The following is a 461,373-nucleotide window of genomic DNA, read 5'->3' on the forward strand; positions in this document are numbered from 1 at the left end:
CGCCCTTCCCGCCCCGTCTGCTGTCGTCCGCCTGCACGCACCTACGCAGCACCTCTGCCGTCCGCCTGCACGCACCTACGCAACACCTCCGTCTGCTGCCGTCCCCCTGCACCTCCCACGCACAAATTTTTTTCACCTTCTACCATCCCCATCTCCTGCATAAAATAGAGAGGACACAAAGTAAAGGGGGACAAGGAAGTGTATGATAGGGGTCTCAGCGTACTGGAGCAATACGGTCTGGAAGCAAAATCCACATACCGCGGAAGAGGTGCACTCATCTGCGACACCCAGGCCGGTCTGGTTCAAATCCGTGAGTACAACGGTTCACCCAGAAAACTTGGCTACCAGGCCAAACTTCTGGAAATTGTAAGCACCCGCAACCAGATCAGCGTGGATTCACTCCTTCCGAATCAGGAAGGCGCATACGTCTCAACCGACAAAGACAACATACCCTATGTTGTAAAGCGATGGTACGAAGGAAGAGAATGTGACACCCAGTCTATGAAAGACATCAAACGCAGCGTAACAGCCCTGGCGAGTCTACATAAAACAATGAAAATGCCGGTCCAGACGCACTATGTCAAAGAGCCGCTTCTCATGGAATATGAAAGGAAAAACAGGGAGCTGCGGAAAATCCGCAAATTTGTCTGCCAGAAACGGCGGAAAAATGACTTTGAGCTCAGGTATCTTGACAGCATTGCCTGCTATCTGTGGCATGCAGAGGAGGCTCAGAGGAGGCTTAACAGCTCGGAGTATGAAGATCTGCGGTGCAGGTCCCTGGAAGCTGGGGATGTCTGCCATGGGGAATACAACCAGCACAATGTGCTGATGCTGGCACAGAATACGGCTGTCATTAATTTTGACCGCTGGCACTATGATGTCCAGATGGAAGACCTCTACCAGTTCATGCGCAAAATTTTGGAAAAGCATAACTGGGATCTGGAGATGGGAAGGCAGATGCTTCTGGCCTATCATGAGGAAAAACCTTTGAGTGTGCAGGAACTGGAAAACCTGCGCATCCGTTTTGCCTATCCGGAAAAATACTGGAAACTGGCAAACTACTACTACTCCCACAGCAAGGCATGGATTTCCGAGAAAAACTTGGAAAAATTGGAGAAACTCATAGCCCAGCACGATAATTGGATGAACTTTGTCGAAAATATTTCGGTATAAAGTTTCTGAAAACCCCTGTGCAATGTTTGAATTTTCATCAGTGATAGTGTATAATGTTATCCATAAATGGTTACGGTTCTGCTTTTTTACGTGAAAGGGGGCTGAAGCGTTATCCATAAAAGAAGCCGTCCGGCAGCCCATAGAGGAGTTGGTGCGTTGGACGGCACTATAAATCAACGTTGCACAGGGAGGTAGTAGAATATGGACTACAAAAAGCTTTATGAGGAATGGCTCTCCAACCCGTATTTTGATGAAGATACCAAAAAAGAGTTGAAAGCAATTGAGAATGACGAAAATGAAATAAAAGAACGCTTTTATAAAGAGCTGGAGTTTGGTACCGCGGGTCTTAGAGGTGTGATCGGTGCAGGAATCAACCGCATGAATATCTATACTGTGAGAAAGACCACACAGGGCCTTGCTAATTACATAGCAGCAGTGGACGGACAGACAAAGGGCGTGGCTATTGCCTACGATTCCCGCCGTATGTCCCCGGAATTTGCCAAAGAAGCAGCGCTGTGCCTGGCTGCCAACGGCGTGAAAGCCTATATTTTTGATTCCCTGCGCCCGACACCGGAGCTTTCCTTTGCTGTGAGAAAGCTTGGATGTATTGCCGGGATCAATATCACAGCCAGCCATAACCCGCCGGAGTACAACGGATATAAGGTTTACTGGGAGGACGGTGCCCAGATCACCCCGCCTCATGATACCGGAATCATGGATGAGGTAAAAAAGGTTACGGATTTCAATACAGTCAAGACCATGGATGAGGAAGCAGCAAAGGCAGCCGGCCTGTATCAGGTGATCGGACAGGAAGTGGATGACGCCTACATGGAAGAGCTGAAAAGTCAGGTCATCCATATGGATGCCATCAAAGCCATGGCAAAAGAACTGAAAATTGTGTACAGCCCTCTGCACGGCACAGGAAATATTCCCGCTAGACGTGTGTTAAAAGAGCTGGGATTTGAGAATGTATATGTAGTAAAAGAGCAGGAACTGCCGGACGGTGAATTCCCCACAGTCAGCTATCCGAACCCGGAGGCAGACGAAGCCTTTGATTTGGGCTTAAAGCTTGCAAAAGAGGTGGATGCAGACCTGGTGCTGGCCACTGACCCGGATGCAGACCGTTTAGGTGTCCGTGTCAAAGACGGCAAGACAGGGGAATACCACACCCTGACCGGCAATATGTCAGGCTGCCTGCTGGCTGACTATGAGATTGGCCAGAGAAAAGAGATGAATGGAGGACTGCCGGAGGACGGCGTCATGGTATCTACCATTGTTACCACCAATATGGCCGGTGCTATCGCAAGACACTACGGCATCCGTTTCATCGAAGTGCTGACAGGATTTAAATACATAGGCCAGCAGATCCTGGGCTTTGAGACATCAGGAAAAGGCACCTATCTGTTCGGATTTGAGGAGAGCTACGGCTGTCTCATCGGTACCCACGCAAGAGATAAAGACGCCATCGTGGCAACTATGGCCCTTTGCGAGGCTGCCGCATATTACAAGACAAAAGGCATGACACTCTGGGATGCCATGATCGCCATGTATGATAAATATGGCTACTACAAAGATGATATCCAGTCCATTACCCTGAAGGGGATCGAAGGCCTGGAGAAGATCCAGACCATTCTGGAGAATCTGAGAAAGAATCCGCCGTCTGCCATCGGTGCTTATCAAGTGACTTCTGCAAGAGATTACAAGGCAGACACTATTGTAGATATGGAGACAAAAGAAGTGAAGGCAACCGGACTTCCAAGCTCCAATGTGCTTTATTATGACCTGAATGATGATGCATGGGTATGTGTTCGTCCGTCGGGCACGGAGCCTAAGATCAAATTATACTATGGTATCAAGGGCACATCACTGACAGATGCAGACGAGAAATCCGCTGCACTTGGACAGGCTGTGAAGGAATTAATTGATAAAATGATGTAAAAAGGGGTATTTGCCCGAAGATTCCAAAAAATTTCCTTGGAAGCGCCATGTATGTGCTTGACAAACACAGGGAAAAAAGGTATAAATAACAGTAGGCTTCCACCGGGTAAGTGGTAAAAAGCCCTATGAGACTATGAAACTTATTGAGAAATAAGGGAGAATTCATTTAGGAGGAAATACTCATGAACAGAACAGAATTAGTTGCAGCTATGGCTGAAGCAACAGAATTATCCAAAAAAGACGCAGAGGCAGCTTTAAAGGCATTTATCGATGTAGTAACTGCAGAGATGAAGAAAGGTGAAAAAGTTCAGTTAGTCGGCTTTGGTACATTTGAAGTATCCGAGAGAGCTGCAAGAGAGGGAAGAAATCCTCAGACTGGCGAGACTATGACGATCGCAGCTTCCAAATCTCCGAAATTCAAAGCAGGCAAAGCATTAAAAGACGCTGTGAACGAATAAGAGAAAATGAGACTTGACAAGTATTTAAAGGTATCCCGTCTGATCAAACGCAGAACCGTTGCAAATGAGGCTTGTGATGCAGGGCGTGTCCTGATCAATGATAAGCCAGCTAAAGCATCTGCGCAGGTGAAGGCCGGTGATATCCTGGAGATCCAATTTGGCAGCAAGAATGTACGTGTGGAAATCCTGGACGTGCAGGAAACGGTGAAAAAAGAGGCGGCCAGCGAACTGTTCCGCTATCTTTGAGCAGCCAGGCAAAATCCCATAGAGAGACCGGTTTGGCAGATTTTCCTGCCCGTAACTGTGAAGACACCGGACAGTTACGTGGATCTAAATAAATAAAATCGGTATATTGTTTTTTAACCCCCCATATAATCTTTTGAGAGAGATATATGGGGGATTTGCTATTTTGGAAGAGAAGCAGTTGAAGACCGCACATAAGCTGCAGATGACTGACAGGGAAACGGGAAGCATTACCGGAGTGAAAGATGTGGTAGCTTTTGATGATGGGGAGATCAGTCTGATCACAAGCGCCGGTATGCTGACTATAAAAGGGTCTGAGCTCCATGTGACCCGCCTTGATCTTGATAAACAGGAGGTGGACATCGCAGGCCAGGTGGACAGTCTTGTCTACAGCCAGGGGACGGTTCTAAAGTCCAAGGGCGGAGACGGCATGTTAAAGAGGCTCTTTAAATAAGATGAGCGGCTATATGCAGCAGGAGCTGCTGTTTTTCTGCAGGACCTTTCTGGCCGGAGTCCTGCTTGCGGCAGCTTACGATATTCTCCGTATTTTCCGGAATGTCATATCCCACAACGATTTTTTTGTAAGCCTGGAAGACCTGCTGTACTGGTGCATGGCAGGCGTTTTTCTTTTCTCCGTCATCTATCTGGAAAATGACGGGGTCATACGGGTATATGCCCTTGCAGGGATATGCCTGGGCGCGCTGATCTATCATTGGGGCTTGAGCGGTTTTCTGGTAAAATATCTTTCCGCTTTTTTGTCAAAGCTGAAGTGTTTATTAAAAATACCGCTGAAACCACTGAACTACATAAGAAAAAGGTTGAAATTTTGGCTGTCAGGGGTTAAAATTTCTTTAACTAAACAAAAGTCGATACGAAAAGTCAGGAAGAGTCAGAATGAGAAGAAAAAAGAAAAAAAGCCTGCAAAACAAAATCGCCATGGCTAGCGTGACCTTTGTAGTAGGCGTTTTATTTATAGGTTTAATGACAGAAAGCAGCAGATTAGAAGGAAAAGTAGCACAATACGAGGCGAAAAAGAGCGAAGTCAGTGCTAAAATAAAAGACGAGGAAGCACGTACAAAAGAGATTGACGAGCTGAAAAAGTACATGCAGACAGACGAATACGCCAAGGAAGTGGCCAGGGACAAACTGGGGCTTGTGGAAGGAAATCAGATTATCTTTAAAGAGGAAGAATAAGGAACAGATTTTGTCTAAAAGTTTTTCGCTTTTACAGCGTGTTTTTGACAAAGATTGAAGCCAAAAGCATCTATAATACACCTTTGATAGCGATTGCTTATTCAGGGGAGGTAATACCAGATGCAGGAATGGATAATTGCCATGCTCGTGGTCAGCGCCCTGTTGATACTGCGGGACATGGCAAAAACTATTTTTTCAGACATGAAAAAAAGTGCAGCCACCTTGGTGTACGACCAGCATCCACAGAAAGAGAAAATGCAGCGCTATGCACGATCCTTCCAGAAACTTGCAGACAGCTTTTACGGTATGCCATACCGCAAGGATTACTTATCAGGCGGAGAGCTGGAAGAACTGGTAGAACAACTTAGAGAGAGACAGTGTAAGACATGCCCGGCAAACCATATCTGCTGGAAACAGCATTCCGTGCAGTCATACCAGAGAGTCTACAGCCTTTTCCGGGTTATGGAGGAAGGGGACGAGGAGAAGCTTCGGGTGGCGAAAACGGAATTGACAGGGGTCTGCATCAACCAGGGCAAACTTACGCAGGAAATGCAGAGGTTAATGGAGAGAGAACGACAGAATCTGATGTGGAATAATAAACTTTTGGAAAACCGGATTGCGGTTGCGGAACAGTTAGGAGAGATGGCACAGCTTATGAAAGTGCTGTCCAGGGATTTGTTCGACATTGTCCAGACGGACCCTGTATTCCGGGAGGAATTTGCCAAGAGACTGAAAAAGAAGCATATACTTCTAAGGAATGTCTGGATGCTGCAGCAGCCGGACGGGAAAATACAGTATTTCTGCGAGCTGCGCGCAAAGGGACAGGCCTGCATCTCCGCTTCAGAGGCGGGGGCAGTGCTCACTAAAATGTGCGGAAGCAGAATGACGCCGAAGGTGGAAGGCAAGACTCTGATCACAAGGGAGTTCACGGTTGTCCGTTTTGTGGAGGAAGTGAATTTCAAGATGCTGTACGGAGTGGCTAAGGTGACAAAGGAGAGGGAGACTATTTCCGGTGATAATTACATGTGTACCACAGAGGACAACGGCCAGTTTTTCATGTGCCTGTCCGACGGCATGGGTTCCGGCCTGGAGGCCTGCCGGGAGAGTGAGAATGTGGTGGACATGCTGGAACAGTTTGTGGATTCCGGATTTACCGGGGAGACAGCAGCCAGAATGGTCAACTCTGTTTTGAATCTCCAGACCAGGGAGGGAAAGTTTTCCACTGTGGATATTTCCATTGTGGATCTGTACTCCGGTATGTGCCATTTCCTGAAGGCAGGGGCAGCTACCACATTTATTAAGAGAGACCACTGGGTGGAGGCTATTTCCTCCACAAGCCTGGCGCTTGGACTGGTGCAGCAGGTGGATTATGAATCCACCAGCAAGAAGCTCTACGAGGGTGATTTTATCATCATGGTGACAGACGGGGTGCTGGATGCCCTGCCTCCGGAGAATGCGGAGGATACCATGAAAGAGATAATCCTGCAGACCCACGCAGAAGCGGCACAGGACCTGGGAAGAGGGATTTTGGAGCGTGTGCTGGCCCAGTGCGAGTACAAGGCTACGGATGATATGACAGTGCTTGCAGCGGGACTCTGGAAAAAGTAATGCGGAAAGGATTTCAATACCAAATGGACCAAGGAAAAAATATGGAGGAAAAGGTATTTTCTTATATAGAGCAGTACAGAATGATAGAAGCGGGCGACCGGGTGATCGTCGGAGTTTCCGGCGGGGCGGATTCGGTGGGCCTGTTGTTTTTGTTGTGGGAGTATCAAAAAAAGGTGCCGTTTTCCGTACAGGCAGTACATGTAAATCATCAGCTGCGGGGCAGTGAGGCGATGCGGGACGAGAAATATGTAGTCCGTATCTGCAGGGAGCGATCCATACCCTGCAGCGTGTATTCTTATGATGTGGAGCAGATTGCCGGTAAGAGACATATGACGGTGGAGGAGGCAGGACGGGCTGTGCGCCAGCAGGCTTTTCGTCTGGAGAGCAAAAAGGCGGGCGCAAAAAAAACAGCACTTGCCCATCACCGGGATGACCTGGCGGAGACGGTCCTTCATAACTTGGCAAGGGGAAGCGGTGCCGCGGGCCTTTCGGGAATCCATCCTGTGCGCCGGATGGGGGACGGAGTCTATATCCGTCCCCTTTTGTGTGTGGGAAGAAGTGAAATTGAAAGCTGGCTGCTAAAAAAAGACATCCCATGGATGGAGGACAGTACCAACAAAGAGCTGTCCTATACCAGGAACAGGATCCGCCAAAAAGTCCTGCCGGAGCTTAAAGCAGTCAATCCCAAGGCTTCAGAACACATAGCAAAAGCGGCGCAAACTTTTCTGTCCGTGGAGGAATATCTTAGGCAGCAGGCGGATATGCTTTATAGTAGGTATGTCAGAGAGGATCAGAGCGGACTTTTCCTTGCGGAGGAGATTTCTGCGGAGCATCCGGTAATGCAGGCTTATGTTGTGAAACGCGTGCTGGCATATCTGGCAGGCGGGGAGAAGGATATCACCTCCGTCCATGTGGAGGAAGTCTTGGAACTGCTGGGGCAAAGGACAGGGAGACGGAAATCCCTGGCACACGGCATTACGGTGCAGCAGTCCTACGGCAGTCTTCTGTTTTATAAAAAGGGAGATGGGGAAATTCCTCCAAAAGAGTTGGAATTCCATGTTTTTTCCTGGGAAAACCAGCAAATTCCGGAAAAAAAGTATACGAAATGGTTCGATTATGATAAAATAAAGGGAAACCTCACCGTGAGAAAACGGCAGCCGGGAGATTATCTGACTGTCACCTCAGCGGGAGGAAGAAAAAAATTAAAAGATTATCTGATAGACTGCAAGATTCCCAGGCAGGAGCGGGAGAACCTGACCCTGCTGGCGGACGGGTCCCACATCGTATGGGTGGTGGGCTACCGTATCAGTGAATATTACAAAATTACCGGGCAGACAAAGACAGTAATCAAAGTACAGGTCAAAGGAGAAAAGGAAGATGAGTGAAACAATCAGGCAGCTGATCAGCGAAGAAGACGTGGACAAAAAGATTCGTGAGATCGGAGAGCAGATAAGCAGGGACTATGAGGGCAGGCAGGTGCATTTGATCTGTGTGCTCAAGGGCGGAGTGTTTTTTACCTGTGAGCTGGCAAAGCGGATCAATGTTCCGGTGAGCCTTGATTTTATGTCAGTATCCAGTTATGGAGATGACACCAGTTCCAGCGGTGTAGTCAGGATCGTAAAAGATCTGGATGAGAGTATAGAGGGCAAGGATGTGCTGATCGTGGAGGATATCATTGATTCCGGCAGGACACTGAGCTATCTTATAGAGGTGCTGAAGCAGAGAAATCCTAACAGCCTTCGTCTCTGTACCCTTCTGGATAAGCCGGAGCGCAGAGTAAAGGATGTGAAAGTGGATTATGTCTGCTTTAATATCCCGGATGAATTTGTAGTGGGATATGGGCTGGATTATGCACAAAAATACAGAAACCTGCCTTATATTGGTGTGGTGGAATTATAGTGATATAAGGTGAAAGGAGAACATGACGTGAACAGACAGGCAAAAAGCTGGCTGCCCAGCGTCCTTTTGATCGTTGTACTGGTCATAGGCGCATACTGGATCTTCAGCCGGCAGCTCACAGTGAATAACGAGTACAGCGAGGCAGAATTTAAAGTTGCGGTAGAAAATGATCAGATTGTGGAAGTGTATATCCATCCCGAGAAAGTAAGTCCTTACGGCAAAGTCAGTGTGGAACTGAAAAACGGGGACCAGGAGCAGTTCAACACAACTGATGTCCAGAAGTTAAGTGATTTTCTGGCAGAAAAAGGGGTAGAACCCAAAGTAGGAGACGTGCCGGGGGACAATACCTTTATGTCTTCCATCCTTCCCCTTATTTTAGTGGGGATCATGGTCATTTTTGTTTTCAATCTAATGAGCCGGCAGATGTCAGGGGGCAGCAATGCCAAGATGATGAATTTCGGCAAGAGCCGCGCCAAGATGACTGTGGACAGTGAAAAGAGTGTCACATTCAAGGATGTGGCAGGACTCCAGGAGGAGAAGGAGGAGCTACAGGAGATCGTGGATTTCCTGAAAAGTCCTCAGAAGTATGTAAAGGTGGGGGCCAGGATTCCCAAGGGAGTTCTGCTTGTAGGCCCTCCGGGAACAGGTAAGACCCTGCTTGCAAAAGCTGTGGCAGGGGAAGCCGGAGTTCCGTTTTTCTCTATCTCCGGTTCGGATTTTGTGGAGATGTTCGTAGGTGTAGGTGCCTCCCGTGTGAGGGATCTGTTTGAGGAAGGCAAGAAGAACGCCCCCTGTATCATATTTATTGATGAGATTGACGCGGTTGCCAGGAGAAGAGGCACCGGTATGGGCGGCGGCCATGACGAGAGGGAGCAGACCCTGAACCAGCTTTTAGTGGAGATGGACGGCTTTGGCGTCAATGAGGGCATTATCGTCATGTCAGCCACCAACCGTGTGGATATTCTTGACCCGGCAATTCTGCGTCCCGGACGTTTTGACCGTAAGGTTGGCGTTGGAAGACCGGATGTGAAGGGCAGAGAAGAGATATTACAGGTTCATGCCAGGAAGAAACCTCTGGGTGAGGACGTGGATCTGAAAGAGATTGCCAGGACTACAGCAGGCTTTACAGGTGCTGATCTGGAGAATTTAATGAATGAGGCGGCTATCATTACCGCCAGGGACGGCAGATATTTCCTGACCCAGAAAGATATCCGCCAGGCATTTATTAAGACGGGGATCGGAGCGGAAAAGAAAAGCCGTGTGATTTCCGAAAAAGAAAAGAAAATTACCGCATACCACGAAGCGGGCCACGCAATTCTGTTCCACGTGCTGCCGGAGATGGGACCCGTGCACACCATATCCATCATACCCACCGGAATGGGTGCTGCAGGTTATACCATGCCTCTGCCGGAACAGGATGAAATGTTCAACAGCAGGAATAAAATGCTGGAGAACATCATTGTGGACCTGGGCGGCCGCGTAGCGGAGGAGCTGATATTCGGGGATGTGACGACAGGAGCCTCCCAGGATATCAAGCAGGCCACACAGCTTGCCCGTTCCATGGTCACCCAGTACGGTATGTCGGATAAAGTTGGGCTGATCAATTACGGTTCAGATGAAGATGAAGTGTTCATTGGCCGGGATTTGGCCCACGCCAGGAATTATGGCGAGCAGACAGCGGCTCTGATTGACAGTGAAGTAAAACGCATCATTGATGAGTCTTACGGCAAAGCAAAAGAAATAATCGGTGCACATATGAATGTTCTTCACGGATGTGTGGAGCTGCTGTTGGAAAAGGAAAAGATCGGACGGGAAGAGTTCGAGGCATTATTTCAGGAAAATGTGGTGTCAGAAAGCTAAAATGTAGGTTTGGGGGCAGGTTTTGTACAGATTTCCGAAAGAATAGGAGAGACGTATTTTTGATGAATGTGAAAATGGTCAAAAATTCGTTAAAAATTTATTTAAGATTGTGCACACTTTTTCCGTGCTGCATGGTATTATAATAACTGTAAAAACCCCCCAATACATTATATAGTTTTTGCTACACCCCATAAGAAGAAATACCTTCTCCAAAAGAGGCAGTCGTAAGACTGTCTCTTTTACTTTTCAGAGGGCAGAGCGTAAAAATTCGACTTTTATGGAAGGATTTGTACAAAAAGCGTCAATTTTTGCATAAAAGCATCCGTTTTCAAAAAGTAGTTGTATATGCAGCAAGGGTGGGATAAAATAGATTAATGATGGGAAAGTGTACCCACGACCGGTATTGATTAGAATTTCGCAGCTATGAGGTTACTGCATAGTTATAGTAATTCAGAAAAAGCAGAGATACAGGACTTTTTCGACTGAATGATGGAGAGGATGCATTATGAATTACGAATATATGAAGAATGCACAGAAAATTCAGGAGTATGTGACCAACATGCGTCCTGCTTTCAATAAACGTGCGGTGTTCAGTGATGAGACAGAAAATTACAGGACACCTTTTGAGCCGGAGCCGGGAGACGTTGTGAATGTAAGGATCCGCACAAAGAAAAATAATGTGGATTTGGTCTATCTGGTATACGAAGACAAGAAAAAAGTGATGGACCTGGCTGACTCCAGGGATGGCTTTGATTATTATGAGGCCAACATTCCCCTTGGTACTGAGACCGTCAGGTATTATTTTGAGATATATACAGGCAAGCTGAATTGTTATTACAATAGGATGGGCGTGGTGCGGGAGATCGACCCTCACTATTCCTTTGGTATTGTGCCGGGCTTCAAGACACCGGAATGGGCCAAAGGCGCGGTTATGTACCAGATCTTTGTGGACCGTTTCTGCAATGGCGACATGTCAAACGATGTGGTGACGGGAGAATACTGTTATATTGATGAACATGTTCAGAGAGTGGAGGACTGGTACCGCTGGCCCCAATCCATGGATGTGAGGGATTTCTACGGCGGAGATCTGCAGGGCGTCTGGGATAAGCTGGATTATCTGCAGGGATTGGGTGTGGATGTGATTTATTTTAACCCCATCTTTGTGTCTCCCTCCAATCACAAATACGACAGTCAGGACTATGATTATATTGACCCTCATTACGGGAAGATCGTCAGTGACGGAGGTGATTCTCTTAACTGGGGAGACAAGGATAATTCCCATGCCTCCAAATACATTAAGAGGGTGACAGACTACGAGAACCTGGAAGCCAGCAATGCGTTTTTTGCCAGATTTGTGGAAGAAGTGCACAAAAGAGGCATGAAGGTGATCCTGGACGGTGTGTTCAATCACTGCGGTTCTTTTAATAAGTGGCTTGACCGGGAGCGTATTTATGAGCATCAGCAGGGATATGAGAAGGGTGCGTATATCACAGGGGACAGTCCTTACCGTACCTTCTTCCGTTTCCACAATGAATATGACTGGCCGTATAATCAGTTTTATGACGGATGGTGGGGGCATGACACACTGCCGAAGCTTAACTATGAGGACTCCCCCATGCTGTACGAATATATTATGAAGATAGCCAGAAAGTGGGTGTCTCCCCCCTATAATGTGGATGGATGGCGGCTTGACGTGGCTGCGGATCTGGGACACAGCAATGAATATAACCATCAGTTCTGGAGAGATTTCAGACGGAATGTAAAGGAAGCCAATCCTGAGGCGATCATCCTTGCCGAGCATTACGGGGAGGCGAAATCCTGGCTGCAGGGAGACCAGTGGGATACGGTCATGAACTATGATGCATTTATGGAGCCGGTGACCTGGTTTTTGACAGGAATGGAAAAGCACAGTGATGAGTACAGTGAGGGGATGTTTGGGAACAGCGACTGCTTTATCAGTGCCATGCAGTATCATATGGCCAGTTTTTATGCGCCTTCCTTAATGACGGCCATGAATGAACTGTCCAACCACGACCATTCCCGCTTCCTTACAAGGACAAACCACAAGGTGGGCCGTGTAGCACATCTGGGGTCTGAGGCGGCAGAACATGAGATCAACAAGGCAGTCTTCAGGGAGGCTGTTGTCATGCAGATGACATGGCCCGGTGCGCCCACTATCTACTATGGAGATGAGGCCGGACTGTGCGGATTTACGGACCCGGACAACCGGAGAACCTATCCCTGGGGCCGGGAAGACAGGGAACTGATCCAGTTCCACAAGGACATGATCGCCATTCACAAGGAGAACCGGGAACTGATAGAGGGCTCCTTAAAATTCCTGGCAAATGATTACCAGCTTTTGTGCTACGGAAGATTTACGGACAGGGCAAAGACCGTGGTGGCTGTGAATAACAGTGATCAGACCAAGATGGTGGAACTGTCTGTCTGGGAACTGGGTATATCCAGAAGCAGAGAGGCACATTTTAAGCAGCTCATTGTGACAGGAGATTTTGGATACAGCCTTATCAAGAAGATCCATGTCTGTAAAGGCGGCGTTGTCCGGATGAGAGTTCCCTCACACGGTGCAATGGTCATTCGATGCGAAGTGGAAAAAAACAGCAGAAATGTATAAAATAAAAAAGTCCGGCTCAACCCTGAGCCGGTCTTTTAAGTACACTGCAGATTGGCAGGTTAGACGACATTCTCACCCAGAATTATTTTGGGCATTGTGGTTAAACAGCGATTCCATCGCTTATAAAATTTCTCTACACCAAGCTTAGATACTCTTGCATGAGCTTCTTCATTCTCCAATACCCAGTATAAGACATATGTCACCTTACCAACATTTCTTGTAAGACGAACAGGTAATTCGCCCTCTTTAACCGCATTAAAATCTTTTTGTCGATGAGTACGTTTTATATAGTGTACGTCTATGACACCATCTTGTTTTAAATAAAACGCAGCTACTTCCCTCATCAGTTCCTCAATTTCATCCAACTTGGTTAGTTTTGCTTCATATATACAAATTTCGTTAAACATGAAATACCTCCGTAAAATGGAATTTGTTTAGATAGGGGAACGGCCATAAAACCCTTTCTTCAAAAATAAAATACGTTTTTTAATATTGGTGATGGCTATTTTGGTATTTATGACAGAGTCATATCCATGAATGGTTCCTTTTGTTTCATTTATTTCAACAGTCGCTCCTGCTTCCCGCAAGCGTTTTCCATATAGAATGCCTTCATCATGTAAACAATCATATTCTGCGGTTTCGATATAGGAGGCCGGAAGTATTTGAGGTAAACTACTATGCATGGGAGAAGTGCCATATATATCTTTATCTTTTAAATTCTTGCAGTAATATAACCACATTCGTCTGTTGCTCTTTGAATTCCATAACGGAGTATCTGAAAACTTTTTCATGGAATCTGTCTGCATATCTACATCCGTTACAGGATATACAAGCATTTGAAGACAGGGCTGTTTCAACGCTTCATGTTCATAATTATTACAGATCAGTGCAGCAATGGATGCACCGGCACTATCTCCAGCCACTCCAATCTTTTCCTTATCAATTCCTAATGCGTCTGAATTTTCCATAATGCATTTATATAACGCCACAACATCATCATATGCTGCCGGATATGGATACTTAGGGGTTAAATGATAATCCGGGTAATAAACCCTGCATTTTACTTTCATTGCATATATACACGCAAGTTTTTTATGATAGGCGGAAGCCTTATAACTGAATGCTCCTCCATGTACATAGATCAAACAGGGCAGCTTTTCTTTTACATTTGATGGCTCAAATATTTCCACCTTAAATTTTAACCCCTTATGTCCTGCAAGAGTAATATGCCGATCAACAACTTCTCTTGGAACCCTTGTTAGATTAAAAGATATAACCCGAAAGATATTGGCACACTTTATGATCATCTTATTATAGGGTACGTTTTTAGCTATTTGCATTAATTCAGAATTGATCTGTTTTTTGTATTTCATTTATAGACATGTCCTTCTTTTATTCTCTGTAACTATTCAGCACCCTCACAGTTACAGGCAAAAATCTATGCAGAATCGCCTTTGGCGATGGGATTTTTGCTTGGCCGTGGTACACTTTCTTACGGTCAGCGCAGTGAATGCGCAGAGCTACTGAATAGTTACTATTCTCTCTACTATTTGCATACTCCAATTATATCACTACAGTGCGGAAAAATCAGCTTGCGTGCAAGGATACTCTACTTCCATGTAGATGGGTAATCCAAATGATAGGGTAATTTTGTATTACGATTTCCTTTTGCAGAATTCACTTGTCCTTGTGTCAAAAATACGGCTTCACTTAAATCGGCATTACTAAAGTTAGTATCCCTTGTATCAGCGCCTAAAAAAATGGTTCCCTTAAAGAGGCTCTTTTCAAAATTAGCAGCAATTAAAAGCTTTGTGCTAAGGTCTGCTCCACTCATATCCTGTCCCTTGTAATTGCCCCCGAGAAAATTAGCCGGAATTTTTTTGTTTTCACTATGCATACTTTTCTGAAGCAGCTTACACACTTGCTTCAAAATTGTATTCGACCGGTTTCTGTATTGCTCTAAATCTATAGATAAGATATTAGTGGGGCGATAATGGCACATTTTTATATTTTCCTCGATCAAACACTGAATGGATTTTGCTAATGGCTGTGCTGAAACAAGCGACATGGCTTCAATCAAATAATATCTGATTTGATAAAGCTGAAATACTATAACAAAAACATCAAAAATTTCTGCTGCCTGGTTTGGTATGTCATTCCAAGTCCGGCCTTGATAAATAACCTGTGTCACCTGCTGTCCGGCACCGAAGCAGTCATAACCAATACAACCTTTCATTTTCTGCTTTTCAAGCTGCGAATGTATTTTACATCGGTAATCTTTTAATAAATTTATACATGGCTGACCTGATACTTTATCTTTTGGAAAGCCATCCATTTTTGAAAAATACAGAGCAGTACAACACAATCCGGAACATTTTGAACAGTCAGACTTCATAGGTTCCCACATTTTATCATTTCTTTCATGTATCATCATATACTTTAATCCCCTATAACTTTTAATTTTATCTGTTTCATACCAGTGTACCGGCATAACGTTATTCTTTTACTATAAGAACTAAATATAAAATGTTTTATGGTGCACAAAATATTTAAAAAAAGGAAACGCTGCATGATCAACATTTCCTCTGCTACATCATCATGGTATCGGTGTTAAAAAGTCTTCAACGTTTTTCGGCTACAAATATAGAAGTCATTTTTCACTTTTATGACGTTTAATAAGGAGTAAGAAAAAAAGAATCAGCCATAATACCCAAGCAATCAAACATCCAATTCCAACAAAATAAATATCTATTATAGCTCCAAACAAAAAAGGGATTGCCATATATATCATTCTTTTTCCATAAAGCCTGCACATTCCCTTCTCATCATATTGTTTACGTTCTTCAGTCGACCTCGTATTATAGCCAGATAGGAAATTGGCACCTTTTCCGTTTGATTTATAAAATAAAATACCTATTATAAACATAGTCATAGACATTCCTATATCAAAAAGAATACAAAAAAGTCGCATAGTTTTTCCACCATAAATTTCAGTTTCGCTTAACTTCCATTACTCACAGTATAATTCTATTTTGCAAATAATGCAATTGAAAAGGAACAGGAGACTTTTTCGTAACAATTCTTCTGTATTTAATTCAAAATGTCCATATTCAAGTTCATTACTTTATTTCAGTCATAGAATTTGGTTCTAAATGTTTCAACTGCTTTTGACAGGAACAATCTTGCTGCCCTCAGCCACCTGATGGGATACAGTGAGACAGTAACCAAGGGTGTTCAAACAGTTTAGAAAAAAATAAAGGAAACGCTGTAAAATCAACGTTTCCTCCACTTTTTGATAATGCCGCAAACCGGAATCGAACCGGTACGGGTATCACTACCCACGGGATTTTAAGTCCCGGGCGTCTGCCAGTTCCGCCACTGCGGCAAAAGATATCGGATAGGCGAACCTATCCGATAAAATGGACGGTGGTGGATTCGAACCACCGAAGCAATTTGCAGCAGATTTACAGTCTGTCCCCTTTGGCCACTCGGGAAACCGTCCATGATAAATATGAAAATGTCAGTTCTCTTTGATACGTTATTATTATAACAGATTTTTACCGGATTGCAAGGGCTTTTTCAGCATTTATTCAGAATGGGATCTGTTCTGCCTTTCCTTCATGCGTCGGCATCCGGTAATCGCAAGGATTAACCGATGGACTTCCGGTTTTTCTACAATTGGGTGGTGGTATACGGATCGAGCGCACGGGAAGGGACTTAAGCATCCCCACTCCGGCTTACCTGGCACTTTAGTCTGAGATGATTGTAAGGTTGACATGACAAATGCGGAGGTGTATACTTTGTGTAAAGTTAACATGACAGAAAGGAACTGTAATGAAAAACAGGATCAGGGAATTGAGGGAGCAAAGAGGGATGACCCAGGAACAATTGGGAAACCTGGTGGGGACATCCAGGCAGGCGATCAATGCCATAGAGACAGAAAAGTTTGAGCCATCAATCTGGCTTGCCTATGATATCTCGTGTGTTTTTGCCTGCTCCATTGAAGAGGTATTTTTGTTTGATGTCAGCCCAAGAAAGTCAAGGGCGGAAAGCAGCAGGAGGGACAACAATGGCAATAAGAGAACTGCGGTATGACGGAGATCCTATATTGAGGAAGCAATGCAGAGAAGTGGAGAACATTGATGGCAGAATCCGGCAGATCCTGGATGACATGATGGATACTCTGCATCACACGGAAAACGGCGCAGCACTGGCGGCAAACCAAGTGGGAATCTTGAAAAGACTGGTGGTCATTGATTACCTCGACAAAACGCTGAAGCTGATCAATCCGCAGATCATTGGCAGCAGCGGGGTTCAGGAATGTATAGAAGGATGCCTGAGCTTTCCGAACCGCTTTGTAAAGACTATCCGTCCACAGCGCGTTACCATTCAGGCAGTCAATGAAAATGGGGAGGAGATCATCCTGACAGGGGAAGATGAGATGGCAAAGTGTTTTTGCCACGAGCTTGAGCATTTGGACGGTGTGGTCTTTCTGGATAAGGCAGTCAAGGATACAGAGTGATCAACAAGTCCTTTTTAATGGCATTTTTATTTCTTTTCTCTATCACTTTTACCGTTTTAATATGGCTGGTGATAGGATAGATGCCATAGGAGGGACAGTTATGACACAGATCAGAAAGTCGATTCAGAGAGCGGAAAACAGGTTTGATACCACAGCGGCCCATTTTGCACGGAGGCATCCGTGCATCAGCCTGCTCTGTACTTTTATCGGTATACCGGTATTTATTCTGGGAGCGGTCTATGCGCTTGCGTCTGCTGTTGTTTGCCCAATAGCGTGGGCCTGCGGGTGGATGTGATCATAGTTACTATTCAGCCTTCCGGCTTCATAGCAGCAAAAGCATGCACAGTTCTGCCCTTCAGGGTACAGACTGCATAAACCGCAGTCTGGCGCGTGGCTGTCTCGGGATTGCCTTGTAATTGCAAGGCAACACCTGGCGGGATAGAGGAAGGCTGAACTGTTACGGATTATATACTTTTTCCTCTTTTTGTTCCTTGCATAAATACAGGGCATTTGATAGAATGATAGAAAATGAATCGTAGGTTTCGATGATCTCAGATAATTGACGGAGCCATGGAACAAAAATAGGAGCCATATGGGCAATATGAAAAATAAAGAGCATAGAACGTTGCTGTCTAAGGAAATGGGCGGTTATGACCTGCAGATCCTGAGTGATAATATTCCGGGCGGCATGTTTTCCTGCCGTTTTGATGAGAAATTAACTCTTTTGCAGATGAATAAAGGATTTCTGTCCATGCTGGGTTATACGCAGCAGGATATAGAAGAAAAGTTTCAGAACAGCTTTTGGGAAATGATAGAGCAGAGGGACCGTGAGGTCACCTTGGAGGAGGTGCAGAGACAGATGGCCCTTGGCCCGGATAAAGAGCTGGAGTATCGGATGACCTGCAAGGACGGACGCACGATTTGGGTTTTAGATAAAGGGCATCTGCTCCGTGATGAAGAGGGCAATCAGTATTTCTGTTGTGTGCTTGTAGATGTGACGCGGAGCAAGGAGCTGGAAGAGAAACTGCGCCTGTCCCTGGAGCGGCATCAGATCATCATGGACCAGACTACAGATATCCTTTTTGAATGGGATATCCAGGCGGACACCATGATATTTTCCGGCAACTGGGAGAAAAAATTCGGATGCCCCCCGGTCACACAGCATGTGAGCCGTCTCTTTTGGCAGGCACCCTATATTCTGCCTGAGGACCAGCCGCTTTTTACAAAACTTCTTTCGCGTATCCGGGGCGGGGAACATTACGCGGAGGAGGAAATCCGTATTTTAAACGGAAAACAGAATGCTGTCTGGTGCCGGATACGGATAACCGGACTGACAGATAAAACAGGACGGGCAGTTCGCGCAGTGGGGGCAATCCTGGATATTGACGCGGAGAAGAAAAAGGCCCAGAGCCTCATGGAACGCGCGCAGCGTGATATGCTGACTAAATTATATAACAAGGGAAGCAGCCAGGAGTATATCCAGGCCGTATTGGCAAGCAATGTGCCGGGGAAGATGGCAGCACTGATGATAATTGACCTGGATAATTTCAAACATATGAATGATACCATGGGACATCTCTTTGGCGATGCCCTGCTCTCTGAAGTTGCCCACAGCATTCAGAAGCAATTCCGCAGTGAGGATATTGTAGGGCGGGTAGGCGGCGATGAATTTTTAGTGTTTCTGGGGCAGATACCCAATACTGCCCTGGCAGAACAAAAAGCAGTCCAGGTAATGAAGGCTATAGGGGAAATGGCAGTGCAGGAACTCACGGAAGTGGAGCTTTCCTGCAGCATTGGCATAGCTATTTATCCGGAGTGCGGGCAGACCTATCATGAACTCTTTCAGCGGGCGGACCAGGCACTGTACCGGGCGAAGAACCAGGGGAAAGGGAGATACTGTATAGCAGACGCAAAGCTGCTTTCAGAGGAGTTTCCCGTGCAGCCCTGCAGTGCAGCCAACACCAGGATCGATTCTTATGAGGAGACGGAGAGCAATGTGGAACTGCGTCTGTTTGAGTATGTGTTCAGGATCCTGTACAAATCATCGAATCTGGACACCGCGGTCAATGCCATTCTGGAGGTGGTGGGGCGCCAGTTTGATGTGAGCCGTGTCTACATATTTGAGGATGAGGAGGACCCGGATTATTGTACAAACACATATGAATGGTGCAATGAGGGCGTGAGACCGGAGATCGGGAATCTTCAGCATGTGCTGTACGCCAATGATCTGGAGGGTGGATACCAGAGCAATTTTAATGAGAGCGGCGTGTTCTACTGCCGTGATATTGATGTGCTGACGCCGCAGCAGCGGGAAATCCTGGATCCTCAGGGAATTAAGTCCATGCTGCAGTGCGCCATTTATGACAAAGGGCAGTATAAGGGATTTGTGGGATTTGACGAGTGCCGTATGAACCGCTACTGGACCCAGGAACAGGTGAATACGCTGGTATTCATTGCGGAAATACTGAGCACCTTCCTGCTGAAACTCCGGGCCCAGGATAAAGCGATCCAGAATGCGGCATCCCTGGAAGCCATTCTTGACAATCAAAGCTCCTGGGTGTATGTGGTGCGTCCCGAAACAAGGGAAATGCTTTATATCAACCGAAAGACCAGGGAGTGGGTACCGGAGGCAAAGCTGGGCAATACCTGTCATAAAGCATTCTTCCACCGGGATACGCCCTGTGATTTCTGTCCCATAAAGGATATGGACAGTGAACATCCCAGGTGTGTGCGGCAGGTTTACAATCCGTTTCTGCAGGTATGGACATCTGCAGATGCCTGTTATATAGAATGGAAGGGAGAGCAGGTGGTCCTGCTTACCTGCCATGATATAACTGATCTGAAAAAAGAAACAGGGAATGACCGGGACTGCGGGGATCGGGGCAGTGGTCAATAGAATGAAGGCAGTCATGCCGTGGTTTATCCAGCATGGCTGCCTTTATATGTTTTAGCCTGTTTTATTTGTCCTGAATGCTCACGCCTTTGATGGCAACGCTGCCTCCCCGCACTACCTCAATATTCTTAAAGTAATTGGAGAAGTAGGATATGATCTCATCATTTCGTTTCTCCGTCTGAAGGCTCTCCAGCAGCATTTCCGTTTTGCCGTAGTCCACCACAGCTAGGTGGAAGATCGTTGCGATGCGGAAAACCTCTGTCTTTACAGCCTCGTCGCAGTCCTTGATCTTAATGTACAGAACTTCTTTTCTGTGGATGCGGGAATTGGTAAAGTCAATCACCTCGATTACCTCCACACAGCGGTTTAACTGTTTTTTGATCTGCTCAAAGGTGGAGTCATCGCTCTCCACACTGATGGTCATGCGGGAAATGGTGGGGTCCTCCGTGGTGCCTACCGTGAGGCTTGTGAGGTTGTATGATTTTCCGGAGAACAGGCCTGCGATTTTAGCCAGCACACCTACTTCATTTTCTACATATAAGGAAATCCATCTTTTCTTCATATTCTTCTCCTCCTAGCAGTCCAAGATCATGTTATGCAGCGGCTTTCCGCCCTGTACCATAGGCAGGACCAGTTCATCGCTGTCAATGATAAATTCCAGAATCGTCGGGGCATCTGTGTTGCCTTTGGCAAACTGGAAGGCCCGGGCCATATCTTCCTCTTTCTCTACGCGCATACCGTAAGCACCATAGCTCTCTGCCAGCCTTACAAAGTTGGGGGTGTATTCCGGGCAGTCCTTTCCGGGCGCCTTGCAGTTGGCGCTGCAGGTCTTTCTGCGGCGTGTACAGGTGGAGGAATAACGTTTATCATAGAAAAGCTGCTGCCACTGGCGCACCATGCCCAGATAGCTGTTGTTGAAGATACAAATGATGACCGGGAGGCCGTATGCCACGGCAGTTGCCATCTCCTGGATATTCATCTGCATCCCTCCGTCACCGGAAACACATACCACAGGCTTCCCGGGGTATGCAAATTTGGCGCCCAGGGATGCAGGAAAGCCATACCCCATGGTGCCCAGGCCGCCGGAGGTGAGAAGCTGTTTCTTCTCGTCCATTTCCAGATATTGTGTTACCCACATCTGATGCTGGCCTACGTCTGTGACAAAGATGCCCTCCTCAAACTGTTCGTTGATGCACTGCACGATCTTCTGAGGTGTGATGCCCTTGTTCTGGTCCATGTCCAGAGGATGTTCCTTCTTCCAGTCCGCAATCTCATCCAGCCATTCTCTATGCTCACAGCACTTGATGTGTTTCAGCATGGCTTCCATGGCGTCCTTGGCGTCTGCCACGATGGGGATATCCACCTGGATGTTCCTGGAGATGGAGGCCGCGTCAATGTCCACATGAACAATTTTGGCATTTTTGGCAAACTCGTCAATCTTTCCGGTGATACGGTCATTAAAACGGGTACCGATGGAGAAAAGCAGGTCACATTCACTGATGGCACGGTTAGCGGCATAGCAGCCATGCATTCCCACATTGCCCACATAGAGTTCGTGGCCGGTAGGGATGGAGCCTTTTCCCATAATGGTGGTGATAACCGGGATTCTGGTAGTCTCCGCAAGAGTCAGGGCTGTCTCGTTTGCCCTTCCGATATTTACACCTCCGCCCATGAGGAACAGAGGCTTCTTGGCGTCTTTCATCAGCGTCATGGCTTTTTTTAACTGTCCCATGTGCACGCCGCTGCTGGGTTTGTAGCCGCGGATGTGTACTTCTTTGGGATAGTGCTCATCCCCTTCCTGCAGCATGATATCTTTAGGAAGATCGATCAGAACAGGTCCCTTCTTGCCGGTGTTGGCAATATAGAAGGCTTCCTTGATGATACGTCCCAGGTCATTGCGGTCGCGCACAGTTACGGCATATTTGCAGATGCCGCGGGTGATCCCCACAATATCAACCTCCTGGAACGCGTCGTTTCCAATGAGGTTTGTGGGAACCTGGCCTGTGAAGCACACCAGGGGAACACTGTCGTAGTTGGCGGTGGCGATTCCGGTTACCAGGTTCGTGGCTCCGGGGCCGCTTGTTACCAGACAGACACCGGTGCGTCCGGTAGCTCTGGCATAGCCGTCCGCGGCGTGGATCAGACCCTGCTCGTGGCGGGGGAGTATCACCTGGATGGAATCCTGTTTGTACAGCTCATCAAAGATGTCGATGGCGTAACCGCCGGGGTATGCGAAGAGATAATCAATGCCTTCTTTCTGCAGTGCTTTTACGAATAATTCATTTCCTGTCATGGACAAAATCCTCCTTTAACTCATTTTTAGATGGTCCTGATACAATGAAAAACGCCCTGAACTGAGAATTCAGTTCAGGGCGGATAAGTCATCCGTGGTACCACCTGATTTCAGGAAAAATCCTGCGCTTTGCCAGTACGGATAGCCATAGGGATATCGATACTGTTTTCCCTGTAACGTGGGAAAGGGACGTTGAGGTCTACTTAGAGATATCTCATCTCTGTTCGGCTCACTGCTCAGGGGCTACTTCCATACTTCCTTGCTGAAGATTCACACCATACATCTTCTCTCTGAAAGCCGGCTGGGTATGTACTCCTCCCCGTCACCGCATTTATCTAAATGCTTTTTTAATTGTTTTCTAGCATAACACACAAAATGAATTCTGTCAATGGTTGAAAAATGAACAATTTGACGGCATACCGGGATTCCTGTATACTGGAAGAAAAAAGAGGAGGTCCCTATGAGAACCAGAGAGGAAGCGGTTTCCTATTGTCTGAAAATGCCGGATGTATTTGAGGACTATCCTTTTCATGATCAGAACTGGACAGTTATCCGGATAAAAGGCAGCAGGAAGATCTTTGCGTGGATATTTGAGCGGGAGGGAAATATCTGGGTGAATCTGAAGACAGACCCCCAGTGGAGAGATTTCTGGCGCGCAGCCTATACCTCAGTGCTCCCTGCTTACCATCTGAATAAAGAGCATTGGAATTCCGTTATTTTGGACGGCTCTGTACCGGAGGAAGAAATCCGCAGGATGATAGGGGAAAGTTATGACCTGGTGAGAGGAAAGAAATGAGGCCGCTGTACATAGAATAGTGTAAAGCCGGAACAGCGGAGAGAACATGGAATTAAGAGAGAGCGAAACCTTTAAGAATCTGATAACGGCCTACAAAGGAGAACTACAGGCCTGCGGAAAATACCAGATCTATGCCAAACAGGCCAGAAATGAAGGCTACATGCATATCGGAGGGATTTTTGAGGAGACATCACGCAACGAACTGCATCACGCGGAGATATGGAAGAATGTCCTGAACGGCGGAAGTATGCCCGAAACAAGCAGGAATCTGGCCAAAGCCCATGAGGATGAGAAAAAAGAATGGTCGGAAATGTATGAAAACTTCGCTCAAAAAGCGGAGGAAGAGGGATTTAAAGGTGTGGCCAGGCTTTTCAGAGAGGTAGGAGAAATCGAACGGCATCATGATTACCGCTTTGAACAATTGACTCAGGATATTTTGACAAACCATGTATTCTGCAAAGACCTGGAAATGGTTTGGATCTGCATGAACTGCGGAAATATTGCGTTCGGGGACTGCGCGCCCATCCGATGTCCGGTCTGCGGCTGCCCCCAGGGGTATTATAAACTGAACTGCGAAGATTATTGAGAGGGAAAATCTGTAGGTATTTTGGTTACTGTACACAGGCCACTGTACCGGGAGGCGTTTTCATGCCGGAAGCATGAAAATCCCGAGACGGCCAGCGCGATATGGGGCAGAATGCGCCATATCTGTGCATCGCGGAGTGTGTTATTGGACACGGAGTGAACGGTAACGTGTTTTGTGTAAAATGTCATAATTGGGCAAAGTAACAGGTGCAATTTCAGTAATTTTGAGGTATACTATAACTATATTTAAGAAAAGCAGGAAGATAAAATTATGTTGGATCAGTACAGACGGAATATTGAATATATCCGCATCTCCATCACGGACCGCTGCAACCTGCGCTGCATGTACTGCATGCCGGAAGGCGGTATCGAACAGGTGGAGCACAGCGATATTCTGACCTACGATGAGATTGCCAGGCTGTGCCGCATTTTAGCGGAAAAAGGCATCAGCAAGGTAAAGATTACCGGCGGAGAGCCTCTGGTGAGAAAAGATGCGGCAGAGCTGGTAAGAATGATAAAAAACATACCGGGAATCGACAATGTGACCCTGACCACCAATGGAATGCTGCTGGGTGACCAGATGGAGGCTTTAGCGGAAGCGGGGATTGATGCCGTGAATATCAGTCTTGATGCCCTCTCCGGGGAGATGTTTGAGAAGATCACCAGGAGAAAAGGGCTTGACAGAGTTTTGGAGGCAATGGATAAAGCCCTGCAGTTTCCCCATGTGCGTGTGAAGGTAAATTGCGTCCTTCTGCATGGTGTGAATGAGGACCAGTGGATACCCATCGCAGGTCTGGCAAAAGACAGACCGGTGGATGTTCGTTTCATTGAAATGATGCCCATAGGGTATGGCAGAAAATATTGCGGTGAGGAGACCGAGGACCATGTACGGCATCTGCTGGAAGAGGCTTACGGCAAAGCAGTGTCCTTAAGCGGCAGATTCGGCAACGGTCCCAGTACATATATGCTGCTGGATGGTTTTAAGGGGAAAATAGGATTCATCAGTGCCATATCCCACAAATTCTGCGGGGACTGCAACCGGGTCAGGCTCACCGCAGAGGGATTTTTAAAACCATGTCTGCAGTTTTCACACGGGGCGGATATGCGCAGTCTGTTAAGAGACGGAAGTTCGGATGCGCAGATCGGAGCCGTAATGGAAAAGACCATATTTGAGAAGCCCAGAAGCCACCGCTTTGGAGAGGCGCAGGAGGAAGGGCTGGAGAACAAAAAGATGTCTGAAATCGGAGGATGAATACAATGGGAAAGGTACTGGCTGTCTGTATCAGCGAAAAAAAAGGAACACAGAAAAAAAATATTCAGGAGGCCAATTTTATAGAAGATTTTGGCATTGAAAAGGATGCCCACGCAGGAAAATGGCATCGCCAGGTGAGTCTTCTGAGCTATGAAAAGATTGAAGATTTCCGGAACCGCGGAGCAGAGGTGAAGGATGGCGCCTTCGGAGAGAACCTGGTCGTCAGCGGATTTGATTTTAAGAACCTGCCCATTGGGACAAGATTTCGCTGTAACGATGTGGTGCTGGAGCTGACACAGATTGGGAAGGAATGTCATCACGGCTGTGAGATCTTCCAGAAGATGGGGGACTGTATTATGCCCAGAGAGGGGGTATTTACCAAGGTTCTTCACGGCGGAAGGATCAAAGTGGGGGATGAACTGGTGATACAGGAAGACTGACAAAGAAAAAGTGAAGCCGGTACAGGGTTATGTACCGGAGATATGACAGAGGCTGCGCAAAAAGCAGTCTCTGTTTTTGGGTGTGGCAGCAGCAATCCTCCCGCAGAAACAAACCGTTTTTGTATATCCTGGAAGCATTGGGTGCATTCTATGAAAAGAAATATGGAACCGTAAAGGTACGAACCTTACAGGGACAGATAGAATGGAGGCTGCCATGACAAGTTTATGGATGGAGGAAACAGAGATACAGAGTTTTCCGGAACTGACACAGGACATCACAGCAGATGTGGCTGTGGTGGGCGGAGGAATGGCCGGGATACTGACAGCGCATTTTCTTACGGAACAGGGAATGCAGGTGGTGATACTGGAAGCGGATAGGGTTGGAAACGGCCAGACGGGAAAGACAACGGCCAAGATCACATCCCAGCACGGCGTGATTTATCAGAAGCTTCTGCAAAAGCATGGGGAAGAGGCTGCAGCAAAGTACAGCAGAGAAAACCAGAAAGCCATAGATCGGTACGAGGAAATCATACATGACAGGAAGATAGAGTGCGGATTTGTCCGTTGCCCGGCATATTTATACACTCTGGAATCACCTGATCTGCTGAAAGAGGAGGCAAAAAGCGCCGCCGGGCTGGGAATTGATGCCGGATTTACCGGGGATACAGAGCTTCCGTTTCAGGTGTCAGGTGGGGTACGTTTTGAAGATCAGGCCAGGTTTCATCCTCTTCAGTTTCTTCAGTCAATGGTCTGCGGACTCACCGTCTATGAGCATACAAGAGTGCTGCAGGCGGAGGGAAACAGACTTGTGACGGATAAGGGAAGCGTCAGCGCTAAGAAAATTGTTTTTGCCTGCCATTATCCATTTCTCAATGTGCCCGGATATTATTTCATGCGGATGCACCAGGAGCGCAGCTATGTACTGGGGCTTGGACAGGCGCCGGCACTTGAGGGAATGTATCTGGGTATAGACAGGGAAAATGCATGGTCCTTCAGAAGTGCCGGGGATCATCTGCTTTTGGGAGGAGGCGGACACCGGACCGGAGAGAACCGTGCAGGGGGAAAGTACGAACTGCTGAAAAGAAAAGCACAGGAATTCTATCCGGAAAGTAAGGTGCAGTATCAGTGGTCAGCGCAGGACTGCATGCCTATGGACCAAATCCCTTATATCGGCAGGTTTTCCGCGGAGACTCCTGACTGGTACACTGCCACGGGATTTGGAAAATGGGGGATGAGCTCATCCATGGCGGCAGCGGGCATGATAACAGAAAGCATCCTGGGTAAGGGGGATGATGCGGAGGTGTTTGGAATCTTTTCCCCGCAGCGTTTTACCCCATCGGCTTCTGCCGGAAATTTCTGCAAAGACAGCATACATGCGGTAAAGGATCTTGGCAGACGCATCTTTACGCAGGGCAGAAGTGATCTGGAGGAGCTTCCCCGCGGTCACGGGGGGATCGTGGACTATGATGGGGAAAAAGTCGGAGCATACAGGGATGAGGAGGGAGAGATCCATCTGGTATCAGCAAAGTGCCCTCATTTAGGCTGCCAGCTTGAATGGAACCCCGATGAAAAATGCTTTGAATGTCCCTGTCACGGCTCCCGGTTTGACTATATGGGACACTGTGTGGACGGCCCGGCACAGACAGGCATAGAGGAGGACAGAACCCATAAGTCTGACGGACATTCTGTCTGAAAAAAGTTGTAAAATCTGTGAAAATTTTGTATAATTAAGATAACTATTCAGTAGGTCTGCGCATTCACTGCGCTGACCGTAAGAAAGCGTACCACGGCCAAGCAAAAATCCCATCGCCAAAGGCGATTATGCATGGATTTTTGCCTGTAACTGTGAGGGTACTGAACAGTTACTAATTAAGATAACTATTCAGCAGCCGGGCATAAATTTCATGGCAATGGGCCATTTTACACGGAGATTTGCTTGTGACTGTGAAGGTTGAACCGTCACTCGTTAAGACAGGAACTATATGTGTGTTTGCATAGGGAAGGATGGTATGTTATGGGTAAAGTGATAGCACTTGGCAGGGAATTTGGAAGCAATGGCAGAAAAATCGCGCAGGATCTGGCAGAGCGGCTGGGCATCAATTATTATGATAAGGATTTGATCACCCTTGCAGCCCAGAAGAAGAACCTTCCGGAAGAGAAACTGGAGGAAGTGGACGAGAAGAGGGAAAGCCCCTGGCGTTATTCTTTTGATGAGAATATGGCTATGGAGCGGCAGTTCCACTATGAACCTCTCAATGATGTGCTTTTCAATGTACAGACAGAGATTATTGAGGAGGCCGCCGAAAAGGAAGACTGTGTGATCGTAGGACGGTGCGCTAATTATATTCTCAGAGATAAACCGGACTGCAGAAGCGTCTTCATCTATGCTCCCATAGAGGCAAGGATCAAGACTATCCGGGCAAGGACCGTCTGGGATGAAAGAGGGGCAGAGCAGCTGATCAAAAAAGTGGATAAACAGAGAAAATATTATTACAACAATTATACAGATGAGAAATGGGGCAGCATGAAGGGATATGATTTATGTCTGGACAGCAGCCGCTTTACCAGGGAACAGATTCTGGAAATCCTGGAGGCCCTCTATCATACCATTTGACAAGGCTGTGAAATACAGGTATAAAATTGAAACTTCTGGAAAAAATAACATGGAAAATAAATACCAGGAGGCAATCGTATGTCTGTAGATTTTAAAGAAAGCATAACAAAAGAAAACCTGATGCGCGCCTTTGCAGGTGAGAGCCAGGCCAGGAACCGTTACACCTTTGCTGCAGCACAGGCCAAAAAAGAACATCTGCACGTTGTGGAGGCTGTCTTCAACTATACGGCTGACCAGGAGCGCCAGCATGCTTACATTTTTTATCAGCACTTAAAAGAGATGGCAGGAGAGACAATTCAGATTGACGGCGGATATCCGGTAGATATATCTCCCGATATTGATAAACTTCTGCGCATGGCACAGCACAATGAATACGAAGAGCACGATGATGTGTATAAGAACTTCGGGGATAAGGCGAAAGAGGAAGGGTTTACACAGATCGCAAATTCTTTCCATATGATAGCAGATATTGAGAAATTCCATGGGGACCGTTTTGGAAAGTTTGCCCAGTATCTGGAGGACAAGAACCTTTTTGTATCTGATGTGGAGACGGGATGGATCTGCCTGAAATGCGGTTATGTTCACTGGGGGAAAGAAGCACCAAAAAAATGTCCGGTGTGCTCCCATGACCAGGGATATTTCATCCGCCTGGAGCTCTCACCATTTGCACATTAAACGTGGTATTTAGAAGATATGATCAAACCCTTTGGGAGTCCTCCTGAAGGGTTTTTTCGTTACAGAAAAAAAGAGATATCTGAGCAATAGGAAAGAGTCATCCGAAGTTTACATTCCGAATGACTCTTTTAATCTGATGTGTCCATGGGACTTTACCTTCCTTGTTTTATTATGAGTTAAATCGTTAAGTTCTTGGTGGTCCGTACCGTCCTTTCTTTTGTATTATGAGTGGTAGTTTACGTTTTCGGTGGTATCAGTCCTTTCTGTTTTTATTTTGTTCTCTCTTTGTTTATGAATTCATTATAACAGTCATGTTTGTATTTGTCAATAAGTAAAATGAAAATTTATGGATAAAAATATTTGAAACTGTAAATAGATTGAAAATTATTATATAATCTGAAAATTATAAAAGATTGAAACAATAGGAACCCGCGATAAATCCTGTGGGCCATGTGGAAAATCAGAAAAAATCGTGCTATACTGTGCATAGCTGTTTTACGGACAAACAAAGTACGGAATGAATACGGCAAAGAGCATGGCAGGAGAGGATATCAGATTGATGGACACAGACGGGTTTTCGACACTTACTAATAATCTAGGATTTCAAGAATCCTTTATTTAAGCCATTTGTGGCTTATTTTTTTGTCAAATTTTAACAATATATTTGTTGTATGGGGTTGTATTATATCTTATTTCGTGCTATAATAGAATAAAAACGAGGGTTTTCGGGTATGAAACTGTATTACGACAGAAATTCCAAGGATCCCACCTACTTCATACAAATGGGTATCCGCAACGGAAAAAAGACTACTACTAAAAATGTGAAACGGATCGGAAAACATTCCGAACTGCTGGCTATCACGGACGATCCCTTCACTTATGCAAAAAAACAGGTTGCTCTTTTTAATGAGGAGTACAAAAAAGGAAAGGCAGATCTCAGCTTTAAAATTGACTTTTCCCAAAAGCTTTCCCATACTGCTGATACGGCCTCCAAATCCGCTCTTCTTAACGTGGGTTATTTTACCCTGCAGCAGATCTATCATGACCTGGGCGTGAAAACTTTTCTTATGGATATTCAGAATGATTCCAAAGTCACTTTTGACTGTGACAATATCAACCGGTTCCTCACTTTTGCAAGAATCCTTGAACCACGTTCAAAACTTGGTACTTTTGACAGGCTTTCTTCCTACTACGAACAGCCCTCCTTTGATTACCAGCACATCCTCCGTTTCATGGATCTTCTTGAAAATAACTATAGCGGCTATCTGGAGCAGCTTTATCATGGCAGCTTCAACGTCCTCAAACGCAATACCTCTGTATGCTATTTCGACTGCACCAACTACTACTTTGAATCGCAGCATGAAGATGGGGAATATGTCGATGAAGTAACTGGCGAAATACTAAAGGGACTGCGCCGCTACGGTCCTTCCAAGCAGCACCAGCCCTCCCCCCTCGTACAGATGGGACTCTTTATGGATGGGGACGGCATCCCCCTCTCCATGTGTATCACACCTGGCTCTGATAACGAACAGACATGTGCAGTCCCATTGGAAAAAAGGATCACAAAGATGTTTCAGGGAAAGCCTTTCATCTATTGTGCAGATGCTGGTCTTGGCTCCTACGACATAAGGAAATTTAATTCCCTGGGCGGACGTGCCTTTATTGTCACACAGTCTGTCAAAAAACTCTCCGATGTTTTACAACAGGCTGTATTCAATGATCATGGTTACAGGCGGTTATCCGATGGTTCCTCCATCACCATTGAGGAAATGAAGACCTTTGACCGCTTCAGCCAGGACAACCTTTCTTTATATAACGATAAAGTCTACAAAATCCTGACTGCTGACCGGGCAGTAGACACAGGACTGTATGAAGAAAGAGTCTATAAAAACGGGAATACGAAAATGGTCAAGTCGAAGGGGCTGCTTAAGCAGAGGGTTATTGTCACTTTTTCCAGAAAGATGATGGAATACCAGCGTCATATCCGCAATTCACAAATAGAGCGGGCAAAAAATATCCTTTCCCATTATCATGTGGAAGACGTAAAAAAAGGTCCCCATGATGTGACAAGGTTCATCAGACGGACTTCCACTGGTAAAAATGGTGAGAAAGCTTCTGACCATTATGAGATCGACCTGTCGGTCATCGAAAACGAAGAAAAGTATGACGGTTACTACGCTGTGGCTACCAACCTTGCTGATGATGCAGAAAACATCCTGAAAATCAGTTCACAGAGATATAAGATTGAAGACTGCTTCCGGGTACTGAAAACAAACTTTGAGGCCAGACCTGTACATCACCGGAAACGGGAACGGATCATTGCACATTTCATGATCTGCTACACGGCGCTTCTGATCTACCGTCTGTTAGAGAAAAAACTTGATCAGTACGGCACACATTTTACAACAGATGACATTCTGGAGACTTTAAAAAACATGAATGTCGCAAACACGCAGGATATGTTTTATACAGCCACTTACACAAGCAGCGAGGTCTGCACTGCCCTGAATGGAATATTTGATCTCGGCCTGGACAAAAAATACTACCAGCCTAAAGAGCTGAATCAAAAAATAAAAAAAATCACCTAAGAANAGGATATGTTTTATACAGCCACTTACACAAGCAGCGAGGTCTGCACTGCCCTGAATGGAATATTTGATCTCGGCCTGGACAAAAAATACTACCAGCCTAAAGAGCTGAATCAAAAAATAAAAAAAATCACCTAAGAAGGATTCCATACAACATTTTTTTCAAACTAAGAAGAGAAGAAAACCCAGTATTTATGAGGGTTCTCTTCTCTTTATTCTTTTTCAAGTGTCGAAAACGGGATTATAACAGTCATGTTTGTATTTGTCAATAAGTAAAATGAAAATTTATGGATAAAAATATTTGAAACTGTAAATAGATTGAAAATTATTATATAATCTGAAAATTATAAAAGATTGAAACAATAGGAACCCGCGATAAATCCTGTGGGCCATGTGGAAAATCAGAAAAAATCGTGCTATACTGTGCATAGCTGTTTTACGGACAAACAAAGTACGGAATGAATACGGCAAAGAGCATGGCAGGAGAGGATATCAGATTGATGGACACAGAATTTCATATTCGCAAAGCAAAGGATAAAGATATAGATGAGATCATGGCCCTGTATGAACAGGCAAGGGCGTACATGGCAGAGAACGGAAACCCGGGGCAGTGGACAAACGGTTATCCGGCAAGGGAAGACGTGGAAACGGATTTGAACCGTAATGTGTTATACATCTGTGAGTCATCGGATGGAATAGAAGGAGTTTTTATGTACTGTATAGGAGAAGAACCCAATTACCGAGAGATAGAGGGTGGGTGCTGGTTGAATGAGGAGCCTTATGGATTCCTGCACCGGATCGCTTCCGCAGGCAGAAAAAAAGGTGTGGCAACGTTTTGTGTACAGTGGTGTCTGACTCGGTGCAAAAACATGCGGGGTGACACACATCAGAAAAATAAGACCATGCAGAGAGTGTTTGAAAAAAATGGTTTCAAACCCTGCGGAACTGTATATATGGAAGACGGAACACCGAGAATCGCATACCAGAAGGAGATGGGATCATGAAAAATGCTGTGTTGGAGACAGAACGCCTTGTGCTCAGAAAGCTGTGTAAGGAGGACCAGGCTTCTTTAAACAAAATGCTGCAGGATGCGGAGGTAATGTACGCCTACGCCCATGCTTTTTCGGATGAGGAAGCCCGGGAATGGCTGGATCGGCAGTTAGAGCGTTACAGACAGTATGGTTTTGGATTATGGGCTGTTATCTTGAAGGAGACAGGAGGATTCATCGGACAGTGCGGCCTTACCATGCAGGATTGTGAGGGCAGACAGGTGCTGGAGGTGGGGTATTTATTCTGCAAAGAGTTTTGGCATCATGGATACGCTACAGAGGCAGCCAGGGCCTGCAGGGACTATGCTTTTGAGACATTAAAGGCGGAGGAAGTATATTCTATCATCCGGGACAGCAATACGGCATCCCGGAATGTGGCAGGGAGAAACGGCATGAAAAAGGCAGGTTCCTTTGTTAAGTATTACTATGGGATCCATATGCCCCATGACTTGTTCCGCATCACTAGAGAAGAATACGAGGCAATGGAGAAATAAGAGATGAAAAATGTATTATGTTATGGAGATTCTAATACCCATGGATATGACGGTGTGACCGGAAACCGTTTCCCATGGGGAGTGCGCTGGACCAGTCTGGTGCAGGAGGCCCTGAGGGAGGAAGGGGTACGGATCATCGAGGAAGGCCAGAATGGGAGGACAACGGTTTGGGATGATCCCATTGAAGGCACGAAAAATGGTCTGCAATACCTGATCCCCTGCCTGGAAAGCCACAGTCCCCTGGATGTGGTGGTATTAATGCTTGGGACAAATGATATGAAACAGAGGTTTTCCCTGACTGCCGCCGATGTGGCCGCAGGGGCGGAAAAACTGGTTAAAACCATAAAGATGTATTTTCGTGAAGATCGTGAGCCTATGCCGGAAATTTTGCTGATATCCCCTTTAAAGATCAGAGAAGAAATTATAAGTCACAAATTTTCGCCCATGTTCGGCGGGGAGCGTGCAGTGAGAATATCAAATGAGCTGGCCGGTTATTACAGAGAGGCGGCCAGGCAGCAGGGCTGCGCTTTTTTGGATGCCGCGGCAGTGACACTGCCCTGTGCGGAGGATTCCGTCCATCTGGATCCGGAGGGGCACAGAGCGCTTGCCGGGGCTGTAACAGAAAAATTGAGGGAGATCCTCCGGGAAAGGAAGTAAGGGATTTGAATAATTTAGGAAGAAATGACGCGTGCTGGTGCGGAAGCGGAAAAAAATATAAGAAATGCCATGGACCTTTTGATGATAAGCTGAACCATCTGCAGTCCCAGGGCAGGATCGTACCGAAGCGTGAAATCATTAAGACGGCAGAACAGATCGCGGGTATCAAAAAAAGCGCTGAGATCAATGTTGCCATATTGGATTATGTTGCGGAACATATCAAAGAGGGGATTTCCACAGCCGAGATTGACCGCTGGGTATATGACATCACCACAAAGGCCAATGCCGTGCCGGCACCCCTTAATTATGAGGGATTTCCAAACAGTGTCTGCACCTCCATCAACAACCAGGTGTGCCACGGCATTCCGTCGGAGGAGATCGTACTTATGGAGGGGGATATCATCAATGTGGATGTATCCACGATCCTGAACGGATATTATTCTGATTCCTCCAGAATGTTCTGTATCGGTGATGTGGGACAGGAGAAAGAGCGTCTCGTGCAGGTTACAAAGGAATGTGTGGAGAAAGGGCTTAAGCAGGTAAGACCCTGGGGATTTCTGGGGGATATGAGTCAGGCAGTCCATGAACATGCAGAGAAAAACGGCTACAGTGTGGTGAAGGAGATTGGAGGCCACGGTATTGGGCTGGAGTTCCATGAAGACCCGTGGGTGGGGTACATTGGCAGGGCTGGCACCGGTATGGTCATGGCGCCGGGGCTGCTGTTTACTATAGAACCCATGGTGAATATGGGGGCCAGTGAGATCTTTATTGATGAGGATGACGGGTGGACGGTTTATACAGAGGATGGACTGCCTTCCGCACAGTGGGAGATCATGGTCCTTGTGACCGAAAACGGCCCGGAGGTCCTGGCATGGTAAAGACAGCCGGAAAACGGGTGAAAATTTATCAATGGACCGAGAACGGACTGGATATCCAGGTGACGAAAAAAGCCATTCGCAATATGTATCTGCGTGTGGGGGCGGACGGAAGTATCCGGGTTTCCGCGCCTCTTAAAATGCCGGAGTGCGATATCAGAAGATTTATCCGGGAGAGAATGGATTGGATAGAGGAACATCGGAAGAAGAAGGGCCAAAACCTGCCCCCCTGGGAAATATACGAAGGTCAGGATCGGGAGGCAAAAAAACAGGAATGCAGAATGCGTCTTGAAAAAATACTGCCCCGTGTCATACAGGAGTGCGAACAGAAAGTGGGAGTCCACGCAGAGGAGTGGCGTCTGAGGGATATGAAAACCAGATGGGGAACCTGCAATGTGGAAAAAAAGAGGATCTGGCTCAATGTCTGGCTGGCGGAATATCCGGAAGAGTGTCTGGAATATGTGGTCACTCACGAACTGGTGCATCTTCTGGAGCGGGGGCACAACGGGATTTTTTACGGATATATGGATGTGTTCTATCCTCGGTGGAAAGATGTGAAAACCCGCTTAAACAGCGGGGTGCAACCGTAAGTTTACATGGAATTATTCAAAAGCAGCAGAAAATTGGCACAGCAGGCGGTCTCCTATGCGGAATTGCTTATATTGTGCTGGGACAGAAAAAATAGAAAAATGGAGGAAGACACATGAGTCTGGCAATTGCGACACTGAAGAAGGGGGAAGGACGTTCCCTGAAAGCGGGAGGTCCGTGGATATACGATAATGAGGTGGCCAGTATCCTGGGAAGTTTTGAGAATGGGGATATGGTGATGGTACACGATTTTGACGGTTATCCCCTGGGAAGAGGGTTTATCAACACCAACTCCAAGATCAGGATCCGCATGATGACACGAAGATCAGAGCAGGAGATAGATGAGGGATTTCTGCGAAAACGGGTGAGGGATGCCTGGGAGTACAGGAAAAAGACAGTGGATACCGGCAGCTGCCGTGTGATCTTCGGTGAGGCGGATTTTCTGCCCGGACTTGTTGTGGATAAATTTTCTGATATTTTGGTGGTGCAGTCCCTGGCGCTGGGGATTGACAGGCTGAAAGGGAAGATCCTGGAGCTTTTGAAGGAGGAGATGGCGCAGGACGGCGTAGTCATCCGCGGCGTTTACGAGCGCAGTGACGCCAAAGTGAGAAGGCAGGAAGGGATGGAGCTTGTCAAAGGGTTTATGGGGGAACCTTTTGATACCAAAGTGGAGATTTGTGAGAATGGAGTAAAATATCTGGTTGATGTGGAGGATGGTCAGAAGACCGGTTTTTTCCTGGATCAGAAGTATAACAGGCTGGCGATTCAGAGATTATGCAAAGGAGCAAAGGTGCTGGATTGTTTTACACACACAGGGTCATTTGCTTTGAATGCAGGGATCGCAGGTGCAAAGAGTGTGTTGGGAGTGGATGCTTCCGAACTGGCAGTGGAGCAGGCCAGGGAAAATGCCGCGCTGAACGGGCTGTCAGAGACAGTGAAATTTGTGTGTGAGGATGTGTTTGAGCTGCTTCCCAAGCTGGAGGAAGAGGGGAAGAAGTTCGATGTGGTGATACTGGACCCGCCGGCGTTTACCAAGTCCCGGAATTCTGTTAAGAATGCGGTGAAAGGGTATCGGGAGATCAATCTGCGGGCTATGAAGCTGGTGAAGGACGGGGGGTTTTTGGCGACTTGTTCCTGTTCGCATTTTATGTCTTATGAGATGTTTACACAGACCATCGGGCAGGCCGCAAGGAATGTGCATAAGAGGCTGCGGCAGGTGGAGTATCGGACGCAGGCAGCGGATCATCCCATACTTTGGGCGGCGGAGGAGTCTTATTATCTGAAGTTTTATATTTTTCAGGTGTGTGAAGGGTAGGAGGGAAAAAGAGGATGGACGGCAAGGGAAGCAAAGGACCGGGGGAAGGAAGAGTTATCCAGTCCTCTGTATCCCTTGCCTGGTATTGGCCGGTTTGTGAAGGGAGGGTGGTGATTTAGAATGCGTATAGGAATTTTTTGATAAAAATTGTCAAAAAGCGTTGACAAGGGGAAGATTACGTGATAATGTTTAAATTGCTTATATGACTGACGGAAGTGGAATAAACCACAGGGAGTATAAGCGTAGGAAGCCGACCGTCTGGGCAAGTATGTTCAGAGTGTGGGCTTTTTTTGTTGTTATGTTTTATTAGGGTAAAGTTGCCGATGGATTGGCAGCAGATGATTATGGTCAAAATGAGAAGGAGAAGGAATTCATGAAAATGTTATCACTTGAGAATGAATTGAGAGAAAATGCATACCCTGGAAGGGGAATTGTTATTGGTAAGTCTGAGGATGGTACAAAGGCAGTTACGGCATATTTTATCATGGGCAGAAGTGAGAACAGCAGGAACCGTGTGTTCGTGGAAGAGGGAGAGGGTATCCGCACCCAGGCATTTGACCCGTCTAAGCTGACTGATCCCAGCTTGATCATATATGCACCGGTACGTGTGATTGGCAATAAGACAATTGTAACGAACGGTGACCAGACCGATACGGTCTATGAAGGTATGGAGAAGGGGATCTCTTTTGAGCAGTCCTTAAGAACTCGTGAGTTTGAGCCGGACGGCCCTAACTATACACCGAGAATCTCCGGTATTATGCAGGTGGAGAATGGAGCATACCATTATGCCATGTCTATTCTGAAGAGCAGCAACGGAAGTCCTGAGGGATGTAACCGTTATACATTCACTTATGAAAATCCGACAGCCGGGGAAGGACATTTTATCCACACTTATATGCATGACGGCAATCCGCTGCCAAGTTTTGAGGGAGAACCGAAACTGGTAGGAATCCCAAATGACATTGATGGGTTTACAAAGAATGTTTGGGAGAGCCTGAATGAGGACAATAAAGTGTCTCTGTTTGTGCGGTTTATTGATATTGAAACCGGAAAGTATGAGACAAGGATCATAAATAAAAACAAATAAGTAAGAAGCATAGAGGAGAACAGGAATATGAAAGAATTAGCGTTAAAGTACGGATGTAATCCGAACCAGAAACCTTCCAGAATTTATGTTGCTGACGGCAGCGAGCTTCCTATTGAAGTTCTCAGCGGCAAGCCGGGATATATTAATTTCCTGGATGCTTTTAATGGCTGGCAGTTGGTGAAAGAACTGAAAAAGGCTACCGGACTTCCGGCTGCAACTTCTTTTAAACATGTATCACCGGCAGGCGCGGCAGTTGGGATTCCCATGTCAGATGTACTGAAAAAGATTTACTGGGTGGATGATATGGGTGAATTATCACCGCTGGCATGTGCTTATGCAAGAGCAAGGGGCGCTGACAGAATGTCCTCTTTTGGTGACTTTATTTCCCTGTCTGATGTGTGTGATAAAGACACAGCTATGCTGATCAAGAGAGAAGTTTCCGATGGTGTGATCGCTCCGGGATATACAGAGGAAGCACTGGAAATACTGAAACAGAAGAAAAACGGCAATTATAATGTGATCCAGATCGACCCGGATTATCAGCCGGCTCCGCTGGAACATAAAGAAGTGTTCGGCATCACATTTGAGCAGGGAAGACAGGAACTTCCTATTGACGATGCGCTGCTTTCCAATATTGTGACAGAGAATAAAGAAATCCCGGCAAACGCGCTGATGGATCTGAAGATATCTCTGATCACACTGAAATATACACAGTCTAATTCCGTCTGTTTCGTAAAAGACGGACAGGCGATCGGTATCGGCGCAGGCCAGCAGTCACGTGTACACTGTACCCGTCTGGCAGGCCAGAAGGCTGATAACTGGTGGCTGAGACAGTGCCCGAAGGTGCTGGATCTGCCTTTTATCGACGGTATCCGCCGTGCTGACAGAGATAATGCCATTGATGTTTACATCGGTGAGGAATACATGGATGTTCTGGCTGATGGGGCCTGGGAAAAGATTTTCAAAGAGAAACCGGAAGTGTTCACACGTGAGGAAAAACGTGCATGGCTTGACAAACTGACGGATGTCACATTAGGCTCTGATGCATTCTTCCCGTTCTCAGACAATATCGAGCGCGCCAACAAGAGCGGCGTTAAATATATCGCAGAGCCGGGCGGCTCCGTACGCGATGATGCAGTGATCGAGTGCTGCAATAAGTACAATATGGCGATGGCATTTACAGGCATACGTCTGTTCCATCACTAAATAATTTCGCCTCCGCTTTGGGCAGAGATAGGACCGGGTTTCCGGTTTTATCCCTGCCTTTATTTTATTGTCAGCGGGGAAGCCGGGGATTTTTTGGGGAGGAATAGGTGGGGATGTCCGCCTGGGTCTGACAGCATGGGAATATGATAAATCAAAGTTACTGTTCACAGGCCACTGTACCGGGAGGCGTTTTCATGCCAGAAGCATGAAAATCCCGAGGCAGCCAGCGCCATATGGGGCAGAATGCTCCATATCTGTGCATCGTGAAGCGTGTTACCGGACACGGAGTGAACAGTAACAAATCAAAGAAATTTGAAGGAAAAAGACATGAATTTCACTTGTAGTCTATACGGTTCTGACTTATAATGAAGTCACATAATGCACAATCACAAGAGGAGGAAAACAAGAGATGGAAGGCATGATGAAAGTAGCAATAATGACGGATATCCAGAAGATGGATTTTGAAGAAAGACCCATCCCGCAGCCAAAGGACGACGAAGTTTTGGTAAAGCTGGATTATGTGGGAATCTGCGGCTCGGACCTGCACTATTATGAGACAGGGGCTATCGGGGATTATGTGGTAAAACCACCATTCGTACTGGGCCATGAGCCGGGCGGCGTTGTAGTGGAAGTGGGCAGAGAGGTAAAGCATCTGCAGGTTGGTGACCGTGTGGCTTTGGAGCCGGGAAAGACCTGCGGACAGTGCGAATTTTGTAAAGAGGGCAAGTATAATCTCTGCCCGGATGTAGTATTTTTCGCAACTCCGCCGGTTGACGGTGTGTTCCAGGAATACGTGGCACATGAGGCGAATCTCTGCTTCAAGCTTCCGGACAATGTAAGTACTCTGGAGGGCGCGCTGATCGAGCCTCTGGCAGTTGGATTCCACGCCGCGATCCAGGGAGACGCCCATCTGGGACAGAAGGCAGTAGTCGTGGGTGCAGGCTGCATTGGCCTTGTTTCCATGATGGCATTGAAGGCCAGAGGTGTCAGCGAAGTTTACGTTGTTGACGTGATGGACAAACGTCTGGAAAAGGCCATGGAGCTGGGAGCTACAGGCGTTATCAATGGCATGAAAGAGGATGTTGTAGAGAAAGTAAAAGAACTGACCGGCGGCAGGGGAACGGATCTGGTGATTGAGACTGCAGGCGCAGAAGTGACATCCAGACAGGCAATTCTCATGGCCAGAAAAGGCTCTACCATTGTATTTGTGGGATACAGCAGGACAGGGGAAGTAACACTGCCTATGAGCATTGCCCTTGACAAGGAGCTGACCTTTAAGACCGTGTTCCGCTATCGTCATATTTATCCTATGGCGATCCAGGCTGTTGCGGATGGCAAGATCAATCTGAAGGGAATCGTGACGGATGAATTTCCGCTGGATGAGGCGGATAAGGCGATGGAGTTCTCTATGAAGAATAAGGCGGATATTGTTAAGGCTGTTATTAAGATCCATGAGTAATAAAATAGTCAACAGATATATGTTTTTCTGATTTAAGTGCTTCTTACGGCAAAGTGTAGATAAGAGCAGAGTTAATACAGTGTGAAAGCATATAAAGCGAGTGGCATGTTGGCCGCTGCATTTAGGAAACCTAGGTGCAGCGGTCTTTTTGCGTTGTGAATTCACGGTACAAAGGTAAAAAAGTAGGATATTCCTTGGAAATCGAAAAAACCATGTGAAACATATGAAACAAAAATGAAACAAATGAAACAATATTGACATTTTACACAGCTGTTTTTATAATGAGTCTCATAAAGTTAGTTGAAAAGCACAAGGAAAATGTGGAAAAATTTGGTTAAAAGCATATATTGCACAAAAGAGAGGTGATGAAAATGGGGCAACCATAAGAGATGTAGCAAAAAAAGCAGGAGTATCACCGGCTACTGTTTCAAGATATTTTCACGGAAAGAACATTGTGACAACAGAAGCTGCAAAGAGAATTGAAGAAGCTGTCCGGGAACTTGCATATACACCTGTGTATAAACAAAAAAATCCCGGTGTCATAGCTGTTCTGATACCGAACCTGAAGCTGGCATATTTCAGTGAGGTGTTGAAAGAACTGCTGGAAGCTGTGCCAAGATACGGATACAGAATGGTATTTATCCCTGTTATGGAACGGGGGGAGGCGTACAAACAGTTTTTTAAAGAGCTGGACATCACGGGAGTCATTTATCTGGAGGAAAATGCAGACCAGGATATGCTGAATTACATAGCTGCAAAAAATATCAAGACGGTTATGTTCGGGGCTATCAGTGCTGACAAGAGATGTAAGATGATTCATATCAACGATTTGGCAGCCGCACATGAAGGGGCCAGATTTCTGCTTGATCTGCAGCACGAACAGATACTGATCTTATCCGATCATCCTAAGAGCATCAGTTCCGGATTTCAGCGTATTACAGGTTGTAAGAGAGCTTTTGAAGAATACGGTCTGGAGTTTGATGAAAATAAAGTGAAGTATGGGGAATTGACATATGACAGCGGTTACCGGATGACAGCGCAGGCGATCAGAGAGGGAGTATCATTTACTGCTGCCTTTGCATTCAGCGATGAAGCAGCGCTGGGAGTAATTAGTGCATTATCTGAAGTGGGGCTGAAAGTCCCGGAGGACGTATCTGTGATGGGATTTGATGGAATCAGTTTATCCAGACAGGTGACACCAAAACTGACTACGATCAGCCAGCCTATTAAAAAAATGATAGAACAGACTTTGGATACGTTCCAGAATCAGAAAAAGGAGGAAAATATAGAAATTACATTGCCCTATCGGCTGGAACAGGGAGATACCTGTATTATCAACCGGAAATGTAAAGCAATAACAAAGGAAACTATAAAAGAGAATAAAAACACGGAAAGATGAAAGGTATGGAGGTACAAAATGAAAAAAAGAATGTGTATGATGCTGGCACTCTTAATGGTAGGTTCTCTGGCGGCCTGTGGGAACTCCCAGACAGATGCAGGTAAAGACGAGGCAAAAAAGGAAAACAGCTCAGAGAAGACAAAAATATCATTTGCCCTTTGGGATGAAGTGCAGAAACCGGTATTTGATGAGATTGTGGAGAAATTCGAGACGGAAAATCCGGATATTGATGTGGAACTACAGCTGACGCCGTGGTCACAGTATTGGACCAAGCTGGATGCAGCCATGGGTTCTGACAGTGCAGCAGATGTGTTCTGGATGAATACATATCTTCCAAAATACGCGGAGGCCGGTGTTTTGGAACCATTGGACGAATATATTGAGAAGGACAAGATAAATATGGATGACTATGTAAGTGTTGTAAAAGATGCTTACAATTACAACGACGTACAATATTGTATGCCGAAAGGAATGGACACCGTACAGGTCTTCTATAACAAAGGTATTTTTGAGAAATACGGTGTGGAGGAACCGCAGGCAGGGTGGACCTGGGAAGATATGAAGGGTCTGGCAGGACAGTTAAAATCTAAGATTGAAGAAGCAGGCTCCGATGAATATCCGATTTTGATGGAACTGGATCCGCAGCCATCTTTCTTTAATTTTATCAACCAGTCAGGAGGTTATGTTCTGAGTGATGATATGAAGAAGGCAGGATTTGACCAGGAAGGAACCATAAAGGCATATACAGATATGGTGTCGCTTATGGATGAAAACCTGATGCCCGGAAGTGAAGTGCTCTCCGATACAAAGGGAACAGATCTGTTTCTGTCCCAGAAGGGAGCGATCCTTTTTATGGGCTCCTGGAAAACGGCAGTCATCGATGAGGCAAGCTTTGCAGAACAGGTGGGAACCATTGCCATGCCCGCAAAGGAAAGCGGAAATCAGAGTGTCATCGGCGGTCTTGGCTATGCGGTGAATTCCAGCAGCAAAAATAAAGATGCAGCTTGGAAACTGGTGAAATATCTGGCAGGAGAGGAATCCAATAAAATGCAGGCAGAGGCAAAGATCGATGTCCCTGCACTGATCAGTGCACAGCAGTATTACAAAGCAGAACATGTGGATGTAAATGTGATATTTGATGTGGCAGAGACAGGATTTCCTTTCCCAACGTCATCCAGTGTGGCAGAATGGCTTCCCACTGTAAATGAAATCTCAGCAAAGATATTTGCAAAGGAATTGACTCCGGAAGAAGGATGTAAACAGATGCAGGAAGCAACACAGAGCGCTTTGGACAGCGAATCATAAAAAGGAGTGGAAGTGCTGCACAGGACTGATCCTGCAGCACTTCCGTTTTTAAAAATGACAGGAGAGGGTGTTTGATGAAAAGACAGAAAAAAGGTTCCCTGAGGCGCCGGGAGATAAGGACAGGATACCTGATGATCGCGCCGCTGATGGCAGGGGTGATCGTGTTTTTTATCGGTGCGTTTTTTCAGAACGTTTATTATAGCTTTACAAACAAGTCCAGTTTTGGAACGCCAAAGTTTGTGGGGATGGAAAACTATGTGAAGCTATTCCAGGATGACGCATTTTATCAGGCGTTTCTTAATACCATTCTGTATGTAGTCATCTGCGTGCCGCTGGTGGTGATACTGGCTGTGCTGCTGGCTGTTTTGCTCAATTCCAAAGTAAAGGGAATCGGAGCCTTCCGGGTCTGTATCTTTCTGCCGGCCGTCACTTTGCCGGCTGCGATCGGACTCTTGTGGAAATGGCTGATGAATTATAAATTTGGTATTTTCAATGAAATACTGGGGAAATTTGGAGTGGAGCCAGTGGCCTGGCTGTCGGATTCCCGGATTGTGTTATACTCTATTTCCATAGTATTTATCTGGGCCAGCGTGGCTTATCAGGTGATCGTGCTGCTGGCCGGATTACAGGGCATTCCGGTTTGCTATAGGGAGGCATCCGAAATTGACGGGGCAAACGGAGTACAGAGGTTTTTTAAGATCACACTGCCGTTGCTGTCCCCATCCATTTTCTTTGTTTGTGTCACAACGGTCATAAATGTATTTCAGATCTTTGATTTTATCTACCTGATGATTCCTCAGGGAAGCAGCGGAACAGAGGCATCCAGGTCTCTGGTCACTTATTTCTTTGAGCAGTCCTTTGTGAAGTTCCATAAGGGCTACGGTGCAGCGATCAGCTTAATGCTGTTTCTTCTGATTCTGGCAATCACGGCAGTACAGATGATATGCCAGAAAAAACTGGTGTTTTATGATGATTGATGCGCAGCAGGACGCGGAAAGGAGAATGGAATGATGAAAAAAAGAAAATGGCCGGTGTATCTGCTGCTCGTCCTATGCGCTGTTGTGACAGTGGGTCCGTTTCTATGGATGATCTTGACTTCCTTTAAGTCATACGAGGAGAGCATTCAGATACCGCCTACGATTTTTCCGAAAGTTTTTACAATGGGAAGTTACCAGGAAGTTGTAGATAAATTTCCATTTTTTAATTTTTATGTGAATACGTTTTTAGTTCTTTTATTTACCATAGGGATAGAGCTGCTGATCTGCTCCATGGCTGCCTATGCGTTTGCCAGACTGCATTTTCCGGGCAGGGATGTGATCTTTATTGTGCTTCTGGCACTCTTAATGGTTCCGGGACAGATATTTCTGGTGCCCAATTATGACATTATGGTGAAGCTGCATCTGGCTGATACCGTGACGGCTCTGTGGCTTCCGAAAATCTTCAGTGCATTCGGAACATTTATGCTGAGGGAGTTCTTTAAAGGGCTTCCCAGAAGCCTGGATGAGGCTGCTATGCTGGACGGCTGCGGATTTTTCCAGATTTATTACAGGATTTTACTGCCGCTTTTAAAACCTGCGCTGTCATCTCTGGCAATACTGACCGCGATTTCTACATTCAAGGATTTGATGTGGCCGCTGATCGTGAATAACTCTATGGATAAGATGACTTTGTCAGCCGGATTGGCTATGTTGATCGGAGAACATACAACATATTATCCCCAGGTTATGGCAGGCGGAATTATCGCTATACTGCCCATGATCATCATTTTCTTTCTATTCCAGAAACAGTTTGTGGAAGGGATTGCCACAACAGGCGTAAAACAGTAAAGGAGGCATTGTATGATTGATATCTTGGCAGTCTGTGCACATCCGGACGATCTGGAGGTCTGCGCAGCAGGAATCTTTGCAAAGGCAAAAGAAGAGGGAATGAAAACAGGACTTGTAATTTGTACAAGAGGAGAATCAGGAGGTTATGCACAAAAGCGCGAGAGAGAAGAGGAGGCGGCAGAAGCTGCTCGGATACTGCAGCTTGACTATTTTGCCATGCTGGACTTTCCGGATGCCGGTGTATATTTTTCAAAAGAAGCAGTGGATGCTCTGATACCACATCTGAGAAAGTGCTCTCCACGGTTTGTGCTCACACTCCTGGAGGAGGATTATCACCCTGACCACACAGCGGTGTCAAAAATAACAAAGGCAGCCTGCTTTACCGCGGGTCTCAAAAAATATTCAGATGACGATACAGACTGGCACTATGATGCCCTGCTCTTTTTCGGGGCGGACAACAGGACCAACCGGCGCAGACCTGATATCTATGTGGATATCTCGGATGTCATAGAGACGAAGAAACGTGCCTGCATGGCGCACAGCTCCCAGGATGTGCTGCCTTATGCTATGAGTCTTGCCAGGGAATACGGGAGAGATGCAAAGACAGAATATGCGGAAGGTTTGTTTTTAGGACACAGTATCACTGTGGATAGTCTCTCGGATCTTATGAGAAAGAAATCTGGTGTATAGACATACGCTTCGGGGAGGAATGCAGAGTGAAAATTGATTATTACCAAAAGGCCCGGGAGGCAGAAGCAGAGATAAAAAGTTATTATATCCATCTCCACAGACATCCGGAACTCTCGGGACAGGAACATAAAACACAGGAATGGATTCTTGGGCAGCTGAAAACATGGAAGGTAGAATGCAGGTCCTGTGCAGACACCGGAGTGTATGCTGTCATCAAAAGCGGGAAACCCGGGCATACCGTTGCCCTCCGGGCGGATATGGATGCTCTGCCGGTCAAGGAGCAGACAGGTCTTGCATGGCAGTCTGAGAATGCGGGGGTGATGCATGCCTGCGGGCACGATGTCCATATGGCTGTACTTCTTGGATGTATCAGGATTTTACAGGAGTGCAGAGACTGTCTGCACGGCAATATAGTCTTTTTATTCCAGCCCTCCGAAGAACAGCAGGGAGGTGCCAGACGTATGATAGAAGAAGGAGCCATGGGTGATCCAAAGCCGGAATTTATAGCTGCGTTTCATGTCTGGCCGCAGAGAGCAGGCAGTATAACCTGCATGCCGGGCCCTGTTATGGCACAGCCTGATGCGTTTGGCATTGAGATAAAAGGAAAGGGAGGCCACGGGGCATCTCCCCATCTCTGCAAAAATCCCATTCCCGCAATGGCCGCACTGGTGAATGCCATTGGAAATATTACAGCCGATGCTGTATCTGCCCAGGAGACAGCAGTGGTGAACATTTGCCGGATACAGTGCGGTGAGAAGTACAATGTTGTAGCAGAGACCGGATATCTGGAAGGCACCATCAGGACCTATGACGCAGATGTGAGGAAGAAGATCATACACCGCCTTGAAAAACTGACAAAATCTATATCGGAAGCCTGGGAAATGGAAGGAACATACCATATGAGTTCCGGTTATCCTGCAACGGTAAATGACAAAACAGCGGCACACTGGGCAGCCCGCGTGCTGCAGGAGAAGCTGAAAGGGGCGGAGATTCTCACAGAGGGGGAACCGGCTATGCTGGGAGAGGATTTTTCATATTTCGGTGCGCAGTGCCCGTCCTTGTTTCTGCGGCTGGGCTGCTGGAAAAAAGAAGAGACAAAGCGGTATAACCTTCACAGCAGTTGTTTTGAGATTGATGAATCCATATTGGCAGAAGGTACGGCTGCATTCTGTGTTCTGGCATCCGAATTTGCAGAAAAGGGGTTTGAGACAGATGAAGACTATTGAGATGATATACAGAGTTACATGCAGACACTGCAGACAGGCTTTTGGTCTGATAGAAGAACTGCGAAGAAGTAATGAAAAATATGAAAAGATTGAGATGCGCTTTCTTGACACAGAGCGGGATAAAGAGTTGCTGGAAGACAGGAAATTCACCTATGTCCCCTGCTTTTATATAGAAGGCGAAATGGTAATGGAAGGGGTACCGACAAAGGAGAAGATAGAGGCGGTATTCGTACAGGCACTTCAGGATACAAAAAGCAGAGTAAGAAGAGACATAATCTGCAATAAACTGCTGAGAGAGGAAATTATGCTGGCTCTTGGCTGTACGGAGCCGGGAACCATTGCCTATGCGGCGGCATGTGCAAAAGAGATTCTGGGAGATATTCCGGAATATATGGAAATATGTGTCAGCGGTAATATATTAAAAAATGTAAAAAGCGTTATTATACCCAACACCGGAAACCTGAAGGGAGTGGCAGAAGCTGCCTTCTGCGGAATCGTGGGAGGTAATCCCAAACGTAAACTGGAAGTTCTGAATACACTCACTGCCGATGATGCAGATATGGTGAGAAAGCTGGTGCGGGCGGAGAGTACATACAGTATTCATCTGGCGGAGGTGGAGGAACCTCTGTATGTGCGCATTGACCTGCAAAAAGGGGAGCATACAGCCCAGGTAGAAATCCAGAAGAGCCATATTCATATAACAAAAGCACAGAAGGACGGCAGGGATATCACAAAGCAGTATCAGCGCCGGGAGTGTGTTGGCAGTACACAGACCTATGAGAATGATCTGAAATTAAAAGATATATATGATTTTACAGGTGAAACCGGGATAGAGGAGTTAAAGGATATTCTGGAAAAGCAGATTGCCTGCAACCGGAAAATTGCGGAAGAAGGAATGAAAAACGATTATGGGGCAAAGGTGGGTAAAAATCTTCTGCGTTTACACAAAGAGGAAGACACTGCGGTGCTGGCAGCTTATGCGGCAGCAGGAAGTGATGCCAGAATGGGTGGCAGTGTTCTGCCTGTAGTGGCAAACTGCGGCAGTGGAAACCAGGGAATCACCATTGCTGTACCCATATCTATCTATGCGGAAAAAAAGGATAAGAGCCGGGATGCATTGTACCGTGCGATGATTTTTGCAAATCTTATTTCTATCTATATAAAACGCGGAATCGGAAAGCTTTCTGCTTACTGCGGAGCAGTCAATGCCGGATGTGCTGCGGTCTGCGGGATTGCATATCTGGACCAGGCGCCGTTGACAGTGATGGAGGATATTATCACAAATACACTGGCTACTATATCGGGTATGCTCTGCGATGGTGCAAAGCCCTCCTGTGCCGCAAAAATAGCCATGTCTGTGGAGACGGGACTTCTGGCTTATGAGATGGCGAAAAATCAGTGCCGCTTTATGGAGGGAGAGGGCATTGTAGGAAAAAATGCAGACGAGACCATTGAGGCAGTGGGCAGAATCGGAAAAGACGGCATGAGAGAGACAGACAGCAAGATCTTGGAAATTATGATGGGAAACTGAAGGAGGAAGGCTTATGAAGTTAACAGTCATTGGCGGATGCGGTTCACGCAGCCTGATGCTGGCAAAATGTCTGGCACAGCAGGCGGAAGACCTTGGCATAACAGAAGTCGTTTTTATGGATACGGATAAAGAACGGGTCAGAGTTTTTGGCTCTATGGTAAAGGAGGTCTTTGCCAGGACAGCGCCTTTCGTACATTATGTGTGTACAGCAGATGAAAAAGAGGCTGTGCAGAAGGCGGATTTTATCATCACCACCATCCGTGCAGGAAAAGAGGAGAGCCGTATCATTGACGAGCGGGTGGCACTGAAGCATGGGGTGATAGGACAGGAGACAACCGGAGTGGGCGGGTTTGCCATGGCTCTTCGTTCCATTCCCACACTGCTGCATTATTGTGAATTGATCCAAAGATATGCAGATCCAAATGTGATGGTATTTAATTTTACCAATCCGGCAGGGCTAGTGACACAGGCTTTAAGGGACCAGGGATATTCTTTTGTATATGGAATCTGTGATGCTCCCTCCGGGTTTCTGCGGCAGGTGGCTGGGCTTTACAAGGCTGAGGTTTCGGATTTTCAGGTGCATCTCATAGGTCTGAACCATTTATCTTATTTTACCAGTGTTAATAAAGATAACAGGGAGATGCTTCCGGAGATTTTAAAGGATCCCAGACTTTATGAGCAGACAGACATGCGGTATTTTGAACCGAAGCTGGCGCAGCACATAGGATGTATGCTCAACGAATATCTCTATTATTTTTACTACAGGGAGAAAGCGCTGCAGAATATACAGAAGACAGATGAGACCAGGGGCGAGAGGATCAAAAGGATCAATGACTGTATGCTGCAGGAATTGGGCAGGTATGATGCCCGAAAAGATTTTGACAAAATGCTGAAAATATATAGTGATTATACATATATGCGGGAGAGTAATTATATGCAGGGTGAGACATCCGTGGCCAGAGATGATGCCTGTATTCCAAGATTTGATCTGAATACAAAGGATGAAGGCGGATATGCAGGTGTTGCCCTGGCACTTATGCGGGCAAAGATCACAGGGGAAGAGGGGGAGATGATTCTATGTATGCCGAACCAGGGGACTGTGGACTGGCTGAAGGATACGGATGTGATCGAAGTATCCTGCCGTATTTCAAAAGCGGGGGCTTTTCCGAAATCCGGACCCTATACACTCCCCCAAAGCGCAAAGCAGCTCATCAGTGCAGTCAAGTATTATGAGAGGACAGCCGCGCAGGCCATAGTGGAACACAATGCGGAGAAGGCTATAGATGCCCTTATGGTGAACCCTCTGGTGAATTCCTATTCTCTGGCGGAAGAGCTGCTCAGGGAGTATCTTGAGATTTACGAGGAGTATACAGGAGGGTGGAAGGTATGAACAGTGTAGGGGGATTTGGAATCGCCAATGTGGATATTATTTTCGGAAATGCCCGCAGAATGCCGAAGCTTGGGGAAGAGGTATACAGCGAGAGCTGTTCCAAACAGCTTGGGGGCGGAGCGGTGGCTACTCTTATCCAGTTGTCCAGGCTTGGCGTACCTGTAAAGCTGGCAACTTATATCGGAGATGGTCCATTAAGCAGATATCTGGTGAAAGAGCTGGAGAAAGACAAGATTGAATACAACAATATGCTCTCTACTGATGAGGAGGATCCGGTAACTCTAAGCTGTGTGGTATCCTGCAGGCAGGACCGGGGAATTATCTCATATAAGCCAAAGGAAGCAGCGTTCGCGGTGGATAAAAAGAAAATATATGAGTTTTATGAAGGCTGCCGGATTGCATTTCTCTCCTTGGAACAGAAGGAGTTGTGTAAGCCTTTGAAGGAGGCAGGATGTACCATTGTCTTAGATTCCGCATGGAGTGATATGCTGAGCATGGAATGGTATTATGATGCTTTTCCGTATGTGGATTATTTTATTCCCAATTCTATGGAAGCTATGAAAATAACCAGGACGGATACTCCGGCACAGGCATTGGAAAGGCTGTCTGAGCATTTGAAAAAGCCTATTGTGAAAAATGGAAACGCGGGATGCCTGTATAAAGAAAACAAAGAGTTTCATATCATAGATCCACTCCCGGTGAGGCATGTGGACTCCACCGGAGCAGGGGATGCTTTTGCCGCCGGCTTTATGTACGGGTTGTATTACGGATATGATCTTGGGGACTGTATCCGGTTTGGAAATATCACGGGGGGGAATGCCGTGACAGAAATGGGTTGTCTGTCTGCGGTGATGGATGAGGAGAAGCTGCTAAAATATTTTTATGAGATATATGGCAGAGAGAAAAAGATTAGTTAAGAGAATTTCATACAGGTATGCTGCCGGTTCTGTATCGTTTGGTACAGGACCGGCATTTTGTTTGCCCGTCATGGGCAGGCTCTAACGGGCGAAGTCCCGGCTCGATTTTGCTGCATTGGGAAAGTCACAAAACCGACAAATGGGGTCATAAAAAACATAGCCGAAACAGTGGGAAAATGTTACTCTTTAAAAAAGAAAATGCTACCCCGCCATCGGCGGCGGAGAAGGAGGACGACAGATTGAGCCAGTGGATTTGGAGATTCGGAGAGTTTGAAATATATCACAGTCTTATGCTGCATAACAGGAGACAGCAGTATGGGTATCCGGAGCCGGTCGTATGGAAAATGTACGCACCGGAGCCTGTGGTCCAGTTCAGAAAGACTGTGACTACAAAGGGGGGAATGATCCGGATTCGGGCGTGTGGGAATTTTTCCGTCACGGTGGTAAGGACAGGGGATAAAGGGAGCTTCGGAGGCGTGAAAAAATACGGAGGCAGTAGTGTCATTGAACTGGAACCGGGAGCTGTGGAGATCACCATTCGCACAGCCAATACAGAGTCCTTTCCCTGCATTTATGTGGAGGGTGCGGTGGAAAGTGATGAAACCTGGATGGCCGATGACATGAGTCAGGACTGGTCAGCTGTGGGGACAAATGCCATGTTTACAGATGCGGGAAAAACACCGGAAATATTTCCTTTTTCCTATGAAAAGATATATTATCAACAGAGAGAAGTGCTGGAAGACGGCGTACTCTTTGATTTTGGGAGAGAGACCTTTGCGGCAGCCGAATTTTTCGGGTTAAAGGACAAGGCGGTGCGTGTGCAATGGGGAGAATCCAGGGAGGAGGCACTGGACAGGGAATGGAGTGTGATACGTTTTGACAGACAGCCTGTTGACGGAAGACTTTCTTTTGAACCGTACGCGTTCCGCTATGTTTTTGTCAGCGACAAGAATGCGGAGGCACAGGCAGAGTATGAATATCTGCCCCTTGCGTACCGAGGGAGCTTTCACTGCAGCGATGAGGTCCTGAACCGGGTATGGGATACCGCGGCATACACGTTTCATCTGAACTGCAGAGAGTTTTTTCTGGATGGGATCAAAAGGGACAGGTGGGTGTGGGCAGCAGATGCTTACCAGTGTCTGTTTGTAAACCGTTATCTCTTTTGGGATCAGGATCTGGAGAGACGGACCCTGACTGCGCTGGGCGGAAAGGACCCGTTCAAGGTACATATTAATAACATTATGGACTATAGTTTTTTCTGGATCATCAGTCTGTATGAATATTACTGCACCTATGGAGACAGAAAATTCATGGAGCAGATCAGACCTCAGATGGAGCATGTGATGGCATTTTGCAGAAGCAGGACGGATCGTGACGGATTTATGAGGGGAAGGCCCGGGGACTGGATATTCATTGACTGGGCGCCCATGGACAAGACCGGGGCAGTCTGCGCTGAACAGATTCTGTATGCGAAAGCCATGGAATGTTTTGGGAAGATCCTGCAGGTGTTGGACGGAGAAGACAGAGGATATCTGAAGCTGGCAAAGGAGGTGCAGGACGCGGTTTTTGCGCATTTTTATGATCAGCAGAAGGGTGTGTTTACAGACAGTTATGAGTCGGGAGAGAATAGGGTAACACGCCAGACGAATATTCTGGCTTATCTGTTTCTGCCCTGTACAGAGGAACAGAAGAGAGATATTTATACCCACGTGATCCTGAACGAAAAAGTGCCTCAGATCACCACACCTTATTTCAAATTTTATGAAAATCAGGTACACTGTATGGAGGGGAACACAGGTATTCTGGAGCAGTCCATCCGTACCTATTACGGAAGTATGCTGGAGACCGGCGCAACCACCCTGTATGAGGAATATGACCCGAATATGCGGGGAACAGAGCATTATGCCATGTATGGAAATCCTTATGAAAAATCCCTATGCCATGCATGGAGTGCAAGTCCGGTTTATCTGCTGGGAAATTACCGGCTGGGTGTGCAGAATACGGGTATTGCCTATGATACATTTGCAGTGCGGCCGGATCTGGGAGGACTTGCATCCTTTTCCGGGACGGTCCCTGTGGGAAAGGGCCATGTTTCGGTATCCATGGACAGCGGGGAGGTACGGGTGACATCCACGGTGCCGGGAGGCATTCTGCAGGTCTTTGGAAGGGAGATATCCCTGGAACCGGGAAAGGAAGTTATTGTGAAAAAAGAGAGCGGAAAGAAAGGGAGAACAGAGTAGATATGAGACAGGAAGAATTACAGGATCTGTTAAACGGTATGTCACTGCAGGAGAAAATTGACCAGATGCTGCAGCTGACCGGGGATTTTTATGAGGATGCGGACAGTGTCATGACAGGGCCGGCAGGGGAACTGGGAGTCACAGAGGAGGATATCCGTATGGCAGGTTCTATTCTGGGGACTGCCGGAGCGAAGACGCTGAAACGTATACAGAAAAATTACATGGAGAAGCAGCCCCATCACATTCCCATGCTTTTCATGATGGATGTGATCCACGGCATGAAAACCATATTCCCGATTCCTTTGGGACAGGGGGCTACCTTTGAGCCGGAATTGTCAAGAAAATGTGCACAGGCAGCAGCAAAGGAAGCGGCGGTGTCAGGGCTTCATGTGACATTTGCGCCTATGGCGGACCTGGTCCGGGATGCCAGATGGGGGCGTGTGATGGAATCCACAGGTGAGGACACTTATCTGAATGGTCTCTTTGCAGCAGCCATGGTGAAAGGATTTCAGGGGGATGACCTGAGCAGTCCGGAGCAGGTGGCTGCCTGCGTAAAGCATTTTGCAGCGTACGGCGCGGCTCAGGCGGGAAGAGATTACAATACGGTGGAGCTTTCCGAACATACACTGAGAGAGTATTATCTGCCTGCCTACAAAGCGGGGATTGACGCAGGGGCAGCTTTGGTCATGACCTCCTTCAACACAGTGAACGGAATTCCTGCCAGTACAAATGAATGGCTGATGCGTCATATCCTCAGGGATGAGATGGGGTTTGACGGCGTGTTGATCTCGGATTTTTCTGCGATTCTGGAGACGGTTGCCCACGGCTATGCAAAAGACAGCCGGGAGGCAGCAGTAAAAGCGCTGGAGGCCGGTGTGGATATTGATATGATGACAAATGTGTATGCTGCGAATCTGAAAAAACTGGCGGAGGAGGGAAGCGTGCTCATATCCCTCATCGACCAATGCGTTATGCGGATATTGGAGCTGAAAAACAAACTTGGGCTGTTTGAAAATCCATATAAAGGTGCTGACGAAGAGAAGGAAAAAGAAGTGATCCTGTGTAAAGAACACCGTGCACTTGCAAGAGAAGCGGCTGCAAAATCCTTTGTCCTGCTGAAAAATGACGGCATTCTGCCCTTGGATATGGAGAAAAGGACTGCCTTTATCGGGCCTTTTACAGATGACAAACAGATAAAGAGCAGCTGGTCCTTTACCGGTGATGATAAGGATTGTGTGACCATAAAGGAAGCAGCTGAAAACGTGTTTGACAGCAGACGCACCACATATCTGAAAGGGGCTCCGGTCATCGGTGCGGACAGCAGGCTCATTGGGTTTAAGCTGGCAGGTTTTCAGGAGGATGCTCCCAAAGAAATCACGGCAGAAGAGGAGAGACAGATGCTCTGTGAGGCTATAGAGGCGGCCGAAAAAGCGGATGTTGTCATCATGCCTTTGGGGGAACATTACCTGCAGAGCGGAGAAGCTACCAGCCGCGGGGAGATCACTGTTCCGGAGGTACAGATGGAACTTTTCAGGGCAGTCCGGGCTGTGAACCCGAATATTGTGGTGGTTCTGTTCAATGGCCGTCCCCTGGATATCCGGGAGATTAGCAAAACAGCCAGAGCCGTGCTGGAAGTATGGCGTCCGGGCACGGAGGGAGGAAATGCCATTGTGGATGTGCTGACGGGAAAAGCAGATCCTTCCGGTAAACTGCCTATGAGTTTCCCTTATTGTGTGGGGCAGGTGCCGGTGCACTACAATGAATTTTTCACGGGAAGACCCAACCGCAAAGGCATGCAGGAGCGCTTTCGTTCCAGATATATAGATATTCCCAATGCGCCCCTGTATCCTTTCGGATATGGACTGAGCTATACGGATTTCTCTGTATCTTCGGTCACCCTGGATAAAAAGGAGATGGGACCTGAGGACACCATTCGGGCAGGTGTGAAAATCAGAAATACGGGGACAAGAAGAGGAACAGAGACCGTACAGCTATATTTGAGAGATACAGCGGCAAGTGTGGTGCGCCCGGTCAGGGAGCTAAAAGGATTTGAAAAGGTGACGCTGGAGCCTGGAGAGGAGCGGGAGATCGTGTTTACGATTGACGAGTCCATGCTGCGTTTCCATACAGAGAAAAATGGCTTTGCCAGCGAAACGGGAGATTTTCTGGTGTTTATCGGAACAGACAGCACGACGGAAAATCAGGCGCATTTTTGTCTTTGCAGATAGATAGGATATACATGATCGCCATAGATACTGACGGATAAGCCGGGCAGTGTCTATGGCTCCTTTGCATTTATTAAATAAGGGGGAACACCATGAAAAAAGGGCACAGGACCTTATATCTTAACAGAACCATACTTTTGATCATGATGATAGGCTATCTGGCCCTGTTGATCCTTATGCTGTGTATGGATTGGTACCTTATCGGGGACTATCAGAGAAAGAACAGGGAACAGGAGAAGGGGCTTCTCCATGCTTATGTGGAGAACACGGAAGCTGCCATGGATAAGGTGGACAAGCTCATCTATGATATCTATTCTTTTGACGACAATTTCGACAATCTGAGCCGTGTGCAGCCGGATGTTCTGGAATATGGGGATGCCTGGGAACTGAAGGAGACCATGAACCAGAAAATGCTGATCGAGGAGAATCTGCACGGCTATTACATTTTTTACGGGGGCAGGACAAAACCTTGGTACAACGTAAATACAGAACGAATCGCACCGGAAAAGGCGCCGGTTCTGAGGAATCTGCTCTCACAGCTTCTGAACAGAGATCTGAACACGCCCAACAGCAGGGAGAGCCAGATGCGGAGCTGGGTGACGGTGTCCGCAGACGATGAGGTCTGTCTGGCCATCAGCTGCGAGAAGGGAAAGGTAGCACTGTACGGACTGCACAGTCTGGGGAAAATTGAAAATACAGTGCAGGAAGGTGCGGAAAAAAAGCCGGACGTGATGATACTGGAAGATGGTATTATTCTGAAGAATAAGGAGCTGGCAAAACAGTTGGATCTGCTGGGCAAAGTGCAGGATTCCACGGAAGAATATACGGCGCGCATCGGATCGTACCAGGTTTACGGGCAGCGGATCAGAAATACCAGTCTCTGGATCTTTACGGCTTATGAAACGAATCTTTGGAGTGTGATGAATGTACAGCAGCTTTTGCTGCTCATTGTCACCATGTTATCGGTTTTGGCTGTCTGGGCGCTGTACAGGTTCACGAAGAGACAGGTGCTCACCCCCATCCGCAGACTGACAGGCATCATGGATGAGATCAGGGCGGGGGAGACTAAAACAGTGCCGGATATGGACGCGCGTTTTTATGAGATCAGACAGATCAATGACACATTGTCCCAGATGGTGCAGGCATTGGAGCAGCAGCGGGTAAAGACCGTGGAGGAGGCGGTGGAGAAGCAGAAAGCACAGATGCAGTATCTCCAGCTTCAGCTAAAGCCCCATTTTTATCTGAACGGGCTGAAAACACTCAATGCATTGGTGCTGGAGAAAGAGACGGACAAGATGCAGGAGCTGATCTTGAACCTATCCAAACACATCCGCTATCTTCTGCAGGTGGACAGGGAGACCGTGGCGCTGAAAGCGGAAATTGCGTTTGTAAAGAACTATGTGGACCTGCAGAAGCATGTGACAGGGCGTCAGGTTTTCTGCGAAGTGCAGGCTCCAAAGGAGACGGAGGACTGGATGGTGCCTGTGCTCTGCATCCAGACCTTTGTGGAGAACAGTGTGAAATATGCCAGATTCGGAAGCGTGCAGGTACCTCTGGAGATTTTGGTCACAGCGGATGTGCTTGTGACGGAGGAGGGGCGTTTTCTGGACTTGAATATCCAGGACAACGGGCAGGGATATCCGGAGGAAATTCTGGAGGAGATCAACAAAAATACAGATAAAGGGAGCCGCAGTGTGGGAATCAACAACATAAAACGGCGCTGCAGGCTTTTATATGGGGAGAGAGCGGAGTATTATTTTACCAACCGGGACGGAGCCATGAGTGAATTAATATTGCCGGAGGAGAAGAAAAACAATGAATGTATTATTAGTGGATGATCAGAAAGCAATTGTGGAGAGTCTGAAAAAGGGAATTCACTGGGAGAATCTGCCTGTGAGACAGGTTTATACTGCCTGCAGTGCCAAGGAGGCCAAGCTGGTCCTACGGAATTTTGAGGTGGATGTGCTGGTCAGCGATATTGAGATGCCGGAGGAAAACGGTCTTTCCCTGTGCAGATGGGCGAAGGAACAGTTTCAGGAGATTGAGTGTATTTTTCTCACCTCCCATGCGGATTTTGCCTACGCGAAGGAGGCCATAGCCATGGGCGGGTTCGACTATGTATTGCAGCCTGTAAAATACCGGGAAGTGGAGGCGGTACTTTTAAAAGCATGGGATAAGATCAGCAGCAGGAAGAAACTGCGCCGCCTGGAAAACACTAGAAAACTGGTCATAGAACAGAGAAACACCATTCTGGATGCCATGCTGTCTAAAATGCTGCGGGACAAGGGGGAGGAGGCTGATCAGATCTACCGGCATTTTGCAGAGATGTTCCGTATGGAGTATGACAACTGCACGGTACATCCCGTTCTTGTACAGATTCTGAAGTGGAAACGGCTTTCAGATACCTGGGAGGAAAATCTGGTCCGCATGACACTCTGCAATATTGCGGAGGAACTGTTTGCGGACCGGGATGTTCGGGCAGGGATCTCCTGTCTCAGGGAGGACCGATACTGGCTGTTTCTGGTGGCAGAGAAAGGGGCAGTGGGGGATGATCTGTGGCACAGAAGGCTGAAAGAATTTTATTCTTTTGTCAATGAAAATATGGATTTTTCTGTTGGCGTATACCCGATCGCAGAGCTTGAGGAGGATCTTACTTTCAGCCAGGTATTCGGACGTCTGGGCAGACGGGCGGAGGGGAATAAAGAGAAAAAGCCGGGGATTTACTGGGAGGATGTGGAGACCGTGGGACACGCGGAGGAAACCAATCCCATTGATACCGCTGTGTCATATATCAGGAAAAATCTCAGCAAGAACATTTCCAGAGCCGAGGTGGCAGAGCTGGTGCACTTAAATGAAGAGTATTTTTCCAGGCTGTTCAGACAGGAGACAGGGGATACCTTTAAGGATTTTGTACTGCTGGAAAAGATGAAAGCAGCCAAAAAACTTTTGGCAGAGACCCATCTGTCTGTCAGCATTGTAGCATCCAAGGTGGGGTATGACAATTTCTCACACTTTTCCAAAATGTTCAAGAAAATGACAGAGGTGACGCCCCAGGAATACAGAAAGGACAGACAGAAGCGGTAAGTCACAAAAGCGACAGAACCCCTCATGAAAGTGGCAGAAATTTGGCAGGACTATGGCAGAGGCCATGCCGGACATCACAAAAGGACCAATTTTCATCATGAAACTTGCAGAGAAAAACTGCACTCCCGGATAAAATAAAGATATCATAAAGCTTGTCAAAGGACAGGAAAAAGAAAAGGAATGGAGGATGTTTGAAATGAGAAAAAACATCAGAAGAACAGCAGCAGTAGTCAGCGCAGCCGCTATGGCATTATCCCTGACAGCCTGCGGAGGGGGAGACGAAGGCTCCGCTTCAAAAGAATCCGGGAAAGATGGAGTAAAAAGTGTAAATGTGCATATCCCCACTGTATATGACCTGCCGGATGCCCAAAAGGTGGAGGATGAGATCAACAAAATCACAGAAGAAAAATATAAGATCCACCTGGATCTGAATTTCATTACAACAGGCAACTGGCTGCAGCAGTCCAATCTTCTCTTTACCGGCGATGAGGCGGACGTGATCGCTGTGTACTCCACACCCCTGACTACATATGTAAAGAACGGACAGCTTGTGGATCTGACGGAATATTATGAGAACGCATCCCCGGAATTTAAAGACGTATGGTCTGAGGATGAGATGAAAGGCACAACGGTCAACAATAAGATCTATGCAGTGCCTAATATGAGAAATTTCGGTAATTATTTTGGGCTGAATATTGACTCGGAGATTGCAGCAGAATTCGGTATTGAGGAGGGACAGGAGCTGACCATGGAAGATGTGGATGCTTTCTTGAGGGCAGCCCATGAAAAATATCCTGACCGCTACGCGCTGGCCCCTCAGGGAACCGACACCATTATCGGACAGTGGAGCTGGGACGGCCTTGGCGACAGTAAATATATCGGCGTTCTTCCGGAATGCGGACAGACTACAGAGGTTCAGAATCTGTTTGACACAGAGGATTTCCGGGAATTTTGTACTTGGACGCGTGCCTGGTATAAGGACGGTCTGATCATGCAGGATATCCTCAGCAATACACAACCATGGCAGACCATGATCGGCAACAAACAGGCCATTGCCTGCCTTGACAACTATGGCGTAAATGGTCTGAATGGCATGATCCGCACCGTGATCCTGGACAAATGGGCAGTGGCAAACTCTTATTCTGAACTGTGCTACGGTATCAATATGAACTCCAAAGACAAGGATGCCGCATGGGATGTAATGGAGATCCTGTACACAGATGCAGAAGTCTCCGGACTTTTAAACAACGGTATTGAGGGAACCCATTATGTGAAGAATGAGGACGGCACGATCTCTTTCCCGGAAGGCAAGAGTGCTGCTGACTGCGGCTACGGCATGGCGGACGAATACTGGATCACCCCTTACTCCGCAAATAGTATTCCTCTGGATGTAAACGGTGCATCCTTTTTCGATGATCTGCTGAAATTCAATGAAGAGACCATGAAATCCAAAGCCTTTGGATTTGCCTTTGACACCACAGAGGTGGCTGACCAGTATGCTGCCTGCTGCAGTGTTATGGACAAATATTACAAGGCCCTTATGTCGGGAACTGTGGATGTGGAGAGTACTATTGAACAGGCAGACAAGGAGTTTGAAGCAGCCGGCTTAAAGGATATCGTCAAAGTAAAACAGGAACAGCTGGACGCCTTTCTGGCAGGTAAATAGGAGGAGAAACCTATGGCAAAGACAGCGGTAAAACCTGCAGGCGGGCACCAGCGGAAGATGGCAAAGAGAAAAATGACTCTGGCCCTTCTTTCCATGATGCTGCCGGGCTTCATCTACCTGATCATCAATAATTATATTCCCATGGCTGGCCTGGCCATCGCGTTCAAGCGCTTTGATTACAGCAAAGGGATTTGGGGAAGTGACTGGTGTGGTCTGAGTAATTTCACGTACCTTTTTAAGACACAGGATGCCCTGAATATTATCAGAAATACGGTGTGCTACAATCTGGTATTTATTCTGCTGGGAAATCTGCTGGCAGTGGCAGTTGCCATTATGCTGAATTTCCTGCGGGGAAAAATGAACAAAAAAATCTATCAGACAGTTATCCTGATCCCCTATCTGATCTCCATGGTGGTGGTTTCCTACATTGTGTTCGGCTTCCTCAGTCAGGAGAACGGCTTTTTGAATAAACTCATCGTGTCCATGGGCGGGGAGACTATAAGCTGGTACACAGAGGCAAAATATTGGCCCTTTATCCTGGTCATCGTGAACCTGTGGAAGGGGTTTGGATACTCCAGTATCCTCTATTACGCCACAGTTATCGGAATCGATTCAGCACTCTATGAGGCCGCCACTGTGGACGGAGCAGGACGGTGGCGCCAGGTGTGGCACGTGACTCTTCCGGGGCTGAAGGGAACCATCATCACCATGGTGCTTCTGAATATCGGACGCATGTTTTACACGGATTTCGGTCTGTTTTATCAGGTCCCCATGCGCTCCGGGCTTATCTCATCTGTGACAGATACGATTGACGTATTTGTATACAAGGGGCTGACACAGTTAAATGACATAGGCAGGGCATCGGCAGCGGGATTTCTGCAGTCTGTGCTGGGATTTATCCTGGTGCTGACCGTCAACTTTATTGTCCGCAGGGTCGATGAAGAAAACGCGCTGTTCTGAGAAAGGAGGAAATCATGGTCAGTAAAAATAAAACGGGACAGATTGTCCTGAACATCATTTTCATTCTGCTGGCAGTGGCGGCCCTGGCGCCGTTCCTGCTGCTCATATCCTCCTCTCTCACAAGCGAACCGGTGCTTATGAAAGAGGGATACAGCTTTTGGCCGAAGGAGTTCAGCCTGGCATCTTATGCCTATCTGTTCAAAAGCAGTACAAAGATTTTAAGAGGGTATGGGATCACTGTTTTTGTCACAGTGGTGGGTACCGTGTTAAGTGTTTTGATCACTACCCTGTTTGCCTACCCCCTGTCCAGGAAAGAGCTTCCGGGAAGGTATCTGTTCTCCTTCTTTGTATTTTTTACCATGCTGTTTAACGGCGGCCTGGTGCCCACTTACATGATGTGGACGCAGACGTTCCATATTAAGGATACGCTTTTGGCACTTATTTTGCCCGGACTTTTGATGAATGCTTTTTATGTCATTATGATGCGCTCCTTCTTTACGGCAAATATACCGGATGCACTGGTGGAGGCAGCCAGGATTGATGGGGCTGGGGAGTACAAGATCCTGTTCCGGATTGTGATGCCCCTGTCTAAGCCCATGATGGCTACCTTGTCCCTGATGATCGGGCTTGGCTATTGGAATGACTGGATGAACAGCCTTTATTATATTACCAATGAAAAACTGTTCAGTATCCAGGCAATCCTGAATACGATCATCACCAATATCCAGTTCCTCACAAGCGGGCAGAGCGCGGCAGCCTCCAATGTGGATCTGTCACAGCTTCCCAGTGTGGGAATCCGGATGGCGATCGCGGTGATCGGAATCCTTCCGGTGTTATGTATTTATCCGTTCTTCCAGAAATACTTTGTGAAAGGAATCGTTGTGGGGGGCGTGAAAGGTTAAACGGCAAGTGGCTGTTTCGGGCCGCTGCACTTGGGAAACTTAAGTGCAGGTTACTGTTCACTCCGTGTCCAGTAACACGCTTCGCGATGCACAGATATGGAGCATTCTGCCCCATATCGCACTGGCTGCCTCGGGATTTTCATGCTACCGGCATGAAAACGCCTCCCGGTACAGTGGCCTGTGAACAGTAACAAGTGCAGCGGTCTTTTTGTGACACGCTCCGGGTATCTATGGACAGTCCCATGGTTGTGTGTTATCCTTTGAAAGGACTATATTACATAAAAGGATGGGACAAAATATGAAAAAGAATCCGGCGGGAGCATCCCAAACCAGGGATGCTTTCCGCTCAAAATTTGGTTTTATTGTGGCGTGTGTAGGTTCGGCTGTGGGGATGGGAAATATCTGGATGTTTCCTTACCGGACCGGGCAGTACGGCGGTGCTGCTTTTCTGATTCCCTATTTTATCTTTGTGGCGATCCTGGGATTCTCCGGGGTGGTGGGGGAAATGGCCTTTGGGCGTGCCATGAAGACCGGACCTTCGGGAGCGTTCGGCAGTGTGATGGAGATGCGGGGGCTGAAGGGCGGCAGAATGATTGGCATGATACCGGTTCTTGGCTCCCTGGCTATTGGCATAGGCTACTCTGTTGTAGTGGGCTGGTTTCTGCGGTTCTTGTGGGGGTCCCTGTCGGGAACCATGTTCCGCGCCCCGGATGTCTCCGCTTATTTTGGAGAGATAGCAGGTGGATTTGGGAGCGTGGGATGGCATATGGCAGGTCTGGCTGTGACCTTTCTTATTATGGCGTTTGGGGTTTCCAAAGGGACCGAGAAGATGAATAAGGTTATGATGCCCCTGTTTTTTGTTTTCTTTTTGTTTCTCATGGTACGTGTGCTGACGCTGGGAAATGTGGGAGAGGGCTATAAATATCTCTTTGTGCCCAAATGGGAATATCTCGCGCAGCCCAAAACATGGGTGTTTGCTCTTGGGCAGGCATTCTTTTCCCTGTCTCTGGCAGGGTCGGGCACGTTGGTGTACGGCAGTTACCTGTCAAAGGATGTGGATGTGGTGGAGAGTGCCAGAAATGTGGCGTTTTTTGATACCTGTGCCGCTATCCTTGCAGGTCTGGTTGTAATTCCGGCTGTCTTTGCCTTTGGGCTGGATGTGTCCGCGGGACCTCCGCTGATGTTCATTACACTTCCTGAGGTGTTCCGGCAGATGCCATTTGGACAGTTGTTCGCAGTGGTATTTTTTGTGGCTGTACTGTTTGCTGCGGTGACTTCCCTGATGAACTTGTTTGAGACACCCATTGAGGCGCTCCAGGAGCAGTTTGGACTGTCCAGGAAGATGGCAGTCATTTTGGTGGCCTTTGCGGCGGCAGCAGTGGGAATCTTTATCGAGAGTGCTGATATGGTCAGCATGTGGATGGATGTGGTTTCCATTTATATTATCCCTCTCGGCGCGCTCCTGGCCGCAGTGATGTTTTTCTGGGCAGCGCCAAAAGGGTTTGCCAGAGAACAGGTACAGATGGGACGGACAAAAGCCCTTGGAAAATGGTTCGAGCCTGCGACAAAATATCTCTTTGTGGGAATGACTTTTGTTGTATATATTTTAGGGATTTTTTACGGCGGTATTGGCTGATTTATGGGTTTTGCAGGTGAAAGTGAGAAAAGGACTGCTGCGCGGGTGCAGCAGTCCTTTTCTCATTTTCTTTAAAATAACTTAAAAATATGTTGACATTAAAGGAAAAAAGATTAAAATAAACTTAAAAAACTATTTATCAGTTAAGAGCGGAGGAGACTATGCCTGTTAATGTAAATGAAAAAGAAAAAGTGTTTTTGCTGAATACCCCAAAGACTACATATGCCATAGGAGTTGTGGATGATGGATTTCTGGCACATATTTATTATGGTAAGAGACTAAATACATCTGATATACGATATTTGTTAAAAGAAGAAGACCCACCTTATATTCCCGAAAAGAATAAGAGGGAAGAAAATGCCTTTTTGGACCAGCTTCCCATGGAGTATCCGGAGACGGGGATGGGAGATTACAGGGAATCTGCTTTTTGCGTCAGGAATATGGAAGGATTCAGGGCCAGTGAGTTAAAATATGACAGGTATGAGATCCTGAAGGGAAAGCCCGGGCTTGAAGGCCTGCCTGCCACATGGGGAAGCGATGAGGAGTGCACCACCCTTAATATTTTCTGTGTTGATACACTGCTTGATTTAGAAGTGTGTCTTCGGTATACTGTATTTGAGCAGCTGGATGCAGTTACCAGGTCGGTGATCGTGAAAAATAATGGTCATCAAAGTGTATATCTGGAAAAAGTATTCAGCGCATGTCTGGATATGGAAGACAGGGATTTTGAGATGATCGGCCTGTTTGGTTCCTGGGCGAGGGAGCGGCATCTGCAGCGCCGGCCGCTGGGATATGGACGGCAGAATATCAGCTCATTCAAAGGGGAATCCAGTCATCAGGAACATCCTTTTGCAGCTCTTGTGACATCGGATACCACCCAGGAGGCGGGAGAGGTTTACGCAATGAATTTTGTATACTCCGGGAATTTTATGGCTCAGGCAGAGAAAAGTCAGTTTGATTCTGTTCGCCTGACCATGGGAATTCATCCGGAAGGATTTACCTGGAAACTGGATCCGGGAAAATATTTTACGGCACCGGAAGTGGTCATGGTATACTCCTCAGAAGGATTGGGTAAGATGACTCGTACTTTCCATGACCTTTACAGAGACCATTTGATCAGAAGTCCTTATCTCCATAGAGAAAGGCCGATTCTCATTAATAACTGGGAAGCCACTTATTTTGATTTTGATGAAAAGAAGTTAATAGATATTGCCAGGGAGGCATCTCAGCTTGGGATAGAGATGCTGGTTATGGATGACGGCTGGTTTGGGCACAGAAGCAGTGATGACAGTTCTCTGGGGGACTGGCAGGTAAACGAGGAGAAGCTAAAAGGCGGCCTGCATCATCTTGTGGAGGAAGTGAAGAAAACAGGGATGAAATTTGGAATCTGGTTTGAGCCGGAGATGATTTCACCGGATTCCGATCTGTTTAAGAAACATCCGGACTGGGCCATTCAGATACCCGGCCGCCACATTACCCAGAGCCGGGCACAGTATGTTCTGGACCTGTCCAGACAGGAAGTGGTGGATGCGGTTTATAAAATGATGGAAAATGTGTTGAAAAGCGCGGATATTTCCTATGTGAAATGGGACATGAACCGCCAGCTTACCACCATGGGAAGTGTCTGCCTTCCCCCTGACAGGCAGGGAGAACTTTTCCACAGATATATGCTGGGTGTGTATCAGATGCAGGAACGCCTGGTACGGGAATTTCCTGATCTTCTTCTTGAAAATTGTTCCGGCGGAGGTGCCAGATTTGATCCGGGAATGCTTTATTACAGTCCGCAGATATGGTGCTCCGATGATACAGATGCCATAGAGAGGCTGAAGATACAGGAAGGCACCGCCCTTGTATATCCTCTGTCGTGTATGGGGGCCCATGTGAGTGTGTGCCCAAATCATACCGTGGGAAGAAATACGCCTTTTGAGACCCGGGGCAATGTGGCTATGGCAGGAACCTTTGGATATGAGCTTGATATCACGAAACTTTCAGAGGAAGAAAAGGAAATGGTGAGACACCAGACAGCCTCTTATCACAGGTATCATAAACTGATTGCAGAGGGAGATTATTACAGACTGTGTTCTTTTTCGGAAACAGGGGAAGAGGACTGCTGGATGACAGTGAGCAAGGATAAATGCTGGGCGCTTGTTTCTTATGTGTGTGTGCTGGCAAAACCAAATGCGAAGAGCAGGTTTCTGAGATTAAAAGGTCTGGAGCCGGACAGGAAATATGAGGTAAGAGGGAAAATTTATACGGGCAATATTCTCATGAATGCAGGAATTAAAATAGAATCAAGGCAGGGAGATTTCAGAAGTGAACAGATCGAAATTAATGAGCCGGATGGTGAGCCTGTCTGTGACGGATAAAGGAGAACGAGGATGGGGCAGAAAAAAGAAGTGAAATTGGAGGACATATCCAGGGCATTGGGGATCAGTGTTGTTACGGTATCCAATGCACTGAATGGAAAAAAGGGTGTCAGCGATGCCACCAGGGAGAAGATCTTTAATAAAGCTTCAGAACTTGGATATGAGATCAAAAAGGAAGAGAAGCAGAAGAAGAAAGCATATCGCGTGGGTGTTATCGTAGCGGAGAGATATATCAAGGAATTTCCTTCTTTCTATATGGACGTTTATAAACGAGTGGCTCAGGAGACCACCAGAAGGGGGAGTATTACAGTCCTGGAAGTGGTGGATGAGAAAAAAGAAGAGTGCGCAGCGGGGGGAGCCTTTTCGGATGTTTCGGTGGACGGCGTGATCGTGATCGGTCAGCTCTCGGATAAGTATATTGAAATGCTGAAGAATACCTGCAGGGTTCCCCTCGTTTGTGTGGATTATTATGACGTGGACGAGAGGATGGATTATGTTCTGACAGATGGTTACGGTGGTATGGAAGAGATGGTGGAGATGCTGGTGAGGGCAGGATATCGTTCTTTTCAGTTTGTGGGAAATCCACTGGCTACGAGAAATATTATGGACCGGTATATGGGCTACTGCAAAGCTCTTGAGAGAAACAAACTGTCAGATCAGCAGGGCAAAGTGATCAGCGACAGAGAGACTAAGGGATATTACAGATTGGACGTTGAGGTCCCCCAAGAGCTTCCGGAGGTTTTTGTATGCAATTGTGACAAAATTGCCAAGATACTGATTGATAAACTTCAGCAAAGAGGGATTTCTGTTCCGGATGATGTGGGAGTAACGGGATTTGATAATTTCCACCCCCAGACATCTGCAGGTTTGCTCCTGACCACCTATGAAAATGATGAGAAAAGGATAGCGCAGGCCAGTGTTGGTCTTCTTTTCCGCAGAATAGAGGGGAAAAAGGCAGGGGGGATACACATTATAGAAGGAAGACTGATAGAAGGGGACACGGTTAGAAAAGGGGGCCGGTATAAATGGCAGATGTAAGACTGGGTGATATCGCAAAAGAATTGAATATCAGTACGGTGACGGTTTCCAACGCACTGTCCGGGAAAAAGGGCGTCAGTGACAGTCTCAGAGAGAAGATCGTGCAGAAGGCAGAAGAACTCGGATACCGGCGGGGCCAAAGTGAGGAGGAAAAGAAATTCCGGATTGGAGCGCTGGTGTTAGATAAATATGTAGAGATCGGTGCATCCTTTTATTGGGAAATGTATCAGCATGTGGCGTTTCTGGCAGCAAAAAAGCTTGGAACCACCATGATCGAAATTGTGGATAAAGAGAAAGAAGCCAAGGGGGAGATGCCTCAGATGGTGCTTGAAAAAGCAGCAGACGGTTTGCTCATTATCGGTTGGATGAGGCATGATTATGTGCTTAAGCTCATAGAGACATCAGGGATACCTGTGGTATTGCTTGATTTCCAATATAAAGATCTTCCCTGCGATGCTGTGGTTTCGGAAAATTATCTGGGCTCCTATAAGGTGACGAGATATCTGATTGAGCGGGGACACCGTGATATTGGTTTTGTGGGGTCCATTGAAGCCAATGAAAATATTATGGACCGGTATTTCGGGTTCAGGAAGGCTCTGGGAGAGTATGGCTGCCAGTACCGGCAGGAGTGGCTCCTTAAGGACCGTGAGAATTACAGCGGAGATATGCTGAAGCTGGAACTTCCCCGAAAGATGCCCACAGCATTTGTGTGTAATTCGGATTATACGGCAAGTCTGCTTTACGATACATTGATGGAAAACCAATACAGGGTACCGGAAGATGTTTCAATAGTGGCATATGACAATTATCTGTATGGCCATTCCTTTGCGGAGGAACTTACTACCTATAATGTGAATATGGAGAAGATGGCCAGCAGCGCGGTGAAAATCCTCATGGCCAAACTAAGAGGGGATGACCATAGATATGGGGTGTCTCATATAGACAGTGTTGTGGTGGAGAGGAGCAGCGTAAAAAGAATAATATAAAAATAGGGAAAGAGAATCCTGGTGTCCTGATTTTTCAGGGACCAGGATTTTTTTGTGTTTAAAGGAATTTGATTAAGCAAAAACAAGATGAAAAATTAAGCAAATTAAAAAATGGTTTAAGTAAAGGAAAATAGTAAAAAAGAAGAATAAATAAGAGGAAATAGACAAAATTAGCTCAGATAAAATGTGCAAAATGTAGAAAAGTTAAGGATTTGCTTAAAAGGGTTGAAATTAAAAATGATTAATGATAGGATTAAAACAACTTAAAGATAATTAAAAAAATATTTATCTTAAAGCGAAAAATTAATCTCGCATAAAGGGAGGAATTGAAATGAAGAAAAAAGTGATCAACAAAACAATAGGGATAACGCTGGTATCTGCGTTGGTATTGTCTCTGGCGGCATGTGGGGATAATGGCAGTGGAAAAAAACAGGAGCCGGGATCCGGTGCAGAGATACCCACCATTGACCAGATCAAAGTAGGGGAGGATTACAAGGATCTGAAAGCAGATATTAAAGTGCTGACAAACAGAACCGATGTGGTGGACACTGTGTATAAGGGATATGCGGAAGAATTCATGGAATTGTATCCCAATATTAAGGTGACATATGAAGGGATCACGGATTATGAGGAATCTATGAATCTCCGTCTGACTACAGGGGACTGGGGGGATTTGGCATTCATTCCTACATCAGTGGCAAAAAGTGAATTATCTACATATTTTACTCCTCTGGGTGATTTTGAAACATTAGATCAGATATATAATTTTATTCCGGATAAATCTTTTGATAAAACAGTATACGGCATCGCCAATGGCGGAACAGCCAGCGGTGTGGTCTATAACAAGAGGATTTGGAAGGAGGCGGGAATTGAAAAACTGCCGGCAACACCGGATGAATTTCTGGAGGATCTTCAGAAGATCAAAGACAATACCAATGCCGTTCCGCTGTACACAAACTTTTCGGCAGGTTGGCCCATGGGAGCCTGGGATGATTATATTACAGTAGCCGCAACCGGTGACCCTGATTTTAAGATGGTGAACTTACCCCATATGAAGGATCCATTTTCCGACAGAGGAGATATGACAGGGCCTTATGCCGTATATTATACCTTGTATGAATCTGTGGCACGTAAGCTGGTAGAAGAGGATCCGGCAAGCTCTGACTGGGAATCCTCAAAGGGTGCGATCAACAAAGGCGATATTGCAGCTATGGTGCTTGGCTCCTGGGCGGTAGAGCAGTGTAAACAAGCTGGAGACACCCCTGATGATGTGGGGTATATGCCATTTCCAATTACTGTGGACGGCAAGAGATATGCAGGTTCCGGCGGTAATTATTCCTTTGGCATCAACAATCAGGCAGAAAAGGACAACCAGATCGCAGCCATGTTATATCTGAAATGGCTGATCGAAGAATCTGAGATCTATGATTTTGAGGGAAGCATTCCGGCTCTGAAAAGCGGTAAACTTCCGGAGGCACTGGCTGATTTTGAAGGAGTGGAATTACTTCCGAACAACCCGGCAAAGGATGGGGAAGAAGATCTATTTGATGATGTAAATACGGAGAGTGAAGTAGGGATCAACAATGATGACTATCCGGACTGCGAGATCCTGGAGGCGGCTCTTTATGGAACAAAGACTCTGGATCAATTGATGGAGGAGTGGAACGCAAAATGGTCAGCAGCCCAGGAAACACTTGGTGTGGAAATCCTGCCTTGACAATAGGGAGCATATTATGGGTAAAGGGAAAACGGCAAAGGCCGTAAAACGTAAAAAAAATTTTGGTGAGTGGATAAAAAGCCGGGACGGACAGAGATGGCTTGTGATCATCTTGTTTCTGATCGTTCCGCTGACACTGCTTCTTGTGTTTACTTATATCCCCTTCGGGAAAATGTTTCAATTCAGTTTTTATAAGATGAAGTACATAGGTTCCCGTACCTTTGTGGGACTGGACAACTATATAGAAGTGTTTAAACGGAAGGAAATATTTGGCTCCTTGGCTGTCAGCCTGTATTATATGGGCGGTGCGGTGGTACAGCTTGCTTTGGCACTGTTCTTTGCCACCATGATGGTGTTTAAGGTAAAAGGTGCATCCTTTTTTAAGGGAGCGATCTTTTTTCCGTATCTGATCTGTGGTATTGCCGTTGGTTTTATCTTTAAATTTTTTTATGCCAGAGGATTTGTACTGGATTCCATCCTTCAGATGTTCGGAATGAATATAGATAATATCCCATACTGGCTGCAGGATACGGGGATCAATAATATCTCGCTGGCGGCAACCTCTGTGTGGAGGTATACAGGACAGAACATGATACTGTTTTTAGGGGCTATGATGTCTGTGGATACGGATTTGTATGAGGCGGCCTCCCTGGATGGGGCCAACAAGTGGCATCAGTTCCGCTACATTATCATGCCCAGTATCAAATCTATCATCGTTTTGAATCTGATCCTTTCCATCAGCGGCTCCCTGAGTGCGTTTGAGCCGCCATATGTTATCACGAACGGCACCATGGGGACCGGGACATATTTCGTGATCATGAACCGGATCGCCCATGAGAATCAAAAAGTGGGCCTGGCCTGCGCCATGGCGATCGTCCTGCTGGCAATTATTGTATTATGTACGATCGCGCAGAAAGTATTTTTTAAATATGCTTTTGACAATGGGACAGATGATGAATCCAGGGAAGCGGTCCGCCGCAGGAAACGCAGAGAGAAGAAAATGGCTGGGATGGAAAAAAAGGCAGCCAGGGGAGGTGTATCATCATGAAGCAGGTAAAGCTGGGTTCTATCCTCTTCTCAATTGTAAAGTATCTGTCACTGGCAGTCTTTTCAGCCGTGACGCTGATCCCGGTCTGTGTGTGCATCATCACCTCATTTAAGAGTAATGAGGAATATGCATCCACATCTGTGCTGGAGCTTCCGGATCAACTGCTGTTTGAAAATTTCCGGATCGCTTTTGAGAAGGCAAATATGCTGCGGGGATTTTTGAATACAACCATAGTGCTGCTTGTTGTGCTGACGGTATCTGTTTTTATTGGAGCTATGCTTGCGTATGTACTGAACCGGTTTCGCTTTCCTGGCAGAAGGCTGATTGAGAATCTGTTTATGTTTGCCGCATTACTTCCCGGAATTGCCATGCAGGTTACGATCTATCAGATCATGTATGCATTAGGCCTTATCAATCACCTCTACGGTTATATGATAGTGCTTATGGGAACGGACATTATTTCCATATACATATTCCTGCAGTTTTTTGAAAATCTGCCGGTGTCTCTGGACGAGTCGGCGATCATGGATGGATGTACTTATTTTGGGGTGTTCTTTAAGATCCTCTTCCCGCTCTTAAAACCGGCCATAGTAACGTCTCTTGTGCTAAAGGGCGTGGGTGTCTATAACGAATATTATGCATCCAATCTGTATCTGCAGGCACCGGAATTAAAGACCATTTCCACGGCCCTTTATACTTTTACAGGGCCTTACGGAAACCAGTACAACTATATCTGTGCGGGCGTGTTGATCACGATCATCCCTATATTGATATTATTTTTGATATTCCAGAAACAAGTATACAGTGGAATGGCGGCGGGAGCCGTGAAAGGTTAAAGAAAGTTAGAGGAAAAGCGTATGAGTGAAGTGAAGATAATAGGTGCAGAGGTGCCTAATGTACCCTGGCAGGAGCGGCCAAAGTCCCAGTCCGCAATGCCTTTATGGAGATACCGGGATAATCCGGTTATCGGAAGAAATCCCGTGGAAGGTGTGGCACGTATCTTCAACAGTGCGGTCATTCCCTATAAGGGCGCGTTTATCGGGGTATTCCGAGGAGAACAGATCAACGGGATTCCTTACATTTATCTGGGAAAAAGTGAAGATGGGATCCACTGGGATCTTGAAAAAGAAAAGATTCGATTTGTAGATGGGGAAGGGAAAGAGTTTATGCCGGGATATGCTTATGACCCGCGGCTGGTAAAAGTGGATGATGTGTATTATATCATCTGGTGCCAGGATTTCTACGGTGCGGCTATCGGTATGGCGAAGACGGAGGATTTTAAGGTTTTTACAAGAATTGAAAATCCGTTCCTTCCTTTCAACAGAAATGCAGTATTATTTCCCAGAAAAATTAACGGGAATTTTATGATGCTGTCCAGGCCAAGTGACAGCGGCCATACACCTTTCGGTGATATTTTCGTGTCAGAGAGCCGTGATCTGGTTTACTGGGGAAAACACCGTCATGTAATGGGCAAGAGCAGTGAATGGTGGGAATCCCTGAAGATTGGCGGGGGTGCAGCTCCTATTGAGACAAACCAGGGGTGGCTTCTGTTTTATCACGGAGTATCAGGGACCTGCAACGGATATGTGTATAGCATCGGGGGTGCCATTTTAGACATTGACAATCCCTCTATTGTAAAATACCGGTGTGAAAACTTTCTGCTCACCCCGGAAGAATGGTATGAAGAACGGGGATTTGTACCAAATGTCACATTTCCCTGTGCTACCATCCACGATTCCAGGACAGGAAAGATCGCCATCTACTATGGAGCAGCTGACTCTTATGTAGGGCTTGCATTTACAACGGCAGATGAGGTGGTTTCCTATATCAAAGACCATAGTGTGGTCAGGGAAAACGATACAGAGATTGGCAGAAGATAAAAGGCGGGAAATGAGATGTTTGTGGCAGAGATTAAAAACCATTTGATTGAAAAACTGATTCCTTTTTGGGAGAATTTACGGGATACAGAAAATGGCGGGTATTATGGATTCATGGATCATAATGTGAGGACAGACCCGCTGGCGGTGAAGGGCTGTATCCTTAACAGCCGCATTCTGTGGATGTTCTCCAATGCCTATCTGCTCCTGGGGGAGGAACATCTTCTGGAACATGCCCGGCATGCATGGGAGTTTATGAGGGAGCACTGTGTTGACAGAGAGAACGGCGGTGTATTCTGGTCTGTCACTGCTGACGGTATGCCGGAAGATACCACCAAACATACATATAACCAGGCGTTTGCCATCTATGCCCTTTCTTCCTATTATGAAGCTTCAAGGGAAAAAGAGGCTTTGGAGCTTGCGGAGGAATTGTTTGGGATCGTGGAGAATAGATGCAGAGATGAGTACGGCTACCTGGAGGCGTTCAATATCCGGTTTGAACCAAGAAAGAATGACAAGCTGTCTGAGAATGGAATCCTTGCGGAGAAGACTATGAATACCCTGCTGCATGTATTTGAGGCTTACACAGAATTTTACCGGATCACCGGTAAAAAGGAGGCGGCAAAGCAGCTTCGGTTTATACTTGGTCTGATCGCGGATAAAGTATATGATCCGGCTAAAGGACGGCAGGAGGTATTCTTTGACCGTACCTGGAACAGTCTGATCGACCTGTATTCTTACGGCCATGATATTGAGGCTGCATGGCTCATCGACAGGGGATTGGAGGTGTTGGGTGACAGGGAGTGGAGCGAGAGACTGTATCCCATCACAGCAGAGATTACCGGGAACATCTATGAGAGGGCTTACAGAGACCACTCACTGGTGAACGAGGCTGAGAATGGAGTGATAGATACCACCAGAGTGTGGTGGGTACAGGCGGAAGCTATTGTAGGATTTGTGAACGGATATGAAAAAGCTCCGGAGCATGTGGAATACCTGGAAGCGGCGGAGGATATCTGGAATTATATCAAGGACTATATCATAGATCCCAGAGAGCATTCCGAATGGTTCTGGGCGGTGGATGAAAATCATGTGCCCCTGCCCAAACCGATCGTAGAACCGTGGAAATGTCCTTACCATAACGGAAGAATGTGTATGGAAGTCATAAGGAGGATGTCAAATGCTTCATAGCCAATATTACATAGAAAAGGCAAAGGTAGACAATCTGGTATCCAGAAAAAACCAGAAGGCTGATTTTTATAATGGAATCTATGACCGATACCTATATCCGGTGCTTACCAGGGACTTTGCCCCGGTACACTGGAGGTATGACCTTGATGAGGAGAAAAATCCTCATTTTATGGAGGTTTTGGGAATCAATGCGGTAATGAATTCGGGTGCTATTTATCTTAATGGAAAATATTATCTTGTAGTACGCGTGGAGGGAAATGACAGAAAATCCTTTTTTGCCGTTGCACAGAGTGATACGGGAATTGATGGGTTTCATTTTTGGGATTATCCGGTGACTTTGCCGGATACCTGCCATCAGGAGACAAATGTATATGATATGCGGCTTACAAAACATGAGGATGGCTGGATATATGGGATTTTCTGTTCAGAGAGTAAGGATAAAGGGAATCCGGATCTGTATGCAGCAGTGGCGGAAGCGGGAATCGTGCGCACAAAAGATCTGGTGGTCTGGGAGAGACTGGATAACCTGAAGACTATGGAATCTCCTCAGCAGCGCAACGTGTCTCTCCATCCGGAATTTGTAGACGGCAAATATGCATTTTATACAAGACCTATGGATGGATTTATCGAAACAGGAAGCGGCGGAGGGATTGGATTCGGTTTGTGCGATGACATTGAGCACGCCGTGATCGGTGAGGAAAAGATTATCAGCAGGAGGATTTATCACACGCTCACAGAGGCAAAAAACGGAGCCGGTGCGCCGCCCATTAAAGGCAGAAAGTGTTGGATCCATATTGCTCATGGTGTGAGAAATACAGCAGCCGGGCTGCGCTATGTACTCTACGCCTTCGGCACGGATTTAAAGGACCCGTCCAAAGTGATCGCAGAACCTTCCGGCGCATTTTTGGTGCCTCTGGGCAGAGAGCGGGTGGGAGATGTCTCCAATGTGGTATTCACAAATGGGGCGATTGCCAGGGAAAATGGAGATGTGTATATCTACTATGCATCCTGTGATACAAGAATGCATGTGGCGGTCACTACCATAGATAGGCTGGAGGAGTATTTGTTTTTGGCACCGAAAGATCCGCTCCGCTCAGCGGATTGTGTCAGACAGAGGAATGAAATGATCCGGGGCAATCTGGAACGATTGGCAGCTCTTAAAAAGGAGTGACGGAAAAATGAAAAGGTATTTTGCGGACCTGAAAGAGAATATGAAGGGGATGGATAGAAAGGAAGCGGCGTCTTATATCAAGTCATATTACTGGTATCATATCCTGTGCGGAATCTGTGCGGCAGTTCTCCTTGTCTTTGGAGTATTTCATTTTACTGTGCTGGCAAAAGTAAGGCCGGTGTTTACCTGTGTGATGGTCAATCAGGAGATAGATTCGGCGCGGGACAGAAAGCTTGCGGATGCCTTTTCACAGAACCTGGGCATTTCGGAAGGGGAGATTGTAATTGATTCGGATTACGTCTTTTCTTATGGTGATGTGAAGCTGGAATCTGCCAATGAAAGCTCTTATGAGAAGTTCTTTTTCAAATGGCAGAATGAAGAGCTGGATGCTGTGATCATACCGGAAAGCTTTTATCAATACTTAAAAGAAATGGGAGGGGATTTTTACCCCTTGGATGATATGGAGACCGGCAGTTTTCCCGTATACGGGGATGGAGGGAGGAAGACAGCCCTGATCCTGAGGGACGGATTGCTGCTGGCATTCCCGGATAACGGAAAACATAAAACCATATGCGAAAAATTCGTAAAATATATGAACAAGGAGAGTCTGTGTAATGGATGCGAGACAAAGGTATGAATCCTGGCTGACAGATCCCTATTTTGACGGGGAAATAAGGGAAGAACTGCAGAAGATAGCCGGGGACCATAAAGAAATCGAAGAGCGCTTCTACCGGGATTTGGAATTTGGGACGGGAGGACTGCGGGGAATCATTGGCGCAGGGACAAACCGCATGAATATTTATACTGTGCGCAAAGCCACCCAGGGGTTAGCAAACTATATCGTCAGAGAGGGAAAAGAGGGAAAAGGCGTGGCCATAGCCTTTGACTCCAGAAATATGTCTCCGGAATTTGCTGAGGAAGCAGCTCTCTGCCTGGCAGCCAATGGGATTAAGGCATATATATTTTCTTCCCTCCGCCCCACCCCAATGTTGTCTTTTGCCCTGAGAACGCTTGGATGTGCAGCCGGGATTGTTGTGACGGCCAGCCACAACCCTCCGGAATATAATGGATATAAGGTGTACTGGGAAGACGGCGCTCAGATCACGTATCCCCGGGATAAAGAAATTATCGGGGAAGTGAATGCGATCACAGACCATACCCAGGTAAAGAACATGACCCGGCAGGAGGCAAAGACAGCCGGTTTATATGAAGTGATTCCTCCGGAAATGGACGATCTGTACAGGCAGGCGCTGAAAAAGCTGATCATTCATCCGGAGATCATTGGTCAAGAAGCGGACAGACTGAAGATTGTGTACACACCTCTTCACGGAACCGGAAATATTCCGGTCAGAATGGTGCTGAAAGAGCTGGGGTTTACACAGGTTTATGTGGTGAAAGAACAGGAACTTCCCGACAAGGACTTCTCCACGGTGACGTATCCAAATCCGGAGGACAGGCATGCCTTTGAACTGGCGCTGAAACTGGCAGAAAAGGTGGAGGCGGATCTTGTACTCGCCACGGACCCTGACGCGGACCGGCTGGGTGTCTATGCAAGGGACAGCCGGACAGGAGAGTATGTAAGCTTCACGGGAAATATGACAGGTGCATTGATCCTGGAATATATCCTCTCCCAGAGAAAAGCCATGGGGACATTGCCTGAAAACGGTGCGGTGGTGACAACCATCGTATCAGGCAGGATGGCCGGGAAAATCGCGGAAGCATATCATATGGAATTGATCAAAACGTTGACCGGATTTAAATATATCGGGGAACAGATTAAATTCTTTGAGGAAGATCATGAACATGAGTATGTTTTTGGATATGAGGAGAGTTATGGCTGTCTTGTGGGCACTCATGCAAGGGATAAAGATGCGGTGGCCGCAGTGATGGCTCTGTGTGAGGTGGCTGCCTGGTGCAGATCCCGAAACCGGACACTTTGTGATCAGATGAGACTGCTTTTTGATACATATGGTCATTATAAGGAAACTCTTGTCACGGTGACGTTAAAGGGCCGGGAAGGTACGAAGAAAATCGCAGATATGATGGAACGGATCCGAGGGGAGGTTCCAAAAGACATTGGAGGAGCAGCAGTCATAGGCTTTTGTGATTACAGGGAGGGAGAGGAAGTCACAGGACTTCCTGTGTCAGATGTGTTGTATTTTGAATTGGAGGATGACGCGTGGTGCTGTATCCGCCCTTCAGGGACGGAGCCGAAGATCAAATTTTATATAGGTGTCCGCGGCAGTGACGAGAAAGAGGCAAAAGAAAGACTGCGCCATATGAAACAGTCAGTAGAGGAAATGGCAGAACAGGGATGAAGGAGTGTCAGGAATGAGTGTTTTAAAACTGAAACCCAGTGGGAAAGACTATCTCTGGGGTGGACATAGGCTGATAGAGGAGTACAAAAAAGAGTCTGCCGGTAATGTGCTGGCAGAGACATGGGAATTATCCTGCCATCCCGACGGGCCTTCCGTTATAACAAACGGCAGCTATAAAGGGAAGACACTGCCCCAATATATTGAAGCGGAAGGAAGAGAGGTGCTGGGAACACATTGCAGCCGATTTGGGGATTTTCCTATTCTGATAAAATTTATTGATGCCAGGGACAACTTATCCATACAGGTTCATCCGGATGATCAGTTTGCCCTGGAGAATGAAGGACAGTATGGAAAAACAGAAATGTGGTATGTGATGGATGCGGGAAAGGATGCTTTTCTGTATTATGGATTTCAAAGAGAAATCAGTAAAGAGGAATTTACAAGGCGGATCAAAGAGGATACCCTGCCGGAGGTGCTTCATGCGGTCCGGGTGCAGAAGGGGGATGTGCTTTTTATTGAATCCGGTACCATACACGCCATTGGGAAGGATATACTCATAGCGGAGATCCAGCAAAATTCCAATGTGACATACCGTGTGTATGACTATGGAAGAGTGGGAAAAGACGGAAAAAAACGGGATCTGCACATTGAAAAGGCCCTGGCTGTTACAAAACGGGTGCCGATCATGAGAGACAGGAGCAGTTATCCCCATGTGGCAGACTGTGATTATTTTACGGTAGACAGATTGAATCTGGATGGAAACGTAATGAAAAAAATGGAGGGAAATGTTTCAGAGGCATCATTTGCCAGTATTCTCATATTGGACGGAAAGGGAAGGATTTCCTGCCAGGCTGACTCCCTGAGTTTTCAAAAGGGTGACAGCTTTTTTTTATCTGCGGGAAGCGGGAATTATACAATTGAAGGGACAAGCGACGCCCTGATAACAACCATACGAGAAACCTCTCCGGGAATATGTAAATAGTTGTTGTATATATTTTAGGAATTTTTTACGGCGGCATCGGCTGATTTATGAATTTTGCAGGTTGAAGTGAAAAAGGGAATTTGTTATACTTAGTGGGATGAAAAGGGAAACACTATAGAAAAAATTAACAGGAGAGGTAAAGGATGAGTATAAGAATCGGAATTTTAGGCTATGGTAATCTGGGACGCGGAGTGGAATGTGCTGTGAAACAGAACCCGGATATGGAGCTCGCTGCTGTTTTTACACGCCGTGATCCTGCAGATGTCCGTATCATGACAGAGACTGCAAAAGTATATCATGTGGATGAAGCTGTGAAGATGAAGGACGACATTGACGTTCTGATCCTGTGCGGTGGAAGCGCAACAGACTTACCGAAGCAGACACCTGAGTTTGCACAGTATTTCAACGTGGTGGACAGCTTTGATACTCATGCAAAAATTCCTGAGCATTTTGCAGAAGTAGATGCAGCGGCAAAGAAAAGCGGGAAGATCGGCCTGATCTCAGTGGGCTGGGATCCGGGAATGTTTTCTTTGAACCGCCTGTATGCCAATGCCATTCTGCCGGAAGGAACAGACTACACGTTCTGGGGAAAAGGCGTAAGCCAGGGACATTCAGATGCAGTCAGAAGGATTGACGGAGTTGTGGATGCAAGACAGTATACCATTCCTGTGGAAAAAGCGCTTTCAGCAGTCAGAAACGGCGAGAATCCGGCACTGACAACCGGAGAAAAGCATACACGTGAAGTGTTTGTAGTGGCAGAAGATGGCGCGGATAAAGAGAAGATTGAAAAAGAGATCAAGACAATGCCCAATTATTTTGATGAGTATGAGACAACTGTGCATTTCATCAGTGAGGAGCAGATGAAGGCTGAGCACGCGGGACTTCCTCACGGAGGATTTGTTATCCGTACAGGAAAGACAGGATGGGAGCAAGAGCACAGTCATGTGATCGAGTACAGTCTGAAACTGGATTCAAACCCGGAATTTACTTCCTCTGTCATAGTAGCTTACGCAAGGGCAGCATACCGTCTGAACCGGGAGGGACAGAGCGGCTGCAGAACCGTCTTTGATATTGCACCGGCTTATTTAACTGTAAAATCTCCGGAGGAACTTCGGAAACACATGCTGTAAGGTCAGCAGATGAGGAAAAATGAAAGCGAATATTGATTATAAGACAGAGGCAAAACGAGTTGTCTTTGGGCTTGCAGGTGCCATTATCATGGCAGTTAATATTAAGACCTTTGTAAGGGCCGGTGGATTGTATCCCGGCGGGTTTAATGGAGTGACGCTGCTGATCCAGACTATCTTTGAACGGTTTTTGGGCATTGTGCTGCCGTTTACGGTGATCAACCTGCTGTTGAATGCAATCCCTACGATCGTTTGTTTTAAAGCTATAGGCAAGAAGTTCACAGTCAGCTCCGCCATGATCATTGTGCTGACCAGTGTTCTTACCGATATTATTCCGTATCAGCCGATCACCCAGGATATTCTGCTGATCTCCGTGTTCGGCGGACTGTTGAACGGTTTTGCTGTGAGTCTTTGCCTCATGGGCGGGACAAGCGGCGGAGGTACGGATTTTATCGCTATTTATTTTGCTGAGAAAAAGAACAAGGATGTCTGGAATTTTATTCTGCTTGGCAACGGATGTGTGCTGGTGATCGCGGGTATTCTGTTCGGATGGGATAAAGCGCTTTATTCTATTATTTTCCAGTTTACGTCCACACAGATCATCCATATGCTGCATACGGCGTATAAGAAGGAGACACTGTTTATTGTTACGGATTGTCCGGATGCCGTGTACCAGGAGATTTATGAGGTGACGAATCACAGTGCAACGGAGTTTGCGGCTACCGGTTGTTATTCTAATGAAGGGCGGAAAATGCTGTATTCTGTTGTTTCCAGTGCAGAGGCAAAAGTGTTGGTCTCACGAGTTCGGAAGGCGGATCCGAAGGCATTTATCAATGTGATCAAGACGGATTTTTTGGAAGGGCATTTTTATCAGAAGACAGATTATTAGGCGAAAAAGGACTGCTGCGGGGACGTGGCGGTCCTTTTTTCTGCAAGGTTCTGCCGGACACGGGACAGGCAGGTCGGCGGTTGGGTCCGGCTGCTGTTTTTCAGTGCACTGGCGGAAGGAGGGGCTTTGCTGTTGAAAAAAGGAAGAATTGTATGGGGATTTGTGGTATTATGGAAATGATTAAGAGAGTTCGGATGTAGAGATTATAGTAATAGATTAAGAGAGTTCGGATGTAGAGATCATAGAAATAGATTAAGAGAGTTCGGATGTAGAGATCATAGAAATAGATTAAGAGAGTTCGGATGTAGAGATTATAGTAATAGATTAAGAGAGTTCGGATGTAGAGATCATAGAAATAGATTAAGAGAGTTCGGATGTAGAGATCATAGAAATAGATTAAGAGAGTTCGGATGTAGAGATTATAGAAATAGTTTAAGAGAGTGGACGGGTGAAGTATGATTTATGTGAGTCATTTACTGGAAGACTGGGATATGAGAGATGTGATAGAAAAGACAGGGGCAGGGGTTGAGAGTATTGAGTTTTCTATTTCGGAAAATTTGGACAGTCTGGAAGAGAAGGCGGATCGGTATGAAAAGAGGCTGGAGGAGATGGGGTGTGAGGACCTGATCCTTCATGGGCCTTTTTTGGATTTGAATCCTATGACGTTTGATTCCCTGATCCTGGAGACTACCAGGAAAAGATATGAGCAGGCTTACTGGGCAGCGAAAAGACTGGGGGCTAAAAAGCTGGTGTTCCACACCTGTTATGTACCGGATGTATATCTGCTGATCGGCTGGGCCGACAGGGTGGCTGATTTTTATAAACGGTTTCTGGAAGGCAGGGAAGGGATTCAGATCGTGATGGAAAATGTGTTTGACAGACAGGCAGAGCCTATTCTTGAAGTGGCAAGGAAGGTGGAGCATCCTGATTTTGGACTTTGCCTGGATATGGGACATGCCCATTGCTATTCCGATAGGCCGGCCGGTGCATGGGCGGAGCTGTTTGGCAGTTATATCAAACATCTGCATGTCCATGACAATTGGGGGGACAGGGATGCCCACTGGGGACTGGGAAGGGGAAACCTGGATTATAAAGAGATAATTGAGACCGTAAAAAGGAACAGCCCGGACGTGACTTTTACAATAGAGTGCAGTCAAAAAGAGGATGTGCTGCATTCCATAAATGAGATTTGTATGGTATAAGAATGTCCCGGATACCTTAACGATATCCGGGACTGTTGTGATATCTTATCTTAATTTTTCTCCAGCCGGAAGCGGTTGGGCCTATAGCGTGTCTGAAAATCCATCTATTATTTTCCGTCAAAACAGTGTGTACACATTTTACACGGACTGAGGCCGATGGAGGCGGTCAGATCATCCAGACGATGATAGTGAAGGGTGGTGAAATTAAGCTGTCTTCCGATCTCCTCCAGCATTTCTTTGTAGTTGGTGGAATCCGGGTTCGCGTAGTCGGCAAGGACTTCCGCGGGAACATTGTCCCCCTCACGGTCTGCAATGATACGGCGGGTGATCAGATCCATTTCGGATTTGGAACGGGAGAAGTTCAGGTACGGGCAGCCGAACAGTAGCGGCGGGCAGGCCGGACGGATGTGAACTTCTTTGGCTCCGCTGCTATATAAAAATTCTGTTGTCTCCCGAAGCTGTGTGCCGCGGACAATGGAATCATCAATGAGCAGCAGACTCTTGTTTTTGATCAGCGCTTCCACAGGAATCAGTTTCATGCGGGCGATGAGGTTTCTCTGGCTCTGCTGAGTCGGCATGAAAGAGCGGGGCCAGGTCGGTGTATATTTAATGAACGGGCGGGAGAAGGGAATACCGGATGCATTGGCATAGCCGATCGCGTGTGCGATACCGGAATCGGGAACACCTGCGACCAGGTCGGGTTTCACATTTTCCCTCTGGGCATCGCGCTGTGCCAGCTTTTTGCCGCATTCGTAGCGCATTTCCTCTACATTTATGCCTTCATAGGTAGAGGTGGGATATCCATAGTATACCCACAGGAAGGAACAGATCTTCATTTCCTCACGTGGTTTGACTAAAGTCTCAGCGCTCTCCGGTGTAAGGAATACAACTTCTCCGGGGCCAAGTTCGCGGTAGGTTTCATAGCCCAGATTGAAGAAGGCAAAGCTTTCAAAGGCGGCACAGAATGCATCCTCCTTTTTGCCAAGGATGACAGGGGTGCGGCCTACCCGGTCACGGGCTGCATAGATTCCTTTAGGGGTGAGCAGGAGCAGGGTCATGGAACCTTCAACAAGCTCCTGTACATACTGTATCCCTTCCACAATGGTGGATTTCTGGTTGATCAGGGACGCCACCATCTCGGTTGGATTGATGCTTCCGCCGCTCATTTCCAGGAAATGGGTACATCCGTTTTTATAGGAGATATCTACAAGCTCCTCCATGTTGTTGATCTTTCCTACTGTTGTGATAGCGAAGCTTCCCAGATGTGACTGTACTAAAAGCGGCTGCGGCTCGTTGTCAGAGATACAGCCAATACCCAGATTTCCTTCCAGTTCGTTTAAGTCTCCGTCGAATTTAGTACGGAAAGGGGTATTTTCGATATTGTGAATCGAACGGTTGAATCCATTTGGTCCATAGACTGCCAAACCGCCTCTTCTTGTTCCTAGATGAGAATGATAGTCTGTTCCGAAAAACAAATCCAAAGTGCAGCTGGATTTAGAAGCTACTCCAAATATTCCACCCATTGATTTTTCTCCTTTTTACTTAAGAATTCTGTTGTTTTCACCACAGATAGTGTGCTGTGTGTACTTTCTGCAGTTTTTCCGATGCAGTCTTTATTATATACTCATAAGACGGCGTTCGTAAAGTCGTTTTGCCAACTTTTTTTACTTCGCAGGAGAGAAAAAATAGTGTATAATGAGGACGAAAGAAGTAAAATTCTACAATAATAAAAGAAAAGAAGACTTAAATATTTCGTCTATTTTGGGGAGGAGCCGATGAAAAATCAGACAGAATATGTGACGCATACGTTTGCACCGGTTTTTGACAGCAGTTCCAGAGTGTTGCTTTTGGGGACAATGCCTTCTCCGAAATCCAGAGAGGAAGGATTTTATTACGGGCATCCCAGAAACAGATTCTGGAAAGTGATGGGGGAAGTTCTGGGAGAAGATATGCCTTTGACCATAGAAGAAAAGAAGAAAATGCTGCTGGCCCATAAGGTGGCTGTGTGGGATGTGCTGAAAAGCTGCGAGATACGCGGGGCGGATGACGGAAGCATTAAAAACCCGGCGGCCAATGATATGTCTATCGTGCTGGATGCTGCACCCATACAGGCTGTTTTTGCCACAGGACAAAAGGCAGCGGCGCTTTACCGGAAATATTGTGAGCCCCATACGGGGGTGCCGATCAGACAGCTGCCGTCCACCAGTCCGGCAAACTGCGGCATGAAATATGAAACGATCCTGGAGTTTTACCGGGAGATCTTAACGTATTTGTAGAGAACAGAGAGGAGAATCGTATGAAATTTATATCATGGAATGTGAATGGCCTGCGGGCTTGTGTGCAGAAGGGATTTACAGAATTTTTTGAGGCTGCGGACGCGGACTTTTTCTGTCTGCAGGAGACAAAGCTTCAGGAAGGACAGATTGATTTTGCGCCGGAAGGGTATTATGCGTACTGGAATTATGCTGTGAAGAAGGGGTATTCGGGGACGGCTGTTTTTGCCAAGAAGGAGCCGGTTTCCGTGGCATATGGTATCGGTATGGAGGAGCATGACCAGGAGGGCAGGGTGATCACTCTGGAGTACGATGAGTTTTATCTTGTGACTTGTTATACACCCAATTCAAAGAATGAGCTGGCAAGGCTTCCTTACAGGATGGAATGGGAGGATGCGTTCAGGGAGTATCTTTTGAAACTGGATGAGAAAAAGCCGGTTGTTATGTGCGGGGATTTGAATGTTGCACACCGGGAGATTGATTTGAAGAATCCCAAGACCAACAGGCATAATGCGGGATTTACGGACGAGGAGAGAGGGAAGTTTACAGAGCTTTTGGAGGCTGGGTTTACGGATAGTTTCCGGTATTTTTATCCGGAGGAGACCGGGGTTTATTCCTGGTGGTCTTACCGGTTTAGGGCAAGGGAGAAGAATGCGGGGTGGAGGATTGATTATTTTTGTGTGTCGGATCGGTTGAGGGAGAAACTGGTTTCGGCGGGGATCCATACGGAGGTGTTTGGGTCGGATCATTGTCCGGTGGAGGTGGTGATAGAAGGGATGTAAGAGAAAGTGAGGGCGGACAGAGGGCGGACGGGAAAGGAGCGGTGAGCGGAGGGCAGCCGGGGCAGAGGGTATCAGGCAGACGGAGCGCTCCGCTGGGCAGAAGCTAACCTGCTCCCAGTCACTAAATTCGTCGGCAGAGGCCTCCTCATTAAGTGTCTGGGGCAGGTGGATCTTCTGCCCGCTCCTCGTACACCGTCTGCCTGATACCCTCTGCCCCGGCTGCCCTCCGCTCACCGCTCCTTTCCCTGTTGGCTGGCTGACCACTGGATATTGGTTGGAGTGAGGGGGGGATGGCGGTAGGGGGGAAGAGTTGAAATAGGAAGATATAAATATAAAGAGATGTTGTGGGTTGAGGGAAGTATATAGGGAAATTGAGAGAGGGGTAGGGAGGTTGTGGGATTGAGAGAGATGGGAATGGATAGGAGATTGTTATGAGTGCTGGGGTGAAGTTGACGGAGTTTTCTAAGAGTGCGGGGTGTGCGGCTAAGATTGGGCCGGGGATTTTGGCGGAGGTGGTGGGGAGACTGCCTGCGGTGATGGATGAAAATTTGTTGGTGGGGGTTGAGACGGCGGATGATGCGGCGGTGTATCGGGTTTCGGATGAGGTGGCTTTGATCCAGACGGTGGATTTTTTTCCGCCTATGGTGGATGATCCGTTTACCTTCGGACAGATCGCGGCGGCTAATGCGCTCAGTGATGTGTATGCTATGGGCGGGGAGCCGAGGCTTGCTTTGAATGTGGTGGCGTTTCCTAATTGCCTGGGAGCTGAGGTGCTGGGAGAGATGCTGGCGGGCGGGGCTTCTAAGGTGAAGGAGGCCGGGGCTGTGCTGGCAGGCGGGCATTCTATCAATGATGAGGAGCCTAAGTATGGGCTTTGTGTGACGGGTTTTGTGCATCCGGATAGGATTTGGAAGAATGGCGGAGCGCAGGCCGGTGATGTGCTTCTGTTGACGAAACCACTGGGAGTGGGGCTGGTCAATACGGCTGTGAAGGCCGGTATGGCTTCTGAGGAGGCGAAAAGATGTGCGGTGGAGAGTATGAGCTGCCTGAATAAATTGGCTATGGAGGTGCTCAGAGAGGTTGAGGTGCATAGCTGTACGGATGTGACTGGATTTGGGCTTGCGGGACATGCACTGGAAACTGCCAGGGCAAGCGGGGTCTCACTTGTGATTGAGACCGGCAGATTAGAAGTGCTGCCGGATGCTCTTTTTTATGCGTCTATGGGATTGGTCCCTGAGGGTACTTATAGGAATAAGGCGTATAATAAGAAGGATGTACGGCTGGAGGACAAGGTTGAGGAAGCTTTGGAGGATCTGGTCTTTGACCCGCAGACTTCCGGAGGGCTTTTGGTGAGCCTGAGAAGGGAGGACGCTGAGGCTGTGCTTGTGAAGCTTGAGAAAGCCGGGTACCCTTTGAAGGCTGGGATCGTGGGATTTGTAACGGATCTGCAGGAGAAATTTCTGATGATCCGATAGGACGGAAAGACGGTGAAAGAGATGATTTATCTGGATAATGCGGCAACTACGCTGAGGAAGCCGGAATGTGTGAGAAAGGCTGTCTATGAGGCTATGGGCACCCTTGGAAATTATGGGAGGGGTGGCCATGGGATCACCCTTGAGACGTCCAGGAAGATTTATGAGGCCAGGGAGGCTATTGCGGGATTCTTTGGGTTTGGAAATCCTTCCGGTGTGGCGTTTACCTGTAATGCCACGGAGGCATTGAATACAGTGATCCGGGGGATCTTTGATCCCGGAGAGCATGTGGTGACTACCGCACTGGAACATAATTCAGTTCTCAGACCCTTGTATGAAATGGAAAAAACAGGGGTTTTGGTGACGGTCCTTCCGGCAGATGAAAAAGGAAATATTTCTTATGAGGAGATGGAACAGGCCATTGGGGATAAGACTAGGGCCGTGGTGTGTACCCATGCTTCTAATGTTACGGGAAATATGCTGGATATCGAAAGGATTGGAAAGCTTTGCCGCAGAAAAGGGGTTTTATTTGTCCTGGATGCGTCCCAGACTGCCGGATCGGTGCCTATTCAGATGGAAAAATGCGGAATAGATGTACTTTGTTTTACTGGGCATAAGGGGCTTATGGGGCCTCAGGGAACAGGCGGGATCTGCGTGCGGGAAGGGGTGGAGATTCGCTCATTAAAAGCAGGAGGCAGCGGAATCCATTCTTTTGAACGGGAGCACCCGGGGATCATGCCGGGCAGACTGGAAGCCGGAACGCTGAATGGGCACGGGATCGTGGGCCTGTTAAGCGCTGTGGAGTATGTGAAACAAGCAGGCGTGGAAAATATCGGGGTCTATGAACAAAAGCTTGCCCGTGCATTCTATGAAGGTGTGCGGGAAATACCGGGGGTCAAGGTGTACGGGGATTTTGAGAAAAGGGAGAGAGCAGCCATTGTGGCTCTCAATATGGGAGAATATGATTCGGCACAGGTGAGCGATGAGTTATCCTGTACCTATGAGATCTATGCCCGGTCCGGGGCACACTGTGCGCCGCTGATGCATCAGGCAATGGGAACGCAGGAGCAGGGGGCCGTCCGATTTTCTTTTTCCTGGTTTAATACTATGGAGGAAGTGGAGCAGACTGTAAGAGCATTGAGGGAACTGGCAGCGGAATGAGCCGCCGGTTCCCTTTAAAACATGCAGAGATTTTATTCTGAGAAGTATACGTCAATGATCATGACCTCAGCGTCTGTTCCCACACGCATGGCAGGCCCCCAGATCCCCACGCCGGAGGTGACATAGGAGTACATATCATCCTTTTTCAGCTCTCCGCAGGAGTTTTCCCACATGAGTTTTGTGGTCAGATTGCCCGGGAACATCTGCCCGTCGTGGGTGTGGCCGGAGAGGTCTATGTCGCAGCCGGCGTCGGCCAGTTCCTGGAGCTGTTTGGGCTGGTGGTCAATGACCAGTATGGGCTTATCATGGTCCAGGTCTTTTAAAAGGTCCTCCGGTGAGAGTCGGTTTTCTTTCATCTTCTTAGAACGCTGGGGGTCTTTGCGGCCGGCCAGATAGAAGGAGTCGTCGATGAGGACAGACTTGTCATCCAGGAGCTGGATGCCGGATCGTTTCAGAAAGTCATCCATCCGGGTATCTGTGTGCTGCCCGTTTTTGACGGGTACGGTAAAGCCGGCAAGGAGCTTTTCTTTAAAGTCATGGTTGCCCCAGCAGGCATATACGCCGTAGGTGCTTTTTATTTCCTTTAAGATGGAAATGGTTTTTTCCGGGTACTGTACAGCGTCGTATTCGTTGTCGAAGAAGTCTCCGGCAATGCAGACCAGATCCACATTTTCCGCATTTATTTTGTCCACCATGGATTCCACATGGTAAGTGCCGATGCTGTAGCCCAGATGCAGGTCTGCAGTCAGGGCAATCCGCAGATGGTCCAGCCTGCCGCCGGATTTTTCGATTTTGGCTTCATAGTGGTTTACATAGACCCGGTGTTCATGGATGATCCCATAGGCACTCAGGCCGATGATCAGGCAGGCCGCGGCGCCGCCGCTTAAGACAAATGTGCGGCGCAGGGCAAGGGTTTCATTTTTTATCCGGTTTGTATGTTTTAAAAGGAATCTTCCCAGGTCGAAGATAAGGATGATAAGTACAATATATAAAAATGTGCCCAGCCAGTAATTGAAAAGCCGCTTCAGATAACTGTGCCAGGGATTGGCGGAGACCAGATAGGAGGTCAGGGGCGTCAGGCACATGAAAATATAAATGGAAAGGAAAACCACACGAAACGGCCTGGATCTTAGATGCCTGTGGCAGGCGCCTGTCCAGCGGATGATCCAGCGGACAACATAGAGATTGATCAAAAGATAAAATGGGGCAAGTATGATAGCCAGCATAACAGACTCCTTTTGTGAGTTAAATTTATTACTTCAAGAATAGAATAGGTTGGAAGTTTTGTCAAGTATTTACATGGAACATATGTTCTGGTATAATGGTGCTAAAGAGGTCAAAGACCTTGCAGAGATCAAAACGTTATAAAATAAGGAAGTGGGATCAAATTGGAGAACGTCATTTTTCATATTGATGTAAACAGTGCATTTCTTTCCTGGGAAGCTGTTTACAGGCTTGAAAACGGGGGGACTGTGGATCTTCGCAGCATTCCCAGTGCAGTGGGCGGGGACAGGTCAAAAAGACGGGGGATCATCCTGGCAAAATCCATTCCTGCCAAAGCGTTTGGTGTCAGGACAGGGGAGCCTATTGTGGACGCCATGCGGAAATGCCCATCCCTGACGATAATCCCTTCCCATCACGGAATGTACAGGGAGTATTCAAAAAAATTTATGGATATCCTGAGAGAATACACACCGGATGTGGAAAAATACAGCATTGATGAGGCGTTTATGAATATGACAGGCATGGAGCGGCTGCTGGGAGAACCGGTGGCATTTGCGCACCGGCTCAAAGACCGCATCAAAAAAGAACTGGGGTTCACGGTGAATATCGGAATCTCCAGCAATAAGCTGCTGGCAAAAATGGCCTCTGATTTCCAGAAGCCCGACAGGGTCCACACGCTGTTTCCGGAGGAGGTTCCCGAGAAGATGTGGCCTCTTCCCGTATCGGAACTGCTGTTTGTGGGGAAGTCCACGGAGAACACGCTGAAGAAACTGGGAATCTATACCATCGGGGATCTGGCTGCGGCGGATGTGGAGATTCTGCGGCATCATCTGAAAAAGCACGGGGAGGCTATCTGGAATTCTGCCAACGGCAGGGACAGTGCTGTGGTGGAATCCGTGCAGGAGGATAATAAGGGGTACGGCAACAGCACAACCATCGCTTTTAATGTGGTGGATGAGGATACCGCAAAGCAAGTGCTGCTTTCCCTTTGTGAGACAGTGGCCTCCAGGCTGCGCAGTGACGGTATGAAGGCCGAGGTGGTGTCCGTCACCATTAAGGATCATGAACTGCAGTCGGTTTCCCACCAGATGGTGCTGAAGGCTCCCACCAATATCACCTCAGAGCTTTATCATCAGGCCTGCAGGCTGTTTGATGAACTGTGGGACGGAGCGCCCATCCGTCTTCTGGGGGTGCGGACCAGCCGTGTTTCCAGGGAGGAGAGCGGCAGACAGTTGTCCTTGTTTGATCACACGGATTATGATAAACTGGAAAAAATGGACCAGGCTGTAGATGAGATTCGCAAAAAATTCGGAACAGGGGCTATCATGCGGGCATCTTTCCTGAAGCAGCCCATTGAAAATATGGCGGGAGGTCATCCGGAAGGCAGACTTCCGGCTCCTGAGGTGAGCGCTGCGGAGGGGCTTTCCCAAAACTGGAAGCAGAATGAAAATGAGGAGAAGGACAAGTAGGATGAGTGAGATAGTGGAAGAATTTGTTAACGGATACTGTAAGAATTATGATATGGCAAGAAGCGCCATATGCGAATTCGTACAGGATGAAGACGGCCTGCATTTTGACAGGATTGACTGTGATTACGGTGCATGTCCCCACAGTAAGAACTGTGAGATGATGAAACAGGTTTTTGCAATGGAAGCAGAAAAATAACAGAAAGGAAAACGTAACTGTGAAGTCCTGAACAGTTACAGGATAACAATATTTATGCTGACGATCAGAGATATCAGAGAGGAAGACAGAGACATATTCTTTAAGATGGAGAAGGAGTTTTACGGCGGTGAAGCCTGTATGCATACAGTGCCTCAGGAGCATTTTGAAGCAACTTTGAAGGAGTGTTTAAGAAGCAGGGAATATGCCAGGGTATTGATGCTGGAGGATGAAAGCGGCGTGGTTGGATACCTGCTTCTCGCCTTTACGTTCAGCAATGAGGCAGGCGGTCTGACGGTGTGGCTGGAGGAACTGTACTTTATGGAAAATGCCAGAGGAAAGGGATACGGGAGTGAAGTCTTTGCCTGGATCGAACAGGAGTATTCCCATGCCAAGAGATTCCGTCTGGAAGCCACATACAGCAACGAGAGAGCGATCGCGCTGTATGAGAGGCTTGGATATGAGGAGCTGCATTATTTCCAGATGATAAAAGACTTGTAGAAAAGAAAAAGGATGCGTTTTGATGATACCGTGCCGGCCTGCCGGGAGCTGTAAGATCTAAAACGCATCCTTGATACTAGAGTGTGTCTGAAAATTCATTCCGACAATCTGCACGCCCCACTTTGCGGCATATTTGCCCCCAATTCGGTCAACGTAGCCCGCTACGCCTCCCTCATCGGGATCAAATCTCCCACAAAGTGTGACGCACAGCTTGCCGAAAGCAATTTTCAGACACACTCTAGAACGCAGTGCTGCTGTCAATGACCAGGTCCCATACTTACGCGGAGGCGATCATCCGTTTGATATCCGGTACTGCAGTGAGAAGCGGATAGAGGACCAGTGAGAGGATCAGACCGCTGGCACCCTGGATCAGATTGGACGGCACGCTTAAAAATGCGGCTGTGCCGTACAGGAAGAATTCACACAGGCAGTAGCCCCCTGCAACCAGCACCATGTCGATGATGCCTCCTGTAAGGACGCCTGCCCAGGCTGTTTTGCTGTCTTTTGCTATCTTTTTGTAGGCAAGGGCAGCAAACAGTGCCACCAGGCCTTTTACGGCAAAGGTGATGGGGACGTAGATAAAATATCCCCCCAAAAGGTCGGCCATGCAGGAACCGATACCGGCGGCCAGGAATCCGTAGGCAGGACCCAGGATGATCCCGGAAAGGATCACAATGGCATCCCCCGGATGAATGTAACCGCTGGTCCCGGGTGTGGGAATGCGGATGGACATGGTGGCAACACAGGCCAGAGCCGCAAAAAGTGCGGTCATAACAATCTTTTTCGTTTTGTTTTCCATAATAATAACTCCTTTTAACAGACATAACTGTCCAGCACCTTCTTACATTACATGTAAAATCCCTGCAGAACCGCTTTCGGTATGGGGGACTTGGTTGCTGAACGCTTTCTTTCTACACAATATAGCCGAAAATTGGCATTCTATAAAGAGCCAGTTTCCTAAAAAAAGAGCAGTCCAGTTTTGGACTGCCCTATAAATTGCTATGTACTAAGCGCGGAAGGTAAGGGAATCATCGCTCATGGAATCCACAATTGCCAGGGACTCCACACGGATGCCTTTTTCTCTCAGCGCGTCGCCGCCGTGCTGAAAGCCCTTTTCGATGACAATACCGGCTCCTTCCAGAGTTGCGCCGGCTGTATCCACTATTTCGATCAGACCCTGGAGTGCGCATCCGTTAGCCAGGAAATCGTCAATGATCAGTACATGGTCTTCCGGCTGCAGGAATTTTTTTGATAGTATCACATCATAAACTTTTTTATGGGTAAAGGACTGGACTTTGGTCGTATACATTTCGCCGTCCAGGTTCAGGCTCTGGGCTTTTTTAGCAAAGACCACCGGAACACCGAAATACTGTGCCACAATACAGGCAATGCCAATGCCGGAGGCTTCGATCGTCAGAATTTTTGTGATAGGGGAGCCGGCAAATCTGCGTTTGAACTCTTTGCCGATCTCGTTGATGAATGGTATGTCCATCTGGTGATTCAGGAAACTGTCCACCTTCAGTATATTACCCGGCTTTACCGTGCCGTCTTTTAGAATACGCTCTTTTAAAAGCTGCATTTGAATTCCTCCCTGGTTTTTACGTGTCCGGGGGGATCAGATACCCCCGGTTTTTCTGGTAACTACCATAATACGATATTTGTACGGGCTTTGCAATTTATTTTTGGTTTTTTTGTAAAAACAGGGGAGAAAATGACACAAAATCTGCACGATTGTGATAAAATAGAAAACGAGGTAAATAAGTGATGAAAAAAATAGGAATTTTATGTGCCAGTGATACAGAACTGGCCCCCTTTTTAAAGTATATCCGGAGTTGTGAAACGACAGAAAAGGCCATGCTTACATTTTATGAAGGAACCATTCATCAGACAGAAGTGACTGCCGTGTACAGTGGAGTCTGCAAAGTGAATGCCGCCATTGCAGCCCAGCTATTGATCGATGTATTTCACGTTGACTGCATCATCAATGGGGGAACCGCAGGGGGAATGGAGGAAAGTGTTCAGCTTTTCGATACGGTCATATCGGAGCGTGTCATTTATCATGATGTGGCAGATGATATTCTGACGGAGTTTCACCCATGGTTAAAATCCAATTATTTTCCGGCAGATGACAAATTGTCGGCCATAGCTAAAAGGTACAGCCTGACATCTGCACATCCGATCCGGTTTGGAACCATGGTGACAGGAGAGCAATTCATCGAAGATGATAAAAGGGAGGAGATCAATGAAAAATTTGCTCCTCTCTGTGTTGACATGGAAACAGCCAGTGTTGCCCATGTCTGCTATGTAAACAAAATCCCGTTTTTGGCAGTCAGGACCATTACGGATACTGTTACGCATAAAGGGATCGAAAATTTTGATAAGAACTGTGAAGCGGCATCTGAGATATCCGCAGAAATTGTTGCAGGGATGCTTGAACAAATAGATGGGTGTGTATCGGAATGAGTGTGTATCGGAATGAGTTTGCGGTACACGCAGGAAAGGAAGCGGAACCATGCTGATAGAAAATGGAAAGCAGCAGTTGTTGGATTTTACGGAAAAGAACTACAAGGAAACCATAACGGAAGTGACAAAAGGGGTGTGGTTTGTATCAGGACTGGGCCACAGCAATGCAGTTTTTGTGGAGGCTGAGACCAGTGTGATCCTGATCGATACACTGGACACGCGGGAACGCGGTGAAAAGCTGCTTAAGATCATCCGGGAGAATACAAGGAAAGAAGTGGGGAACATTATATATACACACAGCCATCCCGACCACCGGGGCGGTGCAGGGGCCTTTGCGGCAGGCAGTCCAAAGATAATTGCCTTTAAGCCTAAAAACCCCGTTTTAGAGAGAACGGAGCTTTTAAAGGATATCCAGGATCTGCGCGGTGCACGGCAGTTTGGTTATGCTTTAACTGATGAGGAGGCCATTTCACAGGGCATCGGACCGAGAGAGGGGATAACGCATGGGGAACACCGGGCATTCGTCCCGCCTGATACGGTTTATGATCAGGAAAAGGTGCTCTGCAAAATAGATGGTGTGCAGATGGAATTGATCCGGCTTCCCGGTGAGGCGGAAGATCAGATCATGATCTGGTTTCCGCAGAAGGAAGTGTTATGCTGCGGGGATAATTACTATGGCTGTTTCCCGAACCTCTATGCGATACGGGGCGGACAGTACCGAGATCTGGCGGCATGGATAAACAGTTTAGATGTACTAATGTCTTATCCGGCCAGATTCCTTCTGCCTGGGCATACAGCGGCAGTTTTTGGCAGGGAAGAGATCAAAAGGACATTGGAGCATTTCCGGGGAGCTTTTGATCATATTTTGACATATACTTTGGAGGGGATGAATGCAGGCAGGAGCGCAGACCAGCTGGCATCAGAAATACAATTGCCGTCGGCATATGCGGACCTGCCATATTTGGCGGAACATTATGGCTGTGTGGAATGGACCGTGCGGGCCATTTATGGGGCATATCTGGGATGGTTTGACGGGAATCCGACTAACCTGCACCCATTGCCGCCAGCGGTACATTCCAATAAGATGATCGGTTTGATGGGCGGTGCGCCGGCTGTTTTGGATGCGGCTGAAAGCGCTGTCAGGGAAAAGGATTATCAGTGGTGTCTGGAATTATGCGATCTCCTTTTGGAAGACCATGCGTCAGCCGGTAAAGAAGTGCTTCGTCTGAAAGCCGCTGCATTGGAAGGGATAGCAGAATATGAGACCAGTGCCAATGGGCGTCATTATTATATTGCATGTGCCAGAGAATTAAGGGAAACCGCCGAAGGTTGTTCTGTATAGATTTTGCCGGTAGCCTGAAGCAGCAGGATTTGAAAGGAAGCAGAGATATGAAAACGTATGAAGTGATACACGAAATATTTAACCAGTGTCCGGGAAACCACTCCAGGGATAATTTTATTCAGGAAGTGGAAATGGAGAACCCGGAGGTTTGGCTGCATGCGAAGTTTAAGTCCGAGAAGGAGCTTCGTATGGAGAAGACAGAGAAGGAAGACGGAAGTGTGGTATATGATGTGATGACAGCGGATGTACATCAGAGATTTACATTTTCTGAGATTTAGATCTTGCTGTTTACACAGCCATTATCCCCACGGAGGCTGAAGGGCAGGGAAACCATTGCTTTTTTTTCTGGGTTTGATATAATAGAGAAAGCGCGAGGAGGAAACCACAATGGAAGAGACGAAACATGTCCATACACACAGTCTTCCTGACGGAACGGTGATTGAGCATGTGCATGAAGATGCCGGCGCACAGGGACACCCCCATTCCCATACGCATACCCACACCCATACGAAGGCAGTGCTGAACCGTTTGTCAAGAGCGATCGGTCATCTGGAATCTATCCGCCGTATGGTGGAGGATGGCAGGGACTGCAGCGAAGTGCTCATACAGCTCTCGGCAGTGAAGGCGGCGATCAACAATACCGGAAAGGTGATCCTGCAGGATCACATTGAGCACTGTATCGTGGACGCGGTGGAGAGCGGGGATAAAGAAGCCCTGGAAGAATTAAATAAAGCCATTGACAGGTTTATGAAATAAGGTATAAACCCCAGTGGGAAAGGAAAGAATCATGAGTGAAGAAAAGAAACAATGCGACAGCAAGAGCTGTGATAAAAAAAGTTGTGAGGGATGCAGCCATGCAAACGGCGGCGGAATCCCAAAAGAAGAGTTGAATGCATTTTCCGAAATTAAGAAGGTAATCGGTGTTGTCAGTGGAAAAGGCGGCGTAGGCAAATCTTTTGTCACCGCGTCACTGGCAAATGAGATGGCATCCAAGGGATACCGTGTAGGTATTCTCGATGCGGATATCACAGGGCCTTCCATCCCGAGAATGTACGGGATCAAAGGTTCCGCTACCGCAGATGACAATGGTATATATCCGATTCTGACAAAGAATGATATTAAGATCATGTCCATCAATCTGCTCTTGCCCCAGGAGGAGGCTCCGGTTATCTGGAGAGGCCCGATTCTTGCGAATATGGTAAAGCAGTTCTGGACGGATGTTATATGGGGCGAACTGGACTATCTGTTCGTGGATATGCCTCCGGGAACCGGAGATGTTCCGCTGACTGTATTCCAGTCTCTTCCGGTAGATGGAATTGTCATTGTGTCATCTCCGCAGGATTTGGTGCATATGATTGTGAGAAAAGCTTACAACATGGCCAAGATGATGAAGGTTCCGGTGATTGGCCTGGTGGAGAACTACAGTTTTGTCAAATGTCCTGACTGTGGAAAAGAGATCCATGTGTTTGGTGAGAGCAAAGTAGATGCCATCGGTGCAGAGCTGGGTGTGCCGGTAATTGCCAAGATGCCTTTGGAACCGGAGCTGGCTGCAACTGTGGACGCCGGCGGATATGCGGATGTGATCAACGAATATCTTAAGGATTCCTTAAAATATCTGCCGAAAGCCTGAGCGGACGGCTGATACAGTGACAAAATTTGAGTCTCTGATTTGGGAATATTTCTCCGAGTAAAATGATAACTGGTATATCATGGATAAACGGAGACGTCAAACTGCACAGAACAGACAAGTTTCGACAAAATATTTCCTGTTTATTTTGCTAAAAAACGTGCTGAAATGGAGGTTTTTGGTACATGTGGAAAAATCTTGTCAAATTCTTGACAAATATAGGCAGAGCTGTCATAATACGTCCTAACAATAAAGAATCAAGACATAACTATAATATCAGTTGGCGTGTTGTTTCTTAAAGAAAGGATGGTAAATATGGTACAACGCCAGATTAGGTTAAATGAGACAGGCGACGTTAAGGAGTTTGTCACTGAGGCCAGTAAATGCGAATTTGATATCGATGTTTTTTACAACAGAGTCATCATTGATGCGAAGTCAATCCTTGGAGTTTTAAGTATGGATTTGACACGTGTGCTCACTGTGAGATGTAATGGGCATGATGAGAAATTCGATAGATTTCTGGACAGATATGCGATTGCTTAGAGGGGGATTTCTCGGGAACTGATAATTTTATATGTTATTTTGGGGCGGAAGACACGAATTGTGGGCTTCCGCTTTTTTTGGGTTGAATGGGGAGAGCGGACGGGGAAGCATGGCGGATGCGGGAGGGGGACGGGATTGCCTGTGAGCGATGCACTCCGCTGGCAGCCAGCTAACCTGCTCCCAGTCACTAAGTTCATCGCGAGAGCGCTCTTCACTAAGTGTCTGGGGCAGGTGGATCTGGCAGCCGCTCCGTGAAACACCGCTCACAGGCAATCCCGTCCCCCTCCCGCATCCGCCATGCTTCCCCTGGGGTTGGCTGTGGAACAAAAAAAGATGTAGAATGAGGGGGGAAAGTGGCTGCGGAAGTGAAGAGTTGTGGTATGGGAGGATAAATGGCTGCAGAAGAAAAAAGATGAGGTATGAGAGGAAACAAATTGGTTGAGGAAGAAAAAAGATGAGGTATGGGAGGAAATAAGTGGCTGAGGGAGAAAAAAGGTGAGGTATGGGAGGAAATAAGTGGCTGCGGAAGTGAAAAGATGAGGTATGGGAGGACAAGTGGATGCGAAAGGAAAAAGATGAGGTATGGGAGGACAAGTGGCTGAGGAAGGAAAATGATGTGGGATGGGGTTGGGGATGTACAGGAACATAGGTTCTGTGTTAGAATGTGGGTATGAGTGAGATGAAGGAAGTTATTCGGATATCGGTTAGGAATTTGGTGGAGTTTATACTGCGCAGCGGGAATTTGGATAATCGGAGGACAGTGTCTGCGGACCGGGAGGCTATGAGGAAAGGAAGTAAGGTGCACCGGAAGATCCAGAAGCAGATGGGGTTGTCTTATCGGGCGGAGGTTCCGCTTTTGTGGGAGGAAGAATTTGAGGAGTTTGTTGTCCGGCTGGAAGGCAGGGCGGATGGTATCATAGAGGAAAAGGATGGGGTTACGATTGACGAGATTAAGGGTGTTTATCGGGACCTTGAATTTTTGGAGGAGCCGGTGCCGGTTCATCGGGCACAGGCTATGTGTTATGCTTATATTTATGGGACGCAGAAGGAATTGGAACGGATCGGGGTGCAGATGACGTATTGTCAGCTGGAGTCAGAACAGGTGAAGCGGTTTCGGGAAGAGTTGTCCATGTCTGCACTGAAAAAGTGGTTCTCGGATTTGATGGCGCAGTATTATAAGTGGGCTTATTTTCAGTATAGAAGAAGGATTGAGCGCAGGGAATCTATGCAGGGATTGGAGTTTCCTTATGAATATCGGGAGGGGCAGAAGGAACTGACGGCTGGGGTTTATCATACGCTCAGGAATGGGAAACAGTTGTTTATTCAGGCTCCTACCGGGATCGGAAAGACTATGGCGGCCCTTTTTCCGGCAGTGCGGGCTGTGGGGGAAGGATATGGGGATAAGATCTTTTATCTGACGGCTAAGACGATCACCAGGACTGTGGCCGAGGAGGCGTTTTCTATTCTGAAGGGCAAGGGATTGTCCTATAAAACGCTTACAGTCACTTCTAAGGAGAAGATGTGTCTCATGGATGAGGTGGAGTGCAATCCGGAAAAGTGTCCCTATGCGGAGGGGCATTTTGACAGGGTAAATGATGCTGTGTATGAATTGCTGACAGAACAGGATACTTATCAGAGAGAGGAACTGCTTGAACAGGCCAGGAAGTGGCAGGTGTGTCCCTTTGAAATGTGTCTGGATACCTCTACCTGGGTGGATGCGGTGATCTGTGATTATAATTATGTGTTTGATCCCAATGTGTATCTGAAGCGTTTCTTTGGAGACGGGGTGAAGGGGGATTATCTTTTTTTGATCGACGAGGCCCATAACCTGGTAGACAGAGGGCGGAATATGTACAGCGCTGTTCTGTGTAAAGAGGATTTTCTGGAAGTTAAGAAAGTGGTGAAGGAGCACAGCAGGAAGCTGGAAAAGATTCTGGAGAAGTGTAATAAGGTTTTGCTGGAATATAAGAGGGAGTGTCAGGATGAGTACCGGGTGATGGAGAATATAGGGGCACTGGCACTGCAGCTTATGAATCTTTTAGGGGAGATGGAAAACTTCCTGGAGAGGGAGCAGGAGGAAAAGGTGCGCCGTACGGTGCTGGAGTTTTCTTTTGCAGTGCGGCATTTTTTGAATATGTATGATCTGCTGGATGAGAATTATGTGATCTATACGCATCATGGGACAGAGGGTAGGTTTTATCTGACTCTGTTTTGCGTAAATCCAAGGGTGAATCTTCAGGAATGCCTGAATAAGGGGAGGGGGACCGTATTTTTCTCGGCTACGCTTCTGCCTTTGGGATATTACAGGTCGCTGTTCAGTACAAGGGAGGATGACTATGCCATCTGTGCCAAATCCCCGTTTCCCAGGAAGAACCTGAAGCTTATGATCGCAAGGGATGTGAGCAGTAAATATACCAGACGCGGGGAGGAGGAGTATGGGAAGCTGGCACAGTATATTCTGCAGACGGTGACTGTTAAGCAGGGGAATTATATGGTGTTTTTTCCTTCTTACAGGATGCTGCAGGATGTGTATGAGATTTTTGAGGAGAAGAGTTCAGGGATGGAGCTGCAGTGTGTGCTGCAGTCCGGGAATATGACTGAGGGGGAGAAGGAAGAGTTTCTGGAACGGTTTGAGGGGGAATCGGATGGGACGCTGGTGGGATTTTGTGTGATGGGCGGGATTTTTTCGGAAGGGATAGATCTGACTGGGGAGAAGTTGATCGGGGCAATCCTGGTGGGAACCGGACTGCCGCAGGTGGGATATGAGAGGGAGATATTGAAGAATTATTATGATGAGAAGAACAGGGCCGGGTTTGAGTACGCGTATCGGTATCCGGGGATGAATAAGGTGCTGCAGTCTGCAGGAAGAGTGATTCGGACGAAGGAGGACAGAGGGGTGGTGCTGCTTTTGGATGAGAGGTTTTTGCAGAGGGCTTATAAGGAGTTGTTTCCGGAGGAATGGGGAGGGTATGAGGTTTGTTCGTTGGAGGATGAGAGGGGGAGAGTTGAGGCGTTTTGGGCGTGATGTGGAAGAGATGGCGGACGGGAATGGCTTCCTCTGGACCAACCGGGTCAGGTGGATCTGCTGTGTTGCCACATGAATCAACCGGGGCAGGTGGATCTGCTGTGTTGCCACATGAATCAACCGGGGCAGGTGGATCTGCTGTGTTGCCACATGAATCAACCGGGTCAGGTGGATCTGCTGTGTCGCCACATGAATCAACCGGGGCAGGTGGATCAGTTGTGTCGCTTCGCCGTTGAAAACAGGGAACAGGATAAGAAATCCTGCTCCCTGTTTTTTTACGATAAAATCGGTTTCGCCGGTGTGGGATTTATCGTCAGCTCTTGTGAAGATGCGCCCCGTCCCCCCAATCTCTCCAAAAGAATAGATAACATTATTTCACCCCGTGACCATTTTCTGTCTGTGTCTGTGGGGTGTTTTTTGTGGGAAGAGGAGCAAAAAATCGTGGGAAAAATGTGAAAATAATAACAGGGAGGGGCGGGTGTACAATATGCATAATGTGGCAAGGTTGCCACATCTTTGAAATCTGGTAACTATTAACGAAAATATTTTTGAGGGTTGAAATCTGTAAATGTATGGTTATATAATACGAAATATAAGGGAGAAAACAGAAAAAAGTGTAAAAAGTATACAAAATTTGTAAAAAAGAGGTGAAATTAGAAGAAATGCTTGAAAATCTGGAATGTGAAAAAATTTCATATAAAACAGATGAAAATGTGAAAAAAATCACAATGAAAAGGATAGCGGAGGAGGCCGCTGTGTCAGTTTCCTGTGTGGCAAGATGTGTGAACAAAAGCGGATATGTGGCGGAGGAGAAGAGGCGGAGGATCTGTGAGGTGATGGACAGGCTGCATTATATTCCGAATCAGCAGGCAAAGTGTCTGCGGGATGGGTGCTCTAAACTGATCGGGCATATCCATGTGACTTCGGAAGAGAATATTTTCTTTACTAAGATAGCGGCTACCATTGAGAAGGAGAGTTTTACCAGGGGATATAAAACGATCTCTATTGCTTTTGAGGAGGGGAATATGGAGATGGTGGAGAACCAGCTTAGGGATCTGCTGGCTTACCGGGTGGATGGCATCATTCTCAACCCGGGTATCAACGGGAAGATCGTGCAGGAACTGGGGGAGAAGGTGAAGGGGCTGACCATTCCCACGGTGATGATTGAGAGACCTGCGGATGTGTATGAGGTGGAAAAGGTGTTGGTGGATAATACGGAGGGAAGTTATATTGCCACGGAGAGACTGCTGGCAGCAGGGCACAGAAAAATAGTGTATCTGGGAAGGGAGTCTGAGGAGCCTGTGGAGCAGGAACGTTATCACGGATATGTGCAGGCAATGCGCGGGGTGGATGATGCTTATGTACAGAGGCATTCTTATTTTACACAGGAGTATACGGTTGAGCATGGATTTATGAAATGTATGGAGATTCTGGAAAAGATGGGGGAGGATATGCCCACTGCCATTTTTGCATCATCGGATATTTTGGCAGCAGGAGTGCTCAGGGCACTGTATGAGAAGAAAATCAGGGTTCCGGAAGATATCTCTGTGATCGGATATGATGATACCATTGCAAAGTTTCTCTCCCCGCCCCTTTCCACCATGCGGCTGCCGGTCCGGGAGATCGCGGAGGCGGCTGTGGATGCGCTGATCACAAAACTGGAGAAGCCGGGGGGAAACAGCGGGAACAGAACGGTTAAGATCGGACCGGTGTATGTGGAACGGAATTCCGTCAGGGACCTGAACCGGAAATGAGGACGAAGATTGGAGAAGGAAGGATAGGATGACTGATAAAGGAAGGAAAAATAAGAAAATAGGGATGCAGATTTTGGACAGACATACACCGCTTCTCATGCTGCTTCCGGCAGCAGCGGCTGTCACGCTGGTATCTGTGTACCCCACATTAAAGACTATGTGGCTGTCTTTTTTCGATAAGCAGCTTTTGAAAAAAACGGTATCTTTCATAGGACTGTCCAATTATGCGGCGGCTCTTAAAAATCCGGATACCTGGCAGGTAATACTTAATACACTGTTTTTTTCGGTGGTGTCCCTGATCTTAGGTGTGGCTCTGGCCATGTTTATTGCGGTGAAACTGATCAAACCCTATCCGGGGCGGGGGTTTTTCAGAGCTATGTTCCTGATCCCGTGGGTGACGCCTCCTCTGGTGGCCTCCTTTGTGTGGAGGACCATACTGAGCGCCAACTTCAGCCCTCTGAATTCTATTCTGCTGAAGCTGGGGATCATTAAAGTGCCGGTCAGTTTTTTGGAGAGTACACAGACGTATTTCGGTTTCCTTTCTGTGCCTCTTATTATGATCACGCTTATCAATGTGTGGTCCATTTTTCCTTTTCTCATGGTGATGTTTATAGCCGGACTGCAGACTGTGCCAAAGGAATTGTACGAGGCAGCCACCATGGATGGAGCAGGGAAGATCAAGAGCTTTTGGAAGATCACGGTACCGTGTATCAGGCCGGTCATATCTGTATCCGTGCTTTTGGAGCTTATCTGGCAGTTCAATAATTTTAATATTAGCTATATGGTAACCCAGGGCGGGCCTCTGGGGCTTACAAAACTGCTTGCCGTGGAGGTTTACCAACAGGCATTTACAAACTTCAGGTATGGATATGCGTCAGCCGTCAGTGTGCTCATGATGTGCATTGCACTGGTGCCCGCAGTTATTTATATCCGCTCATCTCTGAAAGAAATAAGCTGACAGCAGGGGGAATAGTATGAGGAAAAAAGTTAAGAAAACAGGGGAGATCTTTGGACATTATCTGTCCTTGATGATCATCAGCGCGTTTGTACTGCTTCCATATTATTGGATGGTGGTGACAGCGGTGAAGCCCACAGAGGAAGTTATGGTTTCCCCGGCAACGCTTTTGCCGTCCAGGATCTCTCTGGATAATTTCAGCAGAGTCTGGCAGTCAATACCGCTTGGAACATATATGAAAAATTCCCTGGTGGTGTCTGTGGCAGTCACTGCGGTGAGCGTGGTTTTTGCCACCCTGTGCGGATACAGCATCAGCAGGTATATCAGGAGGAGGGCGCAGAAAGTCTCCCTTGTGCTGATGCTCTGTACACAGTTGATACCGGGGATCGTAACCATGATAAGCCTCTATTTCATTATGTTCAATATGGGAATGACAAATACATACAGAGGGCTTATCATCGCATATACCGTGTGGGCGGTTCCCTTTTGTACCTTGATGATCAAGGGATACTTTGACGCTGCCATTCCCAGGGAGATTGAGGAGAGCGCCCGTGTGGACGGCTGCAGCCAGTTCGGAACATTTTTCAGGATCTGTCTGCCGATTTCCGTGCCGGGGATCATCTCCACTGCCATATTTGCATTTATACTGGCCTGGAATGAATACATGTGGGCAAGTATCCTTTTATCAGGCAATAAGCTGAAACCTGTGTCAGTCGGTGTCTATGATTTCATTGGACAGTACGGCGCCAATACCAAACTGGCACTCACCATGACGGCGGGAATCTTCATCACACTGCCGGCGGTAATAATCTTTGCGTTTCTGCAGAAATATCTGATCAGCGGGCTAGCTGCGGGAGCGGTCAAAGGTTAATATAACGTAACTATTCAGTAGGTCTGCGCATTCACTGCGCTGACCGTAAGAAAGCATTCCGCAGCCAAGCAAAAATCCCATCGCCAAAGGCGATTCTGCATGGATTTTTGCCTGTAACGGTGAGGGTACTAAACAGTTACAATATAACAAACAAACAGGAGGAAAAAAGAATGAGAGAAAAAAGATGGCTGGCACTTGGTCTGACAGCAGCGGTGACAGCGGGGATGCTGTCCGCATGTGGGCAGGAGGCCAATCCCGGGACAACCGGAACAGAGAAACCGGAAACAGAAAAAACAGAGACAGAGGGACAGGACCAGGACGAAGAAGACCGTACGGCAGGGGAAAAACCGTACGAAGGAACAGAACTCACTTTCTGGATGCAGAGTTACGGCAATGATCCGTCCAATCAGACAAAAGCCATGGACAAGGTGACTGCAGACTTTTTCGAGAAGACAGGGATCCAAGTGAATTATGTGATCAATGACTGGAGCAGTGCCAATCAAAAACTGACCCTTGCCTGCACCGGCGGGGAGGCGCCGGATGTTGGGGATGTGTTCTTTACCAATTCTTTTGTAGAGATGAGCTCTGAGGAATACGGGCTTATGGAGATCAATGACGTGATCGAGGAACTGGGCGGGGAGGAGACCTGGTATTCCGCAGGAAAGGATGAGGCCTGTGTGGATGGGGACTGGTATGGGGTTCCCTGGAGATTTGATACACGGGCGCTGATCTATAACACGGAGGATTTTGAAGAAGCAGGAATCACAAAAGCCCCGGAGACATGGGAGGAATTGATCGAGACTGCCGAGAAACTGACAAAGACTGATGAGAGCGGAAATATCACCCATGCGGGACTTGCCTGGTATTCGGATATGGGGCGGTATGACCAGTCCTGGTTTTCCATGCTGGCCCAGTGCGGCGGGAAGATGATGAGTGAGGATTTTTCGGAGTTTACCTTCGACAGTGAGGAGGGTAAGAAATCGCTGCAGTTTTTATCTGACTGTATTAACAAATACAATATCTGCAACAGCAGCGTGGACGCTTCCTATGATGCTCTGACTGAATTCATGGGCGGCAATGTCTCCATGGTGTTCGGCGGTGCGGCGGACAACAGAACATCCATTCTCAGCTCCGCACCGCAGATGGAGGGCAAATTTGCGGCAGCACCCCTCCCAACCGCAACCGGGGCGGAAAATGAAAACCATGCCATTGCGTTCTCGGCTCCCATTGCAGTTTTCAAGACGACAGAATATCCGGAAGCCGCCAAGGAATGGGTGAAATACTTCTGCAGTGAGGAAGTACAGCTCTATTTAAGCAAACAGCTTTCTCTTCTGAATTCTAATGTAAATGTTATGAAAGATTCTTATTTTACAGAAGATGCATGGCTGAATGCCTATGTGGAGACGTCAAAGCGCTCCCAGGCAGGCGATATGCCGCTCACAACCTGGAGCCAGCTGGATGCATGGCCCGACGGACCTATCCCGAAAATGTGCTCAGAAGTTGTAAACGGCACGGATATAGACAGTGCGATTGAGAAATGTATGAAAGGCCTGCAGGAAATCGGATTTTAACCGCATCAGAGAAATAAGGCCATTCCATACGGAAGAAAGAAAAGAGAGGACAAGAAATTATGAAAGCGATCATGTATGAGGGACCGAGGCAGTTAAAGGTAATTGAAATGCCGCGGCTGCCCTTGAAAGAAAACCAGATCAGATTAAAAACGATCTGCTCCGGCGTCAGCCACGGAACAGAGATGAATGTGTACAGAGGCCTTGCCCCGTTTTTCAGAAAAAAGCAGGACCCGGCAACGCGCCTGTTTTTGGAGGCAGAACGGGACGAAACATGGGAATACCCGATTAGAAGCTTTGACCCGGGCGTTTGGTATATGGGATACGCTTCGGTTGGGGAAGTGACAGAGATCGGGAACCGGGTAAAGGACATTCAAATCGGGGATGTTGTGGCGTGCAGCGCGCCTCACCAGGAGGAAAATGTGATCCATGAGGAGGATGCGGTGGTTCTTCCGAAAGATATTCCACCGGAAAAAGGCATCTTGCTTACCAACCTGATCACAGCGTATAATGGGATCATGGACACGCATATCAACCTGGGGGATGTTGTGGTGATCAGCGGACTGGGCGTGCTGGGACAGCTTCTGGTACAGATGGCGCGCATGAGCGGCGCGCACAAGGTGTATGGAATTGATATGATAGAAAAGAGAAGGGCGGCCGCCCTGGAAAACGGATGCGATGAAGTCTTTGATCCATCCGCAAGCGATGTGGCCCTGGAGATACGCAGACGTACTGGCTGCAGAGGGGCAGACAAAGTGATTGAAGCATCCGGAAACGGAAAAGCCCTCAATGAGGCCATACGCATTGCAGCGCCGGAGACTACAGTGACGGCACTTGCCTGGTACCAGGGCGCGCTGGCTGACGTGAACCTGTCGGAGGAATTCCACCACAACCGCATAGGCATAAAACAGTCCCAGACAGGAGCTGTGGACCCGTCCTTTTCCAATCTGTGGAATTACGGGCGGAGAGTGGAGACCTGTATCGAGATCTTAAGACATCTGAAAACAGATAATCTCATGGACCGGTTTGTATATGAAGACATTGCCAAAGCGTACAGGATCATTGACAAAGAGCCCGGACAGGTCATACAGGTTATGCTCACTTACTGACAAAAGGAGGAAAAAAATTGAAAATTTCTGTGTGTGTGGACGCAGTCTATGCCGGGGAGGACATCAAAGCTGCTATTGATGACGTGCTGGCAAATGGGCTTGATACCATTGAATTTTGGGGCTGGGAGGATAAGGATATACAGGCGCTGGAGGAATATCAAAGGGAAAAAGGATTCCGTGTGGCGGCTTTCTGCACAAAATTTATCAGTCTCACAGACCCGGGTCTTCGGGATGATTATGTGAAAGGCCTGGAGGAAACTTTGAAAATAGCGGAGCGTTTAAACTGCAGATGTCTGATAACACAGACAGGAGCAGATACGGGGGCGGAACGAATGCTCCAGAGAGAGTCCCTGATCCAAGGACTGAAGGCCTGTGCTCCGCTTCTGGAGAGGCAAGGTGTCACATTGGTAGTGGAGCCTCTGAATGTAAGGGTGGACCATCCCGGCTATTTCCTTTCTGCATCCGGGGAAGCGGCAGAGATCATAAAAGAAGTGGGAAGTTCAAATGTAAAAATGCTGTTTGACATTTATCATCAGCAGATCACAGAAGGGGATTTGATCCGGAGGATCCGGGAATATCTTCCTTATATCGGTCATTTCCATGCTGCGGGCAATCCGGGACGGCATGAGCTATATCAGTCGGAAATCAATTATCCGTATGTTTTTCAGATGATAGGCCGGGAGGCATATGACGGATACATAGGGCTGGAATATTTTCCGGAGGATGCGCCGGGGGCAGGGTTTGCCTATGCAAAGAAGGTGGCAGAATGCAAAGCGTGAGAACAGCGGTGGTGGGATGTGGTGTGATCAGCCAGGTTTACCTTCAGGCATTTCAGGAAAGATTCCGTATCATTGAGCTTGCCGCCTGCTCTGATATAGATAAGGAAAAGATGGAGCGCACAGCCGAATCCTATAATATCCGTCCCATGCAGTGGCAGGAGATCCTGGAGGACAGGAGCATGGAACTGGTGGTGAACCTGACAAATCCGGCGGTGCACTATCCCCTTACGCTTCAGGCTATAGAAGCGGGGAAACACGTATTTTCCGAAAAAATGCTGGCAGTTACTTTTGAGGAAGGGCGTGAACTGTGCAGCCAGGCGGACAGACATCAGGTCCGTCTGGGGGCAGCACCTGACACGTTTCTGGGCGGCGGCATCCAGACGGCTGCAAACGCGGTGCGCTGTGGGATGGCAGGGGAGATCCTCAGCGGCGTGGTCTCCCTCACAAGGGATTACAGAGTTCTGGGAGAGATCCTGCCCCATCTGAACCGGAAGGGAGGTTCCATTCTGTATGATATGGGCTGTTATTACCTGACGGCTTTGTGCAGCATACTGGGACCGATCCGGAAGATCAGCGCTTTCGGAAGAAATACAAATCCTGTGCGATTGGGAAACCGGGTGGGAGGTCCGCTGTTTGAGAAGGAAATTGTGGTGGAGGACTGTAATGTACTCACGGCTCTGCTGGAATTTGCCTGTGGGACACTGGTCACCTTCCACTTAAATGGGGCGTGTATTGCGGATGAAACATTTCATCTGGAGCTTTGCGGCAGCAAAGGGATCCTGCGGCTGGGAGACCCCAATACCTTTGACGGGAAAACAGTCCTGCAAAAAACAGGCAGTCCGCCTGTCACCCTCCCTTACACACATGGGTATCAGGAGCAGTCAAGAGGACTTGGGGCAGCGGAGATGGCCTGGGCCATCCGGAAAGAAAGGCCCCACAGAGCCGGAAAAGAGATGGCGCTCCATGTGTTGGAGGCAGCCCAGGGGATGACAAAGAGCCTGGAAACAGGCTGTATTTATACTATGACAACTGCATTTTCCATTCCGCAGCTCCTTCCTGAGGGGTATATCGGAAAGGGATTTTGGGGACATACGGAGGAAACTGCACTGCTTTGACTTGACCGTTCCCTTTTAGAAACGTATAATATATACATTCCCCCGGATATTCCAGTCAGGATAAAGGGGAAAGGATTTGTATTTCAGAAGGGAGATTTTTTTATGAAGGTAGTAAGCACTGAAAAGGCTCCGGCAGCAATCGGACCATACTCACAGGCAATGATCGTAAACGGAGTGGTATTCACTTCCGGTCAGATTCCCATTGACCCGGCTACAGGTGAAATTACAGCAAAGACCATTGAGGAGCAGGCAGAACAGGTAATGAAGAATCTGGGCGAAGTGTTAAAAGAGGCGGGAAGCAGCTATGAAAAAACAGTTAAGACAACCTGTTTCCTGTCAGATATGGGCGATTTCGCCGCTTTTAATGAAGTATACGGAAAATACTTCACAGGCAAACCGGCACGTTCCTGTGTTGCAGTAAAGACACTGCCTAAAAACGTGCTGTGTGAAGTGGAAGCCATCGCTGAAATTTAAACGTGTTGCTGTACAAGAAGCTGCATTGAAGCATACAGTAAACCGTAACATGAGAGAATGCCATAATCCCCCCATGGGGCTTGTGGCATTTTTTATGTTCTGATAAAGTAATAAAACAAGGAAAAAAAAGATATTTTAGCGAAAAGGAAGAAATTATGGAAAGACTGCTGGAGAAAATAGAGAAATACTGGAGTACCCGCACAGAAGGGTATTCGGAAGTGAACCATAAGGAACTGGAAGGGATGCAGAAGGAGGCCTGGCTGGAAGTGCTGGAGGCAGAATTTCCGGCAGTGCCCAGGGAGGAGATTAAGATACTGGACATTGGCACAGGCCCCGGCTTTTTCCCTATTATCCTGGCAGAAGCCGGATACCCGGTTACCGCTGTGGACTACACCCGGGAGATGCTGGAGAAGGCAATGGAAAATGCGGGAAGTCTGTGTGAAAAAATAGATTTTTACCGGATGGATGCCCAGAATCTGGGATTTGAGGATAACACCTTTGATGTGGTGATCTCCAGAAACCTGACCTGGAACCTGGAAAAACCGGAGCAGGCTTACCGGGAATGGCACCGGGTACTGAAGCCGGGCGGAAAGCTTCTGAATTTTGATGCCAACTGGTATGGATATCTCTATGATGAGGAGAAGCGGGATGCTTATGAGCAGGACAGGAAAAACGTGGAGCAGTTAAGTCTGGATGACCATTACTTGTGCACAGATATTGACGCCATGGAGCAGATCGCTCTTCAGATGCCCCTCTCCGCCCAAACGCGTCCGGGCTGGGATATGGAAATACTGAAAAAGACAGGATTTGCGGAGATACACACAGACATTTCAGTCTGGGAGAGGGTATGGAGCAAAGAGGAAAAACTCAACTATGGCTCCACACCCATGTTTATGATAAACGGACGGAAAGGGGACAGCAAAGTCTATGCTTAAAACGAAAACATTTACGCTTGGAAATATGAAAGCAGGGCTGGGGGAGACCTGCAGCGGTTTTCTGGAGCTGGCAGAGGGCAGATTCAAACTTCCCACAACCATATTAAACGGGGAGAAGCCGGGAAAAACGGTTCTTATCATGGCGGGTGTTCACGCAGGGGAATATGTGGGCATCCAGGCTGCCATTGAATTATCGGAAAAATTGAAGATCAACAAAATCAACGGAACGGTTGTCATCATGAAAGTAGTATGCAGAGATGCCTTTGCGTGCAGAGGCGGCAGTCTGGGGTTGGAGGACGGGAAGAATTTGAACCGGGAATTTCCCGGAGACCCCAAGGGAACTCCAACCCAGCAGCTTGCCTGGGCAATGACACAGGAGGTATTTCCGGCGGTTGATTTCTGCATCGACCTGCACAGCGGCGATGATTACGAACAGCTTACCCCTTATGTGTATTATGCGGGAAAGGCGGAGGAACGGATCGTGGCTATGTCGCGAAAAATGGCGGAGCAGGTGGATGTGCCCTATATGGTGCGGTCCACGGTTGCCACAGGCGGTGCCTATAATTATGCGGCGCATACCGGTATTCCGGGTATTCTTATCGAGAGAGGCGGTATGGGAGGCTGGACCATGGAGGAAGTCCGCTCTACCAGAAGAGATGTGCGGAATATTCTCTGCTCACTGGGCATTTATGAGGGGCAGAGGGATTACCGGGTCTATTATCCTCTTGATGTGGTGGATATCAGATATCAGGCCGCCTCTGCTGCCGGATGCTGGTATCCCTATAAGATGCCGGGGGATATGATTCAGGGCGGGGAGGTTCTGGGTACGGTTAAGGACTATGAAGGGAATGTGATGGAGGTCTGCCGCGCGGAATGCGACGGCGTCATTCTCTATCAGACAGGCAGTCTCCAGGTTCTGGAAAACGGCCCAATGATCGCTTATGGAAGGATTGTCAAAAATTTTGATGACAGAAAAGAGCGGATCACGGAATACTGGGCAAAGCGCAGTGAGAGCTTTATGGAGCAGAGGAGAAGAGAACTGAAAAGCCCTCTGGCAGAGCGCTGGCTTGGGGAAATCCGGCGCAAGCTTCCGGCAGGAAAGAAATTAAAAATTCTGGATGTGGGATGCGGTTCCGGCTTCTTTTCCATTCTCCTGGCTAAACTGGGACACGAGGTAACGGGAACAGATCTGACCCCGGAGATGATCGTCAATTCCAAACAGCTTGCAAAGGAAGAAAATGTATCTTGCCGTTTTCTGGTCATGGATGCAGAGAAACTGGAATTTGAGGATGGCAGTTTTGACGTTGTCATCTCCAGGAACCTGACCTGGACCCTGCCCCATGTGAAGGAAGCTTACGGGGAGTGGATGAGAGTGCTGAAAGCGGAGGGGATCCTTTTGAATTTTGACGCCAATTACGGTGCCAGTAACTTTGCGGACACTTCGGAACTGCCGGACAGCCATGCCCACCATACGCTGGGGGAGGACATGATGCAGGAGTGTGAGGAGATCAAGCGCCAGCTCCCCATCAGTTCCCGTGTCCGTCCGGCCTGGGACGTGGAGACGCTGGGGCAGATGGAAATAGAAGAGATTTCCATAGACTTGGGGATCAGCAGGCGTATTTATATAGAAAAAGATGAGTTCTATAATCCAACACCGATTTTCATGATCTGCGGAAAAAAGTGTGAGTTACAAAAAGGAATGAGGAGATGAAAAAGTACATAATAAAAAGGCTCCTGCAGCTGATACCTATTTTGATCGGAATCACGCTTTTGTCCTTTGTTCTGATGCAGGCATCTGCCATGGACGCAGTTGATGTGATGGAACAAAATACAGGCGGTTCCATGTCTGATGCCGAGAAGGCAGCTGCAAGGGAAGAACTTGGACTGGACAAGTCTCTTCCGGAACAGTATGTTGTGTGGTTAAAGGGTGTACTCACGGGAGATATGGGAAAGTCTTTTGTTTCCGGACAGCCGGTATTTACCACGTTTGTGTCAAAACTTCCGGCTACCATTGCATTGGCAGGCACCTCTGTTTTGATGACCGTATTGATTTCCATTCCCCTCGGAATCTTATCGGCTGTAAAACAAAATCATTTTTGGGACTATCTGATTCGTTTTCTCAGTTTTATCGGTAACTCCCTCCCGAATTTTTTTGTGTCTCTGCTGCTGATCTATATCTTTTCCCTAAAGCTTGGCTGGTTCCCTGTGATGGGGAATGCCCAGGGGTGGAAAAGTATCATTCTGCCAACGCTTACCCTGGCTCTGGCAATGGCGGCCAAATATACCAGACAGGTACGGGCCACAGTGCTGGAGGAGCTGAATAAAGAGTATGTGCAGGGGGCAAGGGCGCGCGGGGTACGGGAGAAGAGGATTCTTTATTTCAGTGTGTTGAAAGCATCTATGCTGACCATTGTAACGCTGCTGGCATTATCTATCGGTTCTCTACTTGGCGGCACTGCCATTGTTGAATCTATATTTATGTGGGACGGCGTGGGAAAAATGGCGGTCGATGCAATTACCATGCGTGATTATCCTGTGATCCAGGCATATGTGATCTGGATGGCAGTTATCTATGTACTGGTGAATCTTGTTACGGATCTGATCTATTGCTTCCTGGACCCGAGAATACGCATAGGACAGGAGGCCGGCGGATGATAAAGAGAGACCATACAAAACTAAAATGCATCATTTTGTCCGTATTAGTGGGGGCAGTGCTCCTGGCTGCAGTGTTTGCCGAATCTCTTGTTCCCTATGATCCCTATGCCCAGGATTTGGGAAATGCCCTGAAACCGCCCGGAGGAGCACATCTGCTGGGAACAGACCGTTATGGAAGGGATATGCTGTCCAGGGTGATCATGGGGGGACAGACAACCATATTCTCATCTCTGCTGCTGGTGGTGATCACCATGACTGCAGGCACTGTGATCGGAGTATTTTGCGGTTATCACGGGGGTAAGACAGATACGGTGCTCATGAGGATATCCGATGTTTTTCTGGCGTTTCCGGGCATGGTTTTTGCCATAGCGGTTGCGGGGGTCACAGGGGGCGGAGTCATGAATGCAGTGGTGGCTCTGGCATGTATATCCTGGCCGAAATTCGCCAGGATTGCCAGGAGCCAGGTCATGACCATGAAAGAAGAACCGTTTATTGCAGCGGCCAGGCTTGCCGGGTCCGGTACAGGGAAGATTTTGGTTAAGCATATGCTCCCCAATATTGCAGGGCCTATTCTGATCACCGGTGTCCTGGATATCGGTACCATGATGATGGAGATAGCGGGCTTATCCTTTCTGGGGCTGGGGGCAGTCCCTCCCATTGCGGAGTGGGGCTCTATGATGAGTAACGGCAGAAGTATGCTTCAAACATCCCCGTGGGTGATTCTTGCGCCGGGGTTTGCCATATTTCTTACGGTCATGCTGTTTAATTTATTAGGCGATACAGTGCGGGATGTTATGGATCCCCGAAGAGATCAAAGACATCAGAAAAAGGGAGATTAGACATGTTTAAAAATAGGATATTTCATAAAAAGGCAGGCGCCGCGGTCTTGACATTTTGTGTGACCGCAGCACTTTTATCCGGCTGCACAGGTGCAAAAGCAGAAGCGGAAGGGAGCAGTCCGGCTAAAGAAGACGGGGAAAAGGTGTTAACTTATGGGGACACCACATTCAATGCTGAGAACGATGAATCGGATGTGGATCCTCACAACGGGTATTCCGGATGGGCCTGTATCCGCTACGGCATAGGGGAGACTTTGTTTAAATATTCCGATAAAATGGAACTGGAGCCATGGCTAGCCACAGAGTATGAATCGGTGGATGAGAATACCTGGAAGATCACGCTGAGAGATGACGTGTCTTTTACCAGCGGGCGCAGGCTGGACGCGCAGGCGGTAAAGGAATGTCTGGATGATCTGGTGAGCGTCCATGAAAGAGCAAAGGGAGATTTAAAAATAAAAGAGATTTCCGCGGACGGACAGACACTGACCATTGTCACGGAAGAACCGGTACCGGCATTGATAAACTATTTGTCTGACCCTTATGGCTGTATCGTTGATATGGAAGCCGGTGTTACGGAGGATGGAAATGTGGCAGGAACGGGTCCTTATATTGCCACGGAAGTGAAGACAGACGTTGGTCTTACTTTGGTAAAAAATGAAGATTACTGGGATGGGGAGCCGAATCTGGATACCATCTATGTGAAGACCATTTCAGACGGCGATACCATGACCATGGCCATGCAGTCCGGTGAACTTGATGCGGCTTATGGTCTTCCCTATGCAAGCCTGCCGCTGTTTGCCCAGGAGCCTTATACCATATCATCGGTGGAAACTTCCCGTTCTTTCTTTGGACAGATAAATTATAAGACGCCGGCCCTTCAGGATGAGAAAGTAAGGAAAGCCATTGCCATGTCGATTGATAAAGAAAGCTTTACCAAAACACTTCTGGACGGAAACGGGACAGCGGCAGCAGGGCCTTTTCCCGCCAATTTCGCCTTTGGTGATGATACGGTGACGGCTCCCGGGTATCAGCCTGAGGAAGCAAAAAAATTACTGGCTGAAGCAGGATGGTCGGACAGCGACAAAGACGGATATGTGGATAAGGACGGAGAAAATCTCACCATACGCTGGGTGACGTATCCAAGCCGCCAGGAACTTCCCCTGCTGGCAGAAACGGTGCAGGCTACCCTCAAGGAGGTTGGGATCAAAGTGGAGGTCAATTGTTCTGCTGATTTCCAGAGTTTTCTGGACAGCGGAGACTGGGATATCTATGCCGGGGCATTTGTCTGTGCACCTACCGGCGACCCGGAATACTTTTTTACCACACACTGCCTGGACGAATCCTCCAAAAACAGAGGCGGTTACCACAGCGATAAACTGCAGGAACTGGAAAATCAAATGAAGGCAACGTTTGATACGGATGAGAGAGCAAAACTGGCTACGGAGATGACACAGACGATCCTGGATGACAATGCATTTATTTTCGCCTCTCATCTGAGAATGTCCATTGTCTCAGGAAAAGGTGTGACAGGTCTGGAAGCGCATCCCTGTGATTACTATGAGATTACAGTAGATCTGGATAAGAATTAACAAAAGGATCAGAAAGGACGGGAAATGTGGGACAGCCTATTTTAGCGGTGGAGCATCTGCAGATATGTTATGCGGGACAGCCTGTTTTGGAAGATGTAAACATGACTCTGGAACCAGGCCGGATCCTTGGAATCGTAGGGGAGAGCGGCAGCGGAAAAAGTACATTGATCAGAGCGGCCATGGGACTGTTGGGCAGTGACGGAGCAGTGACGGGCGGCCGTATCCTTTACAAGGATAAGAATGTCACAGAACTGAAAGGGGAGGAACTGCGTAAGCTGCGGGGCCCCCAGATGGGGATGATCTTCCAGAATACAGGGGCATCCCTTTGTCCCATCCGCACAATAGAAGACCAGCTTTATGAGTCTGTTCTCCAGCATGAGAAAATATCCAGAAGGGAGATCAAAGAACGGGCTATGGACCTGTTTGATAAGATGAAGCTTTTGGATGGGGAGAGGATATTAAAGAGTTACCCTTTTGAACTTTCAGGGGGCATGAACCAGAGAGTGGGGATCATGATGGCTATGATCCTCAAGCCGGCTCTTCTCTTTGCCGATGAGCCTACCAGTGCACTGGATGTAACGGTACAGGCACAGGTGGTGCGGGAAATGATGAAGATGAGAGAACTGTTCGGCACAACCATTGTCATTGTCACCCACAATATCGGCGTGGTAGAGTACATGGCGGATAAAGTTGCTGTCATGCACCGGGGCAGGCTGGTGGAATATGGGGATACAAAAGAAGTGATAAAGCATCCCAAGGAAGAATATACCAAAAGATTAGTCAGTGCCGTGCTGCGGATCCACAGAGGTTAGGTTATGGATAAGATACTGGAAGTTAAGAACTTGAAAAAAACGTTTTATAAAGCAAAGCATGTCTGTCCGGCTGTGGACGATGTGAGTTTTTCCGTGAAGGAAGGTTCCTGCGTGGGCATTGTGGGGGAGAGCGGATGCGGAAAAAGTACCATTGCCAGAATGATCACCTGCCTTACAAGACCGGATGCCGGGAGTGTATTTCTGGACGGACGGGAAATGGTGGGCGCGGGGCGAAAGCAGCTGAGGGATTTGTACCGGAATGTACAGATGGTATTTCAGACACCCCAGGATTCTTTTGATCCGAGACGCAGTCTGGGAGACGGCATTACGGAGGGGATGCGGAATTATGGAATGAAGAGAAAAGAAGCAGGGAGAAGAATGAAGGAGCTTCTTGCCATGGTGGAGCTGGAGGAGAGATATGCGGCCCGTTATCCCCATGAGGTCAGCGGAGGGCAATGCCAGCGGGCGGCTATTGCGAGAGCTCTTGCTGTCAATCCCCGGCTGCTCATCTGTGATGAAGCAACCAGTGCCCTTGATGTGACGGTGCAGTCTCAGATCATCACCCTGCTTCAAAAGCTGAGAAAAGAAATGGGACTTTCCGTACTCCTGATCTGTCATGATCTGGCGCTGGTCCAGAACTTTTGTGATCATGTGCTGGTGATGTATCAGGGGAAAATCGTGGAGGAAGGGACTCCAGATGAGGTGATCATGCGTCCGAAACAGGAATATACCAAATTATTGATCGACTCTGTTTTGTAAAAATGGGACGGTTTCTTTACACGGTATGTTGTTATTCTACGGGAACAGGTAGGAAGCCCCGGTTTTTCATCGCCGGGGCTTCCCACGGATCCATGACAATAGAAACTCAGCGAAGCGTACTTTTAATCGTTGAAATAAGCCAGAAATTTATTAGCTGCCGCGGAAGTGCTCTGCTGTTCGGTGTAAGCCAGGACCAGATGCCTTTTGGGCAGCTCTTCTTTTATCTGAAGCCGGTACAGGCCTTTTTTTCTCTGGTCCAGGACAAAATCAGGGACAAAGGCAATTCCAAGGCCGATATATGCCAGATCCAGCAGAAGGTCATTGCTGGATAATTCCACTTCAGGGGTCAGATTCAGGCCTTTTTGCAGAAACAGACTGTGGAGAAATTCGCTGGTAGTGCTTTTTTTACTGAGCATGAGAAGCGGGTACTGATGCAGATCTGTCAGGGACAGTTTTTGGTCCGCAAGATCAAAGTAATGCCTGTTGGCGGCAAACACGTCCCGGAAGGTCAGGATGGTTTTGTAGTGTTCCTTTATCTTTAACCTGGAGTTGGGGTAATTGCAGACGATAAAATCCACCTGTCTGTTTTCCAGCAGCTCCACGCAGCCGATGGAGGTGGCATTGGTGACTTTGATGTGGATATCCGGGAATTCCTGGTGAAAACGCCGCAGATAGGGCACCAGAAAATACCGGCAGATGGTGTCGCTGGCGCCGATCCTGAGAGGCGCCTCCGCGGAGGCGGTGTGCATAAGCTGGTTTTCGCCTTGAAGGAGCAGGGAGACAGCGGGCTGCACATGGCGGAAAAGGGTTTCCCCCTCCGGTGTCAGCTCCACTTTTTTAGTGTTGCGCACAAAGAGGGGGTGTCCGAGTTTTTGTTCCAGGGATTTTATAGACTGGCTGACAGCAGACTGTGAGATAAAAAGCTGTCTTGAAGCCTCCGAAAAACTCAGGGTGGAGGCTACGTGGTAAAAGACTTTATATAGTTCAAAACTGATATCCATAAAACACCTCCGGTTCTGTGCTTATTCCTGACTTCTCAAATCTCCAGCCGCAGCTGCATCTGTTGTCTTTTCTTTTGCAGAGTTTTTCTGCAGACCCAGCATGACTATAAATAAAAGGGCCGGGAACACAAGGGCTGCCAGGATCCCTGTCTTCATGGAACCCACGGCGTCTGTGACAAACCCCACAACAAAAGGGCCTGCGGAGCATCCCACGTCACCGGCCAGGGCAAACATAGCGTACATCATGGTGCCTCCCCCACGGCAGAGAACAGCGCCCAGGGAGAATAATCCGGGCCACATAAGTCCAACGGAAAAGCCGCACAGCGCGCAGCCTGCCAGGGAAAGAAGGGGGATTGGGGACAGGCTGGTGATGAGATATCCCACGATACACAGTGCGCTGGTTCCAAGCAGACCGTGGCGGATATTCAGCTTGTCACCTTTGATCCCGTAAAGAAGCCTTGAAAGTCCCATGAAGAAAGCAAAGGCACAGGGGCCCAGAAGGTCGCCTACGGTTTTGCTGACACCGAGTCCGTCCTCAGCAAATAAAGAGGACCATTGGCTTACAGCCTGTTCCGATGCACCGGCACATATCATCAGCAGAAAAAGAACCCAGAAAATGCCGCTTTTGAAGACTCCTCCGGGGCGTTTTGTCTCCTCGTCATCGCCCTCAATGCTGTAGATGGGGATCTTTAAAAACATCATACAGGTGAACAGCGGGACCAAAGCCCAAAGAGACGGGAGATACCGCCAGGAATCAATGCCGATCGCCACGAAGAACAGGGTGGAAAGGATCACCACACCCATGTGTCCCCAGCAGTAGAAGGAGTGAAGAAGGCTCATGGCGGATTCTTTATTCTCACTGGGACAGGCTTCCACGATAGGGCTTACGATGACTTCCAGAATACCGCCGCCGATGGCGTTGAAGGTCATGCAGATCAGGATGCCGGCGTAGGCGTTTGGAAGGACAAAGGGAAGCCAGGAAAATCCTGTGAGTCCCAGGGTTGTTACAAGAAAAGAAGTGATGCCGACTGCCCGGTAGCCCACCTTTTTTATGATTCCCGGTGCCAGAAAATCTATGAGGATCTGGATGCAGAAATTTACGGTGATCAGCAGGCTGATCTTTTCAAGGGAGATGCCGAATTGGTTGTGGAAGGTGAGGAATAAAAGGGGCGGAAGGTTGTTGACGATGGCCTGGGTGATGTAGCCAAGGTAGCAGCCGTATATGGTGTGTTTTGCGGTTAGTTTCATGTGTGAGTCTCCTTAGTGAAATTGATGGCTTACTTGAGTTTAGCAAAGGGGGTGGGGCAAGTCAATGGGTTTTGTGAAAAAACCAAAGTGGTGCGGAAGCGGGAGGAAACAGACGGAAGCGGACGGAAGCGGACGGAAGTGTCTGGGGGAGGGTCTGGGGAGCCATATGCCTGTGAGCGAAGCGTTCCGCTGCCACGGAGCTAACCTGCTCCCATTTGCTAAATTCATCGGCAGTGGCCTCTTCATTAAGTAACTGGGGCAGGTGGATCTCCGCGGCGCTCCACTATACATCGCTCACAGGCATATGGCTCCCCAGACCCTCCCCCAGACACTTCCTGTTCTTGGCTGCTGATATGGTTATTCTTTCGGGGATAGTAGTTAAAAGTGTATAATACACTTCGGCTTAGAGTGTTATTTTGGTAGTAAAATTCGTTATCTTGACATGGGGGGGCTTGTTGTAAGATGTTGTTAGCAGAAATGATACTATGTGTATTATGGCACAAAGGAATCCCTGGAGAGCGGCTACTCTTCGGGGATTCTTTTTTTGATCAAATGACCGTGGATATGGTTTACCAGCGGATGGTAGCCTCTTTGATTTGTCAACCAATGATGAAAAACTCTTTGATAATGCCGGTAACATATCAGAGAGTGCCGTAACTGTACCGGATAGTGCCGGAAAGGTGCCGGATTTGCCGGATAGTGCCGGAAAGATGCTGGAAGGTAATGATCTAAATTGTATGCGGCAGAATAGTAAGGCGCGGATCAGGAAAAAACTTTGTGGATATATTAGCTATGGTTATAAAAAATATAAGATATATTAATTTTATTAATAAAGAATTCCATGTTATGATAAGTACGAAAGCGGCAAAAGGAGATCACTCCAAGGGCCGCCTAATAACACAAATCATAAAGAAACCGCAATGCGGGTTTTGGTGTGCCGAAGAAAGAGGCAGAAAGGAGCCAACATGAGCAGTGTAAGACGTGTTTATGTAGAGAAGAAGCCGGCTTTTGCTGTACAGGCAAAGGAGCTTGCCCATGAGATCAGCAGTTATCTGGGGATTAAGGACGTGGCGGGAGTGCGCGTTCTGATTCGCTATGATGTAGAAAATATTTCCGATGAGGCATTTGAGAAAGCATGTGACTGTGTATTTTCTGAGCCTCCGGTGGATATATTATACCAGGAAGCTTTTGAGATGAAGGAGGGGGACAAGGCATTTTCCGTAGAGTTCCTTCCGGGACAGTTTGATCAGAGAGCGGATTCTGCTGTACAGTGTATACAGTTCTTGAAGGCGGACGAGGAGCCTATTATCCGCTCTGCAACCACTTATGTAATAGAAGGAAGTATTTCTGACCAGGAGTTTGAGGCTGTTAAGGAGCATTGTATTAACCCGGTGGACTCCAGAGAGGCAGATGCGGCAAAACCGGAGACATTGGTTACAAATTTTGAAGATCCTGCAGATGTAAAGATTTTTGAAGGGTTCCGGGAAATGCCGGAAGCAGAACTTAAAGAACTGTATTCTTCCCTGAATCTGGCTATGACATTTAAGGATTTCCAGCACATCCAGAACTATTTTATAAAGGAAGAAAAACGTGATCCGTCCATGACTGAAATCCGTGTACTGGATACTTACTGGTCTGATCACTGCCGTCATACTACTTTCTCCACTGAGCTGAAGAATGTGGAATTCGGCGAGGGCGATTACAAAGAGCCTCTTGTAAAAACTTATGAGAAATATCTGGCTGACCGTCAGGTGATATACAAAGACAGGGATGACAAGTTTGTATGCCTTATGGACCTGGCTTTGATGGCTATGAAAAAATTAAAAGCAGAAGGAAAGCTTCAGGACCAGGAAGAGTCTGACGAGATCAATGCCTGCAGTATTGTTGTCCCTGTTGATGTGGACGGCAAGGAAGAGGAATGGCTGATCAACTTTAAAAATGAGACTCATAACCATCCTACAGAGATCGAGCCTTTCGGTGGTGCGGCTACCTGTCTGGGCGGCGCGATCCGCGACCCGCTGTCAGGACGTACCTATGTTTATCAGGCTATGCGTGTGACCGGTGCGGCTGACCCAACCGTGTCTGTAAAAGATACCATGAAGGGAAAACTGCCTCAGAAGAAACTGGTCAGAAGTGCAGCCCATGGCTATTCTTCCTATGGAAACCAGATTGGTCTGGCTACAGGATATGTGAAGGAAGTGTATCATCCCAACTATGTGGCAAAACGTATGGAGATCGGTGCCGTTTTAGGTGCGGCTCCGAGACGGGCGGTTATCCGTGAGAACTCTGACCCTGATGATATCATCATTCTTCTGGGCGGACGTACCGGACGTGACGGCTGCGGCGGTGCTACAGGTTCTTCAAAAGTGCATACAGAAGAGTCTATCGAGACCTGCGGCGCTGAGGTACAGAAGGGAAATGCACCTACGGAGAGAAAGATCCAGAGACTTTTCAGAAGAGAGGAAGTCAGCAGGATCATTAAAAAATGTAACGATTTCGGCGCAGGCGGTGTCTCCGTTGCAATCGGAGAGCTGGCAGCGGGGCTGCAGATTGATTTGGATAAGGTTCCGAAAAAATATGCCGGACTGGATGGAACAGAGATCGCGATTTCTGAATCCCAGGAGCGTATGGCAGTTGTGGTAGACCCGAAAGATGTGGAACAGTTCCTGGATTATGCGAAAGAGGAGAACCTGGAAGCCATTCCGGTAGCTGTTGTGACTAAAAGCCCTCGTCTGGTCATGAGCTGGAGAGGAAATACGATCGTTGACTTATCCAGAGCATTCCTGGATACCAACGGTGCGCATCAGGAAACAGATGTGTTTGTGGATGTTCCGGACAGAGAAGGAAATGTCCTGGACCGCGCAGAGGAATCCGGTGACGTGAGAAAACGCTGGATGGACACACTGGCTGACTTAAACACCTGTTCCCAGAAGGGACTTGTGGAAATGTTTGACAGCTCTATCGGAGCCGCCAGTGTATTTATGCCTTACGGCGGAAAATACCAGCTCACCGAGACACAGGCCATGGTTGCCAAGGTTCCTGTATTAAACGGTAAGACAGAGACAGTTACTATGATGAGCTACGGCTTTGACCCGTATCTGTCAAGCTGGAGCCCATATCACGGAGCTGTCTATGCAGTGACGGAATCTGTTGCAAGGATCGTTGCGGCAGGTGGTGACTACAGCAAGATCCGCTTTACCTTCCAGGAGTATTTCCGCAGGATGACAGAAGATCCCCATCGCTGGAGCCAGCCTTTTGCAGCTCTTTTAGGTGCTTATGCGGCACAGCTTGGATTTGGTCTTCCGTCCATCGGCGGCAAGGATTCCATGTCCGGTACTTTCAATGAAATTGATGTACCGCCTACACTGGTATCCTTTGCTGTGGACATTGCGAAACAAAAAGATATTATTACACCGGAATTGAAAACACCTGGGGACAAGCTGGTATGGCTGCGTGCTCCAAAAGCAGACTATGACCTTCCGGATTTCCAGGCCCTGAAAGACCAGTACAGCAAGCTGCATGAAGATATTCAGGCAGGCAGAGTAGTGGCTGCATATGCTCTTGACCGCAGCGGTATCGCTCCGGCAGTGAGCAAAATGGCATTCGGAAACCAGATGGGTGTTAAAATTGAGCATAACGTGGATGAAAGAGACCTGTTCAGCCCAGGCTTCGGTGATATTATCTGTGAAGTGAAAGCAGATAAAGTGGGTGAGCTGGCTGTCACATACACGGTGATCGGTGAAGTGACTGACAAGGCAGCTATCGAATATAAAGATATGAGCATCTCCATGGCAGAGGCTCTGGAAACCTGGAAAGCACCTCTTGAGAAAGTGTTCAAGACACGCTCCGGTTCTGAGACTGATGACATTACAAAGGATGAGGACAGAGGTCTGTACAAAGCAGACAGCATTCACATCTGCGCTCATAAGATTGCACAGCCCACAGTGTTTATTCCGGTATTCCCGGGAACCAACTGTGAATATGACAGCAGAAAAGCCTTTGAGAGAGCCGGTGCGAAGGTGATCACAAAAGTATTCAAGAACCTGGATGCAGCGGATATCCGTGATTCTGTTGATGCATTTGAACGATCCATTGACCAGGCACAGATCATTATGTTCCCGGGCGGATTTTCAGCAGGTGATGAACCGGACGGTTCCGCAAAATTCTTTGCAACTGCATTCCAGAATGCAAAGATCAAAGATGCGGTTATGAAACTGGTAAGCGAGAGAGACGGACTTGTACTTGGTATCTGCAACGGATTCCAGGCGCTGGTTAAGCTGGGGCTTGTACCAAACGGTGAGATCACCGGACAGACTGCAGATTCACCGACCTTGACATACAACACGGTGGGACGCCATATTTCCAAGATGGTATACACAAGAGTGGTTTCCAACAAATCCCCGTGGCTGCAGAAAGCCGTGCTGGGCAATGTTTATGCGAACCCGGCATCCCACGGTGAGGGACGTTTTGTTGCAAATGATGCGTGGATACAGAAGCTCTTTGCAAACGGCCAGGTAGCTACCCAGTATTGTGACCTGGACGGCAATGTGACTATGGATGAAGAGTGGAATGTGAACGGTTCTTACGCTGCCATTGAGGGGATCACCAGCCCGGATGGACGTATCCTGGGCAAGATGGCCCACAGCGAGCGCCGTGACTGTGGCGTAGCTATGAATATTTATGGCGAGCAGGATATCCGGATCTTTGAATCCGGTGTGGAATATTTTAAATAATAAAGGCGGGCCTGCATGGATCTCTGCCTGTGACTGTGAGAGTACGGAACAGTTAAAAATATTAGATGACGGAGAAAACCGTGGGATATAGAAATTATGTCCCACGGTTTTCTATATTTTTATTTCTGATGATAGGGCGTTTGCCGGGCATACTTTCTATGGCGTTACCGGCCCGAATTCCTCTGCCTTTTTCTTAAGATACAAAATCCTGTCAAACTTGGCAGCAGGAGGTACCGTATCCGCCACTGACAATATGAGATGGTCCCCTCTTCCCAGGTTCTCGAATTTTTCTTCCACAAACCGCTTAAAAGTCAGGTCATTCATGGAATCTTCCAGTACGGAAATAGAAGGAATGCCGCCCCATACCGTACAGGTATCCCCGAACATACGCCGGGTGTCCTCAAGGGAAATTTTAGTCATAGGGGCAGGACAGATGGAATCCGCTATGTCAAATCCGGATTTTAAGTAGAGTTCCATAAGTCCGGTATTTTCACCGTCTGTGTGTGTGGCCAGATATTTGCCTCGGGCGTGTGCCCTGTCAGACTGTTCCTTCAATGCAGGCATGATATACTCTTCAAACATGGAGGGGGCGGTAAATGAAGTGTCATAATTGGCGCCGGAAAGTATCACTTCCGCAGGGCTGTCCAGAGCGGCTTCAAACAATTTGCTGCTGAAAGGCGTGATCTGTTCTATGAATTCGTTCATTTCATCCGGATTATCGTATTGTTCATAATAATACGTGTCAAAAGCCATTAGTTCTTTGATCAGGTAATGGCCGGGAGATGCCCACATGGCCGAAAGTGTAACGGCAACACCTCTCTCTCCAATGAATTCCTGCTGGAAACGAGTATAATTTTCATAATCCGGAATCACTTCCATGTTGTCGAAAATATATTTCATAGCCGGATAATCATCCATGGATTTAATGGCATGTTCCTTTATGACATATAAGGTTATGCCGTTCTTTTTCATATCCTGGCTGTGAATTACCGTGGTGGTGATATCTCCCTTGGGAGTTTCATATTTTACCTTCAGGATTCCGTCCCCTGTCCGCTCATAAGTTCGTCTTACATTGTGGAGTTTTATCCGGTATGGATGATTTTTTAAGTGATAAATTCCAAGTCCCACATCCAGATCTCCCAGTTCAGGGTCAATAAAATCTTTGAAATCAGGAATGATCGCATGATAGCCAAGTCCCAGGTCATCCACCATTTCCCTTAATGTTGCATGTTGATAAGGGGCAGGAAGTGTACCGTTTTGGGAGTTTGCATTATACCAGATATCCAGGCGTGGAATGAAAGGCAGAGTATCCGTTGGCTGTCCGCTCAGCGTAGCCAGTATTCGTTCTTTTGGTGTCATAAAATCCTCCTTCACGATTATCCACTGCGGGGTAGATGGATAGTTCTGCTTCATTTTTGTTGAGTATAGCATAAAAAAAATAGGTTTCCCATGGGACAGCAAAACAAAAAAGAAGCAGGAAATTGTGTTGTGAAAACACAAAGGGTTGTAAATATATTCCAGTATACTTTTAGTCCTGGACAAGATATTTTCCGAATGCTATCATGAAATATAAATAAATTCTGTTAAATTCCGGGGGTGATCTGGGAGACTCTGCCGGGAAAAGGGAGAGAGGCTGGGAGCGAAAGGGAGCGGACAGATTAAAGAAAAAGTGACTGCGGATAGGATCAAACAGTCAAATAAAAGCAGACAGTCAAATAAAAGCAGACAGGAGGAATCAGATTGCTGGATAATTTTTTGGCGGAAAAATTCATTAAAAAAGCGGGGGAGTCCACAGAGTATAATATCAATATTATGGACGAAAAAGGAGTGATCATAGCCAGTAAAGACGCGGAACGGATTGGCAATTTTCATGAGGTGGCATATTGGATCATTCATGGGGATGAGGAGATCATTGATGTTCCGGACGGGGGAAAATACCTGGGGGTTAAGCCGGGAGTCATGCTTCCCATTGAGCATAAAGGGAAACGGACAGGGGCTATAGGGGTTACCGGGGAACCGGATGAGGTGCGTGATATTGCAAAGGTAATGAAATTTGCCATTGAGACCATGTATGAATTTGAATCACAGCATGAACTGAGTGCCAGGCGTAAGAGTATGAAGGACAGATTTATTTATGGTATTTTATCCAATGAGGTGGCTGATATTGAGAAATTGAAGGAGGATGCAGAGACACTGGGATGGGATGAATCCTGTGTCCGGCTGCCGGTCCTTCTTTTTTTGGATGAGATGGCAGACATGCCCACGGTTCTGAGAAAATTGAAGGAAAGCGCGCTGTACAGCCGTCAGGATATTATATCCGTTGTCCAGGACAAAAATGTGATCATATTTAAAAGCTTTAAGCCAGACCCTTCCAGTCTCAGCCGGTACAAAGAGATCATTACAGAGTCCATTGCCTCCTGTAAGAACTATCTGGATATGGCCGGAGCGAAATACCAGTTCCTTGCAGGGACCTTTCAAGACCGTTTTGAAAAATACAGGATTGGTTATCAGCACTGTATCTGGATGAGAGACCGTGTGAAGGAGCAGATCTGCTTTTTTTATGAACATGTGAACGAGTATATGAAGGCTTTGATCGCCATGGTGGAGTACCGGGATATATACGGCGTTTACGGGCAGCTTTTAGACGAAAAGGGAAAGGAGAATATATTGGAGGTGGTGGATTCCCTTCAAAAAAATAATTATAACTTTAACGCCAGCAGCAAAGAACTCTATATACATAAAAATACACTGGTGTTTCGCTTTAATAAGATAAGAGAACTATTAGGGGTAAATCCCATGCAGCAGGTCGCTGACCGGGATTTCCTGGAGTATCTGCATTACTTTATTAAAAATAACAGAACGTAAGAGCTGGAGTGTGTCTGAAACTTCATTCCGACAAGCTGCACGCCCCACTTCGCGGTATATTTGGCCCCAATTCGGTCAACGTAGCCCGCTACGCCTCCCTCATCGGGTCCAAATCTCCCACAAAGTGTGACGCACAGCTTGCCGAAAGCAATTTTCAGATACACTCTAAGGCAGCAGTTTGATAGCCGGCTGCCTCGGGAAAAGAATGAAAAGTGCGGTACAGCGCAGTAATTATGCTGATAACACAAAAATCAAATCTATTTTTATGCTGAGGTGTTATGGTAAAGAAATTGGCAATAATGTACAATATCTTTAAGCGAATTACCTGTAAACTGAGTGAAATCACTAAAGGTTTCTGCTTTATGCGGGGTGCAGAAACAGATAATCAGACAGGGATAAGGCTGTTGACAAAAGAAGGAATCTCAAAATGGAGGGAAGCAAATGAAAAGAAAACTGATTTGTATGTGTTTCAGTATGGCTGTGTTTGGTGTATTGCTGTCCGGGTGCGGGGAAGAGAAAAATAAAAAGGATACAGCGGACAGCGGGACGGATGTGGACGTGGAATCCTATGATTTCAGCCAAGATGAATCTTTTGATATTACAGCAGGTGGGATTCAGGCAGCAGAGGATACCGTTACGCTGGCAATGCAGAAAATGGCAGATGAAGTAAAAGAAAAATCAGGGGGAACGATCACCATCACCGTGTCTCCGGCGGCCCAGCTTGGTGATGCCACAAGCCAGATGGAGGCAGTGTCTCTGGGTACACAGGAGATGTTCGTGGACGCCGGTTCCTGGCTCTCCACGTTTGTGGACGATGCGCAGGTGACTTCCATGTTCTTCCTCTTTAAGGATGAAGACCACTACAGGAAATTTCTTGAGAGTGATATCAATGGTGATATGGAACAGCAGCTCATTGATCAGCAGGGAATCCGCGTGGTAGCCAACAACTGGCTCAGGTCCCCAAGGTCTATATCCTGTTCAAAAGAGATTACGTCGCTGGATGATTTAAAAGGCCTCAAGATGCGTGTACCGGACATTAAATCCTATATGGAATCCGCTACAGCACTGGGTCTGGGAACTGCCCAGGTGGCATGGGGAGAGACATATCTTGCCCTTCAGCAGGGAGTTGTGGATGCCTGCGAATCTCCTCTGGATTCTATCTATACTATGAAATTTTATGAACCTACCAAGCAGGTAACACTGACAGAACACATCCGCGACAATGCTGCGGTCTATATGAATGACGATCTGTATGGTGAGCTTAGTGAGGCGCAGAGAAAGGTACTGACAGAGGCCGCGCAAAATGCAGGTGACTGGTATGCAGAGGAAGTAAAAAAGGTTTCAGAGGATTACAAGAAAACCATGGAAGATGAGGGGACCAGTTTCTACGTTCCGTCAGACGAAGCCATACAGGAAATGTCAGATGTAATTGCTGAAAAAGCTGCTGAATTAGAGGAAAGCGGTGCCTGGAAAAAGGGACTTTTTGAAGATATAAAAGCGCTTGCAGAGTGATAAATATAGTAATTTTGCTGCCGCGGCCTGTCTGGCTGCGGCAGTATATCAATTGGGAGGTGGGAAACTTTGAAGTATGTGAAAAAGTTTATCAAAATAGCCGGCACGATCCAGTGGTATCTGGGAGTAGCCTGTATGCTGGCCATAATGATCTCTGTGACTGCCGGGGTCATCTGCAGAAAGTTCTTCAACAGCCCCTTAAACTGGGTGGAGGAACTCTGTACATTTCTTTTTATCTGGCTGGCATTTTGCGGAGCCAGCGTGGCAGCTATGAATAAGAAGCATGTGAGTGCCGATTTTCTAACAACGAAACTGTCACCCAAGGCTAACAAGATTTTACTGTTGAGCCAGAGAGCTCTTATGATCCTGCTTCTGGCAGTTATGTTTTTCGGAGCCATTATCTTACAGCCAAAAATGATGGGACATTCCAGCACCAATCTGGATTTGCCGAAAAATCTTTATTATATTCCCATACTGTTCAGTTCTTTTTACATGATATGTGTCTATACAGTGGAGCTGATCGAGATGGTTAAGGGAACCTACACAACCGAGCCGGGATGAGAAAGGAGAGTATAAATGGGTCTAAACATAACCATATTGCTTCTTACATTTTTAATTTTACTTTTTATAGGAATGCCCATTGCTTTTGCCTTGGGGCTTCCGGGACTGGTATATCTTCTGATGCAGGGAGGTTCAGTCTCTATTGTCAACCTTCCCCATTCCATGACAACGCCGCTGTTTTCCTATGTGCTGATAGCACTTCCGGCATTCCTTCTCTCCGGTCGGATGATGAATTCTGCAGGGGTGACAACGCGCCTGTTTGATGCGGCACTTGCCATTGTTGGGCGTTTTAAGGGCGGCCTGGCCTACGCAAATGTTGTGGCAAGTATGATGTTTGCCTCCATGTCAGGCACTGCGGTTGGTGATACCGGTGGCCTGGGGGCTATTGAAATGAAGATGATGGATAAGGCAGGGTACAAAAAATCTTTTTCCGCAGGTATCACAGCGTCCTCCAGTGTGATAGGACCGCTGATCCCTCCGTCCGTCGCCATGGTGGTCTTAGGGGCTTCGGCAGGAATCTCTACCGGCAAATTATTTTTGGGAGGCCTGATACCCGGTATTATCATGGGGCTGGCTCTGATGGTGTCTATATTCGTCCAGTCTAAGACCACAAAAGAAGGGAAAAACTGGCCAATCACCAAAATCCCGGCAAAAGAGATCCCCATTAAACTGCTGAAAGCAGTTCCGGCGCTTATGTCCCCGGTTATTATTATCGGAGGGATCACGACAGGTATCTTCACCCCCACAGAGGCGGCGATCGTTGCGATTGATTATTCCATTATCCTGGGGATCATTTATAAAGAGCTGACATTCAAAAGCTTTATGCAGGCACTTAAGGACGCAGTGGAGACTTCGGGAACCTTCATGCTGATCATTGCCATTGCGGGCTTCTTCACATGGATCATCACAAAAGAAGGACTGGCTACCGTGCTGCAGAACATGCTGTCCCCGCTGTATTCTGCCGGGCCGGTGTTTGTTTTACTTGTGCTGGCTGTTATACTGGTTATTGTTGGATGTTTTATGGATACCACTGCAGCCATTTTGCTGATAACGCCTATCTTTATGCCTATAATCAATAATCTGGGATTGGACCCGGTGCACTTTGGCGTGATGATGACTGTTGCCTTAATATCGGGAATTGTCACACCTCCGTTTGGAATATGTCTGTTTGTCATGTCGGATGTGTCAGGGCTGCCGGTATCGACAGTGACGAAAGAGTGCGCCAAATATCTTCCGGCAATGTTCCTTGTCCTGCTTCTGATCATTTTCTGCCCGGCTTTGTCTACCTGGCTGCCGAACTTGTTTTACTCCTGATATGATACATGCTGTCTGGTGCGTTTCCTGAACGGTTACTGTTGGCAGTATACTAGAAACATAACTCTTTGCGCAGTAACACGCTTCGCCATGCACAGTTCTGCCCTTTAGGGTACAAAATGCAATGAATTGCATTTCGGCGCTGGCTGGCTCGGGATTTTGCTGCGTAACGCCCAGCATCCCTTTGGGAAAACACCTCCCGGAACATTGCCTGTGTACAGTAACCTGAACCGGGCAGCATTATTTTTGAACATTATAATTGCTTGTCAGCACTGCTTTTGAGATGATATAATCAAGGCAGACTTTTAGACACAATAATCTTACATTGGGGGACAAATACCATGATACTATCAGGTAAAGAAATTCTAAAGCACATTGGCAGGGAGATCATAATTGAGCCGTTTGATGAAAAGCGCGTCAATCCCAACAGTTATAACCTTTCCCTGGCAGATGAACTTCTGGTCTACGACACGCCGGTCCTGGATATGAAGAAACCAAATCCGGTCAAAAAAATTACAATCCCGGAGGAGGGAATGGTTCTGGAGCCGAATAAACTGTACCTGGGCAGAACGCAGGAATACACCAGAACGGATTATTATGTGCCCATGCTGGAGGGGCGTTCTTCCACAGGCAGGCTGGGGCTTTTTATTCACGTGAGTGCAGGTTTTGGAGATATAGGCTTTGCAGGCCACTGGACTTTGGAGATATTCTGCATCCATCCGGTGAGAATATACCCAAATGTGCAGGTATGCCAAATCTATTATCATGACATTGACGGGGAATATGATTTGTACAAGAGTGGTAAGTATCAGAATAATACCGGGGTAGAGGCAAGCAAAATGTATCAGGATTTTGAAAAATAGCAAAATGCCGGCAGGCCTATGTGTCTATTTTCAGTACATCAGGCCAGGGCGGAGTAAAGGAGAAGGATATGGTGCAGGAAGCAATCAGAGATCAGGTTGAAAAATACTTTGACAAGGTCAGGACACTGGCAGACCATCTGACAGAACATCCGGAGATCAGCGGGGAGGAAAAGGAATCATGTGCATATATCACAGATTTCCTTAAAGAACTGGGGTATGAAATTACGGCCCCCTATGCAGGGATGCCTCATTCCTTCCTGGCTGTGGATAGGGAGAAAAAAGATTTCAAGGGACCAAAGGCAGCTTTTATATGTGAATATGACGCGCTTCCGGAGGTGGGACACGCGTGCGGGCATTCCTATAGCTGTGCGATCAGTATATTGGGGGCCCTTGCACTGCGGGAGGCATACCATGACCTTCCCATGAGAATTGATCTGATCGGTACACCCGGTGAGGAGTTCGTGGGCGGAAAATGTTATATGACGGAAAACGGAGGCTTTGACGGCTATGAGTATGCGGCTATGGTGCATCTGAACAATGAGGATGTCACCTATTTCCAGGTGCTGGCATCCAATGACAGATATTTTACATTCCATGGAAAAGCGGCTCATGCCTCCGCGTGCCCGGAGGAAGGACTCAATGCACTGAATGCTGCCAGGCTCTTTATGGATGCCATGGATATGTGGCGCCAGCATTTGACAAAAGACTGCCAGTTCCATGGCATTGTGGCAAAAGGAGGAGCAGCGCCCAATGTTGTTCCGGATGAGGTGTGCCTGGATTATTATTACAGGGCAGCCACCATTGAGAACCTGTGGAAACTCAATAAGATATCCGAGACCTGCGCAAAAGGAGCGGCCATGGCCACAGGAACCACTGTGGAGTGGAGCCAGCGGTATCCGGATTACGGGGAGATCTACTGGAATGATACTATGGATGCAATGATGCAGGAACTGTTTGCGGATACAGGAAGAAAAACGGTTAGATCTAAGGGGCCGGGAGGTTCCACGGATCTGGGAAATGTAAATCTTAAGATTCCGGTGTTTCATCCCATGATAGACATCACAGGGGAGAAGAAAGAGATTGTGATCCACGACAGGGAATTTGAGCGGCTTCTGCATACAGAGGCAGCCGGAATCGTTCTCAGGGATGGAGCTGAAATCATTGCGGGTCTGGGTTATAAACTGGCGCTGGAACCTAAATTGATGTCACAGATAAAAGAAGAACATAAAAAATATAGGAAACTCTCTTGACAAACCAGAATTTACCAGATACAATATAACAGTGTTATATAACGCTGTTACAAGGAGGTGGGCACTTGCCCGGTGTAGATTTGAACACCCTGCAGAATATTTTGGATGCGGGGAAAAAAGAATTTCTGGAAAAGGGATTCCGGGCGGCTTCTCTCAGGAATATTGTCAGGGAGGCGGGAGTGACTACCGGTGCTTTTTATGGTTATTTTAAAAGCAAAGAAGAGCTTTTTCGAGCTTTAACGGAGGAGCCCGCAAGGACTTGTCTTGAAAGATTCAGGGAAGTGCAGGAGGCATTTGCAAGACTTTCACCTAAAGAACAGCAAAGACGCATGGATGAGATAACAGAAGCCTGTATGGACTGGATGGTGGATTATATATACAGCAACTTTGACGCGTTTAAGCTGGTGCTGTGTTGTTCAGAGGGCACGGAGTATGAGGACTATATCCATACAATGGTAGAGATAGAAGTGAAAAATACACACCGTTTTATGGCTTCCATGGAGAGTGTTGGATATCAGGTGAGAAAAATAGACAGCCAGATGGAACACATATTGGCCAGCAGTATGCTTTCCGGATTTTTTGAGATGGTAGTTCACGATATGCCGCAGAAGCAGGCAAAAATATATGTCCATGAACTGCGAGAATTTTATAATGCCGGATGGATGAAAATTATGGGGCTTTAGTGCCTTATAATTTTTAGATCAAGGTTAGTTTAAACTAACCGAAGCGTGTGATAAGGAAGCGGTTTTATTCCTTGATAAAACCTGCCTTATATAAAAACAAAAAAGCAGTAGAGGAGGAAAAGATGTGAAGAAACAATCGAATCTGTCAAGGCTTATGGGTTATGCCGGCAGCCACAGGTATTTAACCTATTCATCCTGGGTATTGTCAGCCCTGAGCGCGTTTATTGCACTGGTCCCGTTCTGGTATATCTGGAAGATAATCAAAGAGGTGCTGGAAACGGCACCGGATTTTACCGCCGGAGAAAATCTGGTGCATAATGGCTGGATGGCAGTACTGTTCGCCGTGTTATCTGTACTTGTCTATATTGGCGGGCTGATGTGCTCTCACATAGCGGCATTCAGGATCGCGTCAAATATCCGCAGTGAAGCCGTGCATCACATTGTAAAGCTGCCGCTGGGCTTTGCGGAAAGCTTTGGCAGCGGGAAACTGCGGAAGATTGTAAATGAGTCAAGCGCTGCTACGGAAAATTATCTGGCCCACCAGCTCCCTGACAAGGCCGGGGCCATTGCCACCCCAGTCGGTTTATTGGTACTGCTACTAGTTTTTGACTGGAGACTGGGGGTTTTAAGCCTTGTACCCGTGCTTTTGGGATTTATCATAATGATGAGCATGACCGGGGCAAAAATGCAGCAGAAGATGCAGGAATATCAGAATGCACTGGATGATATGTCTAATGAAGCGGTGGAGTATGTGCGGGGAATACCGGTTGTAAAAACCTTTGGGCAGACAGTTTTTTCTTTTAAAAAGTTCAAGGATTCTATTGACCGTTACGGCAGGTGGGTCATCGCCTATACAAAACAGCTCCGTATGCCCATGCTGTGCTATACGGCAGCTATTAACAGCGTATTTGCGTTTCTGACAGCGGCAGGGATTCTCCTTACCCAAAACGGTGTGACCCATGAGTTCTTGCTGAATCTGATTTTTTACATTATTATTACGCCTGTGATCTCTGTAACATTGACAAAAATTATGTTTCAGAGTGAAAATGCCATGATAGTGGACGATGCATTAAGACGTATCGACAGTGTTTTGGATATGAAACCTCTTGAGGATACATCTGTGCCGGAGCACCCTGCAGACAGTTCTATAGAGCTGCGGAATGTAAGTTACAGCTATGATGGGGAAAAGAATGCCCTGGACGGGGTATCCCTCCGCATAGAAGCAGGTCAGACGGCTGCCTTTGTGGGGCCATCGGGCGGCGGCAAGACCACACTTGCAAATATTATTTCACGATTCTTTGATCCACAGAACGGAAGGGTTTTGATCGGCGGTGTGGATGTGCGGAAAATAGAGAAAAAGGAATTGATGGACACAGTATCCTTTGTATTCCAGAACAGTCATCTTATCAAAGCCTCCATTCTGGAAAATGTGAAGATGGGAAAAACGGGAGCATCCAGGGAGGAAGTCATGGAGGCACTGAAAGCAGCGCAATGCATGGATATTTTGGAAAAGCTGCCGGATGGTGTGGATACGGTGGTCGGGACAAAAGGCGTGTATCTGTCGGGCGGTGAACAGCAGCGTATTGCCATAGCCAGAGTGATGTTGAAAAATTCACCCATCATTATACTGGATGAGGCCACTGCATTTGCGGACCCTGACAATGAAATCCGGGTGCAGGCAGCATTTTCTGCACTTTCAAAGGGAAAAACCGTCATCATGATTGCACACAGACTTTCCACTGTGGCAAATGCGGATAGGATTTTTGTGATAAAAGGCGGTAAAATTGCAGAGAGCGGGACTTGTGGTGAACTGGAGGGAAGAGATGGCATATTCAGCCAGATGTGGAAGGATTATCGGACTTCTGTACAGTGGAAGGTAGGAAAGGAGGTATAACAGTTATGATAGAAAAGCTTCAGAAAAAATTTGCCCTTTCCAGGCAGGGAGCCGTTGATCTGGTAAAAGGATGTGCGGCCTGCGTGCTGCAGAATCTTTCCTTTATGTTTCCTGTGGGAATTCTCTATCGCCTGGTCGGTGATTTGATGGAGGGCCCAATCAGCGGCAGCAGGACAGCTTTTTATATTGCAGGGTGCGTGTGTTGTGTTGCTCTGATACTGCTGGCTACCTGGTTTCAGTATAACGCCACATATTTTGCCACATACGTGGAGAGCGGGGTACGGCGGATCTCGTTGGCGGAAAAACTGCGTAAGATTCCGCTTTCCTTTTTTGGAAAAAAAGATTTGGCTGACCTTACAAGTACAATTATGGCGGACTGTACTTTTCTGGAACAGGCCTTTTCTCATTTTATTCCTGAGCTGATAGGCGCCATGATTTCCACCGTGCTGGTAGCTGTGGGCCTCTTTGCTGTTGACTGGCGTATGGCACTGGCTGCCTTGTGGGTGATGCCTGTGGCGTTTGCGATTGTAGGATTTTCAGCCAGGATACAAGGAAAACTCAACGGCAGACAGATGGATGCGAAAATGACATGCGCCGATGGGATTCAGGAGTGTATTGAGACTTCCAGAGATTTGAAGGCAAACAATGCGGAAGAAGAGTATCTGAAAGGATTGGATAAAAAGATTAAAGCAGTGGAAAAACGGGCCATCATATCAGAACTGGGCACGGCCGTGTTTGTGGTATCAGCCACCTTGATTTTAAAGCTGGGCATAGCGACGGCTGCCCTTGCCGGTTCCGTACTGCTTGTCAAAGGAAGCCTGGATATCCTGACATTTTTCATGTTTCTTTTGGTAGTATCGCGTTTATATGACCCGCTGCAGGGGGCCCTTCAGAATCTGGCAGCAGTGATTTCCACACGTACGAATATTTCCAGAATGAATGAAATCCTGGACCATGAGGTGCAGAGCGGCGGTAATACTTTGAATCTAAAAGGTTGTGATGTGGTGTTTGACCATGTGGGATTTGCGTATAACACAGGAGAGGAAGTCCTGAAGGACGTGTCTTTTACCGCAAGCCAGAATGAGGTTACAGCACTTGTAGGGCCATCCGGCGGCGGAAAGACCACAGTATCCAGACTGGCGGCGCGCTTTTGGGATATAGACAAAGGAAAAATAACCATCGGCGGTATGGACATATCCAAAGTGGAACCTGAAACACTGCTGTCCCTCTATGCGATCGTTTTTCAGGATGTAACTCTGTTCGACAATACTATAATGGAAAATATCAGAATCGGAAGAAAAGATGCATCTGATGAGGAGGTGCTGGCAGCGGCCAGGCTGGCAAATTGTGAGGAATTTGCAGGGAAGCTGCCGGATGGCTGGAACACAAAGATAGGGGAAAATGGCTGCACCCTTTCAGGAGGAGAAAGACAGCGTATTTCCATCGCCAGGGCCTTTTTGAAAAATGCACCGGTAATTCTGCTGGACGAGGCAACCGCATCCCTGGATGTGGAGAATGAGACATTGATTCAGACCGCCCTGTCAAGGCTTATAAAAGATAAGACTGTACTGGTCATTGCCCATCGTATGAGAACTGTAGCGGGAGCGGATAAGATTGTTGTTCTTGCTGACGGAAAAGTTGCGGAGCAGGGAACGCCGGAACAGCTTATGAAAAAAGGCGGTGTTTACCGCCATATGGTGGAACTTCAGACCAGGAGCCAGGAATGGACTTTACAGGGAACCTGAGTGGGGCAAATTCAGCCCAAAGCTGAAGCAGGAAATATGGGGACGACATGCAAAATATGGTGTCGTTTCCCATTGATGGGAGAAAAAGAGATTTTTGTATTTTTTTGAAAAAAAGGTATTGACAATTGACACAATTTAAGGTTATAATAGCAAAGCAGTCAAGCGATAGCAGAGACTGCTAAATGAAATGGGATCTTAGCTCAGCTGGGAGAGCATCTGCCTTACAAGCAGAGGGTCATAGGTTCGAGCCCTATAGGTCCCATTCTTTTGCCAAAAGCAAAGAGATACAGATGGCGAGATAGCTCAGCTGGCTAGAGCATACGGTTCATACCCGTAGTGTCGAGGGTTCAAGTCCCCCTCTCGCTACTTGCTGTACAAGCAGCAGATAATCAAATAAAATTATGGGATCTTAGCTCAGCTGGGAGAGCATCTGCCTTACAAGCAGAGGGTCATAGGTTCGAGCCCTATAGGTCCCATTCTTTTGCCAAAAAGCAGAAGAAATACAGATGGCGAGATAGCTCAGCTGGCTAGAGCATACGGTTCATACCCGTAGTGTCGAGGGTTCAAGTCCCCCTCTCGCTACTATAGATAAGCACTTGTGGAATTTATTCCGCAAGTGCTTTTGCTATATACAAATCTGTTTGAGGGCCTGCTTAGATTCTTTAAGCAGGCGGCTCTTTCTCCTCCCTATACATATGCGGCATAAACATAAGCTTTACCGCACTGCCCATAACCAGCAACAAAAATACCGCCGCAGGCAGTCCCCCGATATTGGATATCATTTTCAATCCGTCAACGCCGCTGCCCACATTCATCATGATAAGCGTAATGAACGCGATCAAAATAGCCCAGAGGATTTTAATACTGTTGGGGGATTCAGCCCCTTCCTTTTCCAGACCATGTGTGGACAAGTCGGAGATGGCGATAACTGTAGAATCAGCCGCTGTAACAAAGGAGAGAAACACCGCTATGAGGAAAATAAAAACAAGGACCCCGGTAAAAGGCATATTTTCAAAAAGTTGGTAAATGGTGTTTTCAATTCCTGACTGAAACGCTTCCACCATGCCGCTGTTTGGCCGGTTAAGAGCAAAATGAATTGTGGAGCCGGACATAATGGTAAACCACAGGATACTGAACACAGAGGTAGAGAACAGGTTCATGGCCACTAAATCTTTGATCCTTCGTCCATATGCGATCTTTCCAAGGAAGATTGCTGTAATAGGTGCCCAGGACATCCAGCTGGCAAAATAGAAGATTGGCCACTGGGCTGTCCAGGAGTCTTTGGCAAAGGTACCGGTATAAAGAGACTTGGTAAAAAAGTGATTGAGATAATCACCCAGACATTCCACGCCAAAATTACATATGAAATGTGTCCCTCCGAATATCAGTACAAATCCAATGATGAAGAAGTAAATATAAACATTCATATTGGACAGCCGCCGCACGCCGCGCATGATTCCGGACAGTGCGGAGACAAGGAAGGTGATGATGACCACAAGCATGATCGCTGACCATACAAACGGAGTGGAGTCAATTCCAAACAATTTATGAAGACCACCGCTCAAATTCAGAACTCCCACGCCCAGTGAACCGGTAAGTCCGGCTACGAGTGTGAACAGGCAGACGCTGTCTATGACTGCGTTCAGGTATTTGTGTTCCCGTCCGTTAAGCAGCACCGTGATCATAGCTGCCAGTGAAAATGATTTCTTCTTGTTGTAATAGCCAAAGGCGAACATGACAGCCGGAAGTGTGTAAATGGCGTATGGAAGTACGGTCCAGTGAGTATAGATCGCCGACATGGCAAATTTGGCGGCATCCGGTGACATGGCTTCGATATGGAGACTGTCCGGGGGATGCAGCAGGTGCTGTATTGGCTCAGCGGCTGACCAGAAGATAATGCCGCAGGCAATGGTAGTGCAGATATTGATGCTGAACCAGGAGAGCAGGCTCATTTTAGGCTTGGCGCCTGCTCCCCCAATCTTTACTTTGCCGAATCCGGAAAAGTAAATGGCAATACACACGAAAAATATAAGGACGGGAAGTAAGATGATCAGCCACCCGAATTGATCAACAATGAAAGAATTTAAGGTGTTGACAATTTTTGTGAACAGATCACTGTCTGCTATATTTATGATAATACACACCAAAAACAGAAAAAAGGGCGGTAAAAACACTTCTGGTTTTATTTTTTTCATACCATCTGCCTCCGGACCCTATTCTTTTGCAGACTCTGTTTCCGGATGCACTTTTATGTATCGCTTATTTATGATGACCGCGATCACAATAGCAGCCAAACCACATATTGCCATAAAGGCAAACAGTTTGTTAAAGCCGCCCGTAATATCTTTATCCAGCCAGACCCCCACCATGGAGGTAATGAAAGCATCCGGTATATATGCGATAAATGCAATGATACCGCTGGCAGCACCCGTCAGTTCTCTGGGAATCACAGCCTCGTCCATGATCGAATAATAGATAGATTTGATCATATAGTTTATTCCCGAGATGATCACCGATACAACAATAGCGATCCATAAGAAATTCCCCAAAAAAGGCATGACTGCACTGGCGGCGGTGGCGGCTATCAGCACAAAGATAAGAAATCTGGAACGGTATTTGAACCGGTCGGCAATAATGCCGCCAATCACACCAAGGCCGATCGCCAGAATATACGTCCTTAAAATCTGCAGTCCGCTGGAGACAGCCGTGCTGGTGTGGAGGACCTGTGTGGTGTAGGTCCCAAAGTAATAGGCCCCGCCGCAGTTCAGCGCATAGCAGAAGAAAATGAACAGGCCCACAAGCCAGACACCCGGAAGTTTTAAGGCCGCAAGGATACTGCCTTTTTTAGCTGTCTCTTTCTTTTCTGTGTGAACAGAAGAGGGAAATACGATCAGAGCCAGAACCGCAAAAACAAAATAAATGACAGCAGCGATGACCAATATCATCCGGTAACCGCCCATCTCGTCAGAGAACAGGCTGAAGATCCAGATGAAAAGAAATCCGACAGCCGCAGAGACAAGGCTTCGCAGCGATTCACTGATCCCAAATAATCTGCCCTGTTCCGCATCAGAACCAAAGCTCCTCATCAGTGTAATGTACGGTGACCATAGTGTGGCAGTGGTGAATACAGCATATAAGGCAAATATAATGATGAGACTGGTGTATGACGGAAAAGAGGCCTGCCAAAGAGTGGTTGCGCCGGTGCCTGCCAGAGAGATCCCAATGAGGATCTTAGGGCTGAACTTTTGTGCCAGAATCCCCCCTATGGCATAACAGAAGATTGCCAGCGTGCCGTATACGGAGCCCAGGAAACCCAACTGTGTGTTGGTAAGACTCAGTGCAGCGATTGTCTGGTCATAAAAGGAGATGCGGATAAACGGAATGAAATAGATCATTCCAACCATAAAGCTTAAAAGGGTTACTAATAGGTTGCGTTTGGATCTTGATAAATTCATTCTAATTCCCTCCATGCTTTCTTACAGGCAGCGCATTTGCTGCGCTGGCCTGCCGGAACGTTACAGTTACGAGTCAATTGCCATATCAATATACGTTTCTTCAATATTCTGTCCTAGAAGCAGTGTCTTCAGATCCTTAAGAACTTCTGTAGATACCTCTGGTTTTTTGTATACTTCCAGCAGCCGTGCTGTTTGCTTTTCAATATTTTTGTCAAACTGATCTGCAGGATTGGCAATCGCCCCCCTTACGCTTACATGAGGTGCAAATAATTCTTTACGGCAGAATTCCAGGGTATGTTCTTTTATGAGATATTGACCGGCATGTCCTACCTCATCAATGAGGTCAAGAGGAATGGTGTCAGCATTCACTTCAATATCCCGCATATACCGCTCTGTAAAATCTAAAATTTCAAAATCAGTTATGAGTTTTTCATAAGAGACTGCAAGATAGCTGTTGATAATTCCGGCACTTTGGGTCATGATATTGATACCGCTTTCCTTGCAGGCCATGCAGGTCATCATGGATTCATATCCGGCCTGGGTGTTAAAAGATTTTGCATCGCTTAAAGAGCCCCCGGCGCGGCTGGGAATACCATAGAATTTTGCCATTTCAGCACAATATTTATAGCTGAGGGCGCCCTCAGGGGACCCTACAGCGATGGCCCCGGTTGCCATGTCCGCATTAGTGGACTGGGAACCGTAGATGACAGGCGTTCCGGGTTGACACATCTGGGCAAGTGCTATGGTGGCGAGAACCTCTGCATTGACAATGGCAAGCATACCTGCCAGGGTGACGGGAGCGGTGGTGCCTGCCATTGCCGCGGAAGCAATGATGACAGGCTGGCGGTATTTAGCCATTGTTAGAACGGTTTCCGTCATGTTTTTGTCAAGATACAGGGGAGTATTGGTATTGGCAATGGTACAGATACGCGGTTTTTCCTTCAGCTCCTCCACTGTAATTCCATAGCGGATGCAGGCCATCCGGATGAGAGTTTCCATGGAATCATAATCCCCTGCAGCGGCAAAGATACATTTTTGGGTATGCAGCATGCTTGCCAGGGCGAGAAGTGTTATGTAGGATTCCGTGGGAATATCATTGGGCTGACAGGCAAGTCCCCCGTTCAGACAATAGGATGGATTCCCTTCAAAAAGTTTCAGCAGCTTGATAAAGTCCGAAAACAGGGCAGGCCTGGTCCGGCCCTCTGTATCCATAATAAAAGTAGCACCGCCGCATGGGCCGTTATAACGGCTGTTTCCCCCGATCTGCATGTCGTACTTGGGATCAGATGCATAGAGAGGGGCTTTGGCAGGGGCTTTTTTGACCCATTCCATTATCTGGGCCTCCGTAAAATGTGCCACGTTTTCATCTATTTTTATGCCATGGCTTTTCAGGATGCGGACTGCGTCCGGGTGGTAGAATTTCATACCTGTTTTTTGAAGGATGTTCATGCTGGCTTCGTGGATCTTTTTTACATTGTCATTCATTTGGAAAATAACCTCCTTTTTGTGGTGAACATGTTAACCTATGGGGTAAAAAAAATATGCAGCACAGGATAAAAGATTTTTTATCCTGTTTAGGGCGGAAATAAAAGTCCGCCCTATGTTGTGCCCATTGCAGGTCACAGAGCATTTAAATGAGATACATACGGATGTTTTTTTCAATCAGGGAATTGCAATGTGCAACCGCTTTTTTGTAGGCTTCCGAGTCCTTGGGACTATTGATATACTCACTCAAAAGTCCCCTGGCAATCAGGCAGTTGATCTGACTTACATATTCCGCATCATCATAGCTGAGCCGTCCTTCTGCAGCAGCACGGCGAAACCAGATGTAATCTCTGTCCTCAATACATCCGCTGAAAATGGAGCAGTAAAACATTGCAGTGTTGCTTCCCTCCACAAAAACAGGATACATTTTAAGGTATTCCTGCAGTATGGATTCCAGCTCATTGCGCATGGTGCCCCAGAACAAATTTAAAAATATATAGGGATGCATAAATGCATACTTGTTAAAAAGTCTCCAGGCATTGATCTGTGCCTCGATAATATCATCCGCATTCTTCAGATTTTCCTCTAATTCTTCAATGTAAGGCTGCAAAAATCTTACGGAAGCCAGGGCCAGCAGATAGTCCAGGCTTTCAAAGTGCTTGTACAGAGCCGCGGGTGAACAGCCAACCCGTTTTGCCAGGTCCCGTACTCGAATATTTTCAGCACCCTTTTCCAGTATCATATGATAAGCTGCTTCGATCAGTATTTGTTTGGTGTTATTTTCCGGGTTCATTCTTTATACCTGCTGTGATTTATTTTAATATTTATAAAATGGAATGGTGGTAAACATGTTTACCGTATAGGTGAATCATAATTCATATCTATATTTTTGTCAATACATATTTTGGAGTTTGGCAGATCGTCTGATTGATTTATGATAATGTACTTATATACCACACGTGATTATGTCCCATTTTGGAGTTTGGCAGCACGCTTTTCAGCGGGTGAAAATATCCCGCTTCGGCGGAGTAGGTGATACATAGCTGTCCAGCCGCAAATACTGTCTGGCATATTGTTTGGGGGACATACCCACTGTCTTGGTGAAGGTATGTATAAAATGATTATTGCTGTTAAAACCGGCGCGCTCACCGGCCAGCATAACGGAAAGACCCTGTCTGAGATAGGATTTTGCCAGGGTAAGACGTCGTTTGATGATATAGTCTGTGATGGTCATTCCTGTCAGATCTTTAAAGCGGTGGCTTAAATAATATTTGCTCACATAGAAATTCTGGGCAAGACAGTCCAGGCTTATTTTTTCGGTTATATGTTCATTTATATAGTCAATCACAGGATAATAAGCGGATATCTGTTCTTCACTGGGCACCTGCTTAATAAGCGGGGTATCGTAGAGAAAGTTTATATAGACCAATACTTCTGCCAGCAGTGTTCTAGCAAAAATGTCTCTGCCAAAGGCAGAGCAGTCCGAGGCCAGATAGTATTCAATTTTATTGATCAGTTTCAGCAAATGGTCTATCTGGTCGATATTGAGCTTGTTCATATGATTGAACTGGTTATGATTTCTGAAGCATTTCAGCAGGTCAAATTCATCTGTGGAGATTCCATCCACTTCCTCCTGATAAAAACGAATGGAATAATACTGATAGATCGAGCGCGGCTTCGGTACACTTCTGTGCAGGTCGCTGCTGTTTAGAATGAAGATACTGCCTCTGGAAATGGGATATATTTTATCACGGATAAAGAAATTTTCGCCTTCTGACATGATGAGCAGTATTTCCATCTGGTCATGAAAGTGAAACGGACTTTCCTGCCACATTTCTTTTGTAAAAAAGCGTATTTCCATATCTGTTTTTCCCCCTTTTCCCCATAATTTACATTACTTTTTGAAAAGTATATCCCAGGCTGTTTCTTTTGTCAATAGATGTAGAAATATGGAAAATAGGTAAATAATTCCATTGCAGTACCGCAAAATAACACATATTTCAAACGGAAATAAGCAAGATTCTGCAATACAAAAAATCCGGCAATGGAGACAGGATGAATTTATACGTTGAAAAACAAGGGTTTTTAAAGAATAAGCGGTACAGATCGAAAAACAGCAAATTTAATGTCTTAACAAAGCAAGTTAAAAGAACATTTGATCAGAACAATTCGATATAATTGAAAGCAGTTATTTAGAAAAATTATAAAAAATTTGTAATTTACTGATTTCATGGCATGACCAGGAGGTGTGATTTTGGAAAAACTATTGGAAGTGAAAGATTTGAAAACTTATTTCTTTACCCCGGATAAGACAATACCGGCAGTTGACGGGGTAAGTTTTCATATCAACAAAGGAGAGACACTGTGTATTGTAGGGGAATCGGGAAGCGGTAAAAGTGTGACCTCTCTGTCCATCATGCAGCTTGTGCCCACGCCCCCTGGAAGATACGTTGGCGGTCAGATATTATTTGAGGGGGAGGACATTCTGAAAAAGCCGGAAAGCGAGATGTGCGGCATAAGGGGGAATGTCATCTCCATGATCTATCAGGAGCCAATGACCTCTTTGAACCCTGTATTTTCCATTGGAGATCAGTTGATGGAAACACTTCGGATCCACCAGAAGCTCAATAAAAAAGAGGCCGAAAAAAAGGCGGTCCACATGCTGGATCTGGTAGGGATTTCAGATCCCGGGTCACGTATGCGAGAATATCCGCACCAGCTGTCAGGGGGGATGAGACAGAGAGTCATGATCGCCATGGGCTTAAGCTGTGAGCCTAAACTTTTGATCGCGGACGAACCCACAACCGCCCTGGATGTGACCATACAGGCCCAGATACTGGACCTGATGAAGAAGCTGAAAGAAGAGCTGGATATGACTATTCTTTTTATTACCCATGACTTGGGAGTTGTGGCGGAGATGGCACAGCGGGTCATTGTCATGTATGGGGGAAGAGTTGTGGAGGAGGCAGAGGTCAGGGAAATATTTAAAAATCCCAGGCATCCTTATACACTTGGCCTTTTAAAGTGTATTCCCAGAATGGACAGCAGACAGAAACTGGAAGTGATCAAAGGTATGGTGCCATCCCCGGACAAGTTTGCAAAAGGGTGCCGCTTTCATCCCAGATGCCCTTACGCAAAGGAAATATGCACCTGCCGGGAACCGTCGGAACAAATGATCGGGACAACCAGAGTGACATGCCATTTTCCTCTGGGTACAGATAAGGAGGATACGTGCAATGGGAGAAGGTAATAAGAAAGTACCATTGCTGGAAGTGAAAAATCTCGGAAAGGATTTTGTCAGTAAAGGCAGCAAAGGGAAAAAAACAGTACATGCGCTGAGCGGAATCTCTTTTACCGTATACAAGGGGGAGACCTTTGGACTGGTAGGGGAGAGCGGGTGCGGCAAGACCACTGCGGGGAGGGTGATAAACTGCCTGACAAAGCCCACGCAGGGGGAGGTTCTGTTTGAGGGAAAAGATTTGTTTCAGATGTCCAAAAGTGAGATGAAAAAGGTCAGGAGAGAGATACAGATGATATTCCAGGATCCTTTTGCTTCTCTGGATCCCAGAATGACCATTGGAAGTATAATTGAGGAACCCCTTCTCATCCACCGCATCGGCTCCAGAGATGAGAGACGGGAAAAGGTGAAAAAAATGCTGGAGAGAGTGGGATTGCAGCCGGATTACTATCACCGTTATCCTCATGAATTCTCAGGTGGCCAGAGACAGCGGATCGGGATAGCCAGAGCACTGATCTTAAATCCCAAACTGGTCATATGCGATGAGCCTGTGTCAGCTCTGGATGTGTCCGTGCAGTCCCAGATCTTGAACCTTCTGGATGATCTGCAGAAAGAGCTGAGCCTGACATATATCTTCATTGCCCACGGATTAAGTGTAGTAAAGCATATTTCAGACCGGGTCGGAGTCATGTATCTGGGAAAGATGGCGGAGATCGTCAACGCAGAGCAGTTGTTTGAGAAACCGGCACATCCTTATACGCAGGCCTTGCTGTCCGCCAATCCCATACCGGACCCTGATTTTGAAAAGCAGAGGATCATACTTGAGGGTGATATCCCTTCTGCATCCAACCCGCCGACTGGGTGTTATTTCCACACCAGATGCAGATACTGCAAACCGATTTGCAGGGAAAAAGAACCGCCGTACGGGCAGATAGGAGACAGGATCGTGGCATGTCACTTTCCGCTTTAGCAGATGAAAGAAAGAACGGGAATAGAAAGGCTGGTTAAATATCTGTTTGAACATCAGGAGACGCTGCTGTCTCCAAAAGCAGAACAGGCAGCCAGAATGTGTATTTTAGACGAAATCGGGTGCGGGATCTACGGCAGCCGTACACGGGAAGGAAGGAATCTGATACAGGCAGCCGCAGACCTTAAATACTGCGGTGATATTCCGGTGTGGGGGACACAAAACTTGCTGACCGAGGATATGGCGGCCATGGTAAACGGTGCGTTATGTCATATCAGGGAACTGGATGATGTCCACTATGCCATATTACATACAGGGGCCGTATGTGTGCCTGCCGCCATGGCAGTTGCGCAGCGCTGCGGTTCCACATGGAGGCAGCTTCTTGGGGCGGTCATTACAGGAGTGGAGGTATCCGTCAGGATCGCGGAGGGGATGGATTTTTTGGAACACAGGGAAAGGGGCTGGCACGGAACTGCAACCTGCGGCTCGTTTGGTGCTGCAGCAGCCGCCGGAATGCTCCTGGGACTGGATGAGCAGCAGATGACAAATGCGCTGGGAATTGCGGGGAGCAGAACAGGGGGAAGCTGGGCTTTTGCCGCAGACGGGGCCATGACAAAACGTATCCATCCGGGACTGGCAGCCAGGGACGGGATATTAAGTGCTTATCTGGCAAAACACGGGATCACAGGACCCCGCCATGTACTGGAAGCTGCGGACGGTGGGATCTACCGCATGATGAGCAGCCGGTATTGTCTCGGCGTGCTGGATGCCGTAAAAGAAAAAACAGCTATTGAGGAGGTAGAGTTTAAATGGTTTGCGTCCTGCAAATCCGTACATTCCCCTTATACTGCGGCCTATGAGATCTACAGAAGACATGGATTCAGAGAGCCGGAAGATATTTGTACCGTGCGGGCAGAAGTGAACCGGTCAGCCATAGAGATGGCAGGCAGTAATTACCGGCAGGATTCTATTGTGTCCGCACAGATCAGTATTCCGTACGGAGTAGCGCTGGGTCTGATGGGCTGCAGGGGGCAGGCCGGGGACTATACGGAGGAACGTTTAAGAGACAGCAGGATCCTGGAAACTGCCGGTAAAGTAGTAGTTGCGGAAAGCGAAGCCATGAACCGGCTGAGGCGAAATGAAAAGCGCAGTGCCGCAAAGGTCACGGTTCATTGGAAAGATGGCAGCAGTGACACAGAAACCGTGACCGCACCCAAAGGGTCCATGTTCAACCCTCTGTCACAAGAAGACATTACCGGAAAATTTATGGACCTGACAGGGGGCATAGTGGGGGAACACGTAGCGAGGGAAATAGCTGATACGGTTTTAAAAAGCAGCAATATGGAAAATACCCACAGAATTACAGATATTTTAAAAAGGCAAATATAGGAGGAGAAATGGAGAACAAAGAGAAAAAGGGAGGATTTTTTGAACAGATACAGGGAAATATCAATCCGGTGGTTCTGAAATATTATTATGGGCCGAAAATGATGGAATCCGATACTTCGTTTCCCTATTTGGTCCGTGTCATGAAAGCCCATGTTATCATGCTGAAAGAGCAGAGCATTATTCCAAAGGAGGCAGCCCGCAGGCTGTTGTCTGTGATGGAAGGATGGGGGGAACGGATTCCAAAGCTGGACCCGTCACTGGAGGACCTGTACATCAATCTGGAACATCTGATCACTGTGGAGGCCGGGGAGGATGTGTGCAGTTTTCTGCCGGTTGCCAGAAGCCGCAACGATGTGGAGGCAGCCATGTGGAGAATCGAGCTGCGGGAAAAACTGCTGTTTCTGGCAGATGCCATTCTGGAGCATGTTGAAGTCCTCCACAAGCGTGCAGAGGAAACCGTGGACTACATTTTTCCGGGCTATACCTATGGGCAGCAGGCACAGCCTGTCAATATGGGATTCTATCTGTCGGGGATCGCGGCTCCTCTTTTGAGAGATGCGGAGAGGATACTGCAGTGTATTGACCGCTTTAACAAAAATCCTCTGGGCGCTGCTGCCATGTCCGGGACCGAATATAACATAGACCGGGAACGGACGAAAGAATTGCTGGGATTTGAGACAGTGTGGGAGCACACGGGAGATGCGGTGGCCAGCGCAGATTATATGATGGAAGCAGCGGGCATCGGCATCTCGGTCCTGGTCACACTGGCAAGACTTGCGGAGGATATTATCAACTGGTGTTCCAATGAAGCGGGTTTTGCTGACCTGTCCGATGATCTGATCGATTCAAGCAGTATTATGCCCCAGAAGCGGAATCCTGTCATCTGTGCAACCGTGCGTTCCCAGGCCAGGCTTATGTCAGGGCGGTATGCCGGAATTTGTTCTGCCTGTTCCGTGGAATTTCAGGCCAGCAGGGATATGACGGCAGCCTGGACAGATGTGTTGGAGTGTGTGGAGACAGCCAAAGGCATGTGCAGGATCAGCGGAGAATATGTTAAATCCCTAAAATTCAACAAGGATGTCATGGAAGAAATTTTGTATAAAGGTTTCTCAAATGCCACGGAATTGGCAGACAGCCTGGTGTTGGAAGGAAAGCTGTCTTTCAGACAGGCACACAGAGTGGTGGGAGGGGCGGTCAGTGAGCTTTTCCGCGGAGGAAAAGGCCAGGATGCACTGACCTGGGAATTGCTGGATCACTGGTGCCATGAGATCTGCAGCACCGGTCTCCCTCTTACAAAAGAGCAGGTAGACAATGCAAAGGATTTCAGGATTGCAGTGGAAAGAAGGGACTGTCAGGGGGCAGCCGCACCTTCCCAGGTGTACAGAATGTTGGAACTGCAGAAAGAACAGGGCCAGTCAGTAAAAAAAGATGCGGAGAGAAAGAGAAGTGTATGGAAAAACGCGGAGGAGAAGATGCATCAGTGTGTGCAGACATTTCTCTCAGACGGAAGGCCGTAAAGGCAGAGGAGGGTTTAGCTGATGAAGAGAAAAATGTATTCAATGATTTTATCCGGTATTTTAGTGCTGGCATTATCGGCCTGCGGAGGAGATTCCGGGAATAAGAAAGAGCAGACTCAGGAACAGACACAAAATTCGGAACAGACACAAAATCCAGAACAGACGGATGCCCGGACAGGGCAGGTGGCAGACGAACTGATCGTCCTGACGGGAAGTGATGCTTCCACTTTTGACCCTCATTTCTGTACGGATTCCGCAACAGAGATCTTTAATAAAAATATCTTCAACAATCTGGTGCGCTTTAATGAAAATATGGAGATAGAGCCGGATCTGGCAAAGGAGTGGTCTATCTCAGAGGACCAGCTGACTTGGACCTTTAAACTGGAAGAAGGTGTAAAATTCCATGACGGAACAGATTTTAACGCGGAAGCGGTAAAGACTTCCTTTGAGAGGGTGCTGGACGAAAGCCTTGGTTCGCCCAGGAGGTCTGTACTGGCTGCTATCACGAAGATAGAGGCTGTGGATGAAAACACGGTAAATATATCAACCGACGTGCCCTGCGGCGCTTTGCTGCAGCAGTTGTGCCACCCGGTCGCAGCTATTATCAGCCCTAAGTCTCTGGAAGAGTATGGGGAAGAAATCTCCACACATCCGGTCGGAACAGGTGCCTTTCAATTTGTGGAGTGGAAGACAGGGGAAGAACTTGTCCTGGAGCGAAACGTGGATTATTTCAAGGGGGCGCCGGCTGTAGAGAAGGTATATTTCAGAGTGGTTCCCGAAGATGCCACCAGAGCGCTTCTGCTCCAGTCAGGCCAGGCGGATGTTGCCCTCAGACTTCCGGTAACTGAGACAGACAGGCTGGAAAGCGACCCGAATGTAACGATCCAGAAGGGTGATACGGTCATGACCATGTATGTTGCTCTCAATAACAGCAAAGGGGTCCTTAGGGATGAAAAAGTACGTCAGGCCATGAATTACGCGGTGGATAAAGATGTGATCGTCAAAGATATCCTGGGCGGCATGGCTACTGTTTCAGACTCCCCCATCTCTCCTTATACATGGGGATATGATTCCAGTATGAAGTACGAGTGTGATGTGGAAAAGGCCAAAGAGCTGCTGGCAGAAGCCGGATATCCGGATGGGATTGAACTGGAATTGTGGACGCCTGTGGGACGTTATCTTATGGATACACAGGTAAGCGAGAATCTGCAGGCACAGTGGGAGAAGGCCGGGATCCATGTGAATATCCGTCAATGGGAATTCCAGGCCCTGATGTCTGAAGTCAAGAATGGGGAATTTGATATGGTCCTGCTGGGATGGAGTCCATCCACAGGGGATGCTGACCAGGGATTATATCCTGTATTCCACTCCACGCAGTTCCCCCCAAACTCCAACAGAGCTTTTTATAATAACCCGGAAGTGGATACGCTTTTGGATTCAGCCAAAACTGAAGTGGATGAAACTGCCCGCAGAAAGATGTATGCAAAAGCGGAGAAGACCATCATGGAGGACGCTGCCTGGACATTCCTGTATTATCCAAAACAGGCGTTATCCTACCGCAGCAATATAGCGGGGATTGAAATGCTGCCCACAGAACATATTATGCTGGAAAAAGTCACAAAGCAGTAGAGTACCGGCCTGCGGAAATCCGCAGGCCATAAAAGCCAAGGAGGCGGTTGTTTGCTGAAATATATAATAAAGAAAATTATTTTTACATGCATTGTGTTGATAGGGGCAGCCACATGCGCCTTTCTGCTCCTCCATGCCATTCCGGGAGATACCGCGGAGGCCCTGGCAGGGCCCCAGGCAACCGTGGAGGATGTGGATAACCTGCGGCGTGCCATGGAACTGGACCAGCCGTTGGGAAAGCAGTATGTCAGCTACATGGGAAATCTGCTCCACGGTGATCTGGGATATTCCTACAGGACCAACAAGCCGGTCATGGAAATCCTGAAGTCCGCTTGGCCGGCAACCCTTCAGCTTGCGGTATGCAGTATGATCGTGGCAGTGCTGCTTGGCGTTCCCATCGGTATTTTTGCGGCCATTCACAGGGGGAAGCCGGGGGATACCATTGCCATGGTGGCGGCCTTTTTGGGCGTATCCATGCCCTCTTTCTGGCTGGCGCTGCTATTGATCATAGAATTTTCAGTCAACCATAACTGGTTCCCTTTCTATGGAAGAGAAGGGATTTCCAGCTTTGTCCTGCCGTCACTGACTCTGGGCCTGGGGGTAGCTGCCAATATAGCCAGACTTACCAGGACAAGTATGCTGGAGGTTTTAGGGCAGGACTATATCAGGACAGCTAAGGGAAAAGGTGTAAAAAGCGGGAAGATCATATGGGTCCATGCACTGAGAAATGCGGCTGTGCCTGTGGTCACTATCATTGGCCTTCAGTTTGGTGTACTGCTTGGAGGACAGGTGGTGACCGAAACCGTATTTTCCTGGCCGGGAATCGGCAGGATGATAGTGGATGCGCTAAATACCAGAGATCTGCAGATCGTGCAGGGCGGTATTTTGATTCTTGCGGCTACTTTTACAATCATTAATCTGATCACGGATTTGGTATATGCACTGCTGGATCCCCGTATCAGGTATTCTTAGAAGGGAGGGATGGATGTGAGTACATTTCGTAAGATATTGAGAAACCCCAGTGCGGTTGTGGGGTTGTGCATTCTTCTGCTCCTGATCGTTGTGAGTATTGCAGGGCCTTTTCTGGTACAGTCTCCTTATGAGCAGAATACCGCCATCAAACTTATGCCCCCTTCCCGGGAGCACTGGTTCGGCACGGATGACTTTGGGCGTGATGTGTTCAGCAGGATTGTAACAGGAGCACATTATTCCCTTCTGGCAGGATTTATATCAGTGATCTTGGGACTTACGGGGGGACTTTTGCTGGGAGCCTTTGCCGGATTTTACGGCGGCCTTTTAGATCAGATACTCATGACCGTCTGTGATATACTGCTGGCGTTCCCCAGTGTTTTGCTGGCGATGGCTATTGTCATGGTAATGGAACCCGGAATATATACACCCATGGTTGCAGTTGGCATCAGCTCCATACCGGTGTTCGCGCGTCTTGTGAGAGCACAGTTCATGTCGCTTCGGGAGAGCTGTTTTGTGGAGGCTGTGCGTTCAGCAGGGGCAGGGGATCTGCGGATCATTTTCCGGCATCTCCTGCCAAATTCCATCGGACCTATTATTATTCAGGCTACGCTCAGAATCGGTTCCTCTATTCTGCTTGCCGCTACACTGAGTTTTCTGGGGCTGGGAGCACAGCCGCCTACACCTGAGTGGGGGGCCATGTTAAGCGCTGCGAGAAATTATGTGTGGACAGCTTCCTATCTGGCCTTGATTCCGGGTCTGGCCATTACCGTTACCGTGGTGGCGGTGAATTTGATCGGAGACGCGCTGCGCGATTACCTGGACCCCAGAACAAGAAATATGTAGACCATGCCGGGAGAAAATACTTCAGCAGGTCCGCGCAGTTAGTTGGGAGGATAAGAATGGCGAAAAAAGTACAGGTTACATTGACCGGAAATGAAGGAAAGCGTCTGATCGCAAAAGCGGCAGTGAGGATGCCGGAGATACAGGGGCGCTTAGAGAAACATAAAATTCTTTTATGCGGCGGAACTACCGTGTCGGCTCTCTCGGAGGAGCTGGGTCTGGGGCCTCTCCGCATATCAGGCAGAATTGATGCCAGCGGTGCCAGAACTGCCCTGAAAAAGGCTAAGGCTCCCCATAATCTGCTGGTGGATCAGGGGAAAGGACAGAATGTGGACAGTAGTATCCAGAAGGTGGCAGAAACCCTGAATGACAAAGACTTGGTTATTGTGGGGGCAAATGCCATTGACCCCATGGGAAGAGCAGCACTGGCTTTTGCGGCTCTTGGGGGAGGCAGCAGGGGATACGCGCTTCACAGTGCGTATATGCAGGGGGTTCCCATGCTGATCCTGGCGGGCATCAATAAATTGATCCCTGATTTGGGGGCTGCCCAGGCCCACAGCGGCAGAGCAGGTATTGATCTATCCATGGGGGCAGCCATCGGACTGTATAATATTTACGGCCCTGTCATCACGGAACTGAAAGCATTTGAGATCCTCTTCGGGGTGGAGGCAGTGGTGATAGCCGGCAGCGGATTCGGTACCGGTGACGGAACCCGGACTTTTGTGCTCCATGGGGAGGAGGCAGCCATCCAGCAGGCATGGGACCTCTGTCTTGGACTGAAGGGGGCAGGGGTATCCGCATGTGAGGACAGTCTGTTTACCTGTGTAGGGGGATGCAGACACTGCCAGCGTCATGTTGGCTGCTATTATAAAGAGCTGGCCCAGGGCGAAGACTGAACCCCGGGATGGGGTTAAAACAGAAGGGACTAAAGTCTGTAATTGGCATAAATACCGCCGGTTACGGGCTTTTTTTCTTTTGAAAAACCTTTCTTTTAAAACCCCGGGGGCGGCTTGCGGGCCATTTTTCCCTCTGCTATACTCCATTCATGACAGCCCGGAGGAAGGGGAATATTTCCGGACAGACAAAAGATATCTAACAGGAAAAGGAGCAGAACGTATGAAGAGAAAGATTGCAGCAGTCCTCTGCTGTCTGGCAATGACTATGTCCATGCTGGCAGGCTGTGGAAACGCGGGGGATTCCGGTACTGACTCAGCAAAAGAAACAGAGCAGAAAGAGGATACATCCTCTAAAGCGGACGCAGCAGAAGAACCGCAGGAGGAGACTGGGGGGAAGGATGAAGTTACTATCGGATTTTCCAACGATGCAGACAGTTGGGACCCATGTACGGGGTTTGGTTATACAGGTTCCCCGCTGTATTCCTCATTAGTGAAAGTAAACGGGGATGATAAGCTGGAGAACGATCTGGCAACGGAGTACCATGTAAGTGAAGATGCCCTGACATGGACTTTCAAAGTCAGGGATGATGTGGTGTTCTCAAACAAAGAACCGCTGAAAGCATCAGATGTGGCGTTCACCTTCAACACGACAAAAGAGAAGGCAACCTACATGGATCTTACCATGCTGGAGAGCTGTATGGCAAAGGATGACACTACCGTGGAATTTAAGCTGAACAAACCTTGCGTGACTTTTATCTATACCATAGCCCAGATTGGGATTGTCCCTGAGAAATCCTACAGCGACAAATTCGGGCTGTCCGCAGAAGAAACCATCGGTTCCGGCCCATACAAGCTGACCCAGTGGGACAAAGGACAGCAGTTCATCATGGAAGCTAACGAGAACTATTACGGAGAACAGCCAGCCATCAAGAAGGCAGTATTTTTGATCCAGGAGGAGGATGCCAGATTCGTATCCGCCAAAGCCGGGGATGTGGATATTGCGCTGACTTCCGCCACGATTGCCACCAATGAGATCGAGGGCATGCATGTGGAGGAAGTGGAGTCTGTAGATAACAGAGGTATCACTTTGCCCACAGTTCCTGATGAAGGAAAAACAACAGAGGACGGCTACAAGATCGGAAACAACATTACCTCAGATGTCAATGTCAGAAAGGCTTTGGCTTACGGCATTGACAGGGAAAAGATCATTACAGAAGCGCTGAACGGTTTTGCGAAACCGGCCTATACCGAATGCGATGGTATGCCCTGGTGGAATGAAGAAACAGTTATTGATACCGATGTGGATCATGCAAAGCAGCTTTTGGATGAAGCGGGATGGAAAGATGAGGATGGAGACGGGATTCGGGAAAAAGACGGCACAAAGCTGGCTTTTAACTTAATGTATTTTGCAGGAGACTCCATGCGTCAGGCGGTTGCCATGTCCGTAGCAAACCAGGCAAAGGAAAATATGGGATTTGACATTACCGTGGAAGGTGTCAGTGCAGACGATACAGTAAAGAGAATGTTCTCGGAACCCATGATAATGGGATGGGGTTCTGATAGTCCCATGACCTCCTACATGTTGTATCACAGCAGCAATGCAGGTAAGACCGATTTCTATAATCCTGAGTTTTATACCAGTGAAAAGACGGATGAATACTTGGATCAGGCCATGAACTCCATTAACATAGAAGATTCTTACCAGTGGTGGCAGAAGGCTCAGTGGGATGGGGAGACAGGTACTTCCATGAGAGGGGAAGCACCCTGGGCATTCTATGTGAATATGTCCCATCTTTACTATGTGAAAGACGGATTGGATATAGGAAAACAGAGGATTCATGCCCACGGCGCAGCATGGCCTCTGGTTGCCAATCTTGCAGAGTGGACCTGGAATTAAATGAGAGCAGGGAATTTTGCTCCGGACGTAAAACCTGTACTATAGATTTTGCGTTCGGGGCTGTTCGTGTTTCAGGAGGAAGGTCACAAGAGAAAATCGAATGGAGAGACAGAATGAAAAATAAGTATTATCTGAAAATTACGGGCAAATATCTGCTCCGCATGGTAACGCTTCTGATCGCAGTCAGTATCATAAGTTTTATTTTAGTCAGCATGTCTCCGGTGGACCCGGTGCAGCAGTATGTGGGGGCAGTGCCAAATGTAAGTATGGAACAGAGAGCTAAGATAGCGGAATACTGGGGACTCAATGACCCGCCGGTGGAGCGTTTTTTCGCATGGGCAAAGTCAGTCCTTCACGGGGATTTTGGCGTGTCCCTGATTTACCGAAGACCTGTGCTGGATATCATGAAAGAGAAATTTATCACTTCCCTGGCACTCATGGCAGCGGCATGGCTGTTTTCCGGAATCATTGGATTTACGGTGGGCTGTGTGATGGGGGCGTTTCATGGAAAAGGGCCGGATAAAGTCCTGAAAAAGGTCTGTCTTATCATGTGCTCTATTCCCACGTTCTGGATCGGAATTGTATTCCTTATGATATTTTCCGTAAAGCTGGGGTGGTTCCCAATGGGAATGAGTGTGCCGAAAGGTGTGCCCACGGACCAGGTGACCATATTGCAGAGGATTCACCATCTTATACTGCCGGCTCTGACATTAAGCTTTCTTTCCTTTGCAAATGTAGCGCTCCATACAAGAGAAAAGCTGGTGGATGTGCTGGAAAGTGAATATGTACTGTTTGCAAAAGCAAGGGGAGAATCTGGATGGAGTATCCTGAAAAGACATGGGATCCGTAATATTATGCTGCCGGCTGTGACCATGCAGTTCGGATCTTTCAGTGAACTGTTCGGCGGTTCTGTGCTGGCGGAAAATGTATTTTCCTATCCGGGCCTTGGAGCTGCGGCATCAGCAGCAGGCATGGGGTCCGATGTACCATTGCTTTTGGGGATCACTTTGTTCTCCGCGCTGTTTGTCTTTATCGGGAATATGCTGGCAAATATAATATACGGGGTTGTGGACCCGCAGATAAGGGAGGGGTACTTAAAATGAGTAATATGACTGCGGCGGCATCCGGCAGACAAGGCAGAAGGATTGGGGTGAACCGGAGGACCAAAACAATTATTTTTGCAGCCCTGATCTTAATGGTGATTTTGGGGGTATATCTGTCAGGGGCTTTTTTAAGTGATGATCTGATCCAGGCGGATTTTTCCAAGAAAGCCCTGAAACCATCTCTGGAACATCCCTTCGGAACAGACCTTCTTGGGAGGGATATGCTGGTGCGTACCATTAAAGGGCTTTCTGTCAGTATTTCCGTGGGTATGATCGCTTCCAGCGTCAGTGCGGTGATCGCCCTGTTCGTGGGAGTGGCAGCGGCAACCGGGCGTTCCTGGCTGGATCATTTTATAAACTGGCTGATCGACTTGGTGATGGGGATACCTCACACGGTCCTGCTGATCCTCATTTCTTTTGCCTGTGGAAAAGGTCTGAAAGGCGTGCTGATCGGTGTGGCCGTCACCCACTGGACCGGGCTTGCCCGTATCATAAGGAGCGAGGTGCTCCAGATACGTTCCCAGCAATACATAGGAGTGTCCAAAAAGCTGGGGCATTCCAGTTGGTGGATCACGGTGCACCATATTCTGCCCCACATGGTACCACAGTTTATTATCGGGCTGATACTTCTATTTCCCCATGCCATTATGCATGAATCGGGACTTACCTTTCTGGGATTCGGTCTGTCACCGGAACAGCCCGCTATCGGTATTATCCTTTCGGAATCCATGAAATACTTGTCAGCCGGTATGTGGTGGCTTGCATTTTTCCCGGGTCTTATGCTTGTGATCATCGTACTGCTTTTTGACCGTCTGGGAGAAAATATGAAGAAAATATTAGACCCATACAGCGCACATGAATAGGAGTGTAACATGAAAAAGGAACAAATAGAAAAAGAGCCGGTTCTGAAAGTGGAAGACCTGTCTGTGACATTCCATATGTATGACAAGGGGCTGGAACAATATGATCTGAAAGTCATATCTGATCTGAGTCTGGACGTAAGACCGGGGGAAATTGTGGCAATCGCGGGATCCAGCGGTTCCGGCAAGAGTCTTTTAGCCCACGCAGTGATGGGAATCTTGCCGGAAAATGCTAAAGTAACGGGAAAGGTCATCTTTAAGGGAGAGGCACTTGACCAGAAGAAAAAAGAGAGACTTAGAGGAACGGAGATTGCTCTTGTGCCCCAGTCCGTAGCCTATCTGGACCCTCTGATGAGGGTGGGAAAACAGGTGACTGGATGTGACCCCAAGAAAGAAAAACAAAAATCACAGAAAGAGATATTTAAAAGATTTCATCTGGATGAAAAAATTGAAAGATATTATCCGTTTCAGATATCGGGAGGTATGGCGAGAAGAGTACTGGTATCAACAGCCGTTATCAGCAATACATCCCTGATCATAGCGGATGAACCCACACCGGGATTAGATCTGGAGATGGCTTTGGAGGCGCTTAAGATATTCCGGGAACTGGCAGATGAGGGGAAAGCAGTGGTGCTCATTACCCATGACATTGATCTGGCATTTCATATTGCAGACCGGATCGCTGTATTCTATGCAGGTACTACCGTGGAGATGGCAAAGGCGGAGGACTTCAGAAAAGGTATGGAGGAACTGCGTCATCCCTATTCCAAGGCGCTGTGGCAGGCATTGCCCCAGAATGGCTTCCGGCCTATACCGGGCTTTCAGCCCTATGCTAAGTACCTGCCCAAAGGATGCTTGTTTTTCCCAAGATGTCCATATAAAACAAAAGAGTGTGAAAATAATATACCCATGCGTGAAGTCAGGGGAGGATATGTGAGGTGTATACATGCGACTTGAAGCAAAGAATCTGGGGTTTCGCTACGCCAATGGGCCGTGGATACTGAAAAATGTAAATTTCACCATAGAGGAAGGGGAGCGTGTGGGTCTGGTGGGGCCCAGCGGTTATGGCAAAAGCACCCTGGTTAAGCTGCTGGGGGGATATCTGGAACCCTGTGAAGGCGAAATTCTGCTGGATAAAAAACCGCTGGAGAAAAAAGGTGTTTGTCCGGTCCAGTTGATCTACCAGCATCCGGAGAAGGCCATCAATCCCCGTTGGAAAATGAAGAAGGTCCTGGAGGAGTCAGGTATGTACCGCGAGGAGGTCCTGGACGCTCTGGGGATCGAGAAGGAATGGATGAACCGGTATCCGAGGGAGCTGTCAGGGGGAGAGCTGCAGCGGTTCTGTGTGGCACGTTCTCTGTTCGAGGGAACACATTTTTTGCTGGCTGATGAGATGAGCACCATGCTGGATGTCATTACACAAGCACAGATATGGAATCTGATGCTCCGAGAGGTGGAAAAGAGAAAGATAGGTCTGCTGGCTGTGACACATAACATGGCGCTGGCAGGCCAGGTGTGTACCAGAACACTGGATCTGGCAAATGTAAATCATATAGAATGTGCAGAGGAGAGCGGGTGCGAAGATGGATGTGAATATGGTACTGTTTGACGATTTTGAGGGGATGGATGTATTCGGGCCTGCGGAGATACTGGGAAAACTGCAAAAATATTTCCATATCCGTTATCTCTCCGTATCGGGGGATATCATTAACAGTGTACAGGGAGCAAAAATATGGACTGATTTTCTGATCCCCGAGGAGACAGAGGGGGTTCTGCTGATCCCGGGAGGCAAAGGGGCGCGGCGCCTGCTCTGGCAGGATGAGAGGACCCTGAATCTGGTGAAACGGGCAGCAGAAAATGCGGATACCTGCCTGATGGTGGGCAGCGGCTCTGCTATTTTGGCACAGACAGGACTTTTGTACAGACGGAAACTGGCTGACTGTCCTCTTGATAAAAACTGGAACAGGATGTTTACAGCAGGAATCGAGAGGATCGAGGGGGCCAGAGTGGTGGCTGACGGAAAATATTATTCCTGCAGCAGCACAGCGGCGGGCCTGGATATGACACTTTGGATGGTGGCCGACCAAATTGATATTGATGTGGCATCAGAGGCTGCCCGGCAGACAGGATATCCCTGGGACCCGGCCGGAGGAGAGGAAATCTATTGCTGATGTAAGGCAATCCAAGTAAGAGAGGAACTGTGCGATGAGAGAAGAAAAGAAAGATACAGGGACAAAATATGACAAGAGCATGGTCAACCGTCTTGCCAGGGCTACCGGCCATCTGAAGTCCATACGCGGTATGGTGGAGGAGGGACGCGACTGCAGTGAAGTCCTGATCCAGCTTGCCGCTGTGCGCTCCGCTGTCAATGGCGCGGGGAAAGAAGTGCTGAAGCAGTATATTGACGAGTGTATTGAGGAGGCATTGGAGAAGGGGGACGCGGAGAGCCTGAAACGTCTGAACAAAGCGTTGGATTCTTTCTTAAAATGAGGAACCCGGGGATGGGGTGATCAGGAGAGAAAAAGAGGACTAAGAGCAGGAAAAAGCCTTTATTTTACGGGTTAAAAAAAGAAAATTTTTTTTAGATCTTTAACCCTGGGGGCGGCTTGCGGGAAGAGGATGTATGTTATAAGATAATATTACGGTTGATCTTCCTCCAAAAGTTGACCGGAAACATTTACAGTATTAGCTTTCCGTGCCGTTCCCTCCGCTTATAAACGGCGCGTGAAGCCTGATTTGAATTCACAGACACTCCAAGTTCAAAAAGCTGCATCCTACGCCGGGATGCGGCTTTTTGTGTGCACATCCCCCGGAGATATTTTGAAACACACTCTTGTAATATGCCTGCAGAAATGTTAATATTTTAGTAAGGTAAAATATTGAACAGAGTTCTTAAATACGGAACGATTAAGGCCTGCATGAAAGTTTAGGAGGGAAAACCACTATGAGTGAAGACAAAGAGATCAAGGTAAAAAGCCTGCAGAAGGCACTGGAGATCCTGGGATGTTTCGTGGAAAAACAACCTCTGGGTGTGACGGAGATCAGTGAGAAGCTGGGATTATACAAAAGCAACGTGCATAATATATTAATGACCTTCAAGGCCATGGACTATCTGGAACAGGACCCGGAAACCGGTAAGTTCAGCCTGGGGACCGCTGTATTCACATTGAGCCGTGCACTGAAGGAAAGCCTTACCATCACCAAGGTAGTGCTCCCTTACATGCATCAGATCGCGAAAGAAGCGGGAGAACTGATCTATCTGGCCATTCCCCACGGGGATGAGGTGGTCTATCTGGAAGCCGTATATCCGGAAGGCCAGATGCTGCCGGGCAGGTCTGTAACAGGAGAGCGCTCTAAAATGTATTGTACAAGTGTAGGCAAAGTCATCCTCTCCCAGATGCCCGACGAGGAAGTGGAAGAGATCTTGAGCCGTGAGAAGACACCATACACAGATTATACCATAACGGACAAGGAAAAGCTCTGGGAGGAAGTCAGGAATGCACGGAGAGACGGCTACGCTGTGGACAACATGGAAAATACATTCGGAGTCAAATGTGTGGGAGTGCCCCTGATGAATCATATGGGAAAGGTGGAGGGCGCCATCAGTATCAGCACCCCGTCTCTGCGCATGGATGATGAGAAGCGGGATATATTTGTACAGATTCTGAAACGGTATGCAAATGAGATCAAAAAGCGCTTATAGAAAATAAAGGGTCAAAATTGGATAGTTTGCACAAAAAGAAAAAAGATTCAAGGAATATATTGAAAAAACAAACAAGGTGTGATATGCTCATATCATCAAAAAAGAACGAAGTTCTTACATACAGAACATAAACCAATAGCAGCGGAATCCATTACTCGGCAAAATGCCGAGTAAAAAAATAAAACTATTGAAGAACAAAGTTCTGTAATAGAGAACAACATAAAATGGGAGGATTTTTAAAATGGCAAACAAACCGTATTTAGTAGTGGAATGGAATGACACAGAGACAGATGCAAAAGGATGGATGTGTGCATACAACTTCGTAAATCATTACTGCGGAGGCGGAACAAGAATGCATCCTACAGTTACCAAGGAAGAGGTTATCCGCCTTGCAACAACGATGGGATACAAATACAAAGCATGTGAATCTCTCACAACAGGCGGATGTAAGGCCGGTATTGCATATGATTATAAAGCACCGGACGCACCGGACGTTCTGAGACGTTTCCTGACAGCTACCGCACCGGTTATCAATGCAGGCGTATCCATCGGCGGAGATTTAGGTGTTGATTACTCCGATGTTTTAAGAATCTTAGATGACCTGGGAATCGGCATTCCCCAGACAAAGGCTATGAAAGAGGACCCGGATATCCATCAGGGTATTGTGAACCATGACAGGGCAGAAAAAGAGCTTACATATGACGGATTTAAAATGTATGACATGATCACAGGTTACGGCGTTGCGGCAGCAGCCGATGAAGCCTGGAAAATGAAAGGCGGCAAAGAAGGTGCATCTGTTATCATCCAGGGATTTGGATGTGTGGGCGCAAGCTGCGTGAACTCCCTGAACAACATGGGCTATAAAGTCATCGGTATCGCGGATGTAAACGGACTTGTATACTGCAAAGATGGTCTGGATATTCCGAAACTGGTAGCGACCAGACTCCCAAAAGGTGAGCTGAACAAGGAGTCCTTTGAAGACAACTACGAAATTTATCCAAACAGCCAGTGGCTGGAAAAAGAATGCGATATCCTGATCCCGGCAGCTCTGGAAGATGTTATCAATAAAGACAATGCCGATAAGATCAAAGCATCCCTGTTAGTGGAGGCAGCCAACATTCCCACCACTCCGGAAGCTGATGCGATCCTCCGCAAAAACGGAGTTGACGTAGCTGTTGACTTTATCTCCAATCTGGGAGGCATCCGTATCTACGAAGCAGTTATCTTCCGCCTTGTGAAGATTGAGGACATGAACGACGAAGATGCAGCAGCAGCTATTGTAAAAGACACAGTAGACTTGATCCGCAAACAGACACGCCGGGTATTTGAAGAGTCCAAAAAGACAGGTGAATTCACCCGTGACGTAGCCAGAAGGCTGTTCACACCGGACAAATCCGACACTCCGGATATGTAATCCGTTATTCTGCTAGAGAGGGTGGGGATGCGAAAAAAGCATCCCCATTCTACGCATATGGAGGTTTTTATGAATTCTAAAGTGAGAAAATACCTTACGGTCATAACACTTGGCCTGGCAGGAGGTTCCATCTATTTTCTGCCCTACGTGAAATACATTTTTTATGACGCACAGCTTGCAGCCATGCATATGAGCAACACCCAATCCGGTCTGCTGCTCACCATGTATACGGTGGGAAATATGATCCTCTACATACCGGGCGGCATCATTGCGGATAAAGTATCACCGAAAAAAGCATTGATCATCTCCCTTCTCAGTACATCGGCTCTGGCCTACCTATACGCGTTTACCATGGATTTTAAGATTGCCATGTTTATCTGGATGGGACTCTCCTTCAGTACGGCGTTTGTATTCTGGTCCGCACTTATGAAGGCTGTCCGCATTATCGGTACAGAGGAAGAACAGGGATTCATGTACGGCCTTTATTATGCCTGCAACGGAATTACAGCAGCCCTGACCAATACTCTGGCACTGAATATATATAAGACAGCCGGCGGGGACATGGAACAGGGATTTTTCCGGGCAGTTCTGGCAGGCGGCTCTGTGGCTATCATTGCAGCTATTCTGTTGTTCTTCCTTATGAAAGGCAGTGACAAAGAAAAAGAAGTCAGTGACGGGGAACCGAAATTCCGCATAGGTGATGTGGGGAAATTAGTAAAAAATCCGGTTGTATGGATCGTTTCCTTTACCATCTTCTGCGGATATGGATTTTATACCAGCATCTCTTATTTCAACCCCTATCTGACAGAAGTCATAGGCGTGTCACCGGAGAGTTCAGGGTTTATCTCCATTGTCCGCAACTATCTGCTTCTTCTGCTGGCTCCTGTAGGCGGTATTATTGCAGATAAAGTATTTAAATCAACCTGTAAATGGCTTTCCACGGCGTTTATCATACTGGCAGCTCTTTTTGGGGCAGTTCTCATTCTGCCTTCCAGTATCAGTCCCATGGCAGCCAGCCTGTACACCCTGATCCCGGGCGCGTTTGCCATGATGATGTACGGCGTTGTGTTCTCCACAGTCAGTGAGGCGGGAATCCCAAGGGCTATGACAGGAACGGTGATCGGTATTGCATCCATTATCGGCTATCTGCCGGATTCCATCTACTCTGTCCTCTTTGGAAATTGGCTGGATTCCTTCGGCGGTTCCGGATACAATTTTATATTTGGTTTCCTGGCAGTTTCAGGTCTGGTAGGTTCCGCACTGGCATTACTGATTTACAGGCACGGTAAGAAAGCAAAACAGGGAGAAGCTGCCTGAAGTTACGCTTCACAGTCTCCTGAAGTATGATAGAAAGGAAAATGAAATTATGGGAAAAGAAAAAGTTTACACCAATCCCGTCCGCTGCAAAGGCTGCGGCTATTGTATCAATGCATGTCCCCAGGAGGCCATTAAGGAATCCGGCCATGTAAATGCCAAGGGATACAATACGGTTGAAGTGGATGCAGAGAAATGTGTGGTATGCGGCATGTGTTACCGCGTATGCCCGGACTATGTATTTGAAATACGATGAGGGAGGTTCGTTATGGGAAAAGTATTATTTAAAGGAAATGAGGCTCTGGCGGAGGCCGCACTGGCAGCCGGATGCCGCTTCTACAGCGGATATCCGATCACTCCGCAGACAGAGATCCTGGAATATCTGTCCTGGAGAATGGAAGATGTAGGCGGTGTATTCATCCAGGCAGAGTCTGAATTAGCAGGCGTAAACATGGTACTGGGAGCATCCGCGGCAGGCGCGCGCGCACTGACCACATCCGCAGGTCCCGGATTTTCACTGAAACAGGAGGGGATATCCTATCTGGTTGCAGCAGATCTTCCGGCAGTTATTGTGGATGTCATGCGAATTGGAACAGGTCTCGGAGACATTGCGCAGGGGCAGGGGGATTACTGGCAGCTCACAAGAGGCGGCGGTCATGGTGATTACCATACACTGGTACTGGCACCCGCTTCTGTCCAGGAAAATGCTGACCTGATGGTGGAAGCTTTTGATCTGGCGGAAAAATACCGCCACCCGGTCCTCATCGCTTCTGACGCGGCGATCGGACAGATGATCGAAGCTGTGGAGATCCCGGAATTCAGGGACCACGATATTGATAAATTTGACTGGAGCATCAAGGGATGTAAAAAAGGCTGTGAGCAGCGCAAGATCCAAAATGTTTATTATACCCATCCAGATTATGAGAATTATTTGAGAGAGAAATACGAGGATATGGAGCGGGAGGAACAGCGCTACGAAAATATCCGGGTAGAAGACGCAGATCTGGTACTTGTGGCTTATGGAATCAGCTCCAGAGTCTGCCGTGAGACCGTAGAGCTGGCAAGAGAAGAGGGGATGAAACTGGGCCTGATCCGCCCCATTACTCTGTGGCCGTTCCCGGTTAAGGCATTTGAGGAGGCAAAGAACGCGAAAGCATTCCTCACTGTGGAGATGAATATCTTAGGACAGATGACAGACGATGTGCGCCTGGCTACCGGCGGAAAATATCCGGTTGATCATTTTGGTTCTATTTTCGAGATTCCGGAATCTGACGGGATCATTGCAAAAGCAAAAGAAATGCTTGAAAAGGAGGGAGTATAATATGAGACTGGTAGCTCCTGAAACCGTAACATTTACGCAGAGCGGCTTCTGTCCCGGATGCGGACACGGCCTGGCGGTCCGTCTGATTGCCGAAGTAATGGAAGAGATGGGTCTGAGTGAAAAACTTTTGGCTGTGGTTGACGTGGCCTGTGGTTCTTTAAATATAGACTCCTGGAGATTTGACACTGTCATGGCAGCACACGGACGTCCCGTGGCTACAGCAGTGGGGATTAAGAAAGTACGTCCCGAAAATCCGGTACTGGCTTACATAGGGGACGGCGCTGCTTACTCTATCGGTATGGCAGAGACCATGCACACAGCGATCCGAAATGACAATGTGGTGACTGTAGTCATCAACAACAGCCTATACGGCATGACGGGCGGACAGTGTGCGCCCACATCCCTTCCGGGTCAGATCACAACCTCCACACCCCGGGGAAAAGACCCTGAAAAAATGGGTATGCCTTTTAGAGTAGAGCAGGCCTTTACCGGTTTTGATATCGCATATCTGGCCAGGGGGACTATGGCAGATGCAAAGGGTATGATCCAGTGCAGGAAGTATATTAAAAAAGCCTTTGAAAAACATATGAAGGGTGAGGGATTCTGTCTGGTGGAGCTGCTTTCCCCATGTCCCACAAACCTGAACATGACTCCTGTTAAGAGCATGGAACACCTGAAAAATGAGATGGAAAAATACTTCCCTCTGGGTGAATTTAAAGACAAAAAGGAGGAGGAATAGACATGGCAAAAGAAATTATTTGTGCCGGATTCGGCGGACAGGGAGTGCTGACAGCCGGAATGCTCCTCATCAATGCCGGTATGGAACAGGAGAAAAATGTATTATTCTATCCCTCCTATGGTTCAGAGATGCGGGGCGGGACCGCCAACTGTACCGTGAAGATCAGTGATAAACTGATCGCCAGCCCGGTTTCAAAATGTCCGGATATTCTGTTTACCATGAATACACCTGCCATTGACAAATTCGAGGAACGCCTGAAACCCGGCGGACTTCTGCTGGTGAACTCCTCCATCGTACCGGAGGACAGGACCTACAGGGATGATATCAAGGTAGTGAAGATCCCTGCAACGGATATTGCTGCTGAGGTGAAAAATCCAAAGGGTGCCAACCTGGTAATGCTGGGTGCGCTGGCTGCCCACAGTGATTTATTTACCATTGAATATATGGAAACAGCCATTGTCTCTTTCTTCGAGAAGAAAGGGAAAGGCAAATTTAATGAGAAGAATGTAGCCTGCTATCGCAGGGGAGTAGAAGGTAAATAATTACGGGGAATGAGTATGAGAGGGCAGGATGAGTGCCCTCTCACAGGAGGTAGAAAACTATGGATTTGACAAAACTGCTGAAACCGAAGTCCGTAGCAGTCATCGGTGCCAGCGAGAAGGAAGGCTTCGGCGGCGATGTATGCCGCAATATCCTTGCCTATATGGAAGACAGAAGCCATGTATATTTTATACATCCGAAACGTGACCGGGTGTTTGGAGTGCCCTGTTATAAAAGCGTGTCAGATGTTCCGGAATCTGTGGATCTGATGGTGATCTGTACCTCACAGAAAACGGTCATACCGCTTTTGCGGGAAGGCGCGGCAAAGGGATGCGGGGGTGCCGTTGTATTTGCCAGCGGTTATGGCGAAGTGGGGACGGACGAAGGCCGGGCCAATGAAAAGGAACTGATGGAGACAGCCAAAGAACTTGGAATCGCAGTCATGGGTCCAAACTGTGCCGGATTCGTCAATTATGTGGATAACGTACAGGCATTTGCCTTTATCTCTGATAAGAGAGATAGAAAAGGAGGCGTGGGAGTGGTTTCCCAGAGCGGCCAGCTCTGCCTGTCCCTGATGGATTGTCCGGGCATGCGTTTTTCCTACAGCATATCAGCAGGAAACGGTAAGATCGTACAGATGGAAGACTACATGGAATTCCTGGTTGAGGATGAGAATACCAAGGTAGTAAGTATTTATATTGAAGGTGTTAAAAATGCGGATAAATTCGCGGCAGTCCTCAAAAAAGCCGCGGATAAGAGAAAACCGGTGGTAATTTTAAAAGCCGGGCGGAGCGCAAAAGGCGGCGCCATCGCAGCGTCCCATACAGGAAGCCTTTCCGGTTCGGATGCCTCCTTTGATGCAGTTCTGAAAAAATTCGGAGCGATCCGTGTGGATGACCTGGAGGAGCTTATGGCTATGTCCCTCATGCTCTCCACTCTAAAACAGATGCCAAAGCAGGCCACATTTGCATCCATGAACCTCTCCGGAGGGGAGACGGGAATCTGTGCGGATGTGGGCAGCTTAAACGGCATTGAATACCCGGATTTTACAGAGGAGACCCTGACTTCTTTGAAGGAGCAGCTTCCCTCTTACGCCACCCCGAACAATCCGCTGGATATGACGGCAAGTCTTTCCTATGACGCTGATCTGTACGCGGGAGCCCTGCGGACTGTCATGGACGACCCGAATATTGGGATGGTCCTGATCGGTTATACACTGCTTCTGGAGATCGCAGACCCGGCAATCCACTATATGTATGAAGGAATCGAGAAGGTGGTAAAAGAAAAAGGGGAGAACTGCAAGCCAATTGCTATGATTCCCTTTGCCGAAAATACAAGGAATGCAGAATACCAGGAAAAGCTGTTTCATATCGGTGTTCCAGTGCTTCCGCCTACGGTCTATGCATTTAAGATCCTGCGTCATCTGGCTGATTTTATTTCCTACACACCGGAAAATAAGAGCCTGAGTCTGGCAGTGGGACAGAAGAAGAGCGGTGAGACCTACGCATTGTCTGAACATGACAGTAAGAAAGAGCTGGGGGCCTACGGGGTTCCGGTTCCAAGGGAAGTTATTGTAACATCAGCCAAGGAAGCGGCAGAGTTTGCGGGAAACACAGAGGAAGCGCTGGTCATGAAAGTGGAGTCTGCCGATATTTTACACAAAAGTGATGTGGGCGGCGTGAAGCTGAACATCCATGGTCAGGAAGAGGCGGTCCGGGCATATAATGAAATTATGGAGAGCGTTACATCCAAACGCCCTGACGCGAAGATCAATGGAATATTAATGGTTCCTATGTTAAAATCAGGAGTAGAGATGATTATCGGTGTGAATAATGACCCGCAGTTCGGCCCCATGGTCATGGTGGGCATGGGCGGTGTGTTCGTTGAGCTGTTCAAGGACGTAGCACTGTATCCGGCCCCTATAGGCAAGGCGGAGGCAATGGATATGCTGAGATCACTGAAATCTTTTAAACTTTTGAACGGTTATCGCGGCGGGGCAAAATGTGATATAGACGCCCTGTGTGATACCATTGTAAGTATTGCTGATTTCGCCAGTGCAAACAGGGATACCCTGAAAGAATTGGATATCAACCCTCTGTTTGTATACCCGGAAGGGGAAGGAGTAGGTGTTGCTGACGCTCTTGTTGTCAAATACGGCAGCAAAGAAGAAAGCCGGTCATAGGAACGCAGCCAGTGCACCCCCGCGGTCTCCAAACACTCTTTGGCCGGCAGGGGTGCATTTCGGCAGCCGGGCACTTTACCTGACGGAATAACAGGCATCCATAAAGGAGGGACATGATGTGAAACTGTTTGAGAAGATTGAGAAGAAAGTTTTTTTCCCGGCTGTGATAATCCTGGCAGTCATAATTATTCCATTGTATCTGGCACCGGAGGCGTCCAACAAGATCATTTCCAGTGTTTTTGAATTCTGTACAGGAAGACTGGGATTTCTGTACCTGTTGGCCTGTCTTGTGTCTTTTGGTTTTCTTATCTGGCTGACAGTAAGCAAGCACGGGAATGTGAAGCTGGGTACTGCCGAGGATAAACCGCAGTATTCTAATCTCTCCTGGATCGCCATGCTTTTTACTGCCGGTGTGGGAACCAGCATCGTGATCCTGGGTTTTCTGGAACCGATCTATTATGTGAGCGGCCCTCCTTTTGATCTGGAGCCATTCAGCAAACCGGCGTATGAATATGCGCATATGTATGGGCAGTTCCACTGGGGACTGAGCGCCTGGGCATTCTATAATCCGGCGATCATTGCCACGGCTTATATGATGTTCGTACGCAGGAAGCCGGGAATGCGTCTGAGTATTGCCTGCGAACCGGTGTTAAAGAAACGTTCCAGGGGATTTCTGGGAAATTTGATCGACATGCTTGTTATTTTCGGCATTGTAGGCTCTATCTCCACATCCCTTGGGATTGGGGCCCCTGTACTTTCTGTTATTATCCGGGAAGTATTCGGGATTCCCCAGAGTTATGATTTTGTTGTGCGTATTGTAGTATTGATCATTTGGGTCTGTATTTTCGGAACCTCTGTGTACCTGGGACTGGACAAGGGGATCCAAAAACTCAGCAACATAAATGTAGTGCTGGCTTTTGTCTTTATGGCAATTGTGCTTTTTGTAGGGCCGACAACAGATATCTTCAAAATGGAAGTAAATTCCCTGGGTCTTTATGCTTCCGATTTTGTGAAGATGAGTACATACACGGACCCGTTCGGGAGCGGAAAGTTTACGCAGGAATGGACAGTCTTCTACTGGGGTTGGTGGCTGGCCTTTATGCCTATGATGGGAATGTTTGTGGGAAGGATTTCCAAAGGGCGGACCATACGGAATGTGGTGTGGGGACAACTGATATGGGGAAGCCTGGGCTGCTGTGTAAGCTTTATGATATTCGGAGGATACTCATTGTTCCTGCAGGAGACAGGCAGGGTGGATCTTGCATCCATTCTGCAGAGTGAAGGGCAGAGCGCCGCCATTGTGGCGATTCTGCAGACTTTGCCCATGCCGAAGCTTATGATGATATTCCTGTGTATTGTCTGTTTTGTATATCTTGCAACTACCATTGATTCCTGCGCCTATGTTCTGGCAGGGACTACAATGAAAAGATTAAAGGGAGATGAGGAGCCTGCCAGGTGGAACCGGATATTCTGGGCAATCCTGTTCTGTCTTCTGTCAATCGGCCTTATGCTGATCGGCGGACTGGAGGCAGTCAAGACCATTTCCGTACTCACAGGACTGCCGTTGATCGCGGTATTGATATTGTTGATCATTTCAGTGAAGAAGATGCTTACCGGGGATGATAAATCAAAAAAGAGCAGGGATGTTTTAGAAAATAAACCGGAAAACATCCAAACAAATGAGCCCTTGGAGACAGCAGATTCTTCTGAAACAGAAAAAATATCCCCTGGGGTGGCTTGTAAAGAGGAATAGGATTGGCTATGATATAAGTATAGCCGCATCCTCCGCAAACTGCGGCTCCAAATGGATTTGAATTCACGCATGACAGACAAGGGAGGCTGTATCCGCTTTGGCGGGATGCAGCCTCCTTTGTCTACAGTTACAAATGCTTTACAAATGCAATAGTTAATGTTAATATCAAAAAAAACAAAGAGAGGATGATCACAGTGATACTCTGCATTTTAAAAGCTCCATGCAAAGTCTGAGACACGGACGGATTTGTATGGAGACGAATTTTTGGGCGTAATGCCTTTTCGTCCGTCAGACTTTGCGTTCTTTGAATAAACCAAGTTTATAAAAGAAAGGGCAAAGTCAAAATGAAAAAATTGAATAACGTAAAATCACTATTTGAAGGACTGCATACTTTTATCTTTCTGTGGGCAACGCAGGCGTTTTCCACACTGGGCAGTTCCATGACCAGCTATGCATTAGTCATCTGGTCGTATCAGCAGACAGGTTCAGCGCTGTCCACTTCACTACTGTCGATCTGTTCCTATGCGCCTTATGTGCTTCTGAGCATTTTTGCGGGGGCGCTCAGTGACCGGTGGAACAAAAAGCACACCATGCTTGTGTGTGACACCATTGCGGCAGTCAGTACGGCTGCGGTATTTTATCTGCTGTCAGCAGGCCGCCTGGAAATCTGGCACCTGTATTTTATCAACGGGCTGAACGGCCTGATGAATACCATTCAGCAGCCTGCCTCCGATGTGGCGGTCAGTCTGCTCACGCCTAAAAAACAATACCAGAGGGTGAGTGGTATGCGTTCGTTCTCAAACTCACTTGTGACTGTACTGAATCCCATTGCGGCTATGACAGTCATGTCTTTTTGGGGGATTGGGGCAGTAATAGCCATTGATCTGGCAACCTTCGCCGTGGCGTTTCTCACCCTTGCCTTCTTTATCCGGATTCCGGAGGAAAAGCTGGCATCCGGGGCGCAGACGGGTTCCCTCCTAAAAGCAGCAGGGGAAGGCCTTGGGTATATGAGGAAAAACAGGGGTATCCTGGATTTGATCCTTTTCCTGGCGGCCATCAATCTGGTGGCATCCATGTACAACGCGGCGCTGCCGGCCATGCTTCTGTCCAGAAACGGGGGCAGTAAGATGGCACTTGGATGGGTGAACGCCTGCGGAGGGCTTGCAAATGTGGCAGGCAGTATTTGGGTCTCCATGTCCGCACCTCCAAAGAGCAGAATGCGGGTCATCTGCAATTCCCTTCTGTTTTCCATGAGTACGGAGAATTTTTTCCTGGCCTTCGGAAGAAGTGCGCCGGTCTGGTGTTTTGGAGCAGTGCTGGGATGGCTGTTTATCCCTTTTATGTCTGCCAATATGGATGTGCTGATCCGCTCCCATACTCCCCTGGAAATACAGGGACGTGTGTATTCTGTGCGCAACACCCTGCAGTTTTTTACAATTCCGGTGGGATATCTTTTAGGCGGACTGTTTGTGGATAAGGTTTTTGAACCGATCATGGGCAGACAGGCAGCGGGAAGTTATCTGGTGCATGCTTTTGGAAGCGGAAAAGGTTCCGGTGCAGCTATGCTGTTTTTCTTTCTGGGAATAACAGGAGTTTTAATCTGCCTGTTTTTTAGAAAGGACAGGCATCTGTGGGATTTGGAAGAGAGAATGTGAGGTGTAGAAGGAAATGAAGATGCAGATATTTCAGATAGATAACATACCGTCTGTTCTCTATGGAGAGGAGGCGGACAGAGTCATATTAGCAGTACATGGAAACCAGTCCAATAAGACCGATGTACCCATACGGATTTTAGCAGAAACTGCACAGGCCAAAGGATATCAGGTTCTGAGTTTTGATCTGCCGGAGCATGGGGAACGTAAAGGCAGACAGATTCCCTGTAAGGTGCAGAATTGTGTGGAAGAACTAAAAACCGTTATGGAATATGTAAAAGGTAAATGGAAGTCTGCAGGATTATTTGCCTGCAGTATGGGTGCATATTTCAGCCTTCTTGCCTGCAAGGATGAGAAGCTTGAAAAATGCCTGTTTCTCTCACCTGTGGTGGATATGGAAAGGCTGATAGAAAATATGATGACCTGGTTCCAAGTTACGCCTGAGCATTTAGAAGCCAGCGGCGAACTGGATACGCCTATAGGGCAGAAACTTTACTGGGATTATTATTGTTATACCAGAGAGCACCCCATTGTGAAATGGAATGCCCCCACTTGCATTCTCTATGGAAGTGAAGATGATCTGTGTGAATGTGACAGAATAAAAAGGTTCACAGAGCGGTTTGGCTGCAGCCTGGAAGTGGTTGAGCAGGGCGAACACTATTTTCATACAAAGGAACAGCTTGAAAAATATAGGGATTGGCTGGAAAAAGAATTATAAATAGATAGGCAGGGGCGTACAGCATATATCTGGTGCCCATAAAGTAAAGACGGCCGGGCAGCAGTGAGCGATCATGGTATGCTGCCCGGCTGTTTTTGATGATGTCAGATGTTCCCATACGGATTTTGGCGGAGACTGCACAGGCAAAAGGAAAAGTGTTTCTGTGAGTCAAATTTCTTTTCTGACGGGAGAATCTTATAATCGCCACCATATGGTTTTGTCTCTTGTGTATTCCGTAAAACCGCATTTCTGTAATAGTTTCTGGGAGGCAGATCCATCCAGGTCTGTCTCTGCTATGATATGCCTGACTCCTTTTTGACCCAGTGCCCAATTACACATGGCCTCGACGGCTTCTGACATATAACCCTTTTGCTCAAAGGCTTTCCCCAGACCATACCCAATCTCCACCTCGCCCCCGGTATCGGGGATATTCTTAAAACATGCCGACCCCACCACGGCCCGGTCTGAGTTTCTGATGATGAACCAGAAACTGTGCCATATATAGTTTTCCGTATCTTTTTCACATGCCGCAAGCTGGGCAGATACGATTTCTTTAAATATGCCATCCATAGGTTCTGCCTGATAGGAACATCCCAGTTCGTTTTCTAGCTGCGGCATATCGTTTATCCATAATGCAAGCTGGTGTGGGGTAAGGGGTATGATGCGTAAACGTTTCGTATCAATATTCATAAGTTCTCCAATACATTTCTGAAAGACAGCTTGTCTCTTCTTTTTTTATTCCGCTAAATGGAGCTTGATGATCTCAAGCAATGACAGATACATATTTTTTTCCATTTTGTATATCTCTGCAATGGAGGCAGACATTTTTTCCAGAAGTTCTGTGTTTCCGTTTTGAGACAATTGCCATAAATCTTCACCCACAGCGTCCCATAATGCGGCTGTCTGTATAAAACGCTGCCCTGTTTCCGGAAGTCTTTCATCCTGAAATATAGGCGCGCACTCACATAGGAATTCCCCGTACATATTGCGGAATATACCGCCTCCCGTGCCGCCGTCCGCACGGATCTGAAAATAGTTTGTGATTCCGGCCAGACGGAGTTTATCGGGGCTGAATTGTTTCCACTTCAGGATTTCTTTAGAAAATTTCAGGATGCCGTTAATGCCCAGAAGCTGTGCGGGAGGATAGAGCATGGTATTGCAGGTATCCATTACGGCCTCGCACAAAACAGCCTTTCCGGGCTCCCGGTATCCTGTGAGATCAAAGACTAAATATTTATTGTTAGCAGGGAAAGGTCTGTGCGTGCTGGTGCGCGCCATTTCCACTTCCGCGTAATCTGCCAGATGAAAATCTTCAGAAATCTGTCCATTGGGCACCCGGATGGGATAGTCATGGTTGTCCCTGTCACTAAGCCAGAATTTCTGTGCCGCGTCATCATAGCCGAACAGGACAACTGCATGTCCTCCGAAATGACTGTCCGGATCCATATCAAGATATTTTAAATACGGCATGTCAGCATAGATCAGAACAGGATCCTTTTCGTCTATGAGATGTTTTGCAGCCTGGAAAACCCGGGAATACTGTTTGGAGGACTTACATTTGATGGTAATACCCAGACGTCCGGCCAGTTTCTTTTCAAATTCAAAAACCTTTGTTCTTCCGCTTACCATAGGACTGGCGGACTGGTTGAGGTAGAGGAAGGATAAACCTGAAGCAAGCCCGAACAGCATTTCTTCCGATACTGGGTGTCCGTAATAAGTAAAAATCTGTTTCAGGGCATTGGTAATACAATGCTTTCCTCCCTGGGGGGTAAAATCTTCGATCACTGTTTTCATTTCTTACTTGTATGATGTTTATAGAAGCTAAAACATCACATTTTCCTTTCTTTTAGTGATGTGACATAATACATTCAGATGCTGTGGACTTTTGATTTTCTTCTGTAGTCCAACTACTTAAAGGAGTGTATTGCCACGGTTTTATCTGAATCATTTATAAGCTGGATGTTGCCACGAGGGAATTCCTTCCCGAGCACTTATTTCAATCAAGTCTATGAGGGTAAACACCTGTGGAATTGTCACAGTATCACACTCAGAAAGGAGATCTTATGATTTACGTAGGCATTGATATTTCCAAACTCAACCATTTCGCCTCTGCCATTTCTTCAGATGGTGAAATTATGCTTCAACCGTTCAAATTTACAAATGACTATGATGGCTTCCATCTGCTGCTTCACAAGCTCGATTCTTTGGATCCTGACAGCCTCATCATAGGTCTTGAATCAACGGCTCACTATGGCAACAACCTTCTTGAATTCCTTGTCAAACATAACTACAAGGTCTGTGTCATAAACCCTATCCAGACCTCTGCAATGCGAAAGAACAACATTCGCAAAACAAAAACCGATAAGGTAGATACTTACATAATTGCTAAAACTTTAATGATGGATCCTCACCGTTTCTTTTCGCAGCATGATCTTTCAATCATGCACTTAAAAGAATTGGGGCGTTTCCGCGTGAAACTAATCAAGAAACGTACCCAGGGCAAGATCCAACTAATGTCGTATGTTGATCAGGCTTTCCCTGAACTGCAGTATTTCTTCAAATCTGGCATCCACCAGAAATCTGTGTATACAGTTCTTAAAGAAGCACCTACGACCAAAGACATTGCTTCTATGCACCTGACCCATCTGTCACACTTGCTTGAGGTTTCCTCCCACGGTCATTTCAAGAAAGACACAGCGACTGAATTAAGGATTCTGGCACAGAAGTCTGTCGGTTGCAGCGACAGTTCTATATCTACTCAGATAACTCAGACCATTGAACTAATCGAGTTACTGGATAGCCAGGTTCATGACGTTGAATCTGAAATGGAATTGATTGTCAATTCTTTGGATTCCGTCATTATGACCATTCCGGGCATTGGTTTTATCAATGGCGGAATGATACTGGGCGAGATTGGCGATATTACGCGCTTCTCCAGCCCATCAAAAGTGCTTGCATTTGCTGGTCTTGATCCGACTGTCTATCAGTCTGGAAACTTTAATGCCAGCCATACCAAGATGTCCAAACGTGGGTCTCGTCCCCTTCGCTACGCCTTGATAAATGCAGCACATAACGTTGTCAAAAACAACAAAACCTTTAAAGATTACTATGATCAGAAAATCTCAGAGGGAAAGTCCCACTACAACGCCTTAGGACATTGTGCCGGGAAGTTAGTTCGCATCATTTATAAAATGCTCACTGACAACGTTTCATTTAATTTGGATTAATATCTGACCGCTCATATATATTTTTAAAAAGCACCCTATGGGAGCTCTATTAAAGTTAGCCATTTTTCCGGTCAGAAAATAAATATAATTTTTTGCTAATTTAGGGTGGACTTTTCATAGCTGGTCTCCTTTGGATGGTTTCAAAGGGCAAAAGAATCTCTGTAACATAATTGGCAGGATTTCCTTTAAAAATCATACCGGGGCTTTTTTGGTAAACCTCTCTTGTGGGAGTCAGTATCTTATAGCCGTTGGCGTTGGCATAGGCAAAGATAGATTGATAGGCGAGATATAAAGTGTCGTAGCTGCCATAGTGAACCGTGCGCAGTGCCTTAAAAGCGGGCAGTTTTCTGCAGGTCACGGCTCCATCCCTTATTCTGCATTTGACGGGGAGGCAAAGCTCTATGTCTGCCGGTTCTGCACAATCTTCATCGTAGTAACAGTTGAAATGTCTGCCTGCTATGTTGTTTTTTACTGCTTTGTAAAGAAGCGGTACATATTGTTCCAGATCACGGTATCTGCCTGTAAAACGGATGGAAGCTGCCAGCACTTCTTCTACATCGGTAATATCAATATGGTATGTCTGGCTTTTCTGTTTTCCCTCAAAAGACGGCATCCTTCTGCTTATTTTTTTAATGAGTTCTTTTTCCTTTGCAATATTGGTCTCAATAAACTGTATTTTTTCTTTTAGAACGTATGTTAAGTCATCTTCTGTATCCACAGCTTCCGTAATCTCCCGTATTTCCATGATGGAGAATTCTAAAGAGCGCAGGAATTTAATAAGCAGGGCCTTTTTCAAATCTTCATCACTATAATATCTGTACTGATTTTCTGCGTCTCTGAAGGAAGGCGTTAGAATGCCTTCCTTATCGTAATAACGCAGTGCTTTTACAGTTAATCCGGAAATTTTGGAAAACTGGCTGATTTTATACATCATAATCTCCTTTGTTTTAGATACGTTCTAGTCTAAACCATCCCCTGCACAGGAGTGTCAATAGGCATTTGCCGCCTGATATGTAATCAGTCTATCACAGCCAACAGAAAGATGTAAACGAAAATAGGGTTGTCATGTGCCGGATATGAGGATTTATAGGTTCGTTGTAATCGGATATAGAATATTGTATAATCAGAACATGCATCAGCATATGCAGTAAAACGGAAAAGGGGGAGATTTTTATGGAGGAGAAACTTTTGATAGACCGACGGGGAGACGGCATACATGTTGTAAAAGATAACCGTACAGTTGTAGATTATTTTATTTACCCGGAGTACGAGATTCACTTAAACTGTCTTTTGGCAGGGGCTGTGCAGGAGTGGCATTTTCATTCGGAGATTGAGGAGGTATTGGTGGTTACGAAAGGGGTTTTGACCTGTAAATGGAAAGAGGACGGAGTGGTTCGTACAGCCAGGGCAAAGGAAAAGGACATTGTGCGTGTGCAGAATTCTGTTCATACATTTCAAAATGATACAGAAGAAGATACGGAATTTATTGTCTTTCGCTTTGTGCCGGATGGAATGGATAAAAGAGAGAAAATAAAAAATGACAAACAGTTGGCTGGGGAGGGATAAGGAATATGAAAGAGGAACATAAAGGGACAAAATCCAATTTGCCGGAAGAGGCCATAGGACAGGAAAGTGCCGAGGAACAGACCGATGAAACCGAAGAGAAAATAAAAGATACTGCGGAAGAAATACCCGAGGAAAAGAGTGAAAGAGGAAACCGGCTGCCTATATGTATTTGCTTAGGCCTGGCGTTGGGAGTGGCTTTGGGCAAAACCGTATTTGGAAATCTGGGTACAGGTATTGCCGTGGGGATCGCGCTGGGAGCAGCAATAGGAAGTATAAAGTAGATTAGTATTTCAGTAAATCAGATAATATATCATAGAGCTGCAATATTATATAAATTTAATAAATATAACAATTGTAACTTTGCATAATATGGGATATAATAAACGCACAGACAGAGTTTCCGTGTCATATTTTCCAGGAGGAAACCATATGGCAAGGAAAAAATTTGAACAGCTGGATCTAAAGGATGCTTTTCTCTTTTCTGCTGCACTGGAAGATCCGGAGGCGTGCCGGCTGATACTGGAGTTGTTTTTAGGGTATCCCATAGCGAAGATAACTGTACACGCGGAACACAGTATTTTGCTCAGTTCTGATTTCAAAAGCGTCCGGCTGGATATCTATGCCAGTGACGAGTTATCCGTTGGCTATAATATGGAAATGCAAAATGAGAAGGAAAATAATCTGCCCATGCGGTCGCGGTATTACCAGAGCGAACTGGACATAGCCGCCTTAAAACCCGGAGAAGATTACAATGATATGAAGCCAGGCTATATTATTTTCATTTGTACGTTTGACCCATTTGGCAAAGGTCTGTATAAGTATACTTTTGAAAATCGCTGCCTGGAAACAGATATGCCTCTTGGAGATAAGACGATGAAAATCTTCTTTAACACAAAAGGTACCAATCCGGAGGAGGTTTCAGAAGAACTGCTTGCATTTCTTGCGTATGTAGAAGACAGCACGGATTCCTGTGCAGAGAAAACCCAAAGTGAAACTGTTCATAAGATCCACAATAGGATCAAAGAATTGAAAAAGAATCGGGAAATGGGGGCGAAATTTATGCTGCTGGAAGAATTGATCAAGGATGCCCAGAAAAAGGCCGGTGAAGAAGGCATTTCTAAGGGAAGGAGCGAAGAACAGAATCGCTACAGCGGTCTGATCCTTCAGTTGGCGAAAGACGGACGAAGTGACCTGATCGTGAAAGCCGCTTCTGACACACATCTGCTGAATGCTTTATATGAGGAATATAAATTATGATCGTGTACGCACTGTCTATTGATACAGTTCTCAGCCATCTCGGGCTAAAATCATTTATTATTACATATTGTGTAACTGTTCAGTACCCTCACAGTTACAGGCAAAAATTCATGCAAAATCGCCTTTGGCGATGGGGTTTTTGCTTGGCCGTGGTACACTTTCTTACGGTCAGCGCAGTGAATGCGCAGACCTACTGAATAGTTACCATATTGTAACGTTACTACAAATCTTCAATAGAAAGCACGTTCCGTGAACTTTCTATTCTCATGAATTAAGGCGGATGAAAATGATCCGCCTGTCTGAATATTTCTATTTACATTCCACAAAATAAATGAAATATGATGCGGAATTCTGTCTTTTTCTTTTGGAGCCAATCTGTTCGTTTTCTCCGGAAAACTGAGCATAGGACTGTGTGTTTTGCCTGTAACTGTGAGGATACTGAACAGTTACTGTACTTTTAGTATACTGTGAATAGTGATCTAAGGGGGGAATGCCCCTATATTGTTATATTCTACAGGTGTTTTTCTCCCCCCGTTTCTGTTATAATGAGGAAAAGCTATGGTTATCATACAGGAAACGGGAATAGATGAGAGAATTACGAAAGGAGCAGCAGGCCGGCATCAGGCCGGAGCATTCCTGCCGGAAAAGGTAAAGCGGGAATACCTGTTAGAATTCACATGAAGGATGAAAGTAAGAAATGGCTGGACTGGGCAGTGGAACTTCAGAGTCTTGCACAGAGCGCACTGTATTACTGTAAAGACAAATATGATATAGAACGTTTTGAGCGTATCCGGGAAATCTCCGCGGAGATCATCAGTGAACAGGCGGAGATGCCTTTTGAAAAAGTCAAAGATCTGTTTTGCTGTGAGGTGGGATACCAGACGCCGAAGATGGATTGCAGGGCAGCCATAATAGAAGGAGATAAGATTCTTCTTGTAAAAGAAAATGACGGCAGATGGTCTATGCCGGGCGGATGGGTGGACGTGGACTTGTCGGTAAAGGAGAACACCATCAAAGAGGTGAAAGAGGAAGCAGGCCTTAATGTGACAGCCGATATGGTCATTGCGGTCCAGGACAGGGAAAAGCATAATAAACCACTGTACGCATACAAAATATGCAAAGTTTTTGTTCTGTGTACAGTGATCAGCGGTCATTTTGAGAAGAATTTGGAAACTGTGGACAGCGGTTATTTTTCCATGGATGAGCTGCCGCTGCTTGCGGAGGATAAAAATACAAAAGAGCAGATAGCCATGTGTTTTGAAGCGTCAAAAGCGGAGCACTGGAAAACACAGTTTGATTAAGATGGAGATGTGCTGAGACACACTTTGGGATTCTGTTATTTTCATAGAGGAGGTTTCATAAATGCTTACATATAAAGAAATTGAGAGAGAGGATCTGCCGTCTCTTGCAGCCATGTATGTGGAGACGTTTAATGCTCCGCCGTGGAACGATGCCTGGACAGAGGAGACTGCGGGAAAGAGACTGGGGCAGATGGCGGAGGCCAAAACTTTTTACGGGATTTGTGCCTTTGAGGAGGAAGTTCTCTGCGGCATGGTCTTAGGATTTTCCGAACAGTTTTACGATGGCGTTTTGTTTGAGATAAAAGAGTTTTGTGTGAAAAATGCCAGCCGTGGAAACGGACTCGGTTCTGCTATCTACCATGAATTTGAGCGAAGACTGCAGGAAAAAGGCATTTACAAGATTCAGCTCATGACACTTCGGGGAAATGCCACAGAGCATTTTTATGAAAAGAATGGATTTGAGACAGATAAAGATTTGATCTTTATGAAAAAATGCGCTAAATAGAAGCAGAATGAGGGCAAGTATGGAAGGAAAGGTTCCGGAAAGTATAAAAAAACAGATAGAGAACAAGGAATACAGCAGGGATACCATCGGCAGGTCAGGCTCCCAGATACTTTGTTTTTCAGACATGGTTCTGAAGGCAGAGAGAGACAGGCAGGAATCCGGAAATGAGCATGAAATCCTGAGCTGGCTGCAGGGTAGACTTCCGGTACCAAAGATCATCTGTGCAGAGAAAATGGGGGATACAAGATTTTTGCTGATGACCAAAATAAAGGGTGCCATGCTCTGTGATACACAGTATTTGAAAAATCCCAGGCTTTTGGTCCATCTGCTTGCGGAGGGGCTGAAAATGCTGCGGCAGGTGGATATCAGCGGATGTCCGGCCATGCGGAATCTGGACTTTAAATTACAGCAGGCTTCTGTCAATGTGGCAGAGGGGCTGGAATTGGAAACAGGAACAGAGCCAGATTTATACGGAACAGAAGAGTTTCACAGCCCGGAAGAACTTCTTTTATGGCTGAGAGAACATAAGCCCAGGGAGGAGATGGTTTTTTCCCATGGAGACTACTGTCTGCCCAATATTTTTGCTGAAAATAAGGGGATCAGTGGTTTTATAGACCTGGGAAGAGCCGGCATTGCGGATTTTTGGCAGGATATTGCACTGTGTGTCAGAAGCCTGCAATACAATATAGGAAAAAATGAAGGGTGCGTAAAGCAGTTGTTTGAGGAACTGGAAATCGCTCCGGACTGGGAGAAGATCAGATATTATATATTGTTGGATGAACTGTTTTAAGCTTATATAATTTTAAGAGGAGGCGGAATCCATGCAGCATAAAGGAACAGAAGTGTTGGAGACGGACAGATTACTTCTGCGCCGTTTTACCATTCATGATGCAGCGGCAATGTTTCACAACTGGGCAAAGGATGAACAGGTGACAAAGTACCTTATGTGGCCTGCCCACAAGAGCCAGGAAGTTTCCAGGGAGGTTTTGGAAGACTGGATATTTCACTATGGAGAGAAAGATTTTTATCAGTGGGCCATCACGGTAAAGGAAAATGGGGAGGAACCGGTGGGCGGCATTTCCGTTGTATCCAAAGATGATTCTATAAAAATGGTCCACATTGGCTACTGTATTGGAAGAGACTGGTGGCACAAAGGCGTGACCTCTGAGGCACTCAAAGAGGTGATTCGCTATTTTATGGAGGAAGTACAGGTGAATCGTGTGGAATCCCGCCATGACCCACGTAATGTCAATTCCGGAAAAGTGATGCAGAAGTGCGGAATGAAATACGAAGGCACCAGAAGGCAGGCCGACTTGAATAATCAGGGGATCTGCGACGCATCAGGATATGCCATTCTGGCAGAAGATTACTTTTCATGACTGCCGCCCGCATGTGTAAGGCGGAAGCCCTGCGGCGTTTTTTGGTAATGGCTGCGGAAGGTTTTGATAAAACTTGCACAGCTTGCATAGCCCACAGCCTGCCCAATTTCCCTGACACTTAAGTTGGTGGCTGTGAGCAGGGCGGCAGCTTTAGCCATGCGGCATTCTTTCAGATAACAGCCGATCGTCATGTGAAAACACATGGAAAAACCGGCTTTCAATTTCTGCTCATTAAGAAAAACCTGTTTGCCAAGCTGCGCAATCGTGGGGGCATTGGCCAGGTTTTCCGTGAGTATCTGTTTTGCCTGCTGAATTGCCAGCAGGTCAAATTCATCAAAGGTTATCTTTTTCTTTCCCAAATACACAGCAGGCATCGTTTCCAGGGGGTGGAGCGCACCCTGTTCCATGGATTCTGTTATCATCCCCATGCACTGAAAAAGACTGCCTTCCAGCATGAGAGGCGTCAGGCTGTCCTTTTGTATCATGCGAAATAACTGGTGCAGCGTTGTGACAACTGCAGGAGGTAATGAATGGTACGTGCAGTTTTTGGAGAGACTGTCCAGTACAGAAGTATGAGGGTCAATGGTGTTCAGTTGTTTCAGGAAGGCGGGATGTAAAGCAAATTCAATTCCCCGGCATTTCTGTCCTGCATTCCAGAACTGCCGGCCCTTCATATTCTCCTCGCGTACCAGAAAAGACGCAGGGGAGGAGGTATGTGCGGCAATCCCTTGGATTTCAAAACGGGTTTTCCCATAGTAGAAACTGCCGAAACGAAGCAGGGTTTCCCGGCATTCAAATTTAAGAGAGAAAGGGGCTGCAGCCGTATAGTCTGCGGCTGCCAGTGAATACAGACCGGGCCTTTCGTATAAAACAAAAGTGCCGTTTTCAGGGCGGTTTTTGTTGGTAAACCGGGTGCAGTGGTTTTCTTTGATAGGATGGAATTCCAGATTCTGCAGAATGACGTCTTGAAATTCGCGATGGCTGTGTATACTCATTTTGCTCCTCCTTTTTCTTATTATGTCTCGGTTTTACAGGTTTACCACAGAAATATCTGTTTGCTTATGCGGTGACGGAAATATTCCCATCAGGTGCAATTAAGAAAAAATGTTGCCTTAAATAGTATAGTATGCTAGAATAACTGCTGTCAATTAGCTATAACTAACTAAAGAATAAAACGTAATAGAGAAAGGGTAGACATTATGATGAATTTGACAAGAAAACTGGCGCCGGCTTTTGCGGTGCTGGCTGCCGTGAGCCTGTTAGCAGGATGCTCTGCACAGGGAAAAGATAAGGTGGATACAGAAAATGAAAGTACCTCCCAGAATGCGAAAAGCCCTGAGAATCAATCATCCACATCGGCTGCCAAAGAAGGAATGCGCATTGTTGAGACGGATAAAGGAGAGGTTGAAATACCGGAAGATCCCCGGACGATAGTCTCTGACTATTATCTGGGCGAATTTTTGGCTGTGGACGTGAAACCTGCCATAGCGTCTCCTTACTCCCTGTCCAATCCGTTTTTGTCTGATAAAGTGGACGGGATCAAGGAGATGGACATTACCAGTGCGGAGACTTCCCTGGAAATGATAGCAGCCCAGGAACCGGATCTGATCGTGACGATCACGGAGGCAGATTATGAGAAATATTCACAGATCGCTCCCACGGTATATATTCAGGACGGAAAGCGCAGTGATGAGGATGTATTCCGCTATATTGCAGACCTGGTAGGAAAAAGGCAGGAGGCCGAGGCTTACATTGCCGATTTCAACCGGCGTGCCATGAACGTTAAGGATGAGATCCGGGGGATTGTGGGGGACAGGACAGTTTCTATTGTGGAAGTATGGCCCCAGCAGATTTACACCATGGGCAGTCATTTTGCAAGGGGCGGTTCCATTCTCTATGACATGTGGGAGCTGAAAGCACCGGAGGCAGTGCAGACCCATATGGTGGATGGTGATACCCAGTATCAGGTGGTTTCCCTGGAAGCGCTGCCCGAATATACCGGTGATTTTATTTTCTATGGCGTGCTGGCAGATACGGACAGCTCTTTTGTGGAAGAGTCACAGCTTTGGAACAGCCTGGATGCTGTAAAAGAAGGAAGGGTGCTGCCCTATGAACAGGTTTCTTTCATGCACAGAGACCCCATCACCTACAGCGCACAGCTTGATATCTTTATTGATTTTTTCAGAGGATTTGAGGGAAAATAATGGGCATAGATGCAAAAAAGAAGACAGCATGGTTTTTGACAGCAGGAGCTGCGGCAGTTTTACTGGCCGCAGTCCTTTCCGTATTGTACGGTAGTACCGGTATACCTTTTGGACAGGTGGTGCGGGCTGTGATAAAACCGGATCTTACAGACCAGCAGCATCTGGTCATACGGGAATTGAGAGTACCCAGGACCGTGGGCTGTATTTTGGTGGGAGCAGCATTTTCCGCAGCGGGAGCCATGATGCAGGGGGTGACCGGAAATCCGCTTGCTGATTCCGGACTGCTGGGCATCAATGCGGGAGCCTCATTTGCTTTGGCTCTCTGCCTTGCTTTTCTTCCGGGGCTGAATTTTTCAGGTGTTGTGTTTTTCTCATTTCTGGGAGCGGCAGCCGCTATGCTGGTTGTATATGGACTCATGAGCCTGAAACGGCGCAGGCTGGATCCTGTGAGACTCGTACTTGCGGGAAGTGCTGTGAGTATTTTTCTCTCGTCTCTGAGCCAGGCAGTGGCGATTTTGTGTAAGATCGGATATAATCTCACTTTCTGGACCGCAGGCGGTGTGGCGGGAATACGTGCAAAACAGCTTGTTTTTGCCGGGCCGGTGATCCTTTTAGGCCTTGCCGCCGCAGTATTTCTTTCCGGGCGGGTTTCCCTGCTGAGTCTGGGGGAGGAGGCGGCAAGAGGGCTTGGTCTTGCCGTGGAAGGCTCCCGCACAGCCTGTCTTTCGGTAGTGCTGGTGCTTGCGGGAGGCGCTGTGGCTCTTGCCGGACCGGTGGCTTTTGTGGGGCTGATGGTGCCTCACGTTGTACGGTATTTTACAGGTGCTGATTACAGATCGGTCATCCCTTGTTCCATGGTGGCAGGGGCTTTCTTCATGCTGGCAGCAGATATTATTTCCAGGATCATCAATGCACCGGGGGAGGTTCCTATCGGATTGGTTTTTGCTGTGATCGGCGTGCCGTTCTTTATCTTTACGGCCCGGAAGGAGGAGAGGACTTTTGAGTGAGAGAAGACGCAAGATCCGTACGGGTACGGTATTTACCCTGTTGATTTTACTGCTGCTTACCGGTATCTGGCTGGAGATAAATGCAGGATACCGGAAAATAAGCCTGGAAGAAATGTGGGAGATCTTTGGGGGCGGCGGTGGGAAAAGTGTCCGCTATACACTTCTTAACTTACGGCTTCCGAGGGTCTTCACCAGCCTGTTGGTGGGCGTAGGTCTGGCTGTCTCCGGCTGTGTGATCCAGGGGGTATCCAAAAACGAAATGGCGGAGCCGGGGATTCTGGGGATCAATGCAGGCGCCGGGCTTTTTGTGGCAGCATTTTTTGTATTTGTTCCCCAAAGCTCCGTCAGCCTGACGATCCTGCTTCCCATACTGGCCTTCGCGGGTTCCATGGCAGCTGCCGCAGTGGATTACAGGCTTGCCCTTACAAAACAAGGCATTTCCCCGCGCAGACTGCTGCTGATGGGCGTGGCGGTCTCCACGGCTGTGTCCAGTGTGACCACCATATTGATGCTCCGGCTGCCGGACAGTGATCATGCATTTGTACAGAACTGGCTGTCGGGCAGTATCTGGGGAGCTAACTGGCCAAATGTGCGGCTGCTTTTTTTCTGCCTTTTTATTCTGGGAGCATTTATCTTTTATAAAAGCCGTACCCTGAATGTGCTGTCTCTAGGGTACCAGACAGCTACAGGCTTGGGGGCGGAGGTGTCCGGGCAGTCGGTGTTCCTTCTCGGTGCCGCCATTGCCATGTCCAGCCTTTGCTGTGCAGTAGGCGGAGGCCTGAGTTTTGTAGGGCTGGTCTGCCCCCATCTGGCCCGACGCCTGGTGGGGCCAAATTACAGGATCCTGGTTCCGGCCACCGTGCTGACAGGTGCTGTGCTGATGACATACGCAGACATGATATCCCGGACGCTGCTGTCCCCCAATGAGATTCCGGTGGGGATCGTGGCAGCGGTGATCGGAGCACCGTATTTTCTATATTTACTGATCAAAACGTAAAGGAGATTTCTATATGGATGCTGTACTTACAGGAAAAAGCATTTCCGTTGCATACCATCAAAACACGGTCATCCCGGCAATGGATGTGCAGATTCCCAGGGGCCGCATTACCTCTGTTATCGGTCCGAACGGCTGTGGAAAATCCACTCTTTTAAAAGCCCTCTCCCGTATGACGCCCATTCGGGAAGGCCATGTGCTTCTGGACGGCAGGGAGATTGCCCACATGTCCACAGTGGAGGTGGCACGGAATATGGCCATTCTGCCTCAAGCGCCCCAGGCGCCAGGAGGGCTTACGGTAAAAGAACTGGTGTCCTACGGCAGATATCCCCATCAAAAGGGATTTGGGCGTCTGAAAAAGGAGGACCATGAGGCAGTCAGATGGGCGCTGTCCATTACCAACACGGATGAACTGGCTGACCGGGACATGGACGCACTGTCCGGAGGGCAGCGGCAGAGGGCCTGGATCGCCATGGCCCTGGCCCAGGACACCCCTTTGATCCTTCTGGATGAGCCTACCACATATCTGGATATGGCACATCAGCTTGAAATACTGGAATTGTTGGAGGACTTGAATAAAAGGCAGGGGAAGACCATTGCCATGGTCATCCATGACCTGAACCTGGCCGCCAGGTTTTCAGACTGGATGATCGCCATGCGCTCCGGCAAAATACTGTATGAGGGGACGCCAAAAGAGATCATGACAAATAAAACCCTGGCAGATGTATTTTCCCTGGATGCCTGCATCAGCCAGGACCCATGGACAGGGAAGCCGGTTTGTGTGACTTACAGGATGAAGAAAAGAGAAAACTGAATATAATGTCAACACTGTGTATGAAATAAAAAACTTGCAATTCTCCTGATATTCCATAGAATAAAATATGTATGAAACTATAGATTCTAACCATTTTATGTGTGGATAGATGGGATAGCAGCAGCGTGTGTCTGAATCATTTTCGGACACGCACCAGCGCGATTGAGAACAGGAGATCTTAAAATGAGAAGTGTAGAAACCCCGGTAAAAAAAATCAGGCGTGAAGTATTTACAGAAATCTGCAAGGTTGCTTTTGAATCCACAAAGGACAATTTTAATGGTGAAATAGAAGCGATACCGTACCATATTGTAAAGGAGCGGGCTTCTTACAGGGAGAGTATTTACAGAGAAAGAGCAGTTGCCAGCGAGCGGGTACGTTTGGCTATGGGTATGTCTCTGCGCCCTGAAAATGAAGCCGTTCATATCACGGCAGGAATGGAAAACAGTAATATTGATGAGAAATATTATGAGCCGCCTCTTATACAGGTGATCCCGTCTGCCTGCGATGCCTGTGAACCGAATAAGTACCAGGTCAGTAATATGTGCAGAGGGTGTGTGGCTCATCCCTGTAAGCAGGTATGTCCCAAGAATGCCATATCAATAGTCAGTGGCAAATCTGTGATCGACCAGGAAAAATGTATCAAATGCGGAAAATGCAAAGCCATCTGCCCTTATGATGCTATATCCAAAATGGAACGCCCCTGTGCCAGGGCCTGCGGTGTAAAAGCCATCGGCAGTGACAATCTGGGAAGAGCTGCCATTGACCCGGAAAAATGCGTGTCCTGCGGAATGTGTATGGTGAGCTGCCCGTTTGGGGCTATTTCAGACAAATCCCAGATATTCCAGCTTTCCAGGGCACTGCGGGAAGGGAAAGAGATCATTGCTGAGGTGGCACCTGCATTTGTAGGACAGTTTGGAAAGGATGTAACCACGGCAAAATTTAAGGCAGCACTGATAAAGCTTGGGTTTAAGGAAGTATACGAGGTTGCGCTGGGAGCGGATATAGGGGCGATTGCGGAAGCCCATCACTACGCGGAAAAAGTGAGCACCGGGGAACTGCCGTTTCTGCTCACGTCCTGCTGTCCTTCATGGTCTATGCTGGCTAAGAAACAATTTCCGGATTTGATTGACAGTGTGTCCCAGGAGCTTACGCCTATGGTCGCATCTGCCAGAAGCATTAAGCAGAAATACCCGGATTCCAGTGTGGTCTTCATAGGTCCCTGTGCGGCGAAAAAACTGGAGGCATCCAGAACGGATGTCCGCAGTGATGTGGACTTTGTTATTACTTTTGAGGAACTGCAGGGGATGTTTGATGCCAAAGGGATCGTGCCATCCGAAATGGAGGAGCAGGGAAGCCTTCATAATGCCACTGCGGCAGGAAGAGGGTATGCGGTTGCCGGTGGTGTGGCGCAGGCCATTGAGGAATGTCTGCAGGAATATCATCCGGAAATTCCGGTACATATTGAACATGCGGAAGGGCTGGCAGAGTGTAAAAAGGTGCTTACCCTTGCGAAGGCCGGGAAGATGAACGGGTGCCTGATAGAAGGTATGGGGTGTCCGGGCGGATGTATGGCTGGGGCAGGGACAAATGTGCCGCTGAAAGAGGCTGCCGTGGAATTGAAGAAATATAAGGCGGGGTCTAGTAAAAAGCTTCCGGCGGCGGAACTTATAGAGATTGAATTGGATTAAAGATGGTAAAAGGCGCGTATCTTGTGGAGGTATGCGTCTTTTTGGCTTTTGGGGGGGGGATTGACTTGGAAGCGGACGGAAGAGAATGGGGGAGGATGGGAGGCGGGCCATGCCTGTGCGTGAAGCGTTCCGCTGCCACGGAGCTAACCTGCTCCCATTTACTAAATTCATCGGCAGAGGCCTCTTCATTAAGTAACTGGGGCAGGTGGATCTCCCTGGCGCTCCACTGAGACATCACGCACAGGCATGGCCCGCCTCCCATCCTCCCCCATTCCCTTCCTGGTTTTCATTGTCTCGTGGGGGATTGGCTGCTGAATGTTGATGTGGGCGGGGCAGCCTTGACGAGTAAAAATAAATTTTAAAAAACCTCCCACTTTACGTGGGATTGCGAGATAATAAAACTGACCAGAGAATTATTTCTTCGCAACCGCATAAAGAAAGGAGGTTTTTATCATGAAAACAAGAGCAAAGATCACCAGAAAAGATACGCGGGAACACCTGGCCCAGTTTCATCTGGCATGTGAACTGGTAAAAGTGATCCATCACTATTTCCCCGGACTCCTGTCCCTGTTAAAGAGACTGGAGGATCCTCGCGACCACAGATATATCACTTACGAGAGCCATGTCTTACTGATGACACGCATCCTCTCTTCTATATTTTATATCAGCAGCATGAGAAAAACAAGCCAGGAATTTAATTCGGATACCGTGATCCAAAATATTGGATATCTGTGTGGAAAACCAGAACTCTCGGAACTCCCCTACTGGGAGACGATAAATGACTATCTTAAGAGATTGGATCCCAGCCAGCTGCAGGGTGTAGTCTGTGGTCTGGTACGCCATTTGATACGGAGCCGTGTGTTTGAAGGCTCCCGTATAAGGGGAAGATACTGGCAGGTGATCGTGGATGGAACCCAGCTAGAGAGCAGCCTAAGGAAGCTGGACCCTAAGAGTCTGTACCGTACTCATAGAAAAGGCACCCCGGAGGAATACCGGGAATACTACTACTATGTATTGGAAGCAAAACTCGTGCTCCGGGAAGATATCCTTGTGAGCATCATGACAGAGTTTGTAGAAAACGAAGGCCTTGAGGCTGAAAAACAGGACTGTGAGCGGAAAGCCTGCCGGCGGCTGCTGAAAAAGCTGCATGAGGAATTCCCGCGCCTGCCAGTATGCCTGAGCGCAGACAGTCTTTATGCCTGTGAAACATTTTTTAAGGAGTGCCGCGGATATGGTTACCATTACATTCTGCGCTTTAAAGAAGGGAGTATTCCTTATGTTGCAAAGGAATTTGGGACGCTGCGAAACAGGGAAGGGAACCTGAGGAAAGAGGAAACGGAAGATAGGAGCGTCTGGACCGACTATGTGAACGGGATAGATCATGAGGGCCATCTGGTAAACCTGTTGGAATATGGAGAAGAAAAGAAAAACGGGGAGGGGAAAGAAAAGCGTTTCTTGTTCCTCACCGATTTGCCGGTAACGAAAAAGAACGTGAGGGCAACGGCAGAAGCCGGCAGATGGAGATGGAAAATAGAAAATGAGGGATTCAATACCCAGAAGAACTACGGATACTGTCTGGAACATATGTACAGCAGGCTGTACCAGGGAATGAAAAATCATTACTATCTGATCCAGATTGGCCATATGATAGCGCAGGTCATGGAGGCATGGGAAAGCCTGTGGAAAAAAGTGAAGCAGAGCCGGGAGCAGAAGCACCGCAGGATACTGGAATCATGGAAGCAGGATAAGTTAAAGGAATATACGCAGGAAATAGAAAGAGGTTTGCAGATACGTTTTGGATAAGAGTGCAGAACGAAGGGAGGTGAGTCCGGAACCGGTAGAACAACAGGATCGTAACGGAAAATCCCAGGGAGCTTGTGTGCTTTTATAGAACCGAAAAGGAGAACAGGCATGAAAATGCAGAATGAAACTGGGATCATTCCATTAAAAATATATTTACTCGTCAGAGCTGGTGGGCGGGGGGATTTCGTTGTAATCAGGAATGGAATCCTGTATAATCTAGTTTAACTCAAAGTAAATGATTGTACGGTTATTTACTGGGAATTATACTCGGTAATGAGATGATTTATCTGAAGGTTTGGCAGGTAGGGATGAGAGGAGAATGAGGAATGGATGTTCGGAAACCGCAGCAGTCTAATTATGATAAGCTCAGTGAAACCTGGAGGGGTAAATTTTTGGAGATGGACCAGGAGGCATTGCGAAAGAAACTGCCGGAGATCAAAGTGGAGGGAGAATATCTGACGGTTGTACACTTTGGGAGAAAGTATGGGATCCATAGAGAAGAGGGATTTATAAAGGCTATGGAGGACAGCGGCCCGATCAGTAATGGGACAAGGATGAATATTTATAACCTGTTTTGGTATTCTAAGGAGAATGCGGGACTTACGGGGCGGTGGGTGCCTTTCAGGGATGTGAGGAATGCCGGGCCTTTTGCACCGGCTTTTGAAAGGAATATCTTGAGGCCTTTTGCTTTGACTTTTGCAGGGATGACGAAAGAGCTTAGGTCGGCAGCGGAAAAAATGGGGGGAAAGCCGGTGCGGCAGGGGGATGCGGGATATATTATAAATGCATTTTCTTGTATCCCTATGCAGTATTTGTTTTGGGATGGCGATGAGGAGTTTCCGGCACAGGGAAATATTCTTTTTGATCATAGTGTGACGGATTTTATCCACGTGGAGTCTACGGTGACGCTGGCTGAGGAGGGGATCATAAGGCTGGCCGAGCTGGCCGGTGTGGAGTTAAAGGGAAATATGTTTGGCATGTAGGAATGCAGCAGGAATAAGGAGTGGCGGTAGGAAAGAGAATGCTTAATATGACACACTGCTGTCATGTTTTGATTGGTATATTATTGATCAGGAGGGAATGTGGGACAGTTTGCAGATAGAGGAATGGATTTTAAGAAACGGATGGAATCCGAGGCATACCATTTTCTGAGGGAAGATAAGAGGCTGGGGAACCGGATCATTTTATTGGGGCTGGGCGGGAGTTATGCTTATGGGACGTATCACGAGAGCAGTGATGTGGATTTTAGGGGGATCACATTGAACCTGCCTTCTGACCTTTTGGGGCTGTCTTCTTTTGAACAGTTTGAGGACAGGGAGACGGACACGGTGATCTATGCTTTTAATAAGATGGTGAGGCTGTTGTTAGACTGTAATCCAAATACCTGTGAGATCTTGGGGCTGGATGAGGAGCAGTATCTGATCAAGACGGAGCTGGGACAGGAACTTCTGGATAACAGGGGACTGTTTTTGTCAAAGCGGGCAGTGAGATCATTTGGGGGATACGCGGGGGCACAGTTGAGAAGGCTGCAAAATGCCTCGGCCAGGGATTCGCTTCCGCAGACAGAAAGAGAGAAGCATATCCTGAATTCGGTCAGAAATGCTCTGGAGGATTTTGAACGACGGTACAGCAGTTTTGACAGGGGCAGTATACATTTGTATATAGACAAAGCAGAAAATCAGGATTTGGAGACAGAGATTTTCGTGGATGCGCAGTATAAGCATCTGCCCCTTCGTGATTATGAAAATATGTGGTCAGCCATGCATAATGTGGTTAAGGATTACGATAAGGTCGGAAAGCGTAACCGGAAGAAGGATGATGATCATTTGAACAAACATGCCATGCACTTAATACGGCTGTTTATGATGGCAATTGATATCCTGGAAAAAGGGGAAATACGCACCAACCGGAAGGACGACCTGGAGTTACTTATGAAAATAAGAAACGGCGGGTTCCAAAAAGAGGATAGAACATTCTCCGGAGAATTTTATGATCTGCTTGCAGATTATGAGGGGCGGATGGAGAAGGCGTCCAGAGAAAGCTGTCTGCCGGATAACCCGGATATGGAAAAGGTGGAGGCGTTTGTGGAGCGTGTGAACCGGATCGCACTGGATATGTGACGATAGTCCGGAAGTGATGACCGTGTCAGTGACTGGCAGATCAGAGATTGAAAAAATGCTCCTGAGAGGGAGTTTTTGGAGGAGGATCCATGCAGATAGAGACAGAACGATTAATACTCAGACCGTTTCAGCCGGAAGACGGGGAGGGGCTTTACGAATATCTTTCGGATGCGGAAGTAGTGCGGTATGAACCATACATCTCCATGAGTCCGGAAGAGGCCAGGGAGGAAGCAGGCAGAAGAGCAAAAAACAATGACTTTTGGGCAGTCTGTAAAAAAGGCGGGCAGCTTATCGGCAATCTGTATTTCAGTAAGAGAGATTTTAACACCTGGGAGCTTGGCTATGTATTTAACCGCAAATACTGGGGAAAGGGCTATGCCAGTGAGAGTGTACAGGCATTGCTGGATGTGGCATTCAGAGAATGGGATGTCAGACGTGTTGTAGCCATGTGTGACCCGAAAAACACCGCATCCTGGCGGCTGATGGAGCGCCTTGGTATGCGAAGAGAAGGGGAACTGAAGCAGAATGTGTATTTTTTCTGCAATGAAGAGGGTGATCCAATCTGGAAAGATACCTATGAGTATGGCCTGCTCAGGGAGGAGTGGATATAGAGATGGATAAAAAGACATATGAAAAACTGGAAAAATATATGAGATCCTGCATGCAGGACAGCGCACACGATGTGGAACATATTTACCGTGTGCTGTATGTTGCTCTGGATATAGCAGAATATGAGAAAGATGTGGATTATGATGCTCTGATCTGTGCCTGCCTCCTGCACGATATCGGCAGAAAAGCACAGATTGAGAACAAGAAGATCTCCCATGCAAAAGCAGGCGCGGAGATGGCTGTGAGTTATTTGAGTGGCCAGGGGTATGACAGGGAATATGTTTCTAAAGTAGAACACTGTATTTTGGCACACTCCTTCCGGAAAAGCGGGGGAATACTCCCGGAGAGTATAGAGGCGGAAATATTATTCGATGCGGATAAGATTGACGTGACGGGTGCTTTGGGGGCTGCGCGGACGCTTCAATACGGAGGCCAGGTGTCTGAGCCTATATATACACGCCTGCCCGACGGACGGATCGCGGACGGAGAGGAAGAGACCGAGGATTCCTTTTTCCATGAATATAAACAGAAACTCATAAAGATTTATGATATGCTTTATACGAAAAGAGGCCGGGAGATTGCCATGGAGCGAAAAGCGGCGGCAGTGGCTTTTTATGAGAGCCTCTGCAGGGAAGTGGATAGTGCGTTCCGGAAAGGGGCAGCAAGATTGGACGTAACGATCCAATAGGTCTGCGCATTCACTGCGAAGACCGCAGGAAAGCATTTTGCAGCCAAGTAAAGTTCCCATCGCCAAAGGCGGTTCTGCATGGATCTTTGCCTGTAACTGTAAGGGTACAGATTAGTTACGATTGGACGAGAAAGTAAGTTGACGGAGGAAGAGAAATGAAATTAAAAAATCCCATGCTGATAGTTCAGGATATGGAAAAGTCAAAAGCGTTTTACAGAGAGGTACTGGGACTGCGTACGGTCACTGATCTGGGGGCAAATGCCGTACTGACCGGAGGACTGTCCCTGCAGACAGAGGAGAGCTGGCTGGAATTCATTGGTTGTGAGAAGGGGGATATCACTTACGGCGGGAAGAACAGTGAGGTCTATTTTGAGGAGGAGGATTTCGACCGTTTCGTCTCCAAACTGGAGAAAAGAACAGATGTAAAGCTTGTACATCCGGTGTATGAGCATAGCTGGGGACAGCGGGTGGTACGGTTTTATGATCCGGATGGTCATGTGCTTGAAGTGGGCGAGAGTCTGAAACTTGTGTGCAGACGTTTTCTGGACAGCGGCATGGGTGTGGAGGAAACGGCTGAGAGAATGGGTGTGCCGGAACGGCTTGTAAGGAACTGTATGAGATAAGCCCCTTGCAGGCAGCTTATAATAGGAGGAAAGATGGAACTTAAAATTATTGACCAGGATTTTTCTGTATGTAAGATAAAGGAATTTTCACCGGAGCTTTTGAAAGACGGATTCTGCTTTGTAGGGAGAACGGATGAGGAATTGTCGCTGGTATGTGCAGCAAAACAGGTACCGGAAGATGCGCTGGAACGTGATGACGGCTGGAAAGCGTTCCGGATCCAGGGCGTTCTGGATTTTTCTTTGATAGGGATCTTGTCTGCGATCTCTGCTGTATTAGCAAAGAACAAGATCGGGATTTTTGCTGTGTCCACTTATAACACGGATTACATTCTCACAAAAGAAGAGAATTTTCCAAAGGCTGTAGAGTGTCTGAAACAGGCCGGCTACCGGTTCGCCGCATCGTAGGAGGCAGAGTAAAATATGCACGAGGTAAATGCAAAATCCATCCTGTCCGCCCAAAATGGCATGAATCTGTACCGAGGCTGCAGCCACGGCTGTATTTACTGTGATTCCAGGAGTACCTGTTATGGGATGAAACATGATTTTGAAGATATAGAAGTCAAGATAAATGCCCCTCAGTTACTGGAAGCCGCGCTGAGAAGCAAGCGGAAGAAATGTATGATAGGCACAGGGGCTATGAGCGACCCTTATCTGCCTTTGGAAAACAAGCTTGGCCTTACCAGAAAATGCCTGGAGCTTATAGAGTATTATGGGTTTGGAGCAGCGCTGCAGACAAAATCTGATCTGGTCCTGCGGGATTTGGATTTGCTGAAAAAGATCAATGAAAAGACAAAGTGCGTTGTGCAGATGACCCTGACAACCGCGGATGAGGAACTGTGCCGTATTTTGGAACCTCATGTATGTACTACAAAAAGGAGGGCCGAGGTGCTTAATATCCTCCGGGAAGAAGGGATTCCCACAGTTGTGTGGTTCTCCCCTGTTCTGCCGTTTATCAACGATACGGAAGAAAATGTGAGAGGGATCATGGACTATGCAGTCAGAGCGAAAACATATGGTGTACTGAACTTTGGCATGGGAGTCACGCTGCGGGACGGGGACAGGCAGTATTTTTACGAAAAACTGGAACAGCATTTTCCGGGCCTTCGCAGAAAATATATTGAGAATTACGGAAATGCTTATGAGGCTGGCAGCCCCAATGAGAAAAAACTTATGTCCGTTTTTTATGAGATCTGCAGAAGGAATGGCCTGGAGAGCAGTGTGGACAGGATTTTTTCTTATCTGCACAAGTTTGAGGAAAAACATAGTGCCAGGCAGATGAACCTTTTTGATTTTATGCCCATGTAAGACAACAAACCCGCAGGCAACGGGGGTGTTGATCCTCGCGGCAGTCCCCAAATGTACATACAAGTATGCCCGCCTGGCTCGTTGCCCGCGTGAATAAAATCTCAGGGAAAGTGAAAACTGCTCTGGGATTTTAATATTTGCAATCCCGGGGCATGTAGGGTATACTGTATTGAAAGAATTCGGCACTGCCTTTCAAAGGACAGAAAGTGGATTCGGACAATAACATAACAGAGGTGATACCACAAATGGACAAGTTTCAGACGAGCAGCCTTGTATTATTGCTTGTATTTTATGGCATCTATTTCGGCAAAATGCTGGGTCAGAAAAAGAAAGGGATCAGGACGAACCAGATCGCAAAGGGGGAAAAGGCGGAGGAACTCATGTACATAGAGTTCATCATGAAAATAGCCACGATCGGCGTACCTGTTTATGAGTTGGTATCTATCTTATGGGGAATCAATCAGGCATCTGAGAACATGCGGATTGCTGGACTGATCATCGCCACAGCTGGGGTGATGGTCTTTGGGATTTCTGTCTATACCATGCGTGACAGCTGGCGTGCCGGCATTCCGGAGCGCGACAGGACGAAAATGGTATCTGACGGCATCTATTCCATCAGCCGAAATCCGGCGTTTTGCGGATTTGACCTGACTTATATCGGAATTTTACTTATGTTTTTTAATATTCCGCTTCTTGTATTTACCGGTTTTGCAATTCTTATGCTGCATCTGCAGATCCTGCAGGAGGAAAAATACCTGGAACATGCGTTTGGCATAGAATACAAGGAGTACAGAAGACGAGTTTTCCGCTATCTGGGCAGAAACTGCCGGGCAGGGCGGTAACCAGAGAAAAATGTGTTGGGGGTTTCCTGATAAGATAAAAAGGGTTAGGTAACCATATGAAATATGAAATCAGAGAATTTACTTCCGGTGATATAGAGGATGTAATGAAAATCTGGCTGGAAGCCAACTGTCAGGCACACAGCTTTATTCCCTCTTCTTATTGGGAGGGCAATTACGAATATGTCAGGCAGGAACTTCCGGGGGCAGAGATCCTTGTCTGTAAGGCGGAGCATAAGACACGAGGCTTTATAGGGATACAGGATCATTATATTGCCGGACTTTTTGTACGGACAGAAGATCAGGGACGGGGTATCGGTACAGCGCTTTTAAAAGAGGCCTGCAGACGTTACCGTGATCTGTCCCTCAGAGTATATGCAAAAAATGTAAATGCCGTCCGCTTTTATAAAAAATCCGGTTTTGCCATACAAAGTTCAGAGACAGATTCGGCAACCGGAGAAATAGAATACATTATGAGATACACAGAATACAGGAAACTGGATTTGAACAGATATCCGGGCAGGATGTAAGACGGCTGGAGGAATTGTCATATTTGGCGTCCTCCATTGTAAAGGAAGTCTTCGACCCCATGATCGGAGCCGCACAGAATGACTATATGATACGGTTATTTCAGACCGTTCCTGCTATAATAGAGCAGCTTAATAACGGATATACCTATTATATAGTAAAGGATGCGTCAGGGGATGTGGGGTTTTTGGCCTTTTATCCCAGGGAAGGAATGCTGTATCTGAGTAAATTTTATCTGACAAGCAGCACAAGAGGCAGAGGGTATGCAAGTCTTATGTTTGATTTTGTGAGAGAAAAGGCATTGGAGATGGGATTTCAGTCTATATTTTTGAATGTGAATAAAAATAATCCTGTAGTTGAAATTTACAGGCATATGGGATTTCAGTGTTACTGTACACAGGCCACTGTACCGGGAGGCGTTTTCATGCCGAAAGCATGAAAATCCCGAGGCAGCCAGCGCGATATGGGGCAGAATGCTCCATATCTGTGCATCGCGAAGCGTGTTACTGGACACGGAGTGTACAGTAACATTTCAGTTACTGAGAGAAGAAAAAAATGATATCGGCAATGGATTTTATATGGATGATCATGTATTATGGTATAAGATCGTAACAGTTTAGACAGGTCTGCGCATTTACTGCGCTGACCGTATGAAAAAGTAGTGCCAGCAGGCATCCAGCTCATCGCGAAGCGATTTTTAATGGCTGGATGTGTAACAGTTCAGCTTGTCTGAACTGTTACATAAGATCTGAGCGGCAGAGGAGAGGGTTTTATGTTGGAAGTAAAATTCTACAGGCAGGCCGAGGACCATCTTTTGAAATTTGCCGTGATCCTGGCAATGGCGGGAGAAAAAATGGTTCTGGTCAGGCACAGGGAACGGGATACCTATGAGATTCCCGGGGGCCACAGGGAGGCCGGGGAGAGTATTGAGGAAACAGCGGCAAGAGAATTGCAAGAGGAGACGGGGGCAATGGCATTTACACTGAAGCCTGTATCCGTCTATTCCGTTATCGGCAAAAACCGGGTCAATGATACCGGGGAGGAGACTTACGGAATGCTTTTTTATGCGGAGATCACTTCCTTTGGCAGAATGGAAAGTGAAATAGAAAAAATTGAGTTTTTTGACCAGCTGCCGGAGGCTTTGACTTATCCGGAGATACAGCCAATACTGGTGGATAGAGTAATGAAAGAAAAGGAGGAGCATGTATTATGAGATACAAACTGGAAGGCACTGTTATGCCGGCGGTGGAAATGCTGCTGAACAGAGGGGAAAGTATCTATACACAGACCGGGGGAATGTGCTGGATGAGTGACGGTATCAGCATGAGCACCAATGCGAGAGGCGGCCTTATGCGGGGCTTAGGCCGTATGTTTTCCGGGGAATCTTTTTTTATGACAAGCTATCAGGCCGAAATGGATGGGGCTATGATCGCGTTTTCCTCCACGGTTCCCGGGGAGATCGTTCCGGTTGACTTAAGGGCGTACAGAGGCTTTTACTGCCAGAAGGGGTCTTTCCTCTGTGCGGAAAGTGCAGTGGAGACTAAAGTGGCATTTACAAAAAAAGTATCTTCCGGTTTCTTTGGGGGTGAGGGGTTCATCCTTCAGGAAATGCAGGGCAATGGCATGGTCTTTCTGGAAGTGGACGGCAATAAAGTGGAGAAAGAACTTCTGCCGGGTGAAGTGATCAAAGTGGATACCGGAAATGTGGTGGCCTTTGAGGGCAGCGTGCAGTATGAAATTGAGATGGTAAAAGGCGGTATGAATATTTTTCTGGGCGGTGAGGGCCTGTTCCTCACAAAACTTACCGGACCGGGAAAAGTAATTCTGCAGACCCAGAACTTCGGGGAATTCTGCGGCAGGATCCGCCAGTACATACCATCCCATGACTGATTTCCTGTAAGTGAGATGCGGCTGCGGGTCTGACCGGGAAGACAGCCAAAAGGTTAAGAGGAGGATTGTGAATGAGAGAAGAGGCATCGTCTAAACAGTGGGAGAAATTATATGAAGTCACCTGTAATCTGAAGGCTCTGGAGCCATGGAAATATTTTTGGGATACCCAGCTCATAGCTATCTTTTTAAAAGACAGTGAGGAACCTGTTTTCGCCAGCATTATGGGATGCGGCGGAAACTGTTATGGGATCAGTGTCTATGAAGGGCTGGAAGGTCTGAGGGACTTTGATATGATTGCCTCCACCGAGGAAACGGGAATTCCTCCCGATTATGCAATGCTGGAGCAAAGTTCTCTTACCTGTTATTTTGGAGACCGGGAAGAGGTTCCGCCGGACCAGAAAAAAATCATAAAGGAATTGGGATATAAGTTCAGAGGCCGGGGCGAATGGCCTTTTTACCAGTCCTGTATGCCCAGATTCGTACCCTGTACACCGGATGCGCGGGAGGTGGAAGTGCTCACAGAGACGTTCCAGAATCTGTTCATGGCAGTCAGGGCTGTGATAGAGGAGCGGATTTTTGTGGACTGGGATAAGGGTGAGATACTCTGGAGAGCTTACAATGAAAAGACAGGGCTGTGGAATATGTTTGCAGAGTCTATTCCCATGGTGGAACGGGAATATCCGCTTATTGTGCTGCAGGATGAGGTGCTGAAAAGGCGTCTGAAAAAAAGGCCGAAAGTGGGAACAGAGATATCTGTGGATTTTGCCTATGTCCATGCCAGCATCGAGCTGGAAGAATATGAACGTCCCATCAGCCCCCTTCTGTTTGTGACCCTGGACCACGCGTCAGGTATGGTCCTGGACATGAAGATGGTGAATCCGGAGGATTCGGAAATTGATGTAGTGCTGGATTTTTTTGTGGATTATCTGCAGAAAAACGGAAGGATGCTGCGCCTCAAAGCCAGAAATCCGTGGGTTTTTGCAGCCCTTCAGGACATCTGCGAGGAGTGCGGCATCCAGCTTGAAAAAGATGAATTGGAAGAGATGGATCAGATCATCTCTGAAATCAGAGAGCATATGTTTGAAAATTTTTAGCAAGATAAGGCAGAGTCCGGTTAAGCCGGGCTCTTTTCTATTGCCAATTTACGGCAGACGACCGAATAATCGTACTCTTTATTCGGAAACAACTTGTGAAGAGAACCATACAAGTTGTAAAATAAGAACCATAAGGAGGGGCATATGACAAACGAAAACGGAAAGACAAAATATTATGTGCTCATGGAGGAACTGAAGCAGTCGATCCTGAGCGGAGAGATCAAGCCGGGAGAAAAGCTGCCCTCGGAAAACGAACTGTCTGCCCGCTATCAGATCAGCCGCCATACGGTGCGCAAAGCCCTGTCGATTCTCATTAATGAAGGGTATATTGAAGCGGAACACGGCCGCGGAACCTTTTGTTCCCAGCGCATGGGGCACATGAAAAATTCAAGGAATATCGCAGTTGTGACAACCTACATATCCGACTATATTTTTCCACGCCTGATCCAGGGCATGGATAAGGTGATGACAGCCAACGGATACAGCATTATCCTGAAAAATACGGCCAACAGCCGGACAAAAGAGGAACGGGTCCTGGAGGATATCCTGACTAAGGACATAGAGGGCCTGATCATCGAACCAAGTAAAAGCCAGATTTTCTGCAGGCATACAAACTTGTATGCAATGTTGGACCAGTATGAGATCCCCTATGTATTTATCCAGGGAGTATATCCTCAGATGATGGAGAAGCCCCATATTCTTATGGATGACTGCAAAGGCGGCTACCTTGTCACAAAGCATCTGCTAGACAGCGGGCACAGCAAAATACTGGGGATTTTCAAGGCGGATGATTTTCAGGGAAGAGAGCGGCACAAGGGATATGTGAAAGCACTCCAGGAGGCCGGATTTTCCTATGATCCGGATATGGTGGTTTGGTTTCACACGGAGGACCGTAAGATGAAACCGGCGCAGATGATAGATCTTCTGCTGCAGCAGCAGGTGGAGATGGATGCAGTTGTATGCTACAACGACCAGATCGCACTGGAGGTCATCCGCTCTCTGCAGAAAAACGGAAAGAGAGTGCCGGAAGATATTTCCGTGACGGGGTATGACAACTCGGTCATCGCGGAGGGGACCGTGGGGCTGACAACCATTGCCCATCCCCAGGAAAAACTGGGTGAGATGGCCGCTGAACTGCTTTTGGAAAAAATCCGTAAAGTACCGGAGGAGAAGAGCCGGATTTCCCGCCTGATCCAGCCGGAACTGGTTGTGCGGGGATCCACCAAAAATAGAAATACGGAGAACGGATAGGAGATTTAAGGCAGATGAAGAAAAAATATGCAATCGGTGTGGATTACGGCACCCAGTCCGGCCGGGCAGTCCTGGTGGATGTGTCTGACGGAACGGCAGCTGCCCAGAGCACTAAACCCTACACCCACGGAGTGATGGAGGAATACCTGCCGGACGGAACCAGACTGCCCCCGGATTGGGCGCTGGAACACCCATTGGATTATCTGGAGGTGCTGGACGTTACCATACCTGCCGTTCTGAGGGACAGCGGTGTGGATCCTGAGGATATCATAGGCCTGTCCATTGATTTTACGGCATGCACGGTAATGCCGGTGGACAGGGAAGGGACTCCTCTCTGTCTGCGGGAGGAGTGGGAACATGTTCCCCATGCATGGCTGAAGCTGTGGAAACACCATGCGGCCCAGGAAGAGGCCAATATCTGTACCAGGGCTGCAAAGGAGCGGGGGGAGGCATTCCTCTCAAGATACGGCGGGAGGGTTTCTTCCGAATGGATGATTCCAAAGCTGATGGAGATCCTGAAAGAGGCTCCTGAAGTCTATGAACAGGCAGACCGGTTTGTGGAGGCTGCGGACTGGGTTATCTTTAAGCTGACGGGGCAGGAGAAGCGCAGCGGATGTGCGGCCGGATATAAGGCTTTTTGGAATAAGAGGGAAGGTTACCCGTCCTCTGATTTTTTCAAAGCTCTTGATACACGCCTGGAACATGTGGCAGAGGAAAAACTTGGCAGAGAAGTCTGTCCTCAGGGGGCAAAAGCCGGGGAACTGACCAATGAGGCGGCAGACCGACTGGGGCTGCGTGCGGGCATGGCAGTTGGAGTGGCCAATGTGGATGCCCACGTATCCCTTCCCGCGGTGGGGATCACAGAGCCAAACAAGCTCTTGATGATCATGGGAACCTCCACCTGCGGCATTATGTGCAGCAGGGAGGAGAAGATGGTTCCCGGCATCTGCGGCGTGGTGGAGGATGGAGTCCTTCCGGGGCTCTATGGATATGAAGCGGGACAGCCCTGTGTGGGCGACCACTTTGAATGGTTTGTAAAGAACTGTGTGCCCGCATCCTATTATCAGGAGGCAGACAGGCAGAACATATCAATCCATGAGTTTCTAACCGGGAAGGCATCCCGCTTGAAAATAGGGGAGAGCGGACTCCTTGCCCTGGACTGGTGGAACGGAAACCGTTCTGTGCTGGTGGATGCGGATTTGACAGGGATGATACTGGGCCTGACACTGACCACCAAACCGGAGGAGATCTACAGGGCTTTGATCGAGGCCACAGCTTACGGAATGCGTACGATCATTGACAACTTTGAACAGGCAGGAGTACCGGTTAAGGAGCTTTACGCCTGCGGAGGCATTTCCAAGAAAAATGCCATGATGATGCAGATTTATGCAGATGTGACAAACCGTGAGATCTTCATCGGTGCCTCGGACCAGTCCCCTGCACTTGGTTCCGCCATGTTCGGCGCTGTGGCGGCAGGGAAGAAAAACGGCGGATATGACACGATTTTTGAGGCGGCAAAAGCCATGGGACGGGTGGAGGAGAGGACCTACAGACCAAACCCCGAGCATACAGCGGTCTATGACAGGCTGTATCAGGAATTTAAAACCCTGCACGACTACTTCGGGCGGGGCGGCAATGATGTTATGAAGAGACTGAAAAAAATAAAAGCAGAAGCGAGGAGATAAATCATGTTGGAAGAACTGAAAAAAGCGGTATACGAAGCAAATATGCTGCTGCCAAAGTACGGACTGGTAACCTTCACCTGGGGAAATGTAAGCCAGATTGACCGGGAGACAGGCTATTTTGCCATCAAACCCAGCGGCGTTGACTACGACAAGCTGACCCCGGAAGATATGGTCATCATGGACCTGGACGGAAATAAGATCGAGGGGAAATACAATCCATCCTCCGATACGCCCACACATCTTGAGCTTTACAAAGCATTTCCAAACATCGGCGGTATCGTACATACACATTCCCCGTGGGCCACAAGCTGGGCACAGGCCGGAAGGGGCATTCCCTGCTACGGTACCACCCACGCGGACTATATGTACGGAGAAATCCCTTGTGTCAGATGTCTGACAAAAGAGGAGATAGACGGCGCATATGAGAAGAATACAGGCCTTCTCATTGCGGAATATTTTAAGGAGAATGACTATGAGGCGGTTCCGGCAGTCCTCTGCAAGAACCACGGACCATTTACCTGGGGCAGGGATGGACACGAAGCAGTCCACAATGCAGTGGTCCTGGAGGAAGTTGCCAAGATGGCAGCGCGGTGTGAGACCATCAACCCGCAGGTAAAGCCGGCTCCCCAGGAACTGCAGGACAAACATTATTACAGAAAACACGGGGCAGATGCCTACTACGGACAGAAGTCAAATACCCCGCAGTAAGATGCGGGGGATTTGACCCTCGCGGCAGTCGCCAAGGCCAAGCAAGCTTGACTTTGGCTCGTTGCCCGCGGGAATAAAAATCACGGAGGTAAGATTTCATGGGTTTAGATTTGGAAAAGATAAAAAATGTGATTGAAGGCGGAAAGGCAGTGCTGGGTATCGAATTCGGCTCCACCCGTATCAAAGCAGTGCTCATTGGGGAAGATAACGCCCCCATCGCGTCCGGCAGCCACGACTGGGAAAACCGTCTGGAACATAATATCTGGACATACTCCCTGGAGGATATCTGGACGGGACTGCAGGACAGCTATGCGAAGATGGCAGAGGATGTAAAAGAAAAATACGGTGCAGTCATCACAAAACTGGGGGCAGTGGGATTCAGTGCCATGATGCACGGCTATATGGTATTCGATGAAAAGGAGGAACTGCTGGTACCCTTCCGCACCTGGAGAAATACCATGACGGAGGAGGCTTCTGACAAACTGACAGAAGTGTTCCGGTTTAATATCCCTCAGAGATGGAGCATTGCCCACCTGTATCAGGCAATCCTGAATCATGAGGAGCATGTTTCAAAAATTAAATTCCAGACAACACTGGCGGGATATATCCACTGGAAACTGACCGGGCAGAAGGTTCTGGGCGTGGGCGAAGCATCCGGTATGTTCCCTATTGATATGAACACAGGAGACTACAATGCCCGCATGATAGAGCAGTTTGATGAACTTGTGGCCGACAAAAAGTATTCCTGGAAACTGGGAGAGATTCTGCCAAAAGTCCTGAGCGCCGGTGAGGATGCAGGCGTCTTGACAGAGGAAGGCGTAAAACTTCTGGATGTAAGCGGAAACCTGCAGGCAGGCATTCCCGTATGCCCGCCGGAGGGGGACGCAGGCACAGGCATGACTGCAACCAACAGTATTGCAAGACGTACAGGCAATGTCTCTGCCGGAACTTCCGTATTTGCCATGGTGGTTTTGGAGAAAGAGCTTTCCAGAGTATATAAAGAGATTGATATGGTCACAACACCCACGGGAAACCTGGTGGCAATGGTGCACTGCAACAACTGTACATCTGATCTGAACGCATGGGTATCCCTGTTCAAAGAATTTGCAGAGGCATTCGGCGTGGAAGTGGATATGAATAAACTGTTTGGGACCCTGTACAACAAAGCGCTTGAGGGTGATGAGGACTGCGGGGGCCTGCTGGCGTACAACTATTTCTCGGGAGAGCATATTACCGGGTTTGAGGAGGGACGCCCTCTGTTTGCACGTATGCCGGAGAGCAGATTTAATCTGGCGAATTTCATGCGGGTACACCTGTTCACAGCACTGGGTGCCTTGAAGACCGGTCTTGATATTCTTTTAAAGGATGAGGGTGTGAAGCTGGACAAGATTCTGGGTCACGGCGGCCTCTTTAAGACAAAAGGTGTGGGTCAGAAAATCATGGCAGGTGCCATTGACGTGCCGGTGTCTGTTATGGAGACCGCGGGAGAAGGCGGAGCCTGGGGAATTGCCCTGCTGGCATCCTACATGGTGAACAAAGATGAGAAGGAAACGCTGGATGATTATCTGACCAATAAAGTATTTGCAGGCGAAACCGGCAGTGAGATGGCTCCCGATCCGGCAGATGTGGCAGGATATGACAAATTTATCAGGAGATACAAAGAAGGCCTGGCCATTGAACGTGCAGCCGTTGATAATATGAAATAATAGAAACTGCGCATCCCGGGTTTTCTGTTATGGCGAATTATAAAAGAGACACACAGCCAAGTAAAATGTGAAGTGCCCCCAATAAGGTGAGGGAAAATTCATGTGGCTGCGTGTCTCTTTTATCTCATTTATTAAAATGCACAGCTCTCCAGATAAAGAAGACCATAGGTCCTGCGGTTAGGAGAAGAAAGACAGGTGTGAACCATGCCCCCAGATCCAGGCAGAATACGGAACAGTAATTTATATAAAAGAATATAAAGGTGACGGCAAAACGCAGGGTGACAAGCATACTTTTCATATTTCCATAGATCCAGCCTATGTTTTGGGGTGTTACATGGCCGGGTACATTCCAAAGTTCAGGAAATTTCTCTACAAATATCATCAACAGATAGATAAGAATAGTGATAACCGGCAGTATGACCAGTGATCCTTTGGGGCCGTAGGCGTCCGCCTGTCCATTCAGCCCAAAGTGGGTGGGGATTTCATCGGGCAGAGAGTTCCAGCGTAAAATAAGACACAGCAGCTGCCCGATCAGCAGCAGAAAAGACAGGATACTAAGAATGCGCTGGTAAAGTGTAACAGGTAATTTGATCTTCATAAGGCATCCCCTTTCTTACAGGCAGCTAGGTAAGTGTGCAGACCGTCCGCATGGCTGCCGGAAATCCTTCGTTACAGCCAATATAGTCAATAGAGGACCAAAAGTCAAGAAGGGCGGCATAAAAGACAGAAAATAAAGATCAGAAGAAAAAAACAAAGAAAGAAATTGATTTTCAGTACAAAACTGTCTATGATACTTTATGGGACGATTCAAAAGGTTTGTGTATTTATTATACCGGCTGAAAGAGAACATGGGGCAGAAGGTTATCTGCTAAAGGAGGATATCTATGAAACTTACGATACTTGGCACCGGTAACGCTGCGGTGACAAAATGTTACAATACCTGTTTTGCATTGACAGAGGGAAACCGGCATTTTCTGGTAGATGCGGGTGGTGGAAACGGAATCCTGGGAAGGCTCAATGAGGCGGAGATCCCTATACTGGATATCCATGATATATTTGTGACCCATGAACATGTGGACCATCTCCTGGGTGTTGTCTGGATGATACGCATGATCGGCACTGCAATAGAGCAGGGAAAGTACCGGGGTGAGCTGCGGATCTACTGCCATGAAGAACTGAAAAATATATTAACTACGATCACTACACTGACCATACAGAAGAAGGTGACAAAACACTTGGGGGAACGCATCCGTTTCATCACAGTGGAACATGGAAGCCGAGCAGAGATTCTGGGCTGCGAGACAATATTTTTTGATATATTTTCCACAAAAGCAAAGCAGTTTGGCTTCTCTCTGAAAACAAAAGAGGGGGTCAGACTGACCTGTGCGGGAGATGAGCCGTATAATGCAAAAGATGAAGGGTTTATAAAGGGCAGTGACTGGCTGATGCATGAAGCTTTTTGCCTCTATTCCCAGAGAGAGACATTTAAACCATATGAAAAGCACCACAGTACCGTAAAGGATGCCTGTATGATGGCGGAAGAACTGGGTGTATCAAATCTTATCCTGTATCATACAGAGGACAAAAACCTGGAGGAGAGAAAACGCCTTTATACAGAGGAAGGCAAAGGATACTACAGCGGAAATCTTTTTGTACCGGATGATCTGGAATGCTTTGAGCTGTAAAAGATGATCCCGATGGTGCGCAATTTCATAATGTACCCGCAGTGCAAAGATGGATAATACATTCGGAAGACCTGGTGATGGGGACGGAGTTCTGCTGCTGCCGATGGTGTCAATACAAAAAGCATTAGAGCCCGTTTTGTACCGGGTTAGGTAGGAGAGCAGTATCATGTTCTCACAGGCATACTGTACATGAAGCAGGAACTGGTTCAAAGTGAGTGATTTACTTTCATGTATTAAATGCAGAACTAATGGAGGATTTTGAAAGTACCTCACAAACATTTTGATAGACCAGCGAAAACGCATGACTAAAAGCATCCGGCAAAGCCTCAATGCTTTTGTTTTTTAAGGCAGTGACAACGGTGTCCATTGAGAGGGCCAATTCACTGTAGTCCGGATAAAACGACTTGTCAATTGCCTGCAGATAGTGTCCCCATATCAGCAGGTCGTCTAACTGCCGAAATATGTTTTTCAGTGAGTGTTGAGGTAGGAGCTGGATGTAAGCGTTCATAAGCAGCTGAAAAGATAAGGGGCTCATTCTGTTATTCAATGTTGCGCGAAGCTTGCTTTCCATAGAACGGCCCAGGTTGTCTGGGATAAAAGAAATTGAAGCTGTACAACTGCGTGCAGTGAGAGCTACAATTTGAAGCGCCTCCAGGAAAAATGATATCCGTTCTTGTATGGTCGGCTCCGCCAAATTGAGTTCACTTTTAAATCCGGTTTCTCCTTCCGGTGTGATCACACTGCCCTTTTTATCAATTGTCTGTGCAATCCCCAGAGAATTGAGCAGGTTAACCGCCCGTCTTGCTGTATTTTTTGTTACACCATATGCTTGCATCAGTTTTGGAATAGAGGGTAAATACGGTTGGCTGTCAAACTCTCCGGCAATAATCCTGCGCACGATAGTCATCGCCAGCCGAGCATATAACTCGGAATGATCTTTTATCCGGAACCAACGGATCTCTTCTTTCTTTTTTTGATTTTCCCCAGTATATTTGCACAAAGTAGATAAGTAACTGTCAACCCTTTCCCTGGAAGCACTGTATAATTTTGACGTGCCGACACAGAAATCATCAAACTGTTTCTGCTCAATTTGTGATATTGCATGCTTGAACCATGTTTGTGTTCTCGAAACAGTTGTAGCAAAAGGATCGTCTATCCCGGGAAGTGGAATATAGGGAACGTGAAGATAGTTTTCACTGTCCAACTCCAGATCAATGATCAACTTATTTTTTAATGGTCTGAGTATCATTGTAAAAAAGTCATTGGCCAGTTGATAGTGATCCTGCAGTTCCACTTGCTCTGACATATTGCTTAAAATTTCTTTAAATGAAAGCAAATCTGATTCATTACACCGTTTAGCACCCTCCAGATAAAGAATCGGCATCAATAATCCCAATCCCCTGTATGCATCAGCAATTTCATCCCGGCTCTGAGCCAGATACGCGGCAAGGGTTTCCTTAGATGTACAATAAGCCACAACAGACGGCTGGCCCTGTGCTGTGTGGATATACCCTTCTTCAGCAAGCAGTTTCATCACTTTACGAACCGTAGTGATTCCCACGTTGTATCGCAGGCAAATTTCGCGCTGAGACGGGAAATCCTGCCCATGAATAAAAGTGCCGTTAAATATCTGTGAGGTGATCGTCTGATATAAATGGTGATATAGTTGTTGATTTTGATTCACCAGTAAAGATCTCCTTTCTTGGAAACGTTCTCCTTATTGATAAGCAGCGAAAGAATGCAAAGATTTTTCGTTAACATGCCACTTTTCTAATTGACTTAATTATATCAGCTCTTTCATCTCGCTTCAACTTGATTTCCCAACGTCTATATGCTAAACTTTACTTATAGCTAAAAAGATAAAGATGTGTTTTACTTTAATCAGTTGTTAAATACAGTTTATTGTTTTGTAGTAATGGGAGCGGCTTACTAAAAAGGGAAATTTAACACAATTCTACATTTTGAGGAGAGTTTATAAATGAATATACGGAAATCCATGTATCGACTGGTCATTGTTTTGAGTGTTGTTCCTTTTCTGATATTCAGTTTGCTGCTTACATTTACATATAATACCGAATTGAAAAAAGTGGTCCAGGAAAGCCTTGAAGCCGTGGCAAACTCCCAGCTTGCTGAAATGGTTGATTTTTGTGAGCAGCAGAGAAACAATCTGGATATTTTGGGCAGTATGGATGTATCCCAGGCCGCTCTGCGTGGAGAATTGGATGAGGATACCGTCAAATATCTCGATAATATTCTCTACTCCCGGGTGCTGGCTACTCAATATTTGAAAAGTGTTGTGCTGTTAGATACCAACGATTGCATTATTGCCTCCAGCAATGAAAGTTCAGTAGTCTATGATAATACGGGATTAGACGCATTGATCAAGCGGATGAAGGGCAATTCTTTTTACATTTCCGATGCTTTGAGATACCGGAATAATGGTCAGGAAGTACAGTCAGTCGTAGCAATTGCGGAAATTACGGATAACGACCGGGTTTTGGGCTATGCCCTGTCTGAAATCAATCTGGACTTTTACGATAATATTCGTAAACGGGCAAAGCTCTGGAATGAATCCACTTTCTATCTTTTAGATGGAGGCCAGAACATTATTAGCGCCGGTACACAGGAGCACAAACGTGAATCTTTTGTGACGACCTACGCAGAGCGGAAGGATTATCAGGAAAAATATAATGCCATTGACTTTGCCGCACATCCGCAGGGAAGTTTTATCTATCAGGTCGACGGGAACAGCTACATTACTTATTATTCCAATGTGGAGTATACTGACTGGCGTATCATGCTGTCAGTAAATATGGATCGTTTTCTAAACCAGGGACAAATTTCATTACTTCTGCTTGGTTTTCTTGTGCTATTGTGCGCCGTATTGACGGCACTGTTGGGACGTTTTGCATCCAGGCGTATCGTTCAGCCTATCCATCAAATATCCGACACACTGAACAGGATTCAGCAGAATCAGGATTATACTCTTCGTATAGAGGCGATCAGAAAAGACGAGCTGGGCACGCTGTCTGAGGAAATCAACAGCTTGCTCACTTTTATTGAAACAGAAAACCGATATAAAGACAAACGGGAACGGCTTTTGCAGGATTTGGCGCAAAAGGATGCTCTGACCCAGGTATATAATACTGAAAATATTCGCAAGTATCTTTCTAATGCAATAGACCATCACCAGTCGGACGGCACGCCTATGGCCGTGCTGTTTGTGGATGTGGACGACTTCAAGGCGTTTAATACAAATTACGGACATGGCGTAGGAGACCAGGCATTGCTGTTCATCGCGTCCCTGCTTGTGCGCGAGACGGGTGGGATCGTTGGACGGGTGGGCGGCGATGAGTTTCTGTCCATTGTAGAGGAGCAGGGAAGTCTGGAGGCCTTAGAGAATTGCCTGGACTGGGTCAATGATCCTGCCCACAGCAGGTTTGTCCTTCGTGGCAGCAGTGAAAGCCTGCATGTAGCTTGTTCTATCGGTGCGGTTATCGTGGATTTTAATGGATACTATGCAGAACGTATAACAGCTGATCAGCTAATGGGGATGGCGGATGCAGCTATGTATGAAGCAAAAAACAATGGTAAATGTGGATATGTAATTCAACGTTTTTAATTTGCAATGAATAAGAAATAGTATATCACGGTTTTAACGTTTGGAGGAGAAATAATGCAGGATAAGCAGTATGAGAATATGGAAATAATTTATGCTTCGCCGTACAGCAAAATCTTCTGTGGACGGGAATGTGATACAGGGCAATTAGTGATCTTAAAAACTGGCGGTCAGGATACCATGACTCCTGAGGCTGCTGAAAAATTGAAACGTGAATACCGTAAGCTCCTGATGGTGAATAACCCTCATATTGTAAGAGGTCTTGGAGAGGTAACGCTGGGCGGACGTTATTTTTTGAAAGAGGAATTCTGTCCGGGGATTGTGCTGAGGCAGCTGATTAAGCAGGGGGGCATGGAATGGGAGGACTTCTATCTGATCGCATGCCAGATGATAGAGGGACTCAGCGCTCTGCACGAAGCAGGGATCATACATAAGGACGTAAACCCGTCAAACGTTATTTACGAAGCAGAGTCGGGTCGTGCGGTATTGTTGGATCTGGGGATATCCTCTGTTTTTTCGTATGAAAAGTCAGAGGGGATCAGGCCTGATAATATAGAAGGCACCCTTCCCTATCTTGCACCGGAACAGACTGGCAGGATTAATACAGCACTTGATTACCGGGCTGATTTTTATTCTCTTGGCATCACATTATATGAGATGGTGACCGGGCATTGCCCATTTGAGGCGGAAACACCTACGGAGATGATATTCTCTCATATTGCTAAGACACCTCCGGATATTCTTGCACTACGGCCGGACACGCCATCCATGCTTGCTGAAATTATTAATAAACTACTTTCCAAAATGGCAAAGGACCGCTATTATAGCTGCGAAGGACTTCTTTTTGATCTGAAACGCAGTGTCAAAGAGACAAAATTTGCACTGGGCGAGAGAGATTTCAGCCGGCGCTTTGAATTTTCGCAGCAGCTCTATGGGAGGGAAAAGGAAAACGCTCAACTGAACAGCGACTTTAAGGAGGTTATAGGCGGTGCGAAGATCCTTGTTTCCATAAGCGGATATTCCGGTATCGGCAAGACCTCGCTGGTTAATGAAATCCAGGAGGAGGTCCTGATGGCCGGAGGATTTTATCTTCACGGTAAATTTGACCAGTATCACAGGAATGTACCGTATTACGCTTTTTTTCAAGCGATCAAACAGTTTTGTGATATGGTTTTTTTAGAACCGGAGGAGGAGATCAGAAGATGGAAGGAAGGGCTCTCGACGATTCTGGGCAGTGATGCATTCCTTCTGACCAGTAAGGCAGCTGAGCTGTCCCTGCTGCTCGGCGGTCTGCCCACTTCTGAAGTTACGCCCCTTGAGGAGCGGGTACGCTTTAAGGCGGTTTTGGGAAGATTTCTGTCGTTTCTCGCAACATCCGAGCATCCGCTGATTTTATTTTTGGATGATGTACATCTGGCGGATATGGGTTCCGTGGAGATGCTGGAGGAAATAATCAGGAATGAGAAGATCAGCTATTTGATGATCATTGTCTGTTACCGGGATAATGAAGTAAGTGAAGCGCATCCGCTTATACATAGCCTCAATAAGATTGTCAGGAGAAAAGGAAGAGTCACTCAGCTTGAGTTAAAGGGGCTGAATATGGAATGTGCAGCCCAGATGGTGGGCGATGTATTAAAAACCAGTGATGAGAAGGTCTTACAGTTGGCGGAAATTACCTACAAGAAAACAAAGGGCAACCCATTTTACATCAAACAGTTCCTGCGTCTCTGTAACTTAAAGGGATATATAATTCTGGATGTGGAGACTGGGAACTTTCATTGGGATATAGATAAGATAAGAAATTGCCCGGCGCAGGAAAATGTCGTGGACTTTCTGTTGGATAATTTGAATCAGATTCCGGAAGAGACACTCCCGCTTCTTTCCGTTGGCGCCTGTATTGGACAGAACTTTACAGTGAATGATTTATCATTTATCAGCCGTCTGCCGGAGAATGAAGTTGTTAATAGATTGGTTATTGCTGTAGATCTTGAAGTTCTTGTTCCTATAGAGAAAAACCTGCAGGCAGGACGCCAGTCCCGGTTTCAATTTTCCCACGACAGGTTCCAGGAAGCATTCTATAAGGTTATTCCTCAAAAGGAGAGGGCAAGTATCCATTATCAATTGGGAAAATATTATGAGCAGAAGGCTCTTGCAGAAGATGATATGGAAGAGCGGCTGTTTGAAATAGCGGACCACTACGCCAAAGGGCTTGGGGAACCGGCAGATGAATGTGAGAAGTTCCACATACAGGAGATATTGCTGCGGGCTGCAAAGCGCTGTGGCCTGGTGTCTGCTTTTGACACGGCGTCCCGTTATCTGGAGATTCTGCTTTCACAGCCGGAGATCCAAGGCGGCAAGAGCCGTTCCTTTCTCATACAGGTTTATAAGGAATACCATGCGGTACTGTGCAATATGGTGAATGTGAAGGAATGTGACCGTATATATGATGTACTTTGCGGTATGGCAGATGATCCTGAGGAACTGGCAGATAGCTGCTGCCTGCATATTACAAGCCTTTCAACCAGGGGGAGGTATGAGGATGCTTTTGCACTTGGAATCGGCCTGCTGAAACAGTTTGGAGTCACTTTTACCGGGGAGAACATGGGGCAGACTCTGAAACGTGAGACAAAGTTGTTTTATCAGGAGCTGGAGGCGCTTGGGGATGACCATATATTGAGTAAAGAAGAAGCAGAAGATCCCAGGGAGTTTGTGATCAGCAAGCTGCTGAACCGCCTGTGTGCGCCAGCATTATTTTTTAATCCCCTTTATTCCTTCTGGGCCATCTTGACAGCCGCCCGACGAATATTCCGTTATGGTTATACGCCCTACGGTCTACAGATATATTCTAATCTGATGGTACCTTTGGCTGCGCTTTGCGGGGACTACAGAACTTCCTATATGGCCGGAAAAACTGCAATGCATCTGGCAGAAAAGCATCAGTACAGAGAGGTGATCTACAGCATTTATCACCTTTTTGCTCTTCATACATGCCACTGGTTTGAGGATATCGCCAATGTGATCCCATTCGCCAGGGAATCCATCAAAGGCAATGCCCTGTTGGGAGAATTTGAATATGCCTGTTATGGATATTTTACTGCCATGACCGCGGTTATGGAAACATCATCCCATGTAGATGAGCTTTGGAGTGAGGTGGGGCCTGCCATCAGCTTTGCGGAAAAAACGGGAAATTACCACTCGCTTGGTACATTTTACAGCTTCCGGCAGTTCTGCCGGAGTGTGCGCGGGGAGCTTGGGCTAGAGGGCAGCTTTGAGGGAGAAGGCTTCTCCGAGCTTACACATACAAAACAATTTGCTGATAATCATATGGCGATGTGTTATTTTTATGTGCTGCGGGCCTTGACGGCGGTTATTTACAGGGACTACGAGACAGCTTATGAGATCTGCAGCTACAGTGCGCCGCATATGCCTTATATCACCGGTTTTTATCCGGTCGCATTACATAATTTTTTATATTCATTATCAATCTGCAAGGTTTTGTCCTCTGAAAAATATGGGGGCCAACCACAGATAAGGCAGGAATTAAAAGCGGACCTGTATGAAAATCAGAAATGGCTGGAAGGCCGCAGGAAGGATGCGTTCGGTAACTTCGGACATTTTTACCTGACTATTGAGGCAGAGAGGAAGATTGCGGATGGCTTTGTGGCAGAGGCTCTGTCACTCTATGAATGCGCCCTGGAGAATGCGAAAAAACATGCAGGCAGTCTTCATCATGCCATTATAAGTGATCTGGTTGCACTGCGGTATGAGGAACTGGGCATCAAGACCGCGGCCGAATATTATTTGCGCGGTACATACCGTCTTTACGCCTGCTGGGGAGCAGAGGGAAAGTGCAGTCTCATGAAAAAACATTATCCTGAGCTGATGACACATTGGGAGGCAGACAGACCAGGACCATATACTCAGTCGGAGAGTACCCTTTATACGACTACATCTCTGGATATGAGATCTGTGCTGAAGGCTTCCAGAGCTATCTCGGAGGAATTACAGTTGGAGGGGATACTGGAAAAGCTTATCTATGTCCTTCTGGAATGTGCCGGAGCGCAGAATATATACTATTTGAACAAGATAGGTGAACAGTATGAAATAGAGGCGGAGGGGCATACGGCACCAAAAGATACATGCATCCTTTCCAAACGGACAGCCGATACAGGGGATATTCCCTTCAGCATTGTAACGTATGTAGAAAGAACATCGGAAACCGTTATTCTGGATGATGCGGCAGCCTCCAGGATTTATGGAAAAGATGCCCATATAAAAGAAAGTAAATGTAAATCAGTCCTTTGTATGCCAATCCTTAGTAAGGGAGAGCTGAAAGGAATTTTGTATCTGGAAAATAATCTGGCTGCAGGAGTGTTTGACCAGCGCAGGAAGGATAATTTGATTCCGATTGCGGCCCAACTGGCCATTTCCCTGGAAAATGCTTATCTGTATGAGCATCTACGTTTTCTGGTGGAGGAGCGGACAAGGGCGCTTGAAGAGGAAATCCAGATACGTAAAGAAACAGAAAAAAAGCTTGCACAGATGGCAAATCACGATCATTTGACAGGTCTGCCTAATCGCCGGTTATTTGATGAGATTTTATCTAAAGCACTTTTAGAAGCGGGTAGGAATGAGACGATGCTTGCAGTCCTTTTTGTGGATTTAGATAGATTTAAAGAAATCAATGATACTTACGGACATGAGACAGGCGATGCAGTATTGACAGAGGCAGCCAGGCGCCTGCGCAGCTCCGTTCGGAAAGGCGATACAGTGTCCCGTATGGGCGGGGACGAATTTGTACTGATTCTGGATGGGATTGAAGGGGAAGCAGAGATAGAACAGATTTGTGAACGGATCCTGCGTGAAGCCAGGGGACCGTTTCAGATCTCGTCAGGAATTAGCTTGAAGATAACAGTAAGCATTGGGATCAGTATATACCCCAAGGATGGCCGTGAGGTTGAGGAACTGGTCACCAGCGCGGATAATGCCATGTACCGGATTAAAAAGAGTCACAAAGACTATTATTCCTTTACATAAGTACTTTGAAGGGAGCTGGCCTATGAATACAGTAAAAACATTTCTGACCTCTGTTTTGCAGGTTCTGTTCTGCGGGGAAACGCAGGAAGGCTTAAATTTCCATTTCTCAGAGGATGTCTGTGCCGTCTGCATTGCAAAAGGAAAAAAAAGTATTGGCCGAGATGAGGTTCTGGAGACGCTTTTGCCGGAACGGGCTCCGTTCCTTCGGTGCGATATCGTTGATTTTTCCGTCACAGAGCCGGCAAAGAATATCTATTGTACGGTCAGCGACTGTATCCTGCCATACAGGGATACAGACGGGTCCTGTGCTCTGTGTGTAAGTGCGGTAGTACTTGGGAAGGCCAGTCAATATTCCATCGTTCAAATGCAGCTATCTCCATTGAGTGAAAACGGAGAAATGGAAGGTTATGAAAAAAAGGCCGCGGCTGCCCTGCTTAATGATATTGATCTGTACCGAAAACAGCTTGATGTTGCAATTCAGCACTGCGGAATGAGCCTGTGGGACTTTGATATTCAGAAGCGCTGCATTTACCAGAGGAATAATTCCCTTGAAATGCATGGGCTGGTCAGTATGATTGAAAATGTTCCGGATTCTTTGATCCAATCAGGATACGTCCATACTGCCAGCGCCGAGGCATTGCTGGAGATGTACCGTCTGCTCATATCCGGGGAGCCAAAGGTGGAGGGAGTCTTCAGGGTCAGAAATTCGGAACAGACAGGGTACTGGTGGGAAAAGATTACCTACTTAACAGAATATGACGCCAGCCACCGGCCGGTCAAGGCCATTGGATTTTCTACCGATATTACGGAGCATATGCTGGTTCAGCAGGAGCTTCAGAGAATGAACCTTCAAAAAGAGCTTCTGACTCAAAAAACATTGCTTAACATGGTGATAGATTTCACATCCGGACGGGTGCTGGACATTGATGCGAGCCGTCTGGATTCGGTTTATTCGGATGAGATCAACAGCTATGATGATTTTTTATTCCTTCTGTACCGGCATACGGTGGATGCCAGAGAGCGTGGAAGGATTGAATGGATGCTGGACCGGGGGAATCTGCAAAAACGATATGAAGATGGTGAGGATAACACGTGTTTCGATTTTCGCTGCAGAATTCCGGGACGGGAGCCTGTATGGGCACAGTTTGTGCTGCATGTGGATCAGAGCCAGGAGAATGCCCACCTCATTGGCAAGGGGTACGTGGAAAACATTAATGAACGGAAACAGGCGGAGATTAATCTGAAAAGCCATGCAGAAATGGATGGACTAACGCAGGTTTATAACCGTGAGACGTTCCGTATGCTGACGGATAACGCACTTTCCACGCGGAGCGGGAGGCGTCTGATCATTTTAGGGATTCTGGATGTAGACAATTTCAAATCTATTAACGATAAATATGGCCACGCCATTGGTGATGCCGCCCTTCAGAAAGTGGCAAAGGCGCTGAAGAGCGTTTTCCGTCAGGAGGATTTTGTGGGCAGGATTGGCGGCGATGAATTTATGTTCTCCTTATCGGAGTTTGCAGAGATCACTGTCCTGAAGTGGAAGTTGAACCAACTGTTCAAGCGCCTCCACGCATCAGACAGTCTTGTCACGACGCCACTGTATGTTTCCGTCGGAATCGCCGTGGCGCCATGGGATGGTGATTCCTTCGATGATCTCTACCAAAAAGCTGATATTGCGCTCTACCGTGCCAAAAACGCCGGTAAGAACGACTGGTGCGTTTACCAGAGAACCATGGATGAGATCATTCATTATTCAAAGAAAGAGGTGAAAGTCAAATGATTTCAGTGAAGCAGCTCTATAAAGACATTGGCAGTTTCTGCAGACTGTTGGATGAGCACCAGTTGAAACGATCAGCCGTCTGCCTGGTCAAGATATTCACCTCATGCCTCAGTCAGGATAACGCCGTCTCAGTAGCGAAAGCTATCAGGGACATCCTGCCCAACGCGTATATCGTCGGCTCTACTGCGGCCGGAATCATCTTTGAGGGAAGACAGTATGAGGACGAAACCATGGTATTGGTGGAGAAGTACGAGCACCTGAACATCCGGGTCAGACAGTTCTCGTGGAAAGAAAAGTCCGCGCGTTCCCTGGCGGAGGAGGTCCACCGTTCTTTCCGGAACGCAAACAATGAAACCGTGCACATTCTGTTTTCCGACCGCTATTATGATGTGAACAATTTTGTCAATGAGATCAGTGCCCTTTCTCCCAAAATCCGCCTGGCAGGCGGGATCGCCGGCGACCTTTTGGCAAGTGATACACCTGGCTTTGTCTTTACAGATGAGGGCGTGCCTTCCTGTACGGCGCTGGCCTTTTCCGTTACCGGGGAGGAGGCTGTGTGTTTCATTGATGTAAACACGGCACAGGAACCCATCAGCCCCATTTTTACAGTCACCGGCACGGATGGCTGCCTGATAAAAACCATCGAAGGGGAGCCCGCCGACCAGTGGATGTACCGCTATCTTGCCTTGGAAGACATGCGTTCTTTTGGGGACTGGAAAAGCATTGCAGACAACGATCACCTGATCCGTTTTCAGATGATTCTTGAAGGACACGGCACCGCGGGCCGGTTTACGCGCTATGACGAGCAGGCTAAATCCCTGGCACTCTATTTCAGCCAGATAGAGCCTGGCACGAAATTTCGGATTGGTTACACAAATCCGTCTAAATGCGTCCGTGACTGCTATGCCCTTTGCCAGAATATTATGGAGCAGCCGGTGGAATGTGTCTTTGTATATACCTGTCTGTTCCGCAAGCTATATATGAGTAACTCCTCCAAATGGGAGCTGCTTCCCTTCAAAGAGTACAATGTGTGCGGCATCTTTATGATGGGGGAAATCGGTTTTATCGATGGGCGGAACGAATTTTTTAACGGTTCCTGTCTCGTTACCGGGATTGCAGAAAGCAAACGCTATCTCATGCCGGATATTTCCGTATTGGATGAATTTACACAGATTGAGGATGACATGGCGACGATGGAGTTTGCCATGGTCCGGCAGAAGGAAGCCATGAGCGATGAAAGCCGCAACCTGATAACGGAACTGAAAAACCAGCGTCTGAAAACAGAGAGGCATATGTATGTGGATGCGCGTCTTGGTCTGTCCAATGTGTTGAAGTACAAGGAGGACAGGAAGCGGCAAAAATTCAACAAGCTGTGCATGATGCAGATGGAAAACGACGATATGCTGATATCCTTCGCCGGGCTGGATGCCTATTTGGACAACACGCTGGAAATCCTGGAAAAAATACAGGCATTTCTGGTACAGGAGCATTATGACCGCCACATTTCTTTCTACTGTGTCACCCAGAGCATTTTTTTCCTGACAGGAACGGAGGCACTGTCTAAAACACACTTTGAGCAGATTATGCGGGAAATTTATGAGGATTTTCACTTTTATAAATCGAGTACGCTGGGATTGAGCCAGATGGCCCGGTTCGTGGTTGTCATGCAGCAAAAAGATATGCTGCAGGGGGGACTGAACGCCCTGCAGGCTACAAAGGATATCCAATCCCGCTTTGTTGTCTGTGATGAAAAGAGCAGCTTAACGCTTACCTATGCAGAGGAACTTAGGGTGATTGAACTGCTGAACTATGCCATCTATAACGATGGGGTGGTGCCATACTATCAGGGAATCCGGGATAATCACAGCGGACAGATTCACTACTATGAAGCTCTCATGCGTCTGATCGGCGCCGATGGTGAGGTCAACTGCCCGATGGTGTTCCTGGCAATCGCCCAAAAATACCGCCTTTATTCAACGCTGAGCCATATGATGATCGAGCGGGTACTGCGTGACTTTGCAAACAGGCAGGAGTCAGTTTCCATCAATATCTCTGCATACGATGTCAATTCAAAGGATTTTGTAAACTGGTTTTTCAGACGGCTTGGGGAATTTCCCAATCCTGACAGGATTACGGTTGAATTTGTAGAGAGTGAGGACTTCAGGGAATCGGAGGAGTTCATGGTCTTTGTAAAAAGGCTGCGCCAGGCCGGATGCAGGATTTCGGTGGATGACTTTGGTACGGGATATTCCTCCTTAGAGGAGGTTATCCGTCTGGAGCCGGATTATATCAAGGTGGATGGCAGCATTATCTGTGGACTTAAAGATAAACCTAAAAATATGATATTGCTGAAAACGATCATTTTCCTGGCAAGGCAGCTTGGTTTAAACACGATTGCGGAGTTTGTGGAAAACGAAGAGACCCAGGCTCTATTAGAACAAAACGGGTTGGATTATTCCCAGGGATATCTGTTTTCCGAGCCGAATCCTCTGGGGGCTTTACCTGATTTTTCAAGAGTTTATGAATTGAGGAGCAGGATATGAAACGTTTGATAAGCAGGGCTGTTATACCAATAGTAATTGTGTCACTTCTTGGTTATATAATTTATTTTCTATCTTCACGGATTGGGGTGCAGATGGAACAGTCGGCCACAGGAAATGTGCGGGAGATTGTTCAGATAATAGAATCAAGTATTGCTGAAATTAGGAAAAATGATGTAATGGCTGCTCAGCGCCTTACGGAATTTTTTTCTACGGAAGAGGACACGACCGATCTTTTAATGCGTATGCAGGAAAACAGTCCGTTTGCGAGGATCTCGTTTGTCCCTGCAGATACCGATTCTGGTGTCAGTAGCTGGGGAAAGCCGTTTTCCACGACTTCTCTCCCTGATTGGGAAGAGATACAGGCTAAGGAAAGTGCCATCACAGACGTTTATATGAGTGATTTAGGCGCATGGACCTATACCATCAAATGTCCTGTTTACGAGAATGATCATTTCACAGGTGATTTGTATACAGATGTTATCATGGAGCGGTATGATGATATCCTGCCTGACTCCATTTATCAAAATAAGGGCCTGATATATATCTTGGATGCTAATTCTCTGCGCTTTATTTATGAACCGACCAGCACAGAGGTAATAATTTCAGGAAAGTATGACCTCCATAACTTTTTAAATGACTTCGGTATCCTGGATGAGAAGTTAGAGCAGGATATCAGCAGTGCGATTGAACGCCGGGAGAGTACCATAGCAAAGATGATAGTCACCGATGAATCTTCCTATGTATATTTCTGGCCGGTTGATGAGGGGGAGTGGTATCTCTGCGGCATTATCCCGGAGCATAGCATTCAGAGCGAGGGAAAAGCAGTGACGCAGACGATCGCAGCTGCCAGTATCCTGATCTTTGGGGCTGCTGCGCTCACCTTTCTGTTTTATTTCTGGTACAGTAGTAAAAATCAAAAAGTGCGTCAGTATCAAATAGATCTGTTCCATGGGATTGCAAAGAGTATCGATCATGTGGTGCTTCTCTACGACTGCAGTACAGGGGCGTTGGAGCTGGCATTTGATAATATCAACCGGATTCTAGGAATTGACTGGCAGACGCTTAATAGAAACGGTGACACTCAAACGGTTTCAGAGGAGCATAGGAGCAGCCGGCTGTTTCAGATTCTGCGTCCGGAAACATTTCGGACAGAACTTGAACTGATGGAACGAACCGTATGGGACAACCCGGAAACAGGAGCCTCACAATACCTGGAGATAGAAACCACCTATATTTTTCTGGATAATAAGAAAAAATGCATCCTGTCTATATTGGATGTAACGAAAGAAGAACAGATGCAGGAGTCATTACGTGCCTCTGTCCTGGCAGCACAGAATGCCAGCCGTGTTAAATCCGACTTTCTGTCTCAGATGAGCCATGAGATCCGGACGCCGATGAACGCGGTGGTCGGAATGGTACAGATCGCAGAGGCGAGGCTGAATGACCGGAACCGTGTGTTGGACTGCCTGCAAAAGATCAAGTCATCCTCCCAGCATCTGCTCAGTCTGATCAACGATATCCTGGATATTTCAAAAATAGAAAGCCAGAAGATGTCGCTGTCAGAGGAGTGGTTTGGATTGGGAGGTCTTTTAGGTGATTTAAATAATATTGTCTCAGTACAGGCGGCTATGAGAAATCAAGAATTTGTCATACAAAATCAAGCTGGAAACGTGGAGTTACTGGCGGACCGGATGCGGCTGAGCCAGGTGCTTATGAATCTTGTTAATAATTCCATTAAATATACGCCGGATGGCGGCCATATCACACTTACTGTTACACGAAATTTATCAAAAGTAAAAGATTATTGCCTGATGCACTTTTCCATTAAAGATGATGGGATTGGAATGAGTGAAGAATTCCAGAAAAAGCTGTTTACACCTTTTGAACGTGAGGACACTAAGGCGGTCCGCACACAAAACGGGACTGGTTTGGGACTTTCGATCGTTCAGAGCATGGTGTCCCTGATGGGCGGTTCCATCCGCGCAGAAAGCACCAAGGGTATTGGGACGGTGTTTTATGTGGATATTGAATTTAAGTATAAGTCGGTTGAAATGATAGAGCGGGCCGCTGCTCCGGTAAAAGAAACCTGTGATTTCAGTGGGATCGTAATCCTTCTGGCAGAAGATAATGAACTAAACCGCGAAATCGCTTATGAATTTCTTGAGATGGCAAATGCCAGGGTAGAGTGCGCGGCGGATGGCGTAGAGGCATTCAAGAAGTTCAGGAATTCGGATCCAGGGCATTTTGATATCATACTGATGGATATGCAGATGCCAAGATGGGATGGATTAGAGGCGACCAGGAATATCCGGGCACTGGACCGTCCGGACGCAAAAAGAATCACAATTATTGCCGTTACGGCTAATGCCTATTTTGAGGATGAGCAAAAATGCCTGGAGGCTGGAATGGACGATCATATAGCCAAACCTTTGGATATTCAGGAATTTTATAAAAAAGTAAAAAAGCATCTTATCAGCAAGATAAAAGAAGGAGAGTATAATGATTAAAAGAGTAAGGCGGGAAATGGCAGTAATTCTCATGGTGTGTATGGCCATAGGACTGGCTGCCGGATGTGGAAGAAATGACAAAGCTTATATTATAGAACAGAGCAGGGAAACAGTGAAAGAAGAGCTTGTATTCTATTCCTCGACGGCCAAGGGGAATGAGGTGCGGGAGGGCGGTATCATGCATTCCATGCAGATGGCTATTGATGAGTTTGAGCGTACTCATCCGGATATCCGTATATCGTACAAATCCTATACCCCCATGAACTCACAGGAGAAAAGCTATGATGATGTCGTGCGTGACCGCGTCAGAAATAAAATGGGGGATGACCTTTATATTATGAATCCGGATGTTGCATATGAAATGTACCGGGAAGGTTACCTGGAAGACCTTTCTGATCTGAAAGCTGTGCAAAACTTGACTAAGGAGGCGCTGAACCAGTGTACCGTCGATGGAAAGGTTATTTCTGTGCCCATGACAATGCTCTGCTACGGTCTGTTTGTTAACCGGGATCTTTTAGATAAATACGGACTGGAACTGCCTCAGACAAAACAGGAATTCCTGCACTGCTGTGAGGTGCTCAAGGAAAACGGGATCATGCCCATGGCGGCAAACCGCTGGTGGATGGAGACATTTGTATTGTCACAGGGCCTTGCTTCTCTATATATTGAGGACGGACGCGAGGAAAAGATCGCTGCACTCAACAGCGGAGAAACACCAATCAGCCAGTATATGCGGCCGGGTTTTGAGTTTCTGCAGGAAATGATTGACCGGGGTTATTTTGATGTGGATTTCGCAAAAAATGCAGAGGCGGGAGATGAGAAGGAACAATTTATGAATCAGGAGACAGCGTTTGTCGTCCACTATGATACAGCCATCCAGGACCAGATTTATGGGACACACCAATTCAAGATGGCATTCATCGGCTTCCCTACGGATGAATATGGGCAGGTCAATCTGTTTAATGCCGCACAACGGATCTGTATTAATAATAAAACAACAAATCTTGAGATGGCAAAAGAATTTGCAGATCAGATGGTATCCAAAGAGGTTACTGCAGATTTATTAAAAAACAGCGGAGGTTTCCCCCCTAGAAAGGATGTAGACTTTGAGCAGCCTGAAATCCTTGCTACAGCCTATGAAAATGTGAAGGCGGGCAGATCCATGCCCGGTACTAATCCGGAGATTGATTTAGAACAGTGGGGAACAACCTGTGCCATGGTACAGGAATTGTATAAAGGGCGCAGTATAGACGAAATAATGGTGGAGTTTGATGAACAGCAGATGGAGCTTGTTTATCCGGGTCAGTGATTTGGTGCGGTAATGGGGCGGATATTGGAAGTAATGAGTCAGATATGGAAGGAGATATAAGGAACAGTTACAGTGTTTCAGGAAAAGAGTGGGGAAACCGTATGAAAGGGAGAAAAATTTCACTGCGCTCTGAGCTTATCAGTATGACGGTTGGCACCGGCGTGATAACCATGATCATACTGGGAATCATTTTGTCTGTGGTGGTTTTCAGGCAGACAGCCCAAAGGGAAAAAGAGGATATGGATTTTTACATGGGTAGTATACAGGAACAGTTTGCCGGCAGGCTGCGGTTTCTGGAAGAAGGGGTGGCTTATTTAAGGAGCAATAAAGAGCTGAATGATTTTTTCAGAAGTGATATAGGAACGGAAGAAGAGGTGCGGATGCGGTTAGAGCAGGGAATTAACTTGTTTTCTGAGAGAAATATGGTGGAAGAGACCTATCCGGTAGTAAGTGAAATCTATGTGTTTAACAAGAAGCAGAGATTTGCGTGGAGCAGTTTTTATCCCGCCACCATGGCGGTGCAGCAGGCGCGGGAGAAAGAGATGATCAGAATGATGGAGGAATATCAGAGGCAGGACCAGACCTTTTATTATCAGCAGAGCGGGAATCTCCTGGAACTATGTTTCACCCTGTACGATGAGAACATGGATATCCTGGGGTATTGTGCCGCAGCGCTGGAGAAGGAGAGTATCAGCAATATTTTTGAACCTCTGAAAAAGTATGAGTCATATTACTGGGTACTACAGGATGGGGGAGGCCGTGAGGTGGGAGGTTCCGGGCTTCCGGGGATAAAAGTAAGCCAGTTAGCCGAACGCAGGGGTATTCTCACCGAGGGTAAAAAGAGGTATCTTTATCAGACAAATACCGGCAGTTTCGGCCTTATAGTTTATATGGTGATACCGGAGGAGAAGCTTTATATCACCATTAAACCGATGTTTATGCTGGCTTGGTCAGTATTTCTGTTTACATTTCTGGTTCTGATCCTCGCTATTTTGTATGTGTCTTTTAAGATGACCCAGCCTATGAAAAATATTGTGAGAAGGATCAAACAGGTTGGGACCGGTGATTTTGAAATTAAGGTGGAGAATTACAGGATACAGGAGTTGCAGGAGATAAGTGATTCTTTTAATGATATGATACAGAAGATTGATCAGCTCATTAAAGAAGTGTACGAAAATCAGCTTCTGGCCCGTGAAGCAAAGATTCAGTATATTCAGGCACAGATGAATCCTCATTTTATGTTTAATGTGCTCTCCATGATTGGAATGCGCCTGAAGAAACATAAGGATGAGGAACTTTATCGTATGGTGACGGCATTCTCAGGTTTGATGCAGGGAAAGATATTCCGAAAAGACGAGATTGAAATACCCCTGAAAGATGAGATGGAGATTGTAGGTTTTTATCTGTATCTGCAAGGGCAGAGATTTCGGGATATGATCAGTTATGAGATTATTTGGGAGGATAGAGGTCTGGAGAGGTGTAAAATCCCCCGGCTCAGTGTAGAACCCCTGGTAGAAAACGCCATGATCCATGGATTTGAGCCAAAAGGTGAAACAGGGTATATCCGAGTGGATATCCGTAGAAAAGATGAGAGCCGTCTGTGGATTATCGTGGAAGATGACGGTGTAGGCTTTGATATGGAAAAATGGAATGAGCAGATGAAGGAGGAAGGCGGACATCCAAGAGTTGGCGTTATGAATATACAGAGGCTTATTCAGAATCTGTATGGGGAGGCTTATGGCTTGAAAATCCATAGCCATCCCGGAAATGGTACGATGGTAGAACTGGTTCTTCCTCTGACTATGGAAAATCTGATATAAGACATTTTGTGCGCCTGACTGGGATACGAGAGAGGAAGAGATATGTGGAGGGTACTATTGGCAGACGATGAACCTTTCGTAAGGGAAGGGTTGAAAGAATTAATACCATGGGAAGAATTGGGATACGAACTTTTGGGGGCTTATAAAAATGGAAAGGAATTATTGGATGACATACCTCTGAAACGGCCGGATCTTGTTGTCCTGGATATAAAAATGCCGGTGATGGACGGACTGGAAGCGGCCAGGATTATCAGTGAAGAATATCACCAGGTACAGGTAGTCCTCCTGACTGCCTATGCGGAATTTCAGTACGCACAGCAGGCGATCACTTATGGTGTGCAAAGATATGTGATGAAGCGCAATGTCCTGGATGATTTACCGGAAGTCCTGAAAGATATGGGAAAGAAGATCAAGCAAGCCGGCAGCGTGGAAAAGAAAGAACAGGCTTTTCTCCGCCTGCTGCTTCACGAGTCGGAATTCAAGGAACTTCTGATAGAAGAAAGCAGTGGATACTATGAAAGGTATGCAAAAAAATTTGAGGAATTTCGCCTGCTGGTGATCCAGGGGTATAAGGAGGCGGGGGAAAGCCGGTCAGCCATAAAAGAAAGAATGCTGTTGGAAATTCAAAAAATCTTTCCGGCTCAGTACGAAGAAGGCAGGATATTATCTGTCAGTATTACAGAATATATAATTCTGCTGTCGGGAGATGAAACGGAGGATAATCTGCAGGAAAAATGCCGGCGGCTGAGCGTGAGCTGCAACAGTGACGAGCAGAATATATTGATAGGAATCGGCAAAGTTTATCAGGGTATTGAAAATATTAGTCCGGCTTATAAACTGGTGCTGAATTATCTGAGCACACACTTTCAGGACTGGGAGGAAAATAATCCGGATGTGGTGTGGGTAGGAGAACTTTCAAAGACTGTGGGCGGAAAACTTCCGGTCATAGTGGGTTGTCTGGTTGAGGCAATGGAGACAGGAAACGGTACACTCTGTGTTGATGAACTACAGAATTTTCGTTATGAGGTCAGAAACAGTACGGAAATCTGTGTTCGGAGCGCTTTTTTTCTGCTGCTTGCGGAGTGCCGTAGAATTTGCCATGAATATGGGTGGGAATTGAGCACAGTGATCGGCATCGGGGAAGCGGAAATAGATACAAAAATATTAAAAATCAGCCTGTCAGAGTTGGAAGACTGGATGGAGAAGAGCATATTGGCTGTTATGGATCAGATGCGAAAAGGCATGGACAGTGCGGATGATCTGGTTAAAAGAACCCGAAAGTTTGTGGAGAAGAACTACTGCAGGAAGCTTACCTTGGATGAAATTGCCGGAGCTGTATATGCCAACTGCAGCTATTTAAGCCGGCTCTATAAAAAGAAAACAGGTGAGAATCTTTTTGATACCATAAACCGTAAAAGAGTAGAAACTGCAAAGCAACTTATTGCAAAGGGGGAAAAGAAAATTTTTGAAATCGCAGCTATGGTGGGGGTAGATGACACGGCATATTTTTCTAAAGTTTTCAGAAAATATACGGGGTACTCTCCAAAAGAATATGAGCGGATCACCAGGGAGGGATCAAAGGGATGAAGAAGAAGTTAGCCCCATTATTTCTTTGTGTCACGTTTTGCCTCATGGGATGTATGGGTGAGGAACCGGCTGAACAGACGGAAATTGTGCTGCTGCACGGCTGGGGCACCATGGAATCCGATCATCAGGCGATGAGGCAGATTTATCAGGATTTTGAGAAAGAGAACCCTGATGTTAAATTGAATTTGGTATCCATGCCTTCCTCACAGAGAGTGATAGCAAAGGCTCAGGACATGCTGGCGGTGGGAAACACCCCGGATTTGATCTTTGCTGGGGGAGAGGGAAAGGATACCCTTTATTCCTATATGACAAGTGAGGGTTATGCTGTGGATCTGATGCCTTACATGGAGAAGGATCCGGAATTTAAATCTATGATATCACCTGCAACGTTAGAGCGGTGGAAGACATCGGACGGGAAACTTTTCACGGTTTCTGATGTATTGTTGGAAAGCGGATACTGGTATAATAAAAAAATATTTGAGAATGCAGGAATTAGCAAGGTGCCTTCATCCTGGGAGGAATTTGTGGAGTGCTGCCGTCTTATCCGGGAATGGGCGGACAGGGAGAAGCTGAATACGCTTCCGCTTCACCTGGATCCGGAGACTTGTCTATATCTGGTGAATGCATATATGGCCGGGCAGAAGCCGTCTGCGGATTATCCTTTAGGCGGAGATGAAGAGCTGTTCCGAGAGGCATTGAAGCAGCTGAAGGAACTGCAGCAGTATGCTTCCGAAGAGGACCGTTCTTTTACATACAGGGACAAGATGCGCAGCTTCAGTCTGGGGCATTGTGCCATATGTGTAAATGGGGTGTGGTCAGAGCAGATGCTGCATCCCAATCTGGAAGCCGGATATGCTGCGCTGCCTTCCAAAGATGGAATGAGTGTGGGGATGATTTCCTCGTGTATCGGTTATCTGATGGGAAAGTCGGGGGATGATCTGCAGCAGAAGGCATGTATTCGTTTCCTGAAGTATATGCTCAGTGAACCGATACAGCAGCGTATTTTGAAAGAGACAGGACAGATACCGTCAAATCCCAACATCACAGGGGAAATATCAAGGCAGCATGAAAAATTGTATGAGGCCTGCCAAGCAGTGGAAGGTGCTGACATAGTCAGAGAAATACCTGCCAATATATGGAATGATAAACAGATGGGGCTGTTTCAGGAACATATAGGGGATTATCTCCAGGAAAAAACAGACTTGGATGACTTTATTCAAAGTATTAAAAATTAGATATATCAATAAATGACAAAAAAATAGTAAATAGATTACAAATAAGAGCAGAGCCTGGCACATAAATGTGTCAGAGGCTCTTTTTTTCGTTAATATGTACAAATTATACAAGCGCAAGTAAAAAAAATTCATGGACTTTTGATATGATTTTTCCTATGATTGATGTCAGAAGAACAATATGAGGAGGTATTTGTATGAGAAAAAGAACAAAGCAGATGCTGGCGCTGGGATTAAGTGCAGTCATGATGACTCTCTCCCTGGCTGCCTGCGGAGACAGCAATCCGGGAGGCGGAAAGGCAGAAACAACGGACAGCGAAGAAACTATTTCAGGGGACATCCGGTATGCATTTTGGGATGCAGCACAGCAGCCATATCTGGAACAATGTGTAAAAGAATTCAACAAAATCTATCCGGATATCAAGGTGACATTAGAACCCAATGTGTGGGATGAATACTGGACAAAACTGGAGGCGGGTGCAACCGGCGGAAGTATTGCAGACGTATTTTGGATGAATGGTCCCAATATCACCAAATATGTCAAGGGTGATATTGTCATGCCAATAGATGATCTTCTTGCAGGGTCAGGGCTGGATACGGCCAATTATCCGGAAGGCCTTGTGAATTTGTATAATATTGATGGAAAGCAGTATGCAATACCTAAAGATTTTGACACCATCGGCGTGTGGTATAATAAGAAAATTTTTGATGAAGCCGGGGTTCCATATCCTACCGATGACTGGACATGGGAGGATATGGCAGATATTGCCAAGCAATTGACAAAAGAAGATGGCAGTGTGTATGGAATTGGTGCGGCCTATGATACACAGATTGGTATCTATAATACCATCTATGCTGCCGGCGGAGAGGTGATTTCAAAAGATAAGAAATCCTCCGGTTATGATAAAGCGGAAACCCAGGCAGGAGTACAATGCTGGGTTGACTTGATGGAAGCCGGAGTATCCCCTAATGAAGCTTCTCTTGAAGAAACACTGGGTTATATACAGTTCCTTTCAGGACGTCTGGGAATGTTCTGGTGCGGCTCCTGGTTTTTGGGGCAGGTGCTGGATTCCGATATGAAGGACGATATCAATGTGGTTGAGCTTCCATCTATCAATGGAAAGAAAGCCACCATTATCCATGGACTTGGAAACTGTATCTATAAAGATACGAAATATCCGGAAGCTTCATGGAAGTGGGTGGAATTCTTAGCCGGAGAACAGGCTAACAAACTGTCTGCGGAAACAGGTGCAGCGCTTCCGGCTTTAAAGGGAACCGCACAGGTATGGGTAGATAAAAATCCGGATTATAACCTGAGATCCTTTATTACTTCTTCAGAGGAATATTCTTATCCTTATCCCGCATCTGTGAATACGGCTGAGTGGGAACAGTACCAGGCAGATAATCTCAAACGTGCCTTCAGTTTGGAGGTTAGTGTAAAAGAAGCCTGTGAGAAGGCAGCAAAGCAGATGAATGAGGTTCTTGCGAACGAATAAACCAGCAGATGAGGGATTCGTTTTATGACGATCCCTCATTTTACTGAAGAGATAAGAGAGAAGGAGGAGTGGCATGGGAAATAATAAAAAAGATAAATCCTCAAAAGACTATGTCTGGGGGTATTTGATGATATCGCCATTGGTTCTGGGGTTGGGGATTTTCTATTTCTACCCGGTTTTTAAGGTCTTTCTTGACAGCTTTCATGAAGTGGGAGCATTCAACAGGAGCAAGTGGGCGGGGCTTGCCAATTACCAGAAAATGTTTTCAGATCCCGTCATGTGGGAAGCTCTTGGAAATACGTTCAAGTATGTGCTCATCATTGTGCCCTGCACCATTGTTTTGGCGCTGGTATTGGCATGCTTTTTAAATATGGGGATCAAGGGGCGTTCTGCTTTACGAGTTATTTATTTTATACCCGCCATCACTATGGGAGCTGCTGTTGCTATGATATGGAGGTGGATGTATAACGGTGACTATGGTATTCTGAACTTTATCCTGAACAAAATAGGTGTGGACTCTATACAGTTTTTGAGTAACCCCCATACGGCTTTAGCAGCTATCAGTGTGGTAGCTATATGGAGCAATGTGGGTTACAATATGATTATTCTTTTAGCAGGTATCCAGGGAATATCCAAGAGTTATTATGAAGCAGCGGCTATAGATGGAGCGAACAAGAGAAAACAGTTTTTCCATATCACGATCCCACTTGTGACGCCTACGTTGTTTTTCGTGACGATCACATCGCTTATCAGCACATTCCAAACCTTTGACACAATTTATATGATGGTGGATAAGAAGAATCTGGCCATGGAGGGCACACAGAGTATGGTGGTTTATTTTTACCGAAATGCTTTTGAATACTCTAAAAAAGGTTATGCATCTGCACTCGCCGTCCTTTTATTCCTGATCATCATGATTGTAACGGCAATTCAGATGAAACTGCAGAAAAAATGGGTGAATTATGAATAGGGGGGCGAGATAATGAAAAAAAAGAAAGTAAATTGGGGAAATGTCATTATTTACATGATCTTAATTATGGGGATTGTGATCACACTTCTGCCTTTTGCCTGGATGCTGCTGACATCTTTAAAAGGGCAGACGGAGGCAGTCCGGATACCTCCTTCTATTTTGCCGAAAAAGCCACTTTGGGGAAATTATAAGAAAGTCTTTGAGGTGATTCCTTTCGGAAAAATGTACTTCAATACGATCGTATCTTCTGTAGTGACTGTGGGGATACAGCTATTTATCTGCTCTATGGCCGCATATGCCTTTGGAAGGATAAAATTCCCCGGACGAAATATAATCTTCACAGCACTGCTGGCGGTTCTGATGATTCCGGCATCTTTTTTTATTCTTCCTCAGTACCTTATGATTCAGAAACTGGGGTTGCTGAATACACTTCCGGCATTGTTCATTCCTAATCTGTTCAGTGCTTTCGGTACATTTCTGATGCGGCAGTTCTTTATGGCTCTGCCGGATGAGCTGGAAGATGCGGCCAGATTGGACGGGTGTAATCAGTTTATGATATACACAAGGATCATGCTTCCATTGGTTCGTTCCGGTTTGGTAGCATTGGGAATCCTTACGTTAAGGTTTGCATGGAATGATTTGATGTGGCCTCTTATTGTGAATACATCTTCGGAAAAGATGACACTGTCTGCCGGATTATCATTCCTGCAGGGACAGTATGCCACTGATTATCCGACAATGATGGCAGGTGCTATGATGGCGGTGCTGCCGCTCCTGATATTGTTTGCTATTTTCCAGAAACAATTTATTGAAGGGGTGGCAATGACCGGAGTAAAGGGCTAGACAAAAAAATCACTATGGAAAAGAAAGGCGGTATCTATATGAAACAGGTGACAGCAATTTTAGCTGGGGCAGGGCAGAGGGGGATGCGCGCATATGCTTCTTATGCTCTTGAGTTCCCAAACGAATTAAAATTTGTGGGGGTGGCAGAGCCGGATAATATGCGGAGAGAAGAGTTTAGGGGAAAACATCATATTTCTGCCGAGAATTGTTATTCCAGCTGGCAGGAAATGCTGGAGCAGCCGAAAATGGCAGACTGTATTCTGATATGTACTATGGATAATATGCATTATGAGCCGGTAAAAAAAGCGGTGGAAAAAGGTTACCACATCCTCTGTGAAAAGCCTATGAGTTCATCAAAGATGGAACTGGAAGAGATGGCGGCCATGGCAGATGAAAGTGGAAAAATTTTTTCTATCTGTCATGTCCTCCGGTATTCTCCGTTCTTCCGGGAGATAAAAAGGCTGTTACATGAAGGGACGATTGGACGCCTTGTTACAGTTCAGCATATTGAGAGTGTGGGATTCTGGCATATGGCTCACAGTTTTGTCCGGGGAAACTGGCGCAACAGTGATGAGAGCAGCTGTATGATACTACAAAAATGCTGTCATGATATGGATATCCTGTTATGGCTGGTGGAGGGGCATTGTAAAAGGGTTTCCAGTTTCGGAGGCCTCACACTTTTTAGGGAAGAGAATGCCCCCAAGGAAGCACCGGGGCATTGTCTGGATGGCTGTCCCAACCGGAATGAGTGTCCGTTTTATGCACCGCATTTTTATCTGGAACATGAGCAGGGGTTTGCATTTTCAGAGGGGATAACACCGGATACCAGCCGGGAAGGGATCCTTAATGCGTTGAAGACAGGACCTTTTGGAAGATGCGTGTACCATTGTGACAATAATGTTGTGGATCACCAGGTGGTAAATTTGGAATTTGACAACGATGTAACGGTCAATATGACTATGTCGGCATTTACGGAAAAGTGTGAGCGGATTATCAACCTTATGGGAACAAAAGGTCAGATTCGAGGAAATATGGAAGAAAATTATATTGAGGTGATGGATTTTGTCACAGGACATCATTACAAAATAGATTTGGCAATCCCGATGGCAGGGCATAGCGGAAGCGATCAAAGGATGATGAAAGATTTTACTGCACTTGTGGCAGCGGACGGTTATGGGGATAATCCCAGCAGTGCAGCAGATGCTGTGGAAAGTCACATGATGGCACTGGCTGCCGAGGAAAGCAGATTGAAAAACGGAGACGTGATCACATTATAAGGGAGAGATTCATGAAGAAATATGATGCACGATGGGAAACATTAAAAGAGCATGAAGTACCTGCCTGGTATGAGGATGTGAAACTGGGAATTTTTATTCACTGGGGACTTTATTCCATCCCCGCCTTTGCCCCAAGGACCTGGGAATTGGGAGAGGTGGAACCGGATGAGAACTGGTTCTGCAATAATCCTTACGCGGAATGGTACTACAATTCTGTCAATGTGGGAAAAGGCCCTACATATGAGCACCATTTAAAAACGTATGGAAAGGATTTCCCGTATGAGAAGTTTGCCGACATGTGGAAAGCAGAGAAATGGAATCCGGACGAATGGGCAAAATTAATAAAACAATCCGGAGCCGGTTATGTGGTTCTGACAACAAAACACCATGATGGTTTTTGCCTCTATCCAAGCAGGTATACGGATTTTCACTCAGGCATCCGGGGCCCAAAACGGGATTTAGTAGGGGAACTGACGGATGCTGTAAAAAAGGAAAATCTTCAGATGGGGCTGTATTATTCCGGAATGATTGACTGGCAGTTTGCCAATGACCCCATACTTAAAGACACTGATAATACTTACAAAGCCTGTCCTACTTTTGCCTATGCGGATTATGCTTACCAGCAGAGTCTTGAGATTATAGACAGGTATCATCCTTCCGTGTTCTGGAATGATATCGGTTGGCCTGTACAGGGGGAGGGAAATCTTCCTTATCTGTTATCCCATTACTATAATACGGTGGAGGATGGTGTGGTAAATGACCGATTTAACGGTATGTATAAAGATTATGCCACAAAGGAATACCGTTCCGGTAATGTAAACAAATCCGAAAAATGGGAGATGTGCCGGGGGCTTGGACTGTCTTTTGGTTATAATGCCAATGAGGGGGAGGAACATCTGATCCCAATGGAAGAGTTGGTTTTATTATTGGTACAGGTAACAGCCGCCAATGGAAACCTTCTGCTGAATATTGGTCCAAGGGCGGATGGCACCATTCCTGAATCCCAGGTATGGAGGCTGCAGGAGTTAGGCCGCTGGCTGAAGATCAACGGTGAAGGTATTTATAAAACGAGATGCAGCAGCCGTGAGTCGCTGCTCCTTGAATCAGGAGTGGAAGTACATTTTACCCAAAAAGATAATGAGGAATTTGTTTTTTTGGGGAATCTAAGTGAGGAAGTGGTGAATATTCATATTCCGGAAGTATATGGACATCTGGAACCACTGCAGCCGGAGATAGAGGTTCATTGTGTGAATACGGCAAATGGGCTTCGTGTGACAATCTTCAATTATAAGAAAGAATATTATACATTGGGATTTTGTATAACGAAGAAATAAAAAGTCGGACACATTCATATAACACCAAAGAGCGGCGTTCACCGGTTCCATTCTGGAAGACAGGGGCGTCGCTTTTTTATCCATACCACCATTGTGCGTTTCTATCTGTTGTCCGATAGTAGCTGCATGTTCTGCGCCATTTTTCTAAATTCCCCGGGAAGCAGCCCTGTGCTTTTGCGGAAGAGTTCAGCGAACCGGCTGGCATTCGTATACCCTACGGTTTGCGCCACCTGCCCGATGGAAAGCTCTGTGTTTGCAAGCAGGTTCTCTGCCTGGCTCATCCGGCGCTGCTGGATGTATTCCGTAATGGTGCAGCCGTACAATTCCTTAAAAACAGTCTGGAGCTTGCGCACCCCCATACACGCCACCTGCGTAATCTGCTCTAAGGGCAGTTCCTGCATACAGTGGTCATTCAGATAAAGGACAAGATTTCTTAATAGCTGGGTGTCTTCTGCGGATAGTTTTTTCCTACATTCCTGTTTTTTCTGCAAGGCTCTGTCCCGCTCCACGATCAGCGACAGCGCTTCCGCAACCTTGGCTTCATAGAACAGGTTTGCCGCCATTCCTTTTCCGCGGTAGTCCCTTACATGCCGGAGAAGACGGGACATTTCAGGAAAATCCATTGTCTGCCCCACAGATGCGAAGGCACCCAGGGGGCTGGCATATTTATCAGGATACTGCTCTTTCAGGTAATCTTCATAGTAAGCCGGTTTCATCTCAATCTCCACCGAACGGATGGGGATTTTTTTGTGGATCAGAACTTTGTAGGGCCGATACCTTCCAATAAAACTTTTTATGCTCCCTGCTTCCAAACGCCGGTAAGGGGTAAGCTCTTCACCGGACACGGAATCATATTGCATGATGCTCAGGCATTCCGGCCAGTTAAACTCCAGGATGGTATCCTTGTGAAAGAAAAAATCGTGGATGGTGATATTGAACAAATCTTTTTTTTCATAAAGCCAGTATGTGCCTTTCCCCACTTTGTCTGACAACTGCCACGCAGTGCCAATCTCACAATAGGATTTGCAGCCAAGAGCCGGCACGAATCCCTTTTCGGCAAATTGCTGACGGTAATAATCCGTTTCTGTTTTTTTCATCTTATTCTCCCAATGCCTTGATAACGCATACTTTTGTCCTGATAACGCAAAAGTTAGAGGAATCTATTGAAAAGTTAAAATTTATAGAGTATTGTTTTTAATAGTTAGTGCGACCTAACTTTAATAATATCATAAGGTTTCGGATTCGTCAACAGACGAACCGGCAGATCCCGAAAGGAGAAAGTTATGAAGAAAAAAGAAAGTCCTGTTAAGCTCCTGCTTAAGTGGGCGGGAAAGGAAAAGTATTGGATGTATCTGGCGATTGCTTTATCGTTTGTCAGCGGGCTTAGCACCATGGTTCCCTATTACGGGATCTATAAACTGATGGATGCAGTCTATACCAATACATGCTCCGCGGAATTGGTTGTCCGGAACACTGTATTGATCATGTCGGCAATCCTGCTCCGATTTCTGCTGTTCGGCGCCTCCGGGGTAGCTTCCCATAAGGGTGCCTACAGAGCGCTGTTCAAGGTGCGCTGTATGGTGGCTGACCACATGGCAAAGGTCCCTTTAGGGGCTTTGAATGAGAGGAGCACAGGAGAGATTAAGACAGTGCTTAATGAAGACATCGAAAAATTAGAGCTGTTCCTTGCGCATAACATGCCGGAACTGGTCTGCTATCTGGTAGGTCCCGTGGCTGTCTTTATTTATCTGATGACAGTCAACGTGCCCCTCGCATTGATTTCCCTGATCCCTCTGGCGCTGGCTGTGCTGGTCATGTTTGGTATGTTCGCAGGGACCACCGGAATGATGGGCCGGGCAAACCAATCGGTATCCAACCTGAATTCTGTCATGATTGAATACATCAGCGGCATGAAATTGATCAAGGCCTATAACATGGGCAGCAAGTCATTCCGGAAATATGCAGACGCAGTGAATGAGGAGAATGATGTGTGGAATTCCATGGCAAGGAAAATGGGGCCATTCTACGCGTCGTTTATCGTTATAATTGAATGCGGTATGCTGCTCATGGTCCCAATTGGAGGAATGTTCTTCCTGAAAGGCTCCATAACGGCCAGTTCATTCCTTTTGTTTGCCTTTGTCGGTTCCCTGTATCTGACGGAGATCCGTCCTTTGCAGGAGCTTGGAAGCAGCTTTGCACAAGTGCTTACCGGTGTGACAAAAACAGAAGAAATCCTGAATATCCCAACTTATGAGGGCGGCATGGGTTTTCCTAAAAAGCATGACATTGAACTGAGAAATGTGACATTCTCTTACAACGGCAATGGATCCGGAGAGAAGATAAAGGGGTGCCCGAACCACGGTAATACCATTAATGTTCTGGAACACTGCAGCCTGAAAATCAAGGATGGGGAACGTATGGCCTTAGTAGGTCGTTCCGGTGCCGGGAAAAGTACGGTGATAGAATTGATATCCCGTTTCTATGACGTACAGGAGGGCCAGGTGCTCATTGGGGGCAGAAATGTCAAGGATATCCAATATGAGACTCTGCTGGAGAATGTGGCGATTGTCTTCCAAAAGACGTTCCTTACCCGTGACACCGTCTTTGAGAACATCCGTATGGGCAGCAGTGCTACGTTAGAACAGGTGCGAAGAGCGGCAAAGGAAGCGCAGATCGACGACTTCATCATGTCTTTGCCGGATGGCTATGACACAAAGGTCGGCAGTTTTGGCTCCCGCTTTTCCGGCGGGGAAAAGCAGCGGATCGCAATCGCCAGAGCGATTCTAAAAAATGCACCAATCTTAATCCTGGATGAGGCTACCAGTGCGGCTGACCCGGAGAATCAGGTAGAGATTGACAAGGCCATTGAAAACCTGTGCAAAGGGAAAACGGTCATTATTGTGGCCCACCGCCTCAGCGCATTAAAAATGTGCAGTCAGGTGGCTGTCGTTGAACATCACACCATCACTGCGGTTGGTACCCATCAGGAGGTACGCAAGAAAAACAAGTATTACGATCAGGCATGGTCTGATTATGCAACTGCCCGCAGTATGGCTTATCAGTTGGAAGGGGGTGCTGTAAATGAATGAAAATCCAATGAAGAAAAACAGCAGGTTTTATGTGGGCATGGTTTTAAATGTGGTGGAAGGAATCCTCTCAGGATTTAATTTTCTCCTGCTCTATGAAGTGATGAAGATGCTCTGGAACAGGACGGCAGATATGCCATCCCTGTTCAGACTGACGGCTATCCTTGGGATTGCTTTTGCAGCGAGGATCATTGTCTACAGTATTGGGTATACGGACAGCCAGATTGGAGGGGCGGCGGTCAGCAACAAGATCCGGCTGTATCTGGGAGACAAGATCAAACGGATTCCCCTGTCCCGGTTTACGCAGGGTCAGACAGGTCAGTATATCAATATTGTTACCAGTGATGTGAACGGATACGAAAAGATACTGACACATACCATAGGAGATCTGGTGAAACATATCGCGTTCTGTCTCATGATGATCATCTGGGCAGGGACCATCTGGCTGCCGGGCGGCATCATCCTGGCCTGTGTGGAACTGGTACTGGTGCCGTTTTTATGGCTGACATTCCGGGTGGTTAAAAAATATGGCACCCAGAAGAACGAGGTGGCAGCGGAAACGGTCAGCAGCATTGTGGAATATGTGTCAGGGATTCAGACATTCCTGGCTTACGGCGTTGGAGGTACCAAGAATAAAACAGTCATATCTTCCATGAAGAATTACAGCGATGCAAGTTATGATTATGAGAAACATGGGATCCCCACCAATGCCATACAGTGTATTTTCTTATGGGCCGGCCTGCCAATCATGGTGTGGGCAGCGTCCCGTCCCATGCTGGCGGGTGAATTAGACTCTGTATCGTACCTGCTGATCTGTATGCTGCCCATGCTTCTTGCAAAATTGTCTGACTCCATCTCCAGAAACCTGATGAGTTATAAGAACCTGAAAATATCAAAGGATAAAATCATGGCGGCCATAAACGAGGAAGAAGAGAAGGGCAGTATGAAGCCTTTTGTCACTTACTCACATGAGATTACTTTCCAGGATGTTGATTTTTCTTATGTGCCAGGGGAGCCTGTGATGAAAAATATCAGTTTTACTGTGCCGGATCAGAAGCTGACGGCAATTGTTGGTGATTCCGGTTCCGGAAAGTCAACTATCCTGAATCTGATATCAAAATACTACAAGGCCAGTGGCGGAAAAATTATCATTGGGGGAAAATCCACGGATAAAGTGGCAGCAGAGCGTGTACTGGAACAGATTTCCATGGTGGATCAGGATGTGTTCCTGTTTGATGATACGATCCGCGACAATATCCGTTATGCCCGTCCGGATGCTGCAGATGCGGAGATTGAGGCGGCGTGCAGAGAAGCAAACTGTGACACCTTCATCTGCAAAATGGAAAAAGGATATGAGACGCCAGCAGGGGAGAACGGCAATATGCTCTCCGGCGGTGAGCGGCAGCGCCTTTCCATTGCCCGCGCGATATTGAAAGACAGCCCTATCCTGCTTTTGGATGAGGCCACGGCTTCTCTTGACATTGAGAATGAACTGGCAGTAAAGCAGGCAATCGCAAATTTGCTGCAAGCAAAAAAGACAGTAATAATGATTGCGCACACATTATCTATCGTAAAGAATGCTGACCAGATTCTGGTCGTGTCGGATGGCAAAATCGCGGAGTCCGGAACGCATGAGAATCTATTAAAGAAGAATGGCAAATATGCGGCCATGTGGAATGCCGAGCAGAAACTTTCCACTTAAGGCCGTACCGGCACTCCGGTATGAGTAGAGAAGAAGTTTCCATTCAATCCGGTATTCGTGAAGAGGTTATTGACGGGCTGGAAACTGATTTTGATTTAATAAAAGATACATCTGCGTTTCTGCTATTTCGCCTGGCACATGTTTTCGGATGTACGATGGAAGATCTAATGGAGATATGACAACATATGGGTCGGTAATAATAAAACAAAAACAGTAAGAGGCTGTCGCACTAATTACTTAGTGCGACAGCCTCAGACTGTAGACAATCGCCCTCTTTTTGGAGCGGTTGTCTATTTTCAGTTTAACCTGTCCTTTCCAGATGGTATAATAGGATCATCAGGAAAGGCAGGTTTTTCTTTATGATGGGGAAAAAAGATAACGCAGAAAGAACACAGATGGAAATCGCAAGTCTGGAGGATCTTGTACCTAGAAACCATCTGGTACGGAAGCTGGATGAAGCAATTGACATGCGTTTTATATATGAGGAAGTGAAAGATTTATACAGTGATTTTGGACGTGAAAGTATCGATCCGGTTGTATTGATTAAAATTGCCATGATCCAGTACATTTTCGGGATCCCTTCCATGCGCAAAACAATTCGTGAAATTGAAGTGAATTTTGCTTACAGGTGGTATCTGGGCTATGGAATGCATGAGGAGATCCCTCATTTCTCCACCTTTGGCAAAAACTATTCCAGACGTTTCAAAGACACGGATCTGTTTGAGAAGATCTTCTCAAAGATACTGTCCGAGGTTGCAGCAAATGGTTTTCTTGATACAGAAAGCCTGTTTATTGACGGCACTCACATCAAAGCCAGTGCCAATTCTCATAAATATCATAATGAGGTTATCCGAAAAGAAGCACGCAGTTATGAGAAGGAACTGCAGGAAGAAATCAAAAGGGATCGTCAGGAACACGGAAAGAAGCCACTGAAAGAAAAAGAAAAGGAACCGGAAATGATCACACAGAAGGTCAGCACCACTGACCCTGACAGCGGCTGGTTCCATAAAGGTGAGCATAAGCAGGTCTTTGCCTATGCTGCCAACACCTGCTGTGACAAGAATAATTATGTTTTGGATTTTGAAGTGACTGCGGGGAATGTCCATGACAGTGTGTCATTCTGGCATTTATACCGACGATTAAAACAGGATTGGAAATATGGGATATACTATGTAATGGATGCAGGATATAAGATACCGTCAATCGCCCGCCAGCTGATAAAAGATGGAAAGACTCCGGTCATGCCATATAAAAGGCCTATGACTCAAGCTGGTTTTTTCAAAAAATATGATTATGTATACGATGAATTCTTTGACTGCTATCTATGCCCGGATCACAAAGTGCTTCATTACACCACAACAAACCGTGAAGGGTATCGGGAGTATAAAAGTGACTGGCTTGTTTGCCAAAGCTGTCCTCACCGTGATCGTTGCACAAACAGTAAAGATTCCGTAAAAGTAATTACGCGTCATGTATGGGAAGACTACATGGAGCAGGTCGAAGAAATCCGTCATACAATCGGAATGAAAGAACGATACAAAAAACGCAAGGAAACTATAGAGAGAGTCTTTGCAGATGCAAAGGAAAAACACGGAATGAGATATACGCAGTACAGAGGTCTGGCTAAGATAAAAATGGAGCTAAACCTCTTATTTGGCTGCATGAATCTAAAGAAGCTGGCAATTTGGAAATGGCGGATAAAATGGGGAGCGAAATACCGCTCTTCATCATTGCAATTTTTCTTTTCCAGCATAAAATTTAGATTTGAAAACTGGAAATGGGCAAAAAAACGGTTCGCGGACATGATATCGCGAACCGTTTTGTCTACAGTCTGAGGCTGTCGCACTAATTACTTAGTGCGACAGCCTCACTTGTTTTTTTATTCGGATCTTTTTTGAATTGGCTTTTTTCTAGGAAAGATGATATGATTTATTACAGGAATGGCATTCCGCACAGAAAGCAGCGCAGTAAAAGTCGCTGAATTCTAGAGCAGATATCAGAAAATCCTTCAAAAGGCCGATGAAGAATTTTCTTCATGATTCCAGAGTGCCCGTGACCAATAACGAAGCGGAAAGGCTACTACGTGGGGATAAAAAACAAGTGCAGGCCGTGTCATTCAGGAGCCAGGATAGTATCGAATATCTCTGCCAATGCATGAGCATGCAGATCATGATGCGCAGAAATGAAGAAACAAATATATTTAACAGAGTATCCCAGATTTTGGGGAAGGTGTGGTATACTAAGCGTGTCAGCGAGCCATACAAAGGTTTGCTGATTTTTTGTTTGTAGTATCTAATTTTACATAACTGCCAGGTTACTGACTATGCCGTAAATAGCTATGCTGGCAATGAAAAATACGAAAGGGGAAAGCAATGTACCTACTATTTTCAGTCATCTGTCAGTTTTTTATATGTATTTGCTACAGCCTTGCCCTCTATTATTTAGCAGTGGTTATTCTGGACCGCAAGCCGGAAAAACGATGTTTTCTTATATTCTGTGTGACTTTCACGGTGACACAAATATTTTCAAACCTGATTTATGCTTCTGTCTATGATGCAGCGTTGGAATCCACAAAAATATTCAGTTTTGTTTGGAATATCCTTCTTTACAGTGGCTATGCTGCTATTTTAGTCTCTTTAATAATACACATATATCATACAGATGCAGCCCAGACAGTAGTGGCAACTGCTATTAGCCATTTTGTAGTATTTACAATCAGCCTGCTTGTAACGGAGTTTATGGGAGCTAGGGTATTCCCTGATGATAATTTTATTGTCTATATGCTTCTGACTACGGTTCTCCCGATAGTATCAGGGCTGGCAGGGGCTGTTCTTATAGCCAGACTTTTAAAAAGGTGGAAATTCCACCAGTATTTCAAATTTCTTTTCATAAAGAGAAAAAGGGCGGCAATTGTTACGGTTTCCAGCGTGGTTCTGATGCATTACCATACAATCATTGAATTAATCGTGCCGGTAGAGATAGGATCTCCAGCTGCCACACTGTATTCCGGGATATTTATAATTCTGATGATCTTTGCACTCCAGTTTGCGGCTATATATAATGCTGATAAGGAGAAGATAAAAGCTCAGAGTGACACGATTGCACAGATGCAGATATATTTGACGCTTCTGGAAGAACTACAACAGGAAGTGAGGTCGTTTCGGCATGACTTTACAAATCTTCTGGCGGGGGCTTCCATGCAGGCGGCAGAGGGGGATTTAAAAGGGATTCAGGAGTTTATGCAAAATACCGGATCATATTTTGATGAAAAACTGGGAAGTGAAATTCGGTATTTGGAATGCATTTCCAATATTAAAATATATTCCCTTCAAAGCCTGATTACAACAAAAATTACAAAAATGCAGGAACAGGGGATTGCATATCTGTTGGAGGTTCCTAATCCGGTCATAGAATGCGGTATAAGGTCAGAGGACCTGCTCCGCTGTATTGGAATCTTAATAGACAATGCTTGCGAGGCGGCGGTAGGAAGCGATGAAAAAGCTGTAAAGTTGATTCTGCTTCAAACTCCTGGTGAATTGTTTGCGACGGTTTCCAATACATGGGCCCAAAAGCCTGACTTGGTGAAAATGCAGAAGAAAGGATATTCCTCCAAAGGAAAGAACAGAGGAACAGGACTTTCCAGCTTGCGAAAAATCACCGGTGAATACCCCAACTGTATGACCAGAATGCGGGTGGAAAACAACATGTTCATCCAGGAATTGAGAATTATATTCTAAAGGAGCTGTTATGATACCGATTTATATATGTGATGATGAAAAACCATTTGCAATGCGTCTCAAAGAAATTTTACAGGCCCAGGTGATTATTTCTGCATTTGATATGGGACCGGTTTATGTATGCGGTAACCCCCAGGCTCTCCTGGAAGAAATCAGGCAGAAGAAAGAGCGGGCTATCTATTTCCTGGATGTTGATTTCCCCGGATTTGAAAATGGATTTGAGCTTGCGGCCCAAATACGGAAATGTGATCCCAGGGGATTTATCATATTCATTACAGCCCATGGGAATCTGGCTATGGAAACATTCAGATACCGCCTGGAGGCAATGGATTATATCGTGAAAGAGAGCAGCACCATTTTAAAAGAGAGGATTCAGTTCTGCTTAAAAAGTATTGACCAGAGAGTCAGGGACGAGTTCTGTGAAAATGGGTATTACTTTTGCCTGAAAATACTGGATGAGGTCCGCTATATCCCGGTGAATAAAATGCTATATTTTGAAGCGGCAGGCAGGAACCATCAGATATGCCTTCATATGGAGGAAGAAATCATAAATTTTTATGGCAGTTTGCAAAATCTGAAAGAGGAATTGGGGGAGAGATTCTGGCGCTGTCACAGAGGTGTACTGGTAAATATGTATCGCGTAAGCCGTATTTTTCTCAGGGAGGGTGAAATTGTACTGGACAACCGGGAAAGATGTGCGATATCCCGCAGGGCCAGACTGGATATTCCACAGGAATTAAGGAGCAAACTCTGATGTGTATTATATAAAAATATACCTGTTTTCTGTTTTACAGCAGCAAAATTTTCCGTTCAGGTAATGAAATATACCATTTGTGATAAATTCTATAGGAATGGTTTTACCTGTGTTATACTTTACGGGAAAATTAAACCAGGAGGAAAACAATGGACAGAAAAACAATCGCACAGGAGTATTTAATATTAGCTGTAAATGAAAAAGGAAAGCTGTCACTGATAAATGGTACAGAGGCGAAAACCGGGATGGTTGTGGCGGGAATAATGGATCTGCTGCTGGGTAATGTGATAAAAATAGAGAAGAAAAAAATAGAAGTAGTGGGGGAACTGCCGGCAAAACTAGCTAATTTAACTACACTATATGAATATCTTCTGGAGAAGAATCGTACTATAACAAAAGTGCTCGAAGATTACACGATTTCATTTACAGATGCCAGACTGAAACAACTCGTCTCGGATACTGGCAATTCACTGATTGCACTTGGTGCAGCCAGTGAAGAAAAGGGTGGCCTGCTGGGAGGCAAAACGCTTTTTGTACCATCAGAGGAATGGAAAGAGTCGTTGATTGACAGTCTGAAAACAGAAGTCATGCAGAAGGAAACGATTTCCCTTTATGACCTTGTTCTGATAAGTCTTTTAAAAGAAACAAAGATCTTGAAGCAGTATTTTTCAATAAATGAAACAAGCATTTTCAAAGAGAAGCTACAAAATATCAATGACAATCCGGACAGTAAAATGGTAAAAGAAATGATTGGATACATCAATGAAGTGTTAGCAGTCATGATAGCGGCAAGTGCTGTCGCAGTAATTAGCTGATGTAACCGGAAAAAAGCCTGCTTGCCTTACAGATTTTGAACCGGGAATATATCTACTTGATGTAATTGGAGGATACAACACTGTGAAGCACATAATTGAAGTATTACCCCTCGTTGGTATGGCCTGGGGGGTTAAAAGAATAAACCTTTCCGATCCCAAAGATAAGATTAAAGAGGTATTGGGAAAACCTGATTCAGATAGAAAAAATTCTAGTTTTTATTTTAACAGCGAGTTGAGAATAGATTTTAATAAAAATAGATGTGTAGAATTTATTGAATTTTTATCCGGGATTGATGGAGCGATTCAACCTCATATATACGGGGTAGAGGCATTTGCAGTTGATGCAGAAATTTTAATTGGAATACTCCGGGAAAAGAATGCTGGAATGGTTGATGACAGTGAAATGGGGTATTGCTATAACTTCATGGATATTAGTGTTGGTGTTTACCGGGAGAGTACACCGGAAAGTGTTCTGGAGATGATGAAAGAAGTTGGAGAGGATCTGACGTCAGAAGATCTGGAAATTGAATTGAAAAAGGCAAACCACTGGGATACATTAGGCATTGGAGTGAAGGGCTACTATCTTTGACGATGGTGCCTATAGATGCATAATATTGGCTCATCTTAATCTTTCGTTTTTGTTTATGTTGCATCGTAGTATCCGGGGTCTTCCAAAGATCAATAGAGCTACGGTGCATGGACTTGATGGAGTGGCCTATTCAGGACTTATTACAGATGGTATTACATTCCTTTTTGCTCTAATCATGTGGACTTCTGAGTTTAAACATATTCCACATAAGGATGTCCTTGTATAAAGCGAAACTCTGATATCCGCGTAAAGAAAGAGATGCAAAAAAATAACCACTGTAAAATAGCGTGCAGGATAGGTCGTTACTGTTTTCAGATCTGACAGTGAACAGTAAACAGAAGAATGAACAATTTAAATATGTATAGATAAATATTTGCGAAAGCATTATATTAGTGGTATACTTTTTATGAGCGATGGGGCATGTTCCCATTGCTCTTTTCTTTTTTTTAGTAGGATGCAGTACAAATAAAGTGACTCGCAGATGCAAAGAAGGAGATGATGAAAATGAATGCACTTATAAAATGTGGAAGAGATTCTTTTCTAAAAAAAGCAATGGAAGGGTTCTGTACAGGATTTGTGGCAGCTTTGTGTATAATGATCCAAAGGAGTGAAAAATGGCAGCTTTAATGGAAAAAATATATGAAACAGCAATGCAGAACTACAACATGACATTACTGGCCGGAGAAAGTGGCTTATACAGACTGACAGACTGGGTACATGTTGTGGAAGAGATTGATTACATAGAATTTTTAAAGGGTCGGGAATTGATTGTTACCACAGGGATTAAAGAACCAGACGAAGCACAGCTGCTGGAGTTTACAACGAGGGTGTGGAAAGCTCAGGCCAGCGGTCTGGTGATCAATGTCGGAAAGTATATCCCTGAAATCCCTGGAAGTGTATTAGAATTTGGCGCAGAGCATAATTTCCCTATATTTACACTGCCCTGGAAGGTACATCTGGTAGATTTCAATCGGGAACTATGCAACCTGATCTACAAGTCGGAAGAACAATATGCCACCCTGTATAGTGCGGTACAAAAAGCAATCTTTTATCCGGATGAGGCCGTACAGTGCCAGGAAATCCTGCGGCAGGAAGGGATTATAGCGGAAACTCCCATACGGTTGATTCAGTGCTATACATTTCCGACAGAATACAGGGGGATACAGAATGCCGCAAGGGGAGGTGACTGTGCAGTGTCTCGGTTCTATTCCTGGTTCTATCAGAATTGCCAGCAGATTTTACATGGAGGCAGACACCGGTTTACGGTGTTTCAAAATCCTCCCTATACGGCGCTGGTCGTATTTGGACTAAACGAGCAGGAAATTCGGCATGCAGCGGAAAAAATGCGGGAACTTTGCAGTAAATACGAAGGACCGTTACAGGTTTACTTATCAGCCAGCGGTTCAGATACATGCATAACAAACCTTTCAGAAAAATACCACATAACATCACTTTTGTGCCGCCAGGGGGCAAAGGAAGGCAGGAACCTGAGTTTTGAAGAGGAGAGCGGTATCTGGAGGATGCTTTTGGGAATTCAGGACAGGAGAAGTCTGATATATTATAAAGAACAGGTATTGGGAGAGCTGGAGCGCATAGATACTGAGACGGAAACAGTACATATGAAACTGCTGGAGACTTATCTTGAGGTCAATGGTAATATGCAAGAGGCGGCTTCCAGGTGTTATTTACACCGGAATACGGTAGCTTATCATCTGAAAAGGATTGCTGAAATAACAGGCAGAAACTTAAACAGTGCTGCCGACCGGAATGAACTGTATCTGGCATTCCAGATTAAGAAGCTCTTGGAATTGTGAACTGGGCACAAGATTTTTGTGCAGGATAACCATGGCCAACGAATCAAAAAGATGCTATAGTAAAAACAGCAAAGGCGCTGAACATTCATTGTTCAGCGCCTTTTTTTCGTTACACAGTTATCCTTTCAGAGGGCATATGCCATGAAAGGAATCACAGATAAAGGAGGCGCAGATATGTTAGGTAAAGCGAAACCACAAGTGGTTACAGGTTCTATACCTGGACCAAAGGCAAAGGAAATCTTAAAAAGAAGAAATGAAGCGGTTCCAAAGGCTTTGTGTGGAACGGCTTATCCCATCTGCATGGCAAAGGGAGAAGGTGCTATGCTAGAAGATGTGGACGGCAACCGGTTTCTTGACTGGATTGGCGGCGTAGGGGTACTGAATATCGGATATTCCCAGCCAGAGGTAATTGAGGCGGTAAAAATGCAGGCAGACAAATACTTCCATGGGATTTTCAATGTATATGTGCATGAGGGCTATGTAAAACTGGCGGAGATGTTTAATGAGACCGTACCGTGTAAGGGTGACAGGATGAAGACATACTTTGCAAACTCCGGCGCAGAGGCGGATGAAAATGCAGTGAAGATTGCCAGGGCTTATACCGAAAGACAAGACATCATCTGTTTTTCCGGGGCATTTCATGGCAGGACAAACCTGACGATGGCGCTGACAGCGAAAAAAGCGTATGCGCTTCGTATGGGTCCATTTCCATCCGGGATTTACCGGACGGAGTTTCCATATCTCTACCGGGCACCAAATGGATACGGGAAGGATGAGGCTGTCCAATACTATACGGACAGACTGCTATCATTGTTTGATGAAGCGGCACCGGCAAGTGATGTTGCGGCAATCATTATCGAACCATTCCAGGGTGAAGGAGGTTTTGTGCCGGCACCTTTGGAATTTGTAAAAAAACTCCGCGAAATCTGTGATGAAAATGAAATTATGCTGATCGCGGATGAGGTACAGTGTGGGAACTGCAGGACCGGGAAATATTTTGCTTCAGAGTACTGGAAGGAGGCAGGCGTACCACCTGATATCATAGCTACAGCCAAGTCTATGGGAGCGGGTGTCCCAATCAGCGCTGTCACTGCAAGAGAAGAGGTGATGGATGCTGCTCTGCCAGGTACGATTGGAGGAACTTATTGTGGGAACCCTCTTGCGTGCGCCGCTGCCATTAAGACCATGGAGGTTATGAAGCGGGAGGATTACTGTGAGAAAGCAATGCATATCGGTAAATATGTCATAGAGGCATTTGAAAAGATGAAGAACAAATACCCAGTGATTGGAGATGTGCGTGGACTGGGAGCCATGATTGGGGTGGAATTTGTCAAAGATAAAGAGAGCAAGGAGCCTAATCCTGCGTTTGTAAATAGATTAGTTCAGACTGCACTACAGAAAGGGCTTCTGCTGGAAAATGCGGGTTCTTCCGGAAATGTGATCCGATTCCTGGCGCCGTTGTGTATGACGGATGGGCAGATGGAAGCCGGCCTGAAGATCTTTGAGGAATGTATAAAAGAAAATTTGGCTTAATGCCAGGAAAAGAGAATGAAAAGCGGCAAGGGTGCCATTTATACACATCCAGCCGCTTTTTTTATCGCCCAGTATATTTAATGACAAATTTCCAGGCGTACAGGAAAAGAGAAGAGCACTGCCACACCAAAATAAAAATATTAGAAAGCTGATATTTAAGGAGGACGAAATTATGAAATTAAAAGATACAGGCTTATCTGTACAGGATATCAAAGACAAAGTTGAAAAATATATGATTGACACCTATGAACGGTTTGATTTTTTGGCTGAGTCAGCAAAAGACCAGTATATCTATGATGAGGAAGGAACCCCTTATCTGGATTTTTATGCGGGCATCGCTGTAAACTCTGCTGGAAACTGTAATGAGAAGGTAGTGGCGGCAGTTAGGGAACAGGCAGGGGAAATTATGCATACCTTTAACTACCCTTATACGATTCCTCAGGCACTGTTAGCGGAAAAGGTCTGCACCACTATAGGAATGGATAAGATTTTTTATCAGAATTCGGGTACGGAGGCAAATGAGGCAATGATTAAAATGGCCAGGAAATACGGCGTGGAGACATATGGACCCAATCGGTATCATATCGTGACGGCATCAATGGGATTCCACGGCAGGACTTTCGGTTCCATGTCTGCCACCGGCCAGCCGGACAACGGATGCCAGATTGGCTTTGGTCCCATGACGGAGGGATTTACCTATGTGCCGTATAACGACCTGCAGGCATTCAAAGATGCCTGCACGGAAAATACGATCGCCATTATGATAGAGCCCGTTCAAGGGGAGGGGGGCGTACATCCTGCAACATTGGAATTTATGATTGGATTGCGCCATTTCTGCGACGAAAAAGGGTTGCTACTCCTGCTGGATGAGGTGCAGACGGGATGGTGCAGGACTGGAAAAATCATGTCATACATGCACTACGGTATCAAGCCGGATATAGTATCCATGGCAAAAGCCCTGGGAGGCGGCATGCCCATTGGGGCAATATGTGCGTCTGCTAAGATAGCAAAGACGTTTGATGTAGGTTCACACGGAACTACATTTGGCGGGAATCCGGTATGCTGCGCAGCAGCTTTTTCTGAGGTCAGTGAGCTTTTATCACGTGACCTGGCAGGAAACGCGGAAAAGATGGGAACATATCTCATGGAGAAGTTGAAAGAACTACCTCATGTGAAAGAAGTTAGGGGACAGGGGTTGCTGGTAGGCGTTGAGTTTGACAATGCCGTTTCCGGAGTTGATGTAAAACATGAATGCATTCACAGGCATCTGCTGCTCACGGCCATCGGGGAGCATATTATCCGTATGGTTCCGCCATTGATTATTACAGAGGCAGACTGTGACAAGGCATGTGAAATCATCAGGCAGTCGGTAGAAGCGCTGGTATAAAAGAAAAGTGAGGAAAAGAATATGAAACATATGGTGATTACAATTGGCTGCGAGTACGGCGCGGGCGGTCCGGAGATAGGGAAACGGATATCCGATGTACTGGGTATTAAATATTATGACCGGGATTTGGTCGATCAGGTAGTGGAGCAGATTGGTGTAGACAAGGAGCTGGTCCAAAGGGCGGATGCAGGGAGCAACGTATTATATAGTTTTGAAACCCAGTACGGGCCCCGTTTTGCAAATCTTACGAACAGGGTCATCTTTAACCAGTTTGAAGTCATCAAAAAGCTTGCCGAAAATGCATCCTGCGTACTCATAGGCAGATGCAGCAACTATATCTTGAAGGAGCGCCGGGACTGCCTTAATTTCTTTGTCTATGCACCGGAGGAGGTAAGGATCCAGTCCGTGATGGAACGGGAAAAGGTTAGCAGGAAACAGGCTGACGAATTGGTAAAGTACCATGATGAAATGCTCCATGCCAGATACAAATACATGACGGGCTCCTACCGGGGAGACCGGAAAGGCAGGCATATGATGATTGACAGCAGTGTGCTTGGACGGGAGATGACAGCCCGGTATATGCTCCAGATGGTGGACCTGAGGTTTCCGGATTAACAGCCAGAAGGATGCGCAAGAGAGAGGAGTGGTAGTATGAACAAGAAGAAATCAGAATTTGAGAAAGTATTCAGTGCCTGGGATATTCTGGTGATAGCCTTTGGTGCCATGATTGGCTGGGGATGGGTGGTTTCATCCGGAGACTGGATTCAGCGCGGAGGTGTGCTGGGTGCTGTGATTGGCTTTGCACTGGGCGGCATGATGGTCTTTTTCGTCGGCCTTACCTATGCAGAACTGACATCCGCCATGCCCCAGTGTGGTGGCGAGCATGTATTCAGTTATAAAGCACTGGGCCCCATTGGATCATTCATTTGTACCTGGGCGATTGTATTGGGCTATGTGAGCGTGGTATGCTTTGAGGCCTGTGCACTGCCAACTATTATCCAGTACATTTTCCCGGGATTCCTAAAGGGGTATATGTACACAGTTGCCGGATTTGATATTTACGCTTCCTGGGTGGCAGTGGCGATTGCAGTGGCTGTTTTTATTACCTTCATCAATATCAGGGGGGCAAAGACGGCGGCAATCTTACAGACTGTCCTTACAGTCATCATCGGCGGCGTAGGCATCCTGCTGATTGCTTCCTCTGCAATAAGCGGTGATTTGACAAATATGGAAAATCAGATGTTCATGGGGGAATCCGTAGGGACCATGTTAAAATCCGTCTTAAGCGTGGCAGTGGTGACTCCGTTCTTCTTTATAGGGTTTGATGTAATTCCACAGGCCGCGGAGGAGATTAATGTGCCATTGAAGAAGGTTGGAAAGATCCTCATTTTATCCATTGTTTTGGCTATCATATTTTATGCATTGATCATCCTGGGTGTTGGCTATGTGATGAATCCCGTGGATATCTCAAAATCCATGGAAGGTTCCGGACTGGTAACGGCAGATGCCATGGCAAAAGCATTCGGTAGCAATATGATGTCCAAGGTATTAATCGTGGGCGGTATGTGCGGGATTGTCACAAGCTGGAACTCATTCCTCATTGGTGGAAGCCGTGCCATGTACTCTATGGCAGAATCCTACATGATCCCACGGGTGTTTACAAAACTGCATAAAAAGTATAAGACACCAGTTACAGCTTTACTCCTTATCGGTTTATTATCCATTGCAGCGCCGTTTTTAGGACGCAAAATGCTTGTCTGGATCGTGGATGCGGGCAACTTCGGCTGCTGTCTGGCCTACTGCATGGTTGCCATCTCTTTCCTTATCCTCAGATCAAAAGCGCCTGAAATGAAACGGCCTTATAAAGTAACGCACTATAAAATTGTCGGTGTGGCAGCTGTCCTCATGTCAGGATTTATGGTGGCTATGTATCTGCTCCCTAATTCCGGCAGCGCACTGGTGTTGCAAGAATGGGGCATGGTGGGCGGATGGAGCATCCTGGGGCTATGTTTCTGTGTAGGTTGTAAGCTGAAATACAAAGAAAAGTTTGCTTCCCATATTGATGTTTCCATAGAAGAATTGGATGAACAGGTGGATTTGTCTTTATCGCAGGCAATAGAGGTGGTGCAGTCAGCGGAAGCTGCCAAAGAGGAGGTACCGGCACTGGAATTTACATACTATCTGCCTGTTAGTATGGTGTTTGGTTCTGGAAAGGTGGCTAAAGCAGGAGAGCTGACCAAGCCATATGGAAAGAAAGCACTGATAGTCACAGGAGAAAGCAGTGCAAAGAAATCCGGTGTCTATGATAAAGTTAAACGCAGCCTTGAAAATGCTGGGATTGTAACAGTGCTTTTTGACAAAGTAAAACAGAATCCCCTCACCACTACGGTGGAAGAAGGCGCGGACTTTGCAAGGTCAAATGGCTGTGATGTAGTGGTGGCCATAGGCGGCGGGAGTATCATGGATTGTGCAAAAGGGATTGCTTTCCTGAGTGAAAATCCCGGGGATATCAATGAGTATATCTATAACCGGCGGCAAAGTGATATTGCCCTTCCATTGGTGGCAGTTCCTACAACCTGCGGCACCGGTTCGGAAGGAAATGGGTTTGCGGTACTGACAAATCCATTAAACGGAGATAAAAAATCCCTGCGCTGCAATGCAATCGTACCAAAAGTATCCCTGATAGATTCGGAGTGTATGATGACGATGCCGAAAAAGGTGCTGGCGTCTGTCGTGTTTGATTCTTTGTGTCATAACATAGAGGCATACACGTCCAGAACTGCGCAGCCATTTACCGATGCTCTGAGCCTCTATGCCATTCAGCTGATTGCCGATAATCTGACGGCAGTATACGAAGGCACTGCCACAAAAGAAGGGTGGGAAAAGATTACTTTTGCCAGTACAATCGGTGGGATGGTCATCCATTCCGCAGGTGTCACTCTGGCACACGGTATGGAACATCCAGCCAGCGGACGCAAAGATATCGTTCATGGACAGGGGCTGGCTGCCCTTACCCCGGTGATTGTCGAAATGTCCTATAAAGGGAACAGAAGCAAATTCAGCAGGATCGCCAGGATTTTAGGGGGTCTTACCGCAGAGGACTGTGCGGATAGGATCAGGACGCTGTTGAAAAAAATCCATCTGGAATGTACCCTTTCCAGTCTGGGGATTACAGAAAAAGATATCCCCTGGATGGCGGAGAACTGTATGAAGGTATCCGCGGCGGGAGTGGCAAATAATCCGGTGGTATTTTCAAAGGAAGAGATTGCAGAAATTTACCGAAGGGCATTATGATTCTTCTTTAATCTACAGCAGAGGGGCAGATATATGGTTAAACTCAACGATTACTTATATTTTGGTGATACGGTCATTAAAATACTGTACGCAGCGCCTCAGGGGATTTATTAAGTTTATAGCGAACTTCTATTTTTAATAAACATCTTGACACATACCATAAAAGTGTGTATAGTATATGACATAAGTTAGTTAGAGCTAACCAAGACACCACTCCACATAAACATACACAACCCAATCAGCGGATGTATTTCCATACATCCGCTCTAATAAAAAATATGAGTTAGCCAAAGCTAACTTTTGAAAAGGAGAATTTGCCCATGAGTATTGTCATTGTAGGCGGAAATGAGAGAATGGTCTGTCAGTATCAGAATATCTGTAAATGCCATGGCTGTAAGGCAAAGGTTTTTGCCAAGGAGAAAGGCGCCATGAAGAAAAAACTGGGCTGCCCGGATTTAATGATCCTATTCACCAATACGGTTTCTCATAAGATGGTGGTAAGTGCCCTCCAGGAGGCAAAAAAGAATCAGATTCCGGTAGCCAGGGTGCACACAAGCAGTGCCGCGGCCCTGCACAGTGTTTTAGAAGAATATGCAGGAAAGGAATGAGTGACTATGCTGGAACGCTATCTGATAGAACATTGTTCTCCGACACTGGCATCCATCAAGACGGCGAACTTGTTTAATATGCCCTATGATTCCTGGGAGGGGCTGGAAAGCCAGCTTGAAAGCCTGACGCAGCAGTTTGCGGAGAAGGGGATTTCCCTTTCGGTTGTGAGAAAACGGGAAGGTACGGCCCTGATCTATGTGTACAGAAGACAGAAACTGAAAGAAGATCTGGCAAGGCCCGGTGTGGCAGGATTTTTAGAGGAATGCGGATATGCGGATATTGACGTTGACCGGGCGATCAAACGGCTGCGCATGCGGCTTGAGAAAGGTGAGAACTTCCCTCACGAAATAGGCCTGTTTCTGGGATATCCCTTAGGAGATGTAAGGGGATTTATTGAAAACGCAGGAAAAAACAGTAAATGTGCGGGATGCTGGAAAGTATACTGCAATGAATGCGAGACCATGAAACTGTTTGAAAAATTCCGGAAATGCAGGGAAATATATCTCAGACTGTGGCAGCAGGGCAGACCTGTCCGGGAGCTGGCAGTGGCGGCATAAAAAGCTGTTGGCAGATGATCATAAAATATGGAGGATGAAAGCATGAGTAAGATAGCAGTAGTTTATTGGAGCGGAACAGGAAATACGGAGATGATGGCAGAGGCTGTTTTAGAAGGTGCAAAAGAAGCGGGGGCAGAGGCGGCTTCCTTTACCCCGGATACATTCAGCGCAGATAAGATAGATGAGTTCGACGCAGTGGCATTCGGATGCCCGTCCATGGGGGACGAGGAACTGGAGGAGACAGAATTTGAACCTTTATTTTCCGACTGTGAGCCAAAGCTGAACGGCAAAAAAATTGCTCTTTTCGGTTCTTATGGCTGGGGAGACGGTGAATGGATGCGTTCCTGGGAGGAAACTTGCAGGAAAGACAAAGCGGTACTTGTCTGCGACAGTGTCATTTGCAACGAGGAACCCAAAGATGAGGAGAAAGAGGCCTGCAGAAAGCTGGGAAAAGCGTTGGCTCAGTAATCAAGTTGATACATATTCGGACCCTGTAAAAGAAGCGGTTTTACGCCTGTTTCTTTTACAGGGCTTTTTTATTCGTAAACGGGGATTGATTCCTGTTCAGGCTGTGCCCGGCAACACACTTCCCATTGTTCAGTGACGGGAATTGATTCCATCCAACAGAAAACTTAACAAAAATAGTGCAATTTGTCCGGCATTATGCTACAATAATTTTAACTTAAGTCAACAGACAGCAAAGCAGGAGCCAGAGCGGAAGTCCGGATTCCGTTTGCTGCAAAGTAAAGATGCGGTAAGCATATAATTAAGAAAAGCAGGTGAAAGAACATGAATACATTTTTGGGGATTTTAATTCCCTTTGCGGGAACGACACTGGGGGCTGCCTGTGTGTTTTTCCTGAAAAACGAGATTAAACCGCTGGTGCAGAAAATGCTATTGGGATTTGCATCGGGGGTTATGATAGCAGCTTCTGTGTGGTCGCTTCTCATTCCATCCATGGATATGTCGGAGCATATGGGGAAATTAGCGTTTATCCCGGCAGCGGTGGGGTTTGGCCTTGGAATTTTGTTTTTACTGTTAATGGACCGGCTGATCCCTCATCTCCATCTGGGATGCAGTGAACCGGAGGGAAAAAAATGCAGTCTGAAAAAAAATACCATGCTGGTGCTGGCTGTAACGCTTCATAACATACCGGAGGGGATGGCAGTGGGAGTGGTGTTCGCAGGTATGCTGGCGAAGAATTCAGATATCAGTATGATGGGCGCATTTGCCCTTTCCATCGGTATTGCCATTCAGAATTTTCCGGAGGGGGCCATTATTTCTCTTCCTCTGAAAAGCGAGGGGAATTCAAGGCTGCGGGCTTTTGGTATGGGAACGCTGTCCGGGATCGTGGAGCCGATAGGAGCGCTGGTTACGATCCTTTTGGCGTCCTATATCACCCCCGTTCTTCCGTATCTGCTGTCTTTTGCAGCGGGTGCTATGGTATATGTGGTGGTGGAAGAGCTGATACCGGAGGCCAGTGAGGGAGATCACTCAAATATCGCGACCATCGGTTTTGCCGTTGGGTTTGTGATAATGATGATATTAGATGTGGCACTTGGATAAATCATGCGTGGCGGCGGCTGTCCGGTTCACACCGGAAAGCAAAACGGCAGCACGCAGGCGTCTGTGTGAAAGGGGGATCTACATGCAGAAAAAACTGGAACCCGGGGAACTGCTGGATGAACAGGGGAATCTGGCCCAGGCCGGATATGCCATGTCACTGGTGAAAAAATATGACAGGAAAAAGATTCAGGCCAACCCTCTCAGGATTAAGGAGTGGGATTATTATCTGATCTATGATCCGCATTTCGGGGTGGCGCTGACCGTGGATGACAACAGCTATATGGGGCTTATGAGCATCTCCTTTCTGGATTTTGACAACAGGACAGAGCGGACAGTGAGTCCAATGACGGTTTTTCCAATGGGAAAGACAAATCTGCCGCCTGACTCCCGGTATGGAGAGACAAGATACCGGGATAGGAAATGTTATTTTTCGTTTCAGGTGGAGGAGGGCAGACGGGTACTCAGGGCCTGGATGAAAGACTTTGAGGAAAAGGAGCCGATCCGGATGAAGATCATACTGGATGATGAGCCGAGGGACAGCATGGTGATCGCCACTCCTTTTGAAAAGGAAAAGGCATTTTACTATAACCAGAAGATCATCGGTATGCGGGCAAAAGGTGTGGTGGAGTACAAGGGCCGGCGCCATTCTTTCAGCCGCGAAGACAGTTTCGGGCTGCTGGACTGGGGGCGGGGCGTGTGGACGTACAGCAACACCTGGTACTGGAGCGCCATGCAGGGGCTGATCGACGGAAAAGTTTTCGGCTTTAATCTGGGTTACGGGTTTGGGGATACCTCTGCGGCCTCTGAAAATATGCTGTTCTATGACGGCCATGCCCATAAGCTGAACCAGGTGAGATTTCATATTCCCGGTGAGAAGGAGCATAAGGAACAATATCTGAAACCCTGGTATTTTACATCGTCGGACGACCGGCTGGATCTGACCTTTACCCCTGTGCTGGACCGCAAAGCGTATACTTCTGCGGGAATCATCCTGAGTGACCAGCATCAGGTGTTCGGACATTTTGACGGCACTGCGGTGTTAGATGACGGGAAAAAACTGGAGATTCGCCACATGCTGGGATTTGCGGAAAAAGTAAGAAATAAATGGTGAGAAAGAAAATGGAGTAAAAGTGTTGACTTTTGCTCCATTTTTTGTTATTGTTGTCTTGTAAGAAATAACACCCCCCAGGGGTGTAGTGATAGACGGAGAAATGCATACAGGAAAGGAGCTGTGTACATGCAGGCAGATAAAGCAAAGATCAGCCGTCTTTTGAAAACAGCCCGCGGGCAGATAGACGGCATTCTGAAGATGGTGGAGGAAGACAGGTATTGTATTGACGTTTCCCAGCAGCTTATGGCGACAGAAGCCATTTTGAACAAGGCTAACAAGGAAATTCTCACAGCCCATCTGAAAAACTGCATCAAAAATGCGGATACAGATGAAGAAAGAGAAGAAAAGGTGGATGAACTTGTGACTATGTTGGGCAAAATATTAAAATGATCACGAGCAGCTGAAGGGAGCGAAATATTATGAAACAGAAATTTGATGTGACGGGCATGACCTGTTCCGCCTGCTCTTCCCGGGTGGAAAAATGTGTCAGAAAGCTGCCCGGCACCAAGGATGTCAGCGTAAACCTGCTGACGAACAGCATGCAGGTGGATTTTGATGAGTCCGCCCTGTCTGTGCAGGATATAGAAAATGCAGTGGAACACGCCGGCTACGGTGCCGCGGCTGCAGGTGAACACGAGAATGCGGAAACCGCCGGGAAGACTTCCGGGGGCGGGAAAGCATCTCAGGCAGCAGCAAAGCCCGGGGAATCTCCGGTGGAAAAACATATGCACGAGATGAGGAACCGGATGATTCTTTCTTTCCTGTTTCTGATTCCCCTCATGTATGTCTCCATGGGGCATATGGCAGGGCTGCCTCTTCCGGGATTTTTAAGCGGTCCAGAGAACGCGGTGGGGTTTGCCATGACCCAGTTTCTGCTCTGCCTTCCGGTGGCATTTGTGAACCGGGCGTATTATACCAAAGGGTTCTCCACCTTAATGCACGGGGCACCCAATATGGATACTCTGATCGCCATCGGTTCTGCGGCATCCCTTGTATACGGTGTATTTGCCGTCTACCGAATAGGTTACGGGCTGGGTGTGCAGGATATCGCCCTTGTGGACCAGTACAGGCATGATCTGTATTTTGAGTCTGCTGTGATGATCCTGGCATTCATTAATGTAGGAAAATATCTGGAAGCACGTTCCAAAGGCAAGACCAGTGAGGCCATCCGGAAACTGATGGATATGGCACCCAAAACGGCTGTTGTGGAGCGGAATGGACGCCAGATCGAGATTCCCGCGGAGGAAGCCCTGGAGGGAGATATCTTCCTTGTGAAGCCCGGCAGCAGCATTCCCGCGGACGGTATCATCATCGAGGGAAGCACCAGTGTGGATGAGGCTGCCATCACCGGGGAGAGCATACCTGTGGAGAAGAGTGTGGGAGATACGGTAATTGCGGCTACCATGAACAAGGCAGGATTCATCCGTTTCCGGGGAACAAAAGTGGGGGATGACACCACATTTTCCCAGATCATACGCCTGGTGGAGGAAGCCAGTTCCAGCAAAGCGCCCATTGCCAAGATCGCGGATAAGATCGCGGGTATTTTTGTACCCATTGTCATGGGGATCGCATTGATCACGGCAGCGGCCTGGCTCATTGCGGGAGCGACCTTTGAATTTGCGCTCTCCTGTGCCATTGCGGTGCTGGTCATCTCCTGCCCCTGCGCACTGGGGCTTGCCACACCGGTGGCCATTATGGTGGGAACGGGAAAAGGCGCGGAAAACGGTATCCTCATCAAATCCGGTGAGGCACTGGAGATCACCCACAACATAAAAAGTGTTGTATTGGACAAAACAGGTACTATCACCCAGGGCAAACCCCAGGTAACGGATATCCTTGCGTTTCAACGTTCGGAAAAAGAGCTGCTCACAGTGGCGGCCGCCCTGGAGGAAAAAAGTGAACATCCCCTGGCAGAAGCCATTCTGGAGAAAGCAGGAGCTGAGGGCATAAAACCTGCCAAAGCGGAGAATTTCCTTGCTGTGCCCGGACGAGGTGTGCAGGCGGAGATAAACGGCAAACGGTACTTTGCAGGCAATCAGAAGTTTGCCAAGGAGAAGGGGCTTGCTGCAAAGAGCCGGGATCAGGATATGGTACGTCTGGCAAAAGAGGGTAAGACACCCCTTCTGTTCTTTGACGAGAATGAGATCCTTGGGATCATTGCCGCAGCGGATGTGGTGAAGGAAACAAGTGCCCAGGCGATCCGGGAGATGAAGAAACTGGGTATTGAGGTCATCATGCTCACAGGAGACAACCGAAGAACTGCCGAGGCGATCAAACGGCAGCTTTCTATAGACACCGTCATTGCCGAGGTGCTTCCTCAGGACAAAGAGCGGGAAGTGGCAAGGCTCCAGGAGGGCGGAAGGACTGTAGCCATGGTTGGCGACGGCATCAATGACGCCCCCGCACTTGCCAGAGCTGATGTGGGGATCGCCATCGGCGCAGGTACAGATGTTGCCATTGAGAGTGCGGATATTGTACTCATGAAGAGTGATCTTCTGGATGTGGTGACAGCGGTGGGACTGAGCAAAGCGGTCATCCGCAATATTAAACAGAATCTGTTCTGGGCATTTTTCTATAACGCCTGTGGGATCCCACTGGCGGCAGGGCTTCTTTATCCCATGTTCGGCTTAAAGTTAAGCCCCATGTTCGGCGCGGCAGCCATGAGTCTCAGCAGCTTTTTTGTTGTGACCAATGCCCTGCGGCTTCGCTTCTTCCATGTACTGAAGAAACCTGCCAAAAAGGAGCAGACAGAAACCGTTGACAATGGAGATCAAGGCAGAACACTGCCGGAAAATAAGGAGGAAACAAAGATGATAACTATGAAGATCGAAGGAATGATGTGTGCACACTGCCAGGCAGCAGTGACAAAGGCCCTGAACGCTGTGGAGGGCGTGACAAAGACAGACGTGAACCTGGAGGACAAGGCCGCCTATGTGGAAACCAGCGGGGACGTATCCGGGGACGCGCTGAAAAAAGCGGTTGTGGATGCGGGATATGAAGTGACGGAAATAACTGCATAGCAGGTCTTCGCATTACCTGTAAAAACAAAGGTTTAAAAGAGGCAGAACATCCATGAAAAGGGGTGTTCTGCCGTTTCTGTTCACAGGCCACTGTACCGGGAGGCGTTTCCATGCCGGAAGCATGAAAATCCCGAGGCAGGCCGCGCCATATGGGGCAGGATGCTCCATATCTGTGCATCGCGAAGCGTGTTACTGTTCACAGGCCACTGTACCGGAAGGCGTTTTCATGCCGGTAGCATGAAAATCCCGAGGCAGCCAGCGCGATATGGGGCAGAATGCTCCATATCTGTGCATCGCGAAGCGTGTTACCGGACACGGAGTGGACAGTAACGTTCTGCCTTTTGCTGCCGATAGCGCACAGGACGGCCTTGTCATGCAGACGGATTATCTGTTATACTTTGCGTATGGCCGAAAAAATGAAAATTGAAGAAAGCGGCAAACCCCGGAAAAATCCCGGCGCAGACCCGCGTAATAGATAAAAGAACGGCGGGAAAGGAGATATATTATGATACGTGTAGGTATGGGTTATGATGTACACAAACTGACAGAGGGAAGGGATCTGATACTGGGAGGCGTGAACATCCCCTGGGAGAAAGGCCTTCTGGGACATTCTGATGCGGATGTGCTTCTGCATGCCATTATGGACGCACTTTTAGGCGCTGCGGCGCTTCATGATATCGGCAGGCATTTTCCGGACACAGATCCAAAATACAAGGGCATATCCAGTATGAAGCTGCTTGCCCATGTGGGAACCCTTCTGGAAGAAAATATGTATGTGATCAATAATATTGACGCAACTATTATTGCCCAGAAACCAAAGATGCTGCCTCATATTGATACTATGAGGAAAAATATAGCAGAGGTCCTGCATCTGGAGGAAAACCAGGTCAATATAAAGGCCACCACAGAGGAAGGCCTTGGCTTTACAGGGGCAGGGGAGGGGATTTCCGCCCAGGCCATCTGCGCGCTCACAGACGCTAGAGACCTGATGATGGATGACCGTATGCAAAGCGGCTGCGGCGGCTGCTGCCAGAAAAAGTAATGTGGCGTTTCGGCAGCCTCCAAAGAAAAAAGCGGCTGTGAAGGAAAGCAGCCGTTACAAAGTAAGAACAACAGGAGAGGATTAGGAAACATGAGTATATTAAACGTAGAACATCTGTCCCACGGCTTCGGTGACAGGGCTATTTTTCAGGATGTATCTTTCCGCCTTTTAAAAGGCGAGCATATCGGCCTTGTGGGGGCCAACGGTGAGGGAAAATCTACCTTCATGAATATTATCACCAACAAGCTGATGCCGGATGAGGGAAAGATTGAGTGGGCTAAGAATGTCCGCGTGGGATACCTGGACCAGCATACCGCGCTGGAAAAGGGAATGACTATACGGGATGTGCTGAAATCTGCATTTGCCTGGCTTTTTGAGATGGAGGAGAACATGAATGCCATCTGCGACCGCATGGGGGAGGCTTCCGAGGAGGAACTGAACCGGATGATGGAGGAACTGGGCACCATTCAGGACCTGCTCACCGTGCATGATTTCTACATTATAGACTCCAAGGTGGAGGAAGTGGGAAGGGCACTGGGCCTTACGGATATCGGTCTTGACAAGGACGTGACGGATTTGAGCGGGGGGCAGAGGACCAAGGTCTTACTGGGGAAACTGCTTCTGGAGAAACCGGATATCCTGCTTTTGGATGAGCCTACCAATTATCTGGACGAGGTGCACATTGAATGGCTGAAACGGTATCTGCAGGAATATGAAAATGCTTTTATACTGATCTCCCATGACATCCCCTTCCTGAATCAGGTAGTAAATCTGATCTACCACATGGACAGCCAGCAGCTGAACCGGTATGTGGGGGACTATGACCATTTCCAGGAGGTCTATGCCGTGAAGAAGGCCCAGCTTGAAGCTGCGTACCAGAGGCAGCAGCAGGAGATCAGCGAGCTGAAGGATTTTGTTGCCCGCAATAAAGCCCGGGTGGCTACCAGGAATATGGCTATGTCCAGACAGAAGAAGCTGGACAAGATGGATGTGATCGAGCTGGCAAAGGAAAAACCAAAGCCGGAATTTCATTTCCTCACAGCCAGAACCCCCAGCCGTTTTGTGGTGGAGACAAAAGAACTGGTGATAGGCTATGAGGAGCCATTATCAAAACCCCTGACCCTGACCGTGGAGCGGGGGGAGAAGATCGCACTTGTGGGAGCAAACGGCATCGGCAAGACGACTCTCTTGAAAAGTATCTTGGGACTGATCCCTGCATTGTCCGGCACAGTACGTCTGGGGGATTACCTGGAGATCGGTTACTTTGAACAGGAAATGCCCCAGGGCAACAAGCGGTCATGTATTGAAGAAATATGGGAGGAGTTTCCCGCTTACACCCAGTATGAGGTGAGGGCGGCCCTGGCAAAATGCGGCCTGACCACCAAGCATATTGAGAGCCTGGTACGCGTGTTGAGCGGCGGGGAGCAGGCAAAAGTCAGACTCTGCAAGATCCTGAACCGGGAGAGCAACCTGCTTTTGCTGGATGAGCCAACCAACCATCTGGACGCGGATGCCAAGGCGGAGTTAAAGCGCGCCCTGCAGGAATATAAAGGTACGATCCTCATGGTCTGCCATGAACCGGAGTTCTACGACGGCCTGGTATCCAAGGTGTGGGACTGCTCAGAGTGGACAACCAGAATCTGACAGGAAATCTTTATTGTCAATACGCTACAAATAAAACACTTTAAACGGGAGAAGTATATGACACTTTCACAAAAGAAAGATTCACTTTTCTTTGAAAAAGTCTGGAAAAAGTAAAATTTATGAAAAAATCTGCAGGAACTAAAAATAAAACTTGCAAAATCTGGCAGCAGGTTTTATAATAACCTACATAAGTTTTACACATATCACTATAGGAGGATTGTCATGTCATACGTAGATGAGGTAATTGAATCAGTAGTTAAGAAAAATCCAGGTGAACCGGAATTTCATCAGGCTGTCAGAGAGGTCCTGGAGTCTTTGAAACCGGTTGTTGATGCAAACGAAGAAAAATACCGCAAAGAAGCACTGCTGGAGCGTCTGGTAGAGCCGGAACGCATCATTATGTTCCGCGTACCGTGGGTGGATGACAATGGCAATGTGCAGGTGAATAAAGGCTACCGTGTACAGTTCAACAGTGCGATCGGACCGTACAAAGGAGGACTCCGCTTCCATCCGTCCGTATATCTGGGAATCATCAAGTTCCTGGGATTTGAGCAGATCTTCAAAAACTCTCTCACCGGGCTTCCCATCGGCGGCGGTAAAGGCGGCTCTGACTTTGACCCGAAAGGAAAATCCGACAGAGAGGTTATGGCATTCTGCCAGAGCTTTATGACAGAACTGTACAGACATATCGGTGCGGACACAGATGTACCCGCCGGTGATATCGGTGTTGGCGCAAGAGAGATCGGCTTTATGTTTGGACAGTATAAGAGGATCCGCGACGCTTACGAAGGCGTTCTCACAGGCAAAGGCCTGACATACGGCGGTTCTCTGGTGAGAACACAGGCTACAGGATATGGTCTCTTATATCTGACAGAAGAGCTGCTGAAATTAAACGGCAAAGAACTTGCCGGCAAGACAGTGGCAGTATCCGGTGCAGGTAATGTTGCCATTTATGCCATTGAGAAAGCATACCAGTTAGGTGCCAAACCGGTGACCTGCTCCGACTCCGCAGGCTGGATCTATGATCCGGAAGGCATTGACCTAGCAGCTTTAAAAGAGATCAAAGAAGTAAAACGTGCCCGTCTGACAGAGTACAAAAATTACAGACCTAACGCAGAATATCATGAGGGCAAAGGGGTATGGAGCGTGAAAGTGGACGTTGCCCTTCCGTGTGCGACCCAGAATGAGCTGCAGTTAGAAGATGCAAAACAGTTAGTCGCTAACGGATGCTTTGCAGTATGCGAAGGCGCCAACATGCCTACCACACTGGAGGCTACCGAATATCTGCAGGAGAACGGAGTTATCTTTGCGCCGGGCAAAGCTGCCAATGCAGGCGGTGTTGCCACATCCGCACTGGAAATGTCACAGAACAGTGAGCGCCTGAGCTGGAGCTTTGAAGAAGTAGACGCAAAATTACAGGGTATTATGGTCAACATCTGCCACAATATGGCGGATGCAGCGAAAAAATACGGCAATGAGGGCAACTATGTAATGGGTGCCAACGTAGCCGGATTTGAAAAAGTTGCAGAAGCAATGCTTGCACAGGGCATCTGCTAAGTTTTTGTGATTTGAACAGCCTTCCTTGAAAATAGAAATGAAATAGATAGAAATCAGCCTCTTGTAAGAAACGGATGCAGAATCACAGGATTTTGCGTCCGTTTTTGTCTGGAAAAATCTTGTTTGCAGGCGCGCTGTGAGCTATAATAAAGAATAGTGAAGACTGCAGGAAGATGCAGGGGAGGTATGCATGAAGAACCCTTTTGCGGAAAGATTGGTAAAATCGTTTTTTAACGCCTATCTGGTGGAGCGCAGCGTGGAGAAGACAGAGGGTTTTCTGCACCGTGATATCCAGTGGATCGGTACCGGCGAACAGGAGTTTGCCAGGAACAAAGCAGAGGCTTTAGAGGCACTCAGGGAAGAGATCCGTATGGACCCCATGCCTTATCATATAGATTTTGAATACGTGGAGAGCAGGGACCTGGATGTGTGTGCTTCTGTTCTGGTCCGGATGCAGGTTGAGCGCGGGGAGATCTCCATTAACCTTCGGGTCACTGCGTTCTGTAAAAGGGAAGAAAAGGGATGGACCATTGTATCTATCCACGCATCCATAGCAGCAGCGGATCAGGAGGAAGGGACATATTTTCCGGACTCCACAGGCAGGAGATCCAGAAAAGAAATGGAGAAGCAGATTTCAGACCGCTCTATGGACTTGATCAAACGGAGTATACCCGGAGGTATGATGGGGGGATACATAGAGGAAGGATTTCCGCTGTATTTTATCAATGACCAGCTTCTCAATTATCTGGGATATGATTCCTATGAAGGATATGTGGGGGACATAGATGGAAAAGTGATGAATTGTATGCATCCCCAGGACGCCCCAAAGGTTGACGAGATAGTGGAAAAAGCCCTTGCGGAAGATGAGGAATACGAGGTGCAGTACCGAATGCGGCGCAGGGACGGCAGTTATATCTGGGTCAATGATATAGGAAGAAAGGTGGTCTCCGACTCCGGCAGGGAGATCTGCATCAGTACGATCCGGGATATTACCGATGAGGTGGAGCACAGCCGGGAGATCGAACGGCAGAAGGAATGGTATGACAGACTTATGCAGTCTGTCCTGTGCGGTATTGTCCAGTATAAGGCTACGGATGACATGAAAGTGGAATTCAGGATGGCAAACAATGAGGCTGTGCGCATTTTCGGCTATACCCCGGAAGAATTTTGGGCAAAAAAAGACTGGAATCTGCCTGCATTGGTGGCAAAAGAGGACAGGGAACGGGTGATGAGGGAGTTTTCCACCCTCCGAAAAGCAGGCGACCGGAAAGGATATGAATACAGACTTCTCAAAAGGGATGGGGAAAAATGCTGGATTGTAGGAAATGCGGAGCTTCTCTATGACATGGATGGGGAGCTGGTCTTCCAGAGTGTATTTATTGACATCCACAAGCGCAAAGAGACAGAGATGAGGAATTTGAATCTCAAAAGAGAGGTGGAGGCCAGCCGGGAACTTCTCAGATTTTCCTTGGAAAATACGGCATTTTATGATTTCTATTACTATCCAGAAAAGAGGACACTCCTAAATTCAGCGCGCACCTGCCGGTATTTCGGGTGCAGGAAACAATATGATCATATGCCGGAAAGCTTTATTGAGGAGTTTGTGGAGGCGGAATTTGCGCAGGAATACCGAGAGATGTTTGCCCGGATTTATGAGGGGAATAAGACGGCATCCTGCGAATTCCGGATGAAAAGAACGGGAACCTGGTGCAGGTCCTTTTTATCTGTGGTGGAATACGGGGCAGAGCGGACACCGGTTTCTGTCATTGGAATTGCCGAGGATATCACAAAAGAAAAAAATACAGAGCTGGACAACATTCGTCTTCAGGCTATTTATGATTTTACCATGGAGCATGATTACGAATATTTAAGCATTATAGACGCGAAAAAGAATCAGTATGCCATGCGGTTTTCAGATAAGGAGGCATACCCGGATATTCCGCTTGCGGGAGTGTATGACGCAACAGCAAAGCAGTTTTCCGGACATTATGTGGCAGAGAGGGACAGGGAACTGTGGCTTTCTAGAATAAGCCTTGAGAATCTGGGGAAATGTCTTCGGAAAGATACGGACCTGGTGCAGTTTATCTATCTTTCCGGTGATGGCAGGTATAAGGAACTGCGCATCTGCTGCTTTGAGGGACAGCGGGATATGTACTTGATGACATCCAGGGATGTGCACGATGTGATGAAGAAGGAGGAGGACAGCCGCCGGGAACTGGAGGAGGCACTGAAGGCTGCGGACAGGGCCAACAGAGCCAAGTCTGATTTCCTGTCCAGGATGAGCCATGAGATCCGTACGCCCATGAATGCCATCATCGGTCTTACGGAATTGTCGCTGAGAACAGAGGAGCGTTCTGGCGGTTCCAGAGACAGGCTGGAGCAGATCAAGGTGTCTGCCGGCTACCTTCTGGCACTGATCAATGATATCCTGGATATGTCCAAGATCGAGAACGGAAAAATGAAGATAACAAAAACTTCATTCTCTCTTCAGGTGATGATGAAAGAGATAAGAGACATTCTGCTTATGCAGACAAAGGAAAAGAAGATCCGTTTTACAGTCTGTGCAGAGAATGAGGAAGATGTTTTGGAAGGTGACAGTATGCACATCAAGCAGGTTCTCCTGAACCTGTTGTCCAATGCGGTGAAATTTACGCCGGAGGGCGGAAGTATCTGTCTGGAGGCAGCAGTTCTGCCAGAAAAACAGGGGGTTCTGCCGGTACGTTTCTTGGTAAAGGACACCGGGCCGGGAATCGCCGTGGAGGACCAGGAGCGGATATTCAAAGCGTTTGAGCAGGTGGAAGGGGCAAAAAACCGCCAGATGGGAACCGGACTGGGCCTTTCTATCAGCAGAAGCCTGACCGCGCTAATGGGAGGTTCCCTGAAGGTGGAAAGCCGTTTGGGTGAAGGCGCTGCATTTTATTTCACGCTGCCTCTCGGAAGGGGAAGCATATGCGGGGAAGAGGCTCCAAAGTATGCGTGCAGATGGGAAAATCTGAGAATCCTTCTGGCGGAGGACAATGAGATCAATGCGGAGATAACAGCGGAACTCCTGAAAATGTGGGGGATCCGGACAGATGTGGCCGCGGATGGAAGGCAGGCTGTGCTGCGCTTTGCCCACAGCGGGCCGGATACCTACGGGATGATACTGATGGACCTGAAGATGCCGGTTATGGATGGGTTGAAGGCTGCGCGCGCCATTCGGGATATGGAGCGGGAGGATGCAGGTTCTGTACCTATCGTAGCCATGACGGCCAATACGTTTCAGGAGGATGTGGAAGCAGCCAAAAAAGCCGGTATGAACGGTTTTCTGGCAAAGCCCGTGGATGTGAAGAAGATGCAGGATATGATAGAAAAATTCTGCGGGGTGCCGGAGGCTTCCGGGAACAGACAGGAGAAAAACGAGGAAGGGTTGTAAATAGATGCAGAGAGAAAAAACCATGCTGATTGCAGATGACGTAGAATTGAACAGAGCGCTCCTGGAGAATATATTTGAGGATGAGTACAGCATTCTTCAGGCCGCAGACGGAGCGGAAGCCATGGAGATCCTGCGCAGCCAGCCGGTTGATGTGGTCCTATTGGATATTGTCATGCCGCGTATGGACGGATTTGAGGTTCTGAAGACCATGAAGGAGGACAAGGCCCTGTCTGGTATTCCGGTCATCATGGCAACCTCAGAGAAGGAAAAATCAGAGGAGCACGCGCTGATACTCGGAGCGGACGATTTTATCAACAAGCCGTACCGGGCCATGGTGGTGAAAAAACGTGTGGAGAATATTGTGGTAAAGCATATTCTGGAGCGGAAAAGACTTGAGAATGCCCTTTTTGAGACCAGAAATGAGCTGAATTCCCTGATTGATTCTGTTCCGGGCGGTATTGGTGTCTGGAAGGTGACAGATAAGGTGCAGGTGGAGTATTTTAATGACGGGTTCTGCCGCCAGTTCGGCTATGACCGGGAGGAGTTTCAGGAGAGATTCAGCAAAGACCTGACCGCTTTGTGGGTTGGCGGTGATACGGAATATATTCTCGGGCGGCTCAGGGAAAATCAGGACAGCAATGAAAGGATCTCCGTGGTCCATCAGGTGAGGCGAAAGGACAAAGGCCTTAGATGGCTGAGTTTGAATGCGCTGAAATACAAGGAGGAGGACGGAGTCCCCATTTACCGCATTGTAAATATTGACGTGACGGAGAGCCGGGAGAACGAACTTCTCATAGAACAGAAAAATCAGGAGCTGAGATACCTGTTGGAGCATGATGCCCTCACCGGGCTTTATAACCGTTCCACTTTCTGCAGGAAGACCGCGGATTTTCTGAAACAGAACCCGGAAGGCACTTATAATATGGTGCAGTTTGATATTGAGCGTTTTAAGGTGATCAATGAGCTGTACGGCAATTTTATGGGAGACAGGATACTGCTCCTCATAGCTGAGGGGCTTCAGAAATGCCTGAAGAGCAAAGGCACCTATGGCAGGCTGGAGGCAGACCATTTTGCCGTATGTCTGCCTGCGGGAACGGAGGAACTGCAGTATGTACGGGAGCAGATGGATAAAAGTCTGTCATCTGTGAAGATAGAGCAGAAGATCAATCTCTATTATGGAGTCTATACCATAGAAGACAGAGAGATGTCCGTGGATCTGATGTGCGACAGGGCAAACCTGGCGCTGCGCACAGTCAAGGGAAATTCAAACCGTTCCTACGCGGTATATAATGACGAACTCCACCAGGTGGTCCTCAGCGAACAGCAGCTTACCAATTCCATGGAGGAGGCGCTTCTCCAGCGGCAGTTCGAGGTGTATTACCAGCCTGTTGTGGATTTGAAGACAGGGGAAGTAGTGAGCGCAGAGGCGCTGGTGCGGTGGAACCATCCGGAAAAGGGAATGGTGTCACCCGGATTTTTCATTCCTTTTTTTGAACATAATGGTTTTATCATCAAGCTTGATGCCTACATAAGAGAGGAAGTCTGCAGAAATATCCTGGAACTGAGGCGCAGGGGTCTTTGCAGTATCCCTGTCTCTGTCAATGTTTCCAGGCTGGAGTTTTATGATCCCAATCTCTGCAGAAGCATCATTGATCTGACGGAGCGTTACAGGCTGGAGCCGGGTATGATGCGCCTGGAAATCACGGAGAGTGCCTATACGGACAATCCTCAGCAGCTTTTGGCAGCCATGAAAGAGCTTCAGAATTATGGGTTCCAGGTGCTGATGGATGATTTCGGAAGCGGATACTCCTCTCTGAATATGCTGAAGGACGTACCGGTGGATATCCTGAAATTAGATATGAAGTTTTTAGAGAATCAGGGTATTTCCGGCAGAGGGCCTGAGATCCTGGCTTCCCTGGTGCGGATGGCGAAAAAACTCGGTATGCGTACCATTGCGGAGGGGATCGAGACAAAAGAGCAGGGAGAGTTTCTACGCTCTGTCGGCTGTGAATACGGACAGGGGTATTATTATGCAAGACCGATGCCGGCAGATGCGTTTACCGGTCTGCTGATGGCAAGAGAAAACGTAAAGGGCTGATGGATATGAAGGAACATCCGGAAAGAACAGGGAAGCTGCTGGGCGTGCTGGGGACCTGCTGTCTCATATTTATTATTCTGGTCTCCGCCATTTTTGCAGTGCAGCAGAACAAACTCAATGAAGAGTATGACACCCTGATCGGGAATAACCTCTCTGCCTACACAAAAAACCAGAAGAGACAGCTCAATGGAAAGATATCAGACATTCTGAGTACCATGGGGGCCGTGGCGGCTGTGATGGATACCAACGGGCTGTCGGCCAAAGAGGACTGGTTCGGGCCGTTTCTCAATCGTATTGGGGATAAGAATAAGGGGTATCATCTGGAGTATCTGGATATGGATGAAATAAGAAAGGAACTGGAGAAGGGGGACTGCTGGTTCACAGAACAGAAAGTCTATCAGCAGCTTCTTCAGAACGGTTCCACCGTCTCAGACCATTTTCGTGTGGACGAGGAGGGAAAGTATTATTTTGCAGTGGGTATTCCCGTATCCAAAGGGGGAAGTGTTACCGGAATCCTGCAGACGGAAATCCCGGCTACAATCCTCACATCTGTGACACAGGAAAGCAGGATGTATAAGGAGGTCAGCACCTTTATAACGGCCAGGGACGGGGAGATCGTCTATTCCAAAGTTCCTGATTTTGCCACGGACAGCAGTCTGTTCGGGATCTTGGAGGAGAGAGGGATATCAAAGGACGATGAGAACAAAGTCAGGGATATGCTGGAAAAGAGCAGAAATACGGAAATTACGGACAAGATCTCCCTGGACAAAATAAGCTATTATGTATCTGTGGAAAAAATGGATTATAATGGCTGGTATATTGCCAACTTCGTCAGTGAGGACAATGTGCTGGTCAGTTCCCATACCGTTTACCGAAATGTGCTCCTCACGGGAATGCTCCTCATCCTACTCACAATAGCTGTTGTCAGTGTAGTCTTTGTTGTTTTGAGAAAGCAGCAGAGAGCGCGGGTGATGGAACAGAAACGCTTCGCAGCGCTTTCCCAGTTTTCCGATACAGTACTGTTTGAGTATTTCTGCGGGCAGGATGTACTGGAATTTACCAATAACGCAAGGGACATGCTGGGCCTTGATACCCTGCGCTTTGAAAAGTTTTCCCATAGGCTTGACAATGGAAGCGTACACCCTGATGACAGGGAGATTGTGTACAGAACGTTAAAGGAAATGCCCCATTCTCTGGATACCCGCAGCATACAGCTCAGGGTAAAGGGAAAGGAGGGCCGGTATAACTGGTATTCCTGCCACTTGAAGGCCATATTTGACAAAAAAGCAAGCGCCAGCGTGGTGGTGGGCAAGCTGCAGGATATTACAGAGGTCAAACACAGGGAACAGAGATTGATGGAGATCAGTGAAAGAGACGTGCTCAACAACACCTACAACAAATCCGCAGTGGGAAAAATATCACAGAGATTAAAAGAGAATGCCGCAGGTGTCCTTTTTATGATCGATCTGGATGATTTTAAAAGCATCAACGATAAGTGGGGGCACGAGGTGGGGGACATTGTCCTGAAAAAAGTCGGTGAAGTTTTAAACAAAACCTTTCGCTCAGACGATCTGGTGGTGCGTATGGGCGGGGATGAATTCGCAGTGTTCCTGCAGGGAAATGTGGATTCTGAAATGGCAGAAAAGAAAGCGGCCCTAGTACTGGAGGCCATAAGGGATATTCAGATCCAAGGCGCCGGGAGGCTGGTATCTGCCAGTATCGGCATTGCCATAAGCCCCAGGGACGGCTGCACCTTCTCCCAGCTTTACCGGGCCGCGGACACGGCCATGTACCGGGTGAAAAAGTCGGATAAAGACGGTTTTTGCATCAGCAGGTGAAAAATCCATTGACAAACAGGGCATTTATGCATAAACTATAAAAAGATATGGAAAAAGCTGTGAACGGAAAGAGTAACTCCGGGAATTTTTACAGAGAAGGACAGTCACCGGCTGAGAGCTGTCCAAAAAGGAAAGGGTGAAAGTGCGTCCGGGAGCTGACCGGCCTTTTGCAGGAAGGTCCGTAAGCCCGCGTTAAGGGTGTGAGCGGGGGACAATTGTCCTCAAATAGAGTGGAACCGCGGAGTGATATCTTCGTCTCTATATGGCCTTAACAGCCATATAGGGACGTTTTTTGTTATAATAGAAAGGAAATAAAACCATGGGATTTGTCAAACATATAAAAGAAGAATTTCAGGTTATCCGGGAAAGGGACCCGGCGATCAAGACGCCGCTGGAAGTCCTTCTGTATCCCAGTTTTCGAGTCATGATCCAGTATCGAAGGGCTCATAAGCTCTATGAAAAAGGTCATTATTTCCTTGCCAGGTGGATTTCCCAGAGGGCAGCCAGAAAAACAGGTATTGAAATCCATCCTGGGGCAAAAATAGGAAAGGGACTGTTTATTGACCACGGAACCGGTGTGATCATCGGTGAGACCACAGTCATTGGGAATAATGTCACCCTCTATCAGGGTGTGACACTGGGCGGTACGGGCAAAGAGACCGGCAAGCGCCATCCCACCCTGAAGGACAATGTGATGGTAAGTGCCGGAGCGAAGATACTCGGCTCCTTTACCATAGGGGAAAATTCCAAGATCGGTGCCGGAAGCGTAGTGCTGGAGGAAATACCGCCAAACTGTACCGTAGTCGGTGTGCCGGGCCGTATTGTGAAGCGGGAAAACCAGAAGGTACCCAGAAGTGATATGGACCAGGTGCATCTGCCTGACCCGGTACTGGAGGACATCAGAAAACTGCAGAGTGAGAATGAACACCTGAAGTCCAAGCTGCAAAAGCTGGAATACGCGCTTCAGGAAGTAATAGAAGAAAAGGAGTAAAGACATGAAGATTTATAATACCCTGACAAAGAGAAAAGAAGATTTCGTTCCCCTGGAGGAAGGAAAAGTAAAAATGTACGTGTGCGGACCCACCGTATACAATTTTATCCACATTGGAAATGCAAGGCCCATGATCGTATTTGATACCGTGAGAAGATATATGGAGTACAAAGGATATGATGTAAATTATGTATCCAATTTCACGGATGTGGATGACAAGATCATTGCAAAGGCCATTGAGGAGGGTGTTCCCGCGGAAGAGATTTCCGAGCGCTTTATCAAAGAATGTAAAAAGGATATGGCGGACATGAATGTAAAGCCTGCCACTACCCATCCCCTGGCAACCCAGGAGATCGACGGTATGATCCATATGATCCAGACCCTTATTGACAAAGGGTTTGCCTATGCGGTAAACGGTACGGTATACTTCAGAGTGAAGAATTTCAGTGAGTACGGAAAGCTGTCTCACAAGAATCTGGATGATTTGCAGTCAGGATTCCGTTCCATCCAGGTATCAGGCGAGGACCAGAAGGAAGACCCCTTAGACTTTGTACTCTGGAAGCCGAAAAAAGAAGGGGAGCCTTACTGGGTATCCCCCTGGAGCGAGGGAAGGCCGGGCTGGCATATCGAGTGCTCTGTCATGTCTAAAAAATATCTGGGTGAGGAGATTGATATCCATGCAGGCGGTGAGGACTTGGTATTCCCTCACCACGAGAATGAGATCGCCCAGTCTGAGTGCTGCAATGGCAAGATCTTCGCTAAATACTGGATGCACAATGCATTTTTGAATATTGACAACAGGAAGATGTCAAAATCGCTGGGCAATTTCTTTACAGTACGTGAGATTGGCGAGAAATACGACCTGCAGGTGCTCCGCTTCTTTATGCTGAATGCCCATTACAGGAGTCCTCTCAATTTCAGTGCGGAGCTGATGGAGGCTTCCAAGAACGCTCTGGACCGTATTGTGACATGTGTGGACCAGTTAAAACACCTGCTTGAAAATGCCGGGGGTGAGGAGATTTCAGAGGCAGAGCGGGCACTGCTTCCTGAGATCGAAGGCTATGTGAAAAAATACGAGGAGTCCATGGAGGATGATTTCAACACAGCGGATGCCATTGCAGCTGTTTTCGAGCTTGTGAAATTCACCAACACCCAGGCGGGAAGCGGCAGCACAAAGGCATTTGTAAAGCTGCTCTTTGATAAGATCACAGGCTTGTGTGATATACTGGGACTGCTCGTGAATAAAAAAGAAGAAGTTCTGGACTCTGATGTGGAGCGCCTCATCGAAGAACGCCAGGCAGCCAGAAAGGCAAAGGATTTTGCACGTGCGGATGAGATCCGTGACCAGCTTGCCTCCATGGGCATCATTTTGAAAGATACAAGAGAAGGTGTACAATGGAAGAGAGCTTAAAAATGCTGAAAGACATGTTTGGCCTGGAGGATACGGATATCAGAACGTATTCTCCTCTGACCCTGGCCTATATCGGGGATGCCATCTATGAGCTGGTCATCCGCACCATTTTGGTGGAAAAGGGTAACACGCAGGTAAATAAGCTGCATAACCGGGCAAGCAGGCTCGTGAAGGCGTCTGCACAGTCCGCCATGATAGAGAAATTGAAACCTCATCTCACAGAGGAGGAGACAGCGGTATTTAAGCGGGGCAGAAATGCAAAATCTTATACCATGGCCAAGAATGCCAGCATGTCAGATTACAGAAGGGCAACCGGTTTTGAGGCGCTGATGGGATATCTGTATCTTACGGAGCAGTGGGAACGGATGCTGGAGCTGATTAAAACAGGTATGGAAGAAGGAGAAGCAGATGGAAGAGAAATTCCAGGAGAGTAAAGTGGAAGGCCGCAACGCAGTGCTGGAGGCATTTCGTTCCGGCCGGGTAGTGGACAAGCTGTTTGTGCTGGAGCGATGTGAGGACGGCCCTGTCCGCACCATCTTAAGAGAGGCGAAAAAGCATGATACCATGGTGCGGTTCGTGAAAAAGGAGCGCCTGGACCAGATGTCAGAGACAGGAAAACATCAGGGAGTCATTGCCATGACGGCGGCCTATGATTACGCTGAAGTGGAAGATATTCTGAATAAGGCAAGAGAGAAAGGGGAACCGCCTTTTGTGGTGGTCCTCGACAACATTGAAGACCCTCACAACCTGGGGGCCATTATCCGTACTGCCAACCTGGCAGGTGCCCACGGGGTTGTCATACCAAAAAACAGGGCGGTGGGGCTTACGGCCACTGTGGCCCGTACCTCGGCAGGCGCCCTGAATTACACGCCGGTGGCAAGAGTGACCAATATTGCCAGGACCATTGAGGAGCTGAAGAAGGAAGGCCTGTGGTTCGTCTGTGCGGATATGGGCGGCACCAGCATGTACCAGCTTGATCTAAAAGGCCCGATTGGTCTTGTGATCGGAAACGAAGGGGAAGGCGTATCCAAGATGGTAAAGGAAAAATGCGATTTTGTGGCCTCCATCCCCATGAAAGGGGATATTGATTCCCTGAATGCTTCTGTGGCTGCAGGAGTATTGGCTTATGAAATTGTGAGACAGCGGCTTTTAGGATAAAATATGGATAATTACGAACGATTTACGGACGAAGAATTGATTGAACGGCTGAGAAGCGGTGAGCAGGAGCTGGAAGACTATCTCATGGAAAAATACAAGGGGATGGTCCTGAAAAAAGCCCATGCCATGTTCATTGTGGGCGGTGAGAGGGAGGATTTGATCCAGGAGGGAATGATCGGCCTGTTTCGGGCGCTGAGAGATTATCAGCCGGGGAAAAGCGCCACATTCGCAACCTTTGCCAACCTGTGTGTGGAACGGCAGCTCTATAAGGCCATTGAAATGTCGGGAAGGCTTAAAAATAAGCCCCTGAACTCTTACATTTCCCTCAGCGAGGAGGAAAGTCCTATCTTGGACAGCCTGGTCTTTGAGCAGCAGGATCCGGAGGCCATTGTCATTGACAGGGAGAATGTGAATGTCATACAGGAGAAGATCAGACAGCATTTAAGCCCTTTTGAGACCCAGGTGCTGGATTCTTATCTGGAGGGTATGACGTATACTCAGATTGCAGAAGATATGGGAAAAAGCCCAAAGTCCATAGACAACGCCCTGCAGAGAATACGAGGGAAGATCAGAGAATTTTTAGAGTAAAAAACAGCATTGACATATGGACATTTTGGTGGTATCTTAGTACACAATAAGACGAAGGGATGTGATTGCGCACATGGAGGATAGCGACGATAGTGATAGTGCATATAGCAGATTAGCTGCCCCATGTCGTATTATGGATAGGTAAGGCGTGGTCTGTATACGGAGAGATCCGGATACAGGCTGTGCCTTTTTGTGTTTTTTTAAAACCCCGCTGTCATGAGGGGAAATTCCATAGTACGATTTTAGGAGGTATATGAGTTATGATAGGAGCAATACTTTTACAGGTTATTTTGATTTTTTTGAATGCTACATTTGCCAGCGCGGAGATTGCAGTGATCTCCATGAATGAGACACGGCTGCGGAAGCTGACGGCAGATGGTGATAAAAGGGCTGTGAAGCTGTCTGCCCTGACAGAACAGCCGGCCAGATTTTTGGCGACGATCCAGGTTGCCATTACCCTGGCGGGACTGCTGGGAAGTGCGTTTGCTGCGGAAAATTTTGCCGGGCCATTGGTAGGAAAGCTTATAGCCGCAGGGGTGTCCATACCGGAATCAGTGCTGAAATCCATAGCTGTATTTCTGATCACGCTGATACTGGCTTATTTTAATCTGGTATTTGGTGAGCTGGTACCCAAAAGGATTGCCATGAAAAAGGCCGATTCCATGGCGCTGTCCATGTCGGGCATGCTCTATACAGTGTCCAGAGCATTTGCGCCCCTGGTGTTTCTGCTGACGGTCTCCACAAACTTGATCTTGAAACTTATGGGTATCAATCCGGAAGAAGAGGAGGAGAAGGTTTCCGAGGAGGAAATCCGTATGCTTCTCATGGAAGGAAATGCCCAGGGAACCATTGATACCCAGGAAAATGAGATGATCCAGAATATTTTTGATTTTGACGATATGGATGCGGAGCAGATCTGTACCCACCGTATTGATGTGGATGCCCTGTATCTGGAGGATGATATGCAGGAATGGGAGGATACCATATGCCGCAGCCGTCATTCTTTTTATCCCGTGTGCGGTGAGAGCTGTGACGATGTCGTGGGAATCCTGGATACCAGGGACTATTTCCGTATGAAGGACAGGTCACGTGAGGCTGTCATGGAGCAGGCTGTGGATAAGGCGTGGTTTGTGCCGGATGGAATGAAAGCAGATGTGCTCTTTTCCAATATGAAAAAGAACAGGACATATTTTGCTGTACTGGTCGATGAGTATGGCGGTGTATCAGGTATCATCACTCTCCATGACCTGATGGAGGCCCTTGTTGGGGAGCTTTACGAGGAGGAGGAACCTCTGCGGCCGAAAGAGATTGAGAAAATCGGAGAAAAAGAGTGGAAGATACAGGGCTGTGCACCGTTGGATGACGTGGCGGAAGCTCTGGGCGTCCGCCTTCCAACCGATACTTATGACACATTTAACGGATTTATCTGCAGTATTATCGGAAGGGTGCCAAAGAACGGCGAGCGGTTTGAGTGCGAATTCTCAGGTGTGCGGGTAAAAGTGCACTCTGTGGAAAATCACAGAATCGGCAATACCACGCTCCATCTGATTGACGAAAATCCTTTACCCTGTTAAAATAGTAAGAAGTAAAGTAACGGTTCAGCATGCCTGCGCATTTACTGTGAGGCCGTAAGAAAACGTTCAGCAGCCGGGCAGAATTCCTATTGTCAAAGGCAGTTTTTAATGGTTTTTTGGCCGGTAACTGTGAGGATACTGAACAGTTACGAAGTAGAGCTGTAAAGTGTTTCAGCGAATAGGACGGGAGGCAGTAACATGAAAGAAAAAACAATTCTGGTAGTAATACCTGTGAGAGAAGAACATAGAGAGCTTCTGGAGGAGGCAGCGCCGGGGAACCATTTTGTATACTCTTCGATCAAAGAGGTGAGCAGGGAGCAGGTGCAGGAGGCGGATGTGATACTTGGAAATGTGCCTGCAGATAAAATCGGAGCCTCAAAAAAACTGCAGTGGCTGCAATTGAACTCCGCAGGTGCTGACGCATATGCCGGGGAGGGTATCCTGGATGAAAACACCATTGTCACAACATCCAACGGGGCTTATGGCAAAACCGTATCTGAGCATATGTTCGCCATGCTGATGGCCATGCAGAAGAAACTGCATCTCTATCGTGACAGCCAGAATAAGCACATCTGGGATGAACATGGGACGGTGACATCTATTGCGGATTCCACCGTGCTTATCTTTGGAATGGGGGATATTGGCCGCCATTTCGCCAAGATGGCCCATGCTCTGGGTGCTTATGTGATCGGCGTTAAGAAAAGTCCGGGGAACTGTCCGGAGTATATCGACGAACCGCATTTGATGAAGGATTGCAGAGAACTGCTCCCCCATGCGGATGTGGTGGTTTCCTTCCTGCCCAGTACATCGGAGACTAGAGGATTATTCAACAAAGAGCTGTTTCATCTTATGAAACCGGGCGCATTCTTCTTAAACGGAGGCCGCGGTGATGCGGTCTGTACCGAAGATCTCTGTGAGGTGCTGGATGAGGGACGTCTGGCGGGCGTGGCCCTGGATGTGGTAAAACCCGAACCTCTTCCGGCAGAACACAGACTGTGGGATTATCCCAATGTATTCATTACGCCCCATGTGTCAGGCTTTTATCACCTTCCGGAAACACTGGATAAGGTGGTGAATATCTGCACGGAGAATCTGAAGCGGTATATGCAGGGGCAGAAGCTTAGAAATCTAATGGATTTCCAGGCAGGATACTGCAGCGGAAACAAAAAATAAGACAGCGAACCTCCGTGCGGCGCTGAAGTTTAGACGCCGCACAGAGACTGCCTTACACCGTTCTGGCTGCTGCGACAAAAAAATTAAAAAGTTTTCAAAAATATCTTGACATTTGACACAACTTTTGTTAGAATTCTTAATTGTGATGACGAGTTACACAGCGCATCACAAGGAATGCTGCCTTGGCTCAGTTGGTAGAGCGTCGCCTTGGTAAGGCGGAGGTCGGCGGTTCAAATCCGCTAGGCAGCTTGAGGAAAGCCCTTGAATTTTCAAGGGTTTTTTGTTTTTTCTAAGTACCTTTCTTCCTTCCTCCATCCGTATCTTTTTTCAAATCTTTGTCCTTTGTTAAAGTTTTATTTCTGGCCAAGTCCATCATTCGATCCTTTTCCCTTTTCAAAATTTTGCATTGCAGATTGGCTCAATATTTTCTCTTTCAGTATTCATATTCTTCTCTTGCGCTGATTTCCGTGCGGTCGGAACAGAAATATTTCTATATCTGTTGTCCGAATTTCTTGTGGCTGCTATCTCTGAATTACTGCTTGTGTCAAATGACACAATTGGTAAAAATTGGAAATAATCCCATGTGTAGAAATTTTCACTCTAAAATTGTGAAAAAATCACAATTGACCAGTAGAAATATTTGTGATAATATGCAGTTATAAACAAAAAGGTTCGTTTTTATAGATGCATCTGAAAAATGAATGGCAACTAAACAAAAGAAAAGTTGGTGTCATATGACACAAAGGAGAAGGTAATGAAGAGAAGCGAATATGATCAGATTAAAAGAGAAGGGCTGGAACTGATGAAAAAGGCCGGTATTTATCTGACGCCGGAAGAGGAAGAAAGGATGGAAGTCACAGATTTTGGCTTAAATGATCCTTACCATGAAGGCCTTATGCTGCATGTTTATGTAAATACAAAGAGATGCTGTGCCAAAGAACTGCCAATGCTTCCGGGTCAAATTTGTGCAGAACACAGACACCCGCCGCTTGGACCGGATAATCCGGGAAAAGAAGAGACTTTCCGCTGTCGTTATGGGGAAGTGTATGTTCATGTTCCTGGTGAACCGACACTGAATCCGAAAGCCAAAATTCCGGCGGGGAAGGAAGATGTGTATACAGTCTGGCATGAAATTGTTTTAAAGCAGGGGGAGCAATACACGTTGGCACCGAATACAAAGCATTGGTTCCAGGCAGGACCAAGCGGCGCTGTGGTTTCGGAATTTTCCTCTTACAGCGAAGACGGAACGGATGTCTATACTGACCCTGAGATATCAAGATTTACAACAATAGAAGATTGAGAAGCGGGGACTGTCTATGATCGTACAAAGACTGGGAGGCTGCAAATGGCAGTATAGAGATACCCGGGAGAAAGAATGGCACGATGCAGAAGTGCCCGGTACCTTGTTTATGGATATGATAAAGGAAGGGAGGATTAAGAAGCCCTTTTATCGTTTCCAGGACAGAGAATTTCAAGAGCTGGCAAAAAATGATTATGAGTATGAGCTGTGCTTTAAAGTACAGGAGGATGTGCTGTTCAGGGAAAAACAGATTCTGGTGTTTGAGGGGATTGACACCATAGCGGATATTTATCTGAATGGAGTAAAGGTTGCCCGGACACAGAATATGCACCGCACATACCGCTTTCCGGTAAAGGGGATACTGAAAGAGGGGGAAAACCTGCTGCACATTACACTATATTCACCGGTGCGCTATATAGAGGAGCAGCACAGGAAACATCCTCTTCCTGAATTTAACACGGCCAGTCCCCACGGATTTTCGCAGATACGGAAGACTCACAGTTCTTTTGGGTGGGATGCAGAGCCGAATGTGCCAGATCTGGGAATTTGGAGAGACGTATACATAGAGGCATATGATAAGGCAGGAATAGGGCATATTTATACCCGGCAGAGACATGAAGAGGGAAGGGTTTTCTTAAAAACAGAGGTATTGTCAGATGCGGTATGCGATGAAGCAGATGTAAGGATCATTCTATACAGCCCGCAGGGATTGGAACTATCCCGAAAACAGATAAGATTCCGGGAGTCTTTGGCAGAAACCTGGATGGAGATTGAGAATCCTGAGATTTGGTGGCCAAATGGATATGGAGAGCAGCCCCTGTATGAGATCTGCATCAGAATGCAGTGCAGGGATGAATGGGAAGAGAAGCATTTCTTTGTGGGGCTTCGTACTATAGAAGTGAGAAGGGAAGAGGATTCCTTTGGAGAAACTTTTGCCTTTTATGTAAATGGCATCCCCGTTTTTGCGAAAGGAGCAAGTTATACTCCTCCGGATAAATTCCTGACAGCCTGCCGGGGACAGCGGCACCGGGAATTGATACGTCTCTGTAAGGAGGCCAATTACAACTGTATCCGTATATGGGGCGGGGCGGTGTATCCTGACGATGAACTGTATGATCTTTGCGACAGAAACGGGATTTTAATCTGGCAGGATCTGATGTTCGCCTGTGCCTTATATCCTTCAGATGATGCATTTCTTGCAGATATCAGGGAAGAGGTGAAAGACAATGTGATCCGGCTTCGCAATCATGCCTGCCTTGCGCTTTGGTGTGGAAATAACGAAAATGAATGGTTTCATGACTATGAGCACCAGGCAGAAGGGCTGACCCAGGAGCTGAGAATGAAGAATCTGCAGCAGTATGAGGTGCATTTGGCTGAAGTGGTTCGGAAATATGATCCGGACAGACTGTTCTGGCCCAGCTCACCGTCCAGCGGAGGGGGGTATGATGATCCGAATGGATATGCAAAAGGGGATGTACACTGTTGGTATGTGTGGTATCTTCCTGCAAAACCGTATACTTTTTACAGAGACTGTACAGGGCGGTTTATCAGTGAATTTGGTCTGGAATCTTTTCAAAATTTCAAAACATTGCGCAGTTATCTGGAACCGGAGGACATGAGCCCTAATTCGGAAGTCATGGATCATATGCAGCACTGCAGTGATAATTACTGCAATATGGGCAACGGAAAAATTATGAATTATATCTTCCAGGAGGTACAGGCTCCCCGGACATTTCAGGAATACATTTTTGCATCCCAGTATGCACAGGCGGAGGGGATCAAATACGGAACCTGTCATTTCCGAAGCATGAAGCCAAGATGTATGGGGGCGCTTTACTGGCAGATCGTAGACTGTTTTCCCGGAACAAGCTGGTCCGGCATTGATTATGAATACCGTTTGAAGGTTCTGCATTATTATGCCAGACGTTTTTTCAGACAAGTCATCTTGTGTGTGAAGGAGGATAGGTTTGAATCACGGAGAATGGAGATATTCGTGGTAAATGACTCCCCTCGGGGATTTACAGCAAAGCTTGCGTGGGCATTGAAAGATTCGGCAGGGAATACAGTAAAAAGCTGGGAAAAGATAATACAGGCAGAAGGATCTTCTTCCGCTGTTTTTCAGGAAATAGACTGGTCAAAGGAAATAGAGGAGGAAGAGCGGAAGAAGTATTATCTGGAGTTATTTTTATACAGCCGAGATGGGGAAATCCTCTGTGAGGATACATATCTGTTTGTAAAACCAAAGCATTTTCAATTCCTGCATCCCCAATTTATGGTTGATGTACAGGAAGAGAAGGAAAAGTATGTTCTAAATATTCAGACTTCTTGTTTTGTAAAATGCATAAAGATGGATATGGAAAATAATGACTGCGAATTTTCGGATAATTGCTTCGACCTTTCACCGGGAAGAACGAAAAGAGTGGAGGTAGAGAAAAGAAGTCTTCGGCGCCAGATTTCAATGGAAGAGCTGAAAAAACAATTGTTTTTTGAAAATGTAAACGACATCGGTAAAAATATAATGTAAATTGGGAGGAAAAAAATGAGAAAAAGAATTGCTGTGTTATTGGCAGGTGTTATGGTCTGTTCTATGCTGACCGCATGTGGTTCTGCAGATGAACCCCAGGAAGAGCCAGAAGCAAAACAGGAGGAGGCAAAAGAAGAAAAGCCGGAAAATAAAGAAGAAAAAGAAACGGAGCCTGAGGCTGACGCAGAGGCGGGCGGGGAGTTCACAGAGGAAGTAACGCTGGATGTTGCCATGATGTGGCCTCTGGACAGCACGACGGACGCAAAATCCTATGCGCTGAACCGCGCCATTGAGAGACTGGAGAAGGATTATCCCAATATAAAAGTTAATTATGATGGTTCTGTACACGATGATTATCAGACGATCATGATGACGTATGCGGCAGCAGATACGCTCCCTGACGTGTTTAACGTAAAAGGGGCATGGATTCCAAATCTGGTGGAGAATGAACAGATCGGAGCAGTTGATGAATTCTTTGAAAATGATAAGGATTGGTCAGGAAAATTTGATGACGAGGTGTTGTTTGATATGGAGTATGACGGTCATTACTATGGCGCGCCATTCCAGAATCTCTGCTGCTCTCTGGTAATATACAATAAGGAAATTTATAAATCTGTTGGGTACGAGAAGTTCCCCGAGACCTGGGAGGATATGATGGACTGCTTTGCCAAGCTTAAGGATGCAGGTTATGTACCTTTAGGCGTGGGAAACAGCGGACAGTGGGTTGCCAATTCCTGTATTTTCGGAGCTATGGGAGACAGAGGAGCCGGCGGCAAATGGTATGAAGATATTATGGAAGGCACCGGGGACGGATTCTTGGACAAAGATATGCTCAAAGGTGTTGAGAAGATGGCAGAGCTGGCAGAAAAAGAATATCTCAATACAAACCTGAACAGTATTGACCAGTTTGAAGTTATGCCTCCGTATCTGAACGAAGAATATGCCTCTTATGTGGATGGTTCTTGGACTTTTGCCACTTTGATCGCAACAGCAGGTGATAACACAAGCGTGATCGAAAAGTCAGGCGTGGCTGTTCTGCCTGCAATAGACGGAGGGAAAGGAAATTATCCCGCAACACCAGGCGGATCCGCATGGGGGCAGGCTTATAATGCAAAGCTTACAGGTGCTAAAAAGCAGGCGGCAGAATTATTTATCAAATATACTTCAGATGAAGAATGGTGTAAGGACCTGGCTGAAAAGGGCGATTTCGGAGGTATGAACATTGATTACGATTACAGTGCTATTTCACCTCTGGTGCAGGAATATGCACAGCTCAAAAACAGTGTGGAAAAGACACCACAGTATGACTGTCACTTTGACACTTCTGTAATTGATGCCATGAATACCAATTTCCAGGAGCTGCTCATTGGAGAAATCACTCCCGAGGAATGGGGAGAGCGTGTTCAGGAAGAATATGAGCTGATCCTGGAGTGACAAGAGGTAAGTAGTTTTGTACACAAGAGACCGGCTCCTGCGGGTCGGTCTCAGCAGACAAATTTAGAAAGGCGGTGGCTGCCAAATGGCAAACAACAAGGTACTGCAGCCTAAGAAGAGAACTCTTTTTCTGTATATGTTTCCAAGTGTGGTGCTGTTTCTTGTATTTACAGCAATACCTATAATCATGGCAATTTATTATTCTTTATTCAACTGGTCAGGAGGAAAGAAAAAGATATTCCTGGGGTTGGGCAACTATTCCAGATTATTGGGAGATTCCATATTTGGAAAGGCTCTGCTCAATAACTTTATCCTGGCAGCCTGCTGTGTGATATTCCAGGTAGGGATTGCTTTTATTATAGCTTCCCTGATCTGTTCCAAAGGTTTAAAATTGAAATCTTTTCACCAGTTTGCAATTTTCATGCCGGTTGTCCTTGCTCCTGTTGTTGTGGGGTTTCTATGGAAGATCATCTATAACCAGGATTACGGACTTCTGAACTTTCTGCTCAGGTCTGCAGGACTGGAAAACTGGATCCGGCCATGGATCGATGAGGTGGATATTGTCATGAAATCCATAACGGTGCCCATCGTATGGCAGTGGATTGGGCTGTATGTAGTTATTTTTGTCAGTGCCATGAAGAATATACCGGAAGAGATTTTTGAGAGTGCGGCTCTTGACGGGGCGGGCGGAATCAAAAAAGCTGTTTTCATCACATGGCCTATGACAATGGATACCGTGAAGATTTCAGTTATCCTGGCTGTTTCCGGATGCATGAAGATCTTTGAGCATATTTATATCATCACAAGCGGAGGTCCGGGTACTGCCTCTATGGTGGGCGCTATGTATGCTTACAAGACTTCCTTTATAAAACAGCGGTTTGGATATGGTTCTACCATATCGGTGGGGATCATGGCGGTAAGTCTGACACTGGTGCTGATATGTAACGTGATATTCGGGAAGGGAAAGAAGAAATATGAATAAAACATATGGAGTCACGCAATTAGCAAAAAAAATCCTTATGCTGCTGGTAAATGTGCTCATAGCCGTTCTGTCTCTTTTCTGCCTGTTTCCTGTAGTGTGGATGATATATTCTTCCCTGAAGGATGAACCTTCTTTTTTGAAAAATTTAATAGGGCTTCCCACCTCCCTTCATTTCAGCAACTATATATCTGCAATAAAAACAGGAAAGATGGATGTGGCATTTGTCAACAGTGTATTGGTCAGTGTGGCAGCTGTGGCAGCTCTTGTCTTGATCGCTTTTGTGGCGGGAGTTGTATTTGCCAGATACCAGTTCAGAGGCAAAACAATTCTGTACACCATGTTCCTGTCAGGGATGCTGATACCGGTTCACAGCCTCTTAATACCTATTTTTGTGGAGTTAAAGCTATTTACACTGAATAATAATAGGTTTATACTGGCTCTAGTCTATGCCGCGTTCGGGCTGCCAAAGGCCATTTTCCTGGTGACCAGCTTTGCTGCCACCATACCAAGAGAAATTGAGGAAGCTGTGATCATTGATGGGGGAAATACCCACGATATCTTCTTCAAAGTGTTTTTGCCAATATCCAAACCTATTCTTTCGACCGTGATCATTTTGAGCTTTTTGGATGCATGGAATGAATTTCCGTTCTCTTTGGTACTCATGGGAAAACCTGAGCTGAAAACGCTGCCGATCGCGCTGACATATTTTACAGGACAGCATTCCGTCCAGTATACGCCCATGATGGCAGGGCTTACTATAGCCACACTGCCTGTTGTGATCGTATATTTTCTGTTTCATAAAAAAATTATGGAAGGGATGGTGGCTGGCTCTGTGAAAGGTTAAAACTTCAGCAGACAAGGAGAATATAAAATGGTAAGAGATCATTTAAAACTGGAGGTAGTAAGACTTTATTACCTGGAAAATTTAAGTCAAAGTCAAATAGCAAAGCAGATGGATATTTCGCGCTCCTATGTTTCAAAACTATTGATAGAAGCCAGGAAAGAAAAACTGATAGAGATAAGAAGCAGCAATCCATGGCTGATTGAAACGGAGGAGGAAAAGTACCTCAGAAAAAAATACGGGTTGAAAAAGGCCTTTATGGTTTCAGCAGGCAGAAAAAAAGAGGATGGGAAGAAAGAGGCCTATTATCAGGAGCTTGGCAGGGTTTTAAATGATATTCTGAACGCCATTGTAAAAGATGGGGATACCATTGGTGTTGCATGGGGCAGGACGATCTATGAGTGTTCTAAAAGGCTGTCCACAGAACAGGAGTATAAAGACATAAAGGTAGTCCAGTTATGCGGTGGGCTGAGCCAGAATCAGAACAGCACATTTTCGGGGGAGATCAGCAAAAATTTTGTCTCCGTATTAGGTGGAGACGCTTACGCTATGACAGCGCCGGCTATTGTGGAAAACAAAGCATATAAAGATATATTCCTGAAAGAACACGGAATAAGCCAGGTTATGCAGTTATGGGAAAATATGAATATTGCTGTATTTACGGTAGGTAAATGTGAACAGCAGAGTTCCCTGGTCCGTTCCGGCTACATTCCGGAGGAGATGATAGAACATCTAAAAAATACCGGGGCTGTGGGAGAGGTGTGTACCCATTTTATCGACAAAGAGGGCAGATGTGCCAATCAGGATCTGGAAGACAGGACCATAGCCGTTCCCATGGAGCAGCTAAAAAAATGTGAGTTCAGGATCGCAGTGATCCTGGGGGAGAAAAGACTGGAAACTCTCCGCGCGGTCCTTCATGCAGGCTATGCCAATGTTCTTATCATTGATGAAGAAGCAGCGGAGAAATTGATTCAGGAATAAAAGGAGAGGTATGTTAGCTTACATATTTGATAAAAAAGGAAAACCGAGATTATCTGAGAAAGAAAAACCATCTCTGCGGGAGGGAATCGGGGCGGTCATAAAACTAAAAGCCTGTTCTGTCTGTGGGACGGATATCCGTACCTATCGGTTTGGGAGCAGTAAAATCCCAGATGGAAGGATTATGGGACATGAGATCGTGGGGCAGATCGTGGAAGTAAAAGAAAAATACAGCAATGCATTTCCAACAGGCACGTATGTATCCATGGCGCCTGCCATTGGATGCGGGAACTGCAGAAGCTGCAGGCAGGGATTTACCAATATGTGTGATGACCTGAAAACCATAGGATTTGAATATGACGGAGGTTTTGCCCAGTACATGGCTGTTCCGGCATGTGCATTTGATATGGGAAATGTTTATGGGCTGCCGCAGGAAGAAGATATTACAAAATATACATTGAGTGAACCTCTTGCCTGTGTCATGAATGCGCAGTCTTATTTGAATATTGCTCCGGGGGAGTGTGTCCTTATCATAGGGAGCGGTATCATCGGCTGTATGCACGCAGAGCTTGCCCTGCATGCAAATGCGGGAAAAGTAGTGATAGCAGAGACCTCACAGGGAAGGATCAGACAGGCAGAGAAATTGCTGGAGGGAGTTACTTTTGTTGATTCTTCAAAGGAAAATCTGGAGGAAAAGATAAAAGAGTTTACAGAGGGAAATGGCGCGGATGTTGTGATAACCGCCTGTTCCGTAGGAAAAGTGCAGGAACAGGGCATGGGGCTTTTGGCAAAGAGGGGCAGGATATCCCTGTTTGGAGGATTGCCGGGGGAATCAAAAGGTTATTTGGACAGTAATCTGATCCACTACAGGGAATTATCTGTTTTTGGTGTCCACGCATCCACTCCGAAGCAGAATAAACTGGCAATGGGATATATACGGGACGGTGTCATAGATGCGGAAAAATATATCAGTGCCCGCTATCCGCTGGCACGTGCCGGGGATGCTTTTGCGGAAGCAGAAAAGGGAGAAGCCATGAAACTGGTGATCACAATGTGAAAAAGCCAAGAAGGAGAGGGAAGACAGCTTATGAAAGCAGTTAGAATGTATGCACCGGGGGATTTAAGGGTGGAAGAGGTTTCCATTCCGGAAATAGAAGAAGATGAAGTGTTGGTAAAAGTTATGGCTGTGGGGATCTGTGGCTCAGATATTCCCCGGGCCAATAAATATGGGGCACATGTTTCCCCGATCATCCTGGGCCATGAGTTCGGAGGTGTTATCATAAAAAAGGGAGAAAAGGCTGATAACTTTCAGGTGGGGGACCATGTGACCGCTACGCCTCTGATTCCCTGTTATTCCTGTCACTGGTGCAGGGAAGGACAGTATTCTCTGTGTGACAACTACGACTATTATGGTTCCAGAAGAGACGGGGCTATGGCACAGTATATTGCAGTGAAGACAAGTAATATTTTAAAAGTAGACAAAAATGTTCCTTTTGAAGATATAGCCACAGTGGATCCCTGTGCAAATGCGCTTCATGCCATGTTCAAAGCCGGTTTTAAGTCGGGGGAAACGGTATGCATTTTCGGGGCAGGGGCAATCGGTCTTTTTGCAGTGCAGTACGCAAAAATACAGGGGGCAGGAAAGATCATCACTGTGGATGTATGGGAGAAAAAACTGGATATGGCAAAAGAAGCAGGTGCAGATCACGTCATTAACTCTTTGTACGCAGATGCCATTCAGGAAGTGAAAAATTCGACCGGAGGAATTGGAGCCGATGTAGTGATTGATTTTTCGGGTTCTCCGGCTGCGCAGAAACAGTGTATCCGCTGTGCAAGAAAGCAGGGCAAAGTGGTACTTCTGGGAATCTCACATCAGGGTCTTGCCTTGTCGGAGGAGGAAGTGGACTATGTTATGAGAAGTGAGATTGAGATTGTGGGGTCCTGGAATTCCTTTACCAGGCCATTTCCGGGAAGAGACTGGACAGAATCCATCAAACTGTATGAGAACGGCATGTCAGCAAAGGGAATCATCAGCCACAGGATCGGTTTGGAGGATGTACCTGAAGTCTTTCAGAAAATTGACGCAGGTGGTTATTTCTTCAGCAAAATCATGATATTTCCCAATGGTCAGGAGGCAGCATGAGAGAGAACAGAGAGATTTTAGGACATATTGACCATACCCTTTTAAAAGCTGCCGCAGACTGGAAAGAGATCCGGAAGCTGTGTGAGGAGGCTATTTTATATGAGACCGCTTCTGTCTGTATTCCGCCCTGCTATGTGGAGAGGGTACATAAATGCTATGGGGACCGCCTGAATATCTGTACGGTCATTGGTTTTCCCCTGGGATACAATACGAGGGAAGCCAAGGTGTTTGAAGCAAAAGACGCGGTATCCAAAGGAGCCGGGGAAGTAGATATGGTGATCAATATCGCTGATTTAAAAAATGGGGATACCGTGAAGGTGACAGAAGAAATCCGTGCTGTAAAAGAAGCGGTAGGGGATGTTGTTTTAAAAGTGATCATTGAGACCTGTTATCTGAGTGAACAGGAGAAAATTGCCATGTGCAGGGCAGTTACCCATGCCGGTGCAGATTATATCAAGACCTCTACAGGCTTCGGTACAAAAGGGGCTGCGATTGAGGATATCCGTCTGTTTAAAAAATATATTGGGGAAAATGTAAAAATAAAAGCAGCGGGCGGAATACGGACCAGAGAAGATCTGGAAGCATTCCTTTCTGAAGGATGCAGCAGGATCGGAACAAGTTCGGCGGTAAAACTACTAACAGAACCAACAGATTGATTTCAGACGGCAGGTTTGCCGCAAGGGGGACGAAAATTGGACAGGCAGTTACTTATGGCGGTGGATTTGGGGACCAGTTTTATTAAATGCGGTGTGTATGACACACAGAGTAATTGTGTGGAAGAAGCCATGGAACCGGTGAAGGATGAAAGGCCTGCGCCGGGAGTGTTTATTCAGAAGGGCGAAGATTTGTTTGCCTCTGTTGTTCATTGTATTAAAATGGTTTCAGAAAAACTTGGGGAACAGGCACAGGATCTTGCAGCGATCGCCTTTACAGGACAGATGTCGGGATTCATGGGGGTGGGGAAGGACTGGGAGGATATTACCACATGGTCCTGTTCCCTGGATTCCCGGTATATGCCTTATGCAAAAAGGCAGATGCAGGAACTGAAAGATAAATTTCTGGAGATCAGCGGGACAAATTTTCCGCAGATGGCACCAAAATATGAATGGTTTGCCGCTGAATACCCGGAACTTTCTGAAAAGATAGAAAAGTATGTGATGATCAGCGGCTATGTTATCGGAAGACTGGGAAATCTCGGGACAGAGGATGCTGTGATGGACCGCTCCTATGCTTCCTGGACAGGGCTGGCAGATATCAGGGATAACACCTGGTCAAAGGAGATTTGTGAGAATATAGGGCTGGATGAAAAATTTCTGCCCAAAATGGTGGGGTCTAATACAATCTGCGGATATCTCGGCAAAGAGGCAGCAAGGGCAGTGGGGTTAAAAAGCGGTATACCTCTTGTCTCCGGGGCAGGGGATAAGGTGGCAGGATGCCTGGGCGCCGCAAATGTGGAGGCAGGAGATATTGTGTTCGAGGCCTCGTCATATGGGGAGATCAGCTGCTGTGTGGAAGATTACCGCCCGGATGTGCAGGAAAAACGACTGGATATACTGGCAGCCGCGGTGCCGGGAAAGTATTATGTGACACATTTTATTGCTGGCTCAGGTATTACGCTGGATTGGTTTGTGAAGCATTTTGTCAGAAAAGAGGAATCATTAAAAGATGCCTTTGCCAGAATCGACCAGGCAGCTAAAGCGGTTCCCGCAGGTTGTGACGGCATGATGGCCATGGGCCTGCTGGGAGGCAGTTCCATGCCTTTGTCGGAAGATTTGAAAGGCCTATTTATGGGGTTTGACTGGAGCCATGATACAGAACATTTCTATCGTGCACTTTTGGAGAGTTTTTCTTATGATTTTTCCCTTGCATTGGAACGTGTAGATTGTTTGTATCCGGAATACTCCTGGGATACTGTTAAGATGATTGGCGGAGGGGCGAAGTCTGCCCTGTGGCCTGCAATGGCTGCCGATATCACGGGGAAAAAACATGGTACCCTGGACAGAGGGGATGTGTCCATGTGGGGGGCATGTATCCTTGCAGGAAATGCCGTAGGTATTTTTGAAAATCCGGAGGAGACAGCAAAAAAACATGTAAAGGTTTCTAAAATATATCAGCCTTCTGCGGCTGACTGCAAATTATACGAGGACAGGAAACGTTTGTATAAAGCATATATGCAGGAATTGCCGGCTTTTTATAAAAGGCTTGAAAAATGTTCGTGAGGATAAAATATGGAGAAGATTAATCTGAATCAAGGATGGAAGCTGCATGATTCCCCTCTTTACTGGCAAAAGGAGAAACTGGAAGCAGTGAGAGCATTTCAGGATGGCTGGCTTACCTGTGATGTGCCTGCAGATGTCAGAATGCCGCTGATTGAAAATGGGGTGATTCAGGACCCCGTAACTGCGGATCATTGTCTGGAATCAGAGTGGGTGGAAAAGCGGGCGTGGTGGTTTTTTAAAGAATTTGAGCTTTCCGGTTTATCAGGAAAGACATTGGAACTGGTTTTTGAAGCACTGGATACAAAGAGTGATATATTCATAAACGGGCAGTATGCAGGTAGTCATAGAAGCGTACATTATCCCTTTGTTTATCCTGCCGGACATATGCTGAGAGAGGGGAGAAATGAGATCGCTGTGCGTGTATCCACAGGACTTGAAGACGTTACAGATGAACAGCTCTCTCAGCTCAACTGGGCTGTGTGCCGGGAGGATGACAATGGAGGAAAATACCGAAGCGATTACCGCAGGGCTTTTGTGCGCAGGCCTCAGTACACGGTAGGATGGGACTGGGGGCCCCGTGTAGTTACCTGCGGCATTGTGGGGGATGTATATCTTCTGTCCTGTGGAAAGGCTGTCATCAGGGATGTGGAAGCAAAGACGCGGCTGCACGGAGATACTGCCGGCCTGACGGTGACAGCGGAGGTGGAAAGCCTGCCTATGGTATCTACCCAGACCTGTGATATTCAGGTGACGATCTCTTATGAAGGAGAGTGTTGTGCTGCATCTGTCTTGAAGGATCAGCTTCTGACCTCGGGGATGAATTATTTTTGTCTAGATATGGAGATAGAACATCCGAGGCTGTGGTGGCCAAATGGATATGGTGAGCAGCCATTGTACCGAATCTCAGTGGAGATGATCCTGGACGACAGTAGTAAGGAGTACAGGGAAATCACATATGGTATCCGCTCGCTGAAACTGGATACATCGCCTATGAGGGGAGAGAAAAGAAAGTTTCAGTTTTATGTCAACGATGTCCCTGTTTTCTGCAAAGGCGGTGACTGGATCCCGAATGACTCCATATATGCCAGAGTTACAGACCGGAAAATAGAGAAGCTTTTAGAGGAGGCAGTGAATGCTAATTTCAATATGCTGCGCATCTGGGGCGGGGGATTGTATGAGAGGGAAGGTTTTTATCAGCTCTGCGACCGGAAAGGGATTTTAGTATGGCAGGATTTTATGTTTGCATGTGCCACTTATCCGGACCATTTGGAATGGTTCCGGAGGGAGGTGCAGAAGGAACTGGACTATCAGACCAGACGTCTTCGCAGCCATGCCTGTATGGCATTGTTCTGCGGTAGTAATGAGAACCACTGGCTCTTTAATTCCCAAGATAATCCCAGGTGGCAGGTTGCGTTTACCAGGGAGCAGCCATTGGGGCTGTACATATCTAATGTTCTGGCTAAAAAGGTCATACATGCCAACTGTCCGGATATCCCCTATTGGAACAGTTCGCCATATGGGGGGAAGCTGCCAAATGATGATTCCTGTGGAGATGTACACAGGTGGCATAACGGTTTTATGAGTCAGGATATGGAGGAACGTATAGAGCCGGTCCTGTATGATGAGGTCCGCTCCAGGTTTGTCAGCGAATATGGCTGTATCGGCCCGTGCTGTGTAGAATCCATATGCGAATATATGGGAACAGACAAAGTGGAAAGAAGCGGCAGAGCATGGGAAATGCATTGTAATGTTTTTGAGAGAGACAGTGTATATGCGGGGATTCGGAAACACTACATTGACCAGCCTGAGAGATTGGGGATGGAGGAGTATGCCCTCTATGGCGGTATGTTCCAGGCTCTGGTCTTAGGGTACTCTCTGGAAGCCATGCGTGCACGGATGGATTGTTTCGGCGCCTTATTCTGGATGTACAATGATACCTGGGGGGAGACAGGATGGACTGTCATAGACTATTATCTGAGAAGAAAAATATCTTATTATGCGGTGAAACGGGCACTTGCTCCCATCAGGCTTGTTATGCGCCGTGAAAATGATGAACTGGTTATATGGGGACTCAATGATACAAATGCAGCTGCCCAGGCAGAAGGAGAACTGGGATATGTTTCTTTTGACGGAAGGGTAAGGAAACTGAAGCCTGTTATATTTAAACTGGAAGCAGCGTCGAGGAAATGTGTGCTGCGGGAAAGGCTTCCAAAGGAAGATTACAGGAAGGGCAGTATTATGTTCCTGGCATCAGGGGGACCGGAGGAAAGTGTATATTTAAGGATAGGGGATATACGCACTCTGGAGTATGATAAGAATTCGATCGAAGTCTTACAGACAAAACAAACAGGACATTATACCCATGTGACGGTAACAAGCAGAGGTTATGTCCATGGTGCGTATGTGAAAGGCAGATATTCCTGTTCAGATAATTATTTTGATATTCTGCCGGGGGAAATAAAGGAGATTTTGGTAGAGAATCAGGAGAAACACGCACTCCATTTTGGACAGGTAAGGTAAAGGGGGAAGAATTTTATGAATCAGACAAAAAAGCTTCAGACATTATTTCCAATTGGCACCAAGTATTCCGCTTACAGAGACAGAAGCAGCCGGCATTGGGAGTATGACTTTCAAAATATGAAGGAGTGCGGTATGGACACTGTCAGGGTCCATGCTACATGGGGAACCATAGAGCCGTCGGAGGGCGAGTTTGATTTTTCTTATTATGATGCTATTCTGGAAGCAGCAGTAAAACATGGACTTCAGGTGATCTTTACTTTATATTTGGTGTGTACGCCTGAGTGGGTGTATGAGAAACATCCTGACAGCCGTTATGTATCAGCAGCCGGAACCGTATGGACGCCTCATCAGCAGGCGGATGCGGCCACAGGCGGATGGCCGGGATTATGCCTGGACAGTGAAGCACACAGGAAAACCATTGAAAACTTTATCCGTGGGTTTACAGAGCATTATAAAGGGAATGGAAATATCGTTGCCTTTGATGTGTTCCATGAACCTACAGAGGAGCCCTCTCAGCAATATTACCAGAATGAATGGAGAGAATTGGTTTATTGCTACTGTGAGCATTCAAAGGAAAAATTCAGAACGTGGCTGAAAGAAAAGTATGGTTCTTTGGAAAAATTAAATGAAACATGGACAAGACAATACCAAAACTGGGCACAGGTAGAACCGCCGCGGTCTGTAGGCGTGTATACAGATTGGCTGGACTGGAAGTATTTCCGATCTGACGCGCAGGCGGATGCCATGAGATTTTTGAGTGAGACGGTTAAAAAGTATGATGAGGACAGATGTACGGTGGTACATACTGCCATTTATGAGACGGGACATCCGGTGGTGACATCCAATGACCATTATAAACTGGCCGGTACAACAGATATGCTGGGAAGTTCCATGTATGATTTTGTCAATCCGGAGATCACGGCATTTGTCTGTGACCTGCTGCGAAGTGCAGGCGGCAATGGTCCATATTGGATTGGGGAGACAGGCACCGGAGCAGGTCCCATGTATGTCTTTATTGGGGAGAGGACAGAGGACAGTTTTTGTTTCTCCATTCCCATTACCGGAGATGAGATCAAACGGCAGACCTGGGGACAGATCGCCAGGGGAGCGAAAGGGATCCTTTTCTGGGGATGGAGGCCCGAACTTTCCACGGTGGAGACCATATCACTCGGTTTTACAGAGAGAAACGGGGAGCCTACCGAGAGATGCCGGGCACTGAAAGAGTTTAATCAGGTATTTCAGCCATATAAAGAACAGCTTGCTGAGGCAATGGCTCCAAAGAGTGAGGCTGCCATTCTCTATAATCTTGACAGTATTTTTACAGAGGGCCTTATTTCCCTGGGCTTATCGGGAAGCTGTATGATACGGAAGCAGAACAGATACTATAAAGATTCCCTTTCCTTGATGGGTGCTTATAAACTATGTATGCAGAACCAGATACAGCCGGATTTTGTATGTAAAGACCAGGTCTTGAACGGAGAACTTGAAAAATACCGGATTCTGCTGCTGCCATACAGTGTCAACCTGTCTTCTGACATGGCAAGAGCCATTGAAACGTTTGTTCGCGGCGGTGGCAAAGTGATCAGTGACGGTCTGTGCGGATATTTTACGGACAATGGATGGGGAGCAGAAGTGTGTCCCGCCGGGGGTCTTGACCAGGTGTTTGGACTGCATGTAAAAAGTGATTACAGAACGATCAATGAGGAGGATATTATTCTGGACGGCAGGCGGTATGAACATACAGCAAAAGTCATAGCTGAAAAAATCGTGCTTCATGAAAATGCGGAAACGGTAGCCACACTTTCCGATGGCCTGCCTATTATGACAAAAAGCACATACGGCCAGGGAAAGACTGTCTACCTGGGAACCTTATTTTTTGCAAATGCAATGTGGAATTATTCAGGGGATACAAACAGACTTTTCAGAAAAGCACTTGATATGGCAGAATATCATTCGGATATTTGTTTAAGGGGACAAAAGGAAGAGCAGAATGTGGAAGTCCGTGTATTGGAACGGGAACAGGATAAGTTTGTCTTTCTTATTAACCATGAAGCAGAGCATTTGGGCATCAGTCTTGATATGAATCTTGGATGGTGTGCTGAAGTAACGGATATTGTAAAGAAAGAGACCCGGCATTCCGGAGAAGTGTTGAAGATGACATGTAATCTGGAACCACAGGAAGTGAAAATCTTTCACTGCATAAAAGAGTGATAAGAAAAGAACCATTCAGAGCTTAAATCCATAGATTAAGCGGAATGGTTCTTTTCTATTCTGTTGTATATAGATACAGACCAAGGGTGGAGGGCTGATTTTAAGAAATCATGCATCCTGAAGCTTAAACCAAACATCCACCGTCCTGTTCACAACTTCGTCAATCCTGTCTCTGTCCCTGTTCTCGATCACTTCATAGACCGCCATATGGGTCTGATACACATATTCGCCATTCTGGTGCTTATGGGTATTGGTAATGGATGCCTGCATAAAGTCCATGACAAAAGCATATATCCTGGCAGCAATCTGGTTATGGCAGGCCAGGCCCAGGAGACGGTGAAAATCCAGGTCATTTTCTGTTATTTTGGACTGGGCAGCTCCGCTGTCGATTAGTGTCTTTAGTTGTTCCAGGTTTTCCGCAAGTTTTTTGCGTTCCACGGCATTCTCTTCGTAATGCTCCAGAACCAGTTCGAGAATATCCGTTTCAAATATTTTCCGAAACTCATAGAGATTGGAAATGTCAGGGTTGGATACAAAAAAACTGAACAGAAGGGAATCAATCAATTCGTTTCCCGGTGTTTCACACACATAGGTCCCGTTTCCTACCCGAATGTCTACCAGTCCGAACGCTGAGAGGATTTTCATGGCTTCCCTTACGGAGCCGCGGCTGACGCCTAAACCCTCGGAAATTTCCAGTTCATTAGGAAGCTTATCTCCTGGTTTCAGGCGCCTTTCCATCAATAGCTGTTTGATGCTGTTTACAACTATATCTACAGCAGACTCTCGTTTGCTGGCCTCAAATAAATTACTCATATTTTATACCACTCCGATTATCATTTATTTATTCTAATACGTAACTGTTCAGTACCCTCACAGTTACAGGCAAAAATCCATGCAGAATCGCCTTTGGCGATGGGATTTTTGCTTGGCTGCGGAATGCTTTCTTACGGTCAGCGCAGTGAACGCGCAGATCTACTGAATAGTTACTCTAATACTATCAAAAAAAAGATAAAACGTCAAACAAATGAACAGAAATCGTTATTCGCGGCCAGTCGCAGACAATATCCCGCCAGATATTTTTCTTTATTCTCCCCAGAGATTCATAGCTGTGGATGGCTGTAGGATGGACCAGGTATCCACGGAATTGGTGATAACCTCATCAATCCTGCCGGCATCCCTGGATTCGATCAAATCCACAATATCTCGATGAAGTTCATAAACAATTTCACCGCTGCGTCCTTTATGAGTTGCGGCAATGGAAGGCTCCATAAAGTCTATGATGAAATTATAAACCCGTTCAGCCAGCAGATTTTTGGAAGCCTGACCTAAAAGTCTGTGAAATTCCAGGTCATTTTCTGACAGTTTTCTGCCGGAGTCAGCGACAGCCATTAGACGCTCTAACTGCTCTAAATTCTCCCGAAGCGCTTTCCGTTCTTTTCCATTGTCATCGTAATGCTCCAGGATCATGGTGAGAATATCAATTTCAAAGATATGCCGGAACTCGTACAGATCATCAATCTGTGGATTGGAGATAAAGAAACTGAACAGAAGGGAATCCATGGTGGTATTTCCCGGGGTTTCACATACATATGTGCCGTTTCCCACCCGGATATCCACCAGCCCGAAAGCAGTCAGGATCTTCATAGCCTCCCTGACCGAACCGCGGCTCACGCGCAGTTCCTCCGATATCTCCAATTCGCTGGGAAGCTTATCCCCTGGTTTTAATGTTCTTTCCATTAACAGTTGTTTGATACTGTTGACAACCAGATCTACAGCAGATTCCCGCTTGCTTGCCTCAAATAAATTACTCAAATATTCACCTCCAAACGGTTAAAAGTTAGTAAGAGTCTCAAATGATTTAGCAGTTGTTAATATCTTATCATGGGGAAACATCATACGTCAAATATTAGATATAAGATATTTTGCATAATATTTCCTAGGAAAATTTATTTAATTTTAACAAAATAAACATATAAAATAAAAAAGTTAAGAAAATTTATTGACAAATCAGTCGATAAATGATATACATAAAACATCAGATGTTTAACGAACGACAAATGAAATGAGAGAAAAGGAGATTCACTATGAAAAACAAGATTTTGGCAGCTCTGCTGACCATAACATTGGCAGGAGTTATGACCGGATGCGGAAACAGCAGCGGAGGAGGGAATACTGATACCTCTGCGGCACAATCCTCAGGCAGTACAGCAGACAGCGGGACAAAAAGCGAAGACACCATGCTTGGGGCAGACAGTGCCACAATGAGATTAAAGGTGGGAACGACCACAGCACCGGAAGGCCATTATGTAAAAGGCCTGCAGGAAATGCAGAAGTTGCTGGAGGAATACAGCAGCGGGGAGATGACGCTTGATATTTATCCAAACTCTCAGTTGGGAAATGAAAGAGATATGATGGAAAATGTGGGAATGGGCGTACAGGAGATGTGTCTCATATCTACAGGTCCCATACCGAATTTTGTCTCTGATTTTGCGGTTCTGGACCTTCCTTACCTGTTTGAGGATGAGGAACATGCATATGAGGTGCTGGATGGTGAAGTGGGAACTTCCCTTCTGCAGCAATTGGACAGCCAGGGAATCAAAGGAGTTGGTTTCTGGGAAAACGGGTTCCGTGAGGTGACCAATGACAAAAAAGAAATAAAGACACCGGATGACTTAAAAGGCATGAAAATCCGTACCATGGAAAACAGCGTACATATGGAAACATACCAGTCATTAGGCGCAACAGCAACTCCAATGGCCTGGAGCGAAATATTCACAGCCCTTCAGCAGGGAACCGTGGATGGACAGGAAAATCCAATTGCCATCATTGAGTCGGCAAAAGTATATGAGGTACAAAAATACGTTTCCATGATTGACATTTTCTATTCCCCCTGTGTGCTGATGATTGCCCAGAGCACTTATGATGGATTTACGGACGCGCAGAAAGAGGCCTTCGACAAAGCAGCGGAGGAAGCGAAGGATTATCAGAGGGATTACAGCAGCAACTATAATAAAGAAGCAATAGAAAATATGAGGGATGCAGGCGTTACGGTTACAGAAGTGGATAAAGCGGTGTGGAAAGATGCAGCGAGTGCGGTATACGACCGGTTGGACAGCCTGAAGCTGAATAAGGAACTGGTAGAAAAGATACAGTCATCTAATTAAATAGAAGGAGTGGACATTTTGGAAAAGCTGTTTAACGGACTTAAAAAGGCGGAAGAGGTGCTTCTGGTTGTGTTAATGATCCTTATGTGCGCAGTTATCTTTGTTGCCACGGTTGCGCGTTTCACCGGTTTGTTTGTGATCCCATGGGCAGAAGAACTTGCAAGATACTGTATGATCTGGGTGATCTTTCTGGGGATTGGTGTTGCGGCGTGCAATGGAGAGCATTTCTGCGTGGAAGCTTTGGAACTGTTTTGCTCTAAAACAGTGCTGAAGGTGATATACATACTGGATTCGGTACTGGTAGTTGCATTTAGTTTTTTTGCCTCCTATTACGGAGTGACCATTCTGCAGAAGCAGATGGCAAGCGGGCAGGTTACGCCGAGTCTGCGCTGGCCTATGTGGATCATGTATCTGTCCATTCCTCTGGGACTGATTCTGATGGCCCTCTGCTATGCGTGGAATACATTTGTGAAGGTTACACAAAAAGAGAAAGCAGAAGAGATTGGGCAAAAGGAGGAAAAGAAAGAATGATCATAGGAATGTTGTTCGGAGTTTTGTTTGTCATGCTGTTTTTGGGCGTTCCCATTGCCATCTGTCTGGGGATTGCGGTATGTGTGGCAATTGTCGCCAGCGGGAATTTCAATCTGCTTCCAGCGGTTGCACAGAGAATGTTTACCCAGGCGGATAATTTTACCCTGATGGCGGTTCCGTTCTTTATACTAGCGGGTAATATTATGGAAAAAGGCGGAATTTCCAAACGGCTCATAGATTTTATTGAGATTTTAATGCGAAGGATCCCGGGCCGCCTGTCTTGTATTACAGTGGTAGCCTCCGCGTTCTTTGGAGCTATCTCCGGTTCCAATCCGGCAACCGTAGCTGCCATTGGCGGTATCACGGTTCCACGGATGAAGGAGAAAGGATATCCGGATGATGTGGCGGCAGCCGTTGCAGCCTCCGGCGGGACCCTGGGAGTTGTCATACCTCCCAGTATTCCCATGGTAACTTACGCGGTGACGGCCTCTGTATCCGTGGGGACTATGTTCATGGCAGGTGTCATTCCGGGGCTTCTGCTAGCGGCAGTGCTGATCGCCACCAACATTGTTATCTGTAAAAAATACGATGCTGCGGAGAACAGCAAAGTTACACTCAGGGCTTTTGCCCACTCTTTTAAAGAAGCACTTCTTGCGATCTTTATGCCGGTCATCATTCTGGGCGGCATTTACGGCGGCTTGTTCACGCCAACGGAATCTGCGGCGGTGGCCTGTGTGTATGCTTTTATCATAAGCGTATTTGTATATAAAGAGCTGACCATAAAAGACATTTATGAAATTTTCCGTAAATCAACCGTGAGTTCAGCCGTTGTCTTATTTGTCGTCAGTATGTCAGCGCCCTTTGCATGGTTTATGACCAACCAGAATATTCCAACCTTCATTGCATCCAGCGTACTGGGACTGTTCACCAATAAGGTGGCATTACTGCTGATGATCAATGTGATCCTGCTGTTCCTGGGATGTTTCCTGGAAACACAGTCCATCATTCTGTTGGTGACTCCTATTTTGCTGCCAATCGCAGCGTCACTGGGATTATCACCAATTGCGTTAGGTATCATCATTATTATCAATACCTCCATCGGTATGATAACACCGCCGATGGCAGTGAATCTTTTTGTCGCTTCGGGTATTGCCAATACCAGTATAGGTAAGATCAGCAAACGGATCATCCCGTACCTGTGTATAGAAGTGGCAACTCTGCTGGTCATGACTTTTATTCCGGCAATCATCACCTGGCTTCCTGGCATGATGGGAGTTTGATCGTAACTTATAAACATATAAATTTTAAGGAGGTTTTAGCATGAATAGCGCAGAACTGAAACAGGTGGCTGATCATCTTAGGATGACAGCCGTGGATATGGTATACAGAGGGAAGGACGGACATCCGGGACCGGCACTGTCCATTGCAGATATTATGGCAGCACTTTTCTTTGATGTGATGAGAGTGGACCCTGCAAACCCTGATTGGGAGGACAGAGACCGTTTTATCCTGTCAAAAGGCCATGCCTGCCCCATTTATTATGCCGCATTGTCAGAAAAAGGATATTTTGGAGAAAAAATAGAGGACTTCAAGCTGAGAGCACTGGGAAGTAGGTTCCAGGGACACCCGGTCATGAACAAGACAAAGGGTGTTGATATGACATCCGGTTCCCTGGGAAATGGCATTTCCATTGCCGGAGGCATGGCTATGGCCGGTAAATACAGAAAGAAGGATTACTATGTATATGCCATTGCCGGAGACGGGGAGCTTCAGGAGGGAGTATGCTGGGAGGGGATAAATTCCGCAGCAGCCCATAAACTGGACAATCTGATCGTATTTGTGGACAAGAACGGATGGCAGAGCGGTGCCTCTGTGCAGGATACCATTGGCTCAAATAATATAAAAGAGCGTTTTGAGGCTTTCCGGTGGGATGCACAGGAGATTGACGGGCACGATATTGATGCGATCAAGGCAGCCGTCGCAAAAGCGAAGGAAGTTAAGGGAAAACCAAGTGTGATCGTATGTAATTGTGTAAAAGGAAAAGGACTTTCTTTCATGGAAAATGACAATGCATGGCATAAGGGAGTACCAACAGAAGAACAGTACCAGCAGGCGGTAAGAGAATTAGGAGGTATGGAATAATGACAGAATTTAAGGGGACGAGAGAGGCCTTTGCTGCTGCGCTTATTGATCTGGCAGCAAATGACGATAAAATCATGTTTGTTTCACCTGACTCATTAAAAGCAATGCGTGCCACAAAGTTTGCAGAGCTGTATCCTGACCAGTATGTGGAGGTGGGGATATCCGAGCAGAATGCGGTGGATACGGCGGCAGGACTGGCGGCAGCAGGATTAACTCCGTTTGTAGGCACTTACGCTGGATTTATGACCATGCGTGCCTGTGAACAGATGCGGACATTTGTGGCATATCCCAACCTGAATGTAAAGTTTGTGGGCATCAACTCCGGGCTTCTGGGAGGAGAGAGAGAGGGAGTTACCCATCAGTTTTATGAGGACCTGGGAATTCTCTCAAATATACCCAACTATACGATCCTGACACCAGCGGATGGATATCAGACGTACAAAGCAGTACAGATGGCAGCAGAGATCAACGGGCCGGTATATGTCAGGGCCGGAAGCGGAAGAGAGGCAAATGTGTACGAAAAAGATGCACCATTCTCCCCGGAGGGAATAACTATCCTGAGAGAATACGGAGATGACACACTCCTTTTGTCCAGCGGTTTTGTACTGGAACGTGTTCTTGCCGCAGCGGACCTGCTAAAGGAACAGGGTGTGAACGTGACAGTGGGAGATATCAACATTTTATATGGAAAGAACCCGGAGAAGATAGTGGAAGCGATCAAAAAAGCGAAAAAGATCGTGACTGTGGAAGATCATAATGTGAACGGCGGTCTGGGGGCATACATAAGCAAGCTGGCAACAGAACATGCACCGAAATTTGTAAAACGTATGGGGCTTACCACCTTTGGAGAATCCGGCCCTGCAAAAGAACTGGCGGATTTTTACGGATTCTCACCGGAGAATATTGCAAAAACGGTAAAAGAAAACTTATAACAGCCATTGGTATAGTGATAATGGAATAATTGGAAAAGAGGAAAAAACATGAGTAAGATCGTAGTAAGTGTAATTGGTGCAGGCGGTAAAATGGGAACAAGGACAAGCAACAATCTGGCAAAAAAACCGGATGCGTTTGAACTGCTTCTGGTGGAGGCCACAGATGCCGGAATAAAGAGCATCAAAGAACGTGGCTTCCGGCCGACCCCGGTGGAGGAGGCCCTTACAAAAGCTGATGTGGTGGTATTTGCCGTGCCGGATACCCTGATCGGAAAGCTCTCGGCCATCTATGTGCCCCAGTTAAAACCCGGAACCGGATTTATCATTCTGGACCCGGCGGCGGCAGTTGCCAGGGAATTGACACTGAGAGATGATTGTACTTTTGGTGTGGCCCATCCCTGCCATCCATCTTATTTTCTGGATCAGGACACCTTTGAGGCACGTCAGGACCGTTTTGGCGGTATGGGCGGAAAACAGGATATTGTCATGTCCAAGATCCAGGGGGAGGATGAGCGGTTTGCGCAGTGCGTGGAGGTTGCAAAACAGATGTATGCGCCGGTGGAACATGCGTATGTTATGTCCTCTGAACAGATTGCATTTTTAGAGCCGACACTTGTGGAACTGCTGGGAGCTACCTGCCTGTATGCCATGGCGGAGACCGTGGAGGAAGCAGTAAAACGGGGAATCCCTAAGGAAGCGGCAGTGTCTTTTCTCACCGGCCATATCTACAATCTGTCCGCCAACTTCCTGGGATACATTCCCGGAAATCCGCCCGTATCGGATGCGTGCAAGGTGGCGATCGGACTGGGCAGCCGTCTGGTAATGAGGGAAAACTGGAAAGATATCTGGAAAGACGAAGTGCTGGACAAAGTCATTGCAACCATGCTGCATCCGGAGACCCCGCTGATTTAACGGGAATAAGAAGCTTTTGCAGAAAGGATAAAAAGAGAATGAAAATTGTTGTGTTAGACGGTTATACCGAAAACCCCGGAGATTTATCCTGGGGAGATATGGAAGAACTGGGGGAGCTGACGGTTTATGACCGCACATCCCTCACAGATATGCAGGAGGTGATTGACAGGATCGGTGATGCGGATGCTGTTATCACCAATAAAACACCCCTTCCAAAAGAAGTGTTTGAGGCCTGCAGAAACATCAGATATGTGGGAGTCCTTGCCACAGGATATAACGTGGTGGATGTGGATACTGCCAGGGAGAGAGGCATACCTGTCTGCAACATTCCAACATACGGTACCGCCGCGGTGGGACAGTTTGCCATTGCCCTGCTGCTGGAAATCTGCCATCATATCGGCCATCATGACAAAGCAGTCCATGAGGGAAGATGGGAAAAGAACTCTGACTGGTGCTTCTGGGATTATCCGCTGATTGAACTGGCTGACAAGACCATGGGGATCGTTGGATTCGGAAGGATCGGACAGGCTACAGGGCGTATTGCAAAAGCCCTGGGAATGAAGGTCATCGCCAATGACGAGTACCCCAATGACTGCGGAAGAGAGATTGCCGAATATGTATCCAGAGAAGAATTATTTGCCCGGGCAGATGTGATCGCCCTGCACTGCCCGCTGTTTCCATCCACTCAGGGACTGGTGAATAAAGAGAGCATTGCAAAAATGAAGGACGGCGTGATCATTATCAACAATTCCAGAGGGCCGCTGATCGTGGAAGAAGATTTGAGAGATGCCTTGAACAGCGGTAAAGTTGCCGGAGCCGGACTGGATGTAGTGTCCACGGAACCCATCAGAGGGGACAATCCGCTTTTACAGGCCAAGAACTGCATTATTACACCTCATATTTCCTGGGCTCCAAAAGAGTCCAGACAGAGGCTTATGGACATTGCAGTAGAAGATTTAAAAGCATTTACAGACGGTGATCCGATCAATGTAGTTAATAAGTGAAAGTAAGTTTTTCCATGTTATGATACAGGAATATCAGCCTAGATAGATTTATTATGATCACTCCCCTGGGTACTGCCATGTCCGGGGGAGTTTTCACCTGAATCAGTAGATATTAGATATTCTGCATATGACCTGGGTGTTGGCATGTCCAGGGGAGTTATTCCGCATGTGACCTGGGTGCTGTCAATGTCCAGGGGAGTTTGTGCGGTTCGAGCTTTAGATGCAAATCAATGATGCATATTCACAAAGTATAAAAATACTTTTGGAAGGAGATTCATCAGTATAAAAGCAAAGGAATTAAAGTATGTCATTGACTTTTTTTTAAGGCAGCCGTATAATATATTTATCGAAGCAGCCGACAGGTAGATGCACACTACCCGTCCCGGCAAATTAGTATAGTAAAATAGTTGTCCTATTCTTTGGCGGGAGCAGGACGGCTATTTTTTATGTATTTGGACCACCAGTGCTATGATACCTGTTATCATAATGATAGAGGTAAAGAAATCACCATATGTTATGTACATAAACAACACCCCTTTCCGTAAAACTCGGAACGGGATAGAGAGCCGCCTGTTCGGCTGCCTGGAGAAATATATTCATATTATGTCTTATTTGGATAATACAAGGATAGACAAAATGAGTTATTGGAAAGATATAATGTAGAAGAAACAATACAGAAATTGTTTATTGCGAGATTAGATTATTATACTATGCTTTTATGAAGAGAACAAGTATTCGGACGCTATTCACAAATTTTTGGCATTATATACAAAAGACAGCGCGTTTTTTCAGGCTAAAATTTAGTCCTGTAATTCTAATAAAATACCCGGCGGACGCAAAGCGGAAAAGGTCTGCCGGGTATTTTCTATATTATTTTAAAGTTTATTGCATACAACCGTTCCTGTCTTGCCTTCAATCCCATCCTTTGCCTTCTGAAGGAGCGTGATCAGCGCCTTCCTTCCCGGCTTTGAGGAAGCAAAATCAATGGCAGCCTCCACTTTGGGAAGCATAGAGCCGGGGGCGAACTGGCCTTCCCGGGCGTATTTTTCAGCCTCGGATGTGGATATGGCGGACAGCCATGTCTCATCCTCTTTGCCGAAATTGATGGCAACCTTCTCAACGGCTGTCAGGATGATGAGATAATCCGCGTCCAGTTCCTTAGCCAGAAGGCAGCTTGCAAAATCCTTGTCAATGACAGCGCTGGCTCCCTTCAGATGATTTCCCTTCAGGGTGACGGGAATCCCGCCGCCGCCGCAGGCGATCACAACTTCGCCGGAGTCCACTAAGGAGCGGATAGCACCGATCTCCACAATCTCCTGAGGTTTCGGGGAGGCGACGAAGCGGCGCCAGCCTCTGCCTGCATCCTCACGCATAATGTGGCCGTATTTCTGTGTAATGACTTTGGCCTCTTCCTCACTTAAAAATTTTCCGATGGGTTTGGAAGGGGTGTCAAATGCCGGATCATCTTCATTGACACGCACCTGTGTCACCATGGTGGATACCGGGATGTTGTCAATGCCGCGGTTCAGCAGTTCTTCCCGCAGAGCATTCTGCAGATCATATCCGATATAAGCCTGGCTCATTGCCACACAGACGGAAAGCGGAGTGTTGGGCTGTGCGGCATCTTCCCTGGAAAGGGCAGCCATGGCGTTGTTGATCATGCCAACCTGTGGTCCGTTACCGTGTGTAACGATGACCTGGTGGCCTTCTTCAATCAGGTCCACGATGGCCTTTGCCGTTACTTTAACGGCAGCCATCTGTTCCGGAAGTGTATTGCCCAGGGCATTGCCGCCCAGGGCGATGACGATTTTTTGTTTCTGCAAAGTAAAAACCCCCTGTTCTTACATGAATGCGTACCTTATATTATTTGAACTTACGCGGCTGGTCCCGTTCTTCCAGTTTCTTTAAAACTTCTGCCGGGTCATCAAATTTGCTGAGCATGATCATGGCAGCAATAATGTACGGTTTGAAGCTGGCTTCCTTGTAAAGCGGTGTGCGGTAACGGTCAAATACAGAGGCATCCACCTCACCGGATTCACAGCTAAGCCCTGTGATGTCAGCAGGCAGGCAGTGCAGATAGAGTGCTTTGCCGTCCTTTGTGGTCTTCATCAGTTCTTCTGTGCAGGCCCAGTCTTTGTGCTGCGCATTCTGTGCCAGAAGCTCTTTCTCTAATTTATCAATACCATCAAAGTCGCCTTTTCCGTATAAATCGGTTCTCTCTTCCATAGCAGCAAAGGGTGCCCAGCTCTTTGGATATACAATATCAGCGTCCTTAAATGCCTCTTCCATACTATTGGTGCGTTTGAAGCTGCCGCCTGTCTTTTCTGCATTTTTCTTAGCCACTTCCTCAACCTCAGGCATAACTTCATATCCTTCCGGATGAGCCAGCACCACTTCCATGCCGAAACGTGTCATCAGACCGATAACGCCCTGAGGAACAGACAGGGGTTTGCCGTATGAAGGAGAGTAAGCCCATGTCATGGCAAGTTTTTTGCCTTTTAAGTTCTCCACTCCGCCGAACTCGTGGATGATGTGGAGCATATCAGCCATACACTGAGTGGGATGGTCAATGTCACACTGGAGGTTTACAAGTGTGGGACGCTGCTCCAGGATGCCGTCCTCGTAGCCTTCTTTCACAGAATCGGAAACCTGATGCATGTAAGCATTTCCTTTTCCGATGTACATATCATCACGGATACCGATCACATCAGCCATGAAGGAGATCATGTTGGCTGTCTCACGTACAGTCTCCCCGTGTGCGATCTGGGATTTGCCCTCGTCTAAATCCTGTACTTCCAGGCCCAGCAGATTGCAGGCGGAAGCGAAGGAGAAACGGGTACGTGTGGAGTTGTCACGGAACAGGGAGATGCCAAGGCCGCTCTCAAAAACTTTTGTGGAGATATTGTTCTGGCGCATAAAGCGCAGAGCATCTGCCAGGGTAAATACAGCTTCCAGCTCGTCATCGGTCTTCTCCCAGGTCAGGAAGAAGTCGTTTTCGTACATTTCTTTAAAGTTGAGTTTGTTTAATTTATCAATATAATCCTGTAATGTTTTCATGGTTTGATATTCCTTTCTATTTATGATCATTAATTTGTAACTATTCAGTAGATCTGCGCATTCACTGCGCTGACCTACTGAAAACATTCCGCAGCCAAGCAAAGATCCCATCGCCAAAGGCGATTCTGCATGGATTTTTGCCTGTAACTGTGAGGGTACTGAATAGTTACATAAATTCCTATTATTTGCAGTATTCAGTCGGAAGAGCAGCATACACAGCAGCGCATCTCACAAGATCTTCTTTCCAGGTCTTCTCATTGGGGGCATGAGCCTGAGCCTCCTTGCCGGGGCCAAAGCCGATGCACGGAATGCCGAAGCGGCCCATAATGGAAACGCCGTTGGTGGAGAAGGTCCATTTGTCAATGCGGGGTTCTCCGTACAGTTCTGTGTAAGCGGCAGCCATAGCTTCTGTCACTTTGTGATCCTCCGGAATGACCCATGTGGGGAAGTAGCATTCTGTAGGATAAGAAAGTCCGGTCCAGGAGGGGCGTTCGTAATTGTACATGGATACTTTTGCACCGTGTTTTTTCACGGACGGCAGGGCACGGATCTCATCCAGACAGCTTTCCCAGGTTTCCCCTGCAGTCATGCGGCGGTCAAGAGAGATAGCACATGAGTCTGCAACCGCGCAGCGGCTGGGGGATGTGAAGAAGATCTCGGATGTGGTCACGGTACCGCGGCCGAGGAAACGGGCTTCTTTCCATTCTTTGTTGTATTTTTCATCCAGCATTTTCACAAGACCTTTGATCTCGGTGGAATCCTCAGCGTCATTTTCATTGAGGTCACGGACTTCCTGGAGAATGTCAGCCATTTTATAGATAGCATTGTCACCGCGTTCCGGTGCGGAGCCATGGCAGGAGACGCCTGTTACATCCACACGGATTTCCATACGGCCTCTCTGTCCTCTGTAGATGCCGCCGTCTGTAGGTTCTGTGGATACAACAAATTCAGGTCTTACTTTGTCTTCGTTTACAATATACTGCCAGCACAGACCGTCACAGTCTTCCTCCTGGACAGTTCCGGTTACCAGTACGGTGTAGCGGTCATCCAGAAGTCCCTGGTCTTTCATGATCTTGGCGCCGTACACGGCAGAGACAATACCACCCAGCTGGTCGGAAGTTCCACGTCCGCCGATTTCCGTGTCAGACTCAAAGCCTTCATAAGGGTCAAACTCCCAGTTGTCGCGGTTTCCGATCCCGACCGTATCGATATGTGCGTCAAAACCGATGAGAGTCTTCCCGCTTCCCATGTAGCCCAAAATATTTCCCATGGGGTCAATGACAACTTTATCGAATCCCAGGGCGTTCATTTCCTGTTCAATCCGTTTTACATGGCCTTCTTCGCCTACGCTTTCACCGGGAATCCTTACCAGGTCCCTTAAGAACTTTGTCATTGCCTGCTCGTAACCCTGTGCTGCTTCTTTGATCTTACCGTAATCCATAATGAAATCCTCCCAATACATTTATTATTCATTTAAAATAGTTTCCTGTTTCCGGCCCTGACGGCAGGGCGTCAATCATATTGTTTCCCGTCCCACACAATTTCTTTGTAGCGTTCCGGGTCCGTGTCGCCTTCTGTGGAGAAGAGGAGTACCTTTGCTGTTTCATCCAGCTTCAGGAAACTGCGCAGTTCCCTGTATTTATCCTGTTCCATGATGGCACTTAAAAGCCCCATGCCCACAGCGCCGGATTCTCCGCTTGTCACCTGTGGGTCTCCTTTTACGGGAGCTGCCAGCATGCGCATGCCTCTGGCAGATACCCAGTCCGGGCAAGAGGTAAAGACAGATACGTGGTTTTTCAGGATATCCCAGGAGATGGTGTTTGGCTCTCCGCAGGCAAGCCCGGCCATGATGGTGGGCATATCGCCGTCCACAATGCGGATATTACCGTCAGCTGCTTTGGCGCCTTTGTAGAGGCAGGCAGCTGAATCTGCTTCCATCACTACAACCACAGGCGGGTTATCCGGATAGCGGTTAGCGAAATACCCCTGTACCGCTCCTGCCAGGGAACCTACACCTGCCTGGATGAAAATGTGGGTAGGGCGGTCACAGCCGTATTCCCTGAGCTGTTCATCAGCCTCAGAAGCCATGGTTCCGTATCCCTGCATGATCCAGGAAGGGATTTCCTCGTAGCCATCCCATGCAGTATCCTGTACCATGACGCCGTTGGGTGTTTTTTCCGCCATGGCATTGGCCCGGCGGACACATTCATCATAATTGACTTCCGTGATGGTGGCGTCTGCGCCTTCTTTTTGAATATTTTCAAGACGGGTCCTGGTGGAGCCTTTTGGCATGAGGACCACGGATTTCTGTCCCAGTCTGTTGGCAGCCCAGGCAACGCCGCGTCCGTGATTGCCGTCTGTTGCTGTGAAGAAAGTGGCCTGCCCGAATTCTTTTCTCAGCTCCTCGGAGGTGAGCACTGCGTAGGGCAGTTCGCTTACATCTCTGTGGGTCTGTTTGGCAATGTAGTTAGCCATGGCAAAGGAACCGCCCAGCACTTTGAATGCATTCAGACCGAAACGGTAGGATTCATCTTTTACAAAGATCCCTCCAAGACCCAGGTGTTCTGCCATGTGATCAAGCTTTGCCAGCGGTGTTTTGCTGTACTGCGGAAAGCTTTCGTGGAATGCTCTGGCTTTTGCTACATTTTCCAGTGACATAACCGGAAGAGACGTGTCTGCCGTCTTTGGCATTTTATTCTCTGCCCATTGGATTTCTTTCATTTTTTTTCTTCCCCCTTTTCTTTGTTCACATCGGTATAGCTATATAAAGTATATTTGGAAATGCCGAAATAATTTGCCACCTTGTCACCGGATTTGGTGATGAGGAAGGCGCCGGAGTCGTTTAAGAACTGGATGGCCTTTACTTTATCTTCCTTGGTCATCAGCGCCACCGGTTTGCCTACCAGACTGACGGACTCTTCAATGAGATGGTCCAGAAGGTCATTTACGTTATGTGTGATTTCCGGAGCTGCTTCTTTTTCCTTCTCCTCGTCGGTATCAGTCAGATTGTGGATCGCAGCTTCTAAGGTCAGGAGCTTGGTAATATCATAATTAATACCGAGAATGTAGTGAAGCTCCTCTGTTTCATCTTTTATGTAGAAGGTGGAAGACTTCAGAACTCTTCCGTCTGCTGTCCGGGTCAGGTAGCCTGCCCTGTCCGTCAGATTCTCCGGGTGAGTTTCTTTTAATGCCTTCAGTACCACGTTTGAGGGGCCGTCACCTAACTGTCTGCCGGAGACATGGCCGTTTTCCAGATAGACAATGGAGTGTTCCAGGTCCTGGGTCTTTAAGTCGTGGATCACGATCTCACAGTCCGGTCCGAACTGTCTGGCAAGGCCGGCGGCCACTTGTTTCAGTAATTTTAATCTGCCCATAAGAAAGCTCCTTTCTGACAGGTTTTCTTTTTCTTGTTAATTCCATCATAGCATACTTTTTTGAGATTGCAAGAGGTTTTTACAAAAATTTTTAGGTTATCTAAATATTTTTTGAAAAAGTGCGTCCAATCCCTTGAAATAAGGGTCTGCAGGTGTTATAGTTAGGATATCAAGGAAGGCATGAATATGAGAGAGAGAACATTAAAGATGGTGGTTACGTTCGGAACCACGACCAGGGCCATGGGGATGGAAAAGATGTGCAGGGAACAGGGACTTCCCGGGCGTTTGATCCCGCTGCCGAGAGCAGTGTCAGCCGGATGCGGCCTGTCCTGGTGTACGGAGGTTCAGGAGAAAGAGAGAACGGAGAAAATGATGCAGGAACACGGAGTCCTGTACGAGGGTATTTATGAAGTATTGGTGTAAGGTATGGACGGATACCCGGCAACGGTCCGGCTGATTGGATCGTTATGTATTGGTGTAGGAAAGGGGAACCATATGGGTGGTTCCGGATGGGAGGTTTTTATGTATACGTTCTATGTTAATGGAAAAGAGTACAGGAGTGAGAAGGAGGGCAGGCTTCTGGACTATCTCAGGGATGAACTGGGACTTACAGCCGTCAAGGAAGGATGCAGTGAGGGGGCCTGCGGAACCTGCACGGTTCTGGTGGATGGGAAAAAGATGAAGGCCTGTGTAGTCAAGCTGTCCAAAGTGGACGGCAGGCATGTGACTACAGTGGAAGGAATCCCGGAAGAGGAGATGAAAGTGTATGTACACTGTTTTGCTGAGGCAGGGGCTGTACAGTGCGGTTTTTGTATTCCGGGCATGATCATCTCTGCCAAGGCTCTGCTGGATGTAAACCAGAATCCAACCAGACAGGATGTGAAGAAAGCGATCCACGGCAACATCTGCCGCTGTACCGGATATAAAAAGATAGAGGAGGCCATTCTCATGGCAGCAGACTTTTTCAGGGAAAAACGTGAGATTCCCGGAGAGGAAGCGGAGGGCGGTATCACACGCAGGTTCAAACGCGTAGATGCAGAGGAAAAGGTTCGAGGTACAGGCAGATATGTGGATGATATTGTACTGCCGGATATGGCTTATGCAAAGGCACTGCGCTCCCCTTATCCCAGATGCCGGATCAATCATATTAATATAGGAAAGGCACTGGCTCACCCTGACTGTGTGGCTGTCTATACGGCAAAAGATGTGCCGGAGAATATCTGCGGTCATATTAAAAAAGACTGGGACGTGATGATCCCGGAAGGCGGAATCACCAGATATGTGGGGGATGCGCTGGCGCTTGCAGTGGTGAACCGCAGGGAGAACCTGAATGAAGTGTTAAGTCTGATCGAAGTGGATGCAGAAGAACTGCAGCCGGTGACAGATCCCAGAAGGGCGCTGGAAGAAGACGCGCCTAAGGTACATGAGGAGGGAAATCTGCTGGCTAAAAAGCAATGTATCCGGGGTGATGCAGACGCCGCCATCAGAAACTCCAAATATGTAGTGACACGCCATTACAGCCTGCCCTTTACAGACCATGCGTTCATGGAACCGGAGTGTGCCGTTGCCTTTCCGGAGGGTGAGGACGGAGTACATCTGTACACTTCAGGCCAGTCGGTCTATGACGAGCAGAGGGAGATATCCGGTATCCTGCAGATTCCCCCGGAGAAAGTCAAGGTGGAATCCATGCTGGTAGGCGGCGGTTTTGGGGGCAAGGAGGACATGAGTGTACAGCACCATGCGGCCCTGTGTGCCTGGCTGCTGAAACGCCCGGTTAAAGTCCGTTTTTCCAGGGCGGAGAGCCTTATGTGCCATGTGAAGCGCCATGCCATGGAGATGGATTTCACTACGGCCTGTGATGAAAACGGATATTTGACAGGAATGAAAGCCGTGATCTACGCGGATACAGGGGCCTATGCTTCTCTGGGAAGCCCGGTGCTGGAGCGGGCCTGTACCCATGCGGCAGGGCCTTATAATTACCAGGATGTGGAGATCATCGGGTATGGCGTCTACACGAACAATATTCCTGCAGGCGCATACAGGGGATTTGGTGTGACCCAGAGCTGCTTTGCTACGGAATTCAATCTGGACCTGCTGGCGGAGCAGGTGGGTATTACTCCGTGGGAGATCCGTTACAGAAATGCGATCCGTCCGGGGCAGACTCTGCCAAACGGCCAGATCGCCACTGTGGACTGTGCACTGGCGCAGACGCTGGAAGCGGTAAAGGATATTTATGATGCCCATCCCTACGCGGGGATCGCTTCCTGCATGAAAAACAGCGGAATTGGTGTGGGAAACCCGGATGTAGGCCGGTGTAACCTGAGAATCCGGGACGGGAAAGCGGAGGTACTCACCTCAGCCGCCTGTATGGGGCAGGGCGTGGGAACAGTGGCAATACAGATCGTCTGTGAAACCACAGGGCTGAGACCTGACCGGGTGATACATAAGATGGCAAATACCATAGACACACCAGATTCCGGTACCAGTACGGCATCCAGGCAGACTCTTTTTACAGGGGAAGCCACACGGAGAGCTGCGCTTAAACTAAGAGAGGCCCTGCTGGAAAAGAAGTCTCTAAAGGAGCTGGAAGGACGGGAATTTTATGCGGAGTACACAGGGGAGACAGATGCCATGGGTTCCCCGAAAAAGCATCCGGTAAGCCATATTGCTTATGGATATGCAACCCAGGTGGTGATCCTGGATGAGAGTGGAAAAGTGACTGAGGTGGTGGCAGCTCATGATGTGGGAACTGTGATCAATGTCCAGTCCTGTGAAGGACAGGTGGAAGGCGGCGTAGTCATGGGTCTGGGGTATGCGTTTACGGAGGACTTCCCAATGGTAGACGGAAGACCTGTGCTGAGTTACGGAAAACTGGGTCTATTCAGGGCAACAGCCACACCGGACATCAAGTCTATACTGGTGACTTCTCCCAATGTGCTGACAGAAGCTTACGGCGCAAAGGGTGTAGGGGAGATCTCCACAGTACCCACAGCACCTGCCTGTGCCCATGCTTATTACAGGCTGGATGGAGTGGAACGGAGAAAACTGCCCCTGGAAAATACATTTTACAGGAAAGAAAAGAAGAAAGGGTGAGGTCATATGAAACTGCTTTTACAGAATGGAACGGTTGTGAACGGACAGGAGAGCGGGAAAAAGGATATTCTCGTGGACGGGGAGACCATATGCAGAGTGGAAGAGAACATATCCCCGGAGGAAGCAGATGAAATCCTGGATCTGGAAGGAAAACTGGTGTTTCCCGGATTCATCGACGCACATACACACTTTGACCTGGAGGTGTCCGGGACTGTGACAGCAGATGACTTTGCCAGCGGAACCCTTGCGGCCATAGCCGGGGGAACCACCACCATTGTTGACTTTGCCACACAGAATAAAGGGGAGACTCTGGGGGAGGCGCTTGCCAACTGGCACCAAAAAGCGGATGGGAAAGCCTCCTGTGATTACGGGTTTCATATGGCCATCTCAGACTGGAATGAGGAGACCTTTGCCCAGATTGAAGATATGATCGCAGCAGGTGTGACTACGTTTAAACTGTATATGACATATCCCGCCATGAAGCTGAATGACGGTGAAATATACGAAGTGCTGAAACGGCTGAAGGACATGGGCGGAATCGCAGGCGTGCACTGTGAGAACGCAGATGTGATCGACGCCCTGATACGGGAGGCAAAAGCACAGGGCAGACTGGATGCTGATACACATCCCAAGGTACGTCCGGCCCAGCTTGAGGCTGAGGCTGTACACCGTCTGCTTGTGACTGCACAGACGGCAGGCACACCCATCATTGTGGTACATCTGACCTGTAAGGAGGCCTGCCGGGAAATTGAGGAGGCCAGAGCCAGAGGACAGGAAGTGTACGCAGAGACCTGCCCTCAATACCTGCTCATGGATGACAGCCTCTATGAACAGGGGGGCGCGGAGGCGGCAAAGTATGTGATATCACCTCCCCTCAGGAAAAAAGAAGATCAGGAATGCCTTTGGAAAGCTTTGAAAGAGGAGCGGATACAGACCGTTTCCACAGACCACTGCAGTTTTACCACGAAGCAGAAAGCCATGGGAAAAGAAGACTTTACAAAAATACCAAACGGTATGCCGGGTGTGGAGACAAGGGGAACCCTTCTCTATACCTATGGAGTCAGGGAAGGCAGGATCTCTCTGGAACAGATGTGCCGTTTCCTGTCTGAAAATCCGGCGAAGCTGTACGGAATGTACCCGGAGAAGGGGTGCATTGCGCCGGGGAGCACAGCAGATTTAGTTGTGATGGATCCGGAAAAGGAGGCTGTGATCACAGCCTCCACCCAGCATTATGCCATGGATTATGCCCCCTTTGAGGGAACAAAAATAAAAGGATGTATTGACAAAGTTTATTTGCATGGTACTCTTGTAGTAGACAAGGGTGCAGTACAGATAGAAAAAGCGGGCAGATATGTGCCCAGAAAAAAATATGTTGCTATCCACAGCCCTGCAAAAGTGCAGTTTGGTGAACAGTAACAAACCTATACAGCACCTCAGTAAAAAAATACTAAAAAGGTGAGATCATGGAACATAATATTGATGCAAAAGGGCTTGCCTGCCCAAAACCGGTCATATTAGCAAAAAAAGCCATGGATGCGTGCAGCCGGGGAGATGTAGTCCTCATCACAGCGGATAATGAGATGGCAGTGGAAAATCTGCGCAAACTGGCAGCATCACAGAAGGCGGAGTACGCGTCCACAAAACTGGGGGAAAAAGAATACCGCGTAAGAATTACAGTGACCCAGGAAAAGGAAAACCAGACAGAGGCAGAATTTCCGGTAAACTGTTTTGTTCCTACCGCGGATAACACTGTTGTGGTCATCTCCTCAAAAGAGATGGGGAACGGGGATGAGGTGCTGGGGAAAATCCTGATGAAAGGATTTATCTATGCCCTGACGCAGCTTCCAAAGCTTCCTGAGACAGTGCTGTTATATAATGGAGGCGCGCACCTGTCCTGTGAAGGCTCTGAGGCATTGGAGGATCTGAAAAAGCTTGACAGGGAGGGCGTGGAAATCCTCACCTGCGGAACTTGTTTGAATCATTACGGAATTACGGAACAACTGGCTGTGGGCAGAGTGACCAATATGTATGAAATCGTGGAAAAACAGGCAGACGCCTCTAAGATCATACGCCCATAGAGCGGTAGTATAAGCAGGTTAGGAGAACGGATTATGAGACCAATTGTAGTAAGAGGCGGCGGCGACCTGGCAACAGGAACGATCCATCGTCTTGGCAGAAGCGGGTATCCTGTCATCATACTGGAGACTGACAGGCCTTCTGCAATCCGCAGGCTTGTGGCTTTTTCCCAGGCTGTTTACGATGGGGAGGCAGAAGTGGAGGGGATGGTGTGCCAAAAGGCGGGGAGTGCCAAAGAAGCGTTGGAGCTGGCTGCTCCCATGTCCCCGGTCCTGCTTGTGGACCCTGTATGCAGCTCCCTTGATACGCTGCAGCCGGAAATCCTGGTAGACGCCATTCTGGCAAAACGGAATCTGGGTACCAGAAAGGATATGGCGGAGCTGACCATTGCCCTTGGGCCGGGGTTTGAGGCCGGACGTGATGTGGATTATGTGGTTGAGACAAAGCGGGGACACTATCTGGGCAGAATACTGAATGAAGGCTGTGCCATACCAAACACAGGGGTACCGGGTATGATTGGCGGCTATGGAAAAGAGCGGGTGGTCCACTCGGACTGTGCCGGTATTTTCCGGGCAAATGCCTCGATCGGTGACTGGGTGGAAGCGGGGACACCGGTGGGCTATGTGGAAACCCCGGAGGGACAGCGCTGTCCGCAGATCACAGTGATCTCCGGCGTGCTCCGGGGCATTTTGCCGGACGGATACCGGGTGACAGAACATTTTAAGTCAGCGGATGTGGACCCCAGAGAGGAATCCCGGGCGCACTGCCGTATGATTTCAGATAAAGCCAGGTGTATTGCCGGCAGCGTCCTGGAACTGGTGAGTGCCTTTGAAAAGGGTGTACTGAAGTGAATAAAAGTTTATTGGATATGCTGAAAAGTTTAGGGAAATGGCCCAAGAAGCCGGTGATCTCCCTTGTGGGCGCAGGGGGTAAGACCACCTGCGCTTATCTGTTGGCTGAGGAACTGGCCAGGGAAGGGAAAAAAGTGCTGGTCACTACCACCACACATATGGAGCATCCGGCTTTTTTGGGAAGAAATGGGGTCATCGACAAATCCCCGGAAGAAATAAAAGCTGCCGCAGAGAAGTCCCCGGTGGTGACAGCCGGAACCTCCGGTCCGGGCGGGATGAAGATGCGGGCTTTGCCCCAGGCGGTTTTTAAGGAAGTGCTGCCTTTTTTTGACGCGGTTGTCATAGAGGCCGACGGGTCCAGACGCCATCCCTTTAAAGTGCCGGCTTCCCATGAGCCGGTGATCGTTGAGGGGACCACCCATATTATGATCCTGGCAGGCATGCCGGCTATGGGGAAACCTCTGGGTGAAGTCTGCTTCCGGATGGAGGAGGCAGAAAAGCTGGTCTGCCAAGCAAAGATGGAAGGTAAAGGAAGCTTATCCGGTATGTGTCTGACGCCCCGGCTTGCGGGATATCTGCTGGAGGCCGGGTATGTGCAGCCCCTTAAGACACGGTTCCCGGGTGCGGAGCAGATGATTCTGCTGAACCAGACGGAGGACGGGAATGCAGTGGCAGAAATGGGGGAGCATACCAGTGTACCTGTATTTGGAAGACCTTCCTTACCGGCAGCAGGCCGCGGACAAATCCACTTGATCTTACTTGCCGCAGGCTTTTCCAGGCGTTTTGGGGAGAACAAGCTTCTGTACGAACTGGACGGCAGGCCAATGTACCGGTATCCATTGGAGGTCCTGGAAACCCTGAGAGGACTCAGAAAGGACATTGCCTCTGTCTGTGTGGTGAGCCGGTATGGAACCATACTGGAGGATGCTGCGGAAAAAGGTTTTTGCGCGGTGGAAAATAAAGAGAGCGTACTTGGCATTTCCTCTTCACTCAAACTTGGGATCCGGGAGAGCAGGAGGGTGTGCGGCACGGATGAAAAAGAAGAAGATTTTTACTGCTTTTTTGTGGCGGACCAGCCCCATCTGCGGGCAGATACGGTGAACCGTTTTCTGGATGGCTTTTTGAAAAGCGGAAAGAAGATAGGGTGTCTGGCAAAGGGAGACACTACAGGCAATCCGGTGATCTTTCATGAGACATATATTCCGGAGCTGCTGCGTCTTGAGGGGGATACAGGGGGCAAAAAAGTTTTGAAAAAGCATCCGGAAGATGTATTCCTCTGTGATGTGGGGGAAGAAATTCAGCTTCATGATTACGACAGCAGACAGTCTTTGGAGATAACAGAACGATAAGATAAAAAATGGGCAGAAAGTGTGCAGCAGAGCATACTTTCTGCTCATTTTTGTGCCAGAAGCTTTGCCAGATTAAGTATAGCCATAGCCTGCTCCTCATTTAACTGGCGGGTCAGACGGACCAATTCCGCCTCATAAGATGATGGGTAGAGAATATCGGCATCCTCCCTGAAAAACTCCGAGAGATGAATCCCAAGAGGGGACAGCAGTGCAGTAAGGATCTCTATGCTGGGAATACTCTCGCCCTTTTCCACTCTTCTGATATAGTTAATGGAAACATCACTTAATTGAGAGAGTTTATAGACACTTATCTGTTTATCTTTGCGGAGCTGTGCAAGAGTTTCACCGATATTCATAAAAATCCTCCCTATATGCAGCATTGCATAAAACATAAAAGACATGACATATGCTATTTCTTATGCTGTGCAGATTTACCTTCTACGAGTATATGCACTATATTATGCCTTAATAGGGATAAAATTATAAGCCAACAATAATTGTTTACAATAGTGTTATATTGTTGTAATATAATAGATATTCGGTATCTGTTCCTCAGGCCTGCGCATTTCCGGTTTTGACCGAAAAAACGTTGTGACGGTGAGGGCTGAACCGTTACGATTCGGTGATTACGAAGGGTGGTGGAAGATTTGGTTTATACGGTGATCTTTGAGGTGGACATAAAAAATAACCAGATACTATTTTTTCATACAGGTTCCCTGTCGGTAAAGCTGAAGGCCGGGGTCCTGTACGATTATGAGGATTTTTTGGAACAGTTTATTATAGACAATGTTTATGAGGAAGAAAAGATATACCTTTATCAGAATTTTAATATAGAGGCGCTCAGGAGCGCATCCGTAAATAAGAGAGAAAACATTACCTGTGATTTTCGGCTCCGGCCGGAGGGAAACCGGGAATACCGCTGGTTTACCATGAGTCTGATGCTTCCCCACGGAGCAGGCGGAGCCGTGGGCGCCATTCTGGATATCCATGAAAAGAAGATCCATGAGCTGGAGATGCAGCACCAGGCATCCCATGATGCCATGACAAACCTATTGAACCGCCAGGCATTTGAACGGGCTGTATTTTCCTATTTCATGCAGGGCGAAAAAACAGGCGCGTACTGCCTGATGGATGTGGATAATTTCAAACTGGTCAATGATACAAGAGGGCACGCCTACGGGGATATCGTGCTGATGAAGATCGCAAAGATACTCACGGAAAACACTCCGAAAAGGACCATTATTGCCAGGTATGGGGGGGATGAATTCTGTATGTTCTTCCCGGGGATTGACCGGGCGGAACAATTAGAGCCTGTCCTGATAAAAATCCTGGAGAATGTAAGGAAGGAAGAGTTTGATGGAATGCAGCTTTCCGTGTCTGTGGGGGTGTCTTTTTATCCAAAGCATTATACAGAAGAAAAGAACTCTATAGGAAAATATGCGGATGTGGCCCTTTATAAGGCAAAGGAGTCAGGAAAGGACAGCTATTGTTTTTACAGTGAAGAGATGGGGGAATTTTGAAGAAAGAGATCCCTTTCGGGCAATGCTGCTGCGCCGAAAGGGACTGCCCTCATGATTCGGGATATACAAGACGGTCCGGGCCTATATGGTTTAGTACCTGGTCCAGATATTTTTTTGCCAGATAGTTTGCCATACCCAGATTCATATCCAGGTAATTGCCGCAGTCTTTTGGGGAAGCACCTGGAACCTCATCGCTGAAATCACGGATAAATACAAACATTTCTTTTAAAAGTCCTACAATATCAGAGGATTCATAATCACCCGAAAGCAGTAGATAAAAACCTGTACGGCAGCCCATGGGGCCAAAGTAAATGATCTTGCTGCCGAATTCTCTGTGATTTCTTAGGAAAGTGGCTGCCAGATGTTCAATGGTGTGTACCTCCGCAGTGTTCATGACCGGTTCCTCGTTGGGGGAAGTCATGCGGATGTCAAATGTGGTGATCACTTCCTGTCCAACATGATCTTTTCGGGATACATAGATGCCCGGCTGCAGCTTTATATGGTCAATGGTAAAGCTTGCTATTTTCTCCATTACGTTTCTCCTTTTTCTTGTTTTTTCATTTCCCGCAGCGGTGCGCTGGGGGTTATTCTGCTGCGGCTTGTCTGCCGGTAAAACAATTATAATCCGTATGATAACAGGATGCAAGCAGAATCAAACCGGTGCTGTCTTTAAAATAATAGTAAAGGTTGCCCCTCCGCCCGGTGTGTCGGACAGAACCAGCCTTCCTTTGTGTATTTTTACAATCTCCCTGGCTATACTGAGCCCCAGGCCAAAATGTTCCTTGCTGGTATGGGCTTTATCCTGCCGGAAAAAGCGCTGGAATACCTGCTTTTTGGCGGGGTCGGGAATGCCGGGGCCGTCATCGGCAACAGACAGGGAGACATGGCTGGCGGTAAAGGACAGGGACAGCGTAATGTGACCAGTGGAAGGTGTATAGCTCAGAGCATTGTCCATAAGGATGGAGAGCACCTGAGCGATCCGTTCCTCGTCACAGAGGACCAAAGGGCATTCCTCCTCAGGCAGACGGATCCGGAGTGTCAGTCCCTTTTCCCTGGCCAGATATTCGTATTTTTCATAAGTATCCAGAAGCAGGGTATCAGGCGGGAGCGGTGCGGGCATGAGAGTCCAGGAACAGGCATCTGCGCCGGCGAGCTGCAGCATATCGTCGATCAGGCGGGACATGCGTTTCCCTTCAAGCTGGATGGTCTCTGTAAAGCGTGCGGCCTCCTTGGGGGCTGCTTTTTGGGAGGCAGTCAGACAGGAGAGCATCACAGACAAAGGGGAGCGGAGTTCATGGGAGGCGGAAGCAATAAACTGGGCCTGCTGTCTGCGGTTTTCCTCCAGCGGTGCCAGGGTTTTGCCTGTGAAAAACCAGAAAAAGACGGCAAGCAGGAGCAGTGCTGCGGTATCCGCACCTAAAAAGACAAAACGCTGTCCGTAAATCTGGTGCTTCTGGGCATCCAGAGATTGAAGGATAACAGCGCTTAAATGGCCGTTGGCCTTAGGCAGCAGTACCACAGAGGCATAATATTCTTTCCTGTCATTGGTTTTAAAGCGAAATTCCACATGTTTTGACAGAAGGGAGGAGGCATCTGCTGCATCCAGATCCAGCCCATATTTGACGGAAGCCGTCTCTTTTGCCAGGGATATGGCATTCTTTTCCTCCTGGGTTCTGCGCAGCTCCTGATAGAAAAGAGGTTTGCCGTTGTCATACAGCGAGAGGACCGTAGTATGGTTTTGTTCTATGCCGGCGATCCACTGGAGTGTGATGGTATTTTGGCTTTCCAGATGTGTGAGAATGGAATTTAAACTGTTGGTAAAGGAAGTGCTTCCATTCTTTGCGATCCCGGACTCGGAAAAATAGAGACACAGGCAGGTGGCGCCAGCCAGAATGAGGCCTGTGACAGTCAGACAGAGCAAAGTGAGACGGAGGCGCATTTTACGGAACAAGGGTGGGTGAGACGGTCCGCCTTCTGTTTTAATCATGGCTCACCTCCAGACAGTAGCCGATCCCCCGGACCGTGCGCAGGGTAAGGGTGCTTCCCACAGTCCGGAGACGGCGGCGGATAAAATGGATATAGTTGTCAAGATTGCCTTCCTCCACCTCCGCATTGGGGCCCCACACGCGGGAGAGGATTGTGAGGCGGGGAAGGGTCTGGCCCGGATTTCTGAGAAGGAACTCCAGAAGCGCGCCCTCGCGTTTGGATAAGACCAGAGTCTTGGAACCGCAGAGAAGCTGTTTCTGGGCGGGGTGGTAAGTGACATCTCCAAGTGTGATATCCCCGGACATCTCCAGATTACCCGGGCGGCGGGTGATACAGCGGATACGTGCCAGAAGTTCCTGAAAGTCATAAGGTTTGACCAGATAATCGTCAGCTCCCTGGTTAAGCCCCGTGATCTTATCTGAAAGCTCTCCCAGTGCTGTCACTAAAATCACAGGTGTGGAAATGCCTTCCGAGCGCATTTTCTCCAGGATGGTAAGCCCGTCCATGGAGGGAAGCATCCGGTCCAGGAGGACCAGGTCGTGGGTGCGCTGCCGGATATAATCCAGCCCGTCCTCCCCGTCATAACACAAATCAGTGAGAAGCCCTTCCTTTTCCAGTTGGAATTTCAGGGAGTCACAAAGTTTACGGTCATCTTCTATTATTAAAATTCTCATGAGAAAATATCCTCCGGCTTTTTGTTTATTAGAAGTATAACACAGGAATCTTTAAGTTATCTCTAAAAATGCAAGAAAAATTAGAGATGATCTTAGAGAATGTTTAGAGAATGCAATGATAAGATAAACGCAAATGAAAGACAGGAGGAGAAACATGAATCGATACATAAAAAAAGCAGTATGCCTGACAGCGGCTATTGCCATTACTGTGGCAGGCCTTGCAGGATGCGGGAAACAAAGTGAGGATAAGAGCGCAGAGGGCGCTATGGGACGTTATCTGGAGGAGGAGATAGCCCTCCCCGAGAACACAGGTAAGATCCTGGCAATGGAGAGGCTGGATGACAACAGCCTGTCGCTTTTTACAGAGGATAAGGAGACAGGGGAGCGCTATCTGTGGAAGTCAAAGGATTCAGGAAAAAGCTGGGAGGAAGATATCCTGCCCGAAGGACTCAAGCTTTCTAATTGTGCTTTTATAGACTGGGCCTGTATCAGCGGGAACGGTGACATTGCTGTTTCTGCCATGAAGGAAGCGGCAGAAGTGATCACATCCCAGAGCTTTTCTCTCTTATATGCAAAAAAGGGAGGAGAACTGCAGGATCTGACACTTGACGTGGAAGAAACAGACAATATGAAAAGCATCACCGGGCTGAGATTTTCTGAAGGTAAGAAACTGATCGCCACATATTCCTATGGAACGGTGTGTGTGATCGATCCGGACAGCGGACATGTGGAACAGACAATGGAATTAAGTGATAATATTCAACAGGTAACGGATATGGGGAATACACTTCTGCTTCTTACGGACAAGGAACTGAAAGCCTACGATATGAATACCGGGGAATCCGTGGAAGCGGATAAAACGCTCTCTGACCAGCTTTTGAAAGATTTGGAGAGTGAGCAGAAGAAATTAAGGAACAGTGTGGTCTTTGGGTGTGGGAAAGAGGAGGATACGCTGTTTTACTGTGCCGAGAGCGGTATTTACAGACATGTTTTTGGCGGTACCGTGGTGGAACAGGCGGTCAATGGAAGTCTTGCTTCCATAGGAAATCCCAAAGCTATGCTCATATCTCTGGCAGTTATGGAGGATGACAGTTTCCTTGTGGCATGTTCCATAGATACCGAGTACAAGATTTACCGCTATACTTACTCCGCAGATACATCTTCCGTGCCGGAGAAGGAGATCAAGGTATATTCCCTGGAGGACTGCCCTGTGCTGAGACAGGCGATTTCCGTATACCAGAGTCAGAACCCCGATGTTTATGTGGATTTGGAAATAGGTACGAGTGGTGAGGACTCCGTTACGGTTTCCGATGCACTCCGCACGTTGAATACAGATATTATGGCGGGCAAGGGACCGGATATTTTGATCCTGGACGGAATGCCTGTAGAGAATTATATCCAAAAGGGACTTCTGGAGGATATAACGGATACGGTGGAGTCAGCCGAACAGGAAGACGGATTGTTTGAGAACATCATGAAGACCTATGAGAAGGATGATAAGATTTATGCGGTTCCCCTGGGCTTTTTGATCCCGGCAGTCCAGGGAGAGGAGTCTTTTGTAAATGCAGCGGAAAGTCTGAAGGCATTGGCAGAGAAGATCAGCAGCATAAGAGAGGAAAATCCGGATATCGGGCGTGTTATGATACCCACAGATTCGGAAATGCTTCTGCAGATCTTCTATCATCTGGAGAGCACAACTATGAAAAAAGAGGACGGTACCCTGGATGAAGAGGCTTTGAGAGCATTCCTGGAAAACATGAAAACCATTTACGGGGAACCGGTTACCCAGGAGGAGCAGGAAAATCCCATCGGGTATTTCAGTGCAGCAGATGGTATGGTGTCCGGTCTTGACGGACTGCGTCTGCAGGCCATGGGACTGCTGAACCAGACATCGAAAGCAGGTGCAGGCTGGATTGGCTCAGTGGGGCAGCTTGTAGAGATCCTGGGTGTGAACGATGCCTTTGATCTGGATTATACAGAAATGAAATCCGAAGGAAAAAGTGTATATCTTCCCTATCGAAATGTGGGGATCAGCAGCAAAAGTAACGAGAAAGAGCTGGCAGCGGACTTTTTGAAGGTACTGCTGGGAGAGGAAGTACAGAGTACATTAAGTACGGCTTTCCCCATTAACCGGAAGGGTTATGAGAAGGTACTGGAGCTTGGAGAACAAACATACGGAGGAGACGGGGGCGGTACTTCCATTACCATGTCAGGCGATTCGGGAAATATGCCGTCTTTGAATATGAGCTGGCCTGAGGAGGAAGAACTGGATAAGCTGAGATCACTTTTGGAAAAAGCTGAAATTCCGGCCTCCACAGATGACACTATCTGGAATGCGGTAAAAGAGCAGGGAGACAAATACCTGAATGAGAGCCTGAGCCTGGATGAGGCCTGCAGTAATATCATACAGAAGGTGAATCTCTATCTGGCTGAGTAAAGGGGAGCAGGCGATGAGGCGTCATAACAGAATGACAACAGGAAGAAAGAAACAAAACAGGGCGGCGGCAGCATTTTTGCTGCCAAGCCTTGGAGGTGTTGCGCTGTTTGTCCTGATACCTTTTGCGGATGTGATCAGACGCTCCTTTCTGGATGCCATGGGGATAGAGTTCAAAGGAATCGGAAATTATCTGGAATTGTTTCGCAATTCCGCCTTTTTACTGGCAGTGAAGAACACTATGCGGTTTGCTTTTATCTGTATTCCTCTTTTATTACTGCTTTCACTGGGGGTTGCGGTGCTGCTTTCAGGAGTTGGAAAAAAGGGGAGGATACTGAAAAATTTTTATCTGATCCCCATGGCGATTCCGGTGGCATCCATTGTGCTTTTGTGGAAGTTTTTATTTCATAACAATGGGTTTTTGAGTGCTTTTTGCAGTATGGTACACCTATCGCCGCAGGACTGGATGAACAGCAGTGCCGCGTTCTGGGTATTGGTCGTCAGCTATCTGTGGAAAAATATGGGCTATGATATCATTTTGTGGAGTGCAGGGCTTGCCGCGATACCGGAAAACCTGTATGAAGCCGCGAAAGTGGACGGTGCCGGCAGTCTGGACTGCTTCTTCAGGATCACACTGCCGAATCTGCTTCCTGTTTTGTATACCATCACAGTGCTCTCTTTTCTGAACTCTTTTAAAGTGTTCCGTGAAGCGTACCTGGTGGCAGGGGATTATCCCCATGACAGCATGTATCTGCTGCAGCATGTATTTAATAACTGGTTTCGGGAGCTTTCACTTGACAAGATGGCAGCAGGGGCAGTTATGACATTTCTGGCAGTTATGGTACTGATCCTGCTTCTGCAGAGGGCCTGGGGCAGAGAGGAATGACTGGGAATGAAAAAAGTTATATTTGTGATTTTAGGGATATTTGCACTGCTGGCAGCGTATCCGGTGCTGTTTCTTCTGGCTGGTTCCCTGATGGGAAAGCAGGAGCTGGCCGGGTATCTGTCGCCGGTCCTGGCAAAAGGGGAGGGATATGCAACCTTTCGTCTGTTTCCCATGTACCCCACACTGCGGGCCTATGTTGAGCTGCTGCTGGATTCTCCGGGATATTTTGTTATGTTTTGGAATTCCATACGCGTCACAGCGGGAATCCTTCTGGGACAGATACTGGTGGGAGTGCCTGCGGCGTGGGCATTTGCCAGATATGATTTTCCGCTTAAGAAGCCGGTGTTCACGGTATATATAACACTGATGATGATGCCGTTTCAGGTGACCATGCTTTCTAATTACCTGGTGCTGGACCGGCTGGGGCTTATGGATACGCTTTGGGCAGTGATCCTTCCGGGGGCATTTTCCACATTTCCGGTATTCATTATGTACCGGTTTTTTACCGGCATACCGGAGGCTGTGGTAGAATCCGCCAGGATAGACGGGGCAGGCGAAGGGAAGATATTTCTGTATATGGGGATTCCCCTGGGGTCCGGAGGTATTTGTTCTGCTCTGGTGCTGGGATTTCTGGAATGCTGGAATCTCATTGAACAGCCCCTTACATTTTTGAAGAACAAAGAGCTGTGGCCTCTTTCCCTGTATCTGCCGGATATCGGGCTTTTGGAAGCACCCGGGGCGTTTGCGGCTTCTGTGGTGGTGCTTCTGCCGGCTCTTTTTATTTTCCTGGGCGGACAGGATTATCTGGAGCAGGGGATTGTGGCAGCGGCGGTGAAGGAATAGAGGTGGAGAGATGATACGATCAAAAGGGATGAAAAGCCTGAGACAGAAAGCATTTTTTATGCTGACCATATTCCTGGTAATGATGACGGCATTTACTGTTATATCAAGAGCTGCCGACAGTGTGACGGTAGCGCAGGTGGATGTGGAAAAAATCTCCTCAAAAGTGATCGAACATACCGTGGAGGGTGACGGGATTGTGAAGGAGAATCTGGAGAGGGCAATAAGCACGGAACCGGGTATTATGGTGGAGACACTGTTTGCTGTTCCGGGGAGGCAGGTGGAAGAAGGGGAGCTTCTCATGCAGCTCAGGATGGAAGACATTGAGGAACAGATAGAAAACCTGAAAGCGGAGATAAAAAAGCTGGAACTTAACAATCAGGATTTGGACAGCAAGAAGAAAGCAGAACAACAGAAAAAATCGGTACAGGCCCAAAGGGCCCGGGAGGATTATGAGCGGGCAGAGACCGAAGGGGGGAACCGGCTGGCCCAGGCGCAGGCAGCACTTGCAGAGGCGGAGGAAAAGCTGGAAGAATTCTATCAGGCGCAGCAGGGAGAAAGCGGCGGCGAGGATCTGACTGTCCAAACACTGCAGCAGTTGTGCAAAGAGCGGGAGGAAGAACTCTCTAAAATACAGGCACGGATAGATGCCCTGTTAGAGAAGACGGAGGAGGAGGTCTTAAAAGAGATCCGTCTGGCGGAGGAAGAAAACGGTCCTTTGACGGAAGCACAGAAGGAAGAGATCAGGGCACGAGTGGAGCAGGCGAATGCCCAAGACCTTACAGATGCACAACAGGTATTACAGGAGGCATCCCAGGCCCTTTCAGAGGCCCAGAGCGCTCTTGCGGAGGCCGAAAGCAGTAAACAGGCAGCAGGGGAACAGAGTGCCAAAGAGCAGGAAGCACAGCTTTTGGCTGATATAGAAGCAAAAAGGCAGGCCTGCGAGGAAGCCGGTAAGGCGAAAGAAGACGGGGAGATACAGGCCGGCAGAGCGTTGGAGGATGCAGGGGCTGCTGAGGGCAGTGACAGCACGGAGAAGATAAATAACCTGGATCTGGATGCGAAGAAGAAAAGCCTGGAAAAGCTGGAAAAACTGAAGGAGGATCAGGGTCAGATCTTATCGCCGGTGAAGGGTGTGGTGACGGAACTGAAGGTTTCAGCGGGTGATCATACGCCTGATACGGCGCTTATGACACTGGCAGATTTAAGTTCAGGGTGCAGATTTGTAATGCAGATAGATAAGAGTCAGGAAAAATATATAGCCAGAAAAGATCCGGTCAGACTGTCCCCTGCGGACGGCCAAAAGGATATTGAAAATCTGGAAGTGGAGAGCATTACACCGGATGCGGAGGATAAGACAAAACTTAATGTGACGGTCCTGCTTCCCGCTGATACCCTGGAGATTGGGACAGCAGCCAAAATGACCAGTATGCGTAAGGAAAAGGTACAGGATACCTGCATTCCTGTGGAAGCCCTGCATATGGAGAATTCTAAATATTATGTACTGGTCGCAGAGGAAAAGAAGACAGTTCTGGGCACAGAACTGACAGCCACCAGAAAAGACGTGGTCGTGAAGGATAAAAACAGTACCTACGCCGCGCTGGACAGCAGCAGTCTTTTGCCGGATGACCGGATCATCACAGAGTCCGACAGGACCATTGATGCAGGCAGCAGAGTGCGCCTGCGGGAAACATGAGCGGCGGGAAAAGTGCTGTCTGCAGGTTTGTGGTGTTAGGTCTGCTGCTTGTCTGCTGGTTCCTGGCAGAGGCCGCTGCGATCGGTACAGAGAAATACAGCGAAGGGGTTTCCGTAAAAAAGACGAAGGGTACCTGGACGTATGATGAGGCGGAGTTTATCCGGCAGGAGGAACAAAAACAGGAGTTTCCTGACTCCTGCACCTTTTTGGGGGAGAGGGAGGAAGAGTATCTGGAAAACAGAGAGCTGGGGAGAATGGAGACGGCTTCTGTCATTGAGGTGCTGGGGGAGACACAGGGATTATTGCCGGCATCGGCGCCTCTGTATGAGGAGGACAGGGAGAGCTGCCTTCTGTCTGAGGACATGGCTTATAAATTGTTCGGAAGCAAGAATGTGATGGGGGAGGAGATACTTTACCGGGGAAGGATTTTGATCGTTCGGGGGCTTTTAAGGGGGATGGAGCGGACTGCAGCCGTACAGGCAGCCAAGGAGGGGGACAGTGTCCTTGATACCATAGCATATGGGGCGAACACGGAAGACCAATCCCTGGAAGATCCGGTGCAGACATTTCTTCTGCGCCACGGAATACAGGGAAAGGTACAGGAGCGGAAGTATTTTGCAGCCTGTGCAAAGCTGCTGGTGTTCTTTCTTCCGCTGGTGATCTTTGTCAGAATGGTAAGACAGCTAGCAGGAAATATGAGAGCGCAGAGGGGCAGACGGATACGGACAGCAGCCTTGTGGGCAGTGATGATATGGATGACGGTGCTGTTTTTCATGCTTTTTTGGAAGCCTCTTGGCTTGACCAGGGATGTGGTGCCCACAAAGTGGTCAGACTTTATGTTCTGGAAACAGATGACGCAGCAGATTCGGGATAATTTCAAGCTGCTTCTTCAAACCCAAAAGACGAGCCTGGATTTTCTTGTGCTCGGCCCCTTCTTTTCCTGTCTGAAATACTGTATTTTGACCTGGGGGTTATATGCCGTCAGATGTAGGATACAAAAAAAGGCAGGGGCAGGGGAAACAGTGGCAGGGATATTATTTTCCTGGATCTTGCTGCTGGGGACCATCCGTTTCGCAGGTGACAGTGCTCTTTGGCTTGTGGGACAGAAGAGTGTCTGGTTTGGGACCTGCTTTTGGCTGGTCGGAGAATACGCGGCGCAAAGAATGCAGGTGTCCTATAAAAACGGGTGTTCTATAAAAATAAGATAATTTGATACTAACATATTTGATAGAAGGATGTATGCCGGCAGGCGATGATAGCGCCAGGAAAACCTGGAGCAGCGCTGTGTTACCGCCAGGCTGCATCCTTTAGCATTATCATTTCCTGGGGTTGTTCAAAGGAAGTATTGTCCAGAAAAAGACTTCCTCTGTCTTTGTATCCGAGTTTTCTGTAAAAATGCTGGGCGCCTTCATCGACTTGTGTTGATGTCATTATGGTTTTATAGCCAAGCCCCCACATCTCCCGTTCCCAGAAAAGCATGGATTGCCTGCCAAAACCTTTGCCCCGATACGATTCATCCAGATAAAGCAAGGTCAGAAAAGGTATGAGATCCAAAAACAGATTATACCGCAGAACGCCTATGGGTTTATCCTCATCACTGATGATATATCCCCGTCTGTCCCGGAATTTTAACAGCAGTTCATTCTCACTTATATGTTTATCATAAGTAAGCCAAAAAGATTTGTCAGATTCTAATGCATATCGGATTTTAAACATTTTTCACCTCTTATCTCCACTGAATGATGAAATACCATAAAAATAAGTCTATAGCCCATATTATTTGTCCTGGCATCTGCTTTGTCAAGCAAAATTGTCTTTTTTATTATTTAACACTGTAGTGAGATAAAATGTTGAAATAAAAAAATATCTGTGTTAAACTTTACATATAGATTCTGTTTTTCTCATATTCTTGACATCCCTTGGGATGTTCTGCCTGTCTCGATCAAGGAAACCCTGAAATAAGTACGAAATGAATGCAGTCACGGAACAGTCACACACAGATACACGTGCATAGTATTAGTAGAAAAGAGGTGAATGGATGACAAAATTAAAAGAAAAGATCAGTGAGGCGTTATCTTCCGTATTACCTATCACCTGCATTGTGTTTTTGCTGAGTATTACCATTACGCCCATGCCCATTGGGACGGTTCTGCTGTTTGTACTGGGAGCTGTTCTGCTGGTGGTGGGGATGGGATTTTTTTCATTGGGTGCGGATATGTCCATGATGCCTATGGGAGACGGCATTGGAAATGCGCTTGTCTCCTCAGGGAAAAAGGTCATCATGTTTATGATTACCTTTGCCATTGGATTTATCGTCACCATTGCGGAGCCTGACCTGACGGTTCTGGCGCACCAGGTGCCGGGTATACCGGACAGGGTGCTTATATGGACGGTCGCCTGCGGTGTGGGATTATTTTTGATGCTCTCCTGGATTCGTATTGTCTTTCGGGTGGATCTAAAATATCTTTTGATCTTCTTTTACATTGTGGTATTTGTCCTTGCGTTTTTTTCTATGGACAGCTTTATGGCAGTGGCTTTTGACAGCGGCGGCGTTACCACCGGGCCCATTACCGTACCGTTCATTATGGCGCTGGGAGTCGGTATGGCCAATGTGAGGAACCATCACGCGGAGGAGGACAGCTTCGGGCTGGTTGCCCTTGGCAGTATCGGGCCTATTCTGGCAGTCCTGATCCTGGGGATCGTGTATCATCCTAAGGGAGCTTCTTACACACCTTTTGAGATGGTGCATGTGGAGACAACAAAAGATGTGGCAAAGACATTCCTGGCGGAGATGCCACGGTATGTCTCGGAAGTGAGCAAGGCGCTGGTACCTATCCTTGGCTTCTTTCTCCTGTTTCAGATCATAACCAGGTATTTCAAAAAGAAGTCTGTTATTAAAATATTGGTGGGTACACTGTATACTTATGTGGGGCTTATCTTGTTTTTATGCGGCGTCAATGTGGGGTTTATGCCGGCAGGATACTTTATCGGTTCTGAGATTGCTGCCTTATCCTATAACTGGGTACTGGTGCCGATTGGCATGGTGATCGGATTTTATATTGTAAAGGCAGAGCCTGCGGTGCATGTGCTGAACCGCCAGGTGGAGGAAGTGTCCTCAGGAGCCATTTCTTCCAGGGGAATGCTCTATTCACTGTCTGTAGGGGTGGGAATATCCCTGGGGATTGCCATGCTCCGTGTGCTGACCGGGATCAGCATCATGTATTTTCTCATTCCGGGGTATTTTATTGCGCTGCTGTTGAGCTTTTTTGTGCCAAAAGTATTTACAGGGATCGCATTTGATTCCGGCGGGGTGGCCAGCGGTCCAATGACAGCAACCTTCCTTCTGCCCCTGGCCATGGGGGCCTGTGAAAGCCTGGGAGGGGATGTGATGATGGACGCTTTTGGTATTGTGGCAATGGTGGCCATGACGCCCCTTGTAACCATTCAGATTCTGGGTTTGATGATGAGGAGAAAGAAGAAAGCAGTATCCTTAACCCAGGAGGAGGATGAGATTCTTGCTTTTGAGGAGGTTTTGGATGAGTAAGCAGAAAGTAAAATGTTTGGTCGCCATTGTAAACAGGGGAAAGGGCAGTCTGGTTGCTGATATCTGCAGGAGTTATCAGATCTATTTTACGTGCGGGACACTGGCCCTTGGCACTGCGGGAAGTGAACTTCTTTATTATCTTGGGATCGGTGAGACAGACAAGGAAATGCTGTTCAGTTTTCTGCCTGCCGGTCTGGAACGTGATGTCATGTATGAGATAGCAGGCAGGATCAATATTAAAAAGCCGGGTCACGGCATTATGTTTACGGTTCCTTTGAGCGGTATCAGTACACTATTCCGGCAGAAAGTTATGTGCGAAAGCGCAGATAAGGAGGAGTATATGGAGCAGGCGGAAAGAAAATATGAGCTGGTGGTTGCAGTGGTGGACCATGGTTTCCAGGACCAGGTCATGGATGCCGCAAGAGCAGCGGATGCCACAGGGGGTACGGTATTTCATGCCCGTTCTCTGCACGATGAGGATGCTTCCTCTTTTCTGGGAATCCGGCTGCAGGGGGAGAAGGATGTGGTGATGATCTTATCAGAGACCGGGGCATATACCGGGATCATGCAGGCTGTCAATGCAGCCTGCGGTCTGAAGACAGAGGCAAAAGGACTGATATTTTCTCTGCCGGTGGACCATTTTATAGGGATTTGACTATAAAGATTTGACTTTGTACGGGCAGAATGATACAATTTATCGTAGTAAATTTCTGGAGGACATTAAGATGATTAACGATAAAAAAGTATTATTCAGCGGGATGCAGGCAACCGGAAACCTGACACTTGGAAACTACCTGGGAGCGCTGAAAAACTGGGTGACATTAAGTGATGAATATGAGTGCTTTTACAGCGTTGTGGACATGCATTCCATAACGGTGCGCCAGGACCCGGCAACTCTGCGCAAAAGAGCCCGCGCACTTCTGACATTATATATTGCAGCAGGACTGGATCCGAAGAAAAACTGCATCTACTACCAGTCCCATGTATCAGGACATGCGGAGCTTTCATGGATCTTAAACTGCTTTACTTATATGGGTGAGCTGAGCCGTATGACACAGTTTAAGGACAAATCTGCAAAACATGCGGACAATATCAACGCAGGCCTTTTCACTTACCCGGTTTTAATGGCAGCTGACATTCTGCTCTACCAGGCAGATGTGGTCCCGGTGGGGATTGACCAGATGCAGCATCTGGAGCTGACACGTGATATTGCCACTCGTTTTAACAATATTTATGGGGATGTGTTCACGATTCCGGAAGCTTATATCGGCAAAGTGGGCGCAAAGATCATGAGTCTGCAGGAGCCTTCCAAAAAGATGTCCAAGTCAGATGAAAATCCCAATGGAAGTATCTATCTTATGGATGACCCGGATACGATCATGCGCAAATGCAAACGTGCCGTGACTGACTCGGAGGCTTGTATCGCATACAGAGAGGAACAGCCGGGACTTAAAAACCTGCTGGATATTTACTGTGCATGTACCGGCAGGACCACGGAGGAAGCTCTGCGCGAGTTTGAGGGCAGAGGCTACGGGGACTTGAAGATGGCTGTGGGCGAGGCCGTAGTCAGCGTTCTGAAACCTCTGCAGGATGAGGTTGCCAGGCTGGAGAAGGACAAGACGTATATTGATTCCATCATCAAGGAGAATGCAGAGAAAGCCAGCTATTTTGCCAACAAAACGCTGCGCAAGGTACAGCGGAAAGTGGGATTTCCGGATAGGATCCGTTAAGCTGCGCCGCGGGCGGACTGCGGCATATATTTGAGTTTTCGTAACTGGGAAGATAGGGAACAGTTACAAATCTTGTACAGGAGGGAATGTATATGACAATGGATGAAGTGATCACCGTACTCAGTATGCAGGAGGAAATACTCCAGTTTTCACATTTTACCAACGAGGATGCATGGGAATTGGGAATGATGCTTGTGGCGGAGAGCAGACGCAGAGGTCTGGACTGTGCTGTATCCATCCGCAGGAATAATGGATATGCGGTATTCAAATACGCGGGGAATACAACCAATCTGAACAATGACAGATGGATGGACAGGACATTCAATACGGTCCGTACACTGGAGAAGAGCAGCCTTTTGGTGTACAGTGAGCTGCAGAAGAATGAGGAGACCATGGTGGACATTGCCCTGGACCCGAAAGAGTTTTCCTGCATGGGAGGCGGTTTCCCTGTGCGTGTGGAGGAAGTGGGCGTAGTGGGGGCCATTATGGTGACGAACCAGAATCATTATATCAACCATGATATTATTGTGAAGACACTGGGAAGATACCTTCATATTGATGAAGTGCCCAGGATCAGAATGCTGTAAAGGTCAGGATCTAACCGGTCCTGTGACTGTGAGAGCCGGGTGGAAGTATAATTCCACCCGGCTCTTATGCGTCTATATCCGGCGCAGGGAATGGTCGTTTATTCAACATCCAGGAATGTTATGGAGGCATCTGCCTTCAGTGCAAGATTGGCTTCGGCTTCAATACATTTGGTGATCCCCGCAATAACAGGACATCCTGCGTGTACGGGAAAATTCTTGAGGGCATATGTAAAGAATGGGCCGGCACCGGGTTTGACGAGACAGACCTCATAAGCATCAAAGGTGCTGCCCAGTTCCTCCATCATCTTTTTTACACTGGGGCAGCCGCTTGCCACTTTTATGGCGACTTCGGTTTCCTCATCCTCCGATGCAGTGGCAGTGACGAGAGTAGAAAATTTACAGATTCCCGGTTCGATTTTTACTTTAGTCATTTGAATTCCTCCCTTTTTAAGATAAATAGTAATTGTTCAGTACCCTCACAGTTACATGCAAAATCCATGCAAAATCGCCTTTGGCGATGGGATTTTTGCTTGGCCGTGGTACACTTTCTTACGGTCAGCGCAGTGAATGCGCAGACCTACTGAATAGTTTCGATAAATACATATATAGTTTATGATCGAAGCGGTTCAGTACCTTTACAGGAAAGGCGGACGTCTATGCAGGATCGCTTTTCGTGAGGGGATATTGTCCGGCTGCTGAACCATTACTTATAATTTTTATTATAGCACTTCTTTGGAGGATTGAAATAGGAAAGTTACAGTTTATTTGACGGTAAGTATAGGAAAGTTACAGTTTATTTGACGGTAAGTAAAAGTATTGCATTTGCTGTATGCAAAAGCAGTATATTATATTATACTGAATATGTTCCATCGGCAATTCCTGTCGGTGTAAATTTCTTTGCAGATTCTGCAGCATTTCCATATGATATATTTTTGCAACATAATTTTTTAAAGGCGGGTGATGCTTATGGGCTGATTTCTTTGTTGTACCATTTTACATATGTATGCTACAATAAAGGAGGAAAAATGAAATTTAGGATCAGATACGGATTACAGGCAGTATTCCGCAGAATCCATATAAACAGACAGTACAAAGACCGTCTTTTCCGTATGGTTTTCCGGAGGAAAAGAGAATTACTGGACTTGTATAATGCAGTAAATGGTACTGAATATACGAATGTGGATGATTTGACAGTGATCACGATTGACGATGTGATATATCTTGGAATGAAGAATGATATTGCTTTTTTGATCGGATGTGATATGAACCTGTATGAACATCAGAGTTCCTGGAATCCCAATATGCCGCTGCGAGGGCTGTTGTATTTTGCGGATATGCTCCGCGGTTATATAGAAAAAAATGGGCTTGATATCTATTCTTCAGGGAAAATAAAGCTTCCTGTTCCAAGGTATATCATTTTCTATAATGGAACCAGGGAGGCTCCTGATAAATCGGAGATGCGGCTCTCGGATTCATTTATGGAGTATGCAGGGGAGGCGGCTCTGGAATGCAGAGCGGTTCTTCTGAATATCAATAAGGGACATAATAAAAAGATCATGGACAAATGCAAACGGCTGTCCGATTATGCATATTTTATCCAGGCTGTACGGGATTACGCAGTAAAGGAACCGTCCTTGGAAAAAGCAGTCAGTCTGGCTGTTGAGGAATGTATAGAAAAAGATATACTGGCAGATATATTAAGAAAAAACAGAGCGGAGGTGATGAACGTGGTGTTGACATCCTATAACGTGAAACAGCATAATCAGACATTGAAGCGGGAAGGGAGAGAAGAAGGGAGAGAAGAAGGGATACGGGCAATGGTGGAGGTCTGCAGAGAACTGGATATCCCCGATGCCATTATCAAAGAAAAGCTGAAAGAGAAATTCAATTTAAATGATATGGATGCGGACAGGATGCTGGACAACTAAGTCAGACAGCTCCGGATGGAATAATGGCCGCCCGGGGCTGTCTGTTTCCGGAAGATATCAGGGAAGTGTATAAAAAGTTACTATTTACAGCCCTGCAAAAAGCGCAGTTCTGTAAACAGTAACACGCTTCGCGATGCACAGATATGGAGCATTCTGCCCCATATCGCGCTGGCAGCCTCGGGATTTTCATGCGCAGGCGCATAAAAACACCTCGCGGGATAGTGGCCGTGAATAGTAACTATAAAAGACTTATTCGGATAAGTGAAAGGCTTTTTCCATATCATCTGGCAGGGGCACGTGAAAACACATAGGTATTCCGGTGATAGGGTGTATAAACTCCAGCGCGGAGGAATGCAGGGCAACCCTGGATATCCGGGTGAAATCCGGGTGATAGAGATAATCCCCCAAAAGGGGAGCGCCCAGGTACTGCATATGTACACGGATCTGGTGGGTACGCCCTGTCTCCAAGTGAAGCTCGGCCAGTGTGATATTCTGACAGGTCTCCAGCACTTTATAATGGGTGACTGCCTGCTCCCCCTTTTCAAAGTCCACACACCGTTCAATGGCAGAAGTCTCTTTTCTGGCAATGGGAGCGTCTATGGTTCCCTGGGGAGCGGGGAGGGGACCGTCGCAGAGCGCCAGATAAGTCCTGTGGATCTGCCGTTCCTTCATCTGGGCGGACAGGATGGAGGCACTGAGGGCATTTTTGGCCACGATGAGCAGGCCTGTGGTATCCCGGTCCAGACGGTTGATACAGCGGAAGATAAATTCTTCCCCCGCAGACCGGTAATAGTGTGCAACAGCATTGGCAAGGGTATTGTGGTAATTGTTGACGGAGGGATGCACAGGCATGTCAGCAGCCTTGTCAAGGACCAGAATATCCTCATCCTCGTAGATCATGGAGAGGGGGAGGGGAACCGGAAGGATATGCTCTGAGGACTGAAGTTCCTCCATAAAAATTATGAGTGTGTCCCCGGTGCGGAGCATGGTCTTTACATAGGCCCATCCACCGTTTACCTTTATACTGTCGCTGTTCTTTTTTAACTGAATGATGATCTGCCGGGAATATCCCCTGGCTTTTAAAAAGGATTCCACCGTGCAGGGGGAATCCTTTTCACTTATTCTGTAAATGAATGTCCGGTTCATAAAAACTCCTGTTTTTGTTTCCGATCCTCTTACTTGGATTTTACCTTATTCCAGAGTTCGTTGTAATAAGAATCTGCTTCATCGCCCAGGAACTGGAAGGTTTCGCTTCCCTTCAGATCCTCCGCTTCAGGGAAGAGTACTTTGCTGTTCCGGATACTGTCATCCTCGATCAGCTCCCTGGCAGCTTTGTTGGGCGTTGCATAAGTGATATATTCAAAGTTCATCAGCGCAATGTCGGGACGGCAGAGGAAGTTAATGAATTTTTCTGCATTTTCCTTATTCTGCGAATTGGATGGGATCACCCAGGAATCAATCCATACATTGGTACCTTCTTTTGGGATCACGTATTCCAAATCCGGGTTTTCTCTCTGGGTATAGAGCGCTTCACCGGAATAGATCACACCCAGCGCAGCCTCGCCCCCAATCATTTTGTCTCTTACCTGATCCACCACATAGGCCTGGACCAGAGGTTTTTGTGCAATCAGATCGTCTGTGGCCTGGATCAGTTCATCCACTACAACAGAGTTCAGGGAATAACCCTTGCGCTTTAGGGCAACAGCAAAAGCATCCCGGACAGAGTCCTGCATGAGGATACTGTCTTTATACTTTTCATCCCACAGGATATTCCAGCTGTCCACATTTTCCTTGACCATGGTTTTGTTGTAGAGGATACCAACCGTCCCTACGCAGTAGGGAACCGAGTATTCATTCTCCGGGTCAAAGCTCTTGGACTGCTCCATATAGGTGGGGTCTATATTCTTGAGATTCGGTACATTGTCCCAGTTGATCTTGGCCAGCAGATCATTCTCCCGCATACGCTGGATCATATAATCTGAGGGGCAGACCACGTCATAGGCAATGGCTTTTGACATGATCTTGGGATACATGATCTCATTGGTTTCATATTCCTCATAGGTGACTGTTATACCTGTCTCCTCCTCAAAGATGTCAATGACCTCCGGGTCCATATATTCGCCCCAGTTGTAGACGATCAGTTTTTCATCGGACACACTTCCCTTGTTGCCCAGGTGGAAGAAAAAGCCGGCTCCGGCCACAAGGATGACAAGTGCTGCAGGGATGACCTGACGGAGAGGAAGCTTCTTCTTTTCAAGCTCTGAGGAGAGCTTCTTATCCGGCTCTTTTGGCGCTGAGTTCACCAGGATCATGATGACCATAACGGACAAAAAGAGCAGGGTGGAGAGTGCATACATCTCCGGCCTTATGCCTTTGCGCACCTCGGAATATATCTTGGTTGACAGGGTATCCACCCCCGGCCCCTTGGTGAAATGGGTGATGATAAAATCATCCAGGGACATGGTAAATGCCATGAGAAATCCTGACAGCACACCGGGCAGAATATCCGGAAACACCACTTTCATGAATGCCTGGAAAGGTCCTGCACCCAGGTCCCTGGCGGCCTCATAGGTACTCTTGTTTGTCTGCTTCAGCTTAGGCATAACGCTCAGAATGACATAGGGGATATTGAAGGTTATATGCGCCATTAAAATGGTGGAAAAACCGAGGGTAAACCGACATGCAATGAACAAAAGCATGAGGGAAATACCTGTCACAATATCAGAATTCAATATGGGAATATTGGTGACTCCCATAAAAACCGTTCGCCATTTGCTCTTCATGGCATTGATGCCAATAGAGGCGCAGGTTCCGATCAGGGTTGCCAGTATTGCCGATAAAAATGCAATGACCAGAGTGTTGTAAAGGGCACCCATGATGGCATCATCCTTAAACAGGGAACCATACCATTTCAAGGTGAAACCGCCCCATTTGGAACGTGATTTGGAGGCGTTGAAGGAGAGGATCATAAGTGTCACAATAGGCGCATACATGAGAATCAGAATAAGCGCCAGGTAAATATTTCTAGCTGTCTTCTTCATCAGAACATTCCTCCTTGCCCGTCTTTGTCATACTTGGTGGTAACTACCATGCTGATCAGGATAAAGACCATCAGCACCAGGGAAAGTCCGCTTCCTGTATGCCAGTTGCTGCCCTGTTTGAATTTCTGCTCAATGACATTTCCGATCAGCAGGATCTTGCTGCCGCCAAGCAGATCAGAGATCACAAAGGTGGTGAGCGCAGGTACAAATACCATGATGACACCGCTCACAACCCCCGGCAGGCTCAGGGGAAAGATGATCTTTCTGAAAGTGTACAGCTCCGTTGCGCCCAAATCCCTGGCGGCGCTGATGATGTCTTTGTCAATCTTGGATAGCACATTGTAAAGCGGCAGCACCATAAAGGGCAGGAAGTTGTACACCATACCCAGTATGATGGCATAGGGCGTATTGATGAGCTGGATGGACGGCAGATGCAGGAAATCCAGCAGCTGATTGATCACACCGTTCTTCTCCAGCAAAGTCTGCCATGCCATGGTGCGCAGCAGAAAATTCATCCACATGGGAAGGATGAAGATCAGCACAATAAAACTGGTCTGATTTACCTTCATACCGGATAAAATCATGGCAAGAGGGTAGGCTAACAACAGACAGATGACGGTGCTCACAATGGAGAGCAGTAAAGAGAGGCAGAGTGCCTTGAAATTCTCCACGGTTCCGATGGCCAAAAGGTTTTCATAAGTCAGATGGCCGTCCACATCTGTCAGACCATAATATAAGACCATGGCAAGAGGGATTAGGATAAATGCCACAGCCCAGAAAAGATAAGGTCCGGTCAGTAATTTTTTTCTATTCATTCACTCCTATGGCCTCCTCGTCCTCCGATACCGGCTTGTGCATGATCTGGATGTCGAAGGGGTCCACATGGATGCCCACTTTCTGACCTACGGGGAACATGTCTGTACTGTGTACCAGCCACTCAAAACCGTTTGCCTGGACTTCCATCTCATAGTGGACGCCTTTGAAAATCAGATGGGAGACTACGCCCTGGATCGTGCCTTCCTCAGGCTTCACCAGGTCCACATCCTCGGGGCGGATGACAACGTCCACGGGTCTGTTGCGGCCGAAGCCTTCGTCCACACAGGGGAATTTGGCACCCAGGATCTTCACCAGCCTGTCCTCCAGCATGGTACCTTCTATAATATTACTCTCACCGATAAAATCGGCTACAAACGCATTCTGCGGTTCATTATAAATATCCTCAGGGGAACCCATCTGCTGGATATAGCCCTGGTTCATGACCACAATGGTATCTGACATGGTGAGGGCTTCCTCCTGGTCATGGGTCACGTAGATAAAAGTAATGCCCAGTTCATTTTTTAAGCGGATCAACTCGTACTGCATGTCCTGGCGCAGCTTCAGATCCAGGGCCCCCAGAGGCTCATCCAGAAGCAGAAGGCGCGGCTCATTTACAATGGCCCGGGCAATGGCAACACGCTGCTGCTGGCCGCCGCTCAGGGAATCGGGAAGACGGTTTTCAAAACCCTCCAGATTTACCAGTTTCAGTGCGTATTTGATCTTGTCTTTGATATAAGCGTTGCTCTTTCCGGCAATTTTTAAACCAAAAGCAATATTTTCTTCTATATTCATGTGGGAGAACAGGGCGTATTTCTGGAATACGGTGTTCAGATTTCGCTTGTTGGGCGGTAGATTGGTAATATCCTCTCCGTCAAAAATAACCTGTCCGAAATCCGGCGATTCAAAACCGCCCAGGATACGGAGAGTGGTTGTCTTACCACAACCGCTGGGGCCTAAAAGGGTAAGAAATTCATTTTCCCGGATGGACAGATTCAGCTTGTCCAGAACAATCTGATCGCCAAATCCTTTGGAAATGTCAATTAAATCCACCAGTGTATGGTTCATTCGCGTTCTCCTTTACGTGATATGAAATAATCCAGAACCTGTCCCATAAAACCGGCTCTGCCGGGGAAAGACTCTGAATTTCATTATACTAAACCCACAAACCTTGTCAACATAAATGTTGCGAATTTGGCGGGAATTGCATTGTATAAAGAAAAAGTTTGTGGTAGAATGTCGTTAGACCACGGATAGCGGCAGGAAATCCCTGCCAACCGGGGAGAATCAGAATAAAACAGGAGGGTATTGCATAAATGAAAGAGAAGTATGTTGCATATGTTGGAACGTATACCCATGGAAGCAGTATCGGAATCCATTTATATGATGTAAATGTAGAAGAGGGGACACTTACAGAGAAAAAAGTCATTCCTGTAAATAATTCCTCCCACCTGGCCATATCATTAAATGGGAAATATCTCTATTCCATTGCCGACGAAGGAGTTGCTGTATTTTCAATTGATTCGGACGGAGATCTTACCTTTATTAATAAAGTAGACATTGACGGAATGAGAGGCTGCCACCTGTCCACCGACAAGGAAGGAAAGTATCTCTATGTGGCAGGTTATCATGACGGTAAGGTTACCGTGGTACATACCCACAGGGACGGACGCCTGGGAAGCGTCATGGACGGGGTATTCCACAGAGGACTGGGAAGTGTTGCGGAGCGGAACTTCCGTCCCCATGTAAGCTGTGTGCGTCCCACACCGGATGGAAAATATCTCTGTGCAGTGGACAACGGCATTGACCAGATGAAGATCTACCGGGTAAATGCCAGGACCAGTAAGCTGGAGCTTGTGGATGTCCTGCGCTGTGTGAGGGAGTCCGGACCGAGACTGATCAAATTTAGTCCAAACGGCAAATTTGCATTCCTGAATTTTGAGCTGAGCAATGAAGTCCAGGTATACCGTTACGACGGAAGCGGCAAGAATCCTGTTTTCGAGCTGATCCAGACAGAAAGCACATTGGTGTCCCACGATGATGAGACCCATGATGCCACATCCGGCATGTGTCTGTCACCAGACGGAGAGTATCTGTTCTGCTCCACAGCAGGGGAAGATACAGTGTCCATGTTCAAAGTGGATGAGGAGACAGGCAGTCTGGAAAAGCAGTTTATACTGCCCATCAGCGGTGAGTATCCAAAGGATCTGGAGATATTCCCGGATGGAAAGCATCTGGCAGTGGTGAACCACGAATCCAGTTCCATCACCACATTTACCATTGATTATGAGAACAAACTGCTGGTTATGAAAGGGAAACCGCTGAAGGTGGAGACACCAAACAGTATTATCTTCCACAAATGTGAGGAAGAATAAAAGAAAGGAAGTGTTATCATGGAAGGTGGGCCTTGTCCCGGGAAATCGAATCAAGACAATAAAATAAAGAGTAGAAACCCCATAGGCAGGCGCGTCTGACATCTTTGCGCCCGTTTATGGGGCGTGAAGGGAGATAACATGATCAGAATTTTCAAAACAATAGACGGAAAAATGCATCAGGTGGAGGAAGCCGTTGAGGGATGCTGGGTTGCCCTCACGGATCCCACAGCAACAGAGATTTTTGAAATTTCCAACAAGTATGGGATAGAGGTGGATGATCTGCGGGCGCCTCTGGATGAGGAAGAGCGCTCCCGTATTGAGGTGGAGGATACTTACACCCTTATCCTGGTTGACACACCCATAATTGAGGAACGCGGTGACAAGGATTGGTTTGGGACCATTCCTCTGTCCATCATTGTGACCAATGAAATGATCTTCACTGTGTGTCTGGAGGATACCTCTGTACTTGGAAAGTTCATGGATGGCCGTGTGCGGAACTTCTATACTTATATGAAGACCAGATTTATTCTGCAGATCCTTTATAATAATGCCAGTATGTTCCTGCATTATCTGCGTATCATAGATAAAAAGAGTGAGGAAGTGGAGGAGAAGCTTCACGCCTCAACCAGAAACCAGGAACTGATCGAGCTTCTGGAACTGGAAAAATCCCTGGTGTACTTTACCACGTCCCTGCGTTCCAATGAGGTGGTGCTGGAGAAGCTCCTGAAAGTGGAACGGATCAAACAGTATCCCGATGACACAGACCTTTTGGAGGATGTTATCGTGGAGAACAAGCAGGCCATTGAGATGGCCAATATTTACAGCGGTATTCTGAGCGGGATGATGGATGCCTTTGCATCTGTTATTTCCAACAATCTGAATATCGTCATGAAGTTTCTGGCAACCGTGACCATTGTCATGTCCATTCCGACCATGATATTCAGTGCCTACGGCATGAACGTGAATACCTCGGGGATGCCTTTTGCGGGGAGTCCTTATGGGTTTGTGATCGTGATCGTGCTGTCTTTGGTCCTGAGCTTACTGGTTGCATTGATCTTCTCCAAGAAAAATCTTTTCTAAGACAGGAAAGTTTCCCTGAGGGGGGAATATTGATATCAGAAACGAGGAGAATTTATGAATTTTTTGAACAAAATGGAAAGGAAGTTTGGGCGTTTCACCATTAGAAATCTGACAAAGTACATCATCCTGCTATATGTGATCGGATATGTACTTTATTTTCTGGGTGACGTTACAGGAATTCCGATCAGCGCTTATCTGATGCTGAGTCCCGCCCACATTCTGCAAGGACAGATATGGAGACTTGTGAGCTGGCTTTTGATTCCTCCATCCGGGCTTAATATATTTACCATCATCATGCTTGCACTGTATTATTCCCTGGGTACTTCCCTTGAGAAGACGTGGGGAGATTTCAGATATAATGTCTATATCCTGGGAGGTATTTTAAGCACGATCATCGGTGCTTTTCTGCTGTATTTCATACAGGGGCCAGTGAATTCCCTGTACGGGATGGCAGCTATCTCCACATATTATATCAACCTGTCAATCTTCCTGGCTTTTGCAGCCAGTTATCCGGATATGCAGCTTCTTCTGTACTTTATCATTCCGGTGAAGATCAAGTGGCTGGCATATCTGGATGTGGCATACCTGGTTTATAACTTTATAAAGACACCGATCTGGTCAATCAGAATGATGATCATTGCATCCCTGCTGAACTTCATTATTTTCTTTTTTGCCACCAGGAATTACAACCATATCAATCCAAAAGAGGTGCACAGGCGGCAGCAGTTTCAAAAAGCAGTCCATCCCAAAATGGCACCGGGTGTGACAAAGCATAAATGCGCGGTGTGCGGCAGGACGGAAAAGGACGGGGATAACCTAGAGTTCCGTTTCTGCTCCAAATGCAACGGCAACTATGAATACTGCCAGGATCATCTTTTTACTCATGAACATATAAAGTGACGATATCATTAGGAGGAATTTATGCGCAAGACGAAGATTGTATGTACCATGGGTCCGAATACGGACAAAAAAGCCACAATGAAAGCGCTGGTCAGACACGGCATGGATGTGGCCCGCTTCAACTTTTCACACGGGGATTACGAGGAACAGCGTAACCGTATGAACCTGCTGAAAAATGTCAGAGAAGAGCTGGATAAGCCGGTAGCTATACTCCTTGACACCAAAGGCCCGGAAATCCGTACCGGAGTCCTGGAGGATGGAAAGAAAGTAACTCTGACAGAGGGCGCAGATTTCACTCTCTATATGGAAGAAATGACAGGTAATGAAAAAGGATGTTCCATCACATATCCCGGACTGGCAAAAGAGGTCAAACCGGGCAATAAGATCCTGATCGATGACGGTCTTATTGAGCTGGACGTAAAGGTTGTGAAAAAGGACCATATTGTCTGTACAGTTGCCAACGGCGGAGAGCTGGGGGAGAAAAAGGGCGTAAATGTACCTAACGTCAGAGTGAAACTTCCGGCTATCACAGAGAAAGACAAGGCGGATATCATTTTTGGTATCCAGCAGGATATTGATTTCATCGCCGCTTCTTTTATCAGGAATGCAGCAGGTGTCAAGGAGATCCGCAAGATTCTGCAGGAGCATCACGCAGAGCAGATCAGCATCATTGCAAAGATCGAGAACGCAGAGGGTGTTGAGAATATTGACGAGATCATTGCAGCCGCAGACGGCATCATGGTGGCCAGAGGCGACCTGGGTGTGGAGATACCGGCCCAGGAAGTACCTTACATCCAGAAGCTGATCATCAAAAAATGCAATGAAAACTATATTCCGGTCATCACCGCCACGCAGATGCTGGACTCCATGATCCGTAATCCCCGTCCAACGCGTGCGGAGGTGGCGGATGTGGCAAATGCCATCTATGACGGAACCGATGCAGTCATGCTTTCCGGAGAGACCGCAGCAGGTAAATACCCGGTAGAAGCCCTGACCATGATGGGGGAGATCGCTGAGGATACAGAAAAACATGTGGATTATGACAAATACATCCAGCACAGGACCATGTACAAACAGACATTGGTATCCAGTGCCATCGGTATTTCATCTGTCCGCACAGCCAGGAATATTGATGCGGACTGTATCATCACACCGACCATGTCAGGCAAGACCGCAAGGCTGGTATCCAGCTTCCGTCCGACTATGCCCATTTACGCTATCACACCCAACGAGTTTGTACAGCACAAAATGCAGCTCTACTGGGGTGTCAGACCGCTGAAAGGCAATACAAAAGACACTACAGAGAACATCCTGACAAGTGCCATGGAGACCGTAAAACGCAAACGCCTTGTGAAAAAAGGCCAGCTTGCAGTCTTCACCGCCGGTGACCCGGCTACCAACAGCCGCAAGGATGAGCAGAATGTTACCAATATGCTCCATGTGATCGAAGTAAAATAAAAAATTATGATTTTCTGAGTTACTGTACACAGGCCACTGTACCGGGAGGTGTTTTCATGCCGGAAGCATGAAAATCCCGAGGCAGCCAGCGCGATATGGGGCAGAATGCTCCATATCTGTGCATCGCGAAGCGTGTTACTGAACACGGAGTGTACAGTAACTTTTCTGAGGCTCCCCAGTATATCTGGGGAGTTTTTGTGTTGCAAAATGCGGAAAAAACCGTTATGATAGTATCCGTACAAAAAGGAGCAGAACTATGGAGAAAAAAGAAATCCACGGCGTTGTTTTTGACATGGACGGCCTGATGTTTGACAGTGAGAGGATCGTAAAATACTCCTGGGATGTGGCGGGAGAGCGGATGGGATACGGAAAGCTGGGGGATAATATTTTTCATACCCTTGGTTTTAATGTAGACAAGAGAAAGCGCCACTTTAAAGACAAGTACGGGGAAGATTTTCCCTTCGGACAGTTCCGGGATGAATACAGAAAAGCATTTTGGGAGTATGAGGAGAAGAATGGCCTTCCGGCAAAGAAAGGGCTTCATGAACTTCTGGATGTGCTGGCACAGCGGGGGATCCCCATGGCGGTGGCAACCTCATCAAGCCACGAGTATGCAAAGAACAATCTGAAACGGGAAGGGATAACCGCATATTTTACGGCTGTCATCACAGGGAGTATGGTTTCCGAGGCAAAACCATCCCCTGAGATTTACCTGAAAGCCTGCGAAGCGCTGAAGGTCAGCCCGGCCCATGCCCTTGCCCTTGAGGACTCTTACAACGGCATACGCTCTGCCCACAAAGCAGGTATGATAACCATAATGATACCCGACCTGCTCACGGATTCCTCACCGGTGGACCAACTGCTGGACGGCAAAATGGAATCCCTGCTTGCCGTTGCCAGGTGGATTGAAAATTGTTGATATAAAAGAAATTACCAAAGGAGAAAGTTTCAATGGAGAAAAAAACATTTGTCACAAAAGAACAGTTGGATGAAATTGTAAAAAAATACCCAACGCCCTTTCACCTGTATGACGAGAAAGGGATCCGGGAGAACGTGAAAGCAGTGAAAGAGGCATTTTCCTGGAATGAAGGGTTTAAGGAATATTTTGCTGTGAAGGCAAATCCAAATCCCTTTCTGGTGGATATTTTAAGAGAATACGGCTGCGGCTGTGACTGCTCCTCCTACACAGAGTTGATGCTGTCCGAAGCCATGGGCTGCACAGGGGATGACATTATGTTCTCCTCCAATGACACACCGGCAGAGGATTATGTGTATGCCGGCAGATTGGGAGCCACCATTAATCTAGATGATTTCACACATATTGATTTCCTGGAAAAGACCTTGGGTGCTATCCCAAAACGCATTAGCTGCCGCTATAATCCGGGCGGTGTGTTTGAGATGGGGAACGGCATCATGGACAATCCTGGGGATGCAAAATACGGAATGACCACAGAGCAGATGTTTGAAGCCTTCCGCGTCCTCAAGGAAAAAGGTGCGGAGGAATTTGGGATCCATGCATTTCTGGCCAGCAATACGGTGACAAATGAGTATTACCCGGTGCTGGCAAAAGAACTTTTCCAGCTTGCCGTAAAGCTGGAACAGGAGACCGGGGCAGATATTAAGTTCATTAACTTGTCAGGTGGCGTGGGCATTCCTTATACCCCTGATATGGAGGCAAATGATATCCGAGTCATCGGAGCAGGTGTGAAAAAGGTGTACGAGGAAGTATTGGTTCCTGCCGGTATGGGGGATGTGGCGATCTATTCGGAAATGGGACGTTTTATGATGGGACCATACGGCTGTCTGGTAACCAAAGCCATCCATGAAAAACACACCCACAAGGAGTATATCGGCGTGGATGCCTGTGCGGTGGATCTGATGCGCCCTGCCATGTACGGTGCCTATCACCATATCACGGTCATGGGAAAAGAAGACAAACCCTGTGACCACAAATACGATATTGCAGGCTCCCTGTGCGAGAACAATGACAAATTTGCAGTTGACCGCATGCTGCCTGAAATCGAAAAAGGAGACTTGCTGGTCATCCATGACACAGGTGCACACGGCTATGCCATGGGATATAATTATAATGGAAAACTAAAATCCGCGGAGATCCTTCTGAAGGAAGACGGCAGCACACAGCTCATCCGCCGCGCGGAAACGCCGAAAGATTACTTTGCAACCCTGGATTGTTTTGATATTTACAGTAAACTGGATCAATAAGAGAGATACTGCCCCAGACCGGAGACAAGCCGGCCTGGGGCGTTTTTTTGTATAAGAGTCTTACAGCATACATGCTCCCGGGCTTGACGGTAACTTGTACCCTTCCAGCGGCTATTATGAGGAAGATTTCCTCTACGATTTAAAAAATGATCCATATGAGTTGACGAATCTGGCAAAAGATGATAAGTATAGAGATATCAGAGCGCAGCTTGCAAAGGAACTTCAGGAGGAGATGAAAAAGGCCGGGGAAGAGGTTCCGGTCATTGCACCTTCATCAGAAAGCTGCCTTGTATAAACCAGAAAGGACAGCAGAAAATATATGGATGAATTACTCTACGGTGTGGCATATTATGATGAATATATGCCTTATGACAGACTGGAAAAAGATGTTGCAATGATGAAAAAGGCAGGGATCAATCTGGTGAGGATCGCGGAATCTACCTGGAGCACACTGGAGCCCCAGGATGGAGTGTTTGATTTTTACCATATTGACCGGGTTCTGGATGCCATGGAGGAGGCCGGTATTCACGTGATCGTGGGCACGCCAACCTATGCCATTCCGGCCTGGATGGAGAAAAAGCATCCGGATGTGATGGCAGTGACAAAACAGGGCCGGGGTATCTACGGGGCAAGACAGATCATGGATATCACCAACCGCCATTATCTGTTTTACAGTGAACGTGTCATAAGAGAACTGATGGATCATGTGAAGGACAGAGCGTGTGTCATAGGCTATCAGATTGACAATGAGACAAAATATTACGGGACCGCAGGGGAACGCGTACAGGAGGCATTTATTGCTTACTTGAAAGACAAATTCCAAGGTGATGTGGAAGCCATGAACCGGGAATTCGGCATGAATTACTGGAGCAATGCCCTGCATTCCTGGGAGGATTTTCCCGATGTGAGAGGGACGATCAACGGCAGTCTGGGCTGTGAATTTGAAAAATTCCAGCGGGGCCTGGTGACGGAATTTCTGTCCTGGCAGGCAGCCCTTGTAGGGGAATATAAGAGGGAAGACCAGTTTATCACACATAACTTTGATTTTGAGTGGAGGAACCATTCCTTTGGTGTACAGCCGGAGGTAAATCATTTCCATGTATCCAAATGCCTGGATGTTGCAGGGTGTGATATCTATCATCCGACCCAGTCAAAGCTGACGGGGAAGGAGATCGCCTTTGGCGGGGATTTGACACGTTCCTTAAAGCAGGACAACTACTATGTGCTGGAGACCGAGGCTCAGGGCTTTACCCAGTGGGTGCCTTATGACGGGCAGCTCAGGCTGCAGGCATTTTCCCATCTGGCAGGCGGAGCGGACTGCGTGGAATACTGGCACTGGCACTCCATCCACAATTCCTTTGAGACTTACTGGAGGGGGCTGTTAAGCCATGATTTTGCTGAGAACAAGACATATCGGGAAGCAGTGGTCATCGGAAATGAAATGAAGCGTCTGGGAAGCCATTTGCTCCATTTGAAAAAAGAGAATAAGGCTGCCATTATGGTGAGCAATGAAGCGCTGTCAGGTCTGAAATGGTTCCCGATCCACGGCAGTCCGGAGCAGAAGAAATCCTACAACGATGTGGTGCGCTGGATTTATGATGCCCTCTATGAGATGAATGTGGAATGTGATCTTGTGTCGCCGGAGGCGGAAAATCTGGAAGATTATAAGATGTTGATCCTTCCCGCGCTCTACTGTGTGTCGGAGGAGACGCTTCTCAGGATCAGAAAATTTACGCAGAACGGCGGATGTCTTCTGGGTACGTTCAAGACTGCTTATGCCAATGAGAATGTGAAAGTTTACCATGATTCCCAGCCTCATATCCTGTCTGAATGCTTTGGGATCCTGTATAATCAGTTTACATACCCGGAGGATACATATCTGGAAGGCAGACTTTGCAGCAGACAGGAGAAAGAGGAAGCAGAGGTATTCATGGAATGTATTCAGGCAAAGGGGGCAGAGACGGTCCTCCGGTATGTGCATGACAACTGGGGCCAGTATGCCGCAGTCACAGAGAATACGTTCGGCAAAGGAAAAGCTGTGTACCTGGGATGTATGTTCAGCCCAAAACTGCTAAAAAAGCTGTTGGGAGAACTTTTAAATGACTGCCAGATCCATCCGAATCCAGGTTCCTGCGGATTCCCGGTCATTGTGCGGGGCGGCAGAAACCAAATGGGAAAACAGGTGTATTATTTCCTCAACTATTCCGGAGAGAAACAGGAGGCTGTGTGCCCGGATGGAACATGGACAGAGCTGTTTTCAGGGGAGACCAAGAGGGCAGGGGAAAAGTTGTTCTTACCGAAATGGAACCTTTTGATCCTGGAAGAACAATAACCATTATAGGATCATTTCGCGTAACAGTTCAGCCTTTCTGAACTGTTGCCATTTCGCGTACGAGTCCGGCTTGCCGGACTCGTTGTCTGTTGCATGGGAACGTACCAAAGACTTTTTGGAGACAGCGGCCATGCCTGTACGTGGAAACTCTGCAGAGTCTATTTTCCCGCTTGATAGCGGCAGTATTTCCTGCATCCGAACAGGCAGGCAAAGACCAGAATAATGCCTGAGATCAGATAGCTGCCCAAACGGTAAGCAAAGGGCGCGGAGGTAAGTTCATGGAGCGGCAGGAAGAACGGAAGACAATTGAACAGCATCCGGAGCAGCATTACGATCCTGCCGGGTCTCATTTCCACAAGGAAAACGGTGTAAAGGGCTGCAGGGAGCAGATAAGCAGCAGCGGACCAAAGCAGAGTGGAAAAAGAGCTCTTTTTTACAGAGGAAATATACAGCGTTATGGCAGCAGTCACGAGAACAGAAAAAAGCCCTGCCAGCAGATAAACCAGCAGTACGGCACCGGTGGTCCTTTTGGGGTCGCCATTCCAAAATAGATTGCCTGTGATCAAGTCGGGAAAAGAAAGGCCTGCGCTGACCGCAAGGCCGTCGCTGCCGTAAATAGACAGAAAGGCCCCTGTAAGAAGCAGGGTAAACAGAAGGTATATGCCGCCTGCCCACGCAAATGCTGCAAGGATCTTGGCAGCCGCTGTCTTTGTCCTTCCGTTTTGTGTGGTCAGCAGAATATCGGCCGCCTGTCCCGCGTACTCTTCAGAGAAGACAGGAGCACAGGAAATGATCACCAGCGCAGAGACGATCCAGAGGATCATCATATGCGTTTCACTGAAGGTGTTGTCCCAGCCGCCGATATAGCCGTATACATATTCTCCGCTCATCATTTCCGCGGCATACTTGTCGTCCGTACCGGCAAGGGCAGTGGGGACACCCCCCTGGGATCTGGAGTTGGAAAGGCGGGTGGTCACAAAGCGGCTGGTGGAATTGGCATAATAGCCAGGTGCAGTATCGCCTGTATCCTTTGTATCCAGATCATTATCATTTATATGCCAGCCAAATTCTTCTATGACAGCCTCCGCCTTTTCCCGAGTCAGGGGGCCTGCGTAGCGGCGGGCGATTTCCCGGTCATATTGAATGGCTTGTGTTCTTCTCAGACAGGTACCGTTATCAAAAACAAATTCTGTGCCAAGGGCAGACATCTGAACATAGGCTGCCATGAATAAAAAGCCCAGCAGTGCTCCGATCATAAGTATTTTCCTGGAACAGATCTTGTACAATTCATTTCGGAACAGCATATCAGCACACCTCCCTGTTTTCTGTGACATAGAGATAAGCGTCTTCCAGGTCAGGCTGTACTTGGCTGGCATGTGGAGATGGACAATTACGGGAGAGAATGCGTATCCGCAGGTTTTCTCCTTCTGTCCTCACATTGCACACAGGAAATTGCTTCTGAATGGATTCCGCCTCCCGGGGGGAGGCTGTAACTTCCCATACATGTCCGGAGGCCGTCTGGATCAGGGCATCCGGTGTCTGATCTTCTATGATCTTCCCCCTGCGCATGATCAGTATCCTGTCAGCAGCATTTGCCACATCCGACACAATATGAGTGGAGAGGAGCACCAGCCGGTCATGTCCAAGAGAGCTGATGATATTTCGGAAACGGATGCGTTCCTTTGGGTCAAGGCCTGCCGTGGGTTCATCCAGCAGCAGGATCTTCGGGTCATTGAGCAGGGCCTGGGCAATCCCCAGCCTTCGTATCATGCCTCCTGAGAGATGTTTGATCTTCCGCTTTTCCTCCTCTTGGAGTCCTGTAAGCTCCAGCATTTCCCTATATCGGGTCAGTGCCCGTTCTCTGGGAAGTGCTTTTAGGGATGCCAGATAGAGTAAATAGCGTTTCACTGTGAAGTCCGGGTAATAGCCAAAATTCTGGGGCAGATATCCCAGCAGGGTGCGGTAGGATGTCCCCATTTTATGGATGGAAATGCCGTCCAGTGTTACCGCCCCTTTTTCGGGCATGAGAATACCGCAGAGGATGCGCAGAAGTGTAGTCTTGCCTGCGCCGTTTTCCCCGAGAAGTCCGTACACACCGTTTTTCAGTGTGAAAGAGATATGGTCTGCGGCTGTCTTTTCTTTATAATGCTTTGTGACATTTTGTGCTTTTAATTCCAGCAAAATTCTTTACCTCCTGTGGTTAAACTGTAAAACAGCCTGTGCAGCTCTATGGCCAGAATCACAATTCCGACTGCCAGTGCCATGGCCCATAGGGGCAGATAGAGGCTTTGGTATGCTTTCGGAAAGGCTGCGGGAAACAGGGAAAACAGGAAGACAAGCAAAAGGGTTCCGCTCAGGATCATTTTCTGGGAGGAGAGCCTTCTTGCTGACAACAGGAAAAAATAGCAAACATGGGAAAAAATAAATGGGACAAGCAGATACAGACAGAGGGCAAAAATGCTGTACCCTGCCTGATCCCGAATACCGAAAAGCAGCAGAGTCAGAATACATAAGTTGACACCCGCTGAAAAAACCAGTTTCACCGCCCAGATCTGTCCCAGGTTAAAGCAGCAGCTCTGTTCCAATTCTGCCATACAGCAGGATCGGCTTTTGGCCAGTTCCAGCACAGCCGCCAGACCCAGACCCGAAGAAAGGGCGCAGACAGGCGGCAGAATATTTTCGCTGCCTTTTATCAGAGAACCAAAACAGGTCAGCAGGACAACCGCAGCGATCAAAAAGAAAGACTGTATGATCCAGTATTCCAAAGATATATAATGTATTTGGTCCAGCAGCAGCCTTGGCATGGATATCTGTCTTTTCAGATCTAATGCGTCTATCTCAGCACGGACGGTTTTCAGGGAAGCTTCTTTTTTTTCCCGGTTTACGGGGATGGGTGGTACGGGTATTTTCGTGTCAGCCATAGAAATCCTCCTTCCTTAATGTGCGCTTCAATTTTTCCATGCCCTGCTTCATCCGGGATTTCACCGTGGATGGACTGGTGCCGGTAATCTGCGCGATCTCTCTGTGCTTCAGGCCGTAGAGACTGTGAAGGACAATAACTTCCCTCTGGATATCCGGCAGTTTCATAAGCGCCTGCACCAACTGTCTGGAACGTTCTTCCCGGATAACAGCCCCCAGCAGATCGTCCTGTATCCCGGAGCTGTCAGCACATCGGACGGCCGGATCTTCCGGGGCGGATTCTTCCAGAGGCGAAAAGGTAAGATGACGGTGAGAGGCAGCTTCCCCGGTGAAATAGTCAAAACAGACATTTCTGGCTATGGTAAGAAGATAGCCTTTCAGATTTTTATAACGGTAGTTGTCCACATAGCGTATGAAACGAAGAAAAGTTTCCTGCGCCAGATCATAGGAAAAATCGGGGTTGCCGGTCTGGTAACAGCAGAAGTGGTAAATGTCGTCGTAATATTTTTCCGCCAGCAGATTCAGGTATTCTTTTCTGCCGTTTTGTATTTCTTTGATCATTTTTCTGTCATCCATAGGCTCCCCCCTTCCTGTCTTCCATTATATATAACCCGGGAAGGAAGAAAAAGGTTTTATTTTTTTATCATTTTTCCGAAAAAACATATCTGGACAATCCTTTGGTGTGCTTTCCGTATTCGATTGCTTCAGTGGGACAGCGGCAGATACAGGCCATACAGTGTGTACAGTGATCACTCCACACAGGCTTTCCTTTTTCCAGCGTGATATTTTTCATGGGACAGACTTTTTCACATTTGCCGCAGGAAATACAGGCATCCGTAGCGTAAAATTTTTTAGCATGTACAAAGGCAGGGTAAAATATATCGTTTATAACCCCGCTTTCTATTCTGTCCTTAAAAGTGACGGCAGGTTGTAAGAGCTTTTCTTTATTTTTGATCAAAAGGGATACCTTGTTTATCTTCTCTTCAGCACGGCGGATAATTTCACGTGCCTCGCCCTCTGCAGGGGCGCTGAACAGGGCAATGTAATTCTCGGGCATGACCACCGCTGCACATCCTTTATAATGTAAACCTTTGGATGTACATAATTTTTTTATGTGTACACCGGCATTTCCTATATTTTTTCCACATGTCATGACAAAATAAATATCCCTGTTTCCCGTAAGCGTTGTTTTAGTCAGCCATTCCTGCAGAACACGGGGAATACGCCATGCGTAGGTAGGAGAGACGATCACCCAGGGAGTGTCTGAATGCAGTTGGGAAAAATCGTGGTCACGGATTTTATTAAACAGATCTTGTGTTTCATCGGATATATTCTCACCAATTTTCTGCGCGATATGGGCACTGTTGCCTGTTCCTGAAAAATATAATATCATAATCGTTTCCTCTCTGAGATATATTCAGCGGATATGACGGATACTCTCATATATAAGATTGATCAAATCGGTCATATTCTTCCATTGGGTTTCATCCAAACTGACATAATAATAATTTTTTGTTCCTTCTTTTCTCATATTGACGATTCCTGCGTCTTTTAGAATCCGCAGATGGTGGGATACAGATGGTCTTGTCAGATGTGTTTTCTCTGCAATCTCCCCAACCCGGATGCCGGATAAGTCACTTTCCAAAAGTACAAGCAGTATCAGCTGTCTTGTCTCATCACCGATAGCGGTAAATGCTTTTCTGCAATTCCGAAAACCATAGACAATATCCTGTAAACGCGCTTCACATTCTTTTTCCATTTTCTGATCCTCTACAGTAACTATTCAGTAGGTCTGCGCATTCACTGCGCTGACCGTAAGAAAGCATTCCGCAGCCAAGCAAAAATTCCATCGCCAAAGGCGATTCTGCATAGATTTTTGCCTGTAACTGTCAGGGTACTGAACAGTTACCCTCTACATATATTTGACATCCGGTTTTTCACGCTGAGCGGAGCGGAGAAATTTTACCCCGGGATAACCTAACACCAAGGTAGCAGCCACTTTTTTTCCTTTGGGAACCTGCAGTGTTTTTTGGATCTTCCGTGAGAGATTGGCAGAAGAAGTAAAAAATCCGCTGAACAGCACCCCCAGTCCGTGGGCCTCTGCTACAAACTCCATATTTTGTGCTGCAAGAATCCCATTTGTTTTCTCTTTTGCCAGAATGACAATGACAACAGGGGCCTGGAAGAAGAAAAAATGTTTGTGTATTTTATTAAGCCTTGCCATAGGGCTGAATAAGTCCGCAATGGGTTTGAGCCTTTTAAAAATGCGGACAGCCATCTGTTCCACCGTGTCTTTTTCTTTATCTAGGACAACAAAGGAAACATCCTGCATATTTTTAGCAGTATGTGTGAGGCTGCCTGCCTCCAGAATCTGTTCCAGCACAGACTGGGGGATCTCCTTTTTTTGAAACTGCCGGACCGTGCGTCTGAAACGGATAACGTCCAGGACTTCATCGGGATCCAGGCGCACGGTTCCTTTTTTAGCGATTGGTTTTGCGTCATAGCCGCTGATCGTGACGGCTTCTCTGGGACACACTGCAGTGCATTGTCCGCACAGGACGCAGTCCTCCAGTATGGTTTTCGCCTTTCCGTTTTTTACCTCTATATTATGTGCGGCACATGTCCCGGCACATAAACCACAGCCAATGCATGAAGCTGTATCAATGGTTACGGAATGATTTGACATGGGGTAACTCCTTTCGTTAAAGATCATTAACCATTATAACAAAAGAGGAAAAGAATACAATATTGGTAAAGAAATACGTTACCAATAAAAAAAGTGGCTGTTGGTTTGTCTCCGCCTAATACGGTAGAGTCGCACCATTCATAAGGCCTATTCTTCGCTATCCGCGAGAAATCTCTACAGCGTACTGTTGCCCTGCTTCATGTATTCGGTTACAAGCGTTCCCGCCTGTTCCGCCATACGGACAAAATCCGCAAGGCTGTCAAGACCGACCATTTCCATCAGCGCTTTGATCAGCAGGAAGTATCCGGAACCTCCTTTCCCGACAAAATAAAAAGACTGACAGACCAGACGCATGGTGCGCCGGGTGTGTCAGACTTTGCTTCTATTCGTTTCACTTCTTGTAGTAAGGCCTTTTCTGCCGTGGTTTCAGAATAACAGGTCCGCGCGCTTCTGTTAATCTGATTTCAGAATAATCAAAAAAGAGACTTGACAGATGTACGAAATCGTACTAATATATTTAATGTACGAAATAGTACATGAAGTGAACCTGTCATAGCAGATTGGTGAGGAGAAATGATGATGAAAGTGGAATTAAAGGAATTTAGCAGCATTAGTGGAGATATTGACAGCATCTATCATGAGGCGGCACTAAAAATGGGAATGACCGACAGTGAGTTGGATATTTTGTATGTAATCTGTAATCAAGGCAGTGGCTGTAATCAGAGTGCTTTGTATAAAAAGACCGGTATGAAACGCTCCACGGTCAACTCGGCCATCCGCAAAATGGAAAAGGAAGAACTTTTATACCTGACATCCGGTAAAGGGCGAAATACCTGTGTTACCCTTACCGAAAAAGGAGAAGCATATATTGCCCAGACGGTAGGGAAGCTCATTGAGATTGAAAATCAGATATTTCTGAGTTGGACACAGAAAGAACGAGAAATATTTATCGAACTGAATAGAAGATTTGCTGTCGAATTGAAAGAGAAAGTCCGAAGACTTTTTGAGGAGGAGCCATGATGGAAAAGGAATACCAGATATACAAGTGTCCAGTCTGCGGTTGGTCACACTTTGAAAACGAAGTATATAGTGACTGGGAACATTGCCCGAATTGCCTTTCCAGTATTCATGCGGCGGATAAAGATGGTTTTGAATGTGGAGGTACACTTGAACCGATCAGTATTTGGGTAAAGCCAGATGGAACATGGGATATTATTCAACGGTGCAGACTGTGTGGAGAATTGAATATTACACGAATGTCAGAAGATGATAGTCCGCTCAAAGTATTATCGATTGCTTCAAGTGCGTTGGCCGTTCCGCCGTTTCCAATTGAAAAAATGGAAGAATTGACAAAGGCTATGGGCGGCCAAGGCGATGTTGGAGGTTATTATCGTGAACAGAGAAAATAAAAAGCGGAAATATGACAAAAAATACTTTCGGGCACACCCATGCACAGATGCATTTACTTGCAAAGCGTGTGGATGGCCCGTGGCTTCTGGCGGAGCTGGCAGTAATCATAGAAACCATTGTCCAAACTGCCTTTATAGCGTCCACTTGGATAACGAGCCGGGGGATCGTGAATCAGACTGCCATGGCCGCATGGAGCCAATCGGTGTATGGGTCAGGAAAAGCGGCGAATGGGCAATTATTCATCGTTGCACGATTTGCGGAAAGTTGAGTTCAAATCGTGTTGCCGCCGATGATAACCCTATGAAATTGATGGCGCTCGCCATGCGCCCATTTGGAAGTCCGGTTATCCCGCAAGAGAGAGTTCAGAGCATGGTTTTTTCAATGGAAAATGAATGACAGCTTTGGTTTTACCTTCTAAATGCGCATCCACAATCTTGTGGATGAAACCTATTTGGAACGGATACTGGAAAAAGAGATGGTTTTACCAATTAGCCTAACTTATACACAGACATTCCAACCTGCTTGCACAGCAACATGGCATCTAAGATTGCCCGGTGCCGTGGCCTGTGCGCAAAGTTGGCTTGAAAGGATCACGTATGACGATACATTTATCTGATCATTTTACTTATATCTCCTGGTTTTGCTTCATCAAGAACCGCAACCGTCTCCTGACGTTTGAACAGATATAGAATGCCGTTTGGAAAGGAGGGAGCGAAGCGAGTTTATTTCTGTTTCGGACAGTTTATCGTTTTCAAGATAGGAAGACAGCATACTGGTAATGTCTCCATCATAGTAACGATCCAGAAAGGAGTCGCTTTCCTGAATGATGTATTCGCGCTCCTGTACTAACGGCGTATAAACAAATACCCTTCCCTGTTTTTCGTAGGATAGGACTCCTTTAGTTACGAGACGTTTGATCAGAGTATATATTGTCTTTGGACTCCAGGCTGTAGTTTTTAATAATTTTTCGGTTATTTCATTGGTATTGATCGGCGCATATTTCCATACGATTTTCATAACTTCAAATTCGGCTTCAGATATTTGCGGTAAGGTAGCCATGATAAATCCCTCCATAAATCTTACGTGTGTAATAAAAGTATTATAGACAATATGATAATGCTTGTCAATTTCAAGCAGTTTTTGATCATGGCTTGAACACGTCCCATATTTTACTGTACATGGAAGTGAACAATGGATGAAGGAAAGCTGGGCACTTTGTCCGGCGAAGAAATGAAACAGCGCTATCGGGGATGAGTTGAATTCACGTCGGGGTATGAAAAAATCTTCAGAACGCCTTTTGAACTGGTCTGTATCATAGCCGGCTTTATACCTCAGCTTCTGTTTTAGGGCAACAAAAAAATAAGTATCATTAGTAAAAATAGGAAAATCTCGTAGGGATCAAGTGCTGAAAAGTACCTGATCCTACGGGATCTTCCTATTTTGGGGTAAAGGACTAAAAATCGGTATTAACCGACAGCCCCCGGTTTATCTTAGCGTATCCTGTTTTTACTTAGTCATAACCCTGCAGCCGTTCACCGGCAGTTTGGGCAGGTATTCAAAATACCAGTTCTGCCGTTCACCGGAATATTTCAGTATGGCAGGTATCCACGCATTAGAGACCTGCACATACACATATTGTTCCGGATGAACGGGTATCTTTTTGCTGCCGCCATTCTCTTTGAGAACACAGGTGCGGCCGTTATTCATTAAAGTTCCTATCATGTGTTAAGCCTCCTTTACTCTTTTTATAATAAGAGTATATATGGTAATTATGACCATTTCTTGGAAAAAATGTGAAGGGTTGGTGATATTTGTGTGAAAAGAGTAAAGTTTTTATGAAAAGCAGAAGAAATCCTGCTATTTTATGGGATGTGAAAAAGAAATTATGGAGATAGCGGGATTTGAACCCGTGACCTATACGTTGCGAACGTATCGCTCTCCCAGCTGAGCTATATCCCCAAAAAGAAATGGAAGCAAGGAGGCTCGAACTCCTGACCTTTCGCGTGTGAGGCGAACGCTCATCCCGGCTGAGCTATGCTTCCATATGAAATATTATAGCACTTTGTTTTCAAAATGCAAGAGGATTTCAGGTAAGATTAATTTGTATATCACAAATTTTTATAGTATAATCCCAGTTAAAGATTGGTATTAGGAAAGGATGCAGCAGCATGTTCGTAAAAATCAGGAGCAGCATCGAATTTTATGAACTCTGACTGGAAAGATAGGACATATGTATAAATTACTGTTTGTTGATGATGATAAAGCCCTTCTTAAAATGCTGGAGAATTATTTCCGTTTAAGAGGATACCGCATTCTGCTTGCAGAGGATGGTATGGAGGCGTTGGAGAAAATTGAGGATGTCCCGGATCTGATCCTGCTGGATATCAATATGCCCCGCATGGACGGCATGGAGCTGTGTGTAAAAATACGGGAATTGGTCTCCTGTCCGATCCTGTTTCTCACTGCCAGGGTAGAGGAGCAGGACAGGGTAAACGGCCTTCTGGCGGGGGGAGATGATTATATACTCAAACCGTTCAGCCTGAAGGAACTGGAAGCCAGAATCACGGCGCATATAAAGCGGGAGGAGAGAAACCGGCACAAGACCCGGTTAAAATACAAAGAGGGACTGCTGCTGGACTACAGTGCCAGGAAAGCAATGTTTGGAGACAGGGAACTGGAACTGACAAAGCTGGAATATGATATCGTAGAATTTTTATCCGGGAATCCCGGACAGGTATTTGACAAAGAAAGAATTTACGAAAAAGTATGCGGCTATGATGCGGAGGGAGACAGCCGGGTGATCACGGAACTGATCAGAAGGATCCGCAGAAAAATGGAGGAATATACCGGGACAGAGTATATTGAAACCGTATGGGGAAGTGGGTACCGATGGAAAAAATAAAAAATCTTTCGCTCAGGAAAACGATCATACTCTATGTGGCTGCTGCACTGATACTTACGTTTTTTATCTCCGCAGGTATTATCCTGACAGCAGAAAAGACGCAGAAACACATATGGATCCAATATACGGACCGTGATATACTGTCGGGTCATGAAGTGGGGTACGGATATACTGCCGAAGTGAAAAGACCTGACAAAAAGGATATGGTTTACCGGGACTATATCATATCACAGATCTGCGATGCGGTTGAAACCTGGACCATGCTGGTCCTTCCCATGACGGGAAGCATTATCGCAGTTTTCTGTTTTTACAGGGATAAGATCAAAGAACCTCTCGAAATTCTCACAGAGGGTTCCAGGAAGATACAGGAAAACCGTTTGGATTTCCCTGTGCATTACAGGAAAAAAGACGAGATGGGACAGCTCTGCCGTGAGTTTGACCGGATGCGTTCCCAGCTCCAGGAAAATAACAAGAAACTCTGGAACATGGTGGAGCAGGAGCGGACTCTGAAGGCTGTCATTGCACATGATATCCGTTCCCCCCTTGCCGTGCTCCGGGGATATCAGGAGACCCTTATGGAATTTCTGCCGGGCGAACAGTTAAGTGAGCAGGATACAAAAGAGATCCTGCAGTCCGGCATGCAGCAGATTGACCGGATGAATGCTTTTGTAGAGCAGATGCGGCGGCTGTCAGGGATTGAAGATAGAGAGATCCATTATGAGAAAATAGAAACGGCAGTCCTGCTTCGGTATATGGAAAATACGGCAAAGGTTCTGGCAGACAGGGAAGATTGCCGGGCCGTGATAAAAACAGAGAATATACCGGAGAGTTTTCTGGGGGATTATTCTGTCATCTGTGAGGTTTTTGAAAATCTTCTGGGAAATGCGGTGCGGTATGCCAGGCATATGATCCTTATTTCTCTGGAGGTTTCTGAAGATAAGCTCTTTATCTGCCTTGGGGATGACGGGGTGGGATTCCACGGGGAGGAGGACGAAATCACGAAACCTTTCTATCATGATAACCTGGCAGATGATCTGAAACATTTTGGACTTGGCATGTATTTGAGCAAATTATACTGTGAAAAGCATGGAGGAAAGCTGCTTTTAGGCAGTGCCGATATAGGCGGTGCCTATGTAAAGGCGGGGTTTCATGTGCAGAGAATAGAATAGAGACAGAAATTATGCAGTGCCGGAAGAAATTCCGGCCTTTTTGTTGTTATTTATAGTTTATGATCAAAGCATAACAAGGAGGAATGCATTATGAAGGTTATAATCAAAAAAGAGCTGAAAGGGTTTTTGAAAAATCCGATCTACTATGCGGGAATCCTGCTGATCGTTTTTGGACTTTTTCAGATCTTGCAGCCCTATCTGAAGCTGCATTACTGGGAAAATGACGCGCAGGTTGCATCTGCCAGGCTGAAAAATATAGCAGATGCAGATATTATGGACGGATATCTGCCGGCAACAGAGGAGGAGCAGATTGAGCTGGCCCTGCCGGATATCTGCAGAGAACTCAGGGAATCACTGGATGTCAGCAAGGAAGAGACCGATGCGATAACAGAAATGTTTCTGAAAGAGAAATACAAGCAAGACGAAATTAGCGCTTATCTGATTGACCATTACAGCTACACCAACACGGATTATTACTTACAGGAGGCAGAGCTTAGACAGGGGAGCGCAGAGGAAGTTAACGCGTACATGGAAGAAAAATTCGGGCAGATGCGTTATTCCGAATATTTTGCCAGAAAATTCGCGGATTTTGCAGGACTGTTCTTCGTATTTTTTTCCGCTGTGTTAATGGCATTTTTATTTCTGCAGGATACAAGAAAAAACACTTATGAGCTTCTCCATACGAAACCTGTTTTGGCGTGGCAGTATGTGTTAGGGAAAATTGCGGGAGGTTTTTTGGCACTTTTGCTGCCTCTTGCTCTCATCACATCCTTTTTCACTTTTTTATGTCTGCAGAATGGAAAAAACCAGGGATTTCCGGTAGCTGTGTGGGATTTATTCGGAGCGGCAATTGTTTATATCCTGCCAAATCTGCTGATGGTCATCTGCGTATATGCCCTGACGGCATTTATATTTAAAAACCCGCTTCCGGCCACACCGCTTTTGATCCTTTACATGGTTTATTCAAATATGGGGAGTATCGGACCGGATGGACAGTATGGATATTACGGAAGGCCGCTGGCTATCATCGTACGTTTTCCGGGGCTGCTCTTGGACACTTCCCCGCCGCCCCTGGCTGTTATGAACCAAACCCTGCTTCTTTTTGCGGCAGCAGGAGTTATTTGGGGGTGTATAAAGATTTGGAAGAAAAGGAGGGTATAGAAATGAAAGAGATTAAAATATGTCTGCCGCCCTACAAAATGATCTGTGCCTTTTTCTTTATCTTCATTTTGGCGCTTGTCAGGGGAGTTTCTGCTGTAGATGAGATTGGGCCTACGATTGATACCTATATTGCTCTACTGACACTTGTCCTGTGTGCAGATACCTGTTATCAGGAAATCCCCGGAGGAGCCTGGGAAATCCTGGCTATCAAACCGGGAAAGATGCAAAGGAGAACGATCATGCGGCGTTTCGCTGTACAGTTTGTATTTTTGTTCTGCGTGGCAGCGGCGGGGTATGGTATGTTTTATCTTCTACAGCAACCATTTATAGCAGGAAGGGAACTCAGCCAGTTTTTAACCGCTATGGCGGCAACAGCCGCGAGTATTGTTATGTTTGAGGCTGTCCCTGTATTTTTTACAAAGATCACAGGCAGCCTTTGGGGGTCAGTGGGGGCTTCGGCTGTCCTCTGGTTTTTCCTCATATCCAGCAACGCGGTAAAACTGCCGGCTTTTCTTCAGATCTTTGCCTTCGGAGGCAGTAACATGGAGGCCGGAGATATGAGCTGGCTCAGTGGAAAAGCAGCAGCACTTGTTATTGGAGCGGTCTGCATTTGGGCAGTTGGTGATTTTGGCAGACACACAGTTAGAAAGAAGAAAGGGTGTAGGTGAGTATATGTCAATTCAGATAGAAAATGTAACGGTTGCGTTTCAAAAAGGGGTAAAGGCCCTGGACGATATTTCTTTTACGATTCCATCCGGAGTTTATGGGCTTCTTGGGGAAAATGGTGCCGGCAAGACCACACTGATGCGGGTGCTTGCCACACTGCTTGGGCCGGATTCCGGGGAAGTGAGGATGAATGATCTGATATACAAGGAGAGGAATTATCCTTCCATTCAGAAGAAAATAGGATATCTTCCGCAGGAACTTTCCCTGTATCCCAATCTGACGGTCCGGGAGTGCCTGGAATATCTGGGGGCAATGTCCGGTATCGCAGAGGGGGAATGCAGGAAGCGGATTGACTATTACCTGAAAAAAACAAGCCTGGAGGAACATCAGAAAAAGAAAATGAAACAATTATCCGGAGGGATGAAACGGAGAGTGGGTTTGATCCAGGCACTTTTAAATGAACCGGAGTTTCTTATTGTGGATGAACCCACAACAGGGCTGGACCCGGAGGAGAGGATCCGTATCCGGAATCTTTTGGTGGAATTTGCCGTGGGGCGGACCGTATTATTTTCCACCCATGTGGTGGAGGACCTGGCGGCAGCCTGCAGCCAGTTGTCCGTGCTGAAAAAAGGGAAAATGCTTTACAGCGGTTCTGTGAGAGAGCTGCTCAAACTGGCAGATGGGCATGCCTGGATATGTAAAACAGAAGAGGAGCAGCAGGTGCGCCTGCTGGAAGAAAAATATCATGTCTCCTCCAAACAGATCCTGGAGGATGGCATGACCGTCCGGGTGATCAGCCCGGTGAAGCCGGAAGTGCCATGCAGTCCGGCAAAAGTGACATTGGAGGACGCATATATTTATGTGTCGAATTTCTAAATATTTGGATACAGGCAGGCCGCGGTTCCATGAATTCCGCGGCCTGCCATTTTCTATGCTGTGAGTCATTTTTCATGTATGATAACATCTTTTAGATTATAAGTCCAAAACGGTTACCGGAAATTATTCATTGCCGGAGAAGGAGCGTTTTCTTCCTGTGAGTTTCCGGAATCTGTGCTGTTTCCCAGTGTGACAGAGACTGTTTTCTCCTCATAGCTGTTGTTTTGGCCCGGAACCTGCAGTGTCACATCCACGGCTTCGCCGGCCTTATAATACTGGAGCAGACTCTGGAGCTGGCTGATATCTGTGATAGATGTACCATCAAATTTTGTCAGGACACTTCCGGAAGAGATGCCTGCTTTTTCGGCTGCACTGCCGGAAACGACTTCTGAGATGTACACACCTTTTGGAAGACCATAGATCTCTTCTGCTTCACTTGTAACATCAGCACCTTTGATTCCCAGACTGCCCTGTTCCCCTTCGGAAACTTTTTCACGGGTGGTTTTGTTCATAAGTGTTTCGATAATGTCAGAGGCTCTTGACATGGGGATGGCATATCCCATGCCTTCTACTTCTGTGGATGCCAGTTTTGCGGAGTTGATGCCAACGACCTCCCCGTTCATGTTAAGAAGGGCGCCGCCGCTGTTTCCGGGGTTTATGGCTGCATCTGTCTGGATATAAGTTGCGGAACCGGAGTCATCTGTGCCGGTACCCGTCTCGGAAGAAGAATCGGAAAGTGTACGGTTTACAGCGCTTGCGATACCTGTTGTGACGGACTGGCCGTAGCCCAGTGCATTACCGATGGCTACAACCTGCTCCCCTACCTTCAGGGAATCAGAATCACCGATGTTAGCCACTGCGATCGCTGACATGGTTTCATCGGAAATACTGTCAAGCGGTACTGCGATAACAGCTAAATCGTTCTCCGGGTCCGTACCTTTTACTTTTGCTTCCAGTACATTGTTGTCAATAAAACATACAGAAAGGGTATCTGCGTTTTCCACAACGTGATTGTTTGTCACAACTAATAGTTCCGTATCATTTTTCCCGATGATAATACCGGAACCCTGGCTTTCTGTCTCCTGTGTCTGCGGATATCCGCCGTATCCGAACTGGCTGAAATAATTCTGGACTTCCTGTACGGATTTGTTGGTTATGGCAACAATGGAGGGCATAGCCGATGCTGCGATATCGGACACATCCAGGCTTCCCGTATTCGTACCGGAACCGCCGGAAACTGCCGTTGTTTTCAAAAGGCTGGATCTTGAACTGTCACTGCTGTCTGCTGAGGCACCGGAGGAAGCCGCCGGCGCATTTGCGGTGTAAATATGATTGACCGTCTGGAAAGAACCGGCTGCCACGGACCCGAAAAGAACAGCACTCAGAGTCAGGGTACCAATGCGTTTTGCAAGGTTTTTCTTCTTGTTTCTGCTGCGTTTGGATGGCTTTTTATCAGGTTCCGGTGAGCCTGTAGGGCCGTCTGAAAGAATCGGGTAGTGGGACAGCTCGTTGTTATTGGTGTTATCTGAATTAAAATCATAGTAGTTTGACATAATGAATTCCTCCTCAATTTTACATTTATTATTATTTGTTTGTGTTTGTATGTTTGTTGTCTCTTTGTTTATGTCTATAGGATATCGGATAATTGTGGTGAAAATGTTTTGATTCTGTGATGAAATTGAGGAGGAAGTGTGTAAATTTGGTGAACTGATGTGAGATGGGAAAGAAATGATTTGATGGATATAGAAAAGGGACTATCTCGTTTTGATAGTCCCTTTGGTTAGACTTGTTTTTTAGAACCGATACTCCATGATAAATTCCTCATCTTTGTCAATGACAGCCTTAAAACCCAGGCGTTCATACATTCGCAGTGCGTAATTTTCCTTCTGCACAGACAGGGAAACTTTTTCATAGCCTTTTTCTTTAAGCAATTCCAGCATCTGCCTCATCAGTTCCGTTCCTATGCCGCAGCTCCGGTACTCTTTGAACAGGGAGATGGCAAATTCCGGTGTCTCGTCATCAATATTGCCATATCCATGAATATTTCTTACCCAGACAGCACCCGCTAACTTGTGGTCTACCTCTGCACATAGGCAGAAGTCATCTTTCAGAGTTCCGAAATCCTGAATGTAAATCTGCAATTCCGGATTTTGTATTATTGTTTTTGGGAATGGAGTTTCGTTCTCTCTCTGGAAGATAGATTCATACAAAAATTCCGCCAGAAGCGGATATTCCTGTGGGTACATTTCTCTTATAATATATTTCATAGCGTCCTCCGATTTTTTGTGATCTTAGAAATCGGCTGTCCTTCCACACATACGGATACCCCCTTTATATAATATAAGATCATTGTAACAGCCGGGATGTGTCTTGTCTATATAGAGGCGTGTAAAACATCGGTTTCTAACAGGAAATGGTTACTGTACACTCCGTGTCCAGTAACAGGAAATCCTCGTTGTTTATCCGTACTCTTTTGTGGTAAGATATAAGCAAAACAGTTTGGAGATTTGTGCATGAAAAATAGTGATTCAATACTACAGATTACATGTGAGGCGTTTTCGGATGAAGGTTATATGCCCAAGAGGTATACTGGTTTCGGCGAAGATGTTTCACCGCCTTTTTGCCTTTTGAACTTGTCACCCAAAGCAGTTTCTGTTGCGATCATTATGAATGATCTGGACATTCCTATGGTAAAAGAATATACTCACTGGCTGATCTGGAATATTCCGCCCCAAAAGGAGATACCGGAGAATATCCCATATGGGCCTGTGGTGCAGGAACTGGGCAATGCAGTACAGGGAACAGCTTATGGCAAGAACAGATACCGAGGACCAAAACAGCCTATATTTATTAGAAATACCCACAGGTATGTATTTCACATCTATACACTTGACTGTATTTTGAAACTTCCCAAGGATGCGGGAAGGAAAGAACTGCTCGATGCCATAAAGGGCCATGTGATTCAGGAGGGCAGTATAACCGGCAGATATAAGCGATGATTTCCGGGAAGTGTTATAATATGTACAGGCAGCGTTCCGCAGACTGTAGAAGTCATATAGGAGAGAAGCATGGGTAAGGATACTGTGATTCATTATGTGGAGATAGACAAAAGCGATGCTTCCGTCTACGATGAAATAGAGATGAAAGTAAGAGTGAAAGAAATCTATGAGGTGAATGGGAACGGGATGGATGGTATTACCTTTCAAAAGAAAAAAGTATCACCATATACAAAAGATTTTACAGAAAACGCTAATTATAAAAGATGGAAAAGGCAGTTTGATTTAGAAAACTGGAATTTTTTTGTGGCATTTGATGGGAACAGGCCAGTGGGTGGATCTGTGCTGTGCAGTCATTCGTCTGAGCTGAATATGCTGGAAGGGCGGGAAGATTTGGGCGTTCTGTGGGATATCCGTGTGGATTCCGGTTATAAACATTGTGGTGTGGGGCAAAGACTATTTCAATTGGTAAAGGATAGGGCAGAGAATTTAGGACTTATACAGTTAAAAATAGAATGTCAGAATAATAATGTTCCTGCAGTGGATTTTTATTTCAAACAGGGGGCACACATAGGCGCAGTGAACAGGTATGCCTATTATGGAGATAAGGATGCGGCAGATGAAGTGCAGTTCCTTTTATATGTAAATTTGTTCCCTGGAATACATAACTGAAGAACAAAAGAATTGTTTTATCATGCATGAGTGTGATATGATTTACTAAATCAGATTTTTAAAAGGAGAACACTTTATATGGCGAAAACGGCATGGATCTTCAGCTATAAACTCAAGAAAAATGTGAGCGAGGAACAGTTTATCGAACGAACAAAAAAGTTACACGATGAAGTTATTTCTAAAGCGAAAGGATTTATCTCTTGGGAACATTACTTACAAGATAAAGTTTGGACTGACTTTGTTCTTTGGGAAACAGAAGAAGACGCAAATAACGCTACAACGGTAGGACAAGGAAAAGAAGTTACGGAGAATTTTTATGCTTGTATCCAAATGAATACTTGTAGAGCCTTGATCTCAAAACTTGTTAAAAAATACTAGAGCTTAATCCGTTCATAAGTTCCATTTGGGTTTCGGTCAGTTTAGGGCTTGGACCCTGGCACAGGATTTTGCGAAACAAAGCGTAGTGTGCTATACGTTTCTTTGGAGTTGCCGCTTCAAATGCCGCTGCTGTCGGGGAGGGTATTTGAAGCGGCAGGTCTTTTTTTGTTCACAACTGCAACCGGACAAAATACTGTTCGGACTGAGCTGCCGGCAGTCACAGGCGGGAGAAAAAATTTAGAGGATATGATTCGTTTTTGTGGATTTTTACAGGATTGACAGGTTAGAAGAAGGAAGGTATAATCGGTTTATCTGGAAAGCAATTCATTTAATCTGCGGCAGGTCTGCCGAAAGTTCCAGAAAGTATAAAATTGAATATGGATGAAATGGCGGGAATGACAGAGTTTTGCGGTGATTAGCAAAGTTATAGTTGATATAAGCTGTTTTTTATATTATATTTATGGTATATAATACAATTACCAAATTAATTGCTGAGTGTGTTGTGATCTGATGGCTCAATCTTTGCTTTTTTATCCGGGAAGGAGGTCTATGAAAGGAATTGTGCTGACAGCAATGGATGAGGAAGTCTATGAGGGGCTGTCAGATAACGAGATTTTTGCAGATTTATTTAACGGCGCCTTGTTCGGCGGAAAGCAGGTGATCAGGCCGGATATGCTGGAACAAGAAAATGAGAAAAAGGTGGTAAGCGCAGGAAGAGAGGGCGGAAGGCGGGTGATACTCCGGAGAATCCGGGATGTGCAGAAGCTGTCTGTGATTGGAGATAGCTGCCTGGCCGTTATACTGGCGGCAGAGGGACAGAGGACAGTACATTATGCTATGCCTGTCCGCTGTATGCTTTACGATGCCATTGATTATACGGGGCAGGTGGAGCATATTGTAAAGGAGAGAAAAGGGGAAGGAAAATTAAAGAAAGGGGCAGAGTATCTTTCCGGGATGAAGAGGGAAGACAGGCTGCTGCCGGGAATCACGATCGTTTTTTATTATGGGGAGGAGCAGAGCTGGGATGGGCCGCTGAGTCTTCATGATATGCTGGATATCCCGCCGGAACTGAAACCGTGGATGGAATGTATCCAGGATTACCGGATCAACTTGGTGTGCAGCAGTACAGTGGAGAGCAGTAATTTCAGGACGGGGCTTCGGGAGGTCTTTGAATTGCTCCCGCTGCTGAAAGATAAAGAAGGGATGAAGGAATTTCTGGAGGCCAGAAAGGATGAGTTCATGCATCTGGATGCAAAAAAAGGCTGGCTGGTATCAAAATTCCTGAATGTTCCTGCCTTGAAAGAGCTGAAAGAAAATGAGAAGGGAGAGGTGGATATGTGTACAGCAATTGAGGAAATGATGGAGGAAAGGGAAGAACGTGGAGAAGTACGAGTAAACCAATTGATCGAAGTATTGTTACAGCAACCATGCCAGGAGGAGGCTTATAAAGAAATCAGGAGGGCAGTAATGGACCGGGAATATCAGAAGAAACTTTTTGATGAGTTTGGGATTTAGAAAGCCTAATATTCTGTAACGGATGAGCGTATTCGTAGTTTCAGAAACTGGTGTCAGGGCACTAAGTGGCGGAGATGGACGGAAAAGTCTGTTACAGCTTCTATACGGAGCCGACTATGGGAACATTCCCCGCCACTTTGCGAAATTAGGCATTTATTTAAGGGCAAAGAACTGGTGCGCCCTATGCCTGCACAGATATTACGTGCCCCCGTTTATATTCAGACAGATCTTGAGGTGTACCGGTTCAAATCTTTTATTCTTTTTGCTCCTTCTTTTTACTCCTGTTTTTTAGATCTTAAAGAAATCTTCTTCAATAAAATATGAAACGTGTACAGAAGTAACAAAACGCCCCAGGAACCAGCCTCGGCATATGCTATGATCATATTCCCGCACAATCCAACAAAAGCATATGAAAATATGATCCGGGAGATCAGGGAAATAACACCTGCAATACTGGAAAACAGTATATCCCCAATACCTTCTATGTAGCCCCGAACCGACGCCGCAATGCCAAAAATGGCATAGAAAACAGCAATTGTCTGAAAATAATTTTTCCCAATCTCCGTTACCTCCGGGCTTACTCCAAACATAGCGATCAAATAGCCGCCGGTCTCCACTATGAGCCAGGTCAGCAAAAGGGAAACGCAAAACATCATTGCAGTGCCAACGCAGACAATCTTGGGAATCTGTCTTTTCCTTCCTGCACCAAAATTCTGTGCCACAATTGTGGATATTCCCGAGCCAAGATTCACGATTGGCAAAAGTACCATAGTATCCACGCGGTAGGCCGTGGTGATCGCGGCAACGGTCTGTGTTCCGAATCCATTCATGAAATTTTGTAATATGAGCCCTCCAAGTGAAGTGATGCTGGATTGGATCATAGGAGGAATTCCTAAATGAAGCCCCTCTTTCAAAACGGAGTAGTCTAATGTCCATTTCCTTACAGAGAAACGAAGGCAGGAATGCTTCTTTACACTATATAAAATAATAAATATTGTCATAAAAGCCTGTGATATCACAGTTGCAATAGCGGCACCTACAACACCCCAGTGCCAGACAATTACAAAAACAAGATCCAGTATGACATTTACAACAGATGAAAATAAAACAGATACAAAAGGTGCACGGCTGTTCCCAATCCCGCGAAGCGCTGAAGCATAAACATTATATACGGCAAGGAAAGGGATTCCAATCAATATTATCTGCAGATAATCCTTTGCCATATAAATAGTATCCTGTGTTGTATTCATGATACGAAGCAGCGGATACGCGCCTATTATACCGATGATTGAGATTAGCAAAAACACACCGCCTAGGATAACGGAAAATACAGAAAGTATGCTTGAAATATGGGCCTTTTTACCTGCACCGTACTTTTGTGCAAATAAAATACAAAGCCCAAGTGTAAATCCCGTAATAGCGTTGAGAAACAGATCAATGATGGTACCCGTCGAACCGATAGAGGCAAGCGCCTTTTCTCCCGCTGCATTTCCGACTATAAAGGCATCCACCCAATTATAGAGCTGCTGCAGTATACTGCTTAAAATAAGAGGTACACAAAATCTGATCAATGTGATCGCTATATTTTCCGTTGTATTTTTATCTCTGTTCATTATCAAACTTTCCCCCAAAAACAAATACCGTATACAAGACATAGCCTTGTATACGGTAGGTGCTCACCCGTTGTTTTTATAAAGTATATCAAATAGCTGATATAATTACAATAACAAAGTAAAGGCGCAGTCTCCCCGCATAGAATACAGGCCGCGGTCTATTAGTCAGCACTTAGTACCCTTGATCTTATGAAGCAGAGTAACGGACACGGCGCCGGATATATCAATATTTCTAACTTTATCCGGGTAGGTCAGATTGAAGGATACGCTTGCACTATTTTCAGTAACTGGGACTGTGAAACTTCCGGATGCGGAAGCATTACGTGACGCAGAACCGGTGGGGGCAAAAAAAGAATACAACAGTTGAAGCGTCCCATTGATTTTAGGTGTGATCTGCATGAAACTGTCCGCCTCCGGCGTTGCTAAAAATATAAAATCTATAAGATACAGATATCCCGGCTCCAGAAAGATTTCTGTATCCGTTAAAGAAATCTGTTCACCTTCCTGAAACAAGACAGCCATTGGCAAGTCAGATTTAGACGGCGGATTTGCTTGTACACCGTATTGTGCGTAGGAATATGTTTCGCATGGTTTCATGCAGCCACAATGAAAGTCATTAAAGTTCATATTATATTTTCCTTTTTCTTTATAGTGTATGGTTTATAAAATAATATTGCCACAAGTTAAAAATAATCGGACGGACACAACAGACACAGCCGCCCGCCAGTCTCCTTAAGCCATCAGGCAATCCCCTGCCATTCCCGTTTCACACTACCAATCTCCCTGATTACGCGGTATAATAAACGCAACGCACAGGGACATCTCTCTATGCAGAATTTAAAGATGCAGCACAAAAGATCAAAGAACATGGGGCAAAAATATGGAGAAGATTAAAGTTTTTTTGGTGGATGACGAGGCCATCATTCTAAAAGGGCTGGAGACAACTTATTCCTGGGAGAAAATGGGGGCCGTGGTGGTGGGCACATCGCGCAATCCGGGAAAGGCAGTGGCAGAAATTCTTGAAAAACAGCCGGATATTGTGATAACAGATATCCGCATGAAACAAATGACAGGACTGGAACTTATCCAGGAGGTAAACAGACAGGCGAAAAAGAAATGCCTGTGGATCGTCATCAGTGCATACCGTGATTTTGAATATGCACAGAAAGCCTGCGAGCTGGGCGCATTTACATATCTCTTAAAGCCCATAGAGGACAGCAGACTGGAAGAGGCCGTTTGCGGAGCCGCGAAGACGATCCGGCAGACGAATAAGAGCAGAAAGATCCTTCAGGACTATGAACACTTTATTGAAAATAACCGGAAGGTATTTGAAAATTATATGATCAGCAAATTCAGCGGTGACCAGATAGACGAGGAGGAACTGCAGGAAAAGCTGGAACGTTTTGGGAGAAAAGACTGGGATACTTTCTTTTACCGGGCCGTCTGCCTGGATCTTGTCAGAATACAGGATGAAAAAAACGGGCAGGCCGTTACCCAGGAGGAAATCGCCGCTTTTTTAGAAAGCAGACTGGGGGAATCTTATCAGTATTTTTATTTCCAAAACGAAAGCGGCTACAGAATTATGATCCTGGCAGCTTCCCGGGAGGAACATTTAGTGCTCCCGATTCTGGAGAGAGAACTGGAAATACTGAAACAGAAATTTGCGGTTGATCTCCGGTATGGCATATCCGGCATGAGCAGGGGGATGAAAGGACTGAAAGAAGTATATGTGCAGGCAGTGGAGAACCTGGAACAGGGAGAGGGGGAGCAGAGGGATCTGACGGAACTGGACCAGATCCGCAGTCACGCCAAATCCTACATCAGCCAGGCAATCGGATATGTACAGGAACATCTGGACGATGAGTTTTTAAGTGTGGGTATGGCAGCCAGGGAGGTACATCTGAACCCTGTATATTTTGGCAGGCTTTTCGGGCAGGGGATGCAGCGTTCCTTCAAACAGTATTTGCTGGAGGAGAGGATCAAACGGGCTAAAAAGCTTTTGAAAACAAGTGATGATACCATAACCGAAATTTGTGAGAAGGTGGGGATCCCCAATCCCTCTTATTTCACACAGCAGTTTAAGAAACACACAGGATGTCTGCCCACAGAGTACAGGAAAGAAACGTATGAAGAACAATAAACGGTTTTATGGTATTCGTAAAAAGCTGGTGATCTTTACAATATTGGCAGCAATTCTGCCTCTTGGCATTATGGGAGTGGTTCTGGCAGGCTCCATAAACAAAAACGTGACGGATTTGAATATGGAAAACTATTCTCACAGCAACAGCAAAATGATTGGAAATTACCAGATGATGGAACAGGGATTTGACGAGCTGACCAGGAATTATATCACCAACACGTATATCCAGAAATCCTTGGAGAGAAGAGAACTCCTGCCTCAGGACCAGGTGTATGTAAACAGAAGCCTCTGGTATTCCAATAATCAATATACAGAATACGGGATATTTATTGACAACAAGGGAAATGAATACTTTGCCAATAAAGTAATATCAAATGTGAAACCAGAGGACATTCTGTCGGAAGAGCTGCGGGAAGCGCTTTCGGATAATTATTCCCTGACAAAGATCATGTACAGTACGATCGATCGAAACGGACAGGAAGATTCAGGCATCTTCCTGGTCCGGAATATCCGGCATATGGAACAGAACGTAGAGCCGGGAATACTGATCGTAAAACTGAATCAGGACTTCTATGACAATATTTTCTTTGATATCAATAAGCACGCTCCTGCCATCTATGCCATGGCTACCATGGAAGGTGAAATCTGCTGCCGGACGGGAGGGGAGGACCAGGAGGCGGAAATCAGCAGGGAAATATTGCTGGAGGCAAAGGAAAAATTGTCCGATGATGCCGTCGAGGCAGGTGAAGTGGTACATTTTGCAGCTGACAACCGGATCTGCTTTGCCAATACGGACAAGAACCGGAACCTCATGTTCCTTTCCGTTGTACCGGAAGCCGTCATTTGGGCACCGGCCAGAAACTTTCTGAAAAGTATGGTTTTGACAATGCTGATATCTGCAGCAGTCTGTATTGTTATGTCCGCGTTCGTATCACACCCCTTCAGAAAAGCCATCTCCGCGATCAGCCGGATCATGAGCAACTTTGACGGAGAAAGCTTGAACCAGGAAATACAGACCAGTACCAACACGGAACTGGACCAGGTGGCAGTTTCCTATAATAAAATGCTGAAACACATTGGCACCTTAATGGGGGAAGTGAAAAAGGAGCAGGAGGAGATCCGTATTAACGAATATAATTCCCTGGTCTATCAGATTAACCCCCATTTTCTATACAACACACTGGATAATATTCATATGCTGGCAAGGATGGATGGGGATGAGATTATGGTGAGGCTGATCCAGTCCCTGTCCAGTATGCTTCGGATCAGCATCAGCAAAGGGGAAAATGATGTATCTGTAAAAAATGAACTGGAACATGTGACATGTTATCTGAACATAGAGCAGATCAGAAATGAGGATCTGTTTACATATGAAATAAAAGCGGAGGAATCCGTGCTGCAGGTCATGATCCCAAAGATTATCCTGCAGCCTGTGGTGGAAAACTGCATTAAGTATGGGTTTGCGGATATGGAGGAGGATGGGAAGATACAGTTGGAGGTCAGCGCTGAGGACAGCTTCCTGGTTATGCGTGTCCGCAATAATGGAAGCGCCATGGAACCTGAAATCCTGGATAAACTCAACCAGATGCAATATCAGGGAATGGAACAGATAAAACAGACATTTCCCCAGAAAAAGGGGGGATATGGCATATCCAATGTTGTGTGCAGACTCTGCCTGAGATATGGAAACCGTTTTAGGATCAGTTATGAGAGCACGGAAGAGATGGGAACAGTCTGTAAGATCATGCTTCCTGTGGAGTAGGGTAAATTTAGAGCAGATGGCTGATATTATGCTGAAGGTGATGCTGTATGGAAATGGCTGGAAGCCGTGAAAGGATGGGATTATTCAAATATTGTAAAAAGGCGTAGGATAATATGCTGATTGTCCTGCGCTTTTTTACGGATTATATGCTAAATGTTGCAGATGATATCGGAATACAGATATAAAAATCTATAACATGTATAGAAAACAACAGGAGAGGTATTCTTTTTTGTATATGTTGACACAGGGGGACTGCTATAATGCAGTTATCAGTAATCATTCAGCGGTCCTGAAAACTTACACCGCTGAACAGTTACGGCAATTATAAGAAAAGGGGGTTCCTATGAATGAAAAGGAAAAATGTTATGAGGATTCTGAGTGTAGCTGCGGCAGTTCTGCTGGTTGGATGCGGGGGCGGAAACAGCAAAGGCAGTGATGCAAAATCTGAGGATGGAACGGATGCCGTTTCCAAAAGCCAGACGTCAAAGGAGGAAGGAGAAGTAAAGATACCCATTATCATCACCACGGGTGCCAATGATGCCATGGACATCCAGATGAAAGAGGTAGTGGAAGATTTTAACGAAGAGTATAAGGGCAAATATCAGATGGAAGTGGAGTATCTTGCAGGTGCGGCAGATGACTACCGCTCCAAACTGAAAATGCTGAATGCATCCAACTCCCTGCCGGCACTGATACAGGTTGGACCGGAACCTGCGTTTTACGATTTGCTGGTAGAGAATGAAAGACTGGTGGATGTGGCTCCCTATCTGGAGAAAGACCCGGAATGGAAGGGCCAGTTAATGCCTCAGGGCATTGAAACATTTACGAGGGAAGACGGTAAAATGTATCAGATTCCCACTGCAGGACTTCAGTTGTCAGGCATGTACTACAACAAAGAACTGTTCGCAGAGGCGGGGATTGAAACTTTTCCGGAGACCTGGGAGGATTTCTGGAACGCATGCGATAAGCTGAAAGAGGCCAATATCCCGGCATTGTCCCTGCACACCACAGAGACAGCCTGGTGTCCCATGCTTCTTGCTACCGCTTACATGGGAGGGACAGAAGAGGGGCAGAAATTTATGACACAGCAGTTCCCGGATAATTTTGACAACCCGGAATTCAAAAAGGCTGTGGAAATCCTGAAAAAGCAGTTTGACTATACCACATCCGATGCAGTGGGCGGGACTTATGCTCTGGCAGCCAACAACTTTTTCAGTGGAAATACAGCGATGATCGCCAATGGCCCCTGGATGATGTCTAGTCTTACGGATGCGGATTACGCGCCGGAGGGCTTTGCGGACAAGGTCGGCTATGCGAAATATCCCGGTGATGTAATGATTGGTTCCATGGAACAGTCAAGCTGGTGTATTACCACAGACTACGGACAGGATGTCATTGACGGAGCCATCGCGTTTATGAAATATTATACCAGGCCTGTCTACAGCACCAAGAGGGCTGTAGAGGCAGGGGAACTGTCTTCTGTTGTGGATTTCCCACAGGAGGAATATGACAAGCTGATCCCGCCTATGAAAAATTGTGTGGACGCTTCCTCTGATGTAAAGACTGTGCTGCCCAGCTATCAGACAAAATGGGATCCTGTTTCCCAGAACGATGTGTTCGGAAGAGAGATTCCCAATCTGGTGTCAGGGAGCATCTCCGTGGATGAATTTGTCCAGTTGATGAATGAAGGAGCAGCGCAGTATAAGCAGGATATAGAATAGGTTATGGGTGATTGGGATGAAACAGAAAAATAAAATCTGGATCGCTGTATTTTTAATCCCCACACTGGTGATGTTCATGCTGGTTTATCTGGGGCCAATGGTTCTGGCCCTGGTGTCCAGCTTTACCAAATGGGACGGCATGCAGAGTATGCGGTTTATCGGCCTTGATAATTATGTAAAGATCTTCCAAGACCCTGTGTTCCATGCATCCCTTTGGCATACACTGTTCTGGGCGTTTCTGGCTGTGGCGGTGCATGTTCCGTTTGGAGTGTTGGTTGCATTGGTGTTGAAGAGAAAGAGAAAAGGGTGGCGTTTTACCAGGTCGGTCTTTATGCTCCCCAATATTATTTCCAGGTCTGCGCTGGCGCTGATGTTTGTGTTTATCTACAAGCCGGACGTGGGGATCCTGAACATGCTTTTGAAAAATGTGGGGCTGGAGCGTTTTACCAGAAACTGGCTGGTGGACTCCAATACGGCGCTGTTAAGTGTCACCAATATCTGGCTCTGGTATGCGGCGGTGATCACCTTGATCGTGCTGTCTGAACTAAGTTCCATTTCTTCGGAAATAGAGGAGGCAGCCAGGATAGACGGGGCGACAGCCAGACAGGTGGACTGGTACATATACCTGCCTTTGCTGCGCAGGGCTGTGGGAACGGGGGCCATAGTGGCGGTTACCTCTGTGTTTAAAGAATTTGAATCTATTTATATGACCACGAACGGGGGGCCTGGGGATTCCAGTATGACCATCTCTGTTATGATGGTAAATAAGATCATCCAGAGCAACCAGTATGGCTATGCCAATACCCTTGGAATTCTTTTGCTGGTCCTTGGTATCATTGTCATGCTGTTCTGCAACAAACTGTTCCGCATGGACAGTGCAGATTGAGAGGTGGAGAGAAATGAAGAATAAAAAACAGACAGGACAGCGGGTCTTTGACTATATGATCATGGGAATTGTGATTCTTATCTCTCTGTTTCCTTTTTTATGGGTGTTTTTGTCATCCTTTAAGACAAACAGCCAGATCCTTTCCTCCAGCTTTTCCCTGCCCACATCCCTCTATCTGGATGGGTACAGGATAGCCCTGGAAAAGGTTGATATTATCTCCAGATTTTTCACCTCTCTGTTCGTGGCGGGAATCAGTACGGTATTGGCAGTCATACTTTATTCCATGGCCGGATACGTGCTGGCGAGGACGGAGTTTAAAGGAAAAAAGATCATTTTTACCCTGTTGATATCCTCCATGCTGATTCCCTCCAATGCCATGGTGCAGCCGGTTTATTTTGTCATCAACAAGCTGGGACTGTACGATACAAAGGCAGGACTGATCCTCATTTATACCGGATTCGGAATGGCACTCAGCCTGTTTTTGATGAGAAACTTTTTCGTGGCAGTGCCCAGGGAGCTGGAGGAGGCAGCCTATATGGACGGCGCCGGATTTTTGAAGACATATACAAAGATCATGCTTCCGCTCAGTAAGCCGGCTATGGCAAGTTCTGCTATCCTTACCTTTATTTTTTCCTGGAATGAGTTTATGTACGCCATGCTGCTCACCTCCAGTGAAAAGAACAGGACGCTACCGCTGACGATCAAATATTTTACATCCACATTCAGTTTTAACTATTCTTCTATGTTTGCGGCACTTGTGATGTGTATTCTGCCGACAGTGGTGGTATACGTGATCCTGCAGGAACAGATTGCGGAGAGTATGGTGGCTGGTTCTGTCAAGGGATAAGAGGGCGGTTTATGATCGTAACATTAAAATTATGAAGATACGAGACAGTAAGGAAAGGAAAATGATATGGCTTATCAGGTTATTGACGCGCCGGAGTATCTGGAACGGCTGATCATCTATGAAATTGCAACAAAAGGCTTTACGTCACCAAACGGACCGGAGTCCGGTACGTTTGCTTCCATGGAAGAGAAACTTCCGTATCTGGAGGAACTGGGGATCAATGGGGTGTGGCTTACCGGACATCAGCTCTGTGATCCCGGCCATTTTTATAATATCTGGACGGAATATGCCTGCATCCGTCCGGATCGTTTAGACCCCAGTCTGGGAACAGAGGAGGACTTCAGGCATCTCATAGAGAGTGCCCACAGACACGGCATCAAGGTATTCCTGGATGTGATAACCCATGGTGTCATGGAGGACAGCCCTCTTGTGAAGGAGCATCCGAACTGGTTCCGGGGAGGCTCCTGGGGTATGCGTGATTTTGACTGGTATGGCGGCCATGAGGATCTGGACCGGTGGTGGGTGGATACCTGGCTTTGGTACATAGAACGATTCGGGGTTGACGGCTACCGTTTGGACGTTGCCCATTACCGCAATGACCTCTGGGCCATGATCCGCCGAAAGGCTGCGGAGAGAGGAAAGAGAATTACCATCATTGCGGAAACCGGTCCTGCGATCCGGGGTGTGACAGACATTCTCCAGCACGGGGAGGTAATAAGCAACAATAGTGGGCAGAATCTCTCATTCCGTATGCTGTATGATGCAGCAGGTTACTGCCAAGACAGGCAGATGCGGGCGAACGAACGGTACGAAGTAAAAATAATATACCGAGACGGAACCGTTCAGGACAGCAGGGACACTTTATGGTTTGAAAAAAGTAAAGTACCGGAAGTGATCTATGAGGGTCATTTTACAAAGGAAGTTTTATGTGCTGACGGCTGCACTGCCTGCCATATCCAGCTGGGCAGACTGCGGGTGGAGAATATCCATAAGGAAAAAGAGATAAAAAATATACAGGTGACGGATAAGAACGGTCAGGTCTGGAACAGCAATTTGGAAGAGGTCATGGAAGTGGACTACAAGGTGGAATACACGGAAATTAGGAACGGACTGATTTTGGAATTTCCTCTCAGAATTCAGGACGGGCAGTTTTTATCCATCCAGCTAAGCTGCCATGACAATGGCTGGGTTGGATTTCCCGGGGATGAGAACCCGTATGGAGTCAGGGGGAGCCGTTATCTGGCCGGATACACATCACTTTTGGCACCGGGTATTCCGATCTTTATGTCAGGTGAGGAATTTGATGCGGATTTCCGGCCTCTGCCCCGATTGGCTCCTGGATTATACGGAGAGGGGGAACCGGGAACGGGGCGCTGGCTTTACGGGAGCTGGTTAGACTGGGAACAGTTGGAAAGACCGGAGAAAGCTGAAATGCTGGAAGACATGAAATGCATCATTAAGATCAGGAGAGAACACCCTCACCTGATCACACCGGGACGGATGGGCGAAGAAAAAAATCATTACTGTCCTGTGGGTTACAAAGCGGCCAGGACGCTTCCGGTTCCATATTGTTACAGCCGAGAGGGCCAAGTTCTTCTGGTTGCAGCCAACCCTGATGAAAATGAGGATGTGCAGATTAATTTAGAGCTGGACCGGATACTTGATACCAAGCGCAGATACCGGGTATCGGTTCTGTTTGGTGAAATACCGGGAGGACAGATGGAAATATCCGGGGATGTGAAATCTTTATCCGATCGTGCATGGAGGATAAAGAGAGACAAGACTTTCGGGGGTGGTTTGCTGGTGCTGAAATTCGTCCCTGCCGGGGAGTCCTCCTGTGCCGGCAGTGAAGAATGATAGGCAGGATGGATTCGGATATCCGCCGGGTATAGCGAAAATTGGTATAATGATAGAAAGGAAAGGATAAGCCCATATGAAAGAATATATGAGTTCATATGAACGGTGTCTGGCTGCCATTGGATTACAGGAGGTCGACAGAATTCCCACAGATTTGCATGATTTTCTGATGTGCGCAGAGGATTCCGGCATGGATTTCGGGCAGTTTGTGCTGGATGACGGCAAAATGGCAGAAATGCAGATAAAAATGTGGGAGGAGTTTGGGCATGACATGCTATTAATTGAAAATGGTACAGCAGCCCTGGCCCAGGCTCTGGGATGCGGAGTGGTCTACAGAAAAAAAGGTGCTCCGGTGGCACACACCACGGCCATAAAAAAGCTGGAAGATATCCGGGATATGGAAATTCCCCAAAATATCTGGGACAGTCCGCTTCTGAATGCGCAGATCCTGACTGTGCAGAGATTGGTTCAACATTTCGGAAAAGAAGTATTTTTAATTGGACGGGGAGACCAGGGACCGTTCAGTCTGGCTTCCCAGCTTTACGGCATGGACCGGCTTCTGGAAGATTTGATGGATGAAGAGGCAAAAGAGGATGTGCACAGACTGCTGGATCTTTGTACCGAGGCATGTGTGCAGTATCATGAAAAACTGCTTTCCTTGGGAGTACCCATGACATCCATGGGGGACAGCACTGCAGGACCGGATGTCATATCACCGGCCATGTACGAAACCTTTGCGGCGCCGTATGAGAAAAGGGTGATAGACGCTGTCCATGCAAAAGGCGGCATGATTTCCCTGCACATTTGCGGAAACGCTACGAAAATCATAGATAAAATGTGCAACCTGGGGGCAGACATACTGGAGATTGACCAGAAGACGAATCTGGAAGCCGCAGTCAGAGAGTCCAGGGGAAAATGTGCTCTGCTGGGCCAGATAAATCCTGTACTGCTTTCTAACGGAACACAGCAGGAAGTAACAGAAGCAGTTGAACGGACCCTGGAGACGGTTGGAGGAAAGACTTCCACAGGATTTATATTGGGACCGGGCTGTGCACTTGGAGGAGATACGCCGAAAGAAAACGTTCATATATTGGTAAACAGCGTACAGATCATATAAATATCAAGCAGAAGCGGATATCACCTTGTTGTTTGACTTATGTCATACTGTTCGTGGCTTTCTTGAATTGGCTGCATTACGGTATTATGACAGGCAGCTTTGATGACTGTATACCCTATATTTTTTTGAAAAGACAGTACAGATTTCCGGTAAGATACAGGGGAGCTGCAGCCGTACATACGGCGTGTAGATCATGTGGAGCCTTGCCAGTGAGCGTATCTGAAAAAAGAGGAGCCGGTATTAGCTGTTAAGCCCCAAAAGCTGAACAGCCAATGCCGGTTCCTTTTTGACATATCTGTATTTATTATGTCGCAAACATACATGGATAGTGGTATAATGGATTATGATTTTCATCTGTTGCAGAAAAAGTATATTCGCACAGATGATAGGATTCAGAGTACGGAAGGAATAGGAGAATAGCATGCTTGTAGTAATGAAATTCGGCGGCAGCTCTGTGGCTGATCTGGAGAAGATAAGAAATGTGGCAGAGCGCTGCATTAAAAAACGGAAAGAGGGAAACCAGGTGGTTGTGGTCCTCTCCGCAATGGGAAAAACCACGGACGGACTGCTGGCCCAGGCGGGAGAGATTAGTAAAATGCCGTCCAGACGTGAGATGGACATGCTCCTGGCCACAGGGGAGCAGGTGTCTGTATCCCTCATGGCTATGACAATGATCCAGATGGGAGTGACCGCCATTTCCCTGAATGCGTGGCAGGTACCCATGCACACCACTTCTGCGTATCAGAACGCCAAGTTGAAAAGGATAGATACTGAGAGAATCACCAAAGAGCTGGATTCCAACAAGATTGTTGTAGTGACCGGATTCCAGGGCATCAATAAATACGATGATGTTACCACCCTGGGAAGAGGCGGTTCTGACACTACCGCTGTGGCGCTTGCGGCTGCCCTGAATGCGGATCTGTGCGAGATTTATACAGATGTGGACGGTGTATACACGGCAGACCCCCGCATTGTACCGGATGCCAGGAAGATGCCGGAAGTAACTTACGAGGAAATGCTGGAATTTGCATCCCTGGGGGCAAAGGTGCTGCACAGCCGCTGCGTGGAGATGGCAAGGCGGTATAATGTGAATCTGGTGGTAAAGTCCAGCATGAGTGAAGAAGAAGGAACCATTGTGAAGGAGACAACAAAGATGGAAAAAATGCTGATAAGCGGTGTGGCCGTTGATAAAAATATTGCAAAAATCGCAGTTTCGGGTATGAAGGACAACCCGGAGAGTACCTTCCGGCTCCTGAACCTCATGGCAAAGAACGGGGTAAACATTGATGTCATGATCCAGTCACTGGAAAAAGACGGAACCAAGACGCTGACATTCACTGTGGCAAGGCCGGATATGATGATGACGCTTGACCTTCTGAAAAAATACAGCGATGTGATAGGAAATGCCAACGTGGGCTGTGAGGAGGATGTGGCGAAGGTTTCCGTGGTCGGAGCAGGGGTAAGCTCCAATCCGGGCGTGGCGGCAAAGATGTTCGAGGCTCTGTCAAACGCTGGGATCAACACGGATATGGTCACAACTTCCGAGATCCGTATCACAGCGGTGATCAAAGAATCAGAAGCGGAAATGGCTATGCGGGCAGTGCATGACAGATTTGCGTCTGAGTGGGAATAAGTGCAGATCGGAAGGGCAGAATACAGGCTGCGCTGCTTTCCCCTTATTGGGTACGGTGGAAATATTGTACAGATATGGGCGCGATGGGGACAGGCTTATGGCCTGTCCCCATCAGATTGCAGACAAAGTGCTTTATGCAGAATAATGATAGATTTATAAGGTCTCTTCAACATAGAGATCTATCGCTTTCGTATTGTTGATGCTTATGACAGGTTTTCCCGAACCTAATTCCAGACGGTTCCTTTTGAGCAGATGCTGCGGATCATTAATGGTACCGTTTTGAATGGTATTAAAATCCATTTTAATATTATCAGGTAATTTATCTAGATAAACAGAAACACCCGGAAATACACTTGATCCGGAACCATCCAGCGTAATGTTATGATCCAATTGATCAGCCTCTAATTCAAGAAATACAAGGGATTTGTCTGCGTGGATAAACACATCCGAGTGTATTGTACCGAAATGAATCTGATGAAATTCGCCGGCAGCTTCAATTTTTTCAAATTCTTTCCGGGGGATATAAACAACAAAGGAGCCAAGGACATTATTGTCCGCTTCGGCATTTTCCATCATAACCCTGATATGAAGCAGAGTGCCGTTTTGGTCACAACTGACTTCATATTTATGATCAGGATTCAAGTCGGCATTATAAAATTCAAAGTTATTATTTTCACTCTGCTTTATGATAACAGATCTGGCATTTCCGCTTATATTGACATGGCTGATGTTTCCGGCCTCAATATCATCATGTACTTTTTCTCCTTTCTCGCTACTCGTAATATTCAAAGTGTTTTTTTGATCTTCACATGCAGTGAATAAAATTGTGCAAAGAACACATACAAAGAGCATTCGTATTCCTTTTATTTTCCTCATTTTCCCCACCTCTTAATTTTTGACGGGTGCTCATCCGGTACAGTTTCGGGCCGGATAGGGCACTAACCTAATTATACTATATACGAAGAAAAAAATATAGATACGAATATCGCTGCTGCGGGCAGGAAATCGCAGATCGGCGCACTTGTCCAGGCAGTGCCCATAGCGGTTACCCTTGTCTGTTCAAAAAGATTGCGTATTTATATTAGCTATGGTAAAATTATAGGAAATAAGTGAACAAAAATATAATATTCAGATTAATTTGAAAATATTATCATAAAGCAAGAAGTTTAGTCATTAGAAATACCTATTATAAAGTTCTGTTATTCTTTCCCTCATGTTTTAGTAAAACCGGCAGAAATTTCCACCACATGGGCAGAAGGTGTTTGGGGCCGGCACAGAGGCACTGCTGCCAAGCTGCAGGGTTTCACAAGCCATGCCCGGTTCACCGCAGGGATAAAATAAAAGAACAAAAGCGCTGAGGGAGGATAATGGGGTTATGGACATGGAGAAGAATACAGAGAGATCAAAAGCACATACAGAAAACAGAGGGGGAAAAAGAAAAGGGTCAATTGTCTGGAAATTAAGTTTTAATCTGCTGGTGGTCCTGATACCAGCCCTGGTGATCATGATCGCGGCAGCCTGCGTGGTGGCATCCCAGTCTATTTCCCAGCTTAACAATAAGCTGCTGGATGTACAGACGGATTATGCCATTTCCATTGTGGACGATTTTTTCAAGGGAAAGATAGCCGCTGCCAGTATGTATGAGAATGACGGTATGCTGATCAGATACTTCAATTCTGTGGAGAACGTGGATGATATTGAGAAGTATGGAGAGAAAGAATCCCTGACCCGCGAGCTGTCGGAGGTATTGGAACGGATGTCCGGCGAGAAAGTGATGCAGGTATGGGTGGCAGATGAAAAAACGGACAATTACCTGTTCTCCTCAGGGGATACAGGGAAAGCAGGTATGGCAGATCTGGAATGGTACGAGATGGTGATGGAAAGCCGGGAACCTATAGTATCGGACCCTTATCAGGATGCTTTTTCCGGGGAGACGGTGATATCGGTTGTGGCTCCCGTCTTTTCCGATGAGGGGTCAGATATCATTGGATTTTTTGGACTTGATGTGACTATGGACAGCCTGTCTGAACTTCTTACCGGGATAAAAGTGGGTGAAAACGGCTACATGGAGCTTCTCTCAAACTGTTCAGTATACATCTACAGCAATGACAAGACATCCGTCAACAGAAATGTGGATGAGCTGGACATAACAGAGGACTATAAGAAAAAGGTACGTGAAAATTACAACGGAACCTATAGCTTTGCATACAGGGGGATTGACTATACTGCCATATTCAGAAACAGCCAGACAACAAAATGGCTGGCGATCGCCACACTGCCGGTTTCGGAGATGAATGCCACACGCAGCCATCTGATACTGTTGATGGCAGTGCTGTCTGTACTGATCCTCCTCCTTCTGATCATTGTGATCGTGGCGGTGCTCCGCAGGATGATGCAGCCTCTGGCAGAGATCAGCAGTCAAATGGAGCATTTCGCAAAGGGCAGACTGGATGTGGACATAGAGATTCAGAGAGACGATGAAATAGGGCGCCTGGCGGGTAGCATTCGCAGGACCATCAGTTCCCTGAAGGATATGATCAGCGATGTGTCTTACATACTGGGGGAAATTTCCAACGGAAACCTGGATGTGGAGATGAAAGGCAGTTATATGGGGGATTTTGTACATATTAAGGAGGCCCTGGAGCAGATCACAACAGCCTTGAATGCTACGCTTGGACAGATCAGCAATGCTGCAGAGCAAGTGTCAAGCGGTTCCAGCCTGGTTTCTGACGGTGCCCAGTCACTGGCACAGGGCGCATCGGAACAGGCCGGTACTGTGGAGGAGCTTGCCTCGGGTATCCATGAAATCTCTGAGCAGATAACATCCAATGCTGCCAATTCAGAGAATGCCAGTAAAAGGGCTTCCGCAGTGGGGAGAGAGGCAGTTGAGAGCAACAGCCGTATGCAGGAGATGCTGACAGCCATGGAGGACATCAGGAGGAGTTCCCAGAAGATCGGTGATATTTTAAAAGCCATCGAGGATATTGCATTCCAGACAAATATCCTGGCGCTGAATGCCTCTGTGGAGGCAGCAAGAGCGGGTGAGGCGGGCAGAGGTTTTTCTGTCGTGGCCGGTGAAGTCAGAAACCTGGCATCCAAGAGCGCCGAGGCTGCGAAGAACACCACGGAGCTTATCCATAACTCCCTGAATGCAGTGGAACATGGGACAAAAATTGCAGATGATACGGCAAGATCCCTGCAGAATGTAATGCGGGGGGCCGGTGAAGTGGCAGAAGCCCTGAATGAGATCTCAAAGGCATCCAGCGGGCAGGCTCATTATGTAGAACAGGTGACCAGGGGGATTGAACAGATTTCCAATGTGGTGCAGGATAATTCGGCTACCGCGGAGGAGAGCGCAGCAGCCAGTGAAGAACTCTCGGCACAGGCGATCCTGCTGAAAGACCAGATTGGAAAATTTCATATAAAAGAGAACTGATCACTTACCCCTTTATTGGCAGGAGCAGGAGACGATGATCGTAACCGGAGACGAGACCGACTATGATCACAAGAGCGGATAGTTACGGGAGACCTGCTTCCGTGCCCTGTTCAGTCGGGGCACAGGGACATAAAATAGCTGACAACTCCTGCATGGAGCGGTCAGCTATTTTTTTCTGCATTAGAGCCGGCAGTGGGGTTTGCCGGAGGCTGTGATCTTAATCCTCTTTTCTTCTCAGAAATTCCACAAAGGCAAAAATGATGGAAATGACTGTGAGGACTGATACGATCAGTTCTGCCATGTTATTGGCGTAATCTGTCTTTGAAGGCATGAGGGCACCCAGGATCAAAAAATAGACACACCATATAAGGCCAATAATGAGCAATAAAAACGTAAGGTATTTTAATGCAAGGGCGATCTTGTTTATGAACCGCTGGTTGGATGCCCTTTCTTTTTCCGTATATTCTTTTTTCAAAAGCTGCTTTATTCCGGCAAGCAAAAAACCGATCATAACACCCGAAGTCAAACCCATGCAAATATCATAAAAAATGCCCATATCTTACTCGTCTTTCCGGAAAAACAAATCTGTTTTCCTTACACCGTTGTTTACAAAGTCATATCGTTTCATTAGTCCGCTCCCCCTTTTTGATCAATAAACGTAACTATTCAGTAGGTCTGCGCATTCACTGCGCTGACCGTAGGAAAGTGTACCACGGCCAAGCAAAAATCCCATCGCCAAAGGCGATTCTGCATGGATTTTTGCCTGTAACTGAGAGGGTACTGAACAGTTACCAATAAACATATTATACTGTTGTTTCACAGTATACGCAATGAAAAGTCTCTGGCTTATCCCGCATTTTATGGGTTTGGACAAATGGAGGCTGGCAGCGGTCATGTTCAAACCTGGTTTTTGTGCGTATTTTGGTGATGTTCTTTTCAAAAAGATTGCAGATTTATGCTTGTTATGATAAAATTAAAGGAAATATGTAAAGAAAAATGGAATTTTCAGACCAATTTAAAATATTGTTATGAAGTATGCAAAAAAGGTAAGGGAGGTAGCGTCATGATACGGGAAGTTTCTCTTTCCGCAGACCAGGTAAAGGCACTGATGGATCATGCACCCATGGCTGTCTGTGTCAGTTCAGCGGATACATATAAAATACTGTACGCCAACCGGCTGGCACGGGATATATTTATGCCGCAGGAAGGGGCGGAACAAAGGTGCTGTTACCAGGTGGCAGGCTTTGATGAGCCGTGCCGGTTTTGCCGGGAAGACAAAATGAGCAGAGAGGTACTGCTGACCCGGGAGTATTATCATCCGGTCAATGGCAGGATCTATCAGCTCAGTGGCAAAATGATCGAATGGAATGGAGAAGCTGCGCATATTGAGTATATACAGGACATTACGGACAGAAAACGGGATGAGGAGCAGTCCGTTGTACTGAAAAAGGAACTTCAGACTACTTTCTGCAGCATTCCCTGCGGACTCTGTGTTTATCGCTATGACGGAGAAAAGATCTTACCGGTGTTTCACAACCCTGCCTTTTACGAAATTATGGGGTATTCCAAGGAACATATCCGCATCATTGAGAAAAAAACCAGTTATATGGGGGTTCATCCGGATGACTGCGGTCTGCTTCAGGATAAGATTCAGAAAGCAATACACAGCGGACAGACCATGGAGCATACATATCGTGTCTGGAATGACCGGGAAGAGGCGTACCACTGGATCCAGCTTGAGGCCTCTGTAAAAACACAGCCGGATAAGACGAAGCTGCTCTATGGAGTTTACAAGGACGTAAGCGAAAAGATACAGATGGAACAAGAGCTTATGGCTGCAAAGGACAAGATGCAGGATATTGTCAATGCCATTCCCGGTGGGGTTGCTATTTACAGAGTATCCGACATTTTTGAAACCATCTATTTTTCTGACGGCGTACCGGAACTGACAGGATATACGGTCGAGGAATATCAGGAGATGATAAAACGGGATGCAGCGGAGATGACCTACCGGGAAGACACGGAGATGGTGGTTTTGAAGGCCATGGAGGTCATACAGACCCATAAAGTTTTAAAGTTTGAATTCCGCAAACTGCATCGGGACGGACATATTGTCTGGGTCCGTGCCCATGTGAAATGGATCGGGGAGGACCACGGCTGTCCGCTCCTCCACTGCGTTTTCCATAATATCTCGGATCTGAAAGAGACTCAGCTTGAGATGGATCATCTGGTAAACTCCATACCGGGAGGGATTGCCAGCTATCGGATAGAGGGAGATAAGATCACGCCCATCTTTATATCAGACGGTGTTATGGCACTTTCCGGACACACCAGAGAGGAACTGCAGCAGTATGACGCATTCCGAATGATTTACGAACAGGACAGAGAACGGGTGCTGTCAGCCATGCGGGCGGCCCTTGAAAATGGCAAAGTCCTGGATGTGTCTTATCGGATGCGGCATAAAGACGGAAGTCTGATCTGGATCCATCTGAGGGGCCGGAGAATGGATACCTATGGGGAAGTAATGGGATTCTATGCGGTCTTTACCGGGATGTCGGCAGAAGCCAGGCTGTTTCAGAGCATTGCAAACGATACGGCGGACGGGATTTATGTCATTGCAAAAGAGAATTACGACCTTCTCTATGCCAATGAGTCAAAGATGCTGTTTGAAGGAGGGAATAAACGTCTGGGGCAGAAATGTTACTCAGCCCTCCACGGAAAAGACACGCCCTGTGAATTCTGTACCCAGCAGGAGCATCAGCCGGATGGGGAAGTCCACCGCATGGTGGACAGGGAAAATAACCGCTGCTATAATGTCCGCTTCCGCGAGACGGACTGGAACGGCATTCCGGCCTATATCAAATACGTGAGAGACATCACAGAGGAGGTCAAGACACAGGACGAAAAAGAAAGGCTGGAGCAGTATTTCCAAACCGTGCTGAAGTATCTGCCCGGAGGTGTGGCTGTCATGAGATATGAGCAGGACGGCACAATGATACCGGAATTTTTGTCCGAGGGTTTTGCTGAAATGACGAAGATGACCCGGGAACAGGCATGGGAAATTTACCGAAAGGATGCCATGGCCGGCGTACACCCGGAGGACAGAGCGTTTGTGGATGAACAGATGGAAGCGTACCTTGCTGTGGGGAAAGGCCATTGCGAAATGGTATACAGGCTGCAGGCAGGTGACGGTGGTTATGTGTGGGTGAAAAACACCTTGTCATTGATCAAAAGCGTCAATGGGGAACAGCGCGTGTATGCCGGATACCATGATATGACCAGGGAACGGGAGGAAAAAGCGCAGATACGAAAGCAGTATAATGACTTGATCCTGCAGCATTACCGCACCCCCGGACCCAATGCGCTGATCGTGGGACATTGCAGCATAACCCAGAATAAGATCCTGGAGATCATTGATTATACGGACTCTGATCTTTTGAAAACCTTTGGGGATGTAAGGGAAACGTTTTTTACGGGCATTGCCGGGCTGGTGGAAGAGCCTGATATGCGGCAGGCTTTTCTGGATACCTATCTGAATGCGCCGGCCTATGAGGCGTTTAAGAAGGGGGATACAGAGCAGATACTGGAGTGCTATGTAAAGTTGCCGAAGGAGCAGCACGGCCGTTATGTGCAGTTCAAAGTAAATCTGGTGGAAACACCGGATACGGGCGGTGTCACCGGAATCCTCACAGTGACGGACATCACTGAGCAGACCATATCGGAACGGATACTGCGGCAGCTTTCAGTGACCAGCTATGATCTGGTGCTTGATGTAGATCTTCTGAACGACAGCTACACAGTCCTTACCAGTGACGGCTCTGCCGGCGATTATCCTAACTCCCGGGGCTGTTATTCCCGGAAGGTCACAGAGATGTATCATTCCAGGGTAGTGCCCAGGGATAAAGAAAATGTCATAAAGATGCTTACCAGGGAATACATGACAAAACGCCTGAAAAGGGAAGACAGTTATTCGTTCCATTTCTCCATCATGGATGAAAAGGGGGAAGTCCTGACAAAGAATATGACAGTTTCAGCCATTGATCTAAGGCTTGGGCGTGTATGTCTGTCCAGAACGGATATCACAGACTCGGTGCGGGAACAGCAGAGTATGCTGAATGTAGTGGCCTATACGTTTGAACTCATGGCCTTTGTGGATGTGAGCGGCGGACATGTGACTATGTATACCCGTCAGACGGTGCTGGAGAACCTGTCCCCTTATATTTTAGATAATTACAGGGATCTGGTAAAAAGTATTACGGATTTTTATATCACCAGTCAACTGGAGAGAGAGGAGGAGGCGTATTTTGACCTGGATAATATGCTGAGACACCTGGAAGAAAAGCCGTCAGGCTATGATTTTGTACTTCCGTACAAGTCCAGGGAGGGAATGCGGTATAAGCAGATCAATGTGCTCTGGGGAGACAGAAGCCGCAGAAGGGTCTGTATGGTCCGGGCGGATGTGACGGACATGCTGGCAGCAGAGAGAAAGGCAAAGGATGCCCTGCAGGATGCGCTGGCTCTGGCGGAGGAGGCGAACCGGGCAAAGAGCGAATTCCTTTCCTCCATGAGCCATGATATCCGGACACCCATGAATGCTGTAATAGGCATGACATCCCTGGCTGCCGCCAATCTGGACGACAGAGGGAGGGTGGAGGACTGTCTGAAAAAGATATCCTCTTCATCCAAATATCTCCTGAGCCTTATTAACGATATTCTGGATATGAGCAAAATCGAGCGTTCCAAGATCATACTGAACCACATGCGGATATCTATGCCTGAGCTGCTGGAGGAGCTGTCTGTCATGATGGAGCCACAGGTGGAGGCAAACGCCCTGAAATTTCATATGGAGTCTAAAGGGATCAGACACGGGATCTTTTATGGGGATAAGCTTCGTATCAATCAGATCTTGATAAATATTCTGAGTAATGCCATTAAATTTACACCGGAAGGCGGCAGTGTGGATTTTCTGGCGGAAGAGACAGAACTTGACTGTGGGGACGCCCGGGTGTGCTATCGGTTTACTGTCCGCGATACAGGCATTGGCATGACGGAAGATTTTGTGGAGCATATCTTTGAGGCGTTTGCGCGGAACAACAACATCACATCGGTGGAGGGCACCGGGCTGGGACTGAGTATTACCAAGGGTCTTGTGGACCTTATGGGAGGCAGGATATGGGTTAAGAGTAAAGTGCACGAGGGCAGTACATTTTGTGTTGAGCTTAGATGTGAGGCAGTACCGGAGAAAGAAGATGCAGACCGGGGATTGGATGCCGTGACCAAGGAAGAGAATGCCGCCAAAACACTGACAGGGCGCTGCTTTCTGGTTGCGGAGGACAATGCCATCAACTCGGAGATCCTGTGTGAACTGCTTAAAATGCAGGGGGCAGTAACCGTGGTAAAGACAGATGGTATACAGACCGTCGAAGAATTTTCAAGGGCGCAGCCCGGAACTTATGACGCGGTGCTGATGGATATCCGTATGCCGCGTATGAATGGATATGAGGCGGCCCGTGCCATCAGAAAAATGGAGCGGGAGGACGCGCTGGCCATTCCCATCATAGCAATGACGGCAAACGCTTTTGCGGAGGATGTGCAGGAAGCCATGGATGCGGGGATGAATGCCCATGTAGCAAAACCGATAGACGTGAATATACTGCGGGATACCCTGACGGGACTTTTGGCAGGACAGGATTTCAGTGATAAGTGAAATGATCTGGTTCGTGGATTATGGGAGATGATAGAGTGAAGTTAGAGAGATTTAAAAAATGTTCAGATATTGCCCGAGGTTTGGAAAAAGCAGATTTTGTTTTGAAGGATGCGAAGATTGTCAATGTTTTTACAGAGGAGATCATAGAGGGGGATATTGCCATAGCGGACGGCATGATCGCCGGGATCGGCACATATAAGGGCATCCGGGAAAAGGATCTGAAGGGGAAATATGTGTGCCCCGGATTTATTGACAGCCATCTGCATCTGGAATCTACGCTGGTGACACCAAAAGAGCTGATTTCCCAGGCTGTTTTGTGTGGGACCACTACTTTTATCGTTGACCCGCATGAGTCGGCTAATGTAGCCGGGCTGGCCGGGATTGACTATATTTTGAGGGAAACGGAGGAAGTCTCCGCCAATGTGTTTGTCATGATGCCGTCCTGTGTACCGGCTACGGGCATTGATGACAATGCGTGCAGGATCACCGCGGATATGATGGAGCCTTATCTTAAAAATGAGCGCATCCTGGGCCTTGGGGAGGTTATGGACTATATCTCTGTGGTGGAAGGTGATCCGCAAATGCACGAAAAGCTGCAGCTCTTTGAGAGGAGGGTGCGGGACGGACACGCGCCGTTTCTTCAGGAGCCGGATCTCCAGGCCTATGTCATGGCAGGGATTTCCACGGACCATGAGTGCTCGGAGTTTGCCTATGCCTTGAGGGAGCGGAGAAACGGAATGACCGTTCACATACGCGAGGGCAGCGCTGCCAGAAATCTGAAGGACATTGTACAGGGGATCGTAGAGGAGCATATGAGTACAGATGGTTTCTGCTTCTGCACAGATGACAAGCATATTGAGGATATAAAAAGAGAAGGCCATATAGACCATAATGTGAGAAAGGCAGCTGCTCTGGGAATTGATCCGGTCCACGCTATCCGGATGGCGACCATCCAGGCGGCCAAGTGCTACGGGCTGTCCCGCATTGGGGCAGTGGCGCCGGGGTACCAGGCGGACCTTCTGGTGCTGGATGACCTGGAGCAGGCGGCAGTCCGGGAGGTTTACTACAAAGGGCAGATCGTGAAAGCGGAAAATGCCTGTCCGGTCCATACCTGTCCTTTGGAACTGAAAAATACCGTACATGTAAAGGCGTTCACAAGAGATAAACTGAAATATACCGGTTCCTTCCCCTGCCATGTCATTTTGATGGAAGAAGGACAGATCACCACAAAGGATATCATGGAGGAGGAGATCTGTCAGGACCATCTGGAGGGGAATGGGAAGATACAGAAAATAGCGGTGGTTGAGAGACACAAACATACCGGAATGGTGGGAGTGGGATTCGTGAAGGGATATGGCCTGCAGTGCGGAGCCGCAGCTTCCAGCGTCTCCCATGATTCCCATAATATAATCGTCATCGGCGACAATGATGAGGATATGGAACTGGCTGTCAGGGAACTGATCCGTACCCAGGGAGGGTATACGCTTGTGCACAGCCATCAGATCTATGAGACACTGGAGCTTCCGATCATGGGGCTTATGACAGACATGGGGTTTGAAAAGGCCAACCAAAAGCTGGAAAAAATGATTCAAAAGGCACATGAAATGGGTGTGCCAAATGGGATGGATCCGTTTATTGCGCTGTCCTTTATGGCACTGCCTGTTATCCCGGAGATTCGGATCACCCCCAGAGGAATATACTCCGTTACGGGTAATGCCTTTTATACCTGATCCTGCAAGAAATAAGTTGAACTGACGAAGACAATCTTTTATAATGGAGTTATCAAAAAAGAGAAATGGAACTGATAAGCAAGCCTGAAAAAGGAGGTCAGAAATGAGCGAGATCAAGAGAATGAAATACCTGGCAGGAGGGCAGTGGCTGGATACGAAATCCGGAAAGTACACACCTGTGTACAACCCAAGCACCGGTGAGGTGCAGGCGGAGATCCCAAGCTGTACCACAGAGGAAGTTGCATATGCCATTGAATGTGCAAAGAAAGCATTCCCGGCCTGGCGTGACACCCCGGTGATGAAGAGAGTGCAGGTCCTTTACAAATTCCGTGATCTGCTGGACCGGCACTGGGATGAGCTGACAGAGTGCTGTGCAAGAGAACACGGAAAGAACTGGAAGGAATCTGCCGGTGATATCGCAAAAGTAAAAGAACCTGTGGAGCTGGCATGCGGAACCCCTACCCTCATGATGGGAGAATCCATGATGGATACCTCCAAAGGATATGACACCGTCAGCTACCGTGAGCCTTTGGGTGTATTTGCAGGGATTGCCCCCTTTAATTTTCCGGGTATGATCCCCATGGGGTGGATGACGCCTATCTGCATTGCAACAGGCAATACCATTGTCATCAAAGCAGCCTCCAAGACACCTCTGACCGCCCTGCGCTGTGCAGAGCTGTGGCAGGAGGCAGGCCTTCCGGACGGTGTGCTGAACATTGTCACCTGTACCAGACAGGAATCCGAACAGTTCCTGACACATCCCGATGTAAAAGGGATCTGTTTTGTAGGTACCACAGGTGTAGGAAAACATATATACGGCATCGCGGCTGCCAACGGCAAACGGGTACAGGCACAGACGGAAGCCAAGAACCATGCCCTGGTGCTGGAGGACGCGGCTTTGGAGCGTACCGCAAGAGGGATCATCAATTCCGCCTTCGGCTGTGCGGGAGAGCGCTGTATGGCTCTGCCCGTGGTGGTTGCCCAGGAGAGCATTGCGGACAAACTGGTTGAGCTGCTGGTGAGATTCGCAGGTGAACTGAAAGTGGGACCGGCCTATGACAAGACAACGGATCTGGGTCCGGTTGTGGATGCTTCCCACAAAGCAAAGGTAGTCAAATGGATCGAAAAGGGAGTGGAAGAGGGGGCACGGCTTGTCCTTGACGGGCGCGGTATCACGGTACCCGGATATGAAAACGGTTTTTACCTTGGCCCAACCATTTTTGACCATGTGACAGAGGATATGGCGATCGGACAGCAGGAAATTTTTGGTCCGGTCCTGGCTGTGAAGCGCTGCAAGGATTTTGAAGAGGGGATTCAAATGATGAACCGCAATCCTTTTGCCAACGGAAGCGTTATTTATACCCAGAGCGGTTATTACAGCAGGGAGTTTGCCCGCCGCACAGATGGCGGAATGGTGGGAATCAATGTGGGCATCCCGGTCCCGGCAGGTATTTTCTCATTCAGCGGCCACAAGGACAGTTTCTTTGGCGACCTGCACTGTCTGGGCAAGGACGGTGTTCGGTTCTTTACGGAGATAAAAGCAGTCACTACCCACTGGTTCGACGAGGAGGAGAAAAAAGCGAAAGAAGTGGATACCTGGGAAGGTTCTGTGGGAGGCAGTATGTAATGCCCCAATACCAATCCAAACAATAAATAAGTAATGAACGCGGTTCGCAGGAAAATTTCTGCGGACCGTTTTGCAGAGAGGGGGATTCGCAGTGAGGGATATTACGAACATAGAGTTTCACACAGGGAGCAAGGAAGAGAGACTGCCCGGATTTGCCCCTGATTTTCCCTATATTGCCTCCCGTGCGGAGCTGGATAAATATATAGGACGGTTTGTACCGTGGCACTGGCATAAGACTGTGGAATTGTTTTACGTGGAAAACGGTGTGTTGGAATATACCACCCCTAAAGGAAAAACGGTCTTTCCCGCCGGCTATGGCGGAATGGTGAATTCCAATGTTCTGCACATGACAAGAGCAGGTTCCAGGGAAGAAAAAAATGTGCAGCTTATCCACATTTTTGACCCTTCTTTCATAGCAGGGGAGCAGGCCAGCCGGATAGAGAAGAAATTTGTCCTGCCTGTTGTGACAGCTTCACAGTTGGAAATCTTTGTACTGCGCCCCCATATCCCTGCGGAAGAAGAGGTTTTGAACCTGCTTCGGGCTTCCTTTGCCTTGTCGGAGCAGGAGTGGGGATATGAAATAAAACTGCGGGCAGTGCTCTCGGAAATATGGATAAAGCTGTTCTCCCTGTCCATCCCGGTTCTTGAGGAAAAAGGAGAGTGCAGTAATTTTGATGATAAGATAAAAATGATGATGATCTACATCCACGAGCATTATGCCGAAAAAATCACAGTGGCAGAACTGGCGGCCGCAGCGTTTTCCAGCGAACGAGAATGTTTCCGCGCCTTTCATGACTGCCTGCAGATGACGCCGGTGGAATACATGCAGACCTATCGTCTCCAGATGGCATGCAGGATGCTGGCAAAAGGAAAAGAAACGGTCACAGCAGTCAGCCATGCCTGCGGGCTGGGAAGCAGCAGCTACTTCGGAAAAGTCTTCCGCAGCTATACGGGATGTACTCCCACGGAGTATCGCCGCAGATGGCAGGATAGTGATACATAAAGGCAGGAATCAGATAGTTTTTTAAATAAAACTGTACTAAAATGATACTTGTGAAGGACAAAAACTTCATCATAACGGGGCCGGGCTGGCTGACAGCCGGGTCCCTTCCTCTTTTTCTTTTTTTTCTTTGCGGGAGGGAATGAAGGATACTATGAATAAAGCTCCTTTGAAAGCCGGATACTATAGTTTAAAGTTTAAACGAGGTGCGGCATGAAAAATAAGGAGAAAAAAACACGCAGGCCAAACAGGGTAGAAGCGCTGTCCTGTCTTATTGTGATGATTCTTGTAATGCTGATCGGTACAGTAAAGGGATTTGATCTCTCGGTATCTCTTTTTATCACAGCGGCTTATGTGGGGATCATAGGATTAAACTGCGGATATACTCTGCACGAGCTTTTGGAGGCAATGTATCACAAGGCCGGAGAACTGACCGACTTATTTTTTCTTTTGTGCGGGATTGGATTTCTGACGGCTTCTTTTGTATTTGCAGGTACCATACCTGCCCTGATCACTTATCTGCTGAAATTTGTGACGCCCGGTCTTTGTATTTTACTGGGGTTTTTGTTTACCGCAGTCACAGCTTTTTTCATTGGCACCAGTTTTGGCACCTGCGGAACCATTGGGGTAGCTATGATAGGGCTTGCCATTGTAATGGATGTGAATCTTCCTGCAATGGCCGGAGCGGTGGTGTCTGGGTCGCATGTGGGACTGTTTCTCTCACCTATGGCGGATAACTTTAATCTGGTTGCGTCAGTGACAAAATCGGATTCCCTTACGGTAATGAAACGTGCTGCTTATATCGGGATACCCACTTTTCTTGCGTGTATCCTATTCTATACCATATTAGGGTTTGCAACCGGTTCTTCACAGGGGGTTTTTGACAATGCCCTGCTTTCAGACGGGCTGGCCTCTGTTTTTAATATCAGTCCCATAGCCCTGATCCCTATAGTGGTGGTGGTTGCAGGCAGTTTTATGAAGCTGCCTTCTGTGGTATCTTTGTTTGGGGGCGGTATGATCGGGATCGCCATTGGTGCCCTGCTGAATGGTTTTTCTTTCTGGAAAGGGCTTGCCGCCGGTTACAGTGGTTTTGACCTGACTACTATTACCGGCATTTCCACAGATGCTGTGTTACCGGAGATCGTTACGCTGTGCAACCGGGGCGGTATGCTTTCCATGTCCTCTCTGTTTGTGATCTTGTTTGCTGCCGTGGGAGTTGCCGGCATTATGATAAAGATTAAAGTGGTTGAGGTGATCGTGGAGACTTTGTTTGGGAGGATCCGTTCCCTTTTTGGCCTTGCAGTCAGCAGTTGGTGTATCGGCACCATTACGGGGGCGATCACCAACAGCTCTGCAATATCCATACTTATGCCCATAGAGATGCTGGAGGAAAAATACAGGGAGTTCGGATATTCGGCCCTGGATTGTGCGGTGGTATCCAACACGGCCGCAAGCCCCATGCTCAGTATCATTCCGTGGACAGACGTGGCTGTTTATATGTCCGGCGTTGTGGGCGTATCCGCCGCAGTCTATGCACCTTACAGTATGTGGAGCTGGGGACTGGGGCTGATGGGCATACTCTGCAGTATTTTTAAAGCAGGTTATAAAAGATGACCGGGGACTGCTGCTGGGTTGTACATTGACAAGTTAAAATGAACATGGTATTATTCAATATAGTTTTAAGGGAATGAGGTTCTCCCGTGGATGATTCCAAAAGTGCGTGTATGCTGATGACTTCTGTGTAAAAACAGGGTTATCAGCTTTTTTGTTGGGCAGAAGCATGGAGGGGCGAACGTTTATTACCGGGAACAGACAGAGGAGGAGAAAGATGAATCACAGAGTAAAAAGAATGTATCAGACTTACAAAGAATTATTCCTTCTGGGACTGCTGGGAATCCCCATTGGATTGGTCATAGGAGGGATTGATGCGGTGTTCGGAAGAGTACTGCTGGCGATCACTGATCTCAGGGACGGTCATCCCATGCAGCTTATCCCGTTTTTGGCTTTGGCAGGCGCCCTGATCGCCTTCTGCTATCTTAAATTCGGGGGGAAGAGCAGTAAGGGTATGAACCTTATTTTTGAAGTGGGGCATGGCGAGGAGGAAGTGATCCCGTTAAAGCTGATCCCGTTTATCATTTCCGGGACATGGATCACCCATTTGTTCGGCGGAAGTGCCGGGCGGGAAGGCGTGGCAGTGCAGATCGGAGCCACATTTTCCCATTGGGTGGGCAGGAAGATCCCGCTGAAAAACAGCTCCCATATTTTTCTGGTAACAGGAATGGCAGCCGGGTTCGCCGGCCTGTTTCAGACGCCTATAGCGGCGGTGTTTTTCGCAATGGAGGTTCTGGTTGCCGGAGCGCTGGAATACCAGGCTCTGTTTCCCGCTGTGACGGCTGCGTTCACGGCCAGTGCAGCGTCAAGTTTTTTGGGGCTGGAAAAATTTTCGTTTGCACTGACTACACAACTGGATCCGGATATTCCCAATATGGGAAAACTGGTACTACTGGGAATCCTGTTTGGGATTGTAGGAGGGGCGTTTGCCTGGACGTTAAAATATATGAAAGGAAAGCTTGCCGTGCTGTGGAAGCAGCCGGTACTCAGGATTTTTTTCATGGGGCTGATCTTGAGTGCCCTGTTGCTTATACTCTATAAAGGCAGATATGCAGGTCTCGGAACGAACCTGATCCATGCAAGCCTTTATGGTGAGAAGATTTACGGGTATGACTGGATATTAAAATTCCTTCTTACCGTACTCACATTGGCTGCAGGCTTCCAGGGCGGGGAGGTGACCCCCCTATTTTCCATCGGTGCAAGCCTTGGGGTAGCAGCAAGCCCGTTGTTTGGCCTGCCTGTTGAATTTGCCGCGGCACTGGGGTATGCTGGTGTCTTTGGGAGCGCCACGAATACGTTCCTGGCACCGGTGCTCATTGGTACGGAGGTGTTTGGATTTGCTTATCTGCCGTATTTCTTTGTGGTATGCACGTTTTCCTATTTGTTTAATCTGAATAAATCTATTTATTCCCTCCAAAAGATAAGGGACGGGCGTTGACAGGGCAGAAAAGTGCGGGGCAAAAGACTGGAATTGTGCGAAGTGAAACGGTTGTTATTTTACCCCGTATTTGATATACTTTATGGATATATGAAGCAAAATAAGGAGGGAATTTCATTGCCATTCTCTTTCTATATGGGCTGGTGGCTGCTCATACCCGTTTGTCTCTCCCTGCTGTATGGCATTATCTCTCATCATGTGCTGCAGATTATGGAGTATCCGCAGAAAGATACAATTTTAGGGCGGCTGGGGAATTCCCTGCCGGCCTTATTCCTGTTTACATTGTGGAGCATCATAATTATTCCACTGCCTGTGTTCTATATTCTGGCCTTTTTTACTAAAGTGATCCGGTTATACCGCAGGGGAGAGAGCCGTTCCAGGGAACTGTTCCTGATTAATATTACCCATCTGACGACAATGGCTTTGCATATGGTTTTGATCGGTGTGTTCTCTCTGGCTGTACAGACTTCAATGAAAGAACTTCTGCAGTATCCTTTTTGGCGGATCCTCACGATCAGTATGGTATTGATCATAAATAATTTGGTTGCGCTGCTGCTTCCCAGATGGGAGACCATTATGGGGGTGCTCCGTACACAGGCCGAAAGCGCAGAGGTTCGGCCTTTTATGATGTTTTTATGGTTCTGCAATATATTCCTGCTGCTGGACAGTATCCTGTGTATGGCAGATGTAGGCTGGGATCTGCTGCCTTTGTTTTTAGTGGGCAGTACCGTATTGATGGAATTTTATCTGATACGGTTTTTGCGGCATCTCTATTTGGTATTAAAGGTTTACTACCTGGAGGAGGAACACCGCCGTCTGACTAAGGAGCTGGAACAACAGAATCAGGATGCGGCGGTACTGCGAAGCAAGAGTGAACAGGATTCCATGACCGGTATTTATTCCAGACAGTATCTGATAGATAAGGCGAGAGAACTGCTGGAGAGGAAGGTGCCGTTTTCCTTTGTCTTTATTGATCTGGACCATCTCAAGCGTATCAATGACAGGGAGGGGCATCATGCGGGAGATATCTATCTCATTCAGTTTACTGAGGAATTTGCTTCCCATCTGCGCGATACGGATATATTTGCCAGAGTGGGAGGGGATGAATTCGTTGTATTACTTCTGCACTGCGTGGGAGAGAAGGCCATAGAGCGAATGGATCTTATCCGTTCCCGATTGACCGTAGATCTTAAACCGGGATTTTCGTTTAGTTATGGTGTCAGCTATGTTGCGGAGGATACGGCTGACAGCCTGGAACAAATTTTCCACAAGGCCGACCAGGCTATGTATCGGGATAAACAGACAAGGAAATACTAGGAAAGGAGGGGAACACATGGGCTTACTTTTGCTGACCGCGCTTACCTATTTTTATTTTCATTGGCAGTATTTTTTTCTGGCGGCTGAGCTGCGAAAGATGACGCGCCGGCGTTTTGGAATGGTTCTCCTCAGTTTTATACTAAATTATCTGTTCTTTGTGATATGCAGTGTTCTGGAATTTCCATTAATTATCAACTGGTTTCTTTTTGCCTTCCTTCTGTTCTTTGAAACGCTGCTCTATGATCAGGGGGACAAGCGATGCGCATACTTCAGTTCTTTACTGGGAATCCTCTATGGCCTGTCTGTGAATATTTTCTGCCGCAGCGTCATAGCCATTGGCCTGAACCAGCCGCTGCAGAATTTTGATAATCATACAAGCAGTGTGGGGAATTTAAAGGGAGTACCTGTTTTACTGGGATTTTTGCTGGCCGGAATGGTGTTTTTGATCATGAGACATCCGGTGGTGATGGAACGGCTCCGCCTGATCCTGGTACATCCCGGCCATCAGTCTTTTTTGCTGGAGATCATGACAGGGCTGCTTTTTTATCTGTTCCTGAATCTTTTGCTTTATGCGGCGCCGTTCAATGATCTTCTGTTAAAAATGTGGAGTATTAAATCCTGTTTTTTCAGTGTTGTGGGGATTTATATAGCCATCCGGTATACCAGAAGGATATGTGAGCTTGACGATTACCGGGAAAAAAACCGGCAGATGGAACAACAGCTGGAAGAACAGCGGCAGGAGGAAGAACTTCTGCGGCTGCAGACCACTATTGACCCTATGACCGGTTTTTATAACCGGCATTATGCGGAAGAGAAGATTGCTTTTCTGATGGAACATAAAGCTGATTTTATTCTTTGTTTTCTCGATTTAGACGGGCTGAAGAGGGTAAATGACCAGTATGGACATGAGGAAGGGGACCGTTATATCCTGACCGTGACCGAGCAGATCCGGAATGTCTGCAGAAGCGGCAGGGACCTGCTGTTTCGTTATGGTGGGGATGAATTCCTGCTTTTGTTTGAGAAAGTGACACGGGGGAAAGCAGAGGAGAGGATAGAACAGCTCAATGAAAGGCTTTGTTCCATAAGCAGACAGAATGGGTTTTCGTATCCCCTGTCTCTCAGTTACGGTGTGGTGGAGGGTACCGCGTATACAGACTGGAAGGAACTGATCCGGGCAGCTGACAGGAAAATGTATATACAAAAACAGGAGAAAAAAATGGCCCGGGACCTCTAAAGCGTGTCTGAAACAAGACCGTAAGCGTTGGTCCCGGAATCTGTTTTACAGCAGCATGAGTAATGTGCCTGCTGTGATCTGAGCAAGTCCGGCTGCTGATCTCAGGGATAGTTTCTCGTGAAATACCAGGTAGGAAAAGAAAACCGTTACCAGTATACTCAGCTTGTCTATGGGAACGACCACACTGGCAGGTCCATCCTGCAGGGCTTTATAATAACACAGCCAGGAGCCGCCGGTGGCCAGCCCTGACAGGAAGATGAACCCCAATTCTTTTTTAGGTATATGCCGCAGTTCTTTTTGTTTGCCTGTAACTACAACCATGATCCAGGACATTACCAATACCACACCGGTGCGGACAGCAGTTCCCAGATTGGATTCCACATGGGAGATGCCTATTTTTCCAAGGATGGCAGTCAGGCTGGCAAACACTGCGGAACCTAAGGCGAAAAACAGCCAGCGGTTGCTTTGAGGAGCCGGCTTTGAACCCTTGTCTTTCTTTTCGATCATCATATAGGTGCCAACAGCGATCAGGACCACCCCAATTCCCTTAAACAGGGTGATCTTTTCCTGAAGCAGGACGGCGGCCAGCAGGATTGTCATGATCGTGCTGGATTTATCCACAGGGACTACTTTGTTGATATCGCCCAGCTGTAGGGCTTTAAAGTAGCATAGCCAGCTGGCACCTGTGGCAAGGCCGGACAAGGTCAAAAATAAGATGGTTTTTAAATCTATATTTTTTATCTGACTCTGAGAACCGACCAGAAACACCATCAGCCAGGAAAAAAGCAATACCACAATTGTGCGCAGAGCAGTGGCAGCAGTGGAATCTGTCTTCCGGATTCCGCATTTTGCCAGTATGGACGTGAGGCCTGCAAAAAGAGCAGACCCAAAAGCAAAGATGACCCACATGAATTCTTCCCCCGTGTTTTTTCTTTCATGATAGCATTAGGGGATGGGGTGGTCAAGGTGTGGATCCCTCTTTATTTTTCAATTTACATATGGTCTGTGTCATTGTCCCCATAGGGCAGAACGTGCACCAGCTCCTTGGCTTATAGAGCAGCATCACGATCAGACCGATCAGGGTTGAGGTCAGCATAAGGCTGTAGAACCCAAAACTAAATTTTGCCACCCAGTCTGTAACCGTACCGGCTGTATAAGTCCAGCCCCAGGGAACTTTTATAGTCCAGAATAACTGGATCACCTCTTTTAAACTGTTGGCTCCGGATGCCACAAGCCAGGTCTGGAATACCATATTGCCGAACATGGTAAGAAAGAAGAGGAGAAAGCCATAGCGGAACCATTTGGAAACCATCCATCCCGGGGTGGTTTTATTTCGTGAACATTTGAGGGAGCTGCCGAGAAGATGAAAGAGCTGGCCTCTGCCGCACATGTGATTACAGAACCATTTATTTCCTCCGAAGGCAGCGATCATGAGGGGAAGCAGAAAGTCGATCATTCCAAGCCAGGCAAATAAGATATTAAAAAATCCCAAAGCAAAGTAAACGATGGACCATATCCAAAGATAATCATACCAGTGTTTTGTTCTCATTTCTGTTCACCTCGATTCCTGATCTGGATACATCCCGCCGGACATATCTTAGCACATTTGCCGCACCCGATACATTTATCCGGGACAGGGGCAGCATAGCATCCTTTCCATATATGTACAGCATCTTTTGGACAGACATTCATACATGCGCCGCAGGCGACACATCGGTTTTTGTCAACTACCGCATATTTTTTTGAGGGCATATTTGTGAACTCCTTATTTTTGATGTGACTATGATACTATAAAATAGATTTGATTTCTGTGACTAAATTACAATTTCCTTCACTGGTTTAAAATACGGACAGGAGGGGATTGGTATATAGATTGTACCGATTAGGCTTATTTTACATATAATACAAAAAAAGAGAAAGTATCAATATATGATGGATCATTTGATTTTATTCCTAAAACTTCATTCTTTTTTTCCCGGAACCGGATTCCCGGAAAAGGGGTGTGATCATATAAAAAGTGCCGTGCGGTTCCGCAGCTGGCGGGAAAATGCTTTAATAGCCGGCACACCTTTGGTATATAGAAATATGGAGGGGTAAGTTATGGAATTATGTAATTATATGCAGAAGCCTAATGTCAGAACGTACAGGATCGAGGCCATTGAAATACCGATAGTATATAATAAATACGGAGACCACGATCCCAATGGATTGTTATATGTGCTGCAAAAAGATGCGGAGAGGATAAAGAGAGGCGCGCTGGTGAATTTTAACAGACCGGACCCTCAGCCTTATGAGGGAGTGAAACCGCTGGTCATCCGGGCAAATCTGGGGGAAGAGATCCATATCTATTTCCGGCATTCTCTGAAAAGAGATCTGTCCATCCATGTGCAGGGGCTTCGATATGATGTTCAGACCTCCGACGGAGCCAGTGTAGGGATGAATCAGGACAGCACCACAAGAAATGAGATCGTCTATACCTGGTATGCAGAGAAAGAGGGCGTCTATCTGTTCAGTGATATGGGAGATACCAGGAGCAGTGAGGAGGGGACAAATATACACGGCCTCTTTGGGGCCATCATCGTTGAAGCTCCTGAATCTGTCTGGCTGGACCCGGAGACGGGAGAAGAGCTGGAGAGCGGTCTTTTCGCAGATATTTATCATCCTGCCAAGCCATCTTTCCGTGAATATGCTGTGTTTTTCCATGATGAGCTGGAAATAAAAAATAAAGAGGGAAATACCCCAACAGACCCGCACACGGGGCTTCCGTCAGCAACCACCGGAATCAGTTACCGTTCGGAACCTATGAGAAACAGACTTCCCCTGACAGAAAATCATGCGGACACGGCAGAAGATATCTCCATGAGCTCCTGGGCATACGGAGACCCGGCACCGCCGATCTTGAAAGCGTATGTGGGAGATCCGGCTAAGATCCGGCTGGTTCACGGAGGCGTGAAAGAGACCCATGTATTCCATCTCCATAATCATCAGTGGAGGCTGGAAAATGATAATCCTAATTCTACGATCTTAGATTCTGTTTCTATCAGTCCCCAGGAATGCTATACGCTGGATATTCTGCACGGGGCGGGAAGCCTGAACAGGATGGTGGGGGATGCTATTTTCCACTGCCATCTATATCCTCATTTCCATGAAGGAATGTGGACACTCTGGAGGATCTATGACCGTCTGCAGGATGGGAGCGGAAAACTTCCGGACGGAATGCCCATACCCAGACTGATACCCCTGAAAGACAGGAAACAGCCGCCGTTGAAGGACCCGGAACATCCGGGATATCCCAATTTTATCAACGGACAGTTTGGAATGCGCCCCCTGCAGCCGCCGCTGGGGATCCTGGATGCTGACGGAAATAATAAGATAGAGCCTACGCCTTTGGAAGCAGATAACTTTGTGGATGCATTTGAACCGGGCGCGCTCTATACAGACACCTGCCCCTGCCATACCGATTGCGGATGTGGGTGCGGGGAAGCGGAGGAAGGGAAGGTCAAAGTATTTGAGATAGCCGCTGTACAGGCAAAAGTAGTTTATAACAAATACGGTTGGCATGATCCACAGGGGCGTTTCTTTGTCCTGAAAGAGGAGCTGGAAAGACACGGAGGGCTGGAGGCGTATATCAAAAAGGTGGAAGCTCAGGAAATACAGGTGGAACCGCTGGTGATCCGGGCAAATGACGGTGACTGCATTGAAGTTCGCTTTACAAACCTTCTTCCGGAATATATAGAAGCAAGCCCGTTTCAGATGGAGACACTGACTGACATTGTGGGATATCACATCCATCTGGTAAAATTCGATACAATTGTATCGGACGGTGCAGCCAATGGCTGGAATAATATTGCCGGAGCCAGAAGATACGAGACTCTTATAGAACGGTTCTTTGCAAATGCGGAATTGAGAACCGTATTTTTCCATGACCATCTGTTTGCAAATACACATCAGCAGCATGGGATGTTCGGAGCATTGGTGATAGAGGAAGCGGGAGCTACATTTCATGACGTGGAAACAGGAGAAGCGCTGAAATTCGGGACAAAAGCTGTTATCCGCAGGCGTGATGGAACCTCTTTCCGCGAATTTGCCTTATTTCTGCATGATTTTGCCCTGTTATTTGACGGAAACGGAAAGCCCCTGAATCCGCCGGAGGTTCCCGGCTCCCACGATGATCCCGGAGTTATGGGGATCAATTACCGGTGTGAACCAATGAGGGAAAGACTCAGCGATACGGCGGACCCGGCTTATATTTTCAGTTCTATTGTTCATGGGGATCCGGCTACACCTCTGCTGGAGACATATCCGGGAGATGAGCTGATGATCAGGCTGCTTGACGGGGCTCATGAGGAGCAGCATGTTTTAAACGTCACGGGAATGTACTGGAGAAAAGAGATAGCGGATATCCATTCGCCGCTGGCTGCATCTCAGTCTATCGGGATTTCTGAGGCATTTAACCTTCAAATTCGGAAAAATTATAACTGCGGGGATTATCTCTATTATTCAGGCGGTATTGACGACGCCTGGCTGGGGCTGTGGGGGATCATCCGTGTATACGATAAAGAGCAGGCTCATTTGAAGCCGCTGTGCAAAAATGAATTGGGTATTCTGCCGCTTCCCATGTGTCCCGGCAGAGATTCTGTGGTGCGGAAATATGAGATCGCTGCCATAAAGACTGATATTTTATATAACAAATACGGGGATCATGACCCGGACGGTTTGATTTTCGTTCCGGCGGATGAGGTGGAGCAGGTGCTCTGCGGTAAATACCAGCCTAAGCCATTGATACTCCGGGCAAATGCGGGGGACTGGATTGAAGTCACCCTCCATAACATGATGGGGCCGGACATTCCGTATTTTGACTATCCCCGCGTCCCGCTGGATAAGAAGCATCGCCCTTCCAACAGGGTGTCCTTGAACCCCCAATTTCTTCAGTATGATCCAATCTGCGATTCGGGCATCAATGTGGGATACAACAATCGGGAGCAGACAGTAGGTCCGGGGGAGAGCAAGAAATATCTCTGGCATGCAGATCAGGAATACGGCTCCTGTATCATACAGTCTTTCGGTGATCTGCGGAATCACAGATATCACGGATTATTCGGCGCGATCATCATTGAGCCGCCTGCTTCCAGGTGGTATCAGAATTTTATGATGAGAAGCGGAGTATATCAGGAACAGGCAGTCATCACAGCGCCCGGGACAGAGACTTTCCGGGAGTTTGTTGTCTTTATCCAAAATGGAATCCGCCTGGAGGACGCAGAGGGCAATGTGATCCGGACGGCGCAGGGGGATGATACGGACCCGGTGGATGCGGAGGACACAGGAGAAAAAGGATATAATTACCGCTCCGAGCGTTTTGCCAACCGGCTGCGCAGAGACAGCCGGATCGCAAAAGTATTCAGCAGTAAAGTGCATGGAGATCCCGCCACACCTGTTTTTAAAGCATATACCGGAGACCGGGTCATTTTCCGGACTATGATGCCGGCGGATAAACCGCGTAATGTAGGATTTGCGGTCCATGGGCATATGTGGAAGGAACAGCCGGATGACTTCCATTCCAGAGTGATCCCCATCCAGGGCGCGATCAGTGTGGGAAACAAATTTGAGATGGAACTTGAAAAGGGCGCATCATGTCCCGGCGATTATCTCTATCGGTCCGGAAGTCTGAAATGGGATGTGGAATCAGGAATGTGGGGAATATTTAGAGTCCTTAGACAGGGAATCGGGTGTAAATGTAAAAACACATGCAAAAAAGCATTGCAGTGTTTCAGCAGAAAATCTTAAGTGGCAGGAGACAGTTACCAGGCAGAGCCATGGATTTGGCAGGCTTTGCCTGGTGATATCCACATTCGCCATCCGGATTATACTATGCTGCTCATGAATAACAAAAGTCTGACAGGTTCAATCCTTTTGGGGTTTCCATATGCTTCATGGTTACGGAATAGATTTCCGCAAGGTTGCCGCATTTCATAGCATTCAGGATCGCGCTGTGTTCTTCAATGGTTTCCTGCATACGTCCCGGATGCCCCAAGGAGAGAACTGCCAGGCGCTTTATCTGAAAAAGATAACTGCCAAAAAGCTCATGAAAAGTCCGGTTGTTCAGACTTGAAACAATTTCGATATGAAACTGGTTGTCATATTCCACAAAAGCGGAAATATCCTGAGTGGTTTCAAGGATCTTTCTTTGTTTTTCCATAATATAGTCCAGTTCCCGAAAAAGTTTTTGGGACCGGTCTTCTTTATGATCCTTTGCTATTTGTACGGTACAGTATCCTTCGATGGCGGACCGGATCTGAAAGGTCTCGATGATATCCTGTTTGGTCATCTGATGGATACAAAAGCCTTTACTTGGGATGATGTCAATATAACGTTCCTGAGCAAGGCGGTGTAAGGCATCCCTCATGGGAGTACGGGAGACTCCGATTTCCTTTGAGATTTTTGTCTCTGAATAAATGGTATCATATGCAAAGGCATCTTTTAAGATCAAATCTTTGATATAATCATATGCTTTTGTCTGAAGCGGTTTCTGCGTCATGTTCCATGCCTCCTGGAGGATATACTATTTTATTTATTCTATAGCATACCGGGATACCGGTCAATATAAAACAGAAAAGATAATTGGACAGATGTTATTATTCGTTACCGTACACTCCGTGTCCAGTAACACGCTTCACGATGCACAAATATGGAGCATTCTGCACCATATCGCGCTGGCTGCCTCGGGATTTTCATGCTTTCGGCATGAAAACGCCTCCCGGTACAGTGGCCTGTGTACAGTAACTACTATTCAGCCTTTCGGCTTCATAGCAACAAAAGCATGCACAATCCTGCTCTTTAGGGTACAGACTGCAAAAACTGCAGCCTGGTGCGTGGCAGCCTCAGAGTTGCCTTGCAAATGCAAGGCAACACCACGTTGGACAGTGGAAGGCTGAACTGTTACGGACAGATTCTACAAAAAAGATGGATATAAATTGTAAAATACAGAGAAGATAAATAAATGTATTGACCAACACACCGGTATACCGGTATACTGATTTCAATAAAACAATCTTTGGATAAGGAGAAAGTGAATGAAAAGAGCAGGATTTATCGGGCTGGGAATTATGGGAAGACCAATGGCAGAAAATCTGTTAAAAGCAGACATAAAAGTCATGGTGAATGATTTAAATCAGGATGCAGTCAAAGAATTGGTAAATGCAGGTGCGCAGGAGGGGACACCCGGTGAGATCGGAAGTTCATGTGAAGTGGTATTCACGATCCTCCCAAACGGTACGATTGTCCGGAATGTGCTGTTTGGGGAGAAGGGTGTGGCAAGAGCCATGAAGAGAGGCGGCATTCTATGTGATATGAGTTCTGTGACCCCGGAGGATTCAAAGATATGCTACGAAAAATGCAGAGAGTACGGTATCGGGTTCCTGGATGCACCTGTTTCCGGGGGAGAGCCGGGGGCGGTCAATGGGACACTGGCTTTTATGGCAGGCGGTGACCAGCCGGTGTTTGAAGCCCTGAAGCCTTATTTTGAAGTTATGGGCAGCTCGGCTCTGCTTGTAGGCGGACCGGGCAGCGGAAGTGTGACCAAGCTGGCAAACCAGATCATAGTCAATAATACCATAGCAGCGGTTTCGGAGGCTTTTGTCCTGGCTGCAAAGGCCGGGGCAGACCCCGTAAAAGTATATGAGGCTATCCGGGGAGGCCTGGCGGGAAGTGCTGTGCTGGATGCGAAGATACCCATGATCGTGGAGCGGAATTTTAAGCCGGGGGGAAAGATCTCCATCAATCACAAAGATATAAAAAATGTGGTGGAAGCTGCCCACTCCCTGGACGTACCAATTCCGTACACAGCACAGCTTTTTGAGATCATGCAGGCACTGAAAGTAGGAGGCCACATGGAGGAGGACCATTGCAGTATTGTAAAATATTTTGAAAATCTGGCAGGTATCACCGTGGAAAAGATAAAATAGGAGATGAATATGGAAAACATACTTAGCGCGGATGTATTATTATCATATCCGGAGGTGGATATGGCAAAGGCGGAACAGCTCCTTCAGATGGAGATCAGCAGGAGCGGTAAAAAAATCGTTGTATTGGATGATGACCCAACAGGAGTGCAGACCGTTCACGATGTATCTGTGTATACAGACTGGACAGAGAATAGTATCCGCCAGGGATTTGAGGAAGAGAACCATTTGTTTTACATACTGACAAATTCCAGAGGACTCACTGCAGAACAGACAGCAAAAGTACATAGAGAAATTGCCGCAGCGGTCAAAAAAGTGTCTGAGGAGACCGGAAAAGAGTATCTCATCATGAGCCGAAGTGATTCTACTCTCAGAGGTCACTATCCTCTGGAAACTCTGATTTTAAAAGAGGAAACAGAGGCTTATGGAGATATCTGCATAGATGGAGAGATTATCTGCCCCTTTTTCAAAGAAGGAGGCCGCTTTACCCTTAATAATACACATTTTGTAAAATATGGGGAGGAGCTGATCCCGGCAGCACAGACAGAGTTTGCAAAAGACAAGACATTTGGGTACACCCATTCAGATATCTGTGAATATGTGGAAGAAAAAACAAACGGCGTATATAAAGCAGAAGACGTGGTCTGCATCAGCCTGGAAGATTTGCGGAACATGGATCTTGACAAGATCACCGGGCAATTGCTGGCAGTGAAAGATTTTCAGAAGGTGGTAGTAAATGCCATTGACGATTCGGATGTGAAAATCATGAGTATTTCTGTTTACCGGGCAATGGCAGCGGGAAAGAACTTCCTATTCCGCACAGCGGCGGCCCTGGTAAAAGAAATGGGGGGAATCTCATCCCAGCCGCTTTTGACCAGGGAAAAAATGATCATAAAAGATACAGATCATGGAGGCGTGGTCATAGTCGGCTCTCATACACAGAAAACCACGCAGCAGTTGGAGGAACTAAAAAAAGCGGAGGGAATTGTAAGCATTTCATTTAATTCAGACCTGGTGCTGGATGAGGAGGCCTTCCGCGCTGAAACAGAGAGGACGACCGGAGAAATAGAACGAATCATCACGTCCGGAAAAACCGCAGTGGTATATACGAAAAGAAAGCTTCTGGTAGTGGAACATGATACAAAGAAGGAGGCTCTGCTTCGTTCCGTAAAGATTTCAGACGCTGTCCAGTCTCTTGTGGGGAATTTAAGGGTGGTCCCCAGTTTCGTCATCGCAAAGGGGGGAGTTACTTCGAGCGATGTGGGGACAAAGGCATTGAAGGTAAAACGTGCAGTCGTTATGGGACAGATCCGTCCTGGAGTCCCGGTGTGGCAGACAGGAGAGGAGAGCAGATTTCCATTGACCCCGTATGTGATCTTTCCGGGAAATGTGGGGGATGTGAATACTTTGCGGGAGGCGGTGGAAATTCTGATGAATCGGAAAAACAAAGATTGAGCAGCCGGTTCCCATTCTGGAGGAATTCCTGTTCTGTGTCTGATTCTGGAAAATAAGAATGACTTTGCGTAAGAAAAATTGATTTTGGGTTAAGGGCAGTGTTTATACATTATGTTTCATGTTACGCTTTAGTCAAGAGCTTTGGTGAAGAGGATTAACTATATTGTTTTTCTCAGGGAGTGTTTTGTCTGCAGGTACATTACATACGTTTTGCCGAAGTGTTTAAAAAGCAATATAAATGAATGGAATTCAATGAATCCAGGAGGGAAAAGAACATGAAAAAAGGGAAGAGAAGAATAGTTGCATTATTTCTCGTAATTGTATTTTGTTTATCGGGAAATAGCATGGCATTTGCTGCACCGCCGCCAGTCCAGACCGAGGGGAAAAGCGATGAAAATGTTGATATGGAGCCGAAAAACAATAAGGATATTTTGACGGACGATAAAGAAGATTCTGTAACAGAGAGTACTACAGATACACAGGTATCAGAAAAAACGGACAATTCTGAAGATGTAGGTGATGTAGAGTCAGAACCGACAGACAATATTACTGAAGGGAATTCCCAAAAACCTCAGGAAAATACAGCGCTGAAACAGCCTGAGACAAGTGCAAGACCGGAGACGGGAAAAAGTACAGAAGTTTCTGAAGATAAAGAATCAGAGAGTAAAACACCTGCGGCAAATGACAAAAAAGCAGATGACAAAAAAGCAGATGACCAGAAGGAACAAACAAGTGAGACAAACCTGCAGTCTCAGGCTTCTGCGGCCTCAGCTTCACTTTCGGACAGAGCCGTTGTACCATCATCACAGACAAGAATTTTAACAAATTTCAGTCTGGGTGATGATTCTATGCTCTGGCCGGGAAGCGGTACAGAGCAGGATCCCAAGGTACAAGCAGGAAAGGCCAGTAAGGATACTTTTATCGTACAGGCAATTGATTCGTTGGCTTCGATTAACGGAGGCGGTGACCGTTTTGAGCAGGTGCTGGATTTCGGTATAAATACCATTGACTTAAAAGTAATTGCCAGAGATCAAGTGAGCGTTACTTATTATCGACTCACTATCGAGCGCACCAAATCGCCTCAAAACAATACTCCTGCTGTAAACCGATTTTATTCCATCGCAGCCTCCGCAGCCACTACAGAGGACGGCGGTATCCAAGGGTTTGACCCAAGTCTGAAATATGATTATAAAAAAGTGAGTGATGCAAGCTGGACACCTGTACCGGAAAATGCAGTAGAGGTAACAGGATTGAGCGCAGGAGAATATGAGATACGATACGGCGAAACAGAATCTATGCTGGCCGGACATAATACAGTTAAAGTGACAGTACCCGTAGGTACTCCCTATACGATCAAAACCGGAGTCTGGTTTGACAAACAGCTTCAAACAGCCGGAGCCACAAATATAGTAATTCCACCAACTGCAACTGCGGGATCTCTCGTAACCCTTAGCGCAACGCTTCCAAATAATGATTTATTCATTACAGAAATCGATTGTAAACAGGATGTTCCGCTTGGTCAATCTTATATTCAGACAAGGGAATCGGTTCAGTGTTTGATCACTCCGGATGGAAATGGAAACTATACATATCAGCTTTCTTTTAAAATGGTAGGATATAATATCGAGCTTGCAGAGCTTTTTTATAAAACCGGGGCATGGTATACGGCAGAACTGGATGATACGTTGAAAATGACTGTGAATAATAATATTACACCAGCAGTTTCCAGTGATGGTTTCACAAGCAGCGGTGTCACGTATTATAAGGACGGTTCTACGGTTACATCAAGAATAACACTAGTAGAAAGCGGCAAATATACTATAAATAAAGTTACAGCAACAGACAAAACCACCGGACAGGAGGTGGCATCAAACGCCGGAGATACACTTACATTTGAAATCACAAGCGATGTTATTATAACAGCGGATCTGAGCATAGTACCTGCGGACTTTACAGAGCTGGATGGACTGCTGGCACAGATTCCAACGGGTGATATTATGGTTCTTGAGGATGCATCTTTAGTAGAGATTGCCCCACTTCTGGCACTATTGCCTAACATAAGAACTTTGTCGGGGTCAACTATTGATAAGATGATTCTTAAAAATTATATTGACAACCTGAAAAAAGCAGTTTCCTCTATGAAGTACAGATCTGCAGATCTGAGTAAAATAGATGAGCAGATGCTGAGAGTCCCCGCAGATACCGGAATCTATACTCCGGATACCGTTGATATTTTAAACGCTGCTGTAGCAGCAGCACAGGAACCAGCTGCACAGAATTGGGATATCCGAAGACAGGATGAAGCGGATGCCCTTGCCGAGGCGCTTAAGAATGCCATTGATGGTCTGAAAAAAGTTCCGGCAGCGACACCGGCTAAACCGGAACTGCTGGAGAAAACGGACTCATCCATTAAGATAAATGCGTTAGCAGGACAAGAGTATTCTATTGACAACGGTAATACCTGGGTATCAGATGGAGTATTTAACAATCTGGCTCCTGTCTCTGATTACCGGATCATTACCCGTGTACTTGAGACTAGTACAAGCGGTATGAGCGCTGTCAGCGAACCATTAAATGTCACTACCGATAAATCCGCTGTGGCTGCGCCTGCAAAACCGGCACTCCAAAAAGTAACCGTTGATTCCATTACGGTAGAGTCTGTTAAAGGACAGGAGTATTCCATCGACAACGGCAAGAGCTGGCAGGATAACGGTGTATTCTCCGGACTTAAACCGGCTTCAGAATATGAGATCATTACTCGAGTGAAGGAAACAGAAGTCGGTTATGCAAGCAAAAACAGTGAAGCTTTGAAAGTGACGACAAAAGAAAAAACGAAACCAAAGAAAACGGTAACTAAAAAAGAAGATGAAAAGAAAACAGATACGAAGAAAACAGATACAAAGAAAGAGAACACTGCCGCTGTAAAAACAGGCGATACTGCCAATACAGGGCTTTGGATTCTTCTGATCACTTTGTCTGCAGGAATTATGGTTTTCTTTACAGGAATCAAAAGCAGAAAGAATAAGGAATCATAGTTGATGAAATAAAAAACTGATATGCTCCCTTCTAGGCAGGCAGGTGAAATAATAAAACCTTGTCGCTTAGGAGGGAGCATATTTTATGATATAATTAGCGGGGAGCAGTTTATTCTCCGTATCTTTAAAACTGATTTTAACAGTTCCCCCACATGGTCCTGATGCGCATGGGTGAGTAACAGATGAGGTGTTCCTATATGGGTTCCATGACTGCGCACCCAGAATCATGATCAAAGACGGGGGTTTCTACGGATTTCCATACCGGGCACTGGTGCCTAAAAGGATAGACGGATTGCTGGCAGCCGGGCGCTGTGTCACAAGTACCTGGGAGGCCCATATGTCAACCAGAAATACCGTATCCTGTATGGCACAGGGACAGGCAGCAGGAACAGCAGCAGCTTTGTGCGCGGCGGAAGAAAATATACCCAGAAGTCTAAATGTGAAAATTCTGCAGGAGACATTAAAGCAGCAGGGTGTTATACTGGAATAGAAAAAAGGTTAAATACGATCACAGAAACGATCAGAACAGGGAGGAAAAAACGTTGAAAATTGCATTATTAGAGCCAATCGGAGTGACAAGAGAAATTGTAGAAAGTTATGGGGAAAGATTAAGAGAAATGGGACATGAGTTCTGTTATTATGATACCCTGTGGGAGAATACAGAGGAACTGAAAAAAAGATCTGAGGGCTGTGACATTGCTATGATCGCTAACCATCCATACCCTCAGGAGGTTATTGAGGCTTCGGATAAATTGAAAATGATTTCCGTTGCCTTTACAGGGATCGACCATGTGGGAACTGCATGCTGCAAAGAAAAAGATATTATGATCTGCAATGCAGCAGGATATTCAAACCAGACAGTAGCGGAATTGATCATCGGTTTTGCAGTGGATGCCCTCAGAAATGTGGTGAAAGCAGACGCGGTGGTACGGCAGCAGGGGACAAGTGCCGGTATCGGAGGCAGGGAAATCTGCGGCAGAACCGTGGGTATCATCGGACTTGGACAGATTGGGACCATGGCTGCAAGATTATTCCAGGCATTTGGAGCCAGGGTGATCGCTTATAACAGAAGCCAGTCTGAAGAGAAAAAGGATTTGGGAATCACGTATTGTTCCTTGGATGAGGTACTGGAACAGAGTGATATTATTTCCCTGAATCTTCCGCTGAACAATGAGACAAGAGGATTTATCAGCAGAGAAAAGATCGCTAAAATGAAACCGGATGCGGTGTTTATCAACTGTGCAAGAGGTCCCATTGTGGACAATAAGGCCCTGGCAGATGCCCTGAATGAAGACCGCCTTGGGTTCGCATGTATTGATGTCTTCGACTGTGAGCCGCCTATCCCGGAGGATTACCCTCTTCTTCATGCAAAGAATACGGTGTTGACACCCCATCAGGCATTTATCTCTGAGGAGTCCATGAAGAGACGTGCTGAAATTGTATTCCGGAATGTATTTTCCTATCTGGAAGGTGCGCCGCAGAATGTTTGTAAGCTGTAAACCCATAAGGCTGCGCTGCCGTGTATAAAAAAGCAGTGACAGGTGAGAGAAATGATACTTCTTGCCGGTCACTGCTTTTTATTATGCGCTTCTGCCTGTTCGGCACAGCTTACGGATTACGGACATCTAAAAGCAGATCGTGGACATTTTGGCACAGCATGGGTTTCTGCAGTAAGATGATCTCATCAAGAAGAAACGGAGGAATACACATGACTGATGCACTGCAGGTAGAAAGGCTGACCAAGACATTTCCGGACTTTACTTTAGAGAATATCAGTTTTTCTGTTCCCACAGGGTCTGTGACGGGCCTAATCGGGCCAAACGGATCAGGTAAAACAACTACAATTAAGCTCATTCTGAATCTTTTGAAAAAAGATGCAGGTACCATTACCGTATTGGGGCTTGACCATATGAAAAAGGAACAGGAATTTAAAGAACGGATCGGGGTGGTTTTTGATACGCATTTTTTTGTAGATGACTGGAAAATGCCGGATGTTGAAAAAGCTATGGGTATGTTTTACCGGAACTGGGATACCGGTGTTTATTACCGTTATTTAGAGCGGTTTCAGATAAGCAGGGGCAAACGTGTCAGGGAACTTTCCAAAGGGATGCAGATGAAGCTGATGCTGGCCTGTTCTTTTTCACACAAGGCAGAACTGCTGATCCTGGATGAGCCTACCAGCGGACTGGACCCTGTATCCAGGGATGAGATGCTGGATATTCTTTTGGAGTACACAGACGATAAAAAGCACAGCGTTCTCTTTTCAACGCATATTACACCGGACTTGGATAAGATCGCGGATCAGATTACTTTCATAAATAAAGGAAAACTGTTTTATACAGGGGAAAAAGTGAATTTTACAAGGAGATATTCCATTGTTTCCGGATCCGTGAAACAACTCTCACCGGATATAAAAGCGCTCACACCGAATATCAAGATATATCCGGATTCTTTCGAGGCATTGGTGGAGACAGAATACCTGCCGGGACTTTCCGGTTTACAGACCAGGTCCGCGGCTATGGATGACATCATTGTATTTATCAGTAAAGGGGAGGTTTTGTCATGAAAATATGGAAAGCAGCAAAACTGGATTTTAATCTTTTGAAATATTATTATAAATCTATTTGTTTTACACTTCTGGTACCGCTTGCTTTTATCCTTCTTTACCGTACCCTGGTTGTGGGGATATCCTTTGCCATGTTCATGATGGCTATGACGTCAATCTATACGTTTTCTGTGGCGGATAAGAATGATATGCAGAGGCTTTACAGTATCCTTCCCATATCAGTGAAGGAGCTGGTCTGCGGAAAATATGTGCACGCTTTTTTGATGGGGATTCTGGCAGTGCTTGTGTCCTGCGTCCTGCAGCCTGTGATCCTCAGGCGGCTGGGGACAGCGGTTTCCCTCGGTGAAATTGCGGCGGCAGCAGCGGCAGGCATGGTGCTGTATATCACTTATGTCTGCTTTCAGATTCCGGCATATTATAAGTTTGGCCCCATCAAAGGCCGGGTCTTTATGTACGTGCCCGTAGTGGGAATTCTGCTGACTATGTTTTTGGCGGAAAAAGCAAAGGTGGATACCGCTTCCCTGTTTGGGATGCTCGGGGATAACCGGTATCTTGTGCCATGCCTGCTCATTTTTTACCTTATAGCGGCAGTGTTCATTTCTATTGGGATATCCATACGGGTTTTGAAAAGAAAGCCTTGACTTTGACACCGTGTCGCAGTTTATACTGGTAAGCACAGGGTTACTGTACACAGGCCACTGTACCGGGAGGCGTTTTCATGCTGAAAGCATGAAAATCCCGAGGCAGCCAGCGCGATATGGGGCAGAATGCCCCATATCTGTGCATCGCGAAGCGTGTTACTGGACACGGAGTGAACAATAACAGCACAGGAGGTGTCATATGGAAGAAATGACTGTAAGCCAAGTATCAAGAAGCGTGGGTATCTCAACCAGAATGCTTCGTTACTATGAAAAAGTGGGATTGATCAAAAGTTCCCGGCAGGAAGGATATTCCTACCGCGTATATGATGAGAATGCGGTTTCCCGGATCAAACAGATCCTCATCCTGCGTAAACTGCGGATACCTGTACGGCAGATTGAGGTTATACTCAATAACACCAATGCGGTTGCCGCCATTGATATTTTTCGGCAGAATATGGAGGAGTTAGACGAGGAGATTACGGCTCTTTCTACGATCAGGGATATCCTGAATCATTTTGTTGAAGAACTCAGCAGGACCACAGAACTGCCGTTGGAGGATATCATGCCGAAGGATGATGCCGTGCTGGCAGCTATTGAGTCTCTTGGCATCATCAGCATTAATTTTAAAGAGGAGCAGTCCGGGGAGAAATTAAAGAAAGCAGATGAACAACTCTCGAAGATCAATGATGTCCGGATCCTCTATCTGCCTCCGGCTGCGGTAGCTGTTTCCCACTATGTAGGGGATGAGCCTGAATTACATGCGAATTCCCTTTTGGACAGCTTTGTGAAGGAAAATGATTTGGGAAAAAGAAAACCGGATTTGAGAAGGTATGGGTTTAATCATCCGAATCCGGTTGATGAGACAGGTTACCATGGTTATGAGTCCTGGGTAACCATTCCCGATGATATGGAGGTACCTGCGCCTCTTGAAAAGAAGCAATTCTGCGGCGGGCTGTATGCGGCCCATATGATCTCTTTTGGGGATTTTAATGAGTGGGATGCATTTCTTGCCTGGATAATGAAAAATGAACAGTATGAGTTTGCAGGTGATTTGGAGGATCAGGAGCATATGTGCGGGCTGATGGAGGAACATTTGAATTACTATAGTCATATAGGACAGCCGGAAACGGATATGGAACATTTACAGTTAGACCTTTTAATACCCATAAAAGAAAAAGAGAGACAGACCCCCTAAAATGCTTCGAGGCTGCAGCGATATGTGCAGCCTCGAAGCATTTTAGGGTTCTGCGGCATCCATCTTAACACCGTCAAAACACATGGTGATAGTTGTCTGAAAGATATGATCCGCATAGGCGGTCTGGATCATGCCCTCGTATTTCTGTACTGCAGATTCTATATTTTTCATGCCCCAGCCGTGGAGCAGAAGTCCTTTTTTGGCGGAGGTAAGTTCTCCGTCAGGTGTGTAGGAGGGTTGGGGACTGCTGTTCTCCAGTTTAATGACCAGAATATTCCCGATACGCCGGATGGTTAAAGTGATCCTGCACCTGTCAGGGGGGCATTGACGGCTCATGGCTGCTGCGGCTTCCAGTGCATTATCCAGAAGGTTTGAAAGGATCGTACATAGATCATTGGCTTTAATATTGGTGTTATAAGGATATTCAATATTCATTTCCATAGGAATACCGGCCTCCGCAGCCTTTGCGTATCTGCTGTTTAAGATATAATCAACGGTCTGATCGCCGGTCCAGGCCATGGAGGAGATATCCCGCACGGGACTTATGACGGAATCAATATATTCAGATAGCTCCGGAGCATTATATTTTTGTGTGAGCTGCCTTATGACCTCCAGATGCCGGTGAAAATCATGGAACAGCCTGGCATTTTGGGAGTACGCCCGGTTTACTGCGGTGTAGTTCTGTTCCAGCAGTTCTTTTTGCATTTCAATAGTGGCCAGCAGTTCTTTTTCGCGCTGGTATTTCACATGGGTGTATCCAAGGACAATCCGCAAAAAAAGTACGGAGAGCACAAGGATACTGATGATCATCGGGGTCTTTAAATCCTGCCTTACAAAAGAAAGGTGCAGCATAATGGAGATTCCGCAGAATGCCGCCACAGAAGTCCCATATAAGGTTTTATAATATTGTCTTGGGGTTTTCAGTAATCCTTCAAGACTATTTGAGGTAAAAAGAGCAATATAAAACAAGACCCTGAAGCAAAAGGAAAATATAAGCCAGAAAACCAACGGCACGGAAAAATATCTGCACAACAACAGATAAGAGACCGTATCCACTAGAAAAAGCGCACTCAGATAAGAGCAGCCGGAATACAAAAGCAGTTTCCAGTCCCATGGATACAAGATTTTGGAAATAAGAAGGATTCCTGCCAGAAGGATCACGGCAGAGAGGGCAGGACTTTTTGAAACGCTGTTGTAAAAACAGAGGAGTAATGCAGCAGAAGCAGCCATGCCGCCCAAAACTGCATATTTTTTTCCGCTGCCCTTATGCCGCTTACCGGTCAGGTATACACCGAAGAAAATTTCAGTGGAGAGAATCAGGAATTCAAATAGAAAAATCATCATATATGTTTCCCCCAATAGGAATTTACAGCCATTTTTACATTCTGGAGATGAGAACGGCTGATTGGAAGGACGGTTCCGTCTTTTAAGTATAGGTTACTGTTTTTTATTTGCGTGATATGGATCAGGTTTATGATACATCCCCGTTCAATGAAGATAAATTCTTCTGCCCCTAATTCCTCATAGACGGTCAGCAGGCTTTTGCGGACCATGATAATGCCCTGGCTGGTGTGGAGCGCAGCGTTCTTGCCCTCCCGCAGAATATAGAAAATGTCACAGAAGCGCACTTTTTCCATCCGGTTGGCGGTCAGGACCGTATAGTTTTTATCATCCTCCAGCATGATGAGTTTCAAGGCATCGGTGACTGCATAAGTCAGCCGTTTTTCCAGGTCATTTTTGGGCACATACCGGAAGATAGACAGCTCAAAACTGTCAATGGCATATTTTACATGGGATGTGATGAAGATGACTTTCACATTGGGAAGCTGAGGTTTTATGGCCTGAACTATCTCCATCCCGCTGATATCCGGCATTTCAATATCTAAAAGGATCAGGTCAAAAAAACTATGGTCATCCAAAATATCACACAGCAGCATTTGACCGCTGCTGTAGGTTTGTATCTCGGCCACGGCTTTCAGATGGCTGAGACAATTTTTGAGAATGATATCGTTCTTCAGAATGGAGTCTGTGTCATCGTCGCACACAGCAATACGGATCATGAGTACCTCCCGTAGATTTATCAATAATTTGCACGGCAGGTTTTCTAAAAAATACAGCCTGCCATGTTATTTTACTATACCATACTGTTTACGAGGGAAACAACCAGAAAATAAATCTTGATTTTCTGATAAAAAAAGACAAAAACACTTGCGCGATATGAAAATATATGGTAATATTATCTTCGGTTCGTGAGAACGGGCCGCTGTGGCGGAATTGGCAGACGCACTTGACTCAAAATCAAGCGGGTAACTCCGTGCCGGTTCGAGTCCGGCCAGCGGCATTATAAAAAGCCCTCGTGATCGCTGCTTTACAGAGACAGCAATCTGAGGGCTTTTGTCATGCGGTTTTTCTTTTCAATTCTTCTATTTCTTTTTCCAGCTTCTCCACTTTTTCAGTCAGAATGTTGACTCTGATTTCTTCGAGACAGCTCTTGTCGGAAACCTTAACAGCCTGGTTTAACCTGTCAATTAAATGGCCGTGGTTCTCTGCTAATAAAGAGATATTTCTATCTGTGATATTTTCAAGATGTAATTTTACGTCAGTGATATCCTTCTGCATGCTTGCAATGTCCTTCTGCATGCTTGTGATGTCCTTCTGCATGCTTGCGATATCCTTCTGCATGCCTGTGATATCCTTCTGCATGCCGGTAATTGCATTTTGCAGCGGCTCTGTGGTATTTTGCAATAACACTGCAATAGCTTGCAAATCTTCTTTCGTCAGTGCCATGTCATCATCCCTCCTTTTCTTCATGCATTATACCACAGATCCATACTTTCCGAAACCCTAAAATTAAATTACATATGGAATACCTGTATGGCTATACAAAGATTTCTTTGCTGTAAGCTGCGATCTCTTCGCTGAGCGTTTCATATACCCCCGGGAAGGTGCTGATATCAAGTCCCTGAGAAGCACACGGAATGAAATAGAGCCTGCCGTTCTCGTCGCAGGCGCGGCGCACTTCTTTTTTGATGACATCCCTAGTCCAGCCCGGGTAGTCCACTTTGGCGCTGTCTATGCCGCCCATGAAGGAGATCTGGCCACCGTATTTTTGAATCAGTTCCGGTACATTGTTTGTTGTCATGACACCCTGCCAGATATCAATCCCCATCTGGATCATATAAGGAACCAGCGTGGCTGCATAGGAATCCGAGTGATGTACAATAAGCTCCACGCCGTTGTCCCGGTATCTCTTATAAATTTTCTTATATGCAGGAAGGAAAAACTCTTCAAACATAGCAGGGGAGATAAAGGTGGAGGTCTGTGTCCCCCAGTCATCGTGGTGGAAAAGTGCATCAGGTTTCAGATACCTGCATACCTTATCCGCGTATTCCAGTTCCCAGTCCGTGAGGTAGTCAATGAGTTCATGCATGGCTTCCGGTTCCTCGATAAAGTTCATCATGGTCTGGGGAATATCCATCAGGTGATGGCACTGTTCAAAAAGACCCGGGAACATGACAGAAGTTACAAAATATTCGTCCCTGTCAACCGATTCTGCCTCTTTGATATAAGGTTCCCATTCGGAGTCCGGGTAGTCCAGGCTTGGCGCATGGACATATTTTCTCCACTCCGTGACATCCTTCAGCACCAGATGTTCCTCGTCATGTACAGGGAAGTCCCCCGGCATTCCTTTTGGCCATGAGAATGTGATCCCCCAGCTGTTGACTGCATTTAGAACGCCCTCTTCCAAAATGGGGCCGTTGTGCAGGTCAAAGAATGGGCTGCCGTAGATAATGTGCATAAATTCGTATTGATTCACAAATCGGTCGGGATGTCCTCCCCGGATAGTTTCCAGTAAATTTTGTTTTGTAGTGAGCATATAAATATCTCCTTTCATAAGTAAGCCATGGGATTTTTATTTGTTACACAAATGGTAACTATTCAGTAGGCCTGCGCATTCACTGCGCTGACCGTAAGAAAGTGTACCACGGCCAAGCAAAAATCCCATCGCCAAAGGCGATTCTGCATGGATTTTTGCCTATAACTGTGAGGGTACTGAACAGTTACCACAAATGTTTCTAATTGTTCTGTTCTTCCTGCATGGAAAGGTCACTGGGATTCTTCTTATCCATAATGGTACAGATAATGGACAGTACAGCTCCGATCCCTGAAGCGGCGATGGCTACAGGCAGTAATTTCAATATGCCGGTGGTGCCAAGAAGCTTCTGCAGCACCGTACAGGCGTAGGTGGAGAGGAACATCCCCAGACCTCCGATGGCTGTTGTCATGGAGATGGAGGAAGATACCCGCTCCTTGGGGACTACAACCGTACATCTCAGGAAGAAGTAAGAGAAGCCATATCCATAGGAAGCGCCGCACAGGGTACAGGCGATTCCGGCCATGACCGGTCCGGATGCCAGATATAGCAGCAGGTAGGAGAGGCACAATCCCACGTATCCGAAAATGATGGTTGCCCTTTTCAGTTTGGAGTACAGAGTGCCAAACAGGATGCAGAGTATACAGCTTCCCACAGTGCCCAGAGTGGAGAGCAGTGCCGCAACGCTTTCATTTCCATATCCCTGTTCTGCCACAAGGACAGATACCTGATAATAGATGACAGCGTAAATCAGATTGTAGGCAAAGCAGGATACCATCAGCATGAATTGTCTGGACAGATAGGGATTCTTTCCCTGGGCCTTTGCCCGGTCTTCCTCCGTCTGGCTGCCCTCCGGGGGCGTCATGGGAAGGAATATAAACATCATCACAATAACCGGAACGGCGATCCAGTAAACCTTAAACACTTCATTCCAGGAACGGACCGCAAATACCCCTGCGATCAGGCTGATGACAGCTCCGGTGCCCGCCATGGTAGCGTTGAATATACCCATGATGGTTCCGCGTTTGTCCTCGTCCACATAGACTTCCGCGATCAAAGCCATAGCAGCCGCATTTACAAAGCCCATGGAAATACCTACCAGGATACGCATGGCCAGTACATAATACACGTTCGCCACGGCCCCGCCTAAAATGGCGGATACGGCAAATAGAATCATAGCCCCGATCAAAATCTTCTTTTTACTCAGATACTGCATGAGTTTTCCGCAGAGCATCGCCGAGAAAAGCATGATAAACGACGGCCCGGACAGGATGAAATTCACGGCAGCATCATTTTGGAAGGTCTCATACAGCCCGTTTCCGGCTGGGATGATGACCATATCTGCCATGACTGCCACATTCGTCAGGAAAAGAGAGATCAAAAACAGAAGCGCACGCCCCTTTGTCATTTCTTTGTCCATCTTACACCTCCATAAAATATTTACGATCCGGATCTTATGAATCCATTATATCCTATTTAAAATGTCTTACTATCCTTTGAAATTCCCGTATTTTCGGGGGCCCACCGTTGAAAAACCCTAAAAAATGCCGGAGAGGCGATGTTTTTCGTCTGTTTATGTGAATTGGAAGGGCAAAAAACGTCAAATCAGAGGAAAAGATATTCTGGTAAATCGGAAGGGGGAGATTTATAATGAAACTATAGTCTGAAAATGGAAAGCAGGGGAGGTGCCGCATGGAACTAAATATCCATATCTTGAGGAATGAGCTGGAGCACGTTTCCGGTTACAGGGGGGAGCGGGATTACCTGGAAAGAAGCCTGTCCTTCTACACGCTTTATCAGCCGGACTGCGTACTGCGCAGAGATACGCTGTATCTGGTGGACTCGGTCAGCCTGGCAGCAAAAATACCGGGGAAGGAATCCGGGACCGCACTGCTTATCATAGAGGGAGAGGAACAGGAAGCCGCGGGGTATCCGGACGGCTGCGCCTGGATCTGTATGGACGGCAGTCTGTCAGCAGATGCGCTGCTGGCCCGGCTTCAGGATATCTTTGAGAAATATGACAGATGGGAGAGGGGGCTTTCCTCTGTTTTATCGGGGGAGCGGAGCATAGAGGCGCTCTGCCGCATCAGCCTGCCTATTTTTCACAATCCTGTCATGGTTCATAACAGGGAATATGAACTGATGGCATATGCGGAGGCGGGGGGAGCCAGCTTTCCCTACAGCCTCTTGCAGGAGGGCACCAATTATCTGGACCGGAATATTACGGACGAGCTGTTTTTCCGCTCCGATTATCTGACGACCCTGGAATTTGAGACACCTCAGTTCTGGAGCAATGAAGGAGAAGAATATATCACTATATACAGCAATATATTTGATGAGGATCAGGAGTATTGGGGAAGGATCGTCATAGACGGGGTGAACGGCAGTCTGACGGAGGGGCACCTGGCACTGCTCTCCGTGTTTACTGAGGCAGTGCGGGCACTTGCGGTACGTCACTCCGGCTCTAAGTTCAACGCACTGGCTGCATTTAAGAATTATGCTCTGGAATACCTGCGCAGCCCATCCGGTTTTGACGCAGATAAGCTCCTAATGGCAATGCGGCTGGCAGGATGGAAGCGGAACGGCCCCTTTTTCTGTGTCTGCATGGAACTGACGGAGGCGGGGCAGGAATTACATTCCGCTGCCTATGAGAGTGTGCTTTTTGACCACCAGCTTTATGGATACCTTTCCCTGGAGTATGAGGACAGGCTGCTGCTTCTGTGCAATCTGGGCCTGGGGCTGGAGGGAAGGGATGAGGAGTGCAGGCGGCTGGCCTATATTGTCCGGGACAATCTGTTCAAGTCAGGGATCAGCACGGAATTTTCCGACTTTTTCCAGTTCCCCGATTATTTCAGACAGGCTGAGGCAGCGCTACAGTCAGGAAAAGAGTGCAGCAGTACCCAATGGCTGTTCAAATTTGAAGACTATGCACTTCACTATGTGCTGAACCGCGGTGCCAATACCCTGCCAATGAGAACACTGATCCCCCCATCCATCCTGAAACTCATCCGGTATGACAGGACACACGATACCAGTTATTACAAGACACTTCTCAATTACATAGAATTTGATTCCCATACAGCAAAAGCCATTGATGATTTATATATCCACAGGAACACCTTCAAGTCCAGGATAAAGAAGATCAGGGAGCTTTTGGAGATGGAACTGGATTCCCCTCAGGAGCGGCTCTATCTCATGCTGATCTTCCGCATACTCAGACGGTATCCTGAACTGGCGTCAGAACAGGAGGTGGGACTTTGAAGCTGAACGGGTGTATATTGGCTGAAGATTTAAAAGGTGTGGAGGGAAGTTCTCTGAAATCAGATCCCATGGAGCTTCCCTTGACAGGCGCCCTGATCTGGCAGGAAGGGATATCGCTCAGGGAATATTACGTGTATATCATGTACGCAGAAGATTTGGAGCGGATACCGAAAAAACATGCGGCGCTCACTGTGGTAAGCATCGGGAAACCTTCAAAAGAATGTCTGGAGCGGGAGGGTATGGACATTCTATGGGTCAGACCGTACCTGACACCCCAGATGATATTGTCTTTACTCTTAAAAATATTTGAGAAATACAGGATATTTGAGGAGGGGTTAAACCGGCTGTGCCGGGAAGGAAAACCTTTTTCGGCCCTGACCCCGGTGCTCTTATCCGTATTTTCCAATCCCATTATTGTAGTGGGGGAACACATGGAGATCCTGGCGCTGTCCCAGAATGAGGATACGTGCAGGATTCCCTGTGAGTGCAGGGATGGGGATACGGATTTTTTAAGGTCTTCTTTTGAGAAGGCTTTTTGCCGCGCATGGAAGGAGGAGGGCGGAGTATCGGCCACAGAGGAGGGGATCCCGTTTCTGGCGGTGCCGGTCCGGGAAGAGGATAAGATCGTGCTGGGGATCTTTCTCCTCTCCGTCACAGTGCCGCTGACTGAGCGGGACAGGATACTGCTCTGCCAGACGGGACAGTATCTTAAGTGTATGCGGCGTGTGAATTTTATCAACAGCTATCAGGGGATGGAAAGGATGCAGAGAACCTTGGCACAGCAGGCACAATCCTGCCGATGCTTTGCTGAGATGCCGGAATGTCTGACGCGGTCCCTTGCAAGGCTTGGCTGGGAACAAAAGGGAAGTTATGTCTGCATTGTGCTCAGATCAGCATTTTTCAGCAAAGTCAGCCAGAGAGAGATACCTGCAGATGAGCTGTTTGAGAACAGCAGTCTCATGGTCAAGACAGGGACTGAGGTTTTCTTTCTGTGTAATCTTCTGAAAGTATCCGGGGGTGTGGAGGAGATCGGGGAGAGGCTGGAAGCGATATTGGAAGATTCGCCGCTGATCGCAGGAGTCAGCACCCCGTTCCGCAGTTTTCCGGATTATCCGGATTACGGTATCCAGGCATTGGCGGCGCTGAGGATCGGAAATAAGCTGGATCATACAAAAAAGGCGTGCCTCTTCAAAGATTTCGCGCTGGATTATATCATTTATGAGGGATGGAAGTCCCTGCCGGTCAATGTCCTTCTCTTTGGCGGGCTGAAAGATCTGCTTCTCCATGATCACATCCATCACACAAGTTATTATCAGACCCTGGAGGCTCTTTTTGATAACTTTATGGTCATGAGCCGGACTGCCTCCCGCCTGGGGATCCATATCAGCACCCTGAAATACAGGGTAAAGCGCATCCACGAAATGCTGGGGCTTGACCTGAACGACAGCTATAACAAAATATACCTCCAGAGTATTCTGCTTCTGCTGAGGCAGGATACGGCATCTGTGGAAGCATATCTGGAACAGGAGGCCAAAAAGACCGCGCGAACGATTCCGGTTGCCAGTTCAGAAAAAATGAAGTAAACTAATACCATTGAGGAGGTATTGTTATGAAGAAACGTAATATTCAGAAAATTATAGAACCTATTGTCCGCCGTCCCGGCTGTACGTCCTTTGCGGTGATCGGGGACCCCGGATGTGAAGGACTGGGAACCGTTATGATGAAGACCTATGCAGGGGCGCTTGAGAAAGCGGCAGAGGAAGATATGATCCTCATAGCCGGGGATATGGTTCCTGTTGGCGATGAGCGTCACTACAAAAATATCTGTACCCTCACAGAATCGGTGGCTGATAAAGATGTCTTTGTGCTTAGGGGAAACCACGACACAGGAGACTACGAGGCATTTTTTGGTCTGCATGACTATGCTGTCATTGCGGAGACATTTACGATTGTAGTGGTTGACAATGCCTTCCGGAAATTTTCCGACACAGGGCTTGCGCTGCTTGGACGGGTACTTGCCATGGAAGAGTGCGAAAATGTGGTGATCGCCTTCCACATTCCTCTGCCAAACCATTTTACGGGAAATTCCGTGCCCCGGGAGGAATTTGAGCGTCTCAGGGCAGTCTATCTTCCATATAAAGAAAAGATCAAATATTTTGTGTGCGGCCATGTGCACTCCTGCTTTGAGGATGAAGTGGATGGCATTCCCTTTGTGTGTACAGGGGGAGGCGGTGCCATCATAGAGGATGTGTCGGAGAATATAAAGGCATCGGATGTGGAACATCATATTGTCCGCTTTGCCAGGGAGAACGGCAGGCTCTGCCACAGATTTGAAAATCTTGGGGATGCCCCTTACCAGAGGGAGCGGGAGGACAAGATCACCAGGGACCAGCTTGAGGAGACCGTCAAAGGGGAGCTGTATGCATTTCTTCGTTATCAGACCTTTGCGGAGCGTGCGGAAAAGAGAGGATACGGCAGGATTGCCAATCTGTTCCGGGCTTTGGCAGAATCGGAGTACCGGCACGCCAAGAGTTTTTACGCCATCCTGGACAAGCCGAAAGCGTTTCATGAATCAGTGGAGACCTATGTGCCCGGAGAAAAATTTGAATACGAGCGTCTGTATCCCATGGTTGCGGACTATGCCCAGGAGCGGGATTTTCTGCTCACGAGGCAGGCCTACCGGGACGCGGCTTCTGCCGAGAAGGCCCATGCAAGGCTTCTGAGTGAGGCTGCAGACTGCACCGGATTTGAAAAAACCGTGTTTTACGTGTGTCCGGTCTGCGGATGCCTGATGGAGAGCCGGCCGGAGCGCTGTCCGGTCTGCGGGGCGCCTGCAAGAGAGTTTTTGGTATATGAGAGCAAAGAAGAGACAAAAGAGGGATGACGGGAAAATGACACAAAATATTGCGAAAACAGGTTTGATTTTGGAGGGAGGCGGGATGCGGGGTGTATTTACCGCGGGCGTGCTGGACTATTTCCTGGAGGAGGACATTTCGTTTGGCACCTGCCTGGGCGTTTCCGCCGGCTCCTGTCTGGCCTGCAGTTATTTGTCAAAGCAGCACGGAAGGGGATACCGGACCATCACCGGGTATCTGGATGATCCCAGATACTGCGGGATCGGCAGCTTCTTAAAGACAGGGGATTATTTTGGGGCAGAGATGCTTTACAGGACCATACCGGATGAACTGGATCCCTATGACCATGAAATGTTTGAAGCAAACCCGGCCAGGTTTTACGCGGTTGTGACCAACTGTGAGACCGGGCAGGCGGAGTATAAACGCATCCGGGACCTGCACCGGGACATTTGTTATATCCGGGCATCCAGTTCCCTTCCCCTTATGTCCAGGACCCTGTGGATCCGGAAGAAGCCATACCTGGACGGCGGTATAACAGATTCTATTCCTATCCGCAAATCCGAAAGCATGGGAAATGACAAGAACGTGGTAGTGCTCACAAGGGGCAGGGAATACCGGAAGCAGAGAAACCGGATGGTGCCGCTTCTGCGCCTGCGCTACGGCAGGCAGTTCCCAAAACTGGTGGAGTGTATGGAAAACAGGCACCGGGTCTATAACGAGACCCTGGATCATCTCTACCGGAAGGAAAAAGAGGGAAGCGTATTCCTGATCCAGCCTCCAAAACCGGTGGAGATCGGACGGATCGAGAAGGACGGGGAAAAACTGAAAGCACTTTACAGCCAGGGATATGAGACGGCAAAGAGGCTGGCAGAGGCCCTGAGAAAATATCTGGAGAGTTAAAAAATATCTTTCCCCGCGTCATCACAAGAAAAAACAAATATTAACATCCTGAACTATGTTACTGAAACAGAAAGTTTTCTATAATAGAGCCAGGAAGACGAAAAGGGGTCTGCCGATGCAGGCCCCTTCGTATTATCAGGGCCGGACAGTACAGACTGCCTGTCCGCAAAGATTCTTAATAGGAGATTCAGGAGGGTTTCGTAACATGAAATACGGACATTTTGACAATGAAAAGAGAGAGTACGTGATTGACAGGGTAGATCTACCTACATCCTGGACCAATTACCTGGGAGTGAAAGACATGTGTGCGGTTTTGAACCACACAGCAGGAGGATATATTTTCTACAAATCACCGGAGTATCACCGCATTACAAGGTTCCGCGCCAATGCAGTACCCATGGACCGGCCGGGACATTATGTGTATATCCGCGACGATGAGGATGGGGATTACTGGAGCGTATCCTGGCAGCCTGTGGGCAAGTCCCTGGAGGAAGCCAAATATACCTGCCGTCACGGCATGTCCTATTCTGTCTATGAATGTGACTACAGCGGCATCAAGGCATCCCAGAAAATGTGCATCCCCAAAGAGGACCCGGTGGAACTGTGGGATGTGAAGATCAAGAATGACAGCGGACGCCAAAGAAGCCTCAGCGTGTATTCCTATCTGGAATTCTCCTTCCACCAGATCGAGATGGACAACAAAAATTTCCAGATGAGTATGTATGCGGCAGGCTCCTCCTGTGAGGACGGTATTATTGAACATGACCTTTTTTATGAAGAGTTTGGATTCCAGTGGTTCACAGCCAGCTTTGAGCCGGATGGATTTGAGTGCCTGAGAGATGCCTTCATTGGTCCCTACCGCACGGAATCAAACCCCATTGGCGTGGAAAATGGTGTCTTAAACGGCGGTTTTGAGAAGGGCAACAACCACTGCGGAGCCCTGCAGAAAAAGATCACCCTGGCTCCCGGTGAGGAAGTGCGCCTGGTGTTCATGCTGGGAGAGGGAAACAGAAAAGCTGCTTATCCCTACAAGGAAAAATACAGTGATCCTGCAAATGTGGACGCAGCCTATGAGGAACTGAAAAGCTACTGGGACAGCAAATTTGATAAGCTGCAGATCCGGACGCCCAATGAAGGTATGAATACACTGATCAATACATGGACCCTTTACCAGGCGGAGATCAATGTAATGTTCTCACGTTTTGCCTCCTTTATCGAGGTGGGGGGACGTACAGGACTTGGCTACAGGGATACGGCACAGGATGCCATGACAGTTCCCCACTCCAACCCGGAGAAATGCCGCCAGAGGATCATAGAGCTTTTAAGAGGCCAGGTGTCAGAGGGCTACGGCCTGCATCTGTTCCAGCCTGAGTGGTTTGACCCGGATACGGAAGTGAAGCCGTTCAAATCCCCCACCGTTGTGCCCACTCCAAGCAGAGACCAGATGATCCATGGCCTGGAGGATACCTGTTCCGATGATGCCCTGTGGCTGGTAAGCTCCATTGTGGAGTATGTAAAAGAGACCGGTGAATTTGAGCTTTTAAACCAGGTGGTGCCGTATGCTGACAAAGGTGAGGGCACTGTCTATGACCATATGAAACGGATCTTAGACTTCTCCGCCAGACAGGTGGGAGAGGACGGTGTGTGCAAAGGCCTCCGTGCGGACTGGAATGACTGCCTGAATCTGGGCGGTGGTGAGAGCGCCATGGTATCCTTCCTGCACTACTGGGCCATCGAGAGTTTTCTTGAGGCTGCCGCCTATCTGGGTGAAAAAGAGGATGTACAAAAATACACGGCAATGGCGGAGAATGTGAAAAAGGTCTGCGACCGTGAGCTTTGGGACGGTGAATGGTATGTCCGCGGCATCACGAAAAACGGCCGGAAGATCGGAACACAGAAGGACAAAGAGGGAAGGGTACATCTGGAATCCAATGCCTGGGCAGTGCTCTCCGGTGCGGCGCCGAAGGATAAGGGGACAAAAGCCATGGATGCTGTGTATGAGAACCTCTTTACACCTTATGGCATCATGCTCAACGGTCCGTCCTACACAGTTCCGGATGATGACATTGGTTTTGTGACCAGGGTATATCCGGGTGTGAAGGAGAACGGTTCTGTGTTCAGTCACCCCAACCCATGGGCATGGGCAGCAGAATGTATGCTGGGAAGGGGAAGCCGAGCCATGGAATTCTATAATGCTCTGTGTCCTTATTACCAGAATGACATGATCGAGATCCGCCAGGCAGAACCTTATTCCTACTGTCAGTTTATTATGGGAAAAGACCACACCGCATACGGCAGGGCAAGACATCCTTTCATGACAGGAAGCGGCGGCTGGGCCTACTTTGCAGCCACCAGATACATGCTGGGGATCCGTCCGCAGATGGACGGACTGGAGATAGATCCCTGTATCCCCGGTGACTGGGAAGGATTTACCGCGCACCGGGTATTCCGCGGCGCGTCCTTTGAGATCACAGTGGAAAATCCGGTCCATGTGGAAAAAGGCGTGAAGGAAATCTGGCTGGACGGAGAAAAGGTGGATAAGATTCCTGTCTGTGAAGCGGGCAGCAGTCATACCGTAAGAGTTGTTATGGGGTAACCATCCGGGTAACTGTGAAAGTATAAAACATTTTGTTATGGTAATATATGGGTTCGTACAGGAAGGAGAGAACAGCAATGATCAAATTTGGAACAGGCGGTTGGAGAGCGATTATAGGTGACGGCTTCACGAAGGATAACATCCAGAGGCTGACAAAAGCCCTTGCCATGAAGATGAAGGCAGAGGGTGTGGAGAAGGAGGATATCTGCATTGGCTATGACAGGCGTTTCCTGGCAAAGGAAGCCGTGATGTGGTCATGTGAGGTACTGGCAGCGGAGGGGATCCGTGCCTGGTTTATCAACCGGTCTTCCCCCACGCCGCTGATCATGTATTATGTGATGGCCCACGATCTGCCCTACGGCATGATGGTGACAGCCAGCCATAATCCGGCCATTTACAATGGGATCAAGGTTTTCACCAGAGGCGGAAGAGATGCCAATGAGGTGCAGACTGCGGAGATCGAAGCGTATATAGCAAAGGTGGAGGAGGAGATCGCTGCCGGCAATACCATCAGCACGATCCCTTACGAGCAGGCAGTTGCTGAGGGAAAGGTTGTGGAATTTAATCCTCTCAATGAATATCTGGACAATATTATTGCGGCAGTGGATGTGGAGGCCATTAAGAACAAAGGGCTTCGTGTGGCTCTTGACCCCATGTACGGTGTGAGCCAGACATCCCTGAAGACGCTGCTTTCCATCACCCGCTGTGAGCTGGAGATCATACACGAGCGTCATGACACGCTGTTTGGCGGCAAGCTGCCGGCACCAAACGCCCAGACCCTGCGCTCCCTGCAGAATTATGTGCTGGACAGGGGCTGCGATATCGGTGTGGCTACGGATGGGGATGCTGACCGGATCGGTGTGATTGACGATACGGGAAAATTCCTGCATCCCAATGATATTTTAGTGCTGCTGTATTATTATCTTGTAAAATACAAAGGCTGGAGCGGCCCTGTCGTGCGCAACGTGGCAACCACCCATATGCTGGACCGTGTGGCTGAGAGCTTCGGGCAGAAATGCTATGAAGTTCCGGTAGGATTCAAATATATATCTTCCAAGATGGAGGAGACAGACGCCATCATCGGCGGTGAGTCCTCAGGCGGTCTTACCGTTAAGGGACATATCAACGGCAAGGACGGCGTATATGCCGCTATGCTTTTGGTAGAGATGATCGCCGTGACCGGAAAGAAGATATCCCAGATCGCAAGGGATATTGAGGAGGAGTACGGAAGCATCTATATGGAGGAGAGAGATTATAAGTTCACGCCTGCAAGGAAGGATGAGATCCAGAGGACCCTTATGGTGGATAAGGCTCTTCCCGATATTGATGAGCCGGTAGAGCGGGTATCCTATATGGACGGCTGCAAGATCTACTTCAAGAACGGCGGCTGGATCATTGCCAGATTCTCCGGCACAGAGCCTCTTCTTCGTATTTTCTGCGAGATGCCTGAGGCATATCAGGCTGTCCGCATGTGCGAGCTTTTTGAAGAATTTTTGGAACTGAAAAACTGATGAAAGAGAACAGTTTTAACTGACGGTATAAAAATAATAGAAAGTGCGCAAAGCGTGCTTTCTATTGTTTTTTGCGGAAAAGGGCGGTACATGATATAATGAGCGCAAGAGCGCCGGAAGGGAGCCTGCTCACTTATGGCGAACGGGGAATAGCGATCATGAACTGCCTGCAATTCATGATCTGATGTTAGAAAAGCGGCAAAAGCAGAAAAGCCGCAGTACGTGCGGAGAGAGGTAAGGGGAATGAAAGAAAAAAAGAAATTTTCCATCCAGTGGAGAGTCATTGCCATTGCTTTGGGGTGCTGGATGATACCATTTGTGCTCATGGTGGGTATGATGGTGCATTATATCCTGTCCAACCAGATGGGGGACCGGGTGGACAATATGACAGATCAGGTAAATTTTAATATGCAGACCAGTGTGGAGCGGCTGAACCAGGCCATAGAGGATTCCAGGGACGCATCCTACGAGGGGGAACTGCGTTCGGTCTATGAGGCATATAAGAGTAATGATTACAAGGATTACTGGCTCAGCGGCAGGGTGCGGGGGTATCTGAATACCAAGTATACCAATGACCCCAGCTTTTCCAGCACTATTTTCTGGTACAGGGAGGCCCCGGAGAAGCTGAACGGTGAAGTATATAATTCCAGTGCGGGCGGGGCGTATCATCAGATCAATACCTACTGGGAGTATGACCATGAAGCCGTCAGGGAATATGCAGAGACCCTTGATACCGGTATAGGTTTCCTGGACAGGGATGGGCGCATTTACATGATCAGGAATCTTGTGAACCGTTCTTTTGAACCTGTGGGTGTGCTGGTCATGCGATTGAATACTGCCTATTGTTTTGAGGGCATGCGTCATTTTCTGAATGATTTTGATATGGGGATATATTTAAACGATCTGTGTCTGGAGTTCACCCAGGATGGGGAACAGGAGAACAAAGAGGGGATGCGTCCGGAAGAATATCCACAGGGCAGTACATGGGAGGGCGGTTATCTGTACATCAGGAATCTTGTGAAAGAGAACAGTTACCGGCTGGATACGCTGGTACGCATCCCTAAGACGGTGGTCATGGACTCCATGTATGCATATATGCGTATTCTGGGCGTGATGATCGTACTTCTGGTGCCTCTTGTGGTGTTCCTCATATTTATGGTGCGCCGTCATATCCTTCAGCCCACAGAGCAGCTTATGGAGGGGGCCAGGGAGATCCAGGAGGGCAATCTGGGGTATCAGATCACCTTTGAGGCAGGCAGCCAGGAATTTGTCTATCTGACGGAATCCTTTAACCAGATGTCAAGCCGGCTCAAATACCAGTTTGACCATATATTCCAGGAGGAGATGGCACTGAAAGACGCCAGGATCATGGCTCTGCAGTCCCACATCAATCCCCATTTTATGAACAACACTCTGGAGATCATCAACTGGGAGGCCCGCCTCTCCGGCAATATGAAGATCTCCAAGATGATAGAATCCCTGTCCGTACTCATGAACGCGGCTATGGACAGAAAGCGGCGGCATGTGGTGCCTCTGAAAGAGGAACTGCAATATGTGGAGGCTTATCTTCATATTATGAAAGAGAGGCTGGGAAGCAAGCTTACTGTGGAGATGGATATCTCGGAAGAGACCCTGAATGAGAAGGTGCCAAGACTGATCCTGCAGCCCGTGATCGAGAACGCCATTGAACACGGCGTCATAAGGAGCGGCAGCGGCACAGTGGTCTTAAGAAGTTATAAAAAGGGAGACTACCTCTATCTGGAGACGGAGAACAACGGCATTATGAACGAGCAGGAGAGGGCAAAGGTGGACAGGCTGCTTGCGCCTGATTATGACACCAGCAAGGAATCCTCAGGCAATCTGGGCATAGCAAATGTGAACCAGAGACTGGGTATTTTGTACGGGGAACCCTGCGGACTGTCTATTTTCCAGGAAAAAGATGACCGGATTTGTGCCCGCTTGACCATTTTTGTTGGTCTAAGAGCACAATAAAAAGCAAAAAATCACAGTCTCAGTTATTCGCTTTTTACAATATATGCGGTATTATAATGTCATCAAGAAAAACAAAGCAAAACAAAGCGAACAGGGAGGTAATTCAGTAATGAAAAAGAAAGTTGTAGCAGTTTTACTTGCAGGAGCAATGGCAGGAACAATGCTGACAGGATGCGGCGGTGACAGCAAGGCAGCAGATTCCGGAGATACCAAGAAAGAAGATACCGCAGACAAAGCAGAAGACAGGGAAGACAGCGGCGCTGAGGGTAAAGTTACATTAAATGTTACCACAACCTTTGCAGGAACTGAAAGTAACGTTGATAAATACCAGGAGAGCATTGAGAAGTGGCAGAAAGAGACCGGAAACAAAGTCAACGATTCCTCCGCATCTGCAGACGAGGCCATGAAAGCCCGCGTGATCACAGACTTTGAGACAGGTGCAGAACCGGATGTTTTGTTCTACTTCAACGGCAATGATTCCAATTCTTTTGTTGAGGCAGGCAAAGTGGTTTCCATTGATGAGATCCGTGAAAAATATCCGGACTATGCAGCCAATATGAATGATGACCTGATTCCGGCTTCTCCGTCTGACGGTGTTAAATATGCGGTTCCTTTCTACGGATACTGGGAAGGCATGTATGTAAACAAGAAAGTCTGTGAAGACGCAGGCGTTGAGATACCCGGACCTGACACCACATGGGAACAGTTTATGGAGACCTGCCAGAAGATCAAAGACGCAGGCTATACCCCGATCGCAGCTTCTCTGATCAAAGAGCCGCACTACTGGTTTGAATACTCTATCTTCAACCATGACACACCGGCAACACACGTAGCAGTTCCGGAAAAAGTGGATGATAAAGTGGGCAAAGCCTGGGAAGCAGGTATTGCTGATATCAAAGATGTATACGAAAAAGGTTTCTTTACAGAGAACACCAACACCTGCGAAGCTGATGAGGCATTCCAGGGATTCTTACAGGACAAAGCAGCATTCTATGTAGACGGTTCCTGGAAGATGGGCGGTATCAGAGATAACTCTGACAATATTGATAACTTTACCGTTACCTTTGTACCTGGCCAGAACGAGAGAAAGACAACCGATATCATCAGCGGTCTGTCCTCAGGCTGGTACATCACCAAAAAAGCATGGGATGATCCGGAAAAACAGAAAGCTGCTGTAGATTTAGTAGAATCCTTCATCAACACAGAAACTGTTTCCGATTACGCAGGAACAGCAACTACTGCATTAAAAGACGGTGCGCAGGTTGATGAGAGCAAGCTGAATTCCCTTGAAAAAGATGCTCTTGCCATGCTGAAATCCGTAACCGCTACATCAGGCGCATGCCAGGATCTGTGCTCAGAAGATCAGAGGGCTCCTATCTTCACAAATATGCCGCAGATCGTTGAAGGTCAGATGGAGATCAGTGACGCTATCCAGCAGGTTATTGATGCAATGGAAGAATAATATTTGTATCGCAGATATTATATTTGTAACGTAAAAACCGTATTTTTTAAGGACCGGAGAGGAAAAAAATCCTCCGGTCCTTCTTAAAGAAAAGCAAGTGAAGTAACTTTCAAATGGACGCAGGTGTTCGCTTGAAAGTCTGGGAGGCGAAATCTATGAATAACACATCAAATATTTATAAGAATAAGAAGCCGGCCATTTTTTTCCTGCTGCCTGCATTCCTGTTTCTGATCCTGTATCTGTATTACCCATTTATCCAGAACATCTTCAACAGTTTCATGAAAATCAAAGGACTGGCAACTCCGGCCAAAGGGTTCAATGACCCGGTTTACAAGAACTACACACGTCTGTTCACAGACCCGAACATGAGAATAGCCCTGAAAAACACCTTGATCATGATCATTGTAACCATCGTAGGGCAGGTGGGGATCGCAATTGTCATCGCACTTCTGGTAGATAACATCAAAAGAGGAGCAAAGTTCTTCCGAATCGTTTACTTCTTCCCCATTGTTATCTCCGCAACTGCATTAGGACTTCTGTTCAACCTGATCTTCCTGTATGACAAAGGTATGATCAACCAGCTTCTGGAGTTCTTCGGAAAGACGAACCTGACAGACTGGAAGGACGAGGTCCACGCCATTATGACTATGATGATACCCGTCACGTGGCAGTATGTGGGATTCTACTTTATCATACTGCTGACAGGACTTAACAATATCTCCGATGAGCTGTATGAATCAGCAGCCATTGACGGAGCCACCCGGTTCCAGAGAGTACGCTTCATCTCCGTCCCTCTTCTGCACAACGTTATCTGCACCTGCTGTGTGCTGGCTGTGACAGGAGCACTGAAGGTCTTCGACCTGCCATGGATGATGTTCCCCAACGGTATGCCGTATGGCAAGACGTGGCTCACCGGAACTTACATGTATTACTACGCATTTGTAGCAAGTGACGCGGATTACAGTTCCACGATCGCGATCGTCATTGTTGTGCTCGGCATTATCCTATCCAAGGTTGTAAATGTCATCTTTAAAGAGAAAGACTATTAGAAGGGAGATATGAAAATGAAAAAGCGTAAATTTTCACCAGGAATGTGCGTCGTATATCTCATCCTGATATTCTGGGCACTTACAACAATATATCCGATCCTGTGGGTTATCTTAAACTCATTCAAAGACAGAAAGAAAATAATTGCAAACTCCTTTGCACTTCCGTTAGGTGATCTGTTCAGTATGGAGAACTATAAGACAGCGTTTGACAGACTGAACATCTTCACCGCATATAAAAACAGTATCATCGTTTCCTGCTGCGTGGCAGTTGTGGTTATCCTCCTGGCAGGAATGGCTTCCTACGCACTGGTCCGTTATAACCTGAAAACCAAGAAGCTGTTAAACACCATGGTGGTTGCAGCCATGATGTTCCCGGTATTTGCCACTATTATCCCGGTATTCCGTATGGAATTTTCATGGGGGATCGTCAACACCGATAAAGTTTCCCTATCGCTTTTGTCGCTCATACTGCCGCAGATAGCCGGAAACCTGGCCTTTGCCATGGTGGTGCTCACGGGGTATATCCGAAGTCTTCCCATTGAACTGGAAGAGTCGGCGTACCTGGAAGGCTGCAATCCCATGCAGATCTTCTTCAAGATCGTGGTGCCCCTGACAAAACCATCCTTCGCAACGGTTGGTATCTTCAGTTTCCTGTGGAGTTACAATGACCTGTTCTCCCAGACCTTCTTCCTTCGTTTCAAAGACCAGTGGGCGATCACACGACTGCTCATGGAGATTTCCTCCAGGGAAGGTACAGACTACGGCCTGATGGCAGCAGTGGTGACACTGATCATCGTACCGCTTCTGGTTGTGTATGTATGTCTGCAGAAATACATTATCAAAGGTATGACAGCGGGAGCTGTGAAGGGCTGAGTGCCTGAAATAAAAATAAAGAAGACAGATGGTAACGGTTCAGCTTGCCTGAACTGTTACGATAGAAGGAAAGTATTTGGTGGAAAAGCCGCCAGATACTTTCCTTTTTTTCGCTAATGTTTTATAATAATAGAAAGTAGTATTTATTTTACACAAATTTAAGGTATATTTGAAAGAAGAATAGAATATTTGTGATAAACTAAAAGAGGAACCAGGGGGGTACATATGTATAAAGTAGTAATAGTAGATGATGAGCCAATTATCGCGGAAGGCCTTTCCAAAGTGGTGCCGTGGGATAAATACGGCTGCAGGATCGCCGCCACCGCAGGCAACGGACAGGAGGGGCTGGAGGTTATAAGAAAAGAGCAGCCCAATATCGTTATCTCAGATATCTCCATGCCCGGTATGGACGGGCTGAAAATGATCGCTGCCCTCAGGGTGGAATTTCCGGAGATGCAGATATCTATTCTGACAGGTTACCGGGATTTCGACTATGCGCAGCAGGCCATCCGCCTGGGTGTGACGCGTTTCCTGTTAAAGCCGTCCAATATGGACGAGATCGAGGAAGCTGTGCAGGTCATGGCGGAAAACCTGAAAAAACGAAACATAACCGGCGAGGAGGATGAGTCTGAAAATACTGCAGGCAGTTTCATTGTGAAGAATGCCCTGGCCTATATTCAGGAAAACTATAATAAAAAGATTTCCCTGAGTGAAGTTGCAGAGAACACGTTTGTGAGCCAGTGGCATCTGAGTAAGCTCTTAAATAAACATTTGGAAAAGAGCTTTTCGGAAATCCTCAATTCCATCCGGATCGAGAAGGCAAAAGAGCTGTTAAAAGACCCTTCCCTGCGTATCGGAGATGTGGCGGAGGAAGTGGGCTTTTTAGATATGGCGCATTTTTCCAGGGTCTTTAAAAAGATAGAGGGGATTTCAGCCAACGAGTACAGAAATAAGATATAGTCCGTTTACGGAAGAGGTGAGAAAATGGCAATTACAAGATTTGCAGCAATTGATGTGGGGTCTTATCATGTATCCATGGATATCTACGAAATTTCACCCAAGGCGGGGATCCGTCAGATTGATGAGGTCAGAAGCCGTTTGGAGATCGGGCGGGATACTTACGGAACAGGTAAAATAGGATATGATTCCACCCAGGAGCTGTGTGCAGTGCTCCGGGATTTTGCCGGTATCATGCAGGAATACCAGGTGGATGCTTACCGTGCCTGTGCCACCAGTACGCTGCAGGAGGCGAAAAATGTCTGGATCGTGCTGGACCAGGTATACCAGAAAACAGGCATTAATGTGGAGATCCTGAGCAATTCAGAGCAGAGGTTTTACGGCTACAAATCACTGGCAGCCAAGGAGGCGGCTTTTACAAAGATCATCCAGAAGGGAACCGCTATCATTGAGATCGGCGGCGGAAATGTACAGATTTCCCTGTTTGACAAGGACTCGCTGGTGACTACCCAGAACTTTAAGATGGGCAGCCTGCGTATCCGGGAACGGCTGATCCCGGTGGAGAAGGAGACCGTGTACTATGAGCATCTGGTGGAGGAACTGATCCACAACGATATCCTCAGTTTTAAAAAGCTGCATCTGAAGGAGCGGAAGATTGACAATATTATTCTTCTGGGGGATGTTTTCATGGAGACGCTCCTGAAGAAAAAGAACAGTATGGAGGAGAACAGGACTGTAAGCCGTGACGCATTTATGCAGGTATATGAAGGGATCGTCCATAAATCTCCGGAACAGGCGGCTGTGGAACTGGGGATATCCCTGGAATTTGCCACTATTTTGGTGCCCACCTTGATCATCTGCAGGGTGTTCATTGATGAGATGGGAGCAGAGACTTTATGGCTTCCCGGCACCCAGTTAAATGACGGTGTTTCCTATGATTATGCCCAGAAGCAGAAGCTTATCAAAAGTACCCATAATTTTGAAAATGACATACTGGTATCTGCCAGGAATATAGCAAAGCGGTACATGAGCAACAAGAGCCACACCCAGGCGGTCGCTCAGGTGGCAACCATTATTTTTGACAGTATGAAGAAGGTACACGGCATGGGCAGCAGGGAGAAGCTGCTGCTGCAGATCGCGGTGATCCTTCATGACTGTGGAAAATATATCAGTATGAGTAATGCGGCGGAGTGCTCCTATGCGATCATTATGTCCACGGAGATCATCGGCCTGTCCCATATGGAGCGGGAGGTGATCGCAAGTGTGGTGCGGTTTAATTCAGAGCCTTTTAAGTATTACGGGGAGGCGGATTCCAAGAGTGCCATTGACCGTGACACTTATATGCTGATCGGCAAGCTGACGGCAATCTTAAGGGTTGCCAATGCCCTGGACCGCAGCCACAAGCAGAAAGTGGAGGAGATTAAGGCAGCAGTCAGGGAGAAAGAGCTGATACTGACCATTGACACACAGGAAGATCTGACGCTGGAGGAAGGGCTTCTGACGGAAAAGGCGGATTTCTTTGAAGAGGTATTCAGCATCCGCCCGAGACTGCGGCGAAAGAAGAGAAGATAGGGGGCATCAGGATGGATTTAAAAGAGTATATAAAACCGGAATACTACTGGAACAGGGAATTGAGCTGGATCAAATTTAACGAGAGAGTCCTCTCTGAGGCCAGGGACAAAAGTCTGCCTCTGTTTGAGAGACTGAAATTTTTAAGTATCACGGCCTCCAATCTGGATGAGTTTTTCATGATTCGGGTGGCTTCCCTGAAAGATATGGTACATGCAAAATACACGAAGCCGGATATTGCCGGTATGACACCCAAGGACCAGTTAAAAGAACTGTCTGTTGTGACAAAGGAACTGGTGGAGGCACAGTACAATACCTACAACCGTTCTCTTCTGCCTGCACTGAAAAAGGTAGGGCTTCACGTGGTGGAGAGGCATGAGGACCTGACGGAGGAACAGCAGAAATATGTGGACCGTTATTTTGAGGACAGTGTATACCCGGTCCTCACACCTATGGCCATGGATTCTGCCAGGCCTTTTCCGCTCATCAGAAACAAGACGCTGAATATTGGCGCCCTGATATCCAAAAAGGATAAAAAAGGCAGGGAGGAACTGGAGTTTGCCACAGTCCAGGTACCATCCGTGCTGCCCAGGATCGTCATGCTGCCTGAGGATAAGAAAGGGAATCCTGTGGTGATCCTCCTGGAGCAGGTGATCGAGCGGAATATCGGCAAGCTGTTTCTGAGCAACGAGGTGGCCTGCACCTGCCCGTACCGGATCATGAGAAATGCGGACCTGACCATTGACGAGGACGAAGCGGCAGACTTATTAAAGGAAATCCAGAAACAGCTGAAAAAGCGCCAGTGGGGCGAAGTGATCCGGCTGGAAGTGGAAGACAAGATGGATGAGAGGCTTTTAAATATCCTCAAAATGGAGTTTGAGATCAAGGAGGAGGATATCTTCCAGATCAACGGGCCGCTGGATCTGACGTTCCTTATGAAGATGTATGGAATGGACGGGTTTGAGGAGTACAGGAACAAGCCTTACACACCGGCCCCGGTACCGGCTATGATGACGGACGAGGATATTTTTACCCAGATCAGAAGAGGGGATATTCTGCTGCATCATCCGTTCATGACATTTCAGCCTGTGGTGGATTTTGTGCGGCAGGCAGCCAAGGACCCGGATGTGCTGGCTATCAAGCAGACGTTGTACCGGGTGAGCGGCAATTCGCCTATTATCGCGGCGCTGGCCCAGGCTGCGGAGAACGGCAAGCAGGTGACCGTTCTGGTGGAGCTGAAAGCCCGTTTTGACGAGGAGAATAATATAGTCTGGGCAAAAATGCTTGAGAAGGCAGGGTGCCATGTGATCTATGGACTGTTGGGACTCAAGACCCACAGCAAGATCACTCTGGTGGTGCGCAGGGAGGAAAATGGTATCCGCAGATATGTGCATCTGGGAACCGGAAATTATAATGATTCCACCGCGAAGCTGTATACAGACTGCGGTATCCTCACCTGTTCCGCCAGAATCGGGGAGGATGCCACAGCGGTGTTTAATATGCTCTCCGGCTATTCGGAGCCAAGGACCTGGAATAAGCTGGTGGTGGCGCCAATCTGGATGCGTGACCGTTTCCTGCATCAGATCGAGATGGAACGGGAATATGCGCTGAAAGGGCGGAAGGCCAGGATTGTGGCAAAGATGAATTCTCTCTGTGACAGGGATATCATTGCGGCTCTGTATGCAGCCGGCGCGGCAGGGGTGAAGATTGACCTGATCGTGCGGGGAATCTGCTGTTTGAAGACCGGAATACCGGGAGTCAGTGAGAATATTACGGTGCGCTCTATTGTGGGGAATTTTCTGGAGCACAGCAGGATATTTTATTTCTACAGCGACGGACATGAGGAAATCTTTATGGGAAGCGCGGACTGGATGCCCAGGAACCTGGACAAGAGAGTGGAGATCGTATTTCCTGTGGAGGATGAACGGCTGAAAGAGGAAGTGAAGCATATTCTGGAGATGCAGCTTGCGGATAATGTGAAGGCCCATGTGCTGCAGGCAGATGGCAGGTATGAGAAGATTGATAAAAGAGGGAAGGTGCTTTTAAATTCTCAGGATTATTTCTGTGAAGAGGCATGGGAACGGGTTAGCGTGCCGGAGAGTGCCGGGGATCAGAGAGTGTTTGTGCCTGCGGAGGCACCGGAGGATTAGCCGGTCGGGTCAGGGAGCAGGCTGGATGGGATAAGAATAAGAATAAGGGGGAGGCTGGGATCGCTTAGCGTTGTGGGATAGGGGCCGCTGTACGGGGATTTGGAGATTTCCGTATGGCGGTTTGTTGTTGGGATGCGTGCCGTAGGGCTTTTGCGGATGGACGGTGTGTTTAAGTTGGGCGGTGCTTTTGGATAGGATGGCTACGGGGATTTGCGAAGCTATTGTTGTTTTGGGGAATAAAAAAAAGATTTCAGTGATTGGACTGAAATCTTTTTTAGCAGTTCGTAGGGGAATCGAACCCCTGTTTCCGCCGTGAGAGGGCGGCGTCTTAACCGCTTGACCAACGAACCATATGTATTTTGTTTTGATGCTTTTCTGTTATAGCTTAGTGAATGAGCAGTTCGTAGGGGAATCGAACCCCTGTTTCCGCCGTGAGAGGGCGGCGTCTTAACCGCTTGACCAACGAACCGTATGTGTGTATTGTTTTGATGCTTTTCTGTTATAGCTTAGCGAATGAGCAGTTCGTAGGGGAATCGAACCCCTGTTTCCGCCGTGAGAGGGCGGCGTCTTAACCGCTTGACCAACGAACCGTATTGTGTTTCTTGTTTCGCATGACGCTAGATTATGATACTACACATTTTAACAAAATGCAAGCTTTTTTTAGGAAAAACGTTAAAAAAATTTGAGGTGGGAAGGCGGAGTGAAAAAGATGGGAGGCATTTTCATGCTTCCGGCATGAAAATCCAGAGGCAGCCAACGCGATATGGGGCAGAATGCTCCATATCTGTGCATCGCGAAGCGTGTTACTGGATACGGAGTCAACAGTATCATTAAGGATGATAAGTGAAGTGGCGGATGGTTGGGCGGATATTGTATCTTTGGGGGAGGTTTGCTATACTGGGAGGGAGAAGGGGCGTTTGGAGTGATGGGAGAGGAGAAATGGGTTATGAAGGATATGATAGATTTACATGTGCATTCTAATGCATCTGATGGGACTTTTTCGCCAAGGGAGATTGTGGAATATGCGGTGGAGAAGGGACTGCGGGCGGTTGCGCTTACGGACCATGATACGACGGATGGGATCGAGGAGGCTGTGGCGGCGGCAGAGGGAACTTCTTTGGAGGTGATTCCGGGGATTGAGATCTCTACTACCTGGTGGGGAAAGGATGTCCATATTGTGGGGCTGGGGATTGATTGGAAGAATGCCCGGTTTCAGGAAGAACTGCTGCGTTTTCAGCAGTCCAGGGATTCGCGGAATTTGATGATGATGGAGCGTTTGAGGGAACATGGGATGGATGTTACTTATGAAAAGATGATGGAGGAGTTTCCGGAGAGTGTTTGGACCAGGGCGCATTTTGCACGGTTTCTTTTGGAGCGGGGATATGTCAGCTCTATCAAGGAGGCTTTTGACAGGTTTCTGGGAGATCATGCCTCTTGTTATGTGCCCAGGGAAAAGGTTACGCCGTTTCAGGGGATAGAGCTTATCCATGAGGGCGGCGGAAAGGCTGTCTTTGCCCACCCGGTCTTGTGCAGGCTTTCGGATGGGAACCTGGAGAAGATGACGGCGGAGATGAAGAAGGCGGGGCTTGACGGATTGGAGGCCTATTATCCTACTTACCGTCCGGCTGAGGAGGGGGCTATGATAAGGCTGGCGAAGCGGCTTTCCCTGCGACTTTCCGGCGGCAGTGATTTTCATGGGGCAAATAAGCCGAATATAGATCTAGGATGCGGCTGGGGAAATTTGAAGATCCCTTATTCGGTATGGGAACGGCTGAAGGAAAAGTAAGGGATGAGTTCCTTGGCAGGATCGTGTTCTACAGACTGTTGAAATGAGAGACGCAGAAAAAGACAGAATAATGGATTGACAATATTTTTTAATTCCTTTACACTGTATAAAGTAAAAGTGAAATGTGAGTCTGCTCCGGCAGACTCTTTGTTATGATGATAGAAAGACGGAGTGTATGCTTTCTATTGTTTATGATAATAGAAATTCCGAGGAGTGTGGTTTCTATTATTTTTGCGTAAGAAGTTCCATGATGGGATAAAAACACGAAGGAAAGGAAGTTTTATATGACACAAACTAACGTACAAGAGAATAAAATGGGGGTCGTACCGGTTCCGAAGCTTTTGTTTCAGATGTCGCTGCCCATGATCTTGTCCATGCTGGTACAGGCATTGTATAATGTAGTGGACAGTATTTTCGTGGCACAGATCAATGAGAATGCGCTGACAGCCGTCTCCCTGGTCTTTCCGGTGCAGAGCCTTATGATCTCCATAGCGGTGGGTACCGGTGTGGGTGTAAATGCAGTATTGTCCAGGAGTCTTGGGGAGAGGGATGCCAAGATGGCTGATGAATCAGCGAAAAACGGTATTTTTCTGGCATTTGTGAGCTGTGTTGTCTTTGCGGTGCTGGGTGTACTGCTGGCAAAACCTTTTTTCCATATGCAGACTGCTGACGCGCAGATCAGGGAATATGGAGTCCAGTATATGACTATTATTTCGGCACTCTGTATTGCTGTGTATATGCAGGTAATGTTTGAGAGGCTGCTGCAGTCCACGGGACGTACCTTTTATACCATGATTTCCCAGGGGCTGGGTGCTGTGATCAATATTATTTTTGACCCGATCCTGATCTTTGGACTTTTCGGGCTTCCCAAGATGGGAGTTGCGGGAGCAGCTGCGGCTACGGTTCTGGGACAGTTCTGCGGAATGTTTTTGGCAATGTTTTTTAATGTTAAGTTTAATAAGGATATCCATATCGGTATGCGGCATTTCAGGCCGTCGGGCCGGATCATCAAAGTGATCTATTCGGTTGGTGTGCCTTCTATTATCATGCAGGCCATCGGTTCTGTCATGACATTTGGAATGAACAAGATCCTGATCCAGTTTACCTCCACGGCTACAGCGGTATTTGGTGTGTATTTCAAGCTTAACAGTTTTATCTTTATGCCTGTCTTTGGACTGAATAACGGTATGGTGCCGATTGTTGCTTTTAACTATGGGGCAGGGGATAAAAAGAGGATTACCCAGACCATCCATATCAGTATTATTTCCGCGGTTGTCATTATGCTTCTGGGGCTTGCGCTGTTCATGATTTTCCCGGCACAGCTTTTGGGAATGTTTAATGCATCTAAGGATATGCTGGCGATCGGTGTTCCGGCGCTTAGGATCATATGTCTCAGTTTCCTGTTTGCGGGATTCTGTATTATTGTAGGTTCTGTGTTCCAGGCGTTGGGAAATGGGGTGTACAGCCTGATCATCTCTGCCACCAGGCAGCTTTTGATCATTCTTCCGGCTGCAGCTATTCTGGCAAAAGTAGGCGGATTGTCGGCCGTGTGGTGGTCTATCCCCATTGCGGAGATCGCCTCTGTGGTGCTGAGTGCTTATTTTTACAGAAAGATCTACAGGGAGAAAATTGCTCCGCTTGGCAGAAAATAAGAAAAAGATGATTTCATGATATGAAAAAGGAACAGGAAACGGTTCGCTGCGTGCCGATTCCTGTTCCTTTTTTGTAGTTAAGTTTCCAGTTTTTGTTCCAGGATGTAGAAGGACAGCCTGAGGATAAGGCGCTCCCTGCTGTCCTCAAAATCTATGCCGGCTATTTTGCGGATGCGGTCCAGACGGTAGAAGAGGGTGCTGCGGTGGATGTACAGCTCCTTAGCGGTCTGGAGGATACTGCGTTCCAGTTCCAGATAGACTTTTACGGTATGGTATAAGTCGGTTTTGTTTTTGTCATCGTATTTTTTCAGAAGGAGCAGTTTTTCGGAACAGAGGAGCTGGGGCGGTATCTCTTCCCTGCCTTTTTTCAGAAGATATTCCAGCAAATAGTCATCAAATCGGTAGCACCAGGTCATGCTGTCACTTTTTCGTCCCAGGTCCAGTGCAGCGCTGGCCTGGATATATCCCTGGGGAACCAGCATAAAATCGTGGATCTCCGAGCTGGCCCCCATTTTCAGAAGGCCTTCCCGCATGAGGATGGCCAGGCTGCTGATCACTTCGGAAGCGGAACTGTGCCCGTAAGACAGGTTGACCACCACGGCAATACTATGCCTGTAAAGGAAAGCGTGGCCGGAGGGGATCTGGGTTTCTATATGTCCCAGTGTGGCAGCCGCGGACAGCATATTGATATCTCTCTGTTCTGTCTCCAGGCGCAGGCAGAGATACCGGTCGTTCTGCTTCCAGTGCAGGAAATAAAGGTAATTGAGAATGCGCTGATTGTCCCCGATGGTGCCGTCCAGATATTCATTGAAAAAACGGTCCATATCATTGCCCATGCTCAAAGAAAACAGACTTTTGTGTTTGATGGCCAGCTCGATAAATTGTCCGAGATATTCCAGGGCCAGATAATTGCCCTTCTGCAATTCACTCTGTATTTCATCCACGCAGATGCGGCCTTCATAGCGGCTGCCGTTCCAGAGATTGACGTAGAGGATCCGGTAACCCCGCTGTTCGGCAGAGAACAGGTCAGGCGCTTTTTTACTGAGCGTGTCCAAATATTCGGTGTCTGCCTTAAAGTCATGGATCAGACTTAAAGGTACCATGTTGTGCCCTGTTCTGGAATCCCGTTCCCAGACTGTCATGCCCTGCACATATCTTGGGCAGGAAAGTATGTAAAAATCAGTGTTGTGGATAAACATGGGATTGCCGAAAATATCAAGGCTTGCCAGCAGCATTTCGTCCAGAGGATGTTCGCTGTTCAGGGCATACTGCAGGTGTGTGTCCCACTGCCTGTATTTTGCAAAGGTTTCCTGCACCATCTCAAAGGCATCCAGGAAATCCGGGCTGTTCTTCAGCTCAATGACGGGACAGCTTGGGTGAAAACAGGTGATATCCGTATGTCCCACACAAATAAAGCCGATGTTTTTATATTCCGGGAAGGTGTTATCCACATCCTTGCTCTGCAGAAGGTAGACAAACCGGGGATTCAGGCTCTTTCCCCTTTTATAGAGGCGGATGCCTTCCAGACAGGGGCGGTCGTTTTGGGCATAGAAAGTGATATTTTGGTAGTGCGAGGTAAAGGCGTCCGCTAATATCTGCATGTTCAGCCGGAACAGACGGCTTTTTTCTTCCCGGTTAAAAGATGATTCTGTCAAGAATGGATTCTCCTTTCGGCTTTTCGCTGTCTACAGTATACCATTTACGGATGAATGGCGTAAAGTCTTTGAAACGCATAGAAAGAAATAAGCGGAGACGGGAAGCGGTCTCTTTGATAAGGATGTTTACGAAAAACAAGTAAGTTAAGGCAAACAGCCGAAACGAAACTGGTAAATTGTAAATCATTCTATCAAGGAGGCCGCTTATGGCTATCATGGATTTGGAATATATCGAAATTGACGGATTACTTTACCCGAACATTGAGGTTGAGGGCAGTGAACTGCTAAAAAATCTTGAAAAGTACGGACGCCTGCGCTTGGAGTATCTTCACGGATTCAAGCAGGAAATGTACCGGTAGAGTGCAAGGATAGGGAGAGGGTTCATTTGCCGAATTTGCTGAATAGCGCAGTCCCACCATATTGAGAAAGGCAGACGTCCATAATGACAAGTGAATAGGATTCTTTTTGCAGCATATGTATAGCTTCTTCGACAGATTGCGTATAATACACGTCCGTTATATCATCCTGCAAACTGTATTTTATTTCTTTGCAAGTTAATAAATCATTATCAATTATCAATACATGGTTCATATGAAACCCCCTCTCCTAAAAAATGCTTTTACAAATTTATTACATTTATCTTCGTATTCTTGCTTTCCTCACTCAAAGAAAAATTATTTTTTATACCTTCGGTAAGATGGATTTCCCCATTCTCCATTATTAAAATCATATCGAAGTCCTGATGTTTTTTCCAATAATCGCGTGCATTTTCAAGTCCCATAACAAATAATGCCGTAGATAATCCATCACAGAGTTTTGCGTTTTTTGCAATAACAGTCACCGAAGCAAGTTCATTTTCCGTTGGATGGCCGGTAGCAGGATCTATAATATGCCCGTATCGCTTTCCGTCCTCACCTATGAAATATCGCTCATAATTACCAGATGTCACAACCGCACAGTCAGAAATACTTAAAACTCCCAAATTGCCGTCTGAAAGCGGGTTTTTCAAACCAATTTTCCAGTCACTGCCGTCTGGCTTTTTGCCTATCATTTGAACACTGCCCCCAACATCAAGGAGTGCAGAGTTAATTTCATTCTCTCTTAAAATTTCTGCGACCTCGTCACTTGCATATCCTTTGCCGACTGCGCCTAAATCAACTTGCATCCCTATCGGCAGGGCTGCCGTATTCCCAATCAGTTCCACGTTCTTGTACCCAACCAGTTCCATGCTCTGCGCTATCTCTTGTTCTGATGGGATGTTTCGTTCTTCAGTTGTAAATCCCCATGCGGACAGTACCGGGTAAATGGTCGGTTCTAATGCACCGTTTGTCTTTTGGGCAACCTCCAAAGCGAAAGAAAGCAGAGCGGCGGTATCATCGCTTAACAATAAAGACTGTCCCTTGCTATGATTAAGCGCATAGATTTCGCTTTTTTTATCTGTTACCGACCACAAATGCTCCAATTCTTCAATTCGTTTTTGTGCCGTTGCAAGAGAAGCGTCGGCATTTTCGCCGGATGCGGTCAGTTCAATATAAGTGTCCATAGCAAAGAAGGAAATCGTTTTCTCGGTATCTGTCTCATTTTGCTGCGAAGAACATCCCAATAGAGATAATAAAAGAATAACGGTTGCAATTACTTTTTTTCTTTTTTTCATCGCTCTCTGCTCATTCCTTTATTCAGCCATTTTAACGCTGATGTCACATAGTATCCAAGAAATACAAACAATCCCATAATTGCTATGTAGTCGATAAAGAAAAAAAATAAGGGTTCGCCAAAATCAAAATAGACAAATGTATTTTGTAATGTCATATAAGTGCCTATTTCACGTTTTATAAAGGCTATGATACCATATCCGGCGAAAGCAACGGTCAAAACTCGTAATATAACGGGGCGTTTCGCTGAACGCTGCACCCTGTTTAGAATCATGCTCCAGTGCTGTCCTAAGTGAAAGGACATCAACACGAACCCCCAGTACGAGGTTAATAAATGGAGCGTCCTGCCCCAACTCCCGCCGCCCTCTATTGGCAGGAACGAAAAAACAGTGCGTGAAAGCGCAATGCCACTGATGATTAAGCCGAGCGTACATAGCAAAAGGAGAATATTGACGATCGTCTGGTAAATTCGTAATGCCGTCCATCTGCCTTTTACCAGTCCCTTGAACCAGTAAAAATTTAGCAGATGATGTCCAACAAAAAGCAGAGACATCATCACGCCTAACCACTCGTGTGCTGTTTCTCCAATTAAGGAATATGCCATTAACAGCGGTATAAGTACCACCATCAAACTATCAACCAACATTCTCCATTTTGCTTTTACGCTCATTTCAGGACTCCATTCAAATTGAAATTTATCAGACTTCGTTCAAGGTTATTGGCGCTGTTGCAGATTACCATGAAAGGGAAACGGTGTTTACTTTGCTGATTCATTCGCCATGAGATTGAGATCAGCAACCCATTCTTGGACTTCAGAAGCCGATGCTCCGCTGGAGAACCTGTGGCCTTCCATCCAATCGCCAGTTTCTGCCGCCTCCGCCAGAAGCTGACCGCTCTGTTCCAAACCGGAAGAAATCGATGTACAGAACGGTATCACTGTTTTTCCGCTAAAGTCATTCGATGCGATGAAACTGTCCACCGGCCAAGCGGCAATGCCCCACCAGATGGGATAACCTACCTCTTTCGTGCTTCCGGTAGCGGAGTAATAGACCACCAGCGTTTTGCCTTTTATGGCATCTGCCGCTGTTTCAGGATTGGAATCTTCTGACGGACTGATCTCAGTGCTGTTTTCAGCCGAGATTGACTCCTGATTTTGAGCGGGCGCTTGTGACTGCGGAGGCGCCGTTTGACCACAGGCGGAAAAAGCGAACAGCAGTGCGCCTGACAACAAAATCCCTAAAAAGTGCTTGAATTTTTTCATTCCTGCACTACCTCCATTCTTCTTAATCAGAAGGGCAAAGTGCTTACCCATTGGCTGATAATGCTGTCAGCCTTATCCATTTCGTTCCATGAAACAGTGGCAGGGGTATCAAAGACTGTTGCATCGGGTTCCAGTTCAGCAATCGTCTGAACGGTATCGGATGCCCGACTGCCGCCATGGGCAACAAAAGGAATGATTGTCTTGCCGCTAAAGTCATATTCTTCAAAAAAGGTGTACATTGGCATCGGCAAATCCGCATTCCAGTTAGGATAACCGATAAAAATAATGTCGTAATCATCTAAAGTTTCGATGTGAGTCGATAACTCCGGTCGGGCATTGTCAGCCTTCTCTTTATAGGCGAAATCCAGCATCTCATCCATATCGTCCATTGGATATTCTTGAGCGGTATCAATGAAGAATAACTCTCCGTCAACATAGCCTTGAATGAGATTTGCCAGATACCGAACATTTCCATATGTGCCGTCATCTGATTTTGTGCGGCTTGCCCTCGCCACCGTATCCACACCGTCATTGAGAGGAACGGTAAAATAGGCAATTAAGATTTTCCCTTCACCGTTTTTGGCTTCCTCTTTTGCTCCAACCGTTTCCGTATTGCTTTCTGCTGGTACATTATTGGTTTCCGGAGCAGTAGTCGGAGCGGTTTGCGTCTCTCCGCTTATATCTGACCTGCCGGAACAAGCAGTCATAATCAGCAGCATTGTCAACGCAGATAATAGGAGCAGCAGCTTATTTTGTTTTGCTTTCCGTATTTTTCTCATGTAACCTCCTTGATTTACTCATGCGCGTTTTCCCATTTCGTAGGTTTCGCTCATCACAGGCGTGGCTTTGATCGTGCCGGGTTCATAAACACCCTTTCCATAAATCACGCCCATTTCCTTAGAGCCCTTCAAACAGGCGGCAAATCCACGGAAACACTCCAGTGTGCAATCCATCACGGTTTCGCCATCCTCGGCGGCAGTCATAATGTAATAAAATTCCTTGTCTAATATATTCGTCCACCTTGCCACGGAGCGGTCGATAACTGCTTTCATCTGTGCGTCAATGGAATAGAAGTAAACAGGACTTGCCAGCACAATCACATCGGCTGCCTGCATCTTGTCCAGAATCTCGCTCATATCATCCTGAATGGTGCATTTGCCGCCGCTCTTTTTACAGTAGTAGCAGGCGTTGCAATAGCCAATTTTTTTGTTGCGCAGAAAAATCTTTTCCACCTTGTTTCCGCTTTCCTGCGCGCCGCGCAAAAATTCGTCGCACAGAAGATCAGAGTTTCCGCCCTTACGGGGGCTGCCGGATAAAATTAAAATATTCTTCATTCTAAACTCGTCTCCTTACTTTTAGAATCCAAGTCCGTCAAGCCAACTAATAATGTCAGCTTCCGCATCTTGAATGTTATTTCGGCTGATAGATAATCCATCCTCATCAACATTTGCACCTGACTCCAAGTCCTTAATCGTGCTGATCGTATTTGAAAATCCACTGCCGCCATGGGTATTAAAAGGAATGATGTTTTTCCCGGAAAAATCGTACTCGTCAAAAAAAGTGTACAGGATCATTGGCATATCTCCCCACCAGTTGGGATAGCCCACGAATATCGTGTCATATTGATCCGGATTTTCGATTTGAGCCGCAATCGCAGGACGAACTTCATCGGTCTGCTCTTTCTTTGCCTGATCCACAAGCGCCGAATGGTCAGTTGTATAAGGTGCTTCAGGTTCAATACGGAACAAATCCGCCCCGGTGTTCTCTGCAATCACCATTGCCATGTACTGCGTGTTACCCAGTACCTCACCGTTGATAACCACTGTACTGTTCTCTTGTTCCTCGGTCATATTGTCAGGAACGGTGGTTTCCGGCACAGAGAAATAGACGACCAGTGTTTTCGCATCAGCTTGACTGTCAGAACCGACAGGCTCCGATGCCGAGGGCTGCTGCTCATTTGGCGCGGTGCTTTCCTTGGGAGTGCTGGAGGATTCCACTTCACTTTTTGAAGTCTGCCCCGATCCTTTGTCCGCGTCAATGGCAGCGTTATTTCCGCAGGCAGCCAACGTAAATATCATCGTAACCGATAGTGCCATGCTAATTACTTTCTTCATCGTTCACCAACTTTCACAAATTCGTTTGATCATTTGCCGCAATAATTTCAGAGAGGGCAATCTGTTCATTTCGGTATCGGGCATTCGGATTCTTTTCCGGCATATTCAGCGCAATCGCTTTCTGTGGGCAATGGTGGATGCAGGCCATGCAAGCCTGACATCCATCTTCCTTTCGTATCGCCTTACCGTTTTTTATCTGAAAGCAATTTGCCGGACAAACCTTTTCGCAGATTCCGCATCCGATACAGGCTTCCGTAATACGGTAAAGGTTCTTCCATCTTTCTGCGGGCGGCTGACTGCTTCGTGACAAAAACTCCTGATGCGCCGCACGGTCTGCATCGGTGGCTGGCTGAATCCCATATTTACGGTTTTGGATATCCAGTCTGATGGCCGCTATCTGCTCATCCACTTTTTTGTCCAGCCTGCGTTCTTCTTCCATATCGAAAGCAGGCAAAAAGTTGTCTGCCATTAAAACAGTATTGATATAAGCAGCCGCAATTCCTAAACTCCCCGTTAGTTCATCAGCAAGTTCCGCAGCGCCGCCGTGACGTTTCCCGTAAGTAAGCACCATATAGAAATATGCCGTCTTAAAAGATGCTTTTTGCAAAAACTCCCGCACCATTGGCGGTACTTCATGCCCGAAAATAGGGCAGACAATTCCTATGGTTTCATCCTCAAATGACAAATCCTTTTGATGGATGATCTGTGGGATGCTGATCGGGCTTTTATCCAGTTGCTTCGCCACATACAGGCTATTGCCCGTGGCGGTAAAATAAAATATCATTGCAGCCTCCTTCCTCTCTGGTCTGAAAACAATCAGCAGTCTTTTCCGTAATGATAGGCTTCCTCCAGCGCAGGATTGCCCTGAATATCGCCAACATGGAATGCCGAACCATAGACTTTTCCCTTAACAACAGAGCCGGGAACACAGGCGACAAATCCCTCCATATCGTTCATGGTACACTCCATCGCGTGTTTGCCGTCAGCAGCCGTAGCGATCAGGTAAAATTCCTTATTCTTCATTTTCCCGCCACCGGCCAGCGTGCGGTCGATCATCACCTTCAGTTGCGCTGAAATGGAATAGTAGTACACCGGCGTGGACAGCACAATGACATCAGCAGCGATAATCTTATTCAGGATTTCAGCCATATCATCTTTTGGGACGCAAGTGCCGCCGTTCTTCAGGCAGGCTTCACAGGCGATGCAGGGTGCAATTTTTTTGTCCCGCAGGAAAACTGTTTCCACAGAATGCCCTGCTTCTTTTGCTCCCTTTACAAACTGTTCTACCAGCGTTTCGGAATTTCCACCCTTACGAGGGCTTGATATGATTGCTAAAATCGTTTTACTCATAATTGCTTCCTCCTATTATTTGTAAGATTCCTGATAGATGGCAACGCAGTCCGCATTGCTCAACATACAGGGATCATTCTCAAAGTTTACGCCCAACGTATCCTTGGCGTTCTGAGCCATTTTTTCAAATTCATCAGGCGTAATGCCGTAGTCGGACATCTTCAGGTCGGCCACGCCGCAGTCTGTCTGAAGCTGTTCCAGCGCCGTAATGAAATCCTCCGGCTGATTAGCCGAACTCATCCCCATCAGCTTTGCCATCTCGATAAAACAGTCATCGCAGATATGTTTGTTGATAAAGAAACGATAAAAAGCCTTGGAAATCATAATCAGACCAGCGCCGTGGGGAAGATTCTCATGGTAGGCGCTTAATGCGTGTTCCAGCGGGTGGGCGCTTGTGCAGGAGCCGACACACATCTGAATGCCGGAGAGGTAGCTCCCGAATGCAACCTTACCCATAGCCTCTACATTTTCCGGCTCGCGGATTGCCGCTGCCAAATTTCCGCTGACGTTTCTGATTGCTTCGCTGGCAACCATTTTGCTCATTTCATTGCGTTTATTGGAGATAAACCCCTCTGTGCTGTGGAACAGCGCGTCAAAGCCCTGATAAGCCTTAAACTTGGCGGGAACACTGAGCATCAGTTCCGGATCAATGATTGCGAGAACAGGCATCGTGCCGGTGCCAAACACTCCCGTCTTTTCCTCTGTTGCCGGATTGGTAATAACAGCGCCCGCATCGGTTTCGGAGCCGGTTCCGGCAGTCGTTGTAATCGCCACGATGGGAAGGGACGGAACCGGCGGCCACTGCCCTTTGCCTGTTCCAAACATCACATAATCCCACAAATCATTGCTGGGATTCGTTGCCATGATGCCAATGGCCTTAGAAGCATCTATTACAGAACCGCCGCCGAGCGCAACGATGAAGTCGCAGCCGTTCTCTTTTGCAAATCTGCCGCCTTCCTCCACGATCGGCTTGGTGGGATTGGCAGAAATCTTATCAAAAATCACATATTCCACACCGGCCTGCGCCAGCTCGTCTTCCAGACGTTCCAGATACCCATTGCTGCGGGTGGACTTTCCGTTGGAGATGACCACCAGCGCCTTTTTCCCCTGCACAGCACCCATGGGGGCGTTAAGCTGCGTATGAAGATTGAGAAGCTGTCCTGCTCCAAACATTGCATTTGTAGAAATTCCAAAATTAAAACTCATTGTTTTTTCCTCCTGATTTAGATTATTTTAAGACAACATATTCGTCCGTTACAGGCTCCAGCCATTCACAGCCTACATTTTCTGCTGGAACGGATATTGCGATATGAGAAAACCAACTGTCGGGGGCTGCCCCATGCCAATGCTTTTCCTCCGGCGGAATATTGACGACATCTCCGGGATGAAGTTCTCTTGCTTCCTGTCCCCATGCCTGATAATAGCCCCGTCCCGCAGTACACAGCAGAATCTGTCCGCCGCCATGATGGATATGCCAATGATTCCGGCATCCCGGCTCAAAGGTGACATTGGCAATCCCGATCTGCTGCTCTGACAAATAACTTAGGTAGCTTTTCCCGATAAAATACTTTGCGAACGCCGTGTTTTCTTCTCCTACCGGAAACGGGCTTTCGCTTTTTATATCTTCCAGACGATTCATTTTGCACCTCCTGCGTTTTCTTCGTTTTCCTTTACAACCTCATTGATGCAGCGCAAAGTATTGAGTGTCCTCGGATAACCGATATAGGGCATACACTGTGACGCTACGGCAATCAAAAACGCCTTGTCGTTTCCGACTGAAAAATTTCCGTTGATATGCCCCTTTAGCTGTGGCTCCGTACCCTGTGCGGACAAAAAACAAAAGGTAATCATTTCCCGCAGCTTTTTGTCCAAACCGTTCCTCGTATAATAATCGCCAAAGCAATTCGCAGCCAGCCAGCGGTTCATATGACGGGTTTCCACCGGACCGGATTTATAGAAATCTTTCCAATCCGATCCGAAAATATCAGCCTGTGCCTGACTCCCTTGCTCAAGCCTTGTTTCAGGTGTGGTAGTGGCCTGCCCTGCGGTCGGGAGGGCAATTCCCATATCTGTAAGCACATCATTTGTCGCTTTCAGGAAAGGGTATACTCGGCCAATTCCCAAGTAGGCAACCGCTTGGTATACGGTTTCTTTCACTTCAACCGGCGAAACATCCTGCTTTAAGGCTTCACGCAGTACATCTTTGTACAGGTCAATTCCCTGACAACCAAGAAGGGTAGCTAAAATTGCCAAACAGCGCTTTTTTTCGTCAAGTATAACCTCCGGTTCCTTTACGGCCTCATGTTCGGCAAAGGCTTCAAACAACTGATAAAATTCAGGATCAGTTGTTTGAAATCTTGAAAGATAGTTGTTTCTCATTTGATAAACCTCCTTATCATTCGTGGATTTTTAATCCGTTGAGCTGCTTGGCCGTACACCAGCAGTGGTGGTCAATGATTTCGCTGTGACCAATATCCATTGTGGCAATCGACTGCATTTCCGGCTCGGTCAGTTCAAAATCCCAAATATTCATGTTTTCCACCATGCGTTCTTTGTGAACCGTTTTGGGGATAATAATCACGCCTCTCTGAATGTGCCAGCGCAGGATTACTTGCACCACTGTCCTTTCATGTTTTGCGGCAATGGATTTCAGCAGCTTGTTATTAAAAATATTCTTTTGCCCTTCCGAAAGTGGCCCCCACGCCTGCGGTTTGACTCCAAACTCATCCATAATCTGCAAGGCATCGTTCTGCTGATAGAAAGGATGAATTTCGATTTGATTGACGGCGGGTGTGGTTTCGCTGTTCATGCACAGGTCAATCAGACGATCCGGCGAAAAGTTACAGACGCCAATGGCGCGAATCAAGCCGTCTTTCTGCAATTTTTCCATTGCCCGCCATGCGCCGTAGTAATCGCCAAAAGGTTGGTGGATGAGGTATAAATCCAAATAATCCAGCCCCAGCTTCTGCAAAGAAGCATCGAAGGCTTTCAACGTACTTTCATACCCGGCATCCTGAATCCAGAGCTTTGTTGTGATAAACAAATCCTCTCTCGAAATGCCGGAGGAATGAATTGCCGCCCCCACCGCTTCTTCGTTTTGGTATGCCGCCGCTGTATCAATCAGGCGGTATCCCACCTCAAGCGCGTCCTTAACGCACTGTTCACACTGCAAAGCATCTGTAATTTGAAAAACACCATAGCCCATGAGCGGCATTTGAATACCGTCATTTAATGTTACATACTGCACGTTATTCCCTCCTAATTCTCTGTGTTCTTACATTTATTATAAGAGCGGCATCGTAAAAAGTACAATGCCGATTCTTTTATCTGCTATGCTCTAAACGCATAGTGGATATTGAAAAGTCAAATAAAATAAAGTATAATAAATAAAATACCTATTTCGTAAGCAAGGAGGGACGATATGATTGACACGCAGCAATTAGAACAGTTAATTTCCATAGCAGAACAAGGCACGTTGTCGAAAGCTGCCGAAAGACTGCACTTATCGCAACCGGCCATCAGCCGTTCCATGCAAAGGCTGGAGAATGATCTTGGGGTAACACTATTTGATCGGCAAAAGAATAAGATTGCATTAAACTCCAATGGAGAGTTGGCTGTACAGTACGCGCAAAAAATAACAACTCAAATTCAGGATATGGTCAACGGTGTTCGTGCGCTTGATCGCAACCAGCGCACCATAGCAGTCGGTTCCTGCGCTCCTGCTCCCTTGTGGAACATCGTCCCGACGCTGAACACCATTTATCCAGAAATGACGATTTCCTCCGAGATAAAGGAGCCGGATAAATTGATGCAGGGGCTGCTGGATGGAACCTTTCACATAATCGTAACACCCACTCTGATAAATGAGCCGAATGTCTATTGCACAAAATATGGAGAAGAACAACTCTTTTTTTCTCTGCCACCGGGCCACGCGCTATCTGGAAAAAAGGGGCTTCATCTAAAAGATTTAGACGGAGAAACCATGCTACTGCATTCCAAAATTGGTTTTTGGCATAATATGCACATGGAAAAAATGAAAGCAACCCATTTTCTCCTGCAAGATGATTATTCGGTATTCCGAGAAGTGGTGCAGGCTTCTGCGCTGCCATCCTTTACTTCTGATGTTGTTATGGAAAGAGAGGGGAAACCGTCAAAACGGGTCATCATTCCTATTCTTGATGAAGAAGCCCATGCCACCTATTATTGTATCTGTTTGACAGCGAACCAGAAAAAACTATCTTCGTTCTTTCATCGGATTGAAAATGATAACTTTTAGCTTTAGCTGATTGTCTATTACACCAAGTACACGAAATCCTATACTTACTTTTACGCTCTTATAAACCGTTAGATTGAGTAGTTCAAGGGAAAGGAGGAACCAGTGAAACTGGTGACGGAAATACTGGGAGGCCCGCAGGCCGAGACAGTAAGGGAGGTATTCGACTGGATGCTTTACAACGGGAACGAAGCGTCTGCCCTGCCGCTTGCGGCAGGAGACTGAACGCCAAACCGCAAGGTTTGAAGTTAAGGCAGGAATAGGGGAATGCCATTCCCCACGCAAACCGCTTGCAGGCAAAGCCTGCAACGGTGGGTATCCTGTTGGAAGAAACCTTTGCAAGCTACAATGTCCGTTACATCGCCATCAACGACAACGTGGACACGCTGAACGGCGTGGATGACAGTGTGGCCGTCCGCCATCTTTTTAACGAGTGGCACGCCAGAGACACCAGCAAGAAGGTCAAAGCGGTCATCATGGCGGCGGCGCGGCGTGGGGAACGCATCGGCACAAAGGCGCCTTACGGCTATCGAAAAAACCCGAAAAGCCGTAAGCAGATTATTCCCAATGAGGACACCGCGCCTGTGGTGCGGCGAATTTTTGCCCTGTGCGCCAGCGGACTTGGCCCTGACAAAATTGCACGGATACTGAGGGCTGACCAAATCCTGACGCCCACTGTTTATGAGTTTCGCACCAACGGCGTCCGCCATACCAATCTGAATGAGAATAAGCCCTATGAATGGTGTGGCTCTACCGTGGCAGACATTTTGGAACGGGAGGAGTACATCGGCAACACCATCAACTGCCGCAGTTACAGTCCATCCTTCAAGAGCAAGAAAAGCAAGCGGAATCCCCTGGAAAAGCAGCTCCGCTTTGAGCATACCCACGAGCCGCTGATCGACATGGAAACATGGGAGATTGTGCAGAAGGTACGGGCGGGCAAACGCCGTCCAAATAAAATGGGCGAGATGGATCTGCTGTCCGGTATGGTCTACTGTGCAGACTGCGGAAAACGGCACTACTTCTGCCGGTGCGGAAGTTGGAACGAAAGCCAGTATACATATACCTGCGGTACTTACCACGGACATAAAGAGGACTGTACCCCGCATACCGTCAAGGTCATGGCACTGTACGAGATCGTGCTGGCGGAGATTCAGCGGGTTACGCAGGAAGCGCGGGAGCACACCGAGGAATTCCTCCGGCGGGCGATGGACAAGCACAGCAGCCAGCTCAAAAAGGAATTGTCCGCCAAAGTCAATGAATTGGACAGGGCGCAGAAACGGCTTGCGGATTTAGAAAAGCTGTTCCGCGCCGCCTTTGAACAGCTTGCGTTGGCGAACCTTTCGGAAACTCAGTTTAAGGCGCTGACGGGCGGTTACGAAGAAGAAAAACAGGAGCTGACAATCCGCAGTGAAATGCTGGAACAGGAAATCAACACGGAGAAAGAGCGAATGCTGAATGCAGACCGCTTTCTCAAGGTGGTACAGCGGTACACGGAGATTCAAGAACTGACGCCGGAAATCGTGCGGGAGTTCATTGAGAAAATCGTGGTGCATGAACGAAGCGAGCCGTGGAAAAAGAAGAACTACACCCAGCAGATTGACGTGTACTTCAATTTTGTAGGGCAGGTCTAAAACAGAAAAGCCACAGGATACCGAAATATCCTGTGGCAAATCTTAAAATTAGAAAACATCCTTGTCAGGCGGAGACGAAAAGCTTTCCCGTTTACGCTTCGCCGTCCGCCGGTCAGACAGGACTGTTCTCTCTGTTGTAGGCTTCAATCTCATCGGCTATGATCTCGTCTGTTCTGGGATAAATAGTACCTGCAAGGCCGTAAGTCATACAGGGGATGAAGTGTCCGCCCGGGCCATAGGTACTGCAGGCTCTGCGCACATCTGCACGGATCTCTTCTTCCGTGGCATCTTCCCGGTCTATGGTAGCGTCAATGCCTCCCATGAGGGTCATACGCCCGTCAAGCTGTTTCTGCAGTTTTAATATGTCATTTTCCGGCAGCACTCCCTGCCATACATCCACACCGATCTCTGCCATGTCCTCAACGATAGGTTCCAGGAAAGAGTCTGCATGGTGCATGACCAAAACGCCGTGGTCGTGCATATATCCGTAGATACGGCGGTAATGCTCTTTGAAAAATCCTCTCCAGATGTCAGGCTGCATGAACAGGCTGGTTTTGGAACCCCAGTCATCATGTGAGAGGATGATATCCGGGTGCAGATTATCAACAAGCAGTTTGGCATACTGGAAACGGTACTCTGCAATGGCATCCACCAGTTCTTTCATAGATTCCGGTTCCAGCAGCAGATTCATAAGGGCATCCTCAAAGCCCATGAGAAAATGGCTCTGCTCAAAGATTCCGGTTCCCATGAAGCCAAGCACCAGTTTTTCACTGCGGTCTACTTGGGCCGCCGATTGAAGGGCATCCTCCCATCCGTCGCTGCAGTTTGCGACCAGATCAGGTACCTTTACGGATTTCTGCCATTCGGTCACATCCGGGCATACTTTGTTGGATTCTGTAACGTGTGGCATGGGACCGGGGGCGTCCTCGGGGAAGAGGATCTCAGTCCCCCACTTATCCACAGAAGTTTTGCCTCTTACCCGGTTTCCTCTGGTGAATTTCTGTAAAGGATCATTCATGATCGGTACAAAGGGCTGGTACTGGTTGACCAGACGGTCCGGTTTTCCGTCTTTTTTTATAGTTTCCAGAAAGTTTTCTTTCGGTGTCAGCATTTTGATTCCTCCAATTCGGCATATTTTATTCTGCTGTAACGGTACAGCTCATCGGCCAGATTTACTGCACGGTCAGGCTTCTCATCTTTTAAACGGCAGGCAAAGCGGCCTGTCATAGCCAATTCGTCTACTTTTTTGTGTATATCCGCAACAGCGTCCTCATCGCTCATGTCTGCGGGGATAATATACAGAGTGCACTGTGCCAGGTCTTTTCCGTATTCTTTCATGATAGCTGCTTTGTCATTGGCACTGTCCTGTCCCTCCCAGGCATCGAATCCTGCCTCGATAATGAGAGGCATCAGTGTTTTAATACATCCGCAGGAGTGAAGGCAGATGTGCATTCCCATATCGTGGGCTGTTTTGGTGACTTTTTTGTACTGGGGGACAAACAGTTCTTCATAGGTGGAGGGCGAGAAGAAGGTGCTGATCTGGGTGCCCATGTCATCGTGGAAGAGGATCATATCCGCGTGATATACTTCATGTGCAATCTTGATCAGTTCTATATGCCAGTCCGCCAGTTTATCATAGAATG

At 47.1% G+C, this 461,373-nt stretch carries 396 protein-coding genes, 13 tRNA genes, 2 pseudogenes, 2 riboswitches and 2 other annotated features (1 of these 415 running past the window's edge); of the genes and pseudogenes, 319 read left to right on the forward strand and 92 right to left on the reverse strand.

Features of this window, described 5'->3' with window-relative positions:
* Positions 1-198 precede the first annotated feature (198 nt).
* The 12 genes from C6P39_RS16690 to C6P39_RS16745 all read left to right on the forward strand — a co-directional run bounded on the left by C6P39_RS16690 (position 199) and on the right by C6P39_RS16745 (position 13,005).
* Complete coding sequence (locus C6P39_RS16690) at positions 199-1,173, forward strand: CotS family spore coat protein (RefSeq protein WP_065542825.1); 975 nt, start codon at positions 199-201, stop codon at positions 1,171-1,173.
* A gap of 201 nt (positions 1,174-1,374) precedes the next feature.
* Positions 1,375-3,111 carry a phospho-sugar mutase gene (locus C6P39_RS16695; protein ID WP_104804540.1) on the forward strand — a complete coding sequence of 579 codons (1,737 nt, stop codon included), beginning with the start codon at positions 1,375-1,377 and terminating at the stop codon, positions 3,109-3,111.
* Positions 3,112-3,293: 182 nt separating this feature from the next.
* Complete coding sequence (locus C6P39_RS16700) at positions 3,294-3,569, forward strand: HU family DNA-binding protein (protein ID WP_018593723.1); 276 nt, start codon at positions 3,294-3,296, stop codon at positions 3,567-3,569.
* A gap of 6 nt (positions 3,570-3,575) precedes the next feature.
* Complete coding sequence (locus C6P39_RS16705) at positions 3,576-3,815, forward strand: RNA-binding S4 domain-containing protein (RefSeq protein WP_033143651.1); 240 nt, start codon at positions 3,576-3,578, stop codon at positions 3,813-3,815.
* Between the two features lie 163 nt (positions 3,816-3,978).
* Positions 3,979-4,266 (forward strand): sporulation protein YabP, encoded by a 288-nt coding sequence (gene yabP, locus C6P39_RS16710; RefSeq protein WP_095171438.1) that lies wholly within the window; start codon positions 3,979-3,981, stop codon positions 4,264-4,266.
* A 1-nt stretch (position 4,267) separates the two neighbouring features.
* Positions 4,268-4,756 carry a spore cortex biosynthesis protein YabQ gene (gene yabQ, locus C6P39_RS16715; protein WP_104804541.1) on the forward strand — a complete coding sequence of 163 codons (489 nt, stop codon included), beginning with the start codon at positions 4,268-4,270 and terminating at the stop codon, positions 4,754-4,756.
* Positions 4,707-5,006: a septum formation initiator family protein gene (locus C6P39_RS16720; RefSeq protein WP_207657137.1), complete on the forward strand. Its 300-nt coding sequence runs from the start codon at positions 4,707-4,709 to the stop codon at positions 5,004-5,006. Before yabQ ends, C6P39_RS16720 begins: the two co-directional genes overlap by 50 nt.
* A 120-nt stretch (positions 5,007-5,126) precedes the next feature.
* Positions 5,127-6,614: a SpoIIE family protein phosphatase gene (locus C6P39_RS16725; protein WP_104804542.1), complete on the forward strand. Its 1,488-nt coding sequence runs from the start codon at positions 5,127-5,129 to the stop codon at positions 6,612-6,614.
* A 23-nt stretch (positions 6,615-6,637) separates the two neighbouring features.
* Positions 6,638-7,999 carry a tRNA lysidine(34) synthetase TilS gene (gene tilS, locus C6P39_RS16730; protein ID WP_242987066.1) on the forward strand — a complete coding sequence of 454 codons (1,362 nt, stop codon included), beginning with the start codon at positions 6,638-6,640 and terminating at the stop codon, positions 7,997-7,999.
* Positions 7,992-8,513 carry a hypoxanthine phosphoribosyltransferase gene (gene hpt / locus C6P39_RS16735; protein ID WP_104804543.1) on the forward strand — a complete coding sequence of 174 codons (522 nt, stop codon included), beginning with the start codon at positions 7,992-7,994 and terminating at the stop codon, positions 8,511-8,513. Before tilS ends, hpt begins: the two co-directional genes overlap by 8 nt.
* Positions 8,514-8,540: 27 nt before the next feature.
* Positions 8,541-10,373 carry an ATP-dependent zinc metalloprotease FtsH gene (gene ftsH, locus C6P39_RS16740; protein ID WP_104804544.1) on the forward strand — a complete coding sequence of 611 codons (1,833 nt, stop codon included), beginning with the start codon at positions 8,541-8,543 and terminating at the stop codon, positions 10,371-10,373.
* Between the two features lie 505 nt (positions 10,374-10,878).
* Entirely contained in the window at positions 10,879-13,005 is a 2,127-nt protein-coding gene (locus tag C6P39_RS16745; RefSeq protein WP_104804545.1) for a glycoside hydrolase family 13 protein, read from the forward strand.
* Positions 13,006-13,064: 59 nt separating this feature from the next.
* On the opposite strand, the gene C6P39_RS16750 is transcribed toward C6P39_RS16745, so the two are convergent.
* The 6 genes from C6P39_RS16750 to C6P39_RS16775 all read right to left on the reverse strand — a co-directional run bounded on the left by C6P39_RS16750 (position 13,065) and on the right by C6P39_RS16775 (position 16,507).
* On the reverse strand, positions 13,065-13,412 hold the full coding sequence (locus tag C6P39_RS16750; protein WP_104804546.1) for a hypothetical protein: 348 nt from the start codon (positions 13,410-13,412) through the stop codon (positions 13,065-13,067).
* Between the two features lie 27 nt (positions 13,413-13,439).
* The gene (locus C6P39_RS16755) at positions 13,440-14,378 is read right to left on the reverse strand and encodes an alpha/beta hydrolase (RefSeq protein ID WP_104804547.1); all 939 of its coding nucleotides are present in this window, start codon (positions 14,376-14,378) and stop codon (positions 13,440-13,442) included.
* Positions 14,379-14,614: 236 nt separating this feature from the next.
* The gene (locus C6P39_RS16760) at positions 14,615-15,439 is read right to left on the reverse strand and encodes a pentapeptide repeat-containing protein (RefSeq protein ID WP_104804548.1); all 825 of its coding nucleotides are present in this window, start codon (positions 15,437-15,439) and stop codon (positions 14,615-14,617) included.
* A gap of 216 nt (positions 15,440-15,655) precedes the next feature.
* Positions 15,656-15,931: a DUF3784 domain-containing protein gene (locus tag C6P39_RS16765; RefSeq protein WP_330407086.1), complete on the reverse strand. Its 276-nt coding sequence runs from the start codon at positions 15,929-15,931 to the stop codon at positions 15,656-15,658.
* A gap of 373 nt (positions 15,932-16,304) precedes the next feature.
* Positions 16,305-16,390 (reverse strand) — tRNA-Leu (locus C6P39_RS16770).
* 35 nt (positions 16,391-16,425) lie between these two features.
* Positions 16,426-16,507, reverse strand: a tRNA-Tyr gene (locus tag C6P39_RS16775).
* Positions 16,508-16,839: 332 nt separating this feature from the next.
* On the opposite strand from C6P39_RS16775, the gene C6P39_RS16780 reads away from it, so the two are divergent.
* The 4 genes from C6P39_RS16780 (at position 16,840) to C6P39_RS16795 (ending at position 20,423) form a co-directional block, all read left to right on the forward strand.
* On the forward strand, positions 16,840-17,100 hold the full coding sequence (locus C6P39_RS16780; RefSeq protein ID WP_104804549.1) for a helix-turn-helix transcriptional regulator: 261 nt from the start codon (positions 16,840-16,842) through the stop codon (positions 17,098-17,100).
* Complete coding sequence (def, locus tag C6P39_RS16785; RefSeq protein WP_104804550.1) at positions 17,075-17,527, forward strand: peptide deformylase; 453 nt, start codon at positions 17,075-17,077, stop codon at positions 17,525-17,527. Before C6P39_RS16780 ends, def begins: the two co-directional genes overlap by 26 nt.
* 100 nt (positions 17,528-17,627) lie before the next feature.
* A complete protein-coding gene (locus tag C6P39_RS16790) occupies positions 17,628-17,822 on the forward strand; it encodes a hypothetical protein (protein ID WP_104804551.1) in 195 nt (64 codons plus the stop codon).
* Between the two features lie 306 nt (positions 17,823-18,128).
* A complete protein-coding gene (locus C6P39_RS16795; protein ID WP_242987067.1) occupies positions 18,129-20,423 on the forward strand; it encodes a sensor domain-containing diguanylate cyclase in 2,295 nt (764 codons plus the stop codon).
* Between the two features lie 61 nt (positions 20,424-20,484).
* Here C6P39_RS16795 and ilvN read toward each other — a convergent pair whose 3' ends face one another.
* Complete coding sequence (gene ilvN, locus C6P39_RS16800) at positions 20,485-20,982, reverse strand: acetolactate synthase small subunit (RefSeq protein ID WP_095171386.1); 498 nt, start codon at positions 20,980-20,982, stop codon at positions 20,485-20,487.
* A 12-nt stretch (positions 20,983-20,994) separates the two neighbouring features.
* Positions 20,995-22,713 (reverse strand): biosynthetic-type acetolactate synthase large subunit, encoded by a 1,719-nt coding sequence (gene ilvB / locus C6P39_RS16805; RefSeq protein WP_242987068.1) that lies wholly within the window; start codon positions 22,711-22,713, stop codon positions 20,995-20,997.
* Between the two features lie 72 nt (positions 22,714-22,785).
* Positions 22,786-23,048 (reverse strand) — a binding site (T-box leader).
* 125 nt (positions 23,049-23,173) lie between these two features.
* Between ilvB and C6P39_RS16810 the strand changes: the two genes are divergently transcribed.
* The 49 genes from C6P39_RS16810 (at position 23,174) to C6P39_RS17055 (ending at position 81,302) form a co-directional block, all read left to right on the forward strand.
* Complete coding sequence (locus tag C6P39_RS16810) at positions 23,174-23,509, forward strand: MmcQ/YjbR family DNA-binding protein (RefSeq protein ID WP_104804554.1); 336 nt, start codon at positions 23,174-23,176, stop codon at positions 23,507-23,509.
* Between the two features lie 46 nt (positions 23,510-23,555).
* Positions 23,556-24,095 carry a rubrerythrin family protein gene (locus tag C6P39_RS16815; protein WP_095171380.1) on the forward strand — a complete coding sequence of 180 codons (540 nt, stop codon included), beginning with the start codon at positions 23,556-23,558 and terminating at the stop codon, positions 24,093-24,095.
* Positions 24,096-24,365: 270 nt separating this feature from the next.
* Entirely contained in the window at positions 24,366-25,346 is a 981-nt protein-coding gene (gene moaA / locus C6P39_RS16820) for a GTP 3',8-cyclase MoaA (protein ID WP_104804555.1), read from the forward strand.
* 5 nt (positions 25,347-25,351) lie between these two features.
* Entirely contained in the window at positions 25,352-25,786 is a 435-nt protein-coding gene (locus C6P39_RS16825) for an MOSC domain-containing protein (RefSeq protein WP_095171375.1), read from the forward strand.
* A 214-nt stretch (positions 25,787-26,000) separates the two neighbouring features.
* Complete coding sequence (locus C6P39_RS16835; protein ID WP_095171371.1) at positions 26,001-27,479, forward strand: FAD-dependent oxidoreductase; 1,479 nt, start codon at positions 26,001-26,003, stop codon at positions 27,477-27,479.
* Between the two features lie 321 nt (positions 27,480-27,800).
* Positions 27,801-28,400, forward strand: a complete 600-nt coding sequence (locus tag C6P39_RS16840; RefSeq protein ID WP_095171369.1) for a cytidylate kinase-like family protein — start codon at positions 27,801-27,803, stop codon at positions 28,398-28,400.
* A 78-nt stretch (positions 28,401-28,478) separates the two neighbouring features.
* Positions 28,479-29,075, forward strand: a complete 597-nt coding sequence (gene rbr / locus C6P39_RS16845) for a rubrerythrin (protein WP_104804556.1) — start codon at positions 28,479-28,481, stop codon at positions 29,073-29,075.
* 731 nt (positions 29,076-29,806) lie between these two features.
* Positions 29,807-31,663 carry an IS1634 family transposase gene (locus tag C6P39_RS16850; protein ID WP_104804557.1) on the forward strand — a complete coding sequence of 619 codons (1,857 nt, stop codon included), beginning with the start codon at positions 29,807-29,809 and terminating at the stop codon, positions 31,661-31,663.
* A gap of 500 nt (positions 31,664-32,163) precedes the next feature.
* Positions 32,164-32,667 (forward strand): GNAT family N-acetyltransferase, encoded by a 504-nt coding sequence (locus tag C6P39_RS16855; RefSeq protein ID WP_104805970.1) that lies wholly within the window; start codon positions 32,164-32,166, stop codon positions 32,665-32,667.
* A complete protein-coding gene (locus tag C6P39_RS16860) occupies positions 32,664-33,206 on the forward strand; it encodes a GNAT family N-acetyltransferase (protein WP_104804558.1) in 543 nt (180 codons plus the stop codon). The genes C6P39_RS16855 and C6P39_RS16860 overlap by 4 nt, the downstream gene beginning before the upstream one ends.
* A gap of 3 nt (positions 33,207-33,209) precedes the next feature.
* Positions 33,210-33,863 (forward strand): SGNH/GDSL hydrolase family protein, encoded by a 654-nt coding sequence (locus tag C6P39_RS16865; protein ID WP_104804559.1) that lies wholly within the window; start codon positions 33,210-33,212, stop codon positions 33,861-33,863.
* Between the two features lie 5 nt (positions 33,864-33,868).
* On the forward strand, positions 33,869-34,741 hold the full coding sequence (locus C6P39_RS16870; RefSeq protein WP_104804560.1) for a methionyl aminopeptidase: 873 nt from the start codon (positions 33,869-33,871) through the stop codon (positions 34,739-34,741).
* A complete protein-coding gene (locus C6P39_RS16875) occupies positions 34,735-35,328 on the forward strand; it encodes a M48 family metallopeptidase (protein WP_104804561.1) in 594 nt (197 codons plus the stop codon). The genes C6P39_RS16870 and C6P39_RS16875 overlap by 7 nt, the downstream gene beginning before the upstream one ends.
* 113 nt (positions 35,329-35,441) lie before the next feature.
* Positions 35,442-36,641 (forward strand): class I SAM-dependent rRNA methyltransferase, encoded by a 1,200-nt coding sequence (locus C6P39_RS16880; RefSeq protein WP_104804562.1) that lies wholly within the window; start codon positions 35,442-35,444, stop codon positions 36,639-36,641.
* Between the two features lie 192 nt (positions 36,642-36,833).
* A riboswitch (ZMP/ZTP riboswitch) is annotated at positions 36,834-36,912 on the forward strand.
* Positions 36,913-37,014: 102 nt separating this feature from the next.
* Positions 37,015-37,728 (forward strand): IMP cyclohydrolase, encoded by a 714-nt coding sequence (locus tag C6P39_RS16885; RefSeq protein ID WP_104804563.1) that lies wholly within the window; start codon positions 37,015-37,017, stop codon positions 37,726-37,728.
* Between the two features lie 27 nt (positions 37,729-37,755).
* On the forward strand, positions 37,756-38,934 hold the full coding sequence (locus C6P39_RS16890; RefSeq protein ID WP_104804564.1) for a phosphoribosylaminoimidazolecarboxamide formyltransferase: 1,179 nt from the start codon (positions 37,756-37,758) through the stop codon (positions 38,932-38,934).
* Positions 38,935-39,343: 409 nt separating this feature from the next.
* Positions 39,344-40,393: an NAD(P)-dependent alcohol dehydrogenase gene (locus tag C6P39_RS16895; protein WP_104804565.1), complete on the forward strand. Its 1,050-nt coding sequence runs from the start codon at positions 39,344-39,346 to the stop codon at positions 40,391-40,393.
* 346 nt (positions 40,394-40,739) lie between these two features.
* Complete coding sequence (locus C6P39_RS16900) at positions 40,740-41,792, forward strand: LacI family DNA-binding transcriptional regulator (RefSeq protein WP_104804566.1); 1,053 nt, start codon at positions 40,740-40,742, stop codon at positions 41,790-41,792.
* 18 nt (positions 41,793-41,810) lie between these two features.
* A complete protein-coding gene (locus C6P39_RS16905; protein WP_104804567.1) occupies positions 41,811-43,097 on the forward strand; it encodes an ABC transporter substrate-binding protein in 1,287 nt (428 codons plus the stop codon).
* 74 nt (positions 43,098-43,171) lie between these two features.
* On the forward strand, positions 43,172-44,074 hold the full coding sequence (locus C6P39_RS16910; protein ID WP_104804568.1) for a carbohydrate ABC transporter permease: 903 nt from the start codon (positions 43,172-43,174) through the stop codon (positions 44,072-44,074).
* A 33-nt stretch (positions 44,075-44,107) separates the two neighbouring features.
* Entirely contained in the window at positions 44,108-44,923 is an 816-nt protein-coding gene (locus C6P39_RS16915; RefSeq protein WP_104804569.1) for a carbohydrate ABC transporter permease, read from the forward strand.
* A 12-nt stretch (positions 44,924-44,935) separates the two neighbouring features.
* Positions 44,936-45,613, forward strand: a complete 678-nt coding sequence (locus C6P39_RS16920) for a PIG-L deacetylase family protein (protein WP_104804570.1) — start codon at positions 44,936-44,938, stop codon at positions 45,611-45,613.
* Between the two features lie 26 nt (positions 45,614-45,639).
* Positions 45,640-46,839, forward strand: coding sequence for a M20 metallopeptidase family protein (locus C6P39_RS16925; RefSeq protein WP_158661599.1), 1,200 nt, complete (start codon positions 45,640-45,642; stop codon positions 46,837-46,839).
* On the forward strand, positions 46,826-48,370 hold the full coding sequence (locus C6P39_RS16930) for an L-serine ammonia-lyase, iron-sulfur-dependent, subunit alpha (RefSeq protein WP_158661600.1): 1,545 nt from the start codon (positions 46,826-46,828) through the stop codon (positions 48,368-48,370). Before C6P39_RS16925 ends, C6P39_RS16930 begins: the two co-directional genes overlap by 14 nt.
* Before the next feature lie 13 nt (positions 48,371-48,383).
* The gene (locus C6P39_RS16935; protein ID WP_104804572.1) at positions 48,384-49,760 is read left to right on the forward strand and encodes a family 4 glycosyl hydrolase; all 1,377 of its coding nucleotides are present in this window, start codon (positions 48,384-48,386) and stop codon (positions 49,758-49,760) included.
* Positions 49,757-50,677 (forward strand): carbohydrate kinase family protein, encoded by a 921-nt coding sequence (locus C6P39_RS16940; protein ID WP_104804573.1) that lies wholly within the window; start codon positions 49,757-49,759, stop codon positions 50,675-50,677. The genes C6P39_RS16935 and C6P39_RS16940 overlap by 4 nt, the downstream gene beginning before the upstream one ends.
* Positions 50,678-50,916: 239 nt before the next feature.
* Entirely contained in the window at positions 50,917-52,917 is a 2,001-nt protein-coding gene (locus C6P39_RS16945; RefSeq protein WP_158661601.1) for an alpha-L-rhamnosidase-related protein, read from the forward strand.
* Positions 52,918-52,919: 2 nt separating this feature from the next.
* Positions 52,920-55,145 carry a beta-glucosidase BglX gene (bglX, locus tag C6P39_RS16950; protein ID WP_104804575.1) on the forward strand — a complete coding sequence of 742 codons (2,226 nt, stop codon included), beginning with the start codon at positions 52,920-52,922 and terminating at the stop codon, positions 55,143-55,145.
* 89 nt (positions 55,146-55,234) lie between these two features.
* Positions 55,235-56,980 (forward strand): sensor histidine kinase, encoded by a 1,746-nt coding sequence (locus tag C6P39_RS16955; RefSeq protein ID WP_104804576.1) that lies wholly within the window; start codon positions 55,235-55,237, stop codon positions 56,978-56,980.
* Positions 56,958-58,226: a response regulator transcription factor gene (locus C6P39_RS16960; RefSeq protein ID WP_104804577.1), complete on the forward strand. Its 1,269-nt coding sequence runs from the start codon at positions 56,958-56,960 to the stop codon at positions 58,224-58,226. Before C6P39_RS16955 ends, C6P39_RS16960 begins: the two co-directional genes overlap by 23 nt.
* 196 nt (positions 58,227-58,422) lie before the next feature.
* Positions 58,423-59,892 carry an ABC transporter substrate-binding protein gene (locus tag C6P39_RS16965; RefSeq protein WP_158661602.1) on the forward strand — a complete coding sequence of 490 codons (1,470 nt, stop codon included), beginning with the start codon at positions 58,423-58,425 and terminating at the stop codon, positions 59,890-59,892.
* A 12-nt stretch (positions 59,893-59,904) separates the two neighbouring features.
* Positions 59,905-60,852, forward strand: coding sequence for an ABC transporter permease (locus C6P39_RS16970; protein WP_104804579.1), 948 nt, complete (start codon positions 59,905-59,907; stop codon positions 60,850-60,852).
* 14 nt (positions 60,853-60,866) lie between these two features.
* Positions 60,867-61,754 (forward strand): carbohydrate ABC transporter permease, encoded by an 888-nt coding sequence (locus C6P39_RS16975; RefSeq protein WP_104804580.1) that lies wholly within the window; start codon positions 60,867-60,869, stop codon positions 61,752-61,754.
* 298 nt (positions 61,755-62,052) lie between these two features.
* A complete protein-coding gene (locus C6P39_RS16980) occupies positions 62,053-63,390 on the forward strand; it encodes a sodium-dependent transporter (RefSeq protein ID WP_104804581.1) in 1,338 nt (445 codons plus the stop codon).
* Positions 63,391-63,551: 161 nt separating this feature from the next.
* Entirely contained in the window at positions 63,552-65,756 is a 2,205-nt protein-coding gene (locus tag C6P39_RS16985; protein WP_104804582.1) for an alpha-galactosidase, read from the forward strand.
* A gap of 12 nt (positions 65,757-65,768) precedes the next feature.
* Positions 65,769-66,794: a LacI family DNA-binding transcriptional regulator gene (locus C6P39_RS16990; protein WP_104804583.1), complete on the forward strand. Its 1,026-nt coding sequence runs from the start codon at positions 65,769-65,771 to the stop codon at positions 66,792-66,794.
* Entirely contained in the window at positions 66,782-67,780 is a 999-nt protein-coding gene (locus tag C6P39_RS16995; RefSeq protein ID WP_104804584.1) for a LacI family DNA-binding transcriptional regulator, read from the forward strand. The genes C6P39_RS16990 and C6P39_RS16995 overlap by 13 nt, the downstream gene beginning before the upstream one ends.
* A gap of 331 nt (positions 67,781-68,111) precedes the next feature.
* Entirely contained in the window at positions 68,112-69,497 is a 1,386-nt protein-coding gene (locus tag C6P39_RS17000) for an ABC transporter substrate-binding protein (protein ID WP_104804585.1), read from the forward strand.
* 16 nt (positions 69,498-69,513) lie between these two features.
* Positions 69,514-70,545 carry a carbohydrate ABC transporter permease gene (locus tag C6P39_RS17005; protein ID WP_104805972.1) on the forward strand — a complete coding sequence of 344 codons (1,032 nt, stop codon included), beginning with the start codon at positions 69,514-69,516 and terminating at the stop codon, positions 70,543-70,545.
* Positions 70,542-71,381: a carbohydrate ABC transporter permease gene (locus C6P39_RS17010; RefSeq protein WP_104804586.1), complete on the forward strand. Its 840-nt coding sequence runs from the start codon at positions 70,542-70,544 to the stop codon at positions 71,379-71,381. Before C6P39_RS17005 ends, C6P39_RS17010 begins: the two co-directional genes overlap by 4 nt.
* A gap of 21 nt (positions 71,382-71,402) precedes the next feature.
* Positions 71,403-72,425: a glycoside hydrolase family 130 protein gene (locus C6P39_RS17015; protein ID WP_104804587.1), complete on the forward strand. Its 1,023-nt coding sequence runs from the start codon at positions 71,403-71,405 to the stop codon at positions 72,423-72,425.
* A gap of 15 nt (positions 72,426-72,440) precedes the next feature.
* Positions 72,441-73,613 (forward strand): AGE family epimerase/isomerase, encoded by a 1,173-nt coding sequence (locus C6P39_RS17020; protein WP_104804588.1) that lies wholly within the window; start codon positions 72,441-72,443, stop codon positions 73,611-73,613.
* Entirely contained in the window at positions 73,603-74,784 is a 1,182-nt protein-coding gene (locus C6P39_RS17025) for a glycoside hydrolase family 130 protein (RefSeq protein ID WP_104804589.1), read from the forward strand. The genes C6P39_RS17020 and C6P39_RS17025 overlap by 11 nt, the downstream gene beginning before the upstream one ends.
* Before the next feature lie 7 nt (positions 74,785-74,791).
* Positions 74,792-75,421 carry a hypothetical protein gene (locus tag C6P39_RS17030; RefSeq protein ID WP_104804590.1) on the forward strand — a complete coding sequence of 210 codons (630 nt, stop codon included), beginning with the start codon at positions 74,792-74,794 and terminating at the stop codon, positions 75,419-75,421.
* Positions 75,399-77,102 (forward strand): phospho-sugar mutase, encoded by a 1,704-nt coding sequence (locus C6P39_RS17035; protein WP_104804591.1) that lies wholly within the window; start codon positions 75,399-75,401, stop codon positions 77,100-77,102. The genes C6P39_RS17030 and C6P39_RS17035 overlap by 23 nt, the downstream gene beginning before the upstream one ends.
* 13 nt (positions 77,103-77,115) lie before the next feature.
* Positions 77,116-78,084 (forward strand): type I phosphomannose isomerase catalytic subunit, encoded by a 969-nt coding sequence (locus C6P39_RS17040; RefSeq protein WP_104804592.1) that lies wholly within the window; start codon positions 77,116-77,118, stop codon positions 78,082-78,084.
* Positions 78,085-78,227: 143 nt separating this feature from the next.
* On the forward strand, positions 78,228-79,214 hold the full coding sequence (locus C6P39_RS17045; RefSeq protein WP_104804593.1) for a diaminopimelate dehydrogenase: 987 nt from the start codon (positions 78,228-78,230) through the stop codon (positions 79,212-79,214).
* 19 nt (positions 79,215-79,233) lie between these two features.
* Positions 79,234-80,100 carry a YitT family protein gene (locus C6P39_RS17050; protein ID WP_104804594.1) on the forward strand — a complete coding sequence of 289 codons (867 nt, stop codon included), beginning with the start codon at positions 79,234-79,236 and terminating at the stop codon, positions 80,098-80,100.
* A 455-nt stretch (positions 80,101-80,555) separates the two neighbouring features.
* Positions 80,556-81,302 carry a sugar phosphate isomerase/epimerase family protein gene (locus tag C6P39_RS17055; protein ID WP_104804595.1) on the forward strand — a complete coding sequence of 249 codons (747 nt, stop codon included), beginning with the start codon at positions 80,556-80,558 and terminating at the stop codon, positions 81,300-81,302.
* 107 nt (positions 81,303-81,409) lie between these two features.
* Here C6P39_RS17055 and C6P39_RS17060 read toward each other — a convergent pair whose 3' ends face one another.
* Positions 81,410-82,825, reverse strand: coding sequence for an amidophosphoribosyltransferase (locus C6P39_RS17060; RefSeq protein ID WP_104804596.1), 1,416 nt, complete (start codon positions 82,823-82,825; stop codon positions 81,410-81,412).
* Between the two features lie 252 nt (positions 82,826-83,077).
* Between C6P39_RS17060 and C6P39_RS17065 the strand changes: the two genes are divergently transcribed.
* The 4 genes from C6P39_RS17065 to C6P39_RS17080 all read left to right on the forward strand — a co-directional run bounded on the left by C6P39_RS17065 (position 83,078) and on the right by C6P39_RS17080 (position 86,990).
* Positions 83,078-83,578 carry a DNA-deoxyinosine glycosylase gene (locus tag C6P39_RS17065; protein WP_095171325.1) on the forward strand — a complete coding sequence of 167 codons (501 nt, stop codon included), beginning with the start codon at positions 83,078-83,080 and terminating at the stop codon, positions 83,576-83,578.
* A gap of 20 nt (positions 83,579-83,598) precedes the next feature.
* Positions 83,599-84,357 carry an exodeoxyribonuclease III gene (locus C6P39_RS17070; RefSeq protein WP_104804597.1) on the forward strand — a complete coding sequence of 253 codons (759 nt, stop codon included), beginning with the start codon at positions 83,599-83,601 and terminating at the stop codon, positions 84,355-84,357.
* A gap of 431 nt (positions 84,358-84,788) precedes the next feature.
* Positions 84,789-85,832 carry a selenide, water dikinase SelD gene (gene selD / locus C6P39_RS17075; RefSeq protein ID WP_104804598.1) on the forward strand — a complete coding sequence of 348 codons (1,044 nt, stop codon included), beginning with the start codon at positions 84,789-84,791 and terminating at the stop codon, positions 85,830-85,832.
* Positions 85,833-85,853: 21 nt separating this feature from the next.
* Positions 85,854-86,990, forward strand: coding sequence for an aminotransferase class V-fold PLP-dependent enzyme (locus C6P39_RS17080; RefSeq protein WP_104805973.1), 1,137 nt, complete (start codon positions 85,854-85,856; stop codon positions 86,988-86,990).
* 32 nt (positions 86,991-87,022) lie between these two features.
* Here C6P39_RS17080 and C6P39_RS17085 read toward each other — a convergent pair whose 3' ends face one another.
* Entirely contained in the window at positions 87,023-88,216 is a 1,194-nt protein-coding gene (locus C6P39_RS17085; protein WP_104804599.1) for a metallophosphoesterase, read from the reverse strand.
* Between the two features lie 162 nt (positions 88,217-88,378).
* Here C6P39_RS17085 and C6P39_RS17090 point away from each other — a divergent pair, with 162 nt between their 5' ends.
* The 3 genes from C6P39_RS17090 to C6P39_RS17100 are packed head-to-tail and all read left to right on the forward strand — an operon-like array spanning position 88,379 to position 90,377.
* The gene (locus C6P39_RS17090) at positions 88,379-89,683 is read left to right on the forward strand and encodes a DNA polymerase Y family protein (RefSeq protein WP_104804600.1); all 1,305 of its coding nucleotides are present in this window, start codon (positions 88,379-88,381) and stop codon (positions 89,681-89,683) included.
* A gap of 1 nt (position 89,684) precedes the next feature.
* Positions 89,685-89,879, forward strand: coding sequence for a ubiquinone biosynthesis protein UbiE (locus C6P39_RS17095; protein ID WP_095171315.1), 195 nt, complete (start codon positions 89,685-89,687; stop codon positions 89,877-89,879).
* 54 nt (positions 89,880-89,933) lie between these two features.
* Positions 89,934-90,377, forward strand: coding sequence for a GNAT family N-acetyltransferase (locus tag C6P39_RS17100; RefSeq protein ID WP_065542771.1), 444 nt, complete (start codon positions 89,934-89,936; stop codon positions 90,375-90,377).
* A gap of 57 nt (positions 90,378-90,434) precedes the next feature.
* Here the strand turns inward: C6P39_RS17100 and C6P39_RS28520 are convergent.
* Positions 90,435-90,548: pseudogene (locus tag C6P39_RS28520) on the reverse strand (DUF6783 domain-containing protein); the annotation flags it as partial.
* Between C6P39_RS28520 and C6P39_RS28525 the strand changes: the two are divergent.
* Positions 90,507-90,641 carry a DUF6783 domain-containing protein gene (locus C6P39_RS28525; RefSeq protein WP_334293916.1) on the forward strand — a complete coding sequence of 45 codons (135 nt, stop codon included), beginning with the start codon at positions 90,507-90,509 and terminating at the stop codon, positions 90,639-90,641. The pseudogene C6P39_RS28520 and the gene C6P39_RS28525 overlap by 42 nt on opposite strands.
* Before the next feature lie 13 nt (positions 90,642-90,654).
* Here the strand turns inward: C6P39_RS28525 and C6P39_RS17110 are convergent, their stop codons facing one another.
* Together C6P39_RS17110 and C6P39_RS17115 are read right to left on the reverse strand one after the other, a co-directional pair.
* Positions 90,655-91,176, reverse strand: coding sequence for an ECF transporter S component (locus tag C6P39_RS17110; RefSeq protein WP_104804602.1), 522 nt, complete (start codon positions 91,174-91,176; stop codon positions 90,655-90,657).
* 207 nt (positions 91,177-91,383) lie between these two features.
* On the reverse strand, positions 91,384-91,956 hold the full coding sequence (locus C6P39_RS17115) for a xanthine phosphoribosyltransferase (RefSeq protein ID WP_095171314.1): 573 nt from the start codon (positions 91,954-91,956) through the stop codon (positions 91,384-91,386).
* A gap of 185 nt (positions 91,957-92,141) precedes the next feature.
* On the opposite strand from C6P39_RS17115, the gene C6P39_RS17120 reads away from it, so the two are divergent.
* From C6P39_RS17120 to C6P39_RS17235, 23 genes are all read left to right on the forward strand, one after another.
* Positions 92,142-92,840, forward strand: coding sequence for a 5'-methylthioadenosine/adenosylhomocysteine nucleosidase (locus C6P39_RS17120; protein WP_095171313.1), 699 nt, complete (start codon positions 92,142-92,144; stop codon positions 92,838-92,840).
* Positions 92,841-92,889: 49 nt separating this feature from the next.
* Entirely contained in the window at positions 92,890-94,182 is a 1,293-nt protein-coding gene (locus C6P39_RS17125; protein ID WP_104804603.1) for an alkyl/aryl-sulfatase, read from the forward strand.
* Positions 94,183-94,229: 47 nt separating this feature from the next.
* Complete coding sequence (locus tag C6P39_RS17130; protein ID WP_095172345.1) at positions 94,230-94,460, forward strand: hypothetical protein; 231 nt, start codon at positions 94,230-94,232, stop codon at positions 94,458-94,460.
* A gap of 109 nt (positions 94,461-94,569) precedes the next feature.
* Positions 94,570-94,938 carry a metal-sensing transcriptional repressor gene (locus C6P39_RS17135; protein ID WP_104804604.1) on the forward strand — a complete coding sequence of 123 codons (369 nt, stop codon included), beginning with the start codon at positions 94,570-94,572 and terminating at the stop codon, positions 94,936-94,938.
* Positions 94,939-94,969: 31 nt separating this feature from the next.
* Entirely contained in the window at positions 94,970-95,812 is an 843-nt protein-coding gene (locus C6P39_RS17140) for an Mrp/NBP35 family ATP-binding protein (RefSeq protein WP_095171310.1), read from the forward strand.
* A 312-nt stretch (positions 95,813-96,124) separates the two neighbouring features.
* A complete protein-coding gene (locus tag C6P39_RS17145; protein ID WP_095171309.1) occupies positions 96,125-96,352 on the forward strand; it encodes an HPr family phosphocarrier protein in 228 nt (75 codons plus the stop codon).
* A gap of 670 nt (positions 96,353-97,022) precedes the next feature.
* Positions 97,023-99,377 (forward strand): ATP-dependent DNA helicase, encoded by a 2,355-nt coding sequence (locus C6P39_RS17155; protein WP_095171308.1) that lies wholly within the window; start codon positions 97,023-97,025, stop codon positions 99,375-99,377.
* Between the two features lie 150 nt (positions 99,378-99,527).
* On the forward strand, positions 99,528-99,833 hold the full coding sequence (locus tag C6P39_RS17160) for a hypothetical protein (RefSeq protein ID WP_158661603.1): 306 nt from the start codon (positions 99,528-99,530) through the stop codon (positions 99,831-99,833).
* Positions 99,834-100,090: 257 nt separating this feature from the next.
* A complete protein-coding gene (locus C6P39_RS17165; protein WP_158661604.1) occupies positions 100,091-101,131 on the forward strand; it encodes a LacI family DNA-binding transcriptional regulator in 1,041 nt (346 codons plus the stop codon).
* A 28-nt stretch (positions 101,132-101,159) separates the two neighbouring features.
* Positions 101,160-102,089, forward strand: a complete 930-nt coding sequence (locus C6P39_RS17170) for a carbohydrate ABC transporter permease (RefSeq protein ID WP_095171301.1) — start codon at positions 101,160-101,162, stop codon at positions 102,087-102,089.
* A 16-nt stretch (positions 102,090-102,105) separates the two neighbouring features.
* Positions 102,106-102,957, forward strand: coding sequence for a carbohydrate ABC transporter permease (locus C6P39_RS17175; RefSeq protein ID WP_104804607.1), 852 nt, complete (start codon positions 102,106-102,108; stop codon positions 102,955-102,957).
* Between the two features lie 170 nt (positions 102,958-103,127).
* Complete coding sequence (locus C6P39_RS17180) at positions 103,128-104,528, forward strand: ABC transporter substrate-binding protein (RefSeq protein WP_104804608.1); 1,401 nt, start codon at positions 103,128-103,130, stop codon at positions 104,526-104,528.
* Positions 104,529-104,587: 59 nt separating this feature from the next.
* Positions 104,588-105,634, forward strand: a complete 1,047-nt coding sequence (locus tag C6P39_RS17185; protein WP_242987069.1) for a zinc-dependent alcohol dehydrogenase — start codon at positions 104,588-104,590, stop codon at positions 105,632-105,634.
* A 17-nt stretch (positions 105,635-105,651) separates the two neighbouring features.
* A complete protein-coding gene (locus C6P39_RS17190) occupies positions 105,652-106,413 on the forward strand; it encodes a hydroxypyruvate isomerase family protein (RefSeq protein ID WP_104804609.1) in 762 nt (253 codons plus the stop codon).
* Positions 106,401-107,528 carry a Gfo/Idh/MocA family protein gene (locus C6P39_RS17195; RefSeq protein ID WP_104804610.1) on the forward strand — a complete coding sequence of 376 codons (1,128 nt, stop codon included), beginning with the start codon at positions 106,401-106,403 and terminating at the stop codon, positions 107,526-107,528. Before C6P39_RS17190 ends, C6P39_RS17195 begins: the two co-directional genes overlap by 13 nt.
* A gap of 102 nt (positions 107,529-107,630) precedes the next feature.
* Positions 107,631-108,002 (forward strand): RidA family protein, encoded by a 372-nt coding sequence (locus C6P39_RS17200; RefSeq protein ID WP_095171291.1) that lies wholly within the window; start codon positions 107,631-107,633, stop codon positions 108,000-108,002.
* Between the two features lie 155 nt (positions 108,003-108,157).
* The gene (locus C6P39_RS17205; protein ID WP_095171289.1) at positions 108,158-108,937 is read left to right on the forward strand and encodes a class I SAM-dependent methyltransferase; all 780 of its coding nucleotides are present in this window, start codon (positions 108,158-108,160) and stop codon (positions 108,935-108,937) included.
* Positions 108,930-110,648 (forward strand): methyltransferase domain-containing protein, encoded by a 1,719-nt coding sequence (locus tag C6P39_RS17210; protein ID WP_104804611.1) that lies wholly within the window; start codon positions 108,930-108,932, stop codon positions 110,646-110,648. The genes C6P39_RS17205 and C6P39_RS17210 overlap by 8 nt, the downstream gene beginning before the upstream one ends.
* Positions 110,645-111,592, forward strand: a complete 948-nt coding sequence (gene nikB / locus C6P39_RS17215) for a nickel ABC transporter permease (RefSeq protein WP_104804612.1) — start codon at positions 110,645-110,647, stop codon at positions 111,590-111,592. The genes C6P39_RS17210 and nikB overlap by 4 nt, the downstream gene beginning before the upstream one ends.
* Positions 111,589-112,431, forward strand: coding sequence for a nickel transporter permease (nikC, locus tag C6P39_RS17220; RefSeq protein WP_095171282.1), 843 nt, complete (start codon positions 111,589-111,591; stop codon positions 112,429-112,431). The genes nikB and nikC overlap by 4 nt, the downstream gene beginning before the upstream one ends.
* A 2-nt stretch (positions 112,432-112,433) precedes the next feature.
* Positions 112,434-114,020: an ABC transporter substrate-binding protein gene (locus tag C6P39_RS17225; protein WP_104804613.1), complete on the forward strand. Its 1,587-nt coding sequence runs from the start codon at positions 112,434-112,436 to the stop codon at positions 114,018-114,020.
* A gap of 26 nt (positions 114,021-114,046) precedes the next feature.
* Entirely contained in the window at positions 114,047-114,832 is a 786-nt protein-coding gene (locus tag C6P39_RS17230) for an ABC transporter ATP-binding protein (RefSeq protein ID WP_095171277.1), read from the forward strand.
* A gap of 3 nt (positions 114,833-114,835) precedes the next feature.
* Positions 114,836-115,591 carry an ABC transporter ATP-binding protein gene (locus tag C6P39_RS17235; protein ID WP_104804614.1) on the forward strand — a complete coding sequence of 252 codons (756 nt, stop codon included), beginning with the start codon at positions 114,836-114,838 and terminating at the stop codon, positions 115,589-115,591.
* Positions 115,592-115,713: 122 nt separating this feature from the next.
* On the opposite strand, the gene C6P39_RS17240 is transcribed toward C6P39_RS17235, so the two are convergent.
* Entirely contained in the window at positions 115,714-116,592 is an 879-nt protein-coding gene (locus C6P39_RS17240; protein ID WP_095171272.1) for a LysR family transcriptional regulator, read from the reverse strand.
* A gap of 21 nt (positions 116,593-116,613) precedes the next feature.
* Positions 116,614-117,840 (reverse strand): MFS transporter, encoded by a 1,227-nt coding sequence (locus C6P39_RS17245; protein WP_104804615.1) that lies wholly within the window; start codon positions 117,838-117,840, stop codon positions 116,614-116,616.
* Positions 117,841-117,904: 64 nt separating this feature from the next.
* Between C6P39_RS17245 and C6P39_RS27510 the strand changes: the two genes are divergently transcribed.
* Together C6P39_RS27510 and C6P39_RS17260 are read left to right on the forward strand one after the other, a co-directional pair.
* On the forward strand, positions 117,905-118,093 hold the full coding sequence (locus tag C6P39_RS27510; RefSeq protein ID WP_158661605.1) for a hypothetical protein: 189 nt from the start codon (positions 117,905-117,907) through the stop codon (positions 118,091-118,093).
* A 712-nt stretch (positions 118,094-118,805) separates the two neighbouring features.
* Positions 118,806-122,573 carry a phosphoribosylformylglycinamidine synthase gene (locus tag C6P39_RS17260; RefSeq protein WP_104804618.1) on the forward strand — a complete coding sequence of 1,256 codons (3,768 nt, stop codon included), beginning with the start codon at positions 118,806-118,808 and terminating at the stop codon, positions 122,571-122,573.
* A 156-nt stretch (positions 122,574-122,729) separates the two neighbouring features.
* Here the strand turns inward: C6P39_RS17260 and C6P39_RS17265 are convergent, their stop codons facing one another.
* A complete protein-coding gene (locus C6P39_RS17265) occupies positions 122,730-123,932 on the reverse strand; it encodes a uroporphyrinogen decarboxylase family protein (RefSeq protein ID WP_104804619.1) in 1,203 nt (400 codons plus the stop codon).
* A 381-nt stretch (positions 123,933-124,313) separates the two neighbouring features.
* Between C6P39_RS17265 and C6P39_RS17270 the strand changes: the two genes are divergently transcribed.
* A complete protein-coding gene (locus tag C6P39_RS17270; protein ID WP_104804620.1) occupies positions 124,314-125,438 on the forward strand; it encodes a CdaR family transcriptional regulator in 1,125 nt (374 codons plus the stop codon).
* Here C6P39_RS17270 and C6P39_RS28530 read toward each other — a convergent pair.
* Positions 125,411-125,536, reverse strand: a pseudogene (locus tag C6P39_RS28530) (DUF6783 domain-containing protein); the annotation flags it as partial. The gene C6P39_RS17270 and the pseudogene C6P39_RS28530 overlap by 28 nt on opposite strands.
* Here C6P39_RS28530 and C6P39_RS28535 point away from each other — a divergent pair.
* The 13 genes from C6P39_RS28535 to C6P39_RS17330 all read left to right on the forward strand — a co-directional run bounded on the left by C6P39_RS28535 (position 125,495) and on the right by C6P39_RS17330 (position 135,842).
* Positions 125,495-125,620, forward strand: coding sequence for a DUF6783 domain-containing protein (locus C6P39_RS28535; RefSeq protein ID WP_334293483.1), 126 nt, complete (start codon positions 125,495-125,497; stop codon positions 125,618-125,620). The pseudogene C6P39_RS28530 and the gene C6P39_RS28535 sit on opposite strands and share 42 nt — an antisense overlap.
* Before the next feature lie 259 nt (positions 125,621-125,879).
* On the forward strand, positions 125,880-126,950 hold the full coding sequence (locus C6P39_RS17275; protein ID WP_095171259.1) for a TRAP transporter substrate-binding protein: 1,071 nt from the start codon (positions 125,880-125,882) through the stop codon (positions 126,948-126,950).
* A gap of 78 nt (positions 126,951-127,028) precedes the next feature.
* Positions 127,029-127,511 (forward strand): TRAP transporter small permease, encoded by a 483-nt coding sequence (locus tag C6P39_RS17280; protein ID WP_242987196.1) that lies wholly within the window; start codon positions 127,029-127,031, stop codon positions 127,509-127,511.
* A gap of 15 nt (positions 127,512-127,526) precedes the next feature.
* Complete coding sequence (locus C6P39_RS17285) at positions 127,527-128,825, forward strand: TRAP transporter large permease (RefSeq protein ID WP_104804621.1); 1,299 nt, start codon at positions 127,527-127,529, stop codon at positions 128,823-128,825.
* A 341-nt stretch (positions 128,826-129,166) separates the two neighbouring features.
* Positions 129,167-129,688 (forward strand): dCTP deaminase, encoded by a 522-nt coding sequence (gene dcd / locus C6P39_RS17290; RefSeq protein WP_104804622.1) that lies wholly within the window; start codon positions 129,167-129,169, stop codon positions 129,686-129,688.
* 68 nt (positions 129,689-129,756) lie between these two features.
* On the forward strand, positions 129,757-130,938 hold the full coding sequence (locus C6P39_RS17295; RefSeq protein ID WP_158661606.1) for an amidohydrolase: 1,182 nt from the start codon (positions 129,757-129,759) through the stop codon (positions 130,936-130,938).
* A 65-nt stretch (positions 130,939-131,003) separates the two neighbouring features.
* Positions 131,004-131,621 (forward strand): TetR/AcrR family transcriptional regulator, encoded by a 618-nt coding sequence (locus tag C6P39_RS17300; protein WP_095171249.1) that lies wholly within the window; start codon positions 131,004-131,006, stop codon positions 131,619-131,621.
* 124 nt (positions 131,622-131,745) lie between these two features.
* Positions 131,746-133,515, forward strand: coding sequence for an ABC transporter ATP-binding protein (locus C6P39_RS17305; protein WP_104804624.1), 1,770 nt, complete (start codon positions 131,746-131,748; stop codon positions 133,513-133,515).
* 5 nt (positions 133,516-133,520) lie between these two features.
* Positions 133,521-135,260: an ABC transporter ATP-binding protein gene (locus tag C6P39_RS17310; protein ID WP_104804625.1), complete on the forward strand. Its 1,740-nt coding sequence runs from the start codon at positions 133,521-133,523 to the stop codon at positions 135,258-135,260.
* Between the two features lie 189 nt (positions 135,261-135,449).
* A tRNA-Val gene (locus C6P39_RS17315) sits at positions 135,450-135,522 on the forward strand.
* Positions 135,523-135,552: 30 nt separating this feature from the next.
* A tRNA-Met gene (locus tag C6P39_RS17320) sits at positions 135,553-135,626 on the forward strand.
* Between the two features lie 37 nt (positions 135,627-135,663).
* A tRNA-Val gene (locus C6P39_RS17325) sits at positions 135,664-135,736 on the forward strand.
* 32 nt (positions 135,737-135,768) lie between these two features.
* Positions 135,769-135,842 (forward strand) — tRNA-Met (locus C6P39_RS17330).
* Between the two features lie 80 nt (positions 135,843-135,922).
* Here C6P39_RS17330 and C6P39_RS17335 read toward each other — a convergent pair.
* The 5 genes from C6P39_RS17335 to C6P39_RS17355 all read right to left on the reverse strand — a co-directional run bounded on the left by C6P39_RS17335 (position 135,923) and on the right by C6P39_RS17355 (position 142,061).
* A complete protein-coding gene (locus C6P39_RS17335) occupies positions 135,923-137,455 on the reverse strand; it encodes a BCCT family transporter (protein WP_104804626.1) in 1,533 nt (510 codons plus the stop codon).
* Between the two features lie 18 nt (positions 137,456-137,473).
* On the reverse strand, positions 137,474-138,715 hold the full coding sequence (locus C6P39_RS17340) for an MFS transporter (RefSeq protein WP_158661607.1): 1,242 nt from the start codon (positions 138,713-138,715) through the stop codon (positions 137,474-137,476).
* 66 nt (positions 138,716-138,781) lie between these two features.
* Positions 138,782-140,200 (reverse strand): trimethylamine methyltransferase family protein, encoded by a 1,419-nt coding sequence (locus C6P39_RS17345; RefSeq protein ID WP_104804628.1) that lies wholly within the window; start codon positions 140,198-140,200, stop codon positions 138,782-138,784.
* Between the two features lie 145 nt (positions 140,201-140,345).
* Complete coding sequence (locus tag C6P39_RS17350) at positions 140,346-140,993, reverse strand: TetR/AcrR family transcriptional regulator (protein ID WP_095171216.1); 648 nt, start codon at positions 140,991-140,993, stop codon at positions 140,346-140,348.
* Positions 140,994-141,197: 204 nt separating this feature from the next.
* Complete coding sequence (locus C6P39_RS17355) at positions 141,198-142,061, reverse strand: helix-turn-helix transcriptional regulator (protein ID WP_104804629.1); 864 nt, start codon at positions 142,059-142,061, stop codon at positions 141,198-141,200.
* A gap of 393 nt (positions 142,062-142,454) precedes the next feature.
* On the opposite strand from C6P39_RS17355, the gene C6P39_RS17360 reads away from it, so the two are divergent.
* The 26 genes from C6P39_RS17360 (at position 142,455) to C6P39_RS17485 (ending at position 170,844) form a co-directional block, all read left to right on the forward strand.
* Positions 142,455-143,450, forward strand: a complete 996-nt coding sequence (locus C6P39_RS17360; RefSeq protein WP_095171211.1) for an ABC transporter ATP-binding protein — start codon at positions 142,455-142,457, stop codon at positions 143,448-143,450.
* Positions 143,437-144,408, forward strand: coding sequence for an ABC transporter ATP-binding protein (locus C6P39_RS17365; RefSeq protein ID WP_104804630.1), 972 nt, complete (start codon positions 143,437-143,439; stop codon positions 144,406-144,408). Before C6P39_RS17360 ends, C6P39_RS17365 begins: the two co-directional genes overlap by 14 nt.
* A gap of 3 nt (positions 144,409-144,411) precedes the next feature.
* A complete protein-coding gene (locus C6P39_RS17370) occupies positions 144,412-145,794 on the forward strand; it encodes an MmgE/PrpD family protein (protein WP_104804631.1) in 1,383 nt (460 codons plus the stop codon).
* A gap of 8 nt (positions 145,795-145,802) precedes the next feature.
* A complete protein-coding gene (gene argH, locus C6P39_RS17375; protein WP_104804632.1) occupies positions 145,803-147,311 on the forward strand; it encodes an argininosuccinate lyase in 1,509 nt (502 codons plus the stop codon).
* A gap of 21 nt (positions 147,312-147,332) precedes the next feature.
* Positions 147,333-148,940 carry a glutathione ABC transporter substrate-binding protein gene (locus C6P39_RS17380; RefSeq protein ID WP_104804633.1) on the forward strand — a complete coding sequence of 536 codons (1,608 nt, stop codon included), beginning with the start codon at positions 147,333-147,335 and terminating at the stop codon, positions 148,938-148,940.
* 51 nt (positions 148,941-148,991) lie between these two features.
* Entirely contained in the window at positions 148,992-149,912 is a 921-nt protein-coding gene (locus C6P39_RS17385; protein WP_095171199.1) for an ABC transporter permease, read from the forward strand.
* Positions 149,913-149,921: 9 nt separating this feature from the next.
* Positions 149,922-150,755: an ABC transporter permease gene (locus C6P39_RS17390; protein ID WP_242987070.1), complete on the forward strand. Its 834-nt coding sequence runs from the start codon at positions 149,922-149,924 to the stop codon at positions 150,753-150,755.
* A 56-nt stretch (positions 150,756-150,811) separates the two neighbouring features.
* Complete coding sequence (locus tag C6P39_RS17395; RefSeq protein WP_095171197.1) at positions 150,812-151,648, forward strand: hypothetical protein; 837 nt, start codon at positions 150,812-150,814, stop codon at positions 151,646-151,648.
* A 220-nt stretch (positions 151,649-151,868) separates the two neighbouring features.
* Positions 151,869-153,545, forward strand: a complete 1,677-nt coding sequence (locus C6P39_RS17400; protein WP_104805975.1) for an ABC transporter substrate-binding protein — start codon at positions 151,869-151,871, stop codon at positions 153,543-153,545.
* A gap of 113 nt (positions 153,546-153,658) precedes the next feature.
* Positions 153,659-154,648 (forward strand): ABC transporter permease, encoded by a 990-nt coding sequence (locus tag C6P39_RS17405; protein ID WP_104804634.1) that lies wholly within the window; start codon positions 153,659-153,661, stop codon positions 154,646-154,648.
* On the forward strand, positions 154,645-155,511 hold the full coding sequence (locus C6P39_RS17410; protein ID WP_104804635.1) for an ABC transporter permease: 867 nt from the start codon (positions 154,645-154,647) through the stop codon (positions 155,509-155,511). Before C6P39_RS17405 ends, C6P39_RS17410 begins: the two co-directional genes overlap by 4 nt.
* 9 nt (positions 155,512-155,520) lie before the next feature.
* Positions 155,521-156,465 (forward strand): ABC transporter ATP-binding protein, encoded by a 945-nt coding sequence (locus C6P39_RS17415; protein WP_187143988.1) that lies wholly within the window; start codon positions 155,521-155,523, stop codon positions 156,463-156,465.
* Entirely contained in the window at positions 156,455-157,117 is a 663-nt protein-coding gene (locus tag C6P39_RS17420; RefSeq protein ID WP_104804636.1) for an ABC transporter ATP-binding protein, read from the forward strand. The genes C6P39_RS17415 and C6P39_RS17420 overlap by 11 nt, the downstream gene beginning before the upstream one ends.
* Positions 157,092-157,679 carry a DJ-1/PfpI family protein gene (locus C6P39_RS17425; RefSeq protein ID WP_095171188.1) on the forward strand — a complete coding sequence of 196 codons (588 nt, stop codon included), beginning with the start codon at positions 157,092-157,094 and terminating at the stop codon, positions 157,677-157,679. The genes C6P39_RS17420 and C6P39_RS17425 overlap by 26 nt, the downstream gene beginning before the upstream one ends.
* A 34-nt stretch (positions 157,680-157,713) precedes the next feature.
* Positions 157,714-157,998: a metal-sensing transcriptional repressor gene (locus C6P39_RS17430; RefSeq protein ID WP_095171186.1), complete on the forward strand. Its 285-nt coding sequence runs from the start codon at positions 157,714-157,716 to the stop codon at positions 157,996-157,998.
* A gap of 454 nt (positions 157,999-158,452) precedes the next feature.
* Positions 158,453-159,211 (forward strand): IclR family transcriptional regulator, encoded by a 759-nt coding sequence (locus C6P39_RS17435; protein WP_095171183.1) that lies wholly within the window; start codon positions 158,453-158,455, stop codon positions 159,209-159,211.
* Positions 159,212-159,452: 241 nt separating this feature from the next.
* Positions 159,453-160,625: a Glu/Leu/Phe/Val family dehydrogenase gene (locus C6P39_RS17440; RefSeq protein WP_095171181.1), complete on the forward strand. Its 1,173-nt coding sequence runs from the start codon at positions 159,453-159,455 to the stop codon at positions 160,623-160,625.
* Between the two features lie 57 nt (positions 160,626-160,682).
* Positions 160,683-161,942, forward strand: coding sequence for an MFS transporter (locus tag C6P39_RS17445; RefSeq protein WP_330407148.1), 1,260 nt, complete (start codon positions 160,683-160,685; stop codon positions 161,940-161,942).
* Between the two features lie 49 nt (positions 161,943-161,991).
* Positions 161,992-162,195, forward strand: coding sequence for a 4Fe-4S binding protein (locus C6P39_RS17450; protein ID WP_033142472.1), 204 nt, complete (start codon positions 161,992-161,994; stop codon positions 162,193-162,195).
* Between the two features lie 12 nt (positions 162,196-162,207).
* Positions 162,208-163,260: a 3-methyl-2-oxobutanoate dehydrogenase subunit VorB gene (gene vorB / locus C6P39_RS17455; RefSeq protein ID WP_104804637.1), complete on the forward strand. Its 1,053-nt coding sequence runs from the start codon at positions 162,208-162,210 to the stop codon at positions 163,258-163,260.
* 1 nt (position 163,261) lies between these two features.
* Positions 163,262-163,999 (forward strand): thiamine pyrophosphate-dependent enzyme, encoded by a 738-nt coding sequence (locus tag C6P39_RS17460; protein WP_095171175.1) that lies wholly within the window; start codon positions 163,262-163,264, stop codon positions 163,997-163,999.
* A gap of 2 nt (positions 164,000-164,001) precedes the next feature.
* Entirely contained in the window at positions 164,002-164,541 is a 540-nt protein-coding gene (locus C6P39_RS17465) for a 2-oxoacid:acceptor oxidoreductase family protein (RefSeq protein WP_095171172.1), read from the forward strand.
* 59 nt (positions 164,542-164,600) lie between these two features.
* A complete protein-coding gene (locus tag C6P39_RS17470; protein WP_104804638.1) occupies positions 164,601-166,721 on the forward strand; it encodes an acetate--CoA ligase family protein in 2,121 nt (706 codons plus the stop codon).
* Between the two features lie 118 nt (positions 166,722-166,839).
* Positions 166,840-168,474: a BCCT family transporter gene (locus tag C6P39_RS17475; RefSeq protein WP_095171169.1), complete on the forward strand. Its 1,635-nt coding sequence runs from the start codon at positions 166,840-166,842 to the stop codon at positions 168,472-168,474.
* A gap of 344 nt (positions 168,475-168,818) precedes the next feature.
* Positions 168,819-170,129 carry an MFS transporter gene (locus C6P39_RS17480; protein ID WP_104804639.1) on the forward strand — a complete coding sequence of 437 codons (1,311 nt, stop codon included), beginning with the start codon at positions 168,819-168,821 and terminating at the stop codon, positions 170,127-170,129.
* 13 nt (positions 170,130-170,142) lie between these two features.
* Positions 170,143-170,844 (forward strand): alpha/beta hydrolase, encoded by a 702-nt coding sequence (locus tag C6P39_RS17485; protein WP_104804640.1) that lies wholly within the window; start codon positions 170,143-170,145, stop codon positions 170,842-170,844.
* A gap of 195 nt (positions 170,845-171,039) precedes the next feature.
* On the opposite strand, the gene C6P39_RS17490 is transcribed toward C6P39_RS17485, so the two are convergent.
* Both C6P39_RS17490 and C6P39_RS17495 read right to left on the reverse strand, forming a co-directional pair.
* Complete coding sequence (locus C6P39_RS17490; RefSeq protein ID WP_104804641.1) at positions 171,040-171,534, reverse strand: GNAT family N-acetyltransferase; 495 nt, start codon at positions 171,532-171,534, stop codon at positions 171,040-171,042.
* Positions 171,535-171,579: 45 nt separating this feature from the next.
* On the reverse strand, positions 171,580-172,638 hold the full coding sequence (locus C6P39_RS17495) for a BtrH N-terminal domain-containing protein (protein WP_104804642.1): 1,059 nt from the start codon (positions 172,636-172,638) through the stop codon (positions 171,580-171,582).
* A gap of 269 nt (positions 172,639-172,907) precedes the next feature.
* Here C6P39_RS17495 and C6P39_RS17500 point away from each other — a divergent pair, with 269 nt between their 5' ends.
* Complete coding sequence (locus tag C6P39_RS17500) at positions 172,908-174,071, forward strand: IS110 family RNA-guided transposase (protein WP_104804643.1); 1,164 nt, start codon at positions 172,908-172,910, stop codon at positions 174,069-174,071.
* Positions 174,072-174,171: 100 nt separating this feature from the next.
* Here the strand turns inward: C6P39_RS17500 and C6P39_RS17505 are convergent, their stop codons facing one another.
* Positions 174,172-175,005 (reverse strand): MerR family transcriptional regulator, encoded by an 834-nt coding sequence (locus tag C6P39_RS17505; RefSeq protein ID WP_242987071.1) that lies wholly within the window; start codon positions 175,003-175,005, stop codon positions 174,172-174,174.
* A gap of 239 nt (positions 175,006-175,244) precedes the next feature.
* Here C6P39_RS17505 and C6P39_RS17510 point away from each other — a divergent pair, with 239 nt between their 5' ends.
* The 8 genes from C6P39_RS17510 (at position 175,245) to C6P39_RS17540 (ending at position 180,079) form a co-directional block, all read left to right on the forward strand.
* Positions 175,245-175,637: a cupin domain-containing protein gene (locus tag C6P39_RS17510; RefSeq protein ID WP_104804645.1), complete on the forward strand. Its 393-nt coding sequence runs from the start codon at positions 175,245-175,247 to the stop codon at positions 175,635-175,637.
* A 5-nt stretch (positions 175,638-175,642) separates the two neighbouring features.
* Positions 175,643-175,918, forward strand: a complete 276-nt coding sequence (locus C6P39_RS17515) for a hypothetical protein (protein ID WP_207657138.1) — start codon at positions 175,643-175,645, stop codon at positions 175,916-175,918.
* A gap of 148 nt (positions 175,919-176,066) precedes the next feature.
* Positions 176,067-176,894, forward strand: coding sequence for an Rpn family recombination-promoting nuclease/putative transposase (locus C6P39_RS17520; protein WP_104804646.1), 828 nt, complete (start codon positions 176,067-176,069; stop codon positions 176,892-176,894).
* A 558-nt stretch (positions 176,895-177,452) separates the two neighbouring features.
* Positions 177,453-177,575 (forward strand): hypothetical protein, encoded by a 123-nt coding sequence (locus C6P39_RS28190; RefSeq protein ID WP_278277976.1) that lies wholly within the window; start codon positions 177,453-177,455, stop codon positions 177,573-177,575.
* Positions 177,572-178,195 (forward strand): NUDIX hydrolase N-terminal domain-containing protein, encoded by a 624-nt coding sequence (locus C6P39_RS17525; protein ID WP_104804647.1) that lies wholly within the window; start codon positions 177,572-177,574, stop codon positions 178,193-178,195. Before C6P39_RS28190 ends, C6P39_RS17525 begins: the two co-directional genes overlap by 4 nt.
* A 61-nt stretch (positions 178,196-178,256) precedes the next feature.
* Complete coding sequence (locus tag C6P39_RS17530; RefSeq protein WP_104804648.1) at positions 178,257-178,700, forward strand: GNAT family N-acetyltransferase; 444 nt, start codon at positions 178,257-178,259, stop codon at positions 178,698-178,700.
* A gap of 19 nt (positions 178,701-178,719) precedes the next feature.
* Positions 178,720-179,490, forward strand: coding sequence for an APH(3') family aminoglycoside O-phosphotransferase (locus tag C6P39_RS17535; protein WP_158661608.1), 771 nt, complete (start codon positions 178,720-178,722; stop codon positions 179,488-179,490).
* A gap of 31 nt (positions 179,491-179,521) precedes the next feature.
* Positions 179,522-180,079: a GNAT family N-acetyltransferase gene (locus C6P39_RS17540; protein WP_104804650.1), complete on the forward strand. Its 558-nt coding sequence runs from the start codon at positions 179,522-179,524 to the stop codon at positions 180,077-180,079.
* On the opposite strand, the gene C6P39_RS17545 is transcribed toward C6P39_RS17540, so the two are convergent.
* Positions 180,067-181,074 (reverse strand): helix-turn-helix domain-containing protein, encoded by a 1,008-nt coding sequence (locus C6P39_RS17545; protein WP_104804651.1) that lies wholly within the window; start codon positions 181,072-181,074, stop codon positions 180,067-180,069. The genes C6P39_RS17540 and C6P39_RS17545 overlap by 13 nt on opposite strands.
* Before the next feature lie 204 nt (positions 181,075-181,278).
* Here C6P39_RS17545 and C6P39_RS17550 point away from each other — a divergent pair, with 204 nt between their 5' ends.
* From C6P39_RS17550 to C6P39_RS17665, 23 genes are all read left to right on the forward strand, one after another.
* Positions 181,279-182,283, forward strand: coding sequence for an ABC transporter substrate-binding protein (locus C6P39_RS17550; protein WP_104804652.1), 1,005 nt, complete (start codon positions 181,279-181,281; stop codon positions 182,281-182,283).
* The gene (locus C6P39_RS17555) at positions 182,283-183,290 is read left to right on the forward strand and encodes a FecCD family ABC transporter permease (protein WP_095171132.1); all 1,008 of its coding nucleotides are present in this window, start codon (positions 182,283-182,285) and stop codon (positions 183,288-183,290) included. Before C6P39_RS17550 ends, C6P39_RS17555 begins: the two co-directional genes overlap by 1 nt.
* Complete coding sequence (locus C6P39_RS17560) at positions 183,283-184,287, forward strand: FecCD family ABC transporter permease (protein ID WP_104804653.1); 1,005 nt, start codon at positions 183,283-183,285, stop codon at positions 184,285-184,287. The genes C6P39_RS17555 and C6P39_RS17560 overlap by 8 nt, the downstream gene beginning before the upstream one ends.
* Positions 184,288-184,300: 13 nt before the next feature.
* Entirely contained in the window at positions 184,301-185,098 is a 798-nt protein-coding gene (locus tag C6P39_RS17565) for an ABC transporter ATP-binding protein (RefSeq protein ID WP_095171129.1), read from the forward strand.
* Positions 185,099-185,281: 183 nt separating this feature from the next.
* The gene (locus C6P39_RS17570; RefSeq protein WP_104804654.1) at positions 185,282-186,787 is read left to right on the forward strand and encodes a 4Fe-4S dicluster domain-containing protein; all 1,506 of its coding nucleotides are present in this window, start codon (positions 185,282-185,284) and stop codon (positions 186,785-186,787) included.
* A 453-nt stretch (positions 186,788-187,240) separates the two neighbouring features.
* A complete protein-coding gene (locus C6P39_RS17580) occupies positions 187,241-188,590 on the forward strand; it encodes a transposase (RefSeq protein WP_242987072.1) in 1,350 nt (449 codons plus the stop codon).
* Between the two features lie 326 nt (positions 188,591-188,916).
* Positions 188,917-189,573, forward strand: a complete 657-nt coding sequence (locus tag C6P39_RS17585; protein WP_104804656.1) for a DUF3786 domain-containing protein — start codon at positions 188,917-188,919, stop codon at positions 189,571-189,573.
* A gap of 123 nt (positions 189,574-189,696) precedes the next feature.
* Entirely contained in the window at positions 189,697-190,710 is a 1,014-nt protein-coding gene (locus C6P39_RS17590) for a nucleotidyltransferase domain-containing protein (protein ID WP_095172340.1), read from the forward strand.
* 89 nt (positions 190,711-190,799) lie between these two features.
* A complete protein-coding gene (locus tag C6P39_RS17595) occupies positions 190,800-191,321 on the forward strand; it encodes a GNAT family N-acetyltransferase (protein WP_104804657.1) in 522 nt (173 codons plus the stop codon).
* A gap of 2 nt (positions 191,322-191,323) precedes the next feature.
* Positions 191,324-192,007, forward strand: a complete 684-nt coding sequence (locus C6P39_RS17600; RefSeq protein WP_104804658.1) for an HD domain-containing protein — start codon at positions 191,324-191,326, stop codon at positions 192,005-192,007.
* 155 nt (positions 192,008-192,162) lie between these two features.
* The gene (locus C6P39_RS17605) at positions 192,163-192,630 is read left to right on the forward strand and encodes a VOC family protein (protein ID WP_104804659.1); all 468 of its coding nucleotides are present in this window, start codon (positions 192,163-192,165) and stop codon (positions 192,628-192,630) included.
* 33 nt (positions 192,631-192,663) lie between these two features.
* On the forward strand, positions 192,664-193,035 hold the full coding sequence (locus tag C6P39_RS17610) for an ACT domain-containing protein (RefSeq protein ID WP_104804660.1): 372 nt from the start codon (positions 192,664-192,666) through the stop codon (positions 193,033-193,035).
* Between the two features lie 15 nt (positions 193,036-193,050).
* Entirely contained in the window at positions 193,051-193,935 is an 885-nt protein-coding gene (locus C6P39_RS17615) for an SPL family radical SAM protein (protein ID WP_104804661.1), read from the forward strand.
* A 245-nt stretch (positions 193,936-194,180) separates the two neighbouring features.
* Positions 194,181-194,777 (forward strand): methyltransferase family protein, encoded by a 597-nt coding sequence (locus C6P39_RS17620; protein ID WP_104804662.1) that lies wholly within the window; start codon positions 194,181-194,183, stop codon positions 194,775-194,777.
* Between the two features lie 56 nt (positions 194,778-194,833).
* On the forward strand, positions 194,834-195,304 hold the full coding sequence (locus C6P39_RS17625; RefSeq protein WP_104804663.1) for a GNAT family N-acetyltransferase: 471 nt from the start codon (positions 194,834-194,836) through the stop codon (positions 195,302-195,304).
* A 14-nt stretch (positions 195,305-195,318) separates the two neighbouring features.
* Positions 195,319-195,741, forward strand: a complete 423-nt coding sequence (locus C6P39_RS17630) for a GNAT family N-acetyltransferase (RefSeq protein ID WP_158661609.1) — start codon at positions 195,319-195,321, stop codon at positions 195,739-195,741.
* A 333-nt stretch (positions 195,742-196,074) separates the two neighbouring features.
* Positions 196,075-196,515, forward strand: a complete 441-nt coding sequence (locus C6P39_RS17635) for an NUDIX hydrolase (RefSeq protein WP_104804665.1) — start codon at positions 196,075-196,077, stop codon at positions 196,513-196,515.
* Positions 196,512-197,192 (forward strand): TIGR00266 family protein, encoded by a 681-nt coding sequence (locus tag C6P39_RS17640; protein WP_104804666.1) that lies wholly within the window; start codon positions 196,512-196,514, stop codon positions 197,190-197,192. The genes C6P39_RS17635 and C6P39_RS17640 overlap by 4 nt, the downstream gene beginning before the upstream one ends.
* Before the next feature lie 71 nt (positions 197,193-197,263).
* Positions 197,264-198,286: a DUF7309 domain-containing protein gene (locus C6P39_RS17645; RefSeq protein WP_104804667.1), complete on the forward strand. Its 1,023-nt coding sequence runs from the start codon at positions 197,264-197,266 to the stop codon at positions 198,284-198,286.
* Positions 198,287-198,430: 144 nt separating this feature from the next.
* A complete protein-coding gene (locus C6P39_RS17650) occupies positions 198,431-199,537 on the forward strand; it encodes a GntR family transcriptional regulator (protein ID WP_104804668.1) in 1,107 nt (368 codons plus the stop codon).
* A 14-nt stretch (positions 199,538-199,551) separates the two neighbouring features.
* Positions 199,552-201,222 (forward strand): ribulokinase, encoded by a 1,671-nt coding sequence (locus tag C6P39_RS17655; protein ID WP_104804669.1) that lies wholly within the window; start codon positions 199,552-199,554, stop codon positions 201,220-201,222.
* A 3-nt stretch (positions 201,223-201,225) separates the two neighbouring features.
* A complete protein-coding gene (locus tag C6P39_RS17660) occupies positions 201,226-201,930 on the forward strand; it encodes an L-ribulose-5-phosphate 4-epimerase (protein WP_104804670.1) in 705 nt (234 codons plus the stop codon).
* Positions 201,931-202,028: 98 nt separating this feature from the next.
* Positions 202,029-203,636, forward strand: a complete 1,608-nt coding sequence (locus C6P39_RS17665; protein WP_104804671.1) for a xylulokinase — start codon at positions 202,029-202,031, stop codon at positions 203,634-203,636.
* Positions 203,637-203,760: 124 nt separating this feature from the next.
* Here C6P39_RS17665 and C6P39_RS17670 read toward each other — a convergent pair whose 3' ends face one another.
* Complete coding sequence (locus tag C6P39_RS17670; protein ID WP_104804672.1) at positions 203,761-204,234, reverse strand: DUF1648 domain-containing protein; 474 nt, start codon at positions 204,232-204,234, stop codon at positions 203,761-203,763.
* A gap of 286 nt (positions 204,235-204,520) precedes the next feature.
* Between C6P39_RS17670 and C6P39_RS17675 the strand changes: the two genes are divergently transcribed.
* Positions 204,521-205,321 carry an MBL fold metallo-hydrolase gene (locus C6P39_RS17675; RefSeq protein WP_104804673.1) on the forward strand — a complete coding sequence of 267 codons (801 nt, stop codon included), beginning with the start codon at positions 204,521-204,523 and terminating at the stop codon, positions 205,319-205,321.
* Positions 205,322-205,547: 226 nt separating this feature from the next.
* Here C6P39_RS17675 and C6P39_RS17680 read toward each other — a convergent pair whose 3' ends face one another.
* A complete protein-coding gene (locus C6P39_RS17680) occupies positions 205,548-207,005 on the reverse strand; it encodes a GntR family transcriptional regulator (protein ID WP_104804674.1) in 1,458 nt (485 codons plus the stop codon).
* A gap of 294 nt (positions 207,006-207,299) precedes the next feature.
* Here C6P39_RS17680 and C6P39_RS17685 point away from each other — a divergent pair, with 294 nt between their 5' ends.
* The 14 genes from C6P39_RS17685 (at position 207,300) to C6P39_RS17750 (ending at position 232,681) form a co-directional block, all read left to right on the forward strand.
* The gene (locus C6P39_RS17685) at positions 207,300-208,943 is read left to right on the forward strand and encodes a sensor domain-containing diguanylate cyclase (RefSeq protein WP_104804675.1); all 1,644 of its coding nucleotides are present in this window, start codon (positions 207,300-207,302) and stop codon (positions 208,941-208,943) included.
* A gap of 54 nt (positions 208,944-208,997) precedes the next feature.
* On the forward strand, positions 208,998-213,977 hold the full coding sequence (locus tag C6P39_RS17690) for a diguanylate cyclase domain-containing protein (RefSeq protein ID WP_104804676.1): 4,980 nt from the start codon (positions 208,998-209,000) through the stop codon (positions 213,975-213,977).
* A gap of 22 nt (positions 213,978-213,999) precedes the next feature.
* Entirely contained in the window at positions 214,000-215,763 is a 1,764-nt protein-coding gene (locus C6P39_RS17695) for a GGDEF domain-containing protein (protein ID WP_158661610.1), read from the forward strand.
* Positions 215,760-218,306, forward strand: coding sequence for a bifunctional diguanylate cyclase/phosphodiesterase (locus C6P39_RS17700; protein WP_104804678.1), 2,547 nt, complete (start codon positions 215,760-215,762; stop codon positions 218,304-218,306). The genes C6P39_RS17695 and C6P39_RS17700 overlap by 4 nt, the downstream gene beginning before the upstream one ends.
* Complete coding sequence (locus C6P39_RS17705; protein WP_104804679.1) at positions 218,303-220,813, forward strand: hybrid sensor histidine kinase/response regulator; 2,511 nt, start codon at positions 218,303-218,305, stop codon at positions 220,811-220,813. The genes C6P39_RS17700 and C6P39_RS17705 overlap by 4 nt, the downstream gene beginning before the upstream one ends.
* A complete protein-coding gene (locus tag C6P39_RS17710; RefSeq protein WP_104804680.1) occupies positions 220,806-222,122 on the forward strand; it encodes an ABC transporter substrate-binding protein in 1,317 nt (438 codons plus the stop codon). The genes C6P39_RS17705 and C6P39_RS17710 overlap by 8 nt, the downstream gene beginning before the upstream one ends.
* Positions 222,123-222,223: 101 nt before the next feature.
* On the forward strand, positions 222,224-223,942 hold the full coding sequence (locus C6P39_RS17715; protein ID WP_158661611.1) for a sensor histidine kinase: 1,719 nt from the start codon (positions 222,224-222,226) through the stop codon (positions 223,940-223,942).
* Between the two features lie 42 nt (positions 223,943-223,984).
* Entirely contained in the window at positions 223,985-225,529 is a 1,545-nt protein-coding gene (locus C6P39_RS17720) for a response regulator transcription factor (protein ID WP_104804682.1), read from the forward strand.
* Positions 225,526-226,764, forward strand: a complete 1,239-nt coding sequence (locus C6P39_RS17725) for an ABC transporter substrate-binding protein (RefSeq protein ID WP_104804683.1) — start codon at positions 225,526-225,528, stop codon at positions 226,762-226,764. The genes C6P39_RS17720 and C6P39_RS17725 overlap by 4 nt, the downstream gene beginning before the upstream one ends.
* Positions 226,765-226,958: 194 nt before the next feature.
* Positions 226,959-228,257 (forward strand): ABC transporter substrate-binding protein, encoded by a 1,299-nt coding sequence (locus C6P39_RS17730; protein WP_104804684.1) that lies wholly within the window; start codon positions 226,959-226,961, stop codon positions 228,255-228,257.
* Between the two features lie 73 nt (positions 228,258-228,330).
* The gene (locus C6P39_RS17735) at positions 228,331-229,227 is read left to right on the forward strand and encodes a carbohydrate ABC transporter permease (protein WP_104804685.1); all 897 of its coding nucleotides are present in this window, start codon (positions 228,331-228,333) and stop codon (positions 229,225-229,227) included.
* Between the two features lie 12 nt (positions 229,228-229,239).
* Positions 229,240-230,070, forward strand: coding sequence for a carbohydrate ABC transporter permease (locus C6P39_RS17740; RefSeq protein ID WP_104804686.1), 831 nt, complete (start codon positions 229,240-229,242; stop codon positions 230,068-230,070).
* A 38-nt stretch (positions 230,071-230,108) separates the two neighbouring features.
* Positions 230,109-231,347 carry a Gfo/Idh/MocA family protein gene (locus tag C6P39_RS17745; protein ID WP_104805978.1) on the forward strand — a complete coding sequence of 413 codons (1,239 nt, stop codon included), beginning with the start codon at positions 230,109-230,111 and terminating at the stop codon, positions 231,345-231,347.
* An 11-nt stretch (positions 231,348-231,358) separates the two neighbouring features.
* Positions 231,359-232,681, forward strand: coding sequence for an alpha-L-fucosidase (locus C6P39_RS17750; RefSeq protein WP_104804687.1), 1,323 nt, complete (start codon positions 231,359-231,361; stop codon positions 232,679-232,681).
* A gap of 101 nt (positions 232,682-232,782) precedes the next feature.
* Here C6P39_RS17750 and C6P39_RS17755 read toward each other — a convergent pair whose 3' ends face one another.
* Positions 232,783-233,778 carry a helix-turn-helix domain-containing protein gene (locus C6P39_RS17755; RefSeq protein ID WP_104804688.1) on the reverse strand — a complete coding sequence of 332 codons (996 nt, stop codon included), beginning with the start codon at positions 233,776-233,778 and terminating at the stop codon, positions 232,783-232,785.
* Positions 233,779-233,964: 186 nt separating this feature from the next.
* Between C6P39_RS17755 and C6P39_RS17760 the strand changes: the two genes are divergently transcribed.
* The 45 genes from C6P39_RS17760 to C6P39_RS17990 all read left to right on the forward strand — a co-directional run bounded on the left by C6P39_RS17760 (position 233,965) and on the right by C6P39_RS17990 (position 293,896).
* Entirely contained in the window at positions 233,965-235,770 is a 1,806-nt protein-coding gene (locus tag C6P39_RS17760; RefSeq protein ID WP_104804689.1) for an ABC transporter ATP-binding protein, read from the forward strand.
* Positions 235,763-237,469 (forward strand): ABC transporter ATP-binding protein, encoded by a 1,707-nt coding sequence (locus C6P39_RS17765; RefSeq protein ID WP_104804690.1) that lies wholly within the window; start codon positions 235,763-235,765, stop codon positions 237,467-237,469. Before C6P39_RS17760 ends, C6P39_RS17765 begins: the two co-directional genes overlap by 8 nt.
* A 359-nt stretch (positions 237,470-237,828) precedes the next feature.
* Positions 237,829-239,304, forward strand: a complete 1,476-nt coding sequence (locus tag C6P39_RS17770) for an IS1182 family transposase (RefSeq protein ID WP_242987073.1) — start codon at positions 237,829-237,831, stop codon at positions 239,302-239,304.
* A gap of 537 nt (positions 239,305-239,841) precedes the next feature.
* Positions 239,842-241,206, forward strand: a complete 1,365-nt coding sequence (locus C6P39_RS17780) for a sensor histidine kinase (protein WP_104804692.1) — start codon at positions 239,842-239,844, stop codon at positions 241,204-241,206.
* A 10-nt stretch (positions 241,207-241,216) separates the two neighbouring features.
* Entirely contained in the window at positions 241,217-241,960 is a 744-nt protein-coding gene (locus C6P39_RS17785) for a LytR/AlgR family response regulator transcription factor (protein WP_104804693.1), read from the forward strand.
* Positions 241,961-242,109: 149 nt separating this feature from the next.
* Positions 242,110-242,775, forward strand: coding sequence for a GPP34 family phosphoprotein (locus tag C6P39_RS17790; protein ID WP_104804694.1), 666 nt, complete (start codon positions 242,110-242,112; stop codon positions 242,773-242,775).
* An 82-nt stretch (positions 242,776-242,857) separates the two neighbouring features.
* Positions 242,858-243,364, forward strand: coding sequence for a hypothetical protein (locus C6P39_RS17795; RefSeq protein ID WP_104804695.1), 507 nt, complete (start codon positions 242,858-242,860; stop codon positions 243,362-243,364).
* 614 nt (positions 243,365-243,978) lie between these two features.
* A complete protein-coding gene (locus tag C6P39_RS17800) occupies positions 243,979-245,178 on the forward strand; it encodes a PucR family transcriptional regulator (RefSeq protein WP_104804696.1) in 1,200 nt (399 codons plus the stop codon).
* Positions 245,179-245,352: 174 nt separating this feature from the next.
* A complete protein-coding gene (locus C6P39_RS17805) occupies positions 245,353-246,711 on the forward strand; it encodes an aspartate aminotransferase family protein (RefSeq protein ID WP_104805979.1) in 1,359 nt (452 codons plus the stop codon).
* Positions 246,712-246,883: 172 nt separating this feature from the next.
* Positions 246,884-248,098, forward strand: coding sequence for an aspartate aminotransferase family protein (locus tag C6P39_RS17810; RefSeq protein WP_104804697.1), 1,215 nt, complete (start codon positions 246,884-246,886; stop codon positions 248,096-248,098).
* Positions 248,099-248,119: 21 nt separating this feature from the next.
* The gene (locus C6P39_RS17815; RefSeq protein WP_104804698.1) at positions 248,120-248,713 is read left to right on the forward strand and encodes a cytidylate kinase-like family protein; all 594 of its coding nucleotides are present in this window, start codon (positions 248,120-248,122) and stop codon (positions 248,711-248,713) included.
* A 36-nt stretch (positions 248,714-248,749) separates the two neighbouring features.
* On the forward strand, positions 248,750-251,392 hold the full coding sequence (locus tag C6P39_RS28320) for a bifunctional amino acid transporter/iron-containing alcohol dehydrogenase (RefSeq protein WP_104804699.1): 2,643 nt from the start codon (positions 248,750-248,752) through the stop codon (positions 251,390-251,392).
* Positions 251,393-251,712: 320 nt separating this feature from the next.
* A complete protein-coding gene (locus tag C6P39_RS17825) occupies positions 251,713-252,000 on the forward strand; it encodes a DUF2325 domain-containing protein (protein ID WP_065542705.1) in 288 nt (95 codons plus the stop codon).
* 6 nt (positions 252,001-252,006) lie between these two features.
* Entirely contained in the window at positions 252,007-252,558 is a 552-nt protein-coding gene (locus C6P39_RS17830) for a DUF3793 family protein (RefSeq protein WP_104804700.1), read from the forward strand.
* A gap of 42 nt (positions 252,559-252,600) precedes the next feature.
* The gene (locus C6P39_RS17835) at positions 252,601-253,026 is read left to right on the forward strand and encodes a flavodoxin (RefSeq protein ID WP_104804701.1); all 426 of its coding nucleotides are present in this window, start codon (positions 252,601-252,603) and stop codon (positions 253,024-253,026) included.
* Positions 253,027-253,347: 321 nt separating this feature from the next.
* Positions 253,348-254,124: a ZIP family metal transporter gene (locus C6P39_RS17840; RefSeq protein WP_095171092.1), complete on the forward strand. Its 777-nt coding sequence runs from the start codon at positions 253,348-253,350 to the stop codon at positions 254,122-254,124.
* 82 nt (positions 254,125-254,206) lie between these two features.
* Positions 254,207-255,235, forward strand: coding sequence for a DUF2804 domain-containing protein (locus C6P39_RS17845; RefSeq protein ID WP_095172336.1), 1,029 nt, complete (start codon positions 254,207-254,209; stop codon positions 255,233-255,235).
* Positions 255,236-255,361: 126 nt separating this feature from the next.
* Positions 255,362-255,625 carry a metal-sensing transcriptional repressor gene (locus tag C6P39_RS17850; RefSeq protein WP_065542703.1) on the forward strand — a complete coding sequence of 88 codons (264 nt, stop codon included), beginning with the start codon at positions 255,362-255,364 and terminating at the stop codon, positions 255,623-255,625.
* A gap of 29 nt (positions 255,626-255,654) precedes the next feature.
* Positions 255,655-258,255: a heavy metal translocating P-type ATPase gene (locus C6P39_RS17855; protein ID WP_104804702.1), complete on the forward strand. Its 2,601-nt coding sequence runs from the start codon at positions 255,655-255,657 to the stop codon at positions 258,253-258,255.
* A gap of 508 nt (positions 258,256-258,763) precedes the next feature.
* Positions 258,764-259,297, forward strand: a complete 534-nt coding sequence (gene ispF / locus C6P39_RS17865) for a 2-C-methyl-D-erythritol 2,4-cyclodiphosphate synthase (protein ID WP_278278002.1) — start codon at positions 258,764-258,766, stop codon at positions 259,295-259,297.
* Positions 259,298-259,387: 90 nt separating this feature from the next.
* Positions 259,388-260,941, forward strand: coding sequence for an ABC-F family ATP-binding cassette domain-containing protein (locus tag C6P39_RS17870; RefSeq protein WP_104804703.1), 1,554 nt, complete (start codon positions 259,388-259,390; stop codon positions 260,939-260,941).
* A gap of 222 nt (positions 260,942-261,163) precedes the next feature.
* Positions 261,164-262,498, forward strand: a complete 1,335-nt coding sequence (gene gdhA / locus C6P39_RS17875) for an NADP-specific glutamate dehydrogenase (RefSeq protein ID WP_095171082.1) — start codon at positions 261,164-261,166, stop codon at positions 262,496-262,498.
* Positions 262,499-262,688: 190 nt separating this feature from the next.
* Positions 262,689-265,913, forward strand: coding sequence for a PAS domain-containing protein (locus tag C6P39_RS17880; RefSeq protein WP_104804704.1), 3,225 nt, complete (start codon positions 262,689-262,691; stop codon positions 265,911-265,913).
* A gap of 4 nt (positions 265,914-265,917) precedes the next feature.
* Positions 265,918-268,011 carry a two-component system response regulator gene (locus C6P39_RS17885; RefSeq protein ID WP_095171078.1) on the forward strand — a complete coding sequence of 698 codons (2,094 nt, stop codon included), beginning with the start codon at positions 265,918-265,920 and terminating at the stop codon, positions 268,009-268,011.
* A 5-nt stretch (positions 268,012-268,016) separates the two neighbouring features.
* Entirely contained in the window at positions 268,017-269,849 is a 1,833-nt protein-coding gene (locus C6P39_RS17890) for a sensor domain-containing diguanylate cyclase (RefSeq protein ID WP_158661612.1), read from the forward strand.
* Positions 269,850-269,899: 50 nt separating this feature from the next.
* Positions 269,900-270,112 (forward strand) — a binding site (T-box leader).
* Positions 270,113-270,168: 56 nt separating this feature from the next.
* Positions 270,169-270,840: a serine O-acetyltransferase EpsC gene (gene epsC, locus C6P39_RS17895; RefSeq protein ID WP_095171074.1), complete on the forward strand. Its 672-nt coding sequence runs from the start codon at positions 270,169-270,171 to the stop codon at positions 270,838-270,840.
* A gap of 4 nt (positions 270,841-270,844) precedes the next feature.
* Positions 270,845-272,251 carry a cysteine--tRNA ligase gene (gene cysS, locus C6P39_RS17900; RefSeq protein ID WP_095171072.1) on the forward strand — a complete coding sequence of 469 codons (1,407 nt, stop codon included), beginning with the start codon at positions 270,845-270,847 and terminating at the stop codon, positions 272,249-272,251.
* Positions 272,236-272,685 carry a Mini-ribonuclease 3 gene (locus tag C6P39_RS17905; RefSeq protein WP_095171070.1) on the forward strand — a complete coding sequence of 150 codons (450 nt, stop codon included), beginning with the start codon at positions 272,236-272,238 and terminating at the stop codon, positions 272,683-272,685. The genes cysS and C6P39_RS17905 overlap by 16 nt, the downstream gene beginning before the upstream one ends.
* Positions 272,660-273,409, forward strand: coding sequence for a 23S rRNA (guanosine(2251)-2'-O)-methyltransferase RlmB (gene rlmB, locus C6P39_RS17910; protein ID WP_104804706.1), 750 nt, complete (start codon positions 272,660-272,662; stop codon positions 273,407-273,409). Before C6P39_RS17905 ends, rlmB begins: the two co-directional genes overlap by 26 nt.
* 3 nt (positions 273,410-273,412) lie before the next feature.
* A complete protein-coding gene (locus tag C6P39_RS17915) occupies positions 273,413-273,997 on the forward strand; it encodes a sigma-70 family RNA polymerase sigma factor (protein WP_095171065.1) in 585 nt (194 codons plus the stop codon).
* Positions 273,998-274,257: 260 nt separating this feature from the next.
* On the forward strand, positions 274,258-275,571 hold the full coding sequence (locus tag C6P39_RS17920) for a hemolysin family protein (RefSeq protein WP_095171063.1): 1,314 nt from the start codon (positions 274,258-274,260) through the stop codon (positions 275,569-275,571).
* Between the two features lie 198 nt (positions 275,572-275,769).
* Positions 275,770-276,744, forward strand: a complete 975-nt coding sequence (locus C6P39_RS17925) for a D-2-hydroxyacid dehydrogenase (protein WP_104804707.1) — start codon at positions 275,770-275,772, stop codon at positions 276,742-276,744.
* Between the two features lie 176 nt (positions 276,745-276,920).
* Positions 276,921-276,993, forward strand: a tRNA-Thr gene (locus C6P39_RS17930).
* Between the two features lie 505 nt (positions 276,994-277,498).
* Positions 277,499-278,044, forward strand: coding sequence for a D-lyxose/D-mannose family sugar isomerase (locus C6P39_RS17935; RefSeq protein ID WP_104804708.1), 546 nt, complete (start codon positions 277,499-277,501; stop codon positions 278,042-278,044).
* Positions 278,045-278,060: 16 nt separating this feature from the next.
* Positions 278,061-280,568, forward strand: a complete 2,508-nt coding sequence (locus C6P39_RS17940) for a beta-mannosidase (RefSeq protein WP_104804709.1) — start codon at positions 278,061-278,063, stop codon at positions 280,566-280,568.
* A 15-nt stretch (positions 280,569-280,583) separates the two neighbouring features.
* Positions 280,584-282,002 carry an ABC transporter substrate-binding protein gene (locus C6P39_RS17945; protein WP_095170984.1) on the forward strand — a complete coding sequence of 473 codons (1,419 nt, stop codon included), beginning with the start codon at positions 280,584-280,586 and terminating at the stop codon, positions 282,000-282,002.
* 85 nt (positions 282,003-282,087) lie between these two features.
* The gene (locus tag C6P39_RS17950; RefSeq protein WP_095170982.1) at positions 282,088-282,984 is read left to right on the forward strand and encodes a carbohydrate ABC transporter permease; all 897 of its coding nucleotides are present in this window, start codon (positions 282,088-282,090) and stop codon (positions 282,982-282,984) included.
* A complete protein-coding gene (locus C6P39_RS17955) occupies positions 282,977-283,828 on the forward strand; it encodes a carbohydrate ABC transporter permease (RefSeq protein WP_095170980.1) in 852 nt (283 codons plus the stop codon). Before C6P39_RS17950 ends, C6P39_RS17955 begins: the two co-directional genes overlap by 8 nt.
* A 27-nt stretch (positions 283,829-283,855) precedes the next feature.
* Complete coding sequence (locus C6P39_RS17960; RefSeq protein ID WP_095170979.1) at positions 283,856-284,806, forward strand: sugar-binding transcriptional regulator; 951 nt, start codon at positions 283,856-283,858, stop codon at positions 284,804-284,806.
* 10 nt (positions 284,807-284,816) lie between these two features.
* Positions 284,817-285,860 carry an alcohol dehydrogenase catalytic domain-containing protein gene (locus tag C6P39_RS17965; protein ID WP_095170977.1) on the forward strand — a complete coding sequence of 348 codons (1,044 nt, stop codon included), beginning with the start codon at positions 284,817-284,819 and terminating at the stop codon, positions 285,858-285,860.
* Positions 285,861-285,890: 30 nt separating this feature from the next.
* The gene (locus C6P39_RS17970) at positions 285,891-286,946 is read left to right on the forward strand and encodes a galactitol-1-phosphate 5-dehydrogenase (RefSeq protein WP_167388439.1); all 1,056 of its coding nucleotides are present in this window, start codon (positions 285,891-285,893) and stop codon (positions 286,944-286,946) included.
* Positions 286,943-287,602: a deoxyribose-phosphate aldolase gene (gene deoC / locus C6P39_RS17975; RefSeq protein WP_095170973.1), complete on the forward strand. Its 660-nt coding sequence runs from the start codon at positions 286,943-286,945 to the stop codon at positions 287,600-287,602. The genes C6P39_RS17970 and deoC overlap by 4 nt, the downstream gene beginning before the upstream one ends.
* Positions 287,603-287,638: 36 nt before the next feature.
* Positions 287,639-289,165: a xylulokinase gene (locus C6P39_RS17980; RefSeq protein ID WP_095170970.1), complete on the forward strand. Its 1,527-nt coding sequence runs from the start codon at positions 287,639-287,641 to the stop codon at positions 289,163-289,165.
* Positions 289,166-289,174: 9 nt separating this feature from the next.
* Positions 289,175-291,685 carry a glycoside hydrolase family 2 protein gene (locus C6P39_RS17985; RefSeq protein ID WP_104804710.1) on the forward strand — a complete coding sequence of 837 codons (2,511 nt, stop codon included), beginning with the start codon at positions 289,175-289,177 and terminating at the stop codon, positions 291,683-291,685.
* Positions 291,686-291,700: 15 nt separating this feature from the next.
* On the forward strand, positions 291,701-293,896 hold the full coding sequence (locus C6P39_RS17990; RefSeq protein WP_095170966.1) for a beta-galactosidase: 2,196 nt from the start codon (positions 291,701-291,703) through the stop codon (positions 293,894-293,896).
* A gap of 108 nt (positions 293,897-294,004) precedes the next feature.
* Here C6P39_RS17990 and C6P39_RS17995 read toward each other — a convergent pair whose 3' ends face one another.
* Both C6P39_RS17995 and C6P39_RS18000 read right to left on the reverse strand, forming a co-directional pair.
* Positions 294,005-294,709, reverse strand: a complete 705-nt coding sequence (locus C6P39_RS17995) for a FadR/GntR family transcriptional regulator (RefSeq protein WP_104804711.1) — start codon at positions 294,707-294,709, stop codon at positions 294,005-294,007.
* 270 nt (positions 294,710-294,979) lie between these two features.
* Positions 294,980-295,708 carry a FadR/GntR family transcriptional regulator gene (locus C6P39_RS18000; protein WP_095170961.1) on the reverse strand — a complete coding sequence of 243 codons (729 nt, stop codon included), beginning with the start codon at positions 295,706-295,708 and terminating at the stop codon, positions 294,980-294,982.
* A 272-nt stretch (positions 295,709-295,980) separates the two neighbouring features.
* On the opposite strand from C6P39_RS18000, the gene C6P39_RS18005 reads away from it, so the two are divergent.
* Genes C6P39_RS18005 through C6P39_RS18035 form a run of 7 tightly spaced genes read left to right on the forward strand, consistent with a single transcriptional unit; the run spans position 295,981 to position 302,581 of the window.
* Positions 295,981-297,060 (forward strand): TRAP transporter substrate-binding protein, encoded by a 1,080-nt coding sequence (locus C6P39_RS18005; RefSeq protein ID WP_104804712.1) that lies wholly within the window; start codon positions 295,981-295,983, stop codon positions 297,058-297,060.
* 18 nt (positions 297,061-297,078) lie between these two features.
* A complete protein-coding gene (locus tag C6P39_RS18010) occupies positions 297,079-297,591 on the forward strand; it encodes a TRAP transporter small permease (protein ID WP_095170956.1) in 513 nt (170 codons plus the stop codon).
* Complete coding sequence (locus tag C6P39_RS18015; RefSeq protein ID WP_242987074.1) at positions 297,588-298,871, forward strand: TRAP transporter large permease; 1,284 nt, start codon at positions 297,588-297,590, stop codon at positions 298,869-298,871. The genes C6P39_RS18010 and C6P39_RS18015 overlap by 4 nt, the downstream gene beginning before the upstream one ends.
* Before the next feature lie 40 nt (positions 298,872-298,911).
* A complete protein-coding gene (locus C6P39_RS18020) occupies positions 298,912-299,733 on the forward strand; it encodes a transketolase (RefSeq protein WP_095170954.1) in 822 nt (273 codons plus the stop codon).
* Positions 299,733-300,665 carry a transketolase family protein gene (locus C6P39_RS18025; RefSeq protein ID WP_104804713.1) on the forward strand — a complete coding sequence of 311 codons (933 nt, stop codon included), beginning with the start codon at positions 299,733-299,735 and terminating at the stop codon, positions 300,663-300,665. The genes C6P39_RS18020 and C6P39_RS18025 overlap by 1 nt, the downstream gene beginning before the upstream one ends.
* 48 nt (positions 300,666-300,713) lie before the next feature.
* Positions 300,714-301,577: a phosphogluconate dehydrogenase C-terminal domain-containing protein gene (locus C6P39_RS18030; RefSeq protein ID WP_095170950.1), complete on the forward strand. Its 864-nt coding sequence runs from the start codon at positions 300,714-300,716 to the stop codon at positions 301,575-301,577.
* 38 nt (positions 301,578-301,615) lie between these two features.
* A complete protein-coding gene (locus C6P39_RS18035; protein ID WP_104804714.1) occupies positions 301,616-302,581 on the forward strand; it encodes a D-2-hydroxyacid dehydrogenase in 966 nt (321 codons plus the stop codon).
* Positions 302,582-303,456: 875 nt separating this feature from the next.
* On the opposite strand, the gene arcC is transcribed toward C6P39_RS18035, so the two are convergent.
* From arcC to C6P39_RS18060, 5 genes are all read right to left on the reverse strand, one after another.
* Positions 303,457-304,404 carry a carbamate kinase gene (arcC, locus tag C6P39_RS18040; RefSeq protein WP_095170945.1) on the reverse strand — a complete coding sequence of 316 codons (948 nt, stop codon included), beginning with the start codon at positions 304,402-304,404 and terminating at the stop codon, positions 303,457-303,459.
* A 40-nt stretch (positions 304,405-304,444) separates the two neighbouring features.
* Positions 304,445-305,638, reverse strand: coding sequence for a knotted carbamoyltransferase YgeW (gene ygeW, locus C6P39_RS18045; protein ID WP_104804715.1), 1,194 nt, complete (start codon positions 305,636-305,638; stop codon positions 304,445-304,447).
* Positions 305,639-305,819: 181 nt separating this feature from the next.
* Positions 305,820-307,079 (reverse strand): YgeY family selenium metabolism-linked hydrolase, encoded by a 1,260-nt coding sequence (locus C6P39_RS18050; protein WP_095170941.1) that lies wholly within the window; start codon positions 307,077-307,079, stop codon positions 305,820-305,822.
* 71 nt (positions 307,080-307,150) lie between these two features.
* The gene (dpaL, locus tag C6P39_RS18055) at positions 307,151-308,359 is read right to left on the reverse strand and encodes a diaminopropionate ammonia-lyase (protein WP_095170939.1); all 1,209 of its coding nucleotides are present in this window, start codon (positions 308,357-308,359) and stop codon (positions 307,151-307,153) included.
* Entirely contained in the window at positions 308,356-309,012 is a 657-nt protein-coding gene (locus C6P39_RS18060) for a helix-turn-helix transcriptional regulator (RefSeq protein WP_065542669.1), read from the reverse strand. Before C6P39_RS18060 ends, dpaL begins: the two co-directional genes overlap by 4 nt.
* Positions 309,013-309,198: 186 nt before the next feature.
* Here C6P39_RS18060 and C6P39_RS18065 point away from each other — a divergent pair, with 186 nt between their 5' ends.
* The 6 genes from C6P39_RS18065 (at position 309,199) to yqeC (ending at position 316,381) form a co-directional block, all read left to right on the forward strand.
* Entirely contained in the window at positions 309,199-309,435 is a 237-nt protein-coding gene (locus C6P39_RS18065) for a DUF3343 domain-containing protein (protein WP_104804716.1), read from the forward strand.
* Between the two features lie 99 nt (positions 309,436-309,534).
* The gene (gene xdh, locus C6P39_RS18070) at positions 309,535-312,105 is read left to right on the forward strand and encodes a selenium-dependent xanthine dehydrogenase (protein ID WP_104805981.1); all 2,571 of its coding nucleotides are present in this window, start codon (positions 309,535-309,537) and stop codon (positions 312,103-312,105) included.
* A 6-nt stretch (positions 312,106-312,111) separates the two neighbouring features.
* A complete protein-coding gene (hydA, locus tag C6P39_RS18075) occupies positions 312,112-313,521 on the forward strand; it encodes a dihydropyrimidinase (protein ID WP_104804717.1) in 1,410 nt (469 codons plus the stop codon).
* 47 nt (positions 313,522-313,568) lie between these two features.
* Positions 313,569-314,183, forward strand: a complete 615-nt coding sequence (gene yedF, locus C6P39_RS18080; RefSeq protein ID WP_104804718.1) for a sulfurtransferase-like selenium metabolism protein YedF — start codon at positions 313,569-313,571, stop codon at positions 314,181-314,183.
* Positions 314,184-314,216: 33 nt separating this feature from the next.
* Entirely contained in the window at positions 314,217-315,032 is an 816-nt protein-coding gene (gene yqeB / locus C6P39_RS18085; RefSeq protein ID WP_104804719.1) for a selenium-dependent molybdenum cofactor biosynthesis protein YqeB, read from the forward strand.
* On the forward strand, positions 315,029-316,381 hold the full coding sequence (gene yqeC / locus C6P39_RS18090; protein ID WP_095170929.1) for a selenium cofactor biosynthesis protein YqeC: 1,353 nt from the start codon (positions 315,029-315,031) through the stop codon (positions 316,379-316,381). The genes yqeB and yqeC overlap by 4 nt, the downstream gene beginning before the upstream one ends.
* Before the next feature lie 44 nt (positions 316,382-316,425).
* Here yqeC and C6P39_RS18095 read toward each other — a convergent pair whose 3' ends face one another.
* Positions 316,426-316,737, reverse strand: coding sequence for a helix-turn-helix domain-containing protein (locus C6P39_RS18095; RefSeq protein WP_095170927.1), 312 nt, complete (start codon positions 316,735-316,737; stop codon positions 316,426-316,428).
* Positions 316,738-317,016: 279 nt separating this feature from the next.
* Between C6P39_RS18095 and C6P39_RS18100 the strand changes: the two genes are divergently transcribed.
* Entirely contained in the window at positions 317,017-317,901 is an 885-nt protein-coding gene (locus C6P39_RS18100) for a GGDEF domain-containing protein (protein WP_104804720.1), read from the forward strand.
* Positions 317,902-317,950: 49 nt separating this feature from the next.
* On the opposite strand, the gene C6P39_RS18105 is transcribed toward C6P39_RS18100, so the two are convergent.
* From C6P39_RS18105 to C6P39_RS18115, 3 genes are all read right to left on the reverse strand, one after another.
* Positions 317,951-318,433, reverse strand: a complete 483-nt coding sequence (locus C6P39_RS18105; RefSeq protein WP_095170921.1) for an S-ribosylhomocysteine lyase — start codon at positions 318,431-318,433, stop codon at positions 317,951-317,953.
* 120 nt (positions 318,434-318,553) lie between these two features.
* Positions 318,554-319,888, reverse strand: a complete 1,335-nt coding sequence (locus C6P39_RS18110) for a sensor histidine kinase (RefSeq protein WP_104804721.1) — start codon at positions 319,886-319,888, stop codon at positions 318,554-318,556.
* Entirely contained in the window at positions 319,881-320,561 is a 681-nt protein-coding gene (locus tag C6P39_RS18115; protein WP_095170917.1) for a response regulator transcription factor, read from the reverse strand. Before C6P39_RS18115 ends, C6P39_RS18110 begins: the two co-directional genes overlap by 8 nt.
* 154 nt (positions 320,562-320,715) lie before the next feature.
* Here C6P39_RS18115 and C6P39_RS18120 point away from each other — a divergent pair, with 154 nt between their 5' ends.
* From C6P39_RS18120 to C6P39_RS18140, 5 genes are read left to right on the forward strand one after another with little or no spacing between them, the layout of a single operon-like run.
* Positions 320,716-322,998 carry an ABC transporter substrate-binding protein gene (locus C6P39_RS18120; RefSeq protein ID WP_158661613.1) on the forward strand — a complete coding sequence of 761 codons (2,283 nt, stop codon included), beginning with the start codon at positions 320,716-320,718 and terminating at the stop codon, positions 322,996-322,998.
* A gap of 13 nt (positions 322,999-323,011) precedes the next feature.
* Positions 323,012-323,881, forward strand: a complete 870-nt coding sequence (locus C6P39_RS18125) for a carbohydrate ABC transporter permease (protein ID WP_095170912.1) — start codon at positions 323,012-323,014, stop codon at positions 323,879-323,881.
* 6 nt (positions 323,882-323,887) lie between these two features.
* On the forward strand, positions 323,888-324,724 hold the full coding sequence (locus C6P39_RS18130; RefSeq protein WP_095170910.1) for a carbohydrate ABC transporter permease: 837 nt from the start codon (positions 323,888-323,890) through the stop codon (positions 324,722-324,724).
* Between the two features lie 10 nt (positions 324,725-324,734).
* A complete protein-coding gene (locus C6P39_RS18135) occupies positions 324,735-326,417 on the forward strand; it encodes an HlyD family efflux transporter periplasmic adaptor subunit (protein ID WP_104804723.1) in 1,683 nt (560 codons plus the stop codon).
* The gene (locus C6P39_RS18140; protein ID WP_104804724.1) at positions 326,414-327,625 is read left to right on the forward strand and encodes a hypothetical protein; all 1,212 of its coding nucleotides are present in this window, start codon (positions 326,414-326,416) and stop codon (positions 327,623-327,625) included. Before C6P39_RS18135 ends, C6P39_RS18140 begins: the two co-directional genes overlap by 4 nt.
* A 79-nt stretch (positions 327,626-327,704) precedes the next feature.
* Here C6P39_RS18140 and C6P39_RS18145 read toward each other — a convergent pair whose 3' ends face one another.
* Positions 327,705-328,133, reverse strand: coding sequence for a GNAT family N-acetyltransferase (locus tag C6P39_RS18145; protein ID WP_104804725.1), 429 nt, complete (start codon positions 328,131-328,133; stop codon positions 327,705-327,707).
* A gap of 322 nt (positions 328,134-328,455) precedes the next feature.
* Between C6P39_RS18145 and C6P39_RS18150 the strand changes: the two genes are divergently transcribed.
* The 4 genes from C6P39_RS18150 (at position 328,456) to C6P39_RS18165 (ending at position 332,278) form a co-directional block, all read left to right on the forward strand.
* Positions 328,456-329,961: a DUF1538 domain-containing protein gene (locus tag C6P39_RS18150; RefSeq protein ID WP_104804726.1), complete on the forward strand. Its 1,506-nt coding sequence runs from the start codon at positions 328,456-328,458 to the stop codon at positions 329,959-329,961.
* Entirely contained in the window at positions 329,954-330,616 is a 663-nt protein-coding gene (locus tag C6P39_RS18155; RefSeq protein WP_104804727.1) for a transcriptional regulator, read from the forward strand. Before C6P39_RS18150 ends, C6P39_RS18155 begins: the two co-directional genes overlap by 8 nt.
* 70 nt (positions 330,617-330,686) lie before the next feature.
* Entirely contained in the window at positions 330,687-331,691 is a 1,005-nt protein-coding gene (trpS, locus tag C6P39_RS18160; protein ID WP_095170899.1) for a tryptophan--tRNA ligase, read from the forward strand.
* Between the two features lie 92 nt (positions 331,692-331,783).
* A complete protein-coding gene (locus tag C6P39_RS18165; protein WP_104804728.1) occupies positions 331,784-332,278 on the forward strand; it encodes a heme-binding protein in 495 nt (164 codons plus the stop codon).
* Between the two features lie 98 nt (positions 332,279-332,376).
* On the opposite strand, the gene C6P39_RS18170 is transcribed toward C6P39_RS18165, so the two are convergent.
* Complete coding sequence (locus C6P39_RS18170) at positions 332,377-332,709, reverse strand: DUF6951 family protein (RefSeq protein ID WP_104804729.1); 333 nt, start codon at positions 332,707-332,709, stop codon at positions 332,377-332,379.
* A gap of 594 nt (positions 332,710-333,303) precedes the next feature.
* Between C6P39_RS18170 and C6P39_RS18175 the strand changes: the two genes are divergently transcribed.
* Positions 333,304-334,206: a hypothetical protein gene (locus C6P39_RS18175; protein WP_207657139.1), complete on the forward strand. Its 903-nt coding sequence runs from the start codon at positions 333,304-333,306 to the stop codon at positions 334,204-334,206.
* 249 nt (positions 334,207-334,455) lie between these two features.
* On the opposite strand, the gene C6P39_RS18180 is transcribed toward C6P39_RS18175, so the two are convergent.
* Genes C6P39_RS18180 through C6P39_RS18195 form a run of 4 tightly spaced genes read right to left on the reverse strand, consistent with a single transcriptional unit; the run spans position 334,456 to position 339,128 of the window.
* A complete protein-coding gene (locus C6P39_RS18180; protein ID WP_095170888.1) occupies positions 334,456-335,352 on the reverse strand; it encodes an RluA family pseudouridine synthase in 897 nt (298 codons plus the stop codon).
* 29 nt (positions 335,353-335,381) lie between these two features.
* The gene (locus C6P39_RS18185) at positions 335,382-337,247 is read right to left on the reverse strand and encodes an extracellular solute-binding protein (protein WP_104804730.1); all 1,866 of its coding nucleotides are present in this window, start codon (positions 337,245-337,247) and stop codon (positions 335,382-335,384) included.
* Positions 337,247-338,062: an ABC transporter permease gene (locus C6P39_RS18190; RefSeq protein ID WP_095170884.1), complete on the reverse strand. Its 816-nt coding sequence runs from the start codon at positions 338,060-338,062 to the stop codon at positions 337,247-337,249. The genes C6P39_RS18185 and C6P39_RS18190 overlap by 1 nt, the downstream gene beginning before the upstream one ends.
* On the reverse strand, positions 338,055-339,128 hold the full coding sequence (locus tag C6P39_RS18195; RefSeq protein ID WP_095170882.1) for an ABC transporter ATP-binding protein: 1,074 nt from the start codon (positions 339,126-339,128) through the stop codon (positions 338,055-338,057). The genes C6P39_RS18190 and C6P39_RS18195 overlap by 8 nt, the downstream gene beginning before the upstream one ends.
* A 248-nt stretch (positions 339,129-339,376) precedes the next feature.
* On the opposite strand from C6P39_RS18195, the gene C6P39_RS18200 reads away from it, so the two are divergent.
* The 8 genes from C6P39_RS18200 to C6P39_RS18235 all read left to right on the forward strand — a co-directional run bounded on the left by C6P39_RS18200 (position 339,377) and on the right by C6P39_RS18235 (position 348,428).
* Positions 339,377-340,435, forward strand: a complete 1,059-nt coding sequence (locus C6P39_RS18200) for a lactonase family protein (RefSeq protein ID WP_095170880.1) — start codon at positions 339,377-339,379, stop codon at positions 340,433-340,435.
* 138 nt (positions 340,436-340,573) lie between these two features.
* Positions 340,574-341,515, forward strand: coding sequence for a magnesium transporter CorA family protein (locus C6P39_RS18205; RefSeq protein WP_095170878.1), 942 nt, complete (start codon positions 340,574-340,576; stop codon positions 341,513-341,515).
* 54 nt (positions 341,516-341,569) lie between these two features.
* Positions 341,570-342,415, forward strand: coding sequence for a hypothetical protein (locus C6P39_RS18210; RefSeq protein WP_104804731.1), 846 nt, complete (start codon positions 341,570-341,572; stop codon positions 342,413-342,415).
* Positions 342,416-342,436: 21 nt separating this feature from the next.
* Positions 342,437-343,873 carry a pyruvate kinase gene (gene pyk, locus C6P39_RS18215; protein ID WP_095170874.1) on the forward strand — a complete coding sequence of 479 codons (1,437 nt, stop codon included), beginning with the start codon at positions 342,437-342,439 and terminating at the stop codon, positions 343,871-343,873.
* A gap of 256 nt (positions 343,874-344,129) precedes the next feature.
* On the forward strand, positions 344,130-344,792 hold the full coding sequence (locus C6P39_RS18220; protein WP_095170872.1) for an HAD family hydrolase: 663 nt from the start codon (positions 344,130-344,132) through the stop codon (positions 344,790-344,792).
* A 32-nt stretch (positions 344,793-344,824) separates the two neighbouring features.
* Positions 344,825-346,096, forward strand: a complete 1,272-nt coding sequence (locus C6P39_RS18225; RefSeq protein WP_095170870.1) for a diaminopimelate decarboxylase — start codon at positions 344,825-344,827, stop codon at positions 346,094-346,096.
* A 94-nt stretch (positions 346,097-346,190) separates the two neighbouring features.
* Positions 346,191-346,391: a sulfatase/phosphatase domain-containing protein gene (locus tag C6P39_RS18230; protein WP_242987075.1), complete on the forward strand. Its 201-nt coding sequence runs from the start codon at positions 346,191-346,193 to the stop codon at positions 346,389-346,391.
* 24 nt (positions 346,392-346,415) lie between these two features.
* Positions 346,416-348,428, forward strand: a complete 2,013-nt coding sequence (locus tag C6P39_RS18235; protein WP_104804732.1) for a beta-galactosidase — start codon at positions 346,416-346,418, stop codon at positions 348,426-348,428.
* Between the two features lie 158 nt (positions 348,429-348,586).
* Here the strand turns inward: C6P39_RS18235 and C6P39_RS18240 are convergent, their stop codons facing one another.
* The 8 genes from C6P39_RS18240 to C6P39_RS18275 form a co-directional block, all read right to left on the reverse strand.
* On the reverse strand, positions 348,587-349,732 hold the full coding sequence (locus C6P39_RS18240; RefSeq protein WP_104804733.1) for an ABC transporter permease subunit: 1,146 nt from the start codon (positions 349,730-349,732) through the stop codon (positions 348,587-348,589).
* 1 nt (position 349,733) lies between these two features.
* Positions 349,734-350,609 (reverse strand): ABC transporter ATP-binding protein, encoded by an 876-nt coding sequence (locus tag C6P39_RS18245; protein WP_104804734.1) that lies wholly within the window; start codon positions 350,607-350,609, stop codon positions 349,734-349,736.
* Complete coding sequence (locus tag C6P39_RS18250) at positions 350,597-351,349, reverse strand: hypothetical protein (RefSeq protein ID WP_104804735.1); 753 nt, start codon at positions 351,347-351,349, stop codon at positions 350,597-350,599. Before C6P39_RS18250 ends, C6P39_RS18245 begins: the two co-directional genes overlap by 13 nt.
* Positions 351,342-351,923, reverse strand: coding sequence for an RNA polymerase sigma factor (locus C6P39_RS18255; protein ID WP_104804736.1), 582 nt, complete (start codon positions 351,921-351,923; stop codon positions 351,342-351,344). The genes C6P39_RS18250 and C6P39_RS18255 overlap by 8 nt, the downstream gene beginning before the upstream one ends.
* Before the next feature lie 67 nt (positions 351,924-351,990).
* A complete protein-coding gene (locus C6P39_RS18260) occupies positions 351,991-352,740 on the reverse strand; it encodes an EFR1 family ferrodoxin (protein WP_104804737.1) in 750 nt (249 codons plus the stop codon).
* Between the two features lie 24 nt (positions 352,741-352,764).
* Positions 352,765-353,106 carry an ArsR/SmtB family transcription factor gene (locus tag C6P39_RS18265; RefSeq protein WP_104804738.1) on the reverse strand — a complete coding sequence of 114 codons (342 nt, stop codon included), beginning with the start codon at positions 353,104-353,106 and terminating at the stop codon, positions 352,765-352,767.
* A 153-nt stretch (positions 353,107-353,259) separates the two neighbouring features.
* The gene (locus tag C6P39_RS18270) at positions 353,260-354,033 is read right to left on the reverse strand and encodes a nitroreductase family protein (RefSeq protein ID WP_095170854.1); all 774 of its coding nucleotides are present in this window, start codon (positions 354,031-354,033) and stop codon (positions 353,260-353,262) included.
* A 174-nt stretch (positions 354,034-354,207) separates the two neighbouring features.
* Positions 354,208-354,387, reverse strand: coding sequence for a hypothetical protein (locus C6P39_RS18275; RefSeq protein ID WP_104804739.1), 180 nt, complete (start codon positions 354,385-354,387; stop codon positions 354,208-354,210).
* A gap of 225 nt (positions 354,388-354,612) precedes the next feature.
* On the opposite strand from C6P39_RS18275, the gene C6P39_RS18280 reads away from it, so the two are divergent.
* From C6P39_RS18280 to C6P39_RS28540, 3 genes are read left to right on the forward strand one after another with little or no spacing between them, the layout of a single operon-like run.
* On the forward strand, positions 354,613-355,053 hold the full coding sequence (locus C6P39_RS18280) for a MarR family winged helix-turn-helix transcriptional regulator (RefSeq protein WP_158661614.1): 441 nt from the start codon (positions 354,613-354,615) through the stop codon (positions 355,051-355,053).
* Positions 355,050-355,442 (forward strand): RNHCP domain-containing protein, encoded by a 393-nt coding sequence (locus C6P39_RS18285; protein WP_242987076.1) that lies wholly within the window; start codon positions 355,050-355,052, stop codon positions 355,440-355,442. Before C6P39_RS18280 ends, C6P39_RS18285 begins: the two co-directional genes overlap by 4 nt.
* On the forward strand, positions 355,408-355,839 hold the full coding sequence (locus C6P39_RS28540; protein WP_334293904.1) for an RNHCP domain-containing protein: 432 nt from the start codon (positions 355,408-355,410) through the stop codon (positions 355,837-355,839). Before C6P39_RS18285 ends, C6P39_RS28540 begins: the two co-directional genes overlap by 35 nt.
* A gap of 252 nt (positions 355,840-356,091) precedes the next feature.
* Here the strand turns inward: C6P39_RS28540 and C6P39_RS18295 are convergent, their stop codons facing one another.
* The 4 genes from C6P39_RS18295 to C6P39_RS18310 form a co-directional block, all read right to left on the reverse strand.
* The gene (locus tag C6P39_RS18295) at positions 356,092-356,502 is read right to left on the reverse strand and encodes a BlaI/MecI/CopY family transcriptional regulator (RefSeq protein ID WP_104804743.1); all 411 of its coding nucleotides are present in this window, start codon (positions 356,500-356,502) and stop codon (positions 356,092-356,094) included.
* A gap of 447 nt (positions 356,503-356,949) precedes the next feature.
* The gene (locus tag C6P39_RS18300) at positions 356,950-357,165 is read right to left on the reverse strand and encodes a hypothetical protein (RefSeq protein WP_018596279.1); all 216 of its coding nucleotides are present in this window, start codon (positions 357,163-357,165) and stop codon (positions 356,950-356,952) included.
* A gap of 164 nt (positions 357,166-357,329) precedes the next feature.
* A tRNA-Ala gene (locus tag C6P39_RS18305) sits at positions 357,330-357,402 on the reverse strand.
* Between the two features lie 9 nt (positions 357,403-357,411).
* Positions 357,412-357,485, reverse strand: a tRNA-Val gene (locus C6P39_RS18310).
* Between the two features lie 188 nt (positions 357,486-357,673).
* Between C6P39_RS18310 and C6P39_RS18315 the strand changes: the two genes are divergently transcribed.
* The 5 genes from C6P39_RS18315 to C6P39_RS18335 all read left to right on the forward strand — a co-directional run bounded on the left by C6P39_RS18315 (position 357,674) and on the right by C6P39_RS18335 (position 362,217).
* Positions 357,674-358,345: a response regulator transcription factor gene (locus C6P39_RS18315; RefSeq protein ID WP_095170846.1), complete on the forward strand. Its 672-nt coding sequence runs from the start codon at positions 357,674-357,676 to the stop codon at positions 358,343-358,345.
* Positions 358,333-359,514 carry a HAMP domain-containing sensor histidine kinase gene (locus C6P39_RS18320; protein WP_158661615.1) on the forward strand — a complete coding sequence of 394 codons (1,182 nt, stop codon included), beginning with the start codon at positions 358,333-358,335 and terminating at the stop codon, positions 359,512-359,514. Before C6P39_RS18315 ends, C6P39_RS18320 begins: the two co-directional genes overlap by 13 nt.
* 90 nt (positions 359,515-359,604) lie before the next feature.
* Complete coding sequence (locus tag C6P39_RS18325) at positions 359,605-360,675, forward strand: ABC transporter permease (RefSeq protein ID WP_104804745.1); 1,071 nt, start codon at positions 359,605-359,607, stop codon at positions 360,673-360,675.
* A 2-nt stretch (positions 360,676-360,677) separates the two neighbouring features.
* Positions 360,678-361,343 (forward strand): hypothetical protein, encoded by a 666-nt coding sequence (locus C6P39_RS18330; protein ID WP_095170838.1) that lies wholly within the window; start codon positions 360,678-360,680, stop codon positions 361,341-361,343.
* A gap of 4 nt (positions 361,344-361,347) precedes the next feature.
* Positions 361,348-362,217 (forward strand): ABC transporter ATP-binding protein, encoded by an 870-nt coding sequence (locus tag C6P39_RS18335; protein WP_095170836.1) that lies wholly within the window; start codon positions 361,348-361,350, stop codon positions 362,215-362,217.
* A 113-nt stretch (positions 362,218-362,330) separates the two neighbouring features.
* On the opposite strand, the gene C6P39_RS18340 is transcribed toward C6P39_RS18335, so the two are convergent.
* Together C6P39_RS18340 and C6P39_RS18345 are read right to left on the reverse strand one after the other, a co-directional pair.
* Positions 362,331-363,770, reverse strand: coding sequence for a S1C family serine protease (locus C6P39_RS18340; protein WP_104804746.1), 1,440 nt, complete (start codon positions 363,768-363,770; stop codon positions 362,331-362,333).
* Between the two features lie 240 nt (positions 363,771-364,010).
* A complete protein-coding gene (locus tag C6P39_RS18345) occupies positions 364,011-364,484 on the reverse strand; it encodes a GNAT family N-acetyltransferase (protein ID WP_104804747.1) in 474 nt (157 codons plus the stop codon).
* Positions 364,485-364,730: 246 nt separating this feature from the next.
* Here C6P39_RS18345 and C6P39_RS18350 point away from each other — a divergent pair, with 246 nt between their 5' ends.
* The 4 genes from C6P39_RS18350 (at position 364,731) to C6P39_RS18365 (ending at position 367,778) form a co-directional block, all read left to right on the forward strand.
* Entirely contained in the window at positions 364,731-365,216 is a 486-nt protein-coding gene (locus C6P39_RS18350; protein WP_104804748.1) for a YbhB/YbcL family Raf kinase inhibitor-like protein, read from the forward strand.
* 69 nt (positions 365,217-365,285) lie between these two features.
* The gene (locus C6P39_RS18355) at positions 365,286-365,885 is read left to right on the forward strand and encodes a GNAT family N-acetyltransferase (protein ID WP_104804749.1); all 600 of its coding nucleotides are present in this window, start codon (positions 365,286-365,288) and stop codon (positions 365,883-365,885) included.
* A 78-nt stretch (positions 365,886-365,963) separates the two neighbouring features.
* Positions 365,964-366,263, forward strand: coding sequence for a hypothetical protein (locus C6P39_RS18360; protein ID WP_065542615.1), 300 nt, complete (start codon positions 365,964-365,966; stop codon positions 366,261-366,263).
* A 549-nt stretch (positions 366,264-366,812) separates the two neighbouring features.
* On the forward strand, positions 366,813-367,778 hold the full coding sequence (locus C6P39_RS18365; RefSeq protein WP_104804750.1) for a hypothetical protein: 966 nt from the start codon (positions 366,813-366,815) through the stop codon (positions 367,776-367,778).
* Positions 367,779-368,053: 275 nt separating this feature from the next.
* Here the strand turns inward: C6P39_RS18365 and C6P39_RS18370 are convergent, their stop codons facing one another.
* Together C6P39_RS18370 and C6P39_RS18375 are read right to left on the reverse strand one after the other, a co-directional pair.
* Positions 368,054-369,391 (reverse strand): MATE family efflux transporter, encoded by a 1,338-nt coding sequence (locus C6P39_RS18370; RefSeq protein WP_104804751.1) that lies wholly within the window; start codon positions 369,389-369,391, stop codon positions 368,054-368,056.
* Between the two features lie 165 nt (positions 369,392-369,556).
* Positions 369,557-370,018, reverse strand: coding sequence for a hypothetical protein (locus C6P39_RS18375; RefSeq protein WP_242987077.1), 462 nt, complete (start codon positions 370,016-370,018; stop codon positions 369,557-369,559).
* A 253-nt stretch (positions 370,019-370,271) separates the two neighbouring features.
* Here C6P39_RS18375 and C6P39_RS18380 point away from each other — a divergent pair, with 253 nt between their 5' ends.
* The 8 genes from C6P39_RS18380 (at position 370,272) to C6P39_RS18415 (ending at position 381,354) form a co-directional block, all read left to right on the forward strand.
* Positions 370,272-371,531, forward strand: coding sequence for a response regulator transcription factor (locus C6P39_RS18380; protein ID WP_104804752.1), 1,260 nt, complete (start codon positions 370,272-370,274; stop codon positions 371,529-371,531).
* Positions 371,518-373,293: a sensor histidine kinase gene (locus C6P39_RS18385; RefSeq protein ID WP_104804753.1), complete on the forward strand. Its 1,776-nt coding sequence runs from the start codon at positions 371,518-371,520 to the stop codon at positions 373,291-373,293. Before C6P39_RS18380 ends, C6P39_RS18385 begins: the two co-directional genes overlap by 14 nt.
* 347 nt (positions 373,294-373,640) lie before the next feature.
* Positions 373,641-375,014: an ABC transporter substrate-binding protein gene (locus C6P39_RS18390; RefSeq protein WP_104804754.1), complete on the forward strand. Its 1,374-nt coding sequence runs from the start codon at positions 373,641-373,643 to the stop codon at positions 375,012-375,014.
* Positions 375,015-375,030: 16 nt separating this feature from the next.
* On the forward strand, positions 375,031-375,900 hold the full coding sequence (locus C6P39_RS18395; protein ID WP_104804755.1) for a carbohydrate ABC transporter permease: 870 nt from the start codon (positions 375,031-375,033) through the stop codon (positions 375,898-375,900).
* Between the two features lie 13 nt (positions 375,901-375,913).
* Entirely contained in the window at positions 375,914-376,747 is an 834-nt protein-coding gene (locus C6P39_RS18400; protein WP_104804756.1) for a carbohydrate ABC transporter permease, read from the forward strand.
* A gap of 66 nt (positions 376,748-376,813) precedes the next feature.
* The gene (locus C6P39_RS18405; RefSeq protein WP_104804757.1) at positions 376,814-378,604 is read left to right on the forward strand and encodes an alpha-amylase family glycosyl hydrolase; all 1,791 of its coding nucleotides are present in this window, start codon (positions 376,814-376,816) and stop codon (positions 378,602-378,604) included.
* Positions 378,605-378,680: 76 nt separating this feature from the next.
* Positions 378,681-379,721, forward strand: a complete 1,041-nt coding sequence (locus tag C6P39_RS18410; RefSeq protein WP_104804758.1) for a uroporphyrinogen decarboxylase family protein — start codon at positions 378,681-378,683, stop codon at positions 379,719-379,721.
* A gap of 421 nt (positions 379,722-380,142) precedes the next feature.
* Positions 380,143-381,354 (forward strand): aspartate kinase, encoded by a 1,212-nt coding sequence (locus tag C6P39_RS18415; RefSeq protein ID WP_095170807.1) that lies wholly within the window; start codon positions 380,143-380,145, stop codon positions 381,352-381,354.
* A 153-nt stretch (positions 381,355-381,507) separates the two neighbouring features.
* Here the strand turns inward: C6P39_RS18415 and C6P39_RS18420 are convergent, their stop codons facing one another.
* A complete protein-coding gene (locus tag C6P39_RS18420) occupies positions 381,508-382,230 on the reverse strand; it encodes a hypothetical protein (RefSeq protein WP_104804759.1) in 723 nt (240 codons plus the stop codon).
* Between the two features lie 499 nt (positions 382,231-382,729).
* Between C6P39_RS18420 and C6P39_RS18425 the strand changes: the two genes are divergently transcribed.
* Entirely contained in the window at positions 382,730-384,790 is a 2,061-nt protein-coding gene (locus tag C6P39_RS18425; RefSeq protein ID WP_330407091.1) for a methyl-accepting chemotaxis protein, read from the forward strand.
* Positions 384,791-385,007: 217 nt separating this feature from the next.
* On the opposite strand, the gene C6P39_RS18430 is transcribed toward C6P39_RS18425, so the two are convergent.
* A complete protein-coding gene (locus C6P39_RS18430) occupies positions 385,008-385,346 on the reverse strand; it encodes a transporter (protein WP_095170802.1) in 339 nt (112 codons plus the stop codon).
* Between the two features lie 507 nt (positions 385,347-385,853).
* On the opposite strand from C6P39_RS18430, the gene C6P39_RS18435 reads away from it, so the two are divergent.
* The 8 genes from C6P39_RS18435 (at position 385,854) to C6P39_RS18470 (ending at position 400,454) form a co-directional block, all read left to right on the forward strand.
* Positions 385,854-390,497 (forward strand): hybrid sensor histidine kinase/response regulator, encoded by a 4,644-nt coding sequence (locus tag C6P39_RS18435; protein WP_104805984.1) that lies wholly within the window; start codon positions 385,854-385,856, stop codon positions 390,495-390,497.
* Between the two features lie 35 nt (positions 390,498-390,532).
* Positions 390,533-392,227, forward strand: coding sequence for an adenine deaminase (gene ade, locus C6P39_RS18440; protein WP_104804760.1), 1,695 nt, complete (start codon positions 390,533-390,535; stop codon positions 392,225-392,227).
* 103 nt (positions 392,228-392,330) lie between these two features.
* On the forward strand, positions 392,331-393,854 hold the full coding sequence (locus tag C6P39_RS18445; protein ID WP_095170795.1) for a CoA-acylating methylmalonate-semialdehyde dehydrogenase: 1,524 nt from the start codon (positions 392,331-392,333) through the stop codon (positions 393,852-393,854).
* Positions 393,855-393,945: 91 nt separating this feature from the next.
* Positions 393,946-394,857: an AraC family transcriptional regulator gene (locus tag C6P39_RS18450; protein WP_095170793.1), complete on the forward strand. Its 912-nt coding sequence runs from the start codon at positions 393,946-393,948 to the stop codon at positions 394,855-394,857.
* Positions 394,858-395,067: 210 nt separating this feature from the next.
* Positions 395,068-396,468, forward strand: a complete 1,401-nt coding sequence (locus C6P39_RS18455; RefSeq protein ID WP_104804761.1) for a Na+/H+ antiporter NhaC family protein — start codon at positions 395,068-395,070, stop codon at positions 396,466-396,468.
* A 60-nt stretch (positions 396,469-396,528) separates the two neighbouring features.
* Positions 396,529-396,601, forward strand: a riboswitch (Fluoride riboswitch).
* 81 nt (positions 396,602-396,682) lie between these two features.
* Positions 396,683-397,903 carry a chloride channel protein gene (locus tag C6P39_RS18460; RefSeq protein ID WP_095170789.1) on the forward strand — a complete coding sequence of 407 codons (1,221 nt, stop codon included), beginning with the start codon at positions 396,683-396,685 and terminating at the stop codon, positions 397,901-397,903.
* Positions 397,904-398,020: 117 nt separating this feature from the next.
* On the forward strand, positions 398,021-399,220 hold the full coding sequence (locus C6P39_RS18465; protein WP_158661616.1) for a GGDEF domain-containing protein: 1,200 nt from the start codon (positions 398,021-398,023) through the stop codon (positions 399,218-399,220).
* Positions 399,221-399,236: 16 nt separating this feature from the next.
* A complete protein-coding gene (locus tag C6P39_RS18470; protein ID WP_104804763.1) occupies positions 399,237-400,454 on the forward strand; it encodes a GGDEF domain-containing protein in 1,218 nt (405 codons plus the stop codon).
* A gap of 45 nt (positions 400,455-400,499) precedes the next feature.
* Here C6P39_RS18470 and C6P39_RS18475 read toward each other — a convergent pair whose 3' ends face one another.
* From C6P39_RS18475 to C6P39_RS18485, 3 genes are read right to left on the reverse strand one after another with little or no spacing between them, the layout of a single operon-like run.
* A complete protein-coding gene (locus tag C6P39_RS18475) occupies positions 400,500-401,363 on the reverse strand; it encodes an EamA family transporter (protein WP_095170783.1) in 864 nt (287 codons plus the stop codon).
* Between the two features lie 52 nt (positions 401,364-401,415).
* Complete coding sequence (locus tag C6P39_RS18480; RefSeq protein WP_095170781.1) at positions 401,416-402,003, reverse strand: 4Fe-4S binding protein; 588 nt, start codon at positions 402,001-402,003, stop codon at positions 401,416-401,418.
* Positions 402,000-402,206: a 4Fe-4S binding protein gene (locus tag C6P39_RS18485; RefSeq protein ID WP_095170780.1), complete on the reverse strand. Its 207-nt coding sequence runs from the start codon at positions 402,204-402,206 to the stop codon at positions 402,000-402,002. Before C6P39_RS18485 ends, C6P39_RS18480 begins: the two co-directional genes overlap by 4 nt.
* 348 nt (positions 402,207-402,554) lie before the next feature.
* On the opposite strand from C6P39_RS18485, the gene C6P39_RS18490 reads away from it, so the two are divergent.
* On the forward strand, positions 402,555-406,238 hold the full coding sequence (locus C6P39_RS18490) for a multicopper oxidase domain-containing protein (RefSeq protein ID WP_104804764.1): 3,684 nt from the start codon (positions 402,555-402,557) through the stop codon (positions 406,236-406,238).
* A gap of 91 nt (positions 406,239-406,329) precedes the next feature.
* Here the strand turns inward: C6P39_RS18490 and C6P39_RS18495 are convergent, their stop codons facing one another.
* The gene (locus C6P39_RS18495) at positions 406,330-406,989 is read right to left on the reverse strand and encodes a GntR family transcriptional regulator (RefSeq protein WP_104804765.1); all 660 of its coding nucleotides are present in this window, start codon (positions 406,987-406,989) and stop codon (positions 406,330-406,332) included.
* Positions 406,990-407,524: 535 nt separating this feature from the next.
* On the opposite strand from C6P39_RS18495, the gene garR reads away from it, so the two are divergent.
* The 8 genes from garR to C6P39_RS18540 all read left to right on the forward strand — a co-directional run bounded on the left by garR (position 407,525) and on the right by C6P39_RS18540 (position 417,304).
* Entirely contained in the window at positions 407,525-408,415 is an 891-nt protein-coding gene (garR, locus tag C6P39_RS18505) for a 2-hydroxy-3-oxopropionate reductase (RefSeq protein WP_104804767.1), read from the forward strand.
* A 9-nt stretch (positions 408,416-408,424) separates the two neighbouring features.
* On the forward strand, positions 408,425-409,867 hold the full coding sequence (locus tag C6P39_RS18510) for a four-carbon acid sugar kinase family protein (protein WP_104804768.1): 1,443 nt from the start codon (positions 408,425-408,427) through the stop codon (positions 409,865-409,867).
* Between the two features lie 275 nt (positions 409,868-410,142).
* Positions 410,143-412,902: a hypothetical protein gene (locus tag C6P39_RS18515; RefSeq protein ID WP_104804769.1), complete on the forward strand. Its 2,760-nt coding sequence runs from the start codon at positions 410,143-410,145 to the stop codon at positions 412,900-412,902.
* Positions 412,903-413,128: 226 nt separating this feature from the next.
* On the forward strand, positions 413,129-413,392 hold the full coding sequence (locus C6P39_RS18520) for an FAD-dependent oxidoreductase (protein WP_104805985.1): 264 nt from the start codon (positions 413,129-413,131) through the stop codon (positions 413,390-413,392).
* Between the two features lie 52 nt (positions 413,393-413,444).
* Positions 413,445-414,401 (forward strand): 2-hydroxyacid dehydrogenase, encoded by a 957-nt coding sequence (locus C6P39_RS18525; protein ID WP_095172327.1) that lies wholly within the window; start codon positions 413,445-413,447, stop codon positions 414,399-414,401.
* A 209-nt stretch (positions 414,402-414,610) separates the two neighbouring features.
* Positions 414,611-415,468, forward strand: a complete 858-nt coding sequence (locus C6P39_RS18530) for an ABC transporter ATP-binding protein (protein ID WP_104804770.1) — start codon at positions 414,611-414,613, stop codon at positions 415,466-415,468.
* Positions 415,465-416,109, forward strand: a complete 645-nt coding sequence (locus C6P39_RS18535; RefSeq protein WP_104804771.1) for an ABC-2 transporter permease — start codon at positions 415,465-415,467, stop codon at positions 416,107-416,109. The genes C6P39_RS18530 and C6P39_RS18535 overlap by 4 nt, the downstream gene beginning before the upstream one ends.
* 199 nt (positions 416,110-416,308) lie before the next feature.
* Positions 416,309-417,304, forward strand: a complete 996-nt coding sequence (locus tag C6P39_RS18540) for a MerR family transcriptional regulator (protein WP_095170766.1) — start codon at positions 416,309-416,311, stop codon at positions 417,302-417,304.
* A gap of 42 nt (positions 417,305-417,346) precedes the next feature.
* On the opposite strand, the gene C6P39_RS18545 is transcribed toward C6P39_RS18540, so the two are convergent.
* Positions 417,347-418,648 carry a sensor histidine kinase gene (locus C6P39_RS18545; protein WP_104804772.1) on the reverse strand — a complete coding sequence of 434 codons (1,302 nt, stop codon included), beginning with the start codon at positions 418,646-418,648 and terminating at the stop codon, positions 417,347-417,349.
* Positions 418,645-419,364: a LytR/AlgR family response regulator transcription factor gene (locus tag C6P39_RS18550; RefSeq protein WP_104804773.1), complete on the reverse strand. Its 720-nt coding sequence runs from the start codon at positions 419,362-419,364 to the stop codon at positions 418,645-418,647. Before C6P39_RS18550 ends, C6P39_RS18545 begins: the two co-directional genes overlap by 4 nt.
* Positions 419,365-419,563: 199 nt before the next feature.
* On the opposite strand from C6P39_RS18550, the gene C6P39_RS18555 reads away from it, so the two are divergent.
* Positions 419,564-419,645, forward strand: a tRNA-Leu gene (locus C6P39_RS18555).
* A gap of 56 nt (positions 419,646-419,701) precedes the next feature.
* Here the strand turns inward: C6P39_RS18555 and C6P39_RS18560 are convergent.
* The 3 genes from C6P39_RS18560 to C6P39_RS18570 form a co-directional block, all read right to left on the reverse strand.
* Positions 419,702-420,091: a hypothetical protein gene (locus C6P39_RS18560; protein WP_104804774.1), complete on the reverse strand. Its 390-nt coding sequence runs from the start codon at positions 420,089-420,091 to the stop codon at positions 419,702-419,704.
* A gap of 91 nt (positions 420,092-420,182) precedes the next feature.
* Complete coding sequence (locus C6P39_RS18565; protein WP_104804775.1) at positions 420,183-421,181, reverse strand: uroporphyrinogen decarboxylase family protein; 999 nt, start codon at positions 421,179-421,181, stop codon at positions 420,183-420,185.
* Between the two features lie 199 nt (positions 421,182-421,380).
* Positions 421,381-422,598, reverse strand: a complete 1,218-nt coding sequence (locus C6P39_RS18570; protein WP_104804776.1) for an MFS transporter — start codon at positions 422,596-422,598, stop codon at positions 421,381-421,383.
* A gap of 272 nt (positions 422,599-422,870) precedes the next feature.
* Between C6P39_RS18570 and C6P39_RS18575 the strand changes: the two genes are divergently transcribed.
* The 13 genes from C6P39_RS18575 (at position 422,871) to C6P39_RS18635 (ending at position 442,353) form a co-directional block, all read left to right on the forward strand.
* Positions 422,871-424,439, forward strand: coding sequence for a helix-turn-helix domain-containing protein (locus C6P39_RS18575; RefSeq protein WP_095170758.1), 1,569 nt, complete (start codon positions 422,871-422,873; stop codon positions 424,437-424,439).
* Positions 424,436-426,022: a PucR family transcriptional regulator gene (locus tag C6P39_RS18580; RefSeq protein ID WP_104804777.1), complete on the forward strand. Its 1,587-nt coding sequence runs from the start codon at positions 424,436-424,438 to the stop codon at positions 426,020-426,022. The genes C6P39_RS18575 and C6P39_RS18580 overlap by 4 nt, the downstream gene beginning before the upstream one ends.
* Before the next feature lie 26 nt (positions 426,023-426,048).
* A complete protein-coding gene (locus tag C6P39_RS18585) occupies positions 426,049-427,323 on the forward strand; it encodes a ferritin family protein (protein ID WP_104804778.1) in 1,275 nt (424 codons plus the stop codon).
* A complete protein-coding gene (locus tag C6P39_RS18590) occupies positions 427,292-428,194 on the forward strand; it encodes a patatin-like phospholipase family protein (protein WP_242987078.1) in 903 nt (300 codons plus the stop codon). The genes C6P39_RS18585 and C6P39_RS18590 overlap by 32 nt, the downstream gene beginning before the upstream one ends.
* A 205-nt stretch (positions 428,195-428,399) precedes the next feature.
* Positions 428,400-430,790: a GH36-type glycosyl hydrolase domain-containing protein gene (locus C6P39_RS18595; protein ID WP_095170752.1), complete on the forward strand. Its 2,391-nt coding sequence runs from the start codon at positions 428,400-428,402 to the stop codon at positions 430,788-430,790.
* 77 nt (positions 430,791-430,867) lie between these two features.
* Positions 430,868-432,301 (forward strand): phosphoglucomutase/phosphomannomutase family protein, encoded by a 1,434-nt coding sequence (locus tag C6P39_RS18600; RefSeq protein ID WP_095170750.1) that lies wholly within the window; start codon positions 430,868-430,870, stop codon positions 432,299-432,301.
* 243 nt (positions 432,302-432,544) lie between these two features.
* Positions 432,545-434,293, forward strand: a complete 1,749-nt coding sequence (locus C6P39_RS18605) for a sensor histidine kinase (RefSeq protein WP_095170748.1) — start codon at positions 432,545-432,547, stop codon at positions 434,291-434,293.
* Between the two features lie 109 nt (positions 434,294-434,402).
* On the forward strand, positions 434,403-435,755 hold the full coding sequence (locus tag C6P39_RS18610; RefSeq protein ID WP_104804779.1) for an ABC transporter substrate-binding protein: 1,353 nt from the start codon (positions 434,403-434,405) through the stop codon (positions 435,753-435,755).
* Positions 435,756-435,910: 155 nt separating this feature from the next.
* Positions 435,911-436,804 (forward strand): carbohydrate ABC transporter permease, encoded by an 894-nt coding sequence (locus C6P39_RS18615; RefSeq protein WP_095170744.1) that lies wholly within the window; start codon positions 435,911-435,913, stop codon positions 436,802-436,804.
* Between the two features lie 15 nt (positions 436,805-436,819).
* Positions 436,820-437,677, forward strand: coding sequence for a carbohydrate ABC transporter permease (locus C6P39_RS18620; RefSeq protein WP_095170743.1), 858 nt, complete (start codon positions 436,820-436,822; stop codon positions 437,675-437,677).
* A 225-nt stretch (positions 437,678-437,902) separates the two neighbouring features.
* The gene (locus tag C6P39_RS18625) at positions 437,903-438,637 is read left to right on the forward strand and encodes a response regulator transcription factor (protein WP_095170740.1); all 735 of its coding nucleotides are present in this window, start codon (positions 437,903-437,905) and stop codon (positions 438,635-438,637) included.
* A gap of 24 nt (positions 438,638-438,661) precedes the next feature.
* Entirely contained in the window at positions 438,662-440,206 is a 1,545-nt protein-coding gene (locus C6P39_RS18630) for a Ppx/GppA phosphatase family protein (protein ID WP_104804780.1), read from the forward strand.
* Between the two features lie 11 nt (positions 440,207-440,217).
* On the forward strand, positions 440,218-442,353 hold the full coding sequence (locus C6P39_RS18635; protein WP_104804781.1) for an RNA degradosome polyphosphate kinase: 2,136 nt from the start codon (positions 440,218-440,220) through the stop codon (positions 442,351-442,353).
* A 278-nt stretch (positions 442,354-442,631) separates the two neighbouring features.
* Here C6P39_RS18635 and C6P39_RS18640 read toward each other — a convergent pair.
* The 3 genes from C6P39_RS18640 to C6P39_RS18650 all read right to left on the reverse strand — a co-directional run bounded on the left by C6P39_RS18640 (position 442,632) and on the right by C6P39_RS18650 (position 442,943).
* Positions 442,632-442,703 (reverse strand) — tRNA-Glu (locus tag C6P39_RS18640).
* Between the two features lie 47 nt (positions 442,704-442,750).
* Positions 442,751-442,822, reverse strand: a tRNA-Glu gene (locus C6P39_RS18645).
* Positions 442,823-442,871: 49 nt separating this feature from the next.
* Positions 442,872-442,943 (reverse strand) — tRNA-Glu (locus C6P39_RS18650).
* 356 nt (positions 442,944-443,299) lie between these two features.
* On the opposite strand from C6P39_RS18650, the gene C6P39_RS18655 reads away from it, so the two are divergent.
* Both C6P39_RS18655 and C6P39_RS18660 read left to right on the forward strand, forming a co-directional pair.
* Positions 443,300-444,139 carry a PHP domain-containing protein gene (locus C6P39_RS18655; protein WP_104804782.1) on the forward strand — a complete coding sequence of 280 codons (840 nt, stop codon included), beginning with the start codon at positions 443,300-443,302 and terminating at the stop codon, positions 444,137-444,139.
* A 284-nt stretch (positions 444,140-444,423) separates the two neighbouring features.
* On the forward strand, positions 444,424-445,791 hold the full coding sequence (locus tag C6P39_RS18660) for an MATE family efflux transporter (RefSeq protein WP_095170730.1): 1,368 nt from the start codon (positions 444,424-444,426) through the stop codon (positions 445,789-445,791).
* Positions 445,792-445,868: 77 nt separating this feature from the next.
* On the opposite strand, the gene C6P39_RS18665 is transcribed toward C6P39_RS18660, so the two are convergent.
* On the reverse strand, positions 445,869-447,446 hold the full coding sequence (locus tag C6P39_RS18665; protein WP_104804783.1) for a PucR family transcriptional regulator: 1,578 nt from the start codon (positions 447,444-447,446) through the stop codon (positions 445,869-445,871).
* A gap of 206 nt (positions 447,447-447,652) precedes the next feature.
* On the opposite strand from C6P39_RS18665, the gene C6P39_RS18670 reads away from it, so the two are divergent.
* Positions 447,653-447,805: a TnpV protein gene (locus tag C6P39_RS18670; protein WP_106408376.1), complete on the forward strand. Its 153-nt coding sequence runs from the start codon at positions 447,653-447,655 to the stop codon at positions 447,803-447,805.
* A 22-nt stretch (positions 447,806-447,827) separates the two neighbouring features.
* Here the strand turns inward: C6P39_RS18670 and C6P39_RS18675 are convergent, their stop codons facing one another.
* The 13 genes from C6P39_RS18675 to C6P39_RS18735 all read right to left on the reverse strand — a co-directional run bounded on the left by C6P39_RS18675 (position 447,828) and on the right by C6P39_RS18735 (position 457,070).
* On the reverse strand, positions 447,828-448,037 hold the full coding sequence (locus C6P39_RS18675; protein ID WP_104804784.1) for a response regulator: 210 nt from the start codon (positions 448,035-448,037) through the stop codon (positions 447,828-447,830).
* A gap of 28 nt (positions 448,038-448,065) precedes the next feature.
* Entirely contained in the window at positions 448,066-449,100 is a 1,035-nt protein-coding gene (locus C6P39_RS18680) for an FAD:protein FMN transferase (protein WP_104804785.1), read from the reverse strand.
* Positions 449,097-449,768, reverse strand: coding sequence for a DUF4405 domain-containing protein (locus C6P39_RS18685; RefSeq protein ID WP_104804786.1), 672 nt, complete (start codon positions 449,766-449,768; stop codon positions 449,097-449,099). The genes C6P39_RS18680 and C6P39_RS18685 overlap by 4 nt, the downstream gene beginning before the upstream one ends.
* Before the next feature lie 87 nt (positions 449,769-449,855).
* The gene (locus C6P39_RS18690) at positions 449,856-450,359 is read right to left on the reverse strand and encodes a flavodoxin (protein WP_104804787.1); all 504 of its coding nucleotides are present in this window, start codon (positions 450,357-450,359) and stop codon (positions 449,856-449,858) included.
* Between the two features lie 26 nt (positions 450,360-450,385).
* A complete protein-coding gene (locus C6P39_RS18695; RefSeq protein WP_104804788.1) occupies positions 450,386-451,138 on the reverse strand; it encodes a flavodoxin in 753 nt (250 codons plus the stop codon).
* 18 nt (positions 451,139-451,156) lie between these two features.
* Positions 451,157-451,693: a flavodoxin family protein gene (locus C6P39_RS18700; RefSeq protein WP_104804789.1), complete on the reverse strand. Its 537-nt coding sequence runs from the start codon at positions 451,691-451,693 to the stop codon at positions 451,157-451,159.
* Positions 451,694-451,714: 21 nt separating this feature from the next.
* A complete protein-coding gene (locus C6P39_RS18705) occupies positions 451,715-452,473 on the reverse strand; it encodes a flavodoxin (protein WP_104804790.1) in 759 nt (252 codons plus the stop codon).
* 13 nt (positions 452,474-452,486) lie between these two features.
* Complete coding sequence (locus C6P39_RS18710; protein WP_104804791.1) at positions 452,487-453,257, reverse strand: EFR1 family ferrodoxin; 771 nt, start codon at positions 453,255-453,257, stop codon at positions 452,487-452,489.
* Positions 453,258-453,289: 32 nt separating this feature from the next.
* Positions 453,290-453,823, reverse strand: a complete 534-nt coding sequence (locus C6P39_RS18715) for a flavodoxin family protein (RefSeq protein ID WP_104804792.1) — start codon at positions 453,821-453,823, stop codon at positions 453,290-453,292.
* A 15-nt stretch (positions 453,824-453,838) separates the two neighbouring features.
* Positions 453,839-455,029, reverse strand: coding sequence for an iron-containing alcohol dehydrogenase (locus C6P39_RS18720; RefSeq protein WP_104804793.1), 1,191 nt, complete (start codon positions 455,027-455,029; stop codon positions 453,839-453,841).
* A gap of 22 nt (positions 455,030-455,051) precedes the next feature.
* Positions 455,052-455,462 (reverse strand): cupin domain-containing protein, encoded by a 411-nt coding sequence (locus C6P39_RS18725; protein WP_104804794.1) that lies wholly within the window; start codon positions 455,460-455,462, stop codon positions 455,052-455,054.
* Complete coding sequence (locus tag C6P39_RS18730; protein ID WP_095170703.1) at positions 455,459-456,202, reverse strand: carboxymuconolactone decarboxylase family protein; 744 nt, start codon at positions 456,200-456,202, stop codon at positions 455,459-455,461. The genes C6P39_RS18725 and C6P39_RS18730 overlap by 4 nt, the downstream gene beginning before the upstream one ends.
* 16 nt (positions 456,203-456,218) lie before the next feature.
* Positions 456,219-457,070 carry an aldo/keto reductase gene (locus C6P39_RS18735; RefSeq protein WP_104804795.1) on the reverse strand — a complete coding sequence of 284 codons (852 nt, stop codon included), beginning with the start codon at positions 457,068-457,070 and terminating at the stop codon, positions 456,219-456,221.
* A 174-nt stretch (positions 457,071-457,244) separates the two neighbouring features.
* Between C6P39_RS18735 and C6P39_RS18740 the strand changes: the two genes are divergently transcribed.
* Complete coding sequence (locus C6P39_RS18740; protein ID WP_104804796.1) at positions 457,245-458,099, forward strand: LysR family transcriptional regulator; 855 nt, start codon at positions 457,245-457,247, stop codon at positions 458,097-458,099.
* 320 nt (positions 458,100-458,419) lie between these two features.
* Complete coding sequence (locus C6P39_RS18745; protein ID WP_242987079.1) at positions 458,420-459,730, forward strand: recombinase family protein; 1,311 nt, start codon at positions 458,420-458,422, stop codon at positions 459,728-459,730.
* Between the two features lie 112 nt (positions 459,731-459,842).
* Here C6P39_RS18745 and C6P39_RS18750 read toward each other — a convergent pair whose 3' ends face one another.
* Both C6P39_RS18750 and C6P39_RS18755 read right to left on the reverse strand, forming a co-directional pair.
* Complete coding sequence (locus C6P39_RS18750) at positions 459,843-460,841, reverse strand: uroporphyrinogen decarboxylase family protein (RefSeq protein WP_095170699.1); 999 nt, start codon at positions 460,839-460,841, stop codon at positions 459,843-459,845.
* Positions 460,835-461,373 carry the 3' portion of a uroporphyrinogen decarboxylase family protein gene (locus tag C6P39_RS18755; RefSeq protein WP_104804798.1) on the reverse strand. The gene runs 523 nt beyond the window's last position, so only the last 539 of its 1,062 coding nucleotides appear in the window; its start codon lies beyond the right edge, outside the window; it ends in the stop codon at positions 460,835-460,837. Before C6P39_RS18755 ends, C6P39_RS18750 begins: the two co-directional genes overlap by 7 nt.

It is taken from the genome of Blautia marasmi, assembly GCF_900258535.1.
GTDB lineage: Bacteria > Bacillota > Clostridia > Lachnospirales > Lachnospiraceae > Blautia > Blautia hominis.

What these genes read in the sequence shown, in the direction of transcription:
- C6P39_RS18110 (WP_104804721.1), bottom strand. Translation starts at nt 319,888, where the DNA reads ATGATTAAAACAGAAGGCGGACCGTCTCACCCACCCTTGTTCCGTAAA.
- pyk (WP_095170874.1), top strand. Translation starts at nt 342,437, where the DNA reads ATGCGCAAGACGAAGATTGTATGTACCATGGGTCCGAATACGGACAAA.
- rlmB (WP_104804706.1), top strand. Translation starts at nt 272,660, where the DNA reads ATGGAAGAGAAATTCCAGGAGAGTAAAGTGGAAGGCCGCAACGCAGTG.
- garR (WP_104804767.1), top strand. Translation starts at nt 407,525, where the DNA reads ATGAAAAGAGCAGGATTTATCGGGCTGGGAATTATGGGAAGACCAATG.
- C6P39_RS18560 (WP_104804774.1), bottom strand. Translation starts at nt 420,091, where the DNA reads ATGGCACTGACGAAAGAAGATTTGCAAGCTATTGCAGTGTTATTGCAA.
- C6P39_RS18260 (WP_104804737.1), bottom strand. Translation starts at nt 352,740, where the DNA reads ATGATATTATATTTTTCAGGAACAGGCAACAGTGCCCATATCGCGCAG.
- cysS (WP_095171072.1), top strand. Translation starts at nt 270,845, where the DNA reads ATGAAGATTTATAATACCCTGACAAAGAGAAAAGAAGATTTCGTTCCC.
- C6P39_RS17415 (WP_187143988.1), top strand. Translation starts at nt 155,521, where the DNA reads ATGAAAAAGGAACAAATAGAAAAAGAGCCGGTTCTGAAAGTGGAAGAC.
- C6P39_RS17940 (WP_104804709.1), top strand. Translation starts at nt 278,061, where the DNA reads ATGATCGTACAAAGACTGGGAGGCTGCAAATGGCAGTATAGAGATACC.
- C6P39_RS17295 (WP_158661606.1), top strand. Translation starts at nt 129,757, where the DNA reads ATGGTGCAGGAAGCAATCAGAGATCAGGTTGAAAAATACTTTGACAAG.
- C6P39_RS16985 (WP_104804582.1), top strand. Translation starts at nt 63,552, where the DNA reads ATGCCTGTTAATGTAAATGAAAAAGAAAAAGTGTTTTTGCTGAATACC.
- C6P39_RS18415 (WP_095170807.1), top strand. Translation starts at nt 380,143, where the DNA reads ATGCTTGTAGTAATGAAATTCGGCGGCAGCTCTGTGGCTGATCTGGAG.
- C6P39_RS18300 (WP_018596279.1), bottom strand. Translation starts at nt 357,165, where the DNA reads ATGATAGGAACTTTAATGAATAACGGCCGCACCTGTGTTCTCAAAGAG.
- vorB (WP_104804637.1), top strand. Translation starts at nt 162,208, where the DNA reads ATGGGAAAAGTATTATTTAAAGGAAATGAGGCTCTGGCGGAGGCCGCA.
- C6P39_RS17030 (WP_104804590.1), top strand. Translation starts at nt 74,792, where the DNA reads ATGAAAAGGTATTTTGCGGACCTGAAAGAGAATATGAAGGGGATGGAT.
- C6P39_RS17520 (WP_104804646.1), top strand. Translation starts at nt 176,067, where the DNA reads ATGGCAAGGAAAAAATTTGAACAGCTGGATCTAAAGGATGCTTTTCTC.
- C6P39_RS17225 (WP_104804613.1), top strand. Translation starts at nt 112,434, where the DNA reads ATGTTTAAAAATAGGATATTTCATAAAAAGGCAGGCGCCGCGGTCTTG.
- C6P39_RS17155 (WP_095171308.1), top strand. Translation starts at nt 97,023, where the DNA reads ATGAGTGAGATGAAGGAAGTTATTCGGATATCGGTTAGGAATTTGGTG.
- C6P39_RS17355 (WP_104804629.1), bottom strand. Translation starts at nt 142,061, where the DNA reads ATGGAAATACGCTTTTTTACAAAAGAAATGTGGCAGGAAAGTCCGTTT.
- C6P39_RS16850 (WP_104804557.1), top strand. Translation starts at nt 29,807, where the DNA reads ATGAAACTGTATTACGACAGAAATTCCAAGGATCCCACCTACTTCATA.
- C6P39_RS18520 (WP_104805985.1), top strand. Translation starts at nt 413,129, where the DNA reads ATGATCAAAGACGGGGGTTTCTACGGATTTCCATACCGGGCACTGGTG.
- C6P39_RS16990 (WP_104804583.1), top strand. Translation starts at nt 65,769, where the DNA reads ATGGGGCAGAAAAAAGAAGTGAAATTGGAGGACATATCCAGGGCATTG.
- C6P39_RS16905 (WP_104804567.1), top strand. Translation starts at nt 41,811, where the DNA reads ATGAAAAAAAGAATGTGTATGATGCTGGCACTCTTAATGGTAGGTTCT.
- C6P39_RS18550 (WP_104804773.1), bottom strand. Translation starts at nt 419,364, where the DNA reads ATGATCCGTATTGCTGTGTGCGACGATGACACAGACTCCATTCTGAAG.
- C6P39_RS17210 (WP_104804611.1), top strand. Translation starts at nt 108,930, where the DNA reads ATGCTTAAAACGAAAACATTTACGCTTGGAAATATGAAAGCAGGGCTG.
- C6P39_RS17060 (WP_104804596.1), bottom strand. Translation starts at nt 82,825, where the DNA reads ATGGGTGGAATATTTGGAGTAGCTTCTAAATCCAGCTGCACTTTGGAT.
- C6P39_RS17685 (WP_104804675.1), top strand. Translation starts at nt 207,300, where the DNA reads ATGAATATACGGAAATCCATGTATCGACTGGTCATTGTTTTGAGTGTT.
- C6P39_RS17785 (WP_104804693.1), top strand. Translation starts at nt 241,217, where the DNA reads ATGATACCGATTTATATATGTGATGATGAAAAACCATTTGCAATGCGT.
- C6P39_RS17485 (WP_104804640.1), top strand. Translation starts at nt 170,143, where the DNA reads ATGAAGATGCAGATATTTCAGATAGATAACATACCGTCTGTTCTCTAT.
- C6P39_RS18540 (WP_095170766.1), top strand. Translation starts at nt 416,309, where the DNA reads ATGGAAGAAATGACTGTAAGCCAAGTATCAAGAAGCGTGGGTATCTCA.
- C6P39_RS18485 (WP_095170780.1), bottom strand. Translation starts at nt 402,206, where the DNA reads ATGCCCTCAAAAAAATATGCGGTAGTTGACAAAAACCGATGTGTCGCC.
- C6P39_RS16860 (WP_104804558.1), top strand. Translation starts at nt 32,664, where the DNA reads ATGAAAAATGCTGTGTTGGAGACAGAACGCCTTGTGCTCAGAAAGCTG.
- C6P39_RS28540 (WP_334293904.1), top strand. Translation starts at nt 355,408, where the DNA reads ATGTTGGAGGTTATTATCGTGAACAGAGAAAATAAAAAGCGGAAATAT.
- C6P39_RS18715 (WP_104804792.1), bottom strand. Translation starts at nt 453,823, where the DNA reads ATGAGTAAAACGATTTTAGCAATCATATCAAGCCCTCGTAAGGGTGGA.
- C6P39_RS18425 (WP_330407091.1), top strand. Translation starts at nt 382,730, where the DNA reads ATGGACATGGAGAAGAATACAGAGAGATCAAAAGCACATACAGAAAAC.
- C6P39_RS18375 (WP_242987077.1), bottom strand. Translation starts at nt 370,018, where the DNA reads ATGAACTTTAATGACTTTCATTGTGGCTGCATGAAACCATGCGAAACA.
- rbr (WP_104804556.1), top strand. Translation starts at nt 28,479, where the DNA reads ATGTCTGTAGATTTTAAAGAAAGCATAACAAAAGAAAACCTGATGCGC.
- C6P39_RS17565 (WP_095171129.1), top strand. Translation starts at nt 184,301, where the DNA reads ATGGATGCTGTACTTACAGGAAAAAGCATTTCCGTTGCATACCATCAA.
- C6P39_RS17110 (WP_104804602.1), bottom strand. Translation starts at nt 91,176, where the DNA reads ATGGAAAACAAAACGAAAAAGATTGTTATGACCGCACTTTTTGCGGCT.
- C6P39_RS18695 (WP_104804788.1), bottom strand. Translation starts at nt 451,138, where the DNA reads ATGAGAAAAATACGGAAAGCAAAACAAAATAAGCTGCTGCTCCTATTA.
- C6P39_RS18275 (WP_104804739.1), bottom strand. Translation starts at nt 354,387, where the DNA reads ATGCGTCTGGTCTGTCAGTCTTTTTATTTTGTCGGGAAAGGAGGTTCC.
- C6P39_RS17925 (WP_104804707.1), top strand. Translation starts at nt 275,770, where the DNA reads ATGAAAGAAAAAACAATTCTGGTAGTAATACCTGTGAGAGAAGAACAT.
- C6P39_RS16705 (WP_033143651.1), top strand. Translation starts at nt 3,576, where the DNA reads ATGAGACTTGACAAGTATTTAAAGGTATCCCGTCTGATCAAACGCAGA.
- C6P39_RS17625 (WP_104804663.1), top strand. Translation starts at nt 194,834, where the DNA reads ATGAAATATGAAATCAGAGAATTTACTTCCGGTGATATAGAGGATGTA.
- C6P39_RS17720 (WP_104804682.1), top strand. Translation starts at nt 223,985, where the DNA reads ATGTGGAGGGTACTATTGGCAGACGATGAACCTTTCGTAAGGGAAGGG.
- C6P39_RS17800 (WP_104804696.1), top strand. Translation starts at nt 243,979, where the DNA reads ATGGCAGCTTTAATGGAAAAAATATATGAAACAGCAATGCAGAACTAC.
- C6P39_RS17955 (WP_095170980.1), top strand. Translation starts at nt 282,977, where the DNA reads ATGAATAAAACATATGGAGTCACGCAATTAGCAAAAAAAATCCTTATG.
- C6P39_RS16960 (WP_104804577.1), top strand. Translation starts at nt 56,958, where the DNA reads ATGAATGTATTATTAGTGGATGATCAGAAAGCAATTGTGGAGAGTCTG.
- C6P39_RS16930 (WP_158661600.1), top strand. Translation starts at nt 46,826, where the DNA reads ATGAAGACTATTGAGATGATATACAGAGTTACATGCAGACACTGCAGA.
- C6P39_RS17830 (WP_104804700.1), top strand. Translation starts at nt 252,007, where the DNA reads ATGCTGGAACGCTATCTGATAGAACATTGTTCTCCGACACTGGCATCC.
- C6P39_RS17265 (WP_104804619.1), bottom strand. Translation starts at nt 123,932, where the DNA reads ATGACACCAAAAGAACGAATACTGGCTACGCTGAGCGGACAGCCAACG.
- C6P39_RS18325 (WP_104804745.1), top strand. Translation starts at nt 359,605, where the DNA reads ATGAAGGTTATAATCAAAAAAGAGCTGAAAGGGTTTTTGAAAAATCCG.
- C6P39_RS17185 (WP_242987069.1), top strand. Translation starts at nt 104,588, where the DNA reads ATGAAAGCGATCATGTATGAGGGACCGAGGCAGTTAAAGGTAATTGAA.
- C6P39_RS17805 (WP_104805979.1), top strand. Translation starts at nt 245,353, where the DNA reads ATGTTAGGTAAAGCGAAACCACAAGTGGTTACAGGTTCTATACCTGGA.
- nikB (WP_104804612.1), top strand. Translation starts at nt 110,645, where the DNA reads ATGAAAAAGTACATAATAAAAAGGCTCCTGCAGCTGATACCTATTTTG.
- C6P39_RS17340 (WP_158661607.1), bottom strand. Translation starts at nt 138,715, where the DNA reads ATGAATTTATCAAGATCCAAACGCAACCTATTAGTAACCCTTTTAAGC.
- C6P39_RS16695 (WP_104804540.1), top strand. Translation starts at nt 1,375, where the DNA reads ATGGACTACAAAAAGCTTTATGAGGAATGGCTCTCCAACCCGTATTTT.
- C6P39_RS17660 (WP_104804670.1), top strand. Translation starts at nt 201,226, where the DNA reads ATGTTGGAAGAACTGAAAAAAGCGGTATACGAAGCAAATATGCTGCTG.
- C6P39_RS18600 (WP_095170750.1), top strand. Translation starts at nt 430,868, where the DNA reads ATGATCAAATTTGGAACAGGCGGTTGGAGAGCGATTATAGGTGACGGC.
- C6P39_RS17525 (WP_104804647.1), top strand. Translation starts at nt 177,572, where the DNA reads ATGAAGGATGAAAGTAAGAAATGGCTGGACTGGGCAGTGGAACTTCAG.
- ilvB (WP_242987068.1), bottom strand. Translation starts at nt 22,713, where the DNA reads ATGACAGGAAATGAATTATTCGTAAAAGCACTGCAGAAAGAAGGCATT.
- deoC (WP_095170973.1), top strand. Translation starts at nt 286,943, where the DNA reads ATGAGAGAGAACAGAGAGATTTTAGGACATATTGACCATACCCTTTTA.
- C6P39_RS16795 (WP_242987067.1), top strand. Translation starts at nt 18,129, where the DNA reads ATGAAAAATAAAGAGCATAGAACGTTGCTGTCTAAGGAAATGGGCGGT.
- C6P39_RS18630 (WP_104804780.1), top strand. Translation starts at nt 438,662, where the DNA reads ATGGCAATTACAAGATTTGCAGCAATTGATGTGGGGTCTTATCATGTA.
- trpS (WP_095170899.1), top strand. Translation starts at nt 330,687, where the DNA reads ATGATTAACGATAAAAAAGTATTATTCAGCGGGATGCAGGCAACCGGA.
- C6P39_RS17725 (WP_104804683.1), top strand. Translation starts at nt 225,526, where the DNA reads ATGAAGAAGAAGTTAGCCCCATTATTTCTTTGTGTCACGTTTTGCCTC.
- C6P39_RS16750 (WP_104804546.1), bottom strand. Translation starts at nt 13,412, where the DNA reads ATGTTTAACGAAATTTGTATATATGAAGCAAAACTAACCAAGTTGGAT.
- C6P39_RS18575 (WP_095170758.1), top strand. Translation starts at nt 422,871, where the DNA reads ATGGAACTAAATATCCATATCTTGAGGAATGAGCTGGAGCACGTTTCC.
- C6P39_RS17840 (WP_095171092.1), top strand. Translation starts at nt 253,348, where the DNA reads ATGAATACATTTTTGGGGATTTTAATTCCCTTTGCGGGAACGACACTG.
- C6P39_RS18570 (WP_104804776.1), bottom strand. Translation starts at nt 422,598, where the DNA reads ATGGACAAAGAAATGACAAAGGGGCGTGCGCTTCTGTTTTTGATCTCT.
- C6P39_RS16790 (WP_104804551.1), top strand. Translation starts at nt 17,628, where the DNA reads ATGACACAGATCAGAAAGTCGATTCAGAGAGCGGAAAACAGGTTTGAT.
- C6P39_RS17055 (WP_104804595.1), top strand. Translation starts at nt 80,556, where the DNA reads ATGATTTATGTGAGTCATTTACTGGAAGACTGGGATATGAGAGATGTG.
- gdhA (WP_095171082.1), top strand. Translation starts at nt 261,164, where the DNA reads ATGTCATACGTAGATGAGGTAATTGAATCAGTAGTTAAGAAAAATCCA.
- C6P39_RS18240 (WP_104804733.1), bottom strand. Translation starts at nt 349,732, where the DNA reads ATGCTGTTCCGAAATGAATTGTACAAGATCTGTTCCAGGAAAATACTT.
- C6P39_RS18730 (WP_095170703.1), bottom strand. Translation starts at nt 456,202, where the DNA reads ATGAGAAACAACTATCTTTCAAGATTTCAAACAACTGATCCTGAATTT.
- C6P39_RS17115 (WP_095171314.1), bottom strand. Translation starts at nt 91,956, where the DNA reads ATGCAGCTTTTAAAAGAGCGTATTCTAAAAGACGGCACGGTAAAGCCG.
- C6P39_RS17810 (WP_104804697.1), top strand. Translation starts at nt 246,884, where the DNA reads ATGAAATTAAAAGATACAGGCTTATCTGTACAGGATATCAAAGACAAA.
- C6P39_RS18365 (WP_104804750.1), top strand. Translation starts at nt 366,813, where the DNA reads ATGAAAGGAATTGTGCTGACAGCAATGGATGAGGAAGTCTATGAGGGG.
- C6P39_RS16765 (WP_330407086.1), bottom strand. Translation starts at nt 15,931, where the DNA reads ATGTTTATAATAGGTATTTTATTTTATAAATCAAACGGAAAAGGTGCC.
- C6P39_RS16915 (WP_104804569.1), top strand. Translation starts at nt 44,108, where the DNA reads ATGAAAAAAAGAAAATGGCCGGTGTATCTGCTGCTCGTCCTATGCGCT.
- C6P39_RS16835 (WP_095171371.1), top strand. Translation starts at nt 26,001, where the DNA reads ATGACAAGTTTATGGATGGAGGAAACAGAGATACAGAGTTTTCCGGAA.
- C6P39_RS18170 (WP_104804729.1), bottom strand. Translation starts at nt 332,709, where the DNA reads ATGACTAAAGTAAAAATCGAACCGGGAATCTGTAAATTTTCTACTCTC.
- C6P39_RS18350 (WP_104804748.1), top strand. Translation starts at nt 364,731, where the DNA reads ATGAAAAATAGTGATTCAATACTACAGATTACATGTGAGGCGTTTTCG.
- C6P39_RS17700 (WP_104804678.1), top strand. Translation starts at nt 215,760, where the DNA reads ATGATTTCAGTGAAGCAGCTCTATAAAGACATTGGCAGTTTCTGCAGA.
- C6P39_RS17350 (WP_095171216.1), bottom strand. Translation starts at nt 140,993, where the DNA reads ATGAACCCGGAAAATAACACCAAACAAATACTGATCGAAGCAGCTTAT.
- C6P39_RS17120 (WP_095171313.1), top strand. Translation starts at nt 92,142, where the DNA reads ATGAAAAAAATAGGAATTTTATGTGCCAGTGATACAGAACTGGCCCCC.
- C6P39_RS17450 (WP_033142472.1), top strand. Translation starts at nt 161,992, where the DNA reads ATGGGAAAAGAAAAAGTTTACACCAATCCCGTCCGCTGCAAAGGCTGC.
- C6P39_RS17310 (WP_104804625.1), top strand. Translation starts at nt 133,521, where the DNA reads ATGATAGAAAAGCTTCAGAAAAAATTTGCCCTTTCCAGGCAGGGAGCC.
- C6P39_RS18265 (WP_104804738.1), bottom strand. Translation starts at nt 353,106, where the DNA reads ATGGAAAAAGAATGTGAAGCGCGTTTACAGGATATTGTCTATGGTTTT.
- C6P39_RS18750 (WP_095170699.1), bottom strand. Translation starts at nt 460,841, where the DNA reads ATGCTGACACCGAAAGAAAACTTTCTGGAAACTATAAAAAAAGACGGA.
- C6P39_RS18590 (WP_242987078.1), top strand. Translation starts at nt 427,292, where the DNA reads ATGAGAGCAAAGAAGAGACAAAAGAGGGATGACGGGAAAATGACACAA.
- yabQ (WP_104804541.1), top strand. Translation starts at nt 4,268, where the DNA reads ATGAGCGGCTATATGCAGCAGGAGCTGCTGTTTTTCTGCAGGACCTTT.
- C6P39_RS18435 (WP_104805984.1), top strand. Translation starts at nt 385,854, where the DNA reads ATGATACGGGAAGTTTCTCTTTCCGCAGACCAGGTAAAGGCACTGATG.
- C6P39_RS18125 (WP_095170912.1), top strand. Translation starts at nt 323,012, where the DNA reads ATGAGGCGTCATAACAGAATGACAACAGGAAGAAAGAAACAAAACAGG.
- C6P39_RS17990 (WP_095170966.1), top strand. Translation starts at nt 291,701, where the DNA reads ATGAATCAGACAAAAAAGCTTCAGACATTATTTCCAATTGGCACCAAG.
- hydA (WP_104804717.1), top strand. Translation starts at nt 312,112, where the DNA reads ATGAAACTGCTTTTACAGAATGGAACGGTTGTGAACGGACAGGAGAGC.
- C6P39_RS17710 (WP_104804680.1), top strand. Translation starts at nt 220,806, where the DNA reads ATGATTAAAAGAGTAAGGCGGGAAATGGCAGTAATTCTCATGGTGTGT.
- yedF (WP_104804718.1), top strand. Translation starts at nt 313,569, where the DNA reads ATGGAACATAATATTGATGCAAAAGGGCTTGCCTGCCCAAAACCGGTC.
- C6P39_RS17000 (WP_104804585.1), top strand. Translation starts at nt 68,112, where the DNA reads ATGAAGAAAAAAGTGATCAACAAAACAATAGGGATAACGCTGGTATCT.
- C6P39_RS17550 (WP_104804652.1), top strand. Translation starts at nt 181,279, where the DNA reads ATGATGAATTTGACAAGAAAACTGGCGCCGGCTTTTGCGGTGCTGGCT.
- C6P39_RS18120 (WP_158661613.1), top strand. Translation starts at nt 320,716, where the DNA reads ATGAATCGATACATAAAAAAAGCAGTATGCCTGACAGCGGCTATTGCC.
- C6P39_RS17770 (WP_242987073.1), top strand. Translation starts at nt 237,829, where the DNA reads ATGATGGGGAAAAAAGATAACGCAGAAAGAACACAGATGGAAATCGCA.
- C6P39_RS17395 (WP_095171197.1), top strand. Translation starts at nt 150,812, where the DNA reads ATGGCGAAAAAAGTACAGGTTACATTGACCGGAAATGAAGGAAAGCGT.
- dcd (WP_104804622.1), top strand. Translation starts at nt 129,167, where the DNA reads ATGATACTATCAGGTAAAGAAATTCTAAAGCACATTGGCAGGGAGATC.
- C6P39_RS18255 (WP_104804736.1), bottom strand. Translation starts at nt 351,923, where the DNA reads ATGGATGACAGAAAAATGATCAAAGAAATACAAAACGGCAGAAAAGAA.
- C6P39_RS16825 (WP_095171375.1), top strand. Translation starts at nt 25,352, where the DNA reads ATGGGAAAGGTACTGGCTGTCTGTATCAGCGAAAAAAAAGGAACACAG.
- C6P39_RS18705 (WP_104804790.1), bottom strand. Translation starts at nt 452,473, where the DNA reads ATGAAGAAAGTAATTAGCATGGCACTATCGGTTACGATGATATTTACG.
- C6P39_RS17015 (WP_104804587.1), top strand. Translation starts at nt 71,403, where the DNA reads ATGAGTGAAGTGAAGATAATAGGTGCAGAGGTGCCTAATGTACCCTGG.
- C6P39_RS17705 (WP_104804679.1), top strand. Translation starts at nt 218,303, where the DNA reads ATGAAACGTTTGATAAGCAGGGCTGTTATACCAATAGTAATTGTGTCA.
- C6P39_RS17070 (WP_104804597.1), top strand. Translation starts at nt 83,599, where the DNA reads ATGAAATTTATATCATGGAATGTGAATGGCCTGCGGGCTTGTGTGCAG.
- C6P39_RS18655 (WP_104804782.1), top strand. Translation starts at nt 443,300, where the DNA reads ATGAAGGATATGATAGATTTACATGTGCATTCTAATGCATCTGATGGG.
- C6P39_RS18545 (WP_104804772.1), bottom strand. Translation starts at nt 418,648, where the DNA reads ATGATGATTTTTCTATTTGAATTCCTGATTCTCTCCACTGAAATTTTC.
- C6P39_RS18235 (WP_104804732.1), top strand. Translation starts at nt 346,416, where the DNA reads ATGGATGAATTACTCTACGGTGTGGCATATTATGATGAATATATGCCT.
- C6P39_RS18205 (WP_095170878.1), top strand. Translation starts at nt 340,574, where the DNA reads ATGATCAGAATTTTCAAAACAATAGACGGAAAAATGCATCAGGTGGAG.
- C6P39_RS18595 (WP_095170752.1), top strand. Translation starts at nt 428,400, where the DNA reads ATGAAATACGGACATTTTGACAATGAAAAGAGAGAGTACGTGATTGAC.
- C6P39_RS17405 (WP_104804634.1), top strand. Translation starts at nt 153,659, where the DNA reads ATGAAAAATAAGTATTATCTGAAAATTACGGGCAAATATCTGCTCCGC.
- C6P39_RS16840 (WP_095171369.1), top strand. Translation starts at nt 27,801, where the DNA reads ATGGGTAAAGTGATAGCACTTGGCAGGGAATTTGGAAGCAATGGCAGA.
- C6P39_RS17135 (WP_104804604.1), top strand. Translation starts at nt 94,570, where the DNA reads ATGGAAGAGACGAAACATGTCCATACACACAGTCTTCCTGACGGAACG.
- C6P39_RS17690 (WP_104804676.1), top strand. Translation starts at nt 208,998, where the DNA reads ATGCAGGATAAGCAGTATGAGAATATGGAAATAATTTATGCTTCGCCG.
- C6P39_RS18400 (WP_104804756.1), top strand. Translation starts at nt 375,914, where the DNA reads ATGAAGAATAAAAAACAGACAGGACAGCGGGTCTTTGACTATATGATC.
- C6P39_RS17665 (WP_104804671.1), top strand. Translation starts at nt 202,029, where the DNA reads ATGGGTTTAGATTTGGAAAAGATAAAAAATGTGATTGAAGGCGGAAAG.
- C6P39_RS17825 (WP_065542705.1), top strand. Translation starts at nt 251,713, where the DNA reads ATGAGTATTGTCATTGTAGGCGGAAATGAGAGAATGGTCTGTCAGTAT.
- C6P39_RS18065 (WP_104804716.1), top strand. Translation starts at nt 309,199, where the DNA reads ATGAGAGAGAGAACATTAAAGATGGTGGTTACGTTCGGAACCACGACC.
- C6P39_RS18020 (WP_095170954.1), top strand. Translation starts at nt 298,912, where the DNA reads ATGAATAGCGCAGAACTGAAACAGGTGGCTGATCATCTTAGGATGACA.
- C6P39_RS18510 (WP_104804768.1), top strand. Translation starts at nt 408,425, where the DNA reads ATGGAAAACATACTTAGCGCGGATGTATTATTATCATATCCGGAGGTG.
- C6P39_RS17750 (WP_104804687.1), top strand. Translation starts at nt 231,359, where the DNA reads ATGAAGAAATATGATGCACGATGGGAAACATTAAAAGAGCATGAAGTA.
- C6P39_RS16910 (WP_104804568.1), top strand. Translation starts at nt 43,172, where the DNA reads ATGAAAAGACAGAAAAAAGGTTCCCTGAGGCGCCGGGAGATAAGGACA.
- C6P39_RS18095 (WP_095170927.1), bottom strand. Translation starts at nt 316,737, where the DNA reads ATGAATATCGGTGAAACTCTTGCACAGCTCCGCAAAGATAAACAGATA.
- C6P39_RS17675 (WP_104804673.1), top strand. Translation starts at nt 204,521, where the DNA reads ATGAAACTTACGATACTTGGCACCGGTAACGCTGCGGTGACAAAATGT.
- C6P39_RS18200 (WP_095170880.1), top strand. Translation starts at nt 339,377, where the DNA reads ATGAAAGAGAAGTATGTTGCATATGTTGGAACGTATACCCATGGAAGC.
- C6P39_RS18370 (WP_104804751.1), bottom strand. Translation starts at nt 369,391, where the DNA reads ATGAACAGAGATAAAAATACAACGGAAAATATAGCGATCACATTGATC.
- C6P39_RS16755 (WP_104804547.1), bottom strand. Translation starts at nt 14,378, where the DNA reads ATGAAATACAAAAAACAGATCAATTCTGAATTAATGCAAATAGCTAAA.
- C6P39_RS18015 (WP_242987074.1), top strand. Translation starts at nt 297,588, where the DNA reads ATGATCATAGGAATGTTGTTCGGAGTTTTGTTTGTCATGCTGTTTTTG.
- C6P39_RS17745 (WP_104805978.1), top strand. Translation starts at nt 230,109, where the DNA reads ATGAAACAGGTGACAGCAATTTTAGCTGGGGCAGGGCAGAGGGGGATG.
- C6P39_RS17580 (WP_242987072.1), top strand. Translation starts at nt 187,241, where the DNA reads ATGAAAACAAGAGCAAAGATCACCAGAAAAGATACGCGGGAACACCTG.
- C6P39_RS17535 (WP_158661608.1), top strand. Translation starts at nt 178,720, where the DNA reads ATGGAAGGAAAGGTTCCGGAAAGTATAAAAAAACAGATAGAGAACAAG.
- C6P39_RS17085 (WP_104804599.1), bottom strand. Translation starts at nt 88,216, where the DNA reads ATGCTGGCTATCATACTTGCCCCATTTTATCTTTTGATCAATCTCTAT.
- C6P39_RS17145 (WP_095171309.1), top strand. Translation starts at nt 96,125, where the DNA reads ATGGTACAACGCCAGATTAGGTTAAATGAGACAGGCGACGTTAAGGAG.
- C6P39_RS17970 (WP_167388439.1), top strand. Translation starts at nt 285,891, where the DNA reads ATGAAAGCAGTTAGAATGTATGCACCGGGGGATTTAAGGGTGGAAGAG.
- C6P39_RS18190 (WP_095170884.1), bottom strand. Translation starts at nt 338,062, where the DNA reads ATGAATAGAAAAAAATTACTGACCGGACCTTATCTTTTCTGGGCTGTG.
- C6P39_RS18690 (WP_104804787.1), bottom strand. Translation starts at nt 450,359, where the DNA reads ATGAAAAAATTCAAGCACTTTTTAGGGATTTTGTTGTCAGGCGCACTG.
- C6P39_RS17140 (WP_095171310.1), top strand. Translation starts at nt 94,970, where the DNA reads ATGAGTGAAGAAAAGAAACAATGCGACAGCAAGAGCTGTGATAAAAAA.
- C6P39_RS17605 (WP_104804659.1), top strand. Translation starts at nt 192,163, where the DNA reads ATGAAATTAAAAAATCCCATGCTGATAGTTCAGGATATGGAAAAGTCA.
- C6P39_RS18625 (WP_095170740.1), top strand. Translation starts at nt 437,903, where the DNA reads ATGTATAAAGTAGTAATAGTAGATGATGAGCCAATTATCGCGGAAGGC.
- C6P39_RS17935 (WP_104804708.1), top strand. Translation starts at nt 277,499, where the DNA reads ATGAAGAGAAGCGAATATGATCAGATTAAAAGAGAAGGGCTGGAACTG.
- C6P39_RS17020 (WP_104804588.1), top strand. Translation starts at nt 72,441, where the DNA reads ATGTTTGTGGCAGAGATTAAAAACCATTTGATTGAAAAACTGATTCCT.
- C6P39_RS17735 (WP_104804685.1), top strand. Translation starts at nt 228,331, where the DNA reads ATGGGAAATAATAAAAAAGATAAATCCTCAAAAGACTATGTCTGGGGG.
- C6P39_RS17965 (WP_095170977.1), top strand. Translation starts at nt 284,817, where the DNA reads ATGTTAGCTTACATATTTGATAAAAAAGGAAAACCGAGATTATCTGAG.
- C6P39_RS17285 (WP_104804621.1), top strand. Translation starts at nt 127,527, where the DNA reads ATGGGTCTAAACATAACCATATTGCTTCTTACATTTTTAATTTTACTT.
- hpt (WP_104804543.1), top strand. Translation starts at nt 7,992, where the DNA reads ATGAGTGAAACAATCAGGCAGCTGATCAGCGAAGAAGACGTGGACAAA.
- C6P39_RS18740 (WP_104804796.1), top strand. Translation starts at nt 457,245, where the DNA reads ATGATTGACACGCAGCAATTAGAACAGTTAATTTCCATAGCAGAACAA.
- C6P39_RS28320 (WP_104804699.1), top strand. Translation starts at nt 248,750, where the DNA reads ATGAACAAGAAGAAATCAGAATTTGAGAAAGTATTCAGTGCCTGGGAT.
- C6P39_RS18285 (WP_242987076.1), top strand. Translation starts at nt 355,050, where the DNA reads ATGATGGAAAAGGAATACCAGATATACAAGTGTCCAGTCTGCGGTTGG.
- C6P39_RS17380 (WP_104804633.1), top strand. Translation starts at nt 147,333, where the DNA reads ATGAAGAGAAAAATGTATTCAATGATTTTATCCGGTATTTTAGTGCTG.
- C6P39_RS17870 (WP_104804703.1), top strand. Translation starts at nt 259,388, where the DNA reads ATGAGTATATTAAACGTAGAACATCTGTCCCACGGCTTCGGTGACAGG.
- C6P39_RS18470 (WP_104804763.1), top strand. Translation starts at nt 399,237, where the DNA reads ATGGGCTTACTTTTGCTGACCGCGCTTACCTATTTTTATTTTCATTGG.
- C6P39_RS17695 (WP_158661610.1), top strand. Translation starts at nt 214,000, where the DNA reads ATGAATACAGTAAAAACATTTCTGACCTCTGTTTTGCAGGTTCTGTTC.
- epsC (WP_095171074.1), top strand. Translation starts at nt 270,169, where the DNA reads ATGGGATTTGTCAAACATATAAAAGAAGAATTTCAGGTTATCCGGGAA.
- C6P39_RS17740 (WP_104804686.1), top strand. Translation starts at nt 229,240, where the DNA reads ATGAAAAAAAAGAAAGTAAATTGGGGAAATGTCATTATTTACATGATC.
- C6P39_RS17160 (WP_158661603.1), top strand. Translation starts at nt 99,528, where the DNA reads ATGAATCAACCGGGTCAGGTGGATCTGCTGTGTCGCCACATGAATCAA.
- C6P39_RS18480 (WP_095170781.1), bottom strand. Translation starts at nt 402,003, where the DNA reads ATGAGAACAAAACACTGGTATGATTATCTTTGGATATGGTCCATCGTT.
- C6P39_RS17835 (WP_104804701.1), top strand. Translation starts at nt 252,601, where the DNA reads ATGAGTAAGATAGCAGTAGTTTATTGGAGCGGAACAGGAAATACGGAG.
- C6P39_RS18030 (WP_095170950.1), top strand. Translation starts at nt 300,714, where the DNA reads ATGAGTAAGATCGTAGTAAGTGTAATTGGTGCAGGCGGTAAAATGGGA.
- C6P39_RS17655 (WP_104804669.1), top strand. Translation starts at nt 199,552, where the DNA reads ATGAAGAAAAAATATGCAATCGGTGTGGATTACGGCACCCAGTCCGGC.
- C6P39_RS17590 (WP_095172340.1), top strand. Translation starts at nt 189,697, where the DNA reads ATGGATTTTAAGAAACGGATGGAATCCGAGGCATACCATTTTCTGAGG.
- C6P39_RS17365 (WP_104804630.1), top strand. Translation starts at nt 143,437, where the DNA reads ATGGGAGAAGGTAATAAGAAAGTACCATTGCTGGAAGTGAAAAATCTC.
- C6P39_RS17235 (WP_104804614.1), top strand. Translation starts at nt 114,836, where the DNA reads ATGGATAAGATACTGGAAGTTAAGAACTTGAAAAAAACGTTTTATAAA.
- C6P39_RS17400 (WP_104805975.1), top strand. Translation starts at nt 151,869, where the DNA reads ATGAAGAGAAAGATTGCAGCAGTCCTCTGCTGTCTGGCAATGACTATG.
- yqeB (WP_104804719.1), top strand. Translation starts at nt 314,217, where the DNA reads ATGAGACCAATTGTAGTAAGAGGCGGCGGCGACCTGGCAACAGGAACG.
- C6P39_RS17670 (WP_104804672.1), bottom strand. Translation starts at nt 204,234, where the DNA reads ATGAAGATCAAATTACCTGTTACACTTTACCAGCGCATTCTTAGTATC.
- C6P39_RS18225 (WP_095170870.1), top strand. Translation starts at nt 344,825, where the DNA reads ATGGAGAAAAAAACATTTGTCACAAAAGAACAGTTGGATGAAATTGTA.
- C6P39_RS17790 (WP_104804694.1), top strand. Translation starts at nt 242,110, where the DNA reads ATGGACAGAAAAACAATCGCACAGGAGTATTTAATATTAGCTGTAAAT.
- C6P39_RS17130 (WP_095172345.1), top strand. Translation starts at nt 94,230, where the DNA reads ATGAAAACGTATGAAGTGATACACGAAATATTTAACCAGTGTCCGGGA.
- C6P39_RS17650 (WP_104804668.1), top strand. Translation starts at nt 198,431, where the DNA reads ATGACAAACGAAAACGGAAAGACAAAATATTATGTGCTCATGGAGGAA.
- C6P39_RS18050 (WP_095170941.1), bottom strand. Translation starts at nt 307,079, where the DNA reads ATGGATTACGGTAAGATCAAAGAAGCAGCACAGGGTTACGAGCAGGCA.
- C6P39_RS18635 (WP_104804781.1), top strand. Translation starts at nt 440,218, where the DNA reads ATGGATTTAAAAGAGTATATAAAACCGGAATACTACTGGAACAGGGAA.
- C6P39_RS17490 (WP_104804641.1), bottom strand. Translation starts at nt 171,534, where the DNA reads ATGAATATTGATACGAAACGTTTACGCATCATACCCCTTACCCCACAC.
- C6P39_RS17730 (WP_104804684.1), top strand. Translation starts at nt 226,959, where the DNA reads ATGAGAAAAAGAACAAAGCAGATGCTGGCGCTGGGATTAAGTGCAGTC.
- C6P39_RS18615 (WP_095170744.1), top strand. Translation starts at nt 435,911, where the DNA reads ATGAATAACACATCAAATATTTATAAGAATAAGAAGCCGGCCATTTTT.
- C6P39_RS17540 (WP_104804650.1), top strand. Translation starts at nt 179,522, where the DNA reads ATGCAGCATAAAGGAACAGAAGTGTTGGAGACGGACAGATTACTTCTG.
- C6P39_RS18180 (WP_095170888.1), bottom strand. Translation starts at nt 335,352, where the DNA reads ATGAACCGGACATTCATTTACAGAATAAGTGAAAAGGATTCCCCCTGC.
- C6P39_RS18035 (WP_104804714.1), top strand. Translation starts at nt 301,616, where the DNA reads ATGAAAATTGTTGTGTTAGACGGTTATACCGAAAACCCCGGAGATTTA.
- C6P39_RS17585 (WP_104804656.1), top strand. Translation starts at nt 188,917, where the DNA reads ATGGATGTTCGGAAACCGCAGCAGTCTAATTATGATAAGCTCAGTGAA.
- C6P39_RS17045 (WP_104804593.1), top strand. Translation starts at nt 78,228, where the DNA reads ATGAGTATAAGAATCGGAATTTTAGGCTATGGTAATCTGGGACGCGGA.
- C6P39_RS18105 (WP_095170921.1), bottom strand. Translation starts at nt 318,433, where the DNA reads ATGGAGAAAATAGCAAGCTTTACCATTGACCATATAAAGCTGCAGCCG.
- C6P39_RS18535 (WP_104804771.1), top strand. Translation starts at nt 415,465, where the DNA reads ATGAAAATATGGAAAGCAGCAAAACTGGATTTTAATCTTTTGAAATAT.
- C6P39_RS18195 (WP_095170882.1), bottom strand. Translation starts at nt 339,128, where the DNA reads ATGAACCATACACTGGTGGATTTAATTGACATTTCCAAAGGATTTGGC.
- C6P39_RS17545 (WP_104804651.1), bottom strand. Translation starts at nt 181,074, where the DNA reads ATGAGTATACACAGCCATCGCGAATTTCAAGACGTCATTCTGCAGAAT.
- C6P39_RS18280 (WP_158661614.1), top strand. Translation starts at nt 354,613, where the DNA reads ATGAAAGTGGAATTAAAGGAATTTAGCAGCATTAGTGGAGATATTGAC.
- C6P39_RS17035 (WP_104804591.1), top strand. Translation starts at nt 75,399, where the DNA reads ATGGATGCGAGACAAAGGTATGAATCCTGGCTGACAGATCCCTATTTT.
- C6P39_RS18345 (WP_104804747.1), bottom strand. Translation starts at nt 364,484, where the DNA reads ATGAAATATATTATAAGAGAAATGTACCCACAGGAATATCCGCTTCTG.
- C6P39_RS16855 (WP_104805970.1), top strand. Translation starts at nt 32,164, where the DNA reads ATGGACACAGAATTTCATATTCGCAAAGCAAAGGATAAAGATATAGAT.
- C6P39_RS17780 (WP_104804692.1), top strand. Translation starts at nt 239,842, where the DNA reads ATGTACCTACTATTTTCAGTCATCTGTCAGTTTTTTATATGTATTTGC.
- C6P39_RS18130 (WP_095170910.1), top strand. Translation starts at nt 323,888, where the DNA reads ATGAAAAAAGTTATATTTGTGATTTTAGGGATATTTGCACTGCTGGCA.
- C6P39_RS18155 (WP_104804727.1), top strand. Translation starts at nt 329,954, where the DNA reads ATGAGTAAGCAGAAAGTAAAATGTTTGGTCGCCATTGTAAACAGGGGA.
- C6P39_RS18150 (WP_104804726.1), top strand. Translation starts at nt 328,456, where the DNA reads ATGACAAAATTAAAAGAAAAGATCAGTGAGGCGTTATCTTCCGTATTA.
- C6P39_RS17370 (WP_104804631.1), top strand. Translation starts at nt 144,412, where the DNA reads ATGAAAGAAAGAACGGGAATAGAAAGGCTGGTTAAATATCTGTTTGAA.
- C6P39_RS16935 (WP_104804572.1), top strand. Translation starts at nt 48,384, where the DNA reads ATGAAGTTAACAGTCATTGGCGGATGCGGTTCACGCAGCCTGATGCTG.
- C6P39_RS16760 (WP_104804548.1), bottom strand. Translation starts at nt 15,439, where the DNA reads ATGATGATACATGAAAGAAATGATAAAATGTGGGAACCTATGAAGTCT.
- C6P39_RS17920 (WP_095171063.1), top strand. Translation starts at nt 274,258, where the DNA reads ATGATAGGAGCAATACTTTTACAGGTTATTTTGATTTTTTTGAATGCT.
- C6P39_RS18145 (WP_104804725.1), bottom strand. Translation starts at nt 328,133, where the DNA reads ATGTTTAAAATCCGATATGCATTAGAATCTGACAAATCTTTTTGGCTT.
- C6P39_RS18475 (WP_095170783.1), bottom strand. Translation starts at nt 401,363, where the DNA reads ATGTGGGTCATCTTTGCTTTTGGGTCTGCTCTTTTTGCAGGCCTCACG.
- C6P39_RS17640 (WP_104804666.1), top strand. Translation starts at nt 196,512, where the DNA reads ATGAGATACAAACTGGAAGGCACTGTTATGCCGGCGGTGGAAATGCTG.
- C6P39_RS16965 (WP_158661602.1), top strand. Translation starts at nt 58,423, where the DNA reads ATGAGAAAAAACATCAGAAGAACAGCAGCAGTAGTCAGCGCAGCCGCT.
- C6P39_RS18585 (WP_104804778.1), top strand. Translation starts at nt 426,049, where the DNA reads ATGAAGAAACGTAATATTCAGAAAATTATAGAACCTATTGTCCGCCGT.
- C6P39_RS17460 (WP_095171175.1), top strand. Translation starts at nt 163,262, where the DNA reads ATGAGACTGGTAGCTCCTGAAACCGTAACATTTACGCAGAGCGGCTTC.
- C6P39_RS18675 (WP_104804784.1), bottom strand. Translation starts at nt 448,037, where the DNA reads ATGAACCATGTATTGATAATTGATAATGATTTATTAACTTGCAAAGAA.
- C6P39_RS17200 (WP_095171291.1), top strand. Translation starts at nt 107,631, where the DNA reads ATGAAGGTAGTAAGCACTGAAAAGGCTCCGGCAGCAATCGGACCATAC.
- C6P39_RS17345 (WP_104804628.1), bottom strand. Translation starts at nt 140,200, where the DNA reads ATGAATGACAATGTAAAAAAGATCCACGAAGCCAGCATGAACATCCTT.
- C6P39_RS17050 (WP_104804594.1), top strand. Translation starts at nt 79,234, where the DNA reads ATGAAAGCGAATATTGATTATAAGACAGAGGCAAAACGAGTTGTCTTT.
- C6P39_RS18360 (WP_065542615.1), top strand. Translation starts at nt 365,964, where the DNA reads ATGGCGAAAACGGCATGGATCTTCAGCTATAAACTCAAGAAAAATGTG.
- C6P39_RS17095 (WP_095171315.1), top strand. Translation starts at nt 89,685, where the DNA reads ATGAGTGAGATAGTGGAAGAATTTGTTAACGGATACTGTAAGAATTAT.
- def (WP_104804550.1), top strand. Translation starts at nt 17,075, where the DNA reads ATGGCAATAAGAGAACTGCGGTATGACGGAGATCCTATATTGAGGAAG.
- C6P39_RS17495 (WP_104804642.1), bottom strand. Translation starts at nt 172,638, where the DNA reads ATGAAAACAGTGATCGAAGATTTTACCCCCCAGGGAGGAAAGCATTGT.
- C6P39_RS16815 (WP_095171380.1), top strand. Translation starts at nt 23,556, where the DNA reads ATGGAATTAAGAGAGAGCGAAACCTTTAAGAATCTGATAACGGCCTAC.
- C6P39_RS18355 (WP_104804749.1), top strand. Translation starts at nt 365,286, where the DNA reads ATGGGTAAGGATACTGTGATTCATTATGTGGAGATAGACAAAAGCGAT.
- C6P39_RS18385 (WP_104804753.1), top strand. Translation starts at nt 371,518, where the DNA reads ATGAAGAACAATAAACGGTTTTATGGTATTCGTAAAAAGCTGGTGATC.
- C6P39_RS17850 (WP_065542703.1), top strand. Translation starts at nt 255,362, where the DNA reads ATGCAGGCAGATAAAGCAAAGATCAGCCGTCTTTTGAAAACAGCCCGC.
- C6P39_RS17635 (WP_104804665.1), top strand. Translation starts at nt 196,075, where the DNA reads ATGTTGGAAGTAAAATTCTACAGGCAGGCCGAGGACCATCTTTTGAAA.
- selD (WP_104804598.1), top strand. Translation starts at nt 84,789, where the DNA reads ATGAGTGCTGGGGTGAAGTTGACGGAGTTTTCTAAGAGTGCGGGGTGT.
- C6P39_RS18115 (WP_095170917.1), bottom strand. Translation starts at nt 320,561, where the DNA reads ATGAGAATTTTAATAATAGAAGATGACCGTAAACTTTGTGACTCCCTG.
- C6P39_RS17995 (WP_104804711.1), bottom strand. Translation starts at nt 294,709, where the DNA reads ATGAGTAATTTATTTGAGGCCAGCAAACGAGAGTCTGCTGTAGATATA.
- C6P39_RS16995 (WP_104804584.1), top strand. Translation starts at nt 66,782, where the DNA reads ATGGCAGATGTAAGACTGGGTGATATCGCAAAAGAATTGAATATCAGT.
- C6P39_RS18220 (WP_095170872.1), top strand. Translation starts at nt 344,130, where the DNA reads ATGGAGAAAAAAGAAATCCACGGCGTTGTTTTTGACATGGACGGCCTG.
- C6P39_RS17040 (WP_104804592.1), top strand. Translation starts at nt 77,116, where the DNA reads ATGAGTGTTTTAAAACTGAAACCCAGTGGGAAAGACTATCTCTGGGGT.
- C6P39_RS17100 (WP_065542771.1), top strand. Translation starts at nt 89,934, where the DNA reads ATGCTGACGATCAGAGATATCAGAGAGGAAGACAGAGACATATTCTTT.
- C6P39_RS17755 (WP_104804688.1), bottom strand. Translation starts at nt 233,778, where the DNA reads ATGAAAAAAACAGAAACGGATTATTACCGTCAGCAATTTGCCGAAAAG.
- C6P39_RS16875 (WP_104804561.1), top strand. Translation starts at nt 34,735, where the DNA reads ATGGTAAAGACAGCCGGAAAACGGGTGAAAATTTATCAATGGACCGAG.
- C6P39_RS17470 (WP_104804638.1), top strand. Translation starts at nt 164,601, where the DNA reads ATGGATTTGACAAAACTGCTGAAACCGAAGTCCGTAGCAGTCATCGGT.
- C6P39_RS17885 (WP_095171078.1), top strand. Translation starts at nt 265,918, where the DNA reads ATGCAGAGAGAAAAAACCATGCTGATTGCAGATGACGTAGAATTGAAC.
- C6P39_RS18380 (WP_104804752.1), top strand. Translation starts at nt 370,272, where the DNA reads ATGGAGAAGATTAAAGTTTTTTTGGTGGATGACGAGGCCATCATTCTA.
- C6P39_RS17390 (WP_242987070.1), top strand. Translation starts at nt 149,922, where the DNA reads ATGGATGTGAGTACATTTCGTAAGATATTGAGAAACCCCAGTGCGGTT.
- C6P39_RS17760 (WP_104804689.1), top strand. Translation starts at nt 233,965, where the DNA reads ATGAAGAAAAAAGAAAGTCCTGTTAAGCTCCTGCTTAAGTGGGCGGGA.
- C6P39_RS17915 (WP_095171065.1), top strand. Translation starts at nt 273,413, where the DNA reads ATGGATAATTACGAACGATTTACGGACGAAGAATTGATTGAACGGCTG.
- C6P39_RS17600 (WP_104804658.1), top strand. Translation starts at nt 191,324, where the DNA reads ATGGATAAAAAGACATATGAAAAACTGGAAAAATATATGAGATCCTGC.
- C6P39_RS17880 (WP_104804704.1), top strand. Translation starts at nt 262,689, where the DNA reads ATGAAGAACCCTTTTGCGGAAAGATTGGTAAAATCGTTTTTTAACGCC.
- C6P39_RS18395 (WP_104804755.1), top strand. Translation starts at nt 375,031, where the DNA reads ATGAAACAGAAAAATAAAATCTGGATCGCTGTATTTTTAATCCCCACA.
- C6P39_RS17645 (WP_104804667.1), top strand. Translation starts at nt 197,264, where the DNA reads ATGAGAGAAGAGGCATCGTCTAAACAGTGGGAGAAATTATATGAAGTC.
- C6P39_RS17595 (WP_104804657.1), top strand. Translation starts at nt 190,800, where the DNA reads ATGCAGATAGAGACAGAACGATTAATACTCAGACCGTTTCAGCCGGAA.
- C6P39_RS17715 (WP_158661611.1), top strand. Translation starts at nt 222,224, where the DNA reads ATGAAAGGGAGAAAAATTTCACTGCGCTCTGAGCTTATCAGTATGACG.
- C6P39_RS18725 (WP_104804794.1), bottom strand. Translation starts at nt 455,462, where the DNA reads ATGAATCGTCTGGAAGATATAAAAAGCGAAAGCCCGTTTCCGGTAGGA.
- C6P39_RS18320 (WP_158661615.1), top strand. Translation starts at nt 358,333, where the DNA reads ATGGAAAAAATAAAAAATCTTTCGCTCAGGAAAACGATCATACTCTAT.
- C6P39_RS17500 (WP_104804643.1), top strand. Translation starts at nt 172,908, where the DNA reads ATGATTTACGTAGGCATTGATATTTCCAAACTCAACCATTTCGCCTCT.
- C6P39_RS18685 (WP_104804786.1), bottom strand. Translation starts at nt 449,768, where the DNA reads ATGAGCGTAAAAGCAAAATGGAGAATGTTGGTTGATAGTTTGATGGTG.
- C6P39_RS18680 (WP_104804785.1), bottom strand. Translation starts at nt 449,100, where the DNA reads ATGAAAAAAAGAAAAAAAGTAATTGCAACCGTTATTCTTTTATTATCT.
- C6P39_RS18060 (WP_065542669.1), bottom strand. Translation starts at nt 309,012, where the DNA reads ATGGGCAGATTAAAATTACTGAAACAAGTGGCCGCCGGCCTTGCCAGA.
- C6P39_RS18710 (WP_104804791.1), bottom strand. Translation starts at nt 453,257, where the DNA reads ATGATATTTTATTTTACCGCCACGGGCAATAGCCTGTATGTGGCGAAG.
- C6P39_RS16885 (WP_104804563.1), top strand. Translation starts at nt 37,015, where the DNA reads ATGAAAATGTTATCACTTGAGAATGAATTGAGAGAAAATGCATACCCT.
- C6P39_RS18270 (WP_095170854.1), bottom strand. Translation starts at nt 354,033, where the DNA reads ATGTCAAATCATTCCGTAACCATTGATACAGCTTCATGCATTGGCTGT.
- C6P39_RS17570 (WP_104804654.1), top strand. Translation starts at nt 185,282, where the DNA reads ATGAGAAGTGTAGAAACCCCGGTAAAAAAAATCAGGCGTGAAGTATTT.
- C6P39_RS17615 (WP_104804661.1), top strand. Translation starts at nt 193,051, where the DNA reads ATGCACGAGGTAAATGCAAAATCCATCCTGTCCGCCCAAAATGGCATG.
- moaA (WP_104804555.1), top strand. Translation starts at nt 24,366, where the DNA reads ATGTTGGATCAGTACAGACGGAATATTGAATATATCCGCATCTCCATC.
- C6P39_RS17170 (WP_095171301.1), top strand. Translation starts at nt 101,160, where the DNA reads ATGACTGATAAAGGAAGGAAAAATAAGAAAATAGGGATGCAGATTTTG.
- C6P39_RS18140 (WP_104804724.1), top strand. Translation starts at nt 326,414, where the DNA reads ATGAGCGGCGGGAAAAGTGCTGTCTGCAGGTTTGTGGTGTTAGGTCTG.
- C6P39_RS17205 (WP_095171289.1), top strand. Translation starts at nt 108,158, where the DNA reads ATGGAAAGACTGCTGGAGAAAATAGAGAAATACTGGAGTACCCGCACA.
- C6P39_RS17425 (WP_095171188.1), top strand. Translation starts at nt 157,092, where the DNA reads ATGGATGTGAATATGGTACTGTTTGACGATTTTGAGGGGATGGATGTA.
- ilvN (WP_095171386.1), bottom strand. Translation starts at nt 20,982, where the DNA reads ATGAAGAAAAGATGGATTTCCTTATATGTAGAAAATGAAGTAGGTGTG.
- bglX (WP_104804575.1), top strand. Translation starts at nt 52,920, where the DNA reads ATGAGACAGGAAGAATTACAGGATCTGTTAAACGGTATGTCACTGCAG.
- C6P39_RS17435 (WP_095171183.1), top strand. Translation starts at nt 158,453, where the DNA reads ATGAGTGAAGACAAAGAGATCAAGGTAAAAAGCCTGCAGAAGGCACTG.
- C6P39_RS18185 (WP_104804730.1), bottom strand. Translation starts at nt 337,247, where the DNA reads ATGAAGAAGACAGCTAGAAATATTTACCTGGCGCTTATTCTGATTCTC.
- C6P39_RS18175 (WP_207657139.1), top strand. Translation starts at nt 333,304, where the DNA reads ATGAAATTTAGGATCAGATACGGATTACAGGCAGTATTCCGCAGAATC.
- C6P39_RS17465 (WP_095171172.1), top strand. Translation starts at nt 164,002, where the DNA reads ATGGCAAAAGAAATTATTTGTGCCGGATTCGGCGGACAGGGAGTGCTG.
- C6P39_RS18605 (WP_095170748.1), top strand. Translation starts at nt 432,545, where the DNA reads ATGAAAGAAAAAAAGAAATTTTCCATCCAGTGGAGAGTCATTGCCATT.
- C6P39_RS17125 (WP_104804603.1), top strand. Translation starts at nt 92,890, where the DNA reads ATGCTGATAGAAAATGGAAAGCAGCAGTTGTTGGATTTTACGGAAAAG.
- C6P39_RS16810 (WP_104804554.1), top strand. Translation starts at nt 23,174, where the DNA reads ATGAGAACCAGAGAGGAAGCGGTTTCCTATTGTCTGAAAATGCCGGAT.
- C6P39_RS18670 (WP_106408376.1), top strand. Translation starts at nt 447,653, where the DNA reads ATGGCTATCATGGATTTGGAATATATCGAAATTGACGGATTACTTTAC.
- C6P39_RS18005 (WP_104804712.1), top strand. Translation starts at nt 295,981, where the DNA reads ATGAAAAACAAGATTTTGGCAGCTCTGCTGACCATAACATTGGCAGGA.
- C6P39_RS16940 (WP_104804573.1), top strand. Translation starts at nt 49,757, where the DNA reads ATGAACAGTGTAGGGGGATTTGGAATCGCCAATGTGGATATTATTTTC.
- tilS (WP_242987066.1), top strand. Translation starts at nt 6,638, where the DNA reads ATGGACCAAGGAAAAAATATGGAGGAAAAGGTATTTTCTTATATAGAG.
- C6P39_RS17410 (WP_104804635.1), top strand. Translation starts at nt 154,645, where the DNA reads ATGAGTAATATGACTGCGGCGGCATCCGGCAGACAAGGCAGAAGGATT.
- C6P39_RS17175 (WP_104804607.1), top strand. Translation starts at nt 102,106, where the DNA reads ATGAGGAAAAAAGTTAAGAAAACAGGGGAGATCTTTGGACATTATCTG.
- C6P39_RS18315 (WP_095170846.1), top strand. Translation starts at nt 357,674, where the DNA reads ATGTATAAATTACTGTTTGTTGATGATGATAAAGCCCTTCTTAAAATG.
- nikC (WP_095171282.1), top strand. Translation starts at nt 111,589, where the DNA reads ATGATAAAGAGAGACCATACAAAACTAAAATGCATCATTTTGTCCGTA.
- C6P39_RS17510 (WP_104804645.1), top strand. Translation starts at nt 175,245, where the DNA reads ATGGAGGAGAAACTTTTGATAGACCGACGGGGAGACGGCATACATGTT.
- C6P39_RS17260 (WP_104804618.1), top strand. Translation starts at nt 118,806, where the DNA reads ATGAGCAGTGTAAGACGTGTTTATGTAGAGAAGAAGCCGGCTTTTGCT.
- C6P39_RS16895 (WP_104804565.1), top strand. Translation starts at nt 39,344, where the DNA reads ATGGAAGGCATGATGAAAGTAGCAATAATGACGGATATCCAGAAGATG.
- C6P39_RS18460 (WP_095170789.1), top strand. Translation starts at nt 396,683, where the DNA reads ATGAATCACAGAGTAAAAAGAATGTATCAGACTTACAAAGAATTATTC.
- C6P39_RS17530 (WP_104804648.1), top strand. Translation starts at nt 178,257, where the DNA reads ATGCTTACATATAAAGAAATTGAGAGAGAGGATCTGCCGTCTCTTGCA.
- C6P39_RS16700 (WP_018593723.1), top strand. Translation starts at nt 3,294, where the DNA reads ATGAACAGAACAGAATTAGTTGCAGCTATGGCTGAAGCAACAGAATTA.
- C6P39_RS17610 (WP_104804660.1), top strand. Translation starts at nt 192,664, where the DNA reads ATGGAACTTAAAATTATTGACCAGGATTTTTCTGTATGTAAGATAAAG.
- C6P39_RS18530 (WP_104804770.1), top strand. Translation starts at nt 414,611, where the DNA reads ATGACTGATGCACTGCAGGTAGAAAGGCTGACCAAGACATTTCCGGAC.
- C6P39_RS17420 (WP_104804636.1), top strand. Translation starts at nt 156,455, where the DNA reads ATGCGACTTGAAGCAAAGAATCTGGGGTTTCGCTACGCCAATGGGCCG.
- C6P39_RS18660 (WP_095170730.1), top strand. Translation starts at nt 444,424, where the DNA reads ATGACACAAACTAACGTACAAGAGAATAAAATGGGGGTCGTACCGGTT.
- C6P39_RS18515 (WP_104804769.1), top strand. Translation starts at nt 410,143, where the DNA reads ATGAAAAAAGGGAAGAGAAGAATAGTTGCATTATTTCTCGTAATTGTA.
- C6P39_RS18430 (WP_095170802.1), bottom strand. Translation starts at nt 385,346, where the DNA reads ATGGGCATTTTTTATGATATTTGCATGGGTTTGACTTCGGGTGTTATG.
- C6P39_RS17445 (WP_330407148.1), top strand. Translation starts at nt 160,683, where the DNA reads ATGGAGGTTTTTATGAATTCTAAAGTGAGAAAATACCTTACGGTCATA.
- C6P39_RS16920 (WP_104804570.1), top strand. Translation starts at nt 44,936, where the DNA reads ATGATTGATATCTTGGCAGTCTGTGCACATCCGGACGATCTGGAGGTC.
- C6P39_RS17005 (WP_104805972.1), top strand. Translation starts at nt 69,514, where the DNA reads ATGGGTAAAGGGAAAACGGCAAAGGCCGTAAAACGTAAAAAAAATTTT.
- C6P39_RS17335 (WP_104804626.1), bottom strand. Translation starts at nt 137,455, where the DNA reads ATGAAAAAAATAAAACCAGAAGTGTTTTTACCGCCCTTTTTTCTGTTT.
- C6P39_RS16890 (WP_104804564.1), top strand. Translation starts at nt 37,756, where the DNA reads ATGAAAGAATTAGCGTTAAAGTACGGATGTAATCCGAACCAGAAACCT.
- C6P39_RS16720 (WP_207657137.1), top strand. Translation starts at nt 4,707, where the DNA reads ATGAGAAGAAAAAAGAAAAAAAGCCTGCAAAACAAAATCGCCATGGCT.
- C6P39_RS17240 (WP_095171272.1), bottom strand. Translation starts at nt 116,592, where the DNA reads ATGGATATCAGTTTTGAACTATATAAAGTCTTTTACCACGTAGCCTCC.
- C6P39_RS18025 (WP_104804713.1), top strand. Translation starts at nt 299,733, where the DNA reads ATGACAGAATTTAAGGGGACGAGAGAGGCCTTTGCTGCTGCGCTTATT.
- C6P39_RS17555 (WP_095171132.1), top strand. Translation starts at nt 182,283, where the DNA reads ATGGGCATAGATGCAAAAAAGAAGACAGCATGGTTTTTGACAGCAGGA.
- C6P39_RS17905 (WP_095171070.1), top strand. Translation starts at nt 272,236, where the DNA reads ATGGAAGAGAGCTTAAAAATGCTGAAAGACATGTTTGGCCTGGAGGAT.
- C6P39_RS17080 (WP_104805973.1), top strand. Translation starts at nt 85,854, where the DNA reads ATGATTTATCTGGATAATGCGGCAACTACGCTGAGGAAGCCGGAATGT.
- C6P39_RS18445 (WP_095170795.1), top strand. Translation starts at nt 392,331, where the DNA reads ATGAGCGAGATCAAGAGAATGAAATACCTGGCAGGAGGGCAGTGGCTG.
- C6P39_RS17275 (WP_095171259.1), top strand. Translation starts at nt 125,880, where the DNA reads ATGAAAAGAAAACTGATTTGTATGTGTTTCAGTATGGCTGTGTTTGGT.
- C6P39_RS17065 (WP_095171325.1), top strand. Translation starts at nt 83,078, where the DNA reads ATGAAAAATCAGACAGAATATGTGACGCATACGTTTGCACCGGTTTTT.
- C6P39_RS17620 (WP_104804662.1), top strand. Translation starts at nt 194,181, where the DNA reads ATGGACAAGTTTCAGACGAGCAGCCTTGTATTATTGCTTGTATTTTAT.
- argH (WP_104804632.1), top strand. Translation starts at nt 145,803, where the DNA reads ATGGAGAACAAAGAGAAAAAGGGAGGATTTTTTGAACAGATACAGGGA.
- C6P39_RS16725 (WP_104804542.1), top strand. Translation starts at nt 5,127, where the DNA reads ATGCAGGAATGGATAATTGCCATGCTCGTGGTCAGCGCCCTGTTGATA.
- ygeW (WP_104804715.1), bottom strand. Translation starts at nt 305,638, where the DNA reads ATGAAAACATTACAGGATTATATTGATAAATTAAACAAACTCAACTTT.
- C6P39_RS17195 (WP_104804610.1), top strand. Translation starts at nt 106,401, where the DNA reads ATGCAAAGCGTGAGAACAGCGGTGGTGGGATGTGGTGTGATCAGCCAG.
- C6P39_RS17505 (WP_242987071.1), bottom strand. Translation starts at nt 175,005, where the DNA reads ATGATGTATAAAATCAGCCAGTTTTCCAAAATTTCCGGATTAACTGTA.
- C6P39_RS17945 (WP_095170984.1), top strand. Translation starts at nt 280,584, where the DNA reads ATGAGAAAAAGAATTGCTGTGTTATTGGCAGGTGTTATGGTCTGTTCT.
- C6P39_RS18410 (WP_104804758.1), top strand. Translation starts at nt 378,681, where the DNA reads ATGAAAGAATATATGAGTTCATATGAACGGTGTCTGGCTGCCATTGGA.
- C6P39_RS18565 (WP_104804775.1), bottom strand. Translation starts at nt 421,181, where the DNA reads ATGCTCACTACAAAACAAAATTTACTGGAAACTATCCGGGGAGGACAT.
- C6P39_RS17245 (WP_104804615.1), bottom strand. Translation starts at nt 117,840, where the DNA reads ATGAAACTAACCGCAAAACACACCATATACGGCTGCTACCTTGGCTAC.
- dpaL (WP_095170939.1), bottom strand. Translation starts at nt 308,359, where the DNA reads ATGAAAGAAATCCAATGGGCAGAGAATAAAATGCCAAAGACGGCAGAC.
- C6P39_RS18335 (WP_095170836.1), top strand. Translation starts at nt 361,348, where the DNA reads ATGTCAATTCAGATAGAAAATGTAACGGTTGCGTTTCAAAAAGGGGTA.
- C6P39_RS18490 (WP_104804764.1), top strand. Translation starts at nt 402,555, where the DNA reads ATGGAATTATGTAATTATATGCAGAAGCCTAATGTCAGAACGTACAGG.
- C6P39_RS17515 (WP_207657138.1), top strand. Translation starts at nt 175,643, where the DNA reads ATGAAAGAGGAACATAAAGGGACAAAATCCAATTTGCCGGAAGAGGCC.
- C6P39_RS17845 (WP_095172336.1), top strand. Translation starts at nt 254,207, where the DNA reads ATGCAGAAAAAACTGGAACCCGGGGAACTGCTGGATGAACAGGGGAAT.
- C6P39_RS17430 (WP_095171186.1), top strand. Translation starts at nt 157,714, where the DNA reads ATGAGAGAAGAAAAGAAAGATACAGGGACAAAATATGACAAGAGCATG.
- C6P39_RS17985 (WP_104804710.1), top strand. Translation starts at nt 289,175, where the DNA reads ATGGAGAAGATTAATCTGAATCAAGGATGGAAGCTGCATGATTCCCCT.
- C6P39_RS18390 (WP_104804754.1), top strand. Translation starts at nt 373,641, where the DNA reads ATGAAAAGGAAAAATGTTATGAGGATTCTGAGTGTAGCTGCGGCAGTT.
- C6P39_RS18405 (WP_104804757.1), top strand. Translation starts at nt 376,814, where the DNA reads ATGGCTTATCAGGTTATTGACGCGCCGGAGTATCTGGAACGGCTGATC.
- C6P39_RS16955 (WP_104804576.1), top strand. Translation starts at nt 55,235, where the DNA reads ATGAAAAAAGGGCACAGGACCTTATATCTTAACAGAACCATACTTTTG.
- C6P39_RS16780 (WP_104804549.1), top strand. Translation starts at nt 16,840, where the DNA reads ATGAAAAACAGGATCAGGGAATTGAGGGAGCAAAGAGGGATGACCCAG.
- C6P39_RS16745 (WP_104804545.1), top strand. Translation starts at nt 10,879, where the DNA reads ATGAATTACGAATATATGAAGAATGCACAGAAAATTCAGGAGTATGTG.
- C6P39_RS28190 (WP_278277976.1), top strand. Translation starts at nt 177,453, where the DNA reads ATGGTTATCATACAGGAAACGGGAATAGATGAGAGAATTACGAAAGGA.
- C6P39_RS18250 (WP_104804735.1), bottom strand. Translation starts at nt 351,349, where the DNA reads ATGGCTGACACGAAAATACCCGTACCACCCATCCCCGTAAACCGGGAA.
- xdh (WP_104805981.1), top strand. Translation starts at nt 309,535, where the DNA reads ATGTATACGTTCTATGTTAATGGAAAAGAGTACAGGAGTGAGAAGGAG.
- C6P39_RS18165 (WP_104804728.1), top strand. Translation starts at nt 331,784, where the DNA reads ATGACAATGGATGAAGTGATCACCGTACTCAGTATGCAGGAGGAAATA.
- C6P39_RS18340 (WP_104804746.1), bottom strand. Translation starts at nt 363,770, where the DNA reads ATGTCAAACTACTATGATTTTAATTCAGATAACACCAATAACAACGAG.
- C6P39_RS18295 (WP_104804743.1), bottom strand. Translation starts at nt 356,502, where the DNA reads ATGGCTACCTTACCGCAAATATCTGAAGCCGAATTTGAAGTTATGAAA.
- C6P39_RS18620 (WP_095170743.1), top strand. Translation starts at nt 436,820, where the DNA reads ATGAAAAAGCGTAAATTTTCACCAGGAATGTGCGTCGTATATCTCATC.
- C6P39_RS16975 (WP_104804580.1), top strand. Translation starts at nt 60,867, where the DNA reads ATGGTCAGTAAAAATAAAACGGGACAGATTGTCCTGAACATCATTTTC.
- C6P39_RS17815 (WP_104804698.1), top strand. Translation starts at nt 248,120, where the DNA reads ATGAAACATATGGTGATTACAATTGGCTGCGAGTACGGCGCGGGCGGT.
- C6P39_RS17480 (WP_104804639.1), top strand. Translation starts at nt 168,819, where the DNA reads ATGAAAAAATTGAATAACGTAAAATCACTATTTGAAGGACTGCATACT.
- C6P39_RS17010 (WP_104804586.1), top strand. Translation starts at nt 70,542, where the DNA reads ATGAAGCAGGTAAAGCTGGGTTCTATCCTCTTCTCAATTGTAAAGTAT.
- C6P39_RS16980 (WP_104804581.1), top strand. Translation starts at nt 62,053, where the DNA reads ATGAAAAAGAATCCGGCGGGAGCATCCCAAACCAGGGATGCTTTCCGC.
- C6P39_RS17440 (WP_095171181.1), top strand. Translation starts at nt 159,453, where the DNA reads ATGGCAAACAAACCGTATTTAGTAGTGGAATGGAATGACACAGAGACA.
- C6P39_RS27510 (WP_158661605.1), top strand. Translation starts at nt 117,905, where the DNA reads ATGGGTTTTGTGAAAAAACCAAAGTGGTGCGGAAGCGGGAGGAAACAG.
- C6P39_RS17765 (WP_104804690.1), top strand. Translation starts at nt 235,763, where the DNA reads ATGAATGAAAATCCAATGAAGAAAAACAGCAGGTTTTATGTGGGCATG.
- C6P39_RS18210 (WP_104804731.1), top strand. Translation starts at nt 341,570, where the DNA reads ATGAATTTTTTGAACAAAATGGAAAGGAAGTTTGGGCGTTTCACCATT.
- C6P39_RS18495 (WP_104804765.1), bottom strand. Translation starts at nt 406,989, where the DNA reads ATGACGCAGAAACCGCTTCAGACAAAAGCATATGATTATATCAAAGAT.
- C6P39_RS16865 (WP_104804559.1), top strand. Translation starts at nt 33,210, where the DNA reads ATGAAAAATGTATTATGTTATGGAGATTCTAATACCCATGGATATGAC.
- C6P39_RS17025 (WP_104804589.1), top strand. Translation starts at nt 73,603, where the DNA reads ATGCTTCATAGCCAATATTACATAGAAAAGGCAAAGGTAGACAATCTG.
- C6P39_RS18330 (WP_095170838.1), top strand. Translation starts at nt 360,678, where the DNA reads ATGAAAGAGATTAAAATATGTCTGCCGCCCTACAAAATGATCTGTGCC.
- C6P39_RS18700 (WP_104804789.1), bottom strand. Translation starts at nt 451,693, where the DNA reads ATGAAGAATATTTTAATTTTATCCGGCAGCCCCCGTAAGGGCGGAAAC.
- C6P39_RS17180 (WP_104804608.1), top strand. Translation starts at nt 103,128, where the DNA reads ATGAGAGAAAAAAGATGGCTGGCACTTGGTCTGACAGCAGCGGTGACA.
- C6P39_RS18420 (WP_104804759.1), bottom strand. Translation starts at nt 382,230, where the DNA reads ATGAGGAAAATAAAAGGAATACGAATGCTCTTTGTATGTGTTCTTTGC.
- C6P39_RS16880 (WP_104804562.1), top strand. Translation starts at nt 35,442, where the DNA reads ATGAGTCTGGCAATTGCGACACTGAAGAAGGGGGAAGGACGTTCCCTG.
- C6P39_RS16970 (WP_104804579.1), top strand. Translation starts at nt 59,905, where the DNA reads ATGGCAAAGACAGCGGTAAAACCTGCAGGCGGGCACCAGCGGAAGATG.
- C6P39_RS17890 (WP_158661612.1), top strand. Translation starts at nt 268,017, where the DNA reads ATGAAGGAACATCCGGAAAGAACAGGGAAGCTGCTGGGCGTGCTGGGG.
- C6P39_RS18720 (WP_104804793.1), bottom strand. Translation starts at nt 455,029, where the DNA reads ATGAGTTTTAATTTTGGAATTTCTACAAATGCAATGTTTGGAGCAGGA.
- C6P39_RS17950 (WP_095170982.1), top strand. Translation starts at nt 282,088, where the DNA reads ATGGCAAACAACAAGGTACTGCAGCCTAAGAAGAGAACTCTTTTTCTG.
- C6P39_RS17855 (WP_104804702.1), top strand. Translation starts at nt 255,655, where the DNA reads ATGAAACAGAAATTTGATGTGACGGGCATGACCTGTTCCGCCTGCTCT.
- C6P39_RS18135 (WP_104804723.1), top strand. Translation starts at nt 324,735, where the DNA reads ATGATACGATCAAAAGGGATGAAAAGCCTGAGACAGAAAGCATTTTTT.
- C6P39_RS17960 (WP_095170979.1), top strand. Translation starts at nt 283,856, where the DNA reads ATGGTAAGAGATCATTTAAAACTGGAGGTAGTAAGACTTTATTACCTG.
- C6P39_RS18455 (WP_104804761.1), top strand. Translation starts at nt 395,068, where the DNA reads ATGAAAAATAAGGAGAAAAAAACACGCAGGCCAAACAGGGTAGAAGCG.
- C6P39_RS18610 (WP_104804779.1), top strand. Translation starts at nt 434,403, where the DNA reads ATGAAAAAGAAAGTTGTAGCAGTTTTACTTGCAGGAGCAATGGCAGGA.